Annotated in this window: 406 protein-coding genes, 11 tRNA genes, 1 other RNA gene, 2 pseudogenes and 2 riboswitches (2 of these 422 cut by a window edge); of the genes and pseudogenes, 183 read left to right on the top strand and 237 right to left on the bottom strand. The window is 67.5% G+C overall.

Features of this window, described 5'->3' with window-relative positions; genetic code table 11:
• Window positions 1-1,381, top strand: the 3' portion of a protein-coding gene (locus tag K8P10_RS08555) for a bifunctional PIG-L family deacetylase/class I SAM-dependent methyltransferase (protein ID WP_224778517.1). Its footprint begins 95 nt before the window's first position; only the last 1,381 of its 1,476 coding nucleotides appear in the window; its start codon lies off the left edge, out of view; it ends in the stop codon at window positions 1,379-1,381.
• Between the two features lie 63 nt (window positions 1,382-1,444).
• Here K8P10_RS08555 and K8P10_RS08550 read toward each other — a convergent pair whose 3' ends face one another.
• Entirely contained in the window at window positions 1,445-2,524 is a 1,080-nt protein-coding gene (locus tag K8P10_RS08550) for a hypothetical protein (protein ID WP_224778516.1), read from the bottom strand.
• Window positions 2,525-2,715: 191 nt separating this feature from the next.
• On the opposite strand from K8P10_RS08550, the gene K8P10_RS08545 reads away from it, so the two are divergent.
• From K8P10_RS08545 to K8P10_RS08535, 3 genes are all read left to right on the top strand, one after another.
• On the top strand, window positions 2,716-3,600 hold the full coding sequence (locus K8P10_RS08545; RefSeq protein ID WP_224778515.1) for an SDR family oxidoreductase: 885 nt from the start codon (window positions 2,716-2,718) through the stop codon (window positions 3,598-3,600).
• Between the two features lie 67 nt (window positions 3,601-3,667).
• On the top strand, window positions 3,668-4,846 hold the full coding sequence (locus tag K8P10_RS08540) for a MarP family serine protease (RefSeq protein ID WP_224778514.1): 1,179 nt from the start codon (window positions 3,668-3,670) through the stop codon (window positions 4,844-4,846).
• Window positions 4,843-5,472 (top strand): DNA-3-methyladenine glycosylase I, encoded by a 630-nt coding sequence (locus K8P10_RS08535; protein WP_370631830.1) that lies wholly within the window; start codon window positions 4,843-4,845, stop codon window positions 5,470-5,472. Before K8P10_RS08540 ends, K8P10_RS08535 begins: the two co-directional genes overlap by 4 nt.
• Before the next feature lie 50 nt (window positions 5,473-5,522).
• On the opposite strand, the gene K8P10_RS08530 is transcribed toward K8P10_RS08535, so the two are convergent.
• The 4 genes from K8P10_RS08530 to K8P10_RS08515 all read right to left on the bottom strand — a co-directional run bounded on the left by K8P10_RS08530 (window position 5,523) and on the right by K8P10_RS08515 (window position 6,882).
• Window positions 5,523-6,329 (bottom strand): hypothetical protein, encoded by an 807-nt coding sequence (locus K8P10_RS08530; protein ID WP_224778513.1) that lies wholly within the window; start codon window positions 6,327-6,329, stop codon window positions 5,523-5,525.
• 259 nt (window positions 6,330-6,588) lie between these two features.
• Window positions 6,589-6,660: transfer RNA gene (locus tag K8P10_RS08525), tRNA-Val, on the bottom strand.
• Window positions 6,661-6,690: 30 nt separating this feature from the next.
• Window positions 6,691-6,761 (bottom strand) — tRNA-Cys (locus K8P10_RS08520).
• A 45-nt stretch (window positions 6,762-6,806) separates the two neighbouring features.
• Window positions 6,807-6,882 (bottom strand) — tRNA-Gly (locus K8P10_RS08515).
• Between the two features lie 163 nt (window positions 6,883-7,045).
• Between K8P10_RS08515 and K8P10_RS08510 the strand changes: the two genes are divergently transcribed.
• The 8 genes from K8P10_RS08510 (at window position 7,046) to ruvC (ending at window position 16,093) form a co-directional block, all read left to right on the top strand.
• Window positions 7,046-8,065: a hypothetical protein gene (locus tag K8P10_RS08510; RefSeq protein ID WP_224778512.1), complete on the top strand. Its 1,020-nt coding sequence runs from the start codon at window positions 7,046-7,048 to the stop codon at window positions 8,063-8,065.
• A 124-nt stretch (window positions 8,066-8,189) separates the two neighbouring features.
• Window positions 8,190-8,265 (top strand) — tRNA-Val (locus tag K8P10_RS08505).
• 236 nt (window positions 8,266-8,501) lie between these two features.
• The gene (locus K8P10_RS08500; protein ID WP_224778511.1) at window positions 8,502-10,559 is read left to right on the top strand and encodes a primary-amine oxidase; all 2,058 of its coding nucleotides are present in this window, start codon (window positions 8,502-8,504) and stop codon (window positions 10,557-10,559) included.
• A 49-nt stretch (window positions 10,560-10,608) separates the two neighbouring features.
• Window positions 10,609-12,012, top strand: coding sequence for an aldehyde dehydrogenase family protein (locus K8P10_RS08495; protein WP_224778510.1), 1,404 nt, complete (start codon window positions 10,609-10,611; stop codon window positions 12,010-12,012).
• Between the two features lie 180 nt (window positions 12,013-12,192).
• Window positions 12,193-14,112 carry a threonine--tRNA ligase gene (thrS, locus tag K8P10_RS08490; protein ID WP_224781249.1) on the top strand — a complete coding sequence of 640 codons (1,920 nt, stop codon included), beginning with the start codon at window positions 12,193-12,195 and terminating at the stop codon, window positions 14,110-14,112.
• Window positions 14,109-14,660, top strand: a complete 552-nt coding sequence (locus K8P10_RS08485; RefSeq protein ID WP_224778509.1) for an HIT domain-containing protein — start codon at window positions 14,109-14,111, stop codon at window positions 14,658-14,660. Before thrS ends, K8P10_RS08485 begins: the two co-directional genes overlap by 4 nt.
• 55 nt (window positions 14,661-14,715) lie before the next feature.
• The gene (locus tag K8P10_RS08480) at window positions 14,716-15,489 is read left to right on the top strand and encodes a YebC/PmpR family DNA-binding transcriptional regulator (protein WP_224778508.1); all 774 of its coding nucleotides are present in this window, start codon (window positions 14,716-14,718) and stop codon (window positions 15,487-15,489) included.
• Window positions 15,490-15,499: 10 nt separating this feature from the next.
• Window positions 15,500-16,093 carry a crossover junction endodeoxyribonuclease RuvC gene (gene ruvC / locus K8P10_RS08475; RefSeq protein ID WP_224778507.1) on the top strand — a complete coding sequence of 198 codons (594 nt, stop codon included), beginning with the start codon at window positions 15,500-15,502 and terminating at the stop codon, window positions 16,091-16,093.
• Between the two features lie 149 nt (window positions 16,094-16,242).
• On the opposite strand, the gene K8P10_RS08470 is transcribed toward ruvC, so the two are convergent.
• Window positions 16,243-17,019, bottom strand: coding sequence for a trimeric intracellular cation channel family protein (locus K8P10_RS08470; protein WP_224778506.1), 777 nt, complete (start codon window positions 17,017-17,019; stop codon window positions 16,243-16,245).
• Between the two features lie 27 nt (window positions 17,020-17,046).
• Here K8P10_RS08470 and recO point away from each other — a divergent pair, with 27 nt between their 5' ends.
• The 14 genes from recO (at window position 17,047) to clpX (ending at window position 29,477) form a co-directional block, all read left to right on the top strand.
• Window positions 17,047-17,778: a DNA repair protein RecO gene (recO, locus tag K8P10_RS08465; RefSeq protein WP_224778505.1), complete on the top strand. Its 732-nt coding sequence runs from the start codon at window positions 17,047-17,049 to the stop codon at window positions 17,776-17,778.
• A gap of 82 nt (window positions 17,779-17,860) precedes the next feature.
• Window positions 17,861-18,646, top strand: a complete 786-nt coding sequence (locus tag K8P10_RS08460; RefSeq protein ID WP_224778504.1) for an isoprenyl transferase — start codon at window positions 17,861-17,863, stop codon at window positions 18,644-18,646.
• 55 nt (window positions 18,647-18,701) lie between these two features.
• A complete protein-coding gene (dusB, locus tag K8P10_RS08455; protein ID WP_224778503.1) occupies window positions 18,702-19,886 on the top strand; it encodes a tRNA dihydrouridine synthase DusB in 1,185 nt (394 codons plus the stop codon).
• Window positions 19,879-21,153: a deoxyguanosinetriphosphate triphosphohydrolase gene (locus K8P10_RS08450; protein WP_224778502.1), complete on the top strand. Its 1,275-nt coding sequence runs from the start codon at window positions 19,879-19,881 to the stop codon at window positions 21,151-21,153. The genes dusB and K8P10_RS08450 overlap by 8 nt, the downstream gene beginning before the upstream one ends.
• A 52-nt stretch (window positions 21,154-21,205) precedes the next feature.
• Window positions 21,206-23,083, top strand: coding sequence for a DNA primase (gene dnaG, locus K8P10_RS08445; RefSeq protein ID WP_224778501.1), 1,878 nt, complete (start codon window positions 21,206-21,208; stop codon window positions 23,081-23,083).
• Between the two features lie 103 nt (window positions 23,084-23,186).
• Window positions 23,187-24,035 carry an ABC transporter ATP-binding protein gene (locus K8P10_RS08440; protein WP_224778500.1) on the top strand — a complete coding sequence of 283 codons (849 nt, stop codon included), beginning with the start codon at window positions 23,187-23,189 and terminating at the stop codon, window positions 24,033-24,035.
• 103 nt (window positions 24,036-24,138) lie between these two features.
• A tRNA-Asn gene (locus K8P10_RS08435) sits at window positions 24,139-24,211 on the top strand.
• Between the two features lie 56 nt (window positions 24,212-24,267).
• Complete coding sequence (locus K8P10_RS08430) at window positions 24,268-24,816, top strand: gamma carbonic anhydrase family protein (protein WP_224778499.1); 549 nt, start codon at window positions 24,268-24,270, stop codon at window positions 24,814-24,816.
• A 76-nt stretch (window positions 24,817-24,892) separates the two neighbouring features.
• Window positions 24,893-24,966: transfer RNA gene (locus K8P10_RS08425), tRNA-Gly, on the top strand.
• Between the two features lie 174 nt (window positions 24,967-25,140).
• Window positions 25,141-25,218: transfer RNA gene (locus K8P10_RS08420), tRNA-Pro, on the top strand.
• A gap of 132 nt (window positions 25,219-25,350) precedes the next feature.
• Window positions 25,351-26,646: a trigger factor gene (gene tig, locus K8P10_RS08415; RefSeq protein ID WP_370632003.1), complete on the top strand. Its 1,296-nt coding sequence runs from the start codon at window positions 25,351-25,353 to the stop codon at window positions 26,644-26,646.
• Between the two features lie 147 nt (window positions 26,647-26,793).
• Window positions 26,794-27,396 carry an ATP-dependent Clp protease proteolytic subunit gene (locus K8P10_RS08410; RefSeq protein WP_224778497.1) on the top strand — a complete coding sequence of 201 codons (603 nt, stop codon included), beginning with the start codon at window positions 26,794-26,796 and terminating at the stop codon, window positions 27,394-27,396.
• A 27-nt stretch (window positions 27,397-27,423) separates the two neighbouring features.
• On the top strand, window positions 27,424-28,083 hold the full coding sequence (locus K8P10_RS08405) for an ATP-dependent Clp protease proteolytic subunit (protein WP_224778496.1): 660 nt from the start codon (window positions 27,424-27,426) through the stop codon (window positions 28,081-28,083).
• A 125-nt stretch (window positions 28,084-28,208) separates the two neighbouring features.
• Window positions 28,209-29,477, top strand: a complete 1,269-nt coding sequence (clpX, locus tag K8P10_RS08400; RefSeq protein ID WP_224778495.1) for an ATP-dependent Clp protease ATP-binding subunit ClpX — start codon at window positions 28,209-28,211, stop codon at window positions 29,475-29,477.
• Window positions 29,478-29,572: 95 nt separating this feature from the next.
• Here clpX and K8P10_RS08395 read toward each other — a convergent pair whose 3' ends face one another.
• From K8P10_RS08395 to K8P10_RS08375, 5 genes are all read right to left on the bottom strand, one after another.
• A complete protein-coding gene (locus K8P10_RS08395) occupies window positions 29,573-30,094 on the bottom strand; it encodes a hypothetical protein (RefSeq protein ID WP_224778494.1) in 522 nt (173 codons plus the stop codon).
• Window positions 30,091-30,354, bottom strand: coding sequence for a Fe-S oxidoreductase (locus K8P10_RS08390; protein ID WP_224778493.1), 264 nt, complete (start codon window positions 30,352-30,354; stop codon window positions 30,091-30,093). Before K8P10_RS08390 ends, K8P10_RS08395 begins: the two co-directional genes overlap by 4 nt.
• Window positions 30,351-32,960, bottom strand: coding sequence for a valine--tRNA ligase (gene valS / locus K8P10_RS08385; protein WP_224778492.1), 2,610 nt, complete (start codon window positions 32,958-32,960; stop codon window positions 30,351-30,353). The genes K8P10_RS08390 and valS overlap by 4 nt, the downstream gene beginning before the upstream one ends.
• Before the next feature lie 209 nt (window positions 32,961-33,169).
• Complete coding sequence (locus K8P10_RS08380; protein ID WP_224778491.1) at window positions 33,170-33,766, bottom strand: TetR family transcriptional regulator; 597 nt, start codon at window positions 33,764-33,766, stop codon at window positions 33,170-33,172.
• 9 nt (window positions 33,767-33,775) lie between these two features.
• Complete coding sequence (locus K8P10_RS08375; RefSeq protein WP_224778490.1) at window positions 33,776-34,978, bottom strand: MFS transporter; 1,203 nt, start codon at window positions 34,976-34,978, stop codon at window positions 33,776-33,778.
• Between the two features lie 54 nt (window positions 34,979-35,032).
• Between K8P10_RS08375 and K8P10_RS08370 the strand changes: the two genes are divergently transcribed.
• The 5 genes from K8P10_RS08370 to mshC are packed head-to-tail and all read left to right on the top strand — an operon-like array spanning window position 35,033 to window position 40,277.
• A complete protein-coding gene (locus K8P10_RS08370; protein ID WP_224778489.1) occupies window positions 35,033-36,058 on the top strand; it encodes a YihY/virulence factor BrkB family protein in 1,026 nt (341 codons plus the stop codon).
• Entirely contained in the window at window positions 36,051-36,710 is a 660-nt protein-coding gene (locus K8P10_RS08365; RefSeq protein ID WP_224778488.1) for a DNA-3-methyladenine glycosylase, read from the top strand. The genes K8P10_RS08370 and K8P10_RS08365 overlap by 8 nt, the downstream gene beginning before the upstream one ends.
• A 60-nt stretch (window positions 36,711-36,770) precedes the next feature.
• The gene (locus K8P10_RS08360) at window positions 36,771-38,099 is read left to right on the top strand and encodes a M20/M25/M40 family metallo-hydrolase (RefSeq protein WP_224778487.1); all 1,329 of its coding nucleotides are present in this window, start codon (window positions 36,771-36,773) and stop codon (window positions 38,097-38,099) included.
• Window positions 38,100-38,154: 55 nt separating this feature from the next.
• Window positions 38,155-39,018 (top strand): undecaprenyl-diphosphate phosphatase, encoded by an 864-nt coding sequence (locus K8P10_RS08355; RefSeq protein WP_224778486.1) that lies wholly within the window; start codon window positions 38,155-38,157, stop codon window positions 39,016-39,018.
• Window positions 39,015-40,277, top strand: coding sequence for a cysteine--1-D-myo-inosityl 2-amino-2-deoxy-alpha-D-glucopyranoside ligase (gene mshC, locus K8P10_RS08350; RefSeq protein ID WP_224778485.1), 1,263 nt, complete (start codon window positions 39,015-39,017; stop codon window positions 40,275-40,277). The genes K8P10_RS08355 and mshC overlap by 4 nt, the downstream gene beginning before the upstream one ends.
• A gap of 169 nt (window positions 40,278-40,446) precedes the next feature.
• Here the strand turns inward: mshC and K8P10_RS08345 are convergent, their stop codons facing one another.
• A complete protein-coding gene (locus tag K8P10_RS08345; RefSeq protein WP_224778484.1) occupies window positions 40,447-41,490 on the bottom strand; it encodes a proteasome assembly chaperone family protein in 1,044 nt (347 codons plus the stop codon).
• An 88-nt stretch (window positions 41,491-41,578) separates the two neighbouring features.
• On the opposite strand from K8P10_RS08345, the pseudogene K8P10_RS08340 reads away from it, so the two are divergent.
• The 8 genes and pseudogenes from K8P10_RS08340 to lnt form a co-directional block, all read left to right on the top strand.
• Window positions 41,579-42,142: pseudogene (locus tag K8P10_RS08340) on the top strand (HAD family hydrolase); the annotation flags it as partial.
• Window positions 42,143-42,280: 138 nt separating this feature from the next.
• Entirely contained in the window at window positions 42,281-43,432 is a 1,152-nt protein-coding gene (locus tag K8P10_RS08335) for a tRNA (adenine-N1)-methyltransferase (RefSeq protein ID WP_224781248.1), read from the top strand.
• 37 nt (window positions 43,433-43,469) lie between these two features.
• Window positions 43,470-44,420: a peptidylprolyl isomerase gene (locus tag K8P10_RS08330; RefSeq protein ID WP_224778483.1), complete on the top strand. Its 951-nt coding sequence runs from the start codon at window positions 43,470-43,472 to the stop codon at window positions 44,418-44,420.
• A 21-nt stretch (window positions 44,421-44,441) separates the two neighbouring features.
• Complete coding sequence (locus K8P10_RS08325; RefSeq protein ID WP_224778482.1) at window positions 44,442-45,461, top strand: YafY family protein; 1,020 nt, start codon at window positions 44,442-44,444, stop codon at window positions 45,459-45,461.
• Window positions 45,454-46,407 (top strand): YafY family protein, encoded by a 954-nt coding sequence (locus K8P10_RS08320; RefSeq protein ID WP_224778481.1) that lies wholly within the window; start codon window positions 45,454-45,456, stop codon window positions 46,405-46,407. Before K8P10_RS08325 ends, K8P10_RS08320 begins: the two co-directional genes overlap by 8 nt.
• 61 nt (window positions 46,408-46,468) lie before the next feature.
• Entirely contained in the window at window positions 46,469-47,242 is a 774-nt protein-coding gene (gene tatC / locus K8P10_RS08315) for a twin-arginine translocase subunit TatC (RefSeq protein WP_224781247.1), read from the top strand.
• A complete protein-coding gene (locus tag K8P10_RS08310) occupies window positions 47,239-49,527 on the top strand; it encodes an RNA helicase (protein ID WP_224778480.1) in 2,289 nt (762 codons plus the stop codon). Before tatC ends, K8P10_RS08310 begins: the two co-directional genes overlap by 4 nt.
• Window positions 49,517-51,226 carry an apolipoprotein N-acyltransferase gene (gene lnt, locus K8P10_RS08305; RefSeq protein WP_224778479.1) on the top strand — a complete coding sequence of 570 codons (1,710 nt, stop codon included), beginning with the start codon at window positions 49,517-49,519 and terminating at the stop codon, window positions 51,224-51,226. The genes K8P10_RS08310 and lnt overlap by 11 nt, the downstream gene beginning before the upstream one ends.
• On the opposite strand, the gene K8P10_RS08300 is transcribed toward lnt, so the two are convergent.
• Window positions 51,186-51,548 carry an RNA polymerase-binding protein RbpA gene (locus K8P10_RS08300; protein WP_224778478.1) on the bottom strand — a complete coding sequence of 121 codons (363 nt, stop codon included), beginning with the start codon at window positions 51,546-51,548 and terminating at the stop codon, window positions 51,186-51,188. The two genes, lnt and K8P10_RS08300, sit on opposite strands and share 41 nt — an antisense overlap.
• Before the next feature lie 179 nt (window positions 51,549-51,727).
• On the opposite strand from K8P10_RS08300, the gene K8P10_RS08295 reads away from it, so the two are divergent.
• The 7 genes from K8P10_RS08295 to K8P10_RS08265 all read left to right on the top strand — a co-directional run bounded on the left by K8P10_RS08295 (window position 51,728) and on the right by K8P10_RS08265 (window position 63,378).
• Window positions 51,728-52,489 carry an SDR family oxidoreductase gene (locus K8P10_RS08295; protein ID WP_224778477.1) on the top strand — a complete coding sequence of 254 codons (762 nt, stop codon included), beginning with the start codon at window positions 51,728-51,730 and terminating at the stop codon, window positions 52,487-52,489.
• Between the two features lie 298 nt (window positions 52,490-52,787).
• Window positions 52,788-57,401: a glutamate synthase large subunit gene (gltB, locus tag K8P10_RS08290; protein WP_224778476.1), complete on the top strand. Its 4,614-nt coding sequence runs from the start codon at window positions 52,788-52,790 to the stop codon at window positions 57,399-57,401.
• Window positions 57,394-58,845, top strand: coding sequence for a glutamate synthase subunit beta (locus K8P10_RS08285; protein ID WP_224778475.1), 1,452 nt, complete (start codon window positions 57,394-57,396; stop codon window positions 58,843-58,845). Before gltB ends, K8P10_RS08285 begins: the two co-directional genes overlap by 8 nt.
• Window positions 58,846-58,919: 74 nt before the next feature.
• Complete coding sequence (locus K8P10_RS08280; protein WP_224778474.1) at window positions 58,920-60,494, top strand: methyltransferase; 1,575 nt, start codon at window positions 58,920-58,922, stop codon at window positions 60,492-60,494.
• Window positions 60,495-60,506: 12 nt separating this feature from the next.
• The gene (hisD, locus tag K8P10_RS08275) at window positions 60,507-61,835 is read left to right on the top strand and encodes a histidinol dehydrogenase (protein ID WP_224781246.1); all 1,329 of its coding nucleotides are present in this window, start codon (window positions 60,507-60,509) and stop codon (window positions 61,833-61,835) included.
• The gene (nrdR, locus tag K8P10_RS08270) at window positions 61,835-62,332 is read left to right on the top strand and encodes a transcriptional regulator NrdR (RefSeq protein ID WP_224778473.1); all 498 of its coding nucleotides are present in this window, start codon (window positions 61,835-61,837) and stop codon (window positions 62,330-62,332) included. The genes hisD (K8P10_RS08275) and nrdR overlap by 1 nt, the downstream gene beginning before the upstream one ends.
• An 8-nt stretch (window positions 62,333-62,340) precedes the next feature.
• Window positions 62,341-63,378: a quinone-dependent dihydroorotate dehydrogenase gene (locus K8P10_RS08265; protein WP_224781245.1), complete on the top strand. Its 1,038-nt coding sequence runs from the start codon at window positions 62,341-62,343 to the stop codon at window positions 63,376-63,378.
• Between the two features lie 109 nt (window positions 63,379-63,487).
• Here K8P10_RS08265 and K8P10_RS08260 read toward each other — a convergent pair whose 3' ends face one another.
• Window positions 63,488-64,072, bottom strand: coding sequence for a DUF3043 domain-containing protein (locus K8P10_RS08260; protein WP_224778472.1), 585 nt, complete (start codon window positions 64,070-64,072; stop codon window positions 63,488-63,490).
• Window positions 64,073-64,242: 170 nt separating this feature from the next.
• Here K8P10_RS08260 and erpA point away from each other — a divergent pair, with 170 nt between their 5' ends.
• The 6 genes from erpA to K8P10_RS08230 all read left to right on the top strand — a co-directional run bounded on the left by erpA (window position 64,243) and on the right by K8P10_RS08230 (window position 68,595).
• Entirely contained in the window at window positions 64,243-64,611 is a 369-nt protein-coding gene (gene erpA / locus K8P10_RS08255) for an iron-sulfur cluster insertion protein ErpA (protein ID WP_224778471.1), read from the top strand.
• Window positions 64,612-64,762: 151 nt separating this feature from the next.
• Window positions 64,763-65,614 (top strand): cytochrome c oxidase subunit II, encoded by an 852-nt coding sequence (coxB, locus tag K8P10_RS08250; RefSeq protein WP_224778470.1) that lies wholly within the window; start codon window positions 64,763-64,765, stop codon window positions 65,612-65,614.
• 18 nt (window positions 65,615-65,632) lie between these two features.
• Window positions 65,633-67,264: a cytochrome c oxidase subunit I gene (gene ctaD / locus K8P10_RS08245; RefSeq protein WP_224778469.1), complete on the top strand. Its 1,632-nt coding sequence runs from the start codon at window positions 65,633-65,635 to the stop codon at window positions 67,262-67,264.
• 21 nt (window positions 67,265-67,285) lie between these two features.
• Entirely contained in the window at window positions 67,286-67,711 is a 426-nt protein-coding gene (locus K8P10_RS08240) for a cytochrome c oxidase subunit 4 (RefSeq protein WP_224778468.1), read from the top strand.
• Window positions 67,712-67,723: 12 nt separating this feature from the next.
• The gene (locus K8P10_RS08235; protein WP_224778467.1) at window positions 67,724-68,167 is read left to right on the top strand and encodes a GNAT family N-acetyltransferase; all 444 of its coding nucleotides are present in this window, start codon (window positions 67,724-67,726) and stop codon (window positions 68,165-68,167) included.
• A 2-nt stretch (window positions 68,168-68,169) separates the two neighbouring features.
• Window positions 68,170-68,595, top strand: a complete 426-nt coding sequence (locus tag K8P10_RS08230) for a TetR/AcrR family transcriptional regulator (protein ID WP_224778466.1) — start codon at window positions 68,170-68,172, stop codon at window positions 68,593-68,595.
• Between the two features lie 273 nt (window positions 68,596-68,868).
• Here the strand turns inward: K8P10_RS08230 and K8P10_RS08225 are convergent, their stop codons facing one another.
• From K8P10_RS08225 to K8P10_RS08205, 5 genes are all read right to left on the bottom strand, one after another.
• Window positions 68,869-69,165, bottom strand: a complete 297-nt coding sequence (locus tag K8P10_RS08225; protein WP_224778465.1) for a hypothetical protein — start codon at window positions 69,163-69,165, stop codon at window positions 68,869-68,871.
• A gap of 120 nt (window positions 69,166-69,285) precedes the next feature.
• The gene (locus K8P10_RS08220) at window positions 69,286-70,896 is read right to left on the bottom strand and encodes a cytochrome bc complex cytochrome b subunit (protein ID WP_224778464.1); all 1,611 of its coding nucleotides are present in this window, start codon (window positions 70,894-70,896) and stop codon (window positions 69,286-69,288) included.
• A complete protein-coding gene (locus K8P10_RS08215) occupies window positions 70,893-72,008 on the bottom strand; it encodes a ubiquinol-cytochrome c reductase iron-sulfur subunit (protein ID WP_224778463.1) in 1,116 nt (371 codons plus the stop codon). The genes K8P10_RS08220 and K8P10_RS08215 overlap by 4 nt, the downstream gene beginning before the upstream one ends.
• 46 nt (window positions 72,009-72,054) lie before the next feature.
• A complete protein-coding gene (locus K8P10_RS08210) occupies window positions 72,055-72,864 on the bottom strand; it encodes a c-type cytochrome (RefSeq protein WP_224781244.1) in 810 nt (269 codons plus the stop codon).
• A gap of 20 nt (window positions 72,865-72,884) precedes the next feature.
• Window positions 72,885-73,505, bottom strand: a complete 621-nt coding sequence (locus K8P10_RS08205) for a heme-copper oxidase subunit III (RefSeq protein WP_224781243.1) — start codon at window positions 73,503-73,505, stop codon at window positions 72,885-72,887.
• Between the two features lie 216 nt (window positions 73,506-73,721).
• Here K8P10_RS08205 and trpD point away from each other — a divergent pair, with 216 nt between their 5' ends.
• Window positions 73,722-74,783, top strand: a complete 1,062-nt coding sequence (gene trpD, locus K8P10_RS08200) for an anthranilate phosphoribosyltransferase (protein ID WP_224778462.1) — start codon at window positions 73,722-73,724, stop codon at window positions 74,781-74,783.
• Between the two features lie 17 nt (window positions 74,784-74,800).
• Here the strand turns inward: trpD and K8P10_RS08195 are convergent, their stop codons facing one another.
• Genes K8P10_RS08195 through K8P10_RS08185 form a run of 3 tightly spaced genes read right to left on the bottom strand, consistent with a single transcriptional unit; the run spans window position 74,801 to window position 77,171 of the window.
• Window positions 74,801-75,607, bottom strand: coding sequence for a M23 family metallopeptidase (locus K8P10_RS08195; RefSeq protein ID WP_224778461.1), 807 nt, complete (start codon window positions 75,605-75,607; stop codon window positions 74,801-74,803).
• Between the two features lie 48 nt (window positions 75,608-75,655).
• Window positions 75,656-76,579 carry a DMT family transporter gene (locus tag K8P10_RS08190; protein WP_224778460.1) on the bottom strand — a complete coding sequence of 308 codons (924 nt, stop codon included), beginning with the start codon at window positions 76,577-76,579 and terminating at the stop codon, window positions 75,656-75,658.
• Between the two features lie 7 nt (window positions 76,580-76,586).
• The gene (locus K8P10_RS08185) at window positions 76,587-77,171 is read right to left on the bottom strand and encodes a TetR/AcrR family transcriptional regulator (RefSeq protein ID WP_224778459.1); all 585 of its coding nucleotides are present in this window, start codon (window positions 77,169-77,171) and stop codon (window positions 76,587-76,589) included.
• A gap of 95 nt (window positions 77,172-77,266) precedes the next feature.
• On the opposite strand from K8P10_RS08185, the gene K8P10_RS08180 reads away from it, so the two are divergent.
• Window positions 77,267-77,761 carry an MFS transporter permease gene (locus K8P10_RS08180; protein WP_224778458.1) on the top strand — a complete coding sequence of 165 codons (495 nt, stop codon included), beginning with the start codon at window positions 77,267-77,269 and terminating at the stop codon, window positions 77,759-77,761.
• On the opposite strand, the gene K8P10_RS08175 is transcribed toward K8P10_RS08180, so the two are convergent.
• Genes K8P10_RS08175 through K8P10_RS08165 form a run of 3 tightly spaced genes read right to left on the bottom strand, consistent with a single transcriptional unit; the run spans window position 77,758 to window position 80,967 of the window.
• On the bottom strand, window positions 77,758-78,375 hold the full coding sequence (locus K8P10_RS08175; RefSeq protein WP_224778457.1) for a phosphoribosylanthranilate isomerase: 618 nt from the start codon (window positions 78,373-78,375) through the stop codon (window positions 77,758-77,760). The two genes, K8P10_RS08180 and K8P10_RS08175, sit on opposite strands and share 4 nt — an antisense overlap.
• Entirely contained in the window at window positions 78,375-79,604 is a 1,230-nt protein-coding gene (locus tag K8P10_RS08170) for a DUF418 domain-containing protein (RefSeq protein ID WP_224778456.1), read from the bottom strand. The genes K8P10_RS08175 and K8P10_RS08170 overlap by 1 nt, the downstream gene beginning before the upstream one ends.
• Before the next feature lie 40 nt (window positions 79,605-79,644).
• Window positions 79,645-80,967, bottom strand: coding sequence for a hypothetical protein (locus K8P10_RS08165; protein ID WP_224778455.1), 1,323 nt, complete (start codon window positions 80,965-80,967; stop codon window positions 79,645-79,647).
• Window positions 80,968-81,020: 53 nt separating this feature from the next.
• Between K8P10_RS08165 and K8P10_RS08160 the strand changes: the two genes are divergently transcribed.
• The gene (locus K8P10_RS08160; protein ID WP_224778454.1) at window positions 81,021-81,755 is read left to right on the top strand and encodes a PspA/IM30 family protein; all 735 of its coding nucleotides are present in this window, start codon (window positions 81,021-81,023) and stop codon (window positions 81,753-81,755) included.
• 107 nt (window positions 81,756-81,862) lie between these two features.
• Here the strand turns inward: K8P10_RS08160 and K8P10_RS08155 are convergent, their stop codons facing one another.
• From K8P10_RS08155 to K8P10_RS08130, 5 genes are all read right to left on the bottom strand, one after another.
• Complete coding sequence (locus K8P10_RS08155; protein ID WP_224778453.1) at window positions 81,863-83,122, bottom strand: TerC family protein; 1,260 nt, start codon at window positions 83,120-83,122, stop codon at window positions 81,863-81,865.
• A gap of 244 nt (window positions 83,123-83,366) precedes the next feature.
• Window positions 83,367-84,182 (bottom strand): phosphatase PAP2 family protein, encoded by an 816-nt coding sequence (locus tag K8P10_RS08150; RefSeq protein WP_224778452.1) that lies wholly within the window; start codon window positions 84,180-84,182, stop codon window positions 83,367-83,369.
• A 194-nt stretch (window positions 84,183-84,376) separates the two neighbouring features.
• A complete protein-coding gene (locus K8P10_RS15430; protein ID WP_305069226.1) occupies window positions 84,377-85,042 on the bottom strand; it encodes a transglycosylase family protein in 666 nt (221 codons plus the stop codon).
• Between the two features lie 195 nt (window positions 85,043-85,237).
• The gene (locus K8P10_RS08135) at window positions 85,238-86,119 is read right to left on the bottom strand and encodes an RNA methyltransferase (protein ID WP_224778451.1); all 882 of its coding nucleotides are present in this window, start codon (window positions 86,117-86,119) and stop codon (window positions 85,238-85,240) included.
• The gene (locus K8P10_RS08130; protein ID WP_224778450.1) at window positions 86,116-87,033 is read right to left on the bottom strand and encodes an alpha/beta fold hydrolase; all 918 of its coding nucleotides are present in this window, start codon (window positions 87,031-87,033) and stop codon (window positions 86,116-86,118) included. The genes K8P10_RS08135 and K8P10_RS08130 overlap by 4 nt, the downstream gene beginning before the upstream one ends.
• Window positions 87,034-87,130: 97 nt before the next feature.
• Between K8P10_RS08130 and K8P10_RS08125 the strand changes: the two genes are divergently transcribed.
• Window positions 87,131-87,829 carry an exonuclease domain-containing protein gene (locus K8P10_RS08125; RefSeq protein ID WP_224778449.1) on the top strand — a complete coding sequence of 233 codons (699 nt, stop codon included), beginning with the start codon at window positions 87,131-87,133 and terminating at the stop codon, window positions 87,827-87,829.
• Window positions 87,830-87,877: 48 nt separating this feature from the next.
• Here K8P10_RS08125 and K8P10_RS08120 read toward each other — a convergent pair whose 3' ends face one another.
• Both K8P10_RS08120 and K8P10_RS08115 read right to left on the bottom strand, forming a co-directional pair.
• Window positions 87,878-88,126 (bottom strand): type B 50S ribosomal protein L31, encoded by a 249-nt coding sequence (locus tag K8P10_RS08120; RefSeq protein WP_224778448.1) that lies wholly within the window; start codon window positions 88,124-88,126, stop codon window positions 87,878-87,880.
• 98 nt (window positions 88,127-88,224) lie between these two features.
• Window positions 88,225-89,010, bottom strand: a complete 786-nt coding sequence (locus tag K8P10_RS08115) for an ABC transporter ATP-binding protein (RefSeq protein ID WP_224778447.1) — start codon at window positions 89,008-89,010, stop codon at window positions 88,225-88,227.
• A gap of 38 nt (window positions 89,011-89,048) precedes the next feature.
• On the opposite strand from K8P10_RS08115, the gene serB reads away from it, so the two are divergent.
• Entirely contained in the window at window positions 89,049-89,702 is a 654-nt protein-coding gene (gene serB / locus K8P10_RS08110; RefSeq protein WP_224778446.1) for a phosphoserine phosphatase SerB, read from the top strand.
• On the opposite strand, the gene fabG is transcribed toward serB, so the two are convergent.
• Window positions 89,699-90,409: a 3-oxoacyl-ACP reductase FabG gene (gene fabG, locus K8P10_RS08105; RefSeq protein WP_224778445.1), complete on the bottom strand. Its 711-nt coding sequence runs from the start codon at window positions 90,407-90,409 to the stop codon at window positions 89,699-89,701. The genes serB and fabG overlap by 4 nt on opposite strands.
• 114 nt (window positions 90,410-90,523) lie before the next feature.
• On the opposite strand from fabG, the gene K8P10_RS08100 reads away from it, so the two are divergent.
• From K8P10_RS08100 to K8P10_RS08085, 4 genes are read left to right on the top strand one after another with little or no spacing between them, the layout of a single operon-like run.
• Complete coding sequence (locus tag K8P10_RS08100) at window positions 90,524-90,976, top strand: DUF3099 domain-containing protein (protein ID WP_224778444.1); 453 nt, start codon at window positions 90,524-90,526, stop codon at window positions 90,974-90,976.
• Window positions 90,973-91,224, top strand: a complete 252-nt coding sequence (locus K8P10_RS08095) for a hypothetical protein (RefSeq protein ID WP_224778443.1) — start codon at window positions 90,973-90,975, stop codon at window positions 91,222-91,224. The genes K8P10_RS08100 and K8P10_RS08095 overlap by 4 nt, the downstream gene beginning before the upstream one ends.
• The gene (locus K8P10_RS08090) at window positions 91,221-92,120 is read left to right on the top strand and encodes an SURF1 family protein (protein WP_224778442.1); all 900 of its coding nucleotides are present in this window, start codon (window positions 91,221-91,223) and stop codon (window positions 92,118-92,120) included. The genes K8P10_RS08095 and K8P10_RS08090 overlap by 4 nt, the downstream gene beginning before the upstream one ends.
• Window positions 92,113-92,919: an ion transporter gene (locus K8P10_RS08085; protein WP_224778441.1), complete on the top strand. Its 807-nt coding sequence runs from the start codon at window positions 92,113-92,115 to the stop codon at window positions 92,917-92,919. Before K8P10_RS08090 ends, K8P10_RS08085 begins: the two co-directional genes overlap by 8 nt.
• Window positions 92,920-92,943: 24 nt before the next feature.
• Here the strand turns inward: K8P10_RS08085 and K8P10_RS08080 are convergent, their stop codons facing one another.
• From K8P10_RS08080 to sufB, 6 genes are all read right to left on the bottom strand, one after another.
• Entirely contained in the window at window positions 92,944-94,542 is a 1,599-nt protein-coding gene (locus tag K8P10_RS08080; protein WP_305069225.1) for an ABC-F family ATP-binding cassette domain-containing protein, read from the bottom strand.
• Between the two features lie 132 nt (window positions 94,543-94,674).
• A complete protein-coding gene (locus tag K8P10_RS08075) occupies window positions 94,675-95,019 on the bottom strand; it encodes a metal-sulfur cluster assembly factor (RefSeq protein WP_224778440.1) in 345 nt (114 codons plus the stop codon).
• 47 nt (window positions 95,020-95,066) lie between these two features.
• Window positions 95,067-95,828 carry a Fe-S cluster assembly ATPase SufC gene (gene sufC, locus K8P10_RS08070; protein ID WP_224778439.1) on the bottom strand — a complete coding sequence of 254 codons (762 nt, stop codon included), beginning with the start codon at window positions 95,826-95,828 and terminating at the stop codon, window positions 95,067-95,069.
• Complete coding sequence (locus tag K8P10_RS08065) at window positions 95,825-96,157, bottom strand: non-heme iron oxygenase ferredoxin subunit (protein ID WP_224778438.1); 333 nt, start codon at window positions 96,155-96,157, stop codon at window positions 95,825-95,827. The genes sufC and K8P10_RS08065 overlap by 4 nt, the downstream gene beginning before the upstream one ends.
• Before the next feature lie 3 nt (window positions 96,158-96,160).
• Window positions 96,161-97,366, bottom strand: a complete 1,206-nt coding sequence (sufD, locus tag K8P10_RS08060) for a Fe-S cluster assembly protein SufD (RefSeq protein ID WP_224778437.1) — start codon at window positions 97,364-97,366, stop codon at window positions 96,161-96,163.
• On the bottom strand, window positions 97,366-98,784 hold the full coding sequence (gene sufB, locus K8P10_RS08055) for a Fe-S cluster assembly protein SufB (protein WP_224781240.1): 1,419 nt from the start codon (window positions 98,782-98,784) through the stop codon (window positions 97,366-97,368). Before sufB ends, sufD begins: the two co-directional genes overlap by 1 nt.
• Window positions 98,785-99,047: 263 nt before the next feature.
• Here sufB and K8P10_RS08050 point away from each other — a divergent pair, with 263 nt between their 5' ends.
• Window positions 99,048-99,956, top strand: coding sequence for a heme A synthase (locus K8P10_RS08050; RefSeq protein WP_224778436.1), 909 nt, complete (start codon window positions 99,048-99,050; stop codon window positions 99,954-99,956).
• On the opposite strand, the gene K8P10_RS08045 is transcribed toward K8P10_RS08050, so the two are convergent.
• The 3 genes from K8P10_RS08045 to K8P10_RS08035 form a co-directional block, all read right to left on the bottom strand.
• On the bottom strand, window positions 99,943-101,094 hold the full coding sequence (locus tag K8P10_RS08045) for a PLP-dependent aspartate aminotransferase family protein (RefSeq protein ID WP_224778435.1): 1,152 nt from the start codon (window positions 101,092-101,094) through the stop codon (window positions 99,943-99,945). The two genes, K8P10_RS08050 and K8P10_RS08045, sit on opposite strands and share 14 nt — an antisense overlap.
• A 34-nt stretch (window positions 101,095-101,128) precedes the next feature.
• Window positions 101,129-102,940: an amino acid transporter gene (locus tag K8P10_RS08040; protein ID WP_224781239.1), complete on the bottom strand. Its 1,812-nt coding sequence runs from the start codon at window positions 102,938-102,940 to the stop codon at window positions 101,129-101,131.
• 275 nt (window positions 102,941-103,215) lie between these two features.
• Window positions 103,216-104,148: a heme o synthase gene (locus K8P10_RS08035; RefSeq protein WP_224778434.1), complete on the bottom strand. Its 933-nt coding sequence runs from the start codon at window positions 104,146-104,148 to the stop codon at window positions 103,216-103,218.
• Between the two features lie 83 nt (window positions 104,149-104,231).
• On the opposite strand from K8P10_RS08035, the gene tkt reads away from it, so the two are divergent.
• From tkt to pgl, 6 genes are read left to right on the top strand one after another with little or no spacing between them, the layout of a single operon-like run.
• On the top strand, window positions 104,232-106,334 hold the full coding sequence (gene tkt / locus K8P10_RS08030; protein ID WP_224778433.1) for a transketolase: 2,103 nt from the start codon (window positions 104,232-104,234) through the stop codon (window positions 106,332-106,334).
• Between the two features lie 60 nt (window positions 106,335-106,394).
• On the top strand, window positions 106,395-107,501 hold the full coding sequence (gene tal / locus K8P10_RS08025; protein ID WP_224778432.1) for a transaldolase: 1,107 nt from the start codon (window positions 106,395-106,397) through the stop codon (window positions 107,499-107,501).
• Window positions 107,498-109,117 (top strand): glucose-6-phosphate isomerase, encoded by a 1,620-nt coding sequence (locus K8P10_RS08020; RefSeq protein ID WP_224778431.1) that lies wholly within the window; start codon window positions 107,498-107,500, stop codon window positions 109,115-109,117. The genes tal and K8P10_RS08020 overlap by 4 nt, the downstream gene beginning before the upstream one ends.
• Entirely contained in the window at window positions 109,114-110,631 is a 1,518-nt protein-coding gene (gene zwf, locus K8P10_RS08015) for a glucose-6-phosphate dehydrogenase (protein ID WP_224778430.1), read from the top strand. The genes K8P10_RS08020 and zwf overlap by 4 nt, the downstream gene beginning before the upstream one ends.
• Entirely contained in the window at window positions 110,628-111,617 is a 990-nt protein-coding gene (locus tag K8P10_RS08010) for a glucose-6-phosphate dehydrogenase assembly protein OpcA (RefSeq protein ID WP_224778429.1), read from the top strand. Before zwf ends, K8P10_RS08010 begins: the two co-directional genes overlap by 4 nt.
• On the top strand, window positions 111,617-112,321 hold the full coding sequence (gene pgl, locus K8P10_RS08005) for a 6-phosphogluconolactonase (RefSeq protein WP_224778428.1): 705 nt from the start codon (window positions 111,617-111,619) through the stop codon (window positions 112,319-112,321). Before K8P10_RS08010 ends, pgl begins: the two co-directional genes overlap by 1 nt.
• Before the next feature lie 43 nt (window positions 112,322-112,364).
• On the opposite strand, the gene K8P10_RS08000 is transcribed toward pgl, so the two are convergent.
• From K8P10_RS08000 to uvrA, 10 genes are all read right to left on the bottom strand, one after another.
• The gene (locus K8P10_RS08000; RefSeq protein ID WP_224778427.1) at window positions 112,365-112,727 is read right to left on the bottom strand and encodes an RNA polymerase-binding protein RbpA; all 363 of its coding nucleotides are present in this window, start codon (window positions 112,725-112,727) and stop codon (window positions 112,365-112,367) included.
• Window positions 112,728-112,823: 96 nt separating this feature from the next.
• Window positions 112,824-113,072 (bottom strand): preprotein translocase subunit SecG, encoded by a 249-nt coding sequence (secG, locus tag K8P10_RS07995; protein WP_208238715.1) that lies wholly within the window; start codon window positions 113,070-113,072, stop codon window positions 112,824-112,826.
• 44 nt (window positions 113,073-113,116) lie between these two features.
• On the bottom strand, window positions 113,117-113,899 hold the full coding sequence (tpiA, locus tag K8P10_RS07990) for a triose-phosphate isomerase (protein ID WP_224778426.1): 783 nt from the start codon (window positions 113,897-113,899) through the stop codon (window positions 113,117-113,119).
• Window positions 113,896-115,098, bottom strand: coding sequence for a phosphoglycerate kinase (pgk, locus tag K8P10_RS07985; RefSeq protein WP_224778425.1), 1,203 nt, complete (start codon window positions 115,096-115,098; stop codon window positions 113,896-113,898). The genes tpiA and pgk overlap by 4 nt, the downstream gene beginning before the upstream one ends.
• 16 nt (window positions 115,099-115,114) lie before the next feature.
• On the bottom strand, window positions 115,115-116,125 hold the full coding sequence (gene gap, locus K8P10_RS07980; RefSeq protein WP_224778424.1) for a type I glyceraldehyde-3-phosphate dehydrogenase: 1,011 nt from the start codon (window positions 116,123-116,125) through the stop codon (window positions 115,115-115,117).
• 131 nt (window positions 116,126-116,256) lie between these two features.
• Window positions 116,257-116,886 carry a superoxide dismutase gene (locus K8P10_RS07975; RefSeq protein ID WP_224778423.1) on the bottom strand — a complete coding sequence of 210 codons (630 nt, stop codon included), beginning with the start codon at window positions 116,884-116,886 and terminating at the stop codon, window positions 116,257-116,259.
• 101 nt (window positions 116,887-116,987) lie between these two features.
• Window positions 116,988-117,968: a DNA-binding protein WhiA gene (gene whiA / locus K8P10_RS07970; RefSeq protein WP_224778422.1), complete on the bottom strand. Its 981-nt coding sequence runs from the start codon at window positions 117,966-117,968 to the stop codon at window positions 116,988-116,990.
• Window positions 117,969-118,020: 52 nt separating this feature from the next.
• Window positions 118,021-118,896, bottom strand: coding sequence for an RNase adapter RapZ (rapZ, locus tag K8P10_RS07965; protein WP_224778421.1), 876 nt, complete (start codon window positions 118,894-118,896; stop codon window positions 118,021-118,023).
• Entirely contained in the window at window positions 118,893-120,821 is a 1,929-nt protein-coding gene (uvrC, locus tag K8P10_RS07960) for an excinuclease ABC subunit UvrC (protein WP_370632002.1), read from the bottom strand. Before uvrC ends, rapZ begins: the two co-directional genes overlap by 4 nt.
• 7 nt (window positions 120,822-120,828) lie before the next feature.
• Complete coding sequence (gene uvrA / locus K8P10_RS07955) at window positions 120,829-123,759, bottom strand: excinuclease ABC subunit UvrA (protein ID WP_224778419.1); 2,931 nt, start codon at window positions 123,757-123,759, stop codon at window positions 120,829-120,831.
• Between the two features lie 81 nt (window positions 123,760-123,840).
• Between uvrA and K8P10_RS07950 the strand changes: the two genes are divergently transcribed.
• The gene (locus K8P10_RS07950) at window positions 123,841-126,210 is read left to right on the top strand and encodes a molybdopterin guanine dinucleotide-containing S/N-oxide reductase (RefSeq protein WP_224778418.1); all 2,370 of its coding nucleotides are present in this window, start codon (window positions 123,841-123,843) and stop codon (window positions 126,208-126,210) included.
• A gap of 199 nt (window positions 126,211-126,409) precedes the next feature.
• Here K8P10_RS07950 and uvrB read toward each other — a convergent pair whose 3' ends face one another.
• The 8 genes from uvrB to ileS all read right to left on the bottom strand — a co-directional run bounded on the left by uvrB (window position 126,410) and on the right by ileS (window position 137,366).
• On the bottom strand, window positions 126,410-128,494 hold the full coding sequence (gene uvrB, locus K8P10_RS07945) for an excinuclease ABC subunit UvrB (RefSeq protein ID WP_224778417.1): 2,085 nt from the start codon (window positions 128,492-128,494) through the stop codon (window positions 126,410-126,412).
• A gap of 10 nt (window positions 128,495-128,504) precedes the next feature.
• Window positions 128,505-129,830, bottom strand: a complete 1,326-nt coding sequence (locus K8P10_RS07940) for an RNA polymerase sigma factor (protein WP_224778416.1) — start codon at window positions 129,828-129,830, stop codon at window positions 128,505-128,507.
• 3 nt (window positions 129,831-129,833) lie between these two features.
• Window positions 129,834-130,181: a YciI family protein gene (locus K8P10_RS07935; RefSeq protein WP_224778415.1), complete on the bottom strand. Its 348-nt coding sequence runs from the start codon at window positions 130,179-130,181 to the stop codon at window positions 129,834-129,836.
• A 191-nt stretch (window positions 130,182-130,372) separates the two neighbouring features.
• Window positions 130,373-131,575 carry a winged helix-turn-helix domain-containing protein gene (locus tag K8P10_RS07930; protein ID WP_224778414.1) on the bottom strand — a complete coding sequence of 401 codons (1,203 nt, stop codon included), beginning with the start codon at window positions 131,573-131,575 and terminating at the stop codon, window positions 130,373-130,375.
• Window positions 131,576-131,666: 91 nt separating this feature from the next.
• Window positions 131,667-132,095 (bottom strand): nucleoside-diphosphate kinase, encoded by a 429-nt coding sequence (ndk, locus tag K8P10_RS07925; protein ID WP_224778413.1) that lies wholly within the window; start codon window positions 132,093-132,095, stop codon window positions 131,667-131,669.
• A gap of 38 nt (window positions 132,096-132,133) precedes the next feature.
• Window positions 132,134-132,598: a DUF4233 domain-containing protein gene (locus tag K8P10_RS07920; protein ID WP_224778412.1), complete on the bottom strand. Its 465-nt coding sequence runs from the start codon at window positions 132,596-132,598 to the stop codon at window positions 132,134-132,136.
• Window positions 132,598-133,968 (bottom strand): folylpolyglutamate synthase/dihydrofolate synthase family protein, encoded by a 1,371-nt coding sequence (locus K8P10_RS07915; protein ID WP_224778411.1) that lies wholly within the window; start codon window positions 133,966-133,968, stop codon window positions 132,598-132,600. Before K8P10_RS07915 ends, K8P10_RS07920 begins: the two co-directional genes overlap by 1 nt.
• Window positions 133,965-137,366, bottom strand: a complete 3,402-nt coding sequence (ileS, locus tag K8P10_RS07910) for an isoleucine--tRNA ligase (RefSeq protein WP_224778410.1) — start codon at window positions 137,364-137,366, stop codon at window positions 133,965-133,967. The genes K8P10_RS07915 and ileS overlap by 4 nt, the downstream gene beginning before the upstream one ends.
• A 349-nt stretch (window positions 137,367-137,715) precedes the next feature.
• Here ileS and K8P10_RS07905 point away from each other — a divergent pair, with 349 nt between their 5' ends.
• Window positions 137,716-137,913 carry a hypothetical protein gene (locus tag K8P10_RS07905; protein WP_208238741.1) on the top strand — a complete coding sequence of 66 codons (198 nt, stop codon included), beginning with the start codon at window positions 137,716-137,718 and terminating at the stop codon, window positions 137,911-137,913.
• Between the two features lie 12 nt (window positions 137,914-137,925).
• Here K8P10_RS07905 and K8P10_RS07900 read toward each other — a convergent pair whose 3' ends face one another.
• From K8P10_RS07900 to K8P10_RS07885, 4 genes are read right to left on the bottom strand one after another with little or no spacing between them, the layout of a single operon-like run.
• Window positions 137,926-138,828 (bottom strand): metal ABC transporter permease, encoded by a 903-nt coding sequence (locus K8P10_RS07900; RefSeq protein ID WP_224778409.1) that lies wholly within the window; start codon window positions 138,826-138,828, stop codon window positions 137,926-137,928.
• Window positions 138,825-139,760, bottom strand: coding sequence for a metal ABC transporter permease (locus K8P10_RS07895; RefSeq protein WP_224778408.1), 936 nt, complete (start codon window positions 139,758-139,760; stop codon window positions 138,825-138,827). The genes K8P10_RS07900 and K8P10_RS07895 overlap by 4 nt, the downstream gene beginning before the upstream one ends.
• Window positions 139,747-140,520 (bottom strand): metal ABC transporter ATP-binding protein, encoded by a 774-nt coding sequence (locus K8P10_RS07890; RefSeq protein ID WP_224778407.1) that lies wholly within the window; start codon window positions 140,518-140,520, stop codon window positions 139,747-139,749. The genes K8P10_RS07895 and K8P10_RS07890 overlap by 14 nt, the downstream gene beginning before the upstream one ends.
• Window positions 140,517-141,479, bottom strand: a complete 963-nt coding sequence (locus tag K8P10_RS07885; protein WP_224778406.1) for a metal ABC transporter solute-binding protein, Zn/Mn family — start codon at window positions 141,477-141,479, stop codon at window positions 140,517-140,519. Before K8P10_RS07885 ends, K8P10_RS07890 begins: the two co-directional genes overlap by 4 nt.
• Window positions 141,480-141,611: 132 nt before the next feature.
• Between K8P10_RS07885 and K8P10_RS07880 the strand changes: the two genes are divergently transcribed.
• Window positions 141,612-141,995, top strand: coding sequence for a helix-turn-helix transcriptional regulator (locus tag K8P10_RS07880; RefSeq protein WP_224778405.1), 384 nt, complete (start codon window positions 141,612-141,614; stop codon window positions 141,993-141,995).
• On the top strand, window positions 141,988-142,653 hold the full coding sequence (locus K8P10_RS07875) for an SRPBCC domain-containing protein (RefSeq protein WP_224778404.1): 666 nt from the start codon (window positions 141,988-141,990) through the stop codon (window positions 142,651-142,653). The genes K8P10_RS07880 and K8P10_RS07875 overlap by 8 nt, the downstream gene beginning before the upstream one ends.
• Window positions 142,654-142,741: 88 nt before the next feature.
• Here the strand turns inward: K8P10_RS07875 and K8P10_RS07870 are convergent.
• Window positions 142,742-142,827: transfer RNA gene (locus tag K8P10_RS07870), tRNA-Leu, on the bottom strand.
• A 100-nt stretch (window positions 142,828-142,927) separates the two neighbouring features.
• A complete protein-coding gene (locus K8P10_RS07865) occupies window positions 142,928-144,739 on the bottom strand; it encodes a DEAD/DEAH box helicase (RefSeq protein WP_224778403.1) in 1,812 nt (603 codons plus the stop codon).
• Window positions 144,740-144,871: 132 nt separating this feature from the next.
• Here K8P10_RS07865 and K8P10_RS07860 point away from each other — a divergent pair, with 132 nt between their 5' ends.
• Window positions 144,872-145,747 carry an SGNH/GDSL hydrolase family protein gene (locus K8P10_RS07860; protein ID WP_224778402.1) on the top strand — a complete coding sequence of 292 codons (876 nt, stop codon included), beginning with the start codon at window positions 144,872-144,874 and terminating at the stop codon, window positions 145,745-145,747.
• 41 nt (window positions 145,748-145,788) lie between these two features.
• Entirely contained in the window at window positions 145,789-146,136 is a 348-nt protein-coding gene (locus K8P10_RS07855) for a spore germination protein GerW family protein (protein ID WP_224778401.1), read from the top strand.
• A gap of 8 nt (window positions 146,137-146,144) precedes the next feature.
• On the opposite strand, the gene gluQRS is transcribed toward K8P10_RS07855, so the two are convergent.
• Entirely contained in the window at window positions 146,145-147,098 is a 954-nt protein-coding gene (gluQRS, locus tag K8P10_RS07850) for a tRNA glutamyl-Q(34) synthetase GluQRS (RefSeq protein WP_224778400.1), read from the bottom strand.
• Window positions 147,099-147,249: 151 nt separating this feature from the next.
• On the opposite strand from gluQRS, the gene betT reads away from it, so the two are divergent.
• From betT to pdxY, 4 genes are all read left to right on the top strand, one after another.
• Entirely contained in the window at window positions 147,250-149,361 is a 2,112-nt protein-coding gene (gene betT / locus K8P10_RS07845; protein ID WP_224778399.1) for a choline BCCT transporter BetT, read from the top strand.
• A 6-nt stretch (window positions 149,362-149,367) separates the two neighbouring features.
• Window positions 149,368-150,846, top strand: coding sequence for an aldehyde dehydrogenase family protein (locus tag K8P10_RS07840; RefSeq protein WP_224778398.1), 1,479 nt, complete (start codon window positions 149,368-149,370; stop codon window positions 150,844-150,846).
• A gap of 22 nt (window positions 150,847-150,868) precedes the next feature.
• On the top strand, window positions 150,869-152,431 hold the full coding sequence (locus tag K8P10_RS07835; protein WP_224778397.1) for a GMC family oxidoreductase: 1,563 nt from the start codon (window positions 150,869-150,871) through the stop codon (window positions 152,429-152,431).
• Between the two features lie 67 nt (window positions 152,432-152,498).
• On the top strand, window positions 152,499-153,350 hold the full coding sequence (gene pdxY, locus K8P10_RS07830) for a pyridoxal kinase PdxY (protein WP_224778396.1): 852 nt from the start codon (window positions 152,499-152,501) through the stop codon (window positions 153,348-153,350).
• 18 nt (window positions 153,351-153,368) lie between these two features.
• Here pdxY and zapE read toward each other — a convergent pair whose 3' ends face one another.
• Window positions 153,369-154,430, bottom strand: a complete 1,062-nt coding sequence (gene zapE / locus K8P10_RS07825) for a cell division protein ZapE (RefSeq protein WP_224778395.1) — start codon at window positions 154,428-154,430, stop codon at window positions 153,369-153,371.
• 108 nt (window positions 154,431-154,538) lie between these two features.
• Here zapE and K8P10_RS07820 point away from each other — a divergent pair, with 108 nt between their 5' ends.
• The 4 genes from K8P10_RS07820 to K8P10_RS07805 all read left to right on the top strand — a co-directional run bounded on the left by K8P10_RS07820 (window position 154,539) and on the right by K8P10_RS07805 (window position 159,777).
• Window positions 154,539-155,168 carry a DUF3000 domain-containing protein gene (locus tag K8P10_RS07820; RefSeq protein ID WP_370632001.1) on the top strand — a complete coding sequence of 210 codons (630 nt, stop codon included), beginning with the start codon at window positions 154,539-154,541 and terminating at the stop codon, window positions 155,166-155,168.
• 28 nt (window positions 155,169-155,196) lie between these two features.
• The gene (locus K8P10_RS07815) at window positions 155,197-156,348 is read left to right on the top strand and encodes an HRDC domain-containing protein (RefSeq protein ID WP_224781238.1); all 1,152 of its coding nucleotides are present in this window, start codon (window positions 155,197-155,199) and stop codon (window positions 156,346-156,348) included.
• A 70-nt stretch (window positions 156,349-156,418) separates the two neighbouring features.
• Window positions 156,419-157,636, top strand: a complete 1,218-nt coding sequence (locus tag K8P10_RS07810) for a thiolase family protein (RefSeq protein ID WP_224778393.1) — start codon at window positions 156,419-156,421, stop codon at window positions 157,634-157,636.
• Between the two features lie 5 nt (window positions 157,637-157,641).
• Window positions 157,642-159,777: a 3-hydroxyacyl-CoA dehydrogenase NAD-binding domain-containing protein gene (locus tag K8P10_RS07805; RefSeq protein WP_224778392.1), complete on the top strand. Its 2,136-nt coding sequence runs from the start codon at window positions 157,642-157,644 to the stop codon at window positions 159,775-159,777.
• A gap of 61 nt (window positions 159,778-159,838) precedes the next feature.
• Here the strand turns inward: K8P10_RS07805 and dxs are convergent, their stop codons facing one another.
• From dxs to dut, 5 genes are all read right to left on the bottom strand, one after another.
• Window positions 159,839-161,740, bottom strand: a complete 1,902-nt coding sequence (gene dxs / locus K8P10_RS07800) for a 1-deoxy-D-xylulose-5-phosphate synthase (RefSeq protein WP_224781237.1) — start codon at window positions 161,738-161,740, stop codon at window positions 159,839-159,841.
• Between the two features lie 157 nt (window positions 161,741-161,897).
• Entirely contained in the window at window positions 161,898-164,585 is a 2,688-nt protein-coding gene (acnA, locus tag K8P10_RS07795; protein ID WP_224778391.1) for an aconitate hydratase AcnA, read from the bottom strand.
• Between the two features lie 129 nt (window positions 164,586-164,714).
• Complete coding sequence (locus tag K8P10_RS07790) at window positions 164,715-165,500, bottom strand: DUF3159 domain-containing protein (protein WP_224778390.1); 786 nt, start codon at window positions 165,498-165,500, stop codon at window positions 164,715-164,717.
• Window positions 165,497-166,198 carry a DUF3710 domain-containing protein gene (locus K8P10_RS07785; RefSeq protein WP_224778389.1) on the bottom strand — a complete coding sequence of 234 codons (702 nt, stop codon included), beginning with the start codon at window positions 166,196-166,198 and terminating at the stop codon, window positions 165,497-165,499. Before K8P10_RS07785 ends, K8P10_RS07790 begins: the two co-directional genes overlap by 4 nt.
• 50 nt (window positions 166,199-166,248) lie before the next feature.
• The gene (dut, locus tag K8P10_RS07780; protein ID WP_224778388.1) at window positions 166,249-166,716 is read right to left on the bottom strand and encodes a dUTP diphosphatase; all 468 of its coding nucleotides are present in this window, start codon (window positions 166,714-166,716) and stop codon (window positions 166,249-166,251) included.
• A gap of 96 nt (window positions 166,717-166,812) precedes the next feature.
• Between dut and K8P10_RS07775 the strand changes: the two genes are divergently transcribed.
• The gene (locus K8P10_RS07775) at window positions 166,813-167,262 is read left to right on the top strand and encodes a DUF3093 domain-containing protein (RefSeq protein WP_224778387.1); all 450 of its coding nucleotides are present in this window, start codon (window positions 166,813-166,815) and stop codon (window positions 167,260-167,262) included.
• A 155-nt stretch (window positions 167,263-167,417) separates the two neighbouring features.
• Here the strand turns inward: K8P10_RS07775 and K8P10_RS07770 are convergent, their stop codons facing one another.
• Window positions 167,418-167,708, bottom strand: coding sequence for a DUF4193 domain-containing protein (locus tag K8P10_RS07770; RefSeq protein WP_224778386.1), 291 nt, complete (start codon window positions 167,706-167,708; stop codon window positions 167,418-167,420).
• Window positions 167,709-167,915: 207 nt separating this feature from the next.
• On the opposite strand from K8P10_RS07770, the gene sepH reads away from it, so the two are divergent.
• Entirely contained in the window at window positions 167,916-169,136 is a 1,221-nt protein-coding gene (gene sepH, locus K8P10_RS07765) for a septation protein SepH (protein WP_224778385.1), read from the top strand.
• A 15-nt stretch (window positions 169,137-169,151) separates the two neighbouring features.
• On the opposite strand, the gene K8P10_RS07760 is transcribed toward sepH, so the two are convergent.
• Entirely contained in the window at window positions 169,152-170,375 is a 1,224-nt protein-coding gene (locus tag K8P10_RS07760; protein ID WP_224778384.1) for an alkaline phosphatase family protein, read from the bottom strand.
• A 21-nt stretch (window positions 170,376-170,396) separates the two neighbouring features.
• On the opposite strand from K8P10_RS07760, the gene K8P10_RS07755 reads away from it, so the two are divergent.
• Window positions 170,397-172,880, top strand: a complete 2,484-nt coding sequence (locus tag K8P10_RS07755) for a DNA topoisomerase (ATP-hydrolyzing) subunit A (protein ID WP_370631823.1) — start codon at window positions 170,397-170,399, stop codon at window positions 172,878-172,880.
• A gap of 67 nt (window positions 172,881-172,947) precedes the next feature.
• Here the strand turns inward: K8P10_RS07755 and K8P10_RS07750 are convergent, their stop codons facing one another.
• The gene (locus tag K8P10_RS07750) at window positions 172,948-175,056 is read right to left on the bottom strand and encodes a type IIA DNA topoisomerase subunit B (protein WP_224778382.1); all 2,109 of its coding nucleotides are present in this window, start codon (window positions 175,054-175,056) and stop codon (window positions 172,948-172,950) included.
• 188 nt (window positions 175,057-175,244) lie between these two features.
• Here K8P10_RS07750 and K8P10_RS07745 point away from each other — a divergent pair, with 188 nt between their 5' ends.
• The gene (locus K8P10_RS07745) at window positions 175,245-175,490 is read left to right on the top strand and encodes a hypothetical protein (RefSeq protein ID WP_224778381.1); all 246 of its coding nucleotides are present in this window, start codon (window positions 175,245-175,247) and stop codon (window positions 175,488-175,490) included.
• A 79-nt stretch (window positions 175,491-175,569) separates the two neighbouring features.
• Here K8P10_RS07745 and K8P10_RS07740 read toward each other — a convergent pair whose 3' ends face one another.
• Complete coding sequence (locus K8P10_RS07740) at window positions 175,570-176,832, bottom strand: RNA polymerase sigma factor (protein ID WP_224778380.1); 1,263 nt, start codon at window positions 176,830-176,832, stop codon at window positions 175,570-175,572.
• Window positions 176,833-177,013: 181 nt separating this feature from the next.
• Window positions 177,014-177,964, bottom strand: a complete 951-nt coding sequence (locus tag K8P10_RS07735; RefSeq protein ID WP_224778379.1) for a PAC2 family protein — start codon at window positions 177,962-177,964, stop codon at window positions 177,014-177,016.
• A gap of 218 nt (window positions 177,965-178,182) precedes the next feature.
• Here K8P10_RS07735 and lpdA point away from each other — a divergent pair, with 218 nt between their 5' ends.
• The 3 genes from lpdA to K8P10_RS07720 all read left to right on the top strand — a co-directional run bounded on the left by lpdA (window position 178,183) and on the right by K8P10_RS07720 (window position 182,750).
• A complete protein-coding gene (lpdA, locus tag K8P10_RS07730; protein WP_224778378.1) occupies window positions 178,183-179,556 on the top strand; it encodes a dihydrolipoyl dehydrogenase in 1,374 nt (457 codons plus the stop codon).
• 41 nt (window positions 179,557-179,597) lie between these two features.
• Window positions 179,598-181,343, top strand: coding sequence for a 2-oxoglutarate dehydrogenase, E2 component, dihydrolipoamide succinyltransferase (gene sucB, locus K8P10_RS07725; protein ID WP_224778377.1), 1,746 nt, complete (start codon window positions 179,598-179,600; stop codon window positions 181,341-181,343).
• Window positions 181,344-182,048: 705 nt separating this feature from the next.
• A complete protein-coding gene (locus K8P10_RS07720; RefSeq protein WP_224778376.1) occupies window positions 182,049-182,750 on the top strand; it encodes a DUF4191 domain-containing protein in 702 nt (233 codons plus the stop codon).
• 71 nt (window positions 182,751-182,821) lie between these two features.
• Here K8P10_RS07720 and K8P10_RS07715 read toward each other — a convergent pair whose 3' ends face one another.
• Entirely contained in the window at window positions 182,822-183,253 is a 432-nt protein-coding gene (locus K8P10_RS07715) for an RDD family protein (RefSeq protein ID WP_224778375.1), read from the bottom strand.
• A 121-nt stretch (window positions 183,254-183,374) separates the two neighbouring features.
• On the opposite strand from K8P10_RS07715, the gene glnA (K8P10_RS07710) reads away from it, so the two are divergent.
• On the top strand, window positions 183,375-184,799 hold the full coding sequence (gene glnA, locus K8P10_RS07710) for a type I glutamate--ammonia ligase (RefSeq protein WP_224778374.1): 1,425 nt from the start codon (window positions 183,375-183,377) through the stop codon (window positions 184,797-184,799).
• A 104-nt stretch (window positions 184,800-184,903) separates the two neighbouring features.
• On the opposite strand, the gene K8P10_RS07705 is transcribed toward glnA (K8P10_RS07710), so the two are convergent.
• The 3 genes from K8P10_RS07705 to K8P10_RS07695 are packed head-to-tail and all read right to left on the bottom strand — an operon-like array spanning window position 184,904 to window position 189,569.
• Complete coding sequence (locus K8P10_RS07705; RefSeq protein WP_224778373.1) at window positions 184,904-187,969, bottom strand: bifunctional [glutamine synthetase] adenylyltransferase/[glutamine synthetase]-adenylyl-L-tyrosine phosphorylase; 3,066 nt, start codon at window positions 187,967-187,969, stop codon at window positions 184,904-184,906.
• A gap of 13 nt (window positions 187,970-187,982) precedes the next feature.
• Window positions 187,983-189,320, bottom strand: a complete 1,338-nt coding sequence (gene glnA, locus K8P10_RS07700) for a type I glutamate--ammonia ligase (RefSeq protein ID WP_224778372.1) — start codon at window positions 189,318-189,320, stop codon at window positions 187,983-187,985.
• A 45-nt stretch (window positions 189,321-189,365) separates the two neighbouring features.
• Complete coding sequence (locus tag K8P10_RS07695) at window positions 189,366-189,569, bottom strand: methionine aminopeptidase (RefSeq protein ID WP_224778371.1); 204 nt, start codon at window positions 189,567-189,569, stop codon at window positions 189,366-189,368.
• 48 nt (window positions 189,570-189,617) lie between these two features.
• On the opposite strand from K8P10_RS07695, the gene map reads away from it, so the two are divergent.
• The gene (gene map / locus K8P10_RS07690; protein WP_224778370.1) at window positions 189,618-190,487 is read left to right on the top strand and encodes a type I methionyl aminopeptidase; all 870 of its coding nucleotides are present in this window, start codon (window positions 189,618-189,620) and stop codon (window positions 190,485-190,487) included.
• A gap of 23 nt (window positions 190,488-190,510) precedes the next feature.
• On the opposite strand, the gene rnpB is transcribed toward map, so the two are convergent.
• From rnpB to K8P10_RS07660, 6 genes are all read right to left on the bottom strand, one after another.
• An RNA gene (rnpB, locus tag K8P10_RS07685) (RNase P RNA component class A) lies at window positions 190,511-190,896 on the bottom strand.
• Window positions 190,897-190,920: 24 nt separating this feature from the next.
• Window positions 190,921-191,655 carry a zinc ribbon domain-containing protein gene (locus K8P10_RS07680; protein WP_224778369.1) on the bottom strand — a complete coding sequence of 245 codons (735 nt, stop codon included), beginning with the start codon at window positions 191,653-191,655 and terminating at the stop codon, window positions 190,921-190,923.
• A 10-nt stretch (window positions 191,656-191,665) separates the two neighbouring features.
• Window positions 191,666-192,508 (bottom strand): Nif3-like dinuclear metal center hexameric protein, encoded by an 843-nt coding sequence (locus K8P10_RS07675; protein WP_224778368.1) that lies wholly within the window; start codon window positions 192,506-192,508, stop codon window positions 191,666-191,668.
• A gap of 3 nt (window positions 192,509-192,511) precedes the next feature.
• A complete protein-coding gene (locus K8P10_RS07670; protein ID WP_224778367.1) occupies window positions 192,512-193,171 on the bottom strand; it encodes a methionine ABC transporter permease in 660 nt (219 codons plus the stop codon).
• On the bottom strand, window positions 193,171-194,196 hold the full coding sequence (locus K8P10_RS07665) for a methionine ABC transporter ATP-binding protein (protein ID WP_224778366.1): 1,026 nt from the start codon (window positions 194,194-194,196) through the stop codon (window positions 193,171-193,173). The genes K8P10_RS07670 and K8P10_RS07665 overlap by 1 nt, the downstream gene beginning before the upstream one ends.
• Before the next feature lie 44 nt (window positions 194,197-194,240).
• Entirely contained in the window at window positions 194,241-195,146 is a 906-nt protein-coding gene (locus K8P10_RS07660) for a MetQ/NlpA family ABC transporter substrate-binding protein (RefSeq protein ID WP_224778365.1), read from the bottom strand.
• Window positions 195,147-195,341: 195 nt separating this feature from the next.
• Between K8P10_RS07660 and K8P10_RS07655 the strand changes: the two genes are divergently transcribed.
• Both K8P10_RS07655 and K8P10_RS07650 read left to right on the top strand, forming a co-directional pair.
• Window positions 195,342-196,781 (top strand): glyceraldehyde-3-phosphate dehydrogenase, encoded by a 1,440-nt coding sequence (locus tag K8P10_RS07655; RefSeq protein ID WP_224778364.1) that lies wholly within the window; start codon window positions 195,342-195,344, stop codon window positions 196,779-196,781.
• 27 nt (window positions 196,782-196,808) lie between these two features.
• Entirely contained in the window at window positions 196,809-197,654 is an 846-nt protein-coding gene (locus K8P10_RS07650) for a universal stress protein (RefSeq protein ID WP_224778363.1), read from the top strand.
• A gap of 83 nt (window positions 197,655-197,737) precedes the next feature.
• Here the strand turns inward: K8P10_RS07650 and K8P10_RS07645 are convergent, their stop codons facing one another.
• Window positions 197,738-199,642: a BCCT family transporter gene (locus tag K8P10_RS07645; RefSeq protein WP_370631821.1), complete on the bottom strand. Its 1,905-nt coding sequence runs from the start codon at window positions 199,640-199,642 to the stop codon at window positions 197,738-197,740.
• A gap of 127 nt (window positions 199,643-199,769) precedes the next feature.
• Window positions 199,770-200,417 (bottom strand): SDR family oxidoreductase, encoded by a 648-nt coding sequence (locus tag K8P10_RS07640; protein ID WP_224778362.1) that lies wholly within the window; start codon window positions 200,415-200,417, stop codon window positions 199,770-199,772.
• Window positions 200,418-200,495: 78 nt separating this feature from the next.
• On the opposite strand from K8P10_RS07640, the gene K8P10_RS07635 reads away from it, so the two are divergent.
• Window positions 200,496-200,849 (top strand): helix-turn-helix transcriptional regulator, encoded by a 354-nt coding sequence (locus K8P10_RS07635; protein WP_224778361.1) that lies wholly within the window; start codon window positions 200,496-200,498, stop codon window positions 200,847-200,849.
• 9 nt (window positions 200,850-200,858) lie between these two features.
• On the top strand, window positions 200,859-201,863 hold the full coding sequence (locus K8P10_RS07630) for an SRPBCC family protein (RefSeq protein ID WP_224778360.1): 1,005 nt from the start codon (window positions 200,859-200,861) through the stop codon (window positions 201,861-201,863).
• A gap of 17 nt (window positions 201,864-201,880) precedes the next feature.
• Here K8P10_RS07630 and K8P10_RS07625 read toward each other — a convergent pair whose 3' ends face one another.
• Window positions 201,881-202,537 (bottom strand): fasciclin domain-containing protein, encoded by a 657-nt coding sequence (locus K8P10_RS07625; protein ID WP_224778359.1) that lies wholly within the window; start codon window positions 202,535-202,537, stop codon window positions 201,881-201,883.
• Window positions 202,538-202,946: 409 nt separating this feature from the next.
• On the opposite strand from K8P10_RS07625, the gene K8P10_RS07620 reads away from it, so the two are divergent.
• Genes K8P10_RS07620 through K8P10_RS07610 form a run of 3 tightly spaced genes read left to right on the top strand, consistent with a single transcriptional unit; the run spans window position 202,947 to window position 205,002 of the window.
• Window positions 202,947-203,546 (top strand): sigma-70 family RNA polymerase sigma factor, encoded by a 600-nt coding sequence (locus tag K8P10_RS07620; protein ID WP_224778358.1) that lies wholly within the window; start codon window positions 202,947-202,949, stop codon window positions 203,544-203,546.
• Window positions 203,543-204,349: an anti-sigma factor domain-containing protein gene (locus K8P10_RS07615; RefSeq protein WP_224778357.1), complete on the top strand. Its 807-nt coding sequence runs from the start codon at window positions 203,543-203,545 to the stop codon at window positions 204,347-204,349. Before K8P10_RS07620 ends, K8P10_RS07615 begins: the two co-directional genes overlap by 4 nt.
• A gap of 41 nt (window positions 204,350-204,390) precedes the next feature.
• A complete protein-coding gene (locus tag K8P10_RS07610; RefSeq protein ID WP_224778356.1) occupies window positions 204,391-205,002 on the top strand; it encodes a TetR/AcrR family transcriptional regulator in 612 nt (203 codons plus the stop codon).
• Here the strand turns inward: K8P10_RS07610 and K8P10_RS07605 are convergent.
• The 3 genes from K8P10_RS07605 to K8P10_RS07595 all read right to left on the bottom strand — a co-directional run bounded on the left by K8P10_RS07605 (window position 204,993) and on the right by K8P10_RS07595 (window position 206,740).
• Window positions 204,993-205,066: transfer RNA gene (locus K8P10_RS07605), tRNA-Val, on the bottom strand. The two genes, K8P10_RS07610 and K8P10_RS07605, sit on opposite strands and share 10 nt — an antisense overlap.
• A gap of 68 nt (window positions 205,067-205,134) precedes the next feature.
• Entirely contained in the window at window positions 205,135-205,596 is a 462-nt protein-coding gene (locus K8P10_RS07600; protein WP_224778355.1) for a peroxiredoxin, read from the bottom strand.
• Between the two features lie 76 nt (window positions 205,597-205,672).
• On the bottom strand, window positions 205,673-206,740 hold the full coding sequence (locus K8P10_RS07595; RefSeq protein WP_224778354.1) for an Rv2578c family radical SAM protein: 1,068 nt from the start codon (window positions 206,738-206,740) through the stop codon (window positions 205,673-205,675).
• Window positions 206,741-206,886: 146 nt separating this feature from the next.
• Here K8P10_RS07595 and K8P10_RS07590 point away from each other — a divergent pair, with 146 nt between their 5' ends.
• The 12 genes from K8P10_RS07590 (at window position 206,887) to K8P10_RS07535 (ending at window position 220,421) form a co-directional block, all read left to right on the top strand.
• A complete protein-coding gene (locus K8P10_RS07590; RefSeq protein ID WP_224781192.1) occupies window positions 206,887-208,494 on the top strand; it encodes an NAD-dependent epimerase/dehydratase family protein in 1,608 nt (535 codons plus the stop codon).
• A 94-nt stretch (window positions 208,495-208,588) separates the two neighbouring features.
• Window positions 208,589-209,797 carry an alcohol dehydrogenase catalytic domain-containing protein gene (locus K8P10_RS07585; protein ID WP_224781191.1) on the top strand — a complete coding sequence of 403 codons (1,209 nt, stop codon included), beginning with the start codon at window positions 208,589-208,591 and terminating at the stop codon, window positions 209,795-209,797.
• 159 nt (window positions 209,798-209,956) lie between these two features.
• Window positions 209,957-212,683: a pyruvate dehydrogenase (acetyl-transferring), homodimeric type gene (gene aceE, locus K8P10_RS07580; RefSeq protein WP_224781190.1), complete on the top strand. Its 2,727-nt coding sequence runs from the start codon at window positions 209,957-209,959 to the stop codon at window positions 212,681-212,683.
• Between the two features lie 17 nt (window positions 212,684-212,700).
• Window positions 212,701-213,903, top strand: a complete 1,203-nt coding sequence (locus K8P10_RS07575) for a CdaR family transcriptional regulator (protein WP_224781189.1) — start codon at window positions 212,701-212,703, stop codon at window positions 213,901-213,903.
• Window positions 213,904-213,990: 87 nt separating this feature from the next.
• On the top strand, window positions 213,991-214,923 hold the full coding sequence (locus K8P10_RS07570; RefSeq protein WP_224781188.1) for an ACP S-malonyltransferase: 933 nt from the start codon (window positions 213,991-213,993) through the stop codon (window positions 214,921-214,923).
• Between the two features lie 11 nt (window positions 214,924-214,934).
• Window positions 214,935-215,939 (top strand): beta-ketoacyl-ACP synthase III, encoded by a 1,005-nt coding sequence (locus tag K8P10_RS07565; RefSeq protein WP_224781187.1) that lies wholly within the window; start codon window positions 214,935-214,937, stop codon window positions 215,937-215,939.
• Between the two features lie 59 nt (window positions 215,940-215,998).
• The gene (locus tag K8P10_RS07560; RefSeq protein WP_208238861.1) at window positions 215,999-216,247 is read left to right on the top strand and encodes an acyl carrier protein; all 249 of its coding nucleotides are present in this window, start codon (window positions 215,999-216,001) and stop codon (window positions 216,245-216,247) included.
• A gap of 80 nt (window positions 216,248-216,327) precedes the next feature.
• The gene (locus K8P10_RS07555; protein ID WP_224781186.1) at window positions 216,328-217,566 is read left to right on the top strand and encodes a beta-ketoacyl synthase; all 1,239 of its coding nucleotides are present in this window, start codon (window positions 216,328-216,330) and stop codon (window positions 217,564-217,566) included.
• 106 nt (window positions 217,567-217,672) lie between these two features.
• Window positions 217,673-218,428: a FadR/GntR family transcriptional regulator gene (locus tag K8P10_RS07550; protein ID WP_224781185.1), complete on the top strand. Its 756-nt coding sequence runs from the start codon at window positions 217,673-217,675 to the stop codon at window positions 218,426-218,428.
• A 9-nt stretch (window positions 218,429-218,437) separates the two neighbouring features.
• Entirely contained in the window at window positions 218,438-219,832 is a 1,395-nt protein-coding gene (locus tag K8P10_RS07545; protein WP_224781184.1) for a threonine/serine exporter ThrE family protein, read from the top strand.
• Window positions 219,833-219,898: 66 nt separating this feature from the next.
• A tRNA-Ile gene (locus K8P10_RS07540) sits at window positions 219,899-219,972 on the top strand.
• A 179-nt stretch (window positions 219,973-220,151) separates the two neighbouring features.
• Window positions 220,152-220,421, top strand: a complete 270-nt coding sequence (locus K8P10_RS07535) for a hypothetical protein (RefSeq protein WP_224781183.1) — start codon at window positions 220,152-220,154, stop codon at window positions 220,419-220,421.
• Between the two features lie 39 nt (window positions 220,422-220,460).
• On the opposite strand, the gene K8P10_RS07530 is transcribed toward K8P10_RS07535, so the two are convergent.
• The 11 genes from K8P10_RS07530 to efp form a co-directional block, all read right to left on the bottom strand.
• Window positions 220,461-221,420: a DMT family transporter gene (locus K8P10_RS07530; RefSeq protein WP_224781182.1), complete on the bottom strand. Its 960-nt coding sequence runs from the start codon at window positions 221,418-221,420 to the stop codon at window positions 220,461-220,463.
• A 4-nt stretch (window positions 221,421-221,424) separates the two neighbouring features.
• Window positions 221,425-222,327, bottom strand: a complete 903-nt coding sequence (gene gmk / locus K8P10_RS07525; RefSeq protein WP_224781181.1) for a guanylate kinase — start codon at window positions 222,325-222,327, stop codon at window positions 221,425-221,427.
• Window positions 222,324-223,211 carry an orotidine-5'-phosphate decarboxylase gene (pyrF, locus tag K8P10_RS07520; protein WP_224781180.1) on the bottom strand — a complete coding sequence of 296 codons (888 nt, stop codon included), beginning with the start codon at window positions 223,209-223,211 and terminating at the stop codon, window positions 222,324-222,326. The genes gmk and pyrF overlap by 4 nt, the downstream gene beginning before the upstream one ends.
• Window positions 223,208-226,504, bottom strand: coding sequence for a carbamoyl-phosphate synthase large subunit (carB, locus tag K8P10_RS07515; protein ID WP_224781179.1), 3,297 nt, complete (start codon window positions 226,502-226,504; stop codon window positions 223,208-223,210). Before carB ends, pyrF begins: the two co-directional genes overlap by 4 nt.
• Complete coding sequence (carA, locus tag K8P10_RS07510; protein ID WP_224781178.1) at window positions 226,505-227,683, bottom strand: glutamine-hydrolyzing carbamoyl-phosphate synthase small subunit; 1,179 nt, start codon at window positions 227,681-227,683, stop codon at window positions 226,505-226,507. It abuts the gene before it with no gap.
• Window positions 227,680-228,225: a hypothetical protein gene (locus K8P10_RS07505; protein ID WP_224781177.1), complete on the bottom strand. Its 546-nt coding sequence runs from the start codon at window positions 228,223-228,225 to the stop codon at window positions 227,680-227,682. Before K8P10_RS07505 ends, carA begins: the two co-directional genes overlap by 4 nt.
• Window positions 228,222-229,628, bottom strand: coding sequence for a dihydroorotase (locus K8P10_RS07500; RefSeq protein WP_224781176.1), 1,407 nt, complete (start codon window positions 229,626-229,628; stop codon window positions 228,222-228,224). Before K8P10_RS07500 ends, K8P10_RS07505 begins: the two co-directional genes overlap by 4 nt.
• Window positions 229,625-230,581: an aspartate carbamoyltransferase catalytic subunit gene (locus K8P10_RS07495; RefSeq protein WP_224781175.1), complete on the bottom strand. Its 957-nt coding sequence runs from the start codon at window positions 230,579-230,581 to the stop codon at window positions 229,625-229,627. The genes K8P10_RS07500 and K8P10_RS07495 overlap by 4 nt, the downstream gene beginning before the upstream one ends.
• Window positions 230,578-231,129 carry a bifunctional pyr operon transcriptional regulator/uracil phosphoribosyltransferase PyrR gene (gene pyrR, locus K8P10_RS07490; RefSeq protein WP_224781174.1) on the bottom strand — a complete coding sequence of 184 codons (552 nt, stop codon included), beginning with the start codon at window positions 231,127-231,129 and terminating at the stop codon, window positions 230,578-230,580. The genes K8P10_RS07495 and pyrR overlap by 4 nt, the downstream gene beginning before the upstream one ends.
• A 118-nt stretch (window positions 231,130-231,247) precedes the next feature.
• Window positions 231,248-231,664: a transcription antitermination factor NusB gene (nusB, locus tag K8P10_RS07485; RefSeq protein ID WP_224781173.1), complete on the bottom strand. Its 417-nt coding sequence runs from the start codon at window positions 231,662-231,664 to the stop codon at window positions 231,248-231,250.
• 9 nt (window positions 231,665-231,673) lie between these two features.
• The gene (gene efp, locus K8P10_RS07480) at window positions 231,674-232,237 is read right to left on the bottom strand and encodes an elongation factor P (protein ID WP_224781172.1); all 564 of its coding nucleotides are present in this window, start codon (window positions 232,235-232,237) and stop codon (window positions 231,674-231,676) included.
• A gap of 151 nt (window positions 232,238-232,388) precedes the next feature.
• Here efp and K8P10_RS07475 point away from each other — a divergent pair, with 151 nt between their 5' ends.
• Window positions 232,389-232,955 carry a thioesterase family protein gene (locus K8P10_RS07475; protein WP_224781171.1) on the top strand — a complete coding sequence of 189 codons (567 nt, stop codon included), beginning with the start codon at window positions 232,389-232,391 and terminating at the stop codon, window positions 232,953-232,955.
• Window positions 232,956-232,967: 12 nt separating this feature from the next.
• Here the strand turns inward: K8P10_RS07475 and K8P10_RS07470 are convergent, their stop codons facing one another.
• Window positions 232,968-233,918, bottom strand: a complete 951-nt coding sequence (locus K8P10_RS07470) for a hypothetical protein (RefSeq protein ID WP_224781170.1) — start codon at window positions 233,916-233,918, stop codon at window positions 232,968-232,970.
• A gap of 66 nt (window positions 233,919-233,984) precedes the next feature.
• Window positions 233,985-235,844, bottom strand: a complete 1,860-nt coding sequence (locus tag K8P10_RS07465) for a vWA domain-containing protein (protein ID WP_224781169.1) — start codon at window positions 235,842-235,844, stop codon at window positions 233,985-233,987.
• 67 nt (window positions 235,845-235,911) lie between these two features.
• Here K8P10_RS07465 and K8P10_RS07460 point away from each other — a divergent pair, with 67 nt between their 5' ends.
• The gene (locus K8P10_RS07460; protein WP_224781168.1) at window positions 235,912-237,390 is read left to right on the top strand and encodes an AAA family ATPase; all 1,479 of its coding nucleotides are present in this window, start codon (window positions 235,912-235,914) and stop codon (window positions 237,388-237,390) included.
• 33 nt (window positions 237,391-237,423) lie between these two features.
• Here the strand turns inward: K8P10_RS07460 and aroB are convergent, their stop codons facing one another.
• The 10 genes from aroB to K8P10_RS07410 form a co-directional block, all read right to left on the bottom strand.
• Window positions 237,424-238,506 (bottom strand): 3-dehydroquinate synthase, encoded by a 1,083-nt coding sequence (aroB, locus tag K8P10_RS07455; protein WP_224781167.1) that lies wholly within the window; start codon window positions 238,504-238,506, stop codon window positions 237,424-237,426.
• The gene (locus K8P10_RS07450) at window positions 238,499-239,239 is read right to left on the bottom strand and encodes a shikimate kinase (RefSeq protein WP_224781166.1); all 741 of its coding nucleotides are present in this window, start codon (window positions 239,237-239,239) and stop codon (window positions 238,499-238,501) included. The genes aroB and K8P10_RS07450 overlap by 8 nt, the downstream gene beginning before the upstream one ends.
• A complete protein-coding gene (gene aroC / locus K8P10_RS07445) occupies window positions 239,236-240,432 on the bottom strand; it encodes a chorismate synthase (protein WP_224781165.1) in 1,197 nt (398 codons plus the stop codon). The genes K8P10_RS07450 and aroC overlap by 4 nt, the downstream gene beginning before the upstream one ends.
• Before the next feature lie 10 nt (window positions 240,433-240,442).
• Entirely contained in the window at window positions 240,443-241,315 is an 873-nt protein-coding gene (locus K8P10_RS07440; RefSeq protein WP_224781164.1) for a shikimate dehydrogenase, read from the bottom strand.
• Window positions 241,315-242,409, bottom strand: a complete 1,095-nt coding sequence (mltG, locus tag K8P10_RS07435; RefSeq protein WP_224781163.1) for an endolytic transglycosylase MltG — start codon at window positions 242,407-242,409, stop codon at window positions 241,315-241,317. Before mltG ends, K8P10_RS07440 begins: the two co-directional genes overlap by 1 nt.
• Window positions 242,406-242,900: a Holliday junction resolvase RuvX gene (gene ruvX, locus K8P10_RS07430; RefSeq protein ID WP_224781162.1), complete on the bottom strand. Its 495-nt coding sequence runs from the start codon at window positions 242,898-242,900 to the stop codon at window positions 242,406-242,408. The genes mltG and ruvX overlap by 4 nt, the downstream gene beginning before the upstream one ends.
• A 1-nt stretch (window position 242,901) precedes the next feature.
• Window positions 242,902-245,556 (bottom strand): alanine--tRNA ligase, encoded by a 2,655-nt coding sequence (gene alaS / locus K8P10_RS07425; RefSeq protein ID WP_224781161.1) that lies wholly within the window; start codon window positions 245,554-245,556, stop codon window positions 242,902-242,904.
• Window positions 245,557-245,598: 42 nt separating this feature from the next.
• On the bottom strand, window positions 245,599-245,835 hold the full coding sequence (locus K8P10_RS07420; protein WP_224781160.1) for a hypothetical protein: 237 nt from the start codon (window positions 245,833-245,835) through the stop codon (window positions 245,599-245,601).
• A 126-nt stretch (window positions 245,836-245,961) separates the two neighbouring features.
• Complete coding sequence (rpsD, locus tag K8P10_RS07415) at window positions 245,962-246,591, bottom strand: 30S ribosomal protein S4 (protein WP_224781159.1); 630 nt, start codon at window positions 246,589-246,591, stop codon at window positions 245,962-245,964.
• 208 nt (window positions 246,592-246,799) lie between these two features.
• Entirely contained in the window at window positions 246,800-248,110 is a 1,311-nt protein-coding gene (locus K8P10_RS07410) for a replication-associated recombination protein A (RefSeq protein ID WP_224781235.1), read from the bottom strand.
• A gap of 166 nt (window positions 248,111-248,276) precedes the next feature.
• On the opposite strand from K8P10_RS07410, the gene K8P10_RS07405 reads away from it, so the two are divergent.
• Both K8P10_RS07405 and K8P10_RS07400 read left to right on the top strand, forming a co-directional pair.
• Entirely contained in the window at window positions 248,277-249,512 is a 1,236-nt protein-coding gene (locus tag K8P10_RS07405; RefSeq protein WP_224781234.1) for a DUF349 domain-containing protein, read from the top strand.
• A 63-nt stretch (window positions 249,513-249,575) separates the two neighbouring features.
• Window positions 249,576-250,133 (top strand): hypothetical protein, encoded by a 558-nt coding sequence (locus K8P10_RS07400; protein ID WP_224781158.1) that lies wholly within the window; start codon window positions 249,576-249,578, stop codon window positions 250,131-250,133.
• 40 nt (window positions 250,134-250,173) lie between these two features.
• Here the strand turns inward: K8P10_RS07400 and K8P10_RS07395 are convergent, their stop codons facing one another.
• The 22 genes from K8P10_RS07395 to K8P10_RS07290 all read right to left on the bottom strand — a co-directional run bounded on the left by K8P10_RS07395 (window position 250,174) and on the right by K8P10_RS07290 (window position 273,880).
• Window positions 250,174-252,450, bottom strand: a complete 2,277-nt coding sequence (locus K8P10_RS07395) for a bifunctional (p)ppGpp synthetase/guanosine-3',5'-bis(diphosphate) 3'-pyrophosphohydrolase (RefSeq protein ID WP_224781157.1) — start codon at window positions 252,448-252,450, stop codon at window positions 250,174-250,176.
• Between the two features lie 86 nt (window positions 252,451-252,536).
• Window positions 252,537-253,613, bottom strand: coding sequence for a protein translocase subunit SecF (secF, locus tag K8P10_RS07390; protein ID WP_224781156.1), 1,077 nt, complete (start codon window positions 253,611-253,613; stop codon window positions 252,537-252,539).
• Window position 253,614: 1 nt separating this feature from the next.
• Window positions 253,615-255,336 (bottom strand): protein translocase subunit SecD, encoded by a 1,722-nt coding sequence (secD, locus tag K8P10_RS07385; RefSeq protein WP_224781155.1) that lies wholly within the window; start codon window positions 255,334-255,336, stop codon window positions 253,615-253,617.
• A 48-nt stretch (window positions 255,337-255,384) separates the two neighbouring features.
• Complete coding sequence (yajC, locus tag K8P10_RS07380) at window positions 255,385-255,825, bottom strand: preprotein translocase subunit YajC (protein WP_224781154.1); 441 nt, start codon at window positions 255,823-255,825, stop codon at window positions 255,385-255,387.
• A gap of 56 nt (window positions 255,826-255,881) precedes the next feature.
• On the bottom strand, window positions 255,882-256,880 hold the full coding sequence (gene ruvB, locus K8P10_RS07375) for a Holliday junction branch migration DNA helicase RuvB (protein ID WP_224781153.1): 999 nt from the start codon (window positions 256,878-256,880) through the stop codon (window positions 255,882-255,884).
• Window positions 256,877-257,509, bottom strand: a complete 633-nt coding sequence (gene ruvA / locus K8P10_RS07370) for a Holliday junction branch migration protein RuvA (protein ID WP_224781152.1) — start codon at window positions 257,507-257,509, stop codon at window positions 256,877-256,879. The genes ruvB and ruvA overlap by 4 nt, the downstream gene beginning before the upstream one ends.
• On the bottom strand, window positions 257,506-259,293 hold the full coding sequence (gene leuA / locus K8P10_RS07365) for a 2-isopropylmalate synthase (protein ID WP_224781151.1): 1,788 nt from the start codon (window positions 259,291-259,293) through the stop codon (window positions 257,506-257,508). Before leuA ends, ruvA begins: the two co-directional genes overlap by 4 nt.
• Before the next feature lie 142 nt (window positions 259,294-259,435).
• Complete coding sequence (gene era / locus K8P10_RS07360; RefSeq protein WP_224781150.1) at window positions 259,436-260,344, bottom strand: GTPase Era; 909 nt, start codon at window positions 260,342-260,344, stop codon at window positions 259,436-259,438.
• The gene (locus K8P10_RS07355; RefSeq protein WP_224781149.1) at window positions 260,341-261,717 is read right to left on the bottom strand and encodes a hemolysin family protein; all 1,377 of its coding nucleotides are present in this window, start codon (window positions 261,715-261,717) and stop codon (window positions 260,341-260,343) included. The genes era and K8P10_RS07355 overlap by 4 nt, the downstream gene beginning before the upstream one ends.
• Window positions 261,714-262,175, bottom strand: coding sequence for an rRNA maturation RNase YbeY (ybeY, locus tag K8P10_RS07350; protein ID WP_224781148.1), 462 nt, complete (start codon window positions 262,173-262,175; stop codon window positions 261,714-261,716). The genes K8P10_RS07355 and ybeY overlap by 4 nt, the downstream gene beginning before the upstream one ends.
• A complete protein-coding gene (locus K8P10_RS07345; protein ID WP_224781147.1) occupies window positions 262,172-263,161 on the bottom strand; it encodes a PhoH family protein in 990 nt (329 codons plus the stop codon). Before K8P10_RS07345 ends, ybeY begins: the two co-directional genes overlap by 4 nt.
• Window positions 263,151-263,501, bottom strand: a complete 351-nt coding sequence (locus K8P10_RS07340; RefSeq protein WP_224781146.1) for an HIT domain-containing protein — start codon at window positions 263,499-263,501, stop codon at window positions 263,151-263,153. The genes K8P10_RS07345 and K8P10_RS07340 overlap by 11 nt, the downstream gene beginning before the upstream one ends.
• 30 nt (window positions 263,502-263,531) lie before the next feature.
• A complete protein-coding gene (locus tag K8P10_RS07335; RefSeq protein WP_224781145.1) occupies window positions 263,532-264,296 on the bottom strand; it encodes a 16S rRNA (uracil(1498)-N(3))-methyltransferase in 765 nt (254 codons plus the stop codon).
• Window positions 264,297-264,301: 5 nt separating this feature from the next.
• Window positions 264,302-265,408 (bottom strand): molecular chaperone DnaJ, encoded by a 1,107-nt coding sequence (dnaJ, locus tag K8P10_RS07330; protein WP_224781144.1) that lies wholly within the window; start codon window positions 265,406-265,408, stop codon window positions 264,302-264,304.
• A 75-nt stretch (window positions 265,409-265,483) separates the two neighbouring features.
• On the bottom strand, window positions 265,484-266,518 hold the full coding sequence (hrcA, locus tag K8P10_RS07325) for a heat-inducible transcriptional repressor HrcA (RefSeq protein WP_224781143.1): 1,035 nt from the start codon (window positions 266,516-266,518) through the stop codon (window positions 265,484-265,486).
• A gap of 85 nt (window positions 266,519-266,603) precedes the next feature.
• Window positions 266,604-267,827, bottom strand: a complete 1,224-nt coding sequence (gene hemW, locus K8P10_RS07320; RefSeq protein ID WP_224781142.1) for a radical SAM family heme chaperone HemW — start codon at window positions 267,825-267,827, stop codon at window positions 266,604-266,606.
• A 3-nt stretch (window positions 267,828-267,830) separates the two neighbouring features.
• Window positions 267,831-268,604 (bottom strand): DUF1990 family protein, encoded by a 774-nt coding sequence (locus tag K8P10_RS07315; RefSeq protein WP_224781141.1) that lies wholly within the window; start codon window positions 268,602-268,604, stop codon window positions 267,831-267,833.
• A complete protein-coding gene (gene lepA, locus K8P10_RS07310) occupies window positions 268,601-270,451 on the bottom strand; it encodes a translation elongation factor 4 (protein ID WP_224781140.1) in 1,851 nt (616 codons plus the stop codon). Before lepA ends, K8P10_RS07315 begins: the two co-directional genes overlap by 4 nt.
• A gap of 26 nt (window positions 270,452-270,477) precedes the next feature.
• Window positions 270,478-271,623 (bottom strand): hypothetical protein, encoded by a 1,146-nt coding sequence (locus K8P10_RS07305; RefSeq protein WP_224781139.1) that lies wholly within the window; start codon window positions 271,621-271,623, stop codon window positions 270,478-270,480.
• Window positions 271,624-271,718: 95 nt separating this feature from the next.
• Window positions 271,719-272,147, bottom strand: coding sequence for a pyrimidine dimer DNA glycosylase/endonuclease V (locus K8P10_RS07300; RefSeq protein WP_224781138.1), 429 nt, complete (start codon window positions 272,145-272,147; stop codon window positions 271,719-271,721).
• Entirely contained in the window at window positions 272,144-273,046 is a 903-nt protein-coding gene (locus tag K8P10_RS07295) for a TIGR01777 family oxidoreductase (RefSeq protein WP_224781137.1), read from the bottom strand. Before K8P10_RS07295 ends, K8P10_RS07300 begins: the two co-directional genes overlap by 4 nt.
• On the bottom strand, window positions 273,047-273,880 hold the full coding sequence (locus K8P10_RS07290; protein ID WP_224781136.1) for a Cof-type HAD-IIB family hydrolase: 834 nt from the start codon (window positions 273,878-273,880) through the stop codon (window positions 273,047-273,049).
• Between the two features lie 77 nt (window positions 273,881-273,957).
• Between K8P10_RS07290 and K8P10_RS07285 the strand changes: the two genes are divergently transcribed.
• On the top strand, window positions 273,958-278,796 hold the full coding sequence (locus K8P10_RS07285) for an NAD-glutamate dehydrogenase (protein ID WP_224781135.1): 4,839 nt from the start codon (window positions 273,958-273,960) through the stop codon (window positions 278,794-278,796).
• Window positions 278,797-278,833: 37 nt separating this feature from the next.
• Here K8P10_RS07285 and K8P10_RS07280 read toward each other — a convergent pair whose 3' ends face one another.
• Window positions 278,834-279,346: a DUF664 domain-containing protein gene (locus K8P10_RS07280; RefSeq protein WP_224781134.1), complete on the bottom strand. Its 513-nt coding sequence runs from the start codon at window positions 279,344-279,346 to the stop codon at window positions 278,834-278,836.
• Between the two features lie 47 nt (window positions 279,347-279,393).
• Here K8P10_RS07280 and K8P10_RS07275 point away from each other — a divergent pair, with 47 nt between their 5' ends.
• Window positions 279,394-279,960 carry a GNAT family N-acetyltransferase gene (locus K8P10_RS07275; RefSeq protein WP_224781133.1) on the top strand — a complete coding sequence of 189 codons (567 nt, stop codon included), beginning with the start codon at window positions 279,394-279,396 and terminating at the stop codon, window positions 279,958-279,960.
• 64 nt (window positions 279,961-280,024) lie between these two features.
• Here K8P10_RS07275 and K8P10_RS07270 read toward each other — a convergent pair whose 3' ends face one another.
• A complete protein-coding gene (locus K8P10_RS07270; RefSeq protein ID WP_224781132.1) occupies window positions 280,025-280,222 on the bottom strand; it encodes a CsbD family protein in 198 nt (65 codons plus the stop codon).
• A gap of 291 nt (window positions 280,223-280,513) precedes the next feature.
• Here K8P10_RS07270 and K8P10_RS07265 point away from each other — a divergent pair, with 291 nt between their 5' ends.
• The 3 genes from K8P10_RS07265 (at window position 280,514) to K8P10_RS07255 (ending at window position 282,335) form a co-directional block, all read left to right on the top strand.
• Window positions 280,514-281,098, top strand: a complete 585-nt coding sequence (locus K8P10_RS07265; protein WP_224781131.1) for a TetR/AcrR family transcriptional regulator — start codon at window positions 280,514-280,516, stop codon at window positions 281,096-281,098.
• Window positions 281,099-281,179: 81 nt separating this feature from the next.
• Window positions 281,180-281,941 carry a response regulator transcription factor gene (locus K8P10_RS07260; RefSeq protein ID WP_224781130.1) on the top strand — a complete coding sequence of 254 codons (762 nt, stop codon included), beginning with the start codon at window positions 281,180-281,182 and terminating at the stop codon, window positions 281,939-281,941.
• 40 nt (window positions 281,942-281,981) lie between these two features.
• Complete coding sequence (locus K8P10_RS07255; RefSeq protein WP_224781129.1) at window positions 281,982-282,335, top strand: DUF2200 domain-containing protein; 354 nt, start codon at window positions 281,982-281,984, stop codon at window positions 282,333-282,335.
• Window positions 282,336-282,339: 4 nt separating this feature from the next.
• On the opposite strand, the gene K8P10_RS07250 is transcribed toward K8P10_RS07255, so the two are convergent.
• Entirely contained in the window at window positions 282,340-283,311 is a 972-nt protein-coding gene (locus K8P10_RS07250; protein ID WP_224781128.1) for an NYN domain-containing protein, read from the bottom strand.
• Window positions 283,312-283,474: 163 nt separating this feature from the next.
• Between K8P10_RS07250 and K8P10_RS07245 the strand changes: the two genes are divergently transcribed.
• The gene (locus K8P10_RS07245) at window positions 283,475-284,908 is read left to right on the top strand and encodes an APC family permease (protein ID WP_224781127.1); all 1,434 of its coding nucleotides are present in this window, start codon (window positions 283,475-283,477) and stop codon (window positions 284,906-284,908) included.
• On the opposite strand, the gene K8P10_RS07240 is transcribed toward K8P10_RS07245, so the two are convergent.
• Window positions 284,874-285,815: a LysR family transcriptional regulator gene (locus tag K8P10_RS07240; RefSeq protein WP_224781126.1), complete on the bottom strand. Its 942-nt coding sequence runs from the start codon at window positions 285,813-285,815 to the stop codon at window positions 284,874-284,876. The genes K8P10_RS07245 and K8P10_RS07240 overlap by 35 nt on opposite strands.
• Before the next feature lie 72 nt (window positions 285,816-285,887).
• On the opposite strand from K8P10_RS07240, the gene hisD (K8P10_RS07235) reads away from it, so the two are divergent.
• A complete protein-coding gene (gene hisD / locus K8P10_RS07235; protein ID WP_224781125.1) occupies window positions 285,888-287,204 on the top strand; it encodes a histidinol dehydrogenase in 1,317 nt (438 codons plus the stop codon).
• A 9-nt stretch (window positions 287,205-287,213) separates the two neighbouring features.
• On the opposite strand, the gene K8P10_RS07230 is transcribed toward hisD (K8P10_RS07235), so the two are convergent.
• The 9 genes from K8P10_RS07230 to K8P10_RS07190 all read right to left on the bottom strand — a co-directional run bounded on the left by K8P10_RS07230 (window position 287,214) and on the right by K8P10_RS07190 (window position 295,947).
• Window positions 287,214-288,098, bottom strand: coding sequence for an SDR family NAD(P)-dependent oxidoreductase (locus K8P10_RS07230; RefSeq protein WP_224781124.1), 885 nt, complete (start codon window positions 288,096-288,098; stop codon window positions 287,214-287,216).
• Window positions 288,099-288,176: 78 nt separating this feature from the next.
• On the bottom strand, window positions 288,177-289,844 hold the full coding sequence (locus K8P10_RS07225; protein ID WP_224781123.1) for an AarF/ABC1/UbiB kinase family protein: 1,668 nt from the start codon (window positions 289,842-289,844) through the stop codon (window positions 288,177-288,179).
• Window position 289,845: 1 nt separating this feature from the next.
• Window positions 289,846-290,379, bottom strand: coding sequence for a PadR family transcriptional regulator (locus tag K8P10_RS07220; protein ID WP_224781122.1), 534 nt, complete (start codon window positions 290,377-290,379; stop codon window positions 289,846-289,848).
• Between the two features lie 158 nt (window positions 290,380-290,537).
• On the bottom strand, window positions 290,538-291,470 hold the full coding sequence (locus K8P10_RS07215; RefSeq protein ID WP_224781121.1) for an ABC transporter substrate-binding protein: 933 nt from the start codon (window positions 291,468-291,470) through the stop codon (window positions 290,538-290,540).
• Window positions 291,467-292,168 carry an ABC transporter permease gene (locus K8P10_RS07210; protein WP_224781120.1) on the bottom strand — a complete coding sequence of 234 codons (702 nt, stop codon included), beginning with the start codon at window positions 292,166-292,168 and terminating at the stop codon, window positions 291,467-291,469. Before K8P10_RS07210 ends, K8P10_RS07215 begins: the two co-directional genes overlap by 4 nt.
• Window positions 292,168-292,815: an ABC transporter permease gene (locus K8P10_RS07205; RefSeq protein WP_224781119.1), complete on the bottom strand. Its 648-nt coding sequence runs from the start codon at window positions 292,813-292,815 to the stop codon at window positions 292,168-292,170. Before K8P10_RS07205 ends, K8P10_RS07210 begins: the two co-directional genes overlap by 1 nt.
• Complete coding sequence (locus K8P10_RS07200) at window positions 292,812-293,909, bottom strand: ABC transporter ATP-binding protein (RefSeq protein ID WP_224781118.1); 1,098 nt, start codon at window positions 293,907-293,909, stop codon at window positions 292,812-292,814. The genes K8P10_RS07205 and K8P10_RS07200 overlap by 4 nt, the downstream gene beginning before the upstream one ends.
• A 349-nt stretch (window positions 293,910-294,258) precedes the next feature.
• Window positions 294,259-295,275: a MerR family transcriptional regulator gene (locus tag K8P10_RS07195; protein WP_224781117.1), complete on the bottom strand. Its 1,017-nt coding sequence runs from the start codon at window positions 295,273-295,275 to the stop codon at window positions 294,259-294,261.
• Between the two features lie 9 nt (window positions 295,276-295,284).
• Entirely contained in the window at window positions 295,285-295,947 is a 663-nt protein-coding gene (locus K8P10_RS07190; RefSeq protein WP_224781116.1) for a HEAT repeat domain-containing protein, read from the bottom strand.
• Between the two features lie 147 nt (window positions 295,948-296,094).
• Here K8P10_RS07190 and K8P10_RS07185 point away from each other — a divergent pair, with 147 nt between their 5' ends.
• From K8P10_RS07185 to K8P10_RS07175, 3 genes are read left to right on the top strand one after another with little or no spacing between them, the layout of a single operon-like run.
• Window positions 296,095-297,063: a sugar kinase gene (locus K8P10_RS07185; protein WP_224781115.1), complete on the top strand. Its 969-nt coding sequence runs from the start codon at window positions 296,095-296,097 to the stop codon at window positions 297,061-297,063.
• The gene (locus K8P10_RS07180; RefSeq protein WP_224781114.1) at window positions 297,060-297,680 is read left to right on the top strand and encodes a bifunctional 4-hydroxy-2-oxoglutarate aldolase/2-dehydro-3-deoxy-phosphogluconate aldolase; all 621 of its coding nucleotides are present in this window, start codon (window positions 297,060-297,062) and stop codon (window positions 297,678-297,680) included. The genes K8P10_RS07185 and K8P10_RS07180 overlap by 4 nt, the downstream gene beginning before the upstream one ends.
• On the top strand, window positions 297,677-298,897 hold the full coding sequence (locus tag K8P10_RS07175) for a hypothetical protein (RefSeq protein WP_224781113.1): 1,221 nt from the start codon (window positions 297,677-297,679) through the stop codon (window positions 298,895-298,897). The genes K8P10_RS07180 and K8P10_RS07175 overlap by 4 nt, the downstream gene beginning before the upstream one ends.
• 14 nt (window positions 298,898-298,911) lie before the next feature.
• Here K8P10_RS07175 and K8P10_RS07170 read toward each other — a convergent pair whose 3' ends face one another.
• The gene (locus K8P10_RS07170; protein ID WP_224781112.1) at window positions 298,912-299,595 is read right to left on the bottom strand and encodes a transcriptional regulator; all 684 of its coding nucleotides are present in this window, start codon (window positions 299,593-299,595) and stop codon (window positions 298,912-298,914) included.
• A gap of 235 nt (window positions 299,596-299,830) precedes the next feature.
• Here K8P10_RS07170 and K8P10_RS07165 point away from each other — a divergent pair, with 235 nt between their 5' ends.
• From K8P10_RS07165 to K8P10_RS07155, 3 genes are all read left to right on the top strand, one after another.
• Entirely contained in the window at window positions 299,831-301,177 is a 1,347-nt protein-coding gene (locus K8P10_RS07165; protein ID WP_224781111.1) for an MFS transporter, read from the top strand.
• Window positions 301,174-302,769 carry an amidohydrolase family protein gene (locus K8P10_RS07160; protein WP_224781110.1) on the top strand — a complete coding sequence of 532 codons (1,596 nt, stop codon included), beginning with the start codon at window positions 301,174-301,176 and terminating at the stop codon, window positions 302,767-302,769. The genes K8P10_RS07165 and K8P10_RS07160 overlap by 4 nt, the downstream gene beginning before the upstream one ends.
• A gap of 65 nt (window positions 302,770-302,834) precedes the next feature.
• A complete protein-coding gene (locus K8P10_RS07155) occupies window positions 302,835-303,221 on the top strand; it encodes a RidA family protein (RefSeq protein WP_224781109.1) in 387 nt (128 codons plus the stop codon).
• A 59-nt stretch (window positions 303,222-303,280) separates the two neighbouring features.
• On the opposite strand, the gene K8P10_RS07150 is transcribed toward K8P10_RS07155, so the two are convergent.
• From K8P10_RS07150 to K8P10_RS07105, 10 genes are all read right to left on the bottom strand, one after another.
• A complete protein-coding gene (locus K8P10_RS07150; RefSeq protein WP_224781108.1) occupies window positions 303,281-303,667 on the bottom strand; it encodes a DUF1304 domain-containing protein in 387 nt (128 codons plus the stop codon).
• A gap of 59 nt (window positions 303,668-303,726) precedes the next feature.
• Window positions 303,727-305,070, bottom strand: coding sequence for an NAD(P)/FAD-dependent oxidoreductase (locus K8P10_RS07145; protein WP_224781107.1), 1,344 nt, complete (start codon window positions 305,068-305,070; stop codon window positions 303,727-303,729).
• 15 nt (window positions 305,071-305,085) lie between these two features.
• Complete coding sequence (locus K8P10_RS07140) at window positions 305,086-305,223, bottom strand: hypothetical protein (protein WP_224781106.1); 138 nt, start codon at window positions 305,221-305,223, stop codon at window positions 305,086-305,088.
• The gene (locus K8P10_RS07135) at window positions 305,210-305,677 is read right to left on the bottom strand and encodes a GNAT family N-acetyltransferase (protein WP_224781233.1); all 468 of its coding nucleotides are present in this window, start codon (window positions 305,675-305,677) and stop codon (window positions 305,210-305,212) included. The genes K8P10_RS07140 and K8P10_RS07135 overlap by 14 nt, the downstream gene beginning before the upstream one ends.
• Window positions 305,678-306,155: 478 nt before the next feature.
• Window positions 306,156-307,820, bottom strand: coding sequence for a SulP family inorganic anion transporter (locus K8P10_RS07130; protein ID WP_224781105.1), 1,665 nt, complete (start codon window positions 307,818-307,820; stop codon window positions 306,156-306,158).
• Entirely contained in the window at window positions 307,817-308,188 is a 372-nt protein-coding gene (locus K8P10_RS07125; protein ID WP_224781104.1) for a metalloregulator ArsR/SmtB family transcription factor, read from the bottom strand. Before K8P10_RS07125 ends, K8P10_RS07130 begins: the two co-directional genes overlap by 4 nt.
• Window positions 308,189-308,303: 115 nt before the next feature.
• Complete coding sequence (locus K8P10_RS07120) at window positions 308,304-309,896, bottom strand: AMP-binding protein (RefSeq protein WP_224781103.1); 1,593 nt, start codon at window positions 309,894-309,896, stop codon at window positions 308,304-308,306.
• Between the two features lie 121 nt (window positions 309,897-310,017).
• On the bottom strand, window positions 310,018-310,245 hold the full coding sequence (locus K8P10_RS07115) for a sulfurtransferase TusA family protein (RefSeq protein WP_224781102.1): 228 nt from the start codon (window positions 310,243-310,245) through the stop codon (window positions 310,018-310,020).
• 47 nt (window positions 310,246-310,292) lie between these two features.
• Entirely contained in the window at window positions 310,293-311,375 is a 1,083-nt protein-coding gene (locus K8P10_RS07110) for a YeeE/YedE family protein (RefSeq protein WP_224781101.1), read from the bottom strand.
• A gap of 207 nt (window positions 311,376-311,582) precedes the next feature.
• Window positions 311,583-313,139, bottom strand: a complete 1,557-nt coding sequence (locus K8P10_RS07105) for an HNH endonuclease signature motif containing protein (RefSeq protein ID WP_224781100.1) — start codon at window positions 313,137-313,139, stop codon at window positions 311,583-311,585.
• A 243-nt stretch (window positions 313,140-313,382) separates the two neighbouring features.
• Between K8P10_RS07105 and K8P10_RS07100 the strand changes: the two genes are divergently transcribed.
• Entirely contained in the window at window positions 313,383-313,520 is a 138-nt protein-coding gene (locus tag K8P10_RS07100; RefSeq protein WP_224781099.1) for a hypothetical protein, read from the top strand.
• Between the two features lie 116 nt (window positions 313,521-313,636).
• A complete protein-coding gene (locus tag K8P10_RS07095) occupies window positions 313,637-314,191 on the top strand; it encodes a dihydrofolate reductase family protein (RefSeq protein ID WP_224781098.1) in 555 nt (184 codons plus the stop codon).
• Window positions 314,192-314,204: 13 nt separating this feature from the next.
• On the opposite strand, the gene K8P10_RS07090 is transcribed toward K8P10_RS07095, so the two are convergent.
• The 5 genes from K8P10_RS07090 to K8P10_RS07070 all read right to left on the bottom strand — a co-directional run bounded on the left by K8P10_RS07090 (window position 314,205) and on the right by K8P10_RS07070 (window position 320,921).
• On the bottom strand, window positions 314,205-315,563 hold the full coding sequence (locus K8P10_RS07090; RefSeq protein WP_224781097.1) for an alkylhydroperoxidase domain protein: 1,359 nt from the start codon (window positions 315,561-315,563) through the stop codon (window positions 314,205-314,207).
• A gap of 81 nt (window positions 315,564-315,644) precedes the next feature.
• The gene (locus K8P10_RS07085) at window positions 315,645-317,336 is read right to left on the bottom strand and encodes an ABC transporter ATP-binding protein (RefSeq protein ID WP_224781096.1); all 1,692 of its coding nucleotides are present in this window, start codon (window positions 317,334-317,336) and stop codon (window positions 315,645-315,647) included.
• Window positions 317,333-318,217: an ABC transporter permease gene (locus K8P10_RS07080; RefSeq protein WP_224781095.1), complete on the bottom strand. Its 885-nt coding sequence runs from the start codon at window positions 318,215-318,217 to the stop codon at window positions 317,333-317,335. Before K8P10_RS07080 ends, K8P10_RS07085 begins: the two co-directional genes overlap by 4 nt.
• Window positions 318,214-319,293 (bottom strand): ABC transporter permease, encoded by a 1,080-nt coding sequence (locus K8P10_RS07075; protein ID WP_224781094.1) that lies wholly within the window; start codon window positions 319,291-319,293, stop codon window positions 318,214-318,216. The genes K8P10_RS07080 and K8P10_RS07075 overlap by 4 nt, the downstream gene beginning before the upstream one ends.
• Window positions 319,290-320,921 carry a TIGR04028 family ABC transporter substrate-binding protein gene (locus tag K8P10_RS07070; protein ID WP_224781093.1) on the bottom strand — a complete coding sequence of 544 codons (1,632 nt, stop codon included), beginning with the start codon at window positions 320,919-320,921 and terminating at the stop codon, window positions 319,290-319,292. The genes K8P10_RS07075 and K8P10_RS07070 overlap by 4 nt, the downstream gene beginning before the upstream one ends.
• Window positions 320,922-321,126: 205 nt before the next feature.
• Between K8P10_RS07070 and K8P10_RS07065 the strand changes: the two genes are divergently transcribed.
• From K8P10_RS07065 to K8P10_RS07050, 4 genes are read left to right on the top strand one after another with little or no spacing between them, the layout of a single operon-like run.
• Window positions 321,127-323,217 carry an FAD/NAD(P)-binding protein gene (locus K8P10_RS07065; RefSeq protein ID WP_224781092.1) on the top strand — a complete coding sequence of 697 codons (2,091 nt, stop codon included), beginning with the start codon at window positions 321,127-321,129 and terminating at the stop codon, window positions 323,215-323,217.
• The gene (locus K8P10_RS07060) at window positions 323,210-323,908 is read left to right on the top strand and encodes an SDR family oxidoreductase (protein WP_224781091.1); all 699 of its coding nucleotides are present in this window, start codon (window positions 323,210-323,212) and stop codon (window positions 323,906-323,908) included. The genes K8P10_RS07065 and K8P10_RS07060 overlap by 8 nt, the downstream gene beginning before the upstream one ends.
• 40 nt (window positions 323,909-323,948) lie before the next feature.
• Window positions 323,949-324,890, top strand: coding sequence for a DUF4031 domain-containing protein (locus tag K8P10_RS07055; RefSeq protein ID WP_224781090.1), 942 nt, complete (start codon window positions 323,949-323,951; stop codon window positions 324,888-324,890).
• Window positions 324,887-325,369, top strand: coding sequence for a histidine phosphatase family protein (locus K8P10_RS07050; protein ID WP_224781089.1), 483 nt, complete (start codon window positions 324,887-324,889; stop codon window positions 325,367-325,369). The genes K8P10_RS07055 and K8P10_RS07050 overlap by 4 nt, the downstream gene beginning before the upstream one ends.
• Before the next feature lie 9 nt (window positions 325,370-325,378).
• On the opposite strand, the gene K8P10_RS07045 is transcribed toward K8P10_RS07050, so the two are convergent.
• Window positions 325,379-328,372, bottom strand: a complete 2,994-nt coding sequence (locus K8P10_RS07045) for a cytochrome P450 (RefSeq protein WP_224781088.1) — start codon at window positions 328,370-328,372, stop codon at window positions 325,379-325,381.
• A gap of 112 nt (window positions 328,373-328,484) precedes the next feature.
• Between K8P10_RS07045 and K8P10_RS07040 the strand changes: the two genes are divergently transcribed.
• A complete protein-coding gene (locus tag K8P10_RS07040; RefSeq protein WP_224781087.1) occupies window positions 328,485-329,408 on the top strand; it encodes a LysR substrate-binding domain-containing protein in 924 nt (307 codons plus the stop codon).
• On the opposite strand, the gene K8P10_RS07035 is transcribed toward K8P10_RS07040, so the two are convergent.
• The 6 genes from K8P10_RS07035 to K8P10_RS07010 all read right to left on the bottom strand — a co-directional run bounded on the left by K8P10_RS07035 (window position 329,405) and on the right by K8P10_RS07010 (window position 335,572).
• Window positions 329,405-330,853, bottom strand: a complete 1,449-nt coding sequence (locus tag K8P10_RS07035; RefSeq protein WP_224781086.1) for an aldehyde dehydrogenase family protein — start codon at window positions 330,851-330,853, stop codon at window positions 329,405-329,407. The genes K8P10_RS07040 and K8P10_RS07035 overlap by 4 nt on opposite strands.
• A 50-nt stretch (window positions 330,854-330,903) precedes the next feature.
• Window positions 330,904-332,055, bottom strand: coding sequence for a TRAP transporter substrate-binding protein DctP (gene dctP / locus K8P10_RS07030; protein WP_224781085.1), 1,152 nt, complete (start codon window positions 332,053-332,055; stop codon window positions 330,904-330,906).
• A gap of 144 nt (window positions 332,056-332,199) precedes the next feature.
• Window positions 332,200-333,696: a TRAP transporter large permease gene (locus K8P10_RS07025; RefSeq protein WP_224781084.1), complete on the bottom strand. Its 1,497-nt coding sequence runs from the start codon at window positions 333,694-333,696 to the stop codon at window positions 332,200-332,202.
• A 39-nt stretch (window positions 333,697-333,735) separates the two neighbouring features.
• Window positions 333,736-334,269, bottom strand: a complete 534-nt coding sequence (locus K8P10_RS07020; RefSeq protein ID WP_224781083.1) for a TRAP transporter small permease — start codon at window positions 334,267-334,269, stop codon at window positions 333,736-333,738.
• 6 nt (window positions 334,270-334,275) lie between these two features.
• Window positions 334,276-335,166 carry an NAD(P)-dependent oxidoreductase gene (locus K8P10_RS07015; RefSeq protein WP_224781082.1) on the bottom strand — a complete coding sequence of 297 codons (891 nt, stop codon included), beginning with the start codon at window positions 335,164-335,166 and terminating at the stop codon, window positions 334,276-334,278.
• Window positions 335,159-335,572 (bottom strand): carboxymuconolactone decarboxylase family protein, encoded by a 414-nt coding sequence (locus K8P10_RS07010; protein ID WP_224781081.1) that lies wholly within the window; start codon window positions 335,570-335,572, stop codon window positions 335,159-335,161. Before K8P10_RS07010 ends, K8P10_RS07015 begins: the two co-directional genes overlap by 8 nt.
• A gap of 182 nt (window positions 335,573-335,754) precedes the next feature.
• Between K8P10_RS07010 and K8P10_RS07005 the strand changes: the two genes are divergently transcribed.
• Window positions 335,755-336,708 carry a helix-turn-helix domain-containing protein gene (locus K8P10_RS07005; RefSeq protein ID WP_224781080.1) on the top strand — a complete coding sequence of 318 codons (954 nt, stop codon included), beginning with the start codon at window positions 335,755-335,757 and terminating at the stop codon, window positions 336,706-336,708.
• Between the two features lie 24 nt (window positions 336,709-336,732).
• Here K8P10_RS07005 and K8P10_RS07000 read toward each other — a convergent pair whose 3' ends face one another.
• The 3 genes from K8P10_RS07000 to K8P10_RS06990 are packed head-to-tail and all read right to left on the bottom strand — an operon-like array spanning window position 336,733 to window position 339,592.
• Entirely contained in the window at window positions 336,733-337,398 is a 666-nt protein-coding gene (locus tag K8P10_RS07000) for an ABC transporter ATP-binding protein (protein ID WP_224781079.1), read from the bottom strand.
• Window positions 337,399-338,673: a hypothetical protein gene (locus K8P10_RS06995; RefSeq protein WP_224781078.1), complete on the bottom strand. Its 1,275-nt coding sequence runs from the start codon at window positions 338,671-338,673 to the stop codon at window positions 337,399-337,401.
• Window positions 338,666-339,592: a hypothetical protein gene (locus K8P10_RS06990; RefSeq protein WP_224781077.1), complete on the bottom strand. Its 927-nt coding sequence runs from the start codon at window positions 339,590-339,592 to the stop codon at window positions 338,666-338,668. The genes K8P10_RS06995 and K8P10_RS06990 overlap by 8 nt, the downstream gene beginning before the upstream one ends.
• Before the next feature lie 781 nt (window positions 339,593-340,373).
• Here K8P10_RS06990 and K8P10_RS15455 point away from each other — a divergent pair.
• Window positions 340,374-340,757 carry a BtpA/SgcQ family protein gene (locus tag K8P10_RS15455; protein ID WP_370632000.1) on the top strand — a complete coding sequence of 128 codons (384 nt, stop codon included), beginning with the start codon at window positions 340,374-340,376 and terminating at the stop codon, window positions 340,755-340,757.
• Here the strand turns inward: K8P10_RS15455 and K8P10_RS06980 are convergent.
• The gene (locus K8P10_RS06980) at window positions 340,705-341,184 is read right to left on the bottom strand and encodes a helix-turn-helix domain-containing protein (RefSeq protein ID WP_224781076.1); all 480 of its coding nucleotides are present in this window, start codon (window positions 341,182-341,184) and stop codon (window positions 340,705-340,707) included. The two genes, K8P10_RS15455 and K8P10_RS06980, sit on opposite strands and share 53 nt — an antisense overlap.
• A gap of 115 nt (window positions 341,185-341,299) precedes the next feature.
• Between K8P10_RS06980 and K8P10_RS06975 the strand changes: the two genes are divergently transcribed.
• The 10 genes from K8P10_RS06975 to K8P10_RS06930 all read left to right on the top strand — a co-directional run bounded on the left by K8P10_RS06975 (window position 341,300) and on the right by K8P10_RS06930 (window position 349,684).
• Window positions 341,300-341,656: a nuclear transport factor 2 family protein gene (locus tag K8P10_RS06975; protein WP_224781075.1), complete on the top strand. Its 357-nt coding sequence runs from the start codon at window positions 341,300-341,302 to the stop codon at window positions 341,654-341,656.
• 84 nt (window positions 341,657-341,740) lie between these two features.
• Window positions 341,741-342,409, top strand: a complete 669-nt coding sequence (locus K8P10_RS06970) for a response regulator transcription factor (RefSeq protein WP_224781074.1) — start codon at window positions 341,741-341,743, stop codon at window positions 342,407-342,409.
• A complete protein-coding gene (locus K8P10_RS06965; RefSeq protein ID WP_224781073.1) occupies window positions 342,406-343,596 on the top strand; it encodes a cell wall metabolism sensor histidine kinase WalK in 1,191 nt (396 codons plus the stop codon). Before K8P10_RS06970 ends, K8P10_RS06965 begins: the two co-directional genes overlap by 4 nt.
• Window positions 343,597-343,659: 63 nt before the next feature.
• The gene (locus tag K8P10_RS06960) at window positions 343,660-344,763 is read left to right on the top strand and encodes a peptidoglycan-binding protein (RefSeq protein WP_224781072.1); all 1,104 of its coding nucleotides are present in this window, start codon (window positions 343,660-343,662) and stop codon (window positions 344,761-344,763) included.
• Window positions 344,754-345,356, top strand: coding sequence for an ATP-binding cassette domain-containing protein (locus K8P10_RS06955; RefSeq protein ID WP_224781071.1), 603 nt, complete (start codon window positions 344,754-344,756; stop codon window positions 345,354-345,356). Before K8P10_RS06960 ends, K8P10_RS06955 begins: the two co-directional genes overlap by 10 nt.
• Complete coding sequence (locus tag K8P10_RS06950) at window positions 345,353-346,447, top strand: hypothetical protein (protein ID WP_224781070.1); 1,095 nt, start codon at window positions 345,353-345,355, stop codon at window positions 346,445-346,447. The genes K8P10_RS06955 and K8P10_RS06950 overlap by 4 nt, the downstream gene beginning before the upstream one ends.
• A 66-nt stretch (window positions 346,448-346,513) precedes the next feature.
• Window positions 346,514-346,840 (top strand): hypothetical protein, encoded by a 327-nt coding sequence (locus K8P10_RS06945; protein ID WP_224781069.1) that lies wholly within the window; start codon window positions 346,514-346,516, stop codon window positions 346,838-346,840.
• 105 nt (window positions 346,841-346,945) lie between these two features.
• Window positions 346,946-347,566: a hypothetical protein gene (locus K8P10_RS06940; protein WP_224781068.1), complete on the top strand. Its 621-nt coding sequence runs from the start codon at window positions 346,946-346,948 to the stop codon at window positions 347,564-347,566.
• Window positions 347,563-348,234: a hypothetical protein gene (locus K8P10_RS06935; protein ID WP_224781067.1), complete on the top strand. Its 672-nt coding sequence runs from the start codon at window positions 347,563-347,565 to the stop codon at window positions 348,232-348,234. The genes K8P10_RS06940 and K8P10_RS06935 overlap by 4 nt, the downstream gene beginning before the upstream one ends.
• A 106-nt stretch (window positions 348,235-348,340) precedes the next feature.
• On the top strand, window positions 348,341-349,684 hold the full coding sequence (locus K8P10_RS06930; RefSeq protein WP_224781066.1) for a D-serine ammonia-lyase: 1,344 nt from the start codon (window positions 348,341-348,343) through the stop codon (window positions 349,682-349,684).
• A gap of 287 nt (window positions 349,685-349,971) precedes the next feature.
• Here K8P10_RS06930 and K8P10_RS06925 read toward each other — a convergent pair whose 3' ends face one another.
• Both K8P10_RS06925 and K8P10_RS06920 read right to left on the bottom strand, forming a co-directional pair.
• Window positions 349,972-352,035, bottom strand: a complete 2,064-nt coding sequence (locus K8P10_RS06925) for a DUF262 domain-containing protein (RefSeq protein ID WP_224781065.1) — start codon at window positions 352,033-352,035, stop codon at window positions 349,972-349,974.
• 188 nt (window positions 352,036-352,223) lie between these two features.
• Entirely contained in the window at window positions 352,224-352,898 is a 675-nt protein-coding gene (locus K8P10_RS06920) for a hypothetical protein (protein ID WP_224781064.1), read from the bottom strand.
• On the opposite strand from K8P10_RS06920, the gene K8P10_RS06915 reads away from it, so the two are divergent.
• Together K8P10_RS06915 and K8P10_RS06910 are read left to right on the top strand one after the other, a co-directional pair.
• Window positions 352,893-353,753 (top strand): D-serine ammonia-lyase, encoded by an 861-nt coding sequence (locus tag K8P10_RS06915; protein WP_224781063.1) that lies wholly within the window; start codon window positions 352,893-352,895, stop codon window positions 353,751-353,753. The genes K8P10_RS06920 and K8P10_RS06915 overlap by 6 nt on opposite strands.
• Window positions 353,750-355,339, top strand: a complete 1,590-nt coding sequence (locus tag K8P10_RS06910) for an amidohydrolase family protein (RefSeq protein WP_224781062.1) — start codon at window positions 353,750-353,752, stop codon at window positions 355,337-355,339. Before K8P10_RS06915 ends, K8P10_RS06910 begins: the two co-directional genes overlap by 4 nt.
• A gap of 287 nt (window positions 355,340-355,626) precedes the next feature.
• Here the strand turns inward: K8P10_RS06910 and K8P10_RS06905 are convergent, their stop codons facing one another.
• The 7 genes from K8P10_RS06905 to K8P10_RS06875 all read right to left on the bottom strand — a co-directional run bounded on the left by K8P10_RS06905 (window position 355,627) and on the right by K8P10_RS06875 (window position 369,797).
• Window positions 355,627-356,052, bottom strand: a complete 426-nt coding sequence (locus tag K8P10_RS06905; RefSeq protein WP_224781231.1) for a very short patch repair endonuclease — start codon at window positions 356,050-356,052, stop codon at window positions 355,627-355,629.
• A gap of 4 nt (window positions 356,053-356,056) precedes the next feature.
• Window positions 356,057-359,059 (bottom strand): Z1 domain-containing protein, encoded by a 3,003-nt coding sequence (locus K8P10_RS06900; protein WP_224781061.1) that lies wholly within the window; start codon window positions 359,057-359,059, stop codon window positions 356,057-356,059.
• Window positions 359,049-360,044, bottom strand: a complete 996-nt coding sequence (locus tag K8P10_RS06895) for a PD-(D/E)XK motif protein (RefSeq protein ID WP_224781060.1) — start codon at window positions 360,042-360,044, stop codon at window positions 359,049-359,051. Before K8P10_RS06895 ends, K8P10_RS06900 begins: the two co-directional genes overlap by 11 nt.
• Window positions 360,034-361,560: an ATP-binding protein gene (locus tag K8P10_RS06890; protein ID WP_224781059.1), complete on the bottom strand. Its 1,527-nt coding sequence runs from the start codon at window positions 361,558-361,560 to the stop codon at window positions 360,034-360,036. The genes K8P10_RS06895 and K8P10_RS06890 overlap by 11 nt, the downstream gene beginning before the upstream one ends.
• Before the next feature lie 5 nt (window positions 361,561-361,565).
• Entirely contained in the window at window positions 361,566-364,958 is a 3,393-nt protein-coding gene (locus K8P10_RS06885) for a Swt1 family HEPN domain-containing protein (RefSeq protein ID WP_224781058.1), read from the bottom strand.
• A gap of 2 nt (window positions 364,959-364,960) precedes the next feature.
• Window positions 364,961-367,795 (bottom strand): DUF1156 domain-containing protein, encoded by a 2,835-nt coding sequence (locus K8P10_RS06880; RefSeq protein ID WP_224781057.1) that lies wholly within the window; start codon window positions 367,793-367,795, stop codon window positions 364,961-364,963.
• An 82-nt stretch (window positions 367,796-367,877) separates the two neighbouring features.
• Window positions 367,878-369,797, bottom strand: a complete 1,920-nt coding sequence (locus K8P10_RS06875) for a DUF3450 domain-containing protein (protein WP_224781056.1) — start codon at window positions 369,795-369,797, stop codon at window positions 367,878-367,880.
• 132 nt (window positions 369,798-369,929) lie between these two features.
• On the opposite strand from K8P10_RS06875, the gene K8P10_RS06870 reads away from it, so the two are divergent.
• The 3 genes from K8P10_RS06870 to K8P10_RS06860 all read left to right on the top strand — a co-directional run bounded on the left by K8P10_RS06870 (window position 369,930) and on the right by K8P10_RS06860 (window position 374,006).
• A complete protein-coding gene (locus K8P10_RS06870) occupies window positions 369,930-371,024 on the top strand; it encodes a DNA cytosine methyltransferase (RefSeq protein WP_224781055.1) in 1,095 nt (364 codons plus the stop codon).
• Window positions 371,025-371,156: 132 nt separating this feature from the next.
• The gene (locus K8P10_RS06865) at window positions 371,157-372,770 is read left to right on the top strand and encodes a TIGR02391 family protein (protein ID WP_224781054.1); all 1,614 of its coding nucleotides are present in this window, start codon (window positions 371,157-371,159) and stop codon (window positions 372,768-372,770) included.
• Window positions 372,771-372,968: 198 nt separating this feature from the next.
• Window positions 372,969-374,006: an ABC transporter substrate-binding protein gene (locus K8P10_RS06860; protein WP_224781053.1), complete on the top strand. Its 1,038-nt coding sequence runs from the start codon at window positions 372,969-372,971 to the stop codon at window positions 374,004-374,006.
• A gap of 19 nt (window positions 374,007-374,025) precedes the next feature.
• Here K8P10_RS06860 and K8P10_RS06855 read toward each other — a convergent pair whose 3' ends face one another.
• From K8P10_RS06855 to K8P10_RS06845, 3 genes are read right to left on the bottom strand one after another with little or no spacing between them, the layout of a single operon-like run.
• On the bottom strand, window positions 374,026-374,640 hold the full coding sequence (locus K8P10_RS06855) for a hypothetical protein (RefSeq protein WP_224781052.1): 615 nt from the start codon (window positions 374,638-374,640) through the stop codon (window positions 374,026-374,028).
• Window positions 374,637-375,455 (bottom strand): ImmA/IrrE family metallo-endopeptidase, encoded by an 819-nt coding sequence (locus K8P10_RS06850; RefSeq protein ID WP_224781051.1) that lies wholly within the window; start codon window positions 375,453-375,455, stop codon window positions 374,637-374,639. The genes K8P10_RS06855 and K8P10_RS06850 overlap by 4 nt, the downstream gene beginning before the upstream one ends.
• A complete protein-coding gene (locus K8P10_RS06845) occupies window positions 375,452-375,772 on the bottom strand; it encodes a helix-turn-helix transcriptional regulator (protein ID WP_224781230.1) in 321 nt (106 codons plus the stop codon). Before K8P10_RS06845 ends, K8P10_RS06850 begins: the two co-directional genes overlap by 4 nt.
• Window positions 375,773-375,953: 181 nt before the next feature.
• Here K8P10_RS06845 and K8P10_RS06840 point away from each other — a divergent pair, with 181 nt between their 5' ends.
• Both K8P10_RS06840 and K8P10_RS06835 read left to right on the top strand, forming a co-directional pair.
• Window positions 375,954-376,772, top strand: coding sequence for an ABC transporter ATP-binding protein (locus K8P10_RS06840; RefSeq protein ID WP_224781050.1), 819 nt, complete (start codon window positions 375,954-375,956; stop codon window positions 376,770-376,772).
• 2 nt (window positions 376,773-376,774) lie between these two features.
• Entirely contained in the window at window positions 376,775-378,424 is a 1,650-nt protein-coding gene (locus tag K8P10_RS06835) for an ABC transporter permease (protein ID WP_224781049.1), read from the top strand.
• Window positions 378,425-378,433: 9 nt separating this feature from the next.
• Here the strand turns inward: K8P10_RS06835 and K8P10_RS06830 are convergent, their stop codons facing one another.
• Window positions 378,434-378,901 carry a hypothetical protein gene (locus K8P10_RS06830; protein ID WP_224781048.1) on the bottom strand — a complete coding sequence of 156 codons (468 nt, stop codon included), beginning with the start codon at window positions 378,899-378,901 and terminating at the stop codon, window positions 378,434-378,436.
• Between the two features lie 124 nt (window positions 378,902-379,025).
• Between K8P10_RS06830 and K8P10_RS06825 the strand changes: the two genes are divergently transcribed.
• Together K8P10_RS06825 and K8P10_RS06820 are read left to right on the top strand one after the other, a co-directional pair.
• Window positions 379,026-379,412, top strand: a complete 387-nt coding sequence (locus K8P10_RS06825; protein ID WP_224781047.1) for a hypothetical protein — start codon at window positions 379,026-379,028, stop codon at window positions 379,410-379,412.
• A gap of 12 nt (window positions 379,413-379,424) precedes the next feature.
• On the top strand, window positions 379,425-380,201 hold the full coding sequence (locus tag K8P10_RS06820) for a ZIP family metal transporter (RefSeq protein ID WP_224781046.1): 777 nt from the start codon (window positions 379,425-379,427) through the stop codon (window positions 380,199-380,201).
• Window positions 380,202-380,228: 27 nt separating this feature from the next.
• Here the strand turns inward: K8P10_RS06820 and K8P10_RS06815 are convergent, their stop codons facing one another.
• The 6 genes from K8P10_RS06815 to K8P10_RS06790 all read right to left on the bottom strand — a co-directional run bounded on the left by K8P10_RS06815 (window position 380,229) and on the right by K8P10_RS06790 (window position 386,015).
• On the bottom strand, window positions 380,229-381,263 hold the full coding sequence (locus tag K8P10_RS06815) for a glycosyltransferase family 4 protein (protein ID WP_224781045.1): 1,035 nt from the start codon (window positions 381,261-381,263) through the stop codon (window positions 380,229-380,231).
• A 21-nt stretch (window positions 381,264-381,284) separates the two neighbouring features.
• Window positions 381,285-381,716, bottom strand: a complete 432-nt coding sequence (locus K8P10_RS06810; RefSeq protein ID WP_224781044.1) for a VOC family protein — start codon at window positions 381,714-381,716, stop codon at window positions 381,285-381,287.
• 60 nt (window positions 381,717-381,776) lie between these two features.
• Window positions 381,777-383,261 (bottom strand): peptide MFS transporter, encoded by a 1,485-nt coding sequence (locus tag K8P10_RS06805; protein WP_224781043.1) that lies wholly within the window; start codon window positions 383,259-383,261, stop codon window positions 381,777-381,779.
• Window positions 383,258-384,694, bottom strand: coding sequence for an FAD-binding oxidoreductase (locus K8P10_RS06800; RefSeq protein WP_224781042.1), 1,437 nt, complete (start codon window positions 384,692-384,694; stop codon window positions 383,258-383,260). Before K8P10_RS06800 ends, K8P10_RS06805 begins: the two co-directional genes overlap by 4 nt.
• 88 nt (window positions 384,695-384,782) lie before the next feature.
• Window positions 384,783-385,391, bottom strand: coding sequence for a helix-turn-helix domain-containing protein (locus tag K8P10_RS06795; RefSeq protein ID WP_224781041.1), 609 nt, complete (start codon window positions 385,389-385,391; stop codon window positions 384,783-384,785).
• Between the two features lie 150 nt (window positions 385,392-385,541).
• A complete protein-coding gene (locus tag K8P10_RS06790) occupies window positions 385,542-386,015 on the bottom strand; it encodes a MarR family winged helix-turn-helix transcriptional regulator (protein ID WP_224781040.1) in 474 nt (157 codons plus the stop codon).
• 93 nt (window positions 386,016-386,108) lie between these two features.
• Between K8P10_RS06790 and K8P10_RS06785 the strand changes: the two genes are divergently transcribed.
• The 4 genes from K8P10_RS06785 (at window position 386,109) to K8P10_RS06770 (ending at window position 390,220) form a co-directional block, all read left to right on the top strand.
• Complete coding sequence (locus K8P10_RS06785) at window positions 386,109-387,026, top strand: VOC family protein (RefSeq protein WP_224781039.1); 918 nt, start codon at window positions 386,109-386,111, stop codon at window positions 387,024-387,026.
• A 114-nt stretch (window positions 387,027-387,140) separates the two neighbouring features.
• Complete coding sequence (locus tag K8P10_RS06780) at window positions 387,141-387,818, top strand: response regulator transcription factor (protein ID WP_224781038.1); 678 nt, start codon at window positions 387,141-387,143, stop codon at window positions 387,816-387,818.
• Window positions 387,811-389,145, top strand: coding sequence for a cell wall metabolism sensor histidine kinase WalK (locus K8P10_RS06775; protein WP_224781037.1), 1,335 nt, complete (start codon window positions 387,811-387,813; stop codon window positions 389,143-389,145). Before K8P10_RS06780 ends, K8P10_RS06775 begins: the two co-directional genes overlap by 8 nt.
• A gap of 199 nt (window positions 389,146-389,344) precedes the next feature.
• The gene (locus K8P10_RS06770; RefSeq protein ID WP_224781036.1) at window positions 389,345-390,220 is read left to right on the top strand and encodes a PepSY domain-containing protein; all 876 of its coding nucleotides are present in this window, start codon (window positions 389,345-389,347) and stop codon (window positions 390,218-390,220) included.
• Between the two features lie 45 nt (window positions 390,221-390,265).
• Here K8P10_RS06770 and K8P10_RS06765 read toward each other — a convergent pair whose 3' ends face one another.
• Window positions 390,266-390,685: an arsenate reductase ArsC gene (locus K8P10_RS06765; protein ID WP_224781035.1), complete on the bottom strand. Its 420-nt coding sequence runs from the start codon at window positions 390,683-390,685 to the stop codon at window positions 390,266-390,268.
• Between the two features lie 111 nt (window positions 390,686-390,796).
• Between K8P10_RS06765 and K8P10_RS06760 the strand changes: the two genes are divergently transcribed.
• The 5 genes from K8P10_RS06760 to K8P10_RS06740 all read left to right on the top strand — a co-directional run bounded on the left by K8P10_RS06760 (window position 390,797) and on the right by K8P10_RS06740 (window position 396,421).
• Window positions 390,797-392,170 (top strand): CoA transferase, encoded by a 1,374-nt coding sequence (locus tag K8P10_RS06760; RefSeq protein ID WP_224781034.1) that lies wholly within the window; start codon window positions 390,797-390,799, stop codon window positions 392,168-392,170.
• A 28-nt stretch (window positions 392,171-392,198) separates the two neighbouring features.
• Window positions 392,199-393,608, top strand: a complete 1,410-nt coding sequence (locus K8P10_RS06755) for an APC family permease (protein ID WP_224781033.1) — start codon at window positions 392,199-392,201, stop codon at window positions 393,606-393,608.
• Window positions 393,609-393,615: 7 nt separating this feature from the next.
• Window positions 393,616-393,711, top strand: a riboswitch (TPP riboswitch).
• Between the two features lie 88 nt (window positions 393,712-393,799).
• The gene (locus tag K8P10_RS06750; protein WP_224781032.1) at window positions 393,800-394,849 is read left to right on the top strand and encodes an ABC transporter substrate-binding protein; all 1,050 of its coding nucleotides are present in this window, start codon (window positions 393,800-393,802) and stop codon (window positions 394,847-394,849) included.
• A gap of 2 nt (window positions 394,850-394,851) precedes the next feature.
• A complete protein-coding gene (locus tag K8P10_RS06745) occupies window positions 394,852-395,631 on the top strand; it encodes an ABC transporter permease (protein ID WP_224781031.1) in 780 nt (259 codons plus the stop codon).
• Window positions 395,621-396,421: an ABC transporter ATP-binding protein gene (locus K8P10_RS06740; RefSeq protein ID WP_224781030.1), complete on the top strand. Its 801-nt coding sequence runs from the start codon at window positions 395,621-395,623 to the stop codon at window positions 396,419-396,421. Before K8P10_RS06745 ends, K8P10_RS06740 begins: the two co-directional genes overlap by 11 nt.
• Here K8P10_RS06740 and tenA read toward each other — a convergent pair.
• The 5 genes and pseudogenes from tenA to K8P10_RS06715 form a co-directional block, all read right to left on the bottom strand.
• Window positions 396,410-397,069: a thiaminase II gene (gene tenA / locus K8P10_RS06735; RefSeq protein ID WP_224781029.1), complete on the bottom strand. Its 660-nt coding sequence runs from the start codon at window positions 397,067-397,069 to the stop codon at window positions 396,410-396,412. The two genes, K8P10_RS06740 and tenA, sit on opposite strands and share 12 nt — an antisense overlap.
• Window positions 397,066-397,728, bottom strand: coding sequence for a TenA family protein (locus K8P10_RS06730; RefSeq protein WP_224781028.1), 663 nt, complete (start codon window positions 397,726-397,728; stop codon window positions 397,066-397,068). Before K8P10_RS06730 ends, tenA begins: the two co-directional genes overlap by 4 nt.
• Window positions 397,717-397,808, bottom strand: a riboswitch (TPP riboswitch). It overlaps the preceding gene by 12 nt.
• A gap of 95 nt (window positions 397,809-397,903) precedes the next feature.
• A pseudogene (locus K8P10_RS06725) lies at window positions 397,904-398,482 on the bottom strand (DNA-3-methyladenine glycosylase I).
• A gap of 62 nt (window positions 398,483-398,544) precedes the next feature.
• On the bottom strand, window positions 398,545-398,697 hold the full coding sequence (locus K8P10_RS06720; RefSeq protein ID WP_224781027.1) for a hypothetical protein: 153 nt from the start codon (window positions 398,695-398,697) through the stop codon (window positions 398,545-398,547).
• Between the two features lie 69 nt (window positions 398,698-398,766).
• Complete coding sequence (locus K8P10_RS06715; protein ID WP_224781026.1) at window positions 398,767-399,009, bottom strand: hypothetical protein; 243 nt, start codon at window positions 399,007-399,009, stop codon at window positions 398,767-398,769.
• Window positions 399,010-399,084: 75 nt separating this feature from the next.
• Here K8P10_RS06715 and K8P10_RS06710 point away from each other — a divergent pair, with 75 nt between their 5' ends.
• Complete coding sequence (locus K8P10_RS06710) at window positions 399,085-399,957, top strand: SDR family oxidoreductase (protein WP_224781025.1); 873 nt, start codon at window positions 399,085-399,087, stop codon at window positions 399,955-399,957.
• 49 nt (window positions 399,958-400,006) lie between these two features.
• Here K8P10_RS06710 and K8P10_RS06705 read toward each other — a convergent pair whose 3' ends face one another.
• From K8P10_RS06705 to K8P10_RS06670, 8 genes are all read right to left on the bottom strand, one after another.
• Entirely contained in the window at window positions 400,007-400,339 is a 333-nt protein-coding gene (locus K8P10_RS06705; protein WP_224781024.1) for a VOC family protein, read from the bottom strand.
• 14 nt (window positions 400,340-400,353) lie between these two features.
• Window positions 400,354-400,695, bottom strand: a complete 342-nt coding sequence (locus K8P10_RS06700; RefSeq protein ID WP_224781023.1) for a hypothetical protein — start codon at window positions 400,693-400,695, stop codon at window positions 400,354-400,356.
• Window positions 400,692-401,867 carry an ATP/GTP-binding protein gene (locus K8P10_RS06695; RefSeq protein WP_224781022.1) on the bottom strand — a complete coding sequence of 392 codons (1,176 nt, stop codon included), beginning with the start codon at window positions 401,865-401,867 and terminating at the stop codon, window positions 400,692-400,694. Before K8P10_RS06695 ends, K8P10_RS06700 begins: the two co-directional genes overlap by 4 nt.
• A 61-nt stretch (window positions 401,868-401,928) precedes the next feature.
• On the bottom strand, window positions 401,929-402,369 hold the full coding sequence (locus K8P10_RS06690) for a hypothetical protein (RefSeq protein ID WP_224781021.1): 441 nt from the start codon (window positions 402,367-402,369) through the stop codon (window positions 401,929-401,931).
• A gap of 60 nt (window positions 402,370-402,429) precedes the next feature.
• Window positions 402,430-403,239: an ABC transporter permease gene (locus tag K8P10_RS06685; RefSeq protein ID WP_224781020.1), complete on the bottom strand. Its 810-nt coding sequence runs from the start codon at window positions 403,237-403,239 to the stop codon at window positions 402,430-402,432.
• An 8-nt stretch (window positions 403,240-403,247) separates the two neighbouring features.
• Window positions 403,248-404,132 carry an ABC transporter permease gene (locus K8P10_RS06680; protein WP_224781019.1) on the bottom strand — a complete coding sequence of 295 codons (885 nt, stop codon included), beginning with the start codon at window positions 404,130-404,132 and terminating at the stop codon, window positions 403,248-403,250.
• Window positions 404,133-404,223: 91 nt separating this feature from the next.
• Window positions 404,224-405,405 (bottom strand): extracellular solute-binding protein, encoded by a 1,182-nt coding sequence (locus tag K8P10_RS06675; RefSeq protein WP_224781018.1) that lies wholly within the window; start codon window positions 405,403-405,405, stop codon window positions 404,224-404,226.
• Between the two features lie 61 nt (window positions 405,406-405,466).
• Window positions 405,467-406,555, bottom strand: coding sequence for an ABC transporter ATP-binding protein (locus tag K8P10_RS06670; protein ID WP_224781017.1), 1,089 nt, complete (start codon window positions 406,553-406,555; stop codon window positions 405,467-405,469).
• 201 nt (window positions 406,556-406,756) lie between these two features.
• Between K8P10_RS06670 and K8P10_RS06665 the strand changes: the two genes are divergently transcribed.
• Window positions 406,757-407,509 carry a FadR/GntR family transcriptional regulator gene (locus K8P10_RS06665; protein WP_224781016.1) on the top strand — a complete coding sequence of 251 codons (753 nt, stop codon included), beginning with the start codon at window positions 406,757-406,759 and terminating at the stop codon, window positions 407,507-407,509.
• Window positions 407,510-407,598: 89 nt separating this feature from the next.
• A complete protein-coding gene (locus K8P10_RS06660) occupies window positions 407,599-408,312 on the top strand; it encodes a hypothetical protein (RefSeq protein ID WP_224781015.1) in 714 nt (237 codons plus the stop codon).
• Window positions 408,313-408,372: 60 nt separating this feature from the next.
• Here the strand turns inward: K8P10_RS06660 and K8P10_RS06655 are convergent, their stop codons facing one another.
• Complete coding sequence (locus K8P10_RS06655; RefSeq protein ID WP_224781014.1) at window positions 408,373-410,160, bottom strand: alkaline phosphatase; 1,788 nt, start codon at window positions 410,158-410,160, stop codon at window positions 408,373-408,375.
• 180 nt (window positions 410,161-410,340) lie between these two features.
• Here K8P10_RS06655 and K8P10_RS06650 point away from each other — a divergent pair, with 180 nt between their 5' ends.
• Complete coding sequence (locus tag K8P10_RS06650; RefSeq protein ID WP_224781013.1) at window positions 410,341-413,589, top strand: BTAD domain-containing putative transcriptional regulator; 3,249 nt, start codon at window positions 410,341-410,343, stop codon at window positions 413,587-413,589.
• Between the two features lie 16 nt (window positions 413,590-413,605).
• Here K8P10_RS06650 and K8P10_RS06645 read toward each other — a convergent pair whose 3' ends face one another.
• Together K8P10_RS06645 and K8P10_RS06640 are read right to left on the bottom strand one after the other, a co-directional pair.
• Window positions 413,606-414,430, bottom strand: coding sequence for an ABC transporter permease (locus K8P10_RS06645; RefSeq protein ID WP_224781012.1), 825 nt, complete (start codon window positions 414,428-414,430; stop codon window positions 413,606-413,608).
• On the bottom strand, window positions 414,427-415,464 hold the full coding sequence (locus tag K8P10_RS06640; protein ID WP_224781011.1) for an ATP-binding cassette domain-containing protein: 1,038 nt from the start codon (window positions 415,462-415,464) through the stop codon (window positions 414,427-414,429). The genes K8P10_RS06645 and K8P10_RS06640 overlap by 4 nt, the downstream gene beginning before the upstream one ends.
• Before the next feature lie 132 nt (window positions 415,465-415,596).
• On the opposite strand from K8P10_RS06640, the gene K8P10_RS06635 reads away from it, so the two are divergent.
• The 3 genes from K8P10_RS06635 to K8P10_RS06625 are packed head-to-tail and all read left to right on the top strand — an operon-like array spanning window position 415,597 to window position 418,063.
• A complete protein-coding gene (locus K8P10_RS06635; RefSeq protein ID WP_224781010.1) occupies window positions 415,597-416,337 on the top strand; it encodes a VIT family protein in 741 nt (246 codons plus the stop codon).
• 23 nt (window positions 416,338-416,360) lie between these two features.
• A complete protein-coding gene (locus tag K8P10_RS06630; protein ID WP_224781009.1) occupies window positions 416,361-417,032 on the top strand; it encodes a response regulator transcription factor in 672 nt (223 codons plus the stop codon).
• Window positions 417,029-418,063, top strand: coding sequence for a sensor histidine kinase KdpD (locus tag K8P10_RS06625; protein ID WP_224781008.1), 1,035 nt, complete (start codon window positions 417,029-417,031; stop codon window positions 418,061-418,063). Before K8P10_RS06630 ends, K8P10_RS06625 begins: the two co-directional genes overlap by 4 nt.
• 57 nt (window positions 418,064-418,120) lie before the next feature.
• On the opposite strand, the gene K8P10_RS06620 is transcribed toward K8P10_RS06625, so the two are convergent.
• From K8P10_RS06620 to K8P10_RS06600, 5 genes are all read right to left on the bottom strand, one after another.
• Complete coding sequence (locus K8P10_RS06620) at window positions 418,121-418,969, bottom strand: FAD:protein FMN transferase (RefSeq protein WP_224781007.1); 849 nt, start codon at window positions 418,967-418,969, stop codon at window positions 418,121-418,123.
• Window positions 418,966-419,511, bottom strand: a complete 546-nt coding sequence (locus K8P10_RS06615) for an FMN-binding protein (RefSeq protein ID WP_224781006.1) — start codon at window positions 419,509-419,511, stop codon at window positions 418,966-418,968. Before K8P10_RS06615 ends, K8P10_RS06620 begins: the two co-directional genes overlap by 4 nt.
• Window positions 419,508-421,013, bottom strand: a complete 1,506-nt coding sequence (locus K8P10_RS06610) for a ferric reductase-like transmembrane domain-containing protein (RefSeq protein ID WP_224781005.1) — start codon at window positions 421,011-421,013, stop codon at window positions 419,508-419,510. Before K8P10_RS06610 ends, K8P10_RS06615 begins: the two co-directional genes overlap by 4 nt.
• Window positions 421,014-421,165: 152 nt before the next feature.
• A complete protein-coding gene (locus K8P10_RS06605; RefSeq protein ID WP_224781004.1) occupies window positions 421,166-421,360 on the bottom strand; it encodes a hypothetical protein in 195 nt (64 codons plus the stop codon).
• 28 nt (window positions 421,361-421,388) lie between these two features.
• Window positions 421,389-422,078, bottom strand: a complete 690-nt coding sequence (locus K8P10_RS06600) for a DsbA family oxidoreductase (protein WP_224781003.1) — start codon at window positions 422,076-422,078, stop codon at window positions 421,389-421,391.
• A gap of 145 nt (window positions 422,079-422,223) precedes the next feature.
• Here K8P10_RS06600 and K8P10_RS06595 point away from each other — a divergent pair, with 145 nt between their 5' ends.
• Genes K8P10_RS06595 through K8P10_RS06585 form a run of 3 tightly spaced genes read left to right on the top strand, consistent with a single transcriptional unit; the run spans window position 422,224 to window position 425,545 of the window.
• On the top strand, window positions 422,224-423,147 hold the full coding sequence (locus K8P10_RS06595; RefSeq protein ID WP_224781002.1) for a hypothetical protein: 924 nt from the start codon (window positions 422,224-422,226) through the stop codon (window positions 423,145-423,147).
• A 53-nt stretch (window positions 423,148-423,200) separates the two neighbouring features.
• Window positions 423,201-425,060 (top strand): Na+/H+ antiporter NhaA, encoded by a 1,860-nt coding sequence (nhaA, locus tag K8P10_RS06590; protein WP_224781001.1) that lies wholly within the window; start codon window positions 423,201-423,203, stop codon window positions 425,058-425,060.
• A 26-nt stretch (window positions 425,061-425,086) separates the two neighbouring features.
• Window positions 425,087-425,545, top strand: a complete 459-nt coding sequence (locus K8P10_RS06585; RefSeq protein WP_224781000.1) for a GNAT family N-acetyltransferase — start codon at window positions 425,087-425,089, stop codon at window positions 425,543-425,545.
• Window positions 425,546-425,551: 6 nt separating this feature from the next.
• Here the strand turns inward: K8P10_RS06585 and K8P10_RS06580 are convergent, their stop codons facing one another.
• The 3 genes from K8P10_RS06580 to K8P10_RS06570 form a co-directional block, all read right to left on the bottom strand.
• Window positions 425,552-426,523: a bile acid:sodium symporter gene (locus tag K8P10_RS06580; protein WP_224780999.1), complete on the bottom strand. Its 972-nt coding sequence runs from the start codon at window positions 426,521-426,523 to the stop codon at window positions 425,552-425,554.
• 317 nt (window positions 426,524-426,840) lie between these two features.
• Window positions 426,841-429,186 (bottom strand): AAA family ATPase, encoded by a 2,346-nt coding sequence (locus K8P10_RS06575; protein WP_224780998.1) that lies wholly within the window; start codon window positions 429,184-429,186, stop codon window positions 426,841-426,843.
• A 485-nt stretch (window positions 429,187-429,671) separates the two neighbouring features.
• Window positions 429,672-429,746, bottom strand: a tRNA-Gln gene (locus tag K8P10_RS06570).
• 152 nt (window positions 429,747-429,898) lie between these two features.
• Between K8P10_RS06570 and K8P10_RS06565 the strand changes: the two genes are divergently transcribed.
• Genes K8P10_RS06565 through K8P10_RS06555 form a run of 3 tightly spaced genes read left to right on the top strand, consistent with a single transcriptional unit; the run spans window position 429,899 to window position 434,424 of the window.
• On the top strand, window positions 429,899-430,852 hold the full coding sequence (locus K8P10_RS06565; RefSeq protein WP_224780997.1) for a MoxR family ATPase: 954 nt from the start codon (window positions 429,899-429,901) through the stop codon (window positions 430,850-430,852).
• Window positions 430,853-430,862: 10 nt separating this feature from the next.
• Window positions 430,863-432,020, top strand: a complete 1,158-nt coding sequence (locus K8P10_RS06560) for a DUF58 domain-containing protein (RefSeq protein ID WP_224780996.1) — start codon at window positions 430,863-430,865, stop codon at window positions 432,018-432,020.
• Window positions 432,010-434,424, top strand: a complete 2,415-nt coding sequence (locus K8P10_RS06555; protein WP_224780995.1) for a transglutaminase domain-containing protein — start codon at window positions 432,010-432,012, stop codon at window positions 434,422-434,424. Before K8P10_RS06560 ends, K8P10_RS06555 begins: the two co-directional genes overlap by 11 nt.
• On the opposite strand, the gene K8P10_RS06550 is transcribed toward K8P10_RS06555, so the two are convergent.
• The 7 genes from K8P10_RS06550 to K8P10_RS06520 all read right to left on the bottom strand — a co-directional run bounded on the left by K8P10_RS06550 (window position 434,414) and on the right by K8P10_RS06520 (window position 442,522).
• A complete protein-coding gene (locus K8P10_RS06550; protein ID WP_224780994.1) occupies window positions 434,414-435,706 on the bottom strand; it encodes a thymidine phosphorylase in 1,293 nt (430 codons plus the stop codon). The two genes, K8P10_RS06555 and K8P10_RS06550, sit on opposite strands and share 11 nt — an antisense overlap.
• Window positions 435,703-436,131, bottom strand: a complete 429-nt coding sequence (locus K8P10_RS06545; protein ID WP_224780993.1) for a cytidine deaminase — start codon at window positions 436,129-436,131, stop codon at window positions 435,703-435,705. Before K8P10_RS06545 ends, K8P10_RS06550 begins: the two co-directional genes overlap by 4 nt.
• A 2-nt stretch (window positions 436,132-436,133) precedes the next feature.
• Window positions 436,134-437,414, bottom strand: coding sequence for an ABC transporter permease (locus K8P10_RS06540; protein WP_224780992.1), 1,281 nt, complete (start codon window positions 437,412-437,414; stop codon window positions 436,134-436,136).
• Window positions 437,411-438,691, bottom strand: a complete 1,281-nt coding sequence (locus K8P10_RS06535; protein ID WP_224780991.1) for an ABC transporter permease — start codon at window positions 438,689-438,691, stop codon at window positions 437,411-437,413. The genes K8P10_RS06540 and K8P10_RS06535 overlap by 4 nt, the downstream gene beginning before the upstream one ends.
• Window positions 438,688-440,205 carry an ABC transporter ATP-binding protein gene (locus K8P10_RS06530; protein WP_224780990.1) on the bottom strand — a complete coding sequence of 506 codons (1,518 nt, stop codon included), beginning with the start codon at window positions 440,203-440,205 and terminating at the stop codon, window positions 438,688-438,690. The genes K8P10_RS06535 and K8P10_RS06530 overlap by 4 nt, the downstream gene beginning before the upstream one ends.
• A 74-nt stretch (window positions 440,206-440,279) precedes the next feature.
• Window positions 440,280-441,383: a BMP family protein gene (locus K8P10_RS06525; protein WP_224780989.1), complete on the bottom strand. Its 1,104-nt coding sequence runs from the start codon at window positions 441,381-441,383 to the stop codon at window positions 440,280-440,282.
• Between the two features lie 179 nt (window positions 441,384-441,562).
• Window positions 441,563-442,522, bottom strand: a complete 960-nt coding sequence (locus K8P10_RS06520) for a Ppx/GppA phosphatase family protein (protein WP_224780988.1) — start codon at window positions 442,520-442,522, stop codon at window positions 441,563-441,565.
• 39 nt (window positions 442,523-442,561) lie between these two features.
• Here K8P10_RS06520 and K8P10_RS06515 point away from each other — a divergent pair, with 39 nt between their 5' ends.
• Window positions 442,562-442,975, top strand: a complete 414-nt coding sequence (locus K8P10_RS06515; RefSeq protein ID WP_224780987.1) for a GntR family transcriptional regulator — start codon at window positions 442,562-442,564, stop codon at window positions 442,973-442,975.
• Between the two features lie 10 nt (window positions 442,976-442,985).
• Here K8P10_RS06515 and deoC read toward each other — a convergent pair whose 3' ends face one another.
• From deoC to K8P10_RS06495, 3 genes are read right to left on the bottom strand one after another with little or no spacing between them, the layout of a single operon-like run.
• Window positions 442,986-444,020: a deoxyribose-phosphate aldolase gene (gene deoC / locus K8P10_RS06510; protein WP_370631987.1), complete on the bottom strand. Its 1,035-nt coding sequence runs from the start codon at window positions 444,018-444,020 to the stop codon at window positions 442,986-442,988.
• Between the two features lie 41 nt (window positions 444,021-444,061).
• A complete protein-coding gene (locus K8P10_RS06500; RefSeq protein ID WP_224780986.1) occupies window positions 444,062-444,760 on the bottom strand; it encodes an ABC transporter ATP-binding protein in 699 nt (232 codons plus the stop codon).
• On the bottom strand, window positions 444,757-445,848 hold the full coding sequence (locus K8P10_RS06495) for an ABC transporter permease (RefSeq protein ID WP_224781228.1): 1,092 nt from the start codon (window positions 445,846-445,848) through the stop codon (window positions 444,757-444,759). Before K8P10_RS06495 ends, K8P10_RS06500 begins: the two co-directional genes overlap by 4 nt.
• A gap of 252 nt (window positions 445,849-446,100) precedes the next feature.
• Here K8P10_RS06495 and K8P10_RS06490 point away from each other — a divergent pair, with 252 nt between their 5' ends.
• Window positions 446,101-447,210: a sensor histidine kinase gene (locus tag K8P10_RS06490; protein ID WP_370631986.1), complete on the top strand. Its 1,110-nt coding sequence runs from the start codon at window positions 446,101-446,103 to the stop codon at window positions 447,208-447,210.
• Entirely contained in the window at window positions 447,207-447,875 is a 669-nt protein-coding gene (locus K8P10_RS06485) for a response regulator transcription factor (protein WP_224780985.1), read from the top strand. The genes K8P10_RS06490 and K8P10_RS06485 overlap by 4 nt, the downstream gene beginning before the upstream one ends.
• A 10-nt stretch (window positions 447,876-447,885) precedes the next feature.
• Here K8P10_RS06485 and K8P10_RS06480 read toward each other — a convergent pair whose 3' ends face one another.
• The 3 genes from K8P10_RS06480 to K8P10_RS06470 are packed head-to-tail and all read right to left on the bottom strand — an operon-like array spanning window position 447,886 to window position 454,815.
• Window positions 447,886-450,504: an RNA helicase gene (locus tag K8P10_RS06480; protein ID WP_224780984.1), complete on the bottom strand. Its 2,619-nt coding sequence runs from the start codon at window positions 450,502-450,504 to the stop codon at window positions 447,886-447,888.
• Between the two features lie 19 nt (window positions 450,505-450,523).
• The gene (locus K8P10_RS06475; RefSeq protein WP_224780983.1) at window positions 450,524-453,625 is read right to left on the bottom strand and encodes an AAA family ATPase; all 3,102 of its coding nucleotides are present in this window, start codon (window positions 453,623-453,625) and stop codon (window positions 450,524-450,526) included.
• Window positions 453,626-453,627: 2 nt separating this feature from the next.
• The gene (locus K8P10_RS06470) at window positions 453,628-454,815 is read right to left on the bottom strand and encodes an exonuclease SbcCD subunit D (RefSeq protein ID WP_224780982.1); all 1,188 of its coding nucleotides are present in this window, start codon (window positions 454,813-454,815) and stop codon (window positions 453,628-453,630) included.
• Window positions 454,816-454,949: 134 nt separating this feature from the next.
• On the opposite strand from K8P10_RS06470, the gene K8P10_RS06465 reads away from it, so the two are divergent.
• Window positions 454,950-455,966, top strand: coding sequence for an NAD(P)H-quinone oxidoreductase (locus tag K8P10_RS06465; RefSeq protein ID WP_224780981.1), 1,017 nt, complete (start codon window positions 454,950-454,952; stop codon window positions 455,964-455,966).
• A 45-nt stretch (window positions 455,967-456,011) separates the two neighbouring features.
• On the opposite strand, the gene K8P10_RS06460 is transcribed toward K8P10_RS06465, so the two are convergent.
• A complete protein-coding gene (locus K8P10_RS06460) occupies window positions 456,012-457,856 on the bottom strand; it encodes an ABC transporter ATP-binding protein (protein ID WP_224780980.1) in 1,845 nt (614 codons plus the stop codon).
• A gap of 131 nt (window positions 457,857-457,987) precedes the next feature.
• On the opposite strand from K8P10_RS06460, the gene K8P10_RS06455 reads away from it, so the two are divergent.
• Together K8P10_RS06455 and K8P10_RS06450 are read left to right on the top strand one after the other, a co-directional pair.
• Window positions 457,988-459,070: an NADH:flavin oxidoreductase/NADH oxidase gene (locus K8P10_RS06455; protein ID WP_224780979.1), complete on the top strand. Its 1,083-nt coding sequence runs from the start codon at window positions 457,988-457,990 to the stop codon at window positions 459,068-459,070.
• A 47-nt stretch (window positions 459,071-459,117) separates the two neighbouring features.
• On the top strand, window positions 459,118-459,941 hold the 5' portion of the coding sequence (locus K8P10_RS06450; RefSeq protein ID WP_224780978.1) for a winged helix DNA-binding domain-containing protein. Its footprint extends 322 nt past the window's final position; 824 of the gene's 1,146 nt are visible here — the first part of the coding sequence; its start codon is at window positions 459,118-459,120; its stop codon lies off the right edge, out of view.

The raw sequence follows: 459,941 nt of genomic DNA, 5'->3' as shown, positions 1-459,941 counted from the left end.
CCTCGATACCGCGAACTGGGCCAGGGTCGTGCTCGCGGTGGCCCACCCGGATGACGAGGTGCTCGGCCCGGGCGCGCTGATCGCCGACCTCGCCGCGCGAGGGATCGATATCGAGACGATCATCGCGTCACGCGGCGAGGGCGCGATCCCCGGTGCTGACGAGGACGCCCGCGAGGCCCTCGCCCACGTGCGCCGACAGGAGTCCGTGCGCGCTGCCGCAGTGCTTGGTGCTCCGACCCCGCTGTTTCTCGGCCTGCCAGACGGCGGCCTGCACGATCACGAGGCTCGCATCGCTGAGGCGATCGCATCTGCGGCGCGACGGGATGCCGCGGCAACGCCGGACCGGCGGGACTCAGGGGACCTCGTGGTGCTCGCGCACTGGGCCCACGACGGGCACTCCGACCACGAAGCCGTGGGACGCGCGGCCATGACCGCGGTCGAGCGACTCAGGGAAGCAGGGCATCGGATCCGCCTCGTGGCCTTCCCCGTCTGGGCGTTGCACTGGGATACTCCGACAGGAGGGTACGTGCCATGGGCGCATGCCGTGCGCAGCGTCGTCAGTGCCGAAGCCGCAGCCCGGAAGCAGTCGGCGGTGCAGGAGTTCACATCTCAGAACGAGGCATGGCCCGCGGGGAGCGATGCCGCTCCCGTCATGCCCGAGCACGTGGTCCGTCGCCTCGTCGAGACCCCCGAATGGGTGATCCCCGAATGGGTGATCCCCGAGTGGGTGATCCCCGAGCCGCTCCCGCCGACTCGGGAGCCGGTCGACTCGCGGGCTCACCTCGAAGGGCTCTACGCGAGAGACGTCGACCCGTGGGATCTGGAGACATCGGCCTACGAAGCGGAGAAACGTGGGGCGACACTCGCCGCGATCCCGCATGACCGTTACCGTCTCTGCTTCGAACCCGGGTGCTCGATCGGCGTGCTCACCGTCGAGCTGGCGCAGCGGGCCGATCGCGTCTTGGCATGGGACCCCGTCGAGCGTGCGCTGGAACGGGCGCGCGAGCGCGTCTCCGCGAGCGCACGACAGGGGGAGCCGGACGCCAGGCGTGTGCGGCTCGAGCAGCGCGCGCTCAGCGCGGGCGGATCCGGATCGGAGACGGAACTCGGCCCTCACGGCGCCGACCTCATCGTGCTCTCCGAGATGCTCTACTTCATTCCGCACGCCGAGCTGAGGCCGATCCTCACTGGTCTCGTGGAGCGCGCGGCTCCCGGAGCGCACATCGTCGCGGTGCACTGGAGACATCCGGTCGCCGGGTGGCCGGAGGGCGGTGCGGCGACGCACGACGCGCTGCTCGCCGTGCCCGGACTCACGCACCTGCACCGGGACGCGCAGAGCCGGGACTACCTCATCGACGTGTGCCAGGTCGAGCGGCGCTGACTCGTCTGCCCGCGCTGACTCGCCTCGAGGCGCCGACCCGTCTTCCCGCACCCACCCGAGACTTCACGAGCCGTCGCCGCGATCCTTCGCATAGCTCTCGGAGTACGTCCTCTGGCGTTCCCGCTGGCCGTGGGTGAGCTGTCGCAGGTCGATCGATGAGTCGAAGCTCGAACCGAGCGCACCGGCGACTGTGCCCATGGCCGCGCTCAGCCACGCGATGTCGAGGTAGTTCGTGAACGACGCCTCGTGCCCGAGCACTCCCGACATGAAGTCGGGATCGATGACGATGAGCGAACCGACGAGGATCAGCAGCACGAGGCACAGGTACAGCGCCAGCATGCTGATCGCGAGCGTGAGGATCGTCGACATGTTGTAGAGCAGCACGACGGTCATGAACCGCTCGTGACGGGGCCGATCCCAGAGCCCCTTGCCCCACATGAGCCATGCCCCCATCGATGTCATCGCCAGGAGTCCGATGAAGAGCAGTCTCGGGGTCGAGAGCGCGTCGGACATCTGCCAGATCGAGTGGTAGAAGATGCCGAACGCACCGGTTGCCGAGGCGGCGGCGAGCGCGCTCGAGAGCTTCGGTACGGCGCGCCAGGGGTCGTTCGCGCGGACCATGCCGAGTACGGTGCGGGGGCCGCCGAGGAAGGTGTCGGCGTGGAGGCCCCAGCTTCCCGTGTCCGGGTCCTGGGTCCACGAGGCCCAGCGCAGCCCGAAGCGCTCGGGGTCGCGGTCCTCCGTGGTCGGCGAGAGCCGGATGACGCTGTCGACGAGGGTGCGGAGGATGCGTTTCTTCGTCGTCCACGCGCCGAAGGTGGGGCAGGAGAGAACGCCGATGTTCTGATCGGGGTAGATCTCGGCCATGAGCGGCTTGCCGTGGGTGTGGCGGGGGATTTCGGTGAGGAGGAGGGTGACGTCGACCCGGTCGTATTCCTCGGCGATGGAGCGGGCGTCACTGAAGTCGAGGGCGTTGTCCGGGTCGATCTTCACGAGTTCGGTGGCGGTGTACACCTGGACGGGCGGGCTGAACACCTCGCCGAGGATCCGCTGGAGGTCCTCCTGCACGGCCTCCGCACGGCGGGTCGGGAGGCCGGGGTCGGCGACCAGGAGCACGCTGATGCCCTCCTCCGGGCTGGACACGCTTGAGGAATCGCCTGCGGTATCACGGGGCTCGGGCACGGCGTCGGGAGTGTCTGGGGAGTCTGGGGCTGCTGGGGGCACTCAGGCAGGATCCCGGTGCGCGCGAAGTGTGTCAAGCCCGTTGACCCGCGCCACTCGCATCTGGCAGCGTCGGAGGACCAGTTGACCAGGAACTCGAGGAGGCGCACCGCATGTCCGATCAGATTCCCGATCCGAGGACCGCTCACGAGATGGGAACGCCCCGGAACGACGAGATGTCGCAGCCGGGACTCACCGATGAGACGGATCCGACCCCTGACCACGGCGAGTACACGTATCAGGGGCACGAGCGTCTGAGCGGGCGGCGCGCGCTCATCACGGGTGGTGACTCCGGCATTGGGCGGGCTGTGGCGCTCGCCTATGCCAGGGAGGGTGCCGATGTCGCCATCGCGCACATGCCGGAAGAGCAGGAGGACGCGGATGAGACGCTGCGCCTCGTGCGCGAGGCGGGCCGTCAGGGTGTCGCGTTCGCCGGCGATGTTCGGGAAGAAGCGTTCGCGACCGACATCGTGGAGCGCACGAGAGACGAACTCGGCGGCCTCGACATCCTCGTCCTCAACGCGGGGTACCAGCGCGACATCGGTGAGTTCGGCGAGATCGATCTGGAGCGCACCCGGCGGGTCTTCGACACGAACCTGTTCGGGCTCCTCTGCACCGCCAAGGCAGCGTTCCCCGGATTGAAGCCCGGAGCGAACATCATTGTCACGGCGTCGATCCAGTCGTTCAACCCGAACCCGACGCTCATCGACTACGCGATGACGAAGTCCGCGCAGGTCGCGCTGGTCGAGGGGCTGGCGCAGGAGGGCGGTCCGCGGGGGATCCGCGTGAACGCCGTCGCGCCAGGACCCATCTGGACGCCGCTCATCCCCGCCACCGGGTGGGACGACGAGAAGGTCAAGAACTTCGGATCGGACACCCCGCTCGGCCGACCCGGGCAGCCAGCTGAGGTCGCAGGGGCGTACGTGTTCCTCGCATCGAACGATGCAACGTACATTTCCGGAGCGGTCATCCCGGTCACGGGAGGGAAGCCACTGTAAGCGGTCCTGTGCGCGCTCACCGGGACTTCCCACCTGAGGGGCCGACGACGCCCATAGGCTGAGAAGCATGGCCGTGGGACTCCTGCTCGACATCATCGTGATCGTCGTGGGCATCGCCGCGGTGGTGACGGGCTGCGCGCGCGGCATGCTGCGCGCGCTCGGGTCCTTCGCCGGACTCGTCGCCGGGGGCGCGGCGGCGCTGTTCGTCATGCCGATGGTCTCGACTCGCGTCGAGGTCGCCGGGTGGAACGTCGCCGCGGCGCTGCTCGCAGGGCTGTTGCTCGTCGGACTCGGGATCGGCATCGGGGAGGGGATCGCGCGCGCGATCCGCAGACCGGTGCACCGGGTCGGCCTGGGACCCGTGGAGCGCCTGCTCGGCGGGGTGGTGTCCCTCGCCGTGGTGTGGGCGACGCTCGTCATCTTCGCGATGAGCGTCGGATCCCTCGGTATCCCGGGCGCCACGCAGGCCGTGTCATCGTCGAAGATCCTGAGCTTCGTAACGGGAGCGACACCGGCGCCCGTCGAGTCAGCGCTCTCGCGCTTGCGGTCGATCGTGATCGAGGACGGGATTCCGACCGTGCTCGACGCAGCGGGCGCCGGAACGTCGGAGGTGCCGAACGCTGACGCGGACACCGCGGCACTCCGCACCGCATCGGAGTCGGTGCCGCGCATCACCACGAACGCACCGAGCTGCAACGCCATGGGTTCCGGCAGCGGTTTCATCATCGACGAGGACACCGTGATGACCAATGCGCACGTCGTAGCCGGCGCTCGGGACGTGGTCGTCGAGGCTCCAGGCGCGTACCCACGCTCGGCGAGCGTTGTGTACTTCGATCCGAACTCCGACATCGCGGTGCTCGATGTGCCGGGCCTCGGGGGAGATGCGCTGCCGTTTGCGCCGACCCCCGAGACCGGCAGCACCGTCTTCTTCCAGGGATACCCGTACGGCGGTCCGTTCACCTCCCGAAGCGCCGCGGTCGACGGAACCCAGGAGACGATCGTGAACGACATCTACGAGCGCTCGACCGTGACGCGCTCGGTGACCCGGATCGCAGGCAACGTCGAACCGGGGAACTCCGGTGGGCCCCTCCTCACCGGTGACGGGGCCGTCGCCGGGATGATCTTCGCCCGCTCCGATGCGTCGGCGAACGTCGGATACGCGCTGTCGATGGAGGAGATCAGCCCGGTCCTCGCTCTCGCCCCCTCGCTCGATCAGCCCGTCTCCACGGGGGCGTGCTCCTCGTGAGCGCCGAGTCCGCAGGCGGCGGAATCGTGAGCTCGAGCGGAGCGATCCTCGGAGACGACGGCCTGCGCCGACCCCCGTGGGCGAGCATCGATCCGATGCTCCGCGACTACTACGACCGCGAGTGGGGCATGCCGGTCCGCGATGAGCAGGGCATGTTCGAGCGCATCAGCCTGGAGGCGTTCCAATCCGGGCTGTCGTGGGCGACGATCCTGCGCAAGCGAGAGGCGTTCCGCGTCGCCTTCGACGGGTTCGAGCCCGACCTCGTCGCCCGCTACACCGACCGAGACGTCGCACGACTCATGGCGGACGCCGGCATCGTGCGGAACCGCGCCAAGATCACCGCCGCCATCACGAACGCGCGTGCGACGATCGACCTGCGCGCACACGGCGGTCTCGTCGACTTCGTGTGGTCGTTCCAGCCCGAGGACACGCCATATCCCAGGTGCGTCGACGAGATTCCGACGCGCTCACCCGAGTCGGAGGCGCTGGCCAGGGCACTCAGGCGGGCAGGGTTCGCGTTCGTCGGCCCGACGACGATGTACGCCCTCATGGAGGCGACGGGCATCGTCGACACGCACCTCGTCGACTCGCACCGCCGGGGCACGTCGGGAGTCTGGCCGGACTGAGGGGTCAGGCGGTGCTCGGCGCGGAGGCCTCCGGGCGGCCTCCGGCAGTGTCAGTCCAGGGCGCTCCACGTGGTGTCGAGGTCGATCAGCCAGTGATTCTTCAGCGTGAGCGCACGCTCGGTCGCGGCGAGAATGCCCGCGACGAGCAGTGTCGTATTCAGCCATGCGGGGAACTGGAACGGAGACGTGAAGACGCCGAAGCGTTCGGCGATCGGCGGGATCTCCGTGATCATCTGCAGCCCCTGCGGCAGACCGGTCACGAGGCCCACGAGCAGCACCACGATCGCCACGGCGCCGATGAAGCGGCTGAGCCCGGGGAAGTTGTGGGCGATACGGGCTCTGACCCCCTCGGGCGAGCGGCGGTGGGGGCGGAGCATGATCGGTGCTTCAGCGTCGTGGGTGGGTACGTAGTGCATCCGCGTGAGCCCGTACGAGCTCCGGGCGACCTCGATCACCCCTCCCGGCACGGGAAAGGAGGCCGGCAGATTGGAGCGGGCGACCTGCACCCCGTCGCGGTAGAGCGCAGCGGGGATTCCCTGAGAACGTTCTTCCTCCTCCGCCTCCTCGTCCGAGCCGAGGATCTGCTCGGTGAGCCGCTCGCCGACGATGTCTTTCAGCCAGGCGTTCTTCTCTGAGGGCTCCTTGCGAGCGATCTTCTCTGCGTAGTGGCGCACATCGACCGCGTAGACGTGATCGGGCGTGGCGGTGTCTGGGCCTGTCGCCCGCTCGTGAAGCCTGATGAAGAAGAGTGACCGGCTCCCGAAGAAGTCACGGAAGCGGAAGTCTCCGAGGGCGCTGCCGTCCCCGGCCCGCACCCTGCCGAGCTGCCGCTCGCGTCGCCATCGTTTGAAGCTCATGTCACCACTCCACCAGACCGCTCGCTCGATGTGGAGTCCCGAGTGTCACGATCCGATGTGACGCGGTGTCACGGTGGTGGATGCTCGCCATGCCTGCGCACAAGATCGACGTTCCGCGAGATGGATCCAGACCCAGGCTTCGAGCACATCGTCGATCTCGAGGCGGAGGTGCGTGACGACACCCCACCGTTGGCTCGGAGGCGACGTGGACTGCACCCGAAACGACTGAAGCCCCGGCGTCTGCCGGGGCTTCGAGGAGTGCGCGATACTGGGATCGAACCAGTGACCTCTTCCGTGTCAGGGAAGCGCGCTACCGCTGCGCCAATCGCGCCTAAAAGGCTATTCAGTTGTTCTTGCAGCGAGGTGGCGACGGGATTCGAACCCGTGTATACGGCTTTGCAGGCCGCTGCCTCGCCTCTCGGCCACGCCACCGTAGTGGTTGATACCACAAGTGTACCGGGGTTCCCCCCGGTTCACTGGAGCGGATGACGAGACTCGAACTCGCGACCCTCACCTTGGCAAGGTGATGCGCTACCAACTGCGCTACATCCGCATGTCCACGTTGCCGTGTACCTGGATTACTTTAGGGGAGAGACGGTGCCTCCTGCAAATCAGGGTCGGTTCTCCGGGCGTGGCGGGTAACGATTCCGCGGGATCTTGCGGATTCTGCTGCCTGACCGAGACGGGAACCGGGTTCGTCGCACATACTGGAGAGCATGGCCGGGGGAGTGCGTCGCGTGAGGAAGCGTGTCGTGGCGATCCTCATCGCCATCGTGGTGCTCGTCGGCCTCCTTGCGGCCTTCCACTATCGCCAGGACATCATCGATACGTTCCGCGCCAACAACTTCGAGGCTTCGGAGGAACTCTCGGCAATCGTCGAGCATCTGGAACTCACTGCTACGGGCGAGCGCGTGTTCCTGGCAACGCATCCGACACTCGACGGGAGTCAGGGGTTCAATGCGCACTGCCAATCCGTGGAGCACGCCGAAGAGGGGCACGTCATGGGGTGCTTCGCCGATGAAGGGATCCATCTCTTTCAGGTGACCGACGAGCGCATCAACGGAATCGTCGAGGTGACCGCTGCACACGAACTGCTGCACGCCGCTTGGTCCCGCATGAGTGGTTCCGAGCAGCGCGCGCTGACGGTCGACCTGCTGGAGGTCTACGAGGATCTGTCGCAGGATCACGCCGAGCTGGCGACACGCATGTCGGTGTACGAGCATCTCGACGAGTCGGAGTTCGCCAACGAACTTCACTCCGTGCTGGCCACCGAGGTTGCAGACCTGCCGCCGTGGCTCGAGGAGCACTACGCTCGCTGGTTCCGGGACCGTGCCGCGGTCGTCGAGGACTTCGAGGACTACCACTCGGTGTTCACCGAGCTTCAGGAACGAGCCGATGGGCTCTCGACGGAACTCGATGGAATCCGGCAGGAGGTCGAGCAGCGCAACGCCGACTACGAAGACGCGGTGGACGCGTTCAACGAGGAGGTGGAGACGTTCAACCAGCGCAACGAGGATTACGAGTTCTCGGATCAGCCCGAAGAATTCGATCGCATCAAGGGCGAGCTCGACGCGCGCAGAGCCGAGCTGGAGGGGGAGCGGCAGGCGATCCAGTCCCTCGTCGATCACTACGAGGAGCTGCGCAAGGAGCTGGAGAGCGTGAGCCAGCAGAGCGACGAGCTGGATCAGCACCTGAACAGCGACCTTGCACCCCCGGAGACCCGACCCGACGTGTGACCTTCCACGTGCCGAGACGTCGCCGATCCGGGCGACGCGCCCGCCGGGAGCGTCGAACTGCATCGCTCGATGTTTGTGTGTATGATCATTCGGGTTGGCACTGAGCGGTTCGCTCCGGTGCGACGGGCGATTGGCGCAGTTGGTAGCGCGCTTCCTTCACACGGAAGAGGTCATCAGTTCGAGTCTGGTATCGCCCACCAATCTTCGGGGGTCGGATCAGCGGCTCCATTGCGTGTCTCTCGGCTGTACGGCTCTCGCGGCTGTACGGCCATCGGTCCTGGTCCCCATCTGCGGCGTTGTGCGGCGTTCGTGTGCTGCGACGGTGGGGACGGACCCGAATCGAGCATTCCCAGCCCAGGTTCGCGCGCGCACGGTCAACTCGTGCGCGGCTTGGTGCCTTAGCGTGGAGTAACCACCGGACTCGACGAGGACTCCCATGACACATCAGCCAGACACCACGCACACCCACGGAAAGCGCGTCAGCACGCCGACCGAGCCTCAGCATCCGCTCGATCCCCTGAGCGCGGCGGAGATCACCCGGATCCGCGGCGTTCTCGAGCGCGAGGGGCACTTGGCCGAGCAGGTCCGCATGGCGATGCTTCTCCCGGTCGATCCGCCGAAGGCGACGCTCGCTGCGTGGTCTCCGGGTGATCCGTTCGAGCGGCGCGCGAACGTGATCCTGCTCGACCGCTCGGACGGCACGCACACCGAGGTCGTCGTATCCGTCACGGAGGAGCGGGTCGTCTTCGCGAACGTGCTGCCGCCGACGCCCGAGCGCGGACAGGCCGCCGTGCTGATGGAGGAGTTCTTCGAGGTCGCCGACATCGTCAAGGCGGATCCCGAGTGGCGTGCGGCGATGGAGCGCCGCGGGCTCGGTGCGTACATCGATACGTGCTTCTGCTCGCCGCTCGCACCGGGATACTTCGCCGAGGAGACCGAGGACTCGGGCCGCCGGTACCTCAGGTCGCTGACCTATCTCGTACCGAACGAGGGCGACAGCCCCTGGGCGCACCCCGTCGAGGGACTCATCGTCAAGGTCGACATGATCGCCCGCAAGGTGTTCAAGGTGCACGACGAGGGAGATGTCGAGACTCCGCTGAAGCACGGCAACTACTCGCTCGAGGCGCAGGGACCGGTGCGCACCACGCTCAAGCCGATCGAGATCACGCAGCCGGAGGGTCCGAGCTTCTCGGTCGACGGCAATGTGGTGCAGTGGGAGAACTGGCGGCTGCACGTCGGCTTCAACGCGCGCGAGGGGCTGGTGCTGAGCGACGTCAGCTGGCGAGACGGGGTGGAGGACCGTCGGGTGCTGACCCGCGCGAGCGTACCCGAGATGGTGGTGCCGTACGGCGATGTCGACGAGACCAGGTACTGGGTCAGCTACTTCGACGCGGGTGAGTACCTGCTCGGCAGGAACGCAAACCCGCTCGCGCTCGGCTGCGACTGCCTCGGAGTGATTCACTACTTCGACGCCTTCGTGAACGACGATCTCGGGCATCCGGTGAAGCTCGACCAGGTCATCTGTATGCACGAGGAGGACTACGGGATCCAGTGGAAGCACACCGATCTCGCGGGAAGGCCCGATACGCGTCGCAGCCGACGGCTCGTGATCAGCTATTTCGCAACGATCGGCAACTACGACTACGGATTCTTCTGGTACTTCTACCTCGACGGATCAATCCAGGTGGAGGCGAAGGCGACCGGTGTCGTGTTCGGGGGATCGGGTGTTCCGGGATCCGAGAACGCCTTCAACACCGAGGTCTCTCCCGGGCTCTTCACGCCGGTGCACCAGCACATCTTCTCGGCGAGACTCGACGTGGCGATCGACGGCGAGGACAACACGCTCCACGAGATCGAGGTGGTCCCGCTGCCGACGGGCCCGCTGAACCCCCGGGGCAACGCGTTCACCTGGTCCGACCGCAAGCTCACGTGCGAGCAGGACGCCCAGCGCATGGCCGACGGTCTCGCGGGGCGCGTGTGGGAGGTCCGCAGCGCCCATCGCACCAACTACGTCGGCAAACCGACGGGGTACCGGCTCATCCCCGAGGGGAAGCCGGTGCTGCTCGCCCAGCCCGATTCGACGGTGTACGCAAGAGCCAACTTCGCGACGAAGCACCTCTGGGGTACCCGGTACGCCGAGGATGAGCGCTACCCCGCCGGGACCTTCCCGAGTCAGAGCAGCGGCTGGCAGGGACTGCCGACGTGGACGCGCGAGAACCGCAGCCTCGACGGCGAAGACATCGTGCTCTGGCACCAGTTCGGGCCCACCCACCTGCCGCGGACCGAGGACTGGCCAGTCATGCCGGTGGACTACTCCGGATTCTGGTTCAAGCCGCACGGGTTCCTCGACCAGAACCCGACGATGAACCTGCCGGCCGACGCGCGCGCGTCGTGCGGAGATGGATCCGCCGGCTGCTGCGCCGACGGCACCTGCGGATGCTGCGCGGACGGGTGCCGCTGCGGCAACGCCGAATCTTGCCGCTGCGGCCGATGATCGCGACCCACGCGAAACACTGATCCCACGAGTTCGAAGGAGAACCACGATGTACACGTACGAAAGCCTGCTCGCAGCGATCACCGTCGATGCCGGCCGCGAAATCTTCAACCCGGCGACCGGTGAACTCATCGGCCGAGTTCCCGAGCACACCACCACCGACGTCGACGTCGCCATCGCGCGCGCCGAGGAGGCCCAGCGCGCTTGGGCGGCGCTGAGCGACGACGAGCGCGTCGAGACGCTCGGCCGTGTCGCGGACGCCATCGACGAGAACGCCGAGGCGCTCGCCGAGCTGCTCTCCCGCGAACAGGGGAAGCCGCTCAACGGTCCGAACGCGCGATTCGAGGTCGGGGGGTGTGCGGCGTGGACGCGTGTGCCGGCCGGCACTCCGCTCCCGGTCGAGGTCGTCATCGACGACGGCGACACCTACGCCGAGATGCACTACCGGCCCCTCGGCGTCGTCGGCGCGATCACGCCATGGAACTGGCCCATGATGATCGCCATCTGGCAGATCATCCCGTCGCTGCGCATGGGCAACACGGTGGTCTCGAAACCCTCCGAGTACACGCCGTTGTCGGGACTCGCGATCGCGCACGTGCTGAACACCGTGCTCCCCGAGGGCGTGCTGCAGACCGTCGTCGGTGGCGGTGAGCTCGGCGCGCGCATCGTCGAGAGCGAACGGATCGCCAAGGTCATGTTCACCGGCTCGACCCGAACGGGCAAGAAGATCATCGAGGCGAGCTCGGGCAACGTGAAGCGGCTCACGCTCGAGCTCGGCGGCAACGACGCGGGCATCGTGCTCGACGACGTGGATCCGCAAGCCATCGCCGAGGGCCTCTTCTGGGGCGCGTTCATCAACACGGGCCAGACGTGCGCCGCGCTGAAGCGGCTCTACGTGCCCGACGCGATCTACGATCAGGTCGTCGATGCGCTCGCCGATGTGGCGCGGAACATGCCCATGGGGCATGGCCTCGACGAGCAGAACGTGCTCGGGCCTCTGCAGAACGAGATGCAGTTCGACATCGTCGACCGCCTGGTAAAAGCCGCAACGGCTGCGAATGCGCGCGTGGTGCTCGGCGGCGATCCCGATTACGACGCCCCCGGCTACTTCTATCCGACGACGCTCGTCGCCGATATCGATCCCGAGAACGACCTCGTTCGCGAAGAGCAGTTCGGTCCGGTCCTCCCGATCATTCGGTACACCGATCTTGACGACGCCATCGCGCAGGCCAACGCGCTCGACGTCGGCCTCGGGGGTTCGGTCTGGTCGTCGGATCGGGATCGCGCCCGCGAGGTCGCGGCGCGAATCCAGGCGGGAACCGTGTGGATCAACGCCCACGGCACCATCAATCCCTTCGTGCCGTTCGGCGGCGCGAAGCAGTCGGGGTACGGTCAGGAGTTCGGCGTCGCCGGTCTGAAGGCCGTGGCCCAACCGCAGGTCATTCAGGGATAACCACCCGATCGGCACTGGAGAGCCCGATCCCGCGCCCGGTTCGGCGGGGGATCGGGCTCTCCGAGTAGAATCGATGCGTTGTGCGCCGCGAGCGCGTGACACCTGCAACTCGACGCACTTCGAAGGAGTTCATCAGTGGCCGACGGCTTCTCCCTCTTCTCCGACCCCGCCATCGTCGCCATGCGCGTCAACGGCGAACTTCGCGACCTCGCCTCCGAGGTGACGGAGTCGGACACGGTCGAGGGGGTCACGATCGACTCGCCCGACGGGCTCGACATTCTGCGCCACTCGACGGCGCACGTGCTCGCACAGGCGGTGCAGCGCATCAACCCGGAGACGAAGCTCGGGATCGGCCCGCCCGTCACCGACGGCTTCTACTACGACTTCGACCCTGCCGAGGCGTTCGTGCCCGAGGATCTGAAGGCCATCTCGAAAGAGATGGCGCGGATCATCAAGCAGGGGCAGCGGTTCGTGCGCCGCGTCGTCTCGGAGGACGAGGCGCGGGAGGAGCTCGCAGGCGAGCCCTACAAGCTCGAGCTCATCGGCCTGAAGGGCGGAGCCTCAGGTGATTCGGGCGAGAACGTCGAGGTCGGCGGCGCCGAGCTCACGATCTACGACAACGTCGATCCGAAGTCGGGTGAAGTCCAGTGGAAGGATCTCTGCCGCGGACCGCACCTGCCGTCGACGAAGCTCATCGGCAACGGCTGGGCGCTGACCAGGAGCGCAGGCGCCTACTGGCGCGGCAGCGAGGCGAACTCGATGCTGCAGCGCATCTACGGAACGGCATGGCCGACGAAGGACGAGCTCCGCGAGTACCAGACCCGCCTCGAAGAGGCGGCGAAGCGCGACCACCGCAAGCTCGGTCGCGAGCTCGACCTGTTCTCGTTCCCCGATGAGATCGGATCGGGGCTCGCTGTCTTCCACCCGCGCGGCGGCATCATCCGCCACGAGATCGAGTCGTACATGCAGGCGCAGCTCCTGAAAAACGGGTACGAGTTCGTCAACAGCCCTCACATCACGAAGGGGGCGCTCTTCGAGACCAGTCAGCACCTCAACTGGTACCGGGAGGGCATGTTCCCCCCGATGCACCTCGACGAGGTCGTCGATGCCGATGGCAACGTGACGAAGCCGGGCCAGGACTACTACCTGAAGCCCATGAACTGCCCGTTCCACAACCTCATCTTCCGCTCGCGGGCGCGCAGCTATCGGGAGCTTCCCCTGCGCCTCTCCGAGTTCGGCACGGTGTATCGCTACGAGAAGAGCGGCACGCTCTCCGGCCTGACCCGTGTGCGTGGACTGACGCAGGACGACGCCCACACCTATGTGACCGAGGAGCAGACGAAGGACGAGATCAAGCGTCAGCTGGAGCTCGTCTTCGAGACGCTGCGCGGCTACGGTCTCGACGACTTCTACCTCGAACTGTCGACGCGGGATCCCGAGAAGTCGGTGGGCTCGGACGAGCAGTGGGAGGTTGCGACCGAAACGCTGCGTCAGGTGGGCGAGGAGTCCGGTCTCGAACTCGTCGACGACCCGGGCGGCGCGGCCTTCTACGGCCCGAAGATCTCGGTCCAGGCGCGGGACGCAATCGGACGTACGTGGCAGCTTTCCACCGTGCAGCTCGACTTCAACCAGCCGGCGCTGTTCGAGCTCGAGTACGCCGCGGCTGACGGCAGCCGGAAGCAGCCCGTTATGATCCACCGCGCCCTGCTCGGTTCGATCGAGCGCTTCTTCGCGATCCTGCTCGAGCACTACGCAGGAGCATTCCCGGCATGGCTGTCGCCCGTGCAGGCGGTCGGCATCCCCGTCGCCGACGAGTACGGCCCGTACCTCGACGAGGTCATCGCCCGGCTCCGGGCCAGAGGGGTGCGCGCCGAGGTCGATCACTCCGACGACCGGATGCCCAAGAAGATCCGCACGCACACGAAGGCCAAGGTGCCCTTCCAGCTCATCGCGGGCGAGGACGACCGCTCCGCGGGAGCCGTCAGCTTCCGCTTCCGCGACGGCAGCCAGATCAACGGTGTTCCGGTCGACGAGGCGATCGAGCGGATCGTCACCGCGATCGAGCAGAAGGACGCGGCGACGACGGCGTGGCAGGTATGAACGAGTCGGTGCGTCCGGAGAGCATTGCGGAGAGCGGGGCGGTCGGGGACCCTGACGAGTTGCAGCGCCTCTGGGTGCCGCACCGCATGGTCTACGTGTCGGACCACCACCAGCCCGACCGCACCGACTGCCCGTTCTGCGCCGCGCCGCAGCGCTCGGATGAGGACGCGCTGATCGTCGCCAGGGGCGAGACCAGTTACGTCATCATGAATCTGTTCCCGTACAACAACGGCCACATGCTGGTGTGCCCGTATCGCCACGTCTCACAGTACGACGATGCGACGCCGGAGGAGATCGCCGAGATCGCAGCGCTCACGCAGACCGCGATGCGCGTGGCCCGCGAGGTCATGGGGTGCCACGGCTTCAACATCGGGATGAACCAGGGCGAGATCGCCGGAGCGGGAGTGGCAGCGCACCTGCACCAGCACATCGTGCCGCGCTGGGCGTCCGACGCGAACTTCTTCCCGATCATCGGCAAGACGAAGGCGATGCCCCAGCTGCTCGGCGATGTGCGCGAAGCGATCGCGGCGGCCTGGCCCCACCCGTAGCCGCTCCGGGATTACCCTGGAAGCGACACCACGAACCAAGGAATGAGGAACCACTGTGTCAGGACACTCCAAGTGGGCGACGACCAAGCACAAGAAGGCCATCATCGACGCGAAGCGCGCGAAAGCCTTCGCGAAGTACATCAAGAACATTGAGGTGGCCGCCCGCATCGGCGGAGCCGATCAGGCCGGCAACCCGACGCTCGCCGAGGCCGTGCACAAGGCCAAGAAGAACTCGGTTCCCGGTGACAACATCGAACGCGCCATCAAGCGCGGCGCCGGGCTCACCGGCGACGCCGTCGAGTACTCGACGATCATGTACGAGGGCTACGGCCCGAACGGTGTCGCGATGCTCATCGAATGCCTCACCGACAACAAGAACCGCGCAGCGGCCGAGGTACGCACGGCAGTCACCCGTAACGGGGGCAACATGGCGGATCCCGGCAGCGTCTCGTACAATTTCGAGCGCCGCGGCGTGATCACGGTTCCTGCGGAGGGAACGACCGAGGACGACGTGCTCCTCGCCGTCCTCGAAGCCGGCGCAGAAGAGGTCGCCCGCACGCCGAACGGTGAGGCGTTCGAGGTCATCACCGACGCATCCGACCTGCAGGCGGCTCGCACTGCTCTCGTCGACGCCGGCATCGACTACGACTCCGCCGAGGCGGAGTTCGTGCCGAACCTCCGAGTCGAGGTCGACGCGGACACGGCCCGCAAGGTCTTCCGCCTCATCGACGCGCTCGAGGACAGTGACGACGTGCAGAACGTATTCACCAATTTCGCGCTCTCGCCCGAGGTCCAGGCCGAACTCGCCGCCGACGACGACGAGGAATAGCCGGAGTTCCGTGCGCATTCTCGGCATCGACCCCGGACTCACCCGCTGCGGCGTCGGCGTCGTGACGCTGGGCGGCGGGCGGCGTGTCGAGTTCGAGCACGTCGAAGTGATGTCGAGTGCCGCTGACGCGCCGATCGCCTCCCGCATCCACCGGATCGGCGAGGGGATCGCCCGCCTCCTCGATGGCGACGCGATCGATGCGATCGCACTCGAGCGGGTCTTCGCGCAACAGAACCTGCCGAGCGTGATGGGCGTCGCGCAGATCAGCGGGGTGGTCATGTACCTCGCAGAGCAGCGCGGCGTTCCCGTCGCGCTGTACACGCCGAACGAGGTGAAGTCGCAGGTGACGGGGTACGGAAGCGCCGACAAGGCGCAGGTCACCACCATGGTGACGCGGCTCCTGCGGCTCCAGGCCCCGCCCAAACCCGCCGACGCCGCCGACGCGCTCGCGCTGGCCATCACGCACGCGTGGCACCTCGGCCGCGGTGGTGCCGCTGACCGCAGCGCGACCGGGCGCGCGCCGACGGGGGAGACGGCTGCGCAGCGCGCGTGGCGAGAGGCGGAGCGCAAGAGCGGCGCACGGCGTCGCGGCGCCCGCGCCTGAGCTACGCCCGCCCGCGCCTGCCTCATCTCGTCGAGACTGCGATAAGTCGCACTTCGCGGGGCCCGAAAGGTGACTTTGTGCGATCTCGGCGGAGGCTCTGCGAGATCGGGGTCGGCGGAGGCTCTGCGAGATCGGGGTTGGCCACCCCCTCAGTGGCGCGGGCCCGTGCGTCCGTCGTCGCCGTCGTTCCGCGTGGGGCCGTCGAGATCGTCGAGGTCGGGCAGCTGGATGGCGCCGGTGGCGAGCGCCTCTTCGATGGCGTCCTCGACCTGGCGCTGTTTCCGCCTGCGCAGGCGGCTGATGGCGCGCTGCTCGGGCAGGCTCCACCCGAACCGCACCGCCAGCAGGCGGACGGCGGCCGTCACTATCACGCACACGCTGCCCGCGACGACCACCGGCACGCCGAGCGCGACGAGTCCCGTGAGCACGGCGACGCCGATGAGTGTCGCGACGGCGTAGAGCGAGCCGACGTGCATGACGGCGATGGGCAGGTTCAGCAGCAGGTCTCTGAGCGCTCCGCCCCCGACTGCCGCGATGGTGCCGATGAAGAGCGCCGGAACGACCGGCAGTCCGGCGGCGAGCGCCTTGGTGGTGCCGATGGCCCCGAAGAGGCCGATGCTCATGGCGTCGAGCACCGTGACGACGGGGTCGACGCGCTGCAGCGCTCGGGCGAGGAGCATGCCGATGATCGCGGCGCCCGACGCGACAACGAGGTAGAGGTCGTGTGAGAACGCGACGGGGGAGACGCCGAGGAGGATGTCGCGCAGCAGGCCCCCGCCGATGCCGCAGGCGACGCCGATGAGGGCGACGCCGAGCAAGTCGAGACGTTTGAAGCCCGCGGCGAACATGGCGCCCTGCAGACTGCCGACGCCGACGGCGATGAGGTCGGCCGTGAGCGGAATCGTGAAGGTCTCGTCGAGGAACACTCCTCTATTGTGCGCGATACTGGTGTGGTGCCCCTCTATCGCGATGAAGGCGTGGTGCTGCGCACTCGCAAGCTCGGCGAGGCTGACCGCATCGTGACGCTGTTGACCCGTCAGCGCGGGCTGTTGCGCGCCGTGGCGAAGGGGGTGCGGCGCACGTCGTCGAAGTTCGGTGCGCGCCTGGAGCCGTTCATGGTGGCGGATGTGCAGTGCTTCGAGGGGCGCACGCTCGATACGATCACGCAGGCGGTGACGCTCGGCGCGTACGGTCCGCCCATCAGCGTGGACTACGACCGGTATCGTGCGGCGAGCGCCATGGTGGAGACTGCCGAGCGGTTGAGCGACGGGGCTCCGGCCGAGAATCAGTACACGCTGCTCGTGGGTGCGCTCCGCACGCTCGCGGCAGGGAAGATCGCGCCCGAACTGGTGCGGGACGGGTATCTGCTCAGGGCGATGTCGCTCGCGGGGTGGACCCCGGGGTTCGACGACTGCGTCCGCTGCGGTGCGCCCGGTCCGCACACGCTTGTCACGGTACAGCTCGGCGGGGTGGTGTGCGAGGACTGCCGGGTGCCCGGAGCGCCTCGGCTCGATCCGGCCAGTATCGATCTGCTGCGTGCGCTGCTCGCGGGGGACTGGGAGCACGCGGTCGCCTCCGACGAACGGGCCCGTGGGCAGGCGGCGGGGATCGCGTCGGCCTTCACCCAGTGGCACCTGGAGCGCGGTCTGCGATCGTTGAATGCTCACACGAACCGGTCCCGCTGAGGAGTGGGGGAACGGTGCAGACCACGATGAAGACCATGACCACGATGAACACCACGCACGCACGATACGAGGAGAGGCGTCAGTGAAGCGAGTACCCGACGAGCTCGTTCCTGTGGACTGGACGGGCGCCCGCCCGCCGCGGTTCGCTGGGCCTGCCCCGAAGCACGTGGCCATCGTGATGGACGGCAACGGGCGCTGGGCGAATCAGCGCGGGCTGCCGCGGGTCGAGGGGCACCGGATGGGTGAGCAGGCACTGCTCGACGTGGTGGCCGGAGCGATCCAGGCCGGGGTGACGCACCTCAGCGTGTACGCGTTCTCGACGGAGAACTGGCGGCGCTCGCCCGATGAGGTCAGGTTTCTCATGGGCTTCAATCGGGATGTGCTGCGGCGACGGCGCAGCCAGTTGCACCACTGGAATGTGCGCATGCGCTGGGCGGGACGTCGGCCGAAGCTGTGGGGGTCAGTGATCTCAGAGCTGAAGGCGTCGGAGCGGGAGACCGCGAACAACACCGGTCTGACGCTCACGATGTGCGTGAACTACGGCGGCAGGAACGAGCTGACGGACGCCGTGCGCTCCATCGCCCGCGAGGTGGAGGCCGGGCGTCTGTCGCCCGAGGGGATCTCTGAGCGGACCATCGGCCGGCACCTGTACGTGCCTGAGCTGCCCGAGGTCGACCTGTTCCTGCGGAGTTCGGGCGAGCAGCGGACGAGCAACTTCATGCTCTGGCAGTCGGCCTACGCAGAGATGGTGTTCCTCGACACGCTGTGGCCAGACTTCAGCCGGGAGGAGTTGTGGCGTGCGATCCAGGTGTACCACGCACGCGACCGGCGGTTCGGTGGCGCCATCGATCTGCCGACGAACGGCTGACTCGAGCGGGGCGGGGCCGATCCGGAACTCGGTTTGATCTGAGATAATCGTCAGAATGACCTCCGCAACACTCACCGACTCGCGCCTGCGCATCGGGCCGCTGACGCTCGATGTGCCGGTCGTTCTCGCCCCGATGGCCGGCATCACCAACACGGCGTTCCGGCGACTCTGCCGTGAGTACGGTGCCGGCCTGTACGTGAGCGAGATGATCACGACCCGCGCGCTGGTGGAGCGCACCCCGGCGACGATGCGTCTCATCACGCACCACGAGAGCGAGACACCGCGGTCGATCCAGCTGTACGGCGTGGACCCGCACTACGTGGGCGAGGCGGTGACGATGCTCGTCGCTGAGGATCGTGCGGACCACATCGACCTGAATTTCGGGTGCCCGGTGCCGAAGGTGACGAGGCGCGGCGGCGGTTCAGCGCTGCCGTGGAAGCGCGACCTGTTCCGCGCCATCGTCGAGCGGGCCGTGAAGGCCGCAGGCGATATCCCGGTGACGGTGAAGATGCGCAAGGGCATCGATGAGGATCACCTGACGTACCTCGACGCCGCGCGAAGCGCCGAGGACGCGGGGGTGGCCGCCATCGCGCTCCACGGTCGCACGGCGAACCAGCACTACTCAGGTGTTGCGGATTGGAGCTCGATCGCGACCCTCAAGGAGGCCGTCACGAGCATCCCCGTCCTCGGCAACGGCGACATCTGGTCAGCTGACGATGCGCTCCGTATGGTCAGGGAGACGGGCTGCGACGGCGTCGTCGTCGGCCGCGGCTGCCTCGGAAGGCCGTGGCTGTTCGGTGACCTCTCCGCGGCTTTCCGCGCCGAGGCTGGCGAGATCGGATGGGACGAAGCGCGCGCCGCGATGGCCGCGCCGCCGCTCGGCGACGTGATGGCGGCGATGCGCCGACACACCGAACTCCTCGTCGAGTTCTACGAGGAGGAGGCTCGCGCCTGCCGCGACATTCGCAAGCACGTCGCCTGGTACTTCAAGGGCTACGGTGTGGGCGGAGATACGCGTCGTGAGCTCGCCGCAGTCGAAACGCTCGAGCAGATGGACGAGATCTTCGCGACGATGGACGCCGCCATGCCGTACCCGGGTGAAGGCGCCGAGGGTCCGCGCGGCCGTGCGGGCAGCCCGAAGCGAACGGTGCTGCCCCAGGGGTGGCTCGACAGCCGCGAGAGCGGCACCATCGATTTCGCCGAACTGGCCGAGGCCGAGAGAGACGATTCGGGTGGGTGAGTCGCGCGGCACGCTGCCGCCCGGCTACACCGATCGCGACGCCGAACGCTTCGCCCCCGAGACGCACTCGGGATCCCGCAGCGACTTCGCCCGCGATCGCGCCCGCGTGCTCCACTCGAGCGGCTGGCGGAGGCTCGCCGCGAAGACCCAGGTGCTGAGCCCCACCGCGGGCATCGACTTCGCGCGGAACCGGCTGACCCACTCCCTCGAGGTCGCGCAGATCGGACGGGAGCTCGCCGTCGCCCTGGGTCTGGCGCAGGACGTGGTGGACACCGCCTGCCTCGCGCACGATCTCGGTCACCCGCCTTTCGGCCACAACGGCGAGCGAGCGCTCAACGACTGGGCGGCGAACGCCGGCGGGTTCGAGGGCAACGCGCAAACGCTTCGGGTGCTCACTCGGTTGGAGCCGAAGCGTTTCGACGCCGACGGACGCAGCCTCGGGCTCAACCTCACCCGGGCGACGCTCGACGCGAGCTGCAAGTACCCCTGGAGCGCTGCGGAGAGCGGCGCGCAGGGCGACGGGCCCGTGAAATTCGGGTACTTCACCGACGACGAGCCGGTCTTCCGCTGGCTGCGCGACGGCTCTCCTGCCCGGACGAAGTGCGCCGAAGCGCAGGTCATGGATCTCGCCGACGACATCGCCTATTCGGTCCACGACTTCGAGGACGCCGTCGTGAGCGACTTCATCGACCCCGAGATCCTCACGTCGCGGTCGGGGCACGCGATGCTCATCTCCGCCGTCGCGGACTGGGCGGGCGGCAGCTTCTCCGAGGCCGAGCTCGCGGAGGCCTACGACCGGATCGCGGCCACCGAGACCTGGCTCGTGCGGTGGGAGGGATCGCGGCGCGATCAGGCGCAGCTGAAGAACTTCACCAGTGAGATGATCGGCCGCTTCGCGCGCGCCGCGATCCAGGCGACGACCGACGCCGCCGACGGCGCGCCGCTCGCCCGATATGGCGCCGGCATCATCGTGCCGCGCGGAGTCCGCGCCGAGATCGCCGTGCTCAAGGGCATCGTCGCTGCGTTCGTGATGGCGAGCGGCCGCCGGCAGCCCACGTACCGCCGGCAACGAGACCTGCTCGAGGAACTGCTGGACACCCTGTGGGCGGCCGAGGCCTCCGAGCTGGAGCCCGCCTTCGCGGCGGACTTCCGGGCGGCAGGCTCCGAGGCCGATGCCCGTCGGGCCGTCGTCGATCAGGTCGCCTCGCTGACCGATCAGTCGGCAATCGCCTGGCATCGGCGGCTGTGCGATGTTCCGCTGGTATAGCGCCGACGGGCGCCGCGTCATCGTCGGCTCCAGAGCGGTACACTAAGCCGATATGGCAGGGCGGATCCGGGCGAGCGACATCGAAGAGGTCAAGCGTCGCACCAACCTCGCCGATCTCGTCGGCGACTACGTTGCGCTGAAGAACGCCGGGGCCGACTCGATGAAGGGGCTGTGCCCGTTCCACGACGAGCGCAGTCCGAGCTTCCACGTGCGCCCGGCGCTCGGCTACTACCACTGCTTCGGCTGCGGCGAGTCCGGCGACGCCTTCACGTTCCTCCAGCGCATGGACCACCTCACGTTCTCGGAGTCGGTGGAGCGCCTCGCGGCCCGCGCCAATGTCGTCCTCACCTACGAGGAGGGCGGCACGGGGCGCAGGGAAGAGGGCCCCAACCGGGCACGACTGCTCGCGGCGAATCAGGCCGCCGCCGCGTTCTACGTTGCGCAGCTCGGCAGCGAGGAGGGCGGCTTCGCCAGGCGGTTCCTCACCGATCGCGGGTTCGACGGGGAGGCCTGCGCGACGTTCGGCGTGGGGTATGCCCCGCGCGGGTGGGACGGGCTCACGAACCACCTCACCGGCCAGGGGTACACCCGAGACGAACTCCTCCAGGCTGGGCTCGTCTCCTCGGGCAACCGCGGGGTCTACGACCGGTTCCGCGGCCGGATCGTCTGGCCGATCCGCGACACCAGCGGGCAGACCCTCGGGTTCGGCGCCCGCAAGCTCTACGACGACGACAACGGCCCGAAGTATCTGAACACGCCGGAAACGCCCGTCTACCACAAGGCGCGCGTACTTTACGGGATCGACCAGGCGAAGCGGGCGATCGCGCGCGGGCACCGCGCCGTCGTCGTCGAGGGATACACCGACGTCATGGCCTGTCATCTCTCGGGAGTCGACACGGCCATCGCCACCTGCGGCACCGCCTTCGGCGCCGATCACATCACGATGCTCCGTCGCATGATGGGAGATGACTCGGCCGCCGAGGTCATCTTCACCTTCGACCCGGACGAGGCCGGTCAGAAGGCGGCGCTCCGCGCATTCAGCGAGGAGAAGCGGTTCAGCGGTCAGACCTACATTGCCGTGGCGCCAGACGGGCTCGACCCGTCCGACCTGCGGCTCCACCGCGGAGATGAGGCGCTCCGCGAGCTCTTCACCCGCAAGCAGCCACTGTTCGAGTTCGCGCTGCGCCAAGCGGTCGGCAGGTTCGACCTGAACTCGGTCGCCGGCCGGGTCGCCGCGCTGCGCGAGGCGGCGCCGATCGTGGCGAACATCAAGGACCCCTCAATGCGGCCGGGGTACGCGCGCGAGCTGGCCCGCATGATCGGCGTCGACCTCGGCGAGGCGCAGGCTGCCGTCCGCTCGGCGGCGCAGGCGGGCGCGCGGGCAGACACCGAGCGTGTTCCTCCGCCCCAGGCGGACCCTGGCGCCGCCCCGCAGGCGCCGCGCATCGGGCTGGCGACCCTGCAGAGCTCGCCGCGCACCTGGCTGGAGCGGGACGCGCTGCAGGCCATGATCCAGCATCGTGACAGCGTCGGCGACGACCTCATGTCGCAGGCGGTGACGGCCCAGGTCACGGAGCCGAACCTGCGCGTGGTGCGCGACGGAATCGCCGCGGCACTCGGTGACGAGGCCGGCGAGGTGCGGGACGGGTGGATCGACCGCATCGCGGGACAGGTGCCCGAACGCTTCCGCGGACTCGTCCGGGAGCTCGCCGTCGCGCCGATTCCCTCGAAGGATCCCAAGCGGGTCGCCGCTTACAGTCGCGATGTCGTCATCTCGCTGCTCGATCGCGATCTCGTCTCGCTCAAGGCGGAACTCGTGGCGCGGATGCAGCGCATCGGCGATTCCGCGGACGAGGGGTCCCGCCGGATCCAGCAGCAGCTCGTGGCACTCGAAATGGCGCGACGCGGCCTCCGCGACGCGGAACAGTGACGATCGTCGTCGAGTGGTGACGCACCGCACGGCTACCGGGCAGCGCGCCGAGCGTGCAATAGGCTGACAGGGTCCGACCGCACCGTCCCCAAGGAGGCAGAGCGTGGCCCACCCCGACGTTGCCGCCGATCCAGCCATCATGGCGTCCGATGTATCGCTGACCTACCCGGCTCACGCGGGAGGTCGCGCCTTCCACGCCGTCGAGGGCATCAGCTTCACGGTGCCGAAGGGCAACGTTGTCGCCCTGCTCGGAGAGAGCGGGTCGGGCAAATCGACCCTCACGCGTTTCCTCGCCGGGCGCGCGAAGGACGTGGGGGAGAAGAACTCGCGGATCCGGCTCACGGGAGGCGCGGCGAGCGTGCTGGGCGTCCCGCTCCGGCGGCAGAGCCGGCGCACGCACGCGAGACTCACGGCGTACGCCGGCTATCTTGCGCAGGATGCCGGGGCGACGTTGCCGCCCGACCTCAACGTCGGCGACATCCTGGTGAACCCCATCGCCGAACGCAGCAAGCATTTCGACCGCGAGCTGCTCGGGGAGCAGATCGCCGAGATGATGGACATCGTCGCGCTGCCCCTCAGCAAACTCCAGGAGTACCCGTACGAGCTGTCGAAGGGGCAGCGGCAGCGGGTCGCCGTGATGCAGTCCCTGATGCTCGACCCGCCGGTCTACTTCGCTGACGAGCCGACCCTCGGCGTCGACGCGAACAATCGTCCGAAGATCGTGGACCTCCTTCGCTGGTATCGCGAGCGGGCCGACGCCACCATGATGCTTATCAGCCACGACATTGGGATGCTCGAGGCACTCGGACAGGATGTGCTCGTGATGCAGGAGGGGCGGCTCGTCGGCCAGGGCGACATCAACGACATCTTCCGGCGGGCCGACCACGGCTATGTTCAGCGGCTCGCGCAGGCCCTGCGGAGTACCGCATACGACGAGATCGCCGAGGAATAGCGCCCGCGGAACGTCCGCGCCGCAGCATCTGTGCACGACCCGCAGGTCGATTTGCAGGGCGCGGATTCGGCTTGCTACGATAGATGAGTTGCTGAGGCAATGATCCCCTGTAGCTCAGTTGGCAGAGCGCTTGACTGTTAATCAGGATGTCGCTGGTTCGAGCCCAGCCGGGGGAGCGGACAGAGCCCCTACCGTCGCGGTAGGGGCTTTTTCGTATCGAGAGAGGCGTGCAATGGGGCAGGATCATCACGCCCGCGTGATCGGAGTGCCGGCGTACGGTGAGCCGGACATCGACGATAGCGTCTGGCTCGCTCCGGGGTCGGTCATCGTCGGCGACGTGCGGATCGGCGCCGAGAGCAGTGTCTGGTACAACGCCGTCGTGCGCGGCGACGCGAACTCGGTGACGATCGGTGCTCGGACGAACGTGCAGGACGGCGTGGTCATCCACGCTCAACGCGGAGACGGATCGGGAGCCGCCGTCATCGGGGACGACGTCTCGATCGGCCACAACGCCGTCGTGCACGGGGCTGTTGTCGAGAACGGATGCCTCATCGGGATGAACGCGACGGTGCTGAGCGGAGCGGTCATCGGCGAGGGTTCCCTCGTGGCGGCGGGTGCGCTCGTGGCGCAGGGCGTCGAGATTCCTCCGCGCTCGCTCGTCGCCGGGGTGCCGGGGCGTGTGGTGCGCGAGCTCCGCGACGAGGATCGCGCTGCGGTGCGCGAGAACAGCGCGGTGTACGCCGATTACACCGACGGACATCGCGCCGCGACACGCGACTGACTCGGCGATGTGCTTCCCGGTCGCGGGATGCACTATGATCGAACAGGTGCTCCGGCACGCGTCCGTGAGGCGCAACGGGGATGTAGCTCAATGGTAGAGCCTCAGTCTTCCAAACTGATTACGCGGGTTCGATTCCCGTCATCCCCTCCACTTTTCTTCCAGTCGGGGCGATCCGGTCGCCCGGCCTTTCGGGGCCCTCTCGTGCGCGGTCGCGGCGGCATTCGACGCCGGAGCGGCGCGATGAGCGAATTTCCGCCGCTTTCGGCTAGACTTGCTCAGGTTGCGCGGCTGGTCGCGTTACTGAATACCGATACTCACGGGTTTCGGGGCGTAGCTCAGCTTGGCTAGAGCGCCCGCTTTGGGAGCGGGAGGTCGCAGGTTCGAATCCTGTCGCCCCGACCAGGGTCACCCGGCCCGATGCAGGCCGTGACCCGCACGTACCCGCAAGATTTCCGACGATGAGAGGCCAAATTGCCGAAGACGAACGCCGAGAAGCTCAATCCGACCCGCGTCAAGCTGACCGTGTCCGTGACCATGGACGAGCTCGAGCCGCACCTGAAGCGCGCCTACCAGTCCATCTCGGAGCAGGTCTCGATTCCCGGGTTCCGCAAGGGCAAGGTTCCCGCACCGATCATCGACCAGCGCGTGGGCCGCGAGGCCGTCGTCCAGGAGGCCGTGAACTCCTCGCTCGACGAGTTCTACCAGGCTGCCGTCGCTGAGACGGAGACCCGTCCGATGGGCCGCCCCACCGCTGACGTGGCCCAGTGGCCCGACGCGAAGGACCCCGAGGCGACGCTCGATCTCGTGTTCGAGGTCGAGGCCCGCCCCGAGTTCGAGCTGCCGAACTACGACGGCATCGAGCTGACCGTCGACAATGCCGAGATCGACGACGATGCCGTCGAGGCCGAGCTCACCAAGCTCCGCGAGCGCTTCGGTACTCTCGTCACGGTCGAGCGCGCTGCAGCACGCGGCGACTTCGTCGATCTGGACCTCGTCGCGCGGATCGACGGCGAGTCCGTCGATCAGGCCGAGGGCGTCTCCTACGAGGTCGGCGCTGGCAACCTGCTCGAGGGCACCGATGAGGCCGTCGAGACGCTCACGGCGGGCGAGACCACCACCTTCACCTCCCAGCTGCTCGGCGGCGAGTACGAGGGCCAGGAGGCCGAGGTTGAACTGACCGTCACCGCCGTGAAGGAGCGCGAGCTGCCCGAGGCCGACGACGAGTTCGCCCAGATGGCCAGCGAGTTCGACACCATCGCAGAGCTCCGCGAGAGCCTGGCCGAGCAGGCGGCGAAGACCGCCGTGTTCGCGCAGGGTCAGCAGGCGCGCGACCTCTTCACCGAGACGCTCATCGAGCAGGCCGGCATCCCGGTCTCCGAGGAGCTCGTGGAGGAAGAGGTGCACCGCCACCTCGAGAACGAGGGCCGTCTCGAGGACGACGAGCACCGTGCCGAGGTCCGCGTCTCGAGCGAGAAGCAGATCCAGCTCCAGCTCCTCCTCGACGCCATCGTCGAGGCCGAGGGTGTCACCCCGACCCAGGCGGAGCTCTCGCAGTACATCTTCTCGTCGGCGCAGCAGTACGGCATGGAGCCGGCCCAGTTCCTGCAGGCGATCAGCCAGGGCAACCAGATGGGCCTGATCGTCGGCGAGGTCACGCGCAACAAGGCCCTCGCGGTCGCGCTCGGCAAGGCGAAGGTCGTCGACAAGGACGGCAACGCCGTCGATCTGTCCGAGTTCACCGCCGTCGACGCGGATGAGCCCGACGTCGAAGAGGACGGCGCCGACGAGTCGGCAGCCGAAGACCAGGCCGAGGAGCAGAAGGCGGAGTAGTCTCCGCTCCCTGCGCGCTCGTCGCGAGATAGATCCCCCGGACCGCACTGCGGACGGGGGATCGTTCGTTCTCCGGCCGGTGTGCCCAGGGCGAACACGGCCACGGAGACGCCCCGGAATCGGTACTCTCGAATCAGTCAATCACGAATGGAGCGCCGAATGGCAGAACAGACGCCACAGCAGCCGAACAGCGTGTTCGAGCGACTGCTCAAGGATCGCATCATCTGGCTCGGCTCAGAGGTCCGCGACGATAACGCGAACGAGATCTGCGCCAAGATCCTTCTCCTCGCGGCAGAGGACCCCGAGGCCGACATCTATCTCTACATCAACTCGCCCGGTGGCTCGATCACCGCTGGCATGGCCATCTACGACACGATGTCCTTCGTGCCGAACGACATTGTGACCGTCGGGATCGGCATGGCGGCCTCGATGGGTCAGTTCCTGCTCACCGCAGGCACGCGCGGCAAGCGCTACATCACCCCGAATGCGCGGGTGCTGCTGCACCAGCCGCACGGCGGATTCGGTGGTACGGCGAGTGACATCCAGACGCAGGCGCAGCTCATCACCTCGATGAAGAACCGCCTGGCCGAGATCACTGCAGCGCAGACGGGCAAGTCCGTCGAGCAGATCAACGAGGACGGGGACCGCGACCGCTGGTTCACCGCAACCGAGGCGCTCGAGTACGGGTTCGTCGATTTCATCCGCGAGTCGGCCAGTGACGTGGTCGGCGGCGGCGGAACTGGGAAGTAGGCGACAGAGAAAGTGAATGAATCGCAGATGACGCGTGAAATGCCCCGGGCCGGGGGAGCCGGCCTCATGATGCCAGAGTCCCGCTACGTGCTGCCCTCGTTCGAGGAGCGTACGGCGTACGGCTTCAAGCGCCAGGATCCGTACGCGAAGCTGTTCGAGGATCGCATCATCTTCCTCGGCGTGCAGGTCGACGATGCCTCGGCGGACGACGTGATGGCTCAGCTGCTGGTCCTGGAGAGCCAGGATCCCGAGCGTGACATCACGATGTACATCAATTCGCCAGGTGGCTCGTTCACCGCCATGACGGCGATCTACGACACGATGCAGTACATCCGTCCACACGTGCAGACGGTCTGCCTCGGTCAGGCGGCTTCGGCCGCAGCGGTCCTGCTCGCAGGCGGCACGCCGGGTAAGCGTCTCGCACTGCCGAACGCCCGCGTGCTGATCCACCAGCCCTCGACCGGCCAGGCCGGGCACGGGCAGGCGTCCGACATCGAGATCCAGGCGGCCGAGATCCTGCGCATGCGGGAGTGGCTCGAGGAGACGCTGTCGAAGCACTCGAAGCGATCGCCCGAGGAAGTGAATCGCGACATCGATCGCGACAAGATCCTCAGCGCCCAGGAGGCCATGGACTACGGCCTCGTCGATCAGGTACTGACGAGTCGGAAGAATCCTCAGGCCGTGTGATTTGTGAGGGCCCCGGGACACCCGCTTACGGTGTCCCGGGGCCCTTCGGCGAGTCTCAGGCCCTGTTGTCAGGGGTGACGGCTAGGCTCGTGAACGTTGGCCGGAAGTGTGAGGGGGGCCTCTGAATGGCGAAGATCGAGAGCAGCGAGTTGCTGAAGTGCTCATTCTGCGGAAAGTCGCAGAAGCAGGTGCAGCAGCTCATCGCCGGGCCGCAGATCTACATTTGCGATGAGTGCGTCGCTCTCTGCAACGAGATCATCGAGGAGCGGCTCGCCGAGCAGCACGCAGAAGCAGACCCCTCCGATTTCACGCTGCACCGGCCCCGCAAAATCGCCGAGTTCCTCGACCAGTACGTGATCGGGCAGGATCGCGCGAAGCAGTCGCTCGCGGTTGCCGTGTACAACCACTACAAGCGGGTTCGCGCCAGGAAGGCGCTCACGAGTGCCGAGGCCGCGGCCGATGAAGTAGAGATCGCCAAGTCGAACATCCTGATGGTCGGTCCGACGGGCTGTGGTAAAACGTATCTCGCGCAGTCTCTCGCGCGCCAGCTGAACGTTCCGTTCGCCGTCGCGGATGCGACGGCGCTGACCGAGGCCGGGTATGTGGGTGAGGATGTCGAGAACATCCTCTTGAAGCTGCTGCAGGCCGCTGACTTCGATGTCCAGCGCGCCGAGACGGGGATCATCTACATCGACGAGATCGACAAGATCTCGCGGAAGGCCGAGAACCCGTCGATCACCCGAGATGTCTCGGGTGAGGGCGTGCAGCAGGCACTGCTCAAGATCCTCGAGGGCACCGTCGCGTCGATCCCCCCGCAGGGCGGCCGCAAGCACCCCAATCAGGAGTTCATTCAGCTGGACACGACGAACGTGCTGTTCATCGTGGCGGGAGCTTTCTCCGGACTCGAAGACATCGTGGCCACGCGGATGGGGAAGGGCGGCGTCGGCTTCGGCGCACCGCTCCCGAACAAGCGCGACGAGGCCGACTTCTTCGCTGAGGTGCAGCCGGAGGACCTCCACAAGTTCGGCCTCATCCCCGAGTTCATCGGCCGTCTGCCGGTGGTCGCCACAGTGGATCCCCTCGACGTCGACGCCCTGAAGCGCATCCTCAGCGAGCCGAAGAACGCGCTCGTGAAGCAGTATCAGCGGATCTTCGAGATCGATGGCGTGGGCCTCGAGTTCGAGGATGAGGCGCTCGAGGCGATCGCGGAGCTCGCGGTGGAGCGAAAGACCGGGGCGCGCGGACTGCGCGCGATCCTCGAGAACTTGCTCGGTCCCATCATGTTCGAGGTGCCGTCGTCCGACGACATCACCAGGGTGATCGTCACTGCGGAGTCGGTCAGGGGCGAGGCACCGCCGAGGATGCTGCAGTCGCGCGCCGAGCGCAGCGCCTGACTCAGGGCATTGCGCAGCGCCTGAGACCCCCGGCCGTGCGCGGCGCCTGAGGTTCAGCGCTCGAGGTCCCCTCGCCCGCGCGTCATCGGGTAACGCTACTCGGCGTCCGGGTCCCCGCTGCTCAGGTCGTAGGAGAGCAGCACTGAGCCGTCATCCTCGGGAATGGTGGTGGCGGAGACCGTGAGTTCGTCGTTGATCAGCAGGGCGCTGCGTCCGCCGTCGTCGTTCTGCGACTCATCGTCGACGGCGTAGGCGCCGTCCTCGATGATCCGATCCCACAGGGCGTCCGCCTGCGTCCCGTCCGCCGCGCGTAGCACGACGTACCATTCGAACTCGCTCCGAGCCCCGGCGTCGTCGATCGTCGCGTCCTCGGGCAGGGGGAACGCCGCGGAGGGGAACCCGTCGGGGAGCTCGGTCGACTTGACGTTCGGGTCGAACTCGGTCTCCGGTTCCGACCAGCTCGACTCTTCGGGGGCGGGGGAGCCCTTCTCCGGTGCTCCCGCGACTTCATCGGGTTCCGGCGCGCACCCGGCGAGGGAGGCGCCGAGCAGCCCCGCGACGAGGAAGACGGGCAGCGTGCGCGCGGAGCGTGCGCGCCACGCTCGTGCGGCGCTCACGCGCCCAGCCAATCGTCGTCGTCCGGTTCATCGGTCTCATCGCCCAATCGGACAACGGAGACCGATCCGTCGTGATCCTGTGCGACGCGCACGAGGTCGTCGAGCTCGCACCGTGCGCGGCCCTCCAGCCACGTGAGCGTCCAGGCGCTGGCCTCGGGGTGCTCGGCATCCTGAGCGGTGATCGCGTCGTGCAGCACGGCGGGAACGCTCTCGTGCGGCGCTGCTCCCGCCGTCCATCGCACCCCGAGTCTCACGGTCATGCCTCCGGGGTCTCGAGGGCGATCTCGGAGACGGTCGGACGCGTCACGTCTCCGCTCTCGATGCGGAGCTCGGCGATCCGTCCCACCGCAGCGAGGTCGTGGCCGGCGCTCTCCAGCCGCTCGACATCGCTCGCGGATGCCTGCACGACCGCGAGGGTGACGGGGGTGCGCTGCGACGCCTTGGCCTCCGATTTCGCCCCGCGGATGCCGATGAGCGCTTCGCCGACGAGGTCGAGAAGACCCTCATCCGCGTCTCCGGCGAGATCCGAGAGCTCACTCGCCTCCGGCCAGGCGGCGACGTGCACCGATCCCTCGTTGAACCATGACCAGGTCTCCTCCGTCGCGAACGGGAGGTAGGGGGCGAACAACCGGATGAAGACGGACAGCGCCGCACGGAGGGCGGTGACGGCGGAGGCCCGGGAGGCGTCGTCGGCATCGGTCGCGCCGTGCGCGCGCTCCTTGACGAGCTCCAGGTAGTCGTCGCAGAAGGTCCAGAAGAATGACTCGGTCAGCTCGAGCGCGCGGGCATGGTCGTACGATTCGAGGGCGCGCGTGGCTTCGGACACCACGCGGGCGAGGCGCGTGAGCATCGAGCGGTCCAGCGGCTCCGTCACCGTGCCCGTTCCCGTGGCGTCGAAGTTCAGCGTGAACTTCGCGGCGTTCAAGAGCTTGATCGCCAGACGGCGGCCGATCTTGATCTGCGTGGGGTTTTGCGGGTCGAACGCCGCATCGGTGCCGAGCTTGGCCGATGCTGCCCAGTAGCGGACGGCGTCGGAGCCGTGCTGCGCGAGCATGCCGGCCGGCGTGACGACGTTGCCCTTCGACTTCGACATCTTCTTGCGGTCGGGATCGAGGATCCACCCCGAGATGCCGGCGTGACGCCAGGGAAGCTGACCCTCCTCCAGCTCGGAGCGCAGGAGCGTCGAGAACAGCCAGGTCCTGATGATGTCCTGACCCTGGGGGCGGAGGTCGTACGGGTAGACGAGCTCGAAGAGCTCAGGATCCCGCTCCCACCCTCCGGCGAGCTGCGGCGTGAGCGACGAGGTCGCCCAGGTGTCCATCACGTCGACCTCGCCCTGGAAGCCGCCGGGGACTCCGCGCTGCTCGGGGGAGTAGCCCTCGGGCGCATCGGTCGACGGATCGACGGGGAGCTGCTCTTCGCGCGGCAGGATGGGGGAGTCGAACACCGGGTTGCCCTCGGCGTCGAGGGGGTACCAGACGGGGATCGGCACACCGAAGAACCTCTGCCGCGACACCAGCCAGTCGCCCGTCAGTCCCTCCACCCAGTTCTCGTAGCGCACGCGCATGAAGTCGGGGTGCCACTGGAGTTCGCGACCGTGCGCGAGCAGCCGGGCCCGGCGATCCTCATCGCGCGCGCCGTTCGCGATGTACCACTGGCGCGTCGATACGATCTCGAGCGGCTTGTCGCCTTTCTCGAAGAACTTCACGGGATGGGTGATCGGACGGATATCGCCGATGAGTTCACCCGAGGCCTGCAGCAGTTCGACCATGGCCTTCTTGGCGCTGAACACCGTCTTCCCGGCGAGCTGAGCGTACGCCTCACGGCCGGCTTCGCTCGTGATCGCCTCGGGCGCTTCGGAGACGACGCGGCCGTCGAAGCCCAGGATCGAGCGGCTCGGCAGCTGCAGTTCACGCCACCAGACGACGTCGTTGACGTCGCCGAAGGTGCAGATCATGGCGATGCCGGTGCCCTTGTCCTGCTGGGCGAGGTGGTGGGCCAGCACCGGAACCTCGACGTCGAAGACGGGGGTGCGCACGGTGGTGCCGAAGAGCTGCTGGTAGCGCTCGTCATCCGGATGCGCCACGAGCGCCACGCACGCCGCGAGCAGCTCAGGGCGCGTGGTATCGATGAGGATGTCGCCCTCGCCGACCGCCGCGCTCGATTCGGTGCGGTGGAACGCGAGCTGGTGATATGCGCCCGGCTGCTCGCGGTCCTCGAGTTCGGCCTGGGCGACGGCGGTGCGGAACGTGACGTCCCAGAGCGTGGGGGCCTGCGCCTGATACGCCTCGCCGCGCTCGACATTGCGGACGAACGCGAGCTGCGACGCGCGCAGCGACTCTGGGCCGATCGTGCGATAGGTCTGCGCCCAGTCGACGGACAGACCGAGAGTGCGCCACAGATCTTCGAACTGGCGCTCGTCCTCGACGGTCAACCGCTCACACAGCTCGATGAAGTTGCGTCGCGAGATGGGCTGCTGGTCGGCCGCCTTGACGCTCTTCCCATCTCCTCCGTCATGCGGGGGCACGAAATCCTCGACGTAGGGGAGCGAAGGATCGCAGCGCACCCCGTAGTAGTTCTGCACCCGGCGCTCCGTCGGCAGGCCGTTGTCGTCCCACCCCATGGGGTAGAAGACCCGCTTGCCGCGCATACGTTGGAAGCGGGCGACGGTGTCGGTGTGGGTGTACGAGAACACGTGCCCCACGTGCAGCGACCCCGACGCCGTCGGCGGGGGCGTGTCGATGCTGTACACGTCGCCGCGCTCGGCCCCGTCGCGCGCGAAGGCGTAGACGCCCTCACGCTCCCAGACCGCACCCCACTTCGACTCGAGGCCTTCCAGGTGGGGCTTGTCGGGGATTTCGCTCATGCGGCTGCTCCGTAGTGTGACGTGAACTCGGGGTTCGATGGGGAGGCACCGTCTCGCGGATCGGCCGGTTCGCGGGTCCGCGATCGGCGCTCCGGTGCCGGAATGGTCAACCACCCCAGTCTACGCGAAACCGCCGCGGCAGTGGCGTCCACAGGCGCGGACGCCGCCAGCGTCATCGCCGCAACGCGAGAAGGGTGTCGCCGCGGGGGTCAGTCCGCCGTCTGAGCGCGCAGCACATGCTCGCTCAGGCGGCCTCGCCCCGGCCCGCGTTCTGCCCAGGCCTGGGCTGCAGCGACCGTCTCACCGAGCGCTGCGTAGGCGATCGCCCGCGGGGCGAGGTCGCGGGCCGTGGTTCCCGATCGCTCCGCCACGAACTGCGACAGCGTCTCGGCCGCGGTGTGCATCCGGGTGAGCGCCGACAGGCCGACCTCGGCCGGACTGCCCATCGCCTCGAACTGCGTGAGGATCCAGGGCACCCGGTCAGGACCGAAATCCTCGGCCAGGCGTACGAGTCCGCTGCGGACTGCGGCCCGTGCGTCGGACGACGGGTCCGACGCCCGGAGAGCGGTGGGGAGCGACGCTATGGCGTCGTCGAGATCGCCCCAGAAGACGTCCGATTTCGCGGGGAAGTAGTTGAAGAACGTGCCCCGGCTGACTCCGGCGCGCCGCGCGATCTCCGCGACCGTCGTGCCATCGTACCCCTGCTCGAGGAAGAGCTCGCACGCCGCCTCCTCCAGGACCTCTTTGCTGGAGACGCGCGGGCGTCCGCGGCCGACCGGGCCGTCGCTGCTCGCGCGAGTATTCACTCCTCGATTCTATCGACGCCTCGCATCGCCTCCCTGAGTGCGCTGGTCCCGAGGAGTGCGCTGGCCCCGATCGGGAACAGCGCGCCGGAGCGACGCGGCGAGCCAGGCGATCGCCGCGGCGCCTCCGATCACGGCGGCGAGCGCGAGGATGGCCTGCTGGGTGCCGAGCGCTCCGATGGCGGCGCCCAGCACGAATGCGCCGAGTCCGAGTCCGCCGTCGTAGCCGATGTTCCAGAGCGTGGATGCAGTGCCGGTGCCCCGATCGCTCATGCGATCGACGGTTGCGACGAAGGTGTCGTTCTGGCACGCGCCGAAGCCCGCGCCGAGCAGAACGGAGCCGATGAGGAGCTGCGGGAGCCCGCCATCGAGTGCTCCGCCGATGAGTCCGAGACCCGCGGCGACGGAGAGGGCCGCGCCGTACTGGATCCGTCCGCTGCCGATGCGGTCGGCGAAGGGTCCGACGGCAACGCGCCCGAGCACGAGGGCGAGCGATGCGAGAAGCAGTGCCAGCGCGGCAGCGACTGGATCCGGTCCGGAGAGCGGCAGGAACGTCGTCACGGCGCCGAATGCGCTGCCGGTGAGTACGAGGAGCACGATCGGAACGGATACGGCCCGCAGGGACCGGAGTGAGGGAAGGGTGAAGCGTCCGTGCAGGGCTCCGGGGATGAGCAGTGCGATCGCGCACGCCGAGAGCGAGGTCGCGGTCGCGGTCCAGAAGACGGCGCCGAACCCGAAGTGCTCTGACGCCCAGACGCCGCCGGCCAGCCCGACGACGGTCGGCGATGCGGTGGCGAATCCGTAGAGCGCTACGGCGGAGGAGAGGCGGCCTTCGGGGGCGAGGTCGGCGGCGAGCACGCCTCCCGTGACCACGACGAGACCGAAGCCGAGTCCGCGGACGAGGGTGATCACCATGAGCCAGGTGAATCCGTCCGATACGAGGTAGAGGGGTGTGGGCGCGCCGAGGAGCAGTGTGCCCGCGATGAGGAGGGAGCGGAGCGGCGCGAATCGCATGAGCCAGGGCATAAGGAACTGCGCGGCCACCGTCGCCGCCATCATTCCGCTGGTGATCGTTCCCGCCGCGAACGCGTCAGCTCCGCGCTCGGCAGCCCACATCGGGAGGACGGGGATGAGTGCCGCGTAGTTGATGAGGGAGAGGAAGGTGGCCCCCGCGAGAGCGGCGAGCGGGCCGCCGAGGACGCGCGTGTGACCCATCGTTCCAGTCTGCCACGGTTGGGGTCGCTCACAGGTGATGGATAGTCTGGGTGCATGGCAGAACAGAAGCGCGGCCTCGTTCCGAAGCTCATCTCGCGGGCCCTCGAGTTGCGGCTCGTCCGCGCCTTCCTGCTCTACAGCGAGCACAAGGGGTCGATGCTCGCCGACAGCATCACCTACCGCGCGCTGTTCAGCGTGTTCGCCGCCGTGCTGCTCGGTTTCTCGATCGCCGCGCTCTGGCTCGCGGGTAACCCGGACGCCATGCAGGCACTCATCACGTCGCTCGATTCGGTGATCCCCGGCATCGCTGGCTTCATCGATCCTGCTGATATCGAGGCGCCGACGGGCTTCACCATCGCCGGCATCGTGTCGATGGGCGGTCTCCTCTTCGCCGCGATCAGCGCGATCGGCAGCCTGCGCTCCGCGATCCGGGTGATCGGCGATCAGGTCACCGAGACCCAGATGTTCATCTGGGTGATCCTGCGGAACCTCATGGTCGGGATCGCCTTTGGTGGACTCCTGGTCGCCGCGGCGGCAGCCTCGTTCCTCGGGTCGGTCTGGATCGACACCGTATCGGGGTGGCTCGGGATCGGCGAGGGCAGTCCCGTCGCCCAGACCCTGACGCGCGTCTTCGGCATCGTGGTCGTCTTCGTCATCGACACTGTCGCGATCGCACTGGTGTTCCGCCTGCTGTCCGGTATCGCGGCGCCCGCCCGTGCACTGTGGACCGGCGCCATGCTCGGCGGTGTGGGGCTGACGGTCCTGCAGGAGCTCTCCGGGCTCTTCGTCCGCGGGGCGACCTCCAACCCGCTCCTCGCGACCTTCGGCGCGCTCATCGCGCTGCTGCTCTGGTTCAACCTGTCGGCGCAGGTGATCCTCATCGCGAGCAGTTACATCGTGACCGCGGCCGCGGAGTCCCAGGATCGAGTGCGCACCAAGTACGGTGCAGAGAACTTCGCGCAGCGTCGCCGCCAGCGCGCCGAGGACAAGTTCGAGGTGGCGCGTGCTGAGCTCGTCGCGGCGCAGGAGGCCGAGGCGGAGGCCCGCGCACCGGAGGCCGAGCGCGAGCCGCGTGAGTGATTCGCCCGGCGGGGGTCGCGCGTTCTTCGCGAGCGACGCCCTCGCAGTCGCTCCTCGACTCCTGGGCGCGCGACTCGCGCTCGCGGGGCCGGACGGCGAGGTCGAGGTCCGCATCACCGAGGTGGAGGCCTACCACGGCGTGGGGACCTCGGGCGTCTACGATCCCGGTTCGCACTCCAAGGATCGGCTGACCCCGCGCAACGCGTCCATGTTCGGCCCGCCAGGCCACGCCTACGTCTACTTCTCGTACGGCATGCACTTCGCGATCAACATGGTCTGCTCACCCGAGGGTGTCGCGTCAGGGGTACTGATCCGCTCCGGAGCCGTCACTCGCGGCATCGAGATCGCCCGTGCGCGTCGCGTCGCGCGCCGGAGCACTGTTCCGCCTGACGCTCACCTCGCGAGGGGGCCAGGCAATCTCGCGGCCGCGCTCGGCGTCACACGCCCGGTGCACGACGGACTCGATCTGCTCGCCCCGCCGTTTACCTTCTCGCCCGCTTCGACGCCGCAGGCGGGCATTCGTTCCGGCCCGCGCGTCGGCGTCGCCGGTGAGGCTGGCGGGCCCGCCTTCCCGTGGCGGTTCTGGATCGACGGCGACCCCACGGTGTCGGTGTTCCGGCCGGGCCGCGGCGCTCCTCCAACGCCCCGCTGACCGCGCCTCGCGGCGTCATCCGGGTGCCGCGCGTCAGGGATCATCGATACTCTGGAGCACATGGCGAACGACACGACGGCTGATCCGAAGCACGAACCCGAACTGTCCGAGACGGCGCGGATCGCCCGCGACCTCATCCGCTTCGACACCTCCAACCGGGGCGGCGGAGACGCGAACCCGGAACGGCCGGCCGCGGAGTACGTGGCCGACTACCTGCGCGGCCTCGGTCTGGAACCGGGCATCTTCGAATCGGATCCCGGGCGCGCGAGCGTGGTCGCGCGCGTGGCAGGTGAGAACCAGGAGCTTCCTGCGCTCGTGCTGCACGGGCACCTCGACGTCGTGCCTGCCGATCCGGAGAACTGGACCGTCGACCCGTTCGCGGGCGTCGTTCGGGACGGGATGCTCTGGGGTCGAGGAGCGGTCGATATGAAGGACATGGACGCCATGATCCTGACCGCGATCGCCGAGCTGCTGCGCGCCGGTGAGCGCCCGAGGCGCGACGTGATCCTCGCGTTCTTCGCCGACGAGGAGAACGGCGGCGTCTACGGCGCTCAGCACCTCGTCGTCGAGCACCCGGAACTCTTCGCCGGCGCGGGCACCGCGATCAGCGAGGTCGGCGGGTACTCGGTAGACCTCGGCGGGCAGCGTGCCTACCTCGTGCAGACGGGCGAGAAGTCGCTCGACTGGATTCGCCTGCGCGCCAGGGGTACCGCCGCGCACGGGTCGCGTGTCTGGCACGACAACGCGATCACGCGACTTGCGGAGGCGATCGCGGCGCTCGGCCGCCACGAGTGGCCGCTCGCGCTCTGCGACACCACCAGGGAGCTCATCGACGAGATCGCCGCGATCTACGGCGAGGATCCCCACGAGATCGATCCGGAGCAGCTCGTGCTGCGCGCCGGCAAGGGTGCGGGGTTCATCCAGGCCAGCCTGCGCAACACCTCGAATCCGACGGTGCTCAAGGCCGGCTACAAGCACAACGTCATTCCCGACACTGCGGAGGCCCTCGTCGACATCCGCGCCGTCCCAGGTGAACAGCAGCAGACGATGGACCTGGTGCGCGAGATCGTCGGCGACGACATCGAGGTCGAGACGCTCCACTCCGACATCGGCCTCGAGGTCCCGTTCACTGGCGAACTCGTGGAGGCGATGACGGCGAGCATCGCCAAGTTCGATCCCGAAGCGAAGGTGCTGCCGTACCTGCTCTCGGGTGGCACCGACAACAAGTCCCTCGCGCGCCTCGGCATCGTCGGCTACGGGTTCGCCCCGCTCCGGCTCCCGGCGGATCTCGACTTCCCCGGAATGTTCCACGGCGTCGACGAGCGGGTGCCGCTCGACGCGCTCGACTTCGGGCACCGCGTGCTCGTCGACCTGCTTCGCAGCTACTGAACAGGTAGGGTAGACGGCGGTCTGCTCCCGAACGGGGCTGCAGAGGAAAGGCAACATGGGGATTCTCGAGGCCATCATCCTCGGGATCGTGCAGGGACTCACCGAGTTCCTGCCGATCTCGTCGAGCGCGCACCTGCGCATCTCGAGCGAGCTGCTCGGAATCGGAGACGCGGGAGCCGCGTTCACCGCGATCACGCAGATCGGCACCGAGGCAGCCGTCATCGTCTACTTCTGGCGAGACATCGTCCGGATCATCGGGCGGTGGTTCCGTTCGCTGACGGGTGCCGTGCCGCGCCGGGATCCGGACGCGCTCATGGGCTGGTGGATCATCCTCGGTACGCTCCCGATCGTCGTGCTCGGTCTCCTCTTCGAGGACGCGATCGACTCGACCCTGCGGTCTCTGTGGTTCGTCGCGTTCGCCCTCATCGGGTTCGGCATCCTGCTCGGCGTCGCCGATCGCGTGGGCCGCAAAGTGCGGCCCATCGAGCAGCTCACCTGGAAGCACGGCCTCATCTACGGTTTCGCGCAGGCGGCCGCTCTGATCCCCGGCGTGTCGCGATCGGGCGGCACCATCACCGCCGGCCTCCTGATGGGATACACCCGAGAGGCCGCTGCGCGCTACTCCTTCCTGCTCGCGATTCCCGCCGTGCTCGGTTCAGGCGGATACAAGCTCGTCTCGTCGATCGGCGACCCCACAGCGACCCCGGCTCTGCAGACCGCCGTCGCCACCGTCGTCGCGTTCGTCGTCGCGCTCGTCGTCATCGGCCTCTTCCTGCGCTACATCTCCAAGCGGAGCTTCATGCCGTTCGTGGTCTACCGCGTGCTCCTCGGCATCACCATCATCGTCCTGCTGAGCACCGGCGTGCTCAGCCCCCACGACGGCGCAGCCGTCGCCGCGACCTCCGGAGGCACCCCGTGAGAACCTGGACACCGCCCCAGCTGCCCGAGCTCCCCGGCTCGGGCACCGCCCCCCGACTCTTCAACACCGCGACGGGACGACAGGAGACGCCGGGCACGAATGAGGGCCGCGCGTCGCTGTACGTGTGCGGCATCACCCCGTACGATGCCACCCACCTCGGGCACGCATTCACCTACCTGACCTTCGATATTCTCGTGCGCGCCTGGCGCGACGCGGGCCTCGATGTCGTCTACGCCCAGAACATCACCGACATCGACGATCCGCTCCTCGAGCGCGCGACCGCCACGGGCGTCGACTGGCGAGCCCTCGCCGACGAGCAGATCGGCCTGTACCGCTCGGACATGCATCGTCTCGGCCTGATCCCGCCGGATCACTTCGTGGCCGTTACCGAGCAGATCGCCGAGATCGCGGCGGCAGTCGCACGCCTCCGCGAGATGGGCTACGCCTACACCGTGCCGACCGCGGACGCCGAGCAGGACGACCTGTACTTCGACACCCTCGGCGCTTCCGAACGATCCCAGTGGCGGCTCGGGGACGTCGCCCCGTACGACCGGGAACTCATGCTCAAGTTCAGCGCCGAGCGCGGTGGGGACCCCGACCGGCCAGGAAAGCGCGACGCCCTCGACCCGCTCCTGTGGCGTGCCGCGCGGGTCGACGAGCCGAGCTGGGAGACGGTGCTCGGCGCCGGTCGCCCCGGCTGGCACGTCGAGTGCTCCGTGATTGCGGCGCGCGCGCTCGGATGCCCGTTCACGGTGCAGGGCGGGGGAGCGGATCTCGTCTTCCCGCACCACGAGTTCACTGCGGCGCACGCGACCGCAGACACCGGTGTGCCGCTCGCGCACGCCTACTGCCACGTGGGTCTCGTCGGCTACGAGGGCTTCAAGATGTCGAAGTCGCGCGGCAACCTCGTCTTCGTCTCGAAACTGCTCGACTCGGGAGCCGACCCGTCCGCGATCCGGCTCGGCCTGCTCGCCAGGCACTACCGCTCGGACTGGGAGTGGCGGGACAGCGACCTCGACATGGCGGATCGGCGCCTCCGCGCCTGGCGCGAGGGTCTCGCGCGCACGAGCGACGAACCGGCGAACGCCGCTGCCGTGCTCTCCCAGCTGCGGGCTGCGCTCGCCAACGACCTCGACACCCCCGTGATGCTCGCGACACTCGATGCCGCGCTCGACCGGGGCGTGGATCGACCGGGGCTCATCGCCGACGCCGTCGAGGCGCTGCTCGGCGTGCGACTCGTCGACCGTCCGGAGGACTGACCCGCTCGGGCGGCTGCCCGCCGCTTCACTTTCGGGTGGCTGCCCGACCGCTGCTTCACGCTCGGCTCGATTCTCACGCTTGGCTCGCCGATCCAGTGGTGGCGAGCGAGGGGAGCGTCGATCCCGAGCTGACGGTTCGCCCGAGCTGGTGCTCAGTCAGAGGGTGCGCTCAGCGCGCGTCGGTCTCCGGCCCCTGGTCGTCGGACTCGTCGGACTCTCCAGGTTCGTCCGAAGCACCACCTGCCGGGGAACCCGCGTCGTCGCCCGAACCGGACTCCGCAGCGTCGTCCGCGCTCGGCTCCGCGAACTCCTGATGATCGGCACGGGGCTGCTCGAGGAACTTCTCGAACTCGAGGGCGAGGGCGTCTCCCGTGGTCTCGGCCGCCATGTTGGCGTCTCGGGACTCTTCGAGGCGCTTGATGTACTGCGTCATCTCTTCGTCGGTCGCCGCGATGCGGTCGATGTTCGCCTCCCACTCGGTGGCTTCGTCGAGCAGGGCACCGCGAGGAATGACGATGTCGAGGAGTTCCTCGAGGCGGTCGAGGATCGCGAGCGTCGCCTTGGGCGAGGGGGCGCTGTGCACGTAGTGGGGAACCTGGGCCCAGAGCGACAGTGACTCGATGCCTTCGGCTGCCAGCGCCAGGTCGACGACGGTGGAGATGCCGGCCGGACCCTCGTAGGTGCTGCGTTCCGCACCGGTTTCGGCGCGACGCGAGGCGTCCTCAGAGGACATCGAGATGGCGATGGGCCGCGAGTGAGGTGCGTCGGAGAACATGGATCCGAGCAGGATGACGGAGTCGATGTCCCAGACGTCGATGAGCTCGATGATCTCCTCGGCGAAGGAGAGCCAGTCGCGTGCGGGTTCGACGCCGGCGAGGAGGAAGAGGTCGGTGACGGGCGTGCCGTCGATGCGGCGCACTGTCTCCGTGTCCGGGTCGATCGCTTCGGCTCCCGGTCGTTGCACCTTGCCGTAGAGCCGCGTGTCCGGCCAGTCGAGGACTCGGTCGCCCTGTTCGTCGAAGACGATCTTCGGTCGGTGCACTTGGAAGTCGACGTATCCCTCTGCCCCGATGGCGTGCAGCACCTCCGCGTCGATGAGTTCCGCGAGGTGCTGCAGCACGGTCGTCGTCGCGGCTCCGGCGTCGCTCCAGCCTTCGAAGGCTGCGATCATGATGCGGGGGCGGCGTGCGTGCTGGTCGGCGGGCTCGGTCACGTGGGGTTCGGCTCCTTCGGCGGGTTGGAGGGCTCCCTCTAGCGTATCTTGCTGGGCTGGGTGAGCAGGACTGGGTAGACTGGTGCGAATGACGACGCCACGCCACGGAACCCCTGATCTGCGCGCAGTGCTTTGGGATATGGACGGGACACTCATCGATTCCGAGCCGCTGTGGCTGGAGGCCGAGACGGCGATGCTGTCGCGCTACGGCATCGCGCTCACCGATGACGTGCGCGAGCAGCTGGTCGGCTGCGGTCTGCGCACGGGGGCGGAGATGTTCCGCTCGCTCGGAGTGCCGCTCGAGGTGGACACCATCATCGACGAGTGGATCGACGCCGTCATCGACGGTTTGAATCGGAGCGGCCCGTCCTGGCGTCCTGGCGCGCTGCAGACGCTGCGCTCGCTCGCCGATGCCGGTGTTCCCTGCGTGCTCGTCACGATGTCGGTGCGCCGCCTCGCCGAGCATGTCGTCGGCCTGCTCCCGTTTACGGCGTTCGAGGCGATCTTGCCTGGAGACGAGGTCGCGCACGAGAAGCCGCACCCGGAGCCGTACCTGCGGGGCGCCGAGGCGGTCGGGGTCGACATTGCGGAGTGCCTGGCGCTCGAGGACTCTCGAACCGGCCTGCGCTCTGCGGCGGCGTCCGGTGCAGTTGCGATTGGCGTGCCGCACGAGGTCGACCTCGACGACGTCGATGCGCACGCGCTGTGGCCGACGCTCGACGGTGTCGACGCGCGGACGATCCGTGCGGAGTTCGCGCGTCTGCGTTCGGAGACCCCGCGACCGCGGACGCTGAGCGTTCCGCAGCACGTCGATGGGCCGGCCGTCTCCGGTCCGTTCCAGTACGGCGATCGGGTGCAGCTCACGGGGCCGAAGGGGCGTCTGAACACGATCACGCTCGTGCGCGGCGGCGAGTTCCACAGTCACCGCGGCATGATCGCGCACGCGGCCATCGTGGGGCTCCCCGATGCCTCGGTGCTGCGGAGCAGCAGCGGGGACGAGTATCTCGCGCTCCGCCCGCTGCTCTCCGACTACGTGATGTCGATGCCGCGCGGGGCGGCGATCGTCTATCCGAAGGACGCCGCTCAGATCCTCTCCCTCGCGGACATCTTCCCGGGCGCCAGGGTCGTGGAGGCCGGTGTCGGCTCAGGCGCGCTCTCCCTCCACCTGCTGCGCGCGATCGGCCCGCAGGGCGCCCTGTTCTCCTTCGAACGGCGAGAGGAGTTCGCGGAGATCGCCCGCGCGAACGCCGTCGCGTTCGCGGGGACTGAACCGGAGAACTGGACGGTCACGGTGGGGGATCTCCAGGAGTCGCTTCCCGCTGCGTGCCCCGACGGTTCGATCGACCGTGTTGTGCTCGACATGCTGGCGCCGTGGGAGTGCATCGATGTCGCCGCCGACGCGCTCGCTCCTGGCGGGGTCGTGATCTGCTACGTCGCAACGGTGACGCAGCTGTCCCGCGTCGCTGAAGAACTGCGGCGCTCGGACAAATTCACCCATCCTCAGTCGTCGGAGACGATGGTGCGCGGGTGGCACGTCGAAGGTCTCGCCGTGCGGCCCGACCACCGCATGGTCGCGCACACCGGGTTTCTCATCACCGCGCGGCGCCTCGCACCGCAGACGGCGGTGCCGCAGCTCAAGCGCCGAGCCTCGAAGAGTGAGTTCGACGATGCCGATCTCGAGGCCTGGACGCCCGACCTGGTCGACGGCGATGGAAGCATCTGGACTCCGAGCGTCGTGGGCGAGCGCGGGAAGAGCGACAAGGTGCTCCGGAAGAAGGTCAGGGACGCCAAGCGGCTCGCGGATCAGCGTCGCGACGGAGGATCGGGCGAGGGCCAGGCAGGCGATGATCCGTCTGCCGGAACCGTGGTGCGCGCGGCGACTCACGACGACGCCGCGACCTCTGAGACCGCGAACTCCGAGGGCTCAGACGAGGTCCGTTAGGATGTCTGAGGTCAGCACACCACTGCGAGAGGTTTCCATGCGCCGTCGTACCGTTCCCGCCGTCTCCGCGGCCGTTCTCCTCCTCGCCGGCGTGACCGGGTGCAGTGCGAGCGGTGCGGCCGCCGACGACTGCGATGCGGCATTCGGCCCTGGCGCGATGAGCAGCAGCACCGAGGTGACCGGTGGAGCCGGCCAGGCGCCGGAGGTCGTGATCCCCGAGGGCGTCGTCGTCGAGCAGTCCCAGCGGTCGATCGTCTCGGACACCTCCGAGGACGACCGCGACGACGCTCGGGTGGCGGGCGACGACACCCTGGTCGCCGTGAACCTTGCCCTCTACGACAGCGGTAGCGGCGAAGAGCTCATGGCGAGCCCGTCCTGGGACGCGGACCGCGGCGCGAGCTTCGTGCTGATCGACCCGGAGATGGACAACCCGCTGGCGGAGTCGCTGCGCTGCGCCGTCGCGGGCGATCGTGTCGTCGCGGCATTCGACGCCGAGGACAGCGTGCTGCTCGCCGGCCAGGGCGGCATCGGCGAGGGGGACTCGATCGTCGGAGTGATCGACGTCGTGAACGTCGACGAACTGGTCGCTTCGGGCAAGGCGAAGAATCTGCCGTCAGGGTTCCCCGCCGTCGTGACCGACGACACCGGGCGCCCCGGCGTCGTGCTGCCCCCGCGGCCGGCACCCGACGGCAGCCGGGCTGCGGACCGGATCGTCGGCGACGGCCCGGAGGTCGAGGCTGACGACGCGGTCATCGCACAGGTTCTCGCCGTCGGCTGGGACGGCACCGTCGATCCGCAGAACAACAGCTGGGACACGATGGCTGGTCAGGGCGGGCCGAAGCCGATCGGCACCGAGGACGACATCGCCGCGAGCGGTGCGACGTATCGCGCCGAACTCACGGGTCACACTGTGGGCTCGCAGGTGGTGATCGTCGAGGGTGGCGAGAACGCCCGCGTCGTCGTCGTGGACATCGTCAGCGTCGGATAGTTCGAACACTCGGGGGTGCCGATGACGCAGCGCCGCAGGATCCCGGCGGAGCAGCGGATCTTCAGTCTCGTGCTGGCGCTGGTCGCGAGCCCGGAGGGCGTGACCAAGCGCGGTCTGCTCTCGAGCGTGTACGGCTACGCCGACCGATTCGATGCGTCGAAGCCAGACGCCGCCCTCGACCGGCAGTTCGAGCGCGATAAGGATCAGCTCCGAGCGCTCGGCGTGCCCGTCGAGACCATCGATTCGCCCCAGGAACCCGGAAACACCCAGCTCGCTCGCTACCGGATCAGTAAAGAGCTGCTGCAGGTTCCGCAGGGGCTGCGGTTCACGCCGCGCGAACTCACCCTGCTCCGCATGGCCGCGCTCGCGTGGGCCGAGGGGAGTCTGACCGCCGAGTCGCGGCGGGCCGCCATGAAACTGGAGGCGATCGGCGCCGACGTGGACGTGCGGCACCTCGGTGTCGCCCCGCGCATCGGGCCACCTGACCCTGCGGCTCAGGTGCTCTGGCGGGCGATCGAGGAGTTCCGCGTGGTCCGCTTCGACTATCGACTGCCGTCGCGGGAGCGTTCGCTGACTCGCCGCGTCGCACCCCTGCGCCTGCATCGGGCGGACGGGAGGTGGCACCTGATCGGGCGCGACCTCGACCGTGCCGCCGACCGGGTGTTCCTGCTCTCGCGCATCGTGGGTGACGTCGTCGTCACCGCCGAGCGCTTTTCCGAGGATTGGCTCGTCTCCGCCGAGTCGGTGGTGGCAGACCTGCTCGAGCGGGAATCCCGGCAGCTCGCGACGGTCGTGGTCCGCGAAGGGTCGGTCGCCGAGGCGCGTCTGACGCCTCGAGCGCGTGCCGTCGACGGTCGGACGCTGACGCTCGGCACGCTCGACTACTTCGAGTACGCACTGGCCGACGAACTGGTGTCCTACGGCGATGAGGTCGCTGTGCTGGACCCGCCCGAGCTGCGCCGCGCCGTCGTCGGTCGCCTGCGTCGGATCGCCGAGGCGCACAGCGAGACCCTCGAGGCCGGAGGTTCCGCGCATGGCTGAGCGGCTGCCCACCCCCGACCGCGTCGTCCTGCTCCTGTCGCTCGTGCCGTACCTGCAGGAGCACGGCCCCACCACGATCACCGAGCTGTCTGCGGCGTTCGACGCCGACCCGAAGATGCTCCGCGACCTCGTGCGGTTCCTGGGGACCGCCGGGGTGCCAGGAGAAACGCTCCGCTACCAGCACGAGGATCTCTTCGACATCGACTGGGATGCGCTCGAGCGCGACGACACGGTGTCGCTCGTCCAGGCCGTGGCGGTGGACGATGCTCCGCGCTTCTCCTCGGTAGAGACGGCCGCGCTCCTGGCGGGACTGCACGCGCTCACGAGTATGCTCCCGGAACCGGACGCCGAGATCGCGATGAGCGCCGCCGCGAAGCTGGGAGCGACGGCCGGGTCAGCCTCCCCGCTCTCGGTCACGGCTGAACCGCAGGATCCGCGCCTGCCCGAACTCGTGACGGCGATCGATGCGGGACACTCGGTCGACTTCGCGTACCGGGATGCGGCCGGCAGCGTCACCGAGCGCACCGTCGATCCGTGGTCTCTCACTCAGAACGGTGGTGCCTGGTACCTGCGCGGATACTGCCTGACGCGAGAGGACGAGCGGCTCTTCCGCGTCGATCGGATGTCCGCCATTCGGGTGCGCGAGGAACCGGTGAGACACCAGGCACCCGCTGCGCGTCGCGATCGAGTCGCGGAGCGCGGGGGAGTGACGGTCGTCGCGGTGGTCCGCGAGACGGCGATCCCGCGGTTGCGCGACGCCTTCCCCGAGATCGTCGAGCAGGCCGGCGACGGCAGGGTCAGGATCCGGCTCCGTCTCGGCCATCCCAACGCCGCCGTGACCCTGGTGCAGGCGGTGCCCGGCGACATCGAGATCGAGTCGCCGGTCGCGGCACGCGATGCCGTGCGAGTCTGGGCCGAGCGCGCGCTCTCGGTCTACGGGGACTGAGCTGGGATACACTGTGGCCGTGTCTTGGAGAACCCGCCGATCCCGCCGCACGGGCGCCAGGATGACGTTGGCGGAGCACCTCGTGGAGTTTCGCAATCGGCTCATCATCTCCGCGATCGCGATCGCCCTGGGACTCGTCGCCGGCTGGTTCCTCTCGGACTGGGTGTGGGACGTGCTGCGGCAGCCTGTTCTCGACATCGACGCAATCGGCCGCCAGGCGACGATCGCCTACGGCGATGTGACGAGCGGCTTCGACACCAAGGTGCAGATCTCGCTGTTCATCGCGATCATCATCGCAAGTCCCGTGTGGCTCTACCAGATCTGGGCGTTCCTTGTTCCCGGTCTCACCAAACGTGAGAAGTGGTACGCGATCGGCTTCGTCGGATCGGCGGTGCCGCTCTTCCTCCTGGGAGCGTACGCCGGGTGGCTCGTCATCCCGAATATCGTGCGACTGCTCGCGAGCTTCCAGCCAGAGGAAGACGCGTTCTTTCTCACGGCTCGCAGCTATCTCGACTTCTCCGTCAAGCTGCTGCTCGCCGTGGGTGCCGGGTTTGTCATGCCGGTGCTGCTCGTCGCCCTCAACTTCCTCGGTGTGCTCAGGGGCAGGAGCATCCTGAAGAGTTGGCGCGGCGCGATCCTCGCGATTATTCTCTTCGCAGGCATCGCGACCCCCGCAGCCGATCTCATGAGCATGTTCCTGCTCGCGTCCCCGATGGTCCTGCTCTACTTCGCGGCGGCGCTCATCGCAATTCTGCACGACCGGGTCGTGGATCGCCGCAGACGGACCGAACTGGAAGAGTACGGCATCGAGGACTCCCGCGAGGTCGCGGAGTGACGGCGCTCGAGTACTTCGAGTCGCGGCTGGAGTTTCCGCTCGACGAGTTCCAGCGGACCGCCTGCCGCCAGCTCGAAGATGGTCGCAGTGTGCTCGTCGCGGCGCCGACCGGTTCCGGCAAGACCGTCGTCGCCGAGTTCGCGGTCATGCTCGCGCGGCGCGAGCGCGATGCGCGCGTGTTCTACACGACGCCGATCAAGGCGCTGTCGAATCAGAAGTTCCACGAGCTCTGCGACGAGTACGGGGAAGATGAGGTGGGACTCCTCACCGGCGATGTGAACGTCCGCGGGGATGCGCCGGTCGTGGTGATGACGACCGAGGTGCTCCGCAACATGATCTACGCCGATTCCGAGGCGCTGGCGGATCTCGCCTTCGTCGTGCTGGACGAGGTGCACTTTCTCGGCGACAAGTTCCGCGGCGCCGTGTGGGAGGAGATCATCCTCCACCTGCCAGAGCACGTGCGCATCGTCGCGCTCTCCGCCACCGTCTCGAATGCCGAGGAGTTCGGCGACTGGATGCACACCGTGCGGGGCGACACCGACGTGATCCTCGCAGAGCATCGGCCGGTGCCGCTCTATCAGCATGTGCTGACCGCGAAAGCGCTGCTGCCGCTCATCGTCGACGGCGAGGGAGATCTCGCGGTGCACGGCCGCATCAATCCCGAGCTGCGCAGGCTCGACGGCGGTGCCGGGGGTCGTGGGTCGGGCGACCGGGGCGATGATCGGCGCGGCGGTCGGGCGAATCGCGGTCGGGGCGGTCGCAGCCGAGGTGGGCCTCCGCAGCGACGACGAGCCCCGCGCATATCCCGTGCCGATATCGCTCGTGGCCTCGAGGAGACGGGGCTGCTCCCCGCCATCGTCTTCGTCTTCAGCCGGAACGGATGCGACCAGGCGGTACGCCAGTGCCTCTTCTCCGGCGTCAGGCTGACAACGCAGGAGGAGCGGCGCGAGATCCGCGCCGTCGTGGACCGCGAGCTCGCGGGGATGCGGGACGAGGATCTGCGAGTCCTCGGCGTGAGCGAGTGGGTCGCCGGCCTCGAGCACGGCGTCGCCGCGCATCACGCGGGAATGCTCCCCGTCTTCAAGACGGTGGTCGAGCACCTTTTCCAGCGGCGGCTGATCAAGCTCGTGTTCGCCACCGAGACACTCGCGCTCGGCATCAACATGCCAGCGAAGGCCGTCGTCATCGAGCGGCTCGACAAGTTCAACGGCGAGCAGCGCGTGCCGCTGAGCTCGGGGGAGTTCACCCAGCTCACGGGTCGTGCCGGCCGGCGCGGGATCGACCCTGAAGGCCACGCCGTCGTCGTCTGGAGCGATGCGGTCGACCTCGAGGCGCTCGCTCAGCTGGCGTCGACCCGCTCGTTCCCCGTGCGGTCGAGCTTCCGCCCGACGGCGAACATGGCGGTGAACCTGCTGGAGCGCATGGATCTCGCAACGGCCCGCGAGACGCTGGAGCTGTCGTTCGCCCAGTTCCAAGCGGATCGAGCGGTGGTGGACGAGGCGCATGAACTGCGTGCGGAGCAGGAGTCCCTCGCCGGGTACGAGGCCGCGGTCGAGCGCGCGCACGGTGCCGACAGGAAACGCTGGGAGGACCGCACTCGGAAACTCAAACGACGCATCGAGCGGCGTCGCCGGCAGATCGCCTCGCGCACCGGCACCGTCGCGCGCACCTTCGAGCACGTCGTCGACGAGCTCACCGAACTCGACTATCTCGCGGTGCAGGGTTCGGGGGAGCGCGCCCGCGTGACGGTGCAGCCGTGGGGCACGGTACTGAGACGGATCTACGGTGATCGGGATCTGCTGATCGCCGAGTGCGTCAGGCGCGATGTCTGGGCGGGGATCGACGCGGCCGGCCTGGCGGCGCTCTGCTGCGCGCTCACCTACGAGCCGCGTCGCGATGACGACGGCGATCCGCGGCTGCCAGGTGGCGCGTTCCCGCGCGTCTTCGACGCGACGCTTGACGTCTGGGTGGAGACCGACGATCTGGCGGAATCGCATCGCCTGCCACAGACGGAACCTCCGCACCCCGGTCTCGCGCTGGCGATGCACGCGTGGGCGACCGGGAGCACGCTCGAGCGCGTGCTCGAGATCAGCTGGGCGAGCGCGGGCGACTTCGTGCGCTGGACCAAGCAGACGATCGATCTGCTGGACCAGCTCGCCCAGGCGAGTGAGGCCGGTGCCGCGGCGGAACTCGACGTCGACCGTCTGCGTGCGCTCGCGAAGCTGGCGCGCGACGCGAAGCGGCTCGTTCTGCGCGGCATCGTGGAAGCCTCCAGTGGGAGTTGACCGGAGGCTGCCCTGGTGGGCGGCGCTTGGCTCCGCGGCCCTCGGCGGGTTCCTCCTCGACGTTGCGACGCCCGGGCTTGCCTGGTGGCCGGTGGCGTTCATCGCCGTGCCACTGGTGCTCGCGGCCCTCTGGCAGCAGCGTTCCAGTTTCGGCGCACTGCTCGGCGCCGTCGCCGGAGCCGCCTTCTGGCTGCCGCACATCTCGTGGCTGACGCTCTACCTGGGACCCGTGCCCTGGCTGGCGCTCGGCACCGTCATGATCCTCTGGTTCGCACTCTTCGGGTGCTGCGCCGCCCTGGCAACCCGGTTCCTCGCCCGAGTGCTGCGTGCGCGGGCTCTGCGGGCGCGGTGGATCGCACTCACGCAGGCCTGCACCGTCGCCGGGTTGTGGGTAACCCGCGAGCAGTTGCAGTCCTCCTGGCCGTACGGCGGCTTCGCGTGGGGCCGTCTTGCGCAGACGCAGGCGGAGAGTCCGCTCGCCCAGTCGGTCTCATGGACGGGCACGGCAGGGCTCTCGGGTCTGCTGGTGCTGCTCTGCGCGGTACCGGTCGCGGTGGCATTCGCTGCTGGCGCGCCGTCGTGGCGGAGCTTCGCGTCGCCGCGCGCGATTCGGAGCGGACTTGTTCCCGCCGGGGGCGTGTCGCTCGTCGGACTCGTCCTGCTCGGTCTCGTGCCTCCAGCACCCCTGCTCGGAGCACCGGACGGCGCCGACGAGCGGACCCTGACGGTCGCTGCAGTGCAGGGTAACGCGAAAGCCGGCATCTTCGACGACCGTGAGTCGGGCGACGTTCTCCGCGCGCATCTCGACACCACCAGGCGGATGCTGGACGAGCTGGACGAGCGCGGGGACAGCGTCGATGTCATCGTGTGGCCGGAGAACAGCGGTGAGTTCGACCTGCCAGGGCACGTGCTGAACTCGGCACGGGTTGCGCAGCTCTCGAGTCGCGCCGACGCCCCGATCGTCGCCGGCTCGGTGCTGCGCGATCGCTCGGCGCGGAGCGCGGATGACGGGTCGGGCAGCGCTCCGGAGGAGACATACACGAACAGCGCAGTGGTCTGGGACGCCGAGGGGGACACGGGCGTGCGGTACGACAAGCGCCGCCCCGTCCCGTTCGCCGAGTACATGCCCAACCGTCCGTTCTTCCACGCGCTCGCGCCCGAACTGGTGGATCTGGTGCAGCTCGAGTACCAGGCGGGGGAGCTCCCGGCATCGGTGGACATCGACACCCCGGCCGGCGTCGTTCGCGCAGGTATGGCGATCTGCTTCGACATCATCTTCGACGAGCACGCCCGAGCGATGCAGTCGACCGGGGCCGAGATCATCTTCGCACCGACGAACAACGCCGATTTCGGCCGGACGGACGAGAGCGCGCAGCAGCTGCAGATCGCCCGACTCCGGGCGATCGAGATGGGCCGAGGCCTCGTCAACGTGTCGACGGTCGGAACCAGCGCGATCGTCGCGCCGGACGGGCGCGACCTCGACCGGCTCACGCCCTACACGGCAGACTGGATGGTCGCGGACGTACCGCTGCGGAGCGGCACGACGCCCGCCATGCTGTTCGGCGTCGGGGTGGCGAGCATGTGGGTCGCGCTCGGCGTCGCGCCTCTCAAGCTCGCCCTCGCCTCAGGGGTGGCGCGCAAGTTCCGGGGCGGCGGTTCTACTTCGACTTCTCGCCGCGCCGGGACCTCAGGAGCGTGAGCCGCTCCTGCAGGAGCTCCTCCAGCTCTTCGCGACTCCGCCGCTCGATGAGCATGTCCCAGTGGGTGCGCTGAGACGATTCCTTGCCCTCGAACTCGGCGCGCGCGGCTCTGCCTGCCTCGTCGTCCAGAAAACCGAGTTCTCCGGTTCGCTGGTCGACCCACTCGGCAGGCGGCTCGGCGTCGGCGTCGAACATGACCCCGAATCTCGTGCCCTTGTCCGTCAGGTATTCGACGCGCACGCGGGGGGAGAGCTCGATGCCCTCGTCGCCCTGCAGGCTCGTCGACCCGATGCGTGCTCCTCGTAGTGTCCGTTCGGCCACCGTGTACCTCCCGTCCGCCGGATCCTGCTCTCACGAGCACCGGCACCACTCGGCCTTGCTGTGCAGCGTACTCTCATCGCGGTGCCCGCCGGTACCCCACAGGTGCATCTCTCCTGGAATGCTCGGGCGCGTCCAGTACCCTGGAAGCGTTCCCACAGCAGACCGACAGAGGAGTTCCCGTGACCCAGCCCCTGCAGCCCCTGAGCCTTGAAGGCCGACGAGCACTCGTGACCGGGTCCTCCCGTGGCATCGGCGCGGACACGGTGCGCTATCTCGCGCAGGCTGGTGCTGACGTCGTCATCAACTACCGGAACAAGGCTCCGCGGGCCGAGAAGCTGGCGACGGAGGTGCGCGAGCTGGGCGCACGCGCGCTGACCCAGGGTGCCGACCTCACGGATGGCGGTTCGGTCGAGGACATGATGACCGCGATCCGCGTCGAGTTCGGCGGGCTCGACATCCTCGTCCTTAACGCCTCCGGTGGAATGGAGAGCGGCATGGGTGAGGACTACGCGCTGCGTCTCAACCGCGATGCGCAGCTCAACGTGCTGAACGCCGCGCTGCCCCTCATGGGTCCCGGTTCGCGGGTCGTCTTCGTGACGAGCCACCAGGCGCACTTCATCCGCACGACGCCCACCATGCCCGAGTACGAGCCCGTGGCGCTGTCCAAGCGCGCCGGTGAGGATGCTCTGCGGGACCGTATCGCTGAACTCACCTCGCGCGGCATCGAGTTCGTCGTCGTGTCGGGTGACATGATCGAGGGCACCGTCACTGCCACACTCCTCGAGCGGTCGAATCCCGGAGCGATCGAGGGGCGCCGGGCTGAGGCAGGAAAGCTCTACAACGTGTCCGAGTTCGCCGCAGAGGTCGCGAAGGCGGTCATCGAACCGGTGCCGGCTGATCACACCAAGCTCGTCGGATCGACGTCGGGCTTCTCCGGCTGATCGGCGTCCGTCGCCGATTGTTTCGGGGGCGTTACGGGTCGTGTTTCGGGGGTGTTTCACGCTTCGCCACTGTTCGGTCCGTACGCCCCATCGCCGCAGATTCTGCGGGAAAATACGCCATATGACCGAATCTGGCGTATAAGGTGCGTTCAGCGATTCGTTTCGCCGAAGAAATGAGTGGTACTCTCAGACTCCGTGATCGCGGGCCCGCTGCGATGCCGGGCTCCGATCTTCGTCTCCTCGAGGACCGGCCAGGCATCACCGTGCAGGGTGCCCGCCAGAGGTAGAGAGGACGTCGATGCGCGCAACCCCGCTGACGCCACCCGGGTCGAACCTTCCTGGAAAGGTCGGGCTCTACGACCCGAGTGATGAGCGCGACGCCTGCGGACTGGCGTCCGTCGTCTCACTGCGCAGCGAGGCCTCGCACGAGATCGTTGCTCTAGCACTCGAAGCGCTCGAGAACCTGGAGCACCGAGGTGCTGTGGGTTCGGACGCCGGCACCGGTGACGGCGCGGGAATCCTGTGCGCCATCCCCGACGTCTTCCTGCGCGAGGCGCTCGCCGAGAGCGAGGCCGCGGTCGTGCTGCCCGAAGCCGGCAGGTACGCCACCGGACTCGGCTTCCTGCCGCAGTCGACCACCGAACGTCGCGCGGCGAAGTACCGCATCGAGGCGATCGCCCGCGACGAGGGCCTCGAGGTGCTCACGTGGCGCGAGGTCCCGACCCGGCCAGAGGTGCTCGGCGGCTCCGCTCGTGCCGTCAGTCCGACGATCGAGCAGCCGGTGCTCGTACCCACGGGTGGCGGGCGCATCGAGACCCTCCTCATCGAACGGCGAGCGTTCCGCACGCGCAAGCGCATCGAGCGCGAGCTCGGCAGCTACTTCCCGTCGCTGTCGGCACGCACCATGGTCTACAAGGGCATGGTCACGACGCTGCAGCTCTCACGCTTCTACCCCGACCTCACCGACGAGCGATTCGCGTCGCGGTTCGCGATCGTCCACTCGCGGTACTCGACGAACACGTTCCCCTCGTGGCATCTCGCTCAGCCGCTGCGCTACCTTGCGCACAACGGCGAGATCAACACGGTGCGCGGCAACCGGAACTGGATGCGGGCGCGCGAGTCGCAGTTGGCGTCCGAAGCCCTGGGAGATCTCCGCCCGCTGCTGCCGATCTGCTCGCCGAGCGGCAGCGACTCCGCGAGCTTCGACGAAGTGCTCGAACTGCTCGTCGTCTCGGGCCGCTCCCTGCCGCACGCGCTGGCGATGATGGTGCCTGAGGCGTGGGAGTCCGAGAGCGGTCTCGATCCGAAGGTGCGCGACTTCTTCGAGCACCACTCGCTCATCATGGAGCCGTGGGACGGCCCGGCCGCGATGATCGGCACCGACGGGACCCACTTGGTGGCGCAGCTCGACCGCAACGGACTCCGGCCGGGGCGTTTCCAGGTCACCGCCGATGGCCTGCTGGTCATGGCGAGCGAGACCGGGGTGCTCGACATGGAGCCGTCCCGCGTCATCCGTCGCGGTCGTCTGCAGCCCGGCCGTATGCTCGTGGTGAACCTCGACACGGGTGAGATCCGCGACGACGACGACGTCAAGGCCGAGCTGGCCGATCTCGCTCCCTGGGGGGAGTGGCTCGAGGAGGGCCGGATCCGGCTCGCTGAGCTCCCTGAGCGCGAGCACCTGGTACACCCCCCGGCGTCCATTACCCGTCGTCAGCGGACGTTCGGCTACACGGAGGAGGAGCTGCGTCTGCTGCTCACGCCGATGGCCCGCGAGGGCATCGAGCCGATCGCGGCGATGGGCACCGATACCCCGATCGCGGTGCTCTCCGATCGCCCGCGTCTGCTGTTCGACTACTTCGTGCAGCAGTTCGCCCAGGTGACGAACCCGCCGCTCGATGCGCTCAGGGAGGAGCTCGTCACGAGTCTCCAGACGGGCATCGGCCCGCAGGCGAATTTGCTTGAGCAGTCGGCGGATCACGCGCGCCAGATCATCCTCGACTTCCCGGTCATCGACAACGACGCGCTGGCGCGGATCCAGCACCTCGGCGACGACCCCGAGCGCGAGCGCTCGGTGACGATTCGGGGCCTGTACCCCGTCGACTACGAGTCGAAGGGTCTTGCCGACCGCATCGAGGAGATGTGCTGGGAGGCGAGCGCGGCCATCGAGGCGGGCGCTGAGTTCCTGATCCTCTCGGACCGCGATTCCAACAAGGATCTGGCTCCGGTTCCGTCGCTCCTCGCGGTCTCCGCCGTGCACCACCACCTCATCCGCGAGGGTACGCGCATGCGTGCAACGCTCCTCGTCGAGGCCGGAGACGTGCGCGAGGTGCACCACGTGGCCTCGCTCATCGGCTACGGCGCTGCAGCCGTGAACCCCTACCTCGCCATGGAGACGGTCGGGCTGCTCGTCCGCTCCGGAGAGATCGAGGGGCTCAGCGAGGAGGAGGCCATCGCGCGCCTCATCAAGTCCCTCGGCAAGGGCCTGCTCAAGGTCATGAGCAAGATGGGCATCTCGACGGTGGCGTCGTTCTGCGGAGCGCAGACGTTCGAGGCGATTGGGCTGTCGCAGGAGATCGTCGATCGGTTCTTCACCGGGACGACGACGCGTCTCGGCGGTGTCGGTCTCGACGTTCTCGCCCGGGAGGTCGCCGCGCGGCACCGCACGGCGTACCCCGACGATCCTGCGGCGCTCGCGCATCAGCGGCTCGAGACCGGCGGAGAGTACCGCTGGCGCCGAGGCGAAGAGCCGCACCTCTTCGATCCGCAGACGATCTACAAGCTGCAGCACAGTACGCGCACGGCGCGCCGCGAGATCTTCTCCGAGTACACTCAGCGCGTCAATGAGCAACAGGAGCGCCTGATGACGCTCCGCGGCCTCATCCGCTTCGAACCGTACCGCGCCCCGGTGCCGCTCGACGAAGTCGAGTCGGTCGAGCGCATCGTTCGTCGGTTCGCGACCGGCGCGATGAGCTACGGATCGATCTCGCTGGAGGCGCACCAGACGCTCGCGATCGCGATGAACCGGCTCGGCGGCAAGTCGAACACCGGTGAGGGCGGCGAAGCGCCGGAGCGGCTCCTTGATCCGGAGCGCCGCAGCGCGATCAAGCAGGTCGCGTCCGGCCGGTTCGGCGTCACCAGCATGTACCTCACCCACGCGGACGAGATCCAGATCAAGCTCGCCCAGGGCGCGAAGCCGGGTGAGGGCGGCCAGCTGCCCCCGGCGAAGATGTACCCGTGGATCGCCGCGACGCGCCATGCGACGCCTGGCGTTGGCCTCATCTCACCGCCTCCGCACCACGACATCTACTCGATCGAGGACCTCAAGCAGCTCATCTTCGACCTGAAGCGTGCCAACCCGTCGGCTCGGGTCAGCACGAAGCTCGTCGCCCAGAGCGGCATCGGTCCCGTGGCGGCAGGCGTCGCGAAGGCGCTCTCCGATGTGATCCTCGTCTCGGGCCACGACGGCGGCACCGGCGCGAGCCCGATGAACTCGCTGAAGCACGCCGGATCCCCCTGGGAGCTCGGCCTCGCCGAGGCGCAGCAGACGCTGATGCTCAACGGTCTTCGCGATCGCATCGTCCTCCAGGTCGACGGTCAGCTGAAGACGGGGCGGGACGTGGTCATCGCCGCGCTGCTGGGCGCCGAGGAGTTCGGGTTCGCCACGGCGCCGCTCGTCGTGTCCGGCTGCATCATGATGCGCGTCTGCCACCTCGACACCTGCCCGGTCGGCGTCGCCACCCAGAACCCGGAGCTGCGCGAGCGATACACCGGCCAGGCGGAGCACGTGGTCAACTTCTTCCGCTTCATCGCCGAGGAGGTGCGCGAACTCCTCGCCGAACTCGGGTACCGCACCCTCGACGAGGCCGTCGGCGACACCCGCGCGCTCGACGTTGACGCGGCGATCCGGCACTGGAAGGCGGAGGGGCTCGACCTCACGCCGATCCTCCGCGGCCCGGAGTTCGCCGAGACGGAGCTCCGTCGGCACGGTCGTGATCAGGATCACGAGCTCGCCGTCCACTACGACCAGCAGCTCATCGCGGCGTCAGGGGACGCCTTCGAGCGCCGTGAGCCTGTCGTCTTTGATCTGCCGATCCGCAACACGGATCGCGCCGTCGGCACCATGCTCGGCCACGCGGTCACGCAGCAGTTCGGCGCCGAAGGACTTCCCGACGCCACGATCGACGTGACGCTCACCGGCTCCGCCGGTCAGTCGCTCGGGGCGTTCATCCCCTCCGGCATCACTCTCCGCCTCATCGGCGATGCCAACGACTACGTCGGCAAGGGGCTCTCCGGCGGCGAGATCGTCGTCCGGCCCCATCCCGATTCTGGCCACCCGGCAGCGGGCAACGTCATCGCCGGTAACACCATCGGCTACGGCGCGACGAGCGGTTCGCTGTGGATCGCGGGAACCGTGGGGGAGCGCTTCCTCGTCCGCGGCTCAGGCGCCATCGCCGTCGTCGAGGGCACCGGCGACCACGCACTCGAGTACTTCACCGGCGGCTTCGCGCTGATCCTCGGTCAGACCGGCCGCAACATCGGCGCGGGCATGTCGGGCGGAGAAGCCGTGATCCTCGACTTGGATCGCGACAACGTGAACGCTGCCGAGCTCGCCTCTGGCGCGCTCATGCTGCAGCGACTCGGCAGCGACGAGATCCCGAAGGGGGAGGAGGAGATCCGCGAGAAGATCGCCGCACTCCTCAAGCGCCACGAGGAGCAGACCGGCTCCCATGTGGCGAGCGAACTGCTCCGCGGTCTGGAGACGGACCCCGATGCGACGTTCGCACGATTCACCCGACTCATTCCTCACGGCTACTCGCGCGTGCTCGACATCCGCGAGCGCGCGACGCTCGACGGCATCGATCCCGACGGCGAGCAGGCGTGGACCCAGATCCTGGAGGCGACCCGTGGCTGATCCGAGAGGCTTTCTCAAGGTACGCGAGCGGGAGCTCGCGCCGAAGCGTCCCGTTCCAATCCGGCTCAAGGACTGGAGCGAGGTCGTCGACCCGGCCGACCCCACGGTGGTCGCTCGTCAGGCTTCGCGCTGCATGGACTGCGGTGTCGCGTTCTGCCATCAGGGGTGCCCGCTCGGCAATCTGATTCCGGAGTGGAACGATCTCGTCTGGCGCGGACGCGAGCGCGAAGCGCTGGACCGGCTCCACGAGACGAACAACTTCCCCGAGTTCACGGGACGAGCCTGCCCCGCGCCCTGCGAATCGGCGTGCGTGCTGAACATCAACCAGCCTGCCGTCACGATCAAGCAGATCGAGAACAGCATCATCGACCAGGGCTTCCTCCACGGGTGGGTCGAGCCGCAGCCGCCCGAGCGCCTGTCCGGGAAGACGGTCGCCGTGGTCGGGTCGGGCCCCGCGGGCCTGGCGGCGGCGCAGCAGCTCACTCGAGCCGGGCACACCGTAGCCGTGTACGAGCGTGACGAGGAGCCCGGCGGCCTGCTCACTTTCGGCATCCCCGACTTCAAGCTCGAGAAGGCGCTCGTGGAGCGCCGTATCGCGCAGTTGAAGGCCGAGGGCACCCGATTCAGGACCGGAATCGAGATCGGCCGCGATATGAGCTGGGCCGAACTGCGCCGCCGCTACGACGCCGTCGTCGTCGCCACAGGGGCCACCGTGCCGCGGCCGCTCGACCTGCCCGGCCGCGAGCTCTCGGGCATCATGCCTGCGATGGACTACCTCACGGCAGCGAACCGCGTGCAGCGGGGGTCGCTCGAGCGCACGCCGTTCGATGCTGCGGGCAAGCACGTCGTCGTGATCGGCGGCGGCGACACCGGATCCGACTGCATCGGCACGGCGCACCGCCAGGGCGCGCTCTCGGTGACGAACCTCGCCATCGGCAAGCAGCCGCCCCACGAGCGCTCCGAGTCGCAGCCATGGCCCACGCACCCCACGCTCTTCGAGGTGCAGAGCTCGCACGAGGAGGGCGGCGAGCGCGCGTTCCTCGCATCCACCGTCGAGTACCTCGGCGACGAGTCTGGCAATGTGCGGACCCTGGTCGTCGCCGAGACCGAGTTCACGGAGTCCGGTCGCGGGCCGAAGGCCGGGACCGAGCGTCACATCGACGCCGACCTGGTGCTCATCGCGATGGGCTTCACGGGGCCGGAGGCCGTCGAGGATCCGCAGCTGACGCTGCCCCGAGACGCGCGCGGCGCGTTCACCCGTGCGGCGGACTACGCCACCGAGCTGCCAGGCGTGTTCGTCGCCGGTGATGCGGGACGCGGCCAGTCGCTCATCGTGTGGGCGATCGCCGAGGGGCGGGCCGCGGCCGCGTCCGTCGACCGCTACCTCACCGGTGACACCGTGCTCCCGTCGCCCGTTACGGCGCGGGATCGCGCGTTCGCGTAGCCTGTCGGCACGCACCGGCCCCGGCCCGAGTGCCGTGGCCGGTGCGTGCAGCTCCGTGCGGGTAGGCTGGACCGATGGATTTCGCCCTGCTCGACCGACTCCGCGCCGACCTCGGGGCAGCCGACTACCGCGTGTCCCGGGTCGCAGCGCTGCTCGGTGAGCAAGCGGAGGCCGCGCGTGCTCGCGGGGTACTCGTGCCGGCCAGAAGAGCGCTCGACTCCCGCGAAGAGTCAGCGCTCAGCACGCTCATCCGACTCCTCCTGCTCGGGGTGGAGGTGCCCGCCGAGCAGATCGACGCAGCACTCCCGTCGCTCGGCGCGGCCGGGGCGGCCGAGCTCGGGCTGCTCGAGCCGGTCAGCGGCGAGGGCGGAGCGCGGGCCGGCCTCAGGGCGGCGCTGTCGCTCGTGCCCGTGGAGATCGCCGACGCGGCGTCCGAGTCTCCGCTCCACTGGTGGATCATCTCCGATCTCGACGACGCCCTGAGGCGCGGACCCGCGCGTCCTGATCACGTCATGGGTGTCGGCGGAGCCACACGCTCGTTGATCGCTCAGGCGCCGCCGTCGCACGTCGACTCCGCGCTCGACCTCGGCACCGGGTGCGGCATCGTCGCGCTCCATCTGCTCCTGCGCGCTGAACGCGTTGTCGCCACTGATGTGTCGGACCGGGCGCTGACCCTCGCCCGTGCGAACGCGAGGCTCAACGGGGTGGACGAGCGCATCGAGTTCCGCACGGGCGACCGGTTTGCGCCCGTCGCGGGGGAGCAGTTCGACCTCATCCTCTCGAATCCGCCCTTCGTCATCACCCCTCGCGGCAGTGATGAGGCGGACCGCTACGTGTACCGGGACGGCGGTCTGACGGGTGACGCACTCGCGGCATCGGTTGTCGCGGCCGGGCCTGTGCATCTCACGGGCACCGGCACGCTGCTCTGCCTGGCGAACTGGGAATCCCCGTGGGGCACGCCCGGGCTGACCCGTGTCGAGGAGTGGCTCGCGGCCGCACATCGCGAAGCGGGTCCCATCGCCGCTTGGGTGATCGAGCGCGACCGGGTGGACCCGGCGCGGTACGCGGAGACCTGGGCGAGGGACGGCGGTGCACGGCCGGGAGACGAGGCGTTCGACGGGCTCGTCGAGGCCTGGCTCGCGGATTTCGCAGCGCGTCGGATCACGGCGGTCGGCCTCGGGTCGATCCGGATCTCGCGGTGCGTTGGAAGCGACGATCGCGATCCGATCGTGCGCATCGAGCACGCCGCCGGTGCGTGGGCAACCGATGGACTCGGGGCTGCGCTCGACGCGGCGTTCCGAGCGGGTTCAGCTGCCGACGCGCTGAGCCACGACGAGGTGCTGGCAGGCCACTGGGTGCTCCATGCCTCCGTCAGAGAGGAGCGTCAGCACGATCCCGGCCAGGAGGCGCCGAGCGCGATCACGCTGCTCATCGAGCAGCCCATCGCCCGTCGGGTCAGCGCCGATCCGCTGCTCGCCGCAGCGGTCGGCGCGTGCGACGGAGACCTGTCGCTCGGGCAGATCTCCGATGCCCTCGCTACACTGCTGGAGGTCGAAGCATCGGCCGCTGCTGAGGCACTGGTGGCGGGGGTGCGGGAACTCGCCTGGCTCGGCGCCGTGACGCAATCCGGAACCGATACCGCCCGGTAGACTGGTGCGGTGATGCGAACACTCGACCTCAGAGGGCGCGACCTCTCCCGCGCCGAGCTGCTGGACCTCGTTCCCCGCGCCGCCGTCGACATCGGTACGGCGGTCGAGCGGGTCCGCCCGCTCGTGGATGCCGTGCGCGTGAACGGTGAAGCAGCGCTCCGGGAACAGGGCCGCGACTTCGACGGCGTCGAACACCATGCCCTCCGCGTTCCGGCCGAGCGGATCGAGGCCTCGCTCGAGTCATGCCCGCCGGAGACGAGGGACGCTCTCGAGCAGCTCATCGCGAAGCTGCGGCGCGCCTCAGCGGCACAGGTCCCGGCCGAGCAGGTGACCGTGTTCGGCAACGGCGCGACGGTGCGGCAGCGATGGCAGCCCGTCTCGCGGGTCGGCCTCTACGCTCCAGGCGGCAAGGCGGCCTACCCGTCGTCCGTGATCATGAACGCCGTCGCCGCGCAGGCCGCGGGCGTGCCGAGCCTCGCGCTCGCGTCCCCGGCGCAGCGTGAGAACGACGGTGCTCCGCACGAGTCCGTGCTCTGGGCGGCGGCACTCGCCGGCGTCACCGAGGTGTACGCGATCGGCGGTGCGGGTGCGATCGCGGCGTTCGCCTACGGTGTTCCCGAGATCGGTCTCGATCCGGTCGACGTCGTCACCGGACCTGGGAACGTGTTCGTGGCCGCGGCCAAGCGCGCCGTGAACGGGATCGTCGGCATCGACGCCGAGGCCGGGACCACCGAGATCCTCATCATCGCCGACGAGACGGCAAATCCGGCCTTCGTCGCCGCCGATCTCATCAGCCAGGCCGAGCACGACGAGGCTGCCGCTTCGGTGCTCGTCACCGACTCGGCTGTGCTCGCCGAGCGGGTGTCCACCGAGCTCGCATCCCGGGTACCAGGGGCCCGCTGGGCCGAGCGCATCGGCGTCGCGCTCGCCGGACAGCAGTCCGGCGTGATCCTTGTCGACGACCTGCTGACCGCGGCGCGCGTGAGCAACGCGTACGGACCGGAGCACCTCGAGATCCAGACCCGGGACGACGATGCGGTCCTCGAACACATCGAGGATGCCGGGGCGATCTTCCTGGGGTCGTACACCCCCGTGAGCCTCGGCGACTACCTCGCCGGATCGAACCACGTGCTTCCGACCGGGGGCACCGCTCGATTCGCCTCCGGTCTCGGCGCGCACTCGTTCCTGCGCCCCCAGCAGATCATCACGTACGACCGGGCCTCCCTCGCCGACACTGTCGCACCGCTCGGCGCACTGGCTGAGGCCGAGGGGCTGCCGGCGCACGGTGATGCCGTGGCCATCCGTTTCGCCCCCGATACCGATTCCTCCGGAGAGCACTGATGCACTGCCCCTTCTGCCGGCACCCCGACTCCCGCGTGATCGATTCGCGGACCTCCGACGACGGCCTCGCCATTCGCCGGCGACGGCAGTGCCCGGAGTGCGGTCGCCGCTTCAGCACGACGGAGACCGCGAGCCTGACCGTGATCAAGCGCTCGGGAGTCGTTGAGCCGTTCAGCCGCGAGAAGGTGATGTCTGGGGTGCGCAAGGCCTGTCAGGGCCGCCCGGTCACGGATGCAGACCTCGCGCTCCTGGCGCAGCAAGTGGAGGAGTCCGTGCGCGCGACTGGCGTGGCCCAGCTCGATGCGAACGACATCGGGCTCGCGATCCTGCCCCACCTGCGCGACCTTGACGAGATCGCCTACCTGAGATTCGCGAGCGTCTACCAGGCGTTTGAGAGTCTCGCCGACTTCGAGTGCGCAATTGCCGAGCTGCGAACGCATCCGGGTGCTGCGTCTCTCGAGACAGAGCCGGTGAATGCCGGCGGACCGGGGGAGTGATCGTGCGCATCTATCCGCTGGTCTTCAACTCCGTCTTTCGTCATCTGGATCCCGAGTGGATCCACCACGCGGCGTTTCGGGTGATCCGCGCGGCCCCGTTCGCCGGGTCGGTGCTGCGTCGCTGGACCGCGCCGGCACCCCAGTTGCGGGTCCGCACGCTCGGACTCGAGTTCCCGAGTCCGTTCGGCATCGCCGCCGGGTTCGACAAGAACGCCGAGGGGATCGCCGGTCTCGGGGCGCTCGGATTCGGGCACATCGAAGTCGGCACCCTCACACGACACGCCCAACCCGGCAATCCGAAACCGCGGATGTTCCGCGTCGTTCCTGATCGTGCCGTGGTCAATCGCATGGGGTTCAACAACGGCGGATCCGCAGCTGCGCTGCCGCGCATCGAGCGAGCCAGACTGGCGCGTCGACGTCCCATCATCGGCGTGAACATCGGCAAGAGCCGCATCACCGAGGTCGAGGACGCGGTGCAGGACTACGTGTGGAGTGCGCAGCGTCTCGCCCCCGTTTCCGATTACCTCGCGGTCAACGTGAGTTCTCCGAACACTCCGGGCCTCCGAGGGCTGCAGGAGCTGTCCATGCTCGAGCCGCTGCTCGCCGCCGTCAAGGAGGCGGCGGGTGACACTCCGTTACTCGTGAAGATCGCCCCCGACATGGACGATGAGCAGCTGAAGGGAATCGTCGAGCTGGCGCTCCGCCTGGGGCTCGACGGCATCATCGCGACGAACACCACCGTCTCCCGCGATGGACTCTCCATCTCCGCCGACGCGATCGAGGCGATCGGCGCCGGGGGTCTCTCGGGTGCTCCGCTGCGCGAACGTTCGCTCGAGGTGCTCAGGCAGATCAGAGCCGTCGCACCTGCCGACTGGTGTGTCATCTCAGTCGGGGGCGTGACGAGCTCCGCCGACGTGCGCGAACGTCTCGACGCCGGGGCGACACTCGTTCAGGGATACACGGCCTTCGTCTACGAGGGACCACTCTGGGCGCGCGCCGTCAACGCGGGTCTTGTGCGTTCCGGCTGGCGCGGCAACGCGGCATAGCGCATCCCCACTGGGTCCTGCTGGCCGCTGGCGTCGCGACTACAGACAGCGGCGGGTGCGCGCATCCCGAAGGATCGCGCACCCGCCGCTGGAGTAGTGCCGGCTCGGCCTACTCGGGGAACTTGCCCCGCTTGACCTGCGGCTTCGGCATGCGCAGCGGCCGGAACTGGAAGGCGCGCATCGCCGCGTACCAGCGGAAGCCGCGCTGCACCTTCTCCTCACCGCCGAACTTCGCCGCGAGCTTCCCCTTCAGGCGCACGCCGAGGAGCACCGCGTCGAGAATCGCGAGACCCAGGAAGCCCCAGATGATGAAGATGCTGTACACCTGGATCGGCCCGGGAATGAACGTCATGAGGAGCACCAGCAGCATGGCTGGGATGAGCAGCTCGCCCACGCTCCACCGCGCATCGACATAGTCCCGGACGTAGCGACGCTGCGGGCCGCGATCGCGAACCGTGAGGTAGCGCTCGTCGCCCTGCATCATGCCGACGCGGGCCCGTTCGCGCGCGGAGGCCTGCTGCTGACGCTGCGCCTTGATCGCGGCCTTGTCTCGGCCCCCGACGAGCGGCTGCGCCCGTGCCGCCTGGGACTGCTTACGGCTCGGGGTCGCGCGGCCCTTGCCGAGCTGGGCCTGCCGGTCGGCTTCGGGCTGTCCGTCCGCGGGTGCGCCACCGGCAGAGTCCTTCTTCGCCACGCATTTCCTCTCTCTCGACGCGGATCGTTCCGCGTGCATACCGGACCAGAATACCGTGCGCGCGTGCGCCACGTCTGCGCCCGAAGAAACCGGCGCTCCGAGGTGAGCTCGGAAGGCCGCGCGGAAGGTAGACTGGAGCGGACGGTTCCACGATGACAGAGGAGCGTGTAATGAGCACCGAAACCATCACACCGACGACCGATACGGCGCCGGCACATCAGGTCGGCCTGTCCGACGCTGCCCAGCAGAAGGTGAAGAGCCTGCTGGCCCAGGAGGGGCGAGACGACCTGCGCCTCCGCATCGCCGTGCAGCCCGGAGGCTGCTCCGGCCTGATCTACCAGCTCTTCTTCGACGAGCGGTTCCTCGAGAACGACGCAGTCGTCGATTTCGACGGCGTCGGCGTCGTCGTCGACCAGATGAGCATTCCCTACCTGAGCGGTGCCCAGATCGACTTCGAGGACACCATTCAGAAGCAGGGCTTCACCATCGACAATCCCAACGCCCAGGGCAGCTGCGCCTGCGGCGACAGCTTCAGCTGATCCGCGATCCCGCCAGAATTTTCACCACGCCCGGTGCTGAGTTCTGGCGGGCCTGCCAATCACGCTAAGCTGTCAGGGAGTCATCAGCTTTGCCTGCCTGCGTGTGGGCGAGAAACGTTTCGAAAGGTATGCGGTGCGTTCCAATCGTCGAATGAAATGGGTTGCGGCCCCGGTAGCATTGGCGGCTGCGCTCGCCCTCGCCGGCTGCACCCCCGAGCAGCAGCGCGGCTTCTTGCCGGAGGGTTCCGAGGGAGCCACCAACCACACTGACGGCATCACCGGTCTGTGGGTGACGTCGTGGATCGTGCTGCTCGCCGTCGGCGTCATCACGTGGGGCCTGATCATCTGGGCCACGGTCGCGTACCGTCGCCGGAAGGGCCAGACGGGCCTGCCGGTGCAGATGCGCTACAACATGCCGATCGAAGTGTTCTTCACCGTCGTCCCCGTCATCCTGGTGCTCGGGTTCTTCGCGTTCACCGCGCAGGAGCAGACGAAGATCGAGACGCGCGAGGAGAACCCCGACAATATCGTCGAGGTCTACGGCAAGCGCTGGGCGTGGGACTTCAACTACGTGAATGAGGACGTCCACTTCTCGGGAGTCCAGGTCGAGACCGACAGCGAGGGCTCGCCCAAGGAAGAGACCATGCCGGTCCTGTACCTTCCGGTCGATCAGACCACGGAGATCCGCCTCGAGACGCGTGACGTGATTCACTCGTTCTGGGTCGTCGAGTTCCTCTACAAGAAGGACATGATCCCCGGTCAGACCAACTACATGACGTTTACCCCGGAGAAGACCGGCACCTTCACCGGCAAGTGCGCCGAACTCTGCGGCGAGTACCACTCGATGATGCTTTTCGAGGTGCAGGTGCTCGAACAGGACGAGTACGAGCAGAAGATCGCCGAGCTTCGTGCGAACCCGGAGAACCAGGGCCTGGCCCCTGCCGACCTGAACCCCAATCAGGATCGCTTCTTCGGTGACGAGGCCGAGGCACACAACGAGTAACGAGAGAGACGCTGAATCATGAAAAAAGGTAACGTCGTCGTCTCGTGGATCACCTCCACAGACCACAAGGTGATCGGATACATGTATCTGATCAGCTCGGTGGTGTGGTTCCTCATCGGCGGGCTCATGGCTCTGCTCATTCGTGCGCAGCTGTTCGCCCCTGGTCTGGAGATCATCCCGACCAAGGAGCAGTACAACCAGCTCTTCACCATGCACGGCACCATCATGCTGCTGATGTTCGCGACGCCGCTCTTCGCAGGCTTCGCCAACGTCATGATGCCACTGCAGATCGGTGCCCCCGACGTCGCGTTCCCGCGACTCAACGCATTCGCCTTCTGGCTTTACACCTTCGGCTCGTTGATCGCCGTCGGCGGCTTCCTCACCCCGCAGGGTGCGGCGTCGTTCGGCTGGTTCGCCTATGCTCCACTCTCGGACATGACATTCTCACCGGGCGTGGGTGGCAACTTGTGGGTGCTGGGGCTCGGCATCAGCGGCTTCGGCACGATCATGGGCGGCGTGAACTTCATCACGACCATCATCACGATGCGCGCTCCCGGTATGACCATGTGGCGCATGTCGATCTTCACCTGGAACACCCTGGTGACCTCGATCCTCATCCTCCTGGCATTCCCGGTCCTCGCCGCCGCGATGTTCGGACTCGCCGCCGACCGCATCTTCCACGCCCAGATCTATACGGGCGAGGGCGGAGCGATCCTCTGGCAGCACCTGTTCTGGTTCTTCGGACACCCTGAGGTCTACATCATCGCGCTGCCGTTCTTCGGCATCGTCTCCGAGATCTTCCCGGTCTTCAGTCGCAAGCCGATCTTCGGGTACAAGACGCTGATCTACGCGACGATCGCGATCGCCGCGCTCTCGATGACGGTGTGGGCGCACCACATGTACGTCACCGGTTCGGTGCTCCTGCCGTTCTTCGCGCTGATGACGATGCTCATCGCCGTTCCGACGGGTGTAAAGATCTTCAACTGGATCGGCACGATGTGGCGGGGCTCGATCACCTTCGAGACGCCCATGCTCTGGTCGCTCGGGTTCCTCGTGACGTTCGTCTTCGGCGGTCTCACCGGCGTGATCCTCGCATCGCCCGCGCTCGACTTCCACCTCTCCGACACCTACTTCGTCGTCGCGCACTTCCACTACGTCGTCTTCGGCACCGTGGTCTTCGCGATGTTCGCCGGATTCTACTTCTGGTGGCCGAAGTGGACCGGAAAGATGCTCAACGAGCGCCTCGGCAAGATCCACTTCTGGGTGCTGTTCATCGGCTTCCACACCACCTTCCTCGTGCAGCACTGGCTCGGTGTCATGGCGATGCCCCGTCGGTACTACACCTACCTGCCCGAGGACGGCATCACCTGGGGCAACCAGGTGTCTACCGTCGGTGCCATGATCCTGGGCGCGTCGATGATCCCGTTCCTCCTGAACGTGTACATCACCGCCCGTCGTGCGCCCAAGGTCGAGGTCAACGACCCGTGGGGCTTCGGCCGCTCGCTCGAGTGGGCGACGTCCTGCCCGCCCCCGCGCCACAACTTCACCTCGATCCCGCGCATTCGCACCGAATCGCCCGCGTTCGACCTCAACCACCCCGAGGTCAGCGGTATCGAGCAGCCGGCGCGACCGGTCACGGCCCAGCACTAAGGTTTCGAGGAGACACCCGATATGAAGTCCAACATCGTCATCTTCTGGATCCTGACGGCTTACCTGGTGCTCGTCGCCGGCATTTACGCGGTGTGGAACCACCTGGAAGGCAACGCCTTCCAGTGGCCCGTGTTCACGCCGATCCTGCTGTCGGGTGCACTGACCGCGTTCATCGCGTTCTACCTCGGTCTCGCCAAGCGCAAGCAGGGCGGGCAGCTCGTCGAAGACATGGAGCACGCCGATATCGACGACGGTGACCCCGAGCAGGGCGAGTTCAGCCCCTGGAGCTGGTGGCCCCTCGTTCTGGCCTTCGCCTGCTCCGTCGTGGTACTCGGACTCGCCATGAGCTGGGGCTTCTTCTGGCTCAGCTTCTTCATGGCCCCGCTGGTGCTCGTCTCGATCGTGGGCTGGGTGTACGAGTACTACCGCGGCCACTTCGCACGATAAGACGGGAAGACCATGACTGTGAAGATTCGCCGCGGAGCCATCGACGACGCCCAGTCGCTGTTCGAGCTCGCCCTGCAGTACCAGACCGGGCGCGACCCGATCGGCCGGGACGAGTTCAACATCGCTCTGGACAACGTGCTGCGCAAGCGGGATCAGGAGACGAACGTCCTGTTCGTCTCCGAGATCGACGGCAAGATCGTCGGGTACTCGCTGATGACCGTCTCCCGCCTGCTGCACGCAGCAGGCCTGACCGCCCACCTGCAGGAAATCGTCGTCGATGAGTCGGCACGCGGGCACGGGGTCGGCGACCGTCTCATCCAGGCGAACGAGCACTACTGCATGGGTCGTGGAGTCCGCCAGCTCTCAGCCTCGACCTCGCGGATCGGATCGTTCTTCAACCACCGCGGCTTCGAGGTGCAGGGGGAGCACTACCGTAAGGTCCTCGATCTCGAGTGAACATGACCCAGCGTCGTCCTCGACGCAGACCCGGTGAGAACCGGGAGCGTCTCCTGGAGGCCGGACTCATCGAGTTCGGCCTCTTCGGCTACCACGGGGCGAGCACCTCGGCCATCGCCGCTCGTGCCGACGTGCCGCAGCCACACCTCTACGCGAGCTTCGCCACCAAACGGGACCTCTTCCTCTCCTGCTGCGCACGCGCCTTCGCCGTGCCCGCAGAAGACTCCAGGGACGGGAATACCGGTCGCACTGTCGAGCCGCACACGGGCCGCAATCGACTCCTCATGCAAGCGATCGCGGTCGCTCGGGATCCGCAGTTGCAGGAGTCCCTCGAGCCCCTGCTGCAGAGATTCATCGCGCACTCGGGTGAAACGCTCAGTGCACTGCTCGACGATGCCGCCGCGTCACTGCTCGCCACCGACGCCTGATGTGAGCATCCCAACGAAGTTCACTGATCCCCGCCGGCCCCATCAGGGCGACCCTCAGCCCCTGCCCGGGGATGCATCTCGGGGTCCGCGGAAGACGTTCCAGACCAAAGCGCCGGCAAGAAGCAGCACCGATGCGAGCGTGAGGCCGATCGCGGCGCCCCGGTACGGTGCGAAGATGTCGCCCGCATTCGCGTAGAATCCGGTGCCGCCCAAGAAGCCGAGGAACGAGTGCGGGTACCGCGGTGCGCGGCGCGTCCTGCTCAGCGGCGCGGACTAGGGCGGGAGAGGTCCCGCGGTGCACGGTGTAAGAGCCATGCAGGCGGCGAAGCCGGCGAGGAACGCGACGAGCAGGAGAGTGGCAAGCCCGATCCGGGTCAGAAGATCGACGCCACCGCCGACTCGAGCGGCAGTCTCCGGAGCGATGGACGAGACCTGGAGGAGTGAAGCGCGTTGCCCGTGGTCGGTCGGCATGCCCGCTGCGAACACGAGCAGGCACTCGGCGACGAGGGCGAAGCCGAGAGGGAGGAACGTCTTCCACCACGTCTGGGCTGCTTCGCCCCAGACGCTCAACGGCTAGATGCTCCACTGCATCGTGTTGACCTTACTGGATGCTCGTTCACGGAGAATCCAGATACGCGAAGAGGGACGGGCAGCACGTCGGTGCTGCCCGTCCCTCTTCGGAGACGGTTCTTAGTGGTGCCCGTCCTGGCTGTCGATCTCGCCCTGGCTCGGGGGAACGATGCGATCCTCGAAGAACCAGCGGCTGAAGCCGGCGCGGAGACGCTGCGAGAACGGGATCCGGCCCTGGTCGTTCGGGCGGAGCATCAGGGGGGCGTAGTCGGTGTAGCTGACCAGCTCCCAGCGCTCGTACTCACTCACGGGCTTGTGAACCTCGATGTACTCGCCACCGGGGAGGCGGACGATACGTCCGGACTCGTAGCCGTGGAGTGCGATCGAACGGTCCTTCTTCTGCAGACCGAGGCAGATCCGCTTCGTCAGGAAGTAGGCGATGAACGGCCCGAAGATGAGGCAGAACTGCAGCGCGTGGATCACGCCCTCCATGGAGAGCTGGAAGTGCGTCGCCATGAGGTCGGAGCTGGCGCCCGCCCACATCACACCGTAGAACGTCACACCTGCGGCACCGATCGCGGTACGGGTCGGCGCATTGCGCGGACGATCGAGGATGTGGTGCTCTCGCTTGTCACCGGTGATCCACGCCTCGATGAACGGGTACAGCGCAACGAGGACGAGGAAGAGACCGATCAGCGCGAGCGGAATGAGCATGTTCCATGACCAGGTGTAGCCGAACCACTCGGTCTCCAGACCCGGCGGCACCAGTCGCAGCATGCCGTCGGCGAAGCCGATGTACCAGTCGGGCTGGGTACCTGCCGACACGGGGGACGGGTCGTAGGGGCCGTAATCCCAGATCGCGTTGATACCGAAGAAGGAGGCGATCAGCAGGATCACACCGAAGACGATGAAGAAGAAGCCACCGGCCTTCGCTGCGTACACCGGCAGCACGGGGAAACCGACGACGTTCTGCTCCGTTTTACCCGGTCCGGGGTACTGGGTGTGCTTGTGGATGACCACGAAGGCGAGGTGCAGGGCGATGAAGAGGATCACCAGCGCCGGCAGCACCATGATGTGGAGCATGTACAGACGTCCGACAATATCGGTGCCGGGGAACTCTCCTCCGAAGAAGAAGTAGGAGAGGTAGGTGCCGACGACCGGGATCGCCTTGATGATGCCGTCGATGATGCGCAGGCCGTTGCCGGAGAGCACGTCATCGGGAAGCGAGTAGCCCGTGAAGCCCTCTGCCATGGCCAGGACGAACAGCACGAAGCCGATGACCCAGTTGAGCTCGCGCGGCTTGCGGAACGCACCCGTGAAGAAGATGCGGAGCATGTGCAGGCCGATCGACGCCACGAAGAGCAGGGCTGCCCAGTGGTGCACGTGCCGCATGAGCAGACCGCCGCGCACCGAGAACGAGATGTCGAGTGTCGACGCCATCGCGACGGACATCTCGACACCCTTCATGGGCGTGTAGGGGCCGGTGTAGTGGACCTCGGCCATGGACGCCTGGAAGAACAGCGTCAGGAACGTACCCGAGATGAGGATGACGACGAAGCTGTACAGCGCGACCTCGCCGAGCAGGAACGACCAGTGGTCGGGGAAGACCTTCCGGCCGAACTCCTTGACGGCAACGCCGACCTTGGTGCGATCGTCAATGTAGGTCGCGGCCTTCGAGGTGAATCGGCTCGATCCGGTCGCGGCGGGTTTCGTAGTTGCGGTGCTGCTCACTTGAGGCGCTCCCAGAAGCTCGGGCCGACAGGTTCGTGGAAATCACTCTGAGCGACGAGGTAGCCCTCGTCGTCCACCGTGATCGGCAACTGCGGAAGCGGTCGCTTCGCAGGTCCGAAGATGACCTTCGCGTGCTCGGAGACGTCGAACTGCGACTGGTGGCAGGGGCAGAGGAGGTGGTGGGTGTGCTGCTCGTAGAGTGCCACGGGGCAGCCGACGTGCGTGCAGACCTTGGAGTACGCGACGATGCCGTTGTAGGACCAGTCCTTGCGGTCGTCGTCTTCCTTGAGGTCGGACTGATCGAGACGCATCAGGAGGACGATGGCCTTCGCCTTGGCGTCGAGCAGCGTCTCGCTGCCACCGCGCTCGTCGAGGCTGAGCTCTTCGAAGTCGCTGTGGTTCAGCGTCTCGGGGATCACGTGGAAGGCGGAGCCGATGGTGACCTCACTAGCGCGGATCGGCACTCCGGAGGGATCGCGGGCGAGGCGAACCCCGGTGTCCCACATCGTGTGCTTCAGCAGCTGCACGGGGTCGCGGTCCTGCGGGGCAAGGCTGCGGAGCAGAGTGATGCCGGGCAGCGGGAAGGCGACGAGAGCGCCGATCAGGCTGTTCCGCACGAGCGAGCGACGCGAGAAACCGGATTCCTCGTCGGCGATCTTGAAGATCTCGGCGGAGTCCTGACGCACCTCTTCGGAGCTGGCGACCGGGTGCCGCTCATCGATCGACTCGTGGTCCGCCATGAGCGCCTTGCCCCAGTGGACCGCACCGATGCCGAGGGCGAGCAGGCCGAGTGCCATGCCGAGTCCGACGAAGAGTGTGTGCAGCCGGATATCGAGCAGCTCGCCCGATTCCATCGGGAAGAACATGTAGGCGAGTACGGCGCCCAGGCTCCCGACGATCGACAGGTAGAAGAGCGTGTAGACGGTGCGCTCGGCACCCTTCGCCTTCTTCGGGTTGGTGTCGGTGACGCGCTGCCGGTGCGGGGGAAGGCCCGGGTTCTGCACGGCGTCGGAGGCGATCACCGCCGTACCGGCGGACACCCCGCCGTCGCCGTGGCCATGGGCGGCGACAACGGCGCCGTCGCTGCCGTTGTTCTGCGCTTCCTCTGCCATGTTGCTCCTTGATTCCTGACTCATGAAACTCTGCGAACTCCGCTGACTAGTTCGACTTCGCGGTTACCCACACGGTGAGGCCCACGATCGCGCCGAGGCCCAGCACCCAGATGAACATACCCTCGGCGACGGGGCCGATCGAACCGAGCGAGAAGCCGCCGACGGTGGGCTCGTTCTCGAGGTACTTCAGGTACGAGATGATGTCCGCCTTGTCCTGCGGCGACAGGTTCGCGTCGTTGAAGACGGGCATGTTCTGCGGGCCGGTCACCATGGCTTCGTAGATGTGCGACGGCTCGACGCCGCCGAGCGGGGGAGCGAACTTGCCCTCGGTCAACGCGCCGCCCGCAGCTGCGACGTTGTGGCACATCGCGCAGTTGATGCGGAACAGAACGCCGCCGTTGGCGATGTCGTTCGAATCGTCCGCGGTGAGGTACTGCGACTCGGGGAGGCCGGGGCCAGGGGCGAGCGACGCGACGTAAGCGGCCATCTGGAGCGTCTGCTCCTCGGTGAACTGCTTCGGCTTCACCATTCCCTGAGGGCCCTGGTAGGCGAGTGGCATGCGGCCGGTGTCCACCTGGAAGTGGACCGAAGCGGCGCCGGAGCCGATCAGCGACGGGCCCTCTTCAGTGCCCTGCGCGCCGGTGCCGTGACAGGTGGCGCAGTTTGCTCCGAAGAGCTTGCGCCCCTCTTCGATGGTCTGCTGGGACGTGAGGTCCACCTCGGCGGTCGCGGAGGTCTGGCTGAAGCCGGCGTACGCGGCACCCGTGACGAGCAGGCCGACCGCGACGAGCGCAGCGGTGGCCAGGGGGTGCCGTCGGCCTGACTTTCGAACGTTTTTCTTGGCGCGAGCCCTGATGTCGATTTCTCCTGACCGATCTAGAGGATGTCGAGGACGTAGATGACGAAGAACAGGATGATCCACACGATGTCAACGAAGTGCCAGTAGTACGACACGACGATGGCGGAGGTCTCCTCCTTGTGGCCGAAGTTCTTCACTGCGTAGATGCGCCCGATGACCAGCAGGAAGGCGATGAGGCCGAGTGCCACGTGAATGCCGTGGAAACCGGTGGTCATGTAGAAGGCGGAACCGTAGGGGTCGGACGGGAGGGTGATCCCCTCGGACACGAACGTCGCGTACTCCCAGACCTGACCGGACACGAACACCGCGCCCATGAAGAAGGTCAGGAAGAACCACTCGACGGTTCCCCAGTTGCGCGGGCTGGCGCCGGTCGCACGCGGCTGGCCGCGTTCTGCTGCGAAGACGCCTGCCTGGCACGTGAAGGAGGACGCGACCAGGATCAACGTGTTGATCAGGGCGAACGTGAAGTTGTGCTTCTCGACTTGCTCCGCCCAGAGTTCTGGGTTCATGGCGCGCAGCGTGAAGTAGATCGCGAAGAGCCCCGCGAAGAACATGACCTCGCTGCCGAGCCACACGATCGTACCGACGGCGACCGTATTCGGTCGCTGCACCGTGGGCACGGCTGACTGGGTATTCATAGTGGTCGTCGTCACTCCTCCATTATGGCTGAAAGTTTGGTGTGCGAATTCCATTTCGGATCGGCGCGCCGAACTTCCATCGGTGTCCTCAGACCACCCTACCGTTTCCTGAGCATCGGAATGTGCGCCGGTGCCCGCCTCGCGCACGCGTCGTGAGAGAGGTGCGGGGGTTCATCCGCGCGCTGTCCCCGTGGACGCGCGGATAGACTGGGCGTCATGACGGACGCACGGACCTGGCCGACGATTCTCACCTCGCTCCTGGAGGGCGACGACATCAGCGTGTCGCAGGCTGAGTGGGCGATGGCCCAGATCATGACGGGATCCGCTTCGCCCGCGCAGATCGGCGCGTTTCTCGTGGCGCTCCGCGCGAAGGGCGTCACGGTCGACGAGATCGTCGGATTCCGCGACGCGATTCTCGCCGAGGCGCTCCCGCTCGCCCTCCCTGCCGCATCACTCGACATCGTCGGCACGGGAGGCGACCGCTTCGGTACCGTGAACGTCTCGTCGATGTCCGCCATTGTGGCCGCAGCAGCCGGAGTGCCGATCGTCAAGCACGGCAACCGTGCGGCGAGCAGCAAGTCGGGTTCCTCGGACGTGCTGTCGGCCCTCGGCATCGATCTGTCTCTGGACGAGTCTGCCCTCGTCTCATCGTTCGAGGAGACGGGGATCGCGTTCGTGCATGCGGGTCGCTTCCTGCCTGGGTTCCGCCATGTCGCCCCGGTGCGCAAGGAGATCGGGATCCCGACGGTGTTCAACTTCCTGGGGCCGCTCTGCAACCCGGTGCGTCCGGAAGCGTCGGCGGTCGGTGTCGCCGATGCGGAGCGCGCGCCGCTCATCGCCGGCGTATTCCGGATCCGGGGCGCGTCCGCCCTGGTGTTCCGCGGTGATGACGGGCTCGACGAGCTCACGACGACGGGCCACTCCCGGATCTGGGAGGTGAATCGCGGGTCGCTGACCGAGCACGATTTGGATCCGCGGGATCTCGGGATCGCCCGTGCGGAGATCGACGATCTCCTCGGCGGTTCACCTGAGGAGAATGCGGACACTGTGCGTCGCACGCTCGCGGGAGACAGTGGCCCCGTGCGCGACATCGTGCTGCTGAACGCCGCGGCCGGTCTGGTCGCCTTCGACCTCTTCGCGAATCCGGAATCCGGGGAGCGGCCGATGCTCGAGCGGCTCGCGGAGCAGATCGCGCGCGCAGCCGATGCGATCGACAGCGGTGCAGCCGTGGCCAAGCTCGAGGCCTGGGCGGCGTCGACGACGGCTCACGCCGGCTGAGGGGGTTCGAGCGGCGCTCAGTCTTTGTCGTTGTGCTCGGTGAGGAAGGGCAGCGGGTCGACGGCGGTGCCCGCCACCTTGATCACGAGGTGGAGGTGCGGGCCGAACGACATGCCGGTATTGCCCACACGACCGGCCTCGTCGCCGACGCTGACGGAGTCTCCCACCGCGTAGGAGTGGGAGGCGAGCTCCATGTGGCAGTAACGGCTGCTCACTTCTTCGCCGTCGATCTCGTGATCGACCTTGAGCCCGAAGCCGCACCCGTCATCGCTGTAGCCCGCTTCGGCCACAGTGCCGTCTGCGATGATCGAGATCGGCGTTCCGGCTGGGGCGGCGAAGTCTTGCGCATCGTGGAACTGCGCGACCGGGGCGGTGCGATAGCCGAAACCATCGGTCAGCGTCGCGACTCCGTCGGCGAAGGGGAACTGCACGGCAGAGGATTCCACGTTCGCATAGGTCGCGCCCGACGGCTTCAAGCTCGCCGAGGTAGCGCTGAAGGCGGAGAGATCCGGTTCGGAGGACGTGTCGACCACGAGGTTCTGTCTGACCGCCGCTGACGCCTCAGTCTCGGACGCCGACGAGAGCAGGGGGAGTGCGCTGGCGCCGACCAGGCCGACGACGCTCGCGACCGCCGTGACGCGCAATGCCCGGTGGATGAACCGGCGCTTCCGGCTGAGCGGCGTCGCCGGCTCCTCGCGATCGAATCGGTAGCGGGGAAGCGCCGTGACCGCTACGGGTCCGAACCCGACCGATTCGTCCGTCGTTCCGATGCCGGGGTCGCCGAATGGCTGACGCTGGTCGTCTGACGGGAAGGTTCGGGGCATGCGTATCCTGGGTCGGGGGCAATGGTGACCCACGGTATCACGAAACGGTTACGAAGTCAGCGTTCGGGGTACGCGGACCGGAGCGGTAACGACGACGAGCGCGACGCCCACGCAGGTCATGCCGGCCCAGCCGAGCGCGCCCAGGCGCTCGCCGACCACGAGGGTGGCGAGGACTGCGGCCACAGCGGGTTCGCTGAGCGTGAGCGTGGTCGCGGTGCGAGGAGAGACTCGGGTGAGGCCGTAACCGAAGAGGAGGTATCCGATGAACATGGGCACAATGGCCATGTAGGCGCCCACGGCGAAGTTGTTCCAGCTGGTGAGCAGCGGCGCGCCCGTCGCGATGAGGATCGGGACGAGCAGGAGGCCACCGAGGCCGAAGATCGCACCCATCGATGCCGCTCGTCCGACGCCATCGTGCAGGAGTCGGTGCACGCACCAGGAGTACGCGGCATACGCGATGCCGGCTCCCAGTCCGCAGACGATGCCGAGCACGGTATCGGATGCGCCTGAACCGGAATCCCCGAGCTTGGCGGCGGTCAGCGTCGCACCGCCGATGATCCCGATGGTCGCGGCGAGGAGCCAGCGCGGGGCGAGCGGGCGGTCGTCGAGGATGCGTTCGAGTGCCCCGGCCGCAAGCGGGGCCGTGGCGAGCGAGACTGCAGTGCCGATGGCGACGCCGGCCAGGTGCATCGAGCTGTAGAACGCCAGCGGGTAGACGAAGACGGCGAGAGCCCCGGCCCACACGAGCCCCGGTCTCGAGCGAAGTTCCCGGGCGCTGGAGCGGAGCGCCGGAATCGCGATGCCTGCCTGCAGTACGCCGCCGATGCCGAGGGCGGCGGCACCGATCGCGAGCGGTCCCACCTCTGGCGCGAAGGTCGCGGCGGTGCCGGTCGTGCCCCAGAGCACGGCGGTCGTGAGTACTGCGATGACTCCGAGAGCGCGCCCACGGTGCACGGTTTGCTGAGGACTCATCCGAGGGTCACCGCGATTCCGCCGGCAGCTCGGCCCGCAGAATGGCCGCCGCGATGGTGCGGCCGCGCGAGATGCGTTCGGTGGCGCCATCGAGGCCGGCCCGTGACATAGCTCCTTCGAGCACGTAGACGAGGTGCTCGGCAAGGCCGCTGGCCTGTTCCTCGCCGACCACCTCGGCGAGGTGACCGAGCAGGATGGCCTCGATCTCCTCCTTGTGCTCCCGCACCACTGCCCTGGCGGGATCGCCGGCGGGGAACTCGGACGCGGCGTTCAGTAGGCCGCACCCGCGGAACGTCGCTTCCGGCGCACTCTCCGCGTGATCGAGGTAGGCATCGAACAGAGCGAGGCACGACTCCGCCGGTGTCGACGCCGTCGCGACGCGACGAGCGTAGAAATCCAGCAACTCGTGATGCCTGGCCTCGATGTAGGAACCGACGAGTGCGGCCTTCGACGAGAAGTTGTTGTACAGGCTCATCTTCGCGACGCCGGCTTCGGCGATGACGGCATCGATCCCGGTGGCGATGATGCCGTCGGCGGCGAATCGACGAGCGGCGGCGGTGAGAATTCGGTCGCGGGCGGTGAGTTCGGGCACGGCGGACCTCCGTTGGGGGAGCGAGCAGCTAGACAGACCAGTCTACACAGTGACTGTTCGGGGTTTTCCCGTGGTGGGGGCGTATGCTCATCCGCATGTGGCTTCGACGCGCATTCTTCCGATGGCTGTTCCCGGCCGTACTCGTGCTGCCGCTGTGGCTGCTCGTCGGGTGGGGCGTGTTCGAAGCGGGCGGTTGGGCCTTCCTGTGGGTTCTGTTCATCGCGATTCCTTCAGTGGCGATCGCGCAGCTCGTCTCGTCGCTCCTCGTGCGCGCGAGGCCTTCGGTGCAGCGGGATCGGGCGGTGTCGTGGACCGACGTGGCCGGCTTCGGCGCGTGGCACGTGCTGACGATCCTCGTGGGTCTGTACTCTGAGCGCTGGTTCGGCGTCGCTCTCGCGGCCGCGATCGCTGCAGCGCTGATCGTCTTCTGGCTTTCCCTCTCGCAGTTCCGCCGCGAAATCGCCGGGGGAGCGGTGTTCGGCGCACAATCGCCGTTCACCGGTGATGATCGCACCGGTCGGATCGACCCGGGCGACGTCACGATCATCACCGATGCACCTCCGCGGTCGCGGCGCCCCGACGAGGATTAGTCTCGGGCGGGTCGTGCCGCCGCGAGGAAGCGGGCGATGAGGTCCCGATCCTTCAGGCCAGGGGAGGACTCCACTCCGCTGGAGACGTCGACGCCCCAGGGGCGAGCGAGGTCGACGGCGGGGCCGACGGTGCGTGGATCGAGGCCGCCGGCCAGGAGCCAGCGGTCGCCGATGCGTGCGCGGTCGATGGTGGAGAGATCCCAGGTTTCACCGGATCCGGCCGCGGCCCCGTCCAGGAGCAGGAGCTCCTCGCCGAGGTCGCCGGCGCGGACGTCGGGCTCTGTGACGAGCGAGGTCGCACGCCACACACGCGGAATGATCTCGAGAGCCGCAGCGAAGTCGGCCGCGGAGTACTTGCCGTGGAGCTGCAGGACGTCGAAGCCGAGCCGCAGCGCCGTCGCGGCGGCCTCCGCAGCGGGCATCTCCCGTACCACGAGAACCGTATCGGTGGAGGCCGCGGCGTCGTGCGCCGCCGCGACGACGCTCCGCGCGACCGCGGGAGCTGCGTGACGCGGACTCCGCTCGCTCATGACCACACCGACTGCGTCGGCTCCCCGGTCCACGGCGAAGCGCGCCATGGACGGGTCTGATATTCCGCAGATCTTGACGTACATCAGCCGACCGGCCGTTCGGCAGGCTCAGCGGGTGCCGGACCGCGCTTCCCCGCGGTGAGCCGACGCAAAAGGACCTCGGCAGGGCCGCGTGCGCCCCTGCGCTCGAGCAGTGACGCGAGGACCACCGAGACCAGCCACACGCCGAACGCGATCCCGAAGGCCGCCGTGGTGTTGATCTGTGCTCCGAGACCGAAGCCCCACGCGGCCAGCAGCGGCGCGAAGATGAGCGACTGGAACAGGTAGCAGGAGAGGGAGCGCTTGCCGACGGCGGCGATCGCGCGCGGGATCCCCGTCATTGGGGTCGGGAGGCGTTGACCGATCAGCCCGAACAGCGCGGCATAACCGACGCCACCGGCGATCCCGGTGACCTGGGCGATCCCCATCGTCCCCCACTCGGAGCCCTCGAGGAAGGGCACCGCGCCGAGGTATCCGAGGGCGGGGAGGAGGCCTCCGAGGGCACCGATGACGATGCCCCACAGAGCCACGGTTCCCAGCGTGATCCTGCTGGAGAAGGTTTCGAGCCACGCGTGCCGGCCGGCGAGCATGCCGAGGAGGATCGCCGCGGGGATCGTCAACCCGAAAACAGCTCCCGGCGCCGATACCACCCAGACGCCGACGCGGACGAGCATCGCGATGCCGTACGAGGCGATGCCGTTCATGAAGTCGGCGTTCGAGACCATGATGTCGTCCTCGAGAGTGAATGCGGTGGGGTCGGGCAGCAGTGCGGTGACGAGGATCGCCGTACCGAGCATGAGGACGGCGCCGACCGCGAGGACACCGAGGATCACCCAGATCGTGATGCGCAGCACGGTGTCCGACCGGCTGAAGAAGATCGCGGTCAGGATGAGCCCCGCGATGCCGTACGTGCCGAGAATGTCGCCCGCGAAGAGGAGCAGGGCGTGCACGAAGCCGAACGCGATGAGCCACCAGTGCCGCCGGAAGAGCATGCCCCGGATCGCCGGTTCCGAGACCCCGCGCTCATAGCGCGATCGGGAGAATTGCACGATCCCGTATCCGAAGAGGAACGCGAACATGGGGTAGATCCTGGCATCCACCAGGACGATCGCGATCGCGGCCAGAGCCCGGTCGAGCGCGGTCCCGTCGAGAGGGTGCGCCGACGTCATCGGAGCGTCGTGCCCCCAGAGATAGAAGGAGACGTTGGCGATGGCGATGAGCAGGAGCATGACGCCGCGCGCGAGGTCGGGAGCATTGGATCGCTGAGCAGCCATGACTCCGACCCTATCGGCCGAGAACGCCCGCGCCGCGACGTCAGTCGAAGATGTCGTCCAGGAGGCCGCCGAGGAGCACGCCGCCGAGGACAGGGCCGAGCACGCTCGCACCGCCACCGCCGAGCGGTCCGCCGCCGCGTTGACCGCGTCCGACCCACCCGCCCCAATCGTCGTCGTCCGGACGAGCGGAGTCGATATCGCGCTGCGCCAGTCGCACGGCCTCGTCGGCGAGCTGCGTGGTCCGCCGCGCGAGTTGCTGGGCGCGTTCGCGGGTCTCCTCGGGCGCCACCAGGGGGTCGAGCTCACTCCGGAGCCGCTGCGCTTCGGCGAAGCGCGTCCGCGCGTCGGCGCCGATCCAACCGCGGTGGCCGTTGATGAGGCGGTCGGCGACATCGAGTGCGCGATCGGCCGCGCCGACGTCGTGCCGCACATGGTCGAGCGAGGGGAGTGGACGCTGCGCGCGCTCGACGGCGGCGTCGAGTGCCGCGTTCGCCTGTGAAAGGGCGGAGAGGTCGGCGAACGGGTCGCGCGCGCCGTGGGCGCCTGACACCGTGGAGAGCGCCGTCTCAAGATCGCGGATCGCGGCGTCGAGTGCTCCGGTCCGGGGGAGTGAGGCCGCGCGGGCGAGGTCCGAGCGGGAATCGTCGATGACCTCGGCGAGTGTGGACTGGGCGCGCATGGCCTCGACTTCGAACCCGTCCACCCCGTCGAGCACGGACGTCGCACGGCGCACCGATTCGGTGGCGGTCTCGAGGGCGAGCGTCGCGTCCTCGTTCCGGCCAGCGGTCCGCCGTCGCTCGGAGAGTTCGACCGACTGCACCGCGAAGTCGAGGAGCCGTTCGGCCTCGTCTGCCGTCAGGCGGATTCGATGGAGTGCTGAGGCACTGTAGCGTGCACCCAGCCGTTCGATCGTGTCGCGGGTCTCGGGAATGCGGCTCCGCAGGCGTTCGACGTCGTCTCGCACGCCCTGAGCGATGCGCGGGGCCTCTCTGACGCGCTCGACCTGGGCACGCAGGGCCTCGGTGCGCTCATCCAGCACTTCCTCCGCCCAGTCGCAGAGCTGCACGATGCGGGTGTTCCGAGTGCGGAGCTCCTCAGGGGTATCGGGGATCTCGTCGTGGTTGAGCTGGTGCAGCTGGAATGCCTCGCCGAGGTGCTGTCGCACTGCTGCGAGAGCGGTGCGCAGATCGGCGGTCGCCGACTCACCGAGCTCGGCCGACGCGAACGCGAGCTCGTCGTCGGTGGCGCGGATCCGCTCGTCGGCGGTCACGAGCGCGGTGCGCGCCTGACCGGCGAGAGCGTCGTCGACCTGACCCTGGCGTTCGTCGGCCTCGCGCTTGCGGCGCCCCCAGAAACCCACCATGTTCCGATCCTAGTGTGTTCACATATACAGTCAGTGGAAACGAGAGGAACCCCATGACGAAGCAGTCCATCTTCGGCCGCATCTCCGCCCTGGTGCGCGCCAACGTCAATGCCGCGATCGATGCTGCGGAGGACCCGCAGAAGATGATCGATCAACTCGTCCGCGACTACAGCGCCAGCATCGCGGACGCCGAGGCCGCCATCGCCGAGACGATCGGCAACCTGCGGCTCCTGGAGCGCGACTACGCCGAGGACGTGGACACCGCGAACGAGTGGGGGCGCAAGGCCGTCGCCGCGAGCCGGAAGGCCGACGAGATGCGCGCGGGCGGCAACGCTGCAGACGCCGACAAGTTCGACAACCTCGCGAAGGTTGCGCTGCAGCGGCAGATCAGTGCGGAGAACGAGGCCAAGGAGGCTGCTCCGACGATCGCGACTCAGACGGAGGTCGTCGATCGGCTGAAGGCCGGTCTGCAGGGGATGAAGGAGAAGCTCGAGCAGCTGAAGGCGAAGCGGAACGAGCTCGTCGCCCGTGCGAAGGTTGCGGAGGCGCAGAACCGGGTCGCCGACGCCGTGAAATCGGTCGACTTCCTGGATCCGAACAGCGAGCTCGGCCGGTTCGAGGACAAGATCCGTCGCCAGGAGGCGCTGGCGCAGGGCAAGCAGGAGCTCGCCGCATCGAGCCTCGACCAGCAGTTCATGGAGCTCGAGAACCTGGGTGAGGTCACTGAGGTCGAGGCGCGGCTCGCAGCGCTCAAGAGCGGGACGACTCAGCAGGCCATCGACCGGTGAGCGCGTTCCGCTGACCCGCCGACAACGGAACGCGGCAGGGGAGACGCGAAAGCGCCGGAGGAGCGTAAGCCCCCTCGGCGCTTTCGTGCATCGAGCGTCGGGATGCGCTAGATCGTCGGGCCGTCCTGGTCCACGATCTCCTGGGAGACGGGTGCCTCGACACCAGCGGCGTTGGCTGCCTGCAGGCGCGACTCGTGAGCGGTTCGGATGATGCGCGAGTAGCGATCCTTGTGCTCGATGAGATCGTCGCGGTACTTCTGGGGGACCGACTCGGCCCGGCGAGTCCAGTCGTCCATGAGCTGAGCGGCGTCGCGACGCTCCGCCTCGGTCGCCTCATCGCTGAGCTCGGTGTACCGGTGCGCGAACCGCTCAGCGTTCTGCAGTGCGCGGAGTGCGCGTCCCTTCGGGCTGGCGAGGGACGCGAGCACCGTGATGATGAGGATGCAGACGATGACGAGCAGCGAAATCTCGGTCGGGATCTCGCTGACCGGAACGTTCTCGCCGCCGTTCACGAAGAACAGGTTGTTCTCGTGCAGCGCGTGGAGGATCAGCTTGACGCCGATGAAGCCGAGGATCGCCGCGAGACCGTAGGAGAGGTACACGAGGCGGTCGAGCAGTCCGTCGATGAGGAAGTAGAGCTGACGGAGTCCCATGAGCGAGAACGCCGTCGCCGTGAAGACGATGTAGGGGTCCTGCGTCAGACCGAAGATCGCGGGGATCGAGTCGAACGCGAACAGCAGGTCGGTCGCGCCGATGGCGACCATGACGAGCAGCATCGGTGTGATGAGGCGCTTGCCGTTCTTCATGACGGTCAGGCGGTCGCCGTTGTACTCGTCCGAGGCTGGCAGGAAGCGCTTGGCGCCGCGGACCATGATGTTGTCCGCCTCGTCCTTCCCGTCCTTATCGCCCGTCAGCTCACCCTTGAGCTGCTGACCGGCGATGAGCAGGAGCGCGATGCCGAAGAGGTAGAAGACATCTGACCAGGCCTCGATGATGGCCGCACCCACGAGGATGAACGCCGTGCGCGAGATGAGCGCGAAGGTGATGCCGAAGAGTAGAACCTTCTGCTGGTAATCGCGCGGCACCTGGAACGACGACATGATCACGAGGAACACGAAGAGGTTGTCCACGCTGAGCGCCTTCTCCGTGATGTACCCGGAGTAGTACTCGATGGCGTGCTGGGTGTCGCCGAACAGGAAGAAGACAAGACCGAACACGAGCGCGAGGCCCACGTAGATGGCCGACCAGATGGCCGCCTCGCGAATATGCGGCGTGTGCGCCTTCCGGACGTGCGCGAAATAGTCGAACAGCAGTAGGCCGATGATCACCGCGATGGTGATGGCCCAAGTCCAGCCGTTGATCTCCAAGAGAGCCTCCCGTGGGTGTCGTGATCCACGCAAGTCTCTCCCGCCGATCACCCGAGGTGGATCGGCCTCCGCATCCGGTTCGGCAAGGTGCCGAACGTGCTGACGTTCACGGAGAGGGGGGATACTCCCTTGCTGGGAGTTGAGTGTACCAGGGGATTGTAGCCCGCGAGTATTTCCGAACGCGCAACATGCGAACTGACATAATATACATTATCAACGCGAAGACGTGTGCGCGGATTCGCGCCTATGAACTGAGCGTAATGAGTGCTTGACCGCTCAGTGCTGCAGCACCGATTGCCCCGAGGCTTCCGGCGAGGATCATGAGTCCGGCGGTCTCGACCCAGAATGTCGATGCGGCGACGACCAGCGCTGCGACGACGAGCAACATGCCGACGCCGATCAGGATCACGCGCACCGCGACGATCCCTGAAGGCCGACGCGACATCCGGATTGGCGCGACGATCGTCATGACGGCGAACGTCAGCACGCCGAGCATCATGGCTCCGAGCACATCGCTCGGCCGGTGCCAGCCGTACTCGAGCAGCTGCCAGGCGACGACGCCCATGAGCGCCGACCCGCCGAGCGCGACGACGGCGCGTGCGCGGTCCGGGACGGTCCAGATGCATGCGGCCACGAAGAGCACAAAAATCGACATGTGTCCGCTGGGGAACGTGTTGGGTGCGTCGAGCTCGAACAGCCCCGGTCTGATGAGGAACTGCTGCTTCAAGAACTGGGCTGCGACGATGCCGATCGCGGGTACGACGGTGACGCCGATCGCGCGGATCGGCCCGTGCACCAGGAACGCCACGAAGCCGAGGAGCAGGAAGACGACGGCGACGCTCGGGATCGACACGAGGTTGAGCGGCGCGGGCGGCGTCGTGCTGAACACGGCCTCACCGAGGACGAGTGCCTCCGCACGCTGTCCGATCGCGCTGCGGACGCCGACGATGTACGACGAGATGCCGACGACCGCGGAGAGGACGGCGATGAGCAGCGCGCGGGAACGGCTCGCGCTCCTTCCCTGCGCGCGGAGTACCTGGGTGACGGCCCCCGTGCTCATACGCGACTCCCCCCGTGGCGTGCTCTCGTGCTCATCATCCATCAATGTACTGTCCTCGCGGGACAATTCGCTGTGTTGCCGCCGGGGCCGGACTGGTGGGAGTCGTGTGCGGGGCGTGCTCCTCCCCCGCACAGAAACGCCGCGGGTGGGCCGGGAGTGCATCCCCGGCCCACCCGCGGCGGCTCCGCCCTGAACTACTCGGCGGGCAGGACCAGATCCTGACCCGTGACGATCAGGTCGGCGCTCGCGAGCGTGTCCTGGTTCACGGCGAAGAGGCCGAGCCAGCCGCTCTCGATGCCCTGATCCTCCGCGATGCTGGCGAGCGTGTCGCCCTCCTTCACGGTGTAGGTCTCGTCGGAGGGGCTCACGTCGGGCAGATCGAGGGCCGGAGCCTGCTCCCCTGCGGGTGCCTGCTCGGCGGGAGCCGCCTCGGTCCAGGTGGTCTCGACCGGTGCCTGCTGCGGTGCCTGCTCGGCGGCCGGCGCAGCTGCGCCGCCCCCTCCGCCCTGCCCGCCGCAGGTGGGCCATGCGCCCCAGCCCTGCGAGTCGAGCACGTTCTCGGCGACGCGGATCTGCTCGCCGCGCGACGCGTCGGCCGGGTTGCCCGTGCCGCCATTCGCCTCCCAGGTGCCCTGGTTGAACTGCAGGCCGCCGGAGTACCCGTTGCCAGTGTCCGTCGCCCAGTTGCCGCCGGACTCGCACTCTGCGACGGCGTCCCACTTCGAATCGTCGGCCGCGTTTGCGGCAGACGGAACCAGAGCTGCCCCGGCCGCGAGGGTGATCGCGCCGACGGCGAGGAGGCCGCCGCGCGAGAAGCGGGAGGCGAAGCTGCTGGTGTGCTCGGTGGTAGTGAAAGCCATGTGTGAACTCCTGGGGCCCCGTCGAGCCGCGACCTGCGCTGCTCTCGCCCGACCGATGCCAATCGGAATCATGGAACGAAGGATGCGGGGCGAGTGTGACGGCGATCCTTCGCGGTTCAGCACGCCACACTACGCAAGGTCACGAACAGATAACAAATCCGTCCAGCATCTTGTCAGCCGGTACTCGACCGGCATTCAGGCGCGCGGCTCCCCCGCGCGGGGATCACGGGTCGCATAGAACGCGACGGCCGACGAGGCGGCGACGTTCAGAGAGTCGACGCCGCCCATCATGGGAATCGTCACACGCCGGTCGAGACGGTGATCCGTGGCGGCCTGGAGCCCATGGCCCTCCGAGCCGAACACGAGGGCCAGGTCGCGGTGGTCCTCCGCGACGAGCTCGTCCAGGGAGATCGCTCCCTCCCCCAATGTCATGCCCGCGACGGCATATCCGAGCTCCTGCAGCAGCTCGACGCCGCCGCGCGGCCATGCATCGATCCGTGTCCACGGCACTTGGAACACGGTCCCCATCGAGACGCGCACTGAGCGACGATACAGTGGATCGGCGCAGCTGGGCGTGACGAGCACGGCATCGAACCCCATCGCCGCAGCGTTCCGGAAGCAGGAGCCCACGTTGGCGTGATCGGCGAGATTCTCGAGCACGGCGATGCGCGAGCGGGCCCCGTCGTCGCCCGGGGACTCATCCGCAGGGTGACCCGTGCGACGCACCGCGGAGATCAGCTCGGCCGGGTCGCGGAGCGCCGGGCGGTGCATCGAGGCGATCGCCCCGCGATGCAAATGGAAACCGGTCAGTCGCTCCAGCTGCTCAGAGCTCCCGACGTAGACGGGTACGTCGGGATACGCGTCGAGGAGCCCCTCAACGCGGGGAATCCACTCCTCGAGGAGCAGCACGGAGCGCGGCCGGTGCCCGGCGCGCAGGGCACGACCGATCACCTTCGTCGACTCGGCGAGGTAGAGCCCCTCCTCCGGCTCGCGCACCCGTCGGAGCGCGACATCGGTGAGCCGCGTGTAGTCGGCGAGCTCGGGAGCGTCGAGATCATGAACGCGCTCGATCCTCACTCTCGCTCCTCCCCCGTCTGCTCGCAGTCGTGCGCCGCCGCGGTCGTCCGCTGCGTCTCGCGGAGGAAGGCCGCCGTCCACGCCGCCGTGTCGGCGACCGCTTCGTAGTGCACGAGATGACCGGCGCCGGGGATCACGCGCAAGCGTGCGTCGGGAAGGCGACGCACCAGTCCCAGTTGATCGACCGGGGTCGAGAGGTCGTCCCGCTCCCCCGCCACGACGAGTGTGGGCATCGTGAACGCCTCGGCGACCTCGGTCACGGTGTGGGAGACGGAGGCCTGGAATGCCTCGAGCAGCGTCGCGGGATCCGCGAACACACTGAAATACCGGTCGTGCTGGTCGTGGATCCACGCGCGGAGCTGCCGGTCACGCGTCTTCGCCATGACCTCGCTCATGAGGCGCACGATGGCGGGATTGCCGAGCAGTCGCCGCGCTCCGGCCTCGGGCAGTGCACGGGCCGCGCGGTAGTACACGGTGGCGAGGCGGGTCATCGGTGCGTTCGGCCCTTCGAGGGCCGGTGCCGAGATCGGGTTGACGAGGACCGCACGCCCGGGCGCCAGCCCCTGATCGATCGCTTCTGCGACGACGAGCGAGCCGAAGGAGTGGCCGAGCACCCCGTATCCTTCCGGAGCGGTCGCAGTCGCGAAGGCGCGCAGCCACTCCCCGTAGAGGGCGAGGTCGTGGGTTCGCCCGGGAACCGCCGGGGTGGCGCCGAAGCCGGGAAGGTCGGGTACCAGGATCCGGACCTCTGGCACCAGTTCGGCGATCGCGTGCCCGATGCCGTCGAGACCGTGGTGATCGCCCCGGAAGCCGTGGACCAGGATGAGCGGCGCGCCGTCGTCGGGTCCGGCGGTCCACGCGCGCGTCGTGGTGCCCAGTGTCGGGATCAGGAGGTCTGGCGGTGCGTCAGTCACCAGGCAATCGTACTCAGCGCGGCTGGCAGGAGCGCCGGGCCGCGTCCATCCGGTGCGTCGGATGCCGATAGCCTGGACGGGACCGGAAGGAACCAGAGTGACCAGTCATCTCCCCCTGTGGGCCGAGCGCATCGCCGTCTTCGACACCGAAACCACCGGCGTCGATCCCCGTGAAGCGCGCATCGTCACGGCGGCTATCGCGCTGCTGAACCGCGACGGAGAGATCGCGGAACGATACGACTGGCTCCTGGATCCCGGTGTCGAGATCCCTCTCCCCGCCGTGCAGGTGCACGGTATCTCCACCGACGTCGCCCGGACGAGCGGCATCCACGCGGAGGTGGGGATCGCGCAGATCGTGGAACGGGTGACCGAGATGCTCGCCCGCGGGTTCCCGATCGTCGCCTACAACGCGCCGTTCGATCTCTCGCTGCTGCGCGCAGAGGCGCATCGGTACGGGATCGCCTGGCCGGAGACCATCGCGCCGGTGATCGACCCGCTCATCCTGGACAAGCAGTTCGACCGCTTCCGACGCGGCAAGCGGACCCTGACGGCCGTCGCGGCGCACTACGGCGTCGACATCGGACAGGCGCACGACGCGGGTGACGACGCCATTGCCGCGGGACGCGTGCTGCACCGGCTCACCGAGAAGTTCGTCGACGTGATCCCCGCCGACCTCGATGAACTGCACCGCCGCCAGGTGGAGTGGGCGCGCGACCAGGCCGAGAACTTCCAGGCGTACATGCGGCGCACGAAAAACCCCTCGTTCGTCGCGGAGGGCGGGTGGCCGCTCCGGTGAACGAGGGGTTCCCGCCAGAGCCCTGCGGGCTCCGGTGAGGGTCGGTGCTTAGGCGCCGAAGCCCTTGAAGCGCTTGTTGAACTTCTCGACGCGACCGGCCGAGTCCATGATGCGCTGCTTGCCCGTGTAGAACGGGTGCGATGCGCTGGAGATCTCGACGTCGATCACCGGGTACGTGGTGCCGTCGAGCTCGATCGTCTTGTCGCTCGTGCGGGTCGAACGGGTGAGGAACGTCTCGCCCGACGCCAAGTCACGGAACACGATGGCGTTGTACTCGGGGTGGATGTCGGTCTGCATGGCTGTCCTTCAGGTTGGTTCGTGGGCGCGATCGGATGATGCGCGTGTTGCGAAGCGATGTCGCACCAAAGATCTATCGTAGCAGAGTGGTGCTCGTCTCACACGCGCGCCACGGCGGCGTATCGTCCATCCCGCACAGTGAGGTCGAATGGCATGCCGAACGTGGTTTCGAGGTGCTCCGCCGTCAGCGTGTCGGCGAGCGGGCCTGCGGCCTGGACTCTGCCATCCCGCAGGAGCAGCGCGTGGGTGAAGCCCGGAGGGATCTCTTCGACGTGGTGCGTCACCATCACCATGGCCGGCGACATCGGCGACGCGGCGAACCCCGAGAGCATCTGCAGCAGATTCTCGCGGGCTCCGAGGTCCAGGCTCGCACTGGGCTCGTCGAGCAGCAGCATCTCGGGGTCGGTCATCACCGCGCGCGCGATCATCGCCCGCTTCCGCTCCCCATCGCTCAGGGTGCCGAATCGGTGGTCGGCCAGTGATGAGAGACCCCACTCCGCCAGAATCCGGTCCGCCTGCCTGACATCGATAGCCTCGTACGCCTCGTTCCAGCGCCCCTCGACGGAGTAGGCGGCGGTCAGGACCACGTCGCGTACGGTCTCGCTCTCGGGAATCCGCTTCGCCGTGGCCGAACCCGCGAAGCCGATGCGCGTGCGCAGCTCGAAGATGTCGACCTTCCCGAGACGCTCGTCGAGGATGTCGACGGTTCCTGTCGTCGGGTAGTCCCCCGTCGTCGCGAGCTTGAGCATAGTGGTCTTGCCCGCCCCGTTCGGGCCGAGAATCACCCAGCGCTGATCGCTCTCCACGTTCCAGTCGACGCCCGCGAGGATCGAGCGGCCGTTGCGGACATAGGTGACGTCGGAGAAGCGCAGCACGTTGACCATGGCCTCCAGCCTACCCCTCCGCCGCCTACACTTGAGTCATGCCTGACGCCGCCTCCTCGCGCCCACTCGTTGTTCTCGACTGCGACTCCACGACCATCCGCGATGAGGTGATCGAACTGCTCGCAGATGCAGCCGGTTCCCGTGAGAAGGTGGCCGCCGTGACCGAGCGCGCCATGCGCGGCGAGCTCGACTTCGCCGAGAGCCTCGCGGAGCGCGTGGCGACGCTGGCAGGCACCCAGGAGTCGGTGTTCGCCGACACCTACCGTCGCGTGCGACGATCCGCGGGGATCGAGGCACTCATCGCCGAGGTCCACGCCCGCGGCGGCGTAGTGGGCGTCGTGTCCGGCGGCTTCCACGAGGTGCTCGACCCGCTGGCGGAGGATCTCGGTCTCGATCACTGGCGTGCGAACCGTCTCGAGGTGCGCGACGGCCGGCTCACCGGCCGCACCGTCGGTCCCGTGATCGACGCGACGGCGAAGGCCGATGCGCTCAGCGAGTGGGCGGACGCGGCGGGGATCCCGCTCCAGGCGACCGTCGCGATCGGCGATGGCGCCAACGATCTCGAGATGATGGCGATCGCCGGACTCTCAGTGGCCTACAACGCGAAGCCCGTGGTTCGCGAGCGCGCCGACGTCTCCATCGAGGACGACCTCGCGCTCGTGATCCCGCTGCTGGACCGCCTGACTGCCTAGTGGCCCATGCCGAGGCCGCCGTCAACGGGGATCACGGCCCCTGAGACGTAGGAGGCGTCATCGCCGGCGAGCCACGACGCGACCCCGGCGATCTCCTCGACCGTGCCAAAGCGCGCCGCGGGGATCGAAGCGCGGTACTGGGCCTGCTGCTCCTCGGGCAGTGCCGCGGTCATGTCGGTCTCGATGAAGCCCGGCGCGATCACGTTGGCGGTGATGTTGCGGGCGCCGAGCTCGCGCGTGAGCGAACGCGCGAAACCGACGAGCGCGGCCTTCGACGAGGAGTAGTTGATCTGCCCGGGCGAACCGTAGAGCGCCACAACGCTCGAGAGCAGGATCACGCGGCCGAATCGTCCCTTCAGCAAGCCCTTCGCGGCGCGCTTCACGACCCGGAAGGTGCCGGTGAGGTTGGTGTCGATCACGCTCGTGAACTCCTCCTCGCTCATGCGGAGCAGCAGCGTGTCCTTCGTGATCCCGGCGTTCGCGACCACGACCTCCACGGGGCCGAGCTCGGCCTCGATCTCGGAGAACGCCGCGTCGATGGAGGCCGCGTCGGTCATCTCTGCGCGGACCGTGAGGGCCCCGGCTGGCCCCTCTCCGGAGCGCGAGGTCACGGCGACACGGTGCCCGTCGGCGATCATGCGCTCGGCGATCGCATAGCCGATGCCGCGGTTGCCACCCGTGATCAGCACGGTGCGGGGAGTCGTCATGGGGCGTCCTTCCGTCGGGTTGTCGCATCCAGCCTAGAGGAGAGTTCGTCGTGTTCGGTGCACCTCCCCAGCCGTCCGGCGTAGGCTGGACGACGGACGATCGAGAAGGGGCACATGGCTAGGAGCTACAGCGTGACATCGGCGGGCCAGTCGGCAGCCGAGGATCGCGCGCACCGTATGCGCTTCTACTTCACTTCGATGGCGTTGCGTCTCGTCTGCGTGGCGTCGCTCTTCTTCGTCCGCAGCTGGTTCTGGGCGATCGTCTGCATCGTCGGAGCAGTGGTGCTCCCCTACCTCGCGGTGATGGTCGGCAACGCCGTCGGGCCGACGACGGACGGCAGCAGGCCGGAGGCGCCGAGCCCGGCCGAGCTCATGCCGCCCGAGCAGGCGTCTGATACGTCCCCGCGCCCCTCCGGCGTGACGATCGTGATCGACGCAGACGCCCACCGCCGTGCCGAACCGACGTCGCCCGCCGGAACGGAGCCAGCACCAGGACCGGGACCAGGACCGGGACCGGGACCGAATGGACCCGACCGCCCTGACGGCCCGCAGGGAACGGTCTCGTGAGCGGACTCGGCGGACCGCTGGGGGGCGTCCTCGGTGGAGATCCCGATGAGCGCTTCACCTGTTCGCGTGCCGGGTGCACCGCGCGCGCCGACGTGGCGCTCCTCTGGCGGAACCCCAAGATCCACTCCCCCGAGCGGCGGAAGACGTGGCTGGCGTGCGCAGACCACCGCGAGACCCTCGTCGCTTTCCTGTCGGCGAGGGACTTTCCCCTGCGCGTCGTTCCCGTCGATGATCTGGAGGACGCATGACCACGGCTCCCCCCGAGACGGTGCACGCTCGCGAGCGCGAACCCGAACACGGCGACCCCGTCGGGTGGTCGTTCCTCCGGAGCCGTCGCTGGATCGGCTACTACGCCATGCTGCTGGTGTTCGCCGTCGCCTGCGTGTTGCTCGCCGACTGGCAGTTCGACCGTCGCGCCGAAGCGCGAGCCGAGATCGCGCGTATCGACGCGAACTATGGGGCTCCGGCGGTGCCGCTGGGTGATGAGCTGCCGACGCTCGACAGCTACGACGACGGGGTGCAGAAGTGGCGCACCGTAGAAGTCACCGGCGAATACCTCGGTGACACGTTCCTGGCTCGGAACCGCCCGGGTCCCGAGGGGGTGGGCGTCGCCCTCATCCAGCCGCTGCTGACCGAGAGCGGCGACGTGTTCTTCGTCGATCGCGGATGGGCGCCCGTCGGCGCAGACGGCACGACGCCCGATCAGATCCCCGTTCCTGCGGAGGGAGAGGTCACCGTCGAAGCGCGCCTGCGAGCGAGCGAGCCGGAGGTTCCCGGCAGGAGTACCGTAGGCCAGACCGTTGGCAGCATCGACCTTCCGGAACTCGCGCAACTGGCGGACGCCGAGGACTCGAGTTACATCGCGGCATACGGCATGCTCGTCGCGGAGGCCCCGGCCGGTGACCACGGGGTCCTCCCCGCGCCCCCCGAGCGGGATGAGGGCCCGCACCTCTCCTACGCCCTCCAGTGGTACGTATTCATCGTGATCGCCGTCTCCGGCGTCGTCTACGCCGCCCGTCAGGAGTACCGCAACCTCAACGCCGGCAGTTCTGAGGTCGATCGCCAGGACCGTCGTCGCGAGGAGCGGCGTCGTCGTCGCGGCCCGACCGACGCCGACGAGGAGGATGCGATCCTCGATGGGTGAGCCGACGGTCCCCCGTCCCGGGGCGCGCGTGCGCGTCGGCGTGCGTCGACTGGTCGAGCGGAAGGGCTTCCAGCGCGCCATCATCGCGCTCATCGTCTTCAACGCCGTGATCCTCGGACTCGAGACCTACCCGGCGGTGCTGGCGGCCCACGGCTCGGTGCTGACGACGATCAATGCCGTCGTGATCGCGATCTTCGCGATCGAGCTCGCACTGCGCATCTACGCCTACGGCTGGCGCTTCTTCACCGACGGGTGGAACATCTTCGACTTCGTCGTCGTCATCGCCGCCCTGGTGCCTGCGAGCTCAACGAGCGCGGCGCTGCGGCTGCTGCGCCTGCTCCGGGTGTTCCGTCTGCTCTCGGCGGTCCGGTCGATGCGCATGGTCGTCAACGCACTCGTCGCGTCCATCCCTGGCATCCTATCGATGGGCGGCCTCTTCCTGATGGTCCTCTACGTCTTCGCGGTGGCGTCGACGACGCTGTTCGCACCGCTGGACCCCGTGAACTACGGCGACCTGGGCCGCACGTTCGTCTCGCTCTACCGCATCGTCATCGGCGACGGCTGGGCCGATGTCGTCGTTCCGCTGGCAACGAACCACCCGTGGGTGTGGGCCTACTTCGTCGGGTTCTCGCTGATCGGCGCTGTGATCCTGTTGAACCTCTTCGTCGCGGTCGTCGTCGAGGGTATGAACCGGATCCAGACCGAGGAGCTCGAGGAGCACGACCACACGCCGGAGATACTCGCAGAAGTTCGGGAGCTCCGCGCTCAGCTGACGCGACTCGAAGAACGGCGCTCCTAAGCGCGACGGCCCCCGACCGCTCCTTTACGCCAGCTCGATGAGCTCGAGGTAATCCTTCGACCAGTGGTCCTCGGTGGCCTCAGGCATGATGAGCACCCGCTCCGGGTTGAGCGATTCGACGGCGCCCTGATCGTGCGACACGAGTACGACGGCGCCCGAGAAGTGCGCGAGCGCGTCCAGGATCTCCTCGCGGCTCGCGGGGTCCAGGTTGTTCGTCGGCTCGTCGAGCAGCAGGACGTTGGCGCTCGACACCACGAGCATCGCCAGAGCGAGTCGCGTCTTCTCGCCGCCTGAGAGCACGCCGGCCGGCTTGTGCACGTCATCCCCCGTGAAGAGGAACGAGCCGAGTACCTTCCGCGCCTCGGTCTCCGTCAGATGCTGGGAGACCGACACCATGTTCTGCAGGATCGTCGCACGGTGATCGAGCGTCTCGTGCTCCTGGGCGTAGTACCCGACCTTCAACCCGTGCCCGGCGACGATGCCTCCCGTGTCGGGCTCGTCGACGCCGGCGAGGAGGCGCAGCAGCGTGGTCTTGCCCGCGCCGTTCAACCCCAGGACCACGACTTTCGAACCGCGGTCGATGGCGAGATCGACTCCCGCGAAGATCTCGAGCGACCCGTAGGACTTCGAGAGCCCCTCCGCCTGCAGCGGCGTCTTGCCGCAGGGCGATGGCTCGGGAAAGCGGAGCTTCGCGACCCGCTCGACCTGGCGCTCGTCCTCGAGGCCGGAGAGCATCCGCTCGGCGCGCGCCACCATCTGATGTGCAGCGGCCGCCTTCGAGGCCTTCGCCCCGAACTTCGCCGCCTGATCCTTGAGGGCTGAGGCCTTCTTCTCGACGTTGGCGCGTTCTTTGCGACGGCGCTCCTCGTCGGCGGCGCGCTGGCGCTGGTAGAGCTTCCAGCCCATGTTGTAGACGTCGATGACCTGACGGTTCGCGTCGAGGTAGAAGACCCGGTTCACGGTTTCGCCGACGAGGTCGATGTCGTGGGAGATCACGATCACGCCGCCCTTGTAGCTCTTGAGAAACTCCCGGAGCCACACGATCGAATCGGCGTCGAGGTGGTTCGTCGGCTCGTCGAGGATCATGGTGTCGGCATCGGAGAACAGGATCCTCGCCAGCTCGATACGGCGACGCTGGCCGCCCGAAAGCGTCTTCAGCGGCTGATCCAGGATTCGGTCGGGCAGCCCGAGGTTGTGCGAGATCGAGGCGGCTTCTGCCTCGGCCGAGTATCCACCGAGAGCCTGGAACCGGTCCGTGAGCGATCCGAAGCGCTTCATCGCCTTCTCGGCCTTCGCGGGATCGTCAGAGCCCATCTCCTCGGTGGCGCGGGCGATGTTCTTCGTCAGCGATCCGAGACCGCGCGCGTCGAGAATGCGGTGTCGGGCGAGCTGCTCGGGGTCCCCTGTCCGCGTGTCCTGCGGGAGGAAGCCGAGCTCCCCCTTCACCGAGACGGATCCCTCCGCGGGCTGGAGCTCCCCGGAGAGGGTTCGCGTGAGCGTCGTCTTCCCTGCGCCGTTGCGCCCGACGAGCCCGATCTTGTCACCGGGGTTCACGCGGAACGACACCTCGGACATGAGTCGGCGTGCGCCGACGTCGATCGCGAGGTCCTCGACGATAATCACGGAACGTTCTCCTCAAAAACAGTGTTCACACGCAGATTCGGGTCAGTTCGACAGGGTGCGCGTGCGCAACACTGTGCCGAACTGACCCGAATCTGCGGGGGTGGGGCGGGGCTGGGTGCCGGGCGAACCCTCTTAGATGGCGAACCCCAAAGCCCTCATCATATCGCGCCCGTCATCGGTGATCCGCTCGGGCGTCCACGGCGGCATCCACACCCAGTTGATGCGGAAGGCCGTGACCAGGCCGTCGAGCGCCTCGGCGATGTCGTTCTCGATCACGTCCGTGAGCGGGCAGCCGGCGCTCGTCAGCGTCATGCTGATGACGAGCGCGTCATGCTCCTCGTCGAACGCGAGGTCGTAGATGAGGCCGAGGTCGACGATGTTCACGCCGAGTTCGGGGTCGGCGACGTCCTTCAGCGCCTCGATCGCCTGCTCCCGGAACTCGGGGGCGATCGACGTGGCCGGAATGGTCTCACTCATGCGGTCCTCCTCGGATGGATTCGGCTGCGGAACTCGCGTCGACGAGTCTACGCCGCCGGGGTGAGGAAGCGGTCATAGCCCTCTTCCTCGAGGCGATCGGCGAGCTCGGGGCCGCCCTCTTCCGCGACGCGGCCGTTCACGAAGACGTGCACGAAGTCGGGCTTGATGTAGCGGAGGATCCGGGTGTAGTGCGTGATGAGCATCACGCCGAGCCCCGTGTTCTCCTTCGCGCGGTTCACGCCCTCCGCGACGATCTTCAACGCGTCGACGTCGAGGCCGGAGTCGGTCTCGTCGAGCACGGCGAAGGCCGGCTTCAGCAGTTCGAGCTGCAGGATCTCGTTGCGCTTCTTCTCGCCGCCCGAGAAGCCCTCGTTCACGTTGCGCTCGGCGAAGGAGGAGTCCATGCGCAGATTCTCCATGGCGCCCTTGACGTCCTTCATCCAGGTGCGGATCGCCGGAGCCTCGCCCTCGATCGCCGTCTTGGCGGTGCGGAGGAAGTTGGCGTTGGTCACGCCGGGGATCTCGACCGGGTACTGCATGGCGAGGAACAGACCGGCCTGAGCCCGCTCGTCGACGCCCATCTCGAGCACCTCTTCGCCGTCGAGCAGGATCGAGCCGCTGTCGACGGTGTACCGGGGGTGGCCGGCGATCGCGTAGGCGAGCGTGGACTTGCCCGAGCCGTTCGGGCCCATGATGGCGTGAGTCTCACCCTGACGCAGCGTGAGGTTCACGCCCTTCAGGATCTGCTTGCTCCCCTGATCGGTCTCGACGCTGACATGCAGGTCCTTGATTTCCAGAACGGAGGTCATTGTTGAATCTCTTTCGTAACGTTGGGGTCGATGTACACATCGCCGTCGACGATCTCGACGACATAGACGGGAACCGGCTCGTACGCCGGCAGGTTCTGCGGGATACCGGTGCAGAGGGAGAATGCCGAGCCGTGCGCCCAGCACTCGAGCGTGTCGCCCTCGACGAACCCTTCGGCCAGGCTGATCTGCCCGTGGCTGCAGGTGTCGCCGATGGCGTGGACCGATCCCTCGCTGTCGAGCACGACGGCGATCGGAACATCGTCGATGACGACGCGCGTCGCCTGGTCCTGGACGAGGTCGCTCAGTGCGAGTGCCTTCTGTCGGGCCACGGCTTACGCGGCGCTTTCGGAGAGCTCGGCCTCGATCGCGGCCTGGAGCTGCGCCTCGATGTCGGGCTCACCGATCTGCTGGATGACCTCGAGCAGGAAGCCGCGCACGACGAGTCGACGCGCCTCCTCCTCGGAGATGCCGCGGCTCTGCAGGTAGAACAGGTGCTCGTCATCGAACCGGCCGGTGGCCGAGGCGTGACCGGCTCCGGCGATGTCGCCGGTCTCGATCTCGAGGTTCGGGATCGAATCCGCGCGCGTGCCCTCGGAGAGCACGAGGTTGCGGTTCTGCTCGTAGCTGTCGGTGCCGCTCGCGCTGTTGCGGATGAGCACGTCGCCGATCCACACGGTGTGCGCGCCCTCGCCGCGGAGCGCACCCTTGTAGGTGACCCGGCTGCGGGTGTGCGGGGCATTGTGGTCCATGTAGACCTGGTGCTCCAAGTGCTGACCGGCATCGGCGAAGTATGCGCCGAGCGCCTCGCCGTTGCCGCCCTCGGAATCGAGGTGGATCGTGGGGTTCACGCGAACGATGCCGCCGCCGAGCGAGACGACGATGTGCTTGAGGCTCGCGTCGCGCCCGACCTGGGCGAAGTGGCTCGAGAGGTGAATCGCGCCCTCGTCCCACTGCTGCACCGACACGAGGGTGAGCTGCGCACCCTCTCCGACGACGACCTCAACGTTCTCGGTGAGGTGTGCGGGGCCGGTGTGCTTCAGGATCACGACGGCGTTCGAGCGCGGCGCCGCCTCGATGACGGTGTGTGCCGCGCGCGCCTCGGTGCCGAATCCGCGACGGTCGAGCGTAAGGGCCTCGTCGTGCTCTCCGCTGACGTTCACGTACAGCGCCTTCTCGAAGTGGGTCCAGGCATTCGCGGCCGCCCGGTCCTCGGGCGTTCCGGCGCGTCCGATGAGCTCGGAGTCACCATCGATCCACTCGAGTGAGAGGCCCTCGATCGACGAGGCGTCATCGCTCGGCTGCGAACCGTCGAGGACACCGTCGAGCAGCGTGCCGAGCTCGGCCACCGGGGTGAACTTCCAGTTCCCCTCGCGCCCCGTCACGGCGGGGAAATCAGCGACATCCGTCGAGGTGAAACGCGCGGAGCGCGTCTGCACCGGAGCGCCGAAATCCCACCCGCCGTCCGAGTGCGCCTGCAGTCCGTGCTGGGCGGTGCCGCCCGGGGTCTCCGCAGTCTTCGTTGCGACAGCTTCGGTCATTATCCGACGGATCCTTCCATGCCCATCTCGATGAGCTTGTTCAGTTCGAGTGCGTACTCCATGGGCAGCTCGCGTGCGATCGGCTCGATGAAGCCGCGCACGATCATCGCCATGGCCTCTTCTTCGGCCAGCCCGCGGCTCATCAGGTAGAAGAGCTGCTCCTCGCTCACCCGCGACACCGTCGCCTCGTGGCCGAGCACGGCATCGTCGGTGCGGATGTCGATCGCGGGGTACGTGTCGCTGCGCGAAATGGTGTCGACGAGCAGGGCGTCGCAGACCACGGAGTTCGCGGCGTGATGCGCGTTGGCATCGACGCGGACCTCACCGCGATAGCCGGTGCGCCCGCCTCCGCGCGCGATCGACTTCGAGAGGATCGAGGACTTGGTGTGGGGCGCCAGGTGGATCATCTTCGCACCGGCGTCCTGGTGCTGTCCGGGGCCGGCGAAAGCCACCGACAGCGTCTCGCCCTTGGCGCGCTCACCCGTGAGGAAGATCGAGGGGTACTTCATGGTCACCTTGGAGCCGATGTTGCCGTCGACCCACTCCATCGTCGCACCCTCTTCCGCGACGGCGCGCTTCGTGACGAGGTTGTAGACGTTGTTCGACCAGTTCTGGATCGTCGTGTAGCGCACGCGGGCGTTCTTCTTCACGACGATCTCGACGACGGCGGAGTGCAGCGAGTCCGACTTGTAGATCGGGGCCGTGCAGCCCTCGATGTAGTGGACGTAGCTGTCCTCGTCGGCGATGATGAGCGTCCGTTCGAACTGGCCCATGTTCTCCGTGTTGATGCGGAAGTAGGCCTGGAGCGGAATCTCGACGTGGACGCCCTTCGGCACGTAGACGAATGAGCCGCCCGACCACACGGCGGTGTTGAGCGCGGCGAACTTGTTATCGCCCGATGGAATGACGGTCCCGAAGTACTCCTCGAAGATCTCCGGGTGCTCGCGCAGCGCCGTGTCGGTGTCGAGGAAGAGCACGCCCTGCTCCTCGAGATCCTCGCGGATCTGGTGGTAGACGACCTCCGACTCGTACTGAGCCGCGACGCCGGCAACGAGGCGCTGGCGCTCCGCCTCGGGGATGCCGAGCTTCTCGTACGTGTTCTTGATCTCCTCGGGCAGGTCCTCCCAAGTGGTGGCCTGCTTCTCCGTGGAGCGCACGAAGTACTTGATGTTGTCGAAGTCGATCTCGGAGAGATCGGCGCCGAACGTCGGCATCGGCTTGCGGCCGAAGATCTGCAGGGCCTTCAGGCGTCGCTGCAGCATCCACTCCGGCTCGTTCTTGAGCTCGGAGATCTCGCGCACGACCTGCTCGCTGAGGCCGCGCTTAGCGATGGCACCCGCCTCATCGGCGTCGTGCCACCCGAACTCGTACTGGCCCAGGCTCTCAAGCTCTGGCCGATCAATCAGCACCTCTGGCATCGTTTCCATCCCTCGATCGTTCCCGCTGCGGGAGCCGGCTCCACCGGGTCGGCCCGCATCAGCGGGATCGGCCCAGTACTCGTCGAGCTCCCTGCAGCGGTGCAGTATTCTGGATGCGAACGGGCTCCGGTGCTTCGGGATCTTGCCCGAACCTCGGGGCCACGGAACGCAACCACAGCTTCCCATTCTACAGATTTCCTCGCGAAATAGTGAGGGACTCTCGGATGATCTCCTGGGAATGCCGTGCCTCGAGAGGAGCCTCGGTGTCATCACCCTCAGTCGCGACGCGCCCGCATATCGGTCGATTCCTGTCCGTGACGGCGTGGATCTCGTTCATTCTGAACGTGACGATTATCGCTACAGGTGGTGCGGTACGCCTCACCGGATCGGGTCTCGGGTGCAGTGAGTGGCCCTCGTGCGTGCCGGGATCGCTGACGCCCACGCCGGAGATGGGCATTCACGGATTGATCGAGTTCGGCAATCGCACGATCAGCGGTCCGCTGCTGCTCGCCGCGATCCTCGTCGTGATCCTGAGCTTCCGCATCCGCCGGGAGCGTCGTGATCTCTTCGCGATCTCGATCGTGGTGCTCGTGCTGGTGGCGCTGCAGGCCGTCGTCGGCGGAATCGTTGTGTGGGAGCGGCTCGATGCCGTGCTCGTCGGCTTCCACTACACCGTGTCGCTCATCATCGTGTGCGTCACCGCCGCGTACCTCGTGCGGATGCGCGAGCCGGGCGGCGCCCGAGCGCGGGCGGTTCCGAAGGGGTACGCGATCCTCACCCACGTCACGACGCTGTTCATGGCCATCATCGTCTTCATGGGCGTGCTCACCACCGGCAACGGCCCGCATTCGGGCGACGAGACGGTGGTGCGCGACGGCTTCGACGCGACGCTGCTGAGCCACCTTCACGCCTGGCCGGGCTACATCACGCTCGTGCTGGTGATCGTGCTGGTCGCCTGGTCCTCGGCGAGACGGTTGAGGACCCTGCCGTCCGCCTCGCTGCTGCTCGCGCTGCTGCTCGTGCAGATCGCGGTCGGCATCTACCAGGCCAATGCCGGACTCCCCCCGCTCGCCGTCGGTATCCACATGGTGCTCGCCGCACTGACGGCGGCGACAATGACGCTCAATGTGCTTCGCGTGAAGCGCCCGGTCGCCGAGGTCAGTCTCCCGTAGTCCCCGTCGCGTACTCGAGTGCCTGCTCAAGGTCTCGCCAGAGATCGTCGACGTGCTCGATGCCGATGCTCAGGCGGATCAGTCCGGCTGGCACTTCGCGGGGCTCCGCAGGGTGCCGCCTCCGGCGCTCGACGAGAGATTCGACGCCGCCGAGACTCGTCGCCGGGGTGAAGACGCGCAGTGCCGAGACAACGGCGTCGGCGCGCTCCACCGAGTCGAGCTCGATCGAGACCACCGCGCCGTACCCGTCGAGTTGCGCCCTCGCGCGCTCGTGATTCGGATCGGCGGGCAAGCCGGGGTACCGTACCCGAGCCAGTGCCGGGTGGTGTTCAAGGCGCCGGGCGAGCTCGTGCGCATTCGCCTCGGAGCGGTCGAGGCGCAGGGCGAGCGTGCGCAGCCCGCGCAGCGCGAGCCATGCCTCGAACGGGCCGGGGATCGCGCCGTGCAGGGTCCGCTGGCGCAGCAGTCGCTCGCGCACATCCGCATCGCGGGCGATGAGGAGGCCGAGCACCACGTCGGAATGGCCGGAGATGTACTTCGTCGCCGAGTGGACCACCACGTCCGCGCCAACGAGCAGCGGTCGCTGTCGGAGCGGGGTGCTGAAGGTGTTGTCGACGACGACCGTCACCCGGCGCTCCCGAGCGGCCGCGACGAGCGCAGGCAGGTCGACGACGTCGAGCATCGGGTTCGTCGGCGATTCGATCCACAGGAGGTCGGCTCCGTCGAGGGCCGCTTCCGTAGCAGCGAGATCGAGCGGGTCGATCTCGCGGAGCACGAGCGCACCGCCTGCAGAGAGTTCGCGCGCGAGTCCGATGGTGCCGTTGTAGGAGGCGCTCGGGACGACGACGGTCCCGCCGACGGGCACCAGCGAAAAGGCCGCCGCGACGGCCGCCATGCCCGAGGCGTATGCCAGGCCGGGGACCTCGGAGCCCTCGAGATCGGCGATCGCCGCCTCGAGCGGTTCCCAGGTCGGGTTGGAGTAGCGCGCGTACACGCGGTCCCCCTCCTCCGGATCACCGGCGCTCCGGAACGTCGATGTGAGCACGATCGGCGGATTCAGAGCGGCGGCGTTCTCGGCGACCGGACGGCCGAGTGCGACGAGCCTGGTGTCGGTGTGCGCGGATTCCTCAGGGTGCATGCGCCCAGATTAGCGCGAGAGAAACGCACCGGCGCTACGCGGCGTGCACCCAGGGTCTGCGCGTCGGATCATGCTCAGCTGCGCGAAGCACTTCACGGGTCACGGCAGCAATCTCGCCCTCGCCGAGCAGGAAGAACCGGAGTCCCTCGAGCACCGGGTTCCCCTCGGTCCAGCGGAAGAAGAGGTGGGGCTTTCTGCCGGAGGCGTCCCTGAGGCTCAGTGCGACCGCGGCAAGCGCGTTGGGGACCGTCGGGCCGCTGACCTCGAGCACCGGGTACCCGTGACGATGGGTGCCGTGCACCATCAGCTCCTGCTCGAACTCGGAGCTGTCGGGAACGGACACTTCCAGGAAGATCGCACCGGCCCCGCAGAGTCCGTGAGCCGCCTCGGCGTGACTGAGCTTCGCGCGATACCGTTCGGCTGTGCAGTCGCGTGGATCGTGCGCGATGAGCAGCAGCGGCTGATCCGCCGGTCCCGCGACGAGGCCGCGCGCCGCGTCATCGAGGTGGACGGCAGTCGCGCGAAGTTCGGTCGATCTGGCGATGCGGGAGACGGCGCTCACGACGAGGATGCCCGCGATGAAGCAGGCGGCGACTTTGATGCCGTCGGGGCGCTCGATGATGTTCGCGCCCGCCGTATAAGCGAACACCGCTGTGATCCCGCCGTAGACGCGGGCGGCTGTGCGGTGCCCTGCGCGGTGCGCCGAGACGGTGACCGCCAGAGCGGCCGAGCAGATGAGTACGAGCACGCCCGTGGCGTAGGCCCCACCCTGGGCTTCGACGCTTCCGCCGAATGCCAGGGTGACGAGGATGGCGACGCCGAGGAGGACGAGCACGAGTGGACGTGTGGCTCTGGTCCACGCCGGAGCCATGCCGTAGTGAGGCAGATAGCGGCCGACGACGTTGATGAGACCGGCGAGCGCCGATGCCCCGGCGAACCAGAGGATCGCGATCGTCGTCGCGTCATAGACGCTGCCGAAACCCTCGCCCAGATACTGATGGGCGAGGTAGGCGAGCGCGCGACCGTGTGCTTCGCCATCCGGGCCGAACGCGCTCGCGGGGATGAGCGTGACCGTGACGAGGGACGAGGTGACCAGGAAGACGCTCATGATCGCGGCGGAGGTGGCGAGGAGTTTGCGCGCGCCGGCGATCCGGTCGCCGCGGATCTGCGGCATCACGGCGACGCCCGTCTCGAAACCGGACAGACCGAGTGCGAGTTTCGGGAAGACGAGCAGGGCGATCGCCACGACGAGCCAGGGGTCGCCGTGCTGAGTTGTCAGCGTGCTCCACCAGTCGGTGACGACCGGCGGCTGCGCTGCGAGCTGACCGAGCGAGACGGCGATCACGACGGCGTTGAGTGCGAGGAAGAGCGCGACGAGCACCGACGCGAGCCGGATCGCCTCCGCGAACCCGCGCAGGAACACCAGTGCGAGCGCCGTGAGGAACCCGATGGTGATGACGATGCCGAGCGGCCCCTCCCCTACCCGGGTCGCGCCGGACTCGGAAGTTCCCAACATCCGAGCGACGGCCGGATTTTCTACCAGGTGAGCCGTGGCGTCAGCCGCCGAAAGCGTCATCGTGATCATGAAGTCCGTCGCGACGAACCCGAGGAGCACGAGGACGATGAGCTTGCCGCGCCAGTGCGGGAAGAGCGCTGCGAGCATGGCGAGTGAGCCCGTGCCGTTCGGGCTCTCGCGGGCGACGCGTCGGTAGACCGGAAGCGCGCCGCACAACGTCACGAGCACGAGCACGATCGTCGCCACCGGTGCGATCGCCCCTGCGGCGACTGCGGCCAGCGCGGGCTGGTAGCCGAGCGTCGAGAAGTAGTCGACACCGGTGAGGCACATCACCTGCCACCAGGGGCGGCCACGGTCGGGTCGCGGGCGGCCGTGGGGGCCTGTGTGACTCCCCGGGTCCTCGACCGTGGAGGCGAGGAGCCACCTGCGGACGGGCCCTGCGGGCGCGGCCGTCGAGGTTTGTCCGACGACATCGTTCGTGATCACAGCGTCACAGTACGCCTCAGGCGGGTCGGCACTCCCCGAGTCTGCCGTGAGACGAGGAATCTCTCAGCGATCCCCCAGTATCGCTCGACTCAATCGCGACCGGGTCTGGCGCGCAGCGATCAGAACGGAAGCAGCGGATCGACGGCGATGGCGATCGAGAGGATCGACAAATAAGAGATCGAGCCGTGGAAGACCTGCATCGGCTTGCCCTCCTGCCCGCGGATGGCGCTGCCGTACAGGCGATGCGCCTGCAGGATGAAGTACGCCCCGGACAGCACGGCCACGATGGTGTAAACCCATCCGATTCCGGCGGCAGGGATCAGCAGCAGACTCGAGGCCACCGTCGCCCACGCGTAGAGGATGATCTGCAGGCCGACGGTCACCCGTCCGCGGACGACGCCGAGCATCGGCACCCCAGCGGCTGCGTAATCCTCGCGGTACCGCATGGAGAGCGGCCAGTAGTGCGCCGGAGTCCAAAGGAAGATGATGAGGAAGAACGCCCACGCGGGCCAGCCGACGTCTCCCGTGACAGCCGCCCACCCGATGAGGACCGGGAAGCAGCCCGCGATACCGCCCCAGATGATGTTCTGCTCGCTGTGACGCTTCAGGAGGAGCGTGTAGACGACGACGTAGAAGAAGATCGCGGCTGCGGAGAGCGCCGCGGCGACCCAGTTCGTGGTGGCGTACAACCACACGATGGAGGCCGCGCCGAGCACCCAGGCGAAGACGAGCGCGCTGCGGTCGGAGATCTCGCCCGTCACCAGCGGGCGATTCTTCGTGCGCCGCATCTTGCGGTCCATGTCGCGGTCGAGGTAGCAGTTGAACGCGCCGGCCGAACCGGCGCTCATAGCGCCGCCGATGAGGGTGGCGACGACGAGCCAGAGATTCGGCAGACCCTGCTGCGCCAGGATCATCGCCGGAACCGTGACGACGAGCAGCAGCTCCATGACACGCGGTTTCGTGAGTGCGACGTAGGCTTTCAGCGTGCGACCGAAGGTCGGACGGGCGGGAGTCGCGCGAACCGCGGATGAGGTGGGAATCTCGGTGGACATCATGTCCATCCTACCGTGCTCCCCTGTAGGCTGGGCAGGGTGTGCACCGCGGCGGTGCGCACCGAGTGAGAGAGGCTGGGCTATTGGCAAGCGACCTGCAGTGGAATGAGCTGGACGACCGGGCCGTGGATACGGCGCGAGTACTCGCGGCGGACGCGGTGGAGAAGGTCGGGAACGGCCACCCCGGTACCGCGATCAGCCTGGCTCCCGTGTCGTATCTCCTGCACCAGAAGGTGATGCGCCACGACCCCTCTGACCACGCGTGGATCGGCCGTGACCGGTTCATCCTCTCAGCGGGGCACTCCTCGCTCACGCAGTACGTACAGCTGTACCTCGGCGGCTACGGCCTGGAGCTCGCCGATCTGGAAGCGCTCCGCACCTGGGGGTCGAAGACCCCGGGCCACCCCGAGTACGGTCACACCCCCGGTGTCGAGATCACGACGGGCCCCCTCGGTCAGGGCCTCGCCTCAGCCGTCGGCTTCGCCTACGCGGCCCGCTACGAGCGGGGTCTGTTCGACCCCGAGGCGGCGCCGGGCACGAGCCCCTTCGACCACCGCATCTACGTCATCGCGAGCGACGGCGACCTCCAGGAGGGCGTGACGAGCGAGGCCTCCTCGCTCGCCGGGCACCAGGAGCTCGGCAACCTCATCGCGATCTACGACGCGAACCAGATCTCGATCGAGGACGACACCGACATCTCCTTCACCGAGGACGTCGCTGCTCGCTATGAGGCGTACGGCTGGCAGGTCATCACCGTCGATTGGAAGCGGACCGGCGAGTACGTCGAGGATCTCGCGGAGCTCTACGCCGCGATCCAGTCGGCGCAGGAGGAGACCGCGAAGCCCTCGCTCATCGTGCTGAAGACGATCATCGGCTGGCCGAGCCCCGGGAAGCAGAACACCGGCGGCATCCACGGCGCCAAGCTCGGTGCGGATGAGCTCGCGGCTCTCAAGGAGCGCCTCGGCTTCGATCCCGAGCAGCACTTCGCAGTTGAGGACGAGGTGCTCGCGCACGCTCGCGAGGCCGTCGACCGCGGCCGTGAGGCGCATGCCGCGTGGCAGGCCGACTTCGAGGCGTGGGCGGGTCGCGAGCCGGAGCGGAAGGCGCTGCTCGATCGTCTCGAGGCGGGTGAACTCCCCGAGGGCTTCGCCGAGGCGCTGCCGACGTTCGAGCCGGGCAAGAGCGTCGCCACGCGCGCCGCGAGCGGCAAGGTGCTGGCCGGGCTCGGCCCCGTCATGCCCGAGCTGTGGGGCGGCTCGGCCGACCTCGCCGGCTCGAACAACACGACGATCCCCGACGTGCCCTCGTTCGTGCCGGTCGAGCACTCGACCGCGTCGTGGCAGGGCGACCCCTACGGCCGGGTGCTCCACTTCGGCATCCGCGAGCACGCCATGGGGGCGATCCTCAACGGGATCCAGCTCCACGGCAAGACGCGCGCATATGGCGGCACGTTCCTGATCTTCAGCGACTACATGCGGCCGGCCGTGCGACTCGCGGCGCTCATGAACATTCCGAGCATCTTCGTCTGGACGCACGACTCCGTCGCGCTCGGCGAGGACGGGCCGACGCACCAGCCGATCGAGCAGCTCGCGTCGCTCCGCGCGATCCCGAACCTCTCCGTCGTCCGCCCCGCCGACGCCACCGAGGTCGCGGTCGCCTGGAGCGAGCTCCTGACCCGTCGCGGTGGGCCAGCCGGGCTCGCGCTCACGCGTCAGAACGTTCCGGTCTTCGCCAGGGTCGACGGCCCCGAGGCGACCGATGCCGGTGAAGCCCTCGCGTCGGCGGAGGGGGTACGTCGCGGAGCCTACGTACTCGCGGACTCGCCGACCGACACGCTCGACCTGATCATCCTCGCGACCGGCTCGGAGGTGCAGCTCGCCGTCGAGGCCAGGGAGCGCCTCGCCGGCGAGGGCATCGGCGTGCGCGTCGTCTCGGTTCCATGCCTCGAGTGGTTCGAGGAGCAGTCCCCCGAGTACCGCGAGAGCGTCCTCCCCGCTGCGACGACCGCTCGCGTCAGCGTCGAGGCGGGACTCTCGCTGAGCTGGGCCAGGTACGTCGGCGATCGCGGGCGCTCGGTCTCGATCGAGCACTTCGGCGCCTCCGCCGACTACGAGACCCTCTTCCGCGAGTTCGGCATCACGACCGATGCCGTGATCGAGGCTGCCCGAGCGACGCTCGGGGCCTGACCACGGTCCCCGCCCAGCGGATTCACGCAATCGAGTTCCACGCAATCGAAAGGTGAGCACATGACCTCCCCGACCGCAGCGCTCAGCGCCGCCGGAGTCAGCATCTGGCTCGACGATCTCTCCGCCAGCCGGATCTCCTCCGGCAACCTTCGCACGCTCCTCGCGGAGCGCGACGTCGTCGGCGTCACCACCAACCCGACGATCTTCGCCGGCGCCATCGGGCGCGGTGAAGGCTATGAGGAGCGGATCGCGGACTGCGCCTCGCGCGGCCTCGACGCATCCGAGACGGTGATCGAACTCACCACCAACGATGTCGCCCAGGCCTGCGACCTGCTCGCCGATGTGTACGCCAGCACCGATGGGCTTGACGGACGCGTGTCCATCGAGGTCGAGCCCGGTCTTGCCCGTGATGCCGCGGGCACCGCGGCAGAGGCCCGCCGGCTCTGGGCGCGCGTCGACCGGCCGAACGCGATGATCAAGATCCCCGCCACCGAGGAGGGGCTCGCCGCGATCACGGAGACGATCGCGGCAGGTATCAGCGTGAACGTCACCCTCATCTTCAGTCTCGAGCGCTACCGCCAGGTGATCAATGCCTACCTGACCGGTCTCGAGCAGGCGAGGGCGGCCGGGATCGACCTCAGCACGATCCACTCCGTCGCCTCGTTCTTCGTCTCGCGCGTCGACACGGAGATCGACGGTCGTCTGGCGGCGCTCGGTACGGATGAGGCGCTCGCACTCCGCGGGCAGGCAGGGATCGCGAATGCGCGCCTCGCCTACGAGGTCTTCGAGCAGGCGTTCGACACCGAGCGCGCGAAACTGCTGCTCGATGCCGGGGCGAACCCGCAGCGCCCGCTCTGGGCCTCGACCGGGGTCAAGGATCCCTCGCTGCCCGACACGCTCTACGTCACCGAGCTCGTGGCCCCCGGCGTCGTGAACACGATGCCGGAAGCGACGCTCGAGGCGACGTTCGATCACGCCGAGATCGCCGGCGACACGATCCGGGGTGAGTACCGGGAAGCCGATCGCGTGCTCAGCGCCATCGACGGCATCGGTATCGACTACGTCGAGGTCGTGACGAAGCTCGAGAAGGAGGGTCTGCAGAAGTTCGACGCCTCCTGGGACGAACTCCTCGCCACCGTCGACGACGCCCTGAGGGCCGCGCGATGACCGTCGAGGTGCGCACGCCGCGCTTGAGCGCGGATGCCGTGCAGAGCATCGAACAGCTGGTCGCGGATCGTGTCGCGAGTCGGATCTTCGCGCAGGATCCGACGCTCTGGGGCAGCGAGGCGGAGGCTGAAGCGCGGATTCGGCTCGGCTGGACCGATGTCTTCGATCGTGCGGACGCGCTGATTCCCGAAGTGCTCGCGCACGCGGGCGGCCTCGCAGAGCTCGGCGTCGATCGGATCGTGCTTTGCGGTATGGGGGGTTCGAGCCTCGCACCCGAGGTCATCACCCGCGCGGCAGGGGTCGACCTCGTCGTGCTCGACTCCACCCACCCCGCGCAGGTGAGACGGGCCGTCGAAACGGACCTGCAGCGCGCCGCCGTCGTCGTGAGCTCGAAGTCTGGCTCTACGATCGAGACGCGAAGCCAGCTGGCCCTCTTCGAGGAGGCGTTCACGGCGGCGGGAATCGACCCGGCCGAGCGCATCGTCATCGTCACCGATCCCGACTCCGCTCTCGAGGCGCACGCGCGCGAACGCGGCGAGCGGGTCTTCCTCGCCGACCCGAATGTCGGGGGCCGCTATTCGGCGCTCACCGCGTTCGGACTCGTGCCCTCGGCACTCGCCGGTGCCGACGTCGCCGCGGTTGTCGCTGAAGCCAGGACAGTCGTCGGTCTCGTCGCATCCGACGACATCGAGAACCCGGCACTCGTGCTCGCCGCAGCGTACGCGCAGGGCGCGCCCGAGGTGTACACGACCGCGGTCGCCGAGACGCGCCACAGCACTGCCTGGGGTCTCGCCGACTGGATCGAGCAGCTGATCGCGGAGTCCACCGGCAAGCAGGGTCGTGGACTGCTGCCGATCGCGGTGGGTGCAGACGATCCTGAGGTCGGTGACGACTACGCCGGTCCCGCTCCCCTGACGCTCGTGGGTCCAGAGGGGTCGGGATCGGCCGCTCCGGATCGGGCTATCGTGGTCACGGCTCCCCTCGGTGCGCAGCTCATCGTCTGGGAGACGGCGACCGCCGTGCTCGGGCGGCTACTCGGCATCGATCCGTTCGACCAGCCCGACGTGGAGTCCGCGAAGGTCGCGGCGCGCGAGGTCCTCGGTACATCGGCGGGCAGTGCCCCGGCGATCGGGACGCTCTCGAGCGAGTCCCAGGTATCCCTGCTCGCCGCACCGTCCGGCTCGGTGCTGACGAACGCCGCGAGCCTCATCGCCTCCCTCCAGGAGACGGTCGGGGCCGATGACTACCTCGTCATCCAGGCGTATCTGGACCGTGACGATCGCGCAGCAGCCCCGCTCGCGCAGCTGCGCGCCAGACTCGCGTCGCTTCTCGGGGTCCCCGTCGCGCTGGGGTTCGGCCCCCGTTACCTGCACTCCACCGGTCAGTTCCACAAGGGCGGGCCGAAACGGGGCGTGTTCCTCCAGATCCTGGACGATGCGACACCCGACCTCGCGATCCCGGGATCGGAGGGAGGCTTCGCCGCACTCCTCTCCGCTCAGGCCCAGGGCGATCGTGACGTGCTCTCCGGCGCCGGCCGACCGGTGTTCGCGCTGCGTGCCGCCGATCCTGCGGTGCTCGTCGACGAACTTCTCCGCGCGGGTGAGATCGAGGCATGACCGAGGGCATCAACCCGCTGCGGTCGTCCGACGACGGGCGGCTCGCCCGGGTCGCCGGCCCGAGCGCGCTCGTGCTGTTCGGTGTGACCGGTGACCTGGCGCGCAAGAAACTGCTTCCCGCCATCTACGATCTCGCCAACAGGGGGCTCATGCCCCCTGGCTTCGCCCTCGTCGGCTTCGGGCGCCGCGACTGGAGCGATGCCGACTTCGTCTCCGTGGTGCGGGAGGCGGTGGACGCGCACGCGCGGACGCCGTTCGACGCTGACGTCTGGGAGCAGTTCAGCAGCGGGATCCGCTTCGTCAGCGGGGCGTTCGACGACGCCGACGCATATGAGCGCCTGAGCTGGACGCTCGCGGAACTGGCTCGCGATCGCGGCACCGGTGGCAATGCGGCGTTCTACCTGTCGATTCCGCCCCGGTCGTTCCAGACGGTGAGCGCGCATCTGCGCGACGCCGGTCTCGCGACTTCGGACGACGAGTCGTGGCGGCGCGTGGTGATCGAGAAGCCGTTCGGGCACGATCTCGAGAGTGCTCAGGCGCTCGGCAAGGCAATCGACGACGTGTTCCCGCCGGAGCACGTCTTCCGCATCGACCACTACCTCGGCAAGGAGACCGTCCAGAACATCCTCGCCCTTCGCTTCGCGAACGTGCTCTACGAACCGATCTGGAACGCGTCGTACATCGACCACGTGCAGATCACCATGGCCGAGGACATCGGCGTTGCGGGTCGGGCGGGGTACTACGACGGGATCGGCGCGGCACGCGACGTCATCCAGAACCACCTCCTCCAGCTCCTCGCCCTCACCGCCATGGAACGACCGGACTCCGCGGAGGCCGATGATCTGCGAGCGGCCAAGGAGCACGTGCTCGCGGCGGTGCGGGTGCCCGACGACCTCGAGCAGACGACGGCACGCGGGCAGTACGCGGGTGGATGGCAGGGTGGACGCGAGGTGACCGGCTTCCTCGACGAGGAGGGCATGGCGCCCGACTCCCGGACGGAGACGTTCGCCGCGATCACCCTCGGAGTCGACACCGACCGCTGGCGCGGTGTGCCGTTCTACCTCCGTACCGGGAAGCGACTGGCGCGCCGGGTGACCGAGATCGCCATCGTCTTCAAACGGTCGGCCGCTCCACTGGGCGAGCGCGAGGACGTCGGCGCGAACGCGCTCGTCATCCGCGTGCAACCGGACGAGGGCGTGACCATCCGCTTCAACTCGAAGGTGCCGGGCCCTGGCCGGGACACTCGTGAGGTGACGATGGACTTCGGCTACTCGCACGCGTTCACCGAGGCGAGCCCCGAGGCTTACGAGCGCTTGATCCTCGACGTCCTTCTCGGCGACCCGCCGCTCTTCCCTGGCCAGCGAGAAGTCGAACTCTCTTGGCGCATCCTCGACCCGATCGTGGCGGCGTGGCAGAATGCCGGCGCCCCGGAACAGTATCCTCCCGGTCGGTGGGGGCCGCCGAGCGCGGAGCGCATGCTGAGCCGTGATGGACGCACCTGGAGGCAACCGTGATCGTCGATCTGCCCGGCACCACCGTGAGCGGCATCAGCAAGCGTCTCGTCCTGCTGCGCCGGGAGGGAGGTGCGACCACCCTCGGCCGCGTGCTGACGCTGGTCATCGTCGCCCCCTCCGACCAGATCGAGGACGCGATCTCGGCGGCGAACGTGGCGTCACGCGAGCACCCCATGCGGATCATCGCCCTCGCGGAGCCGACGGAGCATGGTGCAGCGGCGGACGTCGCGCCGCGACTCGACGGACAGATCCGCGTCGGTGCCGACGCGGGAGCCGGAGATGTCATCGTGCTCCATCCGCACGGTGCCGCGGGTCGCAACGCCGATCAGCTGCTGAGCGGTTTGCTCCTCGCCGATGCACCGGTGGTCGTCTGGTGGGCCGGCGACGCCCCATCGCGGGCCTCCGAGACCTCCCTTGGGCGCCTCGCGCAGCGGCGCATCGTCGATAGCGGAGGCGTCGGTGACGCCCCCGCTCGCCTGCGCGCGACCTCGGCCTCGTACCGCCCGGGCGACACGGACCTGGCATGGTCGAGACTCACGCTCTGGCGCGCCCAGCTCGCAGCAGCGCTCGACAACGTCCCCGGCGGATCCGATCCTCGTTCTCGCATCACCGGTGCGACCGTCAGAGGGACGCCTCGGTCCTCCTCCACTCTGTTGCTCGCCGCTTGGCTCCGACTGCAGCTCGGCGTGCCGGTCGATCAACAGCAGATGCCCGAGCAGGGACCCGATGAGGATCGCCGGGCGTGGGGCATCCACTCCGTCGAGATCCACACGGCAGCCGGAGACATTTCGATCGCGCGCACCCGCGGAGTGTTCGCAGCGATCACGCAGCCTGGGCACCCTCGCCTCGAGGTACCGCTCCCCCGCCGCAGCGTCTCGGAGTGCCTTATCGAAGACCTCAGGCTGCTGCGTCCCGACACGCTCTACGGCCGCGTCATCACCGAGGGACTCCCGCTGCTCGACTCGGAGTTCGGGGAGGAGCGCTGATGCGTATCCACACTGCTGACGACCGGGCTCGTCTCGCCGAGGATCTCGCGGACGCCTGCATCGACGTGCTTGCAGCGCGGCAGGAGCTCGGGGAGATCCCCTGCATCGTGCTGACCGGCGGCAGCATGGGAGAGGCCTCGCTGAGTGCGTTGGGCCGTCATCCTCGCGCTGCTCTGATCGAGTGGGATCGCGTGCGCTTCCTCTGGGGAGATGAACGCTGGGTCCCCGCTGGCGATCCTGAGCGGAACGATCGTCTCGCCGATGAGCTCCTGTTCTCGCGGCAGCGTGTCGACGGCGCGCTGGTTCATCGGGTACCAGCGTCGGACTCCGGCCTGTCGCTCGATGATGCGGCGCGATCGTACGCCGAGCTGGTCTACGGGATCGACCGGGTCGATGTCGTCCTCTGCGGTGTCGGGCCGGACGGCCACGTCGCATCGCTTTTCCCCGGCCGTGACGACCTGCTCCGTGAGGACGGTCCGGCTGCGCTTCCCGTGCGCGAGTCGCCGAAGCCGCCGCCGGAGCGGGTCACGCTCTCCCTGTCGACGCTGCGACGTGGGCACGCCGTCTGGCTGCTGGCCGCCGGCGCAGAGAAAGCCCCCGCAATCCGCGGCATACTGGCTGCGGAGCGGGGGCTTCCTGCCGCGCTCGTGGAGGGGCGCGAAGAGACCGTGGTCTGGGCTGATCGGGCGGCGCTCGCCTCCTGAGGAGGCGCGGCGCACCGCTGAGCCGGCCGCGTCCCGAGAGCGACTATCCCTTGCGGGCGGTGCCCCTGCGTTCGCGGAGCTTCTGGAGTGCCTGCTCGAGCAGTTCCTCGGCCTCCTCGGGCGTTCGGCGCTCCTTCACGTAGGCGAGGTGCGTCTTGTAGGGCTCGTTCTTCGAGAGCGACGGCGGGTTCTTCCGATCACGACCCGCGGGGAGTCCGCTCGTCGGTGAGTCGATCTGCTCGGGGATCTCTTCCTCAGGCACGTCGGCCGAGAAGTATCGGACGGTCTCGTTGCCGAGTTCGTCCCAGTAGGAGATCTCGATGCGCTCGGCGCGAGCGCCGTGATCCATCTCGCCCATGGGGCCGGAACCGACGCGGGCGCCGCGAATGGCGTTACTGCCTGCCACGAAAACACTTCCTATCTAGGGGTCTGCTGCACGCCGGAGCGTGCGGTGTGCCGCGTTTGCGCGCGGCGCGTTGGGGGTCGGGCCGGGGCCCGGCGCTCACGCGACGGAGAAGCGTGCGATGACGCCGAGTGCGACGATGGAGAGGAACCAGACCAGCGCCACCACGATGGTGATGCGATTCAGGTTGCGCTCAGCCACGCCGGAGGAGCCGAGGCTCGAAGTCACGCCCCCGCCGAACATATCGGAGAGTCCACCGCCCCTGCCCTTGTGCAGGAGGATGAAGAGGATGAGCAGCAGGCTCGTGATCACGAGCAGGCTGATCAGCACGATGTTGAGAACAAGCAAGCTTGCTTACCTTTCACGCGGGGCGGGGTGGGTACCAACCTCCATCATACCGCGACATGCTTCTTGAACTGGACGATCCGTGAGAACTCGTCGGCCTTGATGCTGGCTCCGCCGACCAGCGCGCCGTCGACGTCGGTCTGACGGAGGTAGGCGGCGACGTTCTGGCTGCTCACCGAACCGCCGTAGAGCACTCGGGTCGCCTCGGCGGTCTCGTCTCCGCGCTCTTCTCGGAGAACGTCGCGCAGTGCTCGGCACACCTCTTGCGCCTGCTCAGGCGTAGCGGCGTTGCCCGTTCCGATCGCCCAGACGGGCTCGTAGGCGACGACGAACTCGGCATCCTTCGGCAGTTCGGCGATCGCGGCGCGCAACTGCGCCGCGGGAATCGCGGCGGCACCGTGCTCCTCGAGGTCTTCTGCCGTTTCCCCGACGCAGATGACGGGGACGATACCGGCGCGATGTGCGGCCAGAGCCTTCGCGGCGACGACCTCATCGGTCTCCTGATGACCAGCGCGACGCTCGGAGTGGCCGACGATCACGTACTGCACATCGAGCTTCGCGAGGAACTGTGCGGAGACATCACCGGTGTAGGCACCGGACTCGTGCGGGGAGACGTCCTGCGCGCCGAGACCCAGAGCGATCTTGTCCGCTGAAATCAGCGTCTGCACCGAACGCAGATCGGTGAACGGCGGGAAGACGGCGACCTCGACCTCCGAGGAGTCGTGCCGGGCATCCTTCAGCGCCCAGGCGACCTTCTGCACAAGCGCAATGGCCTGCAGATGGTCGAGATTCATCTTCCAGTTGCCCGCAATGAACGGTGTGCGGCTCATGCCAGCACCTCCAAACCGGGAAGCGACTTCCCCTCGAGAAATTCCAGACTCGCACCGCCACCGGTGGAGATATGACCGAACTGATCGTCAGCGAAGCCGAGCGCCCGCACCGCTGCTGCCGAATCGCCGCCTCCCACGACGGTGAATCCCTGAGTCTCGGTGAGGGCCTCGGCAACGGTGCGCGTCCCCGCTGCGAAGGCGTCCATCTCGAAGACGCCCATCGGGCCGTTCCAGAAGATCGTGGCTGACGACTTGATGACCTCCGCGAAATGCCGGGCGGACTCAGGCCCGATGTCGAGGCCGATACCGTTCGCGCCGAAGCTCGAAGCGGCGATCGCGTCGGCTGCGACGACCTCGTGGTCGGCGTCGGCGGCGAAGCGCTCGGCGACGACGACGTCGGTCGGCAACACGATGGTCACGCCGCGCTCTTCAGCGCGCGCCAGCGCATCACGTACCGTGTCGAGCTGATCCGACTCCAGAAGGCTGGCGGCGACGTCGTGGCCCTGCGCAGCGAGGAACGTGAACAGCATTCCCCCGCCGATCAGCAGCGTGTCGACCCGTTCGATGAGGTGCGAGATGACCCCGAGCTTGTCGGAGACCTTCGAACCCCCCAGCACCACCGAGAAGGGACGCTCGGGAGCATCGGTGAGACGCGTGAGCACCTCGAGCTCGTCTGCGACGAGTCGACCGGCGGCGCTGGGAAGCAGCTCTGCGAGATCGGTCACACTCGCCTGGCGACGGTGCACGACGCCGAAACCGTCAGAGACGAATGCGTCGCCGAGCGCGGCGATCTGCTCGGCGAAGGCACGCCGCTCGGCGTCGTCCTTGCTCGTCTCCCCCGGGTTGAAACGGAGGTTCTCGAGGAGGACGACATCGCCGTCGGAGAGCGCGGCGACAGCCGCCTCCGCCTCGGGACCCACGGTCTCACCCACGAACTCGACTGGCGCGCCGAGCAGTTCCGCCATGCGCACCGCAACCGGCCGCAAGGAGTAGCGTTCATCCGGTTCGCCCTTCGGGCGTCCCAGATGACTGATCAGCACGACGCGCGCGCCGGCCTCCCTGAGTTCCGAGATGGTCCCGAGAGACGCGCGGATCCGCCCGTCATCGGTGATCACTCCGTCGGAGAGCGGCACATTGAGGTCGCAGCGGACGATCACGGTCCGTGATCGCAGCGGACCCAGGCTGTCGATGGTGCGCATGGCGGTGAGAGGCTCCTTACTCTGCGGCGCGTTCGGCTACGTAGCGGGCGAGGTCGACGAGACGGTTGGAGTAGCCCCACTCGTTGTCGTACCAGGCCGAGACCTTGACGAGGCCGCCGGACACATTCGTCAAGCCAGCATCGAAGATCGCCGAGTGCGGGTTGTGCACGATGTCGCTCGAGACCAGCGGGTCCTCCGAGTACTGGAGGTACCGCGAGAGCTCGTCGGTGGCAGCGGCGCGCGCGAACTCGGCGTTCACCTCGTCGACGGTCAGACCGTCGCGGGTGACGATCGTCAGGTCGACGATCGAGCCGGTGGGGATCGGCACTCGGTACGAGCTGCCGTCGAGCTTGCCGTCGAGCTCGGGGATGACGCGGCCGATGGCCTTCGCCGCTCCCGTCGAGGTCGGGACGATGTTGAGCGCTGCCGCACGTGCGCGACGGAGGTCCGAATGCGGGCTGTCCTGCAGCCGCTGGTCCGCAGTGTACGCGTGAGCCGTCATCATGAAACCGCGCTCGATGCCGAAGGCGCGGTTGAAGACGTCCGCGACTGGGGCGAGGCAGTTCGTCGTGCAGGACGCGTTGGAGATCACGTCGTCGGTCTTCGGGTCGTAGCTCTGCTCGTTAACGCCCATGACGAACGTCGGCGAGTCGACCGATGGTGCCGAGATGATGACCTTCTTCGCGCCAGCCTTGAGGTGAGCGGCTGCCTGGTCGTGCTTCGCGAAGTGCCCCGTCGACTCGATGACGATGTCGACGCCGAGGTCACCCCACGGCAGCTGAGCGGGATCCTTCTCTGAGAACACTCGAATGCGGCGACCGTCCACCGTGATCGACTCGTCGTCGTGAGACACGTCGACCGCGAGGACGCCGCCGACCGAATCGTACTTGGTGAGGTGCGCGAGCGTCGCCGTGTCGGTGAGGTCGTTGACCGCCACCAACTCGATGTCAGCTCGCTGCTCGAGTGCAGCTCGAAGGAAGTTCCGGCCGATTCTGCCGAAGCCGTTGACTGCGATACGTGTGCCCATTCACGTGCCTTTCAACTGGAGGGTGAACCGTGCGACGGTCGTCGTACGGGGTGCCCGGTGACCGGGCGACCGATGCCGAGAGGCACCGGAAACCGATGAGCGGGCCGGTCGCACGACCGGCCCGCTCTCGACTACGCGCTCGCCTGGATCAGACCGGGGGTCTGCGTCCGCGCGGTTTCGAAGCGCTGCGCGACATCCTGCCAGTTCGCGATGTTCCAGAACGCCTTGACGTAGTCCGCCTTGACGTTGAGGTAGTCGAGGTAGAACGCGTGCTCCCACATATCGAGCATCAGCAGCGGCGTGAGGCCGAGCGGCACGTTCGCCTGCTGGTCGAAGAGCTGGAAGATCGCGGGGCGCTGGCCGATCGAGTCCCAGGCGAGGACGGACCAGCCCGAGCCCTGGATGCCGGTGGCGACGGCGGTGAAGTGCGCCTGGAACTTCTCGAAGGAGCCGAAGAACTCGTCGATCGCGGCGGCCAACTCGCCCTCGGGACGTCCGTCGCCCTCCGGTGAGAGGTTGTTCCAGAAGATCGTGTGGTTGACGTGACCGCCGAGGTTGAACGCGAGATCCTTCTCCAGCTTGTTCACCGCACCGAGATCCTCGGCGTCGCGCGCGGCCTCGAGCTGCTCGAGAGCGGTGTTCGCGCCGGTGACATATGCCTGGTGGTGCTTGTCGTGGTGCAGCTGCATGATCTTGCCGCTGATGTGCGGCTCCAGCGCCGAGTAGTCGTACGGAAGCTCGGGAAGTGTGTACGTGGACATATATCTCCTTCGTTCTGGATTCCGTGTGTGCCCCAAGTCTATGCCTCGAAAGCCGCTTGAGGGCAATGGGACGGACGATCCGGAGGGACCGCCCAGCCGCGCTACATCGTGTCGAGTTCTTCAGGGAGGCTGGCTTCGGTGCCGGGCACGGAGCGCGCCTGCGCCTCCTTGTCGGCCATCGCGAGCAGACGGCGTATGCGCCCGGCGATCGCATCCTTCGTGAGCGGCGGGTCGGCGCGCGCGCCGAGGTCGTCGAGGCTCGCTTCGCGGAACTTCAGCCGGAGTTCCCCGGCATACCGGAGGTGCTCGGGTACGCCGTCGCCGAGGATCTCGAGCGCGCGCTCGACGCGCGCGCACGCGGCCACCGATGCCTGTGCCGAGCGCCGGAGGTTCGCGTCGTCGAAGTTCACGAGGCGATTCGCGGTCGCTCGAGTCTCGCGCGCCAACCGGAGTTCATCCCACGTCGCGCGGTTCTCGGTGGCACCCATGGCGCCGAGCGCTTCGCCGATCATCTCGCTGTCGCGGATGACGAGCTTGTGCTGCCCGCGGATTTCCCGGTTCTTCGCCTGCACCCCGATGCGCGAAGCGGCACCCTGGAGAGCCATCGCCGCCTCGTTGGTCGGGCACACGATCTCGAGGCTGGCCGAGCGCCCGGGGGGCGTCAGCGTTCCGCGTGCGAGGAAGGCGCCGCGGAGGATGGCCGCGAGTTCAGCCGGCGCACCGGTGGTGAGCCGGTTCGGGAGTCCGCGGATCTGGCGGCGGCGCTGATCCAGCAGGCCGAGCTGACGCGCGAGGGTCTCCCCGTCCAGCACGCGGACGAGGAACTGCGGAGCACCCGCCCGCGTTGCCGAGGGAGACAGCTGCTTGGGCTCCGACCGTACGCCGTAGAGCTCGGCGAGATCCTTCCGCACACGCTGCACGATCTGCGGGGTGAACAGCTCGGCCTCGAGCGCGATGCGGCCCGAGATGGAGTGCAGCCCGCCCGCGAAGCGCAGCACGGTGGCGACTTCGGCGACTCGTTCGCCGGTGTGCTGCACCGGGACGCGAACGAGCTCGCTTCTGACGTCGGGGGTCGAAGGCACAGATGATCCTCTCACGTAGGGAAACGAAGGAAATACGGGACGGCGCGCGGAACTATTCGCGACCGAGGTCGCGGTGCCGCAGATTTACGCTGACTCCGGGAAGGCCGGCCAGCCGATCGGCCAGCTCGCGTGCCATGGCGACGGAACGGTGCTTGCCGCCCGTACAGCCCACGGCGAGGGAGGCCAGACGCTTGTTCTCGCGCTGGAAACCGGCGAGCACCGGAGTGAGTGCTGCCACATAGTGGTCGAGGAACTCGGCGGCGCCTTCGCGACTGAGTACGTAGTCCTTCACTTCGGCGTCGACGCCGGTGAGCGGTCGGAGTTCGGGCTCCCAGAACGGGTTCGGCAGGAAGCGGATGTCGGCCATGAGGTCGACGTCGGTCGGTGCGCCGTACTTGAAGCCGAAGCTCATGACCGAGAGCTGCAGCCCCGGGGTGTCCTCGTCGCTGAAGAGATCCCGTGTAGCGGTCGAGAGGTCGTGCACGTTGTAGCGCGAGGTGTCGATGACCACGTCGCTGGACGCACGGAGCTCCTGCAGCCGCTCGCGCTCGAGACGGATGCCGTCGAGGAGCGACTCCTCCCCCTGGAGCGGATGGGGCCGACGCACGGACTCGTAGCGTCGCACCAGGATGTCATCGGTGGCATCGAGGAAGACGACGCGGACCGTGGCATGCTGCCTGAGATCGCGCACCGTCTCCTGAATGTCGGCGAACAGGTCGCGGCCGCGCACATCGACGACGGCGGCGATGCGAGGAAGGGCTCCGCCGGATCGGTCCGCCATATCGGCGAGCGTCTTGACCATCGGCAGCGGCAGATTGTCGACCACATACCAGCCGAGGTCCTCGAGGACATTGGCCACCGTGCTCCGACCGGCACCCGACATGCCCGTCACGATGAGGATCTCCTGCTCAGGCGCGCGTTCGCTCACTCGCTCGGCCCTCCATCCTGCGTCGTTTCCGGCTCGGAGACCAGTTTACCCTGACTCGGCTCCTCTGCTCCACGCAGGAACCCGTGCACCTGCTCGGCGAGGCGCGGGCCGAGGCCGGCGACCGCGGCCAGTTCAGGCACCGAAGCGGCTTTGAGACGCTTCACGGAACCGAAATGCTTGAGAAGCGCCTGCACGCGCTTCGGGCCAAGCCCGGGCACGTCGCTCAGCTGCGTCGAGATGGACGTGCTCCTGCGCTGGCGTTGGAAGGTGATCGCGAACCGGTGCGCCTCGTCACGGATCCGCTGGACCAGGAAGAGTGCTTCGCTCGTGCGGGGCAGGATCACCGGAAAGGGATCGTCTGGCAGCCAGATCTCTTCGAGTCGCTTCGCGACCCCGCAGAGCGCGATGTCGTCGATCCCCGCCTCGGCGAGCGCGCGCGCGGCGGCCTGCACCTGAGGCGCACCGCCGTCCACGATGAGCAGCTGCGGTCGATCTCGGTAGACGCCAGAGGGTTGCTCCCCGGAAGCCGCGATCTGGTTGAGCTGGGCCGCGCGTCGGCTGACGACCTGGTGGATGGACTCGGTGTCGTCGCGGGTGTGTTCGACGCGGTATTTCCGGTAGGCACCCTTGGCGGGGAGTCCGTCCTCGAACACCACGAGCGAGGCGACGACGCCCGTGCCCTGGAGATGGGACACGTCGATGCACTCGATCCGCAGTGGTGCCTCGGTCATCCCGAGCGCGTCCTGCAGTTCGGCGAGAGCGTCGGTGCGGGCGGTCAGATCAGCTGCGCGCTTGAGCTTGTGCCGGAGGAGGTGCTCCCCCGCGTTCCTCGTGGCGCGATCCATGAGCTGCGCCTTGTCCCCGCGCTCGGGAACCCGCAAGTGGACGCGGCCGCGTCGCGGGCGTTTCGTGCTGAGCGCCTCCTCGAGCGGACCGCTGTTCTCCGGGATCTGCGGCACGAGGATCTGGGGCGGAGGATCGGTCTCCTCGTACGCCGATTGCAGCACCTGCTCGAGGAGCGTGCTCGGCGAATCGTCGAGCTCGACGTCGACGATCCAACTGCGCTCGCCCCTGATCCTCCCACCGCGGATGATGAACTGGTGCGCGGCCGCCGAGAGCTCGTCGGCGCGGAGGCCGAACACGTCGAGCGACACGTCGTGGCCGAGCACGATCGCGTTCTTCTCCATGACGTGCTCGACGGCCTGCACCTGATCGCGGAGGCGGGCGGCGTCCTCGTAGCGCTGCTCCGCCGCCGCGTCGCGCATCTCCCGCTGCAGTCGACGCAGATGGGAGGTGTCGTTTCCAGCAAGGAACGACACCAGCTCGCTCACGCGGGCGCGGTGCTCCTCGATCGTGACGAGCTGGGAGCATGGGCCGTGGCACCGGCCGATCTGCCCTGCCAGGCACGGGCGTCCCGTGTCCATGGCACGGCGGTAGTCGCTCTCCTTGCACGTCCGAATCGGGAACGCCTGCTGCAGCAGAGCCGTGGTCTCCCGGAGCGCCCAGACCTTCGGGTACGGCCCGAAGTACCTGGCCCCCCTGATCTTCTCGTTGCGGGTGATGAGCAAGCGGGGCGCCTCGTCCTTCAGCGTGACGGCGAGGTACGGGTAGGACTTGTCGTCCTTGAACTGCACGTTGAACGGCGGCTTGTACTCCGTGATCCAGGTGTGCTCGAGCACGAGCGACTCGGTGTCGGTCGCGACGACCGTCCAATCGACGCGCGCGGCGAGGGTGAGCATCCGCTGCGTGCGCGGCATCAGCGCGTGCATCGGCTGGAAGTAGTTCGAGAGCCGCGCGCGGAGGTTCTTCGCCTTGCCGATGTAGAGCACGCGCCCGTGCCGGTCGGAGAACCGGTAGACGCCGGGACTCGTCGGGATCTCCCCCGCCGCCGGGCGGAACGATGCGCGGTGGTCGTTCGCCGCCATCATGACGTCATGCTGACTTCAGCTCGGCAGCCGCTCGTGACTTCGCGGCGTGACCATTCAGCACCTCCGCGAGGAAGCGGCCCGTGTGGCTCTCCGGCAGCTTCGAGACCTGCTCGGGCGTGCCCGTCGCAAGGATCGTGCCGCCCCCCGAACCGCCCTCTGGTCCGAGGTCGATGACCCAGTCGGCGCTCCGGATCACATCGAGGTTGTGCTCGATCGTGATGACCGTATTGCCCTTCTCCACTAGACCGTTGAGGACCAGGAGGAGCTTGCGCACGTCCTCGAAGTGCAGGCCGGTCGTCGGCTCGTCGAGCACGTAGATGCTTCGGCCGTTGGAACGGCGCTGCAGCTCCGTCGCGAGCTTCACTCGCTGAGCCTCGCCCCCTGACAGCGTCGTGGCGCTCTGACCGAGACGGACGTACCCGAGCCCGACGTCGACGAGGGTCTTCATGTAGCGGTGGATGCTCGAGATCGGCTCGAAGAACTGCTCCGCCTCCGCGATCGGCATCTCGAGCACCTCCGAGATGTTCTTCCCCTTGTAGCGCACCTGGAGCGTCTCGCGGTTGTAGCGCTTTCCGCCGCAGACCTCGCAGGCGACATACACGTCTGGAAGGAAGTTCATCTCGATCTTCAGGGTGCCGTCGCCGGCGCACGCCTCGCACCGACCGCCCTTGACGTTGAAGCTGAATCGGCCGGGCAGGTAACCCCGAGTCTTCGCCTCCTGCGTCTCGGCGAACAGGGTACGGATCTTGTCGAAGACGCCGGTGTAGGTCGCCGGGTTCGAGCGCGGAGTGCGGCCGATCGGCGCCTGGTCGACGTGCACGACCTTGTCGAGGTGTTCGAGACCAGTGACCCTGGTGTGTTTGCCGGGGACCATGCGGGCACCGTTCAAGCGGTTCGCCAGCACTCGGTACAGGATGTCGTTGACGAGCGTGGACTTGCCCGACCCGCTCACTCCCGTGACCGCCGTCATGACGCCCAGCGGGAACGTCGCGTCGACGTTCTTCAGGTTGTTCGAGCGCGCTCCGACGACCTTGAGCTCACGCCCCTTCTCGCGCTTTCGTCGACGCTTCGGCGTCTCGATCTCGCGCCGGCCGGCGAGGTAGTCCGCCGTCATCGACTCGCGGTTCTCGAGCAGGCTCGTGTAGTCGCCCGAGTGCACGACCGTCCCGCCCTCGACACCCGCGCCAGGCCCGATATCGACGACCCAGTCGGCGGACTCAATCGTCTCCTCGTCGTGCTCGACGACGATGAGCGTGTTACCGAGGTCCCGCAGCTTCAGCAGCGTCTCGATGAGGCGCCGGTTGTCGCGCTGGTGGAGGCCGATGCTCGGCTCGTCGAGCACGTACAGCACGCCGGTCAGGCCGGAGCCGATCTGGGTGGCGAGTCGGATCCGCTGAGCCTCCCCGCCCGAAAGCGTTCCGGCCGCTCGGGCCAGCGTGAGGTACCCGAGCCCCACCTCGATCAAAAAGTCGAAGCGGAGGCGGATCTCACGTAGGACCTGGGCCGCGATCCGTGCCTCCCGCTCGGAGAGTTCAACGCGGTCGAAGAACGCCTGCGCGTCGGTGAGGCTGTACTCGGTGACACCGGCGATCGACTCGCCGTCCACCGTCACCGCCAGCACCTCGGGCTTGAGCCTTTGGCCCTGACAGGCGTGGCACGGTACTTCGCGCAGGAACTCCGACCAGCGATCGCGCTTGTTGTCCGATTCGGCCTCGGCGTACTGCCGCTCGATGAACGGGATGACCCCCTCGAAGCCAGACGTGTACTTCACTTCGCGCCCGAAGCGATTCTTCCAGCGGACGTTCACGGAGAAGTCGTTCCCGTAGAGCACGGCCTCGCGGACGCTCTCGGGGAGGTCGCCCCATGCGGTGTCGAGGGAGAAGTCGAGGTCCTTCGCGAGACCGGTGAGCAGCCGCTCGTAGTACTGGTACAGGCTCTTCCCCTGGCTCGTCCAGGGCACGATGACGCCCTCGGTGAGCGAGAGTTCAGGATCGCCGAGCACCAGATCCTCGTCGACCTGCATGCTGGTGCCGAGCCCGGAGCAGGTCGCGCACGCCCCGAATGGCGCGTTGAACGAGAAGGTGCGCGGTTCGATCTCCGTCAGCTGCACCGGGTGCTGGTTCGGGCACGACAGGTGCTCCGAGAACTGCTGCTGACGATCGTCTGCGTCTGCGTCGCGATCGACGAAGTCGATGAGCACGACCCCGTTCGCCAGTTTCAGTGCCGTTTCGAGTGAGTCGGTCAGTCGGCCGAGCCCGTCGGGGTCGGCCACGAGACGGTCGACGACGACCGAGATGTCGTGCTTGACCTGCTTTTTCAGCTTCGGCGGATCCGACAGCTGCACCATCTCTCCGTCGACCATCGCGCGCGAGTATCCGCTCGCCGCGAGATCCTGGAAGAGGTCGACGAACTCCCCCTTCTTCTTCGACACGACCGGTGCGAGTACCTGGAAACGCGTGCGTTCGGGCAGCTCGATGAGCTGATCGGCGATCTGCTGCACCGTCTGGGACGCGATCCGCTCACCGCAGACGGCGCAGTGCGGCACCCCGATGCGCGCCCAGAGCAGACGCATGTAATCGTAGATCTCCGTGATCGTGCCGACGGTGGATCGCGGGTTGCGGTTCGTCGACTTCTGATCGATCGAGACGGCCGGACTGAGCCCCTCGATGAAGTCCACATCGGGGCGATCCACCTGGCCGAGGAACTGGCGCGCGTACGCGCTCAAGCTCTCGACGTATCGGCGCTGCCCCTCGGCGAAGATCGTGTCGAACGCGAGGCTCGACTTCCCGCTCCCCGACAGACCGGTGAATACGACCATCGAGTCGCGAGGAATGTCGAGATCGAGGTTTCGGAGGTTGTGGACGCGGGCGCCCTGCACGCTGATGTGAGCGTGTGCGGCGGACGAGCGGACGGGTGCGGGAGTCTGCGAAGTCACCAGTGCATTCTACGCGAGCCGAGATGGGAAGTCGAATATATGTCCGAAGAATCGAAGGTGGCGTTCAGCTAGCCTGAGGGGATGAACGCCTCCCCGAGCAGCGTCCCGCACAGCTCGCACTGGGGGCGCTTTCAGGCCCTGGTGGATCAGGGGACGCTCGTCGGGATCGAGCCGCACTCCCCCGATCCCGATCCGTCACCGCTGGTGCACGGGATCCCCGATGCTTTCCACTCGCGGGTGCGGGTGCGGCGCCCAGCCGTCCGCGAGAGCTGGCTGCGCGCTCAGCGCACGGGTGAGGATCCGCGCACCGAACTTCGGGGGCACGACGCATTCGTCGAGGTCTCGTGGGACGAGGCTCTCGACCTCGTGTCGGGAGAACTGGAACGCGTCCGCCGGCTGCACGGGAACGCGTCGATCTTCGGTGGTTCCTACGGGTGGTCGAGTGCCGGCCGATTCCATCACGCGCGGACGCAGCTGCATCGGTTCCTGAACACGATCGGCGGGCACACCGATCAGATCGGCAACTACAGCTTCGGCGCCGCGGCCGCGATCCTGCCCCACATCGTCGGCTCCGCCGCTCTGGCGTCAGGAAGGACCACGAGCTGGGATGTGCTCGAGCGCGAGACCGACCTGTGGGTGCTGTTCGGCGGACTGCCGCTGAAGAACACGCAGCTCGAGTCAGGCGGTATCACGCAGCACACGGCACGCCAGTGGGTGTCGCGGATCGCTGAGAACGGTACCCGCTTCGTATCGGTGTCGCCGTTGCGCGACGACGCTCCGCCCGAGGCTCGCGCCGAGTGGCTCGCGCCCAGGCCAGGAACCGACACCGCGATGATGCTGGCGCTCACCCACACGCTGCTCGACGAGGGGCTGCACGATGCCGCGTTCCTCGACAGGTACTGCGTCGGGTGGAAACGATTCGCGTCGTACTTGCTCGGCGAGGGCGACGGAACTCCGAAGAGCGCGACGTGGGCCGAAGAGATCGTGGGTCTCGACGCTGACGTGATCCGTGATCTCGCGCGGCGTATGGTCTCCCAGCGCACCATGATCTCGGTGAGCTGGTCGCTGCAGCGCGGCGACCACGGCGAGCAGACCTACTGGGCGGCGATCGCGCTGGCCGCGGCGCTCGGTCAGATCGGGGTTCCGGGAGGCGGCTTCGGGTTCGCCTACGGATCGACCGGAACGACCGGGCAGCCGCGATACCCCTTCCCCGCTCCCGTGCTACCGGCGGGCGTGAATGCTACGCGCACCGCGATTCCGGCTGCGCGCATGGCGGACATGCTCCTCAATCCTGGCGGGTCGTACGACTTCAACGGCCAGCGGAGGGAGTACCCCGACATCAGGCTCGTGTACTGGGCCGGCGGCAACCCCTTCCACCATCACCAGGACCTGAACCGGTTGATCAGCGGATGGCGGAGACCCGAGACCGTCGTCGTCCACGAGCCCTGGTGGACGGCGACCGCGCGGCACGCCGACATCGTCCTCCCGGCGACCACGACCCTGGAACGCAACGACATCGGTGCGGCCGCACAGGACTCCGCGATCGTCGCGATGCGCAGGGCGGTCGAACCGCAGCACGAGGCCCGCAACGACTTCGAGATCTTCGCCGCCCTCGCCGAACGGCTCGGCGTTCGCCGCGCATTCACCGAAGACCTGGACGAGATGGGCTGGATCAGTCGTCTCTACGAGACCACCCGTGGCGACGCGGCGGCGCAGGGCGTCGACCTGCCGTCGTTCGAGGACTTCTGGGCGCGCGGCGCGGTAGAGATCGAACGGAACAGTTTCGTGCTGTTCCAGGAGTTCCGTGAGGATCCCGAAGCCCATCCTCTCCACACGCCGTCCGGGCGCATCGAACTCTTCTCAGACGTCGTCTCCGGATTCGGCTACGACGACTGCCCCGGACACCCGACCTGGCTGGAGCCCGCTGAGTGGCTCGGCTCTCCAGCAACAGCGAGGTACCCGTTGCATCTCATCTCCAACCAGCCAGCCCACCGATTGCACAGCCAGCTCGACATGGCAGCTCCCGCTCAGTCGGCGAAGGTAGCCGGTCGGGAGCCGTGCCGACTCAACCCCCAGGACGCCGCCGAGCGCGGAATCACGGACGGCGACACCGTTCTGCTCCGCAACGATCGTGGAATCTGCCTCGCCGGGGCCGTGGTGAGCGATGCCGTACGCCCCGGAGTGATCCAACTGTCGACGGGTGCCTGGTACGAAGCCGCTGCGGGCGGTGCCGGGGCGCTCGGCCGTGGCGCGAACCCGCTCGAGGTCCACGGCAACCCGAACGTGCTCACCCGCGATCAGGGCACATCGAAACTCGGACAGGGATCGTCTGCTCAAACCGCCCTCGTCGAGGTGGAGCGCTTCACGGGCACCGCCGCGCCGGTCACGGTGACCGCCGAGGTGCCACGAGGTGTCTCAGGGTCGGCTCCACAGACCCCTCGCTCTTCATGACCCGAGCGACCGGGGTGCAGCCCGCGGTCGTTCACGTTCCGCTCCGTCCGCGGCCATTCACGTGCTGCCCTGCTCAGTCCGCGGCCATTCACGTTCCGCTCGATATTGAGGCTCCGCTCGGTCCTGTTCGGCGTGTCGATCGAGCCGAGCGTGGAAACCGAGCGGAACGTGAACGCACGCGAGCACGCGAGCACGCTGGCTACCGATGGCCGGCGGCGTCCATGCTGCGCAGTTCGCGCTTGAGGTCGGCGACCTCGTCGCGCAGGCGTGCGGCGAGCTCGAATTTGAGCTCCTCGGAGGCGGCGAGCATCTGCTGAGTGAGGTCCGCGACGAGTTCTTCGAGCTGGGCGGCCCCTTCTTCTGCAATGGCTCCGCTGCGTTGTGAGGCCTTGCCCTTGGCGCGCTGCGTGGAACCCTTCTGACCGGACTTGGTACGCGATCCGAGTACTTCGTCCGTGTCGGCGGCCTCGCGCGCGAGCATTTCGGTGATGTCACCGATCTTTTTGCGCAGCGGTGTGGGGTCGATGCCGTGCTCCGTGTTGTACGCGATCTGGATCTCGCGTCGACGGTTGGTCTCGTCGATCGCCGCCTGCATGGATCGGGTGACGGTGTCGGCGTACATGTGGACCTGGCCGGAGACGTTGCGGGCGGCTCGTCCGATCGTCTGGATGAGCGACGTGGAGGAGCGCAGGAAGCCTTCCTTGTCGGCGTCGAGGATCGAGACGAGTGAGACCTCGGGCAGGTCGAGGCCCTCGCGCAGCAGGTTGATGCCGATGAGGACGTCGTAGACGCCTGCGCGAAGTTCGGTGAGAAGTTCAACGCGCTTGAGGGTGTCGACGTCGGAGTGCAGGTAGCGTACGCGGACCCCGGCTTCCTCCATGAAGGTGGTGAGCTGCTCGGCCATCTTCTTCGTGAGCGTGGTGACGAGGACGCGTTCGTCGCGCTCGGCACGCGCTCTGACCTCTTCGAGGAGGTCGTCGATCTGCCCCTTGCTGGGCTTGACGACGATTTCGGGGTCGATGAGACCCGTCGGGCGGATGATCTGCTCGACGACTCCGTCTGCGCGCTCGAGTTCGTACGAACCCGGTGTCGCCGAAAGGTAGACGGTCTGCCCGACGCGGTCCTTGAACTCGCCGAATTTGAGGGGGCGGTTGTCGAGCGCGCTGGGAAGGCGGAATCCGTGGTCGACGAGGGTGCGCTTGCGCGAAGCATCGCCCTCGAACATCGCCCCGATCTGCGGAACAGTGGCGTGGGACTCGTCGATGACGACGACGAAGTCGTCGGGGAAGTAGTCGAGCAGGCAGTGCGGGGCCTCCCCCGGCGCCCGGCCGTCGATGTGGCGGGAGTAGTTCTCGATGCCGGAGCAGAAGCCGATCTGCTCCATCATTTCGAGGTCGAATGTGGTGCGCATGCGCAGGCGCTGCTCTTCGACGAGCTTGTTCTGCTGTTTCAGCTCGGCGAGTCGCTGATCGAGCTCTTCGCCGATGCTGCCCATGGCACGATTCATCACCTGCCGACTGGCCACGTAGTGCGATCCGGGGAACACCGAAACCGTGTCGACCTGCTTGATCGCCTCACCGGTCAGGGGGTGGAGGTAGTAGAGGGACTCGATCTCGTCGCCGAAGAATTCGATGCGGATCGCGAGTTCCTCGTACATCGGGATGATCTCGACGGTGTCCCCGCGCACGCGGAAGTTGCCGCGAACGAATTCGATATCGTTCCGCTGGTACTGCATGTCGACGAACCGCCTGAGGAGCACGTCTCGGTCGATCCGGTCGCCGACGATGAGCGGCACCATCGCCTCGTAGTACTCCTCGGGTTTGCCGAGGCCGTAGATGCAGGAGACGGTTGAGACCACGACGACATCGCGCCGGCTCAGCAGCGAGTTCGTCGTCGAGTGGCGCAGTCGCTCGACTTCGGCGTTGACCGAGGAGTCTTTCTCGATGAAGGTGTCCGTCTGCGGCACGTAGGCTTCCGGCTGGTAGTAGTCGTAGTAGCTGACGAAGTACTCAACGGCGTTGTTCGGCATGAGCTGCCGGAACTCGCTCGCGAGCTGGGCCGCCAGGGTCTTGTTGTGCGCGAGGATGAGGGTGGGGCGCTGGATGGCCTCGATGAGCCATGCGGTGGTGGCGGACTTGCCCGTACCGGTGGCACCGAGGAGGACGATGTCGGTTTCACCGGCGTTGATGCGCTTCGCGAGCTCCTCGATGGCGGCGGGCTGATCGCCGCTGGGCTCGTACTCTGACACCACTTCGAAGGGGCGGACGCTGCGGGTCGGTTCCATAGGAACGAGCCTACTCCGGGGGTCTGACATCCGGATCCCCGGCAGGCGCCTCCACGCCCGCAAGGGCGGCAGTGAGATAGTTGTCCTCGGCGGTGTTACCCGGCACCGAGAGCGCCAGGCGATAGGCCTCGGCAGCGCCGGGACCGTCCTTGAGCGCCTCGAGGGTCACCGCGCGGGCGATGTGGAAGGCACGGAGCCGGTCGAGCACGGGATCCCCGGCAAGTGCGTCGAGGTGGCGGATCCCTGCTTTCGGTCCGTGCGCCTTGCCGAGGGCCACAGCGCGGCCCAACCGGACGACCGGGCCTGGTTCGTGCGCCTCCAGGAGCCGATAGAGCACCGCGATCTGCGCCCAGTCGGTCGCGTCGAAGTGCGTGGCCTCGGCGTGCACCGCGGCGATGGCAGCCTGGATCGTGTATCCGGCAGCCTGCGGCGATGACGCGGCTGCCTCGGTGAGCGATATGCCCTCGGAGATGAGCCGCTGGTCCCATCTGGTTCGATCCTGGGCGGCGAGAGGGATCGGCGCCCCCGACGGGTCGATCCGTGACGGTCGGCGCGCCTCGGTGAGCAGGAGGAGGCCGAGCATTCCCATGACTTCTGCAGTTGCCGGCACGAGCTCGTGGAGCACCCGTGTCAGCCGGATCGCTTCTGTGGTGAGGTCGTCTCGGGTGTGCACGTCTCCCGTCGAACGCGCGAAACCCTCGGAGTAGAGCAGATAGATGACGCGCTGCACATCGGTGAGCCGCTCGGCGAGGTGCTCCCGTGCAGGGGCTGTGAAGGGCACGCCGAGCGTGCGAATGCGGCGCTTGGCGCGGACCAGACGCTGCTGCAGGGTGGGCAGCGGAAAGAGCAGCGCGTGGGCGACGGCGACAGAGTCGAGTCCCGCGACGAAACGGAGGGTGAGCGCCAATCGGTCTTCGAGCTTCAGTACCGGGTGCGCGCAGGCGAAGAAGAGACCGAGACGGTCGTCGTCGAGCCCGTCGGGCGGATGCTGCTCAGCGGGGTCATCCAGCCCGGCGGGAGCCGGGTCGCGTTCGGATGCGCGCCCGTGCCGCACGAGCTTGCGCGCCAGGACCTGCTCTCGTCGCACCACGTCGAGCGCTTTCCGCTTCGCCGTCGTCGTGAGCCACGCCAACGGCGACCTGGGCACTCCGGTCTCCGGCCACGTTCTCAACGCTTGGAGGAGCGCCTCCTGCGTTGCGTCTTCCGCCAGGTCGAGGTCGCCGACACGGTGTGCGACGGCGGCGAGGATGCGGACGCGGCCGTCGCGGTCGATCCCCCTGACGGCCCGCCGGGCGGCCTGATGCGCCGACGCCGACGGGCCGCTCAGAAGATCCACGACTCAGTACGGGGCGAGGGGGCGAATTTCGACGTGCCCGCCCGGCGCCGAAGCGGGGCTCTTGCGCGCCCAGGCGATGGCTTCATCGACGTTCGGGACATCGATGATGTATCCCCCGCCGACGAACTCCTGCACCTCGGCGAACGGACCAGACGTGACCATGCGGTCCCCCTGATCGTCGCTCCTGACAATCACCGTCTGATCCGGATCCTCAAGTGCGAATGACGACACCACGACCCCGGCGGCAGTGATCTCCTGGTCGAAGGCGAAGAACTCTTCGGGACTCGCCCCGCCCTCCTCGCCGCACGCCGGATCGTTGACGTGGCCCATGAGCATGAGCGCGTACTTCATGATTCCTCCTCGCATCTTCCGCTCCGGCTGCGTCGCCGAGAGGGGTGTGATGTCGAACCGAGTGGCCCGACACCATCATGACGCACGGGACTCGACGAGATCGACAGGGCCGCGAAAAAAGTTCGCTCGCAGCACGGGCCCGGCAACCGCAGACGCGCGATGCGTCGTGCCCGAAGAGGTCGATCGGGAGCTCACGCGACGATGACGCCGGGGAGCGGGAGGTTCCCCGCTCCCGTCCAGCGCACCCGTTCGAGACCCTGCCAATGGGCAGCACTCATCAGCAGGGCTGCCGCGGTTTCGGGGGTGCGGGCCGGCGCGCCGGGCTCCTGCCACGCAGCCTGCACCAGGAGCTCTCGGTTCTGCCGGTCGGCCTTCAGATCGATGCGTCCCGCCAGCCGCCCGGCGACCATGAGCGGCAAGCAATAGTAGCCGTACACCCGCTGCTCCTTCGGCGTGTAGATTTCGATGCGGTAGTGGAAATCGAACATCCGCTCGGCGCGCGGTCGGAACCAGACGACCGGATCGAAGGGCGTGAGCAGGGCATCGGGAGCGAGGCGGCCTGGTGTCCTGGCCTCGCGATGCATCCATGCGGGTTCCGGGTCGCCGCGACCGTTGCGCCATCCCCGCACGGACACGGGGATCAGGATTCCCTCCGCTTCCAACGCGCGCACCGCGACTCTTGCGTCGGTGCTCTTGAGGCGGTGATAGTCCGCCAGATCGGCGAGCGTGCCGATACCGAGCGACTGTGCTGCACGTTCCACGAGTCGTCGCTGCGCCTCCTCCCGCGGGAGGGCCACCAGCGCGCGCTGGGGCAGCACGTGTTCTGCGAGCGCGTATCGGCGCTGGAAGGAGCGTCTGCCCGCGACGGCGACCTCACCGGTCGCGAACAGCATCTCCACCGCGCGTTTCGTATGGCTCCAGTCCCACCAGGGGCCACGGGTGCCCGAAGGGCCGTCTTCGAGCTCGCCCACGAACTGGGGGCCCTCCGCCCGGAGCTGAGCGCGCACGCGCTCGAGGTCGGCACCCAGTTCGTGGGCCCGTCCGGTTCGCCGATGCCGTTCGCGGTACTCATCCATGCGCCAGCCGAAGAGCGGTCGATCCTCGACGGGAATGAAGGCGGCCTCGTGCGCCCAGTACTCGGTGAATCGTCCGCTCTCCCACAGGTGGGCGTCCAGCGCTGAGGGTGCGTACTCGCCGTGCCGGGAGAAGACCGGCAAATGGTGGCTGCGCGCAAAGACGTTGACGGAATCGATCTGCAGAACGTGCAGGCGCTCGAGCGCCGGATCGAATGGACGACGCTGTCGCAGTCGAGGTGCATTCGTGAACCCCTGCGCCGCCAAGGCGACGCGACGAGCTTCGGCGGCACTCAGCGATGCGCGAGTCTGTGCAGGCATGGATCTACGGTAGCGGTCACCCCAGACACAGCGGGAGCGGGTGCCGGATCAGATGATCAGGCACCCGCTCCCCCGCGAGAGATCATTGAGCTCAGGCGAACCAGAGACCCAGCTCGCGGGCCGCCGACTCAGGCGAGTCCGAACCGTGCACGAGGTTCTGCTGGACCTTGAGACCCCAGTCGCGGCCGAGATCTCCGCGAATGGTCCCGGGTGCAGCGGTCGTCGGATCCGTGGTGCCGGCGAGCGAGCGGAACCCCTCGATCACCCGGTGACCGGCGGCGCGCACCGCGACCGTCGGCCCCGACATCATGAACTCGACGAGCGGTTCGTAGAAGGGCTTGCCCTCGTGCTCGGCGTAGTGCGCCGCGAGGAGCTCCCGGTCGGCGTGCACCAGTCGCACGTCGACGAGCCGGTACCCCTTCGCCTCGATGCGGCGAAGGATCTCGCCGGTGAGGCCGCGCTCGACCCCGTCGGGCTTCACGAGGATGAGGGTCTCTTCGGTCGTCGCGTCAGCGGACAATTGCGCTCCTTCTGCAGGTGTCAGATACGTGTTCCATCCTAGTCGCCGTCGGCTGCGCTCGCTTCGAACTGCGCCATCCACGCGGCACGGTCGCGATCGATCCGGGCGCCTCTGACCATGCAGTACACCCAGAGCGCCGTGAAGAGCACGCCGACGATGAGCGCCATCGGCAGGATGAACGCGGTCAGCAGCATCAGCGCGTGCACGATCCACCCGACGATGATACCGGCGCGCGGCCGGCGCATGAGCGCCAGACCAACGATGATGAGGATCGCGAGCCCGCCCCCGATGTACAGGCCGAGTTCGCGAGGCTCGAGCACGCTGAGACCGAACATCGCGAGCCCGATGAGGACGACGATGATGAGCTCGAACCCGAGCACGATCGAGGCGAGAGCGTGCTGGGTGCGGTGACGACCGCGCGCCGCACCCGAGATCCGCATCGCCGAATTGTGTGCCATGCGCTCGGAGGGCGACAGCTCGAGATCGGGCTCCTCGGCGGACATCAGACGTTCCACCCTTCGGCGCCGGCATGGGCGATGGCCTCGCCGGCCAGGAGCACCGAGCCGACGACGAACACGGCGCGCCCCTCGGCTCCCCCTGCCCAGGCCCGAGCCCGATCGAGTGCGTCAGGCAGTCCGGTGGCGACGTGGATCGGCGTACCGGGGATCGCCTCCTCTGCGAGACGCTTGAGCGCGGCGGCATCCAGCGTGCGCGGCGAGTCGACGGCGGTCACGAAGACTTCGTGCGCGACGGGTGCGAGCGCGGCGAGCACGCCGCCCGCGTCCTTCTCCCCGAGCACGCCGACGACGAGGGCGATCTCGTCAAACTGGAACGACTCCTCGACGGTGCGCACGAATGCAGCCGCCCCGTGCGGGTTGTGCGCCGCATCGACGTAGACGACCGGGTCGCTGCCGATGAGTTGGAACCGACCGGGCGAGGTCAGCTGGCCGAGACCCTCGTCGAGCACTTCCTCGGGGATCGGCCGCTCTCCGCCGAGGAAGATCTCGACGGCCGCCATGGCGAGAGCGAGGTTCTCGGCCTGGTGGTGGCCGAAGAGCGGCACGAATGCCGGGTCGTATTCGTGTCCTGTGGTGCCTCTGACCTGGATCTGCCGACCGCCCACGGCGAGCCGGTCCTCCAGCAGAGCGAAGTCACGCCCGGCCACGCGGGCGCGGGCGCCGACTGCCTCGGCCGCATCCAGGATCGCGGGGAGCGCCGCCTGGTCCTGTTCGGCGGACACGACGGCGCTGCCGGCTTTCACGATGCCCGATTTGGTTCTGGCGATCGTCTCGATGTCTGGCCCCAGGACATCGGTGTGGTCGAGCCCCACGGGAGTGAAGACCGCTACCGTCGCATCGGCGATGTTCGTCGCGTCCCACTCGCCGCCCATGCCGACCTCGATCACGGCAACCTCGACCGGTGCGTCGGAGAAGACCGCGTATGCGAGCACCGCGAGCGCTTCGAAGAAGGTGATCGGTCCCAGGCCGGCCGCGGAGAGCTCACGGTCGACGACCTCGAGCGGCAACCGGAGTTCACCCCAGGCTTCGGCGAGGGCGCTGCCGCTCACCGGTTCGCCGTCGATCTGGAACCGCTCGGTGAAGTCGACGAGGTGCGGGCTCGTGAAGAGGCCGGTGCGCAGTCCGTGCGCACGGAGGAGTGACTCGACCGCGCGACTCGTCGAGGTCTTGCCGTTCGTGCCCGCGATCTGGATCACCGGGTACGACAGCTGCGGAGAACCGGCGAGTTCGGCGAGGCGGCGGACCGGTTCGATCCGGGGTCTCGGGTTCGCCTCTCCCACGCGCTGCAGCAGCTCCTCGTAGACGCGGCGTGCGGGGTCGGCGTGCGGGCGGTCGTCGATCTCGAGCGGGCTCATGCGCCTGCCTCCTCTGCGTGACTGCTGGGGCGTGCGCCCGCAGCTTCGATGGTGATCGCGAGCGGAGCCTTCGCGGCGCCCAGCGCGTCTGCGCTGCTGCGGGAGACGCGAGCGCTCGGCTCCCTGCCTTCGAGCTGCGCTGCAGCCACTGCCGCGACATCATCGCTGGAGCTGACGGTGAACGCGACGGCGAGCGTTTCCGCAGAGATCAAGTCGGAGTGGGTCTCGAGCGCCGGGACGTGTTCCGGAGCCGCGTGCAGGGCCAGCACGATGCGATCGGTGACGTCGAGGCCCGCGTTCTTGCGGGCCTCCTGCACCGCGCGTATGGCGTCGCGCGCCACGCCTTCGGCTGCGAGTTCGGGGGTTGTCTCGGTGTCGAGGAGGAGGAACCCGCCCCCCGGCAGGAGGGCGAGCGCGGCTCCCTCGTCGGCGCGGTCAGCGGTTTGGAGCGTGAGCTCGTACTCGTGCGGCTCGAGTGCGATGCCGCCCGCCGTGACGACGCCGTCCTGCTCGGACCAGTCGCCGGACTTCGCGCCCTTGATCGCGACCTGCACCTGCTTGCCAAGGCGGGGGCCCGCCGCTCGGGCGTTGACCGCGAGCGTGTGCACGATGCCGTGCTCCGCGGCGCTCGTCTCGGTCTGCTGGACGAACCGGACGTGCTTCACGTTGAGCTCGTCCTGGAGCATCGCCGCGAACGGTTCGAGTGCTGCGGGCTGCGCCGTCACGACCGTGAGCTCTGCGAGCGGGAGACGCACCCGCAGGCGGCGCGCTTTGCGCAGGGCGAGGGCTTGCGAGGTGACTTGACGGACCTCATCCATGGCGCCGACGAGTACATCGTCCGCGGGGAATGCACCGGCGTCCGGCCAATCGGTGAGGTGCACCGACCGTTCGCCCGTGAGGCCGCGCCAGAGCGCTTCCGTTGTCAGGGGTGCGAGCGGAGCCGCGACCCGGGAGACCGTTTCGAGCACCGTATAGAGCGTGTCGAACGCGTCGGCGTTCGCGGGGCGGCCGTTCACTCCGGTCGTTCCCTCCCAGAAGCGATCGCGGGATCGTCGCACGTACCAGTTGGTCAGCACTTCGGCGTAGGCGCGCAGCGCCTCGGCCGCCGAGGTGGTGTCCAGGCCGTCCAGGTGACCCTCGACCTCGCTGACCAGGGCCCCGGTCTTCGCGAGGATGTAGCGGTCGAGCGGATCTTCCGAGTCGGTGCGCCAGCGTGCGGTGTATCCGTCTGCGTTCGCATAGAGGCTGAAGAAGTACCACGTGTTCCAGAGCGGGAGCAGGAACTGCCTGACGCCCTCGCGGATCCCCTCCTCCGTGACGACGAGATTGCCGCCTCGCACGACCGGCGAGGCCATGAGGAACCAGCGCATCGCATCCGAGCCATCGCGGTCGAAGACCTCGTTGACATCGGGGTAGTTCTGCAGCGACTTCGACATTTTGTTGCCGTCGGACCCGAGCACGATTCCGTGGCTGATCACATTCGTGAAGGCAGGGCGATCGAACAGCGCGGTCGCGAGGACGTGCTGCACGTAGAACCAGCCGCGCGTCTGGCCGATGTACTCGACGATGAAGTCAGCCGGCTGGTGCGTCTCGAACCAGTCCTGGTTCTCGAACGGGTAGTGCACCTGGGCGAACGGCATCGAACCGGAGTCGAACCAGACGTCGAGCACGTCCTCGATGCGTCGCATCGTGGATCGGCCGGTCGGGTCGTCGGGGTTCGGGCGGGTGAGATCGTCGATGTACGGGCGGTGGAGATCGACCTCGCCGTCGGCGTTCCGGGGCAGCACCCCGAAGTCGCGCTCCAGCTCGTCGACGGATCCGTAGACATCGATGCGCGGGTACTCGGGGTCGTCGCTCTTCCACACGGGAATCGGGCTGCCCCAGTAGCGGTTCCGGCTGATCGACCAGTCGCGCGCACCCTCGAGCCACTTGCCGAACTGGCCGTGCTTGACGTTCTCGGGCACCCAGGTGATCTGCTCGTTGGTCTCGAGCATCCGCTCCTTGATGTCCGTGACGCGCACGAACCAGCTCGAGACGGCGCGGTAGATGAGGGGGTTCCTGCAGCGCCAGCAGTGCGGGTACGAGTGCACGTAGCTCTGCTCACGGAGGATCCGCTGCGATCCGCGCAGCAGACGGATGAGCGGCAGGTTCGCGTCCATCCAGAGCTCACCCGCGACGTCCGAGACGGCCGCGATGAACCGTCCGCCGTCATCGACGCTGAGGATCGTCGGCATGCCGGCCGCCGTTGTGATGCGATGGTCGTCCTCGCCGTAGGCCGGTGACTGGTGGACGATGCCGGTGCCGTCGGTGGTGGAGACGTAGTCGTCGACCAGGATCCGCCAGTACCGTTCGGTCCCCCACGTCTCCGCGTCGGCGAAATAATCGAAGAGGCGGGTGTACTCGACGTCAGCGAGTTCGGCTCCCGGTACGGTCGATGCGACGGCGGCCTGCGCGTCCTCCGGGGATTCGTAGCCCAGGTCCTTCGCGTAACCGGCGAGGAGGTCGGCAGCGAGCAGGTAACGCGTCTCACCGGCACCGCCGCCGTCGGCGGCGCCGTTCGGGCCGGCGGGGAGCACGGCGTACGAGATCTCGGGTCCGACCGCGAGTGCGGCGTTCGTCGGGAGGGTCCAGGGCGTGGTCGTCCACGCGAGCGCGCGCACGTCCGTGAGGCCGAGCTCCCCTGCGCGGGCGCCGATGAGCGGGAATGTCACCGTCACCGAGGGATCCTGACGCATCTGGTACACGTCGTCGTCCATGCGCAGTTCGTGGTTGGACAGCGGCGTCTCATCGCGCCAGCAGTAGGGCAGGATCCGCTGCCCCTCGTAGGCGAGGCCCTGGTCGTAGAGCCGCTTGAACGCCCAGATCACGCTCTCCATGTAGCTGAGGTCGAGCGTCTTGTAGTCGTGGTCGAAGTCCACCCACCGCGCCTGGCGGGTGACGTACTCCTCCCACTCCTTCGTGTACTGAAGCACGGATTCGCGTGCCTTCGCGTTGAACGCCGCGACCCCCATCGCTTCGATCTCGCTCTTCTCAGTGATACCGAGCTGCTTCATCGCCTCGAGCTCGGCTGGGAGCCCGTGAGTGTCCCAGCCGAACCGACGCTCGACCCTCTTGCCCCGCATCGTCTGGAAGCGGGGAAACACGTCCTTCGCGTAGCCCGTGAGGAGGTGTCCGTAGTGCGGAAGGCCGTTGGCGAACGGCGGCCCGTCGTTGAACACCCACTCCTCGGCACCCTCCCGGCGTCGAATGGACTCGCGAAAGGTGTCATCCTCCTGCCAGAAGCCGAGCACCTGCTGCTCGATCTCGGGAAGCCGGGGTGAGGCGGTGACGCCGAACGCGGCTCCCGACTCTGCCGGGGAGTTCTGCGAAGCGGGGGTCTGCTGCTGGGGGTACGCCATGGAGGTCCTGATCCTGATCGTTCTGCGTGCTCATCGGATCGCCGGGACGAGCCCTGCACGGTTGCAGGCCCCGCGGTACCACCCCGCTTGCCGCCGAAACCGGCGGCCCCTCATTCGGGCGATGACGGGCCCTACCCGCCCGGTTCTACTGAGCACCCGCCGAGGCGGACACTGTTCTTCCGGGGACTCCCCATTGATTGTGGATCATCGTCGCTGCCCACGATTCTACACGCCGCTGCACCCCGGATCCCAGCGACGCCACGGGTCTCAGCAGACCCTCACCCGGACGGTCGTTCGCGCGCGCTACAGTAAGCATCACCCGCTGTTAAATGACGAGAGGACGTGCACTGTGGGATTCATCGACGACGCCAAGGAAACGGCGAGCGCCGCTGCGAAGAAGGTCGGACGCGCGGTCGAAGACGGCGTGGACAAGCTGCAGGACAAGGCCGACGAGGCTCGCGCCGAGGCCGAGGTCAAGCGTGCCGAGGCCGAGCGCGATTCGGTGCAGAAGCGGAACGAGCTGAAGGACGATCTTCGCGATCACTGATTCGCCGGCCGGTCAGCTCCCCTGCGGGGAGGATGGCTCGAGGCGCGCGGCGGCCCGCACCCGGCGTCGCTGCGCGCCTCTCGCAATTCGTGTTACGGCGAAGACGATCGCGAAGAGTAGCCCGTAGAGGACAGCCATGCCCGCGCTCGTCGCGGTGTTCGTGACGTAGGCGATCCAGAACCCTGCGAGGGCTCCTCCGGCCGCGAATACGACGGTCAGCCAGAGCATCGCCGACAGTCGGATGCTGATGAGGTACGCGGTGGCGGCGGGGATGACGACGAGTGCGACGACGAGGATTGCTCCGGCTGCGTTGAACGCCGCTGTCACCGTGAGGGACACGAGGAACATGAACGCGATGCCGAGCCGCCCGCGTGGCACTCCGATTGCCGCCGCGAACTCGGGGTCGAAAGTGGTCAGCTTCAGCCGCGGGTAGCAGCAGGCGATGAACGCGATGTTGACCGCCAGTACGGCAAGCATGATGTAGAGGTAGGCGGGCCCCACCGAGACGCCGTTGATCACGATCGGCGTGAACGCCGCCAGGTTCAGATCTCCGACGAGCACGGCGTGCACATCGAGGTGGATGTTCGCGAAGTTCGTGGTCACGAGGATCACGCCCACGCTGAACAGGGCCGGGAAGATCAGGCCTTGCGGCGCATCACCCGTGATGAGGCCCGTGCGCGTCAGCCACTCGCTTCCGAGCACCACGAGGAGTCCCGCGAGCGCCGCCCCGATGATGAGGAGCGGCGAGTCGAACGAGCGGGTGAAGAAGTACCCCACGACGATGCCGGGGAGCACGGCGTGACTGATCGCGTCGACGAGCATCGAGTTCCGACGCAGGACGACGAAGACGCCGGGGAGCGCGCAGGCGACGGCCGTGACCACCGCGAGGAGGATCGTGCCGACGAGGAAACTCATCTGGTACTCCCCTCGGCGAGTAGTTCGCGTCGGAGCGCCTCTCGGGCTCGCCGACGCGCGACGCCGCGAGCGATGAGGCTGCGTCGTGGCGCAGCGAGCAGTGAGATGAGCAGGATGGCGAACAGCGTCAGCACGATGAGCGGTCCCGTCGGGACGCCGCCCCACTGGATCGACAGGTAGGCGCCGACCCCGCTGCCGATAGCGCCGAAGGCTCCCGAAAGCGCGACGGTGGCGCCGAGAGTGCGCGTCCACTGGCGCGCCGCAGCCGGTGGGGTCACGACGAACGCCACCATCAGCACCAGTCCGACCGCTTTGACACCGATCACCGTCGCGATGACGATGGTCGTGAAGAGCAGTGCGTCGACCGTGCGCTCGCGGAACCCGAGCGCTGCCGCGTGGCCGGGATCGAACGTGCCGATTGCGAACTCCTTCCAGAACACCAGCATGAGACCGATCGCGATGGAGCCGATCGTGATACTGGTGACGAGATCCGCCACAGTGATGACCGAGGCATTCCCAAAGAGGTAGTCCTGGATGCCGCCCTTCCCCGGGAACGTGCCGTTCGCGATCACCCGGAGCAGCAGCATGCCCGCGCCGAATGTCGTGGTGAGCGCGATGGCCATGGCAGTGTCGATGCGGATCTTGGATCGACGCGCAACACCGTTCGCCATGAGCACGGCCGCGGTGCCGACCAGCACAGCCCCCACGATCAGTGCAATCATGTTGCGCCCATCGATACCGAAAATGACCACGCCGGCGAGGAACGCTAGCAACGTCCCGGGCAGTGCCGCATGCGAGATCACATCGCTGATCAACGACTGCTTGCGCAGGTAGGCGAAGGCGCCGAGAGCGCCGGCGACGAGACCGATCACGGTCGTTCCGAGGAAGACCATGCGGAAGGTGTGGTCGGCGAAGAACTCAGCGGGGGTCATGGCGCCGCTCCGGGTCGCCCGCTTCCGCCGAAAGCGCTCCGTCGGCGCCGAGGTCGTACGCCGCGCGGATGTTCTCGGTCGTGAAGGCGAGATCGGCTGGACCCGAGGCGATCACCCGGCCGTTCAGCAGTGTGACGTGGTCGCAGTACTCCCTGACGGTTGCGAGGTCATGGTGAACGATGACCACGGTCTTCCCCGCCTCGCGGAGCCGGTGCAGCACGCGTACGATCGCTCCTTGGCTCTTCGCGTCGACGCCCTGGAAGGGCTCGTCCATGAAGAACAGATCGGGATCCTGCGCGAGCGCCCTGGCCAGGAACACCCGCTGGCGCTGCCCGCCCGAGAGCTCCCCGATCTGTCGCGCGGCGAGATCGGCGATGCCCGTCTGCTCGAGCGCGGCATGCGCCTGCGCCCGCTCCGCGGCTCCCGGGCGCCGGATCCACCCGAGGCGACCGTACGTTCCCATGGTCGCGACATCAAGCACGGTCGTCGGAAAGTCCCAGTCGACCGACGTTGCCTGAGGCATGTATCCGACGCGCTGTCTGACGCGGCGCAGCGGCGCGCCGAAGAACTCCGATCGCCCGGTGAGCGGTGAGACCAACCCGAGCATCGCCTTGATGAGCGTCGATTTTCCGGCACCGTTCGGGCCCACGATGCCCATGACCACGCCGAGTGGTACCTCGAAGTCGACGTTGCGGAGCACCGGTTCCGAGCGGTAGGCGACGCTCAGGCGTTCGGCTCGGCACGCTGGGAGCGACGTCACGATGTTACCTCGCTCGCGCCGAGCGCCTCGGCCACGGCGCGAGCGTTGTGGCTGAACGCGCCGAGATAGGTGTCGACACCCGGTTCCGAGCCGAGCGAATCGGCGTAGAGCTCCTCCTCCGAGATCGCCACCTCCCACCCTCGTGCCTGCACCGCTTCGCGGAGACTCGTGATCGCTTGCGGATTCGCCTGATTGTCCTGGAAGATGACGGGGACCCGGTGTCGGGCGATGAGCGCGCCCAGTTCGCTGATCTCCTCTGCGCTCATCACGGCGTCGGTGGAGACGAAGTCGGTGGCGTGCACCTCGAGTTCATACTCCTCGCCGAAGTAGTTGAAGGCGTCGTGTCCCGTAACGAGCATCCTGGGCTCGGGGACGGCGGAGAGAAGCGTGGCCGCTTCGGCAGCTGCCGCGTCGATCTCTGCGAGATATCCGTCCGCGTGAGCCGCGTAGGTGTCGGCCCCGTCCGGGTCGATCACCGCGAGCTTGTCGGCGACCGCGGTGACGACGACTTTCCAGGCCTCAGGGCTGTTCCAGACGTGCGGGTCGAAGAGTGCGTTGCCAGCATCGTCGGTTTCCGGCCAGGACAGCAGCAGAGCTCGCGGGACTTCCTCCCCCGCCGCGAGCTGACGATCGCCGAGACTCTCGAGCTGATCGATCATTTGGGCCTCGAGATGCAGCCCGTTCCACACCACAAGGTCGGCCTCCTGCATGGCCGTGATGTCCTGCGTCGATGGCTGATAGGTGTGCGGATCGCCACCCGGCCCCACCATCGTGGTCACTCGCGCATCCGGTGCGATGTTCGTCACCGCGTCGGCCAAGTATCCGGTCGTCGCATAGACCTCTATCGGGGTGTCACCTGATGCGGACAGCTCACTCGCCGCGCACCCGGCGGCGAGAGGGACGACGGCCGTGATCGCCGTGGCGGCCAAACCGAGGCGGATCGAACGGATTGCGGTCACTGTTCCTCCATGAGATGAGACGAATTCAAATGTTTGGTGCGTCGAACATAAAGTCTAGTGCCCGTCGCTTACCGGCGCGAGTCCTGAAATATAAGCGTTGACTAATATAAGTTCGACTGAAAATATGGCTCTATGCACGCGTTCGATGTTCTCGGTGATCCGGTCAGACGGCGCATCCTCGAGCTGCTGGGTACGGGTGAACGCACCGCGGGCGAAATCGCGACGCGGATCGCCGAGGAGTTCGGGATCAGTCAACCGGCGGTCTCGCAGCACCTGCGCGTCCTCCGCGAGCACGGTTTCGCCGCGGTCCGACCTGTCGGCACTCATCGCCGCTACGCGGTTGCGCCTGCAGGGTTCACGGAGGCGAGCGAGTGGCTCTCGCCCTTCGAGCGATTCTGGCGGGGTCCGCTTGCCGCGCTCGACACCGAAGTCGCGCGCGGCAAGCGGCAGCGACGCACACAGACCCGTCGCACTGATTGCGACGATACCCCTGAAGAGAGGAAACACCATGGTTGACGTCCCCGCTCAGATCGCCGCCGTCACGCGCACCGTTCGCGCTGAAGAGGTCGACGGTGCGCCCGTGCGCGTGCAGACGATCGCACAGACGTACCCCACTGGAATCGAGGACCTCTGGGAGGCGACGACGACTGCGGAGCGCATCGCGCGCTGGTTCCTCCCAGTGAGCGGGGACCTGTCGGTGGGAGGCCGCTATCAGCTCCAGGGTAACGCCGGCGGTGAGGTCATCTCGTGCACGACTCCGTCGGGCGGTGTCGCCGCATACGCGATCACCTGGGAGTTCGGGGGCGGCGTCTCGTGGGTGAATGTTCGCCTCGCGGCAGAGGGGGCTGAGGAGACTCGGTTCGAGCTCGAGCACATCGCACGCGTCGCGGACTTCCCCGACGGTATGTGGGAGACCTTCGGGCCCGGCGCGACCGGTGTCGGTTGGGACGGCGGCCTGCTGGGGCTCTCCCTCCATGTCGGCGCCGTGGAAGGGGTACTCGCCCCCGACGAGGCCGCTGCCTGGGCGACGACGGACGAGGGGCGTGCCTTCTATCGCGGAGCAGCAGACCGCTGGGGTGCGGCACACGTGGCTGCGGGCGCGGATCCCGTGGCGGCGCAGGCGGCCGCCGATGCCACCTACGGGTTCTACGCGGGTCAGGTGTCGGGCGCCTAGCCTGGCCGATCCGCAGCCCGCGCCCAGCATGCAACAAGCCCCTGATCTCGAGAACTCTGTCTCTGATCAGGGGCTTGCTTCATTCGCGTGCGCGAGGGGGGACTTGAACCCCCACGCCCTAATACGGGCACTAGCACCTCAAGCTAGCGCGTCTGCCTATTCCGCCACCCGCGCGAATGATCCGGAACCTCATCGGCCGAACAGAGAATAACTTAGCACGGATCCTGGTGCGGATCGAATCCGCGCAGTTCCGCCGCGTCGGCCGGGCGTGCCGTCAGTGCTGGCCCAAGCGGCGTCGCAACAGTTCGATGCGCTTCTGCAGCTGGGTCACGGATGCCTGGGCGACGGCCGGGCCCCCGCAGACGCGTCGCAACTCGGTGTGCACCGCGCCGTGAGGCTCTCCTGAGGCGCGCGACCACATGCCGACCAGACTGTTCAGAAGCTTCCGCTGCTCGCCCAGCGTACGATGCAGCGCCTGGGGAGCCTCGGACCGTTCGGGGGCGTGCTCGACGATCCCCTGCCTAGCCGCACTGCGTCGTGCCTGCTTCGCCTGGCGCTGCTGCAGAAGTGCCTTGACCTCCTGCGGCTCCAGCAGGCCGGGGAACCCGAGGAAGTCGAGCTCTTCCTCGGTGTCGACCTCGGCGTACCCTCCGAACTCGGCCCCGTCGAAGACGGCGCGGTCGAAGTGGGCGTCAGATCCGAGCGCCTGATAGGTGTGCCCCTCCTCCTCGAGTTCGGACGAGGCCCGATCTTCTCGTTCAGCCTCCGCCATGAGAGCGGCCTCCGCGTCCCACATCTCTTCTGCGCTCTTCGGCCCCTCGAGCACGTGACCGCGCTCCTTCTCGAGCTCAGCGGCGAGGAGCATGAGCGCCGGGACGTTGGGAATGAAGACCGAAGCGACCTCTCCGCGACGCCGGGAGCGTACGAAGCGACCGATCGCCTGCGCGAAGAAGAGCGGCGTCGACGAGCTCGTGGCGTACACGCCCACGGCGAGTCGAGGCACGTCGACCCCTTCCGACACCATGCGCACGGCGACCATCCACCGCGAGCTTCCCGCTGAGAACTCGTCGATCCGCTCGCTCGCACCGGCGTCATCGGAGAGGATGAGGGCGACCTCCTCACCGGTGATCGCCTGCAGCTGGGCGGCGTAGGACTTCGCCGAAGCATGGTCGGTGGCGATGACCAGTCCCCCGGCGTCCGGAATTTGGTGCCGCACCTCGCTCAGTCGTCGGTCGGCCGCTTGCAGCACCTTCGCGATCCAGTCACCGTTCGGGTCGAGCGCCGTCCGCCACGCTTGAGAGGTGATGTCCTTGGTGTTGCCCTCCCCGAGGCTCGCCTCCATCTCCTCGCCGGCCGACGTCTGCCAGCGCATCTTGCCGGCGTAGACCATAAAGATGACGGGGCGGACGATGCCGTCTGCGAGGGCGCGCCCGTATCCGTAGTCGTAGTCGGTCACCGACACGCGCGAGCCGTCGCCCTGGGGTGCGTATTCGACGAACGGGATCGGGGCGTCGTCGGACCTGAACGGTGTTCCGGTAAGTGAGAGACGCCGCTTCGCGGTGCCGTACGCCTCGCGGATGGCGTCCCCCCAGCTCAGCGCGTCGCCGCCGTGATGCACCTCGTCGAGAATCACGAGGGTGTCGGTAGCCTCCGTGAGGAGCCGGTGCAGGACGGGCTTCATCGCGACCTGCGCGTAGGTCACTGCCACCCCGTGGAAGTGGGCACCGTAGTTCAGTCCGCCGCTGTTCGAGTAGTCGGGGTTCAACCTGATGCCCGCGCGCGAGGCAGCATCCGCCCACTGGGTCTTCAGGTGCTCCGTCGGGGCGACCACGATGATCTGCTCGATCGTCCGGTTCGCCCGGAGGATCGCCGCGAGCCTCAGGGCAAATGTCGTCTTGCCTGCCCCCGGCGTCGCGGATGCGAGGAAGTCCCGGGGCTCGGTATCGAGGTACCGCCGGATCGCCTCCTCCTGCCAGGCGCGGAGGTTGCCCGCCGTGCCCCTGGCGGCGCGCTCGGGATAGGCGGGAGGCAGATGTTCGGCGGCACTCGTCCCCGGGAGATGGAGTTCGAGTTCCGCGTCTGTCACAACGTTCTAGAATACCGGTAATGACCGGTGCGCATGGACAGCGTCTCCACAGCGAGTGATCATCGACGAGCGTTGCCTGAGGGCCGGAAGGACCACGTCGCCTCCCCGAACGAGGCGACCGAGAGGAACGCAATGGACGACTCGCAAGTATCGGTGCCGGATCCGATCGACCTCCCCTGGAGCCGGTTCGTCGCCCTCGGAGACTCCTTCACCGAGGGGGTGGGCGACCCCGAGGCCGACAGCCCGGGAGGTCTCCGCGGGTGGGCCGATCGCTTCGCCGAGGTGATGGCGCAGCACAACGAAGATTTCGCGTACGCGAACCTCGCGGTCCGCGGCAAGCTGATCCGGCAGATCGCGAACGAGCAGATCGATGCGGCGCTCGAGCTGCGCCCCGACCTCATCAGCATCTGTGCCGGCGGGAACGACGTCATCCGCCCGAATACGGACCCCGACGAGGTCGCCGCCGAATTGGAGCGCGCCGTCGAGCGCCTGCGCTCCGGCGGTGCGACAGTCATGCTGTTCACGGGTGTGGACGTGGCCTTTCAGCCGGTGTTCCGCTCTATCAGGGGAAAGGTGGCGATCTACAACGAGAACATCAGGCGCATCGCCAGGCGCCACGACTGCGTGGTAGTCGATCAGTGGGCGCTTGAAGAGCTCCAGGACGCGCGCTACTGGTCGGGTGATCGGCTGCACCTCAACGCGCTCGGCCACCACACCATTGCCCGGGCAGCGCTCGACGCGCTGAATGTGCCGCACGACCTGGTGCCGCAGGATCCTCCTCCCCTGCCGAGCCTCACCTGGCGGCAAGCGCGTCGCGGCGACATCGTCTGGGCCAGGGAGCACCTCGTCCCGTGGGTGCTGCGCCGAATCCGGCACCAGTCGTCGGGCGACGGGATCGAGCCGAAGCGTCCTGACGCGACGAGCCTTCGCGGCGCTCGCCACGGGAGCGCCGAACCTGCATCGGATGTCGCACGCAACTCCGTCGGGGCCGAGCCGCAGGAGTCGTAGCCCGCCTATCCCTGCTCCGGGTGAGCCCGTATGCTGAGGGCATGGCCAATCTCACGCAGCAAATCGCAGACACCGTGTCCACCGTCGGAGTCTCCTCCGCTTACGGAGATCCCGTCGATGTCGACGGCACGACCATCGTGCCGGTGGCAGCAACCTGGTACGGCTTCGGAGGCGGTGAAGGCGACGCAGGGAACGACTCGGGCAAGGGCGAAGGCGCCGGAGGCGGCGGTGGCGGCGCTTCCGTTCCGGTCGGCGCGTACGTCACGCGCGACGGGCGGACCCGCTTCGAGCCGAACACGATCGCCCTCCTCGCCGTCGGCATCCCCTTCGTCTGGGTGACCGGTCGAGCAGTCGGCCGCATCCTGCGCGGCCTGCGCGGCAAGCGCTGACCCGAGCCTCAGCCGTCGCTCTCGAGTGCGTCTGGACTGAACGTCCACGGCGCACTCGAGAGCACTGCCGGATCGAACCGCTCGAGCAGCGCGGATGCGCTCGGTCGCTCACCGGACCGTGCCAGCCCGACCGAGCGTGCGAGGAGTGCCAGCACGTCCTCTGGTCCGATGCCTGAGGCGGAGAGATCGCGCAGCGTGACCGCGCCGTCGCGTTTCGCAAGACGGGCACCCGTCGGCCCGAGCACCAGAGGCACATGCGCGTATTCGGGCGTGGGGAGCCCGAGGAGACGCTGCAGCATCACCTGACGCGGCGTGGACGGGGCGAGGTCGTCGCCGCGCACCACTTGATCGACGCCGGACGCCGCGTCATCGACCACGACGGCGAGGTTGTAGGCGACCGTGCCGTCGCCGCGCTGCAGCACCAGATCGTCCACGTCCCCGCGACGTTCGCCGAGCACTCTGTCGTGGAATGCGACTCCGCCGCGCAGATACTCCTCCGGAGCGCGGAGCCGCAGCGCAGGATGACGCGGGGCGATGCGTTGGCGGGCGGCCCGCCGTTCGGCGTCGCTCAGTTCCCTGCAGGTGCCGGGGTATGCGCCGGGAGCCCCGTGCGGGGCGGACGGCGCGGCCTGGATCTCGCGTCGGGTACAGGTGCACTCGTAGACGAGGCCGCTCGCGCGCAAGCGCTCGATGGCCGCGGCGTGCGCCTCCGCCTGGGCGGACTGCCTCATGGCTTCGCCAACCCAGTCGATGCCGATCGCCGAGAGATCGGCGAGCTGCTGCTCCGCGCTTCCCGCGTCCCTGGCGCGATCGAGATCTTCGATGCGCATGAGAAACGCCCGGCCCGAGGTGCGTGCGAACAACCAGGCGAGCAGCGCCGTACGGAGATTTCCGAGGTGCAGGTCGCCCGAGGGGGTGGGGGCGTATCTCCCAGCGCCCCGCAGGCTTCCGCTGTTGTCCATTCGTCCAGGCTACTGCGATCGAGGCCGGTCACCGATCGGCAACGGTTCCGCGAAGGTCGCCGGGCGCCTGCGCGGACTCTGTTATGTTCTTTGCAGCATCGGCACAGCTGCCCTGATCCGATCCGGGCGGTGGGAAGGCACTATGCCCAATATGGAAAGCATCTCTGCCCAGCACGGCACAACCGGGTCAGTACCGACCGCGGAGGCTCGCATCCGCTGGCCCGTCCTCATCGGCTCTGGCACCGCGATCATCGCCATCGCCCTCTGGGCGATGCTCGCACCGGATCAGGCCGGCGCGGTCATCGGGAACGCCGTGGTCTGGGCGTCTACGACCTTCGGGTGGTACTTCATCTTGACTGCTGGCGTGGTGGTGGCCTTCACGCTCTTCCTCGCCTTCTCCTCGTCGGGGAAGACGAAGCTCGGCCCCGATCACTCGAAGCCGCAGTTCAATCTCTTCACCTGGGCCTCGATGCTGTTCGCCGCAGGCATCGGTATCGACCTCATGTTCTTCGCGGTCGCCGAGCCGGTTGCGCAGTACACCGGCCCGCCCGCGGGCGAAGCCGAGACGGTCGAGGCGGCGCGCCAGGCCATCGTCTGGACGCTCTTCCACTACGGGCCCGTCGGGTGGGCGATGTATGCGCTGATGGGTGGCGCGTTCGCCTACTTCGCCTATCGGCGGAATCTCCCGCTGAACATCCGCTCGCTGCTGACGCCCCTGTTCGGGAAACGTCTTGACGGGTGGGCGGGCCATTCGGTCGACATTCTGGCGGTTCTCGGCACTGTTTTCGGTATCTCGGTGACCCTGGGTATCGGCGTGGTCCAGCTCGCGTACGGCCTCCACGTCCTCATCGGCACGCCGAACGGAGTGGCGATGCAGATCGCGCTCATCGTGCTGGCGGTAGCGATGGCGACGATCTCGACGGTCTCGGGCGTCGAGAAGGGCATTCGGCGCCTCTCTGAGGCGAACGTCGTTCTCGCGGTGCTGCTGCTGCTCTGGATCCTCATCACGGGCGAAACCCGTCGACTGTTCGACGGCTTCGTCATGAACGTCGGCGACTTCATCTCACGCTTCCCGAGCATGGTGCTCGATACCTACGCCTGGGACCGGCCCGACGACTGGATGCAGGCGTGGACGCTCTTCTTCTGGGCCTGGTGGGTTGCCTGGGCGCCGTTCGTCGGACTGTTCCTGGCACGCATCTCGCGGGGCCGGAGTCTGCGCCAGTTCGTCGTCGGCGTACTCGTCATTCCCTTCGCATTCATCGCGATCTTCATCTCGATCCTGGGGAACTCCGCTCTCGAACTCGTCGTCGGAGGCGACCGCGAGTTCGCCGAGACTGCGGTATCCGTTCCGGAGCAAGCGTTCTTCGACCTGCTGCAGCAGTACCCCGGCGCGCCGGTGGTCATCGCCGTTGCGCTCCTGACCGGCCTGCTGTTCTATGTCACGTCGGCCGACTCCGGTGCGCTGGTGCTCGCGAACCTGTCGTCGAAGATCGACGATCCGAAGCAGGATGCGGCGAAGAGCCTGCGCATCTTCTGGGCGCTCGCCACGGGCCTCCTCACGCTCGCGATGCTGCTCGTCGGCGGCGTGCCGACCCTCCAGGCGGCAACCGTGGTCATTGGTCTCCCAGTCTCACTCCTCCTGTACCTGGTCATGATCTCGATGTTCCGTGCCCTGCGGAACGAGTCACAGCATCGCGAGGGGTACACCGCGACCATGCCTATTCGCTTCGGTCACGCCGAGTCCAACTGGCGGAAGCGCCTGCGGCAGTCGACGGTGTACCCGTCAGCGGCGCAGGTCTCGCAGTACTTGAACGGCATAGCGGAACCTGCGCTGGAGGAGGTCAGGTCCGAACTCGAGCAGGCCGGTGTGGACTGCCTGGTCGAGCGCGGCGAATGCCCCGTCCCCGACGTAGATTCGCTGCTCATCAGCGCGAGGCTCGACGACCACCAGTCGTTCAGCTACCAGATCTACCCGGTTGCGCACGAGACCCCGACCTTCGCCCCGGCTCGGAAGCGCGGCGAGGAGCACTACTACCGGCTCGAGGTGTTCTCGGCCTCGGGCTCCCACGGTTACGACGTGTACGGGTACAGCTCCGACCGTCTCATCGCCGACGTTATCGGGCACTTCGAGTCCCATCTCGAGTACCTGCGCATATCAGACGGAGTGGTCGATGCTTCGACGGGCGAGGATGAACCGATCATCACCGACTGGCAGGATGATTTCACACTGCCTGACACCGACCAGACCAGTTCGAAGGAGTAGACGGACATGCCAGACACCCTGTTTATCGATGGCAAGTGGACCTCGGCCATCGGCGGAGGCACTCGCGACATCCACTGCCCAGCCGATGGCGCGTTCGTCGCCACGGTCGACGAGGCCGACGACCGCGACTCGGTCGCGGCGATCCAGGCGGCTCGCCGCTCCTTCGACTCCGGCGTATGGTCGGAGGTACCCGCACCCCAGCGCGGCGACTTCCTCCTCCGCGTCGCCGCCGGACTGCGCGACCGGAAGGAGGAGTTCGCCAGAGCTGAGTCGCTCGACACCGGGAAGCGCATCGTCGAGTCCCGCATCGACATGGACGACATCGCCGCCTGCTTCGACTACTTCGGCAAGCTCGCCGGGCAGGACGCAGGCCGCATGGTCGATGCGAATGACCCGAACGTGGTCTCGCAGATCGTCTACGAGCCCGTGGGCGTCTGCACGCTGATCACTCCATGGAATTACCCGCTGCTGCAGGCGGCATGGAAGATCGCTCCGGCACTCGCCGCCGGTAACAGCTTCGTGCTCAAGCCGGCGGAGCTGACGCCCCACACGGCGATCCTCACGATGCGTCTGCTCGATGACCTCGGTCTTCCCGCCGGAGTTGCGAACCTCGTCCTGGGTGCTGGCGCCGATTGCGGGACGCCGCTGTCGACGGACCCGGATGTCGACATGGTGTCCTTCACCGGTGGCCTCGTCACTGGCCGCATCATCGCGGCGAACGCCGCGGCGACGGTCAAGAAGGTGGCGCTGGAACTCGGTGGCAAGAACCCCAACGTCGTGTTCGCCGACGCTGACTTCGACGCAGCGGTCGACAACGCGCTCAATGCGGCGTTCGTCCACTCCGGCCAGGTCTGCTCGGCAGGTGCGCGCCTCATCGTCGAAGAGTCCATCGCCGAGCGATTCACCGACGCCCTGGTGCGTCGCGCTGAGGCGATCCGGCTCGGCGGACCGTTCGACGAGGACGCGGAGACCGGCCCCCTGATCTCTGCCGCCCATCGAGACAAGGTCACCGCGTATGTCGAGGCCGGCATCGCCGAGGGCGCGCGTCTGCGGTGCGGTGGCAAATGGGGCGAGGGCGACCTCGAATCCGGCGTCTACTATCTGCCGACCGTGCTCGATCGTGTCGAGCGGGGCATGTCAGTCGTCACCGATGAGGCGTTCGGACCCGTGGTGACGGTGGAGACCTTCACGACGGAGGATGAGGCGGTGGCCACCGCCAACGACACCATCTACGGTCTGGCGGGCGCTGTCTGGTCGCAGGACGCCGGTCGGGTGCAGCGCATCGCCAGGCGCCTGAGGCACGGGACGATTTGGATCAACGACTTCCACCCCTACCTGCCTCAGGCCGAGTGGGGCGGATTCGGCCAGTCGGGGTTTGGGCGCGAGCTCGGACCGACCGGACTCGCCGAGTACCAGGAGCCGAAGCACATCTACCAGAACCTCTCCCCCGCTGTCTCGGGCTGGTTCCCCGAGCACACGAACTGACTCACCGAAGGAGCGAAGCATCGTGAACACCGCGCATACGTTTGACTACGTCATTGTCGGAGGCGGCTCGGCAGGCGCCGCCGTGGCCGCACGACTCAGCGAGGATCCAGAGGTCTCGGTCGGCCTGCTCGAGGCGGGTCCGAACGACGCCGACCACAACGTGGTGCTGCAGCTCGACCGCTGGATGGAGCTGCTCGAATCTGGCTTCGACTGGGACTACCCCATCGAGCCGCAGGAGAACGGGAACTCGTTCATGCGTCACGCGCGCGCCAAGGTGCTCGGTGGCTGCTCCTCCCACAACTCCTGCATCGCCTTCTGGGCCCCCGCGGAGGACCTCGACGAATGGGCGGAGAAGTATGGCGCAGAGGGATGGGAGTCGGAGCGCACCTTCCCGCTCTACACCCGGCTCGAGAACAACGATGACGACGGGCCGCTGCACGGTCACGAGGGCCCGGTGCGGTTGATGAACGTTCCTCCCGCCGACCCCTGTGGGGTCGCGCTGCTCGAGGCGTGCGAGGAGGCTGGGATCCCCCGGACGCAGTTCAACACCGGGCAGACGGTCGTCCGCGGCGCGAACTTCTTCCAGGTGAACCGGAAGGACGACGGCACCCGCTCCTCGTCTTCGGTCTCGTACCTGCATCCGATTGCTGATCGGAAGAATCTCACCATCATCACCGATGCGTGGGTGCGCGAGCTCGAGTTCGACGACTCAGGTGCCTGCACCGGAGTGCACGTGGTCGACAACGCGTTCGGCCGGGCTTCGCGGATCGCGGCGAATCGCGAGGTGATCCTCTCGGCCGGCGCCATCAATACGCCGCAGCTGCTCATGCTCTCGGGTATCGGCCCGCGCGAGCATCTCGAGGAACACGGAATCGACGTGCGCGTCGACGCCCCCGGTGTCGGCTCGAACCTGCAGGACCACCCCGAGGGCGTCGTCCAGTGGGAGTCGAAGCAGCGGATGGTGCGCGAGTCGACGCAGTGGTGGGAGATCGGGATCTTCGCGAACACGGAAGAGGGACTCGACCGGCCCGACCTCATGATGCACTACGGCTCCGTGCCCTTCGATATGCACACGTACCGTGCGGGTTATCCGACGGCGGACGAGATGATCTGCCTGACGCCGAACGTGACGCACGCCCGCTCGAAGGGCACCGTACGGCTGCGCTCCCGAGACTTCCGCGATAAGCCGCGCGTCGATCCGCGCTACTTCACGGACCCTGACGGGCACGACATGCGGGTCATGATCGCCGGCATCCGAACGGCGAGAGAGATCATGGCTCAGCCCGCGATGTCGGAGTGGGCGGGCACCGAGCTCGCGCCCGGCGCCGACGCACAGACCGATGAGCAGCTGGCCGAGTACGTGCGGACGACCCACAACACCGTCTACCACCCGGTGGGCACGGTGCGCATGGGCGCCGCAGGTGACCCCGAGGCGCCGCTCGATCCGCAGCTGCGCGTGAAGGGGGTCACGGGCCTCCGGGTCGCTGACGCCTCGGTCATGCCGGAGATCGTGACGGTGAATCCGAACATCACGGTGATGATGATCGGCGAGAAGTGCGCCGACCTCATCCGCAAGGGGAATTGATTCGAGCGTGGTCCACTCCGAACGAGCGCGAGTGGACCACGCTCTGGACCGGTGAGAGGATCGGTGCATGAAGATCCTCTCCATCCAGTCATCGGTCGCGTACGGTCATGTCGGTAACTCCGCCGCGGTCTTCCCGCTGCAGCGCATCGGTGTCGAGGTCATGCCCGTCTACACCGTCTGTTTCTCCAATCACACGGGCTACGGCTCGTGGAAAGGGCCCATGCTCACGGGTGACGATGTGCGCGATATCGTCTCAGGCATCGAGGAGCGCGGAGGGCTCGAGGGCGTGGACGCCGTCATCTCCGGTTACCAGGGTGGCGATGACATCGGCGACGCGATCCTCGACGCCGTCGAGCGGGTGAAACGCAACAGTCCCGATGCGCTCTACAGCTGCGATCCGGTCCTCGGCAACGCGACTTCGGGCTGCTTCGTCGCGCCGGAGGTGCAGGATCTCATCAGGGATCGGGTCGTCCCGAAAGCCGACGTCATCACGCCGAACCAGTTCGAGCTCGGCTTCCTCACGGGGACCGCGCCTGAGACGCTCGACGACGTGCTCGCGTCGGTCGAGCTCGTGCGCGATCTCGGACCGAGCACGGTACTCGTGACGAGCGTCGAGCGTCCCGACCGACCGGAAGGGACCATCGAGATGCTGGCGGTTACCGGAAGTGAGGCGTGGATCGTGCAGACCCCCCACCTTCCGTTCAAGGCGAACGGCTCAGGCGACGTGACCGCGGCGCTGTTCGCCGCACACTTCCGTCGGACGGGAGATGTCGCCGACGCGCTCGCACGCACGACCTCGAGCGTGTACGGTTTGCTCGAGACCACGCTGCAGTCGGGAGCGCGAGAGCTCCAGCTGGTCGAGGCTCAGGAACACTACGCGCACCCGGCGATGCAGTTCGACGTCCGTCGCGTTCAGTAACGGAGAGCGAGGTGGCGGTTAGGTGGCCACCTGCTCGGCCGTGAGCGCGTTGAGGCGCGACATGCAGCGGAGGTATTTCTTCCGGTACCCCCCGTCGAGCATGCCGCCGCCGAAGACGGTGGTCAGCGGAATGCCGGTCGCCGCGATCGGGATCTGCGCGTCGTAGACACGATCGACGAACGCGACGAAGCGGAGCGCCGCCGACTGGTCGGTGAGTTCGTGGACGCCGCGGAGGCCGATCGCCTGCACGCCGTCCAACAGCCCTGCATAGCTCGACGGATGGACGGTTGCGAGGTGGGCGATCAGCTCGCTGAAGTCGTCGTCCGTCATACGCTCGCCGGCCGCTGAGGCATCGGCGAGCGCGAACTGGTACGCATCGTCGCTGAGCACCACGGCGTCGCCGTCGAGCTCGCGTTGACGGTAGTCGGAGCCATCGATCCTGATGGTGACGAATCGGTCGCTCATCGCTTGGATCTCGCGCATGAAGTCCGATGCTGCGAACCGCCCCTCCCCGAGCGCGTTAGGCGGCGTGTTCGAGGTCGCAACGATCCGGGAGCCAGTTGAGGTGAGATCGCCGATCATCCGAGTCATCAGCATGGTGTCGCCCGGATCATCGAGTTCGAACTCGTCGATGCAGATGAGTTTCGCCCCCTGAAGCACTCCGAGCGCCCCCGTGTACCCGAGCGCTCCCACGAGCGCTGTGTACTCGATGAAGGTGCCGAAGTACTTTCGCCCGGCGGTAGCGTGCCAGGTCGCAGCCAGCAGGTGCGTCTTCCCCACGCCGAAGCCGCCGTCGAGGTACACACCTGGACGGGTGGGGCTTCCCTGACGCGCCTCCGCCTTCTTCTTGCCGAACCCGAGGAAACCGCCCCGCGAGACGGGGGCCGCCGGCCCCGCGAAGGCGCGCAGGGTATCCCTGGCCTCCTCCTGCGAAGGGTGGTCTGGATCGGGACGGTAGGAGTCGAACGTCGCGCGGTCGAACTGCGGAGGGGGCACGAGGGTCGCCACGAGTTCTGGACCCGAGATCCGAGGGGATCGCTGGACGAGTCGTGCGGAGCTGTGCTGAGCGTCTGAAGCCATCGGAGCAAGCTTAACCGCTCGGGCGCGGGCGCGGAGCACGCCCGGATCGCCGCTTCCCGGCGTGGCATGCTCATGGGACTCTCAGGGAACTCTAGTGTTCCGAGTGTGATAGCGACAGACCGAGGTCTTCCGGAAGCGTTCGCGGAGGCTGCAGAGCAACTGCGTCGAGCGCGATACCGGAGCGAACTGCTCGTTCGCGAGATCGCCGCTCCCGACAACATCGCTCCGCACGCCGTCGCGTTCGCGGCAGGGGTGAGGCCAGGTGCCGCTGCTGAGAATGCCACGGTCGACTCCCCCGATGGTGCCGGCCGCCTGGTGCTCCTGCACGATCCGGAGTCCGCCGCCGAGTGGGGCGGCGAGTTCCGGATCGTCTGCTACGCCCAGGCTCCCCTGGAGATCGAGCTCGGCGTCGACCCGTTCATTGTCGACGTGGCATGGTCATGGCTCGTGGACGCCCTGGAATCCCGAGACGCCGAATACACCGCCGCTTCCGGAACGGCGACCAAGACGCTCTCCTCCGGCTTCGGAACGCTCGCGTCTCAGGGCGACGGTGCCCAGCTGGAACTCCGCGCATCGTGGACCCCGCTCGGCACGACGTTCGACGCCCATGCGGCGGCGTGGTCGGAACTGCTGTGCTTGCTCGCGGGGCTCCCGCATCACGAGGGCGTGGCGTCGTTGCAGGCGCACGCGGCGACGCGGCGCCCCGGTTCGGATCGGGGGCTGCGCTCACGTGGTTGACCAGACCGATCTCGCACTGACGTGGACCATGGTCGAGGACGACACCGCATTGGCCGCGGCCGCAGAGACTCTTGCCTCGGGGGCGGGGCCCATCGGCATCGACACCGAGCGGGCCTCGGGGTTCCGCTACGGCGGCGACGCGTATCTCGTGCAGGTGTTCCGGAGAGGCTCCGGAACGTTCCTGTTCGATCCTCTCGGCATCGAATCCTTCGCTCCGCTCGCCCGCGCGCTCGCGGATGCCGAGTGGGTGCTGCACGCCGCGACGCAGGACATCCCCTGCCTCGACGAACTCGGTTTGCACCCGCCCGACCTCTTCGACACCGAGCTCGCCGCGCGCATCCTCGGGTACGAGCGTGTCGGGCTCGGTGCGCTCGTGGAGGCCAAGCTCGGCATCACGCTGGCGAAGGCGCATTCAGCGGCCGATTGGTCTCGAAGACCGCTCCCGGAGTCCTGGCTGGAGTACGCAGCGCTCGACGTGGCACTGCTTCCCGACCTGCGCGACGCGATCGCCGCTGACCTGGAAGGCGCTGAGAAGAGCGAGTTCGTCAGGCAGGAGTTCGCCGACATCCTGGTGCGCACCCCGAAGCCGCCGGCGGAGCAGCCCTGGCGTCGGCTCTCCGGCCTCAGCAAGCTGCGCTCGCCCCGGGATCTCGCGGTGGCCAGGGAGCTGTGGCTCGCGCGCGACGCTCTCGCGCGCGAGCGCGACGTGGCTCCCGGCAGGCTGCTCCCTGACTCCTCGATCGTCGCGGCCGCAGCCGCCGGGCCGCGCTCGCCCGGCGCATTGGCGGGGCTCCGATCCTTCTCCGGACGTACGAGCCGATCCGAACTGGAGAGATGGTGGCAGGCGATCATGGCGGGGAAGACGACCACCGATCTGCCCGAGCTGCGATATCGCGAGCCGGGCACACTGCCCCAGCACCGGTCATGGGCGAATCGGCATCCCGATGCTGCGGCGCGCCTCCAGGCTGCTCGCGAGGCCCTCGACGCGGCGTGCGAGCGCTGGAACATTCCGCGCGAGAACCTGCTCACGCCCGAGGTGCTCAGGCGACTCGCGTGGCAGCCGCCGGAACCGCTGACGGTGGAGGCAGTGGACGCGCGGTTGGAAGAGCTCGGTGCACGTGAGTGGCAGCGCTCGATCACGGCCCCGATTCTCACCGAAGCTTTTGTAGGAATCGCATAACTGGAGACCCTCCCAGCTGTCGCTTTCCTAAGATGGATTCCGTATTGGTACCCGATCCGATGGAGGCATAGTGGCCACAATGAGAGACGTCGTGTTCGTGGACGGGGTGCGTACCCCGTTCGGACGCGCCGGTGAGAAGGGCATGTACTGGGGAACACGGGCCGATGACCTCGCGGTCAAGGCGCTGCAGGGTCTGCTCGAGCGGAACCCAGAGGTCCCCGTCGAGCGCATCGACGATGTCGGCATTGCGGCGACCACTCAGCAAGGCGACCAGGGGCTGACCCTGGGCCGCACGGTAGCGCTGCTCGCCGGACTGCCGCAGTCGGTGCCCGGCTTCGCGCTCGACCGCATGTGCGCCGGTGCAATGACTGTCGCTTCCTTCATGGGCAGCGCGATCGGCTCGGGCCAGTACGACCTCGCCGTCGCCGGCGGTGTCGAGCACATGGGTCGGCACCCGCTCGGGCTGGACGCGGACCCGAACCCCCGCTTCGTCGCCGAAAAGTTGGTGAGCTCCGAGGCGCTGAACATGGGCATCACCGCCGAGCGCATCCACGACCGCTTCCCGCATCTCACGAAGGAGCGGGCCGACCGGTTCGGCATGAACAGTCAGCACCGTGTGCAAGCGGCGTACGATCGCGGCGACATTCAGGCCGATCTCGTGCCCGTCGCGATCCGTTCCGCCGAGGGGTGGTCGATGGCTACCGAGGACGAGGGACGTCGCCCCGAGACGAGCATGGAGGGTCTCGCGCAGCTGAAGACCCCGTTCCGCCCGCACGGTCGGGTCACGGCGGGAACCTCCTCCCCGCTCACCGACGGTGCCACGATGTCCCTGCTCGCCGGAGGTGATACGGCGAAGGAACTCGGCCTGCAGACGAAGATGCGTCTCATCGGCTACGGCTTCGCTGGCGTCGAGCCCGAGGTCATGGGTCTCGGACCAGTTCCCGCGACCGAGAAAGCGCTCCGACGCGCGGGCATGTCGATCGACGACATCGGGCTCTTCGAGCTCAACGAGGCGTTCGCGGTGCAGGTGCTGTCGTTCCTCGACCACTTCGGCATCGACGATGACGATCCCCGGGTCAACCCGTGGGGCGGGGCTATCGCCGTCGGTCACCCGCTGGCTGCCTCTGGCGTCAGGCTGATGACCCAGCTCGCACGTCAGTTCGAGCAGCGCCCCGACGTGCAGTTCGGCCTCACGGCGATGTGCGTCGGCCTCGGCCAAGGCGGCAGCATGATCTGGGAGAACCCGCACTACACCGGCAAGAAGTCGGCCAAGAAGAGCAAGGGATGAATCGCGTGACCGACTACAGTTCCATCGACTTCGCACCGCTGCTCGCCGCGGACCCCGACGAGGTCGTCAGCCACTCCTACGTCCGAGACGTCGCACTCCCCTCAGGCGGGACGCTGGCGCTCATCACCCTCGACAACGGACGAGACCACACCCGTCCGAACACCCTCGGCCCGCGCACGCTCGACGAGCTGAACGGCGTGCTCGACGGGCTCACCGGGCGCGCTGCGCACGGCGAGATCCAGGGCGTCGCCATCACCGGCAAGCCGTTCATCTTCGCCGCGGGCGCCGACCTCTCACGGGTCTCCACGCTCGCCACGGAGAGCAACGCCCGTCTGATGGCGCAGCTGGGACACTTCGTGCTCGGCAAGCTCGGAGCGATCGGCGTGCCCTCGTTCGCGTTCGTGAACGGTCTCGCCCTCGGCGGGGCGATGGAGATCGCCCTGAACAGCGACTACCGCACGGTCGACTCGTCCGCTGCCGCGCTCGCGTTCCCCGAGGTGTTCCTCGGGATCATTCCGGGTTGGGGCGGGGCCACCATCGTGCCGAACCTCATCGGCATCGAGAAGGCCATTGAGATCATCGTCTCGAACCCGTTGAAGAACAACCGCATGATGAAGCCGCAGCAGGCACGCGAACTCGGTCTCTTCGACGAGATCTTCGGGCCCGCGCGGTTCCTCGAGCAGTCCATCCTCTGGGCCGATCGGGTGCTCACGGGGGCCGAGAAGGTGCAGCGCACGCACGTGCCGGGCAAGATCGAACGGACGGTGAAGTGGCCTGCGGCCATCAAGATCGCCCGCGAGACGCTCCAGTCGCGGATCGGCCCGGCGCCCCGCGCACCGTACGTCGCCCTCGACTTGCTCGAGGCCGCGCGCGACAACGATCGCGCGGCGGGCTTCCGGCGAGAGGACGATGCGCTGGCCGAACTTATTTCGGGTGACCAGTTCCCGGCGTCGATCTACGCGTTCGACCTCGTGCAGAAGCGTGCGAAGCGTCCGGCGGGCGCCCCTGACAAGGAGCTCGCTCGGAAGGTGCAGAAGGTCGGTGTGATCGGGGCGGGCCTCATGGCGAGCCAGTTCGCGCTCCTCTTCGCGCGGAAGCTCAGGGTACCCGTCGTTATCACCGACCTCGACCAGGCGCGCGTCGATCAGGGACTCGCGCACATCCGGACCGAGATTGAGAAGATGCACGAGAAGGGTCGTCTCTCGCGCGACGCGGCGAACCAGGTCTCCGCGCTCGTCACGGGTACAACGGATCGCCAGCAGTTCGCGGACTGCGACTGGGTCATCGAAGCGGTCTTCGAGGAGCTCGGTGTCAAGCAGCAGGTGTTCGGCGAGTTCGAGCCGATCCTTCGGGAGGACGCCGTTCTCGCGACGAACACCTCGTCGCTCTCCGTCGATGAGATCGGAGCCCACCTGGCGCGGCCTGAGCGCCTCGTCGGCTTCCACTTCTTCAACCCCGTCGCCGTTATGCCCCTGATCGAGGTGGTCAAAGGGGCTCGCACCGACGACGAGACGCTCGCCACCGCCATGACGACCGCCAAGAAGCTCGGCAAGAGCGCGGTCATCACGGCGGACCGGCCGGGATTCGTGGTGAACCGCCTCCTCGCCAAGGTGATGGGCGAGGCTGCGCGCGCCGTCGACGAGGGCACGCCGCTGCCGGTCGTGGAGCGTGCCCTCGACCCGATCGGGCTTCCCATGGGGCCGTTCGAGCTGATCGACCTGGTCGGCTGGAAGGTCGCGGCGCACGTGCAGGACACCATGGTCCGGGCGTTCCCCGATCGGTTCTACGCGTCGGACAACCTCCACGCCCTCGCCGAGGTCGAGTCACCGCTCGACAAGAACAAGCACGGGAAGGTCACCGATCTCTCGAGGGCCGCCCGCAAGCGCGTCACGGTCGGTAAGCGCGCATCGGCGCCAGAGGAGATCCTGCACCGCGTCGAAGACGAGCTCGCGCGCGAGATCTCGATCATGCTCGATGAGGGTGTGGTCGCTGCGGCCGAGGACATCGATCTCTGCCTGATCCTCGGCGCCGGCTTCCCGTTCCAGGCCGGTGGGGTCACGCCCTACCTCGATCGTGTCGGGGCGAGCCTCCGCGCCCGGGGTGCGGACTTCCACGAGCCGCGGATCGCCGGAGCGCACTAGCGGAAACTCAGAGAGCGGGTGGGCGTCGTGGAGACGTCCGCCCGCTCTCGCGATGTACGGACTAGTCGGCGGTGGGTCGCGCGACGGGGATCTTGGTTCCGCGCACCTGTGCCGCGACATCTGCCGCGATCTGTTCGGCCGTGAGGCCGGCGTCGGCGAGGAGCTCGCCCCGGCTCGCGTGCGGCAGGAACTCGTCGGGAGTCCCGAGTTCGCTCACTGCGGTGTCGACGCCGGCGTCGCGGAGGGCCTGGCGGATCCGTGTGCCGACGCCGCCGACGCGGATCCCGTCCTCGATGCTGATGAGCAGTCGGTGCTCCCGGGCGAGTTCGACGACGGATTCGGCGACCGGAACAACCCAGCGAGGATCGACGACGGACGCCGTGATCCCCTGTTCCTGCAGGATCTCGGCCGCATCGAGCGCGACCTGCGCCATCGGGCCGACCGTCACGAACAAGACATCGCCGCCCTCGCGGAGCACATCGACGCCGTCCCCGGTGCGGCGCACCGCCGGCAGATCTTCTCCGACGGCTCCCTTCGGGTACCGGACGACGGTGGGCCCGTCGTCGATCGCGACGGCCTCGCCGAGGACCTCGTTCAGCGTCTCCTCATCGCGCGGGGCGGCGATCCGGATCCCAGGGACAATCTGCAGCATCGCGAGATCCCACACGCCGTTATGGCTCGCGCCATCGGGTCCCGTGACTCCAGAACGATCCAGAACGAACGTGACCCCTGCACGGTGGAGCGCCACATCCATGATGAGCTGATCCACGGCGCGGTTCATGAAGGTCGCGTACACCGCGAAGACGGGGTGCAGTCCGCCGAAGGCGAGGCCAGCAGCCGAGGTGACGGCGTGCTGCTCGGCGATACCCACGTCGAAAACGCGATCGGGGTGCCGTTCGGCGAAGCGGTCGAGACCGGTGGGGGCGAGCATAGCCGCCGTGATGCCGACGATCTCGGGCCGCTCGTCGGCGAGTTCGACGATCCGATCCCGGAACACCGATGTCCAGCTGCGCCCCGACGACTTCGCGAGCGGAGTGCCGCTGCCCGGATCGATCTGTCCGATGGCGTGGAACTGGTCCGCCTCGTCGTTCTCCGCGGGAGCGTACCCGCGACCCTTCTCTGTGATCACGTGGACAAGCGCGGGCCTGCCGTACTCCTTCGCCTGCCTGAGCGTCTGTTCGACAGCCTCGAGGTCGTGGCCGTCGATGGGGCCGAGGTACTTGATGTCGAGGTTCGAGAAGAGGTGGTCGTTGTTGCTCGCACGGCTCAGGAACCCGTGCAGGCCACCGCGCACGCCGCGGTACAGGGACCGGCCGGGCTTCCCCAGACGCGAGAAGAGCTTCTCGCTCCCCTCCTGCAGGTCGAGGTAGGTGTCCTGCGTCCGCACCGAGTTCAGGAACCTCGCCATTCCGCCGATGGTGGGAGCGTACGACCTTCCATTGTCGTTCACCACGATAACGAGCCCGCGGGCATTGTCATCGGTGATGTTGTTGAGCGCCTCCCACGTCATGCCGCCCGTGAGTGCACCGTCGCCGACGACGGCGACGACGGTGCGGTCGCGCTGACCCGTCTGCGCGAACGCGCGAGAGATCCCGTCCGCCCAGCTGAGGGACGTCGAGGCGTGCGAGTTCTCCACGATGTCGTGCTCGGACTCGGATCGCTGCGGATAGCCGGCGAGGCCCTCGCGCTGGCGAAGCTCGCTGAAATCCTGGCGGCCGGTCAGCAGCTTGTGGACGTAGCTCTGATGGCCGGTGTCGAAGACCATGGGGTCGCGAGGCGACTGGAAGACCCGGTGCATGGCGATCGTCAGCTCGACGACCCCGAGGTTCGGACCGAGATGCCCGCCCGTCTTCGCGACCTCCGCGATGAGGAACTCCCGGATCTCAGCGGCCAGCATACGTCGCTCCTCAAGCGAGAGGGCGTCGAGATCACGAGGTCCCTGGATACGGTCGAGAATCGTCACCGGCTGCCCCCGCCTTTCGCCTCGGGTCGCTCCCGAGTTCATCCTTTCATCCTACTCCGGGTGCCCGTCCCCGCGGGGCACGCGGACGGGGGTGGACACGAAAAGGGGGCGTCGGATCAGATCCGACGCCCCCTCTCGCGGGTCGAGCGCGAAAACCCTACACGAGCGACCGCAGCACGTACTGCAGGATGCCGCCGTTGCGGTAGTAGTCAGCCTCACCCGGGGTGTCGATGCGGACGACCGCGTCGAACTCGACGGTTTCGCCGTTTTCGCGGGTGGCCGTGACGTGCACCGTCTTCGGGGTAGAGCCGTCGTTCAGAACCTCGATGCCCGAGATATCGAAGGTCTCGGTTCCGTCGAGTCCGAGCGACTCGGCGCTCTCGCCCGCAGGGAACTGCAGCGGCAGGACGCCCATGCCGATGAGGTTCGAACGGTGGATCCGCTCGAAGCTCTCGGTGATGACGGCCTTCACGCCGAGCAGGCTCGTACCCTTCGCTGCCCAGTCGCGCGATGAGCCGGAACCGTACTCCTTGCCGCCCAGAACGACGAGCGGGATGCCGGCCTCCTGGTAGTGCTGGGAAGCATCGTAGATGAAGGCCTGCGGAGCGCCCTCCTGCGTGAAGTCGCGAGTGTACCCGCCCTCGACGCCGTCGAGCAGCTGGTTCCGCAGACGGATGTTCGCGAACGTACCGCGGATCATGACCTCGTGGTTGCCACGGCGCGAGCCGTAGGAGTTGAAGTCCTTCGGCGCGATGCCGTTCTCCGAGAGGTACTGCCCGGCGGGGGTGTCCGCCTTGATGTTGCCTGCGGGGCTGATGTGGTCGGTCGTGACGGAGTCGCCGAGCTTCGCGAGCACGCGTGCACCCGAGATGTCGGTGACGGGCGACGGCTCGAGCGACATGCCCTCGAAGTACGGAGGCTTCCGCACGTACGTCGACTTGCCGTCCCACTCGAAGGTGTCGCCGGCCGGCGTCGGCAGCGATCGCCACAGCTCGTCGCCGTCGAAGACGCCGGCGTACTTCTCGGTGAACATGTCGGAGTCGATCGACGCGCTCGCGATCTCCTCGACCTCGGTCGGATCCGGCCAGATGTCCCGAAGATAGACGTCGTTGCCCTCGGAGTCCTCACCGAGCGGCTCGGAGTCGAAGTCGAAGTCCATCGACCCGGCGAGCGCGTAGGCGATGACGAGCGGCGGGCTCGCGAGGTAGTTCATCTTGATGTCGGGGTTGATGCGACCCTCGAAGTTGCGGTTGCCCGAAAGGACAGCCGTGACCGCGAGATCGTTATCGTTGACCGCCTGCGAGACCTCGGGGATGATCGGGCCCGAGTTGCCGATGCACGTCGTGCAGCCGTAGCCCACCAGGAAGAAGCCGAGTGACTCGAGGTGCGAGGTGAGGCCCGACTTCTCGTAGTAGTCGGTGACGACCTTCGAACCGGGGGCCAGCGTGGTCTTGACCCAGGGCTTCGCCTTGAGTCCGCGCTCGTTCGCGTTCTTCGCGAGCACGCCGGCTGCGAGCATCACGGACGGATTCGAGGTGTTCGTGCACGACGTGATGGAGGCCAGCGTCACGGCACCGTGGTCGAGCGTGAACTCGCGACCGGTGACGTCCTTCACCAGTGCCGGGTTGGCGGCGTCGGCGTAGTTCTGCAGATCGCGCTCGAACTGCGTCTTCGCTGCGGTGAGCTCGATGCGGTCCTGGGGACGCTTCGGGCCGGCGATCGACGCCACGACGGTCGAGAGATCGAGCTCGAGGTACTCGCTGAACTCGGGCTCCTGGGCGGGATCGTGCCACATGCCCTGCTCCTGCGCGTAGGCGCGCACGAGGTCGATCTGCTCCTCGGGGCGGCCGGTGAGTCGCAGGTAGTCGAGGGTCACGTCGTCGATCGGGAACATGGCGGCCGTCGAACCGAACTCGGGGCTCATGTTGCCGATCGTGGCGCGGTTCGCGAGCGGCACTGCGCCGACGCCCTCACCGTAGAACTCGACGAACTTGCCGACCACTCCGTGTGCACGCAGCATCTGGGTGATCGTGAGGACCACGTCGGTCGCGGTGACGCCTGCCGGGATCTGACCGGAGAGCTTGAATCCGACGACGCGCGGAATGAGCATCGAGATCGGCTGACCGAGCATCGCGGCCTCCGCCTCGATGCCTCCGACGCCCCAGCCGAGCACGCCGATGCCGTTCTCCATTGTGGTGTGCGAGTCGGTGCCGACGCAGGTGTCGGGGTAGGCCTGAAGCGTGCCCTCGACCTCACGGGTGAACGTGACGCGGGCCAGGTACTCGATGTTGACCTGGTGGACGATGCCGGTGCCAGGCGGGACGACCTTGAAGTCGTCGAAGGCGCCCTGGCCCCAGCGGAGGAACTGGTAGCGCTCACCGTTCCGCTGGTACTCGATCTCCACGTTCTTCGCGAACGCGTCGGGCGTTCCGTAGACGTCCGAGATCACGGAGTGGTCGATCACGAGCTCTGCCGGTGCGAGCGGGTTGATCTTGCTGGCGTCGCCTCCGAGGTCGACGACGGCCTCGCGCATGGTGGCGAGGTCGACGACGCAGGGCACCCCGGTGAAGTCCTGCATGATGACGCGCGCAGGGGTGAACTGGATCTCGGTGTCGGGATCGGCGTTCGGATCCCAGTTGCCGAGCGCCTCGATGTGCTCACGGGCGACGTTGGCTCCGTCTTCGGTGCGCAGCAGGTTCTCGAGCAGCACCTTCAGGCTGTACGGCAGCCGCTCGTGGCCCGGGACCTGATCGATCCGGTAGATCTCGTACTCTTTCTCGCCAACGGCGAGTGTGCTCCGGGCACCGAAGCTATTGACTGCTCCCACGGCCGCTCTCCTCTTCATGTCGGGTGCTGCTGAGTTCTAGTGTGCACCTGATGCGGCCGTCGCGCACCTTTTCCGACGGGCGCCGCACCTGAGACCGATTTATCTCGATGTCGAGATAATTCTACACGCTTCGCGACGGTCTCGCGGTCACACCGATGGCGCGTCGTCCCCAGTCGTAGCCTCAGATTCATCTGATGATCGAGGGAAGCGGCTGAGGATGAGCCAGCTCAGGAGAATGACGAGCGCGAACAGCGGGATACCCATCACCAGACGGGCGACCCCGAGCGCCCCGACGTGGCCGCCGAAGTACATCGGGAGCTGGACTGCGAGTCGTGAGACGAACATGGCGAGCCAGATCAACGTGCAGATTGTCGCAGCGCGTTTGAGCGCGGGTTCGCTGCGCCACGCGGTGAAGTCTCCGCGAAGCGCTCCGAACGCGAATCCGATGAGCGGCCAGCCGACGAGCAGCGAAATGATGAGCCCGGCAGCCCAGGCTCCCGACGTCCAGAATCCCGGGAGGAAGTAGTCCTCACCGCGGCCGGTCACGAGCGTCGCCAGTACGCACACGCCCACCGCGAGCGCGCCCGAGAGCGCCGATGCGAGCGGCTCGCGTCGCAGGAGCCGGATCGCGACGGCGATCAGTGCGAGGATCGCAGGAGCAATCGCTGAGACGCGCGGATCCTGCGTGAAGGTGTACACCCCGAGGTACACGGCGCCAGGGACAATGGCCTCGAAGACGCCGCGCCACCCGCCGATGGCCTCGAGCACGCCCTGCGAGGTGACCCGCTCCCCCTCGAGCCCGGCACGGACGGTGCGCGAAAGCTGTTCACCCACGATCTGCGCGCGATGATCAGCTCCGCCCGACTCGTCCTCGGACCCTTCCGAGGACGAGCGTTCGTCCGGTTCGTCGCCGTCCTCGCGCGACAACGTCATGCGCTCTGCGTGCCGGTCTGACCGCTGGCCTGCGCCGTCCCGCCCTGCTGCGCGCCCGCGGGCACCTTGAGGGGCAGCAGCTCGTTCGGAGGCATCGGCTGATCCCCGCGCACGACGACGAGGTCGCGAATGAGTTCGAAGATCTGCTCCCGAGCAGCGGCATCCGTCGCCGCCTCGCCCATGATCGCGCCGCGCAGCACCCAGCGGGGACCGTCGACACCGACGAAGCGGATCGTCCGCTCGCCACCGCCCTGGGCCTCGGGAACCTGCGTGACCACGATCAGCTCCGGTCCGAGCGTGCCGACCTCCTCAGACGTCTTCGCGCCCTGGCCGGAGACCTGCTTCGCGATTCCCGCACGGATCTGATGCCACAACCCGAGCGACTTCGGGGCGGAATACGCCTGGACCTGAACGGCGGACGACCCGAACGTCAGCGTGACCGCCACGACGCGCTTTTGGCGATCGTCGACGTCGAGTCGCATCTGCAATCCTTCGCGCGGCGCCACCTTAATGCCGCCGAGGTCGACGTACGGACGCATGGCGGTCACCTCGGAAACGTCGAACGGGCCCGCCGTCGCCCGGTCCTCCGGGCCCGACTTGGACTCGTCAATCTCCTCCGGCTGGTCTTCGCGCACCTCGACGGCTCCTGCCGCGTCCTCGTGCTCGCTCTGCGGCTCAGCGCCTGCTGCATCTGCCATGATCCGTCGTTCCTCCTCGAAACTCTCTGTTCAGTCCGTGCAGTGTTCCATTATGCGTCGGCGGACGCGGGCTCCGCGGAGCGCTGGCCGACACCGGTCGAGCCGAACCCGCCCTGCCCGCGGACGCTCTCGGGGAGCGACTCGACGCTCGTGAACTCCGCCCGCGCCACGCGCATGAACACCAACTGAGCGATGCGATCACCCGGCTGCACCTCGAACGAGGACTCCCGGTCCGTATTCAACAGCGTCACCTTCACCTCGCCGCGATACCCCGCGTCGACGGTGCCGGGTGCGTTCAGCACCGTGATGCCGTGCTTCGCGGCGAGACCGCTGCGCGGCATCACGAAGGCGGCGTACCCCTCGGGCAGCGCGAACGACACGCCGGTCCCGATGAGGGCCCGCTCGCCGGGGCCCAGCGTGACCGCCTCACTCGCCCGGAGATCCGCTCCGGCGTCACCCGGAAGGGCGTACGCGGGAAGCTGGTCGGCCACGATCTCTACCTCTACGACTTCACTCACCCGGCAAGGCTATCCGATCAGCCCCGCGGTCGGCTGAACCGGGACCCGTGGGTGGGCGAGCGGCGAACGCACACCCGGATCACCGATAATGGAGGGATGGCCGAAACCACCACGCGGTACCGCGAGCGCCTCTGGCCGAGCGCGGTCATGTTCATCATCACCGCAGTCTTCCTCATCCCAGCCGTGACGCTCGTCCTCACCCCGATCGACGCCGCAATCGCGTTACCCGGGGCGATCATCGTGTACGCCATCGTCTTCGCGATCCTGGCGTCGCTGAGCCCCACCGTGCGCGTCGAGAACGGGATGCTGACCGCCGGGCGTGCGCACATTCCGGTGTCGCTCCTCGGCGAGCCCGAGCTCATCGGACGAGAGGAACTCCGCCGCGCGATCGGCGTCGACCTCGACGCGCGCGCCCACCTCGTCGTCCGCGGATGGATCCGTGAGGGGCTCCGCATCCCGAACCTCGATGCGCAGGATCCGGCGCCCTACTGGATCATCACCTCGCGGAAGCCCCAGGCCCTCGCCGCCGCGCTACGCGCCGGATAAGCAAGCGCTTCGCTCCGTGGGATGCCGCCGTGGGCGGCACCGCAGCCGGTCCGAAACGCGCTGCGTTTCAGACTAGGCTGCCACCCCGCGCTTCGCTCCGTGGGATGCCGCCGTGGGCGGCACCGCAGCCGGTCCGAAACGCGCTGCGTTTCAGACTAGGCTGCGCACTCCCGGCAGATGGGACCGAGGTCCGTCTCGTGGTCGATCTGCGAGCGGTGACGCACCAGGAAGCAGCTGACGCACGTGAATTCGTCGTCCTGCTGCGGGAGCACGACCACGTCGAGCTCCACATCAGAGAGATCTGACCCGCCCAGATCGAAACTCGGGTTGTCGGCATCCTCCGAGTCGATCGCGGAGCCGCCCTTCGCGGGAACGCGTTCCTTCAGAGCCTCGATCGAATCGGTCTCTTCTTCGGATTTGCGGGGGGCGTCGTAATCGGTAGCCATTCTCTCCTGCATTCCCGTGCACGGTGGCACTTCACGTCCTAAGCGGCCATAGTCTGCCCCACGTACGCCTGTGAATGCAAACCCGCGCTGAAAGAACCCTGCACGGGGCGATCCGACCGTGAGATTTCGACGCATCGCCCGGCTCAATCACCGCCGTCCGGCCGCGCCTGTGCAAGGCTGTTCGCGAGTGTGCGGGAGGAAGTGATCATGGACGAACTTCGATTGGTACGACGCGAGGAGCAGTCGCTCATCGTCGCGACGGATACGGGACAGGAGTTCCGCTTCATCGTCGACGACACCGTCATCAGCGAGGTGCGACACCTCAGTCGACGCGAGACGAATCGCAAGGTGAAACCGCGCGAGATCCAGGCGCTCATCCGGGCGGGCAAGTCACGTTCCGAGGTCGCAGAGATCACTGGCCTCGCGGACGCCGATATCGAACGCTACGAGGAGCCGGTGCTGGCGGAGCGCCGCTACATTCTGGAACGTGCGCACGCAGTGCCCGTGCGCACCGCCAACGAGGCCGACGGTCTCGAGCAGTTCGGCGCCGTGATCGCCGAGCGGCTCGAAGGACTGTCAGCGACGGACGCCGAGTGGTCCTCCTGGCGCGATGAGGAGCAGGGCTGGATGGTCGGGTTGGACTTCATCTCGCACGACATCGCCCATCGCGCCGTATGGTCATTCGATCATCGGAAAAGTCTTCTGTCACCGCAGACCTCCGACGCGGCCTCGTTGTCGCGCCAGGAGGACGTCGGGGATCGGCTGATCCCCCGCCTCCGCGCCGTCGAAGCGGAGGCGCAGCACGCGCACGAGACCGACGTCGATACGGAGTCTCCCGTCGGGGCAGCGTCCGGTGCAACGACGGAAGCCTCTGATGAATCGGAGGACGCCGATCCGCGCGGTCGTCGCCGCGAGCCCGTCGATGAGTACACCCGGAGACGGGAGATCGAACAGCGAAGCATCCGCACGGGTCCGGACGCTGAGACCGATTACGGCCAGACGGCAGACCTGCTCGACGCACTCCGCCGCCGTCGCGGTCAGCGGGAGCAGGAACGACCCGAAGACGACTGGGAGCGTGAGATTCCGCAGTCGGACGAGGAAGCCAAGGCCCCGTCGTTCGGCGAAACCGAGGCGCCCGCCCGTTCTTCGGCGGACGACACGGCTCCTGTGCGGCGCCAGGACGGTAACGGTGCCGACCGAAAGCCGTCGGACACGTCGTCGACCCGTGATTTCACGGGACGCAGCGTGGCTCCGGAGTCCGACGGAGCGCAGGATCAGTCGGTTCCGTCCTCCCGCTCCGATCGACCCGTGATCGGCCCGGCGCCGACCGGTGACGCCGACCGGCAGACGCGCGGCAGGCGACGCGCGTCGATCCCGAGCTGGGACGACATCCTCTTCGGCACGAAGAGCGACGAGGACCCGCGCTGACGCTGCTCGGCGGGATCAGCTGAACTTCGCGGCTGTGGCAACGGCGCTGGCGAAGCCCGTGCCTTCGAGCGCTCCGGCGACCGCGAGCGGTACTCCGCGCTCCTCCTCGCTGAGCCCCCCGTGCTGGCCGACCATGGCGAGCGACTTCGGGTCGTCGTGAGATGAGTAGTAGGCCACCCGTTTCCGCGCGGCGATCAGCACGTCACCGATGCGCGCCAGACCGTCCTCGTCGATGCTCCCGAACCACCCCGCCGCAGCCGCGTCCTCGCGTGTCGCGACGACGGCGCGCGTGCCCTCTCGTTCCGCGATACGGCGAGCGGCTGCGGCCGCGTCCGCTCCGGGTCGCAGATACAGGGAGCGGAATCTCGGTTCGCCACCGACCGCCTCGACCTCGTCGAGCGCGCCAGGCACATCGTCGAGCATGACCTGCGCGTGCGCTGGCACATCGACGATGCCGTGATCGGCGGTGACCACCAGTCCCGTTCCGCCGGGAAGCGAACGGAACAGGGACTCGAGGGCCGCATCGAGCGATTCGAGGGCCCGAGCCCACTCGTCGCTGCCAGCGCCGTACCGGTGGGCTGCACGATCGAGCTCGTCGACGTAGAGGTAGGCGCACACGCGTTCCCCGCCGCGCAGGATGCGCGAGAGCTCGGCGACCCGGTCGTCGATGCGTTGTCCGGCGACGTAGTCTGCGCCGCGCAGGATCGCCTCGGTCAGTCCTCCGGTTCGGTGAGCGGGCCGTCCCAGTGCGACGGGGCGCGCGCCGAGGGAAGAGGCGAGGTCGAAGAGGGGCTCCGAGCGCTGCCAGTCGCGGGGTTCGTCGATACCTTCCCAGTCCTTGAGCGTCGACACGATGCCCGCCCTCGGGTGCTTGATGCGATACCCGAGCAGTCCGTGCTCCCCCGGCAGACGGCCCGTGGTCAGCGTCGTGAGCGCGGCACCGGTGGTCGATGGGATCACCGTCTCGATGCGGCGCTGCTGCATCCGGGAGATGGTCCGCGCGTACGCAGCGCGCTCTCGAAGGTTGGCGTGGCCGAGACCGTCAACGACCACCAGCACGAACGACTGCATCGGCACGATGCGATCTGTCAGACTCCCCCCGTCGGCCGAGAACGACCACCCGGTAGCTCGCTCGAGCGTCTCAACGGGATCTCGACCGTTCGCCGCCGCGAGCCCGGCCAGACCCGTCGGCAGAATCGCGGCCAGCCTCGCGCCGTTGTCGGGGGTCGCAGGTAGCATGAGATCCATCGTATCCGCGCCATGGCGCGCTTCCCGACCGAAAGGCACGTGACCGACGCTGTGAGCGACGCACCCAACGACCAGTCGATTGTCTCCGGACGCGTCGAGGACATCGACATCTCCCAAGAGATGGAAGCCTCGTTCCTCGAGTACGCCTACTCCGTGATCTACTCCCGCGCGCTGCCTGACGCCCGCGACGGGTTGAAGCCGGTGCAGCGGCGGATCCTGTTCATGATGACGGACATGGGACTCCGCCCGGAGAAGGGGCACGTCAAGTCCGCCCGCGTGGTCGGCGAGGTGATGGGCAAGCTGCACCCGCACGGCGACGCCTCGATCTACGACGCGCTCGTCCGCCTCGCGCAGGGGTTCGCGATGCGACTCCCCCTCGTCGACGGCCACGGCAACTTCGGTTCGCTCGACGACGGTCCCGCGGCCTCGCGATACACGGAGGCGAGGCTCGCCGGCGCCGCGCTCGCGATGACGGCGTCGCTCGATGAAGACGTCGTCGACTTCGTGCCGAACTACGACAACCAGATCTTCCAGCCGGAAGTGCTCCCCTCGGCGGTCCCGAACCTGCTGGTGAACGGTGCGAGCGGTATCGCGGTCGGTATGGCGACGAACCTCGCGCCCCACAACCTGGTGGAGGTGGTCGAGGGCGCGAAGCACCTGCTGCACCACCCCGACGCGAGCTCCGACGATCTGATGGAGTTCATTCCGGGCCCCGACCTGCCCGGCGGTGGCATCATCGTCGGACTCGACGGTGTGAAGGACGCGTACCGGACGGGCCGCGGCGCGTTCCGCACCCGCGCCAAGGTCTCGGTCGAGCAGATCTCCCCCCGTCGGACGGGCCTCGTCGTCACCGAACTCCCCTACCTCGTGGGCCCGGAACGGGTCATCGAGAAGATCAAGCAGGGCGTCGAGGGGAAGAAGCTCCAGGGCATCGCCGACGTCGCCGATTACACCGACCGCAAGCACGGCCTGCGGCTGGTCATCACGCTGAAGACCGGCTTCTCCCCCGAGGCAGTTCTCGAGGCGCTCTACCGGTACACCCCGCTCGAGGATTCATTCAGCATCAACTCCGTCGCGCTTGTCGAGGGACAGCCCCAGACGCTCGGACTCCGCGAGATGCTCCGGGTCTTCCTCGACCACCGGATCTCGGTCATCACGCGGAGGTCCGAGCACCGGCTCAAGAAGCGTCGCGAGCGTCTGCACCTCGTGGAGGGCCTGCTCATCGCGATCGTCGACATCGACGAGGTCATCCAGCTCATCCGCTCGAGCGATGACGCCGAGTCGGCGCGGACGCGACTCATGCAAGTGTTCGACCTCTCCGAACTGCAGGCCGAGTACATTCTCGAGCTGCGGCTCCGTCGCCTGACGAAGTTCTCACGCGTCGAGCTCGAGGCCGAGCGCGACGAACTGCAGCGAGAGATCGAGCAGCTCCTCGAGATCCTGGGCAGCGACGAGCGGCTTCACGGCGTCGTCACAGAGGAGCTCGACGCGGCGGCCGAAGCGTACGGCACGCCTCGACGCACGGTACTCACGGGTGCTGTCGTGCGGCCGGCCCGCGCGGGGAAGGGCGAGTCGCTTGAAGTCGCAGACACCCCGTGCACGGTGCTGCTGTCCGCCACGGGGCGCGCACTCCGGATCGATCGCGATCCCGATACGCACGGCGAGCCGAGGCGCGCGAGTCGCGCGACGAAGCACGGCGCCGTACGTGCTGCCGTGGACGGCACAGTGCGCGGTGAACTCGGGGCGGTGCTCTCGGACGGAACCCTGCACCGGTTCACCCCGGTCGATCTGCCGCTGGTGCCTGCTTCGAGCATCGCGTTCTCCGCGGGAGTCAAGCTCATCGATTACATCGGCGTCGCCAATCCGAAGCTCACTGTCGTCGGTGTGGTGCCGATCGACGGGCCCGAACCGGTGGGCGTCTTCACGCGGCAGGGCATCGTCAAGCGCGTAGTCCTCACTGACCTTCCGGCCAAACCCGATTTCGAGATCATCTCACTCAAGTCCGGTGATGCCGTCGTCGCGGCGTTTCCCGCGCCCGACGGGTTCGAGTTCGCCGTTGTCGCGAGTGACGCGCAGCTCCTGAGATTCCCCGCGTCCGCAGTGCGCCCGCAGGGCCGTCCGGCGGGTGGAATGGCGGGAATGAAGCTCGGCGCGGACGCCAGGGTGATCTTCGCCGGTGCGCTCCCGGAGGGCGCTGACGCCCGTGTGGTCACTGTTGCCGACAGCTCCATCACGCTCCCCGGCACGGACGTCGCGACCGCGAAGGTCTCGGACTGGGCCGAGTTCCCGGCGAAGGGCCGCGCCACAGGCGGTGTACGTGCGCAGCGGTTCCTGAAGTGGGAAGATCAGATCGCGTGCGCCTGGGTGGGCAGCGAGGAGCCTCGGGCGCTGACGAGCGACGGGCGCGCACTGACGCTGCCAACGGAGCTCGGGCGCCGGGACGGCTCAGGGTACCCGCTCGACGGCGCAGCGGCGCACGTCGGCGCGGCTCCCTGAAGCGCGTCCTCACACGGATAGCGCCTCCGCCCTGAGGCGAGGCGCTATCCGCCCGGCTACTCGCAGGTCAGGCGTCGATGCGCTCGCGGTCGAGATCGTCGGCGTTCTCGACGATGAATTCCCGCCGCGGGGCGACCTCATTGCCCATGAGCAGCTCGAACATCTGCGCGGCCGCATGGGCGTCCTCGAGACGCACCCGGCGCAGTGTCCGGTGCTCACGATCCATAGTGGTTTCTGCGAGCTGATCGGCATCCATCTCGCCGAGGCCCTTGTAACGCTGAATCGGTTCCTGGTACTTCTTCCCGCGCTTTCGGAGGTCGGCGAGCAGCGCGTTGAGCTCGCGCTCGCTGTACGTGTACACGATCTCATTCGGCTTGCGGCCGGCGTGCTGCACCACCACCCGGTGGAGCGGCGGCACGGCGGCGTACACGCGCCCCGCCTCGATCATGGGGCGCATGTAGCGGAAGAACAGCGTCAGCAGGAGCGTCCGGATGTGGGCGCCATCGACGTCGGCGTCGCTCATGAGGATGACCTTGCCGTACCTCGCGGCTTCGGGGTCGAAATCACGCCCGGAGCCGGCTCCGATCACCTTGATGATCGCGCCGCACTCCGCGTTGTTCAGCATCTCGGCGATGGAGGCCTTCTGCACATTCAGGATCTTCCCGCGGATCGGCAGCAGTGCCTGGAACTCGCTGTCACGCGCGGGCCGGGCGGTGCCGAGCGCGCTGTCACCCTCGACGATGAAGAGCTCGGTCTCCGCGACGTCTTTCGAGCGGCAGTCGATGAGTTTCGCGGGGAGCGACGAGCTTTCGAGCGAGGTCTTCCGACGCTGCGTGTCGCGCTGAGCGCGCAGCGCGATCCGAGATTTCATCTCGGAGACCATCTTCTCGAGCAGCGCCGCCGTTTGCGTTTTCTCGGGCTTCTTGGTCGAGGCAAACCGCTCCTCCAAGCCGCGGGAGATGGCCTTCGACACGATTTGCCGCACGGCGGCGGTTCCGAGGACCTCCTTGGTCTGGCCCTCGAACTGCGGTTCGGGCACCCGCACCGTAACGACGGCGGTGAGCCCCGTGAGAATATCGTCCTTCTCCGGCTTGTCGCTGCCGGCCTTCAGCTTGCGGGCGTTGGTCTCGATCTGCTTGCGGAAGAACTTCACCAGGCCCTGCTCGAACCCGGCCAGGTGCGTACCGCCCTTCGGCGTCGAGATGATGTTGACGAAGCTCTGCACCTCGATGTCGTACCCGGTACCCCACCGCAGTGCGATATCGACCTCGCAGCGTCGCTCGACATCGCGGGAGACCAGGTGGCCGGTCTCCTCGTCCATGACGGGCACGGTCTCGGTGAACGTGCCGGAATCGGTGATGCTCCACGTGTCGGTGATGGGTGCGTCGACCGCCAGGAAGTCGACGAACTCGCTGAGGCCTCCGTCGAACTGGAATTGGTGCACGGCCGGTTCGCCGGCCTCGCTCAGCGCGGCCGCGCGTTCGTCGCGGATCTCGATCGCGAGGCCCGGGACCAGGAATGCGGTCTGGCGCACGCGAGCGACCAGCGACTCGGAATCGAAGCGGGCCTCCCGCAAGAAGATCTGGGGATCGGCCCAGTAGCGGACGCGGGTGCCGGAGACCCCCTTCTTCACCTTGCCGATTGCTCGCAACTCGGAGGAGCGCTCGAAGGGGGTGAACGGGCTGTCCGGTGAATCACCGTCGAAGATGCCAGGCTCGCCGTGCCGGAAGGACATCGCCCAGGTCTTCCCGTCTCGGTCGACCTCGACGTCGAGGCGCGATGACAGCGCGTTGACGACGGATGCCCCGACACCGTGCAGACCACCGGCTGAAGCGTACCCGCCTCCGCCGAACTTGCCGCCGGCGTGAAGCTTGGTGAAGACGAGCTCGACGCCGGTGAGGCCGCTCTTGGGCTCGATGTCCACCGGGACACCCCGGCCGTTGTCCGCGACCGTCACACTTCCGTCATCGTGGAGCGTGACGCGGATGTCGTTTCCGTGGCCGGCGAGCGCCTCGTCCACGGAGTTGTCGATGATCTCCCAGAGGCAGTGCATGAGGCCGCGGGAATCGGTCGTGCCGATATACATGCCCGGACGCTTGCGCACGGCCTCGAGCCCCTCGAGCACGGTGAGGTGCCTCGCCGAGTAACTGGACTCCTGCGACTGGGATGCTGCCACGTACTGCTCCTTGGGGTTCGGACGACTCGTCCACTGTATCCGCTGCTCCCGACATGGCCGCGCAGGGACGCGGCGCGTGCCGGATCGCGCCGCGATACGCGCACAGCGAAACCTGTGCGCACCTGACCGCAGTTCCCACTCCGTCGTGGTTGTATGGAACCAATTGAAACCGCGAGAAGGAGGTTGCCATGACCACGATCGAGCAAGAGTACGCTGTGGACGCATCGGCCGACGAGCAGGCCGGCCAGGCAGCCGACCGCCCCCTCACGGGTCTGGACCGCTGCGACAGCTGCGGCGCGCAGGCGTACGTCCGCGCCATCCTCGGCGGGAGCGAGCTGCTCTTCTGCGCGCACCACGCGCGCAAACACGAGGCGAAGCTGCGTCCGGTAGCCGAGGCCTGGCACGACGAGAGCCACAAGCTCATCGAGAGCTGATCCGTCGTACGACGACGAAGGGCGGGGATCCACCGAAGTGGATCCCCGCCCTTCGTGCGTGAGGACGGCCGGTTGCGACCTACTCCAGGTAGTCGCGCAGCTGCTGCGACCGCGACGGGTGACGGAGCTTCGCCATGGTCTTCGACTCGATCTGGCGGATCCGCTCGCGCGTCACCCCGAACGTGTCGCCGATCTGATCCAGCGTCTTCGGCATGCCGTCGCCGAGGCCGAAGCGCATCCGAATGACCCCTGCCTCGCGCTCGGAGAGCGAGTCGAGCAGCTGCTCGAGCTGCTGCTGGAGCATCGTGAAGCCGACGGCGTCAGCGGGAACCACAGCCTCGGTGTCCTCGATGAGGTCGCCGAACTCGCTGTCGCCGTCCTCACCCAGCGGGGTGTGCAGCGAGATCGGCTCGCGGCCGTACTTCTGCACCTCGACGACCTTCTCGGGAGTCATGTCGAGTTCGCGGCTGAGCTCCTCTGGAGTGGGTTCGCGACCCAGATCCTGGAGCATCTGGCGCTGCACGCGAGCGAGCTTGTTAATGACCTCGACCATGTGGACGGGAATGCGGATGGTGCGTGCCTGATCCGCCATGGCGCGGGTGATGGCCTGACGGATCCACCAGGTGGCGTATGTCGAGAACTTGAAACCCTTGGTGTAGTCGAACTTCTCAACGGCGCGGATGAGTCCCAGGTTGCCCTCCTGGATCAAATCCAGGAACTGCATACCGCGACCCGTGTACCGCTTCGCGAGGGACACGACGAGGCGAAGGTTCGCTCCGAGCAGGTGGCTCTTCGCGCGCTGTCCGTCCCTGGCCACCCACTTCAGCTCTCGCTCGAGCTTCTTGGGGAGGCCCTTCTCGGTCGCCAGCTTCTCCTCCGCGAACAGGCCGGCCTCGATCCGCATCGCAAGCTCGACCTCCTCCGCGGCGTTCAGCAGCGCGACCTTGCCGATCTGCTTGAGGTAGTCCTTCACCGGGTCGGCGGTGGCGCCCGAGATCGCAGTCGTCACCGTCGGCACCTCCTCCTCGTCGGAGGGGCGCAGCACGATCGCACCCGTGGGAAGCGGCTCAGCCGTCTCGCGAGGCTTCGACTTCGCCGCCGCCTCCTCGACTTCCTCGGGCTCGGGGGTGTCGGGAGCGATGCCGTCGACGATGTCGAGGGGATCGTTCTCTTCCTTGGGTCGTCGCCCGCCGCCCTTCTTCGCCGCGGGCTTCTTCGCCGCAGGCTTCTTGGCAGGGGCTTTCTTCGCTGCCGCCTTCTTCGGGGCGGTCTTCACGGTCTCGCTGCTCTCTTCGGCGCTCTCCGCCTGCGTACGAGTCTTGGTCGTGGGTGCCTTTGCCACGCAGCCGCCTCTCTCCTCGTTCTCACTCCTGTGCGGCACCGAGGGGTCGGCACCTGCTCACAGCATGAAAACCCATGTCAACCCCGGCGCATTCCCGAAAATCGGTCGCGGACCCGGATTGAATGGGTTACCACGTCGATTATTGCATGTTTTCCCTGGGCGGATGTGCAGCCGCGGCGTCTCAGCCGCGACCGCCGAGACCGTCGTCGAACCCGAGGTCCCCGCCCTCGCCGTCGCGTCGATTCGCCAGGAAGTTCTCGAGCTCGCTCGCAAGCTGATCTGCCGTCGGGATCGCCCCGTCCTCGTCTATGAGCGGTGACGGCTCCGCGCGATCCTGCATGTAGCGATCGTGGCGCTCTTCGAGCGTGCGGACCATCTCCTCCGACTCGGAGTTGTCGGCGATCTGGCTGTCGACCTGCAGGCGGAACGTCTCGGCCTTCTGTCGCACATCGTCCGTGGCGAAGAAGAGGCCAGACGCGGCCATAACCCCGTCGAGGGCGGCGAGCAGCGCGTCAGGATATTCGGTGTTGCCCAGGTAGTGAGGAATCAAGAGTGCGAACCCCGTCACCTCTTCGCCGAGACTGTGCAGCCGATACTCGAGCACATGAGACACCGAGGCCGCGAGTTTGGTCGTCGGCCGCCACACCGAGCGGTCCGCGATGAGATCCTCGCGGGAGCCGCTCACCGTGGCCCGGATCGGCCTGGTATGGGGAACCGGCATCGGCAACGCGTGGGTCCACACTGTCCGGGTCACCTCGAACTCGTGCGCAAGCATCAGTACGGTATCGATGAACTGCTCCCAGCGGAAGTCGGGCTCGTACCCGCTGAGCAACAGGAATGGAGCCCCGAGCTCATCGTGGGCGAGGCTCAAGCTCAACTCTTCAGGGGCGTAGTCAACGAGGTGGTCCTCGTCGAACGTGATCAACGGCCGTCTCGCACGGTAGTCGAGCAGCTCATCCGCGCTGAATCGGACGATCTCCTGCGGAGCGTAGCGCTCCCACAGGTAGCTCTCCAGCTGTCCGACCGCCGTACCCGCATCGGTGACGCCGAGCAGAGCCACGACCATGGGGAGACCCTTCGGGACCGCGGCGCGGCGCTCGGGGTACTCGGCTGAGAAGATCGGATTACTCACGACTCCATTTTACGAAAACCGACCATCGGAACCCAGCTGGAACGTGACGCCGAGAGCGAACCCTGAGTGCGCCGAGCGCAACGACAGCGCCGTTCGTCAGCGTGTGTCGCCGCACGGACAGCGGGACGACGCAACCAGTAGTAGGCTGGAGTTCGCCGCGTCAGGGCAGACCGCTCGACACGGACCATCCAACGCGCACAACTCGAGGGAGATGCCACTTGGCCGATCAGCAGTTTGACATCGTTGTTCTGGGCGGCGGCAGCGCCGGCTACGCCGCAGCGATCCGCGCGCAGCAGCTCGGACTGAGCGCCGCGATCGTAGAGAAGGACAAGCTGGGCGGCACCTGCCTCCACCGGGGCTGCGTTCCCACCAAGGCGCTCCTCCACTCGGCTGAGGTCGTCGATGTCGCACGTGAGGGCGCGAAGTACGGCCTCAAGGCGACGGTCGAAGGCGTCGACATCGACGCAGTTAACGCCTACCGCGAGGGCATCGTCTCCTCCAAGCACAAGGGGCTCCAGGGGCTCCTCAAGGCGAACAAGATCGAGATCTTCGAGGGCGAAGGCCGCTTGGTCGACGGGCACACCGTCGAGGTCGGGTCCGACCGGATCAGTGGGAAGTACGTGGTCCTCGCCACCGGTTCGTACTCCCGCAGCCTTCCCGGTCTCGAGATCGGCGGTCGGGTCATCACGAGTGAGCAGGCGCTCCAGCTCACGGAGATCCCGAAGAAGGCCATCATTCTCGGCGGCGGTGTCATCGGCGTCGAGTTCGCAAGCGTGTGGCGCTCCTTCGGCGTCGACGTGACCATCGTCGAAGCTCTCCCCCACCTCGTGCCGAACGAGGAGGAGTCCATCTCGAAGCAGCTGGAGCGCGCGTTCAAGAAGCGGAAGATCAACTTCTCGCTGGGCGTCCGGTTCGAGTCGGTCACGCAGACGGATGACGGTGTCACCGTCAAGCTCGAGGACGGCACCGAGTTCACCGGAGACTACCTGCTCGTCGCTGTGGGTCGCGGCCCCGTGACCGACGGACTGGGCTTCGAAGAGGCGGGGGTCACGCTCGACCGCGGGTTCGTCACGGTGAACGATCGCCTCGAAACCGGCGTCTCCGGCGTCTACGCGGTCGGAGACATCGTTCCCGGTCTGCAGCTCGCACACCGCGGATTCCAGCAGGGCATCTTCGTCGCCGAGGAGATCGCGGGTCTGAACCCCGTCGTCGTCGAAGACGTCAACATTCCGAAGATCACCTACTGCGACCCGGAGGTTGCATCGGTCGGACTCACGGAGGCGAAGGCGAAGGATCAGTACGGCGATGACCAGGTCGAAGCCTACGAGTACAACCTCGCCGGAAACGCGAAGAGCTCGATCCTCGGCACCACCGGCACCGTGAAGGCTGTCCGCGTGAAGGACGGTCCCGTGGTCGGCGTTCACATGATCGGCGGGCGCGTGGGCGAGCTCATCGGCGAAGCGCAGCTCATCGTCGGGTGGGAGGCCTATCCGGAGGATGTCGCTCCGCTCATCCACGGTCACCCGACCCAGAACGAATCCATCGGCGAGGTCATGCTGAAGCTCGCCGGCAAGCCGCTGCACGCGATCTAGTCGCTGCCACTGACGTTTACAACGAAACGGAGAAACACACCATGAGTGAATCGGTCGTCCTCCCCGCACTGGGCGAGAGCGTCACCGAAGGCACGGTGACCCGCTGGCTCAAGAGCGTCGGCGATCACGTGGCTGTCGATGAGCCCCTGCTCGAAGTATCGACCGACAAGGTCGATACCGAGGTCCCCTCGCCCGTCGAGGGTGTTCTCGAGGCCATTCTGGTCGAGGAGGATGAGACCGCCGCCGTCGGCGCCGAGCTCGCCCGCATCGGCTCAGGTGAGGGAAGCTCCGACAGCGACAGTGACTCCGGCTCAGCCGAACCGGCCGCTGCCGAGGAGCCCGAGCAGCCGAGCGAACCGGAACCGGAGCCCGAGGAAGCATCCGCTCCCGAGCAGCAGTCCGACGCGTCCGCCGAGTCCGGCGGATCGTCGGGTGAGAGCCAGGACGTCGTGCTGCCCGCACTGGGCGAGAGCGTGACCGAGGGAACGGTGACCCGCTGGCTGAAGAGCGTCGGCGACACCGTCGACGTCGACGAGTCCCTGCTCGAGGTCTCGACCGACAAGGTCGACACTGAGGTTCCTTCGCCGTTCGCGGGTGTCGTCCAGGAGATCCTGGTGCAGGAGGACGAGACCGCCGAGGTCGGTGCCGTACTCGCGCGCGTTGGCAGCGGTGCCCCCGCTGAAGCGCCCAAGCAGGAGGAAGCGCCCAAGCAGGAGGAAGCCCCGAAGCAGGAAGAGGCTCCCAAGCAGGAGGAAGCCCCGAAGCAGGAAGAGGCTCCCAAGCAGGAGGAAGCCCCGAAGCAGGAGGAAGCCCCCAAGCAGGAGCAGGCAGACAAGCCCCGTCACGGCGAGTCTGGCGGCCAGCAGCCCTCCTCCGGGTACGTCACGCCGATCGTGCGGAAGCTCGCGAACGATGCCGGCGTCGACCTGGCTTCGATCCAGGGCACCGGTGTCGGCGGACGCATCCGCAAGGAAGACGTGGAATCGGCGATCGCCTCGCAGTCGTCCTCCTCGGCCACGAGCGCCCCGGCTGCTGCACCCGCCCAGGCCAAGCAGCCGGTCGAGGTCTCCGCACTCCGTGGTACGACCGCGAAGATGAGCCGGCTGCGCAAGGTCATCGCCGAGCGCGCGGTCGCCTCGCTGCAGGAGACCGCTCAGCTCACCACGGTCGTCGAGGTCGATGTCACGCGAGTCGCCCAGTTCCGTGCGGCGAAGAAGGATGAGTTCCAGGCTCGTACCGGTTCGAAGCTCTCGTTCTTGCCGTTCTTCGCCATCGCTGCGGCTGAGGCACTGCGCACCTACCCGGTCATCAACGCGACCGTCGACGGTGACAGCATCTCCTACCCCGACACCGAGAACATCAGCATCGCGGTCGACACCGAGCGCGGTCTGCTGACGCCGGTGCTGCGCAACGCCGGTGAGAAGAACATGGCGGAGATCGCAGGCGAGATCGCCGATCTCGCGGCCCGCACCCGCGACAACAAGCTCACCCCTGACGAGCTGAGCGGTGGCACCTTCACGCTGACGAACACCGGTTCGCGCGGCGCGCTCTTCGATACGCCGCTGGTGTTCCTGCCCCAGGTCGCGATTCTCGGCACCGGCGCTGTCGTCAAGAAGCCGTTGGTCATCTCCGGACCCGAGGGTGATTCCATCGCGATCCGCTCGACGGTCTACCTCGCGCTCTCCTACGATCACCGGATCGTGGACGGAGCCGATGCCGCGCGCTTCCTCTCGCAGATCAAGAACCGCCTCGAAGCAGGCGACTTCGCCGACGATCTCGGTATCTGAGTCCGCGCTGAACCGAGTGGCCGTGCCGTCCCCGAGGGGCGGCACGGCCACTCCTATGTTCGGAGGGAGCCTGCGGGTTGATCCTCCTCCCGGTCGCAAACTCGACGGCCTCCAGCGCCGCAGTCGCATTCCAAGTTCCCTGGTCGGTGATGATCGTGATCGCCTCGTCAACTGCCTCGAGCAGATATGCAGCGCCGCCCGGGTGGTCTGCGGCTCCGAGTATGGCTGCGATCGCCTCCCGGGGAACACCGAATGCGCCGCAGCCCGGGTCGTGCCCGCTCAGCCGATGCCGACGTGAGCGGGACGTTCGGGAGCGGATCTCTGTACTCCCCTGTGCCGGTCTGAAGCTGATGCCGGCGGGCGTCACATCGAGATCGTCCAGCGTGACGAGCCCCCAGCAGGCCCCCTGCTCCCGCGCCCGGAGCCCCATCTCGCACAGGCGAACGATGCACCAGGCGAACGCTGCGATGTCGAGACCTTGGCGGGCATCCGCGCCAGGTCCACGGCCAGGTATCAGCAGGTTCGATTTCACCGTATGCTCCGTTCCTCTGGTGTCCACTGAATCCAGCTTCGCTGCGGATCGCGTCGAGAGAGCCTTCGCTGGTCGGAATGTGGACCGTCGGGTGCCTCTCAGCCACTGTGAACAACCCGCTCGCGGCCGCTGGGCGTCACGCGGCGGCCCGCCGACGCGATACGCTAGAGGGTATGGCAAAAGACAAGCAGCAGAAGGCGGCGAAGGAGCCCGGTCGCATCAAGCAGATGGTGCAGGTGTACCGCACCACGAAGCAGCACGACCGGAAGCTGCCCCTGCTCATGCTCCTCGCGATCGTGGGGCCGATCCTCGTCGCAGTGGCGCTCGCGTTCCTTCTCGGTGGCGGCGTATTCTCCTGGATCCTCTGGCCGATCACCGGCATCCTGGTCGGTCTCCTGCTCGCCATGATCATCCTCGGCCGCCGTGCCGAGAGCACCGCCTACCGACAAATCGCGGGCCAGCCGGGTGCCGTCGGTGCGGTCGTGCAAAGCGCGCTCCGCCGCTCCTGGCGTGGCTCCGAGGTCCCCGTCGCGATGAACCGTCAGCAGGACGCCGTCTACCGTGTCGTCGGTCGCGGCGGGGTGGTCCTCATCGGCGAGGGTCCGAAGCAGCGCACGGCACGCTTGGTCGCTGAAGAGAAGCGCCGCATTCGCCCCGTGCTGCGCAACGTGGAGATCACTGAGCTCTACGTCGGTCCCGATGAGGACAGCGTGCCGCTCCATAAGCTGTCGCGTACGCTCCTCAAGCTGAAGCCGACACTCCGTCGGCCCGAGGTGCAGGCGGTGCACAACCGACTGGTCTCGCTGAAGCAGGCGCCCGTCGGTATCCCGAAGGGCATCGATCCGAACAAGATCCGCTCGCAGCGTCCGCGCTGATCCGACAACGCTGATTCGGCCACGCTTCTCCCGTACCACGTGCAGTGCGCTTCGGTGCGGGAGAAGTTCGGTTACCAGCGAATCAGGACGGTGCCGGCGATCTTGTCGTGGAAGCCGCGCTGATCCGAGTCCCAGACGAGCACCGGGATCACGAGTACCAGCAGCAGCGTGCGTACGACAGGCCGCCACACCCCGACCCAGCCCCCGCTGATGGGGACCAAGCGGAGTCCGAAGACCCGGTGACCGACTGAGCCGCCGATCGTCGGAATGAACACGATCTGCATGAGGGCGAAGATGCCCAGCGGCAGGAACGGGTTCGGGTCCCCTCCTGCAATGAGTGCCGCGATGACGCCGGCGATCCCCCAGTCGAGCAGGATCGCCAGCGTGCGCCGCCCGATCCGTCCGACGGACCGCGGGCCCTCCTCAGGCAGACCGAGCCGTTCTCCCGGCCACCGGCTGGGTTCGAGGTCTCCGAAGCGCTGTGGTTGGGGAGCATTGGGCATATCGACCATCTTAGTTTGTAACACGCGGGAAACACTCGTCACACGGAACTGAAACCAGTCTGTCGTATGGTGGGTCTTGACCGTTCGGCACCGACCGAGGTGCACTGGCAATAGGAGCAGCATGTTTCAAACCCCCCAGGAAGTCATCGATTTCATCAAGGAGACGGACGTCAAGTTCCTCGACGTCCGCTTCACCGATCTCCCCGGCGTGCAGCAGCACTTCAACATCCCGGCCGCGACGGTCGATCTGGACTTCTTCGAGGTCGGGCAGATGTTCGACGGCTCCTCGATTCGCGGATTCGCCGGCATCGCCGAGTCGGACCAGCAGCTGATCCCCGATGTGACGACGGCGTACATCGATCAGTTCCGCGCTGAGCGCACGCTCATCATGCTCTTCGACATCTACAACCCCCGCACGGGCGAGATCTACTCGAAGGATCCCCGTCAGGTCGCGAAGAAGGCCGAGCGCTACCTCGCATCGACCGGTATCGCCGACACCGCGTTCTTCGCGCCCGAGGCCGAGTTCTACATCTTCGACGATGTGCGCTACGAGACCACCGGTCACCGCACCATGTACGCGATCGACTCGGAAGAGGCCCACTGGAACTCGGCTCGCGAAGAAGAGGGCGGGAACCTGGGGCACAAGACGTCTGCCAAGGGCGGATATTTCCCCGTCTCCCCCGTCGACAAGCAGGCCGATCTGCGCGACGACATTTCGCTCCGCCTGATCGAGGCGGGTCTCCAGCTCGAGCGCTCGCACCACGAGGTCGGCGCTCCGGGCCAGGCCGAGATCAACTACCGCTTCGACACCATGGTCCACGCGGCCGATGACGTGCTCAAGTTCAAGTACGTCGTGAAGAACACGGCCGAGCTGTGGGGGAAGACGGCGACCTTCATGCCGAAGCCGGTCTTCGGCGATAACGGCTCCGGTATGCACACTCACATGTCGCTGTGGAAGGACGGCGAGCCCCTCTTCTACGATGAGAACGGCTACGCCCAGCTCTCCGACACGGCTCGCTGGTTCATCGGCGGCATCCTGAAGCACGCACCGTCGGTGCTCGCGTTCACGAACCCGACGATCAACAGTTACCGCCGACTCGTCAAGGGCTACGAGGCTCCCGTGAACCTCGCCTACTCGGCCGGTAACCGCTCGGCCGCGGTGCGCATCCCGCTCACCGGCTCGAACCCGAAGGCGAAGCGCATCGAGTTCCGTGCTCCCGATGCCTCGGGCAACCCCTACCTGGCCTTTGCTGCGCAGCTCATGGCCGGCCTCGACGGAATCCGCAACCGCATCGAGCCGATGGAGCCGATCGACAAGGACCTGTACGAGCTTCCCCCGGAGGAAGCCAAGAACATCCCCCAGGTGCCCGGTTCGCTCGGCGAGGCGCTCGACGCACTCGAGGCCGACCACCAGTTCCTGCTCGAGGGCGACGTCTTCACTGAGGAGCTCATCGAGACGTGGATCGAGTACAAGCGCGAGAACGAGCTGATGCCGATGGCCGTTCGCGTGCACCCGTTCGAGTTCGAGCTCTACTACGGGGTGTAACGTGACGGCTCCCGTAGGAGCCTGAACGACCGCAGTCAGCTGAGTCCGCATGCTTCCGGAGAACCGGGAGCATGCGGACTCAGCTGTTTCAGCGCCCGAGGCGCCTATCGGCCACCGTACCGGCCCGGGCGCGGATCCGGCCGGTCCATCGGGATCGGGATGTTGTGCGTGGGGAAGCGTTCGTCGACCTCGGAGTACCCGAAGAACTCGCGCTCGAACACGGCTCTGGCGCGACGGGACACGGACAGCCAGCGCTCTTCGAGCTCGGTCGTCTGCCCGCTGGGCATGCCCAGCACTCCGGCGATGCCCTCGAGGTCCTCCCGCGCAAACGGGAGGACGTTCGACGACTTCCCCGACCAGAGCCTCCCTGCCGAGCGGATCTCGCTCGCGAAACGCCAGGATTCCTCCAGCTGCTCCCCCGCTTCCGCATCGAGATATCCGAGCGCCACGGCAGCCGAGAGACCGCGGAGAGTCGAGACGGTGCGCAACTCGGCGTGCTCGGAGCCATGCTCGAGCTGAATCAGTTGGATGAGCCACTCGACATCGCTGATACCGCCTGGGCCCAGCTTCAGATGCCGGTTCGGTTCGACCCCGCGCGGCAGACGCTCGGCTTCCACACGCGCCTTGATGCGGCGCACTTCGCGGATCGACTGCTCGGGGAACTCGTCCGGATACCTGAGCTCGTCCGCGAGCGCGACGAAGTCGCGCCCGAGTTCTGCTGAGCCCGCGACGGGGCGCGCCCGCAGCAGCGCCTGGGTCTCCCAGGTGACTGACCATCGCGCGTAGTACGCCCGATACGACTCGAGGCTGCGGACCAGAGGTCCGTTCTTCCCCTCCGGGCGTAGATCGAAGTCGAGGTCGACCGGGAAACGCGGATCCGAGATGAGGCGGCGGAGCTCCGCGACGAGGCCCCCAGCACGCTTGAGCGTGTCCTCCTGGGCGCCGTTCTCGGCGGCGCGGCACACGGCCATGAGATCGATGTCGGAGCCGAACCCCATCTCGCCACCGCCGAAGCGCCCCATGCCGACCAGCGCGAGTTCGATCCCGTCATCCTCGGGTCGGGTGCGCCTGAGAGCGAGCAGGAGGCCGTCGAGGAGCGCTGTGTGCGCCGCATCGAGCCCTCGCGCTACGGCGTCGTCATCGGTCACCCCGATCACGCGCCCCATCGCCAACCTCAGGATCTCGCGGCGATGCACGATCCTGAGCGCCGCAGCGGCGTCGTCGATCGAGTCCCGCCTGGAGGCCAGCGCGCGCATCTCGTCGAGCAGCATCTGCAGCGAGAGCGGCTCGAGGGACTCGGCGCGCTCGAGCCAGGCGACGGACTCCGGCATGCTCTCGAGCAGGTCGGCGACGAAACGCGAGCACGACAGCACGCGCATGAGGCGCTCGCCCGCCACAGTTCCGTCGCGGAGCAGCCTGAGGTACCAGGGCGTGTCCTGGTTCGCTTCGCTCACCCTGCGGAACGCGAGGAGTCCGAAGTCGGGGTCGGTGCCGTCTGAGAGCCACTGCAGGAGCACCGGCATCAGGTTCCGCTGGATTTTCGCGCGACGCGATGTTCCCCGCGTCAGAGCGGCCAGATGACGCATCGCCCCGTCCGGATCGCGGAAGCCGATGCTCGTGAGCCGCGCGCGGGCTTCAGCGCTGCCGAGCACCATCTCCTCTTCCGGGAGCGAGGCGACCGCGCTCAGGAGCGGTGCGTAGAAGATCTTCAGGTGCAGTTCACGGACTTCTCGCTTGACGATCTGCCAGCGCTCGCGGAGGGCCGGACCGGTGCGCGCGAGCCGGCTCGCTCGCGCGAGGACACGCAGGCCCTCCTCGTCGCGCGGCATCAGCGCGGTGCGGCGGAGCTCACGCAGCTGCAGACGGTGCTCAAGGACACGGAGGAACCGGTAGTCCGCAGCGAGTCGTGTGGCGTCGCTCCTGGCAACGTAGCCTTCGGTCACGAGGGCCTCGAGTGCGGGCAGGGTCCCCCGCAGATGCAGTCGCTCATCGTACTGGCCGTGGACCAGCTGCAGGAGCTGCACGCTGAACTCGATGTCCCTGAGGCCGCCCGGTCCGAGCTTCAACTGCACCTCGAGATCATCATCGTCGATGTGCTCCGTCACGCGCTGGCGCATGCGCTGGACAGAGCCCACGAAGTCCTCACGCGTGGCCGATGCCCAGACCAGCGGTCGAGTACGCTCGACGAACTCGCTGCCGAGTTCGCGATCACCCGCCGCGGGCCTGGCCTTGAGCAGCGCCTGGAACTCCCACGCCTTCGCCCAGCGGTCGTAGTACGCCGTCATCGACGAGAGCGTCCTCACGAGCGGACCGTGACGGCCCTCCGGCCGCAGGTTCGCGTCGATCTGCCAGAGCGGCGGTTCGAAGGCGGGATCGTGGATCGCACGCATCATCTCCCGCGCGAGGCGCGTCCCGAGCCGCATGAGGGCCTCGTCGTCGATGATGTCGCTGTCAGCGGTGTCGACGATGAACATCACGTCGACGTCGGACACGACATTCAGTTCTTCGGCGCCGCACTTGCCCATGGCGACGACGGCGAGCCGCACGGCGTCCATACGATCCTGCGGGACGGGTGGTCCGCTCTCCCCCGCCACGAGCGTCGCTCGAGCGAGCGTGAGCGAGGCCTCCATCGCCCCATCGGCCAGCGCGGCCAATGATCTGGCGACACCGTCGAACGCATCGGTAGCGTCACCGCTCCAGCCCGACAGGAGGTCATGGAGGGCGACTTCGGCGAGGAGCTGCCGGTATCGCGAGCGCAGCGCGTTCCACCCCGGTTCGCCGACGAGCTCCGAGATCGCCGCCCTCAGCTCCTCGGTGGCTTCCTCGGCATCGATCAGCCGGCCCCCGCCCGCGAGGATCTCCTCGAGACGGTCGGGAACACGGCAGAAGAAGTCGCCGAGCGCGGGCGAGGCGCCGACGAGGATCGCGAGCCGTTCGCGCTGCTCCGACGAGAGCGCGCTGAGCCGTCCGGGGTGGCGTTCCGCGAACTCGCTGCAGCGGATGAGCGCCGCATCGGGGTCGGCGGCGCAGGAGAGGTCGTCGAGGATCTCGCGGAGCGAGACGCCGGACGCGTGCTCAAGGAGGTTCTGCAGCCGTCCCTGCGCTTCCGTGAGCTCCTGGAACCCCGCGCGCGCGAGATCGGAGAGCGTGTGCGATCGCCCGGGGATCATCGGCGCGCCGCCCTCAGACGGTGCCGAGCATCGAATCGAGCTCGAACGGCGTCACTTGATTCCGGTATGCCGCGACTTCCTGCCGCTTGTCGCGGATGAAGTAGGCAAAGACCTGCTCTCCGAGGGTCTCGGCGACGAGTTCGGACCGCTCCATGACCGCGAGCGCGTGATCCAGGCCGTTCGGGAGCGCGTCGAACCCGAGCGCCCGCCGCTCGCCGTCGCTCAGCTCCCAGACGTTGTGCTCGGCCTCGGGCGGCAGCTCGTACTCCTCCTCGATGCCCTTGAGTCCGGCCGCGAGGAGCACCGAGAACGCGAGGTAGGGGTTTGCGGCGCTGTCGAGCGCACGGTACTCGACCCGTGCCGCGCCGCCCTTGCCCGGCTTGTACATCGGCACGCGCACCAGCGCCGACCGGTTGTTGTGCCCCCAGCTCACGAACGAAGGCGCTTCGTCTCCGCCCCAGAGCCGCTTGTACGAGTTGATGTACTGATTCGTGACCGCCGTGATCTCCGGCGCGTGACGCAGGAGCCCCGCTACGAAACGCCGTCCGGTCTGCGACAGCTGGTACTTCGCACCGGGGTCGTAGAACGCGTTCGTGTCCCCCTCGAACAGGGAGAGGTGGGTGTGCATGCCGGAACCGGGGTGCGTTGCGAACGGCTTCGGCATGAACGTGGCATAGACGCCCTGCGAGATCGCGACCTCCTTCACGACGGTGCGGAACGTCATGATGTTGTCCGCCATCGTGAGCGCGTCGGCGTAGCGCAGGTCGATCTCGTTCTGGCCGGGGCCCGCCTCGTGGTGGCTGAACTCGACCGAGATGCCGAGCTCCTCCAGCATGTTCACGCTCTCGCGGCGGAAGTCGTGCGCCGTTCCGCCCGGAACGTTGTCGAAGTAGCCCGCCCGGTCCACCGGCACCGGCCCCTCCGGTCCGACGTGCTGCGACTGCAGCAGGTAGAACTCGATCTCGGGGTGCGTGTAGAACGTGAATCCGAGCTCGGCGGCACGTGCGAGCGTCCGCTTGAGAACGTTGCGGGGATCCGCAACGGCGGGTTCGTCGTTCGGGGTGCGGATGTCGCAGAACATCCTGGCCGTCGGTTCGGTGGTGCTGCGCCACGGGAGCAGCTGGAAGGTCGACGGGTCCGGGATCGCCAGCAGGTCTGACTCGTACGCGCGCGTCAGACCCTCGATGGCCGACCCGTCGAAGCCGATCCCCTCGCTGAACGCCCCTTCGACCTCCGCGGGCGCCAGGGCGACCGACTTGAGCGTTCCAGACACATCGGAGAACCACAGGCGAACAAATCTGACGCCCCGCTCCTCGATGGTGCGGAGTGCGAAATCACGCTGTTTGCTCACGCGAGCCCCTTTCCGTACGGTCGTTCCCCCAGCCTACTGGTCACGTCAGTCTTCCCGCGCGTCTTCCTCGGCCCACTTGCGGGCCCGCTCCTCGACGAGCTCGGGAGCGCGAGACGCCTCCTCGCGAGTCGAGAACGGACCGATCCGGTCCACCGAGAGCGACTGCGGACCGTCCTCGACCTGTCCGGTCCGCGTGTTGTACCAGTACGTCTCCTGCGGGTCGTCGATACCCCAGTCGCGCTTGCTCACGGTGCCCTCCTCAAGGCTCGGCGTATGCTCGCCTCCTAGACTAGACCCATGCCTTTCGATGCACACGATCACCTCGTTCCCGGAACCGTCACGCCTGAACGGCAGGTCCCACGGTCGATCACGAGGCCCCCCTATGTCGGGCTGCAGACGCCGCCACCGTATGCGGGAGACAACACGTACTCGGACGCTGAGGTGGCCCGGATCAGGGCTGCCGGACGAATCGCATCCGGGGCGCTCGACGCCGTCGGCGAGGCCGTCCGCCCAGGCGTCACCACCGAGGAGCTCGACCGCGTCGCCCACGAATTCGTGATCGCGGCGGGAGCGTATCCATCGACTCTCGGGTATCGCGGCTATCCGAAGTCATCGTGCACCTCGGTCAACGAGGTGATCTGCCACGGGATCCCCGACGACACGGTCCTCCGTGAGGGGGATATTGTCAACGTCGATATCACGGCATATCTCGACGGGATGCACGGCGACACCAATCGGACCTTCCGCGTCGGACGCGTGAGCACCGAGGTGGATCAGCTCGTCGAACGCACCCACGAGGCGATGATGCGCGGAATCAAGGCAGCCAGGCCAGGCCGGCAGGTGAACATCATCGGGCGCGTCATCGAGACCTATGCCAAGCGTTTCGGCTACGGGGTCGTGCGCGACTTCACCGGGCACGGCGTCGGCGCCGCATTCCACACCGGCTTGATCATTCCGCACTACGATTCGGCTCCCCGCTACGACGACGTCATCTCGGCCGGAATGGTGTTCACGGTCGAACCCATGCTGACCCTCGGCACCCACGAGTGGGAGATGTGGGACGACGACTGGACCGTCACCACCCGGGACAAGAGCATTACGGCGCAGTTCGAGCACACGGTCCTCATCACCGAGAGCGGCTTCGAGCTGCTGACGGTGTCGGAGTAGACTCCGCTATCTCGCGGACGAGGGGAATGGGCCGGATCATACGCCGGGTTCTGTCCACCGAGCATCTTCCGAAGCCGGGGTGACGGTCATCTCTCTCGGAGCGCCGTTGCCGACGCTCTCTAGCGGCCTACCCGAGGACTCGGCGGGGCGCGTCAGCATCCTCTGTCTGGCCTTGCTCCGAACGAGGTTTACCTGGCCGTCCGTGTCGCCACGGACGCCGGTGGTCTCTTACACCACCCTTTCAGCCTTACCGCTTCCGGCGAGCCGGAGGCGGCGGTCTACTCTCTGTTGCACTTTCTCGCGGGTTGCCCCGGGTGGGCGTTACCCACCGTTCTCCCCTGCGGAGCCCGGACGTTCCTCGGCACGGCCCGCCGAAGCGGAGCCGTGACGCGACCGTCTCACCGACCCATTCCGCGCTCCAGTCTAGCGGAGCTCAGGCGGCCGCTTCCTCGACGCGCACCAGAATTGCGCCGGTTCCTGGGCAGAAGACGATCTCGTCGGGCGCCGCAGCGCGGATGACGGATAGTTCACCGGGAGCAAGGGCCATGTTGCTGGCCTCAGAGACGTTGCCGCGCAGTCGAGCCGCTCCGATTCCGACACGGCTGCGCGTTGACTCGTACAGATCCAGAAGGTCGCGCTGCAGCTCCGCAGCAACGCCGGCTCGCTCTTTCGCGGTTCGCGCGAGATCTGAGTCTATGGCGCGCTCTGCGGCCTCGATCGCGGCCTGCAGCGTGCCCCTCCGCTCATTGAGCTCGGTCAGCGCCGCCTCGGCTGAGGCGAACCGAGTTTCCGAGGCCTCAACGGATTCCATGAGCTCGAGCTCGCGATCCTCGAGCGCGGCCGTCCGGTGCGCGAGGGTGTCGAGTTCGCTCTGCAGCGCCTGGGCCTCCTTGCTCGAGGTGCTCACCTCGAGCAGCCGTTCGTCGCGCTGGCGCCGCTCAGCCACTGTCGCGACGTCGGACTCGATCCGCTCGAGGTCGGCACGGAGCCCATCGAGTTCACGTTGCGCCGACATGAACCGCTCCCGAACATCCGACATCTCCCCCGCGAACGACTCGAGCTCCGCCCGCTCGGGGATCTGCTGACGCTTACGCGTCAGCCGGGCGGTACCGGTGTCGAGATCCTGCAGGTCGAGGAGCAGCAGCTGCTGGCGGGGACTGGCCTTCATACGGACCAGCCTACCGGGCGGCGCCCCTCGCGAAGGTCCAGGGATCCGTCCGTGTGCGGCTCACCGTCACCTCGATGCCGGGCAGGGCGGCCGAGAGACGTTCGGCCGCACCGTCGAGCCACAGCGACTCGCTGGCCCAGTGGGACACGTCGATGAGTGCGGGGCCGCCGCCGACGTTGCTCTGCTCGAGCGACTCCTGGGCGGGATGGTGGCGCAGGTCGCTCGTCACGTAGACGTCGGCGCCGCGGACGAGCGGGTGGTCGAGCAGGCTGTCCCCAGCCCCACCGCAGAGAGCGATGCGCTGCACCGATCGGTCGGGATCCCCTGCGACGCGCACACCGCTCACGGTCGGCGGGAGCGCGTCCGCGAGCCGTGACGCGAGGGCTTCGAGCGTGATCGGCGCGGCGAGCGAACCGACCCTGCCGAGTCCGACGCTCGGATCGGAGACGCGCTCGCTCGGGACGATCGGCAGCGCCGCCTCGATTCCGAGCCGTGCAGCGATCACGTCGGAGACGCCGTCCGCGGGAATATCGGCGTTGGTATGTGCAGCGAGCAGCCCGCACCCGGCCCTGATGAGCTTCGCGAGGAGGGTGCCCTTCGCGGTGTCCTCTGCGACGCTGTGCACGCCGCGCAGCAGGAGCGGATGGTGCGTGAGCAGGACATCTGCGCCGGTCGAGATCGCCTCGTCGATCGTGGCGTCGACGGCGTCAACGGCCAGAAGCACGCGGCGCAGCGGATCGGCGTCGCGTCCGCTGACGAGACCCACGCGGTCCCAGGGCTCAGCTGTGGTCACAGGCCAGAGCTCCTCGGCGACGCGCCGCAGATCCGACAGTGTGTGCGTCTGCTCGGACACCCGTTACCTCCTGAGGATCTTCCTGGCCAGCACATTGCCGAGCAGCTGGACGAGTTGCACGATGATGACGATGATCGCGACCGCCGTCCACGTGACGACTGGTTCGAACTGCCGGTATCCGTACTGGAGCGCGAAGTTGCCGAGGCCGCCGCCGCCGATCACACCGGCGATCGCCGTCATGTCGATCACCGCGATGAAGGCGAAGGTGTACCCGAGGATGAGCGGTCCGAGGCCCTCGGGGATGAGGACCGTCAGGATGATCCTGATCGGCCCGGCTCCCATGGCGCGCGCCGCTTCGATGACTCCCGGGGCCACCGTGAGCAGGTTCTGCTCGACGAGGCGCGCAATGCCGAACGCCGCGGCGAACGACAGCGTGAAGATGAGCGCCGCATCGCCGATGCCCTTGCCGACGACGATGCGGGCGAGCGGCTGGAGTGCCGCGATGAGGATCACGAACGGGATCGGGCGGAAGAAGTTCACGACCACGTTCAGCACCCAGAAGACCGGACGGTTCTGCAGGATTCCGCCCTGCCGGCATACCGTGAGCAGCACGCCGAAGACGAGACCGAAGAACCCACCGACGACCATGGCGATCGCGACGTACGTGAGCGTTTCGAGTGTGGCGTCCCAGATCTGGGGGCCGAGGCCCGCGAGGCTGTCCATCAGCTCAGCACCTCCAGTTCCGCTTCGGCCTGCAGTGCAGTGATGGCATCGGCGACCGCCGACTCCTCGCCGATCAGCTCGAGGGTCACGCGCCCGAAGCTGCGACCGCCGACCTCGGTGACGCCGCCGTGGACGATGCTGACGCTCACGCCCCGCGCGGCCAGGGTCGAGAAGATGACGGGCTGGTCGACTCCCCCGTCCCGCAGCGTCACCGACACCAGCGAGCCGCGGTGCCGCGCGCGGAGGTCTGCGAGGTGCTCAGCCGCAGGCGTCGTCGGCAGGGCCGTCGCGACGAATCGCTCCGATGTCGCCGCCTGGGGGTTCGAGAAGACGTCGAAGACGCTTCCCTGCTCCACGGCTCTGCCGTCGTCCATCACCGTCACGCGGTCGGCGATCTCGCGGACCACCTCCATCTCGTGGGTGATGAGCAGGATCGTGATTCCGAACTCTTCGTTGACGCGCTTGAGGAGGCGAAGCACCTCGCGCGACGTCTCGGGATCGAGCGCGCTCGTCGCCTCGTCCGCGAGCAGCACACCGGGATTCGTCGCGAGTGCCCGGGCGATACCCACGCGCTGCTTCTGACCTCCGGAGAGCTGGTCGGTGTATGCCTTCGCACGGCCGCCCAACCCGACGAAGTCGAGCAGCTCAGCCACCCGCGCCCGCCGCTCGGCAGCGGGCATTCCGGCGACGATGAGCGGGTACTCAACGTTCTTCGCGACGGTCTTGGCGTGGAACAGGTTGAACTGCTGGAAGATCATGCCGATCCTCCCCCGGACGGCCCGAAGCCGCGACTCAGGCAGACCCGTGATGTCGTCGTCGCCGACGAGGATTGTGCCAGAGGTCGCGGCCTCGAGTCCGTTCACCAGGCGGAGCAGGGTGCTCTTCCCTGCGCCCGAGTAGCCGATGATCGCGTGGATCTCACCGGACGCGACATCGATCGACACGTCCTCCACGGCGACGACCGGGTCGCTCCCCCGTCGTCCGGGATAGACCTTGCCTACCCCGCGCAATTGCACACGCGTCATCGATCTTCCCCCGCCGATGTATGGATCAGTGGCTTCGGTCAGCCCTAGTTCTCTCGGATCTGGTCTTCGGCGTCCTGCAGGATCTGCTGGAGCTCCTCAACCGGTGTATCCAGCAGGATAGCGCTGTCTCCCGAGTTCTCGAAGACGCCGTCCTGCACGTCCTGGTTGGTCTGATAGATCTCGACGAGCTTCAGGTAGGTCTCGTTGTCGGCGTCGTCCGCGCGCGCCGCGAACACGTTGATGAACGGCTGCGCGCTCTCCGCCTCGGGATCGTCCTGGAACAGCGCCTCGTCGAACTTCAGACCCGCATCGGTCACGAAGTCGTTGTTCACGACCGCCGCGTCGACGTCGGCGAGCGACGTCGCGGTGAAGGAGGCGTCCATCTCCATGACCTCGACGCGGGAGCTCGGCTCGACGTCGCTCGGCTCCGACGCGAACGTCCCGCCGTCGCTGAGCTCGACGAGACCGGCCTCCTGGAGCACGTTGAGCGCGCGCGCCCGGTTGCTCGGGTCCGACGGGATCGCGACAGTGCCGCCATCCGGGATCTCGTCCAGCGACTCGTGGGTCGTGGAGAACAGGCCGAGCGGGTAGATGGCGGTCGCGCCGATCGGCACTAGGTCGTCATTGTTCGACACGTTGTAGTCGGCGAGGTACTGCAGGTGCTGGAACTGGTTGAGATCGAGCTCGCCCTCGGAGAGCGCGGGGTTCGGCTGGGTGTACTCGGCGAAGTCCTCGAGCTCGACGGTGATGCCCTCTTCAGCAGCGGCGTCGACGAAGGTCTGCCAATAGGCATCGCTCGCGCCCACCACGCCGATGGTGACGGTCTCGTCGTCTCCGCCGGCTCCGCCCGAGCCGCCTCCGTCGTTGCCGGCGCAGCTCGCCAGTCCGGCCGTTCCGAGCGCGAGCGCCGCGATCGATGCGGCGATCCTGCCGCTTCTGGTGAATGCCATGGTTCTCTCCCTGCATGTCGGACAAGTGCGCGCACACGCGTGCGCGGCTCACCGCACCAGCATGGTGCACCGACCGGCGCGCGCAAAACTTCGATGACGCCGCGTGACGCGTAGGACATGGGATACTGGGTGTGATGCCAGACGGCACCGGCGGGCAGGCCGAAACTCCTCACCACGGAAGGACCACCCGATCACATGATCCAGCGGGCGAACGCTCACCTCGAAGAGTGGAAGAACAAGCAGGAACTCGCCGAGCGAATGATTCCGCTGATCGGCCAGCTCTATCGCAACCACGACGTCGTGATGTCGGTGCACGGGCGCAGCCTGGTGGGCCGCTCGGCGATCGACATCATTCGCGCGCACAGCTTCGCGCGGAAGATCGATGAGGTCGAGCTCCCGCTCAGCGAGACCTGCGCCGTCGTCGAGGCGCTGAGCGCGATCCAGCCGGGTCCCGTTTCGGTGGATCTCGCGCTGCTGGCGAACGGCTTCCGCGCGTCAGGCTCCGATGACCTCGAGTCCTACCTGCGCGACGCCCTCGGCGACAGCCTCGACGCCCAGCCGGCGCGCGGCACCGACGTCGTCCTCTACGGTTTCGGCCGTATCGGGCGTCTGCTCGCGCGGATCATCATCGATCACGCCGGTAGCGGGAACACGTTGAACCTTCGCGCGATCGTCGTGCGCAAGGGCAGTGAGAGCGATCTCGTGAAGCGGGCGAACCTCCTCCGCCGCGATTCGGTGCACGGTCCGTTCAACGGGACCATCAAGGTCGTCCCCGAGGAGAACGTGATCCTCGCGAACGGCGTCCGCATCCAGGTCATCTACGCGAACGACCCGTCGCAGGTCGATTACACGCAGTACGGCATCGAGAACGCGATCCTGGTCGACAACACGGGACGCTGGCGCGACGCGGAGGGCCTTGAGCAGCACCTGCAGAACCAGGGCATTTCTCGTGTTCTGCTCACGGCGCCAGGCAAGGGCGACATGCTCAACGTCGTCTACGGTGTGAACAACGACCGGATCTCTGACTCGGACACGATCCTGAGCGCGGCGTCGTGCACGACGAACGCGATCACCCCGGTCCTCAAGGTACTGAACGACGCCTACGGGGTCACGCAGGGGCACGTGGAGACCGTCCACTCTTACACCAACGACCAGAACCTCATCGATAACTTCCACAAGGGCGACCGGCGCGGGCGTTCAGCTGCGCTCAACATGGTGATCACCGAGACGGGTGCGGCGAAGGCTGTCGCGAAGGCGTTGCCCGAACTCGCGGGCAAGCTCACCGGCAATGCGATCCGCGTCCCCACTCCCGATGTCTCCCTCGCGATCCTGAACCTGCAGTTCGGCACCGAGACGACGCGGGAGGAGCTCAACGATCACCTGCGCCAGGTCTCGCTCACGGGCGCTCTGCGCACCCAGATCGATTTCGTCGAGTCGCCCGAGATCGTCTCCACCGACTTCGTCGGCAGCAACCGCGCGGGCATCGTCGACGGTCTCGCGACGATCGTGACCGGTGACAGCGCGGTGCTCTACGTCTGGTACGACAACGAGTACGGCTACAGCTGCCAGGTCATCCGCATCATCGAGCAGCTCGCCGGTTCGCACCCCGCGCATCGGCCGCAACTCACCCCGTAACCCGGGGCGGCACCGAGAGGAGACACCATGTCGGAGAAGTACATCATCGGGGTCGACGGCTCCGCGCAGAGCCGGGTGGCGCTCGCATGGGGGCTCGCCAGGGCCACTGAGCGCGGCGCCACCGTCGAACTGCTGCACGTGGCGGACGATTCGTTCCTGTCTGAGAGCGTGGCCTTCCTCTCTGAGGCGCAGCAGGCCTCTCAGCAGATGCTCGAGACGGAGTGCGCGTACGCGAAGTCGCTCGGCTTCACGGGAGAGATCTCCGGAACCGCTGTGGTCGGTCACCCCATCGCCGAGGTTGAGGAGGCGTCGAAGCGCGCCGATCTCCTGGTGCTCGGCGCGCATCAGGGCGGTCGACTCGCCGGCTCTTTCTTCGGCACTCGAGCCGTGAAGGTCGCGGCAGTCGCGCACTGCCCGGTCGCGGTGGTGCCCGAGACGGATCCCGCTCCCAACGCGGGGATCGTCGTCGGCATCGACGGCTCGGAGGCCGCGAAGCACGCCATCGCCTACGCAGCCCGGGAGGCCGCACGTCGACGGCTGCCGCTCATCGCCGTGTACGCGTGGATGCCGCCGCTCACCCCAGGACTCGAGTACCTCTGGAGCGAGGAACTCGTGGAGTCGCAGCGGACCGCTGCCGAGGAGGCGATCGCCATCGGCACTGCGGGGCTGGCGTCGGAGTACCCCGACCTCGAGGTGCGTCGCGAGATCGTGCAGGCTCCGCCGGTGGCCGCGCTCGTGCAGGCCGCCGAGGGTGCCGAGATGCTCGTGGTCGGCAGTCGCGGACGCGGAGGCATTTCCCGTCTCCTCCTCGGTTCCGTGAGCCACGGCGTGCTGCAGGCGCTCCCCTGCCCCACGGTGGTCACGCGAGGCTGACGGCGCGGTACGCCGCCTCAACCACGACGGCCCCGGTGCGATCCTCATTGAGGTCGCACCGGGGCCGTCTCCGCTTTCGGCGGTCAGCCGCGCGGCTGACCCTTGTCGTTCCGGGGCTGGCGCTTGGGGAACGTGCCTCGCGAGCGGGACAAGCGGTAGTCGATCCGGTCGTCGACGTACTGCTCGACCTCGCGTCGGTCAGCGATCGTGTTCGCCCACTCGTCGGTGACGTGCTGCGTGACGAGTTCCAGGCGCTCCTGCATCTGTGCGCGTGCGAGCACACGGTCATCGATGCGCAGCGCTCGCAGGGTCGCCCAGCTCATGAGGAGCAGGATCACGCTGAAAGGCAGCGCCGTCGCGAGAGCGGCAGCCTGCAGGGACTGGAGACCCCCGGCGAGCAGCAGTGCAATTGCGACCGCACCCTCGACGAGAGCCCAGAGTACGCGCGACCACGTTGGCGGGTTCGGGTGTCCGCCCGATGCCAGCATGTCGACCACGAGAGAGCCGGAGTCCGACGAGGTGATGAAGAAGATCGCCACCAGGAGGATACCGACCACGGAGAAGACCATGCCCCACGGGAGATCACCCAGTACCTGGAAGAGAGCGCTCTCGACATTCACCGCGCCGTCCTCGACCAGATCGCCTGCGCCGAACAGCTGCCGGAACAGCCCGCTGCCGCCCATCACGGAGAACCAGATGAACCCGACGATCGTGGGTACGAGCATGACCCCGGCGATGAACTCGCGAATGGTGCGCCCCCGCGAAATGCGCGCGATGAAGATACCGACGAACGGCGACCACGAGATCCACCAGCCCCAGTAGAAGATCGTCCAGTCCGAGAACCAGCTCGTCGACTCGCCGGCCTGGAAAGCGCCGACGTCGAACGTCATGCCCATGAAATTGGCGAGATAGTACCCGATGGACTCGGTAAGCGTCTGGAACAGGAACAGGGTGGGACCGAGCAGGAGGACGCTGATCAGCAGGATCCCGGCCATCGAGAGGTTGATGTTCGACAGCCACTTCATCCCGGCGCCGATGCCGCTGACGACCGAAACCATGGCGATCAGCGTGATGACGATGATCAGGATGACGAGCAGCGTGTTGCTCGGGCGATCAACGATGCCGATCTCCGACATACCCGCGGAGATCTGCTGCACGCCGAGGCCGAGTGAGGTCGCGACGCCGAAGACGGTGCCGAAGATCGCAAGTACGTCGATGACGTCACCGACCCAGCCCTTCACGCGCTCACCGAACAGCGGCTCGAGCGCCCAGCGGATCGATACGGGGCGTCCGCGCCGGTGGATCGCGTACGCGATGGCGAGACCGATGATCGCGTAGATCGCCCACGGGTGCAGGCCCCAGTGCACGAACGTCTGCGCCATGGCGAGCCCGGCAAGCTCGGCTTCGCTGCCGTCCCAGCCGGGCTTCGGGGAGACGGTGGCGTAGGTGAGCGGCTCACCGACGCCGTAGAACACGAGCCCGATGCCCATGCCAGCAGCGAAGAGCATCGAGAACCAGGAGAGTACTCCGAACTCGGGCTCATCGTTGTCGAGCCCGAGTTTGATCCGGCCGAGGCGGGAGAATCCGATGAACGCCGCAATACCGATGAACGCCCCGATGATGAGCATGTAGTACCAGCCGAGATTCTCGACGATCCACCCCTGCACACCTTGGAATGCGTCGCCGGCAGTATCGGGCCAGATCATGGCGAACGCTGTGACCGCGAGGATCACCAGGAGCGCCGGCCAGAAAACGGCCGGCGCGATCATCCCGCGGCCGATGCGCACTCCCTGACTGCGCAGCTTGGCAGTGATGCGCTCGTCCGAGTCCTCCTCGTCGATCTGCATCGCAGGGTGCAGGTGCACGGTGTCGGGGAGGTCGTCGTCACCGGCGAACAGCGCAACCGACTCCCCGGTCGGAGCGTCGACTTCGGCCGATGCGGCGCTCGTCTCCTCATCGTGTTGTTCGTTCTCCTGATGCGGGTCCATCCAGAACATCCATTCCGTTGACGATTGATACAACTATCCACCATTGCGGGTTGGACCCAAAGACGCAAGTTGGGCCCCCGGCGCATCTGCCGGGGGCCCAACGGGATTCAGGAGCAGAACGGGCGCGCTACACGCTGCGCAAGGCCTCGCTGATCGGGGTGTCTCCGTCGTTGAAGCGGATGGTCCGGCGGATGGTCAGAGGCTCAGCAAGTGCGCCGCGGATCACCGCGGCCACATTCGCCCGCGACACCTGGGTCGCCTCCGAGGCATCGACGTCGATCGTTCCGCTCGGCTCGTCGTGCGTCAGTCCGCTCGGGCCGAGCACCGTCCACTCGAGTCGGGATGCCCTGAGGTGCTCGTCCGCCTGGGCCTTCGATTCGGCGTAGGCGAAGAATGAGTTCTCGGGATCGATGCCGTGCTCAGTGCTCGCACCGAAGTAGGAGACCATGATGAAGCGTTCGACTCCCGCGCTGACGGTGGCGTCGACGGTCCGGATCGCGGCGTCCCGGTCGACGGCGTAGGTGCGAGCGGGGTTTCCGCCGCCGGCGCCTGCCGACCAGACCACTGCGTCATGCTCGGCGACGAGCGCCGCGATCTCGTCTGTGCCGAGCTGCTCGACATCCGCCACCAGCGCTTCCGCGCCGAGGCCGGTGACCGTCTCCGCGTGATCGGGGTTCCTGATGACGGAGGTCACCCGGTCGCCCTGCTCGACGAGCAGAGTGGTCAGGTGTCGTGCGATGTGTCCGTGTCCGCCGATGATGATGATGCGTGCCATGTGCCGAGCCTACGTCCTCGGTGCCCGGCGACGGCTGAGCATTGACTCCGTCTTGCTGAGGGCGTAATGTGTAACCAAATGGTTGTAGAACAGTTGACCGACGCACAGGCCGACCGGATCTTCCGGGCACTGGCCGACGCGACGCGCCGGGACATCGTGAGCCGCACGCTGCGTGCTGAGGCGACGGTCTCCGAGCTCGCCGCGGACTACGACATGTCGTTCGCGGCAGTGCAGAAGCACGTCAGCGTTCTCGAGGCCGCTGATCTCGTGAGGAAGACCCCCAGGGGGCGCGAACGCATCGTCTCCGCGGCACCCGAGACGCTCCAGCGCACCCGGGAGCTCCTCGGGGCATTCGAGACGCTGTGGCGCGGCCGGATCGACCGCCTCGACGATCTCCTCGGCTCCGACGCAGCACCTCCACCCCCGAAGTAAGGAATGATCATGCCCGTCACCGACGTTTCCATCGACACCTCAGCGCTGACGCTCACGGTGATCGCGGACTTCAGCGCCCCGGTTCCCCGCTTGTGGGACGCGTACACGGATCCCCGGCAGATCGAGCGGTTCTGGGGGCCTCCCGGATACCCTGCCACGTTCGTCCGTCACGACGGATTCGCCGGCGGTCGCACCGAGTACTTCATGACCAGCCCCGAGGGCGAGCGATTCAACGGGTACTGGGAGTGGGTCGCCGTCAACGCACCGCACTCATTCGAAGTGCGCGACGGTTTTGCCGACGCTGATGGACGGCCCGATACAGCGCTGCCGACGACGCGAATGGTCTTCGATTTCACCGCGACCGCCCTCGGCACCCGCGTCACCACCACGAGCCACTTCGGTTCGCTCGAGGATCTCGAGCAGCTGCGTTCCATGGGAATGGACGAGGGCCTGCGTCTCGCGATGGGCCAGATCGATGGGGTGCTCGCCGACCTCTCGGCCTACGCCGCCGGGGTCCCGGCCTCCCTCCAGCGGCTCGGTGACACCCGCGCCCGGGTCTCCCGCGTCATCCGCGGCGATGTCGATACCGTGTGGAGGGCTCACCACGACGCAGAGCTTCTGCGGCGCTGGCTGCTCGGGCCGGACGGATGGACGATGCCCGTGTGCGAACCCGGTGAGCAGGTCGGCGAGCGGTACCGATACGAGTGGGAAAGCGCAGGCGACGGTCAGCGCTTCGGCTTCACGGGAGAGGTGCTCGAGTCGGAGCCGCCGCGGCGCTCGGTAACGACAGAGGCCATGACGACGGCTGATGATCCGAATGCGGATGCCAGTCCCTCCACCCGCAATGAACTGACGCTCTCACCGGTCGCCGGCGGGACGCTCCTCACGCTGGTCATCACTTACCCAACGGAGGAACTGCGCGAGCAGATTCTCGCGACCGGGATGGTGGACGGCATGGAGGCCAGCTACGCCCGTCTCGAACTGATGACGGGCGCGCCGGCCTCTCACGCGTAACCTGGATTGACTCCGGTTTACTCCTCCGGCGGCATCAGGACGCTGTCGACCAGGTAGACGGTCGCGTTCGCCGTCTGCACGCCACCGCAGACCACGTTGGCGTCGTTCACCATGAGCTCGTCGCCCTCACCGGTAACCTCGACCATCTGACCCTCGACGGTCTCGTGCTCACCGGCGATGTCGGCCGGCGCGATCTGCCCGGGCACCACGTGGTACGTGAGGATCTTCGTCAGCAGGTCGCTGTCGGTCTTCAGGGTGTCGATCGTGCCTTCGTCGATCTTCGCGAACGCGTCGTCGACCGGCGCGAAGACCGTGAACTCGTCACCGTTGAGGGTGTCGACGAGGTTCACGTCGGGGTTCAGCTCACCGCTGACGGCGGATACGAGCGTGGTGAGCATCGGGTTGTTCGATGCGGCGACCGCAACCGGATCCTGCGCCATGCCCTGGATCGAGCCGTCGCCGTCCGGAACCTGCTCCGCGTACATCTCGCAACCGGGGCCCACGAGGTTCGCCGCCGGATCCATCTCCTCCGTCTGCGTCTCCTGGGGCGCGGTGTCTTCCGACATGCTGTCATCGGACGCGGAATCGCTCCCGGTCGAGCAGCCGGCGAGGACGAGGGCCCCCGCGAAGGTCACTGCGAATGCGGCACCGAGCTTCTTCTTCTGTGCGAACATGATGTCCTCCTTGCCATCTGGAACCACTCTGATCGGTGGTCTTTTGGAACCACGCTGGTCGGTGGTCTGCTGGGTCATTCGGAGGGGGGCGCGAATCGGATGGGAACTTTCTCAAAGTTTTTTTCGTGGCTTCGGTGACCAATCCGTTACCTCCCGCTCTCCGAATGACCGGGTGACAGAGGGAGAACACTATGGACATCGTCTTGATCGGGCTGCTCGGCGGTCTCGTCACTGGCTTCGTACCGTGCATTCTTGCTGTGCTCCGCGTGATCCTCTTGCCGGCGGGCGCCGGATCGGGGGCGTTGGGAGTCCTTCTGCCTAAGGGTGTCGAGGCGTACTCGTTCACCTTCGGGTAACGACACGTCAGGGAACGGTGTTTCGCAGAGAACAATCGAGGAGGTGATAGGGCATGCTAGTACATATGGTGATTGATGGCGTCGAGGTCCCCGAAGACGGGGACGGGTACGACCCGCTGACGCTCCTGCTGCTCGAGTCCGCTCGCGGCGACCAGCGCGCGTTCGCGGAGTTCTACGATTTGCTGGCGCCTCGGGTCTTCGGTCTCATCCTTCGCGTGCTCGTTGACCGGTCGCAGAGCGAGGAGGTGCTGCAGGAGGTCTTCTTCGAGATCTGGCAGACCTCGGGCACGTTCAACGCGGACCGTGGCGGTGCGCGGACGTGGGTGATGACTATGGCGCATCGTCGCGCGGTCGATCGGGTGCGATCGGCGCAAGCAAGTACCGGCCGCGACGAGCGGATCGGTGTACGTGACGCACACAGCCAGCCGGACTCGGTCGACGAGCTCGCTCAGATCCGGATCGACGGTGGGCGCGCGACGCGGGCTCTTTCGGAACTGCCCGAAGCCCAGCGCGAACCACTCATCCTCGCCTATTTCGGAGGATATAGTCAGCGCGAAATCGCGGTACTGGTCGATGCCCCGCTCGGCACGGTGAAGACTCGCATGCGAGATGGGTTAACGAAACTGCGACGAGTGATGGAGGTGGAACGATGAATCAGCAGGAGTTCAGGGAGCTCTCGGCGGCGTACGCCATCGACGCGCTCGAGACCGATGATGAGCTGCGGTTCGTCGAAGCCCTCGCGGCGCACCCCGAGTGGCGGTGGGCCGTCGATGAGGATCGGCGGACGGCAGCAGAGCTTGCCGAGTCCGTCGCTCCGGTCACCCCGCCGCAGTACGTGAAGCAGGCGCTGTTCGAGGCGATCAGTGCGCCGACCGGTACTCAGTCGGCCGGTCATCCGTCGACGACGCAGGGCGCCGATCAGGCACCCGACCAGCACGCCGAAGAATCCGACGGTGACGAAGATGAGGAGGCGGAGTCCGACGAACGCCCCTCCACCCGTCGCCGTCGTGCAGGAGCGTTCGCGCTGGCGGCGTCGCTGCTCGTCATCGTCGGCATCGGCGTCGGACCGTGGATCGCGGACACGATTTCGCCTCCCTCAGCCGAGCAGCAGGCACTCGAGCGGGTCGAAGGCGCTTCGGACGCCGAGTCCGCGTCCGCCGAGCTCACCGGTGGCGGAACGGCGACAGCTCACTGGTCGGCCGAGCTCGGCAGTGCCGTTCTCGAGGTCACCGGGCTGCCGGAACTCTCAGAGGCGGAGACCTACGAGCTCTGGTACGTGCGCGGTGAGACTCCCGTGTCCGCCGGCACCTTCACGCCCGACGATGATCAGGCGGTTGCAGTGCTCGACGGGAGTATGTCAGCGGGCGATCTCATCGCGGTCACCGTCGAGCCCGCGGGCGGCTCTCCAACGGGCGCCCCCACGACCGACCCGTTGTTCGCCATCGCGACCGCCTGACGTCGCCTGTTCGCGCGCCGACGATACGTTACAGTTCTTCCATGTCGAAACCCATGGGCCGCCCTCGGACAGCCGGCGTGAAGGCCGCCCTGATCGCGGCAGCCGAGGAGATCCTGCTCGAGTCGGGCTTCCACGCCCTCTCCATCAACGCGGTCGTTGTCCGGGCGCAGACGACCCGGCCATCTTTCTACCGCAGGTACGAGGGCGGGATCGCCGAGCTGCTGCTCGACATGCTCGAAATGCGCTACGGGTCGAACCTGCACGTTCCCGATTCCGGCTCCCTCGATGCGGACCTGCTTGCGATCCAGCGCGAACAGGTCCGCATGTTCAGCGATCCGCTGCTGCAGCGCTGCCTCCCGGGCTTCCTCGATGCGCTGCGCACCGACGACGAGCTGTGCCATCGCTTCGTTGAGGAGTTCTTCCAGCTCAGGCGCACCGCGATGAAGGACGTCATCGGACGTGCAGTCATGCGGGGAGAAATCCCGATTCCCCGCGACCTGGAGTGGATCTGCGACCTGCTCACAGCACCGCTCTCCGTGCGGGCCACGTACCCGTCGCTCGACCCCATCAGCGACGAGACCGCGGTCGCCACCACGCGGGTCGCGCTGGCTGAACTCCAATGGAGCGGTGCGTCGAACTTCGGTGCGCCCTGAGAGACTCGAACTCCCGACCCTCTCGGTGTAAACGAGATGCTCTAACCAACTGAGCTAAGGGCGCGCGACGCGGATCGGTGCCGCGACCCGTACATCCTATGGGACGACGGGCCGCGCCACCGAATCGCACCCTCAGCTGAGCTGCTGCAGCGCCTCGCGGTAGGCGCCCAGATCACGAGCCTCGCCCGGGGCGGTCGCGAACGATGCGGCGACGACCCCGTCGCGGCCGATGAGCACCGTCGCGCGCGTGGCGATGCCCGCCTCCTCGATGAAGACACCGTACTCCTGAGCGACGGCGCCGTGCGGCCAGAAGTCCGAGAGGATCGAGAACTCGAAGCCCTCCTGATCCGCCCAGGCCTTGAGCGTGAAGACCGAGTCGATCGAGATGCCGACGAGACGCACCTTCGCGTCGTCGAAGATCGCGATGTTGTCGCGCAGCTCGCAGAGCTCGCCCTGGCAGATGCCAGAGAACGCGAAGGGGAAGAAGACGAGCGCGACGGGGCCGTCGGCGACGAGTTCGCTCAGGGTGAGCTCGGTGCCGTTCTGATCCGACAGCGTGAAGTCTGGGGCCTGGGTACCGGGTGCGATGACCATACTGCTCCTTTGCGGGCGCGCTCGGCGCCGTTCGGGTGGGTGACGGGGCCGGTCGGCCCCGATCCCAGCCTATGACCTAGAACAGGGTGGGCGCGCCAGGGACCATGTCCGGTCGTTCCGTCGGGGCGGAGGCGCGGCGCCCCGTTCGGCCGCCCGCACCGGGACGCCGCTCGAGCCCGTACTTCCTGAGCAGCGGCCGGATTCGTCCGGCGAGATCGCCCCGGTACTCGCGCGGGGCCTGACTCGCAGCTCCGGGATAGAGCGCTCGGTACCGGGGCACGAGCGAGCGATCATACTGCTCCAGCCACTCGAAGAACCAGGGTTTCACGTGGGTCCTCAGGTGGAGCGCTCCGTAGACAACGGAGCGCGCTCCGGCCTCGCTGATGTCGCGCAGCAACCGATCGAGCTGCTCCGGCTCATCGGTGAGGCCCGGCAGGATCGGCATGGCGAAGACATCGCACTCGAGCCCCGCCGCCGTCGCGGCGGCCACGGTCTCCAGTCGCGCCCGCGTCGTCGGTGTACCGGGCTCGACCGATTGCTGTAGATCGTCGTCGCCGATGGCGATCGACATCGCGAGGGAGACCGAAGTGCGCTCGCTCGCGTCCGCGAGCAGCGGGAGGTCTCGGCGGAGCAGGGTGCCCTTCGTGAGAATCGAGAGCGGCGTACGCGCCGTCGCGAGTGCACCGATGATCCCCGGCATCAGCCGGTACCGTCCCTCGGCCCGCTGATACGGGTCGGTATTCGTGCCGAGGGCAACGAGCTCGCCGGCCCAACTGGGACGCGACAACTCGCGCCCCAGTACCTCAGCGACGTTGGTCTTGACCACGATCTGGGAGTCGAAGTCGCGTCCCGCATCCATGTCGAGATACCGGTGCGAGCCGCGGGCGAAGCAGTACACGCAGGCGTGCGAGCACCCGCGGTACGGGTTCACCGTCCAGCTGAACGGCATCGAGGATGACGCCGGCACGCGGTTCAGGGCGCTCTTCGCGAGCACCTCGTGGAAGACCACGCCGGCGAACTCCGGGGTACGCACGGATCGCAGATGCCCCGGCATCGCCGCGAGCACCCCGCGTTCCATTCCGGGCAACACACTCGCATCCGCACTCCCAGCATCGCCCGACACTCGCTGTCCGTCCCACCTCATGCAAGTATTCGAACATATGTTCGGTTCCCTGTCCAGTCATGGGGACGCGGCGCGAGCACCGCAACCCCATCGACGGGTCCTCGTCCGCCCCGTAGCGTGGGCTCTCAGGTCGCCACGGTGGCAGCCGGGAACAGGAGGAGGGACCTATGCGCGTGGTCGTGGTCGGAGCAACCGGGAATCTCGGAACGGCGGTGCTGCGGGCGCTCCATGACACAGCGGAGGTGACCTCGATCGTAGGGATCGCCAGAAGGCGGCCCGACACCGGCTCTGCACCATACCGCGACGCGGAGTGGCTCAGCATCGACATCGCAGCCGCGAGCACGGCGTCAGCTGCGCATCGGGACCTCGTGGAGGCATTCGCAGGTGCCGACGCGGTCATCCACCTCGCCTGGCTGATCCAACCCAACCGGGACCGGGAGCTCCTCCGGCGTGTGAACGTAGCGGGCACCGAGCGGGTCGCTCGTGCGGCGGCAGCGGCAACCGTTCCGAGACTCGTGGTCGCATCCTCGGTCGGGGCATACTCCGCCGACAGCGGAGACGCGTTCCGCGATGAGACGTGGCCGACCAAGGGCATCCCCTCCGCGCACTACAGCGTCGACAAGGCCGCACAAGAACGGGTCCTCGACGCCGTCGAGGCGGAGTTCCCTGAGATGAGCATCACCAGGCTCCGCCCGGCGCTCGTCTTCCAGTCGGATGCCGCCTCCGAGGTGCAGCGCCTTTTCCTCGGCGCATGGGCGGGCGTGCTGCGCCTCGCGACTCCGCCTGCGCTGCCGATACCGCGCGACCTCCGGCAGATCCAGGCAGTCCACGCCGACGACGTCGGCCGCGCCTTCGCCGCAGCGGTGACGCGGGATGTCAGCGGAGCCTTCAACATCGCCGCCGACGACGTGCTCGGCCATCACGAGCTCGCGCGGATCCTGGATCACGGGCGCGTACTCCCCCTCCCGACAGCTGCAGTGCGGGCCACCATGGTGGCCGCGCACCGGCTCCGGATCCTCGCCGCCGACGCCGGCTGGCTCGACATGGGCCTCGGCGCGCCACTCATGGACACCGGCCGTGCACGCACCGAACTGGACTGGACCCCTCGGATCACCGCTGTCGATGCGCTCACCGAACTCGTCAACGCACTCCGCGCGGGGGCAGGCGGCGACTCGGCACCGTTGCGTCCGCGCACGACCCACGACCGGACCCGCCACGCGTCCCTCTACGGCGTTGACGGGCGCAGCGGCCGGGCTCGGCTCGAAGCCTCGACCATCGATGCGGACCTCCTCGGCATATACCTCTCCGATCACCTGACGGGTGCCACGGCGGGCGCTGCGCGGGCAGAGCGCATGAGCGCCGACACCATCGACACTCCGCTCTACGGCCGCCTCTCGGAGACGGCGCAAGAGATCCGACTCGAACGGGCATTGCTCAAGCGGGTGATCGCCGATCTCGGCCTGCGGAGACGGAGGCACCGCCAAGCCGCTGCCTGGCTGGGAGAACGCCTCGGGAGGCTCAAGACGAACGGAGCCATCGTGCGGCGCTCGCCGCTGACGCTCGTGCTCGAGGCCGAGCTCATGCGCAGCGCGGTACTCGCGAAGCTCGGCATGTGGCGAGTCTTGGAGGAGCTCGCGCCCGAACTCGGCTGGGAACCAGAGGTCTTCACCAGCCTGGTTTCGCGCGCGGAAGCGCAGGCTGAGGCGTACAGCGCGACGCACGAGTACGCGAGACGACGGGCGTTCCTGACCGACCGCGACGTCTTCCCCGGGTGAACGGGGGCCCGGCGCAACCCCCTTGCCGTCCATCGCCCCGCACCCGAGGCTGGAGGACCGTGCACCGCAACACCCCATCTCGAGGAGGCACTCAGTGCGAGCACTCACCTGGCAAGGCAAGCGCAAGGTCAGCGTCGAAACCGTCCCGGATCCGGTACTGGAACAGCCGGACGACGCCATCGTGCAGATCACATCTACCGCCATCTGCGGATCCGATCTCCACCTGTACGAGGTGCTCGGTCCGTTCATGGACGCGGGAGACATCATCGGACACGAACCCATGGGAGTGGTGGTCGAGGCCGGCCCGCAGGCTGGCGTACGCGTCGGCGATCGCGTCGTCGTCCCGTTCAACATCTCGTGCGGGCACTGCTGGATGTGTTCCCGCGGTTTGCAGTCGCAGTGCGAGACCACGCAGGTGCGGGAGTACGGCTCGGGCGCCGCGCTCCTCGGGTATTCCAGGCTCTACGGTTCGGTGCCCGGCGGTCAGGCCGAGTTCCTCCGCGTGCCTCACGCCGGATACGGACTGATCCCCGTCGGCGGCGACCTCCCCGACCACAGGTACCTCTTCCTCAGCGACATCCTGCCGACGGCGTGGCAGGCGGTCCAGTACGCGGGAACGCGCGCGGATGAGTCGCTCGCGGTGGTCGGACTCGGACCGGTCGGGCAGCTGTGCGCGCGGATCGGCGTGCACCTGGGTGCCAGGGTCTTCGGGATCGATCCCGTTCCGGAGCGACGCGCTATGGCGGCCAGGCACGGGGTCGAGGTCTTCGACGAAGGTGATGCCACGGCGGAGGCGATCAGGGACCTGACCGATGGACGAGGACCCGACTCCGTGGTGGACGCCGTCGGCATGGAGGCTCACGGGTCGCCCGTCGGCAAACTCGCCCACCAGGTCACGGCGCTCATGCCCGATGCGGTGGGACGGAAGCTCATGGAGACCGCTGGAACCGACCGCCTCGCCGCGCTCCATTCGGCCATCGACCTGGTGCGACGAGGTGGCACCCTTTCCCTCAGTGGGGTATACGGCGGGCAGGCCAGCCCGATGCCGCTCCTCAGTCTGTTCGACAAGCAGGTCCAGATGCGCATGGGCCAGTGCAATGTGAAGTCATGGATCTCTGATCTCCTCCCGCTCGTCGAGGATTCCGCCGATCCGCTCGGCATCGACGATCTCGTCACCCATCGGCTGCCCCTCGAGGATGCACCCCTGGGATACGAGCTGTTCCAGGGGAAGACCGATGGCTGCATCAAGGTCGTCCTTGACCCGAGTCTCGCCTCCGCGGACGGTGATCCCACCGGCGCGTGAATCCTTCGGCCGCTCCGCAACGCCCCGCGGTGCGGAGCGGCCGAGTTGTTCGCTAGTCTGGGACTGCTCGCGAACCCGCGGGCACCGACGTGCTGCCCGTCGACGGACCCATCCACCGCCGCAGCTCAGGCAGTACGGACCATGTGAGGAGCAACGAACGTGGCTGTGAACACGCAGGATCCCTACGCACCGGATCACGACGACCAGGACCCCCAGGAGACCGCCGAGTGGCGTGAGTCGCTCGACGCCGTCGTCGAGGAGCGCGGGCCGGGTCGCGGCCGCGACATCATGACGAGCCTGCTCGCCCGCTCGCGCGAGCTGCACCTCAGCGTGCCGCAGGTTCCGACCACTGACTACGTCAATACGATCGCATCGTCGAACGAGCCGGAGTTCCCCGGCAACGAAGAACTCGAGCGCAAGTACCGCAGCTGGATCCGCTGGAACGCCGCGATGACGGTGCACCGCGCGCAGCGCCCCGACATCGCCGTGGGCGGGCACATCTCGAGCTACGCCTCCGCAGCCTCGCTGTACGAGATCGGCTTCAACCACTTCTTCCGGGGTCAGGATCACCCCGGCGGAGGCGACCAGATCTTCTTCCAGGGCCACGCCTCGCCCGGCATGTACGCGCGAGCGTTCCTCGAGGGCCGCCTCTCCGAGGACGATCTCGACGGCTTCCGGCAGGAGAAGTCGCACCAGGGCGGCGGACTCCCGAGCTACCCGCACCCGCGTCTGCTGCCCGAGTTCTGGCAGTTCCCGACGGTCTCGATGGGCATCGGCCCGATCAACGCGATTTACCAGGCCCAGGCGAACAAGTACCTCACGAATCGCGGGATCAAGGACTGCTCGGACCAGCACGTGTGGGCGTTCCTCGGCGACGGCGAGATGGACGAGGTCGAGAGCCGCGGGCAGCTCCAGGTCGCCGCGAACGAGGGCCTCGACAACCTCACCTTCGTGATCAACTGCAACCTGCAGCGCCTCGACGGCCCCGTGCGCGGCAACGGCAAGATCATCCAGGAACTGGAGAGCTACTTCCGCGGCGCAGGCTGGAACGTCATCAAGGTCGTGTGGGGTCGCGAGTGGGATGACCTCCTCGAGCGCGATCAGGACGGCGCACTCCTCAACCTCATGAACACCACTCCTGACGGCGACTTCCAGACCTACAAGGCGGAATCCGGAGCGTTCGTGCGGGAGCACTTCTTCGGTCGCGACGAGCGGGCGGCAAAGCTGGTCGAGGACTACAGCGACGAGGAGATCTGGGGCCTCCGTCGTGGTGGCCACGATTACCGCAAGGTCTACTCGGCGTTCAAGGCTGCTACCGAGCACAAGGGCCGCCCCACCGTCATTCTCGCGAAGACGATCAAGGGATACGGTCTCGGCCCGCACTTCGAGGGACGCAACGCGACCCACCAGATGAAGAAGATGACGCTCGAGGATCTCAAGCAGTTCCGCGATCAGATGCACATCCCGATCAGCGATGAGCAGCTCGAGGAGAACCCCTACCTTCCGCCCTACTACCACCCGGGCGAGGACGACGAGGCGATCAAGTACATCCACGAACGCCGTCGCGAGCTCGGCGGCTACCTGCCCGAGCGCCGCACGAAGCACACCGACCTCGCGGTCCCCGCGGACAAGAGCTACGCCATCGCGAAGAAGGGCTCCGGCCAGCAGGAAGCGGCGACCACCATGGTCTTCGTCCGCCTGCTGAAAGACCTCATGCGCGATCAGAGCTTCGGCCCGCGGTTCGTGCCGATCATCCCGGACGAGGCCCGCACGTTCGGCATGGACTCGTACTTCCCGACGTCGAAGATCTACAACCCGCACGGCCAGAACTACACCTCGGTCGACCGTGACCTGCTGCTCGCTTACAAGGAGAGCCCGCAGGGCGTCCTCCTGCACGTGGGCATCAACGAGGCAGGCGCGACCGCCGCGTTCACCGCGATCGGCACCTCCTACTCCACGCAGGGCGAGCCGCTGATCCCGGTCTACATCTTCTACTCGATGTTCGGCTTCCAGCGCACCGCCGACGCGATCTGGGCGGCCGGCGACCAGATGGCGCGCGGCTTCCTGATCGGTGCGACCGCCGGCCGCACCACGCTGACCGGCGAGGGGCTGCAGCACGCCGATGGCCACTCGCTCGCTCTTGCCTCGACGAACCCTGCGGTGCTCGCGTACGACCCGGCCTACGGCTACGAGATCGGCCACATCATGCGCTCCGGCATCGAGCGGATGTACGGCGGTGAGCACGAGGATCCGAACGTGATGTACTACGTCACGGTCTACAACGAACCGATTCTGCACCCCGCGGAGCCTGAGGATGTCGACGTCGAGGGCATCGTTCGCGGCATCCACCTCGTCAGCCCCGCCGGCGAAGGCTCGCACCGTGCGCAGATCCTCGCATCCGGCGTCGCCGTACCGTGGGCGCGCGAGGCGCAGCAGCTCCTCGCCGACGACTGGGACGTTGCAGCGGACGTGTGGAGCGTGACCAGCTGGGGCGAGCTTCGCCGCGACGGAGTCGAGGCCGAGCGTCACAACTTCCTCCACCCCGAGGAGCCGGCCCGCACGCCGTACCTGGCAGAGCGTCTCGAGGGCGCCGAGGGTCCGATCGTCGCGGTGAGCGACTGGGCGACCCAGGTTCCCGACCTGATCCGCCCCTACGTTCCCGGAGACTACACCGTGCTCGGAGCCGACGGCTTCGGATTCTCCGACACTCGCGCTGCGGCGCGGCGCTACTTCTCGATCGACCGCGAGTCCGTGGTGGTCCGAGTGCTCCAGCGTCTCGCAGCGCAGGGCGAGATCGACGCCGATGTGCCCCGGAAGGCCGCTGAGAAGTACCGTCTGCTCGACGTGAATGCCGGTTCGACCGGTGGCGCGGGCGGGGACGCGTAAGGCGGTCGCCGGCGTCTATGGCCCAGGAGAAGGAGCAGGAGCTCAACTGGCTACGACTCATCTCGGGTGAGCTCGCCACTCAGACGGTGGCGCGACTCGAGGCGACGCTGCCCTGGTACAGCGACATGCCACCAGGGCGGCGCTCCGCCGTCGGTCTCGTCGCGCAGACGGGTATCAGCTCGTTCATCCAGTGGTACGAGGATCCGACCTCCACGCCCTGGATCGCCTCGGACGTCTTCAGTTCGGCGCCGCGCGAGCTCTTGCGATCCATCAGCCTGCAAGAGACGCTGCAGCTGATTCGCGTCGTCGTCTCCGTCGTCGAGGAGCGCGTCGCCACCCGGAGCGAAGCGCTCCGTGAGGCGATCCTCCACTACTCCCGCGATGTCGCCTTCGCCGCTGCGGACGTCTACGCCCGCGCGGCCGAGGCGCGGGGACTCTGGGATGCGCGTCTCGAAGCGCTGGTGGTGGACTCGATCCTGACCGGAGAGTCCGATGACGAGCTGCCGAGTCGGATCGCCGCCCTCGGATGGCACGGCCACGGCGAGGCGGCGGTGCTCGTCGGCACCTCGGAGCGCGTCGTCGACGTGGACCAGTTGCGCCGGACAGCGCGACACGCCGGTGCGGACGTGCTCATCGGCCTGCAGGGCACCCGACTGGTGCTCGTTCTCGGGCGCATGGAGCTGCCGCAGCGCGACACGAGCGCGCCCGCCCAGGAACCGCTCGACTTTCCCGACATCGCGGCGCGACTCGCCGAGGGGTTTTCGGACGGTCCGCTCGTTCTCGGCCCGACGGTCCCGAACCTCGTGTCGGCTTCGCGCAGCGCCAGGGCGGCGCTCGCGGGGGTGGCGGTGGCCAGGTCCTGGCGACGCGCGACCCGGCCCGTGCTGGCCGACGACCTGCTCCCCGAGCGCGCGCTCGCGGGCGACGGGCTCGCCAGGCGCAGCCTCATCGAGCAGATCTACGAGCCGCTTCAGGAGCAGCCGCGCGAGCTGCTCGAAACGCTCTGGTGCTATCTCGACAACGGCCGCTCCCTGGAGGCCACGGCCCGCGAGCTCTTCGTGCATCCGAACACCGTGAGATACCGACTGAAGAAGGTCACCGACCTCATCGGCTGGAACGCGACAGGCGCCCGCGAGGCACTGATTCTGCAGGCGGCGCTCATCGTCGGTTCGATAGCCGAGCACGGGGTGAAGCGCGGTCCGCAGCGCCCGAAATCCTGACCGATTTCACGATTCCTCCAACGATCGGACGAATTTGTGGTGCCGCATATGCAGGGATTCGGGTGTCGATCTGAGAAACTGGAAGACGTGATTGTCATCGCCTGCCCTGGACAGGGCTCACAGACCCCCGGATTCCTGCACCCGTGGCTCGAGGACTCGGCGTCGCGCACGTTCCTCGGCGAGGCGTCAGAGCGCATCGGTATCGACCTGGTCACGCACGGCACGGAGAGTGACGCGGAGACGATCCGCGACACCTCCGTTGCACAGCCGTTGATCGTCGCCGCGAGCCTGCTGGCTTGGCGTGCACTCGGTGGCCGCGCTTCCCTCGATGCTGTCGGTGTTGCCGGACACTCCGTCGGAGAGTTCGCCGCGGCTGCGGCCGCAGGGGTGCTGCAGGAGAACGACGCGCTCGCGCTCGTGGCCACTCGAGGCAGGGCGATGGCCGAGGCAGCCGCGCTGACCGAGACGGGCATGGCCGCAGTCGTCGGCGGGACCGAATCCGACGTGCTCGAGAAGATCGCCGCGCACGGTCTCACCGCCGCGAACCGCAACGGTGGCGGGCAGATCGTGGCTGCGGGCGACCTCCCGGGCTTGGCGGCTCTCGGCGAGGACGCTCCCCGTGGCGCGCGGGTCATTCCGCTGCAGGTCGCCGGCGCCTTCCACACCGAGTACATGGCGTCGGCCGTACCCGTTCTCTCCGAGGCGGCGCAGTCCATCGAGACCCGGGACCCGGCACTTCCCCTGTGGACGAACGCTGATGGTTCGCGCGTCGACGACGGCGCTCGATTCCTCGAGCTCCTCGTGTCGCAGATCGCGAACCCGGTGCGCTGGGACGCCTGCATGGACAGCTTCCAGCAGTCCGGGATCACCGGGCTCATCGAACTCACCCCGGCCGGCGCGCTCACCGGTATCGCGAAGCGCGGCCTGCGCGGTGTCCCGACCGTCGCGGTGAAGACTCCTGAAGATCTGGACGCGGCGGCCTCGCTCATTGCCGACTCCGCGACCGCCTCGGAACAGTAAGGAACCGAACTATGCCCACGCTCGTTCAGCCCACCGGCCCGGCACACACCCGTATTCTCTCGGTCGGCGCCGCCAGGGGCGATCTCAACGTGCCGAACGATGATCTCGTCGGGCCCATCGACTCCTCCGACGAGTGGATCCGCCAGCGCACCGGCATCGTGCAGCGGCGCCGCGCGAGCGCTGAGATCGGTGCGGTCGACCTCGCCGTCGAGGCCGGCGCAGAGGCGATCGCGCGCAGCGGACTCGACCCCTCCGAGATCGACGGTCTCATCATCTCGACCATCTCCAATACCGTGGCGACGCCCTCGATGGCGTCGCTCGCGGCGCACCGACTCGGCCTCACCCCCGCCGCTGCCTTCGACATCTCCGCCGCTTGCGCCGGGTACGTGTACGGTGTCGGGCAGGCGGATGCGCTGGTCCGCGCCGGGGTGTGCCGGAACGTCCTCGTCATCGGCTCGGAGAAGATGAGCGACATGGTCGATCCGACCGATCGCAGCATCTCATTCCTGCTCGGAGACGGCGCAGGAGCCGTCGTCGTCGGGGCGAGCGATCACACCGGTATCGGACCGACGCTGTGGGGCTCCGATGGGGAGAAGTGGGACACCATCCGGATGACCCACACGTTCCGCGAGGTGCGCGACTCCCCTGCCGACGTCGCGTGGCCCACGCTGCGACAGGACGGCCAGACGGTGTTCCGCTGGGCCGTCTGGGAGATGGCGAAGATCGCGCGGCAGACGCTCGAAGCGTCCGGGGTGCGACCCGACGAGCTGGCCGCTTTCATCCCGCACCAGGCGAACATGCGCATCATCGACGAGTTCGCGAAGCAGCTGAAGCTTCCCGAGACCGTCGCGATCGCCCGCGATATCGAGCTGCAGGGCAATACCTCGGCGGCCTCGATCCCGCTCGCGATGCACCGTCTGCTCGCCGACGACCCGAGCCTGTCGGGCGGTCTCGCGCTGCAGATCGGCTTCGGTGCCGGACTCGTCTACGGCGCTCAGGTCGTCGAGTTGCCGTAGCTATGGCATGATCGTTTGAGATTTCATTGACCCGAACCACAACACAAGGAGAATCACACATGGCATACAGCAACGAAGAGGTCCTCGCGGGTCTCGCGGAGCTCATCAACGACGAGACCGGGATCGCGACCGACGTCGTCGCTCTCGACAAGTCGTTCACCGACGACCTCGACATCGACTCGATCTCGATGATGACCATCGTCGTCAACGCCGAGGAGAAGTTCGACGTGAAGATCCCCGACGAAGAGGTCAAGAACCTCAAGACCGTCGGTGACGCAGTCGACTTCATTCAGAAGGCCCAGGCCTAATCGCGGTGGGAGGGCCGTGCGCTCTCCCACCCACCCCCTCAGACTTTGACACCCTCGGATCCCACCCTCTCGGAGCAGCAATGAGTCAGAAGAAGATCGTCGTCACCGGCATCGGTGCCACCACGCCGCTGGGCGGCACGGCCCGAGAGAGCTGGGACGCCCTGCTCGCCGGCGAGTCAGGGATCCGCTCGCTCGAGCACGACTGGGTGTCGCAGTACGAGATTCCCGTCACCTTCGCCGGAGAGGCGAAGGTCGCGGCCTCAGAGGTGCTCGCCCGTCCGGTGGCCAAGCGCCTCGACCCGTCGAGCCAGTTCGCGCTCGTCGCGGCCATGGAGGCCGTCGCCGACGCGGGTGAGCTGAACGTTGAGCCCGAGCGTCTCGGGGTCGATTGGGCGACCGGCATCGGCGGCGTCTGGTCGCTCCTGAACGCCTGGGACACTCTGCGTGAGCGCGGCGCTCGTCGTGTGATGCCCCTCACCGTCCCGATGCTCATGCCGAACGCACCCTCTGCCGCCGTCTCCATGCACTTCGAGGCGCGTGCCTACGCGCGCACTGTCGCGTCCGCCTGCGCCTCCAGCACCGAATCCCTGAGCAACGCCTACGAGCACCTGCAGAGCGGCCTGGCCGACGTGGTTATCGCCGGCGGCTCGGAAGCAGCGATCCATCCGATCACGCTCGCCTCATTCAACTCGATGCAGGCGCTGTCGCGGCGCAACGACGATCCCGCGACCGCGTCGCGCCCGTACACGACGAGCCGTGACGGGTTCGTCATGGCCGAGGGCGCTGCCGCGCTCGTCCTCGAGACCGAGGAGCGCGCCCTCGCCCGTGGGGCGCATATCTACGCCGAACTCGCAGGCGGCGGCGTGACGGCTGACTCGTACCACATCACGGCGAACGACCCCGAGGGACGCGGTGCGAGCCGCGCCGTCGAGCTCGCGCTCGCCCAGGCCGGGGCCACGGCGGATGACGTCACCCACATCAACGCCCACGCCACGTCGACGCCGGTCGGCGACATCGCCGAGTACACTGCGCTGCGCAACGTGATCGGTGAACGGGTCAACGAGATCCCCGTCTCAGCTACCAAGGCCTCCACCGGTCACCTGCTCGGCGGTACGGGTGCGCTCGAAGCGATCTTCACGGTTCTGGCGATCGCGGAGCGCACCGCTCCCCCGACGATCAACCTCGTCGATCGCGACCCCGAGATTCCGCTCACCGTTTCCGGTGATCCGCAGCCGCTCTCCGATGGGCCCCAGCTCGCGATCTCGAACTCGTTCGGCTTCGGCGGGCACAACGCCGTAGCCGCATTCCGCTCGGTCTGACGCCGTCCGGTGAGCTGAGTGGGCGGCCCCGCGCCGTCCACTCAGCTTCGATGCGCGGTCGGTATAGTTGAGACGCCACACGCCCGCCCGCTGACCCGAGGATCGCATGTCGAACGCCCCCCGCGCATCGCAGAAGTCGCGAGATACGCTCGAGTACCTGCGCGAGCGGATCACGAGCGGGGCGTGGCCGCTCAATGCGCCGATTCCGAAAGAGCCCGAGCTCATGGCGATGATCGGGGTCGGCAAGTCGACGGTGCGCGAGGCCGTCCGCACGCTGGCGAACCTCGGAATGCTCGAGGCGATTCCCGGCAGCGGCACGTTCGTTCGCGCGCGGACGCCCGTCACGTCGATCCTGACGCAGTTCCTCGCGGACCACGACCTCGAGGAGGTACTGGTCTACCGGCGGTCGCTCGAGATCGAGGCGGCCCAGCACGCCGCGGTTCACCGCACCGAGGCGCATCTCGAGCGTCTGCGCGCTGCGCTCTCGCGGGGTGAGGATCCGGACCGGATCGACGTCGAGGGGTGCCAGGCGAGCACCGAAACAGCGTCGTTCCATCACATCATCGTCGAGGCGAGCGGCAGCACCCTGTTGCTCGACCTCTACATGGGAGTGATGACGGTGCTCCAGAACGCGAGCCGGACGGGACAGGTCATTCTCGGGACGACGCCGGCGACCATGCAGCTCGACCATCGCGCCGTGTACGACGCGATCGTCGCCCGGGATGTCCGGGACGCCGCGCACTCGATGGCGCTGCACGTCGATCGCGACCTCGGTCTCGCCACCGACATGCTCGACTTCACGCCGCAGACTGAGCGCGCGACCTCGCTCATCGACGCCGGCTACGATCCGCAGCCTCGATAGGCGATGTCGATGCGTCCGTTCCGCGTGTTCTCGGCGGTGAGCCGAGTGTTCCACACCACCGCGCAGGAGAGCCCTCAGACCGAGGTGCTCCAGGTCGTGAACGAGCGCACCATCATCCGTGTGCTCGATCTCTCGATGCGCATCGGGGACTCCATGCTCGTCGCCGGGGCTTCGGCGCACGAGGTGACGCTGGCGGTATCGCGCGTCGCTCGCGCCTACGGGCTCGGCGTGGTGCACGTGAACGTGACCTACACCTCGATCACGGTGTCGCACCACCGGTCGGAGGATGAGTGGCCGACGACTCTGATGCGCGTCATCAAGTCCGGGATCCCCGATCACCTGAAGCTCCAGCGGCTGCAGGCACTACTCGTCGACATTGAAGCGGGCATGCCGCTCGACGAGGCGCGCATCTCCTATCGGGCGATCCGCCGTACGCCCTTCCTCTATCGGTCCTCAATCGTGCTCCTGTCGCGGGCGGTGCTCGCGACAGGCGTCGCGGTCATGTTCGGGGCGTCCATCACCATCCTCGTCCTGACGTTCCTCGCGGCGCTCTGCGCTTCGCTCGTCCAGGCGGGGCTGGCGCGCAGTCGGGTTCCGATCTTCTTCACGCAGATCGCCGGCGGGTTCGCGGTTACGGCGGTCGCGGTGGTCGTCAGTGCGCTCGGAGCCGCGGGCGTCGCTCCCTTCACCGGAGTCCGAGCCTCGATCATCGTATCGGCGGGCATCATGCTGATGCTCGCGGGAATGGCCGTGGTCGGTGCCGCGCAGGACGCCATCGACGGGTTCGCGCTGACGGCGACCGGGCGCATCCTGGACCTCACGATGCAGACGCTCGGCGTGGTGCTCGGGATCCTCTTCGGCCTCGAGGTCGGGCGCGTGCTCGGCTATCCCATGCCACTGCCCTCGGAACCCCTGCAGTTCGCGACGGTGGGCTCGGTACTCGTCGGCGCACTCATCGCGTCGGTCGCCGTCGCCGTCTACAACGGCGCAGGCTTTCGGACAATGGTCGCCTCGGGGCTCCTCAGCTGCATCGGCATCGGCGGCTTCCTGATCGCCACGACGCTGAACCTCGGAGATGGCGTGGCGAGCGGTATCGGCGCGTTCTGCGCGAGCTTCGTCGGTGCGCTCGTGGCGCACCGGCTGCACTTCCCATCCGTCGCGGTCACGACGGCCGCCATCATCCCGCTCGTGCCTGGCGCAGCCGTTTTCCGCGGCCTGCTCGGCATCGTGCACTCCGACGGCTCGACCGACGGAATGCTCATCGCGGCTGGGTCGCTCGTTGCAGCGATGACGATCGGCCTCGCGCTCGCGACCGGCGCCTCACTCGGCCTCACGCTCGGCACCCCGGTCCGCACGTCCCTCGCCTCGGTCGCACGCTCGCGCCCGAGCGTGCGCAAGCGCTGACGGGTGCGTCGCAGGCCGCTGCGTGCGGCGTAAGGCTCTGCCTCCGGTAAGCTGGAACGGTTGTGCGGGGCGTTAGCTCAGCCGGTTAGAGCAGCGGACTCATAATCCGTCGGTCGCGGGTTCAAGTCCCGCACGCCCTACTGCCCGCTCCTCCTGTCGGAGCCGTACGCGGATGAGATCGCCGTACGCGAACCGTCCCATACGCGTGTCGGAAAACACTGCGCGCCGCAAGGGTGTGCGCGTGTCCAGTCGCGTACGCCAGAATGGAAGAACATGCGGCGCGAGACCCGCGCCCTGACCCACGACGGAGGCATTGCGGATGAGCACTCGGAAAGACGCGAAGAAGGCACTGAAGAAGGCACGCAAGCGGGCTGAGCAGGCTGCGGATCTCAACCCGATCCGCACGCTCGGCGACTTCGGCATCCGGAGCAACCACGCGTTCGCCGCTGGTCTGGTCGCCGTCGCGTTCGCCGGTATCGGCTGGCTCTTCTCCCGGAACCGGAGCGAGGGCGGCGCATCGCGCACGGCGTGCGCAGCCGCCCCGACTCTGTTCGCACTGGGCCTCGCCCTGCAGAACGAAGAGCGCTAACCGCGCTGCGGCACCACCCTCCGGGCCGGTGCGGGATTCCTACCGTGGAACCTGCACCGGCCCGGTCGGGTCGGTGTGCGACTTGCCGACCTGGGGGTGGAAGCGGGCGAGCCCGAGCACGCCGATGACGGCGACGACGGCCGACAGTCCCCAGAGGATCATCGCCCACCAGGTGGCGTTCGCGGCCTCGTTGAGCACCGTGATGCCGATGAGCACGGCGACGAGCGGGTCGATGACCGTGAGACCGGCGACGACGAGATCGGGCGGGCCTGACGAGTAGGCGTTCTGCACGAAGACCATGCCGAGCAGGGCGCCGATGAGCAGGGCAGCGACGCACAGCCAGGTGAGCCACTCGAACTCCCCCTGCTGCAGGCGCCCGATCACGGCTTTCGCGAAGGTCACGACGAAGCCGTAGAGCACTCCGGCGCCGACAATGTAGAACAGGGCGACCCTGCGGTGCCTGACAGCGAGGAACAGCACCACCGCTCCGACCAGCACGACCGAGAACGCGATGAGGATCGTGATGAGCTTGGCGTCGGTCACCTCGCGGTTCGTCGCATTGAACGCCGCGATCGTCACGAACGCGACGATCCCGATAACGCACATCGCGAGCGAGATGCGCGCGCGTCCGCCGATGTGCACCCGGGACATGCGCGCGTTGAGCGTCGTGGTGATGACGAGCGCGACCACGCCGATGGGCTGGACCACGATGAGCGGTGCGAACGACAGCGAGCCGATCTGGAAGACCACGGCGAGGCCGAGCAGCAGCGTGCCGGTCACCCACGACGGTCGCTTCAGGAGGCTCAGGATGTGCCGGAGCGACAGCCCGGACCCGGCGCTCTGGCCCGTGATCCGCTCGACCTTGTTCAAGCCGCGCGACTGGAACTGCGCACCGAACGCGAGCAGCACCGCTCCCACGAGCGCCATCGGGATCCCGATGGCCTCGAAGGCGGTCATCGAGGTCACTCCCTGCAGGTCGGCCTCGGCGAAGACGACCATCGGACTATCCGTCGCCCCGCATGAGCTCCACCAGGCGGGCGGCAGCCTTGGGCACCTCATCGTTCACGATGACGGCGTCGAACTCGTCGGCGGCGGCGAGTTCGACCTTCGCCGTCTCGAGGCGCCTGGTCCGCTCCTCCTCGCCCTCGGTGCCCCGGCCGACGAGCCGGTTGACGAGCTCGTCCCATGTCGGCGGGGCAAGGAAGACGAGCCGAGCGTCGGGCATACTCGCGCGCACCTGGCGGGCCCCCTGCAAGTCGATCTCGAGCAGCACGAGTTCACCGTTCGCCGCGGCCTCCAGAACGGGTCCGCGCGGCGTGCCGTACCGGTACGAATTGTGCACGGTGGCCCACTCGAGCAGCTCGTCCTGCGCGAGCATACGGTCGAAGCCCTCGTCATCGACGAAGAAGTAGTGCTGCCCCTCGACTTCGCCGGGGCGGGGCGCCCGGGTCGTGGCCGACACTGAGAGCTTCACCTCGGGAAAGTGTTCGCGGATGTAGGCGGCGACGGTCCCCTTGCCGACTGCGGTGGGTCCGGCGAGCACCGTGAGCGGCGCTCCGGTGCCAACCGTCACGCCCAGGCGTTCCCGCACGAACGTCTCCAAGCGGGCGCGCTGCTGACGGCCGAGACCGCCCAGGCGCTTCTTCGGCGAGATGGCGAGCGAGTCGAGCAGTCGCTCCAGCTTCGTCGGGCCGATCGCCGGGAACGAGAGCAGGTAGTCCGTGACACGCAGACGGGCTGCAGCGCTCTCGGCGTCATCCGCCTGTCCGAGAACGAGCAGAGGCGATACCTCACCGGCACGCAGCCGGCGCTTGAGCTCGGCGCGAGCACGCCGCGCCTCAATAGCGGCGCGGTTCGCTGCGATACGATCGACCTCCGGCATCGCCGGCGCTCGATGATCACTCATGCCAGTCCTTTCCCGTCACTCAGCGCGGCCGCGATGGCTGCGGCCCGCTCCTGCACCCGAGCGGCAAGCCCACTCGGTCCTCCCGAGAGGATACTCCGTGATTCGTTCGCGAGGAGCGCACGGCCGAGTCCGCCGAACAGTTCGGCAGCGTCCTCGATGCGGGCGCCCTGGTGGCCGAAGCCCGGCGCGAGCACCGGGAGCGCAGGTCCGTCATCGTACGCGTCGGTGTCGATTCCGAATTCGGCGAGGCGCAGCGTCGCCCCCAGAACGACCCCGAGCGAACCGACGGCGCCTGTGCCGATGCCGGCGGGCGCAAGTTCCTGATTCACCTCGACGGCGTCGGCCACCATTGCCGAGGCAACCGTGCGGCCGTCCTCCCGCACCGCGGTCTGCACGGCACGCGCCTCGGGGTTCGAGGTCGCCGCGAGCACGAAGAGCCCCTTCCCGTGCGCACGCACGGCGCCGTCCGCCTGGGCGAGCATGCCCGCGCCCATGTAGGGCGACACCGTGAGCGCATCGGCCTCGAGCGGAGAGCCCTCGCTCAGCCAGGCTTCGGCGTACGCCGCGAACGTGGAGCCGATATCACCGCGCTTGGCGTCCGCGATCACGATCAGGCCGGCGGAGCGCGCGTCGGCGAGCACCCGCTCGAGCGCCGCAAATCCTGCCGAGCCGAACCGCTCGAAGAATGAGATCTGAGGCTTCACGCACGCCGCCACTCCGGCGGCGGCGGCCACCACATCCCTGCCCATGCGCTCTGCGCCCGCTGCGTCGTCGTCGAGCCCCCAATCGCCCAGCAAGCCGGCGTGCGGGTCGATCCCGGCGCACAGGTGCCGGCTCGCTGCGAACTCCGCAGCGAGCCGGTCACCGAACGACAGCACGCTCACAGTGCGGCGGCCCGCTCTGCCGCGTAGTCCTGGAGCGACTTCACGTCGAACCCTCCCGAGTCGCGCGACAGCGCGCCGACGGCGGCCGAGAGCTCGGAGACGGTGGTGAAGATCGGCTTGTCCGCCGCCACGGCGGCCGCGCGGATCTCCGAACCGTCGGCACGCGCCGAGCTGCCGGACGGGGTGTTCACGATCATGTCGATCTCACCGCGGTCGATGAGGTCGACGATGCTCACCTCGTCGCCGGACTCGGAGTACTTGCGCACCGTCCGCGTCTCGATGCCATTGCGCGCGAGGACGACCTGGGTTCCCGACGTCGCGACGAGCGTGAAGCCGAGCTCCTGCAGGCGGAGCGCGGGGAGCACGATCTCGCGCTTGTCGCGATCCGCCACCGAGAGGAATACCGTGCCGGTCGCTGGCAGCGCACTGCCCGCAGCGGCCTGGCTCTTCGCGAAGGCGCGGGGGAAGTCGCGGTCCATGCCCATGACCTCGCCGGTGGAGCGCATCTCGGGTCCGAGCAGCGAGTCGACGACCCTGCCGGCATCGGTGCGGAAGCGCTTGAACGGCAGGACGGCCTCCTTCACGGCAATCGGCGCGTCGATCGGTGCGCGGGACCCGTCGCGCTCCGGCAGGAGCCCGCCCTCGATGAGGGAGGAGATGCTCTCCCCCGCCATGATGCGCGACGCCGCCTTCGCGAGCGGAATGCCGAGCGCCTTCGACACGAAGGGCACGGTGCGGCTCGCGCGCGGGTTAGCCTCGAGCACGTAGAGCACGCCCTGCGCGATCGCGAACTGGACGTTGAGCAGGCCGCGCACCCCGATCCCCTCGGCGATGCTGCGCGTCGCCTCGCGGACGAGATTGATCTCGTTGTGGCCGAGCGTCACGGGCGGCAGCGTGCAGCTCGAGTCGCCCGAGTGCACGCCGGCCTCCTCGATGTGCTCCATGACTCCGCCGACGTAGAGGTCCTGACCGTCGAAGAGTGCGTCGACGTCGATCTCGGTCGCGTCGTCGAGGAAGCGGTCGACGAGCAGGGGGTGCCCTGGGCCGACCAGCGCGTGGCCGTCGATCCGCTCGAAGTAGCCGCGCAGCGACGGAGTGTCGTAGACGATCTCCATGCCGCGTCCGCCGAGCACGAAGGACGGCCGGACGAGGACCGGGTACCCGATCTCCTCGGCGATCCGGATCGCCCCCTCCTCGTCGATGGCCGTTCCGTTGCGGGGGGCCATGAGCCCGGCGCGCTCCAGAATGTCGGAGAAGGCACCCCGCTCCTCCGCGAGGTCGATCGCCTCGGGCGTGGTGCCGAGGATCGGGATCCCCGCGTCCTTCAGCGGCTGCGCGAGGCCGAGCGCCGTCTGGCCGCCCAGCTGCACGACGACACCGAGGAGCTCTCCCGACTGCTGCTCGGCGTGGATGACCTCGAGCACGTCCTCGAGCGTGAGCGGCTCGAAGTACAGACGGTCGGAGGTGTCGTAGTCGGTCGAGACCGTCTCCGGGTTGCAGTTGATCATGATCGTCTCGTAGCCGGCATCCGACAGCGCGAACGAGGCGTGCACGCATGAGTAGTCGAACTCGACGCCCTGGCCGATGCGGTTCGGTCCCGACCCGAGGATCACGACCTTCTTGCGTTCCGACGGCGCGACCTCGGTCTCGAGATCGTACGAGGAGTAGTGGTAGGGCGTCAGCGCCGGGAACTCGCCCGCGCAGGTGTCGACGGTCTTGAAGACCGGGCGCAGCCCGAGCCCGTGGCGGAGCCCCCGGACTTCGGACTCGGAGAGCCCGCGGATCGCCGAGATCTGCGCGTCGGAGAAGCCGTGGTCCTTCGCCTCGGCGAGCACGTCGAGCGTCAGCTGCGGCGCGGCCGCGATGCGCTCGGCGACCTCGTTGATCAGCGAGATCTGGTCGAGGAACCAGGGATCGATCGATGTCGAGTCGAAGACCTGCTCGATCGTCGCGCCGAGGCGGAGAGCCTGCTGCACGTCGACGATGCGTCCGTCGGTGGGGCGCTTGATGGTCTCGAGCAGCGACGCCACGCGGGCCTCACGGTCGCTCTCGTCGACCGGATCCCAGTGGAAGGACGTGCCGCGCTTCTCGAGAGACCGGAGTGACTTCTGCAGCGCCGTCGTGAAGTTGCGGCCGATGGCCATCGCCTCGCCCACCGACTTCATGGTCGTCGTGAGGGTGTCGTCCGCCGCTGGGAACTTCTCGAACGCGAAGCGCGGTGTCTTCACCACGACGTAGTCGATCGTCGGTTCGAAGCTGGCCGGCGTCTTCTGCGTGATGTCGTTCGGGATCTCATCGAGGCGGTAGCCGATCGCGAGCTTCGCCGCGATCTTCGCGATCGGGAAGCCCGTGGCCTTCGAGGCCAGCGCCGAGGAGCGAGAGACCCGGGGGTTCATCTCGATCACGATGACGCGGCCCGTCGCGGGGTCCACGGCGTACTGGATGTTGCAGCCGCCCGTATCGACGCCCACGCGCCGGATGATGTCGATGCCGATGTCACGGAGCTTCTGGTACTCGCGGTCCGTGAGGGTCAGCGCAGGCGCGACGGTGATCGAATCGCCCGTGTGCACGCCGACAGCATCGACGTTCTCGATCGAGCAGACGACGACCGTGTTGTCGGCCTGGTCGCGCATGAGCTCGAGCTCGTACTCCTTCCAGCCGAGGATCGACTCCTCGAGGAGGACCTCGGTCGTCGGGCTGTAGTGCAGGCCGTCTCCGGCGATGCGGACGAGATCCTCCTCGGTGTAGGCGAAGCCCGAACCGAGTCCGCCCATCGTGTAGGAGGGGCGCACGACGAGTGGGTAGCCCAGATCCTTCGCGAACTCCTTGGCCTCGTCGATCGTCCTCGCGATGTGGGACCGAGCGACGTCTGCACCGGACTCGATGACGAGATCCTTGAAGATCTGGCGATCCTCGCCGCGCTGGATCGCGTCGACGTTCGCGCCGATGAGCTCGACGTCGTGCTTCTCCAGGATGCCCTGGTCGTGCAGCGCGATCGCGGCGTTCAGCGCCGTCTGCCCGCCGAGCGTCGGCAGGATCGCATCGGGACGCTCCTTGATGATGATCGACTCGATCACCTCGGGCGTGATGGGCTCCACGTAGGTGGCGTCGGCGAAGTCGGGGTCGGTCATGATCGTCGCGGGGTTCGAGTTCACGAGGATGACGCGGACGCCCTCCTCACGGAGCACGCGGCAGGCCTGGGTGCCCGAGTAGTCGAACTCGCAGGCCTGACCGATGACGATCGGGCCGGAGCCGATGACGAGGACGGAGTTGATGTCAGAGCGCTTCGGCATTTACTTGGTCTCCTGGGTCGAGGTGCCTGCGGCGCGGTCGGAAACCAGCGCGCGGAAGCGGTCGAAGAGGTAGAAGGCGTCGTGCGGCCCGGCCGCGGCCTCGGGGTGGTACTGGACGGAGAAGGCCGGGATGTCGAGGCACTCGAGTCCCTCGACCACGTGGTCGTTGAGACTGTAGTGGCTTACCTGGACCCGGCCGAATCCCTCGGACGACTCGAGTTCGCCCTCGAGCGGGGCATCGACCGCGAAACCGTGGTTCTGAGCCGTGATTTCGACGCGCCCGGTGCGCTTGTCGAGCACCGGCTGATTGATGCCGCGGTGGCCGAAGGGCAGCTTGTACGTGCCGAAGCCGAGCGCCCGCCCGAGCAGCTGGTTGCCGAAGCAGATGCCGAAGTACGGCACACCGTCGCGCAGGAGCTCGCGGAGCACCTCGACCTGCGCGTCGCTCGCGGCAGGATCTCCCGGTCCGTTCGAGTAGAAGAGCGAGTCGGGGGCGATCTCCCTGAGCTCGTCTGGGGTCGTGGTCGCGGGGAGCACGATCACGTCGAACCCGTGCTCGGAGAGGTACTGGATCGTCGCGCGCTTGACCCCGAGATCGAGAACGGCGATCGAGCCGACGCGCTCGACGCCCTCGGCGGCCGGCACATCGTAGCGCTCGGGCGTCGTGACCTCGGCGGACAGGTTCTTCCCTGCCATCCCGTCCTGACTCGTGACGAGCGCCAGCTGCTCCGCGTCGCTGAGCTCGAGCGCCTCACCCGAGAACACGCCCGCCCGCATGGCACCGGCCGACCGGATGTGGCGCGTCACCGCACGGGTGTCGATGCCCGAGATGCCGACCACGCCGTCACGTACGAGGTCGTCGTCCAGTGGACGCTCCGAGCGGAAGTTGGAGACGCGGCGGGCGGGATCGCGCACGATGAACCCGGAAACCCAGATCTTGCGCGACTCCATGTCGGTGTCGTTGGCGCCGGTGTTGCCGATGTGGGGAGCCGTCATGAGCACGATCTGGCCGGCGTACGACGGGTCGGTGAGAGTCTCCTGGTAGCCGGTCATGCCGGTGGAGAAGACGATCTCGCCGAGCGTCTGACCGGTCGCGCCGTAGGCCTTACCGGTGTAGCGGGTGCCGTCCTCGAGAACGAGCACGGCGGCGGGGATCTCCGCGGTGGGTGTGGGAGTCACGCATCCTCCTGGGTGGTGTGGGGTTCGTCGGCCTGAAGCGGCCGTGGAGTATCTGAAGTGTGTGCGGCGATCTCATCGATCGCGGTGATGAAGGTGTGCTGGTCGGCCGAGGTGAGCGCCCGGAACCCCGACTCGAGCTCGCGGTCCCCCGAGCGCCAGAGGAGCAGGGCGAGACCGTCGCGCTCGACCGCCTTACCGACGCGAGCCCGTGACGTCGCCGCACCGGCCACGTCCTCGGCCGCGACGTGCACCGGCTGCTCGCCATTCACGGCAACCGTGACGCCATCGGTGCGGATGGTCACGGCGGCCTGCCCGCGGTACGCGAGACCCGGCAGCGCGATGCGCTCGAACGGGGACCCGGCCGGTGTCGTCGAGATGTAGCTGATACGCGGGATCTCGGCGACGATACGGCCCGCGGGGGCGTGCTGCGCGAGCGGCACCTCCCGGTCGCGGCGCAGGCGCGCGCGCCAGGCGAACCACATGGCCGCCAGTATGGGGATCGCGCAGATCCCCATGATCGTCGCGAGCGTTGTTGCGTTCATCGGGAGGCGACCCAGGTGGCGGCGTGAGCGGCGACGGTCTCCGCGTCGACGAGCACGCCGTCGTCCACGGTCACGACGCCACGGCGGATCGTGGTGTGGACCCTGCCAGGCAGTTCCATGCCGAGGAACGGCGAGTTCACGCTGCGCCCCTGCAGGCGAGCGAGGTCGAAGACGCTCGATGCGCCAGGGTTGACGAGCACGAGGTCGGCCGGTTGCCCCGCGGCGAGCTCCGTCGGGTGCCCCTCGAGCCGACCGATCTCCGCGGGCTGCTGCGAAAGCAGGCGCTCGACCTCCGCCCAGCTCGCGTGCCCGCCCTCGATGAGCGTCAGGATCGCGATCGGCAGAGCCGACTCCAGGCCGACCATGCCGAACGCCGCGGCGTCCCACTCGCACTCCTTCGCCTCAACGGGGTGCGGAGCGTGATCCGTCGCGATGATGTCGATGACACCGTCGGCCACGGCCTCCCGAAGCGCGCGGACGTCTCGGTCGCTGCGCAGAGGCGGGTTCACCTTGTAGCGCGGATCGTACGTCCTCGCAAGCTCCTCGGTCAGGATGAGATGGTGCGGCGTGACCTCTGCCGTCACCTGCACGCCCCGTGCCTTCGCCCACCGGATGACCTCGACGGAGCCCGCCGTCGAGAGGTGGCAGATGTGCAGGCGCGCGCCGACGTGCTCGGCGAGCAGCACGTCGCGGGCGATGATCGACTCCTCGGCGACGGCCGGCCAGCCCTTGAGCCCCAGCTCGCTGGAGAGCACGCCCTCGTTCATCTGGGCGCCCTCGGTCAGGCGCGGATCCTGCGCGTGCTGCGCAATGACGCCGTCGAACGTCTTCACGTACTCGAGCGCGCGCCGCATGAGCAGCGGGTCGTGCACGCACTTCCCGTCGTCCGAGAAGACGCGCACCGCTGCGCGGGACTGCGCCATGGCGCCGATCTCGCTGAGCCGCTCACCCGCCAGATCCTCGGTCACCGCACCGATCGGCCGCACGGTCGCGTACCCGGCTGCGTCACCGAGGGCCTGCACCTGCTCCACCACGCCGGCGGTATCGGCGACGGGCATGGTGTTGGCCATCGGGAAGACGGTCGTGAACCCGCCGGCGGCTGCCGCGCGCGTGCCGGTCAGTACCGTCTCCGACTGCTCGAACCCCGGCTCGCGCAGGTGGGTGTGGAGATCCACGAGACCCGTCAAGGCGACGAGACCGTCCGCCTCGATCACGCGTTCGCCCTCTCGGGCGTCGAGCCGCGATCCGGGAGCGCTCCGCTCGGCGATGATGCCTCCGGCGATACGGAGGTCGACGACGGGCGCCGACGCAAGATCGGGCGCCGTCCCGTTCGCACCGCGATCGGTGAGATCGCCCGCGAGGCGAGCGCCTCGGATCAGCAGGCTCGTATCGGGGGCGGTCATGCGGTTCCTCCTCGTTCGCCGGACAGCAGTAAGTACAGGGCGGCCATACGGACCGAGACGCCGTTCGCCACCTGCTCGAGCACCGTCGCACGCGGTGAATCCGCGGCGGCGGAAGAGATCTCGAGGCCGCGGTTCATCGGGCCGGGGTGCATGACGAGCGCGTCCTCCGCGAGACGGGAGAGCCTGAGATCGTCGAACCCCCAGTTGCGCGCGTACTCGCGCTCGTTCGGGAAGAATGCCTTGTGCATGCGCTCCGCCTGGATGCGGAGGAGCATGACCACGTCGGGTCGCTCCTCGGCGATGGCGGCGTCGAGCGAGTGGTGCACCGTCACCGGCCACTCGCGGGTTCCGTACGGCAGAAGCGTCTCGGGCGCCACGAACGTCACCTGCGCACCGAGCGCGTTCAGCAGCCAGAGGTTCGACCTGGCCACCCGGGAGTGCACGATATCGCCCACGATGACGACGGAAATGCCGTCGAGATCGCGGCCCCGGCTGGCGTCGCCGAACAGGCGGCGACGCATGGTGAACGCGTCGAGCAGCGCCTGGGTCGGGTGCTCGTGCGTGCCGTCACCGGCATTCAGCACCCCGGCCTCGATCCAGCCGCTGCGCGCCAAACGGTCGGGAGCGCCGCTCGCGGGGTGCCTGATGACCACGGCGTCTGCACCGATCGCCTGCAGCGTCTGCGCCGTGTCCTTGAGCGATTCGCCCTTGGAGACCGACGAGCCTTTCGCACTGAAGTTGATGACGTCGGCGCTCAGCCGCTTCGCCGCGGCTTCGAACGAGATGCGGGTGCGGGTCGAGTCCTCGTAAAAGAGATTCACCACCGTCTTGCCGCGCAGCGTCGGCAGCTTCTTCACCTCGCGCTGCTGGGTCGCAGCCATGTCCTCAGCGGTGTCGAGGATGAGGATCGCGTCATCGCGACTCAGCGTCCGCGTATCGAGCAGGTGCCTCATGCGCCGCCCTCCCCCGCGGCGTCGGAGATCGTGACCTCGTCGACGCCGTCGTGCTCCTCGAGCCGCACCGAAATGCGCTCGTGCTTCGCGCTCGGGAGGTTCTTGCCGATGAAGTCGGCGCGGATCGGCAGCTCCCGATGTCCCCGATCGATGAGGGCCGCCAACCGCACGGCGCGAGGCCGACCGTGGTCGTTTACCGCGTCGAGCGCGGCTCGCACCGTTCGACCGGAGAAGAGGACGTCGTCGACCAGGACCACCGTCGCGCCGTCGACACCGCCGACCGGCATGTCTGTCGGCTGCGGAGTCCGCGTGGGCTGCTGTGCGAGATCATCGCGATACATCGTGACGTCGAGACTTCCGACGGGCACCTCGGCGCCCTCGATGCGGGAGATCGTCGCGGCGATGCGGTGAGCCAGGCTCGAACCGCGCGTCGGAATGCCGACCAGCACGAGTCCATCGACGCCCTTGTTCGACTCGATGATTTCATGCGAGATTCGGGTCAGTGCCCGCGAAATCTCGGCACTCTCGAGTACCGTCCGCGTTCCCACGACTCGCCCCCCTTCTCCGCCTCACGGGACGGTCCTTAAAGAAAAGCCTCCGTCGATCATAGCGCACCAGGTGCGCGCTGGCACACCGGGTGGCGCCGCGCCCGACTGCGGGCGAAGACTAGGCCGCGCGGTGCTCTGCGATGCGACCGAGCACACCGTTCACGAACCGACCGGAGTCCTCGGTCGAGAGCTCCTTGGCGAGCTCCACGGCCTCATCGATCGCGACGGCGGCGGGGACCTCGGCGTTGTGCAGGATCTCCCAGCTCGCGAGCCGCAGCAGCGCCCGGTCGATGTTCGGCATGCGCTCGAGCGTCCAGCCTTGCGCGTACGTCGCGATGAGCTCGTCGATCTCGTCGCGGTGATCATCGACCCCGTCGACGATCTCGCGGGCATAGAGCCACGAGGCCATTCGATCGGGTTCGCCCGAGGCTCGCTGAGCCTCGGCATGGACGACGGCCGAGAGCCGTTCGCCGCGAACGTCGGCCTGGAACAGCATGTCCAGGGCGCGCTTGCGGGCCTTGGTGCGTGCGCTCACTCCCCGCGCCTAGTCGTTGACGCGGCCGAGGTAGTCACCCGTACGGGTGTCGACCTTGACGCGGGTGCCGGTCTCGAGGAACAGCGGCACCTGGATCTCGGCGCCGGTCTCGACCGTCGCCGACTTGGTACCACCGGTCGAACGGTCCCCCTGCAGCCCTGGCTCGGTGTAGGTGACCTCGAGCACGACCGACGGGGGCAGCTCGACGTAGAGCGGGTCCCCCTCGTGCAGGGCGATCTGCACCTGCTGGTTCTCGAGCATGAACTTCGAGGCGTCGCCGACGACAGTGCCCGACACGGTCAGCTGATCGTAATCGGCCTGGTCCATGAAGACGAAGTCGTTGCCGTCCTGGTACAGGTACTGGTAGTCGCGACGGTCGACGAGCGCGGTCTCGATCTTCGCTCCGGCATTGTAGGTCTTGTCGATGATCTTGCCCGACAGCACGTTCTTCTGCTTGGTGCGCACGAACGCCCCGCCCTTGCCAGGCTTCACGTGCTGGAACTCGACCACGCTCCAGAGCTGACCGTTCTCCTTGATGACGGTGCCGTTCTTGATGTCGTTCGAGGATGCCATGTGCCGTGTAGTCTCCGGTTCAGTACGATTCGGGCGCGGGATCGCGCCAGACCATCCTACATCCTCGCCGCCGGCGCTTCTCAGCACTGGCGGTTGTGGCGTTCCCACAGCGCGCTCGGGCTCGTACGAATCCGCAGACTAGGCTCCCCCCATGCACATGCTCTTCCGCACTCTGTGGCACCTGCTCTTCGTCGGTCCCCGAGGCCGCCGCATCGGTTTCGAAGCGGTCTCGCGCTCCCGCTTCCGCGTGTGGCCGACCGATCTCGACGTGCTCGGTCACGTGAACAACGGCAAGTACCTGTCCATCATGGACGTCGGTCGTTTCGACCTGATCCAGCGGAACGGCGTGCTCGACGTGTTCAGGCGGGAGCGCTGGTATCCCGTGGTCGTGAGCCAGACCATCTCGTACCGGAAGTCGCTGAACCCGTGGCAGCGTTTCTGGATCGAGTCGCGGATCCTCGGGTTCGACGACCGTGCCGTCTACATGGAGCAGCGCTTCGTCCGGCCCGACGCCCGGCGTCGCCCTGAGGTCTACGCGCGCGCCGTCGTGCGTGCCAGAATCCTCCGCCGGTCGGGCGGCACCGTGCCGATGTCCGAGGTGATCGAGCGGACCGGAGCCGACCCCGCGCTGCTCACGGTCCCGGCCGACATCCTCGAGTGGGCCGAGGCGGTGCGGCTCCCTGCGACGCGCGCCGAAGCTCCGAGCGTCTGGGAGTAGCCGGTCGCACGCTCAGGAGACCGGTTGCCTGGCCCCCATGTGCGGTCCCTGGTTGAAGACACCGCGGGTGCTCACCCGCACGACGCCCTCAGCGTCGTCGAAAATGTGCCTGGCCCCGAGCTTGCCGTCCCCGAGCGGATGTGCGAGCCAGGTGAAGCTGTTCGAATCGAGCGGATCACTCTCACCGTCCGCCAGCCGACTCAGCTGTAGCATGAGCATCTCAGGGAGGGTCACATGGGGCCCGTGCGCGAAGCCCAGTCCGAGCAGCGGAGGGGCGGGGCTCGCGGGGATGAGGCGCAGCGTCCACGAGGGCGTCCGCGTACCGCGCTCGTCGACGCCCCCGCCGACCCGGATCACGGCTTCCGCAGCCGGCTGATCGAGCAGGGTGAACTCTCGCTCAGCCTCCTGCGACAGCGCGAGACCGCGCTGCCCCGTGAGCACGGTCGGAAATCGCTCGGCAGCGCGGACGAAGAGCTCATCCCAGGCTTCGCGTCCGAGACCGAATGGTGCCGGCACGGCGACGAGATCCGGATCGGCGGCAAGCCGCTCCCCGAGTCTCACGAGATCGATTCCAGCGGCAGCGAACGCTTCCGGTTCGGGCAGCTCGATACCCGCCCATCCCGCTACGGTGCGCGCTGCGGCGAAGTCGCGTTCGGCGCGCGTGCGCGCGTCCGAGTCGACGATCTCGGAGAACCCCGCAGCGGCGAATTCACCTGACCGGAGCCGCGCAGCGCCGGCGTCGAGCCAGGCGTCGAGGTCGTCCGCACTGCCCGTCCCAGGTCCGCGCTCCTGAGAGCTACCCGCGGAGCTCGATCGACCGTATCGCGCGAGCGCTGCATCGAGGCGCGCCGCGAGATCGGGGAACATCCCTCGGGCGCTGCGCAACCGATCCGCGTCGTACTCCCAATCCTGCATCCTCCGATCATCCCACGCCGCTCGCCCCCGCCACTCATCTCCGCTCATCTCACGCCCCTCCTCATCTCACACCACCTCGGCGGTGAGACCCGGATGCCGCGCGTCAAGATCGGCTCAGGTCGACCGCAGCGGCCTCACGCTTCGGTCGACGAGCTCCTGCACGGCCGCGGGAATTTGTTCGGGATCGCCGATGCCGATACTCGTCGGTGCGTACCGCCGCACCAGCTCCTCGGATCCGATGCCGATGCCGAACACCTCGACCCCTGCCGCGCGGAGGACGCGCAACCGCTCGTCCGCAGCACCTGGATCGTTGGAGTCGCCGTCGCTGACGAGGATCACGATGCGTCGCCGCGCGAGTCCGTCTGCCCCAGCGCCCGGCCGGGATCCGCCGCGGTCGTCGTCTCCCGTGACGCCGAGCTCGCGGCCAGCCAGCGCGAGCGCAGCGGCGTCGTTCGTTCCGCCAGCTGGGCTCCGGATCTCGCTGTGCAGCGCGAGACGAGACTCGTCGGTCAGCGCGCCGGCGAGCGGTTTCACGAGTACCGGGGTCGCGTCGAACGCGATCAGGGCGGTCCGGATGCCGAGTTCGAGCGTTCCGCCGGATACGCGCTCGGCGTGCGCGATGTCTCGCTGGGCGCCCGCGAGTCCTTCGAGCATGATGAGCGCAGCATCAGCGGCGGCCTCCGATGGCCGGCCCCACATCGAGCCCGACCGGTCGATCGCCAGCACGTAGTCGGTGCTGCCGGGCTGCTCAGCGCGACGGGGCTGTCGAATACGGCGTCTGAACACCTCAGGACGCGGCGCCCCGGCGTGGATTTCCGCGAGCGCGCTCGCGAGCGCGTCTGCGTGGAGTTCCTCCCCCTCCGCGTGAGGCGTGCGCGTGGACGCCCGTCTCGGCGCGGTGCGATCGGCGATCACCTCCTGCCAAACCGCGCGCATGCGGTCGATCGCTGCGGACCGATCGTCCGAGCGGTGCCGGTACTCGGCCAACGCGACGGCGTCGCGCCCGGCGCCGCCGGCGACGCGCTCGGCCTCTCCCGTTTCCCGTTCGACGCGCGCAGCCTCCTCCAGCACTGCCGAGACGAGCGGGCCCTGCGCGGGCAGCGGTGTGGCGAGCACACGGTCCAGGAAGCCGGACTGCGCAGCCGCGAACAGATCCCTGGCCCCGGCCACCGAAGCCTCGTCATCTGCGGCGGCTTCGAGTTCCTCCTCCGCCGCATCCGCTTCACCGGTGCCGGCGCCGGCATCCGGGGGAAGCGCCTCTGCCGCGTCGTCATCGGCCGGATCCGCCTGACCGCCGGCGGCAGCCAGACCGACGTCCTCCCGGTCGAGCTCGAGCAACCGCCGATACGGGCCGAGCGTCAGCGCAAGGCCGCGCTCGAGCCGCTGCAGTGACGTCCGTCCTGTCGCCGGAGCGACAGCCATCCGCAGGAGCTCTCCCGCCTGCGCGACATCGGCGGAACCGAACGCGGCTTCCACCGCCGCTTGCACCTCGGCACCGATCCGCGGTCTCCGTTCTGGGGCGAGCTGCAGCGTCAGCAGGAAGGAGACCCACTGCAGGTGCCGCGGCCAGGCACGGATGTCGTCCGGAACCGTCCGCCGCACCGCGGCCGCGAGACTCGCGCGCACGGCGGGAAGCGCCGTGAGGACCCCGCTCGTCGCCTGCATGCGGTCGAGTGCGGCGAGGAGGGGTTCGAGTTCCGGATGCAGCGTCGCGAGCGATCGGCGTCGCCGCACCCGTATCGGGTCGATCCTGGCATCACGCACCGCTCCCCACAACTCGAGCAGAGCCAGTGCCTCCGCTTCGTCATCGGAGTGCCCGCGCGCCGAGAAGAAGCCGAGACCCACCTGGATCGTGTCGTCTTCGACGCGCCAATCTTCGCCGTCGTCGATGAGTATCCGCGCTCCGAGCAGCCGGCCGGCCGCCGAGAAGCGCGAGCGGAGCGACGCACCTCGTCCAGCGGATGACTCACACATGCGCCCACCCTACCGGCGAAGTGCCCCGTGGCCCGGGACCGGCCCTGCCGGCTGATAGCGTGACGTCATGCTGCCAGTCGCCGCCGATCCCGTGGTCCACGAAGCCGCTCGCCTCAGGCACGAACTCCGTCTGACGCGCCGCGCCCGCGATGCCGAAGTCGAGCGCCTCGGGTTCGAGGGTGTCGAGGCCGAGCGAGTCGGCGCCCTTCATCCTGATGCCGACACTCTCGCACTGCTCAGCGAAGCACAGGCCGACCTCGAGTCTCGCCTATCGACCCTGCTCGCCGATCCGGTGCACGGGCCGATCATCTCGTCCGCGCTGGATGCCCGGGCGGCCGCGCTCCGCATCGCTGTTGACGCGAGGCGGGCCGAGCGCGCACGCTCGCTTCGTCGCGCGAATGCGGATCAGCTGATGGCGCGGGCCGCGGCCTCCGGCAGGGCGCTGACCGCTGCCGAGCATGACCGCGTGACCGATCTCCGCGCCGCCGCCGATCAGCCCACCGAGAAGGACGGCTGGGAGCCCGGCATCGTCTCCACACAGGTCAGAGACGAAGTCCTCGACGCCCTGTCGATAATGCGGCTCAGGGAGGCGGCGCACCAACTGCGTGGAGGCGTCCTCCTCACGGAGCAGATGCGCCGGATCATCTCGGAGGCGCTGCCGGCGACCCGCCGAGGAGACCCCGTGCTCCTGCTCGGCGAGACGGGAGGAGCGAAGACGGCGCTCGCCGAGCACCTCGCGGCGCGAGCGACGGGCACGGACAGCGAGTTCGTCTCCGGGTACGGCGATATCACCGGTGCACAGGTCATCGGCGCGCACGAGCTCCGATCCGACGGCGGGGCGACGGTCAGCACGTTCGTCGCCGGCCCGCTCCTGCGCGCGATGACGCAGGGTCGCGCCCTGATCCTCGACGAGATCAACGCGATGCCGGCGGAGTTCCTGAAGCGACTCAACCGCATTCTCCAGTTGCGACCCGGCGACCGGTACGCCGTCCAGGAGAACGCGGGGCGGGTGATCACCATCGCGCCGGGGTTCGCGATTCTCGCGACCGCTAACGAGCAGACTCCGCACCGGTACCGCGGTCTCGATCGGCTGAGCGCGGAGCTCATCAACCGCTTCGGCGCGAACGCCTACCGCGTGCACTACCCCGACACGGGAAACGACTACACCGACTTCCCCGCGGAGAATGCGCTGCTCGCCACCGCGGCCGTGGTTGACCGGCACGGTGAACTTCCCCGCGGCCTGACCGCAGCCGACATCGAGCGGGTGAGCCGCGCGGCCTTCATCAGTCAGCAGGTCTTCGCCGGAACGCACGGAGAGGGCTTCGACGGCTACGTCACCACTGAGCGCGAAATCGACGGGCGCCCAGGACTCGAGGAGTCAGTGCTCGCCCCGCGCACCCTCGTGGCCATCCTGCAGAAGGTCGCCGGCAGCGGAGGCGCCGTCACGCTCGATCAGGCGCTCGGCCGCTTCGTCGAGGGGATCATGCATCGTGAGGACCGCAGGGTGCTCGCCCTCGTGCTGCAGGGGCAGGGCTTCGCGGTCTGAACCCGCGACAGGGCAGCGATCAGCGATCGAACGCTAGCTCGCGATCTCCTGGTAGGCGAACTGCAGCACCGATTGGTCGACTCCGGCGAGCACGCGCGGCTTCGCGATGTCGTCGAGCACGATGAAGCGGAGCATTCCGGCGCGAGCCTTCTTGTCCCGTTGCATCGTCGCGAGGAGTCCTGGCCAGCGCCCGGCCGGGTACGCCTGGGGCAGCCCGAGGAGCGTCAGTACGCGACGGTGCCGCTCGACGGCCTCGTCCGAGAGCGACCCCGCCATGCGACCGAGCTCCGCCGCGAACATCATGCCGATGGCGACGGCGACACCGTGTCGCCACTGGTAGCGCTCGGCGTGCTCGATCGCGTGCCCGAGGGTGTGCCCGTAGTTCAGGATCTCGCGGGTGCCGCCCTCGCGGAAGTCCTCGGAGACGACCGCTGCCTTCACCGCGATCGCGCGCTCGAGGGCTTCACGGAACTCGGGGGTCGAGGGGTCGGTCGCCCGGTCGACATCGGCCTCGATGAGGTCAAGGATCTTCGGATCGGCGATGAACCCGGCCTTCGCGACCTCGGCGAAGCCTGCGAGGATCTCATTCTTCGGCAGCGTCTCCAGCAGATCGAGGTCGCAGATCACGGCACGAGGGGCGTAGAAGGCACCGACGAGGTTCTTCCCCTCGGCGGTGTTGATACCTGTCTTGCCTCCGACCGCGGCATCGACCATGCCGAGCACCGTCGTGGGCACGTGCACCACTTGCACACCGCGCAACCAGGTGGCCGCCACGAAGCCGGCGAGATCGGTGACTGCCCCGCCGCCCAGACCGATGATGGCGTCGCTCCGCGTGAAATCTGCCTGGCCGAGGATCCCCCAGCAGAACGCCGCGACCTCGACCCGCTTCGCGGACTCGGCGTCCGGCACCTCAGCGAGCAGCACCTGCTCGTACTGGTTCTGGAGTGACTCCCTGAGATCTTCCGCGACGCGGCCGACGGTCGGCGTGTGGATGATGAGCACCTTGGCGACGCGCTCGTCGAACGCGTCGGCGATGGTGCTCACGATCCCCCGTCCGACGGCGATCTCGTACGATTCGGATCCCGTCACCGAGATGCGGGTGGGGGCGTCAGTCATCGGATCGTGACTCCTTCAGGGGTTCGGGGCTGGGGGTCTTCTCCTGCGTGCGGTTGCGCTCGCGCCAGGCCTTGCGGCCCTGCGCCGCGACCCACCGGGAGGCGCGCTCGGTGAGCTGGTCCTTCGTCGCACGATCGGTGCGGAAGGTCACATCGGCGACGGCGTCGTACAGCGGACGGCGTTCCTTGAGGATCCGCCCCCAGGAGGTCGGGTCATCGCGCAGCAGCGGGCGCTTGGAGAGGTTCGCGGTGCGCAGCACCGCCTCCTGCGTGGTCATGAGGAGCACGACCGGGTGCTGTGCCAGCAGAGCTCTGGTGCCCTCGTGGATTACTGCTCCCCCGCCGAGCGCGACGATGCGAGCACCCGCCTCCGCGAGTTCGTGTGCGATGACCTCGGCCTCCCGCTTGCGGAACTCGTCCTCCCCGTGCGTCACGAAGAACTCGGCGATCGGTCCGTACTTGCGGACGAACTGCGCGTCGGTATCGACGAACGGAATGCCGAGCTCGCGCGCGACGCGTTTGCCGAGGCTCGTCTTGCCCGCGGCCATGGGGCCAACGAAGACGATGGCGCGCTCGGGCAGGCGCTGGCCACCCCGTCGACGGCGCGCAGGGCGACCGCCGCTCGCCGTACGGGAGCGCTCCCGTCTCGCCGTCGGCGCGAACGACGGCGGCGTCGGTACGGGTCTCGTCTCGGGTGGGCCGACCGGGCGGCCGGCGCGGCGTGGCTCGTTCACGACTCGATCGGCGCCCGCAGCCGTTCCGGGATGTTCGCGAGATAGGACTCGAGGTTGCGACGCGTCTCCGCGAGGCTGTCGCCACCGAACTTCTCGGTCACGGCGTCCGCGAGCACGAGCGCGACCATCGCCTCTGCGACAACGCCTGCGGCAGGCACTGCGGACACATCGCTGCGCTGATGGTGCGCCTTCGCATCCTCTCCCGTCGCGACATCGACGGTCGGGAGCGCACGTGGCACCGTCGCGATCGGCTTCATGCCGGCGCGCACGCGCAGGATCTGGCCCGTCGTCATGCCGCCCTCGATGCCGCCGGCGCGTCCCGTGTCCCTGGTGATGCCCGACTCGCCGACGTGCAGAGCGTCGTGCGCCTCGGAACCGCGTCGTCGGGTCGTCTCGAAACCGTCGCCGACCTCGACGCCCTTGATCGCCTGAATGCCCATGAGGGCACCGGCGAGGCGGGAATCGAGCCGTCGGTCCCAGTGAACGTAGGAGCCAAGCCCCGGGGGCAGACCGTATGCGAGCACCTCGACGACGCCGCCGATGGTGTCGCCTGACTTCTTCGTGTCGTCGACCTCAGCGACCATGCGCTCGCTCGTCGCGGCGTCGGCGCAGCGCAGCGGATCCGCGTCGAGCGTCGCGACATCCTCCGGCCGCGGCAGCTCGGTCCCCTCGGGCACGGCGACGCCGCCGATCGAGACCGTGTGGCTGACGAGGCGGATGCCGAGCTCGGCGAGGAATGCTCGCGCGACCGCGCCCAGCGCGACCCTGGCCGCCGTCTCGCGCGCGCTCGCGCGCTCGAGCACCGGACGCGACTCCTCGAAGCCGTACTTCTGCATCCCGGCCAGATCGGCGTGACCCGGACGCGGACGCGTCAGCGGCGCGCCGCGGCCCCGAGACCGCTCGGAGAGGTCGGTCGGCTCAGCACTCATCACCTCGACCCACTTCGGCCACTCGGTGTTGCCGATGCGGATCGCGACGGGCCCGCCGATGCTGACGCCCTGCACCACGCCACCGGAGAGGTGCAGCTCGTCCTGCTCGAACTTCATGCGTGAACCGCGTCCATAGCCGAGCTTGCGTCGGGCGAGATCCTCCCGGATCCCCTCCAGTGAAACGGGGACGCCCGCGGGCAGCCCCTCGAGCACAGCAATGAGTTCCGGGCCGTGGGATTCCCCGGCAGTGAGCCAACGCAGCATAGGGACCATCCTATGACACCGCGGCGGCCGCCATTTCCGCGCGCACGCGCTCCTCGTCCGGCAGCGGGAGTTCCGGATCCCCCGACGTGAAGATGCGCACCTGCACGACGGCCTGTTCGACGAGCATGTCGAGCCCGGCGTGGGCTGTTCCGCCCGCCGCATCCCACCGCTGCGCAAGCGGCGAGGGCCAGGGATCGTATGCGACGTCGTACAGCGGTACGTTCGTCATGCCAGAGGGGAGTTCGAGGGCTTCCCCTGCGGGGCCCGGAAGCGTCGAGATGACGAGCGTCGCGTCGTGCACGGCTGATGCCGCCTGCACACTGTCGAGCCCGTATCCGTGCGCGGTGAGCGCGGAAGCCGCCCCCGCTGAGTCGAACCGTCGCGCGAGATCGTGGGCCGCCTCCGCCCGACGCGCGAGCACGCACACCGATTCGGCACCGAGCCGCCGGGCGGCGAGCACTCCGGAGACCGCTGTGGCCCCGGCGCCGAGCACGATCGTACGCCGCGCATCGAGCCCGGCGCGATCGATGGCGTGCGCGAGACCCGCCACGTCGGTGTTGAAGCCCGCCCAGGCAGGGGTGCCGGCGTCCTCGCCCGTCCGGAGCAGCGTGTTCACGACCCCGCTCTCCATCGCGACGGGGTCGAGCGATGCCGCGACGCGGTGCGCCTCCTCCTTCAATGGCATCGTCAGCGAGAATCCGATCCAGCTCGCGTCGCGTCCCTCGAGAAACGCACGGAGTCCGGATTCACCGATCCGGATCGCTCGATAGTCCCAGGGCAGCGCGAGCGCCCGGTACGCAGCCGTGTGGATCAGCGGGGATCGCGAGTGCGCAATCGGCCAGCCGAGCACCGCAGCCCGCACGCCGCGCGGTGTCCCGTCCATCAGCACCCGCTGTCCGGCGTGGTCTCACACCACTCCCGGTACTCGGAGACGGCCTGCTCGTGCTCGGAAGCCGTGACCGAGAACGTCGACGCTCCCGTGCCGCCCGGCGACACGACGAAGTAGAGCCAGTCCCCCTGGGTCGGCTGGAGCGCCGCCTCGATCGCCGCGCGACCGGGGTTCGAGATCGGCCCCTTCGGCAGACCGGTGTGAACGTAGGTGTTCCAGGGGTTGTCGTCCTTCAGAGCCTCGTCGGTGGACCAGACGCTGCCGTCGCTGTGCTCTCCCATGCCGTACTGCGCGGTGGAGTCCATCTGGAGGCGCATGCCGTCATCGAGACGGTTCTGGATCACGCGGGAGACCTTGCCGAAGTCGTCGGCGATGCCGCTCTCCTTCTGCACCATGGCGGCGATCGTCAGGACGCGCTCACGATCGTCCTCGGCGACGTCGAGACTGTCGAGCACTGCGCGCTGCTCATCCACGAGCCGCTGGATCGCCTCGGTCGGCGTCGTGTCGATCTCGAACTCATAGGTCGCGGGGAACAACCAGCCCTCGAGCGTGTCGACGCCACTCGGCACACCGAACTCCGCCGGATTCTCGGCCGCGGCCTGCAGGTCCTCGAGCGGCATGTCGATGGATTCGGAAATGCGCTCGAGCGTCTGCTCGACCGTGAAGCCCTCGGGGATCGTGACGGTGAGCGGGACACGGTTATCGGGGTTCTGCAGCGCTTCGAGCGCGGAGGCCGAGCTCATCTGCTCACGCACCTGGTAGGCGCCCGGCTGGAACTCGACGTTCGGACGCTCGAGGAGCAGCGAATAGAAGGCGTCGGAGGTCTTCACGACATCGTGCTCTTCGAGCGTCGCCGCGATGTCCTGGCCGATCTCGCCCTCCTGGATCACGACGATGACCTCGCCGCTGCCCTCCCCCTCGTAGTCGTTGCTGGTCCATCCGAGCGCGAGCGAGATCTGCGACCCGTAGTGCGACCAGAGGTACCCGCCAGCCGCGGCGAGCCCGCCGAGCAGTACCACGGCGACGCCGAGCGAAATGAGGAGCCGTTTGCGGGTCTGACGAGGGTCTCGTTGGGCACGTCGATTCATCGTTCGTCTCCAATCTCGGGCGCGCCGGCTTCGGCCAGGCGCCCAGGCGCGTTGCCGCGCGAGCGTTCGGTGTCGATGGCGTGCTGCAGGATCACGACGGCCGCGGCCTGGTCGATCACGGCACGGCTCTGCTTCGTCTTGCGTCCGGCCTGCCGGAGTTGCCCCTGCGCCGAGACGGTGGACAGGCGTTCGTCCACGAATCTCACGGGAACGCCGAGATCGCGAAGCGCCGCGGCCAAGCGGTCGCCGAACGCCTCGGCATCTTCGGTGGACGGCGTGTACTCGCCCCGCAGGTTCAGCGGGAGGCCGACGACGATCTCGACGGCTCCTGCTTCATCGGCGATCTCGAGGATCCGCGCGATATCGGCGCTTCCGCTCGCATCGCGCGCGACCGTCTCGACCGGTGTCGCGAGCATGGCGTGCGGGTCGCTGCGGGCGACGCCGACACGCGCCTTGCCGACGTCGACCCCGAGGCGTGTTCCTGGCCGCACGCTATCCCTGCAGGCTGCGGCGGATCTCGGCAAGGGCCGGATCGATGCGCGCTGGATCGGTGCCGCCGCCCTGGGCGAGGTCGGGCTTTCCGCCGCCTCCACCGCCGAGGACTCCGGCGCCGAGCTTCGCGAGATCGCCAGCCTTGACGCCGGTCTCCCGCGCAGCTGCGGTGGTCGCAGTGATGACGACGGGCTTGCCGCCCGCGTCTCCGGCCAAGGCCACGACTCCGGCCTCGCCGCCGAACTGCTCGCGCAGTTGCAGCGCGAGGCTGCGCACTTCGTCAGAGGACCCGACGGTTCCGAGCGAGGTGATGACGGCTCGCACGTCGCCGATGCGCTCAGCACCTGCGATCAGTTCAGGTACCCGCTGCGCCAGCTGCTGAGCCTCGAATGTCGCGATCTTCTTCTCGGCGGCCTTGAGCTGCGCCGTCAGATCCTGCACCTTCGAGACGACCTCGAGCCTGGGCACCCTGAGCCCGCTCGTGAGCTGCTGGACGATCGCCCGCTCGGCAGCGAAGTTGCGGAACGCTTCGAGGCCGACGAGGGATTCGACGCGTCGGTTCGTGGAGCCGACGGAGCTTTCCGATACGAGGTTGATCATGCCGATCTCGGCCGAACTCGACACGTGGGTGCCGCCGCAGAGCTCACGAGACCAGGGACCCCCGATGTCAACGACGCGTACGCGATCGCCGTACTTCTCGCCGAACAGCGCCATGGCGCCGAGCGCCTTCGCCTCGTCGAGACCCATCTCACGGGTCACGACGTCGTAGTCGGACCGGATCGCGAGGTTCGAGATCTCCTCGATCTCGCTCTTCGTCTCAGGTGACAGCGCCTCTGAGTGGGTGAAGTCCAGTCGCAGGTACCCCGCCTTGTTGTACGAGCCGGACTGGTGCGCGTTCGGACCGAGGACATCGCGCAGCGCAGCATGGACGATGTGCGTACCCGAGTGCGCCTGCGTCGCTCCGCGACGGTAGTCGGCGTCGACGCGGGTCTCGGCGCGCGCATCGAGACCGATGGTGCCGACGGTGACCTTGACGGTGTGCACGATGAGGCCTGGCACGGGCTTCTGCACGTCGAGCACCTCGGCTTCGAACCCGTCGCCCACGATGAGGCCCTGGTCCGAGTCTTGGCCACCGGACTCCGCGAAGAGCGAGGTCTCGGCGAGGACGACCTCGGCGATGTCGCCTTCGTGCGCCTCGCGTGCGGACGCGCCGTCGACGACGAGTCCGAGCACGCGGCTCTCGTGCTGCAGCTCGGTGTAGCCCGTGAACAGGGTCTCCCCGAGTCCGCGCAGCTCCTTGTAGACGGAGAGGTCGGCGCGCTGACCCTTCTTGGCCTTCGCGTCGGCCTTCGCGCGGTCGCGCTGCTCCTGCATGAGGGACGAGAAGACTCGCTCGTCCACCGTCACTCCGGCCTCCTCCGCGATCTCGAGCGTGAGCTCGATCGGGAATCCGTGAGTGTCGTGCAGCAGGAACGCCGTGTCGCCGGCGAGTTCGGTCCGATCGTGCTGCGCGCGGCTGACGGCCTCGTCGAGGATCTCGATGCCGGAGTGCAGGGTGCGCAGGAAGGTACGCTCCTCGGCGTACGCGGCGCGCGAGATGAACTCGAAGTTCTGCTCGACGTCGGGGTACCCGTCGCGCATGGCGTCGCGGGAGACCGGGAAGAGCTCGGGGAACGTCGCACCCTCGACGCCGAGCAGGCGCATCGAGAGGATGACCCGTCGCAGCAAGCGGCGCAGGATGTATCCGCGACCCTCGTTCGACGGCGTCACGCCGTCGGAGATGAGCATCAGACCCGACCGCACGTGATCGGCGACCACGCGGAGACGCACGTCGTCGTCGTGGTTCGCGCCGTACGTCTTGCCGGCGAGCTCGGCCGCGCGATCCAGCACCGGCCTGACCTGGTCGATCTCGTACATGTTGTCGACGCCCTGCTTGAGGAAGGCGACGCGCTCGAGGCCCATACCGGTATCGATGTTCTGCTTCGGCAGTTCGCCCACGATCGTAAAGTCGGTCTTCGACTTCACGTCGGTGATCTCGTACTGCATGAACACGAGGTTCCAGATCTCGACATAGCGGTCGTCGTCCGTCGCCGGCCCGCCGTCGATGCCGTAGGCGGGACCGCGATCGAAGAAGATCTCGGAGCACGGACCTGCAGGCCCTGGCTGTCCCGTCGACCAGTAGTTGGTGTCCTTGCCGAGACCCTGAATCCGCTCGTCGGGGAGGCCGATGATGTCGCGCCAGATGGCGCGCGCCTCGTCGTCCTCCTCGTAGACCGTCACCCAGAGGTCCTCCGGCGCGAACTCGAGGCCGCCATCGGCCTCGGACGAGGTCAGGAGCTCCCACGCGAAGCGGATGGCCCCCTCCTTGAAGTAGTCGCCGAAGGAGAAGTTGCCGCACATCTGGAAGAACGTGCCGTGACGCGGCGTCTTGCCGACCTCTTCGATGTCGTTGGTGCGGATGCACTTCTGCACGCTCGTCGCGCGCGCGTACGGGGCGGGCACCAGGCCGGAGAGGTAGGGCACGAACGGGACCATGCCCGCGACCGTGAACATGAGGCTCGGATCGTCGCTCACGAGTGATGCCGACGGAACGACGGTGTGCCCGTTGCGTTCGAAGTAGTCGAGCCAGCGGCGACGGATCTCAGCGGTCTGCATGAATGAAGTCCTTCGGGGAGAAGAGGTGAGGAAGGTGTGGGGTCACTCGTTCGGGCGCGCGTCGGCGTCGGCCTCGGCGAGCGTATGCTCGACGTTGTCGAGGACGTCCTTCGCCTCGGCCTCCACACCGTGGTAGCCGGCGGAGACGGCGTCCGAAATCTCTCGGGCTCCCTGACTCACGCGATCGAAGAATCGACGACCTTCGGGCGTCTGATTGACGAAGTGCGCTCCGACGAATCCGAGGCCGACTCCCACGATCAGCCAGAACAGCTTGCCCATACGAAATTCCTTCCAACGAGTGCCGACCCGGCCCCGATGCGGAGCAGGGAAAACATAGGCATCAGTGTAGCGTCCGCCTATGACAAGAGGGGGCGCCTCGCGGCACCCCCTCTTGCAGAACAGACCTTAGCGGCCCGAGTAGTACTCGACGACCAGCTGCACTTCGCAGGTCACCGGAACCTCGGAGCGCTTCGGGCGGCGCACGAGGCGCGCCTGGAGCTTGTCGAGTTCGACCTCGAGGTAACCGGGAACGTTCGGGAGCACCTCGGCGTGTCCGCCTGCGGCAGCCACCTGGAACGGCTCCATCGACTCGGAGCGCTCCTTGACGTGGATGAGCTGACCCGGCTTCACGCGGAAGGAGGGGCGATCGACGATCTTGCCGTCGACGAGGATGTGACGGTGGGTGACCATCTGACGAGCCTGTGCGGTCGTGCGAGCGAAGCCGGCACGGAGCACGAGCGCGTCGAGACGCATCTCGAGCAGCTCGACGAGGTTCTCACCGGTCAGGCCGTCCTGACGACGGGCCTCGGCGAAGGCGATCGTGAGCTGCTTCTCACGAATGCCGTACTGCGCCCGCAGACGCTGCTTCTCACGCAGCCGGACGGCGAAGTCGCTGTCGCTCTTGCGCTTGGTGCGACCGTGCTGACCGGGAGCGTAGGGACGCTTCTCCATGTAGCGAGCGGCCTTCGGGGTGAGGGCAATGCCCAGCGCGCGCGAGCGGCGGGTCTGTGAACGGGTACGCGACGTAGTCGACACGTGATTCCTTTCGGGTTTCTGTACGTATTTCTTGTTCTCTCGGCCACGCTGCGCCCGCATTCACGCGTTCGTCCGCGCAATGCACGCGACGCAGCAAACCGTCTTCGGTGAGGGAACGACCATTGCAGAAACCCGGCTACTGGGACCCTGCCACCGTTCCTCCGACTGCAGCCAGCGGCGGAGGTGATGTTGGCCAGCGAACAGTCTATCAGAGACGCGTGATCCGCCGGATCTTCTCCAGGCGCTCCGCGAGATCGCGTTCATGTCCGTGCGCTGCCGGCTGGTAGTAGACACGGTCGGCCAGCTCGTCCGGGAGGTACTGCTGCCCGACGACGCCGCGCGGATCGCTGTGCGGGTATCGGTACCCCTTCCCATGCCCGAGTCGTTTCGCTCCGGGATAGTGAGCGTCGCGCAAGTGCTTCGGTACCTGGCCGAACTTGCCGGCCTTCACGTCGGCGATCGCGGCGTCGATAGCGGTGATGGTGGCGTTCGACTTCGGCGCGGTCGCGATGTAGATCGTCGCCTCGGCGAGTGGAATACGGGCTTCCGGCAGGCCGATGAGCTGTGCGGCCTGCGCGGCTGCGACGGCGACCTCCAGCGCCTGCGGGTCGGCCATGCCGACGTCTTCGGCGGCGTGCACGATCAGGCGCCGGCCGATGAACCGGGGGTCCTCCCCCGCCTCGATCATGCGGGCCAAGTAGTGCAGTGCGGCATCGGGGTCCGACCCGCGCATGGATTTGATGAAGGCGCTGATCACGTCGTAGTGCTGATCGCCGTTGCGGTCGTAGCGGAGCAGCGCCCGATCGACCGACTCCGCGACGATCTCGGCCGTCACCTCGACGACGTCCGGCGCATCGGGCTCCGCGTCGTCCGGGTCATCCGCTTCTGCCGCGGCCCCGAGGGCCGAAGCAGCCGCGGCTTCAAGTGCCGTGAGGGCCCGCCTGGCGTCACCCGAGGCGAGCCGCACGATCGCGGTCAACGCCTCCTCGGTGAGGTGGACCGCTCCGTCGAGCCCGCGCGGCTCACTCACGGCGCGCTCCACCAGTCGACGGAGATCTTCGTCATCGAGCGGTTCGAGCGTGAGGAGCAGGGATCGGGACAGGAGCGGACTGATGACGGAAAACGACGGGTTCTCGGTCGTCGCCGCGACGAGCGTGACCCAGCCGTTCTCCACGCCGGGGAGCAGTGCGTCTTGCTGGGCCTTCGTGAAGCGGTGGATCTCATCGAGGAACAGCACCGTCGAGGTATCGAAGAGATCGCGGTCGTTCAGGGCCCGCTCCATGACGGTACGGACGTCTTTGATACCGGCCGTGACCGCGGAGAGCTCCACGAACTTGCGTCCGCTGGAGTGGGCGATCGCCTGCGCCAGCGTCGTCTTCCCGGTGCCGGGAGGCCCCCACAGGATGATCGATACCGCACCACCACCGCCGCCTTCCGAAGACGCCAGCGTGCGCAGCGGAGAACCCGATCGCAACAGATGCTGCTGCCCCACCACCTCGTCGAGCGCGCGCGGGCGCATGCGCACCGCGAGCGGTGCCGTGTGCACGAGGGGTCGAGAATGAGCCACGCCGCCATGCTATCGACCGCCTCGGACACCGACCAGAAACCCTCCTGTGTGGCATAGTGGGAATGGTCATTGCCCGGTCGGCGTCCGCCGACTCCCGAGACGACAGGTGAGCAGCACGGTGAGCGAAGCGACGAATGAGACGCCCTGGGGCCGAGTGGACGAGAACCGCACGGTGTACGTTCGCGAGGGCGAGACCGAGCGCGCCGTCGGAGAGTTCCCCGATGGCACTCCCGAGGAGGCGCTCGCCTACTTCACCCGCAAGTACGCCGACCTCGAGGGCCAGGTGACCCTGCTCGAGCAGCGCATCTCCCGTGGCACTGCGCCAGCCGATGTGAGCGACACCGTCGCCAAGCTGCAGGCCCAGCTCATCGAGCCGGCTGCCGTCGGCGATCTCGCGTCGCTTCGGGATCGGGTCGCGAAGCTCTCCGGCCGAGCCGAAGAGCTCACCGAGAAGCAGCGCGCCGAGCGCGAAGCAGCGAAGCAGGAGGCCGCCGCGCAGCGCGAGGCCATCGTGATCGAAGCCGAACGACTCGCAGCGCAGCCCGAGTCGTCCATCCGCTGGAAGGACACCGGGCAGGCCTTCGAGCAGCTGTTCACCGACTGGCAGCAGGCCCAGAAGGGCGGCCCGCAGATTCCGAAGTCGCAGGCCGATGCGCTCTGGAAGCGCTTCCGTGCCGCCCGACAGTCGTTCGATTCCGCGCGTCGCGCCCACTTCGCGCAGATGGACGCGAACAACCGCGACGTCAAGCAGCGCAAGGAGCGCATCATCGCCGCTGCCGAAGCGCTCGCGCCGAAGGGGGCCGACGGGATTCCCGCCTACCGCGATCTGCTCGACGACTGGAAGGCGGCCGGCCGCGCGAGCCGGAAGCTGGACGACCAGCTCTGGGCGCGCTTCAAGGCTGCCGGGGACGTCCTGTTCGACGCGAAGAAGTCGATCGACGCACAGGTCGACGAAGAGCAGGTCGCCAATCTCGCAGCCAAGCAGACTCTCCTCGACGAGGCGCAGCCGCTGCTGCAGGAGAACGACCACGCCGCCGCGAGGAAGCGCCTGGCCGACGTGCAGCGTCGCTGGGACGAGATCGGACGCGTTCCCCGCGAGGCCCTCCGCGACATCGAGGGCAGACTTCGCCGGATCGAGGACCACGTCAAGGGTCTCGAGGAGGAGCACTGGCGCCGCACCAACCCGGAGACCAAGGCGCGCAGCGAGGGACTGCGAGGCCAGCTCGAATCGTCGATCGCCGAGCTCGAAGCGCAGGTGAACGCCGCGCGCGCATCGGGCGACCGCCGCGCACTCGAGGATGCCGAGCGCGCACTCGAGACGCAGCGCAGCTGGCTCGCTGCCATCGGCGACTGACGCTTCTCCACAGGTCGGCAGCACGACCTGCGGTGCCGACGATCGAGAGTCCATGCTGGAAGCGTGACTCTCCCGCTGCCTGACCCGCCCGCCCTCGATCGTTTGCCGCCGACCATCGTGCACGCCGCCCTCATGCGCGGCGACCTCGTACGGTGCGGCCCGGGAGTACGGCCGGTGGGGTGGCCCGACTCGCCTCGCGTGCGGGCGCATGCACTCTCCGGCCGTCTCACACATGGCCGCATCGCGTCGCACCTCACCGCCGCGTGGGTCTGGGGCGCTGCACGTCGTACCGGCCCCGCACTGTACGCCACGGTACCGGATCGACGTCGGCGCGAACCGACGCGTGACGCGGGACTGACCCTGACCCACCGGCCGTGCCCCGAGCGCGACCGGGTACGATTCGGTGCGATCGCGGTGACCACTCCGCGACGAACGCTCATCGATCTCATCCACGACGCAGCGACCGACGGCGAACCCGAGTTTCCGCTCCCGTCGCTCATCGCCTGCAGGGTCCTCGCGGCCGGAATTCCAGGGGGCGTGCGGACGATCCCGGATCACGAACTCCGTTCAGGTCGGTCGACGAGCCTCAGACGGATCGCGGAACGTCTCGCACGGCTCTGACCACTCGCGCTACGACGAGGACGCCGGCTTCGGCAGGCGCTCAGTTCGAGTGCGTCCGGTAGACGTCGTAGACGCCCTCGATGCGCCGCACGGCGTTCAGCACGCGATCGAGGTGGGTCGAATTCGCCATCTCGAAGATGAAGCGGCTGATCGCCAGCCGCGACCGGGACGTCTGCACCGACGCCGACAGGATGTTCACGTGGTGCTCGCTCAGCACGCGCGTCACGTCCAGCAGCAGTCCGGAGCGGTCGAGCGCCTCGACCTGGATCTGCACGAGGAAGACGCTCTTGGAGGTCGGCGCCCACTCCACCTCGACGATGCGATCCGGCTGCGACTCGAGCGCGATGAAGTTCTGGCAATCGGTGCGGTGCACCGAGATCCCCTGACCCTTCGTGATGAACCCGCGGATCTCATCGCCGGGCACGGGCGTGCAGCACTTCGCGAGCTTCACCAGAACGTCGGAGGCGCCCTTCACGACCACACCGCTGTTCGAGTCGATCTTCGGTTCGGTCGGACGCGAGATGCGATCCGGCTGCTGCGCCGTGACGGCTGGCTCGGTCGACGCCTGATCCTCGGCGACGAGCGCCCCCACCTTCTCGATGACCGACTGGGCGGAGACGTGCCCCTCACCGATACCGGCGTAGAGCGCAGTCACGTCGGTGTAGTGCAGTTGCAGTGCGACCTGCTGGAGCGACTCGGAGTTGAGCGATTGGCGGAGCGGCAACCCCTGCTTCCGCAGGGCACGCGTCATCTCGTCCTTGCCGCGCTCGATCGCTTCGTCGCGCCGCTCCTTCGTGAACCACTGCCTGATCTTGTTCTGCGCGCGCTTGCTCTTGACGAAGCGGAGCCAGTCCTGATTCGGCCCGGCCTCAGGGTCCTTGGAGGTGAAGACCTCGACGACGTCGCCGTTCTGGAGCGGCGTCTCGAGCGGCACGAGTCGCCCGTTCACCCTGGCGCCCATGGTGTGGTGGCCGACCTCGGTGTGGACGGCGTAGGCGAAGTCGACGGTCGTACCGCCCTCGGGCAGCCCGATCACGCGGCCCTTCGGCGTGAAGACGTAGACCTCCTTTGCGCCGATCTCGAATCGGAGCGCATCGAGGAACTCGCCAGGATCCTCGGTCTCGGCCTGCCAGTCGGAGATGTGGGCGAGCCACGCCATGTCAGAGGACGGTGCCGTCGCGGCCTGCGCGCCCGCCTGCTTCTGCGTGCTCTGCTGCTTGTACTTCCAGTGCGCTGCGACTCCGTACTCGGCGCGCTGGTGCATCTCGAACGTGCGGATCTGAATCTCGACGGCACGGCCGTCAGGGCCGATGACGGTCGTGTGCAGCGACTGGTAGAGGTTGAACTTCGGCGAGGCGATGTAGTCCTTGAAGCGGCCGGGAATCGGAGTCCACCTGGCGTGGACCGCACCGAGCACGGCGTAGCAGTCGCGAATGGAGTTGACCAGGACGCGAATGCCGACCAGATCGTAGATGTCGTCGAAGTCGCGGCCGCGCACGATCATCTTCTGGTAAATGGAGTAGAACTCCTTCGGCCGCCCCGTGACCTCGCCTCGGATCCGCGCATCGCGGAGATCCTGCTCGATCGAGCCGATGACGACGCCGACGAGCTCGTCGCGCTGCGGGTTCCGTTGGACGACCAGATTCTCGATCTCCGCGTACAGCTTCGGCTTCAGCACCGCGAACGAGAGATCCTCGAGTTCAGTCTTGATCGACTGGATGCCGAGCCGGTGCGCCAGCGGCGCATAGATCTCAAGAGTCTCCTGCGCCTTCCGCTTCGCGGAGTCGGATGAGACGAAGCCCCAGGTGCGGGCGTTGTGCAGGCGGTCGGCCAGCTTGATGACGAGCACGCGGATGTCCTTCGACATCGCGACGACCATCTTACGCACCGTCTCGGCCTGGGCCGAGCTGCCGTATTTGACCTTGTCGAGCTTCGTCACCCCGTCGACGAGCATGGCGATCTCGTCGCCGAACTCGTCGGACAACTCGCTGAGCGAGTACTCGGTGTCCTCGACGGTGTCGTGGAGAAGCGCGGCTGCGACCGCGACCGGTGCGACCCCGAGCTCGGCGAGGATCTGCGCAACCGCGATCGGGTGGGTGATGTAGGGCTCGCCGCTGCGTCGCTTCTGACCGCGGTGAGCCTGCTCGGCGACGACGTAGGCACGGTCGATGACCGAAAGGTCCGCCTTGGGGTGGGCCGCGCGAACGGTCCGGATGACCTCTTCGACGGCGCCAGGAGCGCTCGCTCTCGAGAAGATCCGCGGCACCAGTCTGCGGAGCGAGGACGTACCTGTCCCCGCGACATCACTCGTTGCCATGCGCCACCCCCTGGAGATGAATGATTGAACGTTACACCACGTCTGCGTCGATCACGAATCCGGAGGGATCACCATACCGCCCGGGGTCAGACGCCGGTACCCCGTTCGCTCTCAGCGCCACCGGGAGCGGCCCCCGCCTGGGCCGTTGCATCTGCCCTTTCCGCCTCGTCCGCGGCGTTCTGCTCGCGGATCTCGAGCACGCGGGCATCGCGCTTCTTGAGTGCCGGCTCGTGGGAGCGCATGTCTGCGTAGACGGGAGCCGCCACGAAGATCGTCGAGTAGGCTCCGACGAGGATGCCGATGAAGAGCGCGAGCGAGATGTCGCGCAGCGTCGCGGCACCGAGCCAGTATCCGCCGATGAAGAGAATGCCGCCGACGGGCAGCAGGCCGACGACCGAGGTATTGATGGAGCGGACCAGGGTCTGGTTGACGGCGAGGTTTACCGACTCCGAGAAGGTCCGGGTGTCATTCAATGCACCCGGGGAGGTGTTCTCGCGGATCTTGTCGAAGACCACCACCGTGTCGTAGAGCGAGTAGCCCATGATCGTCAAGAAGCCGATCAGCGCTGCAGGCGTGACCTCGAAACCGGTAATGCCGTAGATGCCCGCCGTGATGATGAGGTCGTGCACCAGCGCGATGAGCGCCGCGGCAGCCATCTTCCAGGTCCGGAAGTACACGGCCATGACCAGAGCCGCGAAGATCAGGAACACCGCGACACCGATGAGCGCCTGCTTGGTGATGTCCTGCCCCCAGGCAGGCCCGACGAAGGAGTACGTGACATCCGACTCGTCGACCGCGAACGCCTCTTGCAGTGCTGCGGAGACCTCGGTGTTCTCGGTCTCGCTCAGATCCTCGAGCTGCACGCGCACATCGGTCTGGCCCACGTGGCTGACGCGCGGCGTGCTCGTCGGCAGGACCTCAGCAATGGCATCCTCGGCGATCTGCTGATCGTTCTCGACCGACGAGTCGAGGTGCACCTGGAACTGGCTGCCTCCGGTGAACTCGATGCCGAAGACGAATCCGCCGCGCAGGAACGGCCCGACGATGGAGATGATGACCAGCACGACGGCGATGCCGTACCAGAGCTTGCGCCCGCGCACGAACTCCACCGACTGCTCGCCGGTGTAGATCGCATTGCCCCACTCAGAGAATGAGCGTGCCATGTCAGCTCTCCTTTCCGGCGGGTTCGACGCCCGCTTCCGCGGCCTTGCGCTCGGCGATTGTCTGCCGGCGCTCGGCCTCCTTGCGGCTGCCGAGATTCTTCTTGCTCTTGCCCCGCCCGCCGGTCGCGACGGGCGCGCGGAACTGCAGGCGGCCACGGTAGACCGCGCCGAGCCGGCGCGGATCGAGGCCGGATGCCGGGTGCCCCTCGCGGTAGAACTTCGTCCGCGCGAGCAGCGTCATGAGCGGGTGCGTGAATGCCATCACCACGATGATGTCGATGAGCGTCGTCAGTCCGAGTGTGAACGCGAAACCTCGCACGTTCGCGACCGCGAAGATGAACAGGATGACCGCGGCCATGATGTTGATCGCGTCGGAGGCGAGGATGGTGCGCAGCGCCTTCTTCCACCCCTGGTCGACGGCGGAGTTCAATGCGAACCCGTCTCGTATGGAGTCCCGGACGCGTTCGAAGTACAGGATGAAGGAGTCAGCCGTGAAGCCGATCGCCACGATAATGCCGGCGACGCCGGCGAGACTCAATCGGTACCCCTGCCGCCAGGAGAAGAAGGTCAGCAGGAGGTACGTCAGCACAGCGGCGATGCCGAGCGACATGATGGTCACGGTGCCGAGCACGCGGTACTGGAACAGCGAATAGACGACCACGAGGGCGAGACCGATGATGCCGGCGATGAGGCCCGCCTGGAGCTGGTTGGAACCGAGCGTCGCCGAGATGTCCTCCTGGCTCTGCGTCTCGAACCCGATCGGAAGCGCGCCGAACTTCAGCTGATCCGCCAGCACCTCGGCGTCCTCCTGCGTGAAGTCGCCTGAGATCGACGGGCGACCGTCCAGGATCTGCGCGTTCATGGTGGGCGCCGAGACGACTCGGCCGTCGAGCACGAACGCGAACTGGTTCTGCGGGGGCTGAGCACCGAACATCCGTGAACTGATCTCGCCGAACGCCTTGCCGCCGGCATCGGTCATGCGCAGCTGAACGGCCCACCCGCCGGTCGTCGCGCCCTGCTGCGTAGTCTCGGCCTGCGCCGTGGCGTCCGTGATGACGTCTCCGTCGAGCTCGACCGGACCGAGAATGTACTTGACCTGATTGGTCTCGTCGCAGGTGACCAGCGGGCGGTCGGTCGCGGCTTCGCCGGCGTTGAGCGCCGCATCGGAGTCGCAGGTGAAGTCCTCGAACTCCTGCTGCAGCGCAGGGGTGATCCATTCGAGGTCGCCCGCGCCCTCGGGCAACGGATCAGGATCGCGATCCTCGGCCGGTGCGGGCTCGCCCTCCGCGGCGGCGTCCTCCTCGCCCTCAGGAGTGAGCGATCCTGCGGCGTCCATCGCGAGCACCGGCCGGAAGTCGAGCTTCGCCGAGGCCGAGATGCGGGCCAGCGTCTCCTCGTCCGCCTGGCCGGGGATGGCCACCGAGATGTTCTGGCTGCCCTGCGTGGTCACCTCGGCCTCGGAAACACCCGAGGCGTCGACGCGGTCGCGGATGATGCTCACGGCCTGGTCGAGCTGCTCGCCGCTCACGGCGCCGCCACCGTCGGTCAGCTTCGGGGCGAGCAGGATCTGCGTGCCGCCCTGCAGGTCGAGCGCCAGCTTCGGCGCCCAACCCGTCTCACCCTTGGCCACGCCGATCGCGATGACACCGACGAGACCCACGATGAGGACGAGGAGCAGGGTGAGCGAACGCCACGCTTTCTTCACGGCAGGTGATGACGCCAAGGTGAACCGCTTTCCGGGAACAGAGGGTGAGGAGGAGTGGAGCTGGGACTACGCTTTCGGCGCTTCGCCGTTCGGGCGATCGTCGCCCTCTTCTGCGGAACGCTCTGCGGTGTCCGATTCGGCGGCGCGGCGATCCTCATCGATGACGACGATCTCCTCCTCCACCACCTTCGGGCTGAACTCGGGGTCGTCATCGGGAGCGACCACGGGCTCCTCGACGACCGGCGCGTCGACCGGATCGGTGATCTGACCGATCGCGTTGCGGTGGACGACCAGCGTGCTGTCGCCGCTCAGGATCGTCACCCGATTGTTCTCCTCGTCCACCGACTCCACGATGCCGAAGATGCCGGACTGGAGCATGACGCCTGCACCCGGGCGCAGGCCGCTCTGCAGCTGCTCCATCGCCTGACGACGCTTCTTGCCGTTGCGGAACATGAAGATGATGAGCACGCCGATGAGGGCGATCATGACGAGTGAAATCGGATCCACGGTGGTCCTTTCGATGGGGTCGGGGGAAGCGCCCTTCGGGCGCAAACCACCCCAGTCTAGCTGACGGGAGGCATGGGGATGCCTGTGTGCTCCCACCCCAACCGGGTCACGGTGCGACCGCGCGGCGTGCGCGAGAGCAGCCCGGCCCTGACCAGGAACGGCTCGACGACCGACTCGATGGTCTCCGCTTCCTCCCCGACTGAAACCGCCAGAGTGGAGAGCCCGACGGGGCCGCCGCCGAAGCGCTCGACAACGGCGCGGAGCACCTCGCGGTCGAGCCGGTCGAGGCCCTGCTCGTCCACGTCGTAAAGCGCGAGTGCGGCCTGTACGGCCTCGGTGCCGCCGGCGACACCGTGCACGAGACTGTAGTCGCGCACCCGACGGAGCAGCCGGTTCGCGATGCGTGGTGTGCCGCGCGACCGGCCGGCGATCTCGGTCACTCCGGCGTCCGCAATGCCGAAGTCGAGCAGCCGAGCGGCACGGGACACGACGCTCGCCAGTTCGTCTTCGGAGTAGAACTCGAGATGGGCCGTGAATCCGAAGCGGTCCCGCAGCGGATTCGGCAGGAGCCCGGCGCGCGTCGTCGCGCCGACGAGCGTGAAGGGTGCGATCTCGAGCGGAATCGACGTCGCTCCGGCCCCCTTGCCGACCATGATGTCGATCTTGAAGTCCTCCATCGCGAGATAGAGCATCTCCTCGGCGCTCCTGGCCATGCGGTGGATCTCGTCGATGAAGAGGACTTCGCCTGGCGTGAGCGCCGACAGGACTGCTGCGAGATCGCCGGCGTGCTGAATGGCGGGGCCCGAGGTCTGGTGCAGCGGCTTCTCGAGCTCAGCCGCGACGATCATCGAGAGCGTCGTCTTCCCGAGGCCAGGGGGGCCGGCGAGCAGGATGTGGTCGGGGGTCCGCTGCTGCATCGTTGCGGCGTCGAGGAGGAGGCGAAGCTGCTGCCGCACCCGAGACTGACCGACGAACTCCTCAAGGGAGCCAGGTCGCAGCGCACCCTCGAAGCCGAGTTCGCCCGAGTTCGCCTGCGCCGAGAGCTCGCCCGTCATCGGCCACGCCCGCGGGTCGTGGTCTGGTCGCTCTGCAGCAGCCGAAGAGCCGCGCGGAGCAGCCCAGCCTCATCGGTGGGCGCGCCAGCGGTCACGGCGTCCTGCACCGCCTGAGCCGCGTCGGCTTCGCCGTACCCGAGACCCGTGAGCCCGAGCTGCACGGCAGCCGAGGCGCTCGGGGTCGCACCGCCCGTCCCGGCCGACGGGGGCTCCTCGCTGTATCCAAGCGCGGAGAGCTTGCCCGCGAGCGACACGGAGATCAGCTTGGCCGTCTTCGGCCCGATTCCCGAGACGCGCTTGAACGGCTTCTCGTCCTCGGCTGCGACGGCGCGGGCGATCTCGTCCGGCGTGAGCGCCGAGAGCACGCCGAGCGCGCTCCGCGGCCCCACACCTGACACCGCGATGAGGTGGCCGAAAACCTCGAGTTCGGCCGGCGTCGCGAAGCCGAAGAGCGTCAGGGAGTCCTCGCGGACGATGAGGGAGGTGTGCAGCGAGACATGATCGCCGGTGTGCGCCTGAGGCGCTCGACCGCCGGCCGGGACTTCGACGCGCAGGCCGATACCGCCGACTGCGACGACGACCCATCCCCCGCCGACCGCGAGGACTTCACCCTGAACCGATGCGATCATGCGGGCTGCGGCACCGAATCGTCGGAGTGCTCCGCGATGTCGGCGGCGGTCCCGCCGCGGATGGCTCGGTTGACAGCACTGACGATCGCCTTGAGCGTGGCGCGGCTCGTGTCGGGGTCGATCCCGACGCCCCACAGGCGGTGCCCGTCGACCTCGAGGTCCACGTATGCTGCTGCGACGGCGTCGCCGCCGGCACTCATCGCGTGCTCGACGTAGTCCAGGAGCGTGACCTCATGGCCGGCGTCGTTCAGCGCATTGAGGAACGCGTCCACCGGACCGTTGCCCCGCGCGGTCGACTGACGCTCCTCGGCTCCGTCGCGGAAGTCGAAGGTGAGCTCGGTGACCCCGTCGCCTGCGCTCGTCGTCGCCGTGCGCAGTACCTCGTACCGGCCCCAGCGCTCGGCGCCCTCGGAGTCCGCAGGCAGATACTCGTCCTGGAAGATCCGCCAGATCTCGTCGCTCGAGACCTCTCCGCCCTCGGTGTCCGTCAATGCCTGCACGACCGAGCTGAACTCGATCTGCAGACGACGCGGGAGATCCAAGTGGTGATCGGTCTTCAGCAGGTAGGCAACGCCGCCCTTGCCCGACTGCGAGTTCACGCGGATGACGGCCTCGTACGAGCGGCCCAGATCCTTCGGATCGACGGGCAGGTACGGCACGGCCCACTCGGTGTCCTCGATGGCGACACCCGACGCTTCGGCGCGCTGCGCCATGCTCTCGAAGCCCTTCTTGATGGCGTCCTGGTGAGACCCCGAGAAGGCGGTGTACACCAGGTCGCCGGCCCAGGGGCTCCGCTCGTGCACGCGCAACTGGTTGCAGTACTCGGCGGTCCGCCGGATCTCATCGAGTCGCGAGAAGTCGATCTGGGGGTCGATGCCCTGGGTGAAGAGGTTGATGCCCAGCGCAATGAGATCGACGTTGCCGGTGCGCTCACCGTTGCCGAACAGGCAGCCCTCGATGCGGTCGGCACCGGCCTGGTAGCCCAGCTCGGCCGCCGCGACGGCCGTGCCGCGGTCGTTGTGAGGGTGGAGGGACAGGATCACGTTCTCGCGGTGAGCCAGGTTCCGGCTCATCCACTCGATCGAGTCGGCGTACACGTTCGGCGTCGACATCTCGACCGTCGCCGGCAGATTGATGATGACGTTGCGCTCGGGCGTCGGCTCGAAGATCTCGAGGACCTCGTTGCAGACCTCTACCGCGTAGTCCAGCTCCGTGCCCGTGTAGGACTCGGGTGAGTACTGGTAGAAGACCTCGGTGCCGGCGCAGATAGACTCGCTCGCCCGGCACAGCTTCGCACCCTCGACCGCGATGCGCTTGATGCCCTCGCGGTCGGACCGGAAGACGACCTCGCGCTGGAGGATGCTGGTGGAGTTGTACAGGTGGACGATCGCCTGCTTCGCACCGACGAGCGACTCATACGTGCGGGTGATCAGGTGCTCGCGCGCCTGGGTGAGCACCTGGATCGTGACGTCATCGGGAATCGCCCCTTCCTCGATCAGGTGACGCACGAAGTCGAAGTCGGTCTGGCTGGCCGAGGGGAACCCGACCTCGATCTCCTTGTACCCCATCTTCACGAGCAGATCGAACATGATCCGTTTCCGCTCGGGGCTCATCGGATCGATGAGTGCCTGATTCCCGTCGCGCAGGTCGACGGCGCACCAGCGGGGTGCGCGCTCGATGCGCCGATCCGGCCACGTGCGATCGGGCAGATCCACATCGATGATCTCGTGGAACGGACGGTACCGATGGATCGGCATACCTGAGGGCTTCTGCGTGTTCTTCATGGGACTCGTTCTTCTCGCTTCTCGGAATGTAGTGATTCAGCCAACACGAACGCCGCGACGAGGGAGGCCTGAAGTTTAGGTCTCGTCGCGGCGGCTAAGGAGAAGCGAGCCGAACAGCATGACGCCACTATAGCAGGAGCCGCTAGAAGCCGAGACGCCCGAGCAGCTTCGGATCCCGCTGCCACTCCTTCAGCACCTTGACCCGGAGCGAGAGGTAGACCCGGCGACCGAGCAGCGCTTCGATCTCGTGCCTGGCGCGCTCGCCCACCGAGCGGAGCCGTGATCCGCCCTTGCCGATCACGATGCCCTTCTGGCTGTCACGCTCGACGTAGAGGCTCGCGTACAGCTCCAGGAGCCCGGGATCGTCACCATCTGCCTCCCGCTCGACACGGTCGTCGACCGTGACAGCGAGCGAGTGGGGCAGTTCGTCGCGCACGCCGTCGAGGGCTGCCTCCCTGATGAGCTCGGCGATCCGGTCGTCCTCGCCCTCGTCGGTCACCTGGGCGTCTTCGTAGAGCTGCGGGGACTCCGGCATGAGATCGAGCAGCACGTCGGAGAGCACGTCGAGCTGCTCCCCAGCCGTCGAGGAGATCGGAATGACGGCGTCCCACTCGCGAAGCGCCCCGATACGGGCGAGCTGGTCCACGATCTCGGTGCGGCTCGCCTGATCCGTCTTGGTGAGGATCGCGACCTTCTTCGCGCGAGGGAAGTCGTCGAGACGCTCGCTGATGAACCGGTCCCCCGGCCCGAGCTTCTCATTCGCCAGGACGCAGAAGCCGATCACATCGACGTCCCCGAGAATCGACTCCACGAGGGCGTTCAGGCGCTCTCCCAGCAGGGTGCGCGGCCGGTGGACACCTGGCGTGTCCACGATGATGAGCTGGCCGTCCTGACGGTGCACGATCCCCCGGATCGCCCGCCTGGTGGTCTGCGGCTTCGGACTGGTGATGGCGACCTTCTCGCCGACGAGCGCGTTCGTGAGCGTCGACTTGCCGACGTTAGGGCGCCCGACGAAGGTGACGAATCCGGCGCGGTAGGGTGTGTCGCTCACGGGCGATCCTCTCGGTGGTGCTGGTACGCGGATGCCTGACGCTCGTCCGAGGAGGACGAGCGCGGATCGACGGCTTCGATGAGCCCGGAGAGCGGTCCGGTGACCGGCAGGCCCACCCACTCCGCGCGAACGGTGACCAGACGCTGCCTGCGCCGCTCGGTGTCGACGGCGGTGAGCGCGATACCGTGCACCTCGACGCGGTCGCCGACCTCGGCGAGCCGACCGAGGTACTTCGACACGAGCCCGCCGACGGTGTTGACGTCGTCATCGTCCAATTCGATCCCGAAGAGCTCGCCCAGACGGTCGACCGTCATACGGGCGCTGACGAGCTGCGAGCCGTCCGGCTGCTCCACGGCCTCGGGAACCTCGCGGTCGTGCTCGTCGGTGATGTCGCCGAGCAGCTCCTCGATGAGGTCCTCGAGCGTCGCCAGACCCGAGATCCCGCCGTACTCGTCGACGACGAGCGCGAGATGGTTGGCCTCGAGCTGCATCTGCTTGAGCAGATCGTCTGCGACCTGCACTTCCGGCACGAACATGGCCGGCTTCATGATGCGCGTCACCACCGAGACCTCCGCCTCCTCCGGCCTGCGGAGCACGTAGCCGCTGGCATCGCGCAGGTGGACCACGCCGATGACGTCGTCGGAGTCGTCGGACACGACCGGGAGTCGCGAGTGCCGCGAAGCGAGGAGCTGTTCGAGCGCCTCGCGCACCGTGAGCTCGGCGTCCACCGTGATCATGTCGATGCGCGGCACCATGATCTCGCGCACGCGCGTTTCGCCGAACTCGACGATGGAGTGGATGTAGTCGCGGTCGTCGTCCTCGAGCAGCTCCTGCTCGGCGGCCTGATCCACCATCGAGAGCAGCTGCTGCTCATCGCGGATCGGCGCGTTCCGCGCCACTCCGGGGGTCACGCGGTTGCCGAAACGGATGAGCGCCGTCGTCAGCGGACCGAGCAGCACACGGATCGCGTGGATCGCCGGAGCGCAGAACCTGATGACCTCGTCGGGGTACAGGGTGCCGACTGATCGGGGGCTGGACCCGACGAGCACGAACGAGAGACCCGTCATGACGATCGTTGCGATGACGAGCTCGAGCCAGAGGTACTCGAGGCTGTAGGCCACCACGAGCGTGATGAGCACGGCGGCGAAGGTCTCGGCGAACACGCGGGCGAAGCTCAGCGCACTGCGGTGCGTGCTCTCGTCTTCTGCGATGGCCCGGACGGCACGGCTGCTGCGGTGCTGGTCGTCGGCGAGGCTGAGCAGCTCGGCCTTCGACCTCGCCCCCAGCGCGGCATCCGACGCGGCGAACAGCGCGCCCACCGCGAGGAGGGCGAATGCCGCGATGAGCAGCAGGGCGACGACGAGCCCGCTCATCGCGAACGCTCGCGCATGGCGAAGCTCAGGATCAGGTCGCGCTGCAGCCCGAACATCTCGGCCTCCTCGTCGGGGGTCGCGTGGTCGAACCCGAGGAGGTGCAGCATGCCGTGCGTGAGCAGGATCATGATCTCCCGCTCGGTGTCGTGCCCGGCGGCCTCGGCCTGGCGCTCGGCGACCTGCGGGCAGACGACGATGTCGCCGAGGATCCCGACCGGCGTCACGGCGTCTGGGCGACCGGGGCGGAGCTCATCCATAGGGAAGCTGAGCACATCGGTCGCGCCTGGCTCGTTCATCCACTGCACGTGGAGCCGCTCCATCGCCGCTTCGTCGACGAACATCACCCCGAGCTCGGTGTCGGGGTGCACGTGCATCGATTCCAGGACGAAGGCGACGAGCCGCAGGAGCTTTGCCTCGTCGACGGCCGTACCGGCCTCGTTGTTGATCTCGACGGTCATACGTTTGCACTCCGTTGGTCGCTGCTGGTGTCGCGGGCATCGTGGGCGTCGTAGGCATCCACGATGCGACCCACGAGGCTGTGGCGAACGATGTCGTCCGCCGTGAGGTCGGAGAAGTGGATGTCGTCGACGCCGCGCAGGATTCGGCTCACCTGCCTGAGCCCGCTCGACTTGTGCGGCAGGTCGACCTGCGTGAGGTCTCCGGTCACGACGATCTTCGAGCCGTACCCGAGCCGGGTGAGAAACATCTTCATCTGCTCGGGAGTCGTGTTCTGGGCCTCGTCGAGCACCACGAACGACTCGTTGAGGGTGCGCCCGCGCATGTACGCGAGCGGTGCGACCTCGATGGTGCCGCTCGCCATCAGGCGCGGAACGAGGTCGGGCTCCATCATCGCGCCGACCGCGTCGAAGAGCGGCCGCAGGTACGGGTCGATCTTGTCCTCGAGGGTGCCGGGGAGGTAGCCGAGGTGCTCCCCCGCCTCGACGGCGGGACGCGTCAGAATGATCTTCGACACCTCGCGGCGCTGCAGCGACTGCACCGCCTTGGCCATCGCGAGATAGGTCTTACCGGTACCTGCCGGCCCGATCCCGAAGACGACGGTGTGCTCGTCCATGGCGCGCACGTACTCCCGCTGCCCCTGAGTCTGCGGGCGCACGGCCCTGCCGCGCACCGTCAGGATCGGCTCGGCCAGCATCTGCGCGGCTCCTGGTCCGTTGCCCTCTCGAACCAAGCGCCCCACCTCCTTCACGTCGGAGCGGCTCACCGCCCCGTTCCGTCGCGCCAGTTCGAGCATTTCGCCCACGCCCTGCTCGACCTCTCGCACGGCGTCGACGGGACCGCGCACCGTGAGCAGGTCACCGCGCACGTGGAAGCTGACGCTTGGGTGCTCGGACTCGAGCTGACCGATCAGCTGCTCTCGGTCTCCGAGGAAGGCGGCGAGATCAACACCGGTCAGCGAGATGGTCCGCTGCAACTCAGGATCCAACGAGGCTGCGCTCCTCAAGACCGCCGCACAAGACGTGTGCGTGAACGTGGAAGACCGTTTGACCTGCGCCGGAACCGTTGTTGAAGAGCAGCCGGAAATCGCCGTCGCCGTGCTGCGCCGCGACCTGCTTGGCCACGTCGACCATCTCGGCGAGCAGGGAGGGGTCGCCGGCCGCGAGCTCCGCGACATCGGGGTACTCGGTGGTCTTCGGGATCACAAGCACGTGCACCGGCGCCTGGGGCGACTGGTCGGGGAACGCGATCACCCGCTCCGTCTCCGCGATGATCTCGACGGGAATCTCGCCCGACACGATCTTGCCGAATACCGTCTCTGCTGCCATGAGATCAGTGTACCTTCCGCGCCGCGACCGTCACCAACGGCCGAGCGCCACGTTCAGCACGGCGAGGGCGGCCGGCCCGGCGCTCGAGGTGCGGAGCACGGAGTCGCCGAGGGTCGTCACGCGTGCGCCGACAGCGACCAGACGCTCGATCTCGGCGTCGGAGAGGCCGCCCTCCGGCCCGACGACAAGCCGGATCTCGCGCAGCGAACCCTCCCCGACTCCGCCTGCGCTCCACTCGCTCAACCGATGCGTGCCGCGCGGGTGCAGCACGAGCGTCTCCCTGACCCCCGGTTCGATGCCGGAGCAGAGATCGTCCAGGTGCGTGAGCGGCAGGATCGCCGGGACGCGCGCCCGCATCGACTGCTTGGCGGCCTCCCGGGCGATGCGCTGCCACTTCGCCTCGCCCTTCGCGGCCTTCGCGGCGTCACCGCTCCACCGGGAAACGGAGCGTTCGGCCTGCCACGGGACGATGGCGTCGACACCGAACTCGGTCGCCTGCTCGACGGCGCGTTCGTCGCGATCGCCCTTGGCGAGTGCCTGCACGAGCGTCAGCGACGGCACTCGTTCCGGCTCCCGCTCAGGTTCGTCGATCCGGACCGAGAACGCGTCCTTCCCGACGTGCTCGACGATGCCGTTGACACGCACGCCGCCCCCATCGGCCAGTGCGATCGCCTCGCCAGCGCGGAGCCGGCTCACGCGAACGGCGTGGCGCCCCTCCTCCCCGTCGACGTGCACCGCATCGCCGGCGCGCGAAGCGTCGAGCGACCCTGCGGGGACGAGGTAGAGGTTCGCCACGCGATTCAGCCCTGGCGGAAGAAGCGGTCGCGGATCTTACCGAAGAAGCTCTGCTGGAACTCGCCGAGCGCAGGCGACTCGTTTCCGTGCTGCGCCGCGAACTGCCGGACGAGATCCTTCTCGCGGTTCGAGAGCCGCGTCGGCGTGTGCACCTGCAGCGCGATCTTCAGGTCGCCGCGATGCGTGGTCTGCAACCCCTGGATCCCGCGGCCCCTCACCGTGATGACGTCGCCGGACTGGGACCCCGCTGGCAGGTCGACGACGATCTCGCCGTCGAGCCCCTCGACGGTGACCTGGGTGCCGAGAATCGCATCGACCATGCTCGTGTGCATCGTCGACAGCAGGTCATCACCGTCGCGACTGAAGATGTCGTGGTGCGCGACGCGGAACTCGATGAAGAGATCGCCGTTCGGGCCGCCACCCGGCCCGACCTCTCCCCCGCCGCGCATCTGCATGCGCGTGCCGGTGTCCACGCCGGAGGGGACGTCGATCGACATGGTGCGGCGCTCCCGGACGCGTCCCTTGCCCCCGCACTCGACGCAGGGGTGCTCGATGACGGTGCCGAAACCGGAGCAGTTGCCGCAGGGATGCATGGTGACGACGTTGCCGAAGAGCGACCGCACCTGCCGCTGGACCTGGCCCTGGCCCCCGCAGATCTCGCAGGTCACCGGGTGGGTGCCCGGCTGGCAGCAACTGCCCTGACAGGTCTCGCAGATAACGGCCGTGTTCACGGTCACGTCGCGCTGCGCCCCGAAGATGACCTCGTCGAGCGTGACATCGACGCGAATCAGCGCATCATCGCCGCGCTGGGAACGCGAACGGGGTCCCGCCGTGCCGCCGCCGAATCCTCCGCCGCCGAAGAAAGTCTCGAAGATGTCGCTGAATCCCGCGGCTCCTCCGCCGCCTTCGCCGCCTCCCATGTCGTAGCGGCGCCGCTGATCCGGATCGCTCAGCACGTCATAGGCGTGCGTCACGCTCTTGAAGCGCTCCGCCGCCTCCTCGCTCGGATTCACGTCTGGATGCAGCTGCCGCGCGAGCTTGCGGTACGCCTTCTTGATCTCGTCCGCACTCGCCTCGCGCGAGAGTCCCAGCGTCTCGTAGTGGTCAGCCACCGTGTGCAGCTCCTCTGGTTCGTCGTTCGTTCAGTCCGGTTCGGGGCACCGCGCGTGCGCGCGAGCGCCCGTCAGTCATTCGTCGCCGAGCGCACGGCTCAGGTACCGTGCAACGGCGCGCACCGCCGCGATGTTCCCGGCGTAGTCCATACGGGTCGGCCCGAGCACGCCGAGGCGAGAGATCGACTCCCCGTCGCTCTCGTAGCTCGATGCGATCACTGCCGCCGCGCTCAACCCGTACGGGGCGTTCTCCCGCCCGATCGATGCTGCTACATCGCCGTCGCCGTGGGCGAGCTCGCCGAAGAGCTTGAGCAGGGTCACCTGCTCCTCGATCGCCTCGAGCACGCTGTGGAGGTCGCCCGTGAACTCGCCCGGCCTCGACAGGTTCGCCGCCCCCGCGATCGCGATGCGGTCGGTGCGGTTGGCGCGCAGCTGGTCGATCACGACGTCGAGTACGCGGCGGACCAGCTCGGATTCGTCTGGCGCCGCCCAGTCGTCGAGCGTCTCCACGAGGGACTGCACCCCTGACACGGCGGATTCGACGTCGCTCCCGACGATCGACCCGGCGATCCGCTGCCTGAGACCGTGCACCCAGGCTTCGGTCACCTGTTCAGCTGGCAGGCGCGCGATCTGCTGCTCGACGACCCCGCTCCCGAGGATCAGGACGCACAGCACACGATCCTCGCCGACGGCGACGAGGTCGATGTGCCTGACCGTCGTCTTCCGCAGCGAGGGGTACTGGACCACGGCGACCTGGTTCGTGAGCTGCGCGAGCAATCTCACGGTGCGCACCATCACGTCGTCGAGGTCGCGCGATTCCTGCAGGAAGACCTCGATCGCGGCGCGCTGCGCCTGGCTCAGCGGCCGGATGCGCGCAAGCGTATCGACGTAGGTGCGGTAGCCCTTGTCGGTCGGCACACGGCCAGACGAGGTGTGCGGGGCCGCGATGAGCTCCTCCTCCTCGAGCAGCGCCATATCGTTTCTGATCGTCGCCGCGGACACGCCGAACTGGTGCCGCGCAACGATGGACTTCGAGCCGACGGGCTCGTTGGACGACACGTAATCGCTCACGATCGCGTGCAGCACGTCGAGACTGCGTCCGGAAACCATGCGTCCTCCTCTCCTCCGCCGTCACTCGTCAGGGTGTCTGGCACTCGCAAACCCCGAGTGCCAATCCTACCGCAGGAGCGTCCACCTAACGGAGGAGTCGCTGGACGACCGTGTCGGCGAGCAGTCTGCCGCGCAGCGTCGGCGTCACCCTGCCCCGGATCGCCGCCTTGCCGTCGATGAGTCCCTCCGCGATGAGCTCGGGGATCGCACGGCGTTCATCGGCCTCGAGCACGTCCGCGGGGAGCCCATCGGCGATGCGGGTCTCCAAGAGCACGCGCTCGCTCCGCCGCGATCCCGCGTCGAGCAGCTCTCGCGCGTGTGCCGGTGACACACCGGCGGCGATGCGCTCGGCGTAGGCGCGCGGATGCTTCACGTTCCACCACCGCACACCACCCGCGTGGCTGTGAGCCCCTGGACCGACGCCCCACCAGTCGGCACCCGTCCAGTAGGAGAGGTTGTGCCGCGACCGCGTCGCGAGGGAGGTCGACCAGTTGCTGATCTCGTACCAGTCGTACCCCGCCTCGCCGAAACGGGCGTCGGCGAGCTCGTACATCTCGGCGTGCAGGTCGTCGTCGGGGGCCGCGATCTCACCGCGACGGATCCGCGCGGCGAGTTTGGTGCCGTTCTCGACGATGAGAGCGTACGCGGAGATGTGGTCGGGCGCCAGTTCGAGAGCGGTATCGACCGACCGGGACCAGTCGTCGAGCGTCTCCCCCGGCGTGCCGTAGATCAGGTCGACGCTCACCTGCAACCCGGCCTCGCGGGCCCACTCGACGACGAGCGGTACCCGCTCCGGCGCATGCGTGCGATCGAGCGTCGCGAGCACCGACGGCACCGCCGACTGCATGCCGAAACTCACCCGGGTGAATCCGGCGGCCGCGAGCCTCGACAGGTAGGCGCTGTCCACCGAATCCGGGTTGGCCTCGGTCGTGATCTCGGCGTCGGGGGCGAGGCCCCAGACCGACCGGATCCGGTCGAGCATGAGCACCAGATCCTCGGCGGGCAGCAGCGTCGGGGTGCCGCCACCGAAGAACACCGTGGACGCCGGACGCTCCGGCAGATCTGCGCGGCGGAGCACGTCGCCGCCGAAAGCGATCTCAGTGGCGGCCTGCGCCGCGTAGTCGGCGCGACTCGTGCCGCCGAGCTCGCTCGCCGTGTAGGTGTTGAAGTCGCAGTATCCGCACCGTACCCGGCAGTAGGGCACGTGGACGTAGACGCCGAACGGGCGATCCTCGGCGCCGACGACCACCGAGTCGGGCAGTGCGCCGTCCTCGGGGGCCGGGTCGCCGTCTGGCAGTATGCTCGGCACCGGTTACGGCAGCTCGCGCTCATCGGAGGGCGAGGCGTCTGCCGGTCCGTCCTCCATCACCACCGACTCGGCCGGCGCCGACCCAGACGAGGTCGGCAGCAGGCCGGCTTCAACGACCGCGTGCGGGGCGAGCGCGCGGAGCTGCGCGTGCGCTGCCGCGAGTTCGGACTTCAGCGTTGCCCGGCCCTTCAAACCGAGCAGACCGCTCTGCGCGGCGGCCATGAACCCGCGCGCGCAGGCCCACACCGAGTCGTCGTCGCGGTACTCGACCGTGAGGAGCTGCTCGCCGATCGCCCCCGTCTCGTCGGCGGCGCCCCAGGCGAAGCCCACTCGGCGCGGCTCGTCGACGGTGTAGACGACCATGATGGCGTGCGGCGTCTCGCCTGCGCCACGGTCGATCACAGCGGTCGTGCCCGCCGTGAGGTACGGTTCGCCGTCCGGCCCGTACTGGTGCTCGGCGTGCCCCGAGCTCTCGGGGCGTCCGCCCTCGTCGAAGGTGAGGCCGGTGTACTGCTCACCCTCGCCCGGGTCGATATCGGAGACGGTGTACCCGGCTCCGCGCTGCGCGCCCCACGTCATCAAGAGGCTCGAGGCGACGAGGAACCGATCCTGCCCGCTGCCGAGCTTCACCTCGTCCTCGTACGGCGTCGTGTCCTCTGGCGGGAACCGCATGAGGTCGGGAGCGCTCGAGGCGCCAACGGCCGCATAGGCCATCGGCATCCCCTGGTGCGTGCTGCGCCGGCGAACCGGCTGGTTGCGCTGGGAGGCCGGGCTCATTTCTTGACCTCCTTGCCCTCCACGTCGCCGGAGAGCGCCGCGATGAACGCCTCCTGCGGCACTTCCACGCGCCCCACCATCTTCATGCGCTTCTTGCCTTCCTTCTGCTTCTCGAGCAGCTTGCGCTTGCGGCTGATGTCGCCGCCGTAGCACTTCGCGAGCACGTCCTTGCGGATCGCGCGGATCGTCTCGCGTGCGATCACCCTGGCACCGATCGCCGCCTGGATGGGCACCTCGAACTGCTGCCGCGGAATGAGCTTGCGCAGGCGCTCCGCCATCATCGTCCCGTAGTGGTACGCGCTGTCCCGGTGGACGATGGCGCTGAACGCGTCGACCTTGTCGCCCTGGAGCAGGATGTCGACCTTCACGAGATCGGCCTCCTGATCCCCCATGGGCTCGTAATCGAGGCTGGCGTACCCCTGCGTCCGGCTCTTCAGATGGTCGAAGAAATCGAACACGATCTCGCCGAGCGGCATGGCGTACCGGAGCTCTACTCGCTCGCCCAGGTACTCCATGCCGAGCAGACTGCCGCGGCGCGACTGGCACAGGTCCATGATGGTGCCGACGTAGTCCTTCGGCACGAGGATCGCCGTGCGCACCATGGGTTCACGGACGCTCGCGATCTTGCCATCCGGGTACTCCGATGGGTTCGTGACGGTGACGACGCCGCCGTCCTCACGAGTCACCTCGTAGATCACGCTCGGCGCCGTCGCGATGAGGTCGAGATCGAACTCGCGACGCAGGCGCTCCGAGATGATCTCGAGGTGGAGCAGGCCGAGGAACCCGCAGCGGAACCCGAATCCGAGCGCCACAGAGGTCTCCGGCTCGTACTGGAGCGCCGCGTCAGAGAGCTTCAGCTTGTCGAGCGCCTCGCGCAGGATCGGGTAGTCGCTCCCGTCGAGCGGGTAGAGCCCCGAGAACACCATGGGCTTCGGATCGGTGTACCCCGGCAGCGCCTCGGTCGCCGGGTGCCGCTTCGCCGTCACGGTGTCGCCCACCTTCGACTGCCGCACGTCCTTCACCCCGGTGATGAGGTAGCCGACCTCGCCGACGGCGAGTCCGCGTGTCGCCTGCGGCTCTGGCGATGAGACGCCGATCTCGAGCGCCTCGTGCTCGGCGCCCGTCGACATCATCTGGATCTTCTCTCGGGGCTCGAGTCGCCCGTCGACCATGCGCACGTACGTGACGACACCGCGGTACGAGTCGTAGACCGAGTCGAAGATCATGGCGCGGGCGGGGCCGTCAGCATCGCCGACGGGTGCTGGCACACGCTCGACGACGCGGTCGAGCAGTTCCTCCACGCCCGCACCGGTCTTGCCCGAGACGGCGAGAATGTCTGCCGGGTCTCCCCCGATGAGGTCGGTGATCTCCCGCGCGACGCGCTCGGGCTCCGCAGCGGGCAGGTCGATCTTGTTGAGCACCGGGATGATCTCCAGGTCGTGCTCCATCGCGAGATACAGGTTCGCCAGCGTCTGGGCCTCGATGCCCTGCGCCGCATCGACGAGCAGGATCGCTCCCTCGCACGCGGCCAACGAGCGCGACACCTCGTAGCTGAAGTCGACGTGTCCCGGCGTGTCGATCATGTTGAGCGCGTACGCGGTACCGTCTGCATCCCAGTGCATGCGCACCGCCTGGGACTTGATCGTGATCCCGCGCTCCCGCTCGATGTCCATCCGATCGAGGTACTGCGCGCGCATTTCGCGCTCGGGAACGGTTCCGGTGATCTGCAGCATGCGGTCGGCGAGCGTCGACTTCCCGTGGTCGATGTGCGCGATGATGCAGAAGTTGCGGATCACCGCAGGCGCGGTCGCGGCCGGGGCTGGGGGATGTGCGGTGCGTGGAGACATTGTCCGCCATTATCCCACGTCCTGGGCTACCCCGCTGCGGTCTCGGCTTCCGTGTCCGGTTCGCCGGCCGCCGAGCCGTCCTCAGGCGCCGCTCCGCCGCTCGCCACTTCGGCCTCCGCGCCGTCGCCGGAATCAGTGTCGGCCGTTCCCTCGGCCGATGCTGCTCCGGAGCCGGGATCACTGGGACCGGGAACCTGAGGCGCCGGGTCAGACGGCGTCGTCTCCGGCGTCTGCTCAACGTACTCTTCCTGCGCCTCGCGCGCAGCATCCGCCGCCGTCACGTAGTTCGCCACTCCCGAGGCCAGACGCAGCGCCCGATCCGCGTCGCTCACGGAGGCCTCCTCTGCCAGGAGATCCTCCAGCGTCGTGGCGGCTTCCACGATTCCCTCGTGCTCCTCGACGGCTGCGAAGTACTCCTGGAAGACGATCTCCGCCTGCTCGGGGACCGATTCGGCGGCCGCCTGCACGGGACCGAGCGAGGCCGCCACCGATGCCGCGACGCCATCGCCGATCGAGACGGCCGATTCGAACCGGCTGGTCGTCTCCTCGAGGGCGGTACGATCCGCCTCGAGTTGCGATCGGGCGTCTGCGATCGCCTTCGCCCCGACCTCGGCCTCGGGCACTGGTCGCACCTTGCTCGCCGACGGGCGGATGTCGAGCGCGACGACCACGTCGTCAACCTCGAGGTCGAACGGGGAGGTCGGGAGGGTGGAATCGTCGGCCACCAGTGCCGCGTCGTACTGCTCGACGAGTGTGGGGTCGGGAACGGCTGGAGCGGTCGCGCGGGCGTCGCTGAGCGTCGTGGCGGCTGCGCTCACCGCTTCAGCTACTTCCGGGGTCAGGATCGGCTCCTCCGCGTCACCGATCGTCTGAAGGGTCTCGACGGCACCGTCCGAGGCCTCGACGCGCAGGTGCGCGATCAGCTCGGCCGCGTCGGCTCGCGGTGCCACTTCGCGCAGATCGTCTCGCACCGCGATGCTCTCGGCGATGACGTCGGCGTACTGGCGCGAATCGGACTGGTGCAGGATGAGCGGGAGCGAGATCCCCCCGCCGAGCAGCAGCACGGCGAGCAGACTGAGCAGCACCCAGATCCACCGCTGGGAGCGCCGCTTCCTGACAGGACGACGCGGCGTCGGTGCAGCCTCGGCTTCACTCACCGTTTCCCCCGTCACACCAGCTCCCTGCGTCTGCGGCCGGCGCTCGCCGACCACAGGTCAGTGTATCCGGCTCGCACGCGACGACGGGAATCCCGTCGCTTCGGGCACTGTCACGGCCGCTCCCACTCCTCGATGCCACCCGGGCGGGGCGCGAACAGCGGATGGGGCTCAGGTGTTCCGGTGCGCCACGCCTCGACAAGCTCCGGACTGCGCTGCTCGAACTTGCGTCCGAGGTGCTCCCACTCGTACGCGAGCTGCCCGTTCGTCACGGGAATCGCACCGCCGAGGTCCGACGAGTCGAGGATCTTCTCCTCGTTGAAGCGGTACCCGCGTCGCGTCGCCTCCCCCTGGAGGCCCACCAGGTACGCTCCGACGGCGTTCAGGGGGAACTCGGTGGCGCGGAAGCGCGTCAACTGCGGATGATTGCGGTACCCCCGCGTCTTCCCGGCGAGCACGTTCTGCGCCAGCAGGGACTCACGCCAGCACGCCACCAGGCCGACCCGGTCGAGCTGCCTGGGGTGCAGCGACCAGAGCCTCACGCGCCTGGCACCAGTTCCGCGCGGATCGCCTCGTCGACCGTCCGATGCCGGAACGCGAATCCTGCAGCCTCGAGCGCCGCCGGACGAGCATGCTGATCGGCGAGCAGCATCTCGCGACCCCCGGTGCCGAGCAGACCGGAAACGACTGGCGCGGGCAGCGGAGCCCAGTAGGGGCGTCGCGTCTCACGTGCCACCGCCCGGACGATGTCAGCGGCGGTCGCTGGTTCGGGTCCAACCGCGTTGACCACTCCCTCGCGATCCCCGTCGATCAGGTGGACGATGGCGTCGACCTCGTCGCGCAGGCTGACCCACGGCCAGTGCTGGGTCCCCGGACCGATGGGGCCGGCGACACCGAGGCGGGCGATCCGCCGGAGCACTCGGCCGGCGCCTCCGTCGCCGATGACGATCCCGGTCCGGATCAGCGCGACACGCGTCGCGGCCGGCGCCGACCGCGCCTCGCGCTCCCACCGATCCACGACGTCGGCGAGAAATCCCGAACCTCGCGCCGATCGCTCATCGAGGATCTCCCCCGGCCGGTCTCCGTAGAACCCGACGGCGGAGCCGCTCACGAGCGTGGGCACGGCGTCCCCTGCCTCAGCGAGTGAGCGCAGGGCCGCCGTCACTGTCGCCGTCGCATCGACCCGCGAGTCGAGGATCTCCTGACGGTACGCTCGCGTCCACGGCAACCGGGAGAGCGACGCGCCCGAGAGATTCACAACGGCGTCGGCGCCGGTGAGGTGTTCCGGATCGAGGGTCCGCTCGGCAGGATCCCAACTCCGCTCCTCCGGCCTCCGCGCGGGTCGCCGCACTAGGGCGACGACCTCATCGCCGCGGGCCAGGAGTTCGTGCTGCAGCGCCGTGCCGATCATGCCGGAGGCGCCGCCGATGACGATCCTCATCTACGCCTCCAGCAGCTGCTCGAGCACGCGGACCACGCCGTGCGCACGGTTCGAAGGGGCCGAGAAGCGCGCACCGGCCTTGACGCGGGCGTGTGCGTTCTCCATCGCGAATGACAGTTCGGCTGCCTCCAGCATCTCGAGATCGTTGAGGTAGTCGCCGAAGGCCGCCGTCTGCGCCGGCGTGACCCCGAGCGCACGCTGGAGCTCGCGCAGCGCGACTCCCTTGTTCACGTCGGGGTTCATGATGTCGGCCCAGTGCTCGCCCGATACGACGACCTCGTGCGTCCCGGGTATCCCGCTCAGCACGTCCTGCGCCGCGGACTCCGCGCCGTCGAACGCGTAGACCGCGAGCTTCAGCGGCAGGTCGTCCACCTCCGTCAGGTCGTCGACGACCTCCAGTTGGGCGTAATAGCGCTCCGCTTCAGAGACGAACGCCGCGTCGCTGCGCTCGATGTACGCGCTCCGCCTCCCGCAGAACACGAGACCCAGGTCTCGGTCGCCGGCCCCCCGCACCCGCTCCGCGACGCTGAGGACCAACTCCTGCGGCAGGCACCCGACGACATCGGCTTCCCCGTCGCGGACCACGAGATTGCCGTTCTCTGCGATGAAGGTGGTGACGCTCTGCTCCTCGGCGAACATGCGCTGCAGCGTTGCGTACTGCCTCCCGCTCGCCGGAACGAGCGCGATGCCTCGGTCGGCGAGTCGCTCGGAGACCGCCCAGAAGTCATCCGGGATCCGCTGTTCGCCATCGAGCAGCGTCCCATCCATGTCGCACACCACGAGACGGAGATCTCGCCCCAGCGGGATCGCGTCTGACCAGGGGCTCGGACTCATCGATGCACGCTCCTCAATCCCTCGCTCTGCGGTGCTCTCGCACCCTGCCCGCCATGCTAGCGGACGCTAGGATGGCGGTGTCTGTCACTCCCCCCGACGAGGAAAGGTCGATACGCATCGTGTCTGCCCCCGCCCAGGTCCGCGCTCAGATTCTCGAGGCCGCCGGCGACCTCGACCCCGATCTGCGGAGGGGGGTAGAGCACCTCCTCGGTCAAGTCGCCACCGAGACCCTCAGCGAACGCGAGCCACGCGACGTGGTTGGAGCGATCCGTTCGATGGTCGAGCTCGGCGCGCGGCGCTCGCCGGGGGAAACCCTCATCCGGGTCTTCACACCGACGCTGCGGGAGCACCACTGGACTTCGCGCCGCACCATCGTCGACATCTGCACCGACGACTCGCCGTTCCTCGTCGACTCCGTCACTGCGGCCATCGCCCGCCTCGGGTCGACCGTCCACCTGCTCGTCCATCCGCTCGTCTCCGTGCGGCGCGACGATCACGGCACGCTTATCGAGACCGCTGCCCACGGCGGTCAACTCGAGTCGTGGATGCACCTGGAAATCGATCGGCTGGCGACCGAGGAGGATCGCGAGCAGCTCGTCGAGCACCTGCGCAAGGTCCTCGACGACGTGCGCAGCGCCGTCGAGGACTGGCGTCCGATGCGCCGGGCGTGCCTCGACATCGTGACGGATCTGCGCACCCAGGCCCCCTCCACGGTTGACCAGGCGACGGTCGAGCCCACCGTCCAGTTCCTCAACTGGCTCGCGGACGATCACTTCACCTTCCTCGGTTACCGGGAGTACGCTCTCGACACCGTCGACGACGAGGAGGTGCTGCGCCCCCTCCCCCACACCGGGCTCGGGATCCTGCGCCAGCAGTCCTCAGACGTCGTGCGCTTGCGGCCCGAAGCACGGCGCACCGCCCGTGAACCGAGGCTCCTCACCATCACGAAGGCCAACTCGCGCGCGACGGTGCACCGCGATGTATACCTCGACTACATCGGTGTGCGCACCTTCGACGACGCTGGCAACGTCACCGGCGAGCGGCGGATTCTCGGCATGTTCACCTCTGCCGCCTACGCGACGTCGGTGCTGACCCTCCCCATCGCCGGCCAGAAGGTGCGCGACGTCATCGCCGCATCCGGGTTCTCCCCGACCTCGCACTCAGGCAAGGATCTTCTGCAGACGCTTGAGCAGTACCCGCGCGATGAACTGTTCCAGGACACGGTCGAGCACCTGCTCGAGGTCGCGACCGAGGTCAGCCGCCTCCACGAACGCCGTCGAGCGCGCGCTTTCCTGCGCAAGGACGAGTTCGGCCGCCTCGTCTCCGCGGTCGTCTTCCTCCCCCGCGACCGCTACAACACGACGGTGCGGCTGCGGATCCAAGCGCTGCTGCGCGAGACGTTCGGCGCGGAGCGTATCGAGCACACCACCCGCGTGGGTGATTCGCCGCTCGCGCAGCTCCACTTCGTCGTGCGCATGCCGAAGGGCGCATCGATTCCCGAGGTCGATGAGCAGCAGCTGCAGCAGCAGATCGAGGACGCGATCCGCACCTGGGAGTCGGGCCTCGTCGATGCGCTCCACCACTTTTACGGCGAGGAGCAGGCCGGGGAGATCCTGAGCCGGTACAGCGCCGCCTTCCCCGAGGCGTACAAGGAGGCGGTCTCGCCCGCCGACGCCGTGGGCGACATCGCGCGCCTCGAGGGACTCGCCGACGAGAGCGATATCGGCGTGCACCTCTACGCACCCGCGGGGGCCGACCCGACCGTGCGTCGACTCTCGGTCGCGGCGATGCGGGAGTACCCCCTCACCCGGGTGCTGCCGATGCTGACCGCTCTCGGCGTAGACGTGATCGATGAGCGGCCCTACTCCATCGAGCTCGCGAACGGGGAGACTCGTCACCTCTCCGACTTCGGTCTGACCGTGACCGACGCGGCGCTGTGGGGCGATGCGGCACGCGGGTCGGCGTTCGAAGACGCATTCCGCGCCGCATGGTCGGGCGCAGCCGAGAGCGACCGCCTGAACGCGCTCGTGCTCCGAGCCGGACTCGAGTGGCGGGACATCGTGATCCTCCGCTCGATCGGCCACTACCTCAGGCAGATCGGCTCGGCGTTCTCGACCGAATACATCGACGCCGCGCTGACCGCGAACCCGAAGATCGCATCGGGCCTCGTCGATCTCTTCCGCGCCGCATTCGACCCGGAGACGACCGCGCCCGACGCGACAGACACCGACGCCCGCGAGTCGCGCACCCAAGTGCTTGCGGATGGCCTCCTCGAGGCGCTCGACGACGTCGCCAGTCTCGACCACGATCGCATCCTCCGCTCGTTCGTCGGAGTCATCCAGGCCACGCTGCGCACCAACTTCTACACCCGCGATGCCGCGGGCCAACCGAAGCCATGGGTCTCGATGAAGCTCGACTGCGCCCGAGTGCCTGGACTGCCGAAACCCCACCCGATGGCCGAGATCTGGGTGTACGCGCCCCAGGTCGAGGGCGTGCACCTGAGGTTCGGCAAGGTCGCCCGTGGCGGGCTGCGGTGGAGCGATCGTCGTGAGGACTTCCGCACCGAGGTGCTCGGCCTGGTGAAGGCGCAGATGGTGAAGAACGCCGTCATCGTGCCCACGGGGTCGAAGGGCGGCTTCGTGGCCAAGCAACTTCCCGACATCAGCGACCGCGCGGCCTGGCTGGCCGAGGGCAAGGCCGCATACCGCACGTTCATCCGCGGCATGCTCGACATCACCGATAATCGCGACGGCGGAGAGATCGTGGCTCCGGATCGCGTCATCCGACGCGATGGCGACGATCCCTACCTCGTGGTCGCTGCCGACAAGGGCACCGCGGCGTTCTCGGACATCGCGAACGGCATCTCCGCAGAGTACGGGTTCTGGCTCGACGACGCCTTCGCCTCCGGCGGCTCGGACGGATACGACCACAAGGGCATGGGGATCACCGCTCGAGGCGCGTGGGAGTCAGTGAAGCGGCACTTCCGCGAGCTCGGACACGACACTCAGAGCGAGGACTTCACCGTCGTCGGCGTCGGCGACATGTCGGGCGATGTCTTCGGCAACGGCATGCTGCTTTCGCAGCACATTCGCCTCGTCGCGGCGTTCGACCACCGGCACGTCTTCGTCGACCCCTCTCCCGACGCGGAGACCTCGTACGCGGAGCGCCAGCGGCTGTTCGAGCAGCCGGGCTCGTCGTGGGCGGACTACGACGCCGAGCTCATCTCGTCCGGGGGCGGCGTGTTCCCGCTCACGGCGAAGTCGATCAGGATCACGCCGGAGATGCGGGTAGCGCTCGGGCTCGATCCCTCGATCGCGAAGCTCACCCCGACGGAGCTCAAGCGCGCTGTCCTCCTCGCCCCGGTCGACCTGCTCTGGAACGGCGGCATCGGCACCTACGTGAAGTCGAGCGCTGAGACGAACGCCGAGATCGGAGATCGCGGTAACGACGCGATCCGTGTCGACGGCTCGCAGTTGCGGGTCCGTGTCGTCGGCGAAGGTGGAAATCTCGGCGTGAGCCAGCGGGGGCGCATCGAAGCGGCGCAGTCGGGGATACAGATCAACACCGATGCCATCGACAACTCCGCAGGCGTCGGCACCTCCGACAAAGAGGTGAACATCAAGATCCTCCTGAACGGACTTGTCCAGTCCGGCCGGATGGATCTCGAGGCCCGCAACGAGCTCCTCCGCTCGATGACCGACGAGGTCGCCGAGCAGGTGCTCCGCGACAACTATGAGCAGAACGTGCTCCTCGGCAACTCGCGCGCCAACGCCGCGGTGATGCTGCCGATTCACGAGCGGCTCATCGAGTGGCTCGTGGGTCGCGACGAGCTCGACCGCGAGCTCGAGTACCTCCCGGACGCCGCGGAGGTGGCAGCACGGATCGAGCAGCGGGTCGGCCTCAGCCGTCCGGAGTTCGCCGTGCTGGTCGCCTACGCGAAGCTGGCGCTCAAGTCCGACCTCGCGGAGACCGACTTCGCCGACGATCCGTGGTTCGAGCGGACGCTCGCCGAGTACTTCCCCGCGCCGATCCGTGAGGCTTACGGCGACGAGCTGCACGCCCACCCGCTGCGCAGTGAGATCATCGTGAACTCGGTCGTAAACTCGATGGTGAATCGCGGGGGCATCACGTTCGCCTACCGCGCGGCGGACGAGACAGGCGCGAGCAGCGAGCAAATCGCCCGCGCCTATGTCGTCTCGCGCGAGGTCTTCGACCTTCGCGGCTTCGTCGAGCAGGTGGAGGCGACGGATACCGTGGTCGCGACCGAGACCCAGACCGGCCTCTACCTCGGGTTCAGACGCCTGCTCGACCGCTCGGCGCGCTGGTTCGTTCAGCACCGGCCCGACCGCATCGATGTCGGCACCGAGATCGACAGCTTCCGGGAGCAGGTGGCGGCGTCAGCGCACTGCATGGACGACCTGCTCCGCGGCGACGAACTCGAGGCGTTCCGTGCTCAGGTCGCCGAGTTCGAGGCCGCTGGGATGGCTCCTGAGCTCGCCCGCTCCGGTGCCGGTCTGCTCGCGTCGCTGTCGCTGCTCGACATCGCCGAGCTCGCCCGCGTCCGCGAGTGGGACGCATCGACGGTGGCCCATGTGTACTTCGAGCTGTCGGCACTCATCCGGTTCGACGACCTGCTCACGAACGTCACGCGACTCCCGCAGGAGGATCGGTGGGACTCGATGGCCAGGGCGGCCCTGCGCGACGATCTGTACTCGGTCGTCGTGGCGCTGACCGCTTCGGTGCTCGATACCACGACGGGGAATGATCCGGCGCAGCGAGTCGCCGACTGGATCGCCGCGGGCGGCAACCAGGCGGCGCGTGCCGTGGAGGCGCTCGAAACGGTGCACACGCTCGATGCACCCGGCATTGCGGCGCTCTCGGTCGCGCTCCGGCAGCTCCGCTCCCTGGTGCGCTGACGGAGGAGTGACGGGGCGGGCCGCAGTGCCCGCCCCGTCATTCGAAGGCGTCCTCGTCCATGCCGACGATGTAGGAGGCCTGACCGAGATGGGCGACGGCGTCGGCCGAGATGCTGATGAGACGCGCACCGCGCGTCACCGGCGGATCCCACGAGTCGTCGATGACAGCGTCGAGCTCCGCTGGATCCAGCCCACCGATGTAGGCGCGCTGCGCCTCGACGGCCGCCTCCAGGTGCGCGAAGAGCAGTCCGGCGTCCGCCGTCACGATCTCCCGCGCGCGACGCGGCGAGTGACCGTAACCCATGTCGTTCGCTTCGGCCGAGAACTCGAACCGACTGTCGAAAGCCTGCGCGGTCCAGACCGGCTCGTCACCTGACAGATGCGACACCTGGGCGTCGATCTCGCGCGCCGCGTGCCACAGCAGCCAGGCGACCGAGTTGTCGTGATGCGGGTGCGCGTTCAGCAGCTCGGCGGTGAGTTGCGGATGGAGCGCGCGGGCCGCCTCGAGCGGACGCGCGGCGAGGTCGAGGAGGATGTCGATGGAGTTCATGCACCCATCCTCCACCCCCGCACCCGGAATAGGTGGAGAATGTCAGCATGGCACCTGATTCAAATACCTCATCACCGCTGCACGGACCGCTCGTGACCCTCAGGGACCCGCTTGACGGCGATGCCGTGCCGCTGGCATCGATCCTCTCCGAGCCCGAGGTGGCCGAGTGGTGGGTCGGCTACGACGTGGAGCGGGTGCGGAGCGAGTTCATCGACCGGCCGGAGACGACGCGCATCATCGAGGTCGACGGTCGAACGGTCGGCGTGCTGTGCGTGTTCCGCGGGGACGACCCCGAGTACCCGACGACCGTGATGCACATCTTCATCAGCACCGACGTGCGCGGACGCCGGATCGGCGAGGAGGCGCTCGCGATCGCGATCGGGCGAGAGTTCGCCGAGGGGATGACCCGGATCACCCTCGACCCGAACGTTCACAACTCTGGAGCCATCCGCAGCTACGAGCGACTGGGCTTCCAGCGCGTCGGCGTGCTCCGCGACTACCAGGTGCGTCCGGGCGGCGCGCTCGAGGACGGCCTGCTCATGGACCTGACGCGGCGCGACTTCCCCGCCGGACCTCCGGTCCCCGAGCGAGACGGGCAGCGTCCCCCGAAGTAGCGGGGTACACAGCAAGGGCCGGATCGATGACTCGATCCGGCCCCGGTGCAGAGGAGTCCGAAAACTACTCCTCCTTCGCTCCCTTGAATGCGCCCTTGACCGAGTCGGTAGCGTCGTTCACGGTGTCCTTGACGTCGGCCTTCTTCGCCTGCGTGGCGCCCTCCGCCTCGGTCTCCTTGTCACCGGTCACCTTGCCGACGGCTTCCTTGATCTTGCCGCCGAACTTCTCGGCCTTGTTGTCGGCTTTGTCGTCTGCTGACATGTCATACCTCCTCGGTTGGTAGTGCACAACGTTCTCCTCCACCGTACCCGACGCGTATGCGACGTGTGAGGGGTTGCGGGAGGACGATGAGATCCGCTACACGTCGACGCACACTGCCGCCCGGGCGCGCTTTCGCACGGGCTGTCGGGACTTCCGTGCCATGCTCGCGCCGACGCCGCGGCGGTGTTCGGAGTGCGGCGCTGTTCGCGCAGTAGCGCTCCTCCGAACCACGTTTCGCGCTGGAGCGCAACCCATAGCGGGACATTATTTTGACCTGATAACGTTATCCGAATGAGCCCGACAAGCGGTGGTCGCCCGTTCGACACACAGATCAGCAAGAAGCTCCTCGAAGCAGCCAAGACCATGATGGAGGAGCGCGGCTTCTCCGAGCTCAGCGTCGACTCGATCACGTCGGCCGCGAACACCACCGCGCCGGCATTTTACCGGCGCTACGCCAACCTGGCCGAGCTCGCCGTCACCGTCATCATTGAACGCTTTGGCGACGTCTCGGTCGGCGACTCAGGCGATCTGGAGGCGGACCTGCGCATCTTCCAGCAGCACGAGGTCGAGGTGTTCAACTCGCCTCTCGTCAGGCATAACCTCCCTGCGCTCTTCGACATGGCTCGGACCAACGAAGCGATCCGCGATCTCTACGTGAACAAGCTGGTGCGCCCCCGTCGGGATCGGCTCCGCGAGGTCTTCGCCACCGCGCGGGATCGGGGCGACCTCCCGGCAGGCGGCGACGACGAGTACGCCTGCGACCTCCTCACGGGCCCACTGCTCTCACGTCTGCTCGTGCCGCTCGGCCTGCCCATCGACGAGGCCTTCATCGAGCGCACGGTGGCGTCGGCGGTGCGGGAGCTCCGTTCCGCCTGAGACGCCTTGCGACTTTCGTGCACATGAGAATGGCACCGAGGGGGGACGCGCGCCGCTCCAGCGGGTGGAAAGATTCAGCGTATGTGTGTTCCGCAACAGTCTTCCCCCACGCTCGATCTCTCGCCGCCGGCCGAGGGGGCTCCTTCCGTCACCGTCCTCATCGTCGATGACCATGCCGCGGTGCGCGCGGGCCTTGGCATGATTCTCGAGGCCACTCCCGACATCACGGTGATCGGCGAGGCTCAGAGCGGGACTGAGGCGGTCGAACGCGCGATGGAACTGCGCCCCGACGTCGTGCTCATGGACCTCCGCATGCCCGGCATGACGGGTGAGCAGGCGACCCGCACGCTGCACCGCTCCGGGCTCAAGGTGCTCGTGCTCACGACCTTCGACGATGACGAGGCGCTGTTCGGCGCGATCCGCGCGGGCGCCAGAGGATTCGTGCTGAAGTCCACGGACGCGCCGAGCCTGATCTCCGCCGTGCGACAGGTCTCCGTTGGCGCTGGGGCGCTCGCTCCCGAAGTGACCGACCGCGTGTTCTCGGCGCTGAAGGCGCCTCCCCGAGGCGCGCGCGCAGGTGGAAGGGGGCGCCGATCCGGAGGACGGGCCAGGACGATCAACGGCGTGCTCCTCACGAAGCGCGAGTGGCAGGTGCTCGGCGAGATCGGGGCCGGGCACTCGAACGCCGCGATCAGCGAGCGCCTCGGCATACGCCAGGGCACTGTCAAGTCGCACATCACCCGCCTGCTCGCGAAGCTCGGCGTACGCTCCCGACTGCAGGCTGCACTCCTGGCGCGCGAAGCCGGCGTCCCGCCCGCCGATCCGGCGGATATCTCCGGATGAGCTACGCTACCCGCATCGGCACCTCGACGATCGGGAACTCATGGCCAAGTACAACATCTTCGCGGCGAGCGTCGCGAGCGTCTACCCGCTCTACATCGCGAAGGCGGAGCGCAAAGGGCGCACGCGCGCCGAGGTCGACGAGATCTTCCGCTGGCTGAGCGGCTACTCGCAGGACGAGTTGAACCGCCACTTCGAGGAGGGCACCGACTTCACCGACTTCTTCGGTCGCGCTCCCGCTCTGAACCCGGCGCGGCGACGCATCACCGGCGTCGTCTGCGGGGTCAGGGTCGAGGAGATCGAGGATCCCCTGATGCAGGAGATCCGCTATCTCGACAAGCTCATCGACGAGTTGGCACGCGGCAAGTCGATGGAGAAGATCCTACGCGACGCGTAACGCCTCACTCGGGCTGTTCACGGAGACGCACGAGGCGTTCGTGCCCTTCCTCCTCCAGTTCGGCGACGTCGGAGCGAGAGTTCAGGAAGTCGGAGAACGAGCTGAACCCCAGTGCCTTCTCGTTGAACGACGGATCCATGCGTCGCATCTGCTGTTTGACGGCGGAGCTGTAGAGCCACCCCGAGTCGTCTTTCGCCTGTCCGAGCCAGAGCGCGCGGATCAGCAGACCCGTGACGGCGATCTCCGGATCCTCGCCCGCTTCGGCGCGCTCATCATCGGCGGCGTCTGAGGCGATCTGCTCACGGCGCGCGGCGACCGGCGCCTCGGACCGGCTGACGGCCGCGGCCTCACGAGAGCTCGTCTCGCGCTTGCGCTGCCGATCCGGCTTCGCCGTCGCCTCGCGCTCCGGGCGCTCAACCCCCGGCAACGAATCGTATGATGCGAACTCGTCGCACGCCGCGGTCAGCGCCTTCGCCGTCGAGCCGGCCACCCCGATGCCCACGACGTACCTGCCGAGCCGCTTGCACCGCTGCGCGAGCGGTACGTAGTCGGAGTCTCCGGCGACGATCACGACGTGACTGAGATCGTCGAGACGGAACATGTCCTCCACCGCATCGACCGCGAGACGGATATCGGCACCGTTCTTCGCATACGCCGCTGCCGGGAAGAGCTGCACCAGGTCGACGGCACGCGCGACGAGCTGCGAACGATACTCCGCGTTGACCGGGGCGGACCAGTCGGCGTACGCGCGCGTGAGCACGAGCGTGCCGAACGATGAAGCGTAGTCGATGATCGCGCCGACATCGACGACGGCGGCCTGGAGTCGCGAGGCGACCTCGGCGTTGTCCGGCTCATTGGCGATGCGCTGGCGGTCGCGGGAGTAGGCGTTGCGGCCGTGCACCCGGTCATACCAGGAGAGCACGACGTTATCGAAGTCGAGATAGACGGCCACCCGGCCGCTTTGCGTTTCTGCCACCCTCCCAGTCTGCCAGGTCGAGCAGAACCAGGCCCGAACAACCGGAAACCGGCGGTCGGCATAGCTTCACCCTATGCACTCTCCCCCGCTCCGCACCATTGTCCCGATCCGGGAGCTGCAATACCGTGTGGAGAACTCCCGTCACCCGGTGAAAGGACAGCCCATGCAGACTTCCGATCAGAACGGCCCCGGATTCAAGAAAGCCCTGAACGCCTTCGATTCGTACGCGCTGGGTTTCGGCGCCATGATCGGGTTCGGCTGGGTCGTGCTCTCGGGAGGGTGGCTTGAGGATGCCGGCACCCTCGGCGCAGCGATCGCCATGGGAGGCGGCGGACTCATCATGGCGCTGGTCGCTTACCTCTACGCGGAACTCACCTCGGCGATGCCGAAAGCGGGTGGCGAGCACCATTACCTCATGCGGGGCATGGGTCCGCGCTGGGCGTTCGTCGGCTCCTGGGGCATCACCGGCGGATACATCAGCATCGTCGCGTTCGAGGCAGTTGCACTCCCCCGCACGATTTCCTACATCTGGCCGGAGATTCTCGACAATCCCATGTATTCCATATTCGGATCGGAAGTCGCACTCACCTGGGCGCTCATCGGCGCCGTGTCAGCCGTCATCATCACTGCGATCAACTACATCGGCATCAAGGTCGCCGGGGTCGTCCAGACCTTCGTCGTCCTATTCCTCGTCGTTGTCGGCGTCCTGCTCGCGACCGGCAGCTTCATGAACGGGTCGGTCAGCAACATGGAGCCGTTCTTCACAGACTCCGCAGGCCTGTTCACCGTGCTCGTCGTCGTGCCCTTCCTGTTCGTCGGGTTCGACGTGATCCCGCAAGCCTCGGAAGAACTCAACATGAGTCCGCGCCGCATCGGACGCTTGATCGTGGTATCCGTGTTCATCGCCACGATCTGGTACGTCTTGGTGATCTTCACCTCTTCCTCCGCCATGAGTCGCGAGGCGCTCGCCGCGAGCGATCTCGCCACTGCGGACGCCATGGGCGCACTCTGGAACAGCCAGTTCATGGCGAACGTCCTCCTCGCCGGAGGAATCGCCGGAATCCTGACCTCGTGGATCGCCCTCCTGATCGGCGCGTCCCGTCTCATGTACGCCATGGGTCATTCCGGCATGCTGCCGCGCTGGTTCGGCAAGTTGCACCCCCGGTTCAACACCCCGAGCAACGCGATCCTCTTCATTGGAGCGCTCTCCGTCGCGGCACCGTTCTTCGGCACGGGAATGCTCGGTTGGCTCGTGGATTCGGGATCACCGAGCATCGTCGTGACGTACTTCCTGGTCTGCATCGTGTTCCTGATGCTTCGCCGGCGCGAGCCCCAGATGGAACGTCCGTTCCGTTCGGGGAAGGGCAAAGTCGGCGTCATGTTCGGGGTGCTCGGAGCGATTCTGACGTTCGGCCTCTTGACCCTCTACGTGCCGGGTATGCCCGCGAGCATCGACCCCATGTCCTATATCCTCTGTCTGCTGTGGTGGGCGATTGGCATGGTGTTCCTCCTCAGGATCCCGCGCGGGATCGAGGCCGGCGTGCGGACGGAGGCGATTCTGCTCAATACTCTTCGGGAGCGACGCGAGCGACGCTGACCGTAGCAGCGGAAGCCCGATCACGGAGTACCTTGCCCACGAGATCCACGACCTCGAGGATCGCCGGAGGCATAACACTATTGGCCCGGCGGATGAAGGCAATGGTGTCGTAGAGAGGCTCGGCGAACGGAGCGGTGTGGATCCCCTCGGGGAACGCACCGCTCTGGGCGACGGCACTAGACACCATGGTGTCGCCGATACCCCGGCGCACGAGTTCGAGCGCCGCCTCGAGGTACTCCACCTCGACGATGGGTTCGATCCGCAGCCCGCGCTCCTGAGCGCGCTCGCTGAGCTGCCGCCGCGTCGGGTCGTTCCAGCTATGGCTGGCGTCATAGAGCACCGAGGGACCCTGCGCGATCTGCTCGATCGTGACCGGCGAGGAGACCCGAGCCGGATCGGCGCTGGCCCACAGCACTTCGTCTCGCAGCAGGGGAAAGACCTCGAGCTCCTCGTCCGGCACGGGGAGCACGACGATGCCCGCCTCGAATCGCCCCGCTTTCACCCCTTCGACGACCTCGAACGAGTTCTGACCGAAGAGTCGCACTTGCACCTGCGGGCGACGTCGATGGAACGCTTCGACGACGTCCGGGAGGAAGTAGAAGTTCGCGTTCCGCAGCACGCCGAGAGCGATGGACCCGCGTTCGAGACCACGCAGTTCGATGAGTGCCTCATCTGCGCGATCCGCCGACTCGACGATCTGGCGCGCCCACCCCGCGAGCTCCGCCCCGGCTGCGGTGAGTTCGAGCCGGCGCCCCGTGCGAATGAAGAGTGGCAAGCCGTGGTGCTCTTCGAGCTTCCGGATCAGCGACGACACGGTCGGCTGGGCGATACCGAGGCGCGTTGCCGCTCCGGTGAACGAACCATCCTCAATCGCCGCGATGAACGCGCGCAGCTGCGTCAGTGTCATAGCTTCACCCTATGTGTTCTCAAGATCTTCGCCCCATTGTGCGTGGGTCCGATCAATTCCTAGCATGACCATATGCAGTTCACTCCCGCCCTCCTCGCCCAGTACGACGGTCGTTTCACGCGACTCAAGACACCTCTCGATACCCCTGCGGCGCAGCGGGATCCCCGCGTCGTCGAGACGGTCTCACTCATGCTCATCGACATCGAGCGGCGAGGCCTCGACGCGGTGTTGGAGTATGCCAGGGACCTCGACGGCTGGACCGGTGGTGACTTCGCGCTCTCGACAGACCGGGTCGCGAAGAGCGGCGATCGTCTCGCACCCGAGCTTCGCGAGGCGATCGAACTCGGCGCTGAGCGAACGCAGGCGTTCGCGAAACGGCAGCGCGAAGGCCTCGTCGATTTCGATGTCGAGCTCGAACCCGGCCTCCACACCGGCGTCCGATACGTACCGGTGGGTCGCGTCGGAGCCTATCTCCCTGCCGGAAGATTCCCGCTGACGGCCAGCGCGTTCATGACGGTCGGCGTCGCGAAGGCAGCCGGAGTTCCGCACGTGGCGGCGTGCACACCGCCCCAGCCCGATGGCGGCGCGAACGACGCCGTGCTCTACACGGCCCATGTGTCGGGTGTCGACCGCGTCTTCGTTCTCGGAGGGGTGCAGGCGCTCGCCGCACTGGCGTTCGGCCTCATCGATGACCTCCCAGCAGACATGCTCGTGGGCGCAGGGAACGCATACGTCGCCGAGGCGAAGCGACAGTTGTTCGGCCGGGTCGCGATCGATCTGCCGGCCGGCCCGTCAGAGGTCGCCGTCCTTTCGGACGCCGGCGCTGACCCGGCCATCGTCGCGGCCGACCTGCTCGGGCAAGCGGAGCACGGCACCAACTCCCCCGCGGCTCTCGTCACGACCGACGCGGACCACGCGGCCGCGGTGATCGTCGAGGTGGAACGGCAGCTCGAGACGCTGGCGACCGCGGACATCTGCGGGCCGGCGTGGCGGGACCACGGGTCGGTCACGGTGGCGGACTCCCCCGAGGTCGCCGTCGCGCTCATGGACGATCTGGCCCCGGAGCACCTCGAGATCCTCACAGCCGACGACGCCTGGTACCACGACCGGCTCCGCAACTACGGGTCGGTGTTCCTCGGCGAATGGAGCACGGTCGCATACTCAGACAAGGGCATGGCGGGTACGAACCACACCCTCCCGACCGCTGGCGGCGCCAAGCACAGCGCAGGCCTCTCCGTCGCGCGCTTCCTCAAGCCGCTCACCTACCAGCGCGTAGAACGCGAAGCGACGCCGCTGGTCGCCCCGGCGACCGCAACGATCTCGAGGTCGGAGGGCATGGCCGCGCATGAGGCGACGGCTCAGATGCGGCTCGATCGCTGGGAGCGGTAGCCGCGCGCCTCAGCCGGCCCGCTTCGAGATGATCTCGGTGTACCCCTCCACGTACGTGGGGAATTGGAGAGCCCCGGTGAACTCTTCGATGCGCCCGCGGAGGATCGCTCCCCCGCCAGGATCGGGTTCGAGGGCCGGCGGGAGCGCGACACCGAGGAGGTCCGCGATACACGCCACCACGTCGCCCATGGGCGCCGGAGCGCGGTCGACGGCGTGCACGAGCCCCGGTCTCGGACCGTCCTCGGCGATCAGCATCTCGAGGAGGGTCACGAGATCGGACTCGTGGATGCGGTTCGTGCCCTTCCGCATCGCGATCGGTTCCCCGGTCAGCACCTTCCGGATGAGGAACTCGCGCCCCGGGCCGTAGATCCCTGCCGGACGCACCACGTCGGCAGCGAAGAGGTCAGCCGCGGTGCGCTCGCCGGCGAGGAGCAGCTTGCCGCGATCGGTCTCCGGCTGAGGCAGGTCGTCTTCGGAGCGTTCTTCCCCTACCGGGCGCCCTTCGAACACACCCGTCGATGAAACGAACGTCACTCGCGGCGGGACCACGGGAAGCGCTGCTGCCAGGTGACGGAGCGCCGCGAGGTACGCGCTCTCCTCGAGCACGGGGGCTGGCGTACCGGGTGTGAGCGTGATCACCATGGCGTCGACTTCGGGAAGCGCGATCTCGACCGGCGCTGTGAGGTCCGCCGCGATCGGCGTGAAAGTCGATGGCAGCGCGCTCGGATCACGCCTGAGGGCGAAGATCCGTCCACCGCGTTCCACGAGCCGACGCCCGAGGCGCGTGCCGACTTTTCCCGCTCCGACGAGCAACGTGCTGCGCGGCTCCCGCTGCCCGTGCCGACCGGTCATGTCTCCCCCTGCGTGCTCTTGCTCACCCATGCTCTGCCCCATGGCTCGATCCTCCCAGAGCAAGCGCTGCAGCAACAGTAGGCTGGGCCGATGACGACCTCAGATGTCTCCGTAGCTCCGTCATCGCGGCGGGCGCCCGAGGGCGCCGGCGAGGAGCGCGTGCGCGAGGAACGGGACGGCCGCGACGAGTAACGCACCCCCGGGCAGCGGATGATCGGGCATGAGCAGGATTCCGCCGACGAGCAGGGCGAGGAACAGCACGGCCGACACCACCCGGCGTCCGACCTGCTCGAGACGCGCGATCCGCCGCTCCACTCCTGAGGTGTCGAAGGTGAGGCGCCCCTCGTCCACGTCGGTCAGAAACGCGTCGACCCTGCGCGGCATGGCGGCGAGGGTCCCGAGCGCCGTCACTGCATTGTCGGTGACTTCGCGCGCCAGGTTGCCGCGTTCCTCGCGCAGCAACTGCGACGCGTAGGGTTCCACGGCGTCCCAGAGGTTGAAGGCCGGATCGATCGAGGTGCACACTCCCGAGGTGAGTGACATCGCCCGCACGATGAGCAGGAAGTTCTCGGGGAGCTGGAACGGGAGCGACCGGATCACGTCGCGGAACTCGAGTCCGAAGTCCCGGAACTCGCGCGGATCCACCTCCCGGAGCTCGGCGAATCCCATGCCGCCGAAGCGCGAGAAGAGTGCCGTCATCGCGCGTTCGAGCTCTCGGGTATCGGCCGACGGCAGAAGCACCCCGACCTCCTCGACGGCGGCGACCACCCCTCTGCTGTTGCGAGAGGCGACCGCGATCATCAGTGCCCGCAGCCCGCGCCGGATCTCATCTGGGACCGACCCCATCATGCCGAAGTCGATGAACGCGAGGGACCAGGTGCCGTCGTCCCGCGGCGCTACGAAGATGTTTCCCGGGTGGGGGTCGGCGTGGAAGTACCCGAAGGTGAACAGCTGGTCGAACATCACGTCGGCGAAGCGCTGGGACACCTCCTGCGGATCGATCCCTGCGACGCGCAGGGCGTCGACGTCCGTGATCTTGATCGCACTCACATCCGAGAGCGTGAGCACCCGGCGCGAGGTGCGCTCCCAGACGATGTCCGGCGTGGAAACCCGATCGTCGCCGCTGAACAGCTCGGCGAAGCGCTCACCGTGCGCGGCTTCAGCGAGGTAGTCGATCTCCTCGAGACTCGTCTGCGCGAACTCCTCGACGAGCTGCGGGGCGTCAACACGATCGGAGACGAGCCGCACGCGGCTCAGCCACCCGCCGACTCGCCGGAGCGCGGCGAGGTCGACGTCCACGATCGCGTCGATCCCCGGTCGCTGCACCTTCAGCACGACTGCGGTGATGCCCGTCTCCTCGGCAAGGCTGTGCGCGAGCACTGCACGGTGCGCCTGACCGAGCGACGCCGCCGCGACGGGGCGCTCATCGACCGAGGCGAATGCACGAGCGAGTGGGATCCCGAGCTCCCGCTCGGCGAGCTCCCGGATCTCGGCGAACGCGACAGGAGGTACCTCGTCCTGCAGACCCTCGAGTTCCGCGGTGATCTCGGGCGGGAGGACATCGAGCCGGGAGGAGAGGAACTGGCCGACCTTGATCATGAGTCCACCGAGCTCGATCGCGAGGGCGTGGAAGCGCTCGGCGATCCGTTGCATGCGCCGGGTCCGTGTCCGCTCCGCGAGGCGCGCCAGCCCGAACTTCGGGAGCGCGATCTCGTACCACCACGTCTGCGCCAGATACCGCGCGGCAAACCTCAGGATCCGCCGGTAGCGCCTCCGGTGGGCCGTCACGTCAGCTCTCGGCGAGCATCGCGTAGAGCTTCCGCCGCGCCTCGGCGAGCACTTCGACCGCAGCGTCGATCTGCTCCGACGTGCCGCTCCGCTGCACCTGGGCCGCCGCCTGCGCGAGCTCGTACCCGGCCTTCGGCAAACGGCCTCCGGACGGACGATCCTTCGGAGCCGCCGTCTCCCAGGGAGCCCGGTCCGCTGCATCGGCTTCGGCTCGGCCCTCCTCCGTCAGGGTGTACGTCTTCCGTCCCGACAGTTCCTCGGCGGTGATGAGCCCCTCGTCCGCGAGGAGCTGCAGTGTCGGGTACACGGAGCCGGGGCTCGGCTTCCAGGCGCCACCGCTGCGCTGCTCGATCTCCCGGATGATCTGATACCCGTGCATGGGGCGCTCCGCGAGAAGTGCGAGCACGGCCGCGCGGACCTCGCCTCGCGCCATGCGCGGGCCTGCGACGCGCTGCTCGAAGCCGCTGCGCAGGTGCTCCATGGCGTCCCAGAATCCGGTTTCGCCGAAACCGCGTGATGTGAAGTGACCGTTCATGATGACCTCCAGAGGTTGAGTACGAACGATACTCAGCAATATATCGCCGACAGGTCGTTGCGGGAACCCCTCACACCTGTGGGTACACCGAGAGGGACGCCGAAACTCCGACGCCCCTCTCGGCGATCACGTCATTCGCGATCGTGAAGACCCGCAGACTATGCCAGGTCGACCGATTCGAGCCAGTCGCTCGCGATCTGGCCAAGGTCGTCGCCCGCATTCACGCGGCCGTTCATCTCCATGAGGTCCTCGATCGTCAGCGCGGCAGTCACCTCGTTCAGTACGTCGACCACCTCATCGGAAGCCTTGTCCGAGCTGATGAGCGGGATGATGTTCGCCGGCGGGAAGATCACCTGATCATCCTCGAGCGCCACCAGGTCGTTCTCGGCGATCGCCGGATCGCTGCTGAAGAGCATCGCCACATCGACCTGACCGTTGACCACGGCGGACAGCGAGAGCGGTCCACCGCCGTCGAGGGTCTCGTAGCGATCCGAGAAGTCGTCGCCGTAAGACTCCTCGATCGCGGGGAGACCAGTGTTGGGGCGCGTCTTCCACTCGGGCGGACCGGCGAGGGTGAAGGATCCGTCGTCGGCCTCGACGAGGTCGGAGATCGTCTCGAGACCGCCGTGCTTCTCGGAGAACTCCTGGGTCACGACGAGCGTGTTGGTGTTCTCGGCGCTCGCGGGGTCCAGAGCCATCAGCCCATCGGGAAGCGTCTCCTCGAGCTGCCCGGCGATCGCGTCACGGTCAGACGTGTCGGCTTCGGGGTCGAGCTCTTCGAGCAGGTAGCCGTTGTACTCGGGAATGAGGTCGATCGAGCCGTCCTCGAGGGCTGTGATGTAGACCTCGCGGCTGCCAATGTTCAACTGCTCCTGAACCTCCATCCCCGCGCCGCTCAGGGCCTGGGAGTAGATGGTGGCAAGCAGCTGGCTCTCGGCGAAATCGGCCGAGCCGACCGTGATCGACTCGCCAGAACCGCCCGAGTCGCCTCCGTCGTTCGCGAGCGGATCTCCCCCGCCGCCGCACGCGGTCAGCCCGAGGAGCGCGCTGATCGCCAGTCCGGCGGTCAGTCCTTTCATCTTCGTGTTCATGAGTTTCTCCTTGTCGTGGTCGGAACGCCAGGGGTGAGCCCTGGCGAGATGCTGAGGCGGGCGACGAGGGCGAACACGCCCTCGAGCACGATCGCGAGGACGATGAGCAGGATCGCGCCACCTGCCATCTCGGCGTAGTTGTTGCCTGCGCGCCCGTCGATGATGAATCTGCCGAGGCCCTGCAGCGAGACGAATGCGGCGACGGTTGCCGTCGACACCACCTGCAGCGTCGATGCGCGCACTCCAGACAGCGCGAGGGGCAGCGCGCAGGGAAGCTCGATCTTCCAGACGATCTGCCACGTCGAGTACCCCATGCCTCGAGCCGCGTCGATCGCCGACCGGTCGATCGCGCGGATCCCGCTCGCGACCCCGCTGAGAATCGGCGGTACCGCGAGCAGCACCAGCACTATGAGAGCCGGGATCACGAAGGCCAGACGATTCGCGAGGATCGGGGCGAAGATGAGCACGAGGAGGATCAGAAGGCCGATCGTGGGGAGCGCGCGCATGGCGTTCACCGATCCCATGATGAGGCTCTCGCCCTTGCCGGTGTGCCCGATGAAGACGCCGAGGGGCACCGCGATCGCGGCGGCGATCAGCACCGTGACGGCGGAGTACCAGAGGTGGGTGACGGTCTGGAACGGGATCGACCCGCTCCCCGACCAGTTGGCCGGATCGGTGAGCCAGGAGAAGACGTCCATCAGAGCGCTCCCTTCCGGGCCCACGGCGTCAGGATGCGGCCGAGCAGCACCAGGAGACGATCGAGCAGGAGTGCGAGCAGGAGGCAGATCACGAGACCCGTGACGATGGGCACGAGAAGGTTTCTCGTGAACCCGAGCGTGAACAGCGTGCCGAGCTGCTCGACGCCGATGATCGCCGCCATCGTCGTGATCGAGATGTTGGTCACCACGACCACCCGGAGCCCGCTGAGGATCGCCGGGACTGCGATGGGCAGCTGGACCTTGAAGAAGGTCTCCGACCGCTTGAAGCCCATCCCCTCGGCCGCCTGGACGGACTCCGTCGGCACGGCGCTGAGCCCGTCGGCCACGACCCGCGTGAGCAACGCAACGCTGTAGATGACCAGAGCGACGACGACGTTGATCGGGTCGAGGATCCGGGTACCGAGAAACTGCGGCAGCAGGATGAAGAGCGCGAGCGACGGCAGCGTGAAGAAGAGGCTCGTCCCGCCCACGATCGGCAGGTATGCCCGCCGCCAGTGATGGGCGACGTACCCGAGCGGAACGGCGATCAGCAGACCGATCGCGGTGGGCAGGAGCGTCAGCCAGATGTGGGTGAGTGTCAGGCTCCAGATCTGGTTCGCGTTCGAGACGACCCAGTCGAAGTTCACCGCGCCGCCGCCCGTTCCTCGCCGAGGGCGTCGACCGCCGACCTGATGACCTCGTCGAGGTGCACCGTCCCTGCGTATGTGCCGTCATCGTGCGCGAGGATCGCTGAACCCTCAGGGCTCGCGAGTGCCGCGTCGAGCAGTTCACGTCGCGTGCCGCTGCCGAGCGCGACCGCCGACGCGGTCTGCACGTCGTCAGCGGTCGTCCGAGCGCCGACCCGCGCGGGCTGCACCCATCCGAGCGGACGGCGATCCTGATCGACCGCCACGACCCATGGTTCATCGGCGGCGATCGCAGCGGCGCCCAGGGTGAACACGGGCGTCTGCCGCGGCTCGAGATCGCGAATCGATTCGAACCCGAGCGCGTGGTACCCGCGGGACGCCCCGAGGAAGTCCGCGACGAAGCGGTTCGCCGGGCGAGCCAGGATCTCCGCCGGCGTCCCGCTCTGAGCGACGACTCCCCCGTCAGAGAAGACGACGATCTGGTCGCCGAGGCGCAGCGCCTCGTCGATGTCGTGCGTCACCATGAGGATCGTCTTCGCGAGGTCGCCTTGGATACGCAGGAACTCGCTCTGCAGCTGCTTGCGCACGATCGGATCGACGGCGCTGAACGGCTCGTCCATAAGCATGTAGGGCGGGTCGGCGGCCAGCGCCCGCGCTACGCCCACGCGCTGCTGCTGCCCGCCTGACAGCTGCCACGGGTACCGCTTCGCGTACGAATCGTCCAGCCCCACGAGGGTGAGCAGTTCGCGCGCCCTGGTCCTGGCCTCGGCTCGCTTCACCCCGTTCAGGTAGGGCACGGCGCAGATGTTGTCGATGACTGTCTGGTGCGGGAACAGGCCCGCATTCTGTATCACATAGCCGATGCTGCGGCGCATTTGGATCCGGTCGATCTGGCCACTGTCCTCGCCGCCGAGCAGGATTCTGCCGCTCGTCGGCTCGATGAGGCGGTTCACCATGCGCAGCGTGGTGGTCTTGCCGCAGCCCGACGGGCCTACCAGCACGGTGATCTTGCCCGTCGGAGCGGTGATGGTGAGGTCGTCGACCGCAGTGGTGCCATCGTCGTAGACCTTGGTGACGTCAGAGAATTCGATCATGGCGTGGTGACTGCGAGGTCTTCCGTTCGTGAGGCGTGACGGTGGATCGAGAGCGGTGTCGAGTGAATCGTGATCCCTAACGGTAGCGAGCGAGCGGAGGCATCTCCACCTGTGCAGGGTGTTCCGCGCGATTCTGCCACCTCGTCGCGAGGCGCACACATCGGGGACCGCGGCCGTCCGCACCGCATCGCATCGGCGCGGATCCCTTACGCCAACTGGGATCGGGCCGGGTTTCAGCCGCGTTCTGCGATGGGATCAACAGCCGAACCGATAACGAACGAATAAAGATTGCGTGTGAGCCGCCCCCTTGACAGGGCGCCGTGAGAACGACAGTCCGTTCAGAGCGTGGTCAGCGGGGCCCCTGCTGAGGCGCCCGCTCTCCACGGAGATACTCTGCGGTGAGCGCGACTCGGCGCTCCGGATCCGCGGAGAGGCGCGCGAGCAGATCCAGCGCATCGTCTCCTGGGATCTCCGCGATCGCCTGGGTCAGCCGCAAACGAGCATCGGCGTCCGAGCCGTCGAGGGCCCCCTCTATCGCGCGCACCACGCGCCCCTGCTGTTCAGGGTCGCGCGCGAGAAGGCCGAGCGCCTCGGACGCCTCGACGTCGCGATCCCCGCTGACCACCAGGCTGATGAGCGGGGCGAGAGTGCGCGCCTCTCCATCCTCACCGCCGACAATGGCCGCCCAGCCCCGGACGAACGGATCCTCGTGCTCGATCATCGACGCCAGAGCGCGCCGAGCCACGGGGGTCGCGATCTTGCGCAGAGCCAGAACCGCCCTCTGGCGCCTCGAGGCGGCGGGGTCCCCGAGCGCGTCGGTGAGCGCCGGTACCGCGTCATCGCCCGCCTGCGCGAGGGCCCAGTCGAGTGCGCCGGCGGTATTCAGGTCCTGCTCGCTCAAGACCGCTTCGACCAGTACATCCAGGTGCCTGAGGCCGTGCAGGTCGCTGCCCAATCGATGCGCCAGATGCTGCCGGAGTGACGCATCGCCTGCGCCGAGACCGCGGAGCAGTTCGACGGCACTCAGCACCTGGTCCCAGTCCCCCGGCTCTCCCGCACGCACACGCTCGAGACGCTCGAGCAGTTCGCCCTCGCGCAGCATGCGCTCCCGCGTCCGGAGTACGAGCTCGTCGATCATCGCGACCGGCGTGAAATCCGACGCGTCCAGCGCCTCGCCGATCTCGTGCAGACTGAGCCCCAGCGTCCTGAGGCTCTCCACCGCGAACAGCCGATGCACATCAGCTGCGACGTATTCGCGATACCCGCCAGCCGTGCGCCCCGCAGGGCACACCAGGCCGAGCGAGTCGTAGTGCCGCAGTATTCTGACGCTCACCCCCGACCGCTTCGCGACTTCGCCGATCAGCATCGCCCGCCCTCATCCACTCTGCCGGGGTGCCGCGTCCAGCGCGACCGCACGTCGCGCCTCGGCGATGAGGTCGGTGAAACCGGCCTCGGGGTCTTCTCGCAGGCGTGCCGTGGCGATCGCGTGCGCGCGCACCTCGGGATCGGCATCGCGCCGCGCTCGAGCGATGGCGGGTGCGGCAGCATCGCCGAGCTCGACGAACGCACGACTGAGACTGCGACGCACCTCGTCGCCGCCCCTCGCGAACTGCGTGGCCAGCGTTTCGGCGAGGGTCGCCGCGTCCGCGCTCCCCGGCACCAGTCCGGCGGCGGCGCGCCAGGCGGCCCTGGCCACCTCGTCGTCCTCGTCGAGCAGCAGTGAGGCCGTGATCTCGGGATAGGCTCGCGGGTCCCCGATCTTCGACAGCGTGTGGAGGGCCTGACTCCTGGCCTGGGGTTCCGGCCGGCGCAGTTCCGACAGCAGCAGGTCGAACGTGACTGACGGATCGTGCCTGACCAGGGCCCAGGTCAGCATGTCGCGGACGAAGAAGTCGGGTTCGACGGCGCACTGCGCGAGCAGTACCGCGACGAACGCGTCGTCGGGGCGGGATCCGGCGTCGAGCGCTGCTTGCAGACGGGTCGACGAGTCAGGTGCCGTGAACGCGGCGGCGAGGGCTGATGCCTGATTCTGTGTCATGGGAGCCTCCGATGCTGTGTGCCGCGGTACGCGCGGTGCACCCTCGATTACACAGCCTCTCACGATGTGAGGGTCAAGGGCGCACGCTTGCATTATTTTCGTCAAGCCTCGATAATTTGAGTTCAGACAAGCGAACCGAGGTGACTGGTGCGAGGATGCGATCCCGACAACCCCCGACCCATCGATGTCCTGTGCATCGGAGAGACGATGGCCCTCGTGGTGCCGGCCTCCGCCGTACCGGTCGAGCGCGCGGACGACTTCCGGGTGGAGGCGGGCGGCGCCGAATCGAACGTCGCGTCGCACCTCGCCTCGGCCGGCCGTCGCGCGGAGTGGTTCAGCGCACTGGGCGATGATGCACTCGGCCGGAGAACACTGTCCAGGATCGCCGCGCACGGCGTCGCAACCGAGCGGGTGCGACTGGACCCCTCGGCCCCGACCGGCCTGTACGTCAAGGACCCGGGCAACGGCGTGACCTACTACCGCCGCGGCTCCGCGGCTTCCCGCCTCTCCCCCGACGACCTCACCGGCATCGATTGGACCGAGGTCGGGGTACTCCACCTCTCGGGCATCACCCTGGCTCTGTCCGATTCCTGTCGCGCACTCGTCCACGCAGCTATCGACGAGGCACGAGCCGCAGGCGCGCTCATCAGCTTCGACGTGAATCACCGGCCGGCGCTCTGGCCGAGCCTCGCCGTCGCCGCCGAGGTGATTCGCGAGACCGCGCTCCGCGCCGACATCGTGCTCGTCGGGCGCGATGAAGCGGAGACACTCTGGGGGACGACCACGGCCGCCGACGTACGCAGCGTCTTCTCCGCCGCCCCGCACCTCGTTGTCAAGGACGCCGATATCGAGGCTGTCGAGTTCTCGTCCGCGGGCACCACCACCGTCCCAGCGCTTCGTGTCGACGTCGTCGAGGCCGTTGGCGCCGGTGACGCGTTCGCGGCGGGCTGGCTCGACGGATTCCTCGCCGGTGACGACGCCGCGGCACGCGTTGCACGGGGCCACGCCTGCGCCGCGCGAGCCCTCTCCAGCACGCACGACGTACCCACGAACCACCTGCCGACCTCAGACTCGGCCGGCACCCCGACCGCCACGGAAGGAAGCGCACGATCATGATCGATTCCCCCTCAGCAAGCGACGAATGGTTCACGGAGGCGTTCGCGCGGGCGCCCATCATGGCGATCCTGCGCGGCATGGGCGTCGAGCGCAGCCTCGAACTCGCCGGCGTCGCCTGGGATCTCGGCATCGATGCCGTCGAGGTCCCCATTCAGTCCGATGAGGATCGCGACGCCCTCGCCGCGGTCGTCGCCGCCGGGCGCGAACGCGGGAAGCAGGTCGGCGCCGGAACCATCATCGACGATGAGACCGTGCAGCTCGCCGCCGAGGCGGGAGCCGCGTTCACCGTCAGTCCGGGGTTCGATATCGACGTGGTCCGTGCCAGCGAGGCGGCCGGCATGCCGTCGCTGCCCGGCGTCGCCACCGCGACCGAGGTGCAGCTCGCACGCCTGGCCGGGCTCCGCTGGCTCAAGGCGTTCCCCGCTTCGGTGCTCGGTACCGAGTGGTTCACGACGATGCGAGGCCCCTTCCCCGACATCAACTTCATCGCCACGGGCGGCATGAACGCCAGGAACGCACCCCAGTTCCTCGCCGCCGGAGTGCGTGTCGTCGCCGTCGGCTCCGCACTCGCCGACCCTGAAGAACTCGCACGACTCGCAGAGGTGATGCCCCGATGACCGCGCGCACCGTCACACCAGACGACAAGTCTTTCCCACTCGACCTCGCCGGTCGTGCGATCGACCACCTTGGCGTTCCGATCGCCGAGTTCTCGACCCCGCTCTTCGTGCTCGAGGCGGAGGCGCTGCAGCACAACCTGGATGCCATGGCCGCGTGGACCGCACGTCGCGGTCTCGAGCTCATGCCCCACGGCAAGACGACCATGGCCCCCGAACTCTGGCGGAGGCAACTCGCGGCCGGCGCGACCGGCATCACGGTGGCGACGGGCTGGCAGGCCGATGTCGCACTGCGCGCCAGAGTGCCGACGGTGCAAATCGCGAATGGCTGCACCGATCCGCAACTCCTGCTCCGGCTCTCCGCCTGGCTCGATGCGCACCCTGATCAGGAGCTCGTCTGCTGGGTTGACTCGGTCGCGACGGTCGAGCGCATGGAACGCATTCTGCCGAGCGGCTGCCGGATCGGTGTGCTGGTCGAGCTCGGTGCTACCGGAGGCCGGACCGGTGCCAGGGACGAGAATGACGCCGTCACGATCGCCGAGCGGGTCGCCGCGTCGGATCGCCTCACGCTGCGCGGCGTCTCAGGGTACGAGGGCGCGCTCGCGCACGATCGATCCCCCGAGGGTCTCGCCGCCGTCAGCACTTACTGCGACCGCCTCGCGGCACTCGTGGACCGGGTGCGTCCGCTCGTGAGCGGGACGCCGTGGGTGACCGCGGGAGGGAGCGCGTTCTTCGACCTCGTCGCCGACAGTCTCGGCAGGGTCGACGATGCGCGCGCCATCCTCCGCTCTGGCGCCTACCTCGTGCACGACAGCGGTTTCTACCGCGGTATCTCACCGCTCGACGCTTCGCGCGACACCGGGGACGATGTGCCGCTCATCCCGGCGATGTTCGCGTACGCGCGTGTCGTGTCGCAGCCGGAACCCGGTCTCGCGCTTCTCGACGCCGGCAAGCGGGACATCCCGTTCGACGAGGGACTCCCGGTCGTCATCGGAGCCTCGGCCGAGCTCGGCGGCACCCAGCGCGAGATCGACGCCGAGATCACGGCCCTCAACGACCAGCACACGTTCCTGCGCTGGAAGGGCGACGCATCGGTCAGGATCGGTGACGTCGTGAAACTCGGCCTCTCCCACCCCTGCACGGCGTTCGACAAGTGGCGACTCGTGCCGATCGCCGACCGCGACGGAGTGGTGACGGAGGCCGTGGAGACGTTCTTCTGACGCGCTCCGCGCACCTATCCGCGACGCACCTCGTCGAGGTACCCGTAAACGGTGACCCTGGAGACCCCGAGGCGCGCAGAAACCTTGTCGGCCGCCCGCTTGATGTGGAAGGCACCGCGCGCCTCGAGCAGGCGCAGCACCTCGATGCGATCCGCCTTGCTCATGCCAGGCGCCGGTTTGCCCACCATGGCGATCGCTTCGGAGATCATGTCGTCGAGCACACTGGAGACGTCGGGGCCGACGAGCTCGTGCGGGACCGCGCTCACCGCTGTCTCCGCGCCTGGCAGCAGTGCGGCGATGGCGTTCGCCGCGGTCTGCATCGGCGTCAGGTCGAGGTTGATGCAGAAGGCGGCGATGATGCGCCCCTCGGGGTTCCGGTAGTACACCGACGAGCTGATGAGCTCTCGACCGTCCGACGTACGGCCGCGGTAACCGAACGCGTTGTGGTCGGCATCCGGGTCGCGGAGCACCTCGACGCCCAGGTTCGTCGACGGGCCGCCGACACTTCTGCCGCTCACGTGACCGTTGACGATCGCGTAGACCGAGTGGTCCAAGTCGCCTGCGCTGAGGTCGTGAAGCACGATCTCGCAGTGGTCGCCGACGACACCGGCGATGGCGTGCATCACCGGCTCGAGGGTGCGATGGGCCTCCTCGATATCGGCGAAAGTGGTGTCGCTCGCGGGCATCAGGCTGGTCACTGGGCTCTCCGATCTGTCTGACTCTTCATTGTGTCATGCCACTCACAATCTGTATCCATAATTTCTGGCAAGCATCTAGAAACCCTGTTAATCTCGTGCTAGCTTGTTGCTGCCGGTCGCTGCAGACCGGCGCCCACCCCTGAGTCAGTTCGGCCGCATCGCAGCGGTCACCCGAGGAGGCCCCGGTGAAGATCACACGAACACGCACTGCGTCACGTCGAACGGAGTCGCTCGCATGAGCGGTGCGCGGCAGGCGGAGAAGAAGCCCGCCCTCACGAAGCAGCAGAAGCGCGCGGTCGCCGGAGGGTCCATCGGCACCCTCATGGAGTACTTCGACTACTACCTCTACGGTCTCGCGGCGGCCGCCGTGTTCCCCGCGATCTTCTTCGCCTCCAACGATCCGTTCCTGGCGCAGATCTACTCCTTCGGCACCTTTGCCGTCGGCTTCTTCTTCCGCCCGCTCGGCGGCATCGTCTTCGGTTACATCGGTGACCGCATGGGCCGGAAGCCGGCGCTGCTCATCACCGTCATCGGAATGGGCCTCACCACCGCGGCGATCGGCCTCATCCCGCCCGAGGCGATGATCGGCGCGACCGCCCCGATCCTCCTCATCGTGCTGCGCTCGTTCCAGGGCCTGTTCGTCGGCGGCGAGATGGGCGGAGCCGCCACGATCGTCGTCGAGCACGCACCGCCGAAGCGGCGCGGTCTCTTCGGCGCGTTCCTCATCTCGGGCGCCGGTATCGCGAACCTCGCCTCGGCCGGCGCCATGTCCGCGCTCGGTGCAGGCCCCGAGTCGTTCTTCATGACGTGGGGCTGGCGCATTCCCTTCTGGTTCGCCCTCGTGCTCGCGATCATCGCGATCCTGCTCCGCAGCAAGCTCGAGGAGTCCGAGGAGTTCAAGACGCACACGAAGACCCTGCAGGTGCAGGGCGTGAAGCCGAAGTCGCCGCTCATCGAGGTGTTCCGGCACCCGAAGAACACCATCCTCGGAATCCTCATCGGCCTCCCCCAGTCGATCGCGGGCTACCTGGTGCTCACGTACGGGCTCGCGTTCATCGTGGCATCGGGCACTCCGGCGCAGGTGGGCTTCATCGGCACCATGATCGTCGGGTTCCTGCAGATCTTCGTCGCGCCGGCCTACGGCGCGCTCTCCGACAAGCTCGGACGGCGCACCGTGTACATCGCCGGCTGCATCGGCTTCGCGATCCTCATCTGGCCGGCATTCATGCTCTATGAGACCCACAACCAGTGGCTCATCTGGCTCGGCATGATCATCGGCTTCGTGATTCCCGGCATCGCCATGCAGGGCACCCTCCACACCATGCTCACCGAGATGTTCGACGTCGAGCAGCGCATCACCGGCGTGAACATCGGCTACCAGCTGTCGAACACCCTCGGCGGCGGACTGGCGCCCCTCATCGCTACAGCGCTGGTCGGCTGGGCGAGCGGCGCATTCTGGCCGATGGCGCTGTACGCCGGCGTGATCTGCATCATCGGCGCTGTCACCACCGCGGCGGCGACGATTCGCCCGGCGACCGAGAACGCGGGCCGCATCCACGAGCTGAAGCTGGACGGCAAGTGACTCGGGTACTCATCAGCGGTGGACTCGTCGTCGACGGCGAGTCCACCGCTCCCGTGCGGGCGGACGTGCTCGTCGAGGGCGAGCGGATCGCGGCGATCTCCGCAGACCTCTCGGCCACGGGCGACGACCTCACCGTGATCGACGCGTCCGGGCGGCTCGTGATGCCGGGATTCATCGACGCGCACGCGCACGCCGAGGGCGCGGTCTTCGACCCCGAAGTGCAACTCGCGCTCCTCCGCCAGGGAATCACGACGGTCATCGGCGGGCAGGACGGCGTCTCGTACGCGCCTGGCGATGGCCGGTACGCGACCGAGTACTTCGCCGCCATCAACGGGCCGCACCCGACGTATCGGGGGTCCAGCGTCGCAGACCTGCTCCGCACCTACGACGGCGAGATCCCGTTGGGCGTCGCCTACGTGATCCCGGCGGGCACCGTGCGCCACGAGGTCATGGGCTCCGCCCAGCGCCCCGCCACCGCCGACGAACGCGCACGCATGGCGGAACTCGTGCGCGCGGGCATCGCCGATGGCGCCGTCGGTTTGTCGACGGGCCTGGACTACGTTCCCGGCCTGTTCGCCGATGCCGAGGAGATCGCAGCGCTCTGCGCGCCGCTGTCGGATGCGCAACTCCCCTACGTCACGCACATGCGGGGCGGCTACGAGGACAACGCGGAGTTCGGCGTCGACGAGGTGGCCCGCATCGGCCTCACCGCCGGCGTGCCCGTGCACATCTCGCACTTCCACACCTCAGCGGATGAGGCCTGGCGCCTCATGTCCTGGCTCGCCGAGCGCGGGGTGAGCGCCACCTTCGACGCCTACCCCTACACGCGCGGCTGCTCGATCCTCGGCATGACGATGCTCCCTCCCGAGTGGAACGTCGCGCCGGTCGACGACACCGTCGCGGCCCTGCAGGATCCCGCCGAGCGTGAACGCCTGCGACGCGAGTGGTTCCCCCGCGTGGCACTGAATCCGAGCCTGGGGCCCGAGTGGCCAGAACTCATCACGGTCGCGCACACCGTCGCCGCGGAGTGGGCCTGGGCGCACGGAAAGACCCTCGCAGAGATCGCAGAGGCGCGCGCCACCGACGCCATCGATGCGGCTCTCGACGTGCTCGCCGCTTCGCGTCTGAACGCGAACGCCATCATGGCGGTGCGGGATCAGCGGCCCGTCGAGGATCTCGGGCGCCTCATCGCCCACCCCGCGCACCTCGGCGGATCCGACGGGATCTTCATCGGCTCCCACCCGCACCCGCGGGCTCGCGGCACCTTCGCGACGTACCTCGCGACCTACGTCAGGGAACGCGAGTTCCTGACCTGGGCCGAGGCCGCGCATCACCTGTCCACGGGGCCGGCGGATCGGTTCCACCTCGGCGACCGCGGTAGACTCCGACCCGGCAGCATCGCCGACATCGCGATCATCGACCCCGAACACGTGCGCGACACGGCGACCTACGCGGAGCCGAGGGGGCTCGCCGTGGGCATCGACGACGTGCTCGTCGCCGGCCGGCCCGTGCTCGCGAACGGACAGCTCACGGGTGCCCGCCCGGGAGGCGGGATCCGCGCTGACGCGCGCCACCTGCCACCGCTGAGCTGATCAGACCCGACCACACAGACCCGACCTGACCATCCACCATCCAGTCACCACGAGAGGGAGAACACATGACCAACGTGACCAAGCAGGCGATCCACACGAGCGACGCCCCCCAGCCGGCGGGCCCCTACAGCCAGGGGATCCTGAGCGGCGACCTGCTCTTCACTGCGGGCTTCGGCCCCCAGGATCCACAGACCGGTGAGAAGGCGGACAACGTGGCGGATCAGACCCGTCAGACCCTCCGCAACGTGCAGGCAGTGCTCTCCCAGCACGGCGCCACCCTCGACGACGCACTGAAGGTGACGGTACACCTCTCCGACCTCGCGAACTTCGACGAGTTCAACACGGCGTACCGCGAGTTCTTCTCGGAGCCGTACCCGGTCCGCACGACGGTGGGGTCGCAGCTCGCGAACATCCTCGTCGAGATCGACCTCGTCGCGCGCGTCAGCGCATAACCACACACGAACGCCCGGGCCCCGCTGAGCGCGGGCGACCCGGGCGTTCGTGCGTCACCTCACACCGCGAGACCGACCGCGAGCGCGATGACGCCGAGGGCAGGGATCACGCCCTGCTTGAGGGCCGCCCCGCGCTTCTCGGGGCTCGAGAGCAGCAGGACCAGGCTCGCGGCGACCATCGACCCCGCACCGACGAACACGAGTGCTGCTCCGACGGCGGTGCTCCCGACGATGAACGCGACGATCCCGGCGAAGACCGCGATCGCGAGGAACAGGTTGTAGAACCCCTGGTTGAAGGCGAGTTCGCGCGTCGCCGCGGCCTCCGCCTCCGTTGTACCGAACGTCGCCCGCCCGCGCGGCGAGGTCCAGGCGAACGATTCGAGGAAGAAGATGTAGACGTGCACCAGGGCGGCGAGCCCGGTCAGCACCAGTCCGGCGATGATCATGGTCCCAGCATATGCTCCCCTGGCACCGTCAGGTCAGCGCGACAGCACAGGCCCCGACCTCACTCCCAGAGCTCGGCGAAGCGCACCTCGCGCCCGAGCACGCGCTCGGCGACTCGATGCCCTGAGCAGAGCGCGCCGGTGACCGTCGCCGGATCCTCCGCCCATGTCGCCTCGCCGGAGAGGTGCAGGGCGCCAGAGCCCAGGGGGTCCGCGAGCGTCTCGCGATCCTCGGTCCGCGCGCCCACCGCCTTGTAGGCATAGGCCCCGCGGGCGAACGGGTCATCCTGCCACCGGGTCACGGTGATCGATTCCGGATCCGCGACCGCGTCCCCGTACAGCTCACGCAGCGCGGCGAGCACGGAGTCGGCGATGCGAGCGTCGCTCCAGGCACGGGTCGCGATCGCCGCGGGCCCAGCGGCGAAGGTCAGCAGTGTCGGGGCGCCGTGCGCCTCGGTGAGGTCGTACCAGGAATGCCACCACTCCCCTGCGGACCCCTGGCGCCGGATCACGGAGACACTCGCATCCCAGAACCGCTCGGGGAACCGGAGGAAGACCTTTTCGAACGCGTTCATCTCGAGTCCCTCGAGTGCGGCGCGGTGCTGCTCGGGCAACGGTGGCTCGAATGCGAAGTCGCCGGATCGCAGCACGCCGACCGGCACCGTCACGATCGCGCGCGCAACGACGAACGTCTCACCGTCCGTGTGGACCGTCGCACCGCCCTCATGCCACTCGACGCACCGCACCTCGCGGAGGAGCCTGACGTCGATACCGTCAGCCAGTCGGGTAGCGAGCTCGTCGTACCCGTCGGGGAAGACGACTTCATCACCCTCGATGGCGTCGTCGTCGAGACCGTGGGCGTCGAGCAGGTCAGCGCTCACCCCGTACTGCTCTTCGGAGCGGTGGCGGACGAACTCCCGCACGCGCTCGGCGCGCTCAGCGTCCCAGGCGAGTTCACGCAGCGCCGCCTCCAGGGCGTCGCTGTAGGAGCTCCCGGCTTCGGCCCGCGCGACCGCACCCGCCAGCACCTCATCGAAAGCGTGCACGTCGGCGGCGAATGCCTGGCTCTCGAACGGGTCGAGCCGTTGCCCCTCGGGGCCGTAGTACGCGATCGGACGCCCGTCCGGCTGATAGCTCCCGACCGTGAACTCGAGCGTCCGGAGGCCGAACGCCTCCACAGCGTCGGCGAGCGGGTTGTTGTCGACCCCGTGGATCCATGACGCCCCGAGATCGGTGGCGGAGCCGCCCGCGCGTTCCGTGTGCAGTCGACCGCCGATCCGATCGCGCGCCTCGAGGACGACGACGCGCTGCCCCGCTCGAGCGAGCAGTCTCGCCGCCGTCAGTCCGGCGACGCCCGCGCCGATCACGACGGTGTCGAACTCTCGGTCAACCTGTGTCTGAGCCATGCTTCAGGGTACCGCTCAGCTGAACACCGCGGGGCCGCTCGTGCCGCCGTGCTGCACGTCGAGGAAAGCGATATCCTCCCCACGGACATCGAGACCGGAACGCCCAGGAGTGGGGTGGGGCTGGCAGACGATGATCGTCTCAGTCCAGCTCACGCAGATACAGCAGCATCCGGGAATCCTGCCCCGGATCCCGGTCCACGAAACCGTGCCGCTCGTAGAAGCGACGGGTGTCGGTGTCAATCTCGTCCACCCCGATGTGCATTTCGCGAGACCCGCGAGCGCGCACTCCCTCGACCGCGGCGACGAGCAGCGCCGTGCCGATGCCTCGGTCGCGGAGCGCCGGGACCACATACAGTTCCTCGAGTTGCGCGAGCGGTCCGTCGAAGTACGGGGTCGGTCGGAGCGTGAGCAGCGCGAATCCGACGGGCCGCCCGCCGTCCCGCCCCTCGGCGAGCAGCGCGATCACGGAGCGCTCAGCCAGAATCGAACGGAATTGCGACGCGAGCTCGGCAGCTGACGGCGTGGGCGTCTCAAACTCCGCATTGAAGTCGGCGAGCAGGCCGCCGAGCCGCGCGGCGTCGTCCGCGGCCGCCTCCCGCACCGCAATCTCGCCCCGAGAATCCTGCGACGGCCGCGCTTGCGTGCACGTACTGCGTCCCGGCTCGCGCGCGAAGAACGGGCGCGGCCAGGCGCCGAGCGCGAGGATCGCGAGCACGGTCTGCACGAGACCCGTCGCGAAGTAGATGCCGTGCAGCGGAGACCAGACGAGCATGATCGCGATCTCGATGAAGATCCAGATCATCATCGTCAGACCCGCTGTGGCGTGCAGTCCCCAAGCGAGATGGAATCGGCGCCACTGCCCCACGCACGCGAGTGCCTGGGTGCCGCCGACGAAGCATCCGAGAATGATGCCCGGCCAGACGTAGGAGGTGAAGACCGTACCGGCGATCCACTCCAGCGGAATCCCCATCCCGCCGCCGAACGTGAGCCCCGCCATTCCGACCAGCGCTGACGCGAGGTTGAACCCCGCCGTCCACGCCAGTGCGATGCGGAGGTGTCTCGGCACGGCTCCCACTCTCATGCGCTCAGGATACGACGCGCTCTGCCGCCGCCGCACGCGCGATATGCGAGCGGGCATGAGCGACCGCGGGAGTGAGTTCGGCGAAGAGATGCTGCGGGTGTCTGAGCGCATCGATCACGCCCATGCGTTCGAGGATCGGCAGGTGCTGATCCTGCACCCCCTTGATGATCACCGTCACGCCTCGCCGCTCGAGCGCTGCGACCACCTCGCCGAGGGTGTGACCACCCGTGGCGTCGATCACCTGGAGCTGCGAGAGGCGGAGGATCACGACGTCGACGCCGCGGTGCGCCTCGATCTGTTCGACGATCCGGTCAGCCGCTCCGAAGAAGAGGGCGCCCACGATCTTGAACAGGGCGATCCGCTCGTCACCGGGCACCGGCGCGCCTGGCAGCCGTTCGCGCAGCACCCCGCTCGTCCGGCTGAGCGCCCGCAACGCGAAGAAGGCGGCGACGGCGATGCCGATGCCGACCGCGAGGATCAGGTCGAAGCTCACGGTGATGACCGCCGTGATGATGAACACGCCCGCGTCCGCCCAAGTGGAGCGCAGGATCCGGCGCACGACCGACAGCGAGACCATGCGCGCCGCAGTCACCATGAGCACGCCTGACAGCGCGGCGAGCGGGATCAGCGACACGACATCGGCGGCGATCGCGACCACGCCCAGCAGAGCGAGGGCGTGCACGATCGCGGCGACCCGCGTCCGACCCCCGGATCGCACGTTCACTGCCGTGCGGGCGATGGCGCCGGTCGCCGGCATGCCGCCGAAGAATCCGGAGGCGATCGAGGCGAGTCCCTGCCCGACGAGTTCGCGGTCACCGTTCACGGGACCGGTGTTCGCCAGTGAACCGGCGACGCGGGCGGAGAGCAGCGACTCGATCGCCGCCAGGGCCGCCACCGCGAACGCCGGCCCGATCAACTGCGTCACAGTGCCGGGGTCCAATGCCGGAACGCTGGGCGGAGGCAGCTCGCTCGGCAGCGTACCGATCAGTGCGAGCGGCGCGCCGGAGACCACGACCGCGAGGGTCACCACGACGATCGCGATGAACGACCCCGGAATTCGCCCGTCGACCCGTGCCAGCACCAGCATGGTCGCGGCGACGACGAGCACCGCGGCGATCGGGAGGAGCGCTGCGGGCCAGGAAGCTTCCGAGACGGCCTGCAGGGCGGCGACGAGTGCGTTGGTGCTGTGCCCGGATCCGGACCCGGTGACCCCGACCGCAGCGGGCACCTGCTGCAGGAAGATGATGATGCCGATGCCGACCGTGAACCCCTCGATCACGGGCCACGGGATCACGCTCACGGTGCGCCCGAGCCTGAGGACACCGCCGATCAGCACGATGATCCCCGCCATGACGCTGACGATCGCGACCGCACCCGCGCCGTGCTGCGCCACGATCGGGGCGAGCACCACCACCATCGCGCCGGTCGGTCCGGAGACCTGCACGTTCGAACCGCCGAAGATCGCGGCGACGAGCCCCGCGACGATCGCGGTGATGAGACCCGCCTCCGCTCCCACTCCCGAGCTGACGCCGAACGCGAGCGCCAGAGGCAGGGCGACGATCCCGACCGTGACACCCGCTGCGACGTCACCGCGCCACGTCCGCCGCAGCCCCGCATAGTCGGCGCGGCTCGGCAGCAGCGTCGCGGTGGCGGCGGCGAGCCGCCTCACCGGTGCTCCGGCCCGACCGCGATCGCGGGCAGCTCGTCGACGGTGGCGAGCTGCCCGCGAGACGACTCGAGGATGTCGGTCAGTAGGGCCCGCGCCACACGCAGGAGATCGGCGACCTCGGGGAACGCCAGCCGGTAGTAAACGGTGCTCGCTCGTCGCTCCGATGCGACCAGGCGGTGACGTCGCAGTACCGAGAGGTGTTGCGAGAGGTGGGATGCCTCGAGTCCCGTTTCCGCCAGCAGCGTCGCCACCGGCACTTCCTCGCCGCCCGCGAGGATCTCCAGCACACGGATGCGATACGGATGCGCGAGCCCCTTGAAAAGGTTCGCCTTGATCTCGTACAGGGGCCGCTCTGTCAAACCGAGCACCGTCCACTCCTCCCGCCGGCCGTGGTCGCCACGGCGCACCCGTGCGATTCAACGACTTGATGAAGTCATCATATCGGACGGCACGTCGACATTCTCGGCCCCGCTGGCGTCGACGTCAGCGAGCGGCGTCCCGCGACCGGAGGTCCTTCCGCAGGATCTTCCCGGCGGCCGACTTCGGAATCTCGTCGATGAACTCGACGCGCCTGACCTTCTTGTGCGGCGCCACGTGCTCCGCGACGTACGACATCACATCGTCTGCACTGAGCTCCGCGCCCTCCGCTGCAACGATGAAGGCTTTAGGGATCTCCTGCTGGTCGTCGTCCAGCACGCCGATCACCGCGGCGTCGCGGATCCCCGGGTGGCTGAGGAGCAGCGCTTCCAGTTCCGCTGGCGCGATCTGGTAGCCCTTGTACTTGATAAGCTCCTTCATCCGGTCGACGATCGAGAAGTACCCTCCGCTGTGCACGATCGCGATGTCGCCGGTGTGGAGGTATCCCTCCGCATCGAGTGTCTCAGTGGTGGCCTCGGCGTTGTTGAGGTAGCCGGTCATCACGTTGGGTCCTGCCACCCAGAGCTCGCCAGGACGCGATTGATCCTCGCCCTCTTCGACGCCGAGAATCTCCTCCCCGGAGTCGATGTCGATGAGCTTGCAGGTGATGTTCGGAACGATCACACCGATCGAGCTGGCCGGGATGTCCGCGCGATCGGCCGGAGTGGCGTGCGACACCGGGCTGAGTTCGCTCATGCCGTATCCCTGAATCACCCGGGTGTGCAGTCGTTTCGCCGCGGCTTCGGCGGTCGCACCGTCGAGCGGGGCCGCCCCCGACAGGACGGTGTGCACCGACGAGATGTCGAACTCGTCGACGAGCGGGTGCTTCGCCAACGCCACCGCGATCGGCGGGGCGACGAACAGGAACGTGCAGCCGTAGGTCTGAATGTGCGACAGGTACGCTTGCAGGTCGAATTTCGGCATCGTCACCAGACTCGCGCGCTGGCGGAGCGCGAGATTCAAGAGCACGGTCATGCCGTAGATGTGGAAGAACGGCAGCACCGCGAGCACCCGGTCCTCTGGCGACAGCACGATGAGTTCACGGCACTGCGCCACGTTCGCGACCAGGTTGCGGTGCGTGAGCATGACGCCCTTCGGAACACCGGTGGTTCCCGACGAGTACGGCAGTACTGCGAGGTGCTCAGCCGGATCGAACTCGACCTCGGGTGCCGGGTACCGTTCGGCGAGCAGTTCTCGCAGGCTCGGGTACCCGTCGACCCCGTCGAGCACGATGATGCGCTCAGCGGGCAGCCCGACCGCCGCTGCAGCTTCGGCCGCCTGCGGCAGCAGCGGCCCCACCGTCACCAACCAGCTCGCCGAGGCGCTGGTGATCTGCTCGCCGATTTCATGGGCGGTGTAGAGCGAGTTGATGGTTGTGATGGTCGCACCGGCCCGAAGCACCCCGTGGAACACCGTCGCGAACGCCGGCACGTTCGGGCAGAGCACGGCGACCACCGACCCCACGCCGACATCCCGGGCCGCCAGAGCTCCCGCGAACCCGTCGACCTGTCCGCGCAGTTCGCCGAAGGTCGTCTCGTTCCCGGTAGCCGGGTCGATCAACGCGACCCGACCGGCATCCTCCGGTTCGAGCGATCCGAACAGATACTCGTAGACGCTCTCGTGGGGAATGTGCACGTCCGGATAGGGGCTTCTGAACACTGGGTCTCCTTTGATCCGCTGTCCCGCGCGTCGCGAGGGGATCAGTCTGCCACGACCGCATCGGAGGTCAAGATCGTCTGTAGACATCGACCTGCGATCAGTGGCGACGAGGGGCCAGCCTCTAGACCCTCTGCACGGTGATCGACCACTCGGCCGGGCCGCGCTTCACGAACTCGGTGACGGGGTACCCGTTCTCCGCGGCCCACTGGGGCAGCGAGTCGGTCGCCTGGGTGCAGTCGAAGTCGATGACGAGCTCGTCGCCGACCGGGATCTCCGCAATCGCTCGCTTGGCTTCCACGAGCGGGAAGGGGCAGACCTGGCCGACGGTTTCGAGGATGTGTTTGGTCATGGTGAGGTTCCTTTCGAGGTGGATGGGTGTGAACCGGTTCGGCGAGTTCAGCCGGATACCGCGGCTGGCGTCGGCGCCGGAGTCGTGAGCGGTCGGGCGCTGCCACCCGCACGCTGGTGGTTCATGATGAAGATGCGGGTCGCGACACCCGTTCCGATGATCATGAAGACGAGGGCGGTCCACCCTTGGAAGCTGAACGTCGCGGTGTTCACCATGGCGTTGCCGATGGTGCACCCGCCGGCCCATGCGGCACCCCACCCCATGAGTGTTCCGCCGATGATCGAGCGAACGGCGGTCCGTGCGTCGGGTACGCGAATCTTGAATTCGCCGGACGCCTTCGCCGCGATGAAGGAGCCGATCAGGAGCCCGAGGACCAGCATCACTCCCCAGTCGACGAGCTGCATGTCGCCGTTTCCGAGGAAGACGCCGATGTTCGCGGACGGGCCGGTGATGCCGAGACCCGACTCCCGCCCCGTGGCCCAAGAGAGCGGCCACGCTGCGGTGGCGATGAGTCCGATGATGACGGCGGTGACGAAGGGGTGCCACGGCTTCTCCGTGAGCAGGTGGGCGAGCCCGGTCTTCGATGCGGGAAGTCGGACTTTGGTCACACGGCGCTCGCGGGCGAGGTGACGCAGAACGGCGATCCCGACGCCGACGCCCAGCAGCAGCACCAGGATCCACGGGTTCACCCCGAGGGTCTCGTGGAAGCTCCCGTTGGCCGTCTCCACTGACCGCACCGCGTCGGTGGTCCCGGCGAGCGGGCCGAAGCGGAAGGCGGCGGCCCCGGCGATGTAGAAGATGAGGGCGAGCCAGGATCCGACCAGTCCCTCACCAGCGCGGTAGTAGGTGCCGGTGGCGCACCCGCCTGCGAGCACGATCGCGAATCCGAAGATGAAGCCGCCGAGGATCGTGCCGAGCCACGGGAAGGTGCCGCTCTGCAGCGAGATCACTCCGAACAGGTCGAGCGCGAAGACGCCGATCGATTGCACCGCGACGACCACCATGAAGGCGGTGAGCCAGCGCGTGCTGCGAAGGGTGAAGATGTCGCGGAACGCGCCGGTGACGCAGAAGCGTCCGCGCTGGAAGACGAAGCCGAGCACGGTTCCGAGGAGGAGGCCGGAAAGAATCATCGTGCCAGGCAATCAGCACCCCACACCCAACTTCAAGCAATGTGACCCATTATTACAGCGAATGAGTGGTGCGGGCGTAGCTGGCCAGGCCCGGGCTCCAACCGGGCAGGTGCGGGCCCCAGCTGGCCAGGTGCGGACCCCAGCTGGGCCAAGGAGGCGGGGCCGGCAGACGCGAGACATTCCGTCGCGGGCGGGCAGACTCGTGCCTCAGAACGGGTGCGGGTCTTGGTTCCCGTGACGCGCAGACTCCGAGAGCGACCGCATTCTCGCCCGTGCTCGCTTGCGTACGCCGGCGTCGATGCAGGAGTCCTCTTCCGAGTCTCGCCCCGCGCGACGGAAGCGCACGCGACTCGCCGGTCGATCCTGGTATGTGCGGCCGGTGGGGCTGGTCCACTCGAGCACCCCACCTGGGCGTTGCTCCACTCGCCATGGGGAGTGATGCTTCAGGGTGTGATGCCAGCGACAGAGGTGGGCGAGGTTGTCGGTGGCGGTGCGGCCGCCGAGTGCGGCGTCGACGGTGTGGTCGAGGTCGCATCCCACGGCGGGAACACGGCACCCGGGGAACCGGCAGTGCAGGTCTCGAGCCGCGAGTCGTCGTCGCATGCGCTCCGAGGGCCGGTACCGCTCCACCTCGAGGACCTCACCCCGCTCGTCGTCGACCTTCAGAATGTCCCAGTGATCGGCGATCGCCGCGAACCAGCGAGCGCTCTCCGTATCGATCGGCCCGAATCCGGCGAGGACGCCAGCGTCCGCCGAGGCGTCGCGGGCCACGGGCACGCCCGAGTCGGCGGGGGCGCCAACCCCGTGAAGCTTCGACACCGGTACCGTGACTTGCACTTTGGCCTGAAACGGCGGGTCGGGGCGCGTTTCCAGCTCACTCGGGTTCCAACCCGCGACGATCTCGACGAGGGCGTCGGCGCGTCGTTGATCGACGGTTCGGGGATCCTGAGGGAGCGCCTCCCCTGCTTCATGAGCGGCGAATTGCGTCACGCGCAGTTCACGCGCGCACTGCGTCAGGCGGGCGTGAACCGTCTTTGCGTCACGAGCCGAGAGGACCGCTTGCAGGAGAGCCATACCGTCGGAGAGCGGAGTCACGGTGACACCGCGACCCTCGTGGGCTTCGGTGTGCCGCTCGTCGATCGATCGGTCAGTGAAGCGCTCGGCGAGCTGCGCGACGTGCGGCCTGACGCGGTTGACAGATTCCGCCTCCGCATACCTGAGCGCTTCCTCTTCATATCGCTCTCGACGTTGCCCCTGGGGCACGATCCCACCGGCTTCGCAGATGGCCACTGCCCGAGGCCGATCGACTCGACCATTCGCGAGCGCTTCGTGCACTCCAGGGAAATCGCGCACCAGACTGACGGACTGCGCCACTCGCCGCTCGACGGTGCGATCGCTCAGTTGTACCGCGGCCGCGAGTTCGGCATTGGCCGTGCGATGCGCGATCTCGTGTTCGTTTCCGCTCGACATCTGCGCAGCCTCGGCGTCTGCGAGACGACTAGCCCACTCGAGAAGCCTCGCTTCCTCCGCATCAAGCCGGTCTCGGGTCGCACGAATCGACTGGAGCCCTTCGACGATCTCCGCCAGCGCAGCCCGAGCTGTCGCATCGGAGAACGGCAGTCGCGGTTCCCTTCCCCGGGGCGCGCGACGGGGCGGCGCGAACCCCTGATCGCGATCACGCCCAGCCCGCCCGCCCACCTCGCCGACCGGGCCAGCCTCGCCGTGGCGGGCCGTCCGGTGATGCGACTGGGGCGTCTGCTGCATGCCTCCATTATCCCATAATTCGAATACACGTTCGACTCTTTTCGAGAAGTTCCACAGATGGCGAAGTCTTGCGTCACGAAAGCCCCGTCCGGCAGCTACGTAGCCCCCCACAGCTTCCCCAAGAGCGAATCGAACCATACAGTAAGCAACGTGTGTCAATATCAGGACAGCTGCCCAACTACTCGCCATCGCGCCGGGACGAAGTGTCCGGTTGAAGTGCGCATCGATAATCACAATGCACGGGTGGATGCGCAGAACAAGCAGGCCCTGTCCGCACTCGCCGTCGTAGTGGTGATGCTCGGCATCGCGGCATACATTCTCTTCTTCAGAGAAGGGGCGACGGGAATCGGCGTTCCAGCAATCGACCAGCTCTTTCTCTAATCCAGACACCTGCGAGTATCGCCGAATGTATTCGCACCACCGCCCACCCTGGCACAGTGATATGGACAACGACATAGCCCGATGCGCTGACGCCAGAACGCGAGTTATGATGACGCATGCGCCCGCTCAGATACTCCATCAACGTCACCCAGGACGGCTGCGTCGATCACACGGCGATCGTTCCGAACGTCGAGATGCATCAGCACGCCGAGGCGACGATCGCACGGGCGGACGCACTGCTCTTCGGACGGGTCACCTACCAGCTCATGGAGAGCGCCTGGCGACCGCCGGCGTCGGATGAGATGCCTGATTGGACGCAGCCGTTCGCCCGCACGATCGATGCTGCACGCAAGCACGTGGTCTCCAACACGCTCGACGCCGTCGACTGGAATGCCGAGCTCATTACCGGCACCGCAACTGACATCATCGTGGCCGTCAGAGCGCTCAAGGACGAGCCGGGGACCGGGATCTACGTCGGCGGCGTCACGCTGCCGACCCTCTTGGCCGCCCACGACCTCATCGACGAGTACGAGTTCATCGTTCACCCGCGCATCGCCGGACACGGCCCGTACCTCTTCGGCGGCCTCACCGAGCCACTCGACCTCGAACCGCTCGGGAGGACGGAGTTCGCCTCGGGCGCGGTGGCGACCCGCTACGCATCGAGGCGCTGAGCCGGCCGAACTCTCAGATGCTCGGCTCCCCCAGCGACAGCATGAGTCGATTGGCCCAGTTGAAGAAGGCTCCGGCCTGGATCGCGTCGAGCTGCGAGAGTTCATCGAGCCCCACCGCACGCAGGGCCTCGAGGTGGGTGGCATCGAACCGGATCGGCGTGGCCGTCAGCGCGACCGTCGCGTCGACCAGCGCATCGAGCCGCGGTGAGATCCGTGCCGACACGCCCTCGTCGAGGAGACGCTGCACGTCGTCGCGCGAGAGCTCGTTCTCGCTCGCGGCGCGCGCGTGGACCGACGCGCAGAAGACGCACCCGTTGAATCGCGATGCGGCCGCGGCAGCGAGCTCGCGCTCCCCGCGCGGCAGGCCGGCGTCGGGGTTATGGAAGATGTCGAGGTCGGTCAGCGTCCGCTCGAGCAGCGCTTCAGGGTCGCGCGCGAGCAGCCGGAAGTACGGCATGTGCACGCGCTCGCGCTCGACGAGCGCCGTGTAGTGACGCTCCGTGAAGTCCGCAGCCGCCAGCGGTTCAAGCCACGGCTTCCAGCCGAGCTGATCCTGGGTGAAACGCGCGGGTTCGGTGACGCGCGGCGGCTGCGGCAGCGTCTCGGTGGCCGGCACCGGCGGTGTCGTCGCGGATCCGCCCGCGGCGACGACCCGGCCCTCGGCGGCGCGTGCAACGGAAGCGGCAAGCCTGGCAAACTCCTCCGCCCGGTCCGAGGTCGCCACGGCACCGGCAGCGCCCACCGCCCCGAGCCCGTGCACGACCCGCAGCTGGAAGGTCAGGAACGAGATGAGCTGCGATAGCGTGACGACCCCGGTGGTGCTCCAGCCGGCGTCGAGGAGCGATCCGAGTGCCTCGCGGCTCGCGTCGCGCGGGTGCAGCACCAGCAGGTGCGCGTGCTCGAGCGCCGCCGCGAGCCGGTCCCCGAGGGCGTAGGCGGCATCGACCGAGGAGACCCGATACTCGGGCCCCGATGTGCTCTCGGGCGCATTCTCCGCGCGGAACGCTCCGAAAGGACCCTCGCCTGACGCACGCGCGGCCTCCGCCACGATGAGCGGCTCGAGCGCATCCCCAGCTCCGGCCCCGAGATCGCGGCCGGTCTCGCGCAGGAGTGCACCGTAGAAGGCGATGGCCGCCTCCTGTCCGTGCAGTCTCGCGACGAACAGGGCCACGGCCGCACGCTCGGCGAGCGACACCTCCGCCGTGTCATCGGGCACGAACAGCGCGGCGAACGAACCCTGCGCATGCTCGCGGGCGTCATGACGACGCCGCCTTGCGGTGTCGAGCGCATCACCCGCGCCGATCCCGGCGAGGGCATCGATGATGTCGGTGTCGACCGCTGTCTCGGTCGAGGCTGCGTCCGTGCTGGTCATGAGGTGCTCCTTGTCGGGTGGCGATGTCGGGAGACGACGGCGGGTGGCGGTGTTCGGTGAACGTGCGAGGTGGCGACGCGCTCAGATGACCCAGTGGCCCGATGCGAGCGAGCGTCCGGGGATCGCGTCGATGAGGCGTTGCGTGTAGGGGTGCTCCGCGCGGGTGAAGACGCGCTCGGTCTCGCCGTGCTCGACCTGACGTCCGCGCTGCAGCACCGACACGGTGTCGGAGATCTGCCTGACGACGGCGAGGTCGTGGGAGATGAACACGTACGTGAGACCCAGCTCGGTCTGCAGCTCGGCGAGCAGGCGCAAGATCTGGGCCTGCACCGTCACATCGAGCGCCGAGACGGCCTCGTCGAGCACGACGAGCTCTGGCTCGAGGATGAGCGCTCGCGCGATCGCGACGCGCTGCCGCTGGCCACCCGAGAGCTCTCGCGGTCGGCGATGCGCGTACTCGACGGGAAGCGCCACGCGCTGGAGGACCTCGGCGACGCGCGCCGAACGTGCGCTGCGCGATCCGATGCCGAAGTTGCGGAGCGGTTCCGCGAGCGTCTGACCGAGCGTCTGCCGCGGATCGAGCGAGCCGTACGGGTTCTGGTAGACCATCTGGGTCTTCCGTCGGAACTCCCGGAGCTCGCGCCCCTTGAGGCCCGTCACTTCGAGGTCGTCGACGCGGATCGATCCGGACGTCGGCCGCGAGAAGCCCGCGATGGCGCGACCCGTCGTGGTCTTGCCCGACCCCGACTCGCCGACGATCGCGTGCGTCGTGCCCCGCGGAACCGTGAACGAGACGTCGTCGACCGCGACGAAGGGGTCGGGGCCACGCCCGAATTCCTGCCGCAGACCCCTGACCTCCAGGAGAGGAGCGGCGGCCGCCGCATCGGAGTCAGACGGCGCAGCATCGGAGCCAGAGGGCGAGGCGGCGCGCTCCCGCACTCTCGCGTGACCGAATGAAGGCGCGTCCTGCATGAGCTGCTGCGTGTAGGCGGACTGTGGGCGCGCGAGCACCCGGGCGCTCGGCCCCGTCTCCTGCACCTCACCGCCGCGCATGACCACGACGGTGTCGGCGCGATCCGCCGCGACGGCGAGGTCGTGCGTGATGAAGAGGATGCTCGTGCCGGTCTCCTCGCGCAGGCGATCCAGCAGGTCGAGCACGGTCCGCTGCACCGTGACGTCGAGTGCCGACGTCGGTTCATCGGCGATGATCAGCTCGGGGCTGTTCGCGATCGCCGCCGCGATGAGCACGCGCTGCCGCATGCCACCGGAGAACTCGTGCGGGTACTGCTTCGCCCGCTTGATCGGGTCGTCGATGCCGACCTGCTCGAGCAGGGCGTGCACGCGGTCGCGCACCTCGTCGCGGCTCGGGCGGCCGTGGATGCGGAGCGACTCGCTGATCGACTTGCCGATGGACTGCACGGGGTTGAGGGAGTTGCCCGGATCCTGAGGGATCAGTCCGATGCAGAGTCCGCGGAGGTCGCGCCAGCGCCGTTCGGGCAGCCCGACGAGCTCCGTGGTGCCGAGCCGTCGCTCGTTGAGGGTGATGCTGCCGCCGGCGATGGTGCCGTTGGAGGCGAGCAGGCCGATCGCGGACTGGGCGATGGTGGTCTTGCCCGATCCTGACTCGCCCACCACCGCCGTGACCTCGCCTGGTGCGACGTCGAAACTCACGCCGCGGACCGCGTCGACGGCACCGCGGCCGGTGCGGTACTGGACCGCAAGGTCGCGGATGCTGAGGAGCGGCTGCGCGGCTCCCGTCGTGCCGGCGTTCATCGTCTGCCTCCGCTGCGGTCGTCCGATCCGATGGCCTGGCTCAGGCGGTTCGTGGAGAGCACGATGATCACCACGACGAGTCCTGGGAGGGTCGTGAGCCACCAGGCGGTCGCCACGTAATTGCGTCCCTCGGCGATGAGCAATCCCCACTCCGGCGTCGGCGGCGGTGCACCGTAGCCCAGGAAGCCGAGCGTCGAGATCTGCAGGATCGCGGATCCGAGCTGCAGTGCCGCAAGCGCGATCACCGGCGTGAGGGAGTTCGGCAGGACGTGGCGGCCCAGCACGGTCCAGAAGGTACCGCCCGAGCCGTAGGCTGCCTCGACATACTCGCTCGCGCGGACGCTCACGACCTGGGAGCGCGACAGCCGCGCGAAGACCGCGATCGAGGTGACACCCACGGCGATTGCCGCATTGGCGGTGCCGAAGCCGAGCAGGATCACGATGCTGAGCGAGAGCAGCAGCGTCGGGATCGCGAGGAGCACATCCACGAACCGCATGAGCGCCTCGTCGACGCCGCCACCCACCGCGCCGGCGATGACGCCGATGAGCGAACCGAACACCAGGCCGACGAGCACCGCCAGCACGGCGGCCGAGATCGACTCTGATGCGCCGTAGACGACGCGGGAGAAGAGATCACGGCCCGTCGCATCGGTACCGAACCAGTGCTGCGCGCTCGGGCCCTGCAGCGCGGGCCCGACGGTCTCGGTCGGGCTGAGCGAGGTGAACAGGCTTGGAGCGACCGCCCAGAGCAGGGCGATGATGAGCACCAGCAGCGGCACGAGCACACCGGGACGGCGCACAGCGCGCCACACGCGGGCGAGCCGCGAGTCGAACCCCGAGCCCGAGGCCCGTGAGCCGCGCGTGAGATCGACGGCGGTCATCGCGGTCCCCCTTCGTTGTGCGGGCCGGTGTGCGGGCCGATGTGCGGGCCGGCCTGGGTGGCGGTGGCACCGGTGTCAGCGGCGGTCGGGCCCGCCTCTGCTGCGGTGGCGATGACGGGGACCGCGGATCCGGAACCCCCGCCGCTCCGCTGGCGGAGGCGCGCGTCGAGCACGGGGTACAGCAGGTCGACGATGAGGTTGATCGTCACGAACATGACCGTCGCGATGACCACGACCGCGAGCAGCACGGGCGTATCGCGGTTCGCCACGGCCTGCGCCGTGAGGTTGCCGACGCCCGTGCGACCGAACACGGCCTCTGTGACGATCGCGCCGCCGATCAGCTCGCCGAAGAGCAGGCCAGCCATCGTCATGACCGGCAGTAGCGCGTTCGGGGCGACGTTGCGCCAGAGCAGCCAGCTCGTGCTCGCCCCTCGCGCCTTCGCGACGGCGACGAACGGCTGCTCTCGCACCTCGTCGATGCTGCGCAGGAAGACCTGGGCGAGCGGTGCCGCGATCGGCACCATGAGCGTCAATGCCGGCAGCACGAGCGACTCGACCTCGCTCGCGCCGATCACCGGGATCAGCCCGAGCTGGAACGAGACGACCTGGATGAGCATGATGCCGACCCAGAAGACCGGCAGCGAGATGAAGAACGGCGGGATGTTCCGGAAGAGACGGCGCAGCCACACGCCCTTGCCGTAGCTCGCGGTGAACGCGATGACGACGGCGAGGAACACCGAGCCGACCAGGGCCACCGCCGCCAGCGTGAGGCTTGAGGGCAGGGACTCGGCGAGCAGATCGGATACCTTCGCCCCGCTCTGCACGGAGTAGCCGAAGTCCCCGCGCACGAACGCCCAGATGGAATCGAGGTAGCGGAGCACGAGCGGCCGATCGACGCCGTACGACGCCCGGATCTCCGCGATCTGCTCGTTCGTGAGTCCGAGCTCCGGCGCCCCGTAGCGCGCCATGATCGCGTCGCCAGGCAGCGCCGCGAGAAGGATGTACGCAGCCGTGTAGGCCAGGAACAGTACGAGGACTGCCTGGCCTACACGACGCAACAGGGCGAGCGGAGTCACTGCCCGAGCGTGACTTCGTAGAACGAGGGCCTGCCGATGGACTCGGTCATGAAGCCCTGCACCTCACTGCGCAGACCGTACACCTGGGGCTCCTCGAAGAGCGGGAGCACGTAGGCCTGATCCGTCAGGCGCTTCTGGGCCGCCGCCGAGGCCGCCTCGCGCTCCTCCGTGGTCGGCACGGACGCGATCTCGGCGAGCTGGTCGTCGAGCTCCTGGTCGAAGATCTCGTCGGTGTCGGGGTTCAGGTTCACGAGCGCGTTGCGGTTGCCCGAGAAGTACTGCGACTTGAGCACGTCGAAGTCGGCGCGGCCGACCATCGAGTGGAAGACCTGGATCGTGTCGAGGCTGCGCTGCGCCTCATCCTGCGCGACCTGGTCGCCCGGGAAGATCTCGACGCCGATGCCCACCTTGGCGAGCTGCTCCTGGATGAGCGTCACGACCTCCTTCGAGCGCGGCTGCGGCAGCGCCTCGTTGAAGGTGAGCACCAGGCGCTCGCCGTCCTTCTCGCGGATTCCGTCGGACCCGGTCTCCCAGCCCGCCTCGTCGAGCAGCTCGTTCGCCCGGTCGGGGTCGTACTCGTACGCCGACGAGGTGTCGGTGTAGCCGAGTGCGGTCTTCGCGAGAACTCCGGTCGCGAGCGGGTAGCTGTCGGTGAAGAGCGTGTCGATGATCTCCTGACGGTCCACGCCTGCGATGATCGCCTGCCGCACCTTGATGTCCTGGAGCAGCGGGTGACCGAAACGGAGATTGAGACCGTTGTTCACACCGTTGGTCGCCGCCGCGACGAGCTCGAGCCCGTCGGCCTCGAACTGGCCCTCGTCAGGCGCGGGAATGGTGCGCGCGATGTCCGCCTGACCCGAGGTCACGGTGCCGACGCGCACGCTCGCCTCGCCGGCCACGACGAAGTCGACGCCGTCGATCTGCGCCGCACCCTGGTGCTCGCGCGACGGCGGAGCCCAGTCGTAGTCCTCGCGCGTCGTGAGGTTGAGCTCGCTGCCGATCTCCTCATCGGCGACCACGAACGGCCCCGAGCCGATGATGTCGGCGGCGTTGCCCGGGCCGAACTCCTCGCTCGTGCGATCGAGAGTGTCGTTCGAGACGAGACCCGAGTTGATCGTCGAGACGGCCTGCGCGAATCCCGGTGACGAGTCGTTGAAGAAGAACTTCACGGTGCGCTCGTCGACGACCTCGCCGTGGTCGTAGTTGTTGATCGCTTCGGAGACCGGGAGGGCGCGATCGGGGTCGCCCTTCCCGAACAGGTCGAAGTTCTTCACGACGTTCTCGGCGTCGAGCGGGGTCCCGTCGGAGTAGGTGACGCCCTCGCGGAGCGTGAACGTGTACTCCGTCGCATCCTCGTTCACCTCGGGCAGCTCCTCCGCGATCCACGGCTCGAGCTCGAGGGTCTCGGGGTTCTGGTACAGAAGGCGGTCGGTGATCTGATTCAGCACCCCGCCGTTCGGGTAGAACCCGCCGGCCGGCGGGTACAGCGTGATCCACGTCTGCGGCTCGAGGTAGGTCAGGGTGCCGCCCTCGCCCTCGCCCTCGGATCCTCCACCACCCGAGCAACCCGTGAGTGCGATTGCAGTCGCCGCAATGGCACCGATCCAGGCAAGCCGGCGTTTCTTCATGGGGATTCTCCTCCGAGTGCGATGTGTGCGTTCCAGGTGCACGCAGGCTATTCTTATATGTCGCATAAGGTTTCGTGAAATCCTGCGTGTCATACGGCTTCACACTCGCCTTCGCCACTCATTCCACCCCGATCCGCTAGCACGGGAGCGTCACATTCAGTCATCCGACTCCACCCCGCACGAGCCTCCGGTCTATAACGGAGGGATGCCCGTCGACTCCCGCCCATCCATCGCGATCATCGGCGCCGGGCCCCGCGGCGCCTCACTGATCGAACGTCTCGGTGCCAACGCGCCGGCCGATGCCGACTTCGAACTCCACGTCATCGACGATGCGCCCGACGGCGCCGGGGCAATCTGGCGCACCGATCAGACCCGCGAGCTCTGCATGAACACGCTGTCCGACGCCGTGACGCTGTTCACCGAACCGTCGAGCACCGTCGCAGGCCCTGTCATCGAGGGGCCGACGCTGTACGAGTGGAGCATTCTGGCGCTGGACGGCGCGTTCCCCTCCCCCGATACCGCCGCGGTCGTCTCGCGAATTCCCGAGGCTCGGGCGGCCGCGTTCCACGCATTCCCGGTCAGGCCGGGTCTCGCGGCCGACTACCGTGCCGAGCTCGAGGAGACCCGCCCCGAGTCGCACCCGAGTCGGGCACTGTACGGCGAGTACCTCGCCTGGTGTTTCGCCCGAGCCGTGGCGCAGCTGCCCGCCAGCACGGAACTCGTCCGCCACCGCTCGCGAGCCGTCGAGATCGAGCGCGTGACGACGGGCGCCGACACCGGGCGGGAGCGCATCACGCTCGCTGACGGACGCCACGTCATCGCGGACTCGGTCATCCTCGCCACCGGCTGGATGCCGCGAACCGAGACCCCGGTCGAGACCGTCTTCTCCCGCACGCTCGCCGACCGGCCCGAGCTGACCTGGGTCCGCCCCGCGAGTCCCGTCGATCAAGACCTCTCCGAGGTTCGCGCCGGCGAGCACGTCATCATCCGCGGCCTCGGCATGGGCTTCTTCGACACCATGTCGCTGCTCACGATCGAGCGGGGCGGGCAGTTCGTTCCGGATCCGGAGGCCGATTCCGGCCTCCGCTACGTGCCCTCCGGCGAGGAGCCCGTGCTGCACGCCACGTCGCACCGCGGGGTGCCGTTCCGCGCGAAGACGCTGTACGGCTCGCTGCCCCCTGCTCCCGAGCAGCGGTTCCTGCGCGGCGGCGACTGGGCAGACCGACCCCGCCCGATCGACTTCAATCGAGAGGTCTGGCCCCGGATCGTCGCCGACGCGTACCTCGACCACGCAACCGTGCTGCACCGCACACGCCCCGAAGCGTTCGACGGCGCGCCGCTCGCCGACGTGCGCACCGCGATCGAGGGCGCGCTCGCCGAGCTGCTCGGAACCGGGGCCGGGTCACATGCGGGCCGTGCGGGCGATGACCTCACGGCGACCGCGATCCGCATCGAGGACGCCGTCGCGCCATTCATCGCCGACCCCGCCGATCGCTTCGACCTGCCGGGCGAGATGCAGCCGGTGCACCGGGAGTTCGACTCCCCCGCCGAGTTCGACGCCTGGGTCGTCGCGCGCACCACCGCCGACCTGCGCGAGGCCGAGCTCGGGTGGGACAGCGCCGTGAAGGCAGGGCTCTGGTCGATCAGCGCGGCGCGCGGTGCCGCTGGAGCGATCGGCGCGAACGGCGGCTTCGATGCCGAATCCCGGCGCACCGGGTTCGCGACGCTCATGGCCGTCGGCGGCATGGCCGGATCGGGGCCACCGGCGTTCCGCAACCGGCAGCTGCTCGCGCTCGTCGACGCAGGACTCGTGCACTTCATCGGACCCCGAGCGCAGGTCGAGATCGACGCGTCAGGGTTCCGGGCCGAGTCGCTCGCGGTGCCGGGATCCGCGCTCCACAGCCGCGTGCTCATCGACGCGTGGATGCACTTCCACGACCTCGCCGAGACCGCTGACCCCATGGCCGAGCGCCTGCTCGAGTCGGGGCGCGCCAGGGTCTTCACGGTGCCCTCGCGCGAGCCCGACGCGACGACACGTACGGGCGGGTTCGAGATCGATCCTTCGACGGGACTGCTCATCGGCGCGGACGGTGCACGCGACGGCGCGATCCACGTCGCCGGGATCCCGATCGATGAGCAGCTGCACGGCATGATCATCAGCCCGATGCCCGGAACCGACCCGCCGATGCTCCGCGAGACCGACCGGGTGGCGCGCAGCGCGATCCGGATCGCGACCGCGGCCCGCCACCCCGGCGCCCCCGCGCCCACCGACCTCCAGGGAGCCCTGCATGTCTGACGCACGACCCGTCGCCCTCGTCACCGGAGCCTCGAACGGCATGGGCCGGGAGATCACGCGTGATCTCGCTCGCACCCACCGGGTCATCGCGGTCGGCAGGAACGCCGAGCGCCTCGACGCCGTCGCCCTGGAGACCGGCGCGGAGCCGTGGCAGCTCGACGTCAGCGCGGACGCGGCCGAGTTCGAGCGACGCATCGGCGAGCTGGACCGACTCGACGTGCTGGTGCACGCCGCCGCGATCGGCCCGAAGTTCTCCGTGGCCGAGGCGACGGAGAACGACTGGAGCCGGACCCTCGCCGTGAACGTCACGGCACCGTCCGTGCTGACCCGTCACGCACTGCCGCTGCTGCGCGCCTCCGCTGGCACCGTCGTCTTCATCGGGTCGGGTGCAAGCACGCGGCCTGTGCCAGGCAGCGTCATCTACTGCGCTTCGAAGCACGCGCTGAAGGCGGTCGCCGACGTGCTCCGGATCGATGAGGAGCCGCACCGGATCCGGGTTGCCACCGTCGCGCCAGGGCAGACGGACACCGACATGCTGCGCAGCATGATCCCCGCGGATCAGTACCAGCCGGAGCGATACATCCAGCCCGCCTCGGTCGCAGCAACGGTTCGCTTCGTCGTCGACGCGCCGGCCGACGTCCACCTCACCGACGTAGCGGTGCGCCCCCGGCAGGAGATCGCGCGAATCTGAGGGGCGCGGCAGTGTCGAGCGCGGGAGTACGCTGATCCCTATGGCGATTCTCATCGACCCGCCCGCGTGGCCGGCGCACGGCACACTCTGGAGTCACCTCGTCTCCGACACCGATTACGCCGAGCTGCACGCGTTCGCCGCCCGACTCGGGGTGCCGCGTCGCGGCTTCGACCTCGATCACTACGACGTGCCCGCTGCACGCTACGACGATGCCGTCGCGCTCGGTGCGCGCCCCGTCACCGCGAAGGAAGTGGTGCACGGACTCCGAGACTCGGGTCTCCGTGTGCGGCAGGTCGACAAGCCCGCCATGCAGCCGGTGCGCCGGCGCGAGTACCTGGTGTCGGAGTGGGCCGACCTCGGGCAGCACGTCGGCGGTGCCGGCCCTGCCTGGCTCCGCCTCGGCGACGACCTGCTCACCCGCTGGAACGAGCCCCACCGCGCGTACCACACCGAGCGGCACCTCGAGGATGTGCTGTTCGCCCTCAACCAGATCGGGCTCGGTGGTGAGCAGGTGTCGCCGGTGACTCTGCTCGCCGCGTGGTTCCACGACGCCGTCTATCGGGGCACGCCCACCGACGAGCAGGACTCCGCCGACCTCGCCGTGCGGGAGCTCACCGCACTCGAGGTGTCGCCCGGACTCATCACGGCCGTCGGCGAGCACGTCGTCGCGACGACCCCTGGGGCCGACGTGGGGGCGGCCAGCTCGTCGCTCACCCACCTGCTCGACGCCGACCTCTCGATCTTCGCCGCATCACCGCAGCGCTACGGCGACTACACGCGGGCCGTGCGGCAGGAGTACGCGCACGTCGCCGACGCCGATTTCGCGGCGGGACGCAGCGCGATCCTGAGCCGATATCTGGACCAGCCGACGATCTACCGGAGCCCAGCGGCACAGCAGCTGTGGGAGGCGCGAGCGCGGGTGAACCTCGCGGCCGAGATCGCGTCACTCCGGGGAACATACGCGCACCGGGAGGCCTCATGATTCAGCTCGTACTCATACGCCACGGGAAGTCGGACTGGGGCGACCCCGGCCTGGCCGATCACGATCGCACACTGAACGACCGGGGGCTCCGCGATGCGCCCCGCATGGCCGAGCGGCTCGCCGCATCAGTTGTCGGGATCGAGCGGCTCCTCTCGAGCACCGCCGTGCGAGCCCGCACTACCGCGCAGATCTTCGGCGACACGCTCGGCGTCGCGCCGAAACTCGACCCCGACCTGTACCTCGCGCCCGCAGCAACGCTGTTCGAGAAGGCCGCGGTGACGGGCGCCGCCGCGGTCATGGTCGTGGCGCACGATCCAGGACTCTCCGACCTCGCCGCCACACTCTCGGGCGGCGGAATCGACCACATGCCGACCTGCGCCGTTGCCCGCTTCGTCTGGCGTTCCGGCTCATGGGATGACGTGGCCGGGCGGGTCGCCGACGAGTGGTCGTTCGACACGCCACGGGATGCCGCCGAGTAAGACTCCCGCTCAGCCGCGTGCCGGCGACGGCAGCTCCGGTGAGGGCAGCGCCGCGAACACCCCCGTCACCCACTCGCGCGCCGCCTCGGCCGCCGGGATCGGGCCGCCCGCGTCGTGCCGACCGTACTCCCCCACTTGGGCCGCCCCGCACGCCCGCAACGCCTCGGCGATGAGCTCGCTGCCGCGCGAGTACGTGCGGTCGTAGCTGCGGTCCCCCATGCCGAACACCGCGAACCGGAGCCCCGCGAGGTCGGGCTGCTCTGCACCGAGCTCGGCGAGGAACGGCCTGGCGGCCGTGGGCACCTCGCCGTCACCGTAAGTCGAACACACGAGCAGGTGCAGGCGCTCGGCGTCGAGGTCGCCAACACTCGTCTCGCCGAGGTCGCGCACCTCGACATCGGCGTCATCGCTGAAGAGCCGTCGCAGCTCCTCCGCGACGAGTTCTGCACCGCCCGACTCCGTGCCGAAGAGCACCGTCGTGCCGATGCCGGGGCTGAAGCCGTCGCCGTTGGCTCCCACCGCGTCGTCAGGCAGCGGCGGCAGCTCCAGGGTCGCATCCGCTGCAGCCTCGAGCTGCGCCGCGCGAGTCGCGAGCTTCGTTCGCTCGCGGCCCGGCGCCGCCGTCAGGCGCTCGCGAAGATCAATGCGTCGCCACCCCTCGAAACCGATCTCCGTCGCAAGCGGCGGCAGTCCCGGAGCCGTCGTCGTCACCGCGCCCGACTGCAGATCGGCGACGATCTTCTGCGCGAGCTCTCTCGCGTCGGTGCGCTGATCGGGGATCGTGCCGCGCGGGCCGCGCCGCAACCAGCCCGCCGTGTAGAGCCCCGCCGCGATGCGTCCGTCGGGGTGCGCTCCCGGCTGCAGCTCACGCGAGGCATCCGCTTCGCCCGTGAAACCGATCGCGGTGATGACATCGTCTGCTGGGAGCCGCTCGTCGCCGTCCGCGCAGCGCACCTCGACGGCCGTGACCGCGTCCACACCCGTGATCGCCAGCGGCGTCGCACCGAACCACCACTCGATAGTGACGCGCGGATCGACGACCTCGGATCGGGTCAGCTCGCGCACCGCGTCGACGCGGGCGTCGCGTCCATCGCTCGGGAGCTCACCCGCACCGTGCACTCGGTGCGCCACCCCCGGCAGTCCGGCGAGCTCGCGCACCATCACGGGGTCGAACTTCGCCTCTGGCGCGCCGCTTCGCCCGAGCAGGTGGATCGTCTGCACCCGCTCGGTGAACCGCCGGTGCGCGGCGTCGTCGATGTCTGAACCCGCGAAGCCCGCCGCGTCGCGGGCGATGATGCGCGCGAGATCCATCGCGACGTTGCCGTGGCCCACGATGACGACCCGCTCCCCGAGCGGCTCCGGCTCAGCCGCGTCGGGGTACCCGTTGAGAAAACGGGTCACCTCGCCCGCCCCGCGCACCCGACTCAGCTGACTTCCCGGCTCCGCTCCCGGGACGGTGAGCGGCGCATCAGCGTGCAGTCCCGTCGCGAGCACGACGATGTCGTACGCGTCCTCCAGTTCGCGCAGGGTGACGTCCGCTCCGAGGCGGACATTGCCGCGGAAACGCACATCCTCGGCGCTGAAGAGCCGATCGAACTGGCGGGCGACGGCTTTCGTGCCCTGGTGATCGGCGGCCACGCCGTAGCGGACGAGACCGTAGGGCGTCGGCAGTTCGTCGAAGACCTCGATCGGCGACGCCGGGAACGTGCGGCGCAGCGCCTGCGCCGAGAAGCAGCCGGACGGCCCCGATCCGACGATCGCGATGCGCGGAGCGGGCGCCGCCTGCGCAGCCGGCGATCCCGTCGCACCGGTACGGCGGCCCGTCCAGGTGACCGGCAGCTTCGTCATGCCACGGAACACCCAGCCGCCGATCTCCGCCGGATCCTCATCCGTGAGCGCGAGTCCCTCGAGCGAGGAGAACAGCAGCGGGAGGGCGACCTCAGCGACCTCGGCGCGCGCCGCCCAGGCCCCCAGGCACACGTGCACGCCCTTGCCGAACGCGAGGTGCGGCTTCACTTCCCGGCGCACGTCGAAGCGATCCGGATCCTCCCACACCCGCTCATCCCGGTTCGCCGAGAGGATGCAGATCCCGAGCCGCGCGCCTGCAGGCAGCCGGACACCGGCGAGTTCCGTGTCGCGCTTCACCTGGCGCGAGTACAGGCCGATGGGGGCGACCCAGCGGATCGTCTCGTCGAACGCCGCGTTCCAGAGGGTGGGATCTGCCTCGACCGCCGCCCGCTGCTCCGGATGCGAGAGGAGTCCCCACGCCGCCACACCCAGGGCATCTCGGGGTTCGTTCAGGCCGCCGCCGATCGTCATCTTGACGTTCGCGCGGATCCGCTCGAGCGGCATCCGGTAGTCGGGAATCTGCAGCAGTTGGGAGAGCAGCGACTCGTTGGGGTTCGCGGCGTGCCAGGTGAGCATCTCGTCGAGCGCGACGTCCACCTCGTCGAACGACTGCTTGCCGAGCGCCCACACCTCGGGGTCGTCGGCGTAGTTGCCGGTCGCATCGATCATGGTCTGCGACCAGCGCTGCAGATCCTGTTGGGTCGCGTTGTGGAGGCCGATGAGCTCTCGCAGGCTCTCTGCCGCGAAGGGCGCCGCGAAGTCCCAGACGAGATCGGCTCCGGGGCCCTTCGCGATGAGTTCCTCAAGGTATCGCTCGGCGTTGCGCTGGAACTTCGCCTTCCACACCCGCTGCACCGCTCCCGGGCGGAGGGCCGGCTGCCAGGCCTTGCGCTCGATGTAGTGCTCCGGGTCGTCGCGGCGGAGCATCGAATGCCCCATCGCCCGGATCTGCAGCGAGCCCTCCTCGTCGGCCGAGAAGACCTCCTGGTCGAGCTCGGTCTCGTGGACCGCCGCGTACGAGGTGACGAGGTAGCGGTTGACGCTCGGCACCCAGTGGACGCCGCCCTCGGCGCGGAGGCGTTCGTAGATCGGGAACGGATCGCGGTACAGATCGGGAATCGTCACCCAGTCGGCGATCGGTGCTTCGGTACTCATCGTGGTCTTCCTCACAACTCCATTGGTGTTGATCCGAGTATGGAGCGTGGCAAACGGATAGAAAAGCGGAATTAGTCGTTCTGATTCATCGGAAACGTTGAATAATGGAGATATGAGCATCGTCGCCCGCCCCGTCCCCGCGTTCACTCTGAAGCAGCTGGCCTACCTCGTCGCGGCGGCTGACTCCGGGACGGTTGCGGGAGCCGCGACCCGGCTCAACGTTTCACCCTCGGCGCTCTCCGACGCGATCACCGAGCTCGAGACGGCCATGCGGGAGCAGCTGTGCGTCCGCCGGCGCGCGCACGGCCTCACGCTCACCCCGAGCGGCGATCGGGTCGTGGCCCACGCTCGGCGCATGCTCGCCGAGGCCGACGAACTCGCCCGCGCCGTCGGCGGCACCGACACGCTCTCTGGGCCCATCGTGATCGGGTGCTACCCGACTCTCGCCCCGACCGTGCTGCCGCGACTGCTCCGAGAGTTCGGTGCCGAGCACCCGCAGGTCGATCTCACGATCCGTGAGGCGACGCAAGATCAGCTCGCCGACGACATCGCGGAGGGACGTGTCGACGTCGCGTTCGTCTACGACATGCTCGTATCGCCCGAGACCGAGCGGGTGCAGCTCGCGGCATTCCCCGCGCACGTGGTGCTGGCCGCCGATCACCCGCTCGCGGATCGCGACACGGTCAGGCTCGCCGACCTCGTGGACGACGACCTCATCCTCCTCGACGCTCCCCCGTCGAGCGAGCACACCCTCTCGGTCTTCGCCGCGCAGGGGCTCACTCCGCGGGTGCGGCACCGCACCTCGAGCTACGAGGTGGTCCGCACGCTCGTCGCACGCGGACTCGGGTACGGGATCCTCGTCTCGCGCGTCGCGAATCCGCGGAGCTACGAGGGGCTCCCGCTCGTCGCGAAGCCCATCCAACCGCCCGTCAGGCCGGTCGCGATCGACATGATCTGGGCCCCGAACCGGCCGGTCCCCGCGCGCACCCGAGCACTCATCGGGTTCGCGCGGGGACTGGACTGGGGTGCGGCTTAGACCGTGATCACCTTCGGCGCCGCCACCGACTTGAGGCCGTGCGCGCCGAACTCGAGGCCGTACCCCGACGCCTTGACACCGCCGAACGGCACCATGGGATTGAGGGTGCCGTGCTGGTTGATCCAGACGGTGCCGGCCTCCAGGCGGTCGGCAACACGACGCGCCTCGGCTGGATCGCCCCACACCGAAGCTCCGAGGCCCTGGTCGGAGGCGTTCGCGCGGGCCACCGCATCGTCGAGGTCGGTGTAGCGGATCACCGGGATGACGGGGCCGAACTGCTCCTCCTCGACGAGGTCGGCGCCATCGCTGATGTCCGTCACGATGGTCGTGCGGTAGAAGCGCGGGCCGAGCTCTGGCGCCGCCTCGCCACCGGTGACGACGGTCGCGCCGCGTTGCCGCGCATCGTCGACGAGCCTGCTGACGATGTCGAACTGCTGCGGGGTCGTCAGCGGGCCGAGCAGATTCTCCTCGTCGGCACCGGGCCCCATCGGCACGGACTCCGCGAGTGAGACCAGAGCCGCGACCACGTCGTCGTGCACCGACTCGTGGACGTAGAGCCGCTTCAATGCGGCGCAGGTCTGCCCGGTGTTGATGAAGATGCCCCAGAAGAGCGCCTCGGCGATCTCCGACGCTTTCGCGCCGGGGAGCACGATGCCCGGGTCGTTGCCGCCGAGCTCCAGAGTCAGGCGCGCGAGGTTGTCGGCGGAGTTCCGCACGATCTCGCGGCCGGTCTCGGTGGAGCCGGTGAACATGACCTTGTCGATGCGGGGGTGCCCGGCGATCCGCGCACCGACCTCCCGGTTGCCAGACACGACGGTCAGCACGTCGTCAGGGAGGTGCCGGTTCATGAGCTCGACGACCGCGAGCACGCTCAGCGGCGTCGAGCTGCTCGGCTTGACGACCACCGCGTTCCCCATGCGGAGGGACGGCGCGATCTGCCAGATACCGATGAGCGCCGGCCAATTCCACGGGCCGATTGCGGCGACCACGCCGAGCGGCACGTAGTGGAGCTCGGACCGGGTGCCCTCGGCTTCGAACAGCAGCTCGGGTTCGATGACAGTGTCGGCGGCGTTGCGCACCCATACGGCGCACCCGGCGGCTTCGAAGCGGGCCCCCGCGCCGTTCAGGGGTTTGCCCTGCTCGCTCGCGATGATGCGGGCGAGCTCCTCGGCGTGAGCGTCGATCTCGTCTGCGGCGAGGTGAAGGATGCGCGAGCGCTCCTCGTGGCCGAGCGCGGCCCAGCCGGTCTGCGCCGCACGGGCGGCTCCGACCGCCGCGTCGAGGTCGGCGACCGTGTGAACCGGGGCGTACCCGATCGTCTCACCGCTCGAGGCGTCCTGGATCGCCCGGCCCTGCTCGGGATCGACGGTGATGGCGTCGATCAGTGGGTTGCTCGGCGGCGTTGTGGTGGGTGCTGCTGTGGTCGGTGATTCGGTGGTCGTCATGACGGTGGTTCCTGATCCTCTGGTCTCGGTTCGGGGTGCGCGTGCGCGGCTCAGCGGTCGGCGAAGGAGGTCACGCAGGCAACGGTGGCGTCGTCGTATGCGACGTCGTCGTAGGTCTCGAGCCCGGCCTTGTACTCGTCGAGCACGCCCTGCGCGTCGTCGAGGCCCTGCTCCGTGGCGAGATCGACCCACATCTGCTCGCCCGTGTCGCCGAGGGAGTCGCGCCACTCGGCGGTCTGCTCCTCGTCCCACGCGTTGAGCGAGCGCACCGTCGGGGCCTCGAGCATCTGCTCGCACTGACCCGCGGCGACCTCGTTGAACGCGGCGATCCCCTCGCCCGTGTTGAGCTCCTCGGTCACCCGATCGAGTGCTTCGCGCAGGTCGTCTGGCAGATCCTCGTACGCGCCGGCGTTCACCCACATGCCGAAGGTCGAGTACTGCCCCACGCCTGGGTCGGTCCACTCGGGCAGCAGCTCCATCAGGCCGTAGTTCACGGGGAAGTCGATGGCGCCGCCGATCGCGGAGACGACCCCGCGCTCGACCGACTCGTAGGTCTCCGGAGCGGTCACCGCCACGATGTTCGCCCCCTCGTCGCCGATCGCCTGCTGAATGATCGGGCCAGAGACGCGCACCTGCGCACCCTGGAACTGGTCGGTGCTCGTGATCGGGTCGTGCCCGCCGAGCAGGAAGCGGCCGACGGGCCACGTGGCGACGTGGTGCAGTCCGTTGCGCTCCATGATCTCCTGCGCGGGCGCGTAGTTCTCGTGCAGATCGTAGATGGACTGCATCGCCGCCTGTGCGTTCTGGCTCAGGAACGGGATGCTCACCATGCTCGTGGACGGGAAGTACTGCGGCGTGTAGTCGGGCACCGTCACCCCGATCTGCGCGCGTCCGTCGCGCACGCAATCGGCGACCTCGGGCGCCTTGCAGAGCGATTCCGTGGCTGTCCGCTCGAATGAGAGACGACCGTCGGTCTCCTCCTCCACCCGGTCCATGAACCAGTCCTGCACTGCGGCGTTCGGGGTGTCGGCCTGCGCGCCCGTGACGAGCGTCCAGGTGACGGTTTCGCCGCCGGCGTCACCCGATCCCGAAGCGTTGTTGATGCCGGCGCATCCGGTGAGGGCCAGGCCGGCGACGGCGACGATGGCGAGTCCGCTCGTGCGGAGGCCGCCGCGAGTCCGGCGATGAGATGTCGAGAACATCGTTGTCCTTTCTGATGATCCGCCTCGGCGTCGAGGCGTCTATTTCTGATTGTTCTGCAGCCTCACGGCCGCGTGGTTGGTGAGGGGCGCACGTCGGTCAGCAGTTCGCGCACGCCCCGGTGTTGTTCGGCTGCACGCGCTTGCCTAGCCGGCTCCCTGCGCGACGAGTGACGGCAGGAAGAGCGTGATCGCCGGGAAGAAGAACAGGATCGCCGAGACCGCGAGGTCCATGAGCATGAGCGGCAGGACCCCCTTGAAGACGGTCTCGGTGCGCACCCCGGTCGCTCCGGCGACCACGAAGCAGGTCATGCCGACGGGAGGTGTGACCATGCCGATCGCGGTCAGCTTCACGATCATGAGGCCGAGCCAGATCCCGTTGAAGCCGAGCTCCATCGCGATCGGGTAGATGATCGGGATCGTGATGATGAGCACCGAGATCTCGTCGAGCGCCGTGCCGAGCGGGAGCAGGAAGAGGAGCAGCAACCCGATCGTGAGGAGCGGCGGCACGTCGAGCCCCGCCACCCACGTCGTCACGGTGTCCGGCACGTGCGCCGCGATGAGGAAAGTCGAGAAGATCGTCGACCCCACGAGGATCATGAACACCATCGACGTCGTCTGCGCCGTATCGAGCAGCGCGCCCTTCACGTTGCTCCAGATCGTGCTGAGCCCGTCGTGCCTGAACTCCCAGATCAGGATCACCAGGGCGACGAACGCGGCGATGGCCGCCGATTCGGTCGAGGTGAAGATCCCGGAGAACATGCCGCCCAGGATGATGAGGAAGATGAGCGACAAGCGGAAGAGTCCGCGCCACGGGAGCGTGCGCAGCGTACGCCCGTAGACCTGCTGCACCGCTTCCGTGTTCGGCGTGCCAGCGGGCAGCGGCGCGGCGATGCCGGGGCCTGGGCCGGTGTTGCCGGCGCCTGCGCTGCTGTTGCCGGATCCGGCGGCTGCACTGGCCGAACCGCCCGCGCGCACGGCGGCGTACGCGTGTGCATCGGAGACGGTCTCGGCGAGTGTCGTCTCGGGTCGGACGATCTGGCGGTGCCCCATCACGAGAATGTAGACGATGTATCCGAGGGCGGAGAGCAGGCCGGGAATGATGCCGGCGGCGAGCACCTGCGCCACCGACTCCCCCGTCATGATCGAGTACAGCACGAGGAACGTGCTGGGCGGGATCACAACGCCGAGCGTGCCGGCGATCGCCACGATCCCGGTCGCAAGAGCGGCAGGATACCCGTACGCCCGCATCTGCCCGACGGAGAGCTTCGACATGGTTGCCGCGGTGCCGATGCTCGAGCCGGATACCGCGGAGAAGCCGGCGCAGGCCATGACCGTCGCGACGCCGAGGCCGCCGGGGAACCGGCTCACCATGTGGTTGGCGACGGCGAAGACGTGCTCCGCGATCTTCGCGCGCATGGCAAACATGCCCATGAGAATGAACATCGGGATGATGGTGAGCGAGAAGCTCGCTGTCGCACTGAACGGCACCGAGCCCATCACGTTCGAGGCGTAGTCGGTGCCCTGGAGGATCCCGAGCCCCAGCGCTCCCGAGAGCGCGAGCGAGAGTGCAACGGGCATCCGCATCATGAGCAGAACGAGCAGCAGGACGACGATGGTGAGGACAATTATCGTGAGGAGCATGGGAACCCTCCGGGTGAAGTGACGAGCGGCGACCGGGTCTCAGGCATCGAGCATCGCCTCGGTCTCGTCGCCGTACGGGGTGCGTCCGCGGAGTGCGCGGACGAGGTTGACGACCGCGACGACCGTCCAGAGCACGACGCCGACGGCGATGATCCAGCGCATCGGCCAGATCGGCCACTGCACCAGACCGAAGCGGGTCTCGCTCGCGCTCGTCGACTGGGCCGCGCGGACGAAGAGAGCGACGGACATCCACGCGAGGAGGCCGGCGCTCAGCGCCCAGACGAGCGTCGAGACCGCACGGGCGAGCCGCGGCGGCATCCGATCGGTGACGATCGTGACGGCGACGTGTCCGCCCTGGATCGAGGTCCACGCGAGTCCGAGGAACACGGAGGCGACAAGCGCGGTCTCGGCGATCTCGATCATGCCTGGCAGGCTCGACCGGGTGATCCAGCGCACGAGCACGTCGGCGACGGTCGCCACCATGAGCACCACGAGGCTGCCCGCCGCGACGACGCCGAGGGCGGCGCTGCACTTCTGAAGCACGCGGTCGAAGGTCGAGCGGGGCTCTGTCATGACGTCCTACCTCTCCCGCCAGAACTCGACCGCGCGGGTGTGATCGACGTTGCCGAGCGCCTCGAGGGCCTCGCTCATCGCACCGGTCACGGCGTCGCAGACGGGCGACGTGCGCCCGGCGGCGCGCTGCACGCTCTGGGCCACTCTCACGTCCTTCGTGAAGAGCGGCAGCGCGAACCCACTGGCGTACTGCCCGCCGACGACGTGGTCTGGCAGTACGTGGGTGGTGACGAAGCTCTGGCCCGTCGAGGCGTTGAGCACATCGACCATGACGCCGGGGTCGAGGCCGAAGTCTGCTCCCGCGATGAGCGCCTCCGAGGCCGCCGTGAACGCGGCAGCGGCGACGAAGTTGTTGAGCGCCTTCATCGCATGGCCGGTGCCGAGCCTGCCGGTGCGGAAGATCTGGGCGCTCATTGTCTCGATGACGGGGATCGCGCGCTCCGCGGCAGCGTCATCGTCGGCGCCGAGCATGATCGCGAGCGTGCCATCGATGGCGCGCTCGCGCGCACCGGAGACGGGAGCATCCACCATGGCGTAGCCCGCCTCGCGAAGCCGTGCGCCCGTCTCGGTGGTCTCGGAGGGGTCGGACGAACTCATGTCGACGAAGAGGGTGCCCGGTGCGGCGGGGATGCGCGGTGCGCCCGTGTCGTCGAGCAGCGCGCTGCGGACGATGGCACTCGTCGGCAGCATGGTGAGGATGATGTCGCGGTCCGCCAGGTCGGCGATGTCCGTGACCGGCCGTGCGCCGATCCGCTCGGCAACCACCGTCGTCTGCGCCGCGTCGACGTCGAAGACGGCGAGGTCGAACGATCCGGAGGCGGCGATGTTGTTCGCCATCGGCTCCCCCATGGTGCCGAGGCCGATGAAGCCGACCCGGGTGCTGGCGGTGTCACGCACGGCCGGCCTCCCCGTCGAGTTCGAGGGAGACGCCGCGCTCCGCGAAGACCTCTTCGAGCGCCCTGAGGCCCTCGACGGCGGCAGGGATGCCGCAGTACAGGATCGAGTGCACCGCGATCTCGCGCAGCTCGACCGGCGTGACCCCGTTGGCGAGCGCGCCGCGGGCGTGGATGCGGAGCTCGTGCGTGCTGCCGAGGGCGATGAGCATGGCGAAGGTGATGCGGCTGCGCTCCTGGAGCACGAGTCCGTCGCGCTGCCAGATGTCGCCGAAGCAGGTGCGGGTGACGAACTCCTGCAGCTTGTGGTTGAGGTCCGTGGTGTGCTCGACCTGGTTCTCGGCACCCTCGGGGCCGAACATGTCACGTCGCTGGCGCAGGCCGGTGTCGTACAGATCGTCAGTGATCAAGATCTACTCCTTTGCAGATGGGCGCGGCGGGTGAGCCGCCTCCCGTTCAGTGTGCCGGAGGCCGTCGCGCCCGCACTTGTGCGTGACCGCAGCGCGACTGGCAGTTCGCGCAATCGCCCGGAACACCCTCTATTCTGGGTCGAGAAGGACGACGAGGTTCATGATCGCGAGGAGGCGAGCCGATGACAACGCAGGATCCCGGGCGCTCGGTGGAGTTGGTGGACTCCGTGGGTTTCGAGGACTGGGTGCGGCTCGTGGGCAACCGTTTCGTGCCGCTCACGCTGGCGACGGGCAGCCCGGAGACCTTCACCGGCACCCTCCGCAGCCGCACCATCGGCGGCATCTGCGTCACCGACATCCGCGCCTCGTCGCACAGTGTGCACCGGCTGTCGCGTGCGATCCACCGTGACCAGAACGATCACTTGAAGCTCAGCCTGCAGCTTGAGGGCACCGGCATGGTCATGCAGGACGGCCGGAGCGCGCACCTCAACCCGGGCGACGCCGCCATCTACGACACGTCACGGCCGTACACGCTGGAGTACGACGGGGCCATGCGATCCCTCGTGATGCTCTTTCCGCACGAGATGCTCGGTCTCTCGGCGAGCATGATCCACACCGTCACAGCGCAGCGTCTCGCGGGCGACGACGGCATCGGCCGGATGATCTGCCCGTTCATGCAGCACATGGCCGAGAACCTCGATCAGCTCGAGGGTGCGAACGGGTCGCGCATCATGCACAGTGCCTTTGAGCTCATCACGGCGCTGCTGTCAGCCGAGCTGCAGCGCAGCCCCGAGCACGACGAGCAGGGCGTCGCGTTCGAGTCCGTGCGCATGTACATCGACACGCACCTGCCCGACCCGCGGCTCAGCACCGATGCGATCGCCCGCGCCCACTACATCTCGACGCGGCAACTGCAGTATCTCTTCCAGGAGGAGGGGCTCACGGTCGCCGGGTACATCCGGTCGCAGCGTCTCGAACGGAGCCGGATCGCGCTCGAAGACCCTGCCCTGCACGGGCGCACGGTGCTGCAGATCGCGCAGTCGGCCGGGTTCACCGACCTCAGTCACTTCAGCAAGCTCTTCAAAGCGACGTACGGGCGCACCCCACGCGAGCACCGGGTGACGCGGGTGGGGTGAGCGGGTCGGGCGGCGGGCGCGCCTTCAGCAGAGTCGTCGGTCTCGCACGACCCGTCTGCCATCGCACCAGTCCGCCACTCGTTCGCTGTGCGTCACCATGATGACGCGGCATCCGTGCTCGACGGTGCGACTGAAGAGTTCGAGGATCTGCGTCTCGGTGTCGGCATCGAGTGCACCGGTGGGCTCGTCGGCGAGCAGGAGTTGCGGGCCGGAGAACAACGCTCGGGCGATAGCGACACGCTGGGCTTCTCCTCCGGAGAGCTGGCGCACGCGTTTGCGCTCGTACCCCGCCAGCCCTACCCACTCCAGGCATTCGGAGGCCCGGGATGCGGCACTGCGGCGCTCTCCGACGAGCACATTCTGCAGGACGTCGCGGTCGGTGAGGAGGGTGGGGCTCTGCGTCACGATGCCGACGTGCTGCCGCCTGAAGTCGGCCATGTGGCGCTCGGTGATCGTGAGGGGTGCTCCCGCGTAGTGATACTCCCCCGAATAGTCGAGGTGCAACCCGGCGAGCACGCGGAGCAGGGTGCTCTTGCCAGACCCGCTTCGACCGAGGATTGCCACAGAGCGTTCATACGGCTGGGGTGCGAAGCGCATGGCGTCGAACAGAGTTCGTTCTGCACCGTTCGGCTCAACCACGGTGAGACGAATATCTCGGAGTTCGATGTCAGGCATCTGGTTCGCGGTCATTCAGGCCACCTCGGTTTCGTGGAGCGGGGTTCTGGTGAGAGCCGCGCGCTGCAGGCGCACATCGCCCCACGCGACGAGCACGAGCGCGCCGAGGACGCCGAGCTGCAGCATCGCGTGACGATTCGGCAGGGCGGACGCGACCGCGATCGTGGCGGCGATCGCGGCGGCGTGTTCGGTCAGGACCCGGCGAGCCAGAGTGCGCTCGAGCCGGACCCGCGGCCTGCCGAGTAGCGCGTGCACGACGAGGACTTCGCGTCGACGGGCGAGCAGTGCGTCCGAGAGCAGCCAGATCACGACTAGCCCTACCACCAGCATCGTGACTCCCAGTGTCAGGACGAGGCCGCGGTTCTGATTGAGGAGCTCCGAGATCTGTGCGTACTGGACGAGATAGGCGGGCGCGTTGAGCAGGGTGAAGTCGTGGAATCCGGAGCGATCGGCGATGGTGTGGAGCTCGCGGAGCACTCCGTCGGCTGAGGTGCCACGAGGCGCGGCGATGTCTCCGCTGAGCATGGCGAACGTGAGGATCCCGCCGAACTCTCCGGAGGAGGTCGCGAGGCCCTCGCTGTCGGCGGGGTACGGGACGACGATGGTTGTGTCGAGGTAGGTGTCGCGGTCTCCGTGGAAGTAGATCGAGGATCGCTCCTCGAGGAAGCCGACGACCTCGAACTCGAATTGCTCCAGGTAGAAGTCTGCACGGAGCACGTCTCCGAGTGCATAGATACCGTCATAGCTCGCGCCGAGCAGCACCGGGAGGCGCTTGCTGTCGTAGTCTACGCGACTCCAGTCGATCGCTTCCCCTGTCGACACCGCGAGGCCGTAGAAGTCGAAGACGGCCTCCGTCATCTGGAGCGACTTCGTGTTCAGCACGGTGTTCCCCGCCGCATCGACATACTCCCCTTGCGTCTGCATATCCGTGCCGTACCCGTAGTCGAATGTCTCGTCTCCGGCGAAATCGATGATGGGCACGGACTGGTCGAATGCGGAGAGGAACTCGATCTCCTGACTCTCCTCCATTTCGGTGAGGAACCGCCCGATCTGGGTGAGCGTGATCGGATCGCCGAGGGCCACGGAGAATATCTCAGGGTCCGCGAGAGTGTCGGTGATCGAGTACATCTCGACGTCGCTGTCGGTCGAGAACTCGGTGTGCAGGGCGCTGGAGACCGAAAGTGTGAACGTCAATGCGTGAAAACAGGTCAGCGCCAGGACGCTCAATATTGCAGTTTTGGCGAGCATGAGCAGTCTGTTGCGTCTGAGGTCGAACGCTATTTCACGCATGACGCGACCTCGATGTCCCCCGGGTCATGAGCAGCGTCACACTCGTGACGGTGGCGACGCTGATCGCTGTGGTCGCGAGGATGTGCATTCCCGGCAGTGCGTGACCGGTGGCCATACCGGCCCCGGAGACGACCGTACTCGCCGCAAGCGACAGACCCGCCACAGTGCCACCCTGCTCGGCTGAGAGCCGTCTCCACCGCGCCCCGCGCAGGTGTCTGACGCGCATCGCTGGAAGGGAAAAGCGTGCTGCGAGGATGCCCGCCGTCGCCCATCCGCCGACCGTCAGTGCTCCGCCGAAACCGAGTATCTGCGGAGAGACATAGTCGATGTTCGTTCGGTGCAACGAGCCGGCCGGGATGACCTCGATGACGGTCTCACCGAATCGGTCCAGGATCGTCGCCCGCCCCTCGGGACCGTCCACCGTTACGGTCTCCACGCCCGCATCAAGGATGATCGACGTGTCGTGCACTACGACGAGATCCGCGAGAGCGCTGTCCTCGCGCAGACCGAGGTCGCCGACGACTTCGTAGGTCCGGTCGAACACGCGAACAGTGCGCACGTCACCTTCAGTGCGGGTCTCCACCTCGCTTCCCACTACTGCTTCCTGGCCGTCATCCCCGGAGAATCCCGGGCCACCATGCAATGGGATCGGCACGCGGGAGATCTCCTTCGCGGAGATCGCCCACGCGCCGTCGTACCCGTCAGCTGCCCCGAGCACCCAGGCGTCCGCCCCCACTCGATCGACTGCGTCGATCACCGCTGTCGCGTCCTCGCGAACCTGGAATGCGTCCCGCGACAGCATTCGATTCGACTCCAGGTCAAGAAACCGCTGCTGTTGCGCATACGCTCCGAGCGCGAACCCGAGTAGGGCGAGCACCACCATGAGCCCCGTGAGAATTACCAGCTGACGGGCTGTCACCGACTCACCGCCCGGGCAGTGAGGCTTGGGGCTTCGCCGGGAAGCTCATCGCTTTCCTCTCCCGTAATAGGTGTGTGCCTTTCCGAACCCGCTGCTCGCAGCATCGGGATTGAACGCCACCCACTTGGTCTTCGCCTCTGATCTTCCGTGACCCCACTGCCGACCTGAAGAGGCGATGACCCCCGTGTACGGCCAGTAGTGCTCAAGCCTCGCGGTCGTGTAGTGCGTCACGCCCCTCCAACTCGTCCACCCATGTGATCGCTTATGTGATGTCCCCCTGATCGACTTCGTCTCGGCCTTCCCTCGATGGCTTACTGAGGACTTGGCGAACGGAGCGACAGCGCTCCGAGATTGAATAGCCGGCGCGGAGTTCTCGGTTTCTGACCACCCGCCAACTGCTTCCCAAGATGCGGGGACCGTGGGCAGCGACGAGAACGTCACCGAAGTGATGATGCCGGCGACGCCGACCAGTGTTGTCCATTTGTTCGCGAGCATGGGGAGTGACCTCTTTCCGCCGTTCAACGGCATTTCTGGCCCCTCGCCGGAACTCACAGTAGCATAATTACGATCCACGTTGCAGTGTTTTTGGCGCACGAACTCTATCGATGCGCCATCAGGAAAATAGCCCACTTTAGTTGATATAATGCGCTATACTATGACTGGTCATTGGAGGAACACATGAGTGGTCATCGAGAGTCACAGGGCGATTCGGGCAGCGCCCAATCGAGCGGCCGCTTTCGACGTTGGATACTGGCACACGCTCCGTGGCTGTGGACCCCAAATGGCCATGACTGGCTTCCGACGAGTTGGGCCTCCCTCGGCGCCTTGGTTGTCGTCATCATCGTGGTGGGTATCGTTATCACGTTGGTGGGTTGATAGGGACGCTGCGCGACCCTCCGGTCATGTCCCAGTTTTCGTGAACACCGGTGCGCGTGCACACAACATCGCAGAACAACTTTCGATCGCGGACGGCGCGATCGTCGGCACCACGTTCAAGAGAGACGGCATCTTGGAGAACGAGGTCGCTGCCGAGCGAGTGACCGAGCTCATCTCAGCCGCGCAAGAGTTCCGCCGCATCGCGAAGTCACCAGGCGACGATGAGCAGCCCATCATCACGAGGCGTATCGCGCGCGCATCCCCTCCCCCGCACCGGGACCCGACGTGAATACGTAGCGGGGGCCAGCGACCGATTGCCCCGTCCTGGGATCGACGACCACGGGCTCGACCTCAAGGCCAGTCTCGGAGTCAATGAGCACCATCGCGCGTTCCTCCGGTGCGAGCTGCGCGTTTCGCCACGCCGCCATCGCAACAAGAATCGGCCGCAACGACCTACCGAAATCGGTGAGGACGTACTCGTGACGCCTCGGCCGCTCCTGATACACGCGCCGCTCCAGGACGCCGCTCTCGACCAGCGTCTTGAGTCGAGAGGTGAGCATGCTCGAAGAGAGGCCGATGTTCGCCTCGAACTGGTCAAACCGGGTGTAGCCGTCGAAGCAGTCATGCAGGATCAGCATCGTCCACCACTCCCCGACGTACGACATCGCCGTCGACAGCGGACACTCCCGATCCTCGGCACGAACACGGGCCGCCATAGACGCCTCCAACCTCACACATCGGTGCCACACTCAGGCACGCCACTTACTGCTATTCTAGCAGTCATAGTTACTGCCAAATCAGCAGTCACTCACCTGAGCAGAATGGCCAACCATGTCGAACAACTTCGCACCGTATGACCCCAGCACCCTTCCCTCGCTCGTAGTCACCTACCTCGACGCCCAGCAGGATCACCGCTACACCGACGCGCTGGCACACTTCACACCCGACGCAGTCGTCATCGACGATGGGAAAACGTATCGAGGCATTGATGAGATCTCCCAGTGGCTCACGCGCTCCGTGAGCGAGTATGAGTACATCAGCACGCGCATCGGTCAGCACCAAAGTGGCGAAGCGCACGTGAGCGTTCGCATTCGGCTCGAGGGGAACTTCCCCGGTGGCGCCGTCGCTCTCCGTTATCTTTTCGAACTCGACGCGGGCAAGATCTCGCACCTCACGATCACGGTCTAGGTGACTCGACGACACTCCAGTATCACCTGAGTGTCACCGGGAAGTGCGAGAATCAAGGAGGGGGGTACGAGAAGGGGTCCCTCCATGCCGCACACTGGAATTCGCGTCCTCGTTGTTGAAGACGAGGATCGACTGGCCGCACTCCTCCAACAGGGCCTGACCGGTGACGGCTACCTCGTCGACATCGTCTACGACGGCGCGAGTGCGCTCACCTTCCTCGAAGAGCACACGTACGAGATCGTGGTCCTGGATCGCGACCTCCCCGTGCTTCACGGAGACATCGTCGCGCGCACACTGCGCGACCGCGGAAGCCCCGTCCGCATCCTCATGCTCACCGCAGCAACCGACGCCTCAGACGAGATCGCCGGCCTCGAGCTCGGCGCCGATGACTACCTGTCGAAACCGTTCGACTACGACGTGCTCCTCGCGCGCCTCCGGGCAATCGCGCGCCGCCTGAAGACCTCGGAGGGCGGATACCAGTTCGGCGAAATCCGACTCAACCCAGGCTCACGCCGGGTCTGGTGCGGCGGTCGCGAGGTGCGCCTCCGACCGAAAGAGTTCGCGATTCTCGTCGAGTTGATCCGGGCCCGGGGCGACGTCGTGCGGCCGATCACACTCTTCGACGCGGTATGGGGTGAGGATCAGCCCACCGACGAGGCCGTCGTGAAAACGGTCGTGCACTCGCTCCGAAAGAAACTCGGTCCCGCGAAAATCGTCACGGTTCGCGGCCTCGGCTACCGGGTGGCCGAGTGACGCGCCGTCTGTGGTCGCGTCTGAGCTTCGGGCGACAGCTCACCGTGATGATCGCGGCCGTGTTCCTGGCAGGCGGCGCGATCCTCATTCTGACTCAGCACGTCGTTCTGCGGTCGCTGCTCTCAGAAGCGGTCACCGTGCACAACGAGCAACGCGACAGCGCGGCAGAGGTCTCAGGTCAGACGCCCGACGATGATGCCATCGTCATCCAGGAGCACGGCCCAGCCTGGACGCACGACACCGTCGTCGACGAGGTGCTCGCGGGCGTGCAGCTCTGGGCAGGTGCACTGCTGGTCGCTCTCACTGTCGTCGCTGTCGTTGCCGCCTGGCTCGTGTCACGCCAGGCGATCCGCCGCATCAGCGCCGTGACCGACACCACGAACGCCATCACCGAACGCGACCTTTCCCAACGGCTCAACCTTCCGGGGCCGGATGATGAGATCAAACGACTGGGCTCCGCCATCGACGGCATGATCGCGCGACTCGAAGCCGCCTTCACCCGGCAGGAGTCATTCATCGCGAATGCCTCTCATGAGTTTCGCACTCCCCTGGCCACGGCCCGCATGGCGCTGCAAATCGCGATCAGACAGGGTCGTGTATCCGAAGAGGCGGTCCTCGAAGTCCGAGAGGTACTGCAAGCCAACCGGCGGATGGAAGAACTCGTGAACGACCTTCTCATCGTCGCCCAAGGTCGCGCGCACACCGAGCTCCCCGATGACCCCGTCGACCTCATCCCCCTAATCGCTCGCGCCATGCTCGAGCAGGCGCACGCTGCCGAGCACGCTAACCTCACCGCACTCATCTCGCTGCCGCGCGAACCGGTACTCGTCACAGGGAGCGCTCCCCTGCTCAGGTCACTCATCACGAACCTGATCGCCAACGCGGTGCGTCACAACGTCACCGACGGGTTCGTCCGCATCAGGCTCGAGGCGGAAGACGCACACGCGCGATTTTGTATCGAGAACTCGGGACCCTGCATTCTCGACGCCGATACGGTCGAACGACTCACCGAGCCTTTCCAGCGCGGCGCCCGATCCCGCATCCGCAATGATGACGGCTCAGAGGCCGGAACCGGTCTGGGGCTCACCCTCGTCGAGAGCCTCACCGAGCTGCACGGCGGCACACTCGCCCTCGAACCGCGCCCTGCTGGCGGACTCAGCGTACGCCTGTCGCTGCCGCTCGCATAACGTCACACGCGGGTGATACGCAACATCACCGCTTGAATACCACCCCCTGGGCAATCTGGCTGCATGCCACGACCGACGTCCACCGATGCACCTCTCTCCGACCTGGAGCCTGAGGAGTCCCCTGACCTCGCACCCCGCGACCGGAGACGCTGGAACCCCTCGATCGTGCTGCTGTGCCTCGCCACCGCAGCGGCCACTGCGGCCGTCGTCGCGTTCGCCATGTACCACCCGGTACCGCCATCACTCGCGGTGGCTGCGGAGCCGAAAGAGGCAGCACTCGTCGCCGAGGACATGACCGACGCTCGCACCGTGGAGCTCAAGGTCGAAGTCGGCGAAGAGTCATCGTTGACATCACCGGTGAACGGGACCATCACACGGACATCCTGCTCCCCGGGCGCCACACTCACCTCGGCCACGACCTCGTTCACGGTCGACAGCGATCCCCTCATCAACCTGCACACCGGCACTCCCCTGTGGCGCAGCCTGAAGTTCGGCGACCGAGGTGAAGATGTGATGGCGCTGCAGCACGAGTTCGCCCGCCTCGGCTATGCCGTCACCGAGACGGCGCGGTTCGACTGGCAGACCTGGATCGCCTGGGACACGATCGTCGAGAGCCTCGGCGGCGACACCACCTATGGCGAACTCGACCTGACTCACATCGTGTGGCTGCCGACCGCGCAGGTCACGGCCTCGGCGTGTCCACTGCGCCTCGGACAGAAGGCCAGCTCGGGTGGAGCGCTGGTGTCGTTGCCCTCCACCCTGCTCTCTGCCTCCGTGAAGACCATGCCGTCAGACCTGCTGCCAGGTACACGAACCCTCACGGTCAACGACATCGGCATCGCGATCAGTGAGGACGGATCCGTCACGGCGGAGAGTCTCGGCACACTCGCCGAAACCGATGCCTACCGGAATCATGCGAAGGACGCCGAGAACACTCCTCTGGAAGGCACCCTCACCCTCGCTGAACCGCTGACGGCCTATCCGGTGCCCCCGGCTGCCGTGGCGATGACGGGAGACACCAGCGGATGCGTCGCGTCGATGGACGGCGATGCCCTCCCGGTCACGGTCGTCTCATCCAAGCTCGGACGCAGCTACATCACGTTCGCCGACGCACCAACAGTCGATGCCGTGCAGGCACGCGCCCCGAAGGATCTCTCATGTTGGTGACGCTGACCGACGTGGGCCACCGCTTCGACGGGCGCCCATTCCTCTTCGAGCACCTCACCGTGCGCCTCGACCCTGGGCGCGTCTACGCGCTGACGGGCCCGTCCGGATCGGGCAAGTCGACTCTGCTCGGCATGCTGGCCGGGTGGATCGCGCCGAGCGCGGGATCAATCGACCGGACCGATGTCGACAGCATCGGCTGGATCTTCCAGAACCCGCACGGGGTTCCGCGCCGAACGGCGCTCGACCACGTCGCGCTTCCGTTCATCGCCCGCGGAGAGTCGCGATTCACCGCCGACACTGAGGCGCAGCAACTGCTGCTTCGCTTCGGCCTGAAGCACGCGATGGATCGGCAGTTCCGTGCACTTTCCGGTGGTGAGGGGCAGCGGCTGATGCTCGCACGTGGAATCGCCGCAGCTCCCGATCTGCTGCTCGTCGACGAACCTACAGCGCAGCTCGACGTACACACCGCGTCGACCGTCAGCGATGCGCTGGCTAACATCGCGACGGCCGGCACCATCATCGTGGTAGCCACGCACGACGCTCGCACGCGTGACGCCTGCACCGACATCATCGACCTCGGAGCGATCTCATGAGCCCGGTGCGGATGCGTTTTCGCGAGGTTCGACGTGAGGCCGCTAGAAACCTCGCCTCGGGCACGAGCCGCGCACTACTCCTCGCGATGCTCCTCGCGACGGCTTCCGGTACGCTCGCGGCGCTCGACACCCAGTCGATGACGGGAGAGCTCGCTGCCGCAGCCGAGTTCCGCGAACGAGGCGGCTCGATCACTATTCTCCAGTTGGCTGGGAGTATCGACGGGCGTGTCTGCGATGCGCTCGGCGAGCTTGACGGAGTGCGGGCCGCGGGCGCCCTGTCGGAACAGGAGGCGCCGCTGATTCTGGCGGGGATTCCGCAGAACCCGGTCACCTCATTCATTTCGAGCGCGGGATTCGCAACGATGTTGCCCGAGTCGACGGGCCAGCAGCACGCGGGTCTGATCCTGCCCGCTGAACTCAGCGAGACCCTGGGGCTCGATGTCGGCGACCCGATTCACACCGCGAGCGGGCCGACAGTGCTCGGTGGCACCTATGCGTACCCCGATGACGGCAGACCGCGCGGCATGGGGTACGCGGCGATCGCACCCGGACCCGCGGAGACGCTCTTTGACCAGTGCTGGGTCGATGCGTTCCCGGTGACGCAGGCGACGCTCGACATGCTGTACACCGCGGTGTCGGCCGATGCCCCGCAGTCCGACGACAGTCCGGAGCTCACCCAGCACAACGCGACGCTCGGCGTTGCGGCCGACCCCTCGCAGACGTATGCCGCTCGTTCGACCGCGATGTTCCCCGTCGCAGCGTTCGTCGTCAGTCTGCTGGTCGGTGTCACGGCGGTGTGGATGCGCCGCATCGAGATCGCTTCTGCCCTCCACTCGGGAGTGCGCAAAGCGGACGAGCTCAGCACGCTGCTGCTCGAAGCCTTCGCCTGGTCGATGGCGGGGGCACTCACGACGATTCCGATCATCGCGATCCTCACACAATCTTTGGCGGCGAACGACCACCTCCCCGTGGTGCTCGCCGCTGCACTGACGCCTGCCCTCTCGGTGTCTGGGGCGATCCTCGGCACGCTCACGGCGGCCCTGCTGATACGCGAACAGCGACTGTTCGTCTACTTCAAAGGGCGATCGTGAAGACCGAATGGGGCAGTCGGGCTCCGCTGCACTGGCGGAGTCACATCGCACAGAAAGGAACACATCATGACTGGAACACTCGCACCCACTGCGAAGCAGAAGAGCCTGCGGCGGCTGGGGACTGCCGTGCTCACCGGAGCCCTCGCCCTCACGGGGCTGACCGCGGCGCAGGTCGCGACGGCGGCGCCGTCTGAGGCGAGGGTGTGTGCAGGGAAACTCGACCGTTCAGCTGGCTACGCCTACGCGAAGAACATGTGCGGGTGGGCGCGCGCCGAAGTCGGGCGTGTCATCGGCGGCAAGCAGCGAATCGTGAGAGCCGATGTAAGGAACAAGGCGGTCTCCGTGAGGTGGACGCAGGGCGCACGCTCCTACGAACGAGCAATGATCTGGTGAGCCGAGCAAGCACCCGGTAAGTACATCATTCAACGCACTGTCTGCCGGGTGGTCGTGCCCAACAAACGGCGCGGCCACCCGGCCCTCCCCAGAAAGGAATCTCCTATGAAACTCACTTCTTCCCGACTGCCTGTTTCGTTCGCCGTGCTCACCGCGCTGCTTCTCGCGGGCTGCACCAGCGGTTCACCCGAGGAACCCGCGCCAGAGGAGCCTGAGACCCTCGCGCAGATGATCGAGGAGGGACTCGCCAACGCTCAGTCAGATTTCCAGAGAGAAGTTCTCGAGAAAGCCAAGGAGACCGGCGAGATCAGCGAGGCGGACTGGAAAGAGGCAAACAACCAGAAGAAAGAATGCATGGCGGCCATGGGATATGAAATGGACGTTGTGTACGAGGGGTCAAAGGTCCTGTGGATCATGGACCTTGATGAGGCAGAAGACGAGGAGGCGCAGAAGAAGCGAGACCGAGACACGATCGACTGCTCTGAGAAGACAAGTGCGTACATCGACGAAATCTACTCATTCCTCGCCGGTGACCAGCCCGGTGCTGACGGCAGCGACCCCCTGCGTGCCGTGTTCGATTGCCTCGTGAAGAACGACCTCATTCCGAAAGACACGACGTTCGACGAGTTCCAGGCAAGTTCCGGTTACGACGAGGACGAGCAGCCGTCTGATGAAGAATCACCCGAAGACGAAGCGATTGCGAAGTGCTGGGCAGATAACACATGAGACACCCGCTCCTCCAGCCTCCTCACTACCCCAATGGAGTCCCCATGAAGTACTTTCCTACCGCCGTTGTCTTCGCAATCGTTCTTCCGTTCACACTCCTGCTCTCGGGATGTTCCGGATACACCGAGATGCGCGTCGATGAGAGCACCGACACGCTCCAAGAGCTCATCGATGACGGACTCGCGAACGCCAAATCAGACTTCCAGAAGCAAGTCCTCAGGAAGGTCCAGGAAAAGGGCGAGCTCAGCGAAACGGACTGGAAGGAAGCCAACGAGCAGTACAAGGCGTGCCTCATCGCCGCGGGTCAGGACGTTGAACTCGTGTACGAGGGCACTCAGGTACTCATCAAGAGCGAGGTGAACGAGGGCAGCGAACCCGGGGATGAGGAGGCTCAGCAACGAGAACGCGAGCAAGACACCGAGTGCTACGAGAAGACCAGCATGTACATCAATGAGATCTACGCATACCTCTACGATGACGGGTCTGAGCAAAATCACGAGGAGATCGAGCGAGCCGTCTACGAATGCCTCATCGACACAGGGGTGCTCCCCGAAAGCACCACGTTCGAGGAGTTCTCGGCGGGGCTGAAGAAGGACGAGGGCCCGCAGATCAGCAACGAGGACACCCCCGAAGACGAGCAAGCGGAGTGCTGGCAGAAGGTCACGTAGGCGGGGTCCAACTCTCCGAGACCGTTACGCGCGCCGTGATTGTTCACCGTCCCTCCAAACGCGCCATGATGGAGTGAGCTCATCGACCGCAAGGAGGCCCGGAGACATGACTCTCGAGAACACCGCAGCTGACCCAGTGCTCGATGCGCTGACCCAGCGACGCCCCCTCACCTGGTGGCGCGCCGATCTGGGGTCGGCCGCCGAGGTGATCGCGGGATCCGGAATCGACGAGCACCTCGTTGACGACGCTGAGGCTCGATTCGCGCGGTTCGCACCTTGGTTCGCCTCGCACTACCCGGAAACCGCCGACCGTGGGGGCATCATCGAGTCGGAGCTCGTCCGCGCGGATCGCGCGCAAGCTGAGATCGACGGCTTGGGGGTGACGCTTGCGGGAACGCTCCTGCTGAAGCGAGACGACTCGCTCCCTGTGAGTGGTTCCGTGAAAGCGCGCGGCGGCTTCCACGAGGTGCTCGAGTTCGCCGAGGAGGTCGCGGCGCGGGCGGGCCTCCCGATCGATGACTGGCAGACGTACGACTCCCCCGAGTTTCTCGAGCTCGCGAAGTCGCATCGCGTTGTTGTGGGGTCGACGGGCAACCTGGGCCTGTCGATCGGGATCTTGAGCGCTGCGCTCGGGTTCGCGGTCGACGTCCACATGTCCGTCGATGCGCGCGCGTGGAAGAAGGACCTGCTGCGGGAGCGCGGCGCGACCGTCATCGAGCACGAGGGCCCTTTCGACGAGGCGGTGGCCGCTGGTCGCGCTTCTGCCGAGAGCGACCCGAGCACACACTTCGTCGATGACGAGGACTCGCGGAGCCTGTTCGCGGGGTACGCGGTAGCGGCACGTCGGCTCCGTGCACAGCTCGATGCAGCCGGGATCGTGGTCGACACGGAGCACCGTTTGGTGGTGTCACTCCCCTGCGGTGTGGGTGGTGGACCCGGCGGGGTCACCTACGGGTTGAAGCAGGAGTTCGGCGACGCGGTGCACTGCGTGTTCGTAGAGCCGGTCGAGGTTCCGGCGGTGACACTCGGCGTGCGCACCGGTAAGCACAGCGACATCTGCGTGCAAGACATCGGGCTCTCCGGCCGCACCGCAGCCGACGGACTGGCGGTCGCCCGACCCTCGCGGTTCGTGGGCGAACGCATCGGCGGTCTGATCGACGGGTTCGCGACCGTGGACGACGACGTGATGCGCGCCGGAGTGAGCCTGCTCTCGCGAACGGAAGGCATTGCCGTGGAGCCGTCGGCGACGGCCGGGCTGACGGTGCCGTGGCGGGTCGCGCTCGGGGTGCAGGCTGGTCAACTGCCTGCCGAGCTAGGTTCGTCGACCACCACTCATCTGGTGTGGCTCACCGGAGGGAGCATGGTGCCCGAGGAGGAGATGGCGCAGTATCTGCGCGAGGGAGCTGGGCTCGCTGACGCGTTCACCACGGACGCGGCACTCCTCACGTGAGTCTCGCCGACGACTTCGCAGTGACTTAAAGCGCATATGCGGAACATCGTTAAAGGGCTGTTCTCCTGCGAATGGCAGGGCTGCTTGCGGATGATCCCGGTGACGCGAGAGATCTCGCCCGCGTGGTCTGGCTGAGTCCAGCGGCGTACTAAGTGTCTCGATCGGCGGGTTCAGCTAGCGCACACGTCATGCGCTTGGCTTCCCTGCGAGAACTTCGCCTCCTGTGCTCCGCGGACGGCAATCGTCAGCAGAGCACTTCTCCAAACTCGAAGCCCATAGTTGAGAAGTTAGGCGGGGCTCTCCCCCACCAGGTCGAGGAGGTCCGCAGAGGAGAGGTGCTGTTCGACGTCAGCCCCTCTGTTCTCGAAGTGCACGCCCTCAGCCCGAAGCAGCTCATTCGGATCGCGAGGATCTCTACCGTCTGCCCAGGTGAAGTCGCCCGCGACGCGACCGTCCCACGTCAGCACACGATAGGGAGCTGTACATCGGTCACAGGTCATGAGATGACGCGCCATGGCCTGAGCACCTGTTCCGACGGCCTCCGCGAGCGCGTTGTAGCTCGTCCACCGACCCGCAGGAAGCACCGAGAGGATCGCGTGCGCGAGCGACCAGTCGAACCTGTTGGAGTCGTTGAACATGCGGCGGTAGTCGCTCATCTCCGACTCGGTCAACGACGGGCGCGCCCAAATCTTGACCGCTTTCTGAGCGAGGGCCTCGGCGCGCTCCTCGATGTCTCGCGCATTCCAGCTGACGAGTTGTCCGAGGCCCTGGTTCAGCCGCAGCGGGCTCTCGCGGAAGCCGCCCTCCATGTCGCGCTTCTCCAAGAAAGGGCGATCGGAGTACTCGGGGTTGTATCCGGTGAGCGTGAGGTTGCCGAGTGTATGCAGGTAGCGATCGTGCACGGCTTGCCAGTCCTCGCCCAACTCCTGCTGCCATGCGTCGTTCGCGTTCTGAGGCATGATGTGCTCGATGGTGTACTCGGCCGTCGACACCTCTTCTTTCCTGTCGAAGTTCTCCATCGTTCTGAAGAAGTACCCTCGACGCTTTAGGTGATACAGGTCCGTGGTCTTGAGCGCGTCTGCGAATTCCTCATCGGTGGGGAACCGTCGATAGTCCGGGAGTGTCAGCAGGCGCCCGGAGACGCTTCCGACATAGTCCTGAGTATCGATTACTGACGCGAGCGTCGCGAACGTCTTGTTGAGGCTGTTCGTCGGTATCTTGCACACCGCCCGCCGGAAGAGGTAAGCAATGACCGTGTCGAGTATCTCCAGGAACTGTTCGCTCGTGAGCGCGCCTTCGATGTACGCTGCGTAAAGTCGCAGTTGGAACGGATACGCGACCGTGGCCAACTGGTCGAGTTCTCCGAACCGCTTCGCCAGCGCGGGGTGGGTCTCGGTGCCCAGCGCCATCGCGGCAAACCAGGCAGCGTGTCGACTGAGATCCACAACGAGTTCGTGGCGGCCCTGAGGAGTGGGAGTGACTTCCGCGGAGTATGACTTGAACGCATCGTAGATCTCGTCGAGACGGGGAATGCTGCGCGTCTTCAGCGTGAGGTAGTGGCGAACAAACTCGTCGAAGCGCGCCTCATTCGGCCCATGGAACAACCGCTCCATCGGAAACCAGTAGTCCTCGTATAGGCGCTCCTGCTCGGCCTGGGGCACGTCCATCAACACGAAGTTCCGTATCAAATCGGCTTCGGAGAGCTTCTTGCCGGTGGCATTCATCGATTCGAAGACCAACTGCGGATCATCTGTTCCGCGAACCAGCTTGACGTCAACGACCACAAGTTTCGCGAGGCCGCGGCACACCTCAATGACCGTCGCGTGGTCCGCTCGTGACAGCAACCCGACGAAGTACTCGTAGTTATCGATCACTCTCGAATCAGATGACGGGAGGGGCGCATTCCTCACCACCGCCTTCAGGGCATCCTTGTCCCGTTTCGAGAGCGTGAGCTTAAAGAACTTGTCTCCCGATTCGAACGGGTTCGTCAGGTACAGCCCACGAATTTTCTGAGGTGCGAAGCCTTCGACGGGTTCCCGTTCCTCCTCGGGCAGACTGTCAAGGTGAGCCGCCAACGCGGCCAGGAGGAGCGTTACGGTCGTCACGCGTTGCTGCCCATCGATCAACAGATCGGGCTCACGAGCGACGATGTTGCCATGGTCCGACTCGATGTACACGATGGACCCGGTGAAGTGATTGCTCAGGCCCGCAGTCCGTCCGGCTCGGACGACATCAGTCCACAACTGCTCGCACTCGTCGTTGCCCCACGAGTAGACACGCTGATAGATCGGAACGATGAAGCGCTCGCACTTCTTCAGCAGCTCCAGCAAGTTCGCATCTACAGCTTTCACAGCGGACTCCCTCGTCGATCCTCATCAGTGAGAGCGGTAACGCTCACTCCTCACGAGCGTATCTTGCGCGGGGCTCGACCACGGCCCGAGCCGATGCCCGAAAAGCAGCTTCATTGCGCTGCTCTCGATCAGAAGCGCTGTAGTTTCGGCCAACTTCCTGTTCCAAGAAAAAACTTCGAAATGTGCAATTACCAAACCTTAAGCTCGGACGGATGTACAAGTTCCATTTGAGCTACACCGTTGTAGAGATGAATCGGTCCACTCGCGCATACCGTGGCGCCCGCCTCGATCGGGTCTAGCCACCACTCACCCCAGATCACGAAGGCAAACCTCTGCGGGTCAGGGTAGTCTTTCCCTACGTTCACGAAGACCCCCTGGGCATCACCCCGCACTGTCGCGAGTGGACCACACACCAGCTGAATGTCACCCACATAATCAGACGCTTCATCCCATCCGAGTGCACCCTCTGGCCACAGCTCATCGGGCGTCTTCTGCGACTCTCTCGAACACATTCCATCTGCCGCGAGAAGCTCGATCGCCTCCGGACGGAGAGCGTAGTCACCCCAAGAGTCGCATAATTCCGGCCCCTTGTTCGACGCCTCGATCAGTACGGAGAAGTAGTCGGTCGCGATATCGTACTCATCAGGGCACGAGGCGCTCAGTGCATCCATTTCGGCGTTGATTGCGCCGTGCGTATCACCGATTCGATTTCGCTCGACAACCGATCCCAGCAAAGCGCCACAATCCGTGAACGGCTCGGATTCTCCAGCTGTCGTCGCCGCACCACTGCTACACGCGGACAGCATAGCTGCGAGGATCAGCGCGGAGGCCGCCGCCGATACCGAAATCACGTTTCGATGCATACCCATAACGCTCCCCCCCCTAGCGCACAGTATATCCGCAGACATACAAATAGACGACATGTGTGCAATTTAATCACCAGAAACAGCGCCTCGGCTTCCGCCGCCTCGTGTCCGAACGACTTCCCCGCAGCCAGATTTGCGCGGGATGCCGTGGCCGCCGGACGCGCCCCTGCCGGGGGCGACCCGCGTACGCACTTCGTTGATGATGAAGACTCGCGGAGCCTGTTCGCGGGCTACGCGGGAGCTGCACGCAGGCTTCGCACCCAGCTGAAAAACCAGGGCATCGTCGTGGATCGAGACTACCGCCTCGTGGTGTCGCTCCCGTGCGGTGTGGGTGGCGGACCCAGCGGCGTCACCTACGGGTTGAAGCAGGAGTTCGGGGACGCCGTGCTCTGCGTGTTCGTGGAACCGGTCGAGGTACCCGCGATGACGTTCGGCGTGCGCAGCGGACTGCACAGCGATATATGCGTGCAAGACATCGGGCTTACCGGTCGCACCGCAGGCGACGGACTCGCGGTCGCCCGCCCGTCATGGTTTGTGGGCGAACGCGTCGGCGGCCTCGTCGACGGCTTCGCAACCGTCGACGACGACGTCATGCGCGCTGGCGTGAGCCTGCTCACACACACCGAAGGTGTGTCCGTCGAACCCTCAGCAACGGCCGGGCTGACGATCCCGTGGCGGATCGCTCGTGCAGTCAAGGCGGGCAAACTGCCTACCGATCTCGACGCCCCGACCACCACGCACCTGGTGTGGCTCACCGGCGGCAGCATGGTGCCCGACGAGGAGATGGTGCAGTACTTCACTGACGGCGCTGCACTGACCCACGCATTCACGACGGAGGCGGAGCTGCTGTGACCACCACCCTGATCGCGGGCGCCATCATTGCCGATGGCGAGACCATTGGCGACCGCCCGCACGACGTACTCCTCTCAGGCGGTCGGATCGAGCGGATCGCCCCACCGGGGTCGTTCGATCATTTGGGCGCGATCCCAAGCATCGAGGCCGATGGGCTCATGCTCACCCCGGGCTTCATCGACACCCACGCCCACAGCGATCACACCCCGCTCATGACCGAGGACGACACCTCGAAGATCATGCAGGGCGTCACGACCGAGGTGAACGGCAACTGCGGGTTCAGCCTCGCGCCGAACGCCACCGACTTCGAGGACGACTACGCGTCGCTGGTGCGTCGCATCTTCACGAGCTTCCGCCATGACTGGCGCAGCTTCGGCGAGTACCTGCAGGAGCTGCGTCGCGGCGAGTTCGTGACGAACTTTGCGACGCTGCTCGGGCACAACACGCTCCGGATCGCCGCGATGGGCACCGAGAACCGTCAGCCTGACGAGGTCGAGTTGCAGGCCATGGAGCGACTGGTCGATCAGGCGCTCGAGCACGGATTTGCGGGGCTCTCGACCGGGCTCATCTATCCGCCGGACGTCTTCAGCGAAACGCCTGAGGTCGTGCGGCTCGCACGGCGACTCCCCCGCGGTGCGGTCTACTCAAGCCACATGCGCAATGAGAGCCGCTTCCTCTTGCGAAGCCTCGAGGAGACGGTCGACGTCGCCGAGGCCGCAGGTGTGCGCTGCCACGTCTCGCACCTGAAATTCGCGGATCTGCGGCGCGCAGGCGAGATGAGCACGGCGCTCGACTACCTGGCGGACCGTCGCGCGAGTTGGGTGCCCATCGCCCAAGACATCTACCCGTACACAGCCGCGAGCACCATGCTGTCGGCGCTGCTGCCGCCATGGATGCACGACGGTGGCTCCGGTGCGCTGCTCCGCCGCCTGGGCTCCACCGCTGAGCTCGAGCGTGCCGCCCGCGATATCGCCGACGCGTCGCTCGACTTCGAGAACTACGCGCTGCAAGCGGGGTGGCAGAACGTCGTCATCGCCAGCACCGGTTCGCACCGCTTCGAAGGCGAGTCCCTCGCATCGATCGCGAACCGGCCCGGGCTGCGACCCGTGGAAGCGGTCGGGCGGATCCTCATCGAGGAAGAACTGCAAGCGACGATGATCGTGCACGCCATGGCCGAGGAGGACGTGCGCACCGCCCTCGCCGATGCGCGGACCATGATCGGCACCGACGGCCTGCCCGCCGGCACCGGTGGGCGGCCGCACCCGCGGGCGTTCGGTTCGTTCCCCCGGGTACTGCAGCGCTACGTCGCCGAAGAGCAGGTGCTGACCTTGCAGGAGGCGATTCGCCGCATGACCGCTTTGCCCGCTGAAGTGTTCGGCTTGAGCGGGCGTGGGCGCGTGCTCGAAGGGTACGCCGCCGACCTGGTGCTCTTGTCTCCAGCTGACGTCGTCGACCATGCCACCTTCGCCGACCCGATGCGAAACCCCTCAGGGGTGCGCGACGTGTTCGTCAACGGGGTGCGGGTCGTTGAGGCCGGAGCCTGGACCGGGCGACGAGCCGGAGGGTTACTGCGCGCGGGGCACTGACGGAGGTCGCGTGGGAGACACCGCTGAGGGCTGGCCTGAATCAACGTCCATCGACGCAGTCTTACAGGGACTACAGAGGAACGACTCAAACCAAGAACAACTGAGGACTCCTGAAAGAATCGTCTCCCCGCCAAAACCTAGCGAAACACCGCGTGTTTCTGCGGTTCTCATGGCATCGGGTTACCGGTCGTTACCGGCAGATGCCAGCCAATTTGATGACCTCGGGAGGGTTGCTGGTGACCATTCTGGTGATGGAGCGGGGTACACGCAAAGTGTGGTCTTTTGCGTCAGTCACCGGCGATTGCATCCAGGATCAGCCTTGCCGCCTTCTCAGGTACGACGTGCTCCCAGATCCGGATCACATTCCAACCCGCTTCACACAGAACGGTGTCGGTCTCCCGATCGCGCTCAATGTTCCGCGCAAGCTTGGGCAACCAGTAGTCCTTGTTACTCTTCGGGTAGGTCGCATGTTCGGGGCAGCCATGCCAGAAGCAGCCGTCGATGAATACTGCGATCTTCTGCCTCGTGAAGACGATGTCGGCACGTCGCCGTTTATGTTCCGCCAGCGGGGCGAAATCGACGCGATAGCGAAACCCGCGCCGGTGAAGAATCTTCCGGATCGCAAGTTCCGGCTTTGTATCCTTACGCCGATTGGAGCGCATCGACTTTGCTGTACCGGGCGTGCTCGCCCAGCCGGTACGCCCCAGAACCATCACCCTAGATATCCTTCCGCGGCACAATCGCGGACTTCCGCCGCCCTTCATCGCGTACGCGGAATCCGATTCGTCCACGCGGCGCAACCGATTCGGGGATCACCAGGGAGAAGAGAGTAGCCACGTCCTCAGGCTTCACTTCGTCAGGCATGTTGCGCGGATCTCTATCTTCCTGAGTCGCAACAGGATCCGCCGCGAACGTCAGCAGCATGGAGCCTCGCGTTGGCGCGTACAGAGCTTCCGCTTCTGCACCTGCATGTATTCTCGTCATGTTGCCGGCGATGCGCTCGACCGCATCGCGTTGTCTGAACGAGCTTCCCGAGAAACCGCCTCGGGTCCCTCCTCGTCGTGTTCTCTTCAGCAGGGGGATATCGACTCCATCGACTTCCCTCAGCACCGGATGCTTGCCCAGGTAGGGAACCATCACGGCCCAATCCTCGAGTCCTCCCTCGCCCATGGCTTGCTGCAGCATCGCAATTGTCGGTGAGAAATCGAAGCCTTCGACCCACTCGAAATCCGAGAGCGCTTTCAACATCTCATCCGCCGACACGATCGCAGTGCGCGCGTCGAACTCGCCTGGCTTATCAGTCACGGAGTCGTAATATCCGAACTTCGTCGGAGAGCTCAAGCGATCCAACCAGCCACGCACCGCTGTGAAATGCCGCCGGTTATTCTCCCCCTTTCCCCGCAAAGGCTGGCGCGGAAAGTCTTTGAGCTTCCCGCCTTCACCCATGAAACCGATTTCGGCGTTGTACATCTTGTTCCGGCTGGTCGGGGTGAGCCAGGGCAGCTGCTGGAACACCATGGGAGGCACATCGATCGGGCGGAGCACGGGCTCCCCCTCCTCTGTCACCTCTGAAAACGTGCGCAGCTGCGCTCGGAATTCCTCTTCATCTTCGATGATCGCCTGAAAGGCTTCGTACAGGTCTAAGGCTTTGCCCCGTGGCCCGATAGCGCGGCGTGCGACATACAACCTCACGAGGTCACGATACCCAGGCCGATAGCCGAACCAACGTCCCATCTGCATCAGGCTGTCGGCAGCCTGTGCTCGACGACGGTAGTAAGTGATGGTGAGGCCCTCGACAGTGAATCCTCGGCTCAGCTTCGTCCCGCCGACGAGAATTCGCCAGATGTCCGCCTTATCGAAGTCGATCTGCTCATACTCGTTGTCCTTGTCGCCGTTCACCACGACGACCGGGTCCTTCAGCATCATGATCTTGTCGAGGGCTGCACCGATGTGCGGCCGCAAGTCCTCGAACGCTGTCGGCATAGGCGCCTCCCAGTCCCGCGACGCCGACACTGGCTGAAAGTCGGTCTCGTAAAGACTCCGGAGTCGCGCGAGACCCGACGGAGACGAATAGCCGGCTGAAGCCCATTCCCGCCTAATCGCCGTGGCGAGGATCTTATGATCTGCCTGCTTCACCGTTTCATGAACAAGCATCGTGTGGTGGTCGACCTTCACACGATGCCCGTTTCCCGCTCTCCAGAGCTTGATCGCGCCGCTCAACACGAATGCGTCCAAGGCGCTGCGCAGCTCCTCGGGAGAATCATCCTCGGATTCCGCTTCGAGGTTCCGCACGAATGCCGCCTCATTCGAGAACCCCGGGTCACCGCGATACTCCTCGTCCACCGGCTCGAGATCGTGGAAACTCGTTCCTCCCATGTACGCTGGCGGAGGATTTAGACTGATGATGAAGTCCTTCGGGAAGATGTCCTCGGAATCATCGGGCGAAACGAAGACGTTTGCGAAGGGCGTAGCGGTATATCCGACATACTGGCTGCGCTTGAGCTCTCCCAGCAGTTCCGCGAGCAGAGCGTTGATCGCGGTGCGTTCAGTCTCATCGGGTGACTTCTGCCGTGCGGGATTGATCGTGTTCACAGAAGCCTGGTCGGCTTCATCGTCCACGATGAGCACCGGGATCTCGTCGAGCCGCGCGCGAACGTTCTTGAGGTCCTGCACAAGCTTCGTGAGGACTGACTTGTTCTTCTTCACGACGGCGATCCGCACATCCGTGCTGTAGAGGTTCTCGGCGTCCCAAACGGGAAGCCGAGGGTTCCTCAGCTCATTCCCGCTGCGGAAGTCGAGGGCATCGAGCCCGGCCGCGAGCCGCTTGTAATCGTAAGCCTTACCTGTGAGTCTGCGGATAGCAGGAACATCGGGTTCGATTCCGAAATCCACTCCATGGTCGACGAACCTCCCGAGGAGCCAGTCGCTGTCACCATCGCTCACGTAGTCGATATCTGACACCGCGGTCGGATCGTTCTCGTCCCTCCCCCCGAGGATGTTCTCCTTGCCGATCAGTTCCATGTCGAGGCGGCGCTGAGTCTGCGCGCGGAGCAGCTCCACCGTGCCCGTCAGCACGATGACGAGCCGATACCCGGCGTCGATCGCTTTCGCGATCACACCCGTAAAGTTCGCAGTCTTCCCGCTCTGCACGTGCCCGACGACCAGCCCCTTCGACTGATACGGCTCCTTCGCAGCAGGGTCGGCGAGACGCGAAACGATGTCGGTAGTCACGGAATCGACGGAGGCCAGCGAAGAAGCATCGAGTTTATCCCCGAGCACACCGGAGTAGGCATTCCAGTAGAAGCGATGCGCCCGCTGCCGTTCGGGTGTGTACCAGGGACTCCAATCAGGGTCCGCGATGACGACGTCAGTCTCGAAATAGGCCGGATGGACTCCATTGATCTGCTCAGCCGCATCCTCGGAGAACCCGAGCAGATCAAGCACCTTCGAACGACGCTCCCGTGTCCGCGGTGGCGTGTCTCCCGACCATTCCGGCTCGGACTCGGCGTCCCAACGGGCGAGTGCGATGCGGAAGTCGGTATGTTCCCTGGAGTTCACATCGTCACCGGTGAGTACCCGGACGAGCTCGAACTCATCGATCGTCTTACCCGATTTGGAAAGCCGATGCGCTACCAGCTCGAGAAAGTCCTCGGGACCGAAATCTGACATGCCCCTCAACGTCGAGACGATCGCCCGGGTGTATTCATCCTCACGAACCATTGCGCTTCCCTCTCTCGCAGAATCCTTCTATGACCGTCGGTGGCTCCGCCGCTTCCAGACCTGTCACGTCGATACGGTAGACCAGACCTACGACGAGTTCCGGCCGCTCGATGATCGAGGCAATCCCCTCGTGGTCGATCGCCGGGAAATGGTCCGTCACGGCATATGCTCTGGGCACACTTCTGTCGATGAATCTGCGCGTATACAGATCCTCAGCCGCACTCGGTTCCCAACCGATCGAACGGAGTCGCTCATCGTACAAGCGCCGACTCCGATCCAGAAGTCCGCGAACCCGACGAACACGATCCGGCAGCGTCTCGCCTTCAGTCGAAGCACCTGCGGCTGTCACCTGGATCGAGACGAGGTACAGCGGCCGTCCAGGGGATCTCGAGAGCTGCGTGGCACTGCCGATCACGTGGATACGACCTTCGGATGTCGTGGTCTTCACTTCGGCGTCGAATTCAGGGAGCACGAAGTCATGCTCTTCGTGCTCCGGACCGAGCCAGGCTGCCGTGGCCGCTTCTTCCCCTATCCGTCCGACGAGATGAGCGAACAGGCCGAGCTCTCCGAACAATCCGGTCTCTTGTTCCTCGCTGAGCTTCCGACGTTTCGCTAACAGCTCCCGAAAGCTCGCGAGGGCATCCTCGACGGAGTGGCGGAATGGTCGACCGGCTTCGAGCTGATCGACCACCGACATGATGACGGAGTACCCCTCGTAAGCCATTCCGTCGACGTCGATGCCGAGCTCGAACCAGACGCCATCCTCGCCCGGTTCCTCCATCACATCGAACGAAAGCCGGTCGTACGAACCGAGTTCAGGATAGGAATTCGTGGCCGGGGTCCGGAGCTTCAAACGACGACTGTCGGGCTCGATGATCAGCACGCAGACCGGCGATTCCGAGAGAGGATGCCGCGTCGGCACGGTGGCGCGCACGTACTGCTCGAGGGTCTCCGGAGTCATCACACGGTTAGACTCATCGTCCACTACTCGGTTCCTCTCCATAGGATCGACGTTCCAACTCCTCGTCGAGCGCTGCGTCGATCAGTTCCTGCCATACCTGCAGTTCGTTCTTCTCGCGGGCTCCCAGCATGGCCCCCTCGAAGAACCTCGAGTAGAGCAGCAGGAGCAGCATCTTAAAAAGCGGCAGGTCGTCGGCCTCGCCAGCGAGCGCTCCCAGAGCCCGGCGGTGCTGCGTATTGAGCCAAAGAGTGCGGTGTTCTAGGTCGACTTCCACGAAGGTGCCTCCGCGCATCAACTTCCAGCGGATCTCGATGGGACCGTGCTCCGAGAACACGACCGAATCGGCGAGCGTATCCCGGAGCTCGGGGCTGAGACCGCGGCGTACCTCGGAAAGCATGATCGGTCTCCGAGTACGTCGACGCGAGGCAGCTGAGGCCTGCTCGGCCTCGGCGAGGTAGTCCCTGAACGTCGTGCCGCCTTCGGAGACCGCCGCGTCGATAGCGGCCCTCAGATCGGAATCGAATTCCACTCCCGACTTCTCGGGGTTGATAGTCGTATGCGAGGCCAGAGCTGCATCGATCTCCACGACGACCCGCGCGAACTCCATCTCCCGTCCACCGTGCACCACGCCGTTCCAACCGCCGGCCTGCAGCAGACGGTCATGACGGTAGATGAAGAACCCCTGCGATCGCGAGCCCGGCAGTCCGAAGAGCCTGAACTCCGGCGAGCTTCTCCCGGATGCCGGCCAGATCGCGGCCGACAGCACGAAGTCGCCCTCGGGCAACGATCCCCGCAGCTCGGATGAGTGCAGCCATATACCGCCTGGAGCGCGGAAAGGGTCGATCGGATCCACTCGCCGCGCAGGCCCTGCCATCTCACACGTGGAATCGAACTCATCGATCGTGATCGTGACGTCTCCGCGCGACAGGATCCGGTGCAACACGAGCCCGAGGTGAGCGCGCAACGACTCGACGGTGTCCTCGAGCCACGCTCGGCGTTCCTCTTCGCTAGGAGAACTGAGGAAAGTGCGCACGTCGCGCCATTCCACAATCGTGCCGTGCGCGACCGGGCCACCCGGAATCTGCGCAGCGGTCGCACCGAAGAGTCCAGTCAGGCCTGCCGCGCCGAGCTCGACCACCCGCGTCGCACGGCCGGCGAGGATCCGTCTCCCTGCAAACACCGAGCTGCCGAGCGCCCGTGTGTAGACGTCGAGCTGATCGGCCTGGCTGAGGGACGCCGCCTTCAAGCCGAGTCCGAAGTTTCCGAGATCACCAGGAGCGTATGCGCGCCGACCGCCGAAGGTCATGGCTCGATCCATATCCGCGGAACTCATACCCCGGCCGTCGTCAATGACTCGCAGACCTCGCACGAACCCGTTCTCCGACATGAAACGGATGTGCACGCGCGCCGCTTCGGCATCAATGCTGTTGTCGACGAGGTCTGCTACCGCCGTGGCGAGCGAATGGTGCCGTCCTACGGCATCGGCGATGCTCGGATCCGGAGGAACCTCCTTATACCCGACCTCGTCGATGCTCTCCATGCGAATCAGCCCTCCGTGAAGCGTCCCGGTGAAATCCCGAGATGGCGTGAGTTCTCGGAAACCGTACGCACAGTATCCGAGTCGAACCCCGCCATCTTGTCGGCATCTACCGACATTCTGATCTCGAAGGTGTCGGGGTCGGCGTTCTGCAGGTGCACGAGGACCTCATCCACGATCTCGATCAACTGCGCCCTGAGATCACCCCGCGGCCTGAGATCCACCGCGCCGCTGAAGCGCGCGTTCTGGATCCGGCTGGGCGGGGCCGATGGATGCACTGCAGGCAGCGCCCCGGTGCCCCGCCCGATACCCATATCGATCAGGGGCTCGTCATCGGGATCGGCGACAACGGAAGCTGCAGCCAAAGCAGCAGCCCTGCTCCGGGCCAGCTGCTCCTCCGCCAGTCGCGGTGCCACCAGCAGGGTTGAATCGTCGACGACACCGGCGGAATCGACCTCGAACGGCACCCGGAGGCCGATGAAGTCGCCTGTCTCGTCGTCATAATCGTCCGCGAGCGCGAATCCCCGCTCCGACCACCCAGCATCGGTCATCACCGACCGGATCGCATCAAGGAGCACACCCCGATCCTTGAGACGCGGCATGTATGGATACTGCAGATGGTACTGCCAGAGCTCGCCCACGGAGAGGTATCCGCGGTTCCACCGGCTGCGCAGGTGTCCGTTGAACACGAGCCACAGCGCGAGTGGCGAGGTGTTCGTGTAGATCACGTCATCACGGCCGAGGCGCAGCCCGGCACGCACCGCGAGGCGGCGGTCGTCTCCCTCGACCTTCATCGTTGTGAGCGAAGGCGGCTGAGCCCCGTCCGACTGCTCGGGGAAAGCCGCCCAGATCCAGGCGGAGGCGAGCCGCTGATCGACGATGGCTCGAGTTTCAGCTTCACGTCTGCGGGCATGCTCAATCTGGCTCTGCAGGAGATCGAACTCGCGCACCCCGGAGACGATCGCGGCCCATGCCATGTGAGTGCGTAGCGAATCTTCTGCCTCTGCCCAGCGGTTCTCGTCAGCCCCGAGCATCACGAGAGTGTTGGCGTTCTGCCGTGCGGCGCTCCCTCTGCGACGGAAAAGCTCATCCGCGAACCGCCAGCCTGCACTCTCCCTGCTCTTCGCGGCGAAGGTGTGACGCGGGTGCAGCACGACGAGCCGCACCGCGTCCGCTTCCACCACATCGGAAGTCGCTTCGGGTGCGACGACAATCGAGGAGAACTCGGGCGCCGAACCGACGGCCCCGCGCAGAAGCGCCACAGCCCTCGCATACACATCCTCGATATCGAGCGCCTGCGCACGTTCGGTGACCATCCGGTTGACCGAGGGCTGACGGTCGTACCAGTAGCGGCTGCCTTCGGAGTAGAAGTAGGTCGCCCTGTCAGAAAGCATCTGAAGCGCCGAACCGAAGTTGCCGATGCTGTCTCCCGGCATTGCCACACCGAGGAAGACCCGTTGACGTTCAATACCCTTGTGCCCGCTGTCGAGCGTCGCCGCGGAACCGAGGAATAGAGCACGAGCGATGCGTCGGGTGAGCGCTCGGCGTCCGAACAGCGGCCGCTCCTTATCGATTAGAATCGGTGCCGCGTTCTCGCCGTCGATATCTGTCTCGATGATGCTGCGCCAGGCATCGTCGAGGTAGGCGGTCACCTCGTCGCGCACTGCCGGGTCATCGAGGGGCATCGATCCCGGCATGATCAACGGCGCATCATCCCCGGAGGCGTGCAGCGAGTGCACTACCGCGCTCATCATGCGCAGCACACCGCGAGTGCGTTGGAAGCGCTCGAGTGCCGACCAGTCGCCGTAGAGACGGTCGAAGAGCTCCGGATGAATCGGGTAGGCCGCACGAAGTCTCGCCTCGTACTCCATCTGGCGGGTCTCCGGCGGTAACTCACCCGTTTGAGCGCGGTAGTAGTCTGCGAATCGGCGCACGGTGGCATCGATCTTTCGACGGCCCGCGGCATCTGGCTCAGTGAAGAGTCGGCGTCGCACGATCTCGAAGGACTCGCCGCTCGATGCCGGCGTCCAGTTGTGCGCGACGCGGGAGACCACGTGCTGCAGACGCTGCAGGGCGGCACGACCGTTCGCGCCGCCGATCTCGAGATCCGCTCCGGTCGGAGCTTCGGTCTCGTCGTCAAAACGCACGTCGGATGCGGGGATGGAGACAAGGAGCAGAGCACCTGGCACCGACTGCACAGCTGCCGTCAGCTGCTGCGCGAAGGTGAACTGGGTATCGAATGTGCCGCCTACCAGATCGTCGCGGCCGTAGAGTCCACGAGCGTACGCGACCCATTCGTCGATCAGGATCAGCGCCGGCGAGCAGCGTGCGATGAGTGTGCGCAACGCCTCGCCCGGGTTGGTGCCGGTGCGGTCGGCGTCGGCGAGGATCGCGTAACCCTCTGCGCCGCCCAATTGCCAGCCGAGCTCACCCCAAAGGGTGTTCACCACGGTGCCGTCGGGCTTCGTCGTCGGCTGCCCCGGAGCGATCTCGTTGCCGACGATGGCGACCCGTTTCACCTCGCGTTCGAGCGCGACGGTTCCGTCCGCACCGAGCAGATCCTGCACCTGTTGCGGGTAAACGTCGAGCGGTCGACCGCTGAAGAGGTGCCATGCGGCCAGCATGGAGTGGGTCTTGCCGCCGCCGAACGTCGTCTGCAGGTTGATGACCGATTGGGCGTTGGCATTGCCGAAGATGCGCTTGGCACTCATCGTCAGCAGCGTCTTCAGCCCCTCGGTGAGGTACGTGCGCTGGAAGAACTGGATCGGGTCGCCGTACTCGGGCGAGGCTTCTCCAGCAGCGACCTGATGCAGGTCGGCTGCGAACTCCGCACGCGCGAAGTTCCCGGCTGCGATGTCCTGGTGCGGCGACAGCACCTCCCGCCAGGGTGTCAGTTCGGCGTCTGCCAGGTCAGGCATCGAGGAGACCGCCGCGCGGATATCACGCCGGGTCTCCTCCGCGTAGGTGGCTCGCTGAGCATCTGCACGCATACGGCGCACTGCGTCGGCTTCTGTCGGTGCACCGATGGCGCGCAGCAGGCGCTCGCAGGTGTCCAGCGCACGATAGGTATCGTCGGCGCTGAACGGCTTGGGATCGTGCGCCCATCTGTTGCGCACCTCGCGCATCTCGCCGGCGAGGTTCTGTTCGCCGCGAGAGAGTCGCTCTCCGAACGGAAAGCCGAGGGAGCCGAGGCGTTCGGTCACTGCGCGCAACTGGATCTGCACGTCAGCGGGATCATAGTCGCGTCCATCGCGACTATCGCCGTCCTTCGCCTTCAGGATCGCCGTCCAGTCGAGGCCCAAAGAGACGTGGGGCCTGAGCACCTCTTCGACGAACGGCCCCAGAGCCGATCCCAGTTGCTCCAGTGCGCGGCCCACGCGCTCCTTGTTGCTGATCGCCATGTTCAGACCTCCTCGAGCAGATCGAAGTCGAGTTGGGTCGAAACGGCCGCAGGGGCCGCCTCTTTCTCGGCAGCACGCGCGGCGGCTCGGATCTCCGGCCAGGATGCCGCCACATCGTTGAAAAGGATCTGCGCTGCGGTGCGCCCCTTCTTCTCGCTAATCTGATGGAGCAGGTACGAGAGCTGATGGGCGGCGGCTCCGTCGATCCCGCGGGCCTCGGCCCGCTGCAGGATCCGGCCCGCGGCATCGAGACCGCCGCGCTCGTCGTCGAGAGCGCGCGCGAGGTGCAGCACAACCTCCCAAAGACTGATGCGGTCGTCCTTCGCCGGATCGTACCCTTCAGGCAGCTCACCCGGAGCGAGCAGTGCGACCTTGCCGCCGCCGGAGCGGAGCACACCGGATCGGCGCAGCCCGTCGATCGAGGCGTTCTTCGCGTTAGCGAGCGTCTCGGCCTCGCCGTAGAGCGCCTCGTCGAAACCGTGGCTCTCGTACCAGGCGATGCACCAACGGGTGTCGGCGTCGAACTCGCCCTCCTGTTCGGAGACGACTTCGTCGAGCACGGCGTTGATCTGCCGCAAGGCCTCTCGCACGGGCATGCTCGATCCGTCGGATTCGATCACCTCGGAATACTTCGAGTATACGGCCATGCCTGGACCGATAGCGGCCTGAGCGAGATCTACCGGCGCGACGCTCCCCTGCTGCAGTGCACGCAACGCTTCGGGCAGCGTGGATCTCAGTTCAGCGGAGAAGCTACGACGTTCGATGGCCTGCGCGTTCTTCGGCCGCGGGCGCAATGCGAGCACGATCGAGGAGGCGAGCGCATTAACACCGTTACCATTCATCCGCCCCGCGCGCTCAGAACGCACAGGCCAAGTGGCCGTAATCTGCCACCCCGCGCGGATCATACTACTCAAGATCGTCTCCCAACCCACAGAGGATTTCCCGACCTTGTCAACCTCAGACTGTTTGAACGCGTAGTAGACAGTGATCGGAAAATCATCCAAGGCAACTTTCCGAGCCCTCTGGAATACTTGCTCAAAACCCGTTTCAAAGAAGTCCTTCGCCTCAACTTTCCCGCCATGCCGATACGGATTGGCGACAAGCTCTTCCGCTTTAGGAACAAGCAACGTACTTAGCAGCGACGGGTGAAAGTCACGCATCGACCTGCGGAACCATACGTAAAAGAAATCCGAGAGATCTGAGTACCCGATGCTGTCGTAGTAAGGGGGATCCGTAGAGATCAGTGCATTCGAATAGTCCATAGAAGCCGCGTCAGCCTGCGTTACTGTCGCGGGTTCACCACCCGGCACTGCGGCAATAGCGTCGACTAGATAGCCCAGCTGACCAAGAGCGTTACCTGTTGACTGGGAGAACAGGTTGGCCTCAGGGAACTCCCACAACATAGGTATCGCGTGCCGGGCAAAGAGCTGCTCGATTTTCTCAGCAGGCCTATTCCAGACGCTCAAGCTTGAAGAGCGGTTTGCTATCCTGCCGATCCAAAGCCCAAGATAAGTCGCAACAGCGTCTGCGTATGCGCGAGCGCTTGACTCGGACGAATCAGCTATAAGCTTCAAACTGTCCGATTCCATAGCATCGTTAAAGATTCTCTCGCGGGCTTCTCCCACGAGGTCGCTAAAGACTGTCAGTGTCGTGAGTTGTCTAAGAGTGAAAACATCTGCAAACTGCTTCATTCCATATGCGGGTGGAGAAAACCACCGGGGATTGTCAGCCATTGCCCCAGAAGGGGCGTCAGACGGCCTCGAGACATTCGCTGCTTCCTGATGAGCCGCTGTCGGCGGAAGGTAGAGTCGCCGCCGGTTCCCACCAGCCACGACCGCCATGAGATCCGCCCCCATAGCCTGCAACTCTCCCTGCTCCCGAATGTAGTCAATTCCTGCATGTGCTCCACAGGAAATACACTTAGCGCCCCGGCGACCGGAGACTGTACCATCATCAGCTTTCGGTGGGCCAAGACGCGAGTCAGTTCCAATCGAGTACTCAACCCCGCCTTCACGCACCGTGGGGACTACAAAAACCTCACGCCCCTTCTTCTTACTAATCCACCAAGAGGTTACGAGGGGCATTTTAATTCCACAGGCAGGGTTAGGGCATGGGATAGTGCGGGCCCAAATCCACGCAATAACCTCTGCTTCGCTCCCATCTTCGAGGGTGGCTTTCGGGTAGAGGTGCCCTACTCGCCTCTTCGCTTCCTGCTGAACCCAGTTCCCGTAATTCTTGACATCTTCAGCGAGCCCCGTACTCTTCGGCCAGGAGTTGCTTTCCGCTGCAGCAAAAGGAAAGACAGGCGACTGCCCCGAAAACTTTGGTGGAATCTCAACCAGCGCTTTATTGATCAATACTGCGACCGGGTTCAGGTCGGAGGCATGCACTTGGAGTCCCAGCCGTTGAGCTTCCAGCGGAATAGACCCACCACCAGCAAAGGGGTCCAGGATGGCGGGCGGCGCACCACCGGTGGATCGTAAGATTTCATCCCTTGCCTCGCCAAGAAGGCGTTCGTTTCCTAGATTGTCCCAGTTCACCATCCGAGTAATGAGATCGAAGAGACGTTCTCGTTCCGCTTCGACCCGTTGCTCGACGTAGCGTTCGATATCTCTCTCGCCGCGTTGCTGTGCTTCGGCTCGATATTCGTCCTCACGAGCCGAAGGGTCATCGACGAGCTGCGCAAAAAGCACGGCTCGTGCTGTTGCAAGGGGCTTTCTGGACCACCATAGGTGCAAGGTCGAAGGATGTCCGTGACGGATGGACTTCTCCCGCGCCGATTGCGCATTGATCGCGTCAAGCGGCAACGCCACCTCGATCAGCTTTTTCTTCGCCAATAGCCTCTACTTCCGCCACGTGTTGCAATTGCCATCGAGTCTATACAGTGCGCACGCCGCCAATCATGCCGTACCGGAGCCCTCAGCTTTTGGTGTTCGTCAGGTGCTTCCCCATGTAGCCGATGTAGATCTTTCCCGTACCCGAGACGTCGTCGTAGTAGTGCATGCGAGGAGCGAAGGTATCCCGATGCGGCGGCTTGAAGTGTGCATCCATGAGCATCAGCCCATCTGAACTGACTGCCTTCGGAACCGGCAACACGCGCTCCTCTCTCCACTTCGTATTTGTCAGCACAGTCTCGCTCTCGGTGCTTGCGTGACGATTAGGGCTGCATTTCGTGCCGATCACGCGATCATCGTTGAGATACATATGCACACTGCCGGTGAATTCTCCGGATTCGCGCAACTCCGCATAGTCGCAGAGCACACGAATGAACTGCCAAAGCGAGGGCGCATATGTGCCGAGGGCATAGCGACGATCGATTTCGAGGGCGGTCGATTCGTCGCCAGTGAAGACGACGCGTTTGAACACAGGGTGCTCATCTTGTCCCGGCGTGATGCGGTTCAGAAGCTCCTCTACGGATTCCGGCGCGCCCCAGACATCGTCGTTGGGCGCAACATATGCGTCCTGCGGTTGCGCGCTCGCCGCGATGCGCTGCCTGAGCGTCGCGAGTTCCTCCTGCTGTGAGACGATATCCTGTTCTGATTGCGCGCGATCGATCTCGAGGTCCTCAAGATGTCTGTGCAACTGCGTTAGTTCGTCCTCGAGCTCCAGGACTTTGAGCTCGCGTTCGTCGAGCTGCTCCTGTGCAACAGCTCCTTCCGCGCTCTTCCGTTCGATGAATCGGTCCAGTTCATCGAGACGAGAAGGGCTCGGCTCCTCCTCTGTCAGCCACCTTGCGAACGACTGCGCAGCTCGTTCCCACAATGCCGTGAGCGAGGCGAATAGGGAACCGTCGGGTGCGGAAGCATCGGGTTGCGCTTCCCGAACAGGGTTCGAGGTGACGAGCCGTACCTGCGAAGGCCCTGCTCCACTGCGCTGAAGCCGTTCCTCTTCGGCTACTCGTGCAGTCACCGCGGCATCCCTCAGAACCCTGGTCTCGGCCTGACGGAGGACATTCCGGTTCCTTACTACGTCGGCAGGAAGCTCCAGCTCGATCAGACGACGGCGCGTTGATTCGGCATGGCGCATCTGCAGCGGCCTGCCGACTCTCGTTCCCCGAAGCGATCGGGTGAACGTGGCTGGCCCAAGCCGCCTGTGCCTTGTCGCGTCCGATACATCGTCAAGGTCGACATGAGGCGAGAAGGTTCTGACCCGACCGGCGTCTACGGCATGGCTCGCCGGCAGTCGCTCCTGCAGCTCCTCCATTGCATCGGCATAGACGACGAACGTCGCTGCTATACCCACGCTCTCCTTGGTAAGGCTGGCGATCGCCTCCGTCCAGCGTTGATCACTCTCCTCGCCCAGCGAGCCCGCAACGACGACGGAGACCGTGCGCTCCTCGTCTTCGATGGCGCGGATGACCTGCTCCACGTCACCTCGTCTGATCACGACGGGGTGCCCCTTCAACGGAGTTTCATTGTCATGAGCTCCAATCGACTCGAGGATCATGGGAACGATACGAGGTGTGCCAAGCTCTCTTACCGCTTGGTCCCCGCCCGCACCCTCAACCTCGGCTTCGACGACAATGGTCTGCCGATGACGACGTGCTTCTGGAAGGGAAGCGACAAAGAGGGAAACGGTCCAGGTCCTGCCGTTGTTCTCCTCAACGAGCCGGTAGAGACGTCGACGGCTCGCATCCCGTCCGTCGTCCTCCTCCACGACAGATAGCTTCGAATCCGGCCCAAGCCGATGCACCCCCTGGCCTTCCCATCCGATTGTTTCCAAAGTCGCGCGCCTGCCAGAGGCTTTCGCACTCAACCAGGAGCGCAGCTGCTCTTCAACGATGCGCACCGCATCCTGATCATCGTCGAGCCGAAGTACGGCTCGATATCCTGTCGCCATCTCTCGATATCCCTTTCGCCATCTCGCTACCTCTGCCGATCCCAGCTAAGCACGGAACTCGGACATTCCGGGCGCACGATCGCCCGCGCGCCAGCTTGGAGATGTCCGAGGTGCCGGCTAACCTGATAAATCATGGAGCAGCGTGACATCCGAATACTCGACTTGTTCGCGGGCGCAGGCGGTCTGACCGCAGGTTTCCATGCTGCGTCAAAACAGTTCCGTACTATCGCCGCAGTAGAGATGGATACTGCCGCAGCAGCCTCCTTCGAAGCCACGTTCGGCGAGGGGATCGTGTACACAGGATCGATTCAGGATTGGCTCGAGTCTGAGCACGTACCCGATTCAGCTGACGTTGTCATCGGCGGCCCACCATGCCAGGGGTTCTCCACACTTGGCAAGCAGGACGAGCAGGACGAACGGAACTCCCTCTGGGAGCAGTACGCAGCCGCCTTGATTCGCGTGAAGCCGAAGTATTTCGTGGTCGAGAATGTCGCAGCGTTCGCGAACTCTGCGCAATTCGAGCAGTTCGAACTCGCTACCGATACCGGAGGGATTCTCGAAGACTACACTTTCCAGCACCGCATCCTGAACGCCGCGGACTACGGTGCTGCACAGTCCCGGAAACGCGCCGTACTCATCGGGCATCAACGAGATATCTCGTTCCCGGGCTTTCCAGAGATCACCCACGGTCCCTCTGCAGTAGACGGTTTGCAAAAGTATCGAACAGTGGGCGATGAGTTCGCCGACGTACCGCTGGTCCCTGACATGGACGATCTTGCAGATGCCCGATCCATCGAACGCAAAGGCCGAGCCCTCTCAGGAAGCTTCGCACCTAGGGAGCTTCATTGGAGTCGATCCTATCGGCAGCTGTCCCTCGACCGTTTTGCCGCGATTCCAGTCGGTGGCAATCGCTTCGATCTCCCCGATGAACTGCTCGCACCATGCTGGCGCAAGCACAAGTCAGGTTCTGGAGATGTGATGGGGCGGCTCTACGCCGACCGGCCATCGGTGACAATCCGCACCGAATTCTTCAAGCCCGAGAAGGGTCGTTACCTCCACCCGACCGCACATCGTGCAATCACCCACTACGAAGCAGCACGGCTTCAAGGGTTCTCTGATGATCATCGATTCGTGGGTTCGCGTACGGCCATCGCTCGGCAGATAGGGAACGCCGTCCCGATTCCGTTGGGCCGGGCAATAGCCCTTCAGCTGCTGCATGCGATCTAAGTTTGATCACGCCCTCCCCGGCACGGCACCGTACTACTGCCACGTTCTGGGCTATACATGACTCATAGACCCTAACTCACGCATCACCTCATGGAGATGTGCACTCCCGCGAGAAAGGTTCATGAGTTGAAGTTGACATTCGATCCGCTGACCATCGAGCATCTCGGATTCAAGATGTACTCGCATCTCCCGAACGCGCTGGCCGAGCTCGTAGCGAATGCCTACGACGCAGACGCCACTCGGGTTTCGATCGAGTTGATCAGCCATCCAGAGCCATCGGTCACCGTCGTCGATGACGGACATGGCATGAGCAAGGACGATCTACAAGAAAAGTACCTACGCATCGGCCGCAATCGGGTCAAAGAAGGTGAGAGGAAATCTGAGTCAGGCAAACGTAGGGTGGCGGGAAAGAAAGGTCTTGGAAAACTTGCCCTCTTCGGAATCGGCATACGCGTGACCATCAGAACCAAAAGACGAGATACCACCGCATACCAGGTGGTCGAGCTCGACTGGAACGCGATGTTGAGCGCTGATGGAGAATACGAGCCGAGCTCCTGGCAAGAGCCGGGTGATCGAGAGGCCCATGGAACTTCAGTGATGATCTCATCTCTGAAACGTAAGACTCCGGTAAACACAGATTCTCTGGCGAACAGTCTCTCGAGATTGTTTAACTACGTAGACGATGACTTCAAACTCAGTCTTCAGTCGGAAGACAACAGGATCATGGAAGTCACGCGCGAACTGCGTTACTCCAGCATCGAGAAGGAGTCCGAATGGGCAATCCCAAGCGATCTCTCCGATTCGAATATCGATCCTCTGATGGACCAGTTGCACGGGAGAATCATCGCCAGTGCGAAACCACTCCATCAGGAGCTTCGTGGAATCACTCTCTACGTGAACGGTCGACTTGCTAACGATCCCGAGTTCTTCGGCGTATCCGAATCGAGCTATGCGTTTTCGTATTTGACAGGCTACATCGATGCCGACTATCTCGACGAACTATCAGAGGACGTGATCTCAACGGATCGAAGATCGATCTCATGGGAGCTACCCGAACCCGAGGGGTTAAGAAGCGCGTTGGGAAAGCTACTGTTGGAAATCAGTCGACGCCGTAGGGAGTCGCGGAGGAAAGCGCAAAAGGGTCGTGTTGAAAAGACTTTGAACATCGACACCGGGATGTGGGTCAGCTCGATCCGAGATCGTTCTCGTGCCGACGCCGTTTCCAACGTTCTGGATGCTGTCATATCTCCGGATAGTGCTATGAGCGACTCGAACCAGAGCGCAATCGTCGAAGGACTGCAGACAATCGCACCGGAGTACGCGGACCTCCACTGGCGCCAGTTGCACCCGTCAATTCAGGAGGCATGCGAGATGGAATATAAAGACCGTCATTATCATGCCGCAATTGTGGAGGGAATCAAGCGCTATGTGAACGACGTCAAAAGCCTCTCTCAAATCAACGGCAACGAGCATTCCATAATCGAAGGAGCTTTCGCGGATGCCAACCCGAAACTCGATGTCATTAAGCAATGGATCGACCTCGAGCTGTCGACCGATACTCAGAAGAATATTCGCACTGCTCAGAGGGTGCTATCGAAGGGTCTGTGGTCGGGTTTTCGCGATCCGATCACTCACGAGGAACGAGTTACCCTCGAGCAGAAAGGTATCTTCACCTATCAGGATTGCCTCGACGCGTTGAGTATCCTCTCCCACTTGCGCCGGCGCATCGATACTCAAGCTCAATAGCTTCCCCGCCCGGAAAGACCAGTGAAAATCGCCTCAGATACTCTGAATTCGCTCTGCATGTCAACGTAGGGACGTTCCTGAATCCGCTCGCTACGCTGGACCAAAGTCCCAACGGATGGAGTCAGACATGCGCACGATGCGAACCCCGCCAACGCAGTCCCGGATGCGCACCAGCGTGCACGCAGATAGCGCAGTCGCATGATTTCCCCTGCGCTTTCCCGCCGCACCCTTCTTGGCACCTTAGGTGTAGGTCTCGGCGCCGCCGCGCTCAGCACACTGACGGCGTGCAGCCGCAGCGGCGGCACCCCCGGCGGTCCCGCTGACGTCACCTACCAACTCTCCTGGACGCACTCGGTACAGTTCGGCGGCACCTACCTCGCCGAGAGCGAGGGGTTCTTCGACTCCCTCGACCTCACCGTCGCGCTCGCAGCGGGCGGGCCGAACGTTGCTGGCGACACCAACACCGTCAGCGGCAAAGCGCTCATGAACATCTCGGGTGGCGACGGCGTCGCTCGATCCAACGCGGAGGGCGCCGACCTCGTCATCGTCGGTGCGCAGTACCAGCGGGCGGCGAACACGATTCTGTCACTCGGCGACGCGCCCCTGGAGTCCCCTGAGGATCTCATTGGCAGGCAGATCGGCGTCGCCGGGGCGAATGTGCCCGCGCTCGACGCGTTCCTCGACATCAACGGCATCGCGAAGAACGACGTCGAGTACGTGCCCAGTCAGTACGACCCCGCCGTGCTCACCGCTGGGCAGGTCGACGGACTCTTCTGCTTTTACAACGACCTGCCGGTAGCCCTGCGGGTCCAGGGCGTTGACGCCTACTCGATGCTCCTCGCCGACTTCGGCTACAACCCGATGAGTCAGGTCTACACCGTGCTTCGCGAGAGCCTCGACGACGAAGCGGTCCGCGATCAGATTGTTCGTTTGATCCGCGGGGACGCGCAGGGGTGGCAGCGGTACCAGCAGGATCCGGTTGCGGCCGCCGAGCTCGTCGTCGAGGAGTACCCCGACGCCGGACTCGACCTCGACACGCAGAAGGAGCAGGCTGAGGTTCAGCTCGACATCATGTTCTCGGATGCCACCGAGCAGTTCGGTTTCGCCTGGTACACGGATGAACAGGTGCAGGAGAGCCTCGAACTCTTCGACCGCCTCGGCATCCAAGGTGCGACACCAGAGATGTGGGACCACTCGATCCTCGACGAGATCTACGCCGACGGGCCCACGGCATAGCTCGACCTCGAAGTCAGGCTCAGGACCAGCAGGGAAGGTCCATCAGCCCGGTACTATCGAGGGGCACCAGCCCGTCGTCAAGCTTGCGGAGCCGACCGTAGAGATCGCGCAGGGAACCACGATCGGGGAGATCTGCGCCGCCAGCAGCCTTCTTGAGGACACTCAAGGTACTGATGAGGTCGATGCGTCCCGAGCCATTGCCCTGATCCGAAAGCCGCTTGAGGCGACGCTGCTCTCGCGCAGCCACCCGTCGCCCTCCGCTGTCATCGATCAAGACGAGCACGCACTCACCATGCTCCGCAGCGACGACCGCGTGCGCGATCACCATCGTCTCACCGAGATCCCTGCTCGAACGGACTCGCTCCCCCAACGGCATCCCTGCAATGCGCTGGACGGCGACGGTGAGCTCTTCTGTGACATCATCGGAAAGTACTTCGAGCAGCCGCTCGGGCACTTTCTTGATCACGCGTTCGGCCGCGGCGAAACGCTCCTCTCGGCGGGCCTTCCGCAAGATCTCCTGTTCGACGATCTCGGGGATAGAAAGCGGCCCGACCGCCGAGAACAGCAGCCGCTCCCTATTGAGCGAAAAGAAGTTGATACCCGGCCCCGCATCCATGATCGGACGGTGGCTCATGAGGACGCGCCTTCGTCCTCCAGATCGCTGAGGTCCACGTCAAGGTCGGGCAGCTCCTCGGTATCGGCAGGCTCAAGCTGACTTGGCCTGACGCCTGCCGCGTCCAATTCAGCAAGCATGGTCTCAAGCGGAACACCACGGAGTGTGGCGAGCGTCTGCGCGGTGACCACTCCCTCGGCGTAGCCCGTGACGGCACGCGCCACGAGAGACTGCGGTGCCCGCAACCGGTCAGAATCGTCTTGCAGGGACGCATAGTGATCGGTCCACCCGTGTCGAGTGGCCAGCTGAGGTGTAGAGCAGCGCATCCACGTCGCCTTGGTATCTTCGTCGATGTACCCTCCGTCATACAGAGCGATCGCCGCGATCTGTGGCGAGACGCGGAAGCGCTGCACGAGCGCGGAGAGGTCCGTCTCGGTGGCGGGCCTCCCCTCCCCCAGAAACTCGCGAACACCGACGACAGGTATCAAGAGGTGACGAGCGAATGCGTCCGCGCGGATCTCCTCGGGCGAGCGCGCGCCGTACTCGGTTTCGTTCGCCCAGTCTTCGAAGATGAGGTGGCCGAGTTCATGCCCGAGCGTACTGCGTTGACGCATCGGGTTCCGACTCCTCGCAATGCCGATGAAGACCGCGCCCCCGACCGGGTCGCGCATCGTAAGCCCGTGCTCACCGTCATCGGGGTCCAGCACCGCGACGTCTGCGCAAGTCGTCCGCTCGATCAGCTCGACGAGGTCCCCCAAAGGCTGCACCCCGAGGTGGTGCCGGGTGCGGAACTCCCACGCGGCATCGCTCGCCTGCTTCTCAGCGCCCACCGTCATCGGGCGGACGGAATCGCGTGGTCGTCGAGGTAGGCGTCGAGTTCCATGAAGTGCAGCAAGCGCTGGCGCATGGAACTCATGGACGCACCGTCGGTCGCGCGAGCCGCGCACTGCACGCGGTCCGCAACTGCACTCCCGGTGAGCTGGGCCACTGTGCATCCAGTCGCGTCGGCGATCAGTATGATTTCGGTCATCTTCGCGACACGTTCTCCGGCGAGGATCCGGTTGAGCGTCGCTTGCGACATCCCGGTCCTATCCGCGAGCGCACGCTGAGAGAGTCCGGCGGCGGCTCGAGCGTTTTCGATTGCCGCGACCATGGCGTTCATCACTTCACCTCTTGAATCAAGTTGTCGAACTTGATTCAAGTCTACTCGCTTCGGCGGCGCCGGCCAAGCGCATTCCCCCTTTGCGCTTCCTCGCCCCGCCTGTCAATGCCCCATTTCGAAGACCCCCGCTCGCTAGGCTGGACTAAAGTCTGAGAACCCGGGAGGTAGTCGTGTGCTCGATCGGAAGCCTGATCACGCCGTGAACACCGCGCCCGAGGTCGTCTGCAGCGCGGTCGGCAAGACCTTCCCCGCCGCGAGCGGGCCACTGACCGTGCTCGAACCGCAGGACCTCACCCTCGAAGCGGGGTCGGTCACCGCGCTCGTCGGGCCCTCCGGGTGCGGGAAGTCAACCCTGCTGCGGATCATCGCCGGCCTCGAGTCCCCCGACTTGGGCGGCATAGTCACCGTCGGTGGCGACTCCCCCGAGCAGCTGCGCAAGCGCGGCGAACTCGCCATCGCGTTCCAGGACGCCTCGCTCCTCCCCTGGCGCACCACCGCAGGCAACGTCGCCCTCGCACAGAAGCTCGCTCGCCAGCCGGTCGACCAGGCGCGTATCGCTGAGCTTCTGGAAACTGTAGGGCTCAAGGGCTTCGAGAAGGCGCGCCCCGCGCAGCTCTCCGGCGGTATGCGCCAGCGCGCCGCCATCGCCCGCTGCCTCATCACCGAACCCCGCCTCCTGCTGCTCGACGAGCCATTCGGTGCCGTCGACGAGCTCACCCGCCGCCGCCTCAACATCGAGCTGCCGCCGCTGTGGTCGGGTTCGCAGACGACGACCCTCCTCGTCACGCACTCCATCTCGGAGGCCGTGCTCCTCGCCGACCGCGTGCTCGTCATGTCGCCGCGACCCGGCAAGATCGTCGCCGACCTGCCGGTGGATCTCGATCGGCCCCGCACCATGGAGCACCTGCACAGCCCCCGCTTCACCGAACTCGTCAAAGAGATCGGAGCATTGCTCGGCGTCGACGCCCCCGTGCCCGCCGACGGGGCCTGACCGTGGCGATCCAGAGCGACGCTCCGGCTCGCGTGCCCGAGCCCGCACTCGTGACCAAGGCGCAAAAGCACAGGGCCTCAACACGCTGGGTCCTGATCCTGCGCGGTGTCATCGGATGGGTCGCGATCATCGCGCTCTGGGAGCTGGTGGGGCGCACGATCCTCGCGGGGCGCCACCTCATCGGGACACCCTCGGGCATCGCGATCAAGATCGTCGAGAACTTCGATGTCTACGGCCGCGGGCTCCTGTTCACGACGAACGAGGCCGCGCTCGGCTACCTCTTTGGCAACCTGGCCGCGGCGCTGCTCGCGGTCGTCGTGGTGCTATTGCCGGGGCTCGAGCGGCAAGTGCTCCGGATCGCGCTCGTCGTCTACTGCCTCCCCCTCGTCGCGCTCGGCCCGCTGCTGCGCCTCACCTTTGGCTTCACCGACGGCCCGCAGATCACACTCGCGGCCATCGCGGTCTTCTACCTGACGCTCGTGCCGCTGCTCGTGGGGCTCCGCGCATTGCCGAGCACCTGGCTCGACCTCACCGCCACCTACGGGCGCGGGCGCTGGACGACGCTCGTCACGGTCCGTGCGCGGGCGGCGCTCCCCTACCTCATGGCCGGGTTGCAGGTGTCGGTGCCCGCGGCGTTCCTCGGCGCGCTCGTCGGCGAGTTCACTGGTGCGGAGCGCGGTCTCGGCGTGCTGTCGATCCTCGCCCTGCGCAGCCTCGACACGAACGGCCTCTGGGCTTTGATGCTTTTGAGCACAGTGGTTTCGCTCATTGGGTACGGAATCATCGCCTGGATCGCGCGTCGCGTCTCCCCCGACCGGCCCGACGTGATCCTCACTCCGCCCGGATCCGCCCGCCGGATGACCGGCTGGCAGCGGTGGGCGCGGGGGGTCGGCGGCGTCGCGCTGACGACGGTGATTGTCTTGGGCGCGTGGATCCTGATCTTTGAAGCACTGGACTTGAACGCCTACTTCGCGAAGCGTCCGTGGGACGTCTGGGACTGGCTCGTCGCGTCCGCCGACGCGGGTGCGCACCGCGCCGAGATCTTCGAGGCGGTCGGGCAGACGATCGCGGTGGCGATTCCGGGGTACTTCGCGGGCCTGCTGCTCGGGCTCGGACTGGCGACGGCGTTCTCGCTGTCGAACCGGGTGCGGCAGGCGCTGACTCCGGTCGCGGTGGCGCTGCGGTGCGTGCCGATCATCGCGATCGCTCCCCTGCTCGTCGGCGCGCTGGGGCGCGGCCCCTTCGGCACGGCCGTCGTGGTGGCGATCATGACGTTCTTCCCGACGCTGGTGTCGTGCCTGTACGGGCTCCGGCAGTTGCCCGGGCAGGTGTCCGATGTGTTCGCGACCTATGCGACCCCGTCGACGCGGGTGCTGCTGCTCGGGCGGTTGCCCGCGATGGCTCCCGCGTTCTTCGCGGCGGCGCGAATTGCGGCCCCGTCGGCGATCCTCGCCGCCACGGTGGCCGAGTGGCTCGCCACCGGCACCGGACTCGGCAACCTCATGGCGGTCGACGCGGCGACGAGCCGCTACACGTCGCTGTGGTCGACCGTCGTCGTCGTAACGGTGGTGTCGCTGCTCGCCTACGCGCTCATCGAGTTCATTGAACAGCGCGTACTGCGCGTCGTCGCGCCCGAACAGACGCGGTGGTGAGGCACGCGGTCACTCCCGCAGAATGCCGAGGCCGAGCATCGCGAGCACCAGAAACGGCGTCACCGTCAGGAACCAGAGCAGTGCGCCTCCGATGCCGAGCACCCGCGACACCGCTGCTGTCGCTTTCGTCTGCCTGCGAAGCTCGCGGCTCGCGGTCGCCGACTGGGAACTCCCGGTGACCGTCTGAGGCATGAGCGTCACCGTGAACGGGCCGATGATCGCGACGAAAACGCCGGTCAGCAACGCGCCAGGCAGCATGCCCAAGTTCTCGCGCACCTGAACGGTGACCAGGGTGGCGATGCTGCCCGCAAGCACCAGCGCAACGGAGTACGCGACGAGCACGCCCACGGCGCGAACCGCGGATCGCTTACTCGCACGGACGAGCACGAGTGCCACCCGACGATCCATCTTGAGCGCGCCGAGCACTGCCAGCGCCACGGCGGCGACGCCGATCACCCAACTCACCCACTGCTCCATACCGGGAGGCTAGCAGCGCCCTGCCCTGCCGCCGACCGGGACGAAGGTGGTCTCGGAGTGAGGCGCGGATCTAGACTCGAAGGAGACGAACAGACGGCGAAAACCGACTCACGAGGAGGCGCTGGTGCGACGGATCAACGGTGAGACCTTCGGACGCTGGAGCCTGCGACTCGACGCCGCCTACTGCGTGCTGCTCGGGCTCGGCGTCGCAGTCTTCGCGGAGCGCATCGCGTCGAGCATCGCCCTCGCGCCCTGGCTCGTCGCGGCCGTCGGCATCTCCGTGGTGGTGTGGGCAGGCGGGGTCCTCTGGATGCTCTCCCGGCTCCCCCTGCGCCGAGCACTCTGGCTCGTCATGAGCGCCAACCTGCTCGCCGCCCTCGCCGTCGCTCTCGTGTCGACCACCGCGGCGACCGTGCTCGTGGTAATTGCGGTGGCTGCTGTGGCGATCGACATCGCGCTGTTCGCGGTGAGCCAGGCGATCGCCCTGCGCGCACTGCCGACGGCGCGATAGCGTGATGCGCCCATGAACGGCGTGTGGCTCGCGGCAATCAGCGGACTGCTGGGCGGCGGCGCCCTCCTCGTCGGTACCGCGATCGCCTGGTTCGCGGACATTCCGCAGCGCGTCATCTCCGCCGTCATGGCCGTCGGAGCCGGTGTGCTTGTCGCGACGCTCGCGTTCGAGCTCGTCGGCGAGGCCGCTGACACCGGAGGCACCCTCGCGACCGGAACCGGGTTCATCGCCGGCGCGATCCTCTACGTGGTCGCCGACTGGTTCGTGAGCCGCCCGCACCGCGCAGGGCCCGGCGATCCGAACATTGCGGCCAGGCGCGTACGCTCGCGAACTTCGGGCGACCAGAAGTCAGCGGGCGGCAGTGGAGCGGCTATCGCAGTGGGCGCGCTGATCGATGGGATCCCCGAATCGATCGTGATGGGACTGGCGGTTCTGCAGGGCGGAGCCCTCAGCATCCCGGTCGTGGTCGCGGTCGCCATCAGCAACATCCCCGAGGGCCTCGGATCGACCGCCGCGATGCGGCGACAGGGATACGGCGTCATGCGACCGTTCGCGATCTTCGGCGCGATCGCCATCGCGAGTGTCATCGCCGCGGTAGCCGGCTTCCTGCTTTTCGCCGATGCGCCGCCCGAACTCATCGCGCTCATCACCACCGTCGCGGCCGGAGCGCTCTTCGCCATGGTGGCCAACACGGTGATTCCCGAGGCGTTCAGCACCCAGCACTTCATGACCGGCATCTGGGCGTCGATTGGATTCGTCTCGGCGTTCGTGCTGCATCAGGTGGCGTGAGCGCTGAGACACGTCGCCGCACGCCCGTCAGCTGAGTGCGTCCGCGATGACCTCGGCGGTGTCTCGCCACGTCGGTAGGCGTTCGCGGCGGTATCTCGCGGCTGCACTCCAGGTCGCGCGAGTTTCGGGGTGCGTCAACCATTCCTCGAGCGCGACGGCGAGTGCCTCGGCGTCTCCGACGGGGAACTGATCGCCCGCGCCCTGTTGCGCCTCGGCGGCTCCGGTGTGCTCCGGCACAATGGAGGGAATGCGGCGCGCGACGGCTTCCGTGACGACCATGCCATAGGGCTCGGTTCGGGCGGTGTGGATGAGGAGGTCGGTGCGGTTCCAGGTCGAGTCGAGTTCGGCCCCGTGCTGGGGGCCGCTGACCTCGATACGGTCTTCCAGGCCTGAGTCGGTGATGCGCCTCCGCACGGCATCGGAGAGCGCTGGATCGAGGTCGTCCGGCCCCACGAACTGAGCGGTCCACGCGTGGTCGCGCACCCGGATCAGCGCCTCGACGCACGTGAGCGGGTCCTTCGTCTCCGTCACCCGCGCGAGCCAGACGAAGTGCGGGCGATCAGGTGTGCCGAGCGCGAGCGGTGCCGGGGCGACCCCGGGTACTGCGACCCGCACGTCATCGCGCCCGTATCTGCGCGCGAGTTCGCCCGCGGTCCAGGTGCTCGTCGCCACGACCGAGGTGGCAGCTTGGATCGCCGCGCGCTCTGTCCGCGCGAGGTCAGCACGCTCGCTCTCGCAGTGAGCGGGGTCGTCTGACGGGAAGTAGTGCACCAGCACGGTGACGCGATGACCCACGGCGACGGCTGCTGCCACGGCATCCGGTGCGGCCGAGGCGAGGATGTTGTCGATCAGCCAGACGGGCGCCGACTGCAGAACCTCGTCGAGCGCCACGCGATCCTCATCGGTGGGCAGCGGCCACGGTCCCTCCATGAAGCGCTCGCTGACCTCGATGCCGAGCCCGGTCAGCGCAGTGACCAGCTCATCGTCATAGCGGTTCCCGCCGCTCGCAACAGCGCTGCGCCAACGAGCGAAAGCGATGCGACGCTCGGCGGTGCGTGTCATCAGCACATCCTGCGACGGGGGCTACTGATCCGACTTCGGCACGGCGAGCTCCCAGTGGTGACCGTCCGGATCGAAGAAGTAGCCGAGGTAGAGACCGAGATCGGCGTCCTCTGCAGCTTCAACGGGTACGGTGCCGCCGTGCAGGGGGACGCTAGCGATCATCGAATCGAGTCCCTCACGAGTCTCGACCGCGCAGCTGAGGATCACGCCGGTACCCCCGTTGGGTCGCTGTACGGTGCGACCGACCTTCAGCGTGTACGACTCGAACTGCGCCGAACCCATCACGAAGAGCGACAGGTTCGGCAGCTCGACGGCGATGATGTCCTCGTCGATCTGCAGATCCGGAAGGTCGAAGACGCCGCGATAGAAATCGAGTGACGCTTCGAGATCGGTCGAGGGCAGGCAGACGACGGTTCCGAGGATCTTGCGTTCTGCGGGTGCTGCTGCGTTCATGCGCACCAGACTAATCGGGTTCGGCGCGGACGCACCGGTCCGCGCCGAACCCGAATGTGGTCAGAGCCCCGAGTTCAGCGCCGTCGACAGCGGTTTCCTCGTGAGGAACAGTGCGAGCCCGAGCACCGCGCCGGTCACCGCGACGATGATGTAATAGGTCGGCTCGTCGATCAGAGTGAACAGCTGTCCGAGGAGTCCCGACAGCGACGACCCCAGTGCGAGGGTGAGAAAGTTCAGGCCGACGACCTGCGACTTGAACGCCTGCGGTCCGATCCGCGTCGCCACCGACAGCCCGATGGGGCCAACGAAGACCTCCGATGATCCGGCCATCGCCATGAATAGGATGATGAGCGCGAGCGGAATGAACGCATCACCCGCCAGCTCGGAGACGAGGAGCAGGAAGAAGTAAGCGCAGCCGATCTGGATCAGCCCGATCGCGAACTTCGTCACGGGTGAGGGCTGGCGATCCCCCATGAGGTTCCAGAGGCGGGCGATCAGCGGGGTGATCAGCACGGCGGCCAGCGGACTCGCGGTGGTGATCCAGGCGACCGGGAAGGTCCAGCTGCCGATCGAGAGATCGATGCGCTCGGTGATCATGATCGAGATCGCCGTGAATTTCTGGAAGAGCAGACCGAAATAGATGCCCGCCGCGAGGAACAGCGGCAGGAACGCCAACACCCGGCGACGCTCGTCAGAGGTCACCTGCTTCGACGTCGACATGGTGATGAAGTACGCCGCAGCCGCGAGGAGCGCGAGGATCGTGGTCGTAGTCGACAGGTTCTCAGCCCGCAGCATACCGCTGACGGCGGCGATCACGATGACCGCGACCGCGGCGACGCCGATGCCGATCGCGAGCGGCAGACGCTTCGACGGGAGCGGATTGTTCACGAGGCGTGCACGCTCGGGCAGGTGCTTCATCGAGTACAGGTACTGAATCAGCGCGGCGATCATGCCGATCGCCGCCAGGCCGAACCCGAAGTGGAAGCCCCACTGGTTCTGGGCGAAGCCCGTCGACAGCGGCCCGACCACCGCACCGATGTTGATCGACATGTAGAAGTACGAGAAGCTCACGTCGCGTGTCTGCTGCGACCGGCCCTCGACGATGAAACCGACGATCGAAGTGATGTTCGTCTTCAACGCGCCGGTACCCAACACGATCAGGATGAGGCCAATCGCGAGCCCCAGGAAGTCGGGCACGAACGCGAGCACGATGTGCCCTGCGGTGATGACGACGGCACCCCAGAGCACCATGCTCTTCGGGGTGACGAGTCGGTCGCCGAGCCACGCGCCCAAGATCTGGGCGAGGTACACCGATCCCCCATAGGCGCCGACGATACCCGCGGCTGCCGCCGGCGCCACTTCGAGGCCGCCGTCAACGAGGGCGTAGAGCAGGTAGAACGAGAGGATGCCCTGCAGGCCGTAGAAGGAGTAGCGCTCCCAGAGTTCGGTGAACGCGAGGGTCCACACGCCGCGCGGGAGTCCGCGGCGGCGGGGCGCACCCTGGTCGGTGTCGATCGACGGCGTCGTCGAGATATTCGTGGTCATTCGTGCAGTCCTGCCAGTCGGGATCCGAATCGTGCGATGAGTGAGGTGTCTTCCGAGTGCCGCGCCTCTTCCCAGCGGTCGGCGACGCCGAACAGCCGGTACATGGTGTGCACGCCGGTCCAGCGGATGGGCTCGGGCTCCCACGTGCCCGACTCGTGGTCGTTCCACGGGAGCGCCGTGAGGTCCGTCCACTCGCCGCTCACGCGATCGAGCAGCGTGCGCGCGGCGAGGTTCGTCGCGGTCAGCCCGTGACCCGCGTATCCCCGCGCCGTGCCGATCCGCGTCTCGGGGTCGAAGAAGATGCCGGCGCACCAGTCCCTGGTCACCCCGATGGCGCCGCGCCACGCGTGATCGATCGAGAAGCGCGTTCCGGGGAAGAAGTAGTCGAGGCGATCCTTGAGCGTCTGGATCGTCGCGTCATCGACGGCACCGAGGCCCGGAGTCCCCGAGTTGTAGGCGTAAGGGGTACCGCGACCCCCGATGGCGATCCTGCCGTCCGCCGTGCGCTGAGCATAGACGAAGGTGTGCGCGCCGTCGTTCAGGCATTCGAGGCCGTTCCAGCCGATCCGCTCCCAGTCGGCATCGCTCAACGGGGCGGTGACGATCATCGAGGAGTTGACCGGGATGAGCTGACGGCTCCCGAACCCCGGCGCCTCGCTCTCGATCTCGCTCGTGTACGCCTCGACGCAGCTGAGCACCGTCCGGGCCCGCACGACGCCGCGCGACGCGACCACGGTTCCCGGGCGGATCGAGTTCACCGCGGCGCGCTCGAAGATCTGCACGCCCTTCGCCTCGACCGCGCTCGCGAGGCCCAAAGTCAGTTTCGCGGGATCGACACGGACGGTGTCCCGGTAGTACATGCCACCAAGAGCCGGTGCGATATTGATCCGCTGCTGCAGCTCATCGGCGCTCAGCAGCTCGATGCTGTCCTCCGCGTACCCGTTCCGCAGGTTCGCGGCGTAGGTGCCGCGCAGTCGCTTCAGCGCGGCCGGCGTCGTCGCGGCCTGGAGCTGGCCGCCACGGTGCTGATCGGCCTCGATGCCTTCCACCTCCGCCACACGGAGCGTCTCATCGATCGCGCCCGACATCTCGCGCTGGAACGCGCGCACCGCCGCAGCGCCATCTCGGCCCTGCCGCTCCGCCGCACGCGCATAGACCGCACGATTGCCCGGGATCAGGGTCGAAAGCCACCCGCCGTTGCGACCGGAACCCCCGTAGCCGACCTGCTCCGCCTCGAGCACCGTGATCTTCCATTCGGGGTGCTGCGTGATGGCGTAGTAGGCCGTCCACAGGCCGGTCAAACCGCCGCCGACGATGACGAGAGCCTGCTCCTCGTCAGGCAGGCTCGCATGGCGATTCGGGTGGTCGGGAGCGCTCGCGGCGCTCGCCTGGGTCATCCAGTGCGAGATGCTGCCGTTCACGAAATCATGCATGGGGTACTCCGTCGTAGTGGTGGGGTCGTCGTCTTCGAGCGTTCGGGGGGCTCGTGGTGCGCCGGGCGGCGGCGCTCGTAAGTCCGCGCTAGTAGGTGGGTGGTGCCATGGTCCAGAGCACGCGGGCGTGCGCGGATCCCGTGGCTTCGGCGACGCGGTGCGGTTCGTTGCTGTGATAGTGCAGGGAGTCGAACTCGCCGAGCGTGTAGGTGTCGTGGCCCACCGTCACCTCGACCGTGCCGGCGAGCACCAGCAGGACTTCTTCAGATGCACCGTGCGTGTACGGCGCGACTCCGGTCGATCCTCCCGGTTCGAACAGTCCCATGAGGACTTCCAGGTGATCGAACGTCGAGGGTGTGAGCTTGATCTTCGTCGCTCCGTCTCCGAACGAGAAGCCCTGCGCATCGGCGAACCGCTGCACCCGACCCCGCCCGTACTCGTCGACCGGACGGAACAGCGCGCCGACATCGAGCTTCAGCACGCCGCAGATGCTCTGCAGTGCCTTGACGCTGGCATTCGCCTGGCCGCGCTCGATCTGCGACAGGAACCCCTGCGTCAGGCCGGACGATTCCGCGACGTCACGCAGCGTCAAGCCGAGCGCTTTGCGCCGGCGACGCAGGCGATCACCGAGGCCCGGCTCAACGGAGCCGCTCTCGGGGGAAGGTACAGATGCTTCATTGACATCGAGGGATGACATGCTGCGAATCTAACACTGTTTTAGTGTTATCTCAAAAAATATTACTGAGACTGAAACAGGTTGCTCGGAGAGCTGGCAAGCCTCCTCAGGTGAAGTTCCGCGAGGTCGCTTCGACACCTGAAACCTGAAGTTGCAGGCCGTGCCGCCCGATCACGCAGGGTCGACACTCGCTCCGAGACGATCCCGAATGACGGTCGTGATCTCGGCGAGCGCGGTGAGCTGCTCTGGCGTGAGGGCGTCGATGACCAGGCGGCGCGCGGTGGCGATGTGATCCGGCATCGCGAGGACGAGCGCCCGGCGGCCATCGCTCGCGAGCGTCGCGTTGGTCGCACGGCGATCCTCGGGGCACGGGCTCCGCTCGATGAGCCCGCGCTTCTCGAGCCGCGCGCAGACGTGCGAGAGCCGCGGCAGCGTCGCGTTGGTCGCCTCCGCGAGCGCGGTCATGCGGAGCGTGGAGTCCGGGGCAAACCGCAGCATCGTCAGCACCATGAATTCGAAGTGCGTCATCGACGACTTCCGCTGCAGCCGCGCGTCGAGGGCGGCGGGGAGAAGCTGCGTGACGCCGATGAGCCCGAGCCACGCCGCCGACTCGTCCTCGGTCATCCGTGGAACCGTGGTGTGCATCCTCCCAGGGTAGCTTTACTTGTCGCATCAACGAAAGCGTGATAAACCTGTTCTTTAAAACTTGTTGCAACAACAAAATGAGGAGCCTTCGTCATGATGAGCACTTCCCGGACCACGCCGTCGTGGCGCGAGGCCCCCACCCACACCACCGGAGCCGCGCCGGACGGCACCGAGATGGACACCGTCGAGCTACTCGTCCACGACCTCGGCGCCATGTCCCGGTTCTACCGGGAGGCCGTCACGCTCGACGTGCTGGACGAATCCGGTGCGACCGTCGTTCTGGGACGCGGCGGGATCCCGATCGTGCGCTTGCGACAGGAGAAAGATCTGCCTGGCCGCGACGCACGGGGTGCCGGCCTCTACCACACTGCCATCCTGTTCCAGGATCAGGCGCGACTGGCGTCGTCACTGGCATCGATGGCCCGCCATGCCTCCGGCCTCTACGAAGGCAGCGCCGACCACCTCGTCAGCGAGGCCTTCTACTTCCACGACCCCGAGGGTAACGGCCTCGAACTCTACCGTGATCGCCCGCGCGACGAGTGGAGCATCGGCCCCAACGGCACCGTGCAGATGGCCAGCCTGCCGCTCGACCCGCAGGCATTCCTGCGGCGCTGGCACGACGACGTGCGCACCGACGCGCACGACGAGCCTTCGGCCGCAATCGGTCACGTGCACCTGCAGGTCGGCGACATCGCAACGGCGCGCGACTTCTACGTCGACACCCTCGGCTTCGACATCACCTTCGAGTTCGGCACCGCCCTGTTCCTCTCGGCCGGCGGCTACCACCACCACATCGGCGTCAACACTTGGCAGAGCGCCGGCGCGGGACCCCGTGCCGCGTCACTCGGGCTCGGCGACGTCCGCATTCGCGTGCCCGGCCGGGAGGACCTCGACGCCCTCAGTGACCGGCTCGCCTTCCGCTCCGTACCCGTGCGTGACGATGGAGCCGAGATCCGCGTCCCCGATCCGTGGGGAACGCAGCTCGTCATCGCCGCGGACGCGCTGCGCTGATTCCATCGCTCTTCCACTACGCCCACTCATGGGCGAAACCGCTCCGCACTCGGCTCGCCCGTCGCTTCGCACCGATTCAGCCCAGCGTCAGCGCAATCCGTGCAGACTGTGTCCATGCGTGTGTTGCTCGTAGACGATGAGGCGCGTCTCGCCGAGGGCGTGCGTCGCGGCCTCGAGGCCGAGGGCTGCGCCGTCGACGTCGCCCACAACGGCGTCGACGGACTGTGGCGGGCACGCGAGTTCAGCTACGACGTCATCGTGCTCGACGTCATGATGCCAGGCATGAGCGGGTATCTCGTCTGCCAGACGCTGCGCGAGGAGGGCGACTGGACCCCCGTGCTCTTCCTCACCGCGAAAGACGGCGAGTGGGACGAAGTCGAGGGGCTCGACACCGGCGGCGACGACTGGCTGACGAAGCCGTTCTCTCCCCCGGTGCTGCTCGCCCGCTTGCGGGCGCTGGTGCGGCGCGGCGGACGGGAGCGGCCGACAGTGTTGGAGGCAGGTGACCTCCGCTTCGATCCCGCTGCCCGCACGGCACACCGCGGCGAGGCACGTCTCGACCTCACGGCGCGGGAGATGTCGGTACTCGAGTTCCTGCTTCGCCGCCGCGGCGAGGTCGTCACCAAGTTCGACGTGCTCGACAACGTCTGGGCCGACGACTTCGAGGGCGATCCCAACATCGTCGAGGTCTACATCGGCCGCCTGCGCCGCAAGGTCGACCGACCCTACGGGCGAAACGCCATCGAGACCGTCCGCGGCGCCGGATACCGTCTGGCGGCCGACGGTGGCTGAGGCGCAGAAGACCAGCCGCACCCGCTCGGTGCGCACGCGGATCACGCTCGTCGCCGTCGCGGTGGTCGCCGCCCTACTCGGAATCGGCGCCGTCGGCACCGTCTGGACCCTCGACCGCGTCCTCACCGATCAGATCGCCGCCCAACTCGACGACGACCTCGACATGATCGCCGACACCGTCGAATCCGGCGTACCCGACGCGATCACCGAGCGCGACGACGACGTGCTCATCGCGCTCCACACCGGCGGGCGGACCATCGTGAACGACGATGATGCCAATGAACTCTCCGGCCCGGACGAGATCAGCGAACGGGCCGAAGCGCGAGTCGATGACGAGCCGATGCTGATCCTGAGCGAAGACCTCGGCGGCGATCGCGGCACACTCGTCGTCGCCCGCTCCACGGAAGAGGTCGGAGACGCCGTCTCAGCTGCGACGATGGTGCTTGCGGTGGCGGTGCCGATCGCGGTCGCGCTCATCGGAGTCGTGGTGTGGGCCGTGGCCGCGCGGGCGCTGGGCCCCGTCGACCGAATACGCCGGCAGGTCGACCACGTCGGCGCGGAGACGCTCGACCAGCGCGTCCCCCGCACCGGCAACGACGACGAGATCGACCGGCTCGCCGCGACCATGAACCGTATGCTCGACCGCGTCGAAGAGGGGTACCGCACCCGCCAGCGCTTCGTCAGCGACGCGTCTCATGAGCTCCGCTCCCCGCTCGCCACCATGCGGCAGTACGCCGAGCTCGAGCGGGCACACCCCGGCGCGGCTCCCCCGGGTGAACTCGCCGACGTCGTGCTTGGCGAGGGCGCCCGCATGCAGGAGATCGTCGAGGGACTCCTGCTGCTCGCGAAGCTCGACGAGGGCTCCGCACAGTCGGGCGCACGCGGCGATGTCGACCTCGACGACCTCGCGCTTGCGGAAGCGAGCCGGATCCGCGCCCTCGGCACGGCCTCCGTCGACGGCGGCGGCATCGGCCCCGCACGGGTCAGCGGGGACTCGCGACTCCTCGCGCGCGCCGTGCGGAACCTGGTCGACAATGCGGTACGTCACGCGCGCAGCACCGTCGCACTCGGCACGGCGGTCAATGGCGGATCGGCGCTGCTCTGGGTCGACGACGACGGGGACGGCGTGCCCGAGTCGGAGCGGGAGCGCGTCTTCGAACGGTTCACCCGCCTCGACGAAGCGCGCTCACGCGACGCCGGAGGCAGCGGCCTCGGGCTGGCGATCGTCGCGGAGATCGTGCGTACCCACGGCGGATCCGTGCGGGTGGAGAACGCTCCCCTCGGCGGGGCGCGCTTCGTGATCGTGCTGCCCGCGACCGCCGAGTAGGCGCGCTGCGCGTGCAGCTTCACCCGTGGTCCTCGGTGTTCGCGGGCGCGCACGTTCTTCGCACAGGCACATGCACCTCGCGGCGAGTAGCGTGTGCCCCGGCGAATAGCGTGTGACACGAACCGGGAGACTCGGCACCCTGACCGTGTGTTCAGGTGCGTTCAGATGGGAGTCAGTACCCGTCGGCGATGCTGGCATCATGAACCCGAACGAGCCCCACAACTCCGGCCAGCAGCCCGATAACGCGGAGACCACACCGCTTCCCGATCGCCCCCTGAACTCGGACTACCAGCACACCGTGCCGCTGGAAGGGAACGCGAGCACCGCTCCGCCCGGGTACCAGCCCCCGGCCAGCGGCCAGCCACAGCCCGCAGGCCAGTCGGCAGACAGTAACCCCGACCCCGATCGTGCGGAGCGTCGCCGGAAGATGCGCCCGCTCTTGATCGGCGCGGGCGCGGCCGCGGCGATCCTGCTGCTCGGCGGCGGAGGCATCGCGATCGGCGCTGCGATCGCCGACAACGATGACGACGACCAGGTCTCGCTCACGAACTCGGAGAGCTCGGCGCCCGGCGTGCAGTCCGACGATTCGGCCCAGTCCGGCTCAGATGACGACGACAACGACGGCGATAATGGCGACGACAACGGCAACTCCGCCGGCTCGGACAGCGGAGCAGCTGCGCCCGCGGAGGCCGGCGACCTCACGGACGCCATCAAAGCGGCCATCGCCGAAGCGAACGGCGAGGGCGCCACCGCCATCGAGGTGGAGCGCGACGGTTACGACGTCGACGTGCAGCTCGCCGACGGCACCGAACAGGAGGTCCGCGTCGCGCTCGACGGAACGGCAACGGTGCGCGAGGGTGATTCCGACACCGATGACGATCCCCTGCTCGACACGGCGAAACTCGGCGACATCATCGATGCCGCGCTCGCCGAGGCCGGCGGCGGCACGATCGAGTCGATCTCGACGGACAACGGCCCTGCAGCCTACGAGGTGTCGGTCGACATGGGAAACGGCAACGACACCGACGTCGATCTCGACATGGACCTCAAGGTCCTGAGCGTCGACCGCGACTAGCGAGCGCATCGGGCGTCGGCGCTGCGGCGCGAACGCCCCAGCGCGTCAGCTAACGGACTCGGCGTCGAGCAGGTCGTCGACGAGCGCTCGCACGCGGCGCTTGATCTCGTCGCGGATGGGACGCACCGCCTCGATCCCTTGACCGGCCGGGTCGTCGAGCGTCCAGTCCTCGTATCGTTTGCCGGGAAAGATCGGACACGCGTCCCCGCACCCCATGGTGATCACGACGTCCGAGGCTTGGACGGCGTCGGGCGTCAGCAGCTGGGGTGCGGCTCCGGCGAGGTCGATCCCCTCTTCACGCATAGCGACGACGGCGACCGGGTTGATGTCGTCGGCGGGGATCGACCCGGCCGAGCGAACCTCGATGCGCCCCTCTGCGAGAGAGCGGAGATAGCCCGCAGCCATCTGGGACCGGCCGGCATTGTGCACGCAAACGAAGAGCACGGACGGCGTTGATTCGGTCATGCGGCGACCCGTTGATTCGACACTTCTCTATCTTGTTGCCTGTCGCACCGACCGTCAAACCCGGTCATCGGCGTACACTGCTGTCCACCGACGCGAGCGGAGGAGAAGTCCATGGAGGCCGTCCCAGTGCTGCGTATCGCCCCTCCGGGGCTGGACGATCTGCGTCCCTTGCCCGTCGAAGGAACTCGGCACTGGTGGGGCGGTGCGCTCGATGTGGAGGCGCTCGCGCTGGGCTCGGTCGGCGCGGCGGCCGCCTCCCTCAATCGCCTGCTCGGGCGGACGGCGGTGCAGCGGATCCTCTCGCCCCGGGTCGCCGCTTCGTTCGACTCCCCCGGTGTGCTCCGCATCGACGGCGCACCGATCCGCGCATTCTCCGGACTGTCGCGCTTCTTTCCGACGGCGGACGGCTGGGTTCGCACGCACGGCAACTACCCGCATCATGCCCGCCTCCTGCTGCAGGCGCTGAGTGTCGACCGCGCCGAAGCCGTGCCCGCGGCCCTCGCGGAGATGACGAGCCTCGAAGCCGAGCAGCGGATCCAATCCATCGGCGCTGTGGGCGCCGCAGTGCGCACCCGTCGGGAGTGGGGGTCCAGCGCACTCGCGACTCGCACGCCGACGGCGCAGTGGATCGACATCGCACTCGATGACCGCGCAGCAGCGGGATCAAGCGGCAACCCGTGGATCCCGGACGACACGTCGTCCCGCCCGCTCCGCGGCCTCCGCGTGCTCGACCTCACCCGCACGATCGCCGGGCCGATCTCGTCCCGGCTCATGACGGCGCTCGGCGCTGAGGTGCTCCGGGTGGACCCGCCGGCGAACCCGGAGCTTGAGGCGCAGCACATCGACGGGGATCCGGGCAAGTACACCGCCGCAGCCGACCTTGGGCGCCCGGAGACGCGAGCGCGGTTCCACGAGCTGCTCGCGTCGGCGCACGTGCTGCTGCTCGGCTACCGCGCAGGCAGCCTCGACCGGTTCGGGCTCGGCCTCGACGCACTGCGCGAGCGATACCCGGGGCTGTCGGTGGTGCGGTTCAACGCCTGGGGATGGGGCACAGCGTGGCAAGATCGGCGCGGATTCGACAGCGTCGTACAGGCGGCGTGCGGCATCGCCGACGCGTACCGCAGCGCGGACGGAAGCCCCGGTGCGCTGCCCGTGCAAGCGCTCGATCATGCCACGGGCTACGGCATCTTCGCGGCGACGATGTCGCTGCTCACGGCACGGGCCCAGAGCGGCACCACGGGTCACGCGCGTCTCGCCCTCGCTTCCACGGCTGACCTCTTGTTCGAGTTGTCGGTAGCCGGCAGGGATCCTGATGGAGAGCTCGTCCAGACGCTCCCGCCAGAGGCGCCGCTCACGCGGTCCAGCGGGTACGGTGAGCTCGCCTACGCGGCTCCCCCGTTCGACCTTGCCACCGAGCCGCTCGACTATCCGTTCGCTCCCCGACCGCATGGGAAGGACCCGCTGAAGTGGCGAGGCCCGCGCTGACCCGAGTCTTCCGCTAGGCTTCCGACTCGTGGAAACCACCCTGAACCGCCGTCTCGGCGTCCCCGGCATCGTCTTCATGGTCATCGCCGCGGCGGCTCCGATCACCGTCGTCGCCGCGAACTTCCCGATCATCCTGTCGGTGTCCGGATCGATCGGCGCTCCCATGATGGTGCTCGCCGCGACCGTGATCCTCGTCCTCTTCTCGGTCGGCTACGCCTGGATGACGCCGCGCGTGCCCGACGCTGGAGCGTTCTACTCCTACGTGCATCGCGGACTCGGGCGATGCCCCGGGCTCGGCACCGCGGCCATCGCGCTGCTCTCGTACGTGCTGCTCACGGTGTCGATGACCTGCTACCTCGGAGTGCAGACGGGCAACCTCATCGCGCTGTGGACGGGCGCCGAAGTGCCGTGGTGGCTCATCTCAGGCGTCATGATCGTGATCGTGGGACTGCTCGGCTACCGCGACATCGAACTGTCGGCGAAGGTGCTCGGCGTCGTGCTCGTGCTCGAGGTCGTCGCAGTGCTCGCGATCGACATCGGTGTGCTCGCCTCGGGCCGGGAGCTCACCGCGACCCCGTTCAGCCCGGTCGAGGCACTGTCGGGCGCACCGGGACTCGGACTGCTGTTCGCGTTCCTCGGGTTCTTCGGGTTCGAGGCGACGGCGGTGTTCCGCAACGAAGCGAAGGATCCCGAGCGGACCGTTCCGCGCGCCACCTACATCGCGGTCGGCACGATCGGCGCCCTGTACTTCGTGTCGTCGTGGCTCGTGATCTCGGGGCTGGGCGGGACCGACGCCGTCGCCGCGGCGAACGAGAACCCGGACGGCGTCGTGGTCGCCCTCGCGGGCGAGGTCGTCGCGCCCATCATCGCCGATCTAGTGCAAGTGCTCGTCGTGACGAGCATGTTCGCGTGCATGCTCGCGTTCCACAACATCGTCACGCGGTACCTCTTCACGCTCGGCCAGCGCGGCGTGCTGCCGCAGAGCCTCGCCGGCGTCCACCCCAGGCACCGGGCGCCCTCACGCGCTTCGCTCTGGGTGACCGGGATCACGGCCGCGGTGGTGCTGGTCTCCGCGCTCGCGCAGCTCGACCCCGTGCTGCAGATCTACACCTGGTACTCGGGCGCCGGGGCCGTCGGCGTCATCTGGATGATGGCGCTCACGAGCTTCGCCGTCGTCGCGTTCGGCGCGCGGCACCGCGGAGACTCGGGCGATGCCGCGCCGGTCGGCGTGACTCTCTCTGCCGTGGCCGGCGGCATCGGACTCCTGCTCGTGCTCGGCATATCGATCTGGAATTTCCCGTTCCTCGTCGGCGGCACGCTCGCGGCGATCATCTGGGGCGTTGTACTCGCGGGGGTCTTCATCGTCGGGCTGGCGATTCCGGCCAGGCGTGCGGCAGCAGTCACCGAAAGCGACTCCCGCGAGCCACTCATACGCTAGGGTGATCCGAGAAGACACGGGGTGCCGCATCCGGCGGCTGAGATCACACCCGTCGAACCTGATCCAGTTCGTACTGGCGAAGGGAATGTCCGCATGAATCTCCTGCGTTCCAGGCACCCCGCACCTAACCGGTGTGCCCTGAGCCGTCGGGCCGCTCCGCATTCCCTCGCCCTCGAGGAAAGCGAGAGTCCATGCCCACGTCACACCACCCCACCCGGCGTATCACCAGCGCCCTCAGCGTCACCGCCGCGATCGCGGTCCTCGCGGCACTCGTCGGCTGCTCCGGGGCCGGCGCCGCGGAATCCGACGCAGAACCCCCGACGGTCCGGTTCGCACTCGACTGGACGCCGAACACGAACCACACGGGTCTCTACGTCGCACTGAACCAGGGGTACTTCGCCGAGGCGGGCATCGACGTCGAGGTGCTGCCCTTCAACAACAGCAATCCCGAGGTGCTCGTCGATGCGGGCCAGGCGGAGTTCGGCATCAGCTTCCAAGACACCGCCACCCTGTCCATGGCCTCGGGGGCCGACCTCCGCTCGGTGCTCGCCGTTCAGCAGACGTGGACCACCGAGGTCGCTGTGCTCGCTGAGCGGGACGACATCGAGAGCCCCGCCGACCTCGACGGGCTCGTCTTCGGCGGATTCGACAACCCCGCGGAGACCAGCACGATGCGCGGCGTCGTGGAGGCGGCAGGCGGATCCGGCGACTTCGAGACGGTCGTGCTCGGCACGAGCGCCTACGAAGCGCTGTACGCCGGGGAGGTCGACTTCACGGTGCCGTTCGTGGCCTGGGAAGGGATCGAGGCCGAGCACCGCGGCGTCGATCTGAAAACGTTCGCCTACACCGACTCCGGCTTTCCGGATGCGTACCAGGTGATCGTCGCCGGCAACGCGAGCTGGATGGAGGAGCACCCCGACCTCGCCCGCGGGTTCGTGCAGGCGCTCGCTCGAGGCTACAAGGACGCGATCGATGATCCGGAGGCCGCCGCCGAGATGCTGCAGGAGGAGAACGCCAGCCTCCTGACCGACCTGGATCTGCTCGTGGAGAGCCAGCGCATGCTCTCGGAGCAGTTCATGCTCGACGAGGCGGGCGAGTTCGGCAGGCAGACGGAAGCGCAGTGGAGCGAGCTCGGGGACTTCTACTTCGATGCCGGCCTGCTCGCGGAACGCGACGGATCGCCGCTCGCCGAGCGGCCAGACTGGTCCGCGTTCTTCACCAACGAATACCTCGAGGACTGAGGGTGCGGGCACATCGCCGGACGCACCTGTGGGTGCCGCTCGCCGGCTTCGGCGCGCTGCTGTGCGTGTGGGAGATCGCCGTGCGCCTCACCGAGGTGCGCCCGCAGATACTCCCCGCCCCGTCGCTCGTCGCGAGTTCGGGCTGGGCGCACCGGTCGGCGATCTTCGAGCACGCCGTGGCCACGCTCGGCGTCACCGCCGTGGGCTTCGGCATCTCACTGGTGTGCGCGTGGGCGATCGCGATCGCCATCGACTGGTCGTCGCTGCTCCGCCGTGGCGTCATCCCGCTGCTGGTCGCCTCGCAGACGATCCCGATCGTCGCGATCGCCCCGCTCATGATCATCTGGTTCGGCTTCGGACTGCTGCCGAAGGTGATCGTGGTGGCGCTCGTCACGTTCTTCCCGATCGCGATCGGACTCGTCGAGGGGTTCGCCCGCACCGACCGCGAGGCTTCGGCGCTGCTGCGCAGCATGGGTGCCGGGCGGATCCGCGAGTTCTTGCTCGTACGACTGCCGTCCGCACTGCCGTCGTTCTTCACTGCGCTCCGCATCGGCATCACCTATGCCGTGGTCGGTGCGATCTTCGCGGAGTACGTCGGCGCCCAGCACGGGCTCGGCATCTACATGAGCGTCCAGAAGAACGCGTTCCGCACCGACCTCGTGCTCGCCGCGGTCGGGGTGACCGCGGCGCTCAGCATCGCCCTGTACCTCTCGACGATCATCGTCGAACGTCTCGTCATCCCCTGGCACATCACCGAGCGGAGAGCCGCGCATGAGCACTGAACCGCAACCGAGCACAGAACCGCACCCGGGCCTCGAGCTCGGAGGGATCTCGCGCGAGTTTCCGCTGCCCGGCGGATCATCTCGGCAGGTCCTCGATGAGGTGTCGTTCTCAGTGGCTCCCGGTGAGTTCGTCTCCGTCATCGGGCCCTCGGGCTGCGGCAAGAGCACCCTCTTCTCCCTCATCGCGGGTCTCGATTCGCCCTCAGCGGGCACCCTCCGAATCGACGGTGCAGATGCTGTCGGCCGCCGTGATCATGCGGCGTACATGCCGCAGCAGGATCTGCTCTTCCCCTGGCGCACCGTACTCGGCAACGCGGCGCTCGGGCTCGAGGTCCAGGGCGTGCCGCGTCGGCTGGCGCGGGCCCGTGCGCGCGAGTGGTTCCCGCGATTCGGCCTGGCCGGGTTCGAGGATGCGCTCCCCCACGAGCTCTCAGGTGGCATGCGTCAGCGCGCGGCGCTGCTCCGCACCGTCGTCCAGGAGCGTCGCACCCTCCTGCTCGACGAACCGTTCGGAGCCCTCGACGCACTGACGAAACGCGAGCTGCAGGCGTGGCTCCAAGAGGTCTGGCTCGAACACGACTGGACCGCGCTGCTCATCACGCACGACGTCCGGGAGGCGATCCTGCTCTCGGATCGGGTCGTCGTCCTCTCCCCGCGACCCGCGAGGGTGCTGGCGGAGGTCGACGTCGCATTGCCACGCCCGCGCGGAGTGGAGGTCCTCTCCGACCCCGAGTTCATCGGGCTGGAGCGAACGCTGCTGGAAGCCCTCGGAGTGGATTCAGCGCGCTGAGTCGAGCGCCTGCTGCCAGAAGTCGGCCTCGAGCCGGGTCGCGGTGCGGAAGATCCGGACCAGCGCATCGAATCGCTCCCTCGAGACCGTCTCGCCGCCGAGAGCATCGAGTCTCCCGACAGCGAGCTCAGCTGCGCCTTGGAATTCGGCGCCGGCGTACTCGCCGATCCACTCGGCGTAGGGATGATCCGCGGTGGCACGACGTGCGGGATCGAGTGCGGTACCGATCTCCGCGTAGCCGATCGCGCAGGGAGCGAGCGCGACGTGCAGATCGAGCAGGTCGCCGGCCATGCCGGTGTCGAGCACGTAGCGGGTGTAGGCGACCGTCGCCTGCTTCTCGGAGGCGCGATCGAGCTCTTCCTCGGAGATCCCCCACCTCGCCGTGAGCCGGCGGTGCAGGTCGGTTTCGTGCAGGATCGCCTCCAGCGCGCCGCTCGCGTCGCGGATGTCGGAGAGACTGCGGCTCTTGTACGCGGCGAGTGCGTTCGCTCGCGCGAACTGCACCAGGAACAGGTAGTCCTGCACCAGGTAGTCCTGGAACGCGCCGAGCGGCACCGTGCCGGACTCGATCCCCCGCACAAACTCGTGCTCGGTGTACGCCTGCCACTCCGCACCGATCGCAGCTTTCAGATCTGAGAAGAGACTCATCCCTGCTCTCCCATCACCGGGTGGGTATAACTCGCATGGAAGAAGTCGAGTTCGATGGCGACAGCTCGTGCAAAGAAGTTCTCGGCGATGGCGCGCTGGGCGGGCCCGACCCGGTCAAGCTCGGCCCGGAGGAACCCGACGAGATCGTGGAACTCCGGGTAGTCGTGCAGCGTGATCCAGTCCGCGTGCACGAAGCTTTCCGGCAGCGGTTTCGGTGCTCTTGTCGCCCAGTCGAGGTAGAGCCACTCGGCGACGAGCAGCACCGCCAGGATCGCCGCGTACTCCCGCGTCGCGGCGGCCTCCCGGAACAGCGCCGTGAACGCCGCCGTCGGTTCGGTGTCGGGAATGCGTGAGCGCTGCGCCTCGGTGACGCCGAGCGCCTCGAATGCGCGTAGGAAGTAGGTGTTCTCATCCCCCGCGACCTCGCCGATGAAGCGGGAGAACCTCAGTCGCGGTCCCAGCGCGTCTGCGGTCGAGACCGCGGAGCCGAGCAGCACGAGAAAGCTGTCGAGGAACCGGTAGTCCTGCACCAGGTACCCGGCCATCACCGCGTCGTCGACGCTTCCGTCGTACAGCTCCCGGACGAACCGATGCGTCACCGCCTGATCCCAGGTCTCCCGATTCTGCAGGCGCAACTGTTCAGTAAAACTGTGGTTCATGGACATTCCTCCGCGAGTACGAACTCGATCAGGTTCCCGGGTGTGATCTCAGCCCGCTTCGGGCACCCCGTGTCTTCGCCCCCACCCTAGCGCGTCTCTCGAACTGCTGCTCATCGGTTGCGCGCTCCTGTTCACGCGGTCGGTACGCTCGAGGCGTAGCGACCAGCCGCTTCGGTCATACCCGCCAGCACCCGGCGAAGTGGTCATCGACCATACCCGCCGACTGCATGAGCGCGTACATCGTCGTCGGGCCGACGAAGCGGAAACCGAGCTTCCTGAGCTCCTTGCTCAGGGCAGTGGACTCCGGCGTCACCGCGGGCACGTCGGCCATTGCGACCGGGCGAACCCGGTCAGCTCCGGAGCGCACCGGCGCAAACGACCACATCAGCTCGTCGAGCTCTCCGTCCGCCATATCCCGCACCAGCGCCGCATTGGCGATCGTCGCCTCGATCTTCGCGCGGTTTCGGATGATGCCGGCGTCGCTGAGCAACCGCTCGACGTCGTCCTCACCGAACGCGGCGACGCGCGCCGGGTCGAAGCCCGCGAACACCTCGCGGAACCGCGCACGCTTCCGCAGGAACGTGATTCACGACAGACCGGCCTGGAACCCCTCGAGCGCCATCTTCTCGAACAGTGCCCGATCCCCGCGCAGAGGGACGCCCCACTCCTCGTCGTGGTAGCGACGGTACTCCACGTCGTCACCGACCCAAGCGCAGCGAGAGATGCCATCGGGACCGGCCAGGATCGCAGTCACCCGGACGGGGTAGCAAGAGCCGGGCCTCAACGTGCGATCGGTAGCGCGCAGCACTGTCCAGTTCAGATCGAAATGGGCACGCCGATATTCATGAGGCCCTCCCGACCCGATACGACGACCGCGTCGAGGTCGTGAATCACCGGGGCGTGCTCCGCAGCGCGGTGATAGGTCTCCGCCGACCAGTTCGTCAGGCCGAGCATGCGCAGGTTCGCCACCCGCAGTTCTCCGACGATGTCGGCCGTCCCGCGAATCGGGCCCGTGAGCGACTCGCCGAAGCGCTCGGATTACTGACCGACGAGGTCGCCGTACCGCGGGTGCTGCTCGGTCGCCCGCCGCACCACTTCACGGAGCGGAACGCCCCGATCCGCCATAGCGTTCAACGCGGCGAAGTCGGACGCCTCCGCGAACTCGTGCCACTCCCGCTCATCGAGACGGTCGGCCAACGGACGGTGCGGATCCCACCCGACGAGCACGTTCCCTAGGTCGAACACGACGGCGCCCACGGAGGTCCCGGTTGATACTGGCATGTCGCCCACGGTACGCACCGGATCTCCAAGACTCACTCAGTTGATAGTCTCGGAAGCCGACGTACGGAGCCCACTATGCCTCAAGATCTTCCACTTTCCGGGAGGACCGCTCTCGTCACCGGCGTCTCACGTCGACGCGGGATCGGATTCGCCGTAGCAACGAAGCTCGCGACGCTCGGCGCGAGCGTCTTCATCCACCACTATCGCCCGCATGACGAGCGGCTCCCCTGGGGTGGCGACGATCTCGACGAAGTGCGATCGGGTGTGCGCGCTGCACTCACGGGCGATGCGACGACGGGAGATATCGACGCAGACCTCACCGACGCCTCGAAGGTCCCGGCGGTACTCGACGCGGCCTTCTCCCTGACGGGGGATCTCGACATCGTGGTCTGCAATCACGCTCGGAGCGGCGACGACGGGAGCATCCTCGACATGACACCGGAGCGGCTGGACGCGTTCTGGGACACCAACACGCGCTCGACCCTCCTGCTCACCGCTGAGTTCGCGCGACGGAAGTCCGGCGCCGCTCAAGCGGCTCCGCTGCGACCCGGCGACCCCGTGCCGTTCCACGGACCGTTCACAAGCCCCGTAGGTCGCGTCTTCTGGATGACGTCAGGACAGATCGACGAGGCTATGCCGGGCGAGGTTGCCTACGCGACCAGCAAAGCGGCGCTCGCGGGCGTGACAAAGACCGTCGCCGCCGAGCTGATGCGTCTCGGCATCGTGCTCAACACGATCAATCCTGGACCGGTGAACACCGGCTATCTCGATGCTGACACCACCGACCGAGCCCTGGACAGTCTCGACGAGCGGTTCGCTGCACTGCCTTTCGGAAGAGTCGGAGCCCCCTCCGATCCCGCCGAACTCATCGGATGGCTCTCTTCCTCTGGCGGATCGTGGATCGTGGGACAGGTCCTCACGAGCGACGGCGGATTCAGCCTGAGCTGAGCACGATCCCTCGGACAGTCGCGCTCGAGCAACTGCTCGCGGGCCGTGGTCACGGACCGAACAGCACGACCCGGTTACCGTCGGGATCGGTGAGCTGCAGGATGCGCGCACCACCTCCAGGTTGCGGTCCCTCGTGGGCGAAGCCCGCCTCGGTCAGACGCGCTGCCGCGCCGTCAAGATCGGACTCGCCGAGAACAACTGCGGACTTCCCGGCTCGATCCGGCTCCGACCACACCTGCAAGCCGAACCCCTCGCCGAGATGCCACTCGAGCAGACCTGCCATCGGACGCGCATCGGGGGCGCGCTCGAAGAGGTCGCGGTACCAGCGCTCGGCGCGCTCCAGGTCGGTGACGGTGCACTGTGCGAGCACGTGATCGATCATGTCCGACTCCTTCGTCAGCGTGTGCCGGCAGTCTCCCACACCCGCGCATACTCGTCCACGACAAGCGGCCAGAGGACCTCCCGTGCAGTCTCGACCGAGGTGATGCGCTCGGCGAGCGGCGCGAACACCACGAACTCGTGCGGGATCACGCGGCCCGCGCGATCGGTGCGGCCCTCGGGGTCGGGGAATCGCACGGCGACGCGATCCCCCACTGCGCGACACAGTTCAGGATCGCCGCCGACGCCGCCGAAGACCTGCTCGTAGACGGGCAGCGGATCGGGCACACCCCCGTCGCGGAGGAACCGGAAGCCCCACGTTCTGCCCCGCGTCGCCCAGATGAACTCGTCCGCGCTCATCGCCGGCTCCTCAGGAGGACGCGTTCGGCCTCGCCGCGGTCCAGCCCCATCCGGAAGCTCGTGAGCACGGCAGTGAGGTAGTCCCGTTTCGCGAGCGCCTGCGCGTTGATCTGCGCGAGCTTGTCCCCGCTGAGATCGGCCAGGCGCTTGATCGCCTTCCCCGAGATCACCGAGACGGCGAGACGCTTCGCCATGCCGAGCCGGCCGGGCAGCGGAACCTTGCTGAGAACACCGGTGATCGCGCCGACCACGTCTCCGAGTCCACCGGCGCTGCGCACCAGATTCTCCGCGACACGGCCTGACGACTGCTGCATCTGCGCCCACCGCACGTGCCGTTCGAGCGGCAGCGTCGACGCGATCGGCAGGATGAGCTCGACGCCGATGCGGCGGTGCACCTCGATGCGATCCGGATCGAACTTCGCCGAGGAGAGGAGCATGAAATCCTCACCGACCGAGAGGGCATCCTTGCCCTCGATGAGGCCGGCGATGACGTTCCGCAACTCGATCACGTCCTCCCCCGCCTTGCCGAGCACCAGATCGCGGAACGCGTACACGTCGGTCTGAGGCATCAGATCGGCCTTGGAGAGCGCAAGAATCCAGATGCGCGGGAACCGGACGAGCGGCTTCCCCTTCACCAGCAGCTCGTTCTTCATCGAGAGCAGCCCGTTCCGGAAGTTCGTGAAGAGGGAGCGCAGGTACCGTTCCTCCTGCCCTGCATTGTCGATCAGGCGCTGCCCGTCGACGAGGAGCAGCGCCACGTCGGAGCCGAGCAGCGAACGGAACGTATCGACTCGGCGCGCGGCCTCCTCCGGCCCCGACGCGTCCTGCTCGAACCACTCGCCCGGGTAGTCGTGCCACACGAGTCGCAGGGCGTCGAACGGGCGCTCCTTCGAACGGCGGGTGCCCGCGTCCTTGAGTCGGAGCGTGAACGGGTACGACGTCGAGGTGAACCGCGTCGCCATCGGCGCCTGGCCAGCGTCTCGCATGCCGAGATAGTTGCGCATGAGCGCGGTGCCCTGGCTCTGCTGGTCGGCGACGACGTGGTACAGGCTCTCCCGCACGTACTGCGGCTCCTGCGTGGCGCCGAAGAACGACGAGAGCAGCACGGTCTTGCCGCTGCCGCTCTCGCCGAACACGGCGATGTGCTGTTCGAGCGTTCTGCTGCGTGCCATACGTCTAACCTACCGAGCGCACCTGACCCTCACGGCGCCTTGACCCAGCGGTGCGCGCCCGTCACAGGGCGAGCACGTCGAAGAGGATGCTCACCAGCGGCAACTGGAAGAGGCCGATGAGCAGGAAGACGGCGAGTGCCACGAATCCCATCACCGTGGCGGCGGTCGCCAGACGGAGCCCGCGCTTGCGGTCCCTGAGCGCCATGACGGAGACCAGTACCGACGCGAGCACACCGAGCAGCTGGCCGATGAGCGCGGTCCACAGCAGGATCCAGTTGAACGCATACTCCGGTTCGGAACCGAAGACGCCGTCGATCGTGTTCGTCATGACGACGCCGAGGCCGAGGTACATGACGGTGACCGCGCCACCGCCGATCGCGAGCACCGCCCACGAGAGGACCGCGATACTCCAGGCGAACCAGACCGAACCGCGGGGCCGCGGTGCGGCCTGCCACGGCGCCGCGCCTGGCACCTGCTGCGGCGGGGGCTGCTGATCGGTCATCGTTCCAGTGTGCCAGTGACCTCGCCCGGGGGCATCGCCGTTCGCATCACGGTGACGACCCTACGTCGCGTCGGATGCGCGCTGCACGCGCTGGGAGACGTACACCGGAATCAGGGAGAGCAGGATCATCACGGTCGCGACGACGTTCACCTGGTTCACCTCGTTCGGTCTCGCCATCTGGTTCATGATCCACAGTGGTAGCGTCTCGACGCCAGGCGGAGCGGTGAAGATCGTCACCACGATCTCGTCGAAACTCAGTGCGAAGGCCAGCAGCGCACCGGCGATGAACGAGCTGCGGAACTGCGGGAACGTGATCATGCGGAACGTCTGCCCGATGCTCGCCCCGAGGTCCATCGAGGCCTCTTCGAAGTTCGGGTTCATGCGTCGCAGCCGCGCGATGACGTTGTTGAAGACCATGACGATGCAGAAGGTCGCGTGGGCGATGATCATGCCCCAGTACCCGACGTTGATGCCCATCGGCTTGAGCACCGAGTGGAACGTGTTCGAGAGCGCGACGCCGGTGACGATGCCGGGGAGCGTGATCGGGAGCACGAGCAGCAGGTTCACGGTGTGCTGCCCGAAGAACCGGAAGCGCTGAAGGGCGAACGCGGCGAGCGTGCCGAGCAGCAGCGCGAACACCGTCGCGACGGAGGCGACGATCACCGAGTTCAGCAGCGCGGCGTGGACCGCCGGATTGCCGAGGGCCTTCTCCCACCACTCCAGCGAGAAGCCGGGAATCGGCCACCCCGCCACCCGCCCAGAGTTGAACGAGTTCATGACGATCACGAACAGCGGGATGTACATGAATCCGAAGACCACGAGGGCGACGGCCCCGAGCACGATCTTCGTCGTACGGTTCAAGCGAAGCATGACGTCTCCTACAGGCTGTTCAGTGCGCCGGTGCGGCGGACGGCGGCGAGGTACAGCAGCACCATCACGATCGGCACGACCGAGAACGCGGCCGCGAGCGGCGGGTTGAGGTTGATGTTCGAGGCGATGATGCTGCCGATCATCTGGGTGGATCCGCCGACGTACATCGCGGCGATGTAGTCGCCGAAGCTCAGCGAGAACGTGAAGATGGATCCGGCGAAGACGGCGGGAATGAGCAGCGGTGCGACGACGGTGCGGATGGTGCGGAAACCCCCGGCCCCGAGGTCTGCGGAGGCGTCGAAGAGGTTCGCCGGGATCTGCGCGATCGCCGAGTAGACGGGGATCGCCATGTACGGGAACCAGAGGTACACCAGTGTGAGGATCACCGTCAGTACGCCGAAAGCCGGCCCGGAGATGCCGAACGCCGAGAGCGCCCAGTTGAAGAAGCCGTTGTCGGTCCAGACGAGCCGCATGCCGATGATCTTCACGAGGTAACCGGCCCACAGCGGCAGCGTCACCCCGATCGCGAGCAGCGCCCGGTAGCGGGGGCTCGCGACTTTCGCCATGAAGACCGCGAGCGGAATGGCGAACGCCGCACAGATCGCGGTCACCGCGAGCGCGATGCCGAGCGTCCGGATCGAGGTCGAGAAGTACGCCGGGACCGTCACGATACTCGCGAAGTTCTCGAGCGTGAATCCCGGCTTCACCCGGGACGTGAACGGGTCAGTCTCCCAGAACGCCGTGATGAGCAGCAGGGCGAGTGACAGCAGATAGACGCCGACCAGCCACGTCATCGGCAGGGCGAGGAGCGACGCGAGACGCCCGCGCGGGTGCCGGTAGAGCGCGGTCGAGATCGGTTTCTGGCGCGTCGTGAACGGGGACTGAGCACTCATGGTGATCCTCAATGCATCGTGCGGTTCGGAGCGGCCGCAGAACGACCGGAAGGGAGTACCCGGGGCGCCGATGGGGCGCCCCGGGGCGGGGTCATCCCTTGACCGTGGGCCAGGCGGCCGTCCAGTCCTGATAGTTGGTGCACGTCACGTCCGTGCGGCCGTCGAGGCACTGGTCGATCGGGGTCGTCCAGAACCAGACCTGCGAGTAGTACTCCTCATCGGTGGCGTTGTAGTCCTCGCAGTGCTGACGCGCCTCGTCGTTGAGCTCGCAGAACGCGGCGTTCGCCGGGCCCATGCCGAAGTTCATCGCGATCTGGCCGTTCACCTCGGGCGAGCTGGTGTAGTCCATCCAGGCGTAGGCGCAGTTCGGGTGCTCGGAATCGGTGCCGAGCATCCACGCGTCCGACCAGCCCGTCGAGCCCTCCTTCGGCAGCACGCCCTTGAACTTGTCGTCCTCCGCGGCCTTGCGCAGGACCTCCCACGAGGTGCCCACATCGGAGGTGCCGCCGGTGAACGACGTGACGTTCGTCGAGGGGTTCCAGTACTCCGACACCATCGCGTTCTGCTGCTTGAGGAGGTCGACCGCCGCCGCCAACTGCTCCTCGTCGAGGGCGTAGGGGTTCTCGATCCCGAGATCCGGCTGCGTCTCCATGAGGTAGATCGCGGCGTCCGCGATGTAGATGGGGCTGTCGTAGGCGGCGATCTTGCCGGCGTAGGGGCTGTCTTCCTCCCAGACGACGCTCCAGCTGTCGGGTTCCTCGGTCACGACGTCGGAGTTGTACTGCAGGATGTTCGCGCCTCGGCCGATCGGAATGCCGTACACGTTGCCGTTCAGGGTGTCGTACAGCTGACCCTTCATCCCCTCGACGATGTCGTCGCCGAAGTTCGGGATGAGCTCGGTGTTGATCGGCTGAACGTTGCCGTCGACGATGAGCCGCAGGCTGGCGTCGCCCGACGCCGAGACGAGGTCGTACTCCCCCGTCCGCATGAGCTGCACCATCTCGTCACTCGTCGCCGCGACCTTGCGGTTGACGGTGCAACCGGTGTCCTCGGTGAACTGGTCGGTCCACGCGGGCTCGACGAAGCCAGACCAGGCCACGATGTTCAGTTCGTTCTCGGTATCGCCGAGCTCCTCGACCATCGGCACTTCGGGCACATCGATCTGCAGTTCGCCTGCGGCCTCGTCACCGCCCCCGCCTCCGCCGGAACAGCCGACGAGTGCGAGGCCGAGTGCGGCCATCATCGCCGCGGGTGCGGCAAGTTTCTTGTTCATGGGTCCTTCACTCCTTCGTGGGGGTGCGGCGGCGTGCCGCGGGGTTTTCGGGGAACTGACGTCAAGCCACTGCTGCCGCTCGCACCTCCTCCGTACCGGGGACCGCGGTCGCGTGATCCCGACGGAACTCCACGCTCACGGCGTCATTCCGCGCGATCCCGGCGTCGACGCGCGGTGCGTGCGCGTTCTGACGCTCGGCCATCAGGCGCAGTCCGCTCTCGGTCTCGATGAGGTAGCGGGTGTGCGCTCCGGCGTACACGGTTTCGACGACGACGCCGCGCAGCGACACCACGTCCGGGTCGGTGCTCGGCGCTGGTGCAGACAGCTGCAGACGCTCGGGCCTGACGCTGTGCGCGAGCTCGCTGCCGAGCAGATCGCGGGAGACGGGGGCGGAGAGGAGATTCGTCACTCCGAGGAACCTCGCGACAAACTCGGTCTGCGGGAACTCGTAGACCTCACGCGGACTCGCGACCTGCTCGATCTTCCCGCCGTTGAAAACAGCGACGCGGTCGGAGAGCGTGAGCGCCTCCTCCTGGTCGTGAGTGACGAAGACGAACGTGATGCCGACCTCGCGCTGGATCTGCTTGAGCTCGATCTGCATCTGCTCTCGCAGCTGCTTGTCGAGGGCGCCGAGAGGTTCGTCGAGCAGCAGGACCTTCGGGCGCAGGATCAGGGCGCGGGCGAGAGCGATCCGCTGCCTCTGGCCGCCCGAGAGCTGCGAGGGCCGTCGCTCGGCCAGGTGCCCGAGCTGCACTTGCTCGAGCGCCTCGCCGACGAGGCGCGTCCGCGTCTCCTTCGCGACCTTGCGGACGCGAAGGCCATAGGCGACGTTCTCGGCGATGGTCAGGTGCGGGAAGAGCGCGTAGTCCTGGAAGACCGTGTTGACCTCGCGATCGAACGGTGCCGCCCGCGTCACATCGGTGCCGTGGAGCAGGATGCTGCCAGAGGTGACCTCCTCGAAACCGGCGATCATGCGCAGCACGGTCGTCTTGCCCGAACCCGATGGCCCGAGCATCGAGAAGAACTCTCCCCTGCGGATATCGATGTTCAGGCCGTCGACCGCGGTGAGGTCGCCGAAGCTCTTGGTGACGTCTCGCAGCGAGACCGCGGTTTCGGACTCAGCCGGGGCTGCACTGGTCGTGTGCGTCATGTTCAGTCTCTCCTCAACTTCGGTGTCGATGCGAATCACTTTAACATCGGAAATTAGATGTTTTAGAGTTCGAAGCGACTTTTCTTCGTCTCCACATCACGTTTCGATCACGACGCACACCCTGAGTTCGAACCTACGCAGACGACACTCATGCAGCTCATGGCAGACTCATCTGAAGAGTTTTCGGGAACGGAGCGGCCTATGTCATCGCCTGCGCTGCCGCACTCCAGCCCCTCCAGCAGGCTCAGGAGCGCCGCGTTCGCCCCGATCGGCGACGAGGGTCGCACCGCTCTCGTCGAGACGCGTCTCGTCCAGGCGATCTCAGCGGGCGCGTTCATGGAGGGCGAGCGCCTGCCGAGCGAGAACGAGCTCGCCCAGCTGCTCGGCGTTGCCGTCGTCACGGTGCGCGAGGCACTCGGTGCGCTGAGGCACCGCGGGCTCATCGAGACCAGGCGGGGCCGCAGCGGGGGCAGTTTCGTGCGTCCGAGCCAGGGCGCCATCGAGAGCGTGAACGCGCAGACGCTGAAATCGATGCCCCGCGTCGCGCTGGCCGATCTCGGCCTCCACTACGAGGTCATCTCGGCGGCATGCGCCGAATACGCCTGCCGCCGGGCGACGCACGAGGAGCTCGCCGTCGTGCAGCAGATCCTCGTCGAGGCCAGGGAGCTCACCCCGGAGCTGTGGCGTCGCCGCATCACCGACGTCCAGCTCGAACTGGCCTCGCTGAGCCAGTCGGTGCGCCTCACGACGGAGCACGTCCGCCTGCAGACCGAGTTCACTCCCCTCCTCGCGCTGCAGGATCACGACGACGCTGCGAGGCATGCGACCCACGACGCGCTCGTGCACCAGATCCAGGCGACACAGGCTGGCGATATCGAGGTGGCGCGTAGCGTCGTGCGCGAAACGATCAGGGCTTCGGTCCGCTGGCTCGTCGACTTCCGCGCACAACTCTGACCCCCGCCCGCGTCGGCTTCGTGGCACACTGTATGCGTCAGACCGCACCACCAGCGACGGTGCACCGTGCGGCGAGAGGGAGAGTGGACATGACGACCGGGACGACGGCAGCAGCGCTCGACAGCGTCATCGCAGTCATCGACGAGTTCTTCGACGGCGTGTTCGCTCCGCTCGAGGAGTGGCGTCCGCGCCTCGCCGCCCAGGTCGAGCAGGCCACCGCGAGCGGACCGCTGACCGGTGGGCAGCTCGCCACCCTCATTGAATCCGACGCCGATCGCATCCTCGACGACGCGCGGCTCCCGCTCTACGGAGTGGGCTACTGCGCAGCCGAGCACGTCGTCGCCTCCGGAAACCCGCTCGCCTGGTGGCAGGGACCGGATCGCGCGCTCCTCGCATCCTCGACGTTCGGCCCGGGTCAGGCAGCGATCGACCTCGGGCGACTCGAGTGGTTCCGCGTGCCGCAGTCGACCGGAGACCCGCACGTCGCCGGCCCCTTCGTGGACTACCTCTGCTCCAACGAGATCACCGTCACGTCCTCCCTCCCCGTCGAACTGAGCGGCGTGTTCAGCGGGGTGATCTGCGCCGACGTGCTCGTCTCGGAGCTCGAGTGCATCGTCATGCCGTCACTCGCGAGCATTCCGGATGCGGTGCTCGTCAACACCAGCGGTCGCGTCGCCGTCTCGACCGCGCCCGACATCGAGACCGGGGATCGATTTTCGGAACCCGTGGCCTCGGAGCTCCGAGCCGCGTCCGACCGGTACCCGTTCGCCGTGATCGCACGGGCACGGGTGAACGTCGCCTGATCGCCGAACGCGGCCCCGGGACCCCCTCGCAGGGCGGGAACCCGGGGCCGCGCCCATCGGTCACTCCGCGGACGATGACCCGCGTCGCGCCCTGAGCATCAGGAGCACACCCCCGGCCAGCACGAGAGCGCCGGCTGCGATCCCGATCGGCAGGGCGAGCGACTCGGCTCCGGTACTGGCGAGATTGCCGCCCTTGGCGCTCGTCTCGACCTGCCCGCCGTTCTGCACCGCGGGGGTCTCACCCCCGGACGCACCGGTCTCGGCGCCTCCGTCAGCACCGGCACCGGAATTCGCACCCGCGCCCGCCGACCCGTCGGCACCGGTGCCAGCCGCGCCGTCAACGTCAGCATCTGCATCAGCTGCTGCACCCGCGTCTGCGCCGCCACCCGCGTCTGCACCTGCACCGGCGTCCGCGTCCGCGGCAGCACCGGCGTCCGCGTCGGCGTCTGCGGCCGGGGGTTCCGGTTCTTCGCGCTGCGCCCACGGGCCCTCCAGCAGCCACGCCGCCATCGAGGTGTTGTCGAGGTAGTGGCCGCGGACGAGGTCGCGCCCCGTGCCCAGTGCCGCGATCTGATCCGCCCCTGCACCCTTCGAGAAGAACGGAACGAGCTGATTCGTGTGGTTGTCGCTGTTCCAGGTGTGCGTGGGGAGCGTCCCCTCCTCCGCGTCGGGGGCGGCCGGGATGATCGAGCTGAAGTCGCCCTCCTGCTCCCCGTACAGGTAGCCGGTCTCGTGATCCGCCGTGACGACGACGAGCGTCTCGTCCCAACTGGAGTTCGTCTCGACCCAGTCGACCACCGAATCGACGGCGGTGTCGAAGTCCGCCACCTCCTCGAGGTTCCGGTCGCTCTCGTTCGCGTGCCCCGTCCAGTCGATCGCTCCGCCCTCGACCATCAGGAAGAACCCGTTCTCATTGGCGTCGAGCGTGTTGATCGCGCCCTGTGCGAGCGTCGCCAGGTTCGGCACGTCGTTGAGCGGCGCGTCCGCGTCACGGGCCTGCTGCAGGGTCGAAGCCACCTGCGGCACACCGAAGATCTTCTCGGGCGTCTCACCCGTGGTCAGCGCCTCGAAGTCGGCCCGTGTTTCGAGGAACGCACGGTCGGTCTCCCCCGCCGAGACGGCATTCCAGTCCTCCTGCGAGATGTACGAGAAGTCGCCCTGTGTCGTCGGCTGGTGGTTGTCGTCGTAGAACGGGTGGCCCGCACCGATCACGACCTCCAGGTCGCCCGTGATCTGCTGGTTCGCGATGCCGTGGTAGTTGTTGCGGCTCTCGTCGTGGCTCGAATAGGCGGCCGGCGTCGCGTGCGAGTACGGCACCGATGAGACGACACCCGCGCTCTTGCCGAGCTGCTGCGCACGCTCCGAGAGATTCTCGACCTCGGCCCCGTCCACATCGACGCCGATGCCCGCGTTGTAGGTTTTCACCCCGGTCGCCATCGCGGTGCCGGCCGCGGCGGAGTCGGTCGGGTTGTCCTTGTTCCACTCGAAATCGCTCCACGACTTCGCGGGGTCGTACGCCGGGCCGTCGTGCCAGTTCGTGGACATGCCGAGGTGGTTCCACGACTGCCAACCTTCGGACGGTGCGGTGTTCTGACCCGACGGGATCACTTTCCCGTCACCGCCGCGCTGCACCTGCCAGTGGGTCTCCCCCGTCGTCTCGGCGTTCAAGAAGTCGACGTGGTTGTACCCCATCCCGTCGCCGATGAGCACAATGACGTTCTTCGGCGAGGTCTCCGCTTCGGCGGCTGCCGCGGGCGCGGCGAAGGCATTGCCTACGACGGCGGTGCCGCCGACCGCGAGCGCGACGGCGAAACCGCCGGCGAGGAGCGGTACTGCGTGTTGCTTCAACTGCAAGGTGTTCCCTCTCAGGTGTCCGGTGTTCAGAGCGCGCGGCGGACTCCCCGCCGGCACGGTTCAGGAGCGTAATGAGTGCAGATGACGCGGGGGTGGCGCAACCAGTCCGGCGGGTGAACGGCCGGCGAACACCCGGGTCTCCGACGCTCAAGCGGCCTCGGATACACTCGACGCATGCTGTCCGAGGAGCCGCGCGTCAAGGTGCTCGGCCCCGTCAGCGTCGACGGCGCGGATCCCGGTGGTGCGCGGGCACGCGCCCTCGTCGCCGCGCTCGCGCTGGCCGATGCGCACGCACCCCGGCCCGTGTCGGCACTCACTGATGACCTGTGGGGCGACGCACCTCCGGCGCACCCGCGAGCCGCACTGCAGAGCCTCGTCTCGCGAACGCGCGGCGCCGTCGGCGACGTGATCGGCACCGAGGCGGGGGGCTACCGACTCCGTGACGCCGGAGGCGGCGCGTACCGCAGCGACCTCGAGCTTGCGCGGGCCAGCGTCGACGCCGCCGAGGCCGCGCTCGGCGGCCGGGTCTCGGCGAACAGTGCCTCTGAAGACCTGCTCGAGCACATCGACACAGCGCTGTCGCTGTGGGCCGGGGCACCGGGCAGCGATCTCGGCGCCGCTCCCGTCGCGGGCCACCTCGCTGAGGAGTCCGCGCGGCTGCGCGATCGCCTGCTGCGCCTGCGCGCGACCGCCGCGGTGCGGTGCGGGCGCCACCGCGAAGCACGCGACCTCCTGCATGACCTCGTTGCGTCGCACCCGGAAGACGAAGGTCTCCACCGATCGCTGATGGAGTCCCTCGCCGCTATCGGGGATCTCCCCGGCGCACTCTCCGTGTTCGCGGACTTCCGTGAACGGCTCCGCGATGCGCTCGGGGTCTCTCCTGGCTCGGCGATCCTCGACCTCCACGCGCGGTTGCTCCGGGAGCAGGAGCCGACGGCGACGACGCAGGTCCGCATCGGACTCACGACCGGTCTCGGTGACCTCATCGGCAGAGACTCAGACGTCGTCGACGTGGGCGAGCTGCTGCACACACGCCGACTGGTGACGATCCTCGGCACCGGAGGGCTCGGGAAGACCCGCCTCTCGCAGGCGGTCGCGCACGAGGCGACGGCACCGACCGTGGTGTTCGTGCCGCTCGCGGGCGTGCGCGCCGACGCCGATGTGCTGCCCGCCATCGCCGCATCGCTCGGAGTCAGCGAGGCCGCGATCAGTCGACTCTCCGAGCAGCGACCTGCACCCGACCTGCGCGATCGCGTGCGCACGGCACTCGGCGACGGGGCGGCGCTCCTGATCCTCGACAACTGCGAACAGGTCATCGACGGCGTCGCCGCCTGGGTCGCGGAGGCGCTCGCACTGCTCCCCCGGCTGACGGTGCTCACCACGAGCCGCACGCCGCTCGCACTCGCGGGCGAGACCGTCTACCCGCTGGAACCGCTGCACATCGAGGCTCCGCACGCCGCAGCGAAGACGGGGGCGGAGGACACTCCGGCGGCACACGGTTCGGCGGTAGAGCTGTTCTGGGAGCGAGCGCTGGCCGTGCGGCCGACGGCGCAGCTGGACCCGGACACCGTCTCACGGCTATGCGTGCGCCTCGATGGACTCCCGCTGGCGATCGAACTCGCGGCCGCGCGGGTGCGCACGCTCACGCCTGAGCAGATCGAGGCGCGCCTCGCCGACCGGTTCGCGCTGCTCACCCAGGGGGATCGTGCGGCACCCGACCGGCATCGCACACTCGAGGCCGTCATCGACTGGAGCTGGGAGCTGCTGGACGACTCCGCACGCTCGGCGATGGCGGCGCTCGCGATCCTGCCAGGCGGATTCTCCCTCGACACCGCCGCGGGCGTGCTCGGCGTCGATGCTCCCGAAGATCTGCTCGACCAGTTGGTCTCGCAGTCGCTGCTCATCGTGCGCGACGAACCGAGCACCGGCGGTCTGCGGTTCCGCATGCTCGAGACCGTCAGGGAGTTCGGCATCGCTCGGCTGCGCCGCGACGGCGCGGAAGCGGTCGCGTGGAGCGGTCTGCGCGCGTGGGCCCGACGGTACGTGCTCGCTCGCTCCCCTCGCCTGTTCGGACCCCCGGGCTCCGTCGGTCCCGCGATGTTCCGCGACATGCGGACCGAGCAGGAGAACCTGCTCGCCGCGCTGCGCAACGCCGTCGCCGTGGACGACCGTGCCGACGTCGTGCTCATCTTCGCCGCGCTCGCGCAGGGATGGGTCGTCCGCGGTGCGCACACCGAGCTCGCGGGCATCGCCGAGGAAGTGATCGACGTTGTCGCGCACGTCCACCCGAGCGACGTTCACCGCGGTGCGCTCGTCATCGCGCTCGTCATCTGCTCCGTCGCACTCGTCTTTCAGCAGCACCCCGGTTCGCTGCGGTGCGCAGCACGCGCGCGCATGATCCGGCGGCAGACCGCGGCGTCACTGCACCCGTTCTGGCGCGCCGCCATCGACCTCGTCGAGGCGGGGCCCGTACCCGACCGACTGCGCCCCGCGGCGGCGCAGCTCCTCACGGATCCGGCTCCGGTGGCCAGGCTCGTCGGCGAGCTCGCGTCCGGACAGCTCGCCGAGAACGACGGCCACCCCGACGATGCCTTCGCCGGAGCCGTCGGCGCCTGGCACCTCGCGCTCGCCGAGGGCGAACTCTGGCTTGCCGCCACCGCTGCGAGTTCGGCGGCTCAGCTGGCGAGCCAGTCGGCCAGACCCGAGGAAGCGCTCGTCTGGATGGACCGCGCGACGGAGCAGCTCGAAGCGTTCGGGGCGGAGGAAGACCTGCGCGAACGCGGCTGGCTGCGCGGCATGGCGCTCATCTCGCTCGGGCGTGCCGATGAAGTGCGCTCGCTGTTCGCCGACCTCACCCGGGACGGGCCTGCACCCGAGCACCACGAGACTGCAGCCATCGGGTGGAACGGGATCGCCGAGATCCGACGGGCCGAGGGCGACCCGGCGGGTGCCATCCGCGCGTTCGAGCGCGGCGTCGCCGACCTCGAGGCACTGCACCAGCGAGCAACGCCCTGGAGCCTCATCAGCGTCGCCGCCCTCGTCGCCGCGGCCTCGCTCGACGGGTCGCTCCCGAGCGACGATGTCGCTCCGTGGGCGGCGCGCATGCGCACCAGGACGCTCGCCTTCTACCGGGTGCAGCGCGACTTCGCCGACCTCCCCGTGCTCGGGTGCGTGCTCACCGGTTGGTCTGCCTGGGCACTCGCCATCCCCGAGCACCGTGAGCGCGGACTCGAGGCGCTCGCGCTCGCCGAGGTGCTCGGCGCCCGTCAGGACCAGCCGAGCCTCCGGCTCGCGGATCACCGGGATCGGGCCGCGCGGATCGTCGGCGATGCGGCACTCGCGTCAGCCCGCGCCGCCGCCGCGACCGTGCCCTCCGACGCGCGCGTGACCCGAGCACTCGAGGTGCTCGGGTCACGATCCTGATCGAACGCGTCCTGCGTCAGGCCTTCCGCATGTAGGCGCGGACGGTGAGCGGTGCGAAGACGGCCACGACCACCACCGCACCGAGGAGCGACGCCCACAGGTCGCCGCTCACGATCCCCTGGTTCGTCAGATCGCGGACGGCCGTGACGAGGTGCGACACCGGATTCACGTTCGCGAACCACTGCAGCCAGCTCGGCAGCGTGTCGGCCGGCACGAACGCGTTCGAGAGGAACGTCAGCGGGAAGAGCACGAGCATCGAGATGCCCTGTACGCTCGACGCCGTACGCGCGACGACGCCGAAGAAGGCGAAGATCCAGCTGATCGCCCAGGAGCAGGCGATGACGAGGAACGCTGCCGCGAGCACGGAGCCTGCCCCGCCCTCGGGGCGCCACCCCATCAGGAACCCGACGAAGAACGTCATCGCCGTCGCGATCGCGTACCGCACCGTGTCGGCGAGCAGAGCCCCCGAGAGCGGTGCGATCCGCGCGATCGGCAACGAGCGGAAGCGATCGAACACCCCCTTGTCCATGTCCTCACGCAACTGCGTGCCGGTGACGACGGACCCGGTGATGACAGTCTGCACGAGAATGCCGGGGATGAGGTGCGGGAGATACTCTTGCACATCGCCGGCGATCGCACCACCGAAGATGTACGCGAACATGAGCGTGAAAATGATCGGCTGAATCGTGACGTCGATGAGCTGCTCGGGTGTGCGCCGGATCTTCACGAGTCCGCGATAGGCCATCGTGAACGTGTTCGCGACCGTCTGCGCGATGCTCGTGCGGTTCTGCAGGTCACGGTCCGCTGCGGGGCGAATGCGGGTCAGTGCGGTGACGCTCATGCGCGCACCTCCTTCTGCATTGCGGGCTCGGAGATCGAGTCCTGATCAGTGTCGTCTCCTCCAGCGTCAGCTCCGTGGCCGGTGATGGTGAGGAAGACCTCGTCGAGTGTGGGTTTCTGCACGCTCATCTCCGCGAGGCGGATACCGGCGCCGCGAAGATCGATGAGCAGATCGGCGACACGGTCCGGATCGGTCATCGGCGCGGTGACGCGGGATCCCTCGGGCGAGTCGGTGCCGCGCACGCCCAGGACGCGCTCGACGGCGCGCAGCACCTCGGCGGTGTCCGTCTCGTCGACGGTGCCCCCGGCCCGCGGCGCGATGCGCAGCTGCAGCGACGAGGTGCCGACCGACGCCTTGAGTTCGTCGCCCGTCCCCTCGGCGACGACACGACCGTGGTCGATCACCGCGATGCGATCAGCGAGCTGATCGGCCTCGTCGAGGTACTGCGTCGTCAGCAGCACCGTCGAACCCGTGGCCACCAGTTCGCGGATCGTGTCCCACATCTGCCCGCGCGTGCGGGGGTCGAGACCCGTGGTGGGTTCGTCGAGGAAGATGAGCGGGGGCTGCGCGATGAGTGATGCCGCGAGGTCGAGCCGGCGACGCATGCCGCCCGAGAATCGTTTCAGTGGGCGCTTCGCGGCATCGGCGAGGCCGAAGCGCTCGAGCAGATCCACGGCCTTCGCTCTCGCCTCTGCACGGGACAGCCCGAGCAGGCGCGCGAAGATGATGAGGTTCTCCATCGCCGAGAGCGTCTCGTCGACCGAGGCGTACTGGCCAGTGACGCCGATGAGCTGCCGCACGATCTGCGGTTCACGGACGACGTCGTGCCCGAACACGCGCCCGCTGCCGCCGTCGGGGCGGAGCAGCGTCGCGAGCATGCTGATGGTGGTGGTTTTGCCTGCGCCGTTCGGGCCGAGGACGCCGTAGACGGAGCCAGCGCGCACCTGGAGGTCGACGCCGTCGACCGCCCGGTTGTCGCCGAACACCTTCACGAGCCCCTCGGCCTCGACGGCCCATTCGTTCTGTGATGTCATGCGACCAGCGTGCCCGGCGCCGCTGCCGTCGCACTGCCGTGCCGCTGTCGCGCACTGTCATGGGCTGTCGACATGCTCGCGGCACCTTATCCAGGGCTTGTCCCCCGATAGCGCACCGGTCATCATGACGGTATGAGCGATGAGCAATCCGAGATCGATGCCCTCACCCAGCACCCCGGCGAGGCGCACTCCGCCGGTAAGCTCGGGCAGCGCCTGAACTGGCTCCGCGCTGGGGTGCTCGGGGCCAACGACGGAATCGTCTCGACGGCCGGTGTCGTCGTCGGTGTCGCTGCCGCCGCACCGGGCAACACCGTCGCCGTCGCGACCGCGGGCGTGGCTGCGCTCGTCGCCGGCGCGTTCTCGATGGCCGGCGGCGAATACGTCTCGGTGAGCACCCAGCGCGACACCGAGCGTGCGATGCTCGCGAAGGAGATCCGCGAACTCGCCGAGCAACCCGAAGCCGAACTCGACGAACTCACCGGGTTCTACCGGGCACGGGGCCTCTCCGCAGAGCTCGCGCGTCAAGTCGCTGAAGAGCTCACGGCGCACGGTGCCCTGGCGGCGCACGCAGAGATCGAGCTCGGGGTCGACCCCGATGAGCTCACGAATCCGTGGCACGCGGCACTGTCTTCGTTCCTCGCGTTCGTCGTGGGTGCTCTGATTCCGCTCGGCATGGTGCTCCTCCCGGTCGGCAATCCAGTCGCGATCACCGCCATCGCCGTGATCCTCGGGCTCCTGCTGACCGGTTGGATCAGCGCCGCCCTCGGCCAGGCACCGATCGTTCGGGCGATCCTGCGGAACGTACTGATGGGTTCCGCAACGATGGCCGCGACCTACGTGATCGGCCTGCTGTTCGGGGTGGCGGTCGCCTGAGCGCGAGGGCGTACGGTGGGAACATGGAACGGCCAACGCTCCTCTACGTCGAGGATGATCCCGATATCTCGGAGATGACCCTCGAAGTACTCGCCGAGAACTACACCGTCGATCACGAGACCGACGGCCGCCGCGCTCTCGATCGCGCGCTGCAGCACCATTACAGCGCCATGGTGCTTGACCGAAGGTTGCCAGGCATGGACGGAGTGAGCCTCGTCCGAGCGATCAGGACCGCCCGGATCACCACGCCGATCCTCCTCCTCACCGCGCTCGGCGCAGTGGACGACCGGGTGGACGGCCTGGATGCAGGTGCGAACGACTACCTCGTCAAACCGTTCGACTTCGCCGAACTCCTCGCGCGCCTGCGCGCGCTGCGCCGATCATTCGCCGCCGAAGCGGAGCGCCGCGCGATCGGCGACTGGACCTTCGTGGCCGGATCGCAGGCGATGTACGCACCCTCCGGAGACCGCGTCTCGCTGACCGAAACGGAGACGGCCCTGCTGTCGGTCCTCGCCGACAGCCCCGAGCACATCTTCAGTCGCGATGAACTACTCGCCGCGGTGTTCCACTCGACCGACTCCGAGGTCGGCGCCACCGCGGTCGAGACCTACGTGCACTATCTCCGCCGGAAGGTCGGGGCGCACGTCATCGAGACCGTGCGCGGGCGCGGGTACCGATTGGGGGTGCCGGAATGAAGCGCCGACACCCCGTTGCTCCCGCCTCCGCCGAGTTCGGGGATGACGCGCGCGTGCGACGCGCCGCGCGTCGGGTCGGCGTGCTGGTCGGCGGATCCTCCGCGCTCATCGTGTCCGTCGGCATCGCGGTCCTCATCGTGGGCCTCATGGGAGAGTCTCGCCGCGAGCGGCCCGCCGGCCCCCCAGGGATCGATGCCGACCGCGTTGTCGTCGACATCGACGACGTGGTGCCGTGGCTCATCGGATTCGCCTTGTTCGCCGTGGCCGCGCTCGCGCTCATCGCCTGGCTCTCGGCCCGCCGCTCCGTCCGACCACTGGTCCAGGCGTTGCAACTCCAGCGCACCTTCGTGGCCGATGCGAGCCACGAGCTCCGCACTCCCCTTACGGCGCTCGTGAGCCGGGTCCAGATCTTGGAGCGGCGACTCGCACGGGGCGAACCCACCGCCGAAGTCGTCGCGAAGCTGCGACGCGACGCCGATGCGATGAGCGACACGCTCACGGACCTGCTGCTCGCGGCGTCGGCGGAGTCGGGCCGCCATGACGCTTCAGGCGAGTGCTCCCCCGTCGCCGCCGCGCACGCGGCCGTCGACCGGCTCGGTCCACTCGCAGATGCCCGCGGAGTGCACCTGACCGTCTCCCCTCAGGCGCCGTCGCCGGGCGACACACGCGTCCCGCTCGGCATCGTGGCGTGCACGCGACTCTGGATCGTGCTGATCGACAATGCCATCGCGCATAGCCCGCAGGGTGCCGCAGTCGTGGTCGATTCCCATGACGAATCCGATACCGTCGAGCTCCGCGTCTCGGACGCCGGCAGCGGCATCGACCCGAAGCAGACCGAGCGTCTCTTCGAACGATTCGCGCGCGGTGCAGGGGCCGAACGGCGAACCGGCTTCGGCCTCGGACTCGCCCTCGCACGAGATCTCGCTCACGGCGCGGGCGGGAGCCTCACCGTCGAGCACACCTCTCCGTCGGGCACGACATTTCTGGTCACTCTGCCCCGGAGCAGCACCCATCGCGACTCGGCTGAGTGATCTGATCGGCTACTGATCGGCCCTGACCAAGCCTCGGCACACACTGCTGCGGGCGCGTCAACGCACCATGTTCAGCAGCGGCTGCGCTGATGCGACCTCCACGCCTCCCGACCATCGTCGAACCCGACCATCGTCTCCGAACATCACCCCGCTGGTCATCGGCGCCGTCGCGACCCAGTCGAGTTCTTCGATGCCCGCTACCACCGCAGCGGTTGCCCAAACATCCGCGTCTGCGAGATGCGGGCTCACAATGCTGGCGCTCAGCACGCCCACTGCCGGCCGTCCGGTCACGGGGTCCATGATGTGCTCGCCTCGCTCTGCGGGACCGGACGTCGCGACAGCGCCCGCCCGGAGCGCCAGGCGCGCCCCGAGCCTGTCACGGTCTCGTGGGTGCGCAATTCCGACCTCCCATTCCCAGTCTGCGTCAGCGGCGGTGTCGACCTGCAGGTCACCCCCGGCGTTCATGCCCACCGCGGTCACGCCATCGAGCTCCAGCAGCGGTCGCAGATACACGTTGAACGCCGATTCGACCGCCCACCCTTTGACGTAGCCGGTCGGATCGAAGCCGCCACGCCAGTACGCCGAGAATCGACCTCCCGTCAGTCTCTCGGCGCTGTCGCATAGGCGCGCTACCTCGGCAACGCGCGGATCGGCCGCCTCGATGTCGAGCCGGCCGTCGCGAATTCGCGAGACCTCGGACTCGGGCAGGTATGGCGAGAAGATGCGCTCGATGCCACGCAGGTCGGCGAAAGCGGCATTCGCGGCACGTGCAGACGCCGCCTCGGTGGTGTCGGCACGCCGTCCACCCCCGAGGGTGGCGAGGACGACGTGTACGCTCACGGCGGTTCCCATGATGTGCTCCACGCGCACCCACCGTCGCGTCTCAGCTGCTGTCAGCGCACTCATGACTGACCCGCTCCCGGTGCCGTGGCCGCAGACGATGCCGTGCTTGCGGCGTCCGCCTGATCGATAGCGCTCTGCAGAGATTCGCGATAGCCGCTCATGGTGTATGTCGCACCCGAAACCATGTCGATGTTCGCGGACTGCGCCTGGATCGTCTCCTGCACCAGTTGCGGGAGAGCACGGGCGTTCACGCTCTGCTCGCGCCCTCCACCCGTCGGGAACTGGGGCACCTGGACATCTGTGATCCGGCCGTCAGCCACCGTGATCGCGACCTGTACGTCTCCGTAGCGGGTCGACGCGGCGTCTCCCGTGTACGTGCCATCGGTGAGTCCCGATCCTGCGGCCGGGGCCGGGCTCGCCGCCGTCGAACCGGGGCCAGACGAGGCCGGTACATCCGGTGTCGTCGCTGACGGGACCGTGGGACTCGAAGCCTGAGACGGAGACGCTGCAGTGGTGTCCGAGGCCTGCTGCAGCGAGAAGAGATAGCTGCCGACGAGTACGAGTCCACTCAGAGTGGCCATGACGGTGGTCGTGATCTTATTCATGATGCTGCTCCTGTTCGATGGGTGGCGAAGGTTTCGATATGGATGCGGTCAGGTCGCACCCGCGCACGCGTGAGGTCGTCTTGCACCGCAGACATCCACGCGGCGGGTCCGCACAGATACACGTCCACGTCGGTGAACGGGTCCGGGCCTGGCGCCGCGCCAGGCCCGACGAGCCGCCGCAGCAGCTCAACGCCGTCGGGTCCCGCGGCGGCCGGCAACCAGGGTGATCCAGCGCGTTCACGCGGGCCGTCGAGCGCGATGTGGACCAGTCCGCCCGCCTGCACCAGCCGCTCAATCGAGGCGTCAAGCATGCGTTCACTCGGTGCTCGATCACGAGTGACGAGAATCGCGTCACCGGGCGCGAACGGCTCAGCCTCGAGCAGGGCGATCAGCGGTGCGACGCCTGCGCCCGCGCCGATCATCAGGAGGCGCGGCTGCGAGCGCAGCGCACCAGTCATGTGCCCGAAGGGGCCCTCGATCAGCACCCGCGTGCCCGGTCTGAGTTCGCGCAGGCGCGCGCTGCCATCGCCGACCACCCGGGCCGAGATCTGCAGGTGGTCTCGGGTGGGGGCCGCAGACAGCGAGAACGGGTGTCCGGCGCTCCACCCCGCGCCGTCTTGGAAGCGCCAGACGAAGTGCTGGCCGGCACGCGCACGCAGACGGTGCAGGTCGCGACCGCGCATCCGCACCGTCACTGCGCGAGGTCCGTCCTCAGTGACCTCGACGACTCGGATCCCATGGCGCAGAGATCGCCCGAGCGGCATCCCGACTCGGAACACGACGACGCTCGCGAACGCCGCGGTCCAGAGCAGCCACCAGTAGGTTGACGCGATCGGGTTCGCGACGAAATCGCCTCCCGAGAGCAGCATGTGGGGAATCGCGAGGGCGACTCCGAAGTAGGCGTAGAGGTGGAGCAGGTGCCACGATTCGTAGCGCAGCCGGCGGCGCACGGGAGCGGCCGACGACGACATGACGAGGATCATGGCCGCGACACCGATCGTCGCCGCGAGTACGCCGGGAACACCGGTGACCACACTCCACGCCTCAGCCCAGAAGCTCACGCCGTCCTGCAGCGCATACGCGATCACGATGAGCAGGAGGTGCACGGTCAGCAGGGCGAACGACCACATGCCGGTGGTCCGATGTGCGCGGGTGATCGCGGCCCGGCCAAAGCCGCGTTCGAAGACCGGGATCCTCGCCATGAGGATCACCTGCAGGAGGAGCAGGTTCGCGGAGATGAGCCCGGTGATACGAGAGAGACTGACGAGGCTCTCCGCAGAGAACGCCAGGAGGTCGGTCACGCCGCCGCCCGCGACCCAGAGCGCAGTAATTGCGAGGGAGCTCAGCCAGACGACGACAGTCGCAGCAGCACGCCACGCGCGCGGGTGACCTGGAACCGCGAACTCGGGCGGTGCCGGGGCCCTGCGGTAGTGACGAGACTTCCGATCGTCATGCGCGGACCGCGGGGCAGACGGTGAGTTGAGGGTGTGAATCGCTGACATGCCCTCATCGTGGAGAATGCCGTCTCAGACGCGACTCAGAAACCCCCGTCTCGCCGACTTACCAGCGAACACACAACTGAAGCACAGGTACGCGCCCCGGAACGTCGCCGGCCTCACCGACGCTGAGCTCGATCGGTGAGGTGTGCGTTACCTCACGCGCAGCAGGACCCGCCGCAGCAGGATGCTCCGCTCTCCCCCTGGCCGAGCAGGTTCAGAATCTCACGCGACTCGGCATCTGCGAAGCCCGCGGCGCTCATGAAGCCCTGCTCTGGCTGCTCCGGCTGTTCTGACTGCACCTGCGCTGCGTCGGTGACTGCGGGCTCTGAAGTCTTCTGCTGTTCGGTCATGGTGAATCCTCTCGATGCTGGGTGGGTGCTACTCGGCGGTGGCTTCTTCGCGGGTCGCCTGCTCGCGCAACTGGAGCACCCGCCCCAGGGCGTCGGCGAAGATCTCCGCCGTCTGCGCACCGGGAATCGAGTACTGCTGGTCGAACAGGAAGAACGGTACACCCGTCACGCCGAGCATGCGAGCGCGCGTGATGTCGCGGTCGACGGCGTCGCCGTACTCCTCGTCGGTGAGTGCAGCGCGGGCATCGTCGGCATCGAGGCCCGCGTCTGCGGCGAGCGCCGCCAGCACGTCGGCGTCGGCAAGGTTGGCGCCCTCCGTGAAGTAGGCGGCGAAGAGGCGCTCGGACATTTCGGGCTGAAGGCCGCGGTCCTTGGCGAGGTGGAGGAGGCGGTGTGCGCGGCGCGTGTTGACGTGCTGCAGTCGGTCGAAGTGGTACTCGAGTCCCTCGGATGCTGCGAGTTCGGTCATCTGGCCGAGCATGGATTCGACGTCGGCGCGGGGCATGCCCTTGTGCTTGACGAGGAAGTCGATCTCGTCGCCAGCGAAGTCTTCTGGGGTGTCCGGTGAGAGTTCGTAGCTGTGGCTCTCGACTTCGAGGGTCACGTCGGGGTGCTGCTGGGCGAAGAGTGCGGTGCCGGCGTCGAAGCGCCGCTTGCCGATGTAGCACCAGGGGCAGGCGATGTCGGACCAGATGTCTACTCGAATGGTGTCAGTCACGAACGGTGCAACCGGCGTGGGGCGTGCGGTATTCCCGGTGTCATGACTGGCTCGCGGCGCCCCAGATCGCTGGCGTTCTTCTCGGTTGCATCACGTTTCGGCGTCGGTCGTCACGTTCGCGCTCGGACGGGGTTATCTTTTCGCCATGCGCCGTGCATCGCCGACTGTGCGGGAGGGATCCCGGGTTTCGCTGGCGCGGGTTGGCGGGCCCCGCCCGGCCGTGGCGGCGCTTGCGGTCTTGGCGCTGGCTCTCGCCGGTTGCGGTGGAGGTGCCGGGTCGGGCGGCGACGGAGAGGGCGCCTCGAGCGGGTCCGGTTCGGCTGCGACGACACAGGCGCCAGAGCCGACGCCCGCGGGTCCGGTCGGGCTCGAGTCGACCGACTTCGGGAACCTGACCTGGCAGGTGCGGCAGGGCGGGCATTCGCCTGACACCGTCGCTCTGGATCTCGTCGACGGTGCGGCGACTCTCGACTCGGCCGAGTACACGCTCGGCGAGGTCGTGCTCTCCGAGTTCACGGGCGACGAGCTCGTGGATGCGGCAGTGCAGATCACGGGGCACGACGGGAACGGACTCGATGACCAGTGGTACCTGTGGGTGGCGACGGAGGATGGACCCGTGCAGGTCACGCTTCCCATCGCCCGCATGTCGCGCTGCGGCACGGCCACGCACTCGGTGACCGCAGTGGAGGGTGGTGTGCGGGTCCATGAGACACGGCGAACGATCGGCGACGAGGGAATCGCGTGCTCCGAGCAGGGTACCGATGAGCGCATCAGAACGGTTGCGGCGGTCGAACTCCCTTCGAAGGGTGGCTGGTGGCCGGTCCAGACCGCGCCCATCGGCGGGTACGGCGGGCTCTGCCCGACCGCGGCGGACTACGAGGCGTACCCCTTCTCCGGGCAGCTGTTCGGAGCACCGGACAGCGACACTTCCGAGGTCGCCCAGGGCACTGAGCTCGGGGTGTTCCCCCTGGAGTCGTGGCCGGTGTACGACGGGGTGTTCGATGGGTGGCAGCTCGTCGGGATCCACACGGGTGAGATGATGAGCTGCGCCTGGGTGGAGTCGTCCTGACCGCTGCCGAGCGGCCGAGCGGCCGAGCGGACTCCCGGGCTTAGAATGCCTCCATGCAGAATGCGCGGCCCGCTCGGGGCCTGGCCCGGGTCACTCGCTCGCTGCGCACGGAGTCGGGATCCGCATTGCTCCTCGTCCTCGTGACCGCGGTCGCGCTGCTGTGGGCGAATTCCCCGTTCTCGGAGGCGTACTTCGGGCTGTGGCACGCAGACGTCGGGTTCGATCTCGGCCCGTTCGGCCTGCACATGGACCTGCACCACTGGGTGAACGACGGCCTCATGGTGGTCTTCTTCTTCGTGATCGGTCTCGAGGTGCGGCAGGAGTTCGCTCACGGATCCCTGCGGGATCGGAGCCGGGCTCGCCTCGCGCTCATCGCCGGAGTGGCCGGCGTCGCACTGCCCGCCGTCATCTACGTGCTGGTGGTCGGGCTCTCCGGTGGTGAGGGTCTGAGTGGGTGGGGCGCCGTCGTCGGCACCGATACGGCATTCATGCTCGGCGCGCTCGCAATCGTGGGACCGCGCCTCTCGGGACAGTTGCGGGTCTTCCTGCTCACCCTGACGGTGGTGGACGACTTTCTCGCAGTCTCGATCATCGGCGTCGTCTACAGCGAGGAGATCCGGCTCGTGCCGATCCTCATCGCGCTCGTCTGTCTGCTCGGCCTGTGGCTGCTCGGGAGGGCACGGCAGTGGAAGGCGACTCCGTACGTGCTGCTCGTCGTCGTGCTGTGGTTCGCGACGCTCGAGTCGGGAGTGCACGCCTCGCTCGCGGGCATGGTGGCGGGTCTCCTGATCCCCTCGTACGCCACGCAGCGGCAGAAGGTCGTCGCCGCGAAGCAGCTGTTCCGGGACTTCTGGCAGTCACCGAGTGCCGCGTCGGCGCGGGCGATGGATCGGGGCCTGTCGCGAGGCATCTCGGTCAACGAACGCCTGCACGAGTATCTGCGGCTGCCGACGGCGCTCGTGATCGTGCCGGTGTTCGCGCTCGCCAACGCCGGCGTCGATCTCCGCGGTGGCGTGCTCGGCGAGGCGTTCGCATCGTCGGTCACGTGGGGCGTGATCATCGGGCTTGTCATCGGCAAGCTGCTCGGCATCGGGCTCGTCACGTTCGCCGCCGTGCGGCTCGGCATCGGGCGCCTCCCCGATGGGGTCGGCATGGGCAGCGTTTTCGGCGGTGCGGCGCTGTCGGGTATCGGGTTCACCGTCTCGCTGCTCATCATCGGGCTCGCGTTCGGCACATCCTCCGAGCTCGGGAAGCAGGCGACGGTCGGTGTGCTCGTTTCGATGGTGCTCGCCGCCGCTCTCGGATGGCTCATCTTCCGGACGGCCGCGCGGAAGTGGGGCGAAGAGACCGCCGACCTGCCGATGATCCTCGAACCAGCCGTCGACCCCGAGATCGACCACATCCGCGGCCCCGAGGACGCGCAACTCACGCTCGTCGAGTACCTCGACTTCGAGTGTCCGTTCTGCGCTCACACCACGGGATCCTGGGAGGATCTGCGCCGGCACTTCGGGGATGACCTTCGCTACGTCGTACGCCACCTGCCGCTCGAAAGCGTTCACCCGCACGCGCTCCTCGCGGCTCACGCCTCCGAGGCCGCCGCGCGCCAGGGCAAGTTCTGGGAGTGGCACGACTACGTCTTCCCCCGGCAGAACGCCCTCGAGCTCCAGGACCTCGTCCGCTACGCCGAGGAGCTCGGCATCGACGCGGAGCAGTTCATCGACGACCTCGAGAGCACTGAGGTCGCCGCACGGGTACGTCGCGACGCCGTCAGCGCCGACATGAGCGGAGCACGCGGCACGCCAACGTTCTTCGTCAACGGCAGACGTCATGTCGGCAGCTACGACGCCCGGACGCTCATCGAGGCGCTCGAGCAGAGCCGCCGCGGAGCGCGCACGCAAGACGTGCCGAACTGACGATGCATTTCCACGAGAAGCCGCCGATGATCACCGTGAGCCGAGCAGACTTCGCAGATCCGGCGCTGATCGCATTTCTGCACGCGCACCTCGACGACATGGCACCCACCGCCCTCAGCGAATCCCGGCACGCCCTCGATCTGAGTGCACTCCAGCGGGACGGGGTGCGCCTCTGGGTCGCGCACGCCGCAGGCGAGCTCGTCGTAACGGTGGCGCTCGCCGCTCTGGAGCCGGGGCACGAAGAGCTCAAGAGCATGCGCACCTCCCCCGCGCACCGGGGTCGGGGCATCGCCTCACGCCTGCTCGCGCACGCACTCGACGACGCACGATCGCGCGGCACCACCCGGGTGTCGCTCGAGACCGGAAGCATGGAGTTCTTCGCCGCGGCCCGCGCCCTGTACCGACGCGCGGGCTTCATCGACGCGGCGCCGTTCGGAGACTACCGGGAGGATCCGCACAGCGTGTACTTGACGAAGGTGCTCTGAAGTCGCCTACGCGGGCTCCGCGGAGCGAGTCATGCGCGGGACGAGCCGCACGCAGATCACCATGATGACGAGTTCGACGAGCGTCTGCATCACTACGACGAGCGACGCGAGCGCGAACGGCTCGGGCAGCGCGAGGACGAGCGGCAGCACCACGAGAGAGTTCCGCGTCACCCCGCTGAACACGACCGCGCGGGTGCCTGGCGCAGCCAGTCGGGCGATCCGACCCGCGACGACGCCGAGGGGAAGCATCACGGCGGCGAACAGCACGAACACCGGTACGACGAGCAGCAGTGCGCCGATCCGGCTGCCCACTGCGGCGATCTGCGAGGCGACCACCACGGCGAGGGTGAGCATCATCAGCGGCACCATCGCGCCGAGCACCCGATCCTGAGCGGCCCGGCCGATTCGCGTGCGCGCGGCGGCGAGCTGCGTCAGCGCAGCCGCGAGCAGCGGGAGCACGATGAGCACGAGGAACGCCTCGACGAATGGCACGACGTCGACGCGCTGCACGAACTCCGAGCCGACGAACAGCCACAGGAACACCGGCAAAAGGAGCATCTGCGCGAGCATGAGCAGCGGGGCCGCAGCGAGGAGGCGATCCTGCGCCCCTCCTGCGAGCCCGGTGAAGACGATGACGTAGTCGACACAGGGAGTGAGCAGTACGAAGAGCACCCCGATGAGCAGCGCCCGGTCGTGGGAGACGATCCTCGACAGGAGGAGGACCACGAGGGGCACGATCACGAAGTTCAGGATCAGGACCGTGGCGAGAAACCGACCATCCCGAATCGCGCGCCCGATCCTCGCGAACGGGACGCCGAGGAACGTCGCGTAGAGCAGGAGACCCAGGACGGGGGTGATGAGGGACTCGGCCGGCCGGCCAATGGCCGGGATGCCGAGCCCCAGCAGAGCACCGATGCCGAGCGCGACGAGGTACAGGACGACCTGGTGCCGCTCCATCCACTCCGCTGCCCGACGCATGGATCTCATTCTTGCAGTGGAGCGAACATCACTGAACTGGCCGTCTTCAATGCTTGGGAATGGCGCCGGATCCATTGCGAGAGTTCGAGCCAGACAGAGCGCGAGGAACTGCCACTCTCTAAAGCTCTAACTGAGCTCCGAGTCGACTCTGAACTTGCGCGGTTCATCTGTCACCAAGAGTCGACTGATGCCTGAGATTCAGACTCGGCCTCAAACCTTCTCACCCCCAAGTTCCCAACTTCGACATTTACACAAAGTCCACCCAGTGAGTCCGCCGGGCTCGACTATTAACTGAATGGAGACTTGGTCGCAGGAGACTACAGAGCTCCGGTGTCCAGAAGGCTTTCAACTGCTTGAGGATCCATCCCAACGGCTTTGACCATGGCTAAAAAATGTTCGCGGTCTGCTAGGTACATGAACACTAAAGCGGTCGTCAGTTCCTCACGTATCGAAGGAAAGTCCAGAGCGCCACTCGGCCTAGGCTCTTCCCGATGAGACTGGCTATGAAGGAACTTGACGACTCGTTCTGCAAGGTCGCTGCCAATTGACGATTTCTTGACAACCTCGTCAACTTTCTCTTGGAACTTGATCTTGCTGGGCGCTCTGAACGACAGAAATCCCTCGAGTAGACGCCTGCCAGCATTACCCAGTAGAGGTAAGTACTCGGACAAGGAGGCATCTGCGTCAACTATCGCTTCCAACACATGCCGAAAGAGATAGTGATACTCGCTAGCGTGTTGAACGAGTCCGCGAGGGAGCTCCCGCAGAAGGCCTTCACGACCACCAATGTTATCTGCCGACGACGCGATCATCTCGAGAATCGCCACCCGCGGTCTTTGCGCCTCCGCGACGTCGCCCTCTCGAATTTTCTTCTGGGACTGAAACCAACGGTTCTGCAGCCCGAGAAGATTTAGTCTGAAGTATTCGTAGTCGTGGGTTAAGACAACGAGTTGCGCAAAAGTAGCTGTGCGCTTTTGCATGAGGCTAAAAGTGGCGAAGAGCCCTTCCTTGTCGAGACTCGTCATCGGATCGTCAACGACTACTATCGACCTCTCGGGTTCGTTTCCATCTTCTTCAAGAGAGCGCAAAAAGTATGTGAAAGCGATCGCGTTCCTCTCGCCTTCACTCAGTCGTTGAGCGACCTGATCCCCTCGGTTTACGACGTACCCCTTCCCATCGGAGGAAACGGAGACGCGGAGATGGGCATGGCCGAAGTACTGTCGGAGGTCATCATCGATCAAGCGAGCCATCCTCCCAACATCCTGCTGAGATTCTCGAAGCTCCGTCAGCTTGTCAGAGATCTTGCACTCAAGCTTCTCAATCGCCAGAATTGCTCGCTTTCCCCCTTCAAGTCGAGACTGCAACCTTCGATATTCGACTCCTGAGGCGGCACCAAAGTGGGATTCAACTGCAGTGCGAGCTGCCTGAATACGACCAGACTGGGAGCCCACGGCAGAATTGTTCTTATTGACGAGCTCTTGAAATGCGCTTAGGTCTACTGAAGGGAGCTGAACCGCAATTTGTTCAGAAGGAGGGAGCGGGCGGAGGGGGTCTGCGAGTCTTTCGCGGATGAGATCGGTCGCCCGTCCCAGTGCCGCGACGTGCACTTGTACAGCTTCTTGCACGAGTGAGTGCTGTTCAGACGCGAGATCCTTAAAATCGGGAAGATAATCTGCGACGGCGGGCAAGTCGCTCAACCAGCGCTCCCAAGAGCCTCTGCGCTCATCGAGAAAGTTGATCGCAGCGAGGCAGCTATTTCGCAATTCATCTAAAGCGTCGCTAAAGTGGGCCCGATAGGACAGTAGTGTTTCTCGAGAAACAGTACCTTCTCGGCAGAATCCGCAAAGATCTCCCTCAAAGTGGAGCGTCATTCCCTCCTCCACCCATTTGGCGAGCTCCGCCTTGCCCATGAGTCGAGAATCGGGAACTGACTCAATCGTCGTGCCGAGAAGTTGACTGTTTAATGTCTCATGAAACTCGGGCTCCAATGGCTCAGGTGATATCGAAATTCTTACCGGTTCCCTCAATGAGGCTGAAGCAACCTCAGTCTCGGCCTTCAGTTCAGCGTCCGTGAGCTCTACTAAGTCAGAATCGTTGAGAAGCTTTCGGGCTTGAGTGACCTGATACCTTGTCTGGTTATAATACGAAGAGTTCGCCTCAGCAAGAGCCGAGATGACCGACGCCTTTACCTCTCGCTCGAGGGTCTCCCGTTCGACGGAAATACTATCGGAAGCCGTCCTCACGCTAGCCCTGCGTCGTTGCAGGAGATCCAGGTGGTCAAGGGCCCGCTGTATCCCCGCTTCAGCTTGCACATTTTCCACTCCGAGCTTCAGAATCGGAAGCGCGCTCCCTTCACCGTCTAGAAACAGGCGCAGAGCGTCATGCACGTAATAGCGGTTATAGACGAAAACTTTGAGTGGGAACTCTTCGGAAGAGAATGCCCCGTTCCAAAGTGCCCCATCAACGAAAGCACGCGCTCGAAATGTCACGCCGTTCGCGTCTCCCAGAAGCGAAGAGAGACGTAACGCCTCAGAGAACGTGGTTTTACCAGAGCCATTACGTCCGTAGATAATGGTTTGGGCACCGAGCACACAGCTATCACTTCGGAAAGGCATAGTGCTCAACCCACGAAACGCGGCGTCGCTCCAGATCTTCAACAACATATGTTTACTATAGGAGCCCCCTGCTCTCAGTCCAACCTCACTCACGCGCAGCTTGAGCTTGTAGCCCAAACCCCGTGGCACCTAGAAGTCTCCGTGAGCGAGAAGACCCAACACCCGTGAAGCGCCACCGATTCGATTGCGTTCAGCACTCCTCAGATCACAACGATAGCTGGAACCTGTCGCCACCTTTGCCCTAGGTTCGAGGCGCCTTGTAAGGCGCGGAGGCAACACCTATAGATAGGACACAATTCCGGTTCACAACTCAGAGGTACCCGAAGAAGCGATCGCCGGATCACCCTAAAGGCCGCACACCCGAACCGCCTGACCATGGAATGGGACCCCTACTGACACCCGCAAACGGCGGTCTCAAGTCACCAGCACTCAGCCCACCGCCCCGAACCAACACTCCAACACAAATTAAAGAAGACGGCCCGCGCGCCAGAAACGCAAAAACCCCGGTATTCCGCAGAACACCGGGGTTGAAATGGCTGGGGTACCAGGACTCGAACCTAGAATAACGGTACCAGAAACCGTCGTGTTGCCAATTACACCATACCCCAAAGGAGTGGCTTTCGACTCGGATCAACTACTTCCGCGTCGTTCGCACCGAGAGATAACTCTACCGGGTCGGTCATCGAACACCAAATCCTGGCACGCCGTACTCGCCGCCCCGTATGGTGGAACGGACAAGCAAACCGAGGGGCGGTCGACGATGGCGGAAGCGGACACTTCGACCCGAGCGCTCGCGCAGCGCATCGCCCGTTCGATCTCAAGCGTCGTCACCGGGAAATCCGAGGCCACGGAGTCCGCGATCCTCACGCTCCTCGCCGGCGGGCACCTCCTCATCGAAGACGTACCGGGCGTCGGCAAGACGACGCTCGCCTCGGTGCTGGCGCGGACGATCAGCGCCGACAGCCACCGCATCCAGTTCACCTCGGACATGCTGCCGACCGACGTGTCAGGGCTTTCGATCTTCGACCAGGACGCGCACGCCTTCACCTTCCACCCCGGTCCGATCTTCACGAACATCGTCATCGCCGACGAGGTCAACCGCGCGACGCCGCGCACCCAGTCCGCTCTGCTCGAGGCTATGGCTGAACGGTCCGTGTCGGTGGACGGCACGACGCACCCGCTCCCCGACCTGTTCATGGTCGTCGCGACGCAGAATCCGCAGGACATGGCGGGCACGTTCCCCCTGCCCGAGGCGCAGCGGGATCGCTTCATGACGCAGATCTCGATCGGCTACCCCGACGCCGCCGCCGAACGTGCGATGCTCGCGAAACGGGGGGCCTCTGACCCGCTTGACGCCGTTACCCCCGTGGCGACGGTCGCCGACGTGCTCCGCGCGCGGCACGAGGTCGCCGGTCTGCATCTCGCGGAGCCGGTGCAGGAGTACCTCGTCGCCGTCGTGGCGAGCACCCGTCGGCACTCAGGCATCGCGCTCGGCGGCAGCCCACGAGCAACACTCCACCTCTCACGTATGGCGCGCGCACGGGCGGCGATCCGCGGCAGGGACTTCGTCTCCCCAGACGACGTTGCCGCGCTCGCGAGCATCGTCCTGCCGCACCGGCTCGTGCCTCGGGGACGCTACGAATCCGTGGCGGCATCGATGAGTGCGGCCACGGAGATCGTCGCCGAGATCGTCGCCCGCACACCGGTTCCGTGAGGCGCGCACCGTGAGCGTCAGACGCCGAGCAGCGCGACCAGCCGACCGTCGGCACTGGTGGCGCCGACCGCCGGTGACGCTCACGCGCCGCGGCACCGGAGTCCTCTGCACGGGTGCAGCACTCGGTGCCGCCTGGTTCGGCGTCGGGATCCGCGATCTCTGGTACCTCGCCGCCCTCCTCGTGGCACTCGTCATGGTCGCTGCGATCATCGTGATCTCGCTCCCCCGTGCAGCACGACTCCGGCCGATCCTCACCACTGACGACCCGACCCCGACCGCCGGCACGCGCTTCGCAGTCGCTCTTCAGGTGCACGCGAGACTGCCAGCGACGATCCCCGTTGAGCTCGAATGGGCTGCAGGCGGTGGACGCCAGCGCCTGGTCGCCGGCCCCGAGACGACTGCGCCCCGGATCGTGACCTGCACGGCGCACCGCCGAGGTCCGCTCAGGGTCGGCGTCGGGGCGCTCATCGTGCAGGATCCGCTCGGCCTCGCTCGGCACCGCGTGCGGAGCCGCGCCGGCCTCGACGTGCTCGTCCTCCCCGCACTCGTGCACGATCTCCCCGAGCCGCGGGGCGGCGTCAGCGTGCACGGCGCCTCCGCAGCCCCGGCCGGGCGCACCACCGCTCAGGTCTCAGGCGAACCCAGCGGATCCGTTCGCGAGTACCGGACCGGCGACGCCATCCGCCAGGTGCACTGGAAGCAGAGCGCCAGACAAGGGCAGCTGCTCGTCAATGTTCCCGAGGACGCCGAGGTCTCCGAACGCACCATCCTCATCGACACCGACCCGGCGAGCTACGCTGCTCCGCGGGTCGGCGAAGCAGCAGACGCAGCGGTTGGCGCACCGGACGCCGAACCTGACGCCCCGGCGGCAGACCGTTTCGAGCACGCCGTCTCCACCGCCGCGACCCTCGCGGTGCACTGGCAGCGCGAGGGTCACCCGGTGCGCCTCATCGTCGGTCACGGTGAGGCACACGGACTCGATGCACCGGATGACGCGCTCATCCTGCTCGCGCGAGCGACCCTCAGCACGGAGACCGACGACCACCCGTTGCCGCGGATCGACGCCGTGGTCACCGGACGAGCGACACCGGAGCTGTGGGAGCGCCTACCCGATCCGGGAGTGGAGCTCTACGCCGTCTCCGACATCGGAGCAGGCCATGGTGCGTGACGCCCGCGGACGCACGGCGCGGAACTCAGGAGCACCGGAGCGGGCGCGGATCCTGATCGCCGGCACCGCCCTCGCCTGCCTGTTCGCGCTCGTGCTCGTGGCGCTCACCGCAGTGTTCGCGGCGGACGGGTGGCTCCCCCGCGCGATCGTCATAGCGGTCGGCGCCGTGCTCGGCTCAGCCGGTGCGCGTGCTCTACTCCCGGGCAGCACGGGGACCTGGCGAGCCGGTGTGCTCGCCGCTGTGACCGGCACGCTCGTCGGCGGAGCGGCCTGGGCGGCGCCGCTGGTGGCCAGTGGACGTCTGAGGACCTGGCTCGAACTCCCGAATGATCTGGTCCAGCAGATCTCGCTCGAACTCACCATCGGAGCAGCTCCGGTCCGCCCGTCGCCCGAGCTCGGCGACGTCATCTGCACCGCCGTGCTTCTGATCTCCGTCGTGGTGGTCGTGCTCTTCAGCACCCGAGCGCTCCTCGCGAGCGGCATCACCGTCGCGCTCCTCCTCCTCGCCACCCCGATCGTGACCACCCGTGGCGTCGATCCCCTCACTCTCGTCATCGCCGGCTTGCTGCTCGCCGTGATCTTGTGGGCGGGATCGCCGACGCTTCGACCAGGCGGACTGGTCGCCGCCGGCGTTGCCGTCGCGGTCGCGGCCGGGGCGGTCTCCCTCGCACCGCCCACGCGGGACCGCGTCTGGAACTCGGCGAACGTCACCGCCCCGGTCGGCAGCAACACACCGGACGTCAGTCTCGCGCTCGCCGACGACCTCCGCGAGCGCAGCAACACCCCCGCGTTCAGCTTCGTCGCCGAGGACCGCTCACCGCTCAGGTTCACCCTCGCGACCGTCGCAGACTTCAGCGGCGGACGCTGGCAACCGCAGGACGCGCTCACGAGCGACGGCCTCGACGTGACCGTGGAGCGCGATCCCGCGCAATTGCCACCTCAGACCGAGAGCACCGCTCCCGTGGATCGCTCGATCAGCCTGCAGATCACCATCGACGGCCTCGTGAGCGAGTGGATGCCGCTGCCCCAGTCGACGGCGATCGTGGGCACCGCGCGCGGCGGCGGCATCGACACCGACCAGTGGCTCTGGGTCGACGCCGCAGCAGCAGCACGCTCGGAGCGGTCCGCCACGCAGCGCGGCGACTCGTACATGGCGCTGTACACGCCGTTCGATCGCTTCCCCGCATCCCCGCGCCCGGAGGGCGGGCGCAATGCGGCGAACGCGGTCCCGATCCCGACACCCGAGACGGAGCCGCGCATCACCGACCCGGCCTCCGCGCCACCGGAGATGCAGGAGTATCTTGAGCTGCCAGGTGAGGTGCCCCAGAGCATCAGCGACGCAGCGGAGCGGCTGCGCGTGAGCGCCGGATCCGACGATCGCCTCGTCATCGCCGAGACGATCGAGCGGTGGTTCCGCTCCGGGGCATTCACCTACGACGAGTCGGCGCCCTCCACCGCAGACGACGATGCGGATGACCCCTACGCGATCATGGAGACGTTCCTCGCCGACCGCAGTGGATTCTGCATCCACTACGCGTCGACGTTCGGCGTCCTGGCGCGCGAGCTCGGGCTGCCCACCCGAGTCGCGGTGGGGTACGCCGCACGAGCCGAGTCCTCGGAGCGGACCACGGTGCGCGGACGCGACCTCCATGCCTGGCCCGAGGTCTACGTGACCGGGGAGGGCTGGATCCCCTTCGAGCCCACGCCGGGCGGTGCAGGATTCCGAGCCGACACGGGTGAGGACGTGCCATCCACGCCAGGCGCGCAGGATCCAGCGGAGGGTCCGGACGAGACGACGACACCGGAGAGCTCCCCGACTCCCGAGGAGATCGATGAGCCGACCGAAGACGAGGCTGCCGCTCCCGCAGACGACGGCACCGACATTTCCGCGACGGGAGACACTGGAGCGTGGCTCGCAAGGAGCGCGCCAGCACTCGCGGCGCTGCTTCTGCTCCTCGTTCCGGCAGCGGTGCGGCAGGCCGTCCGCCTCGTGCGACGCAGGCGCGTGCGCCAAGGCGCCGCACCGGCGTCAGCGGCGTGGGCGGAGTTCCGCTCGCGAGCACGGGATCTCGGCGTCGAACGGGCAGACGCCAGGCAGGGAGCAGGCGCTTCTGCTTCCGCTCCCCGAGCGCGCACACCTGAGGCCGCGGTCGAGTACCTCGTGGCCACCGGAGCACTGACCGACTCCGCAGCGGTCGGGGCGGCGTGGGCGCTCGCCTCAGCCGTCACCGCTGAGCGCTACGGCGCCAGTGCCGCCCCGGCATCGTCGGAGGCACTCATGCGCCAGTGCACGACCGCGACCGCTGGGCTCGCGAGGGCCAGCACCCGCTCCCGCCGCGTATTGGCCGCGCTCGCTCCGGCGTCGCTTCTCCGACGTCGAGAGGATCGCCAGGCTAGGCCGTGATGCGCTCACGCACGAGCGGACCGCGCTCGAGCGCAGCATCGCCGATCTCCCAGGCACCGTCGACGGCATCGAGCGCGCGATCGAAGCGCGCGGCGTCCTCGGCGGAGAGCGTGAAGAGCGGCTGCCCGGCCTCGACCCGATCACCGGGCTTCGCGTGCAGGTCGATGCCGGCCGAGAAGACGACGGCATCCTCGGCACGGGCGCGCCCTGCCCCGAGTCGCCACGCCCCGATGCCGAACGGGAGCGCTTCGATCCGCGTCACCACACCCGACGTCGGCGCGACGACGGTGTGCGTCTCGGGAGCCGTGGGCAGCGGCGCGGAAGGATCCCCGCCCTGCGCCCGGATCATCGCGTTCCAGGTGTCCATGGCGCGGCCGTCATCGAGCGCCGCCTCCACGTCGGCGTCCGGCTGACCGGAGGCCGCGAGCATTTCGCGGGCGAGCGCGACCGTGAGCTCACGCACATCGGCGGGTCCGCCTCCTGCGAGGATCTCGACGGACTCACGCACCTCGTTCGCATTGCCGATCGCGAGACCGAGCGGGGTCGACATATCGGTCAGCAGCGCTGTCGTCGTGACACCGGAGTCCGTGCCGAGCGCGACCATCGTCTCGGCGAGCTCGCGGGCGTCGTCGATGCGCTGCATGAAGGCGCCCGATCCGAACTTGACGTCGAGCACGAGCGCGTCGGTGCCCTCGGCAATCTTCTTCGACATGATGCTCGACGCGATGAGCGGGATCGCATCAACGGTACCGGTGACATCGCGAAGCGCGTAGAGCTTCTTGTCGGCGGGGGCGAGCCCCGATCCCGCTGCGCAGATCACAGCGCCCACCTCGCCGGCGAGCTGCGCGAAGAACTCGTCGTTCGACAGCGCGGCGCGCCAGCCGGGAATCGACTCGAGCTTGTCGAGCGTGCCACCCGTGTGTCCGAGGCCCCGGCCGGACAGCTGCGGAACCGCGACGCCGAACGAGGCGACGAGCGGCGCCAGGGGCAGCGTGATCTTGTCGCCGACGCCCCCGGTCGAGTGCTTGTCCACGGTGCGCTTGCCGAGGTCGGCGAAGCTCAGCCGCTCCCCCGACGCGATCATGGCGTCCGTGAGCACACGGATCTCGTCCCGGCTCATGCCGCGCTGGAAGACCGCCATCGCGAACGACGCCATCTGCGCGTCGGAGACGTAGCCGCGGGTGTACGCGTCGACCATCCACCGCAAAGCGGGCTCCGGCACGTCACCCCCGTCTCGCTTGGCGCGGATCACATCGACGGCGTCGAAGGGTTCTGGGCTCACGAATCGCTCCTCTGAGTCGCTCGGTAGTCGTCGATATCGCCCCGCCCGAAGGCGTCGGGCAGGACCTCATCGAGGGTGCGGACCCCCGACACGGTGTCGAACTGCATGCCGGGAGCGGCGTGCTCGACGAGCAGTTGCCTGCAGCGCCCGCACGGCATGATGATCTCGCCCGACCCGTTGACGCAGACGAAGGCCGCGAGTCGCCCTCCGCCGCTTCGGTGGAGCTCGGAGACGAGCCCGCACTCGGCGCACAGCGTCAGGCCGTACGACGAGTTCTCAACGTTGCAGCCCGTCACGAGCCGCCCGTCTTCGGTGAGCGCGGCCGCGCCGACGGGGTACTGGGAATACGGGACGTAGGCGTGGGTGCCCGCTTCCACTGCGGCAGCGCGCAGAGCGGACCAGTCCACGGGGGTTGTGTCAGCCACGCTCACTCCTTCACGTAGGCGGTGCCGTTGGCCGCGGGCGGCCGCGAGCGTCCGGTGAAGCCGACGACCGCGAGCACCGTCACCAGGTACGGCAGCATCGACATGAACTCGCCGGGGATCGGCGATCCGAGGTTCACGAGCAGCGTCTGCAGGTTGCTGGCGAACCCGAACAGCAGCGCCGCGAGGGTCGCCTTGATCGGGTCCCAACCGCCGAAGATCATGGCGGCGAGTGCGATGAAGCCGAGACCGCCGGTCATTTCCTTATCGAACGAGCCGACAGCGCCGAGCGTGAAGTAGGCGCCGCCGATGCCGGCGATCGCGCCGGCGAGCAGGACGTTCCAGAACCGGGTCGGGTTCACGCGAATGCCGACGGTGTCGGCGGCCTTCGGGTGCTCGCCGACCGCGCGGAGCCGAAGGCCCCAGCGCGTGCGGTAGATGCCCCAGGCGACGAGCGGCACCACGATGTAGGCCAGGTAGACGATGAGGGTCTGGTTGAAGAGGACCGGCCCGAGCACGGGAATATCGCTGAGCAGCGGGATCGACCAGCGCGGGAAGCGAGGCGGCGAGTTCAGCAGCGCCGCGTTCGGCACCATGATCGCGCCGTGCAGGAAGCTCGTGAGGCCCGTGATGAGCACGTTCAGCACCACGCCGACGATGATCTGCTGCACGAGGTACTTGATCGAGAACGCAGCGAGCACGGCGGCGACGAGCAGACCGGCGACCATGGCACCGATGAGCCCCGCGACGTAACTGCCCGTCAGGCTCGCGATGAGCGCGCTCGAGAATGCCGCGAAGAGGAACTGCGCCTCGATCGCCACGTTGACGACGCCCGCGCGCTCGCCGATCACGCCACCGAGTGCGCCGAAGATCAGCGGCACCGACAGCGAGACGGCACCGAACAACAGCCCCGTCACCGGCACGAGGCCGTCTGCCGACGACCAGACGAGGAAGGCGAAGACGCCGACCACCGAGAACAGCGACACGAACCACAGCGGGGTCGGGCGGTACCGGCTCCACTGGAAGAACGCGAACGCGGTCCCGAGCACCATGAGCAGCGCGCACACCGTCACGGTCGGGCCCGTCGGCATGGCGAGGTCGGGCAGCGGCACCTCGGACGAACGGTCGGCGAGGCGGAAGTTGCTGTGCCCCTCGCGGCCGGCGGGGAAGGCGAGGAGCAGGATCAGGATCGACGCGATCCCGAACGAGATCGGCGCCTTGAGGCTGCGGGTGCGGACGACGGGCTGCCCGAAGTCCTCGTTCACGGCGATGGCCGGAGCGCTCATGCCTGCACCTCCTTCGCAGCGAAGAGCCGCTGCGCGCGCTTCACGCGCTTCCCGTTCATGAAGAACACCGTGCGCACGAGCGGCGGCGCGGCAATGAAGAGCACGATGAGCGACTGCACCACGAGCACGATGTCGACGGGAATACCCTCGGCGATCTGCATCGTGAAGCTGCCCGCCTTCAGCGCACCGAACAGCAGGCCGGCGGCGAACACGCCCCAGGCGCGACTGCGCCCGAGGAGCGCCACGGTGATGGCGTCGAAACCGATCCCGGCGTCGATGTGGCTGGCGAAGCCGCTCGTGATCGTTCCGGCCATCTGGTTGACGCCGGCGAGACCGGCGAGACCACCGGCGAACGCCATGGCGTAGAAGATGATGCGTCCAACCGAGATGCCGGCAGCCCGCGCGGCGTGCGGGTTCTCGCCCACCGCGCGCATGCGGAAGCCGAGGGCCGACCGCTCAATGAGCCACCACACGAACACCGTCGCAGCGATGGCGACGACGAAGCCCCAGTTGGTGGTGAGCGGAGCGCCGAACAGCAGCGGGAACTGCGCGGTCTCTGGCGTCGCCGGTGAGATGGGCTGGTTGCCGCCAGGGCGCTGCAGGAGGCCAGGGGTCGACAGGAGCCACGCGACGAAGTAGAGCGCGATGAAGTTCAGCATGATCGTCAGGATCACCTCGTGGGCACCCGTACGCGCCTTGAGAATGCCGACGATGCCGCCCCAGATCGCACCGCCGATGATGCCGGCGAGGATCGTGAGCGGCAGGTGGATGATGAACGGCGCCTGCACTGTGAAGGCGACGGCACCAGCGGCCGCCGCGCCCATGAGCATCTGACCGCGACCGCCGATGTTGAAGAGGCCGACGCGGAACGCGAGTCCCACGCCGAGACCGGCGGCGATGAGCGGTGTCGCGTAGTTCAGGGTGTCGCTCAGCGGCTTGATCGCGCGGATAAACGTCGGCGCGTCGTAGTTGAAGATCGCGCCGCGGAAGAGCGCGGCGTATCCGCCGGCAATCGCATCCCAGAGCGCGACGAGCGTGTCGGCGGGCCTGGCGAAGAAATAGCCGAGCGAATCCTGCACGCCCTCGTCGGTCGCGGCGATCAGGATCCCGCCGATGATCATCGACAGAACGATCGCGAGCACCGTCGTCAGGACGCTGGCGTTGAAGATCTGGGAGAGCAGCTTGTTCTGCTGGGGTGCTTCCGGCGTCTCGGCGGCGGGAGCACCGGATGCTGGCGTTCCGGATCCCTGCCCGGCCTGTGCTGTGGTGTCGCTCACGCGGCAGCCTCCTCGATGCGCTCGCCCGCCATCATCAGGCCGAGCGTCTCGCGCGACGCGTCTCCGGGGACGACCCCGATGATGCTGCCGCGATACATGACGGCGATGCGGTCGGCGAGTGCCGAGACCTCGTCGAGCTCGGTGGAGACGAGCACGACCGGCACCCCGGCGTCACGGGCCGCGATGATCCGCTTGTGAATGAACTCGATCGAGCCGACGTCGACGCCGCGCGTCGGCTGCGAGACGATGAGCAGCCGCAGGTCGCGGCTGAGCTCGCGGGCGATGACGACCTTCTGCTGGTTGCCGCCCGAGAGTCTGCCGGCGGGCGTATCCGGGCCCTGGGTGCGGATGTCGAACTCGTCGATCTTCTCCTGCGCGAAGTCGCGGAGCGTGCTGCGGCGCACGGTACCACCGGAAACGAAGGCGGAGTCGCCCGACCGGTTGAGCATGAGGTTCTCGGCGACGGTGAACTCGCCGACGAGACCGTCGACGGTGCGGTCTTCCGGTACGAACCCGACACCGGCGTCGATGACCTGCTTGACGGAGCGCCCGAGCAGTTCGCTGCCCTCGAGTTTCGCGCTGCCCTTCGAGACGGGCTGCAGACCGATGAGCGCCTCGGTGACCTCGGTCTGCCCGTTGCCCTGCACTCCAGCGATGGCGAGCACCTCGCCAGGCTTGACCTCGAAGCTCACGTCATCAACTACGACGTGACCGGTGTCGTCGGTGACGCTCAGCCCGGTGACCGCGAGACCCGAGCCCTCGGCGATGCGCGGCGGATCCTTCTGCACCGTCAGTTCGACGGCGCGGCCCACCATGAGCGAGGCGAGCTCGCTGTTCGTCGAGTCCGGCTGCGCCTCCGCCACGATCTTGCCGTGCCTGATGACGGTGATCCGGTCGGCGACCTCGCGCACCTCGCGCAGCTTGTGCGTGATGAAGACGATCGCGGTGCCCTCGTCGCGGAGCTGCCGCATGATGCCCATGAGCTCGTCGGTCTCCTGCGGCGTGAGGACGGCGGTCGGCTCGTCGAAGATCAGGATCTTCGCGTCACGCGAGAGCGCCTTGATGATCTCGACGCGCTGCTGCACGCCGACGGGCAGGTTCTCGACGAGGGCGTCCGGATCCACGCGGAACCCGAACCGGTCCGCCACGGAACTCACGTGCTTCCGGGCCGCCGGCAGGTCGAGGGCCCCGGCGAACCGGGTCTCCTCGTGCCCGAGCATTACGTTCTCGGCGACGGAGAAGACCGGGATGAGCATGAAGTGCTGGTGCACCATGCCGATCCCAGCGGCCATCGCGTCGCCCGGACCGCGGAAGTGCTGCGGCACTCCGTCGATGAGGATCTCCCCCTCCTCGGCGTCGTACAGTCCGTACAGGACGTTCATCAGCGTCGACTTGCCCGCGCCGTTCTCCCCGAGGAGCGCGTGGATCTCTCCGGGGCGCACTTCGAGGTTGATGCGGTCGTTCGCGACGAGGGATCCGAATCGCTTCGTGATCCCGCGCAGTTCCAGTGTCATACGTGGCTCTCGCGGATCAGGGGTGGAGTGGGGAGGGGGTGCGACCGGCGGCCCGAGGGCCGCCGGTCAGCGGGTTACGGCGAAGAGACCGACTCGGCGTCGATCGACCCGTCGATGATACCGGCGCGGATGTCGTCGAGCTCGGCCTGCAGGTCGGCGTCGATCTTGTCCTCGAAGTCGTGGAAGCTCGAGAGCCCGACGCCCTCGTTCTCCAGCGTGCCGACGTAGGCCTCGGTGTCGGAGTCACCGGTCGCTGCCATCATGACGGCGTCGTAAACGGCCTGGTCCATGGACTTCTGGATCGACACGAGCAGCAGATCAGCCACGTTCGGATCGCTCTCGTAGACGTCGGCGTCCACGCCCATCAGCGCGACATCGCCGCCGGAGTCGCGGATCGCCTCTGCAGCAGACTGGTAGATCGGTCCGCCGACAGGGAGCAGCACGTCGGCGTCCTGATCGATGAGGCCCTGCGCCATCTGCTTCGCCACATCGTTCGCGGCGAACTCGTCGGTGAACTGCCCGTCCTGCGAGTCGACGTTCCAGCCGGTGACGCGAACGTCCTCGCCCTTCTCCTCGTTGTAGTAGTCGACGCCCTTGGCGAAGCCGTCCATGAAGATCGTGACCGGCGGGATCTTGGCACCACCGAAGGTACCGACGACGCCCGACTCCGAGTACGACGCCGCTGCGTACCCGCCGAGGAATGCGGCCTGCGCCGTGTCGAACACGAGCGGCTTGATGTTCGGCGCATCGGTCTCGCCGTCCTGGTCGTTGTCCGCCCAGTCGTCGATGATCGCGTACTCGACATCCGGGTTGGCGTTCGCCGACTCGACGGTCGGCGCGCTCAACATGAAGCCGACCGACACGATGAAGGTGCAGCCCTCGGAGACGAGACCGTCGAGGTTGCCCGCGTAGTCGCTCGAGTTCTGCGACTCGGTCTGCGTGTACTCGATGCCGAGCTCATCAGCGGCCTTCGTCAGCCCCTCGAAGCCGAGCTGATTGAACGAGCGATCATCGAAGCCGCCCTCATCGGAGACCATGCAGGGCTTGAAGCCCTCCACGACATCCGCCGAGGCCTCCCCGCCCGATTCTTCGGGAGCCTGCCCACAGCCGCTGAGGCCGAAGGCGAGCCCTGCGGCGGCAATGCCACCCAGTACCTGAGTCGTTTTCGAGATTTTCAACACCCTGCTCCCTCGCAAGTCCTATATCTGACGTACGCATACCGCGCTAAGAGATCATCATTCCAGGTGCCTTTCCCCAGACGAAAGCGGCACGCAGAACCGATGCCAATCTGACACCTGACCTGGTCATCCGCGGACAGGCGTCCGTCGTATTCCTACAAACGGGGGTGCCGGGGCGACTACGCGAGGTGCTCGACCGGGTCCGCTCCCCGCCCGTCGAGCGCATCGATGTACCTGAGCACGATGCCCTCGCGCAGCGCCCAGGGCGAGACCGTGAGCGTCGACACGCCGAACACCTTCATCGCCGTGCGCAGCACGACCGCCCCCGCCAGGATCTGGTACCCGCGCTCGGGGGTGATCCCCGGCAGATACTCGCGCACCTCGCCGGGCATCTGCCGAAGCGTCGGTTCCCACTCGCGCAGCCCGGTGTAGTGCAGCTGAGACAGATCGCCCGTCACCGGATCAGACGGGCCTCCGATGAGCCTGCCGAGCGAGCGGATCGTCTTCGACGTGCCCACGACGCGCTTCGGCTTCGGCCGGTCGGCGAACAGCTCGTCGCGCACGCGCGTGAACTCGGCACGCGCGTGCGCGCGCAGGGCGGAGATCGCCTCGCGCTGCGGCGGATCCTCACGGAGGAAGTTGATCGTCGAGCGCCCGGCACCGAGAGGCAGCGACACCTGCACGTCCGGGTACTCGTCCGCGCCCTGCGCGATCTCGAACGATCCGCCGCCGATGTCGAAGAGCAGCACCTCGCCCGCAGACCAGCCGAGCCACCGCCGCACCGCGAGCATCGTGATCCTCGCCTCGTCCTCACCGGAGAGCACGCGCAGCACCATGCCCGTCTCCCGCGTGATCCGCGCGAGCACCTCCTCGCCGTTCGCCGCCTCGCGCAACGCCGACGTCGCCGTCGAGATCACGTCGTCGACCCCGATCTCTTGTGCCTTCACGCTCGACTCCTTGATGGCGTCGACGATGAGGCGGACGCCCTCCTCCGTGATCGCGCCGTCGTCGTCGAGGTACCGCATCAGCCTGACGGTGCTGCGCTGCGAGTGGTACGGGATTGGGCTTGCACCGGGGTGGGCATCCACCACGAGCAGGTGGACGGTGTTGGATCCCACATCGATCACGCCGAGTCGCATGCGCACGAGTCTAGTGCGCGATCGCATACCCTGGTGAGCATGCCCGATGTAGCGCAGGATCACGATCCGCTCCACGTGTTCTCCGTCGACCCGACCGCCGAGACACCGCCGTTCCGCCAGATGCACGACGCGGTCGTGCAGGCGCTCGCGGACGGTCGGCTCCTGCCGGGACAGAAACTGCCCACTATCCGGGCGCTCGCGGGGCACGTCGACGTCGCCGTCAACACCGTCGCCGCAGCGTACCGCTCACTCGAGGGCGCCGGCGTCATCGAGGGACGCGGCAGAGCAGGCACCTTCGTCTCACTCGACGAAGACCCGGTCGGTGCGGCAGCCCGCCGTATCGCCCTCGACGCGGCCGAGCAGATGCGCGACCTCGGCGTGAGCCCTGAACGCTCGCGCGAGATGTTCACCGAGGCGGTCGCGGCGCTCCGTCCACCCCAGCGCACCGCGTGAGCGTGTCGCCTCAGTAGGCGCCGGGGCCTGCAGCGGTCGCGTCGGCGTCGGCGTCGGCGTCGGCGTCCCAGTCCGCGAGGATCGCGGCGGTGCCTGAAACGCCGAACCGGGTGGCCCCCGCGTTCCAGAGCTCGCGTACGGCGGCGGCCGTGCGCACCCCTCCTGAGGCCTTGATGCCCAGGCGGCCGCCGACCGTGTCGGCCATGAGACGCACGGCGTGGACGCTCGCCCCTCCGTCGGCGTGGAAGCCCGTCGAGGTCTTCACGAAGTCCGCTCCCCCGGTCTCCGCTGCCCGGCAGGCGCCGACGATCTGCTCATCGGTGAGCGACGCCGTCTCCAGGATCACCTTGAGCACGCGGCCGGGGCACGCGTCGCGCACCGCGCGGATCTCGAGTGCCACGTCGTCCCAGCGTCCGGCCCGTACGAGGCCGAGGTTGACGACCATGTCGATCTCCTCGGCACCGTCGCCGACGGCGCGCGCCGCCTCGGCAGCCTTAATGTCGGCGTGGTGCGCACCGGAGGGGAACCCGACGACCGTGACGATCTCGAGGCCGCGATCCTTCGCCGGCAGCAGCGAGGGGCTCACGCACACCCGCTTCACGCCGAGGTCAGCGGCGTCGGCGAGGAAGGCGTCGAGCTGATCCGCCGTGGTCCCGCTCGCGAGCAGGGTGTGATCGGCGATCTCCAAAAAGTACTCGGGCGTAAGAACGTCGGGGGTGCTCGGCTGGGCTGCGGTCGGTGCTGCGGTCATGCGTCGATCGTAGCGGAGCCTCCCGGGTGCGCCGTCGGAGCGTGCACGAGGCAAGCACCAGCGCGCCGGCAGCACATCGGAGACTGCCGACAGCACCTCGGGCATGTCCTCGCGCGGCATGAACACCCCGCCGAGGATCACCTGCGGGAACACGAGGAGCGGCATGAACTGGACGGCCTGGAACTCCGTCTGCGCGAACGCGCTCGTGAGCAGGCCGAGCGCCGTGCCGAGCCCCCCCCTGGGCGCCGGCTCGCCGAGACTGCACTCCGTGGGGCTTCCGCGGCTATGAAACACGACGAACTGCGATCTCGGCGCCGCTCGGGCGGGGCGCGGGGTCAGGCGGGAACCGGCTCCGCGATCCGGCCATCGACCACCGTGACCAGTTCGTCGAGCGCGTCGCGGTGCACCAGATCGTGGGTGACGAGCAGAGTCGCCGTGTTTCTCCGGTGCGTGAGGTCCGCGATGAGACGCATGATCTCTCCCCCGCGCTCCTGATCGAGCGCGCTCGTCGGTTCGTCGACGAGCAGCACTTCGGGCTCATGGACGAGTCCACGCGCGATCGCGACGCGTTGCCGCTGGCCTCCGGAGAGTTGATGGGGCCGCTTCTCCGCCTGATCGGTGAGTCCAACTGCGTCAAGCAGCTCGTCTACTCGCTCGTCGATAGATGCGCGGCGCTCGGCGTTCCGACCCCCGCCGAGCCGCGCCATGACCCGGAGTTGCTCACGGGCAGTGAGTGCGGGAAGCAGGTTGGACTGCTGGAAAACGATCCCGATCCGCTCCCGTCGGAGCGCGGTGGCCTCGCTGCGCGACAGCTGCGCCGCGTCGATGAGGTCGTCGTCCCCGATGAGCACCCCGCCCGAGTCGGGGCGGATCAGGGTTGCGGCGACCGCGAGGATGCTCGACTTGCCGGATCCGGATGGGCCGGTGATCCCCGTGACGGCGCCGTTCCGCGCGCGCAGCGAGACGCGATCGACCGCGGTGATTCGGCGATCGCCGTCGGGAAAGGTGAGGGTGACGTTCTGCAGTTCGATCATCGGTTGCTCCCGAGTGCGGTGAGAGGGTCGGCTTGGGTGACGGAGCGCAGCGCGAACGCGGCGCCAGCGAGTCCGAGTACCGTCATGACGGCGGCCGGAGCGAGTGTGGTGAGCGGACTGACGACGAAGGGCAGGGCCTGCCCCGCGAGCGCGCCGAGGCCGAGGACGGCGGCAAGCCCGACGCCGATGCCCACGACGAGGACGATCGTGGCCTGCCCGAGCGCGTCCACGACGAGCGAACCCGTTGTCGCCCCGAGCGCCTTGAGCACTGCGATGTCGCCGGCGCGCTGCATCGTCCACACCGTGAAGAAGGCTCCGACGACCAGGGCGGAGATGCCGAAGAGCATGGCGATCATCAGCCCGAGAGACCCGATCTCCGACTGGAACGCTTCGAGCGCCGTCAGGCTGGCGAGCGGAGTGTCAGCGACAGTGCCGGTGCGCGTTCCCGCGGCATCCCAGTCAGGGGCACCTGACACTGCGAGAACCGTCGGATCGCCGGTCCCGCCGACGCGCTGACTCGCCTCGCTCCACGCTGCGGGCGTCATCGTCACCACGGGCGTGTGACTGAACCAGAGGTCTCCGCCCGTTTGAGCGACGGTGTAGTCGGTGCCCGTGATCGAGATGGTGTCGCCCGTCTCGACTCCGAGCGCGTCGGCTGCGCCGGCCGAAAGACCGACCTCATCATCGTGGCTGGGGGCGAGCGAGAGCAGCGCGTTGCCGTCAGCCCCTGGCACATCGGTAGGAAGGCCATAGAGTGCGACCCCAGATGGGTCGTCCGATCCGTCGACGGCGGCCCGCGACTGGACGATCCCGACCGGAGTGACCGAGTCCACACCGTCGACCTGCTGCCAGGCCGCGACGGTTGATTCGTCCAGCGAAGAAGTCGCGAAGCTCGGGTCCCCGTTCTCGGGCGCTTGCAGCACCAGACGATCGCCTGGCAATTCCAGCACGGACGAGACGTTCTGTGCGGCGAGCCCGCCGGTGAGGCCGGCGAGGAACCCGACGAGCAAGGTGATGAGGGCCACGACGGCCCCGATGAGGAGGAAGCGGCCACGGGCGAACCGCAGCTCTCTCCAGGCGACGAACACGATGATGCCTTTCCGCTCGCGCTCCGTGCGCAAGCTTCCCCACCACTGTCCGTCGGGAGGCCCCTGCGCAGCATCGCCCGTTCCATGGGATTCGCGATGCAACTTTCGGTTGATGCCGGTGCCCTCGCGCCTCGCTTAGGCTGAGACCGTCATGTCGCACTCCACGCTCGCCCCGGTCTTCACGGGCTCAGGCTCGGCCTCCACGCCCTCCTCATCGGGCTGGCCGCTTTCGCCGTCGTTCGCGCCTTCGTCGTGGAGTCGCCGACGGCCGTCGCCACGCTGGTGGCCGGCACCGCATTCGTCGCCGCCTACGCAGCCGGGGCCCTCCTCGCGCGGGGGCGGCGTCCGCGTCGCGGAATCGCGCTGGTCTGGATAGCGGCACTCACCGTGATCTGGGGCGTGCTGGTCTGGCTGAGCCCCGAGGGGGCCTACCTCGTCTTCCCGCTCTTCTTCCTCTACCTTCACCTCCTGCCAGGAGGCGCGGGGGTCGCCGCCATTCTCGCGACGACGGGGTATGCCATCTGCGCGCTCGGATTCCACCTCGGGTTCAGCATCGGCGGTGTGATCGGTCCGCTGGTCGGAGCGGGTGTGGCGCTGCTCATCGGATTCGCCTACCGGGCGCTCAGCCGCGAGTCCGCCGAGCGAGAAGCTCTGTTGGCCGAGCTGCTGAGGACGCGTCAGCAGCTCGCGCGCACTGAGCGGGAGCAGGGCGCCCTCGAAGAGCGGGCGCGTCTCGCCAGGGACATTCACGACACCGTGGCCCAGGGGCTCTCATCGATCCAGATGCTGCTTCGCGCCGCCGAGCGCGACACCGCCGAACCCGAAGCGGGCTACGTCCGGCTCGCGCGCGAAACCGCCGCGGAGAGTCTCGCTGAGACCCGCCAGATCATCAGGGAGCTCACTCCGGCACGCCTCGACGACGGGCTGCCCTCCGCACTGCGCCGCCTCGCAGCGGACCAGCAGCGGAACTCCGGGATCGCCGTCGAGGTCCGCGCAGACGAAACCGACCTGCCGATGGCCTCGCAGACGGCGCTCCTCCGGATCGCGCAGGGGGCGATCTCGAACGCGGTCCGCCACGCCGACGCAACCAGGATCACGGTGGACCTCGCCACCTCGGCGCAGTCGGTGACCCTCACGGTGCAGGACGACGGCCGCGGGTTCGACGTCGGCACCGCCGTTGCCGACTCCCAGACGAACGATTCGTTCGGCCTCCAAGCGATGCGCGAGCGCGTCGCCCAGTTCGATGGCCATATCGATGTCACCTCCCGGCCCGACGCCGGCACCCGTGTCACCGCCAGGCTGCCGCTCGACCCAGCGCCGCCGGCGAACTCGAGTACCGAGAGCGCAGAGAGCACCGCATGATCCGCATCCTGCTCGCCGATGATCATCCCGTCGTCCGTGCCGGGCTCCGCGCGATGCTCGCCGCCACCCCCGACTTCGAGGTCGCGGGTGCCGCCGATACCGCAGCTGCAGCGGTGCGTCTCGCGCGCGAGCTCACCCCCGACATCGTGCTCATGGACCTGCGGTTCGGTGGCGGATCAGGGTCAGCCGTGCAGACTGAGGGCGCGAATCCCGGCGACGAGATCGGCACCGGCGTCGAGGCGACGCGTGCGATCCGTGCCCTGCCCGCCCCACCCGCGGTCCTCGTCCTCACGAACTACGACACCGACGGCGACATCCTCGGCGCGGTCGAGGCAGGGGCGAGCGGGTACCTGTTGAAAGACACCCCTCCGGAGGAACTGATCGCCGCGATCCGGGCCGCAGCCGCGGGCGAGACGGCACTCGCCCCCGTCATCGCCGGAAGACTGCTCGCGCGCATGCGGCGTCCGCAGCCCGCGCTGAGCGCCCGAGAACTCGAGGTGCTGCGGCTCGTCGCCGCTGGTGAACCGAACGTCGGCATCGCCCGGAAACTGCACATCAGCGACGCAACGGTAAAGTCGCACCTCGTGCACGTGTTCACGAAGCTCGACGTGACCTCACGCACCGCCGCCGTCGCCGCTGCACGCGATCTCGGTCTGCTGTCTTAGGGCGAGCAGGTCAGCCGACGAACGGCCCGACGCGTTCGACGGTGACGACGGGCTCCCCCGCCTCATCTGACGCGACCACATCGACGCGCCCCTCGATCCCCCAGTCCCGATCCTCGTCCGGGTCGAGGAGGACCTGCCTGAATCGCCACGACCCGGCGTCTGAGCGGTCGAGGTCGAGCAGTGCGGCGGCACGGGCGTCACCGTCGACACGAATTTCGTCGTGCTCCATGAAGTACCCGTCGAGGGCGTCGCGCCATCGCTGCTCGCCGAACCCGTGCGGTCCGTCGAGTTCCGCGAGCTCGGCGTAGCGCTCGAACGCGGCGGCCTGCACTCGGCGGAACAGCGCGTTGCGCAGCATGACCTGGAAGGCCCGCTGACGGCTGAGGGGTCCGCGGGTAGGCGGGCCGCTCACGGCCGAGGCCGAGGCGTCCGTTCCGGACGCGGGGCGAGCGCCCTCGCCGAGCGTCTCGTCGGGATGGGCCAGTGCCTCCCACTCGTCCAGGAGGCTCGAGTCGACCTGCCGCACCACTTCGCCGAGCCACTCGATGAGGTCCTCGAGTTCGTCGGTCTTCGCCTGCTCGGGGACGGTGCGCGAGATGGCGCGGAACGCGTCGCTGAGATAACGGAGTACACCGCCCTCCGAGCGACCGAGTTGGTAGAACGAGATGAGATCGCGGAAGCCGAATGCGCGCTCGACCATGTCCCGCACCACCGACTTCGGCCGCAACTCGTAGTCCCGCGCCCAGGGGACCTCCTGCGTGTACGCCTCGAAGGCCTCTGTGAGCAGTTCGCGGAGCGGCTGCGGGTGCGTGATCTCTTCGAGCAGCTCCATGCGCTCCTCGTATTCGATCCCTTCCGCCTTCATCGCGCCGATCGCTTCGCCTCGTGCACGGTGCTCCTGGGCTCGGACGATCGGCCGAGGATCCTCGAGCGTCGCCTCGATGATCGAGATGACGTCGAGCGCGTACTCGGGCGACTCAGGGTCGAGCAGTTCGATCGCCGCGAGTGCGAAGGGCGACAGCGGCTGGTTGAGCGCGAAGTTCGCCTGGAGGTCCACCGTGAGCCTGAGCAGCCGCTCTCCCGCTGCGTTCTCGTGGACTTCGACGATGTCGCCGCGCCGCAGGGTGCGGAAGATCTCCAGCGCCCGTCTCGCGTGGGCGAACTGCGCGGCCCGGGGCTCGTGACTGTCGAACACGAGGGTGCGCATCGTCTCGAGCGCCTCGCCCTCGTGCTCCTCGCCGCGGCCGATGACTCCGAGCACCATGGCGTGGGTGATGCGCATCCGGCTGACGAGCGGCTCCGGCTGAGAGCCGACGAGCTTCTCCAGCGTCGCCTCGTTCCAGGAGACGAAGCCCTGCGGTGCCGATTTCTTCTTCGCCGGCTTCGCCTTCTTCCCTCCGCTCGCCTTGGCCGCGGCTTTCGCGGCCGCCTTCGCGTTCTCGACCTCGTGCTCGGGTGCGAGCGCGAGCACGTCGCCCTCGGTGTCGTACCCTGCTCGGCCGGCGCGGCCGGCGATCTGGTGAAACTCTCGCGCCGAGAGTCGTCGCATCTTCTCGCCGTCGAACTTGGTGAGCGCGGTGATGAGCACCGTGCGGATGGGCACGTTGATCCCGACGCCGAGGGTGTCGGTGCCGCAGATGACGCGCAGGAGGCCCTGTTGCGCCAGTTGTTCGACGAGGCGCCGGTACCGCGGGAGCATGCCGGCGTGATGCACCCCGATGCCCGAGCGGACGAGACGCGAGAGGGTCGCCCCGAATCCGGTAGAAAACTTGAAGTCGCCGATCGCCTCGGCGATGCGATCGCGCCCGGCGCGGTCCACGAGCTTGATGCTCGAGAGGGCCTGCGCCTGTTCGACGGCGTGTGACTGGTTGAAGTGCACGATGTAGACGGGGGACTTCCCGTCGGCGAGCAGCCCTTCCACGGTTTCGTGCGCCGTCGCGACGGCGTACCCGAAGGTGAGCGGAACGGGGCGCTCGACGCCCGTGACCAGAGTGGTGTCCCGGCCGGTGCGACGAGTGAGGTCGGCGCCGAGCTCGGTGACATCGCCGAGCGTCGCCGACATCAGGAGGAACTGGGCGCGCGGCATGAGGAGCAGCGGTACCTGCCACGCCCAGCCGCGATCCGGTTCCGCGTAGAAGTGGAACTCGTCCATCACGACCTGGGTGATGCCGTGCGCCTCGGGGTTGTCGGCGTCACCGTCGCGCAGCGCGAGATTCGCGAGGATCTCCGCCGTGCAGCAGAGGATCGGGGCGTCGGGGTTGATCGAGGTGTCACCCGTCACCATGCCCACGCGCTCAGCCCCGAATACCTCGACGAGATCGAAGAATTTCTCGCTGACGAGTGCCTTGATGGGGGCGGTGTAGACGGTGCGGCGCCCCTCGACCAGCGCGATAAAGTGGGCACCGAGGGCGACGAGCGATTTCCCTGTTCCGGTGGGGGTGGCGAGGATCACATTGCTCCCGAGTGCGAGCCCGAGAAGCGCCTCCTCTTGTGCCGGGTAGAGCGCGAGGCCGCGGTCGTCGCGGACCCACTGTTCGAAGACGGTGAACGTCTCGTCGGGCTCGACGACGGCGCCCGCGACCGCTTCGGGTCCCGCGATCGTGCGGTCGAGAATGCTGCCCAGGCTCATGTGCTCGCTGTACTCCTCATCACTGTCTGCGACGGTCCGGTGCGGTGTTCGCTTCGCCGGCGGGGTCGTCCGCCGCATCGATTCCGTCGCCGCGAAGTCGACTGACCCCGCGACCGTCGACCACGACCTCGAGCTTCGCGGGGATTCGCTCCTGCATCTCGGCGACGTGGCTGATGAGGGCGACGGTGCGCCCGCCCTCGCGGAGTCCGTCGAGCGTTGCCATGGCTTCGTCGAGTGCGCCGGGGTCGAGCGAGCCGAAGCCCTCGTCCACGAACAGCGTATCGAGGGTGATGCCGCCGGACTCAGCCGTGACCACGTCGGCGAGTCCGAGGGCGAGCGCGAGGGAGGCGAGGAAGGTCTCGCCGCCCGAGAGCGAAGCGGCACTCCGTGCTCGACCGGTGTACTCGTCCATCACCCTGAGGCCGAGTCCGGACTGCCTCCCTCGACTGCGGACGTCGTCGTCGTGCTCGAGCGTGTAGCGTCCCCCCACCATGCGCCGCAGTCTCCCGTTTGCAGCGGCGACGATGGCTTCGAGCCGCGCGGCGAGCACGAACACCTCGAGTCGCATGCGTCGCGTGTTCGGGTCTTTGCCCTGCACGGTGTCGGCGAGTCTGCGGAGGCGCAGGAGTTCGGTCTCGCCGTCCGCGCCCTCGGCGATGGCCGCGTCGAGCCTGGCAAGCGCGGCGATGCGCGTGTCGAGGCGCTGCTCTGCAGTCGCCGCAGCCGTTTCGCGCTGCTGGGCCGTGCTCCGTGCCGCGAGGAGGGCGGCCTCCGCCTCCTCCAGAGGTACCGGGGCGTCGGGAAGCGTCTGGAGTTCGGGATCGGCGAGCACGCCGGCGTTCCGCTCCCTGGCGGCGTCGTACTCGCCGATCCGCTCACGGAGGGCGGCGCGGTCCGCGGTATCGAGTGCGCATCGGCGCACTTCGGCGACGTCGGCGAAGTCGAGTTCCGCGAGGATCGCCTGCTGCTCCCGGTCGGCCTCGTCCGCCGCTACTGTGGCGGCCCGGAGTTCGGTTTCGGAGGCGATCACCGCATCGATGGCGTCGCGCAGTGCGCGCTCAGCGTCGATCCTGGCCCCGATCGACGGGAATCCGGCTCGTGCGCGTTCGACTGCCGCCGCGCGCTCGGCATGCTGCTCCTGCGCCGTGGCGAGTTCTCGAGCAGCCTCGTCACGGCGCTGTCCGATCTCGCGCGTCTCCTCAGCCACGCCGGCGAACTCCCGCTCGAGTTGCGTCGCGCGCTCCCGCAGTCCGGGAAGCGCATCGGCTGCCGCGACGGCGTCGGCGAGCGCGGAGTCCGCGGCTGCGGCGCGGATTTCAGCACTATCTGGTGTCGCGTGCTCAGCGCGGGTGCGGGTTTCGGTGAGCACGGTCTCGAGTTCGCGTTCGGCGGCACGCGCCGCTTCGAGACGGGTCTGCGCACTTCCGGCGGCCTGCTCGGCTTGCTCGATGGTCTCGGGGTCGACCGCGTCGTCGTGCGAGGCGGGCGCCGGGTGCGCCGTCGACCCGCAGACGGCGCAGGGTTCGCCGTCCACGAGCTGATGCGCGAGTTCTCCTGCCATGCCGTCCAGCCGTCGTGCAAGCAGGTCCCTGACCGTCGCGGTGGCGGCGGCGGACTTCCCAGCGAGTTCGGCTGAGTGTCGCTGCGCTGCGGTGAGCCGGTCCTCGAGATCAGGCACCCGCTGCGCTGCCTCGCGAACAGAATAGGCGCGATCCCTCGCTTCAGTGAGCTCGGCGCGAGGGGCGGAGCGCCGCTCGGCGTCGGCCACTGCCTCCTGCGCTGCTGCGAAGAGCCCTGGCAGTTCGTTGGCTCGGACCTCGCTGCGCGCGTGAGCGGCGGTGAGCGTCTCGATCCGGCGCTCGAGTGCGTCGCAGTGCTGTGCCAATGCGGTGAGGCCGGCCTCGTCGGCCTTCCCGGCTTCGAGCAGGGCGAGCGTCCCGGCGACGCGGTCACGGAGCTCGGGACCCGCTGCTCCTGCTTCGTGGAGTTCACCGGCGGATGCGCTGGCCTCGGTGAATCGCTCGCGGTGCTCGGCGAGTGCTGCGCGGACGGCGGCGACGCGGGCCCCCGCCTGCTCGGCCCGTCGCACCCGGTCGACCGCGCGCTCCGCACGCTCGGCGGCCGCCAGGCGTTCGCGTGCGGCGCTGATCTCCTCAGCCTGGCCGGCGAGTTCCGTCTCGCGCTCGCGCGCGGCGACGAGACGGCGCTGCAGCTCGGCGGTCCGTCGCGTCTCTCGCGCATCGGCGTCCGCCCGGTCCGCGAGGCGGGCGGCCTCGCGCGCGTCAGCGCGCAGCTGAGCGGCGGAGTCGCGATCCTGTTCGAGGGACGCGGCGACGCGGTCGCGCCTCGCGGCGACGCTCATCTCATCCGCTGAAGACGACGGGTCCGGTGCATCGGCATCGGCGGAAGCACCGGCATCCCGAGTCTCCGGTGCCTCCTCCCGCGTCTCCGCTTGTTCCAGGAAGGCGGAGATCCGTGCCTGGGACTGGCCGACGCGCTCACCGAGCGCGCTGCGGCGCTCGACGAGGATCCGCTCGATGTCGGCGAACCGCTCGGTGCGAAAGAGGGTGCGCAGCGTCGCCTGCCGCTCCTGATCGTCGGCGTGGAGGAATCGCTGGAATCCGCCCTGGGCGAGCAGCACCACCTGGAGGAACTGGTCGAGAGACAGTCCGAGAATCGCATGCAGCTCCGGTCCCACGTCTGCGGGTCGGGATGCGAGGCCACGCCAATCGCCTGTCCCCTCCGAGCCGCCGACCTCATCCCACTCCCACAAGCGGGCCTCTGCCTTCTGCAGTGTCGTTCCCTCGCCGCGCTGCTTCGGGCGCTGCCACTCGGGCTGCCGCTCCACGCGGTAGCGGGCACCGCCCATCTCGAAATCGAGGCGCACCCGGGTCGGCTGCGCGGGATCGGCGTGGTCGCTCCGCACCCGACCGACACGGCCGTCGTACCGGGGAACGGAACCGTACAGGGCGAAACTGATCGCGTCGAGCAGACTCGACTTTCCGGCGCCCGTGCGCCCGGCGATCAGCATGAGACCGCTCTCGGCGGCCCGCGCGAAGTCGACGCGCTGCCGGTCGCGGAACGGGCCGAACGCCTCCAGTTCGAGTTCGAGGATCCGCATCGCTAGTCCTCCCGCCCTTCGCGAGCTAGAGTTTCACCGGTTCCGGCGGCGGCGATCGCCTCGCGCACCACTGCCCGCTCGATGTCGTCGAGTGCTTCCCCGGATCGCACGTGCACGAGGAACTCATCGACAACATCCAAGTCGCTGCGCCGGCTCACGCGCGACGCGTAGCTACGGCGCTCGACGGGAACCGCACCCTCAGGATCGAACTCGATGTGGGCGCAGTGCGGAAAGCGCTCGCGCAGCCTCCGCATCGCGTCGATCGGCCGCACCCGATCAGTGAGGACCGCTTCGACCCAGCTGCGTTCGTGCTCACGGTACTCGGCATCGGTCAGCAGCGACTCGAGTGCGCCGCGGAGACGGACCAGCGGTCGCGGCACCGGGAACGGGCACCACTCGACGGCGGCGAGTCCCTCGGCATCGAGATCGACGAGCCACCCCCCACGGGGCTTCGTCGCCTCACTGAATGAGAAGTGCAGCGGGGCCCCGCTGTATCTCACGTTCGGCAGCGGACTCCCCCGCCCGTGCAGATGGCCGAGCGCCGCGTAATCGGCACCCCCGAAGATCTCCGCGGGAACGACGTCGAGCCCGCCCGCCGTCAGATCCCACACGAGGTCGGCACCCGCGTCGGGATCCGCTGCCCCGCCCGACGCGGCGAAGCAGTGCGAGACGACGACGCTCCGCCGCCCGCGCGCGGCGCGCGTCTCGTCGACCTCGCCCATGACTCTGGTCAAGAGCTCGCCGTGTCCTCGGAACCGCTCTCCGGGATAGAGGTCTCGCTGCAGCATGGGTTCGAGGTACGGAATGCCGTACACATCCACCTCTCCGTGCTCATCACGGAGCGTCACGGGGTTCCGGAACCCATCCGGCCTCGTCACGACGTGCACGCCGCCCAGTGCCGCCCACTCAGACTGGAAGCCGAGCCGTGATGCACTGTCGTGGTTGCCGCTCGTGATGACGACCAGCGCCCCTGCCTCGCGGATTCCTCTGATCGCCTCGGCCAGCACCTCGTAGAGTTCCGCTGCCGGAGCAGCGTGATCGAACACGTCACCCGCCACGATGACCGCATCGACCCCGTGCTCCCGCACCCGATCGGGGATCGACCGGAGCACCTCCCGCAGCTGCGGCACCGTCGAAGCGCCGTGAAAGCTCCGGCCGAGATGCCAGTCCGAGGTGTGCAGGAAACGCATCTGGCCTCCTCGGTGCCGTCGGATTCGTGGGTCTCGATGCCGATTGCTCGAGCCGCACCCAGCTTGGCACACGCCACTGACACGGCGTCTCCCTGCCACGCATGCGCACGCACGCCGGCGCGTAGTGTGGAGCCATGAGTGCGAGCGATATCCCCCAGCAGATGCGCGTGGTCGAGATCCGGGAGCCCGGCGGGCCCGACGCGCTCGTCGTCGCCGAGCGCCCCGTACCCGTCCCCGGACCCGGCGAGATCCTGATCCGGGTCGTCGCGACCGGTTTCAACGGTGCAGATGCCGCCCAGCGCGCGGGAGCCTACCCTCCCCCACCAGGCGCCTCGGACCTGCCGGGACTCGAGTGCTCGGGGACGGTCGCCGCCACCGGCGAGGGCGCGCACCTGTTCTCCATCGGCGACGAGGTCTGCGCGCTCCTCGCGGGAGGCGGCTACGCCGGGTTCGTCGCCGTGCCCGAGGTGCAGGTTCTCCCCGTCCCCGCCGGCATCTCACTGGTCGACGCCGCGGCGATCCCCGAGGTCGCGTGCACCGTGCTCTCGAACTTCGCGGCACCCGAACTCCCCGGTCCTGGCCGGACCGTTCTCGTGCACGGCGGCAGCGGAGGCCTCGGATCCTTCGCCATCGGATTCGCGGCCGCTCTCGGGTGCCGCGTGCTCGCCACAGCGGGTTCGAGCGACGGCGTCGCGCACGCGCTCGACGCCGGAGCGGACGCCGCATGCGACTATCACGAGCGCGACTTCACGGAGTTCGTCGCAGACGAGACCGGGGGCACCGGTGTTGACCTCGTGCTCGACGTCGTCGGCGGCCCCTACCTCGCCGACAATCTCCGCTCGCTCGCCATCGGTGGTCGCCTCGCCGTCATCTCCGTACTCGGCGGGCCGAAGGCCGAGGTGAACCTCGGCGTCATGATGCGCCGTCGACTCACCATCTCCGCCACCACGCTGCGGGCGCGGCCGGTCACCGGACCGGGATCGAAGGCCGAGATCGTCCGCGCCGTCGAGTCGACGGTCTGGCCGCTCATCGCGAATGGTCGGATCCGCACCGCGCCCACCACGCGCATGCCGCTCGATGAGGCAAGTGCGCTGCACGCAGCCCACGCGGACCGCACGCTCGCACCTGGCAAGGCGATCCTCGTCGTGTGATCGCCGACCCCAGGGTGCGCCGTCGGCCGGGATAAGAACGGCTCGCTACCCGACGACCTCGAAGTCTTTGAGGCGCTTGCGGCCGGCCTGGGAATCGGCGTGCTGCAGCGCGAGCAACTCGGCGTAGATGCCGCCAGAGGCCGCGAGTTCAGCCGGGGAGCCGATCTCGTCGATGTGGCCGTCGCGCAGGGTGATGATGCGATCCACTTCCGCGATCGTCGACAGACGGTGGGCGATGATGAAGGTCGTTCGGCCGCGCATGAGGTCCTCGAGTCCCGCCTGCACCAATCGCTCCGAGCGGGTATCGAGTGCCGAGGTCGCTTCATCGAGCACCAGGATCGGCGCATCCTTGAGCATCGCCCTTGCGACGGCGATGCGCTGCTTCTGGCCCCCCGAGAGCTTCATTCCGCGCTCACCGATGACGGTGTCGTAGCCGTGGGGCAGCTTCGCCACGAAACGGTCGACCGCCGCGCGCTCCGCGACAGCGATGATCTCCTCCCGCGTCGCCGACGGGTTGCCGTAGGCGATGTTGTCGGCGATGGTGCCGGAGAAGAGCGCCGCATCCTGGAACACGACGCCGATGTTCTCCCTGAGCGTCGCGAGGTCGTCGCCCGATCCCACGATCTCGATGTCTCCTGAACGGGTGCCGTAGAGCCCCATGAGCAGGCTCGTGAGCGTCGTCTTCCCTCCACCGGATTCGCCGACGAAGGCGATGCGCTCCCCCGCCTTGACATCGAAGGTGATGTCGGAGAGCACGTCGCGATCGTCGTCGTACCCGAACCTGACATCGCGGAACGAAACGGCAATGTCGGCCTCACCCTCCGCCGTGCCGTCCGCGGGGAGCGCCTTGCGGGGTTCGCGCGGGCGCCCGCCCCCGCCATCGACGCGGGCAGGGTCGAGATCCATGACCTCGAAGTACGACTTCGAACCGGCGATCGCCCTCTGGGCCGCATCGACCATCCAGCTCAGCGTCGTGACGGGCTGCCGCGCCATCGCCATGAGCTGGATGAGCATGACCATCTGGCCCGGCGTGAAATCTCCGGTGACGGTGCGGATGAAAATCATGAGGTAGAGCCCGAAGAAGATGACGTTCAGTACACCCCGCCGCAGGGCGTCCATGACGTGCCAGTGCCTGGACTGCCGGCCCGTGATCTCGACGGTGTCGTCGAGATGGCCGCCGAAGTGGTCGAGTTCGCGGCGCTCGCGCACGAACGACTTCACGACGCGGATCTGGCCGACGACCTCGGCGAAGCGCCCTGAGGCGACATCGATGTGCTCGTTCTTCTCCCCCTCGAGCAGCTGCCAGCGTTTGCTGGTGAGCGCGGTCAGCCAGAGGTAGATGGGGTACGCGAGCAGCAGCAGCACTGCCAGCGGCCAGTAGTGCCATGCACTGATGGCGAGGACCGCGACGGTGGTCATGAGCATGGTGACGAACATGTTGGAGAACGTCTTCATGAAGTTCGTGACCTCGGAGATGGAGCGGTTCAACCGCGCCACGATCGTGCCGGTCAGCTCGCCGTCGAAGTACCGCTGCGGGAGTGCGAGCAGCTGCGCGAAGTAGCGGTTCGACAGGATGACGCGCATCTTGGCGCTCATCACGTCGCCCCAGTAGCCGCCAACATTACTCACGACGGATTCCACGAGACTCGCAGCGAGCAGTGCGAGGCCGAGAAGCACGATCGTCCGGATCGCGGTGCCCACAACGCCGTCCGCTCCGCTGCCGCCGTCCGCAACCGCGCCCACCGCGTCGACGATCACGTCGGTAGCGCGCCCCGTGATGAACGGCACCGTCAGCCCCGCAGCCGTCACGACGGCAGCGGCCACCATGATGCCGATGTAGTACGGGGTGAGACTGCGGGTGAACCGCAGGATGCGCAGCAGGGTCTTCACGGGCGGGGGCCTCCAAGTGTGATCTGGAGTATCCAACGTTACGCCGCCCGAATTCTTCCCGATTGCCGTTCGCTCTCAGCGGTGCTCGATGTGGAGCCCTGACGGCGGCTCCAGCGCTACGCTGAAATGCTATGGCCGATCCTCTGCTCTTCCAGCCGTTCACCCTCCGCAACCTCGAGATCCGCAATCGGGTCTGGGCCGCCCCGATGTGCCAGTACTCTGCAGACGCCGAGGACGGCGTTCCGGTGGACTGGCACTTCGCCCACCTCTCAGGCCTCGGCCGCGGCGGTGCAGGACTCGTCGTGACCGAGGCGACGGCCGTCGTGCCCGAGGGGCGGATCTCTCCGCGCGATCTCGGTCTCTGGAACGAGACGCAGGAGGCGGCCTTCTCCCGGATCGCCGACGCCGTCCACGTCCACGGCGCGCGGATCGGGGTGCAACTCGCGCACGCGGGTCGCAAGGCTTCCACCTACCCCGCACTGCCCGGTTTCGAGCGCGGAACGGTTCCCGTGAGCGAGGGCGGCTGGCAGACCGTCGCCCCGTCGGCGGTGGCGTTCGAGGGCTTCGACGAGCCGCGAGCACTCGAGGCGGATGAGCTGCCCGCGCTCGTCGACGCCTTCGTGGATGCGTCGACGCGGGCCGTCCGCGCCGGGATCGACGTCGTCCAGGTGCACGCGGCGCACGGATACCTGCTGCACGAGTTCCTCTCGCCGCTGTCCAACCGCCGCGAGGACGGCTACGGCGGCGATCTCGTCGGACGCGCCCGGATCGTACGGGAGATCGTCCGGGCCATCCGCGCTGAGCACCCCGACCTGCCGATCGTCGTGCGCGTCTCAGCCGAGGACTGGGTCGACGGAGGATTCTCGGTCGATGAGGCGGAAACCCTTGCCGGGTGGCTCTCCGAAGACGACGCCGACCTCATCGACGTGTCGTCCGGCGGCAATTCGCCGACGCTGCCTCCGCGGATCGGGCCCTCGTACCAGGTCGGGCTTGCCGCTCAGGTGCGGCGCGGACCCCTCCCGGTCGGCGCTGTGGGTCTCATCACGTCGGCGACGCAGGCCGAGGGCATTCTCGCGACCGGTCAGGCGGATGTCGTCTCCCTCGCGCGGCCCTTGCTCGTGAACCCGCACCTCCCGATCGTCTGGGCACACGAGTTGCGCGCACCGCATGCCGACGCGCTCGTTCCCGGCCAGTACGCTCGCGCGAGGTTCTAGGGAGCTCTCGCACTCCGCTGTCGGCGGTGCGGCCTACACTGCTCACCATGAGCGAGCAGCCGCGGACCACCTCACTGAGCACGGCAGACCTGCTGCGGCTGCGCATGCGCGCACAGCTGCTCAGCGCTGGGTCGGACGAGCCGTCTCCCGCGGGCGCGGACGGAGCCGCACGCATCGCGGGGGTCGTGCGTCACATGCTGGCGCTCCAGGGGCAGGATTGGCGATCGTCCCGATGGGCGCTCGGCGTCCGTGCCCCTGGCACTCGCGACACCGATGTGCTGCGCGCCTTCGACGAGGGCCTTGTAGTGCGGGCCTGGCCGATGCGCGGCACCATCCATGTCGTGCCGGCCGAGGACATCGGGTGGATGCAGCGCGCCACGAACCACCGTGTGCTCCCAGGGGCGCCGAAGCGCCGCGCGTTCCTGGGGCTCGACGACCTGACACTCGACCGGCTGGTCGACACGACCGTCGCGGCACTCCGCGGCGGCGGACGGCTGAGCCGGGCGGCGGTCTCCGATCTCTGGACCGCTGCCGGTATCGAGTGGCAGAGCGCGTGGCGCTATCACGTGCTGTGGTGGATGTGCCAGAACGGGCTCACGACCTTCGGACCCGTCGATGGCACAACCCAGGAGTCGCAGCTCGTACTGGCGGACGAGTGGATCAGGCACCCCCGAAAGGTCGAGGGCGACGCCGCGCTCGCCGAGCTCGCGGCCCGCTACGCTACGGCGCGCGGCGCCGTCACCGACAAAGACCTCGCCTGGTGGTCGGGCCTCACACTGCGCGAGGCGCGGCTCGGCCTCGCGCTCGCCACCGAAGCTGAGGCGCTCGTTCCCGTCGCCGTCATGGACGACCCCGCGCCCTACTGGGCGGC

This window comes from Leucobacter sp. Psy1 (genome assembly GCF_020096995.1).
Taxonomy (GTDB): Bacteria; Actinomycetota; Actinomycetes; order Actinomycetales; family Microbacteriaceae; genus Leucobacter.
The sequence above is the reverse complement of the archived record's forward strand: the minus strand, read 5'-3'. Positions and strand labels throughout refer to the sequence as shown.

What these genes read in the sequence shown, in the direction of transcription:
- K8P10_RS08545 (WP_224778515.1), top strand. Translation starts at nt 2,716, where the DNA reads ATGTCCGATCAGATTCCCGATCCGAGGACCGCTCACGAGATGGGAACG.
- K8P10_RS08540 (WP_224778514.1), top strand. Translation starts at nt 3,668, where the DNA reads ATGGCCGTGGGACTCCTGCTCGACATCATCGTGATCGTCGTGGGCATC.
- K8P10_RS08530 (WP_224778513.1), bottom strand. Translation starts at nt 6,329, where the DNA reads ATGAGCTTCAAACGATGGCGACGCGAGCGGCAGCTCGGCAGGGTGCGG.
- K8P10_RS08510 (WP_224778512.1), top strand. Translation starts at nt 7,046, where the DNA reads ATGGCCGGGGGAGTGCGTCGCGTGAGGAAGCGTGTCGTGGCGATCCTC.
- K8P10_RS08500 (WP_224778511.1), top strand. Translation starts at nt 8,502, where the DNA reads ATGACACATCAGCCAGACACCACGCACACCCACGGAAAGCGCGTCAGC.
- K8P10_RS08495 (WP_224778510.1), top strand. Translation starts at nt 10,609, where the DNA reads ATGTACACGTACGAAAGCCTGCTCGCAGCGATCACCGTCGATGCCGGC.
- thrS (WP_224781249.1), top strand. Translation starts at nt 12,193, where the DNA reads ATGCGCGTCAACGGCGAACTTCGCGACCTCGCCTCCGAGGTGACGGAG.
- K8P10_RS08485 (WP_224778509.1), top strand. Translation starts at nt 14,109, where the DNA reads ATGAACGAGTCGGTGCGTCCGGAGAGCATTGCGGAGAGCGGGGCGGTC.
- dusB (WP_224778503.1), top strand. Translation starts at nt 18,702, where the DNA reads ATGACCTCCGCAACACTCACCGACTCGCGCCTGCGCATCGGGCCGCTG.
- dnaG (WP_224778501.1), top strand. Translation starts at nt 21,206, where the DNA reads ATGGCAGGGCGGATCCGGGCGAGCGACATCGAAGAGGTCAAGCGTCGC.
- K8P10_RS08430 (WP_224778499.1), top strand. Translation starts at nt 24,268, where the DNA reads ATGGGGCAGGATCATCACGCCCGCGTGATCGGAGTGCCGGCGTACGGT.
- tig (WP_370632003.1), top strand. Translation starts at nt 25,351, where the DNA reads ATGGACGAGCTCGAGCCGCACCTGAAGCGCGCCTACCAGTCCATCTCG.
- K8P10_RS08410 (WP_224778497.1), top strand. Translation starts at nt 26,794, where the DNA reads ATGGAGCGCCGAATGGCAGAACAGACGCCACAGCAGCCGAACAGCGTG.
- K8P10_RS08405 (WP_224778496.1), top strand. Translation starts at nt 27,424, where the DNA reads ATGACGCGTGAAATGCCCCGGGCCGGGGGAGCCGGCCTCATGATGCCA.
- clpX (WP_224778495.1), top strand. Translation starts at nt 28,209, where the DNA reads ATGGCGAAGATCGAGAGCAGCGAGTTGCTGAAGTGCTCATTCTGCGGA.
- K8P10_RS08390 (WP_224778493.1), bottom strand. Translation starts at nt 30,354, where the DNA reads ATGACCGTGAGACTCGGGGTGCGATGGACGGCGGGAGCAGCGCCGCAC.
- valS (WP_224778492.1), bottom strand. Translation starts at nt 32,960, where the DNA reads ATGAGCGAAATCCCCGACAAGCCCCACCTGGAAGGCCTCGAGTCGAAG.
- K8P10_RS08375 (WP_224778490.1), bottom strand. Translation starts at nt 34,978, where the DNA reads ATGGGTCACACGCGCGTCCTCGGCGGCCCGCTCGCCGCTCTCGCGGGG.
- K8P10_RS08370 (WP_224778489.1), top strand. Translation starts at nt 35,033, where the DNA reads ATGGCAGAACAGAAGCGCGGCCTCGTTCCGAAGCTCATCTCGCGGGCC.
- K8P10_RS08360 (WP_224778487.1), top strand. Translation starts at nt 36,771, where the DNA reads ATGGCGAACGACACGACGGCTGATCCGAAGCACGAACCCGAACTGTCC.
- K8P10_RS08355 (WP_224778486.1), top strand. Translation starts at nt 38,155, where the DNA reads ATGGGGATTCTCGAGGCCATCATCCTCGGGATCGTGCAGGGACTCACC.
- K8P10_RS08330 (WP_224778483.1), top strand. Translation starts at nt 43,470, where the DNA reads ATGCGCCGTCGTACCGTTCCCGCCGTCTCCGCGGCCGTTCTCCTCCTC.
- K8P10_RS08325 (WP_224778482.1), top strand. Translation starts at nt 44,442, where the DNA reads ATGACGCAGCGCCGCAGGATCCCGGCGGAGCAGCGGATCTTCAGTCTC.
- K8P10_RS08320 (WP_224778481.1), top strand. Translation starts at nt 45,454, where the DNA reads ATGGCTGAGCGGCTGCCCACCCCCGACCGCGTCGTCCTGCTCCTGTCG.
- tatC (WP_224781247.1), top strand. Translation starts at nt 46,469, where the DNA reads ATGACGTTGGCGGAGCACCTCGTGGAGTTTCGCAATCGGCTCATCATC.
- gltB (WP_224778476.1), top strand. Translation starts at nt 52,788, where the DNA reads ATGCGCGCAACCCCGCTGACGCCACCCGGGTCGAACCTTCCTGGAAAG.
- K8P10_RS08280 (WP_224778474.1), top strand. Translation starts at nt 58,920, where the DNA reads ATGGATTTCGCCCTGCTCGACCGACTCCGCGCCGACCTCGGGGCAGCC.
- hisD (WP_224781246.1), top strand. Translation starts at nt 60,507, where the DNA reads ATGCGAACACTCGACCTCAGAGGGCGCGACCTCTCCCGCGCCGAGCTG.
- nrdR (WP_224778473.1), top strand. Translation starts at nt 61,835, where the DNA reads ATGCACTGCCCCTTCTGCCGGCACCCCGACTCCCGCGTGATCGATTCG.
- erpA (WP_224778471.1), top strand. Translation starts at nt 64,243, where the DNA reads ATGAGCACCGAAACCATCACACCGACGACCGATACGGCGCCGGCACAT.
- coxB (WP_224778470.1), top strand. Translation starts at nt 64,763, where the DNA reads ATGAAATGGGTTGCGGCCCCGGTAGCATTGGCGGCTGCGCTCGCCCTC.
- ctaD (WP_224778469.1), top strand. Translation starts at nt 65,633, where the DNA reads ATGAAAAAAGGTAACGTCGTCGTCTCGTGGATCACCTCCACAGACCAC.
- K8P10_RS08240 (WP_224778468.1), top strand. Translation starts at nt 67,286, where the DNA reads ATGAAGTCCAACATCGTCATCTTCTGGATCCTGACGGCTTACCTGGTG.
- K8P10_RS08235 (WP_224778467.1), top strand. Translation starts at nt 67,724, where the DNA reads ATGACTGTGAAGATTCGCCGCGGAGCCATCGACGACGCCCAGTCGCTG.
- K8P10_RS08230 (WP_224778466.1), top strand. Translation starts at nt 68,170, where the DNA reads ATGACCCAGCGTCGTCCTCGACGCAGACCCGGTGAGAACCGGGAGCGT.
- K8P10_RS08215 (WP_224778463.1), bottom strand. Translation starts at nt 72,008, where the DNA reads ATGGCAGAGGAAGCGCAGAACAACGGCAGCGACGGCGCCGTTGTCGCC.
- K8P10_RS08205 (WP_224781243.1), bottom strand. Translation starts at nt 73,505, where the DNA reads ATGAATACCCAGTCAGCCGTGCCCACGGTGCAGCGACCGAATACGGTC.
- trpD (WP_224778462.1), top strand. Translation starts at nt 73,722, where the DNA reads ATGACGGACGCACGGACCTGGCCGACGATTCTCACCTCGCTCCTGGAG.
- K8P10_RS08195 (WP_224778461.1), bottom strand. Translation starts at nt 75,607, where the DNA reads ATGCCCCGAACCTTCCCGTCAGACGACCAGCGTCAGCCATTCGGCGAC.
- K8P10_RS08190 (WP_224778460.1), bottom strand. Translation starts at nt 76,579, where the DNA reads ATGAGTCCTCAGCAAACCGTGCACCGTGGGCGCGCTCTCGGAGTCATC.
- K8P10_RS08180 (WP_224778458.1), top strand. Translation starts at nt 77,267, where the DNA reads ATGTGGCTTCGACGCGCATTCTTCCGATGGCTGTTCCCGGCCGTACTC.
- K8P10_RS08175 (WP_224778457.1), bottom strand. Translation starts at nt 78,375, where the DNA reads ATGTACGTCAAGATCTGCGGAATATCAGACCCGTCCATGGCGCGCTTC.
- K8P10_RS08170 (WP_224778456.1), bottom strand. Translation starts at nt 79,604, where the DNA reads ATGGCTGCTCAGCGATCCAATGCTCCCGACCTCGCGCGCGGCGTCATG.
- K8P10_RS08165 (WP_224778455.1), bottom strand. Translation starts at nt 80,967, where the DNA reads ATGGTGGGTTTCTGGGGGCGCCGCAAGCGCGAGGCCGACGAACGCCAG.
- K8P10_RS08160 (WP_224778454.1), top strand. Translation starts at nt 81,021, where the DNA reads ATGACGAAGCAGTCCATCTTCGGCCGCATCTCCGCCCTGGTGCGCGCC.
- K8P10_RS08150 (WP_224778452.1), bottom strand. Translation starts at nt 84,182, where the DNA reads ATGAGCACGGGGGCCGTCACCCAGGTACTCCGCGCGCAGGGAAGGAGC.
- K8P10_RS15430 (WP_305069226.1), bottom strand. Translation starts at nt 85,042, where the DNA reads ATGGCTTTCACTACCACCGAGCACACCAGCAGCTTCGCCTCCCGCTTC.
- K8P10_RS08120 (WP_224778448.1), bottom strand. Translation starts at nt 88,126, where the DNA reads ATGCAGACCGACATCCACCCCGAGTACAACGCCATCGTGTTCCGTGAC.
- K8P10_RS08115 (WP_224778447.1), bottom strand. Translation starts at nt 89,010, where the DNA reads ATGGTCAACGTGCTGCGCTTCTCCGACGTCACCTATGTCCGCAACGGC.
- serB (WP_224778446.1), top strand. Translation starts at nt 89,049, where the DNA reads ATGCCTGACGCCGCCTCCTCGCGCCCACTCGTTGTTCTCGACTGCGAC.
- fabG (WP_224778445.1), bottom strand. Translation starts at nt 90,409, where the DNA reads ATGACGACTCCCCGCACCGTGCTGATCACGGGTGGCAACCGCGGCATC.
- K8P10_RS08100 (WP_224778444.1), top strand. Translation starts at nt 90,524, where the DNA reads ATGGCTAGGAGCTACAGCGTGACATCGGCGGGCCAGTCGGCAGCCGAG.
- K8P10_RS08090 (WP_224778442.1), top strand. Translation starts at nt 91,221, where the DNA reads ATGACCACGGCTCCCCCCGAGACGGTGCACGCTCGCGAGCGCGAACCC.
- K8P10_RS08085 (WP_224778441.1), top strand. Translation starts at nt 92,113, where the DNA reads ATGGGTGAGCCGACGGTCCCCCGTCCCGGGGCGCGCGTGCGCGTCGGC.
- K8P10_RS08075 (WP_224778440.1), bottom strand. Translation starts at nt 95,019, where the DNA reads ATGAGTGAGACCATTCCGGCCACGTCGATCGCCCCCGAGTTCCGGGAG.
- sufC (WP_224778439.1), bottom strand. Translation starts at nt 95,828, where the DNA reads ATGACCTCCGTTCTGGAAATCAAGGACCTGCATGTCAGCGTCGAGACC.
- sufD (WP_224778437.1), bottom strand. Translation starts at nt 97,366, where the DNA reads ATGACCGAAGCTGTCGCAACGAAGACTGCGGAGACCCCGGGCGGCACC.
- sufB (WP_224781240.1), bottom strand. Translation starts at nt 98,784, where the DNA reads ATGCCAGAGGTGCTGATTGATCGGCCAGAGCTTGAGAGCCTGGGCCAG.
- K8P10_RS08045 (WP_224778435.1), bottom strand. Translation starts at nt 101,094, where the DNA reads ATGCACCCTGAGGAATCCGCGCACACCGACACCAGGCTCGTCGCACTC.
- K8P10_RS08040 (WP_224781239.1), bottom strand. Translation starts at nt 102,940, where the DNA reads ATGTGCCTCACCGGTGTCGACTACTTCTCGACGCTCGGCTACCAGCCC.
- K8P10_RS08035 (WP_224778434.1), bottom strand. Translation starts at nt 104,148, where the DNA reads ATGTCCACCGAGATTCCCACCTCATCCGCGGTTCGCGCGACTCCCGCC.
- tal (WP_224778432.1), top strand. Translation starts at nt 106,395, where the DNA reads ATGACCTCCCCGACCGCAGCGCTCAGCGCCGCCGGAGTCAGCATCTGG.
- K8P10_RS08020 (WP_224778431.1), top strand. Translation starts at nt 107,498, where the DNA reads ATGACCGTCGAGGTGCGCACGCCGCGCTTGAGCGCGGATGCCGTGCAG.
- zwf (WP_224778430.1), top strand. Translation starts at nt 109,114, where the DNA reads ATGACCGAGGGCATCAACCCGCTGCGGTCGTCCGACGACGGGCGGCTC.
- pgl (WP_224778428.1), top strand. Translation starts at nt 111,617, where the DNA reads ATGCGTATCCACACTGCTGACGACCGGGCTCGTCTCGCCGAGGATCTC.
- tpiA (WP_224778426.1), bottom strand. Translation starts at nt 113,899, where the DNA reads ATGAGCCGCACACCGTTCATTGCGGGCAACTGGAAGATGAATCTCGAC.
- pgk (WP_224778425.1), bottom strand. Translation starts at nt 115,098, where the DNA reads ATGCGCACCATCGACAGCCTGGGTCCGCTGCGATCACGGACCGTGATC.
- gap (WP_224778424.1), bottom strand. Translation starts at nt 116,125, where the DNA reads ATGGGCACACGTATCGCAGTCAACGGCTTCGGCAGAATCGGCCGGAAC.
- K8P10_RS07975 (WP_224778423.1), bottom strand. Translation starts at nt 116,886, where the DNA reads ATGTCCACGTACACACTTCCCGAGCTTCCGTACGACTACTCGGCGCTG.
- uvrC (WP_370632002.1), bottom strand. Translation starts at nt 120,821, where the DNA reads ATGGCGGCGAACGACCACCGCGCATCGTTCCGCCCGGCGGCGGGGGAG.
- K8P10_RS07950 (WP_224778418.1), top strand. Translation starts at nt 123,841, where the DNA reads ATGAACGCCTCCCCGAGCAGCGTCCCGCACAGCTCGCACTGGGGGCGC.
- uvrB (WP_224778417.1), bottom strand. Translation starts at nt 128,494, where the DNA reads ATGGAACCGACCCGCAGCGTCCGCCCCTTCGAAGTGGTGTCAGAGTAC.
- K8P10_RS07935 (WP_224778415.1), bottom strand. Translation starts at nt 130,181, where the DNA reads ATGAAGTACGCGCTCATGCTCATGGGCCACGTCAACGATCCGGCGTGC.
- K8P10_RS07930 (WP_224778414.1), bottom strand. Translation starts at nt 131,575, where the DNA reads ATGCCTGCACAGACTCGCGCATCGCTGAGTGCCGCCGAAGCTCGTCGC.
- K8P10_RS07920 (WP_224778412.1), bottom strand. Translation starts at nt 132,598, where the DNA reads ATGTCCGCCGAGGAGCCCGATCTCGAGCTGTCGCCCTCCGAGCGCATG.
- K8P10_RS07915 (WP_224778411.1), bottom strand. Translation starts at nt 133,968, where the DNA reads ATGAGCCCGCTCGAGATCGACGACCGCCCGCACGCCGACCCCGCACGC.
- ileS (WP_224778410.1), bottom strand. Translation starts at nt 137,366, where the DNA reads ATGGCGTACCCCCAGCAGCAGACCCCCGCTTCGCAGAACTCCCCGGCA.
- K8P10_RS07900 (WP_224778409.1), bottom strand. Translation starts at nt 138,828, where the DNA reads ATGAGTTTCCTCGTCGGCACGATCCTCCTCGCGGTGGTCACGGCCGTC.
- K8P10_RS07895 (WP_224778408.1), bottom strand. Translation starts at nt 139,760, where the DNA reads ATGACCCCCGCTGAGTTCTTCGCCGACCACACCTTCCGCATGGTCTTC.
- K8P10_RS07880 (WP_224778405.1), top strand. Translation starts at nt 141,612, where the DNA reads ATGCACGCGTTCGATGTTCTCGGTGATCCGGTCAGACGGCGCATCCTC.
- K8P10_RS07875 (WP_224778404.1), top strand. Translation starts at nt 141,988, where the DNA reads ATGGTTGACGTCCCCGCTCAGATCGCCGCCGTCACGCGCACCGTTCGC.
- K8P10_RS07860 (WP_224778402.1), top strand. Translation starts at nt 144,872, where the DNA reads ATGGACGACTCGCAAGTATCGGTGCCGGATCCGATCGACCTCCCCTGG.
- K8P10_RS07855 (WP_224778401.1), top strand. Translation starts at nt 145,789, where the DNA reads ATGGCCAATCTCACGCAGCAAATCGCAGACACCGTGTCCACCGTCGGA.
- gluQRS (WP_224778400.1), bottom strand. Translation starts at nt 147,098, where the DNA reads ATGGACAACAGCGGAAGCCTGCGGGGCGCTGGGAGATACGCCCCCACC.
- betT (WP_224778399.1), top strand. Translation starts at nt 147,250, where the DNA reads ATGGAAAGCATCTCTGCCCAGCACGGCACAACCGGGTCAGTACCGACC.
- K8P10_RS07840 (WP_224778398.1), top strand. Translation starts at nt 149,368, where the DNA reads ATGCCAGACACCCTGTTTATCGATGGCAAGTGGACCTCGGCCATCGGC.
- pdxY (WP_224778396.1), top strand. Translation starts at nt 152,499, where the DNA reads ATGAAGATCCTCTCCATCCAGTCATCGGTCGCGTACGGTCATGTCGGT.
- zapE (WP_224778395.1), bottom strand. Translation starts at nt 154,430, where the DNA reads ATGGCTTCAGACGCTCAGCACAGCTCCGCACGACTCGTCCAGCGATCC.
- K8P10_RS07815 (WP_224781238.1), top strand. Translation starts at nt 155,197, where the DNA reads ATGGTCGAGGACGACACCGCATTGGCCGCGGCCGCAGAGACTCTTGCC.
- acnA (WP_224778391.1), bottom strand. Translation starts at nt 164,585, where the DNA reads ATGAAGAGGAGAGCGGCCGTGGGAGCAGTCAATAGCTTCGGTGCCCGG.
- K8P10_RS07790 (WP_224778390.1), bottom strand. Translation starts at nt 165,500, where the DNA reads ATGACGTTGTCGCGCGAGGACGGCGACGAACCGGACGAACGCTCGTCC.
- K8P10_RS07785 (WP_224778389.1), bottom strand. Translation starts at nt 166,198, where the DNA reads ATGGCAGATGCAGCAGGCGCTGAGCCGCAGAGCGAGCACGAGGACGCG.
- K8P10_RS07775 (WP_224778387.1), top strand. Translation starts at nt 166,813, where the DNA reads ATGGCCGAAACCACCACGCGGTACCGCGAGCGCCTCTGGCCGAGCGCG.
- K8P10_RS07770 (WP_224778386.1), bottom strand. Translation starts at nt 167,708, where the DNA reads ATGGCTACCGATTACGACGCCCCCCGCAAATCCGAAGAAGAGACCGAT.
- sepH (WP_224778385.1), top strand. Translation starts at nt 167,916, where the DNA reads ATGGACGAACTTCGATTGGTACGACGCGAGGAGCAGTCGCTCATCGTC.
- K8P10_RS07760 (WP_224778384.1), bottom strand. Translation starts at nt 170,375, where the DNA reads ATGCTACCTGCGACCCCCGACAACGGCGCGAGGCTGGCCGCGATTCTG.
- K8P10_RS07755 (WP_370631823.1), top strand. Translation starts at nt 170,397, where the DNA reads ATGGCGCGCTTCCCGACCGAAAGGCACGTGACCGACGCTGTGAGCGAC.
- K8P10_RS07745 (WP_224778381.1), top strand. Translation starts at nt 175,245, where the DNA reads ATGACCACGATCGAGCAAGAGTACGCTGTGGACGCATCGGCCGACGAG.
- sucB (WP_224778377.1), top strand. Translation starts at nt 179,598, where the DNA reads ATGAGTGAATCGGTCGTCCTCCCCGCACTGGGCGAGAGCGTCACCGAA.
- K8P10_RS07720 (WP_224778376.1), top strand. Translation starts at nt 182,049, where the DNA reads ATGGCAAAAGACAAGCAGCAGAAGGCGGCGAAGGAGCCCGGTCGCATC.
- K8P10_RS07715 (WP_224778375.1), bottom strand. Translation starts at nt 183,253, where the DNA reads ATGCCCAATGCTCCCCAACCACAGCGCTTCGGAGACCTCGAACCCAGC.
- glnA (WP_224778374.1), top strand. Translation starts at nt 183,375, where the DNA reads ATGTTTCAAACCCCCCAGGAAGTCATCGATTTCATCAAGGAGACGGAC.
- K8P10_RS07705 (WP_224778373.1), bottom strand. Translation starts at nt 187,969, where the DNA reads ATGATCCCCGGGCGATCGCACACGCTCTCCGATCTCGCGCGCGCGGGG.
- map (WP_224778370.1), top strand. Translation starts at nt 189,618, where the DNA reads ATGCCTTTCGATGCACACGATCACCTCGTTCCCGGAACCGTCACGCCT.
- K8P10_RS07680 (WP_224778369.1), bottom strand. Translation starts at nt 191,655, where the DNA reads ATGAAGGCCAGTCCCCGCCAGCAGCTGCTGCTCCTCGACCTGCAGGAT.
- K8P10_RS07670 (WP_224778367.1), bottom strand. Translation starts at nt 193,171, where the DNA reads ATGGACAGCCTCGCGGGCCTCGGCCCCCAGATCTGGGACGCCACACTC.
- K8P10_RS07665 (WP_224778366.1), bottom strand. Translation starts at nt 194,196, where the DNA reads ATGACGCGTGTGCAATTGCGCGGGGTAGGCAAGGTCTATCCCGGACGA.
- K8P10_RS07660 (WP_224778365.1), bottom strand. Translation starts at nt 195,146, where the DNA reads ATGGCATTCACCAGAAGCGGCAGGATCGCCGCATCGATCGCGGCGCTC.
- K8P10_RS07655 (WP_224778364.1), top strand. Translation starts at nt 195,342, where the DNA reads ATGATCCAGCGGGCGAACGCTCACCTCGAAGAGTGGAAGAACAAGCAG.
- K8P10_RS07650 (WP_224778363.1), top strand. Translation starts at nt 196,809, where the DNA reads ATGTCGGAGAAGTACATCATCGGGGTCGACGGCTCCGCGCAGAGCCGG.
- K8P10_RS07645 (WP_370631821.1), bottom strand. Translation starts at nt 199,642, where the DNA reads ATGGACCCGCATCAGGAGAACGAACAACACGATGAGGAGACGAGCGCC.
- K8P10_RS07640 (WP_224778362.1), bottom strand. Translation starts at nt 200,417, where the DNA reads ATGGCACGCATCATCATCATCGGCGGACACGGACACATCGCACGACAC.
- K8P10_RS07635 (WP_224778361.1), top strand. Translation starts at nt 200,496, where the DNA reads ATGGTTGTAGAACAGTTGACCGACGCACAGGCCGACCGGATCTTCCGG.
- K8P10_RS07630 (WP_224778360.1), top strand. Translation starts at nt 200,859, where the DNA reads ATGCCCGTCACCGACGTTTCCATCGACACCTCAGCGCTGACGCTCACG.
- K8P10_RS07625 (WP_224778359.1), bottom strand. Translation starts at nt 202,537, where the DNA reads ATGTTCGCACAGAAGAAGAAGCTCGGTGCCGCATTCGCAGTGACCTTC.
- K8P10_RS07620 (WP_224778358.1), top strand. Translation starts at nt 202,947, where the DNA reads ATGCTAGTACATATGGTGATTGATGGCGTCGAGGTCCCCGAAGACGGG.
- K8P10_RS07615 (WP_224778357.1), top strand. Translation starts at nt 203,543, where the DNA reads ATGAATCAGCAGGAGTTCAGGGAGCTCTCGGCGGCGTACGCCATCGAC.
- K8P10_RS07610 (WP_224778356.1), top strand. Translation starts at nt 204,391, where the DNA reads ATGTCGAAACCCATGGGCCGCCCTCGGACAGCCGGCGTGAAGGCCGCC.
- K8P10_RS07600 (WP_224778355.1), bottom strand. Translation starts at nt 205,596, where the DNA reads ATGGTCATCGCACCCGGTACCCAGGCCCCAGACTTCACGCTGTCGGAT.
- K8P10_RS07595 (WP_224778354.1), bottom strand. Translation starts at nt 206,740, where the DNA reads ATGAGGTGGGACGGACAGCGAGTGTCGGGCGATGCTGGGAGTGCGGAT.
- K8P10_RS07590 (WP_224781192.1), top strand. Translation starts at nt 206,887, where the DNA reads ATGCGCGTGGTCGTGGTCGGAGCAACCGGGAATCTCGGAACGGCGGTG.
- K8P10_RS07575 (WP_224781189.1), top strand. Translation starts at nt 212,701, where the DNA reads ATGGCCCAGGAGAAGGAGCAGGAGCTCAACTGGCTACGACTCATCTCG.
- K8P10_RS07565 (WP_224781187.1), top strand. Translation starts at nt 214,935, where the DNA reads ATGCCCACGCTCGTTCAGCCCACCGGCCCGGCACACACCCGTATTCTC.
- K8P10_RS07560 (WP_208238861.1), top strand. Translation starts at nt 215,999, where the DNA reads ATGGCATACAGCAACGAAGAGGTCCTCGCGGGTCTCGCGGAGCTCATC.
- K8P10_RS07555 (WP_224781186.1), top strand. Translation starts at nt 216,328, where the DNA reads ATGAGTCAGAAGAAGATCGTCGTCACCGGCATCGGTGCCACCACGCCG.
- K8P10_RS07550 (WP_224781185.1), top strand. Translation starts at nt 217,673, where the DNA reads ATGTCGAACGCCCCCCGCGCATCGCAGAAGTCGCGAGATACGCTCGAG.
- K8P10_RS07545 (WP_224781184.1), top strand. Translation starts at nt 218,438, where the DNA reads ATGCGTCCGTTCCGCGTGTTCTCGGCGGTGAGCCGAGTGTTCCACACC.
- K8P10_RS07535 (WP_224781183.1), top strand. Translation starts at nt 220,152, where the DNA reads ATGAGCACTCGGAAAGACGCGAAGAAGGCACTGAAGAAGGCACGCAAG.
- K8P10_RS07530 (WP_224781182.1), bottom strand. Translation starts at nt 221,420, where the DNA reads ATGGTCGTCTTCGCCGAGGCCGACCTGCAGGGAGTGACCTCGATGACC.
- gmk (WP_224781181.1), bottom strand. Translation starts at nt 222,327, where the DNA reads ATGAGTGATCATCGAGCGCCGGCGATGCCGGAGGTCGATCGTATCGCA.
- carB (WP_224781179.1), bottom strand. Translation starts at nt 226,504, where the DNA reads ATGCCGAAGCGCTCTGACATCAACTCCGTCCTCGTCATCGGCTCCGGC.
- K8P10_RS07505 (WP_224781177.1), bottom strand. Translation starts at nt 228,225, where the DNA reads ATGAACGCAACAACGCTCGCGACGATCATGGGGATCTGCGCGATCCCC.
- K8P10_RS07500 (WP_224781176.1), bottom strand. Translation starts at nt 229,628, where the DNA reads ATGACCGCCCCCGATACGAGCCTGCTGATCCGAGGCGCTCGCCTCGCG.
- K8P10_RS07495 (WP_224781175.1), bottom strand. Translation starts at nt 230,581, where the DNA reads ATGAGGCACCTGCTCGATACGCGGACGCTGAGTCGCGATGACGCGATC.
- efp (WP_224781172.1), bottom strand. Translation starts at nt 232,237, where the DNA reads ATGGCATCCTCGAACGACATCAAGAACGGCACCGTCATCAAGGAGAAC.
- K8P10_RS07475 (WP_224781171.1), top strand. Translation starts at nt 232,389, where the DNA reads ATGCACATGCTCTTCCGCACTCTGTGGCACCTGCTCTTCGTCGGTCCC.
- K8P10_RS07470 (WP_224781170.1), bottom strand. Translation starts at nt 233,918, where the DNA reads ATGAGCGGAGATGAGTGGCGGGGGCGAGCGGCGTGGGATGATCGGAGG.
- K8P10_RS07465 (WP_224781169.1), bottom strand. Translation starts at nt 235,844, where the DNA reads ATGTGTGAGTCATCCGCTGGACGAGGTGCGTCGCTCCGCTCGCGCTTC.
- K8P10_RS07460 (WP_224781168.1), top strand. Translation starts at nt 235,912, where the DNA reads ATGCTGCCAGTCGCCGCCGATCCCGTGGTCCACGAAGCCGCTCGCCTC.
- aroB (WP_224781167.1), bottom strand. Translation starts at nt 238,506, where the DNA reads ATGACTGACGCCCCCACCCGCATCTCGGTGACGGGATCCGAATCGTAC.
- aroC (WP_224781165.1), bottom strand. Translation starts at nt 240,432, where the DNA reads ATGCTGCGTTGGCTCACTGCCGGGGAATCCCACGGCCCGGAACTCATT.
- K8P10_RS07440 (WP_224781164.1), bottom strand. Translation starts at nt 241,315, where the DNA reads ATGGACGGGACACCGCGCGGCGTGCGGGCTGCGGTGCTCGGCTGGCCG.
- mltG (WP_224781163.1), bottom strand. Translation starts at nt 242,409, where the DNA reads ATGAATCGACGTGCCCAACGAGACCCTCGTCAGACCCGCAAACGGCTC.
- alaS (WP_224781161.1), bottom strand. Translation starts at nt 245,556, where the DNA reads ATGCAGACCGCTGAGATCCGTCGCCGCTGGCTCGACTACTTCGAACGC.
- K8P10_RS07420 (WP_224781160.1), bottom strand. Translation starts at nt 245,835, where the DNA reads ATGGGCAAGCTGTTCTGGCTGATCGTGGGAGTCGGCCTCGGATTCGTC.
- K8P10_RS07410 (WP_224781235.1), bottom strand. Translation starts at nt 248,110, where the DNA reads ATGCGCCCGCGCGCGCTCGACGAGGTGGTGGGGCAGCAGCATCTGTTG.
- K8P10_RS07395 (WP_224781157.1), bottom strand. Translation starts at nt 252,450, where the DNA reads ATGGCAACGAGTGATGTCGCGGGGACAGGTACGTCCTCGCTCCGCAGA.
- secF (WP_224781156.1), bottom strand. Translation starts at nt 253,613, where the DNA reads ATGGCACGCTCATTCTCTGAGTGGGGCAATGCGATCTACACCGGCGAG.
- ruvB (WP_224781153.1), bottom strand. Translation starts at nt 256,880, where the DNA reads ATGACGGGCGAGCTCTCGGCGCAGGCGAACTCGGGCGAACTCGGCTTC.
- ruvA (WP_224781152.1), bottom strand. Translation starts at nt 257,509, where the DNA reads ATGATCGCATCGGTTCAGGGTGAAGTCCTCGCGGTCGGCGGGGGATGG.
- leuA (WP_224781151.1), bottom strand. Translation starts at nt 259,293, where the DNA reads ATGAAGAACACGCAGAAGCCCTCAGGTATGCCGATCCATCGGTACCGT.
- K8P10_RS07355 (WP_224781149.1), bottom strand. Translation starts at nt 261,717, where the DNA reads ATGAGCGGGCTCGTCGTCGCCCTGCTGCTCATCGCGGCATTCGCCCTC.
- ybeY (WP_224781148.1), bottom strand. Translation starts at nt 262,175, where the DNA reads ATGACCGTCGAGATCAACAACGAGGCCGGTACGGCCGTCGACGAGGCA.
- K8P10_RS07340 (WP_224781146.1), bottom strand. Translation starts at nt 263,501, where the DNA reads ATGGCAGCAGAGACGGTATTCGGCAAGATCGTGTCGGGCGAGATTCCC.
- hrcA (WP_224781143.1), bottom strand. Translation starts at nt 266,518, where the DNA reads ATGGTTTCCGGACGCAGTCTCGACGTGCTGCACGCGATCGTGAGCGAT.
- K8P10_RS07315 (WP_224781141.1), bottom strand. Translation starts at nt 268,604, where the DNA reads ATGAGCCCGGCCTCCCAGCGCAACCAGCCGGTTCGCCGGCGCAGCACG.
- lepA (WP_224781140.1), bottom strand. Translation starts at nt 270,451, where the DNA reads ATGTCTCCACGCACCGCACATCCCCCAGCCCCGGCCGCGACCGCGCCT.
- K8P10_RS07295 (WP_224781137.1), bottom strand. Translation starts at nt 273,046, where the DNA reads ATGAGGATCGTCATCGGCGGCGCCTCCGGCATGATCGGCACGGCGCTG.
- K8P10_RS07290 (WP_224781136.1), bottom strand. Translation starts at nt 273,880, where the DNA reads ATGAGTCCGAGCCCCTGGTCAGACGCGATCCCGCTGGGGCGAGATCTC.
- K8P10_RS07280 (WP_224781134.1), bottom strand. Translation starts at nt 279,346, where the DNA reads ATGAACTCCATCGACATCCTCCTCGACCTCGCCGCGCGTCCGCTCGAG.
- K8P10_RS07275 (WP_224781133.1), top strand. Translation starts at nt 279,394, where the DNA reads ATGGCACCTGATTCAAATACCTCATCACCGCTGCACGGACCGCTCGTG.
- K8P10_RS07270 (WP_224781132.1), bottom strand. Translation starts at nt 280,222, where the DNA reads ATGTCAGCAGACGACAAAGCCGACAACAAGGCCGAGAAGTTCGGCGGC.
- K8P10_RS07265 (WP_224781131.1), top strand. Translation starts at nt 280,514, where the DNA reads ATGAGCCCGACAAGCGGTGGTCGCCCGTTCGACACACAGATCAGCAAG.
- K8P10_RS07260 (WP_224781130.1), top strand. Translation starts at nt 281,180, where the DNA reads ATGTGTGTTCCGCAACAGTCTTCCCCCACGCTCGATCTCTCGCCGCCG.
- K8P10_RS07255 (WP_224781129.1), top strand. Translation starts at nt 281,982, where the DNA reads ATGGCCAAGTACAACATCTTCGCGGCGAGCGTCGCGAGCGTCTACCCG.
- K8P10_RS07245 (WP_224781127.1), top strand. Translation starts at nt 283,475, where the DNA reads ATGCAGACTTCCGATCAGAACGGCCCCGGATTCAAGAAAGCCCTGAAC.
- K8P10_RS07240 (WP_224781126.1), bottom strand. Translation starts at nt 285,815, where the DNA reads ATGACACTGACGCAGCTGCGCGCGTTCATCGCGGCGATTGAGGATGGT.
- hisD (WP_224781125.1), top strand. Translation starts at nt 285,888, where the DNA reads ATGCAGTTCACTCCCGCCCTCCTCGCCCAGTACGACGGTCGTTTCACG.
- K8P10_RS07230 (WP_224781124.1), bottom strand. Translation starts at nt 288,098, where the DNA reads ATGGGGCAGAGCATGGGTGAGCAAGAGCACGCAGGGGGAGACATGACC.
- K8P10_RS07220 (WP_224781122.1), bottom strand. Translation starts at nt 290,379, where the DNA reads ATGAACGGTCACTTCACATCACGCGGTTTCGGCGAAACCGGATTCTGG.
- K8P10_RS07215 (WP_224781121.1), bottom strand. Translation starts at nt 291,470, where the DNA reads ATGAACACGAAGATGAAAGGACTGACCGCCGGACTGGCGATCAGCGCG.
- K8P10_RS07210 (WP_224781120.1), bottom strand. Translation starts at nt 292,168, where the DNA reads ATGGACGTCTTCTCCTGGCTCACCGATCCGGCCAACTGGTCGGGGAGC.
- K8P10_RS07200 (WP_224781118.1), bottom strand. Translation starts at nt 293,909, where the DNA reads ATGATCGAATTCTCTGACGTCACCAAGGTCTACGACGATGGCACCACT.
- K8P10_RS07195 (WP_224781117.1), bottom strand. Translation starts at nt 295,275, where the DNA reads ATGCTGATCGGCGAAGTCGCGAAGCGGTCGGGGGTGAGCGTCAGAATA.
- K8P10_RS07190 (WP_224781116.1), bottom strand. Translation starts at nt 295,947, where the DNA reads ATGACACAGAATCAGGCATCAGCCCTCGCCGCCGCGTTCACGGCACCT.
- K8P10_RS07180 (WP_224781114.1), top strand. Translation starts at nt 297,060, where the DNA reads ATGATCGATTCCCCCTCAGCAAGCGACGAATGGTTCACGGAGGCGTTC.
- K8P10_RS07175 (WP_224781113.1), top strand. Translation starts at nt 297,677, where the DNA reads ATGACCGCGCGCACCGTCACACCAGACGACAAGTCTTTCCCACTCGAC.
- K8P10_RS07165 (WP_224781111.1), top strand. Translation starts at nt 299,831, where the DNA reads ATGAGCGGTGCGCGGCAGGCGGAGAAGAAGCCCGCCCTCACGAAGCAG.
- K8P10_RS07155 (WP_224781109.1), top strand. Translation starts at nt 302,835, where the DNA reads ATGACCAACGTGACCAAGCAGGCGATCCACACGAGCGACGCCCCCCAG.
- K8P10_RS07150 (WP_224781108.1), bottom strand. Translation starts at nt 303,667, where the DNA reads ATGATCATCGCCGGACTGGTGCTGACCGGGCTCGCCGCCCTGGTGCAC.
- K8P10_RS07145 (WP_224781107.1), bottom strand. Translation starts at nt 305,070, where the DNA reads ATGGCTCAGACACAGGTTGACCGAGAGTTCGACACCGTCGTGATCGGC.
- K8P10_RS07115 (WP_224781102.1), bottom strand. Translation starts at nt 310,245, where the DNA reads ATGACCAAACACATCCTCGAAACCGTCGGCCAGGTCTGCCCCTTCCCG.
- K8P10_RS07110 (WP_224781101.1), bottom strand. Translation starts at nt 311,375, where the DNA reads ATGATTCTTTCCGGCCTCCTCCTCGGAACCGTGCTCGGCTTCGTCTTC.
- K8P10_RS07105 (WP_224781100.1), bottom strand. Translation starts at nt 313,139, where the DNA reads ATGCAGCAGACGCCCCAGTCGCATCACCGGACGGCCCGCCACGGCGAG.
- K8P10_RS07095 (WP_224781098.1), top strand. Translation starts at nt 313,637, where the DNA reads ATGCGCCCGCTCAGATACTCCATCAACGTCACCCAGGACGGCTGCGTC.
- K8P10_RS07090 (WP_224781097.1), bottom strand. Translation starts at nt 315,563, where the DNA reads ATGACCAGCACGGACGCAGCCTCGACCGAGACAGCGGTCGACACCGAC.
- K8P10_RS07085 (WP_224781096.1), bottom strand. Translation starts at nt 317,336, where the DNA reads ATGAACGCCGGCACGACGGGAGCCGCGCAGCCGCTCCTCAGCATCCGC.
- K8P10_RS07080 (WP_224781095.1), bottom strand. Translation starts at nt 318,217, where the DNA reads ATGACCGCCGTCGATCTCACGCGCGGCTCACGGGCCTCGGGCTCGGGG.
- K8P10_RS07070 (WP_224781093.1), bottom strand. Translation starts at nt 320,921, where the DNA reads ATGAAGAAACGCCGGCTTGCCTGGATCGGTGCCATTGCGGCGACTGCA.
- K8P10_RS07065 (WP_224781092.1), top strand. Translation starts at nt 321,127, where the DNA reads ATGCCCGTCGACTCCCGCCCATCCATCGCGATCATCGGCGCCGGGCCC.
- K8P10_RS07060 (WP_224781091.1), top strand. Translation starts at nt 323,210, where the DNA reads ATGTCTGACGCACGACCCGTCGCCCTCGTCACCGGAGCCTCGAACGGC.
- K8P10_RS07055 (WP_224781090.1), top strand. Translation starts at nt 323,949, where the DNA reads ATGGCGATTCTCATCGACCCGCCCGCGTGGCCGGCGCACGGCACACTC.
- K8P10_RS07050 (WP_224781089.1), top strand. Translation starts at nt 324,887, where the DNA reads ATGATTCAGCTCGTACTCATACGCCACGGGAAGTCGGACTGGGGCGAC.
- K8P10_RS07045 (WP_224781088.1), bottom strand. Translation starts at nt 328,372, where the DNA reads ATGAGTACCGAAGCACCGATCGCCGACTGGGTGACGATTCCCGATCTG.
- K8P10_RS07040 (WP_224781087.1), top strand. Translation starts at nt 328,485, where the DNA reads ATGAGCATCGTCGCCCGCCCCGTCCCCGCGTTCACTCTGAAGCAGCTG.
- K8P10_RS07035 (WP_224781086.1), bottom strand. Translation starts at nt 330,853, where the DNA reads ATGACGACCACCGAATCACCGACCACAGCAGCACCCACCACAACGCCG.
- dctP (WP_224781085.1), bottom strand. Translation starts at nt 332,055, where the DNA reads ATGTTCTCGACATCTCATCGCCGGACTCGCGGCGGCCTCCGCACGAGC.
- K8P10_RS07025 (WP_224781084.1), bottom strand. Translation starts at nt 333,696, where the DNA reads ATGCTCCTCACGATAATTGTCCTCACCATCGTCGTCCTGCTGCTCGTT.
- K8P10_RS07020 (WP_224781083.1), bottom strand. Translation starts at nt 334,269, where the DNA reads ATGACAGAGCCCCGCTCGACCTTCGACCGCGTGCTTCAGAAGTGCAGC.
- K8P10_RS07005 (WP_224781080.1), top strand. Translation starts at nt 335,755, where the DNA reads ATGACAACGCAGGATCCCGGGCGCTCGGTGGAGTTGGTGGACTCCGTG.
- K8P10_RS07000 (WP_224781079.1), bottom strand. Translation starts at nt 337,398, where the DNA reads ATGACCGCGAACCAGATGCCTGACATCGAACTCCGAGATATTCGTCTC.
- K8P10_RS06995 (WP_224781078.1), bottom strand. Translation starts at nt 338,673, where the DNA reads ATGCGTGAAATAGCGTTCGACCTCAGACGCAACAGACTGCTCATGCTC.
- K8P10_RS15455 (WP_370632000.1), top strand. Translation starts at nt 340,374, where the DNA reads ATGGCCATGACTGGCTTCCGACGAGTTGGGCCTCCCTCGGCGCCTTGG.
- K8P10_RS06980 (WP_224781076.1), bottom strand. Translation starts at nt 341,184, where the DNA reads ATGGCGGCCCGTGTTCGTGCCGAGGATCGGGAGTGTCCGCTGTCGACG.
- K8P10_RS06975 (WP_224781075.1), top strand. Translation starts at nt 341,300, where the DNA reads ATGTCGAACAACTTCGCACCGTATGACCCCAGCACCCTTCCCTCGCTC.
- K8P10_RS06970 (WP_224781074.1), top strand. Translation starts at nt 341,741, where the DNA reads ATGCCGCACACTGGAATTCGCGTCCTCGTTGTTGAAGACGAGGATCGA.
- K8P10_RS06960 (WP_224781072.1), top strand. Translation starts at nt 343,660, where the DNA reads ATGCCACGACCGACGTCCACCGATGCACCTCTCTCCGACCTGGAGCCT.
- K8P10_RS06955 (WP_224781071.1), top strand. Translation starts at nt 344,754, where the DNA reads ATGTTGGTGACGCTGACCGACGTGGGCCACCGCTTCGACGGGCGCCCA.
- K8P10_RS06950 (WP_224781070.1), top strand. Translation starts at nt 345,353, where the DNA reads ATGAGCCCGGTGCGGATGCGTTTTCGCGAGGTTCGACGTGAGGCCGCT.
- K8P10_RS06945 (WP_224781069.1), top strand. Translation starts at nt 346,514, where the DNA reads ATGACTGGAACACTCGCACCCACTGCGAAGCAGAAGAGCCTGCGGCGG.
- K8P10_RS06940 (WP_224781068.1), top strand. Translation starts at nt 346,946, where the DNA reads ATGAAACTCACTTCTTCCCGACTGCCTGTTTCGTTCGCCGTGCTCACC.
- K8P10_RS06935 (WP_224781067.1), top strand. Translation starts at nt 347,563, where the DNA reads ATGAGACACCCGCTCCTCCAGCCTCCTCACTACCCCAATGGAGTCCCC.
- K8P10_RS06930 (WP_224781066.1), top strand. Translation starts at nt 348,341, where the DNA reads ATGACTCTCGAGAACACCGCAGCTGACCCAGTGCTCGATGCGCTGACC.
- K8P10_RS06915 (WP_224781063.1), top strand. Translation starts at nt 352,893, where the DNA reads ATGCATACCCATAACGCTCCCCCCCCTAGCGCACAGTATATCCGCAGA.
- K8P10_RS06920 (WP_224781064.1), bottom strand. Translation starts at nt 352,898, where the DNA reads ATGCATCGAAACGTGATTTCGGTATCGGCGGCGGCCTCCGCGCTGATC.
- K8P10_RS06905 (WP_224781231.1), bottom strand. Translation starts at nt 356,052, where the DNA reads ATGGTTCTGGGGCGTACCGGCTGGGCGAGCACGCCCGGTACAGCAAAG.
- K8P10_RS06900 (WP_224781061.1), bottom strand. Translation starts at nt 359,059, where the DNA reads ATGGTTCGTGAGGATGAATACACCCGGGCGATCGTCTCGACGTTGAGG.
- K8P10_RS06890 (WP_224781059.1), bottom strand. Translation starts at nt 361,560, where the DNA reads ATGGAGAGCATCGACGAGGTCGGGTATAAGGAGGTTCCTCCGGATCCG.
- K8P10_RS06885 (WP_224781058.1), bottom strand. Translation starts at nt 364,958, where the DNA reads ATGGCGATCAGCAACAAGGAGCGCGTGGGCCGCGCACTGGAGCAACTG.
- K8P10_RS06875 (WP_224781056.1), bottom strand. Translation starts at nt 369,797, where the DNA reads ATGGCGACAGGATATCGAGCCGTACTTCGGCTCGACGATGATCAGGAT.
- K8P10_RS06870 (WP_224781055.1), top strand. Translation starts at nt 369,930, where the DNA reads ATGGAGCAGCGTGACATCCGAATACTCGACTTGTTCGCGGGCGCAGGC.
- K8P10_RS06860 (WP_224781053.1), top strand. Translation starts at nt 372,969, where the DNA reads ATGATTTCCCCTGCGCTTTCCCGCCGCACCCTTCTTGGCACCTTAGGT.
- K8P10_RS06855 (WP_224781052.1), bottom strand. Translation starts at nt 374,640, where the DNA reads ATGAGCCACCGTCCGATCATGGATGCGGGGCCGGGTATCAACTTCTTT.
- K8P10_RS06850 (WP_224781051.1), bottom strand. Translation starts at nt 375,455, where the DNA reads ATGACGGTGGGCGCTGAGAAGCAGGCGAGCGATGCCGCGTGGGAGTTC.
- K8P10_RS06845 (WP_224781230.1), bottom strand. Translation starts at nt 375,772, where the DNA reads ATGGTCGCGGCAATCGAAAACGCTCGAGCCGCCGCCGGACTCTCTCAG.
- K8P10_RS06830 (WP_224781048.1), bottom strand. Translation starts at nt 378,901, where the DNA reads ATGGAGCAGTGGGTGAGTTGGGTGATCGGCGTCGCCGCCGTGGCGCTG.
- K8P10_RS06820 (WP_224781046.1), top strand. Translation starts at nt 379,425, where the DNA reads ATGAACGGCGTGTGGCTCGCGGCAATCAGCGGACTGCTGGGCGGCGGC.
- K8P10_RS06815 (WP_224781045.1), bottom strand. Translation starts at nt 381,263, where the DNA reads ATGACACGCACCGCCGAGCGTCGCATCGCTTTCGCTCGTTGGCGCAGC.
- K8P10_RS06810 (WP_224781044.1), bottom strand. Translation starts at nt 381,716, where the DNA reads ATGAACGCAGCAGCACCCGCAGAACGCAAGATCCTCGGAACCGTCGTC.
- K8P10_RS06805 (WP_224781043.1), bottom strand. Translation starts at nt 383,261, where the DNA reads ATGACCACGAATATCTCGACGACGCCGTCGATCGACACCGACCAGGGT.
- K8P10_RS06800 (WP_224781042.1), bottom strand. Translation starts at nt 384,694, where the DNA reads ATGCATGATTTCGTGAACGGCAGCATCTCGCACTGGATGACCCAGGCG.
- K8P10_RS06795 (WP_224781041.1), bottom strand. Translation starts at nt 385,391, where the DNA reads ATGTCATCCCTCGATGTCAATGAAGCATCTGTACCTTCCCCCGAGAGC.
- K8P10_RS06790 (WP_224781040.1), bottom strand. Translation starts at nt 386,015, where the DNA reads ATGCACACCACGGTTCCACGGATGACCGAGGACGAGTCGGCGGCGTGG.
- K8P10_RS06785 (WP_224781039.1), top strand. Translation starts at nt 386,109, where the DNA reads ATGATGAGCACTTCCCGGACCACGCCGTCGTGGCGCGAGGCCCCCACC.
- K8P10_RS06780 (WP_224781038.1), top strand. Translation starts at nt 387,141, where the DNA reads ATGCGTGTGTTGCTCGTAGACGATGAGGCGCGTCTCGCCGAGGGCGTG.
- K8P10_RS06770 (WP_224781036.1), top strand. Translation starts at nt 389,345, where the DNA reads ATGAACCCGAACGAGCCCCACAACTCCGGCCAGCAGCCCGATAACGCG.
- K8P10_RS06765 (WP_224781035.1), bottom strand. Translation starts at nt 390,685, where the DNA reads ATGACCGAATCAACGCCGTCCGTGCTCTTCGTTTGCGTGCACAATGCC.
- K8P10_RS06760 (WP_224781034.1), top strand. Translation starts at nt 390,797, where the DNA reads ATGGAGGCCGTCCCAGTGCTGCGTATCGCCCCTCCGGGGCTGGACGAT.
- K8P10_RS06750 (WP_224781032.1), top strand. Translation starts at nt 393,800, where the DNA reads ATGCCCACGTCACACCACCCCACCCGGCGTATCACCAGCGCCCTCAGC.
- K8P10_RS06740 (WP_224781030.1), top strand. Translation starts at nt 395,621, where the DNA reads ATGAGCACTGAACCGCAACCGAGCACAGAACCGCACCCGGGCCTCGAG.
- tenA (WP_224781029.1), bottom strand. Translation starts at nt 397,069, where the DNA reads ATGAGTCTCTTCTCAGATCTGAAAGCTGCGATCGGTGCGGAGTGGCAG.
- K8P10_RS06730 (WP_224781028.1), bottom strand. Translation starts at nt 397,728, where the DNA reads ATGAACCACAGTTTTACTGAACAGTTGCGCCTGCAGAATCGGGAGACC.
- K8P10_RS06715 (WP_224781026.1), bottom strand. Translation starts at nt 399,009, where the DNA reads ATGCCAGTATCAACCGGGACCTCCGTGGGCGCCGTCGTGTTCGACCTA.
- K8P10_RS06710 (WP_224781025.1), top strand. Translation starts at nt 399,085, where the DNA reads ATGCCTCAAGATCTTCCACTTTCCGGGAGGACCGCTCTCGTCACCGGC.
- K8P10_RS06705 (WP_224781024.1), bottom strand. Translation starts at nt 400,339, where the DNA reads ATGATCGATCACGTGCTCGCACAGTGCACCGTCACCGACCTGGAGCGC.
- K8P10_RS06700 (WP_224781023.1), bottom strand. Translation starts at nt 400,695, where the DNA reads ATGAGCGCGGACGAGTTCATCTGGGCGACGCGGGGCAGAACGTGGGGC.
- K8P10_RS06695 (WP_224781022.1), bottom strand. Translation starts at nt 401,867, where the DNA reads ATGGCACGCAGCAGAACGCTCGAACAGCACATCGCCGTGTTCGGCGAG.
- K8P10_RS06690 (WP_224781021.1), bottom strand. Translation starts at nt 402,369, where the DNA reads ATGACCGATCAGCAGCCCCCGCCGCAGCAGGTGCCAGGCGCGGCGCCG.
- K8P10_RS06685 (WP_224781020.1), bottom strand. Translation starts at nt 403,239, where the DNA reads ATGCTTCGCTTGAACCGTACGACGAAGATCGTGCTCGGGGCCGTCGCC.
- K8P10_RS06680 (WP_224781019.1), bottom strand. Translation starts at nt 404,132, where the DNA reads ATGAGTGCTCAGTCCCCGTTCACGACGCGCCAGAAACCGATCTCGACC.
- K8P10_RS06675 (WP_224781018.1), bottom strand. Translation starts at nt 405,405, where the DNA reads ATGAACAAGAAACTTGCCGCACCCGCGGCGATGATGGCCGCACTCGGC.
- K8P10_RS06670 (WP_224781017.1), bottom strand. Translation starts at nt 406,555, where the DNA reads ATGACGCACACGACCAGTGCAGCCCCGGCTGAGTCCGAAACCGCGGTC.
- K8P10_RS06665 (WP_224781016.1), top strand. Translation starts at nt 406,757, where the DNA reads ATGTCATCGCCTGCGCTGCCGCACTCCAGCCCCTCCAGCAGGCTCAGG.
- K8P10_RS06660 (WP_224781015.1), top strand. Translation starts at nt 407,599, where the DNA reads ATGACGACCGGGACGACGGCAGCAGCGCTCGACAGCGTCATCGCAGTC.
- K8P10_RS06650 (WP_224781013.1), top strand. Translation starts at nt 410,341, where the DNA reads ATGCTGTCCGAGGAGCCGCGCGTCAAGGTGCTCGGCCCCGTCAGCGTC.
- K8P10_RS06645 (WP_224781012.1), bottom strand. Translation starts at nt 414,430, where the DNA reads ATGAGCGTCACCGCACTGACCCGCATTCGCCCCGCAGCGGACCGTGAC.
- K8P10_RS06640 (WP_224781011.1), bottom strand. Translation starts at nt 415,464, where the DNA reads ATGACATCACAGAACGAATGGGCCGTCGAGGCCGAGGGGCTCGTGAAG.
- K8P10_RS06635 (WP_224781010.1), top strand. Translation starts at nt 415,597, where the DNA reads ATGAGCGATGAGCAATCCGAGATCGATGCCCTCACCCAGCACCCCGGC.
- K8P10_RS06630 (WP_224781009.1), top strand. Translation starts at nt 416,361, where the DNA reads ATGGAACGGCCAACGCTCCTCTACGTCGAGGATGATCCCGATATCTCG.
- K8P10_RS06625 (WP_224781008.1), top strand. Translation starts at nt 417,029, where the DNA reads ATGAAGCGCCGACACCCCGTTGCTCCCGCCTCCGCCGAGTTCGGGGAT.
- K8P10_RS06620 (WP_224781007.1), bottom strand. Translation starts at nt 418,969, where the DNA reads ATGAGTGCGCTGACAGCAGCTGAGACGCGACGGTGGGTGCGCGTGGAG.
- K8P10_RS06615 (WP_224781006.1), bottom strand. Translation starts at nt 419,511, where the DNA reads ATGAATAAGATCACGACCACCGTCATGGCCACTCTGAGTGGACTCGTA.
- K8P10_RS06610 (WP_224781005.1), bottom strand. Translation starts at nt 421,013, where the DNA reads ATGTCAGCGATTCACACCCTCAACTCACCGTCTGCCCCGCGGTCCGCG.
- K8P10_RS06605 (WP_224781004.1), bottom strand. Translation starts at nt 421,360, where the DNA reads ATGACCGAACAGCAGAAGACTTCAGAGCCCGCAGTCACCGACGCAGCG.
- K8P10_RS06595 (WP_224781002.1), top strand. Translation starts at nt 422,224, where the DNA reads ATGCGCCGTGCATCGCCGACTGTGCGGGAGGGATCCCGGGTTTCGCTG.
- nhaA (WP_224781001.1), top strand. Translation starts at nt 423,201, where the DNA reads ATGCAGAATGCGCGGCCCGCTCGGGGCCTGGCCCGGGTCACTCGCTCG.
- K8P10_RS06585 (WP_224781000.1), top strand. Translation starts at nt 425,087, where the DNA reads ATGATCACCGTGAGCCGAGCAGACTTCGCAGATCCGGCGCTGATCGCA.
- K8P10_RS06580 (WP_224780999.1), bottom strand. Translation starts at nt 426,523, where the DNA reads ATGCGTCGGGCAGCGGAGTGGATGGAGCGGCACCAGGTCGTCCTGTAC.
- K8P10_RS06575 (WP_224780998.1), bottom strand. Translation starts at nt 429,186, where the DNA reads ATGTTGTTGAAGATCTGGAGCGACGCCGCGTTTCGTGGGTTGAGCACT.
- K8P10_RS06565 (WP_224780997.1), top strand. Translation starts at nt 429,899, where the DNA reads ATGGCGGAAGCGGACACTTCGACCCGAGCGCTCGCGCAGCGCATCGCC.
- K8P10_RS06555 (WP_224780995.1), top strand. Translation starts at nt 432,010, where the DNA reads ATGGTGCGTGACGCCCGCGGACGCACGGCGCGGAACTCAGGAGCACCG.
- K8P10_RS06540 (WP_224780992.1), bottom strand. Translation starts at nt 437,414, where the DNA reads ATGAGCGCTCCGGCCATCGCCGTGAACGAGGACTTCGGGCAGCCCGTC.
- K8P10_RS06530 (WP_224780990.1), bottom strand. Translation starts at nt 440,205, where the DNA reads ATGACACTGGAACTGCGCGGGATCACGAAGCGATTCGGATCCCTCGTC.
- K8P10_RS06520 (WP_224780988.1), bottom strand. Translation starts at nt 442,522, where the DNA reads ATGCGACTCGGCGTGATCGATGTGGGATCCAACACCGTCCACCTGCTC.
- K8P10_RS06515 (WP_224780987.1), top strand. Translation starts at nt 442,562, where the DNA reads ATGCCCGATGTAGCGCAGGATCACGATCCGCTCCACGTGTTCTCCGTC.
- K8P10_RS06500 (WP_224780986.1), bottom strand. Translation starts at nt 444,760, where the DNA reads ATGATCGAACTGCAGAACGTCACCCTCACCTTTCCCGACGGCGATCGC.
- K8P10_RS06485 (WP_224780985.1), top strand. Translation starts at nt 447,207, where the DNA reads ATGATCCGCATCCTGCTCGCCGATGATCATCCCGTCGTCCGTGCCGGG.
- K8P10_RS06480 (WP_224780984.1), bottom strand. Translation starts at nt 450,504, where the DNA reads ATGAGCCTGGGCAGCATTCTCGACCGCACGATCGCGGGACCCGAAGCG.
- K8P10_RS06475 (WP_224780983.1), bottom strand. Translation starts at nt 453,625, where the DNA reads ATGCGGATCCTCGAACTCGAACTGGAGGCGTTCGGCCCGTTCCGCGAC.
- K8P10_RS06470 (WP_224780982.1), bottom strand. Translation starts at nt 454,815, where the DNA reads ATGCGTTTCCTGCACACCTCGGACTGGCATCTCGGCCGGAGCTTTCAC.
- K8P10_RS06465 (WP_224780981.1), top strand. Translation starts at nt 454,950, where the DNA reads ATGAGTGCGAGCGATATCCCCCAGCAGATGCGCGTGGTCGAGATCCGG.
- K8P10_RS06455 (WP_224780979.1), top strand. Translation starts at nt 457,988, where the DNA reads ATGGCCGATCCTCTGCTCTTCCAGCCGTTCACCCTCCGCAACCTCGAG.